The organism is Marinifilum flexuosum (assembly GCF_003610555.1).
GTDB lineage: Bacteria > Bacteroidota > Bacteroidia > Bacteroidales > Marinifilaceae > Marinifilum > Marinifilum flexuosum.
The window spans coordinates 1-461,373 of record NZ_RAPQ01000009.1; the positions used below are offsets into that span (position 1 = coordinate 1).

359 protein-coding genes, 8 tRNA genes and 4 riboswitches (1 of these 371 only partly in view) are annotated in these 461,373 nt (G+C 35.4%); of the genes, 139 read left to right on the forward strand and 228 right to left on the reverse strand.

What is annotated here, in order from left to right; all coding sequences use genetic code 11:
• Nucleotides 1-233: 233 nt before the first annotated feature.
• Nucleotides 234-485 (reverse strand): hypothetical protein, encoded by a 252-nt coding sequence (locus BXY64_RS09890; protein ID WP_120239814.1) that lies wholly within the window; start codon nucleotides 483-485, stop codon nucleotides 234-236.
• A 467-nt stretch (nucleotides 486-952) separates the two neighbouring features.
• On the opposite strand from BXY64_RS09890, the gene BXY64_RS09895 reads away from it, so the two are divergent.
• Nucleotides 953-1,309 (forward strand): hypothetical protein, encoded by a 357-nt coding sequence (locus BXY64_RS09895; RefSeq protein ID WP_120239815.1) that lies wholly within the window; start codon nucleotides 953-955, stop codon nucleotides 1,307-1,309.
• A gap of 81 nt (nucleotides 1,310-1,390) precedes the next feature.
• Here the strand turns inward: BXY64_RS09895 and ppgK are convergent, their stop codons facing one another.
• Nucleotides 1,391-2,131 carry a polyphosphate--glucose phosphotransferase gene (gene ppgK / locus BXY64_RS09900; RefSeq protein WP_120239816.1) on the reverse strand — a complete coding sequence of 247 codons (741 nt, stop codon included), beginning with the start codon at nucleotides 2,129-2,131 and terminating at the stop codon, nucleotides 1,391-1,393.
• Between the two features lie 181 nt (nucleotides 2,132-2,312).
• On the opposite strand from ppgK, the gene BXY64_RS09905 reads away from it, so the two are divergent.
• From BXY64_RS09905 to BXY64_RS09920, 4 genes are all read left to right on the forward strand, one after another.
• Nucleotides 2,313-5,036 (forward strand): cache domain-containing protein, encoded by a 2,724-nt coding sequence (locus BXY64_RS09905; RefSeq protein ID WP_120239817.1) that lies wholly within the window; start codon nucleotides 2,313-2,315, stop codon nucleotides 5,034-5,036.
• A 205-nt stretch (nucleotides 5,037-5,241) separates the two neighbouring features.
• On the forward strand, nucleotides 5,242-6,096 hold the full coding sequence (locus BXY64_RS09910) for a mechanosensitive ion channel family protein (RefSeq protein ID WP_120239818.1): 855 nt from the start codon (nucleotides 5,242-5,244) through the stop codon (nucleotides 6,094-6,096).
• A 348-nt stretch (nucleotides 6,097-6,444) separates the two neighbouring features.
• The gene (locus BXY64_RS09915) at nucleotides 6,445-8,952 is read left to right on the forward strand and encodes a S9 family peptidase (protein WP_120239819.1); all 2,508 of its coding nucleotides are present in this window, start codon (nucleotides 6,445-6,447) and stop codon (nucleotides 8,950-8,952) included.
• A gap of 560 nt (nucleotides 8,953-9,512) precedes the next feature.
• Entirely contained in the window at nucleotides 9,513-10,262 is a 750-nt protein-coding gene (locus BXY64_RS09920) for a L,D-transpeptidase family protein (protein WP_120240506.1), read from the forward strand.
• 46 nt (nucleotides 10,263-10,308) lie between these two features.
• Here BXY64_RS09920 and BXY64_RS09925 read toward each other — a convergent pair whose 3' ends face one another.
• Together BXY64_RS09925 and BXY64_RS09930 are read right to left on the reverse strand one after the other, a co-directional pair.
• On the reverse strand, nucleotides 10,309-11,388 hold the full coding sequence (locus BXY64_RS09925) for a zinc metalloprotease (RefSeq protein WP_120239820.1): 1,080 nt from the start codon (nucleotides 11,386-11,388) through the stop codon (nucleotides 10,309-10,311).
• A 351-nt stretch (nucleotides 11,389-11,739) separates the two neighbouring features.
• Nucleotides 11,740-12,786, reverse strand: coding sequence for a 3-deoxy-7-phosphoheptulonate synthase (locus BXY64_RS09930; protein ID WP_120239821.1), 1,047 nt, complete (start codon nucleotides 12,784-12,786; stop codon nucleotides 11,740-11,742).
• A gap of 382 nt (nucleotides 12,787-13,168) precedes the next feature.
• Between BXY64_RS09930 and rsgA the strand changes: the two genes are divergently transcribed.
• Nucleotides 13,169-14,221: a ribosome small subunit-dependent GTPase A gene (gene rsgA / locus BXY64_RS09935; RefSeq protein WP_120239822.1), complete on the forward strand. Its 1,053-nt coding sequence runs from the start codon at nucleotides 13,169-13,171 to the stop codon at nucleotides 14,219-14,221.
• Between the two features lie 61 nt (nucleotides 14,222-14,282).
• Here rsgA and BXY64_RS09940 read toward each other — a convergent pair whose 3' ends face one another.
• From BXY64_RS09940 to BXY64_RS09960, 5 genes are all read right to left on the reverse strand, one after another.
• Nucleotides 14,283-14,678: a BT0820 family HAD-type phosphatase gene (locus BXY64_RS09940; protein WP_120239823.1), complete on the reverse strand. Its 396-nt coding sequence runs from the start codon at nucleotides 14,676-14,678 to the stop codon at nucleotides 14,283-14,285.
• Between the two features lie 29 nt (nucleotides 14,679-14,707).
• Nucleotides 14,708-17,089: a GumC family protein gene (locus BXY64_RS09945; protein ID WP_120239824.1), complete on the reverse strand. Its 2,382-nt coding sequence runs from the start codon at nucleotides 17,087-17,089 to the stop codon at nucleotides 14,708-14,710.
• Nucleotides 17,090-17,118: 29 nt separating this feature from the next.
• On the reverse strand, nucleotides 17,119-17,781 hold the full coding sequence (locus BXY64_RS09950) for a polysaccharide biosynthesis/export family protein (protein WP_120239825.1): 663 nt from the start codon (nucleotides 17,779-17,781) through the stop codon (nucleotides 17,119-17,121).
• 578 nt (nucleotides 17,782-18,359) lie between these two features.
• Nucleotides 18,360-19,424: an NAD(P)/FAD-dependent oxidoreductase gene (locus tag BXY64_RS09955; protein ID WP_120239826.1), complete on the reverse strand. Its 1,065-nt coding sequence runs from the start codon at nucleotides 19,422-19,424 to the stop codon at nucleotides 18,360-18,362.
• Nucleotides 19,425-19,523: 99 nt separating this feature from the next.
• A complete protein-coding gene (locus BXY64_RS09960) occupies nucleotides 19,524-20,570 on the reverse strand; it encodes an NAD(P)/FAD-dependent oxidoreductase (protein WP_120239827.1) in 1,047 nt (348 codons plus the stop codon).
• Between the two features lie 356 nt (nucleotides 20,571-20,926).
• Here BXY64_RS09960 and trhO point away from each other — a divergent pair, with 356 nt between their 5' ends.
• The 3 genes from trhO (at nucleotide 20,927) to BXY64_RS09975 (ending at nucleotide 23,816) form a co-directional block, all read left to right on the forward strand.
• Nucleotides 20,927-21,967 carry an oxygen-dependent tRNA uridine(34) hydroxylase TrhO gene (trhO, locus tag BXY64_RS09965; protein WP_120239828.1) on the forward strand — a complete coding sequence of 347 codons (1,041 nt, stop codon included), beginning with the start codon at nucleotides 20,927-20,929 and terminating at the stop codon, nucleotides 21,965-21,967.
• A 123-nt stretch (nucleotides 21,968-22,090) separates the two neighbouring features.
• A complete protein-coding gene (locus BXY64_RS09970) occupies nucleotides 22,091-23,086 on the forward strand; it encodes a tRNA dihydrouridine synthase (RefSeq protein WP_120239829.1) in 996 nt (331 codons plus the stop codon).
• 124 nt (nucleotides 23,087-23,210) lie between these two features.
• On the forward strand, nucleotides 23,211-23,816 hold the full coding sequence (locus BXY64_RS09975; protein ID WP_120239830.1) for a hypothetical protein: 606 nt from the start codon (nucleotides 23,211-23,213) through the stop codon (nucleotides 23,814-23,816).
• Nucleotides 23,817-24,243: 427 nt separating this feature from the next.
• On the opposite strand, the gene BXY64_RS09980 is transcribed toward BXY64_RS09975, so the two are convergent.
• Nucleotides 24,244-25,161, reverse strand: coding sequence for a carboxypeptidase-like regulatory domain-containing protein (locus BXY64_RS09980; RefSeq protein WP_120239831.1), 918 nt, complete (start codon nucleotides 25,159-25,161; stop codon nucleotides 24,244-24,246).
• A 150-nt stretch (nucleotides 25,162-25,311) separates the two neighbouring features.
• Between BXY64_RS09980 and BXY64_RS21215 the strand changes: the two genes are divergently transcribed.
• From BXY64_RS21215 to BXY64_RS10040, 12 genes are all read left to right on the forward strand, one after another.
• Nucleotides 25,312-25,791 (forward strand): hypothetical protein, encoded by a 480-nt coding sequence (locus tag BXY64_RS21215; protein WP_211334472.1) that lies wholly within the window; start codon nucleotides 25,312-25,314, stop codon nucleotides 25,789-25,791.
• A gap of 1,086 nt (nucleotides 25,792-26,877) precedes the next feature.
• The gene (locus BXY64_RS09990) at nucleotides 26,878-27,204 is read left to right on the forward strand and encodes a hypothetical protein (protein ID WP_120239833.1); all 327 of its coding nucleotides are present in this window, start codon (nucleotides 26,878-26,880) and stop codon (nucleotides 27,202-27,204) included.
• Nucleotides 27,194-27,532: a hypothetical protein gene (locus BXY64_RS09995; RefSeq protein WP_120239834.1), complete on the forward strand. Its 339-nt coding sequence runs from the start codon at nucleotides 27,194-27,196 to the stop codon at nucleotides 27,530-27,532. The genes BXY64_RS09990 and BXY64_RS09995 overlap by 11 nt, the downstream gene beginning before the upstream one ends.
• Before the next feature lie 110 nt (nucleotides 27,533-27,642).
• Nucleotides 27,643-28,059, forward strand: coding sequence for a flotillin-like FloA family protein (locus BXY64_RS10000; protein ID WP_120239835.1), 417 nt, complete (start codon nucleotides 27,643-27,645; stop codon nucleotides 28,057-28,059).
• Between the two features lie 74 nt (nucleotides 28,060-28,133).
• Nucleotides 28,134-29,606 (forward strand): DUF5687 family protein, encoded by a 1,473-nt coding sequence (locus BXY64_RS10005; protein WP_120239836.1) that lies wholly within the window; start codon nucleotides 28,134-28,136, stop codon nucleotides 29,604-29,606.
• Between the two features lie 20 nt (nucleotides 29,607-29,626).
• A complete protein-coding gene (locus tag BXY64_RS10010) occupies nucleotides 29,627-30,346 on the forward strand; it encodes an ABC transporter ATP-binding protein (protein WP_120239837.1) in 720 nt (239 codons plus the stop codon).
• 106 nt (nucleotides 30,347-30,452) lie between these two features.
• On the forward strand, nucleotides 30,453-30,902 hold the full coding sequence (locus tag BXY64_RS10015; protein ID WP_120239838.1) for a hypothetical protein: 450 nt from the start codon (nucleotides 30,453-30,455) through the stop codon (nucleotides 30,900-30,902).
• A 21-nt stretch (nucleotides 30,903-30,923) separates the two neighbouring features.
• Nucleotides 30,924-31,505, forward strand: a complete 582-nt coding sequence (locus BXY64_RS10020; protein WP_120239839.1) for a hypothetical protein — start codon at nucleotides 30,924-30,926, stop codon at nucleotides 31,503-31,505.
• Nucleotides 31,506-31,561: 56 nt separating this feature from the next.
• Nucleotides 31,562-31,975 (forward strand): hypothetical protein, encoded by a 414-nt coding sequence (locus tag BXY64_RS10025; protein WP_120239840.1) that lies wholly within the window; start codon nucleotides 31,562-31,564, stop codon nucleotides 31,973-31,975.
• Between the two features lie 61 nt (nucleotides 31,976-32,036).
• Complete coding sequence (locus BXY64_RS10030) at nucleotides 32,037-32,471, forward strand: hypothetical protein (protein ID WP_120239841.1); 435 nt, start codon at nucleotides 32,037-32,039, stop codon at nucleotides 32,469-32,471.
• A gap of 66 nt (nucleotides 32,472-32,537) precedes the next feature.
• On the forward strand, nucleotides 32,538-33,122 hold the full coding sequence (locus tag BXY64_RS10035; RefSeq protein ID WP_120239842.1) for a hypothetical protein: 585 nt from the start codon (nucleotides 32,538-32,540) through the stop codon (nucleotides 33,120-33,122).
• Nucleotides 33,123-33,153: 31 nt separating this feature from the next.
• Nucleotides 33,154-33,903: a hypothetical protein gene (locus tag BXY64_RS10040; RefSeq protein ID WP_120239843.1), complete on the forward strand. Its 750-nt coding sequence runs from the start codon at nucleotides 33,154-33,156 to the stop codon at nucleotides 33,901-33,903.
• Nucleotides 33,904-34,046: 143 nt separating this feature from the next.
• Here BXY64_RS10040 and BXY64_RS10045 read toward each other — a convergent pair whose 3' ends face one another.
• Both BXY64_RS10045 and BXY64_RS10050 read right to left on the reverse strand, forming a co-directional pair.
• Nucleotides 34,047-35,210 (reverse strand): twitch domain-containing radical SAM protein, encoded by a 1,164-nt coding sequence (locus BXY64_RS10045; protein WP_170150630.1) that lies wholly within the window; start codon nucleotides 35,208-35,210, stop codon nucleotides 34,047-34,049.
• A gap of 100 nt (nucleotides 35,211-35,310) precedes the next feature.
• Nucleotides 35,311-37,155, reverse strand: a complete 1,845-nt coding sequence (locus BXY64_RS10050) for a S41 family peptidase (protein WP_120239845.1) — start codon at nucleotides 37,153-37,155, stop codon at nucleotides 35,311-35,313.
• A gap of 571 nt (nucleotides 37,156-37,726) precedes the next feature.
• On the opposite strand from BXY64_RS10050, the gene BXY64_RS10055 reads away from it, so the two are divergent.
• Together BXY64_RS10055 and BXY64_RS10060 are read left to right on the forward strand one after the other, a co-directional pair.
• Nucleotides 37,727-38,419 (forward strand): sensor histidine kinase, encoded by a 693-nt coding sequence (locus tag BXY64_RS10055; protein WP_170150631.1) that lies wholly within the window; start codon nucleotides 37,727-37,729, stop codon nucleotides 38,417-38,419.
• Nucleotides 38,420-38,514: 95 nt separating this feature from the next.
• The gene (locus tag BXY64_RS10060) at nucleotides 38,515-39,219 is read left to right on the forward strand and encodes a LytR/AlgR family response regulator transcription factor (protein WP_120239847.1); all 705 of its coding nucleotides are present in this window, start codon (nucleotides 38,515-38,517) and stop codon (nucleotides 39,217-39,219) included.
• A gap of 53 nt (nucleotides 39,220-39,272) precedes the next feature.
• On the opposite strand, the gene BXY64_RS10065 is transcribed toward BXY64_RS10060, so the two are convergent.
• The 5 genes from BXY64_RS10065 to pta form a co-directional block, all read right to left on the reverse strand.
• Nucleotides 39,273-40,184 (reverse strand): phosphate acyltransferase, encoded by a 912-nt coding sequence (locus BXY64_RS10065; RefSeq protein ID WP_120239848.1) that lies wholly within the window; start codon nucleotides 40,182-40,184, stop codon nucleotides 39,273-39,275.
• Nucleotides 40,185-40,241: 57 nt separating this feature from the next.
• Nucleotides 40,242-41,147: a bifunctional enoyl-CoA hydratase/phosphate acetyltransferase gene (locus BXY64_RS10070; RefSeq protein WP_110360079.1), complete on the reverse strand. Its 906-nt coding sequence runs from the start codon at nucleotides 41,145-41,147 to the stop codon at nucleotides 40,242-40,244.
• Between the two features lie 218 nt (nucleotides 41,148-41,365).
• The gene (locus tag BXY64_RS10075; protein ID WP_120239849.1) at nucleotides 41,366-44,407 is read right to left on the reverse strand and encodes a sensor histidine kinase; all 3,042 of its coding nucleotides are present in this window, start codon (nucleotides 44,405-44,407) and stop codon (nucleotides 41,366-41,368) included.
• Nucleotides 44,408-44,723: 316 nt separating this feature from the next.
• On the reverse strand, nucleotides 44,724-45,932 hold the full coding sequence (locus BXY64_RS10080; RefSeq protein WP_120239850.1) for an acetate/propionate family kinase: 1,209 nt from the start codon (nucleotides 45,930-45,932) through the stop codon (nucleotides 44,724-44,726).
• A 51-nt stretch (nucleotides 45,933-45,983) separates the two neighbouring features.
• Nucleotides 45,984-46,985, reverse strand: a complete 1,002-nt coding sequence (gene pta, locus BXY64_RS10085) for a phosphate acetyltransferase (RefSeq protein ID WP_120239851.1) — start codon at nucleotides 46,983-46,985, stop codon at nucleotides 45,984-45,986.
• Between the two features lie 219 nt (nucleotides 46,986-47,204).
• Between pta and BXY64_RS10090 the strand changes: the two genes are divergently transcribed.
• The 4 genes from BXY64_RS10090 to BXY64_RS10105 all read left to right on the forward strand — a co-directional run bounded on the left by BXY64_RS10090 (nucleotide 47,205) and on the right by BXY64_RS10105 (nucleotide 54,284).
• On the forward strand, nucleotides 47,205-50,135 hold the full coding sequence (locus BXY64_RS10090) for an FAD-binding and (Fe-S)-binding domain-containing protein (protein ID WP_120239852.1): 2,931 nt from the start codon (nucleotides 47,205-47,207) through the stop codon (nucleotides 50,133-50,135).
• Between the two features lie 137 nt (nucleotides 50,136-50,272).
• Nucleotides 50,273-52,063: a sensor histidine kinase gene (locus BXY64_RS10095; RefSeq protein WP_120239853.1), complete on the forward strand. Its 1,791-nt coding sequence runs from the start codon at nucleotides 50,273-50,275 to the stop codon at nucleotides 52,061-52,063.
• Nucleotides 52,053-52,817, forward strand: a complete 765-nt coding sequence (locus tag BXY64_RS10100; RefSeq protein WP_120239854.1) for a LytR/AlgR family response regulator transcription factor — start codon at nucleotides 52,053-52,055, stop codon at nucleotides 52,815-52,817. Before BXY64_RS10095 ends, BXY64_RS10100 begins: the two co-directional genes overlap by 11 nt.
• A gap of 33 nt (nucleotides 52,818-52,850) precedes the next feature.
• Nucleotides 52,851-54,284 (forward strand): S41 family peptidase, encoded by a 1,434-nt coding sequence (locus BXY64_RS10105; RefSeq protein WP_120239855.1) that lies wholly within the window; start codon nucleotides 52,851-52,853, stop codon nucleotides 54,282-54,284.
• 126 nt (nucleotides 54,285-54,410) lie between these two features.
• Here the strand turns inward: BXY64_RS10105 and BXY64_RS10110 are convergent, their stop codons facing one another.
• The 9 genes from BXY64_RS10110 to BXY64_RS10150 form a co-directional block, all read right to left on the reverse strand.
• Nucleotides 54,411-54,974: a cysteine hydrolase family protein gene (locus BXY64_RS10110; RefSeq protein ID WP_120239856.1), complete on the reverse strand. Its 564-nt coding sequence runs from the start codon at nucleotides 54,972-54,974 to the stop codon at nucleotides 54,411-54,413.
• A gap of 124 nt (nucleotides 54,975-55,098) precedes the next feature.
• Nucleotides 55,099-55,752 (reverse strand): TenA family protein, encoded by a 654-nt coding sequence (locus tag BXY64_RS10115; RefSeq protein WP_120239857.1) that lies wholly within the window; start codon nucleotides 55,750-55,752, stop codon nucleotides 55,099-55,101.
• Nucleotides 55,740-56,558: a bifunctional hydroxymethylpyrimidine kinase/phosphomethylpyrimidine kinase gene (gene thiD / locus BXY64_RS10120; protein ID WP_120239858.1), complete on the reverse strand. Its 819-nt coding sequence runs from the start codon at nucleotides 56,556-56,558 to the stop codon at nucleotides 55,740-55,742. Before thiD ends, BXY64_RS10115 begins: the two co-directional genes overlap by 13 nt.
• Nucleotides 56,559-56,571: 13 nt before the next feature.
• Nucleotides 56,572-57,219 carry a thiaminase II gene (tenA, locus tag BXY64_RS10125; RefSeq protein WP_120239859.1) on the reverse strand — a complete coding sequence of 216 codons (648 nt, stop codon included), beginning with the start codon at nucleotides 57,217-57,219 and terminating at the stop codon, nucleotides 56,572-56,574.
• Nucleotides 57,216-57,869, reverse strand: coding sequence for a thiamine phosphate synthase (thiE, locus tag BXY64_RS10130; protein WP_120239860.1), 654 nt, complete (start codon nucleotides 57,867-57,869; stop codon nucleotides 57,216-57,218). Before thiE ends, tenA begins: the two co-directional genes overlap by 4 nt.
• Nucleotides 57,866-58,663 (reverse strand): hydroxyethylthiazole kinase, encoded by a 798-nt coding sequence (gene thiM / locus BXY64_RS10135; protein ID WP_120239861.1) that lies wholly within the window; start codon nucleotides 58,661-58,663, stop codon nucleotides 57,866-57,868. The genes thiE and thiM overlap by 4 nt, the downstream gene beginning before the upstream one ends.
• A complete protein-coding gene (locus BXY64_RS10140) occupies nucleotides 58,660-59,370 on the reverse strand; it encodes a class I SAM-dependent DNA methyltransferase (protein WP_120239862.1) in 711 nt (236 codons plus the stop codon). The genes thiM and BXY64_RS10140 overlap by 4 nt, the downstream gene beginning before the upstream one ends.
• Nucleotides 59,371-59,463: 93 nt before the next feature.
• A riboswitch (TPP riboswitch) is annotated at nucleotides 59,464-59,563 on the reverse strand.
• Between the two features lie 11 nt (nucleotides 59,564-59,574).
• Nucleotides 59,575-59,940, reverse strand: coding sequence for a hypothetical protein (locus BXY64_RS10145; protein ID WP_120239863.1), 366 nt, complete (start codon nucleotides 59,938-59,940; stop codon nucleotides 59,575-59,577).
• Between the two features lie 63 nt (nucleotides 59,941-60,003).
• The gene (locus BXY64_RS10150) at nucleotides 60,004-60,336 is read right to left on the reverse strand and encodes a CGGC domain-containing protein (RefSeq protein ID WP_120240507.1); all 333 of its coding nucleotides are present in this window, start codon (nucleotides 60,334-60,336) and stop codon (nucleotides 60,004-60,006) included.
• A gap of 138 nt (nucleotides 60,337-60,474) precedes the next feature.
• On the opposite strand from BXY64_RS10150, the gene BXY64_RS10155 reads away from it, so the two are divergent.
• The 3 genes from BXY64_RS10155 to BXY64_RS10165 all read left to right on the forward strand — a co-directional run bounded on the left by BXY64_RS10155 (nucleotide 60,475) and on the right by BXY64_RS10165 (nucleotide 66,211).
• Nucleotides 60,475-63,183 carry a DEAD/DEAH box helicase gene (locus BXY64_RS10155; protein WP_120239864.1) on the forward strand — a complete coding sequence of 903 codons (2,709 nt, stop codon included), beginning with the start codon at nucleotides 60,475-60,477 and terminating at the stop codon, nucleotides 63,181-63,183.
• A 316-nt stretch (nucleotides 63,184-63,499) separates the two neighbouring features.
• Nucleotides 63,500-65,794: an ATP-dependent helicase gene (locus BXY64_RS10160; protein WP_120239865.1), complete on the forward strand. Its 2,295-nt coding sequence runs from the start codon at nucleotides 63,500-63,502 to the stop codon at nucleotides 65,792-65,794.
• A gap of 9 nt (nucleotides 65,795-65,803) precedes the next feature.
• The gene (locus BXY64_RS10165) at nucleotides 65,804-66,211 is read left to right on the forward strand and encodes a hypothetical protein (RefSeq protein ID WP_120239866.1); all 408 of its coding nucleotides are present in this window, start codon (nucleotides 65,804-65,806) and stop codon (nucleotides 66,209-66,211) included.
• Here BXY64_RS10165 and BXY64_RS10170 read toward each other — a convergent pair.
• Nucleotides 66,208-66,903 (reverse strand): hypothetical protein, encoded by a 696-nt coding sequence (locus BXY64_RS10170; RefSeq protein WP_120239867.1) that lies wholly within the window; start codon nucleotides 66,901-66,903, stop codon nucleotides 66,208-66,210. The two genes, BXY64_RS10165 and BXY64_RS10170, sit on opposite strands and share 4 nt — an antisense overlap.
• Nucleotides 66,904-67,087: 184 nt before the next feature.
• On the opposite strand from BXY64_RS10170, the gene BXY64_RS10175 reads away from it, so the two are divergent.
• Together BXY64_RS10175 and mutT are read left to right on the forward strand one after the other, a co-directional pair.
• Nucleotides 67,088-67,471 carry a C-GCAxxG-C-C family (seleno)protein gene (locus tag BXY64_RS10175; RefSeq protein ID WP_120239868.1) on the forward strand — a complete coding sequence of 128 codons (384 nt, stop codon included), beginning with the start codon at nucleotides 67,088-67,090 and terminating at the stop codon, nucleotides 67,469-67,471.
• On the forward strand, nucleotides 67,468-67,869 hold the full coding sequence (mutT, locus tag BXY64_RS10180; protein ID WP_120239869.1) for an 8-oxo-dGTP diphosphatase MutT: 402 nt from the start codon (nucleotides 67,468-67,470) through the stop codon (nucleotides 67,867-67,869). Before BXY64_RS10175 ends, mutT begins: the two co-directional genes overlap by 4 nt.
• On the opposite strand, the gene folK is transcribed toward mutT, so the two are convergent.
• The 3 genes from folK to BXY64_RS10195 are packed head-to-tail and all read right to left on the reverse strand — an operon-like array spanning nucleotide 67,854 to nucleotide 69,324.
• Nucleotides 67,854-68,225, reverse strand: a complete 372-nt coding sequence (gene folK / locus BXY64_RS10185; protein ID WP_120239870.1) for a 2-amino-4-hydroxy-6-hydroxymethyldihydropteridine diphosphokinase — start codon at nucleotides 68,223-68,225, stop codon at nucleotides 67,854-67,856. The genes mutT and folK overlap by 16 nt on opposite strands.
• Before the next feature lie 10 nt (nucleotides 68,226-68,235).
• The gene (gene folX, locus BXY64_RS10190) at nucleotides 68,236-68,592 is read right to left on the reverse strand and encodes a dihydroneopterin triphosphate 2'-epimerase (protein ID WP_120239871.1); all 357 of its coding nucleotides are present in this window, start codon (nucleotides 68,590-68,592) and stop codon (nucleotides 68,236-68,238) included.
• A 9-nt stretch (nucleotides 68,593-68,601) separates the two neighbouring features.
• Nucleotides 68,602-69,324, reverse strand: coding sequence for an SDR family oxidoreductase (locus BXY64_RS10195; RefSeq protein ID WP_120239872.1), 723 nt, complete (start codon nucleotides 69,322-69,324; stop codon nucleotides 68,602-68,604).
• Between the two features lie 156 nt (nucleotides 69,325-69,480).
• On the opposite strand from BXY64_RS10195, the gene BXY64_RS10200 reads away from it, so the two are divergent.
• Complete coding sequence (locus BXY64_RS10200; protein WP_120239873.1) at nucleotides 69,481-70,140, forward strand: B3/B4 domain-containing protein; 660 nt, start codon at nucleotides 69,481-69,483, stop codon at nucleotides 70,138-70,140.
• Between the two features lie 78 nt (nucleotides 70,141-70,218).
• Here BXY64_RS10200 and BXY64_RS10205 read toward each other — a convergent pair whose 3' ends face one another.
• The 7 genes from BXY64_RS10205 to BXY64_RS10235 all read right to left on the reverse strand — a co-directional run bounded on the left by BXY64_RS10205 (nucleotide 70,219) and on the right by BXY64_RS10235 (nucleotide 76,409).
• On the reverse strand, nucleotides 70,219-70,938 hold the full coding sequence (locus BXY64_RS10205; protein ID WP_120239874.1) for an energy transducer TonB: 720 nt from the start codon (nucleotides 70,936-70,938) through the stop codon (nucleotides 70,219-70,221).
• Nucleotides 70,939-71,127: 189 nt separating this feature from the next.
• Nucleotides 71,128-71,829 carry an energy transducer TonB gene (locus tag BXY64_RS10210; RefSeq protein ID WP_120239875.1) on the reverse strand — a complete coding sequence of 234 codons (702 nt, stop codon included), beginning with the start codon at nucleotides 71,827-71,829 and terminating at the stop codon, nucleotides 71,128-71,130.
• Between the two features lie 66 nt (nucleotides 71,830-71,895).
• Complete coding sequence (locus BXY64_RS10215) at nucleotides 71,896-72,600, reverse strand: energy transducer TonB (protein WP_120239876.1); 705 nt, start codon at nucleotides 72,598-72,600, stop codon at nucleotides 71,896-71,898.
• A gap of 98 nt (nucleotides 72,601-72,698) precedes the next feature.
• A complete protein-coding gene (locus tag BXY64_RS10220; RefSeq protein WP_120239877.1) occupies nucleotides 72,699-74,513 on the reverse strand; it encodes a TonB family protein in 1,815 nt (604 codons plus the stop codon).
• A 12-nt stretch (nucleotides 74,514-74,525) separates the two neighbouring features.
• Nucleotides 74,526-74,900, reverse strand: a complete 375-nt coding sequence (locus BXY64_RS10225; protein ID WP_120239878.1) for a BlaI/MecI/CopY family transcriptional regulator — start codon at nucleotides 74,898-74,900, stop codon at nucleotides 74,526-74,528.
• 165 nt (nucleotides 74,901-75,065) lie between these two features.
• Nucleotides 75,066-75,848, reverse strand: coding sequence for an amidohydrolase (locus tag BXY64_RS10230; protein WP_120239879.1), 783 nt, complete (start codon nucleotides 75,846-75,848; stop codon nucleotides 75,066-75,068).
• A gap of 12 nt (nucleotides 75,849-75,860) precedes the next feature.
• Nucleotides 75,861-76,409, reverse strand: a complete 549-nt coding sequence (locus tag BXY64_RS10235; RefSeq protein ID WP_120239880.1) for a 1-acyl-sn-glycerol-3-phosphate acyltransferase — start codon at nucleotides 76,407-76,409, stop codon at nucleotides 75,861-75,863.
• Nucleotides 76,410-76,592: 183 nt separating this feature from the next.
• On the opposite strand from BXY64_RS10235, the gene BXY64_RS10240 reads away from it, so the two are divergent.
• Complete coding sequence (locus BXY64_RS10240; protein ID WP_147375967.1) at nucleotides 76,593-77,603, forward strand: YitT family protein; 1,011 nt, start codon at nucleotides 76,593-76,595, stop codon at nucleotides 77,601-77,603.
• Nucleotides 77,604-77,660: 57 nt separating this feature from the next.
• Here BXY64_RS10240 and BXY64_RS10245 read toward each other — a convergent pair whose 3' ends face one another.
• Together BXY64_RS10245 and BXY64_RS10250 are read right to left on the reverse strand one after the other, a co-directional pair.
• Nucleotides 77,661-78,383: a sigma factor-like helix-turn-helix DNA-binding protein gene (locus tag BXY64_RS10245; protein ID WP_120239882.1), complete on the reverse strand. Its 723-nt coding sequence runs from the start codon at nucleotides 78,381-78,383 to the stop codon at nucleotides 77,661-77,663.
• Nucleotides 78,384-78,507: 124 nt separating this feature from the next.
• Nucleotides 78,508-79,317 (reverse strand): SDR family oxidoreductase, encoded by an 810-nt coding sequence (locus BXY64_RS10250; RefSeq protein WP_120239883.1) that lies wholly within the window; start codon nucleotides 79,315-79,317, stop codon nucleotides 78,508-78,510.
• 366 nt (nucleotides 79,318-79,683) lie between these two features.
• Here BXY64_RS10250 and BXY64_RS10255 point away from each other — a divergent pair.
• From BXY64_RS10255 to BXY64_RS10275, 5 genes are all read left to right on the forward strand, one after another.
• A tRNA-Lys gene (locus BXY64_RS10255) sits at nucleotides 79,684-79,756 on the forward strand.
• Between the two features lie 37 nt (nucleotides 79,757-79,793).
• Nucleotides 79,794-79,866, forward strand: a tRNA-Lys gene (locus BXY64_RS10260).
• A gap of 40 nt (nucleotides 79,867-79,906) precedes the next feature.
• A tRNA-Lys gene (locus BXY64_RS10265) sits at nucleotides 79,907-79,979 on the forward strand.
• Between the two features lie 37 nt (nucleotides 79,980-80,016).
• Nucleotides 80,017-80,089: transfer RNA gene (locus BXY64_RS10270), tRNA-Lys, on the forward strand.
• Between the two features lie 37 nt (nucleotides 80,090-80,126).
• Nucleotides 80,127-80,199, forward strand: a tRNA-Lys gene (locus BXY64_RS10275).
• Nucleotides 80,200-80,348: 149 nt separating this feature from the next.
• Here the strand turns inward: BXY64_RS10275 and BXY64_RS10280 are convergent.
• Both BXY64_RS10280 and BXY64_RS10285 read right to left on the reverse strand, forming a co-directional pair.
• The gene (locus BXY64_RS10280) at nucleotides 80,349-81,563 is read right to left on the reverse strand and encodes a hypothetical protein (protein WP_120239884.1); all 1,215 of its coding nucleotides are present in this window, start codon (nucleotides 81,561-81,563) and stop codon (nucleotides 80,349-80,351) included.
• A gap of 334 nt (nucleotides 81,564-81,897) precedes the next feature.
• Nucleotides 81,898-82,641 carry a DUF6261 family protein gene (locus tag BXY64_RS10285; RefSeq protein ID WP_120239885.1) on the reverse strand — a complete coding sequence of 248 codons (744 nt, stop codon included), beginning with the start codon at nucleotides 82,639-82,641 and terminating at the stop codon, nucleotides 81,898-81,900.
• Between the two features lie 1,039 nt (nucleotides 82,642-83,680).
• On the opposite strand from BXY64_RS10285, the gene BXY64_RS10290 reads away from it, so the two are divergent.
• A complete protein-coding gene (locus BXY64_RS10290) occupies nucleotides 83,681-84,247 on the forward strand; it encodes a transposase (protein ID WP_120239886.1) in 567 nt (188 codons plus the stop codon).
• Nucleotides 84,248-84,344: 97 nt separating this feature from the next.
• Here BXY64_RS10290 and BXY64_RS10295 read toward each other — a convergent pair whose 3' ends face one another.
• The 3 genes from BXY64_RS10295 to BXY64_RS10305 all read right to left on the reverse strand — a co-directional run bounded on the left by BXY64_RS10295 (nucleotide 84,345) and on the right by BXY64_RS10305 (nucleotide 89,267).
• Entirely contained in the window at nucleotides 84,345-86,702 is a 2,358-nt protein-coding gene (locus BXY64_RS10295) for a TonB-dependent receptor domain-containing protein (RefSeq protein WP_120239887.1), read from the reverse strand.
• A gap of 151 nt (nucleotides 86,703-86,853) precedes the next feature.
• Nucleotides 86,854-87,744 carry a LytTR family DNA-binding domain-containing protein gene (locus tag BXY64_RS10300; RefSeq protein WP_120239888.1) on the reverse strand — a complete coding sequence of 297 codons (891 nt, stop codon included), beginning with the start codon at nucleotides 87,742-87,744 and terminating at the stop codon, nucleotides 86,854-86,856.
• Nucleotides 87,745-87,899: 155 nt separating this feature from the next.
• Nucleotides 87,900-89,267 (reverse strand): thioredoxin-like domain-containing protein, encoded by a 1,368-nt coding sequence (locus BXY64_RS10305; RefSeq protein ID WP_120239889.1) that lies wholly within the window; start codon nucleotides 89,265-89,267, stop codon nucleotides 87,900-87,902.
• A 216-nt stretch (nucleotides 89,268-89,483) separates the two neighbouring features.
• On the opposite strand from BXY64_RS10305, the gene BXY64_RS10310 reads away from it, so the two are divergent.
• The 6 genes from BXY64_RS10310 (at nucleotide 89,484) to BXY64_RS10335 (ending at nucleotide 96,322) form a co-directional block, all read left to right on the forward strand.
• Nucleotides 89,484-89,556, forward strand: a tRNA-Lys gene (locus BXY64_RS10310).
• A 469-nt stretch (nucleotides 89,557-90,025) separates the two neighbouring features.
• Entirely contained in the window at nucleotides 90,026-91,846 is a 1,821-nt protein-coding gene (locus BXY64_RS10315) for an HAD-IIIC family phosphatase (protein WP_120239890.1), read from the forward strand.
• A gap of 151 nt (nucleotides 91,847-91,997) precedes the next feature.
• Nucleotides 91,998-92,564, forward strand: a complete 567-nt coding sequence (locus BXY64_RS10320) for an RNA polymerase sigma factor (protein ID WP_120239891.1) — start codon at nucleotides 91,998-92,000, stop codon at nucleotides 92,562-92,564.
• Between the two features lie 103 nt (nucleotides 92,565-92,667).
• Nucleotides 92,668-93,216 (forward strand): hypothetical protein, encoded by a 549-nt coding sequence (locus tag BXY64_RS10325; RefSeq protein ID WP_147375968.1) that lies wholly within the window; start codon nucleotides 92,668-92,670, stop codon nucleotides 93,214-93,216.
• A 54-nt stretch (nucleotides 93,217-93,270) separates the two neighbouring features.
• On the forward strand, nucleotides 93,271-94,332 hold the full coding sequence (locus BXY64_RS10330) for a hypothetical protein (RefSeq protein ID WP_120239893.1): 1,062 nt from the start codon (nucleotides 93,271-93,273) through the stop codon (nucleotides 94,330-94,332).
• Nucleotides 94,333-94,549: 217 nt separating this feature from the next.
• The gene (locus tag BXY64_RS10335; RefSeq protein WP_120239894.1) at nucleotides 94,550-96,322 is read left to right on the forward strand and encodes an aminopeptidase P family protein; all 1,773 of its coding nucleotides are present in this window, start codon (nucleotides 94,550-94,552) and stop codon (nucleotides 96,320-96,322) included.
• Between the two features lie 28 nt (nucleotides 96,323-96,350).
• Here BXY64_RS10335 and BXY64_RS10340 read toward each other — a convergent pair whose 3' ends face one another.
• The 3 genes from BXY64_RS10340 to BXY64_RS10350 all read right to left on the reverse strand — a co-directional run bounded on the left by BXY64_RS10340 (nucleotide 96,351) and on the right by BXY64_RS10350 (nucleotide 98,418).
• Nucleotides 96,351-96,761, reverse strand: a complete 411-nt coding sequence (locus tag BXY64_RS10340; protein ID WP_120240508.1) for a secondary thiamine-phosphate synthase enzyme YjbQ — start codon at nucleotides 96,759-96,761, stop codon at nucleotides 96,351-96,353.
• 329 nt (nucleotides 96,762-97,090) lie between these two features.
• Nucleotides 97,091-97,531: a hypothetical protein gene (locus BXY64_RS10345; protein WP_120239895.1), complete on the reverse strand. Its 441-nt coding sequence runs from the start codon at nucleotides 97,529-97,531 to the stop codon at nucleotides 97,091-97,093.
• 461 nt (nucleotides 97,532-97,992) lie between these two features.
• The gene (locus tag BXY64_RS10350) at nucleotides 97,993-98,418 is read right to left on the reverse strand and encodes an arsenate reductase/protein-tyrosine-phosphatase family protein (RefSeq protein ID WP_120239896.1); all 426 of its coding nucleotides are present in this window, start codon (nucleotides 98,416-98,418) and stop codon (nucleotides 97,993-97,995) included.
• Between the two features lie 390 nt (nucleotides 98,419-98,808).
• On the opposite strand from BXY64_RS10350, the gene BXY64_RS10355 reads away from it, so the two are divergent.
• From BXY64_RS10355 to rocD, 4 genes are all read left to right on the forward strand, one after another.
• On the forward strand, nucleotides 98,809-101,217 hold the full coding sequence (locus tag BXY64_RS10355; protein WP_120239897.1) for a TonB-dependent receptor: 2,409 nt from the start codon (nucleotides 98,809-98,811) through the stop codon (nucleotides 101,215-101,217).
• Nucleotides 101,218-101,279: 62 nt separating this feature from the next.
• Entirely contained in the window at nucleotides 101,280-103,319 is a 2,040-nt protein-coding gene (locus BXY64_RS10360) for a BatA domain-containing protein (RefSeq protein ID WP_120239898.1), read from the forward strand.
• A 79-nt stretch (nucleotides 103,320-103,398) separates the two neighbouring features.
• The gene (locus BXY64_RS10365; protein WP_120239899.1) at nucleotides 103,399-104,910 is read left to right on the forward strand and encodes a hybrid sensor histidine kinase/response regulator; all 1,512 of its coding nucleotides are present in this window, start codon (nucleotides 103,399-103,401) and stop codon (nucleotides 104,908-104,910) included.
• 222 nt (nucleotides 104,911-105,132) lie between these two features.
• On the forward strand, nucleotides 105,133-106,362 hold the full coding sequence (rocD, locus tag BXY64_RS10370; RefSeq protein WP_317124611.1) for an ornithine--oxo-acid transaminase: 1,230 nt from the start codon (nucleotides 105,133-105,135) through the stop codon (nucleotides 106,360-106,362).
• Nucleotides 106,363-106,431: 69 nt separating this feature from the next.
• Here the strand turns inward: rocD and BXY64_RS10375 are convergent, their stop codons facing one another.
• The 3 genes from BXY64_RS10375 to BXY64_RS10385 all read right to left on the reverse strand — a co-directional run bounded on the left by BXY64_RS10375 (nucleotide 106,432) and on the right by BXY64_RS10385 (nucleotide 118,972).
• Nucleotides 106,432-115,686, reverse strand: a complete 9,255-nt coding sequence (locus tag BXY64_RS10375; protein WP_120239900.1) for a hemoblobin-interacting domain-containing protein — start codon at nucleotides 115,684-115,686, stop codon at nucleotides 106,432-106,434.
• A 683-nt stretch (nucleotides 115,687-116,369) separates the two neighbouring features.
• Complete coding sequence (locus BXY64_RS10380; protein WP_120239901.1) at nucleotides 116,370-118,349, reverse strand: PBP1 and LysM peptidoglycan-binding domain-containing protein; 1,980 nt, start codon at nucleotides 118,347-118,349, stop codon at nucleotides 116,370-116,372.
• A 167-nt stretch (nucleotides 118,350-118,516) separates the two neighbouring features.
• On the reverse strand, nucleotides 118,517-118,972 hold the full coding sequence (locus tag BXY64_RS10385; RefSeq protein WP_120239902.1) for a ferritin family protein: 456 nt from the start codon (nucleotides 118,970-118,972) through the stop codon (nucleotides 118,517-118,519).
• Nucleotides 118,973-119,423: 451 nt separating this feature from the next.
• Here BXY64_RS10385 and BXY64_RS10390 point away from each other — a divergent pair, with 451 nt between their 5' ends.
• Together BXY64_RS10390 and BXY64_RS10395 are read left to right on the forward strand one after the other, a co-directional pair.
• Nucleotides 119,424-120,008 (forward strand): tyrosine-type recombinase/integrase, encoded by a 585-nt coding sequence (locus tag BXY64_RS10390; protein WP_120239903.1) that lies wholly within the window; start codon nucleotides 119,424-119,426, stop codon nucleotides 120,006-120,008.
• An 80-nt stretch (nucleotides 120,009-120,088) separates the two neighbouring features.
• Nucleotides 120,089-120,988: an SPFH domain-containing protein gene (locus tag BXY64_RS10395; RefSeq protein ID WP_120239904.1), complete on the forward strand. Its 900-nt coding sequence runs from the start codon at nucleotides 120,089-120,091 to the stop codon at nucleotides 120,986-120,988.
• Between the two features lie 154 nt (nucleotides 120,989-121,142).
• Here BXY64_RS10395 and BXY64_RS10400 read toward each other — a convergent pair whose 3' ends face one another.
• From BXY64_RS10400 to BXY64_RS10415, 5 genes are all read right to left on the reverse strand, one after another.
• A complete protein-coding gene (locus BXY64_RS10400; RefSeq protein WP_120239905.1) occupies nucleotides 121,143-121,601 on the reverse strand; it encodes a ferritin family protein in 459 nt (152 codons plus the stop codon).
• A 155-nt stretch (nucleotides 121,602-121,756) separates the two neighbouring features.
• Nucleotides 121,757-123,259 (reverse strand): NADPH-dependent glutamate synthase, encoded by a 1,503-nt coding sequence (gltA, locus tag BXY64_RS21425; RefSeq protein WP_211334473.1) that lies wholly within the window; start codon nucleotides 123,257-123,259, stop codon nucleotides 121,757-121,759.
• 24 nt (nucleotides 123,260-123,283) lie between these two features.
• Nucleotides 123,284-124,102, reverse strand: coding sequence for a sulfide/dihydroorotate dehydrogenase-like FAD/NAD-binding protein (locus BXY64_RS21430; protein ID WP_207784667.1), 819 nt, complete (start codon nucleotides 124,100-124,102; stop codon nucleotides 123,284-123,286).
• A 552-nt stretch (nucleotides 124,103-124,654) separates the two neighbouring features.
• Nucleotides 124,655-125,806 carry an iron-containing alcohol dehydrogenase gene (locus tag BXY64_RS10410; RefSeq protein WP_120239906.1) on the reverse strand — a complete coding sequence of 384 codons (1,152 nt, stop codon included), beginning with the start codon at nucleotides 125,804-125,806 and terminating at the stop codon, nucleotides 124,655-124,657.
• Between the two features lie 239 nt (nucleotides 125,807-126,045).
• Complete coding sequence (locus BXY64_RS10415) at nucleotides 126,046-126,885, reverse strand: helix-turn-helix domain-containing protein (RefSeq protein WP_120239907.1); 840 nt, start codon at nucleotides 126,883-126,885, stop codon at nucleotides 126,046-126,048.
• Nucleotides 126,886-127,008: 123 nt separating this feature from the next.
• Between BXY64_RS10415 and BXY64_RS10420 the strand changes: the two genes are divergently transcribed.
• The 4 genes from BXY64_RS10420 to BXY64_RS10435 all read left to right on the forward strand — a co-directional run bounded on the left by BXY64_RS10420 (nucleotide 127,009) and on the right by BXY64_RS10435 (nucleotide 128,287).
• Nucleotides 127,009-127,344, forward strand: a complete 336-nt coding sequence (locus tag BXY64_RS10420; protein ID WP_120239908.1) for a TraR/DksA family transcriptional regulator — start codon at nucleotides 127,009-127,011, stop codon at nucleotides 127,342-127,344.
• A 98-nt stretch (nucleotides 127,345-127,442) separates the two neighbouring features.
• On the forward strand, nucleotides 127,443-127,619 hold the full coding sequence (locus tag BXY64_RS21700; RefSeq protein ID WP_373280245.1) for a PLDc N-terminal domain-containing protein: 177 nt from the start codon (nucleotides 127,443-127,445) through the stop codon (nucleotides 127,617-127,619).
• Between the two features lie 3 nt (nucleotides 127,620-127,622).
• Nucleotides 127,623-127,826, forward strand: coding sequence for a PLDc N-terminal domain-containing protein (locus BXY64_RS21705; RefSeq protein ID WP_120239910.1), 204 nt, complete (start codon nucleotides 127,623-127,625; stop codon nucleotides 127,824-127,826).
• 125 nt (nucleotides 127,827-127,951) lie between these two features.
• Nucleotides 127,952-128,287, forward strand: coding sequence for a translation initiation factor (locus BXY64_RS10435; RefSeq protein WP_120239911.1), 336 nt, complete (start codon nucleotides 127,952-127,954; stop codon nucleotides 128,285-128,287).
• A gap of 108 nt (nucleotides 128,288-128,395) precedes the next feature.
• On the opposite strand, the gene BXY64_RS10440 is transcribed toward BXY64_RS10435, so the two are convergent.
• Both BXY64_RS10440 and BXY64_RS10445 read right to left on the reverse strand, forming a co-directional pair.
• Nucleotides 128,396-129,343, reverse strand: coding sequence for a phosphoribosylaminoimidazolesuccinocarboxamide synthase (locus BXY64_RS10440; protein WP_120239912.1), 948 nt, complete (start codon nucleotides 129,341-129,343; stop codon nucleotides 128,396-128,398).
• Between the two features lie 247 nt (nucleotides 129,344-129,590).
• The gene (locus BXY64_RS10445) at nucleotides 129,591-130,595 is read right to left on the reverse strand and encodes a PhoH family protein (protein WP_120239913.1); all 1,005 of its coding nucleotides are present in this window, start codon (nucleotides 130,593-130,595) and stop codon (nucleotides 129,591-129,593) included.
• A gap of 98 nt (nucleotides 130,596-130,693) precedes the next feature.
• On the opposite strand from BXY64_RS10445, the gene BXY64_RS10450 reads away from it, so the two are divergent.
• The 7 genes from BXY64_RS10450 to BXY64_RS10485 all read left to right on the forward strand — a co-directional run bounded on the left by BXY64_RS10450 (nucleotide 130,694) and on the right by BXY64_RS10485 (nucleotide 137,978).
• On the forward strand, nucleotides 130,694-130,972 hold the full coding sequence (locus BXY64_RS10450; protein WP_120239914.1) for a putative quinol monooxygenase: 279 nt from the start codon (nucleotides 130,694-130,696) through the stop codon (nucleotides 130,970-130,972).
• Between the two features lie 228 nt (nucleotides 130,973-131,200).
• Complete coding sequence (locus tag BXY64_RS10455; RefSeq protein ID WP_120239915.1) at nucleotides 131,201-132,763, forward strand: ATP-binding protein; 1,563 nt, start codon at nucleotides 131,201-131,203, stop codon at nucleotides 132,761-132,763.
• Between the two features lie 700 nt (nucleotides 132,764-133,463).
• A complete protein-coding gene (locus BXY64_RS10465; protein WP_147375969.1) occupies nucleotides 133,464-134,210 on the forward strand; it encodes a DUF6261 family protein in 747 nt (248 codons plus the stop codon).
• A 132-nt stretch (nucleotides 134,211-134,342) separates the two neighbouring features.
• Nucleotides 134,343-135,161, forward strand: coding sequence for a hypothetical protein (locus BXY64_RS10470; protein WP_120239918.1), 819 nt, complete (start codon nucleotides 134,343-134,345; stop codon nucleotides 135,159-135,161).
• A gap of 79 nt (nucleotides 135,162-135,240) precedes the next feature.
• The gene (locus tag BXY64_RS10475; RefSeq protein WP_120239919.1) at nucleotides 135,241-135,696 is read left to right on the forward strand and encodes a hypothetical protein; all 456 of its coding nucleotides are present in this window, start codon (nucleotides 135,241-135,243) and stop codon (nucleotides 135,694-135,696) included.
• A gap of 100 nt (nucleotides 135,697-135,796) precedes the next feature.
• Nucleotides 135,797-136,573, forward strand: a complete 777-nt coding sequence (gene mazG / locus BXY64_RS10480; protein WP_120239920.1) for a nucleoside triphosphate pyrophosphohydrolase — start codon at nucleotides 135,797-135,799, stop codon at nucleotides 136,571-136,573.
• 196 nt (nucleotides 136,574-136,769) lie between these two features.
• Nucleotides 136,770-137,978 carry a glycosyltransferase family 4 protein gene (locus BXY64_RS10485; protein ID WP_170150632.1) on the forward strand — a complete coding sequence of 403 codons (1,209 nt, stop codon included), beginning with the start codon at nucleotides 136,770-136,772 and terminating at the stop codon, nucleotides 137,976-137,978.
• Nucleotides 137,979-138,063: 85 nt separating this feature from the next.
• On the opposite strand, the gene BXY64_RS10490 is transcribed toward BXY64_RS10485, so the two are convergent.
• Entirely contained in the window at nucleotides 138,064-139,707 is a 1,644-nt protein-coding gene (locus BXY64_RS10490) for an AMP-binding protein (protein ID WP_120239922.1), read from the reverse strand.
• Nucleotides 139,708-140,083: 376 nt separating this feature from the next.
• On the opposite strand from BXY64_RS10490, the gene BXY64_RS10495 reads away from it, so the two are divergent.
• Nucleotides 140,084-141,700, forward strand: coding sequence for an amidase (locus tag BXY64_RS10495; RefSeq protein ID WP_120239923.1), 1,617 nt, complete (start codon nucleotides 140,084-140,086; stop codon nucleotides 141,698-141,700).
• 5 nt (nucleotides 141,701-141,705) lie between these two features.
• On the opposite strand, the gene BXY64_RS10500 is transcribed toward BXY64_RS10495, so the two are convergent.
• The 4 genes from BXY64_RS10500 to BXY64_RS10515 all read right to left on the reverse strand — a co-directional run bounded on the left by BXY64_RS10500 (nucleotide 141,706) and on the right by BXY64_RS10515 (nucleotide 147,189).
• Nucleotides 141,706-143,676: a tetratricopeptide repeat-containing sensor histidine kinase gene (locus BXY64_RS10500; protein ID WP_120239924.1), complete on the reverse strand. Its 1,971-nt coding sequence runs from the start codon at nucleotides 143,674-143,676 to the stop codon at nucleotides 141,706-141,708.
• A gap of 118 nt (nucleotides 143,677-143,794) precedes the next feature.
• The gene (locus tag BXY64_RS10505; protein WP_211334474.1) at nucleotides 143,795-144,010 is read right to left on the reverse strand and encodes a DUF5808 domain-containing protein; all 216 of its coding nucleotides are present in this window, start codon (nucleotides 144,008-144,010) and stop codon (nucleotides 143,795-143,797) included.
• Between the two features lie 135 nt (nucleotides 144,011-144,145).
• Nucleotides 144,146-146,473 carry a TonB-dependent receptor gene (locus BXY64_RS10510; protein WP_211334475.1) on the reverse strand — a complete coding sequence of 776 codons (2,328 nt, stop codon included), beginning with the start codon at nucleotides 146,471-146,473 and terminating at the stop codon, nucleotides 144,146-144,148.
• 50 nt (nucleotides 146,474-146,523) lie between these two features.
• Entirely contained in the window at nucleotides 146,524-147,189 is a 666-nt protein-coding gene (locus tag BXY64_RS10515) for a metal-dependent transcriptional regulator (RefSeq protein WP_120239925.1), read from the reverse strand.
• Nucleotides 147,190-147,483: 294 nt separating this feature from the next.
• Here BXY64_RS10515 and BXY64_RS10520 point away from each other — a divergent pair, with 294 nt between their 5' ends.
• Nucleotides 147,484-150,363, forward strand: a complete 2,880-nt coding sequence (locus BXY64_RS10520) for a fibronectin type III domain-containing protein (RefSeq protein WP_120239926.1) — start codon at nucleotides 147,484-147,486, stop codon at nucleotides 150,361-150,363.
• Nucleotides 150,364-150,460: 97 nt separating this feature from the next.
• Here the strand turns inward: BXY64_RS10520 and BXY64_RS10525 are convergent, their stop codons facing one another.
• The 17 genes from BXY64_RS10525 to BXY64_RS21345 form a co-directional block, all read right to left on the reverse strand.
• Entirely contained in the window at nucleotides 150,461-151,825 is a 1,365-nt protein-coding gene (locus BXY64_RS10525; RefSeq protein ID WP_120239927.1) for a pentapeptide repeat-containing protein, read from the reverse strand.
• 47 nt (nucleotides 151,826-151,872) lie between these two features.
• Nucleotides 151,873-152,433, reverse strand: a complete 561-nt coding sequence (locus BXY64_RS10530; protein ID WP_147375970.1) for a hypothetical protein — start codon at nucleotides 152,431-152,433, stop codon at nucleotides 151,873-151,875.
• Nucleotides 152,434-152,472: 39 nt separating this feature from the next.
• Nucleotides 152,473-153,384, reverse strand: a complete 912-nt coding sequence (locus BXY64_RS10535) for a hypothetical protein (protein ID WP_120239929.1) — start codon at nucleotides 153,382-153,384, stop codon at nucleotides 152,473-152,475.
• A gap of 34 nt (nucleotides 153,385-153,418) precedes the next feature.
• Nucleotides 153,419-153,799, reverse strand: coding sequence for a DUF4274 domain-containing protein (locus BXY64_RS10540; protein ID WP_120239930.1), 381 nt, complete (start codon nucleotides 153,797-153,799; stop codon nucleotides 153,419-153,421).
• 99 nt (nucleotides 153,800-153,898) lie between these two features.
• Entirely contained in the window at nucleotides 153,899-154,909 is a 1,011-nt protein-coding gene (locus BXY64_RS10545) for a tetratricopeptide repeat protein (protein WP_120239931.1), read from the reverse strand.
• 268 nt (nucleotides 154,910-155,177) lie between these two features.
• Complete coding sequence (locus BXY64_RS10550) at nucleotides 155,178-156,962, reverse strand: serine hydrolase (RefSeq protein WP_211334476.1); 1,785 nt, start codon at nucleotides 156,960-156,962, stop codon at nucleotides 155,178-155,180.
• Between the two features lie 88 nt (nucleotides 156,963-157,050).
• Nucleotides 157,051-159,258 (reverse strand): ankyrin repeat domain-containing protein, encoded by a 2,208-nt coding sequence (locus tag BXY64_RS10555; protein ID WP_120239933.1) that lies wholly within the window; start codon nucleotides 159,256-159,258, stop codon nucleotides 157,051-157,053.
• Nucleotides 159,259-159,754: 496 nt separating this feature from the next.
• The gene (locus BXY64_RS10560; RefSeq protein WP_120239934.1) at nucleotides 159,755-160,306 is read right to left on the reverse strand and encodes a helix-turn-helix domain-containing protein; all 552 of its coding nucleotides are present in this window, start codon (nucleotides 160,304-160,306) and stop codon (nucleotides 159,755-159,757) included.
• A gap of 200 nt (nucleotides 160,307-160,506) precedes the next feature.
• Nucleotides 160,507-161,067 (reverse strand): DUF2004 domain-containing protein, encoded by a 561-nt coding sequence (locus BXY64_RS10565; protein ID WP_120239935.1) that lies wholly within the window; start codon nucleotides 161,065-161,067, stop codon nucleotides 160,507-160,509.
• An 81-nt stretch (nucleotides 161,068-161,148) separates the two neighbouring features.
• Entirely contained in the window at nucleotides 161,149-164,643 is a 3,495-nt protein-coding gene (locus tag BXY64_RS10570; protein WP_120239936.1) for an AAA domain-containing protein, read from the reverse strand.
• Between the two features lie 131 nt (nucleotides 164,644-164,774).
• Nucleotides 164,775-166,313, reverse strand: coding sequence for a DUF2130 domain-containing protein (locus BXY64_RS10575; RefSeq protein ID WP_120239937.1), 1,539 nt, complete (start codon nucleotides 166,311-166,313; stop codon nucleotides 164,775-164,777).
• 70 nt (nucleotides 166,314-166,383) lie between these two features.
• Nucleotides 166,384-167,760 (reverse strand): hypothetical protein, encoded by a 1,377-nt coding sequence (locus tag BXY64_RS10580; RefSeq protein WP_120239938.1) that lies wholly within the window; start codon nucleotides 167,758-167,760, stop codon nucleotides 166,384-166,386.
• 94 nt (nucleotides 167,761-167,854) lie between these two features.
• Nucleotides 167,855-170,146: an nSTAND3 domain-containing NTPase gene (locus BXY64_RS10585; RefSeq protein WP_120239939.1), complete on the reverse strand. Its 2,292-nt coding sequence runs from the start codon at nucleotides 170,144-170,146 to the stop codon at nucleotides 167,855-167,857.
• 39 nt (nucleotides 170,147-170,185) lie between these two features.
• Nucleotides 170,186-170,953 carry an LEM-3-like GIY-YIG domain-containing protein gene (locus BXY64_RS10590; protein ID WP_211334477.1) on the reverse strand — a complete coding sequence of 256 codons (768 nt, stop codon included), beginning with the start codon at nucleotides 170,951-170,953 and terminating at the stop codon, nucleotides 170,186-170,188.
• 357 nt (nucleotides 170,954-171,310) lie between these two features.
• Nucleotides 171,311-171,667 (reverse strand): hypothetical protein, encoded by a 357-nt coding sequence (locus BXY64_RS10595; protein ID WP_120239940.1) that lies wholly within the window; start codon nucleotides 171,665-171,667, stop codon nucleotides 171,311-171,313.
• Between the two features lie 241 nt (nucleotides 171,668-171,908).
• Nucleotides 171,909-172,205, reverse strand: a complete 297-nt coding sequence (locus BXY64_RS10600) for a hypothetical protein (protein ID WP_120239941.1) — start codon at nucleotides 172,203-172,205, stop codon at nucleotides 171,909-171,911.
• Nucleotides 172,206-172,462: 257 nt separating this feature from the next.
• Nucleotides 172,463-172,681, reverse strand: a complete 219-nt coding sequence (locus tag BXY64_RS21345) for a hypothetical protein (RefSeq protein WP_170150633.1) — start codon at nucleotides 172,679-172,681, stop codon at nucleotides 172,463-172,465.
• Nucleotides 172,682-172,818: 137 nt separating this feature from the next.
• Here BXY64_RS21345 and rarD point away from each other — a divergent pair, with 137 nt between their 5' ends.
• The gene (rarD, locus tag BXY64_RS10605; RefSeq protein ID WP_120239942.1) at nucleotides 172,819-173,715 is read left to right on the forward strand and encodes an EamA family transporter RarD; all 897 of its coding nucleotides are present in this window, start codon (nucleotides 172,819-172,821) and stop codon (nucleotides 173,713-173,715) included.
• On the opposite strand, the gene BXY64_RS10610 is transcribed toward rarD, so the two are convergent.
• Entirely contained in the window at nucleotides 173,712-174,173 is a 462-nt protein-coding gene (locus BXY64_RS10610) for a YybH family protein (protein ID WP_120239943.1), read from the reverse strand. The genes rarD and BXY64_RS10610 overlap by 4 nt on opposite strands.
• Before the next feature lie 72 nt (nucleotides 174,174-174,245).
• Between BXY64_RS10610 and BXY64_RS10615 the strand changes: the two genes are divergently transcribed.
• Nucleotides 174,246-174,551 (forward strand): cupin domain-containing protein, encoded by a 306-nt coding sequence (locus BXY64_RS10615; protein ID WP_120239944.1) that lies wholly within the window; start codon nucleotides 174,246-174,248, stop codon nucleotides 174,549-174,551.
• 451 nt (nucleotides 174,552-175,002) lie between these two features.
• Here the strand turns inward: BXY64_RS10615 and BXY64_RS10620 are convergent, their stop codons facing one another.
• Together BXY64_RS10620 and BXY64_RS10625 are read right to left on the reverse strand one after the other, a co-directional pair.
• Entirely contained in the window at nucleotides 175,003-175,773 is a 771-nt protein-coding gene (locus tag BXY64_RS10620) for a transporter (RefSeq protein ID WP_120239945.1), read from the reverse strand.
• Nucleotides 175,774-175,802: 29 nt separating this feature from the next.
• Entirely contained in the window at nucleotides 175,803-176,030 is a 228-nt protein-coding gene (locus BXY64_RS10625) for a putative signal transducing protein (protein ID WP_120239946.1), read from the reverse strand.
• 490 nt (nucleotides 176,031-176,520) lie between these two features.
• On the opposite strand from BXY64_RS10625, the gene BXY64_RS10630 reads away from it, so the two are divergent.
• The 5 genes from BXY64_RS10630 to BXY64_RS10650 all read left to right on the forward strand — a co-directional run bounded on the left by BXY64_RS10630 (nucleotide 176,521) and on the right by BXY64_RS10650 (nucleotide 180,146).
• Nucleotides 176,521-176,895, forward strand: coding sequence for a response regulator (locus tag BXY64_RS10630; RefSeq protein WP_120239947.1), 375 nt, complete (start codon nucleotides 176,521-176,523; stop codon nucleotides 176,893-176,895).
• 110 nt (nucleotides 176,896-177,005) lie between these two features.
• Nucleotides 177,006-177,875, forward strand: coding sequence for an alpha/beta fold hydrolase (locus BXY64_RS10635; protein WP_120239948.1), 870 nt, complete (start codon nucleotides 177,006-177,008; stop codon nucleotides 177,873-177,875).
• A gap of 18 nt (nucleotides 177,876-177,893) precedes the next feature.
• Nucleotides 177,894-178,349, forward strand: a complete 456-nt coding sequence (locus tag BXY64_RS10640) for a methionine-R-sulfoxide reductase (protein ID WP_120239949.1) — start codon at nucleotides 177,894-177,896, stop codon at nucleotides 178,347-178,349.
• Between the two features lie 250 nt (nucleotides 178,350-178,599).
• Nucleotides 178,600-179,214, forward strand: coding sequence for a MarC family protein (locus BXY64_RS10645; protein ID WP_120239950.1), 615 nt, complete (start codon nucleotides 178,600-178,602; stop codon nucleotides 179,212-179,214).
• A 185-nt stretch (nucleotides 179,215-179,399) separates the two neighbouring features.
• A complete protein-coding gene (locus BXY64_RS10650) occupies nucleotides 179,400-180,146 on the forward strand; it encodes a sulfite exporter TauE/SafE family protein (protein WP_120239951.1) in 747 nt (248 codons plus the stop codon).
• Between the two features lie 146 nt (nucleotides 180,147-180,292).
• Here the strand turns inward: BXY64_RS10650 and nfo are convergent, their stop codons facing one another.
• The 5 genes from nfo to BXY64_RS10675 form a co-directional block, all read right to left on the reverse strand.
• Nucleotides 180,293-181,135 (reverse strand): deoxyribonuclease IV, encoded by an 843-nt coding sequence (gene nfo, locus BXY64_RS10655; RefSeq protein ID WP_120240512.1) that lies wholly within the window; start codon nucleotides 181,133-181,135, stop codon nucleotides 180,293-180,295.
• A 100-nt stretch (nucleotides 181,136-181,235) separates the two neighbouring features.
• Nucleotides 181,236-183,686, reverse strand: coding sequence for a TonB-dependent receptor domain-containing protein (locus tag BXY64_RS10660; RefSeq protein WP_120239952.1), 2,451 nt, complete (start codon nucleotides 183,684-183,686; stop codon nucleotides 181,236-181,238).
• 232 nt (nucleotides 183,687-183,918) lie between these two features.
• On the reverse strand, nucleotides 183,919-184,761 hold the full coding sequence (locus BXY64_RS10665; protein ID WP_120239953.1) for a patatin-like phospholipase family protein: 843 nt from the start codon (nucleotides 184,759-184,761) through the stop codon (nucleotides 183,919-183,921).
• A gap of 1 nt (nucleotide 184,762) precedes the next feature.
• Nucleotides 184,763-185,500, reverse strand: a complete 738-nt coding sequence (locus tag BXY64_RS10670) for a lysophospholipid acyltransferase family protein (RefSeq protein ID WP_120239954.1) — start codon at nucleotides 185,498-185,500, stop codon at nucleotides 184,763-184,765.
• Between the two features lie 177 nt (nucleotides 185,501-185,677).
• Nucleotides 185,678-186,373: an SIMPL domain-containing protein gene (locus BXY64_RS10675; protein WP_120239955.1), complete on the reverse strand. Its 696-nt coding sequence runs from the start codon at nucleotides 186,371-186,373 to the stop codon at nucleotides 185,678-185,680.
• A gap of 200 nt (nucleotides 186,374-186,573) precedes the next feature.
• Here BXY64_RS10675 and BXY64_RS10680 point away from each other — a divergent pair, with 200 nt between their 5' ends.
• Nucleotides 186,574-187,956, forward strand: coding sequence for a hypothetical protein (locus BXY64_RS10680; RefSeq protein ID WP_120239956.1), 1,383 nt, complete (start codon nucleotides 186,574-186,576; stop codon nucleotides 187,954-187,956).
• A gap of 152 nt (nucleotides 187,957-188,108) precedes the next feature.
• Here BXY64_RS10680 and BXY64_RS10685 read toward each other — a convergent pair whose 3' ends face one another.
• Both BXY64_RS10685 and BXY64_RS10690 read right to left on the reverse strand, forming a co-directional pair.
• The gene (locus BXY64_RS10685; RefSeq protein WP_120239957.1) at nucleotides 188,109-188,846 is read right to left on the reverse strand and encodes a carboxypeptidase-like regulatory domain-containing protein; all 738 of its coding nucleotides are present in this window, start codon (nucleotides 188,844-188,846) and stop codon (nucleotides 188,109-188,111) included.
• Between the two features lie 488 nt (nucleotides 188,847-189,334).
• A complete protein-coding gene (locus tag BXY64_RS10690; RefSeq protein WP_120239958.1) occupies nucleotides 189,335-190,075 on the reverse strand; it encodes a carboxypeptidase-like regulatory domain-containing protein in 741 nt (246 codons plus the stop codon).
• A gap of 860 nt (nucleotides 190,076-190,935) precedes the next feature.
• Between BXY64_RS10690 and BXY64_RS10700 the strand changes: the two genes are divergently transcribed.
• Nucleotides 190,936-193,608: a M14 family zinc carboxypeptidase gene (locus BXY64_RS10700; protein WP_120239960.1), complete on the forward strand. Its 2,673-nt coding sequence runs from the start codon at nucleotides 190,936-190,938 to the stop codon at nucleotides 193,606-193,608.
• A 102-nt stretch (nucleotides 193,609-193,710) separates the two neighbouring features.
• Here BXY64_RS10700 and BXY64_RS10705 read toward each other — a convergent pair whose 3' ends face one another.
• The 19 genes from BXY64_RS10705 to BXY64_RS10795 all read right to left on the reverse strand — a co-directional run bounded on the left by BXY64_RS10705 (nucleotide 193,711) and on the right by BXY64_RS10795 (nucleotide 216,838).
• Entirely contained in the window at nucleotides 193,711-194,289 is a 579-nt protein-coding gene (locus BXY64_RS10705) for a tetratricopeptide repeat protein (RefSeq protein WP_120239961.1), read from the reverse strand.
• A gap of 126 nt (nucleotides 194,290-194,415) precedes the next feature.
• A complete protein-coding gene (locus BXY64_RS10710; RefSeq protein ID WP_120239962.1) occupies nucleotides 194,416-195,423 on the reverse strand; it encodes a hypothetical protein in 1,008 nt (335 codons plus the stop codon).
• A gap of 103 nt (nucleotides 195,424-195,526) precedes the next feature.
• Nucleotides 195,527-195,955, reverse strand: a complete 429-nt coding sequence (locus BXY64_RS10715; protein ID WP_120239963.1) for a hypothetical protein — start codon at nucleotides 195,953-195,955, stop codon at nucleotides 195,527-195,529.
• Nucleotides 195,948-196,457 carry a hypothetical protein gene (locus BXY64_RS10720; protein WP_120239964.1) on the reverse strand — a complete coding sequence of 170 codons (510 nt, stop codon included), beginning with the start codon at nucleotides 196,455-196,457 and terminating at the stop codon, nucleotides 195,948-195,950. The genes BXY64_RS10715 and BXY64_RS10720 overlap by 8 nt, the downstream gene beginning before the upstream one ends.
• 16 nt (nucleotides 196,458-196,473) lie before the next feature.
• Nucleotides 196,474-197,742: an erythromycin esterase family protein gene (locus tag BXY64_RS10725; RefSeq protein WP_120239965.1), complete on the reverse strand. Its 1,269-nt coding sequence runs from the start codon at nucleotides 197,740-197,742 to the stop codon at nucleotides 196,474-196,476.
• A 121-nt stretch (nucleotides 197,743-197,863) separates the two neighbouring features.
• Complete coding sequence (locus tag BXY64_RS10730) at nucleotides 197,864-198,490, reverse strand: HutD/Ves family protein (RefSeq protein ID WP_120239966.1); 627 nt, start codon at nucleotides 198,488-198,490, stop codon at nucleotides 197,864-197,866.
• A 76-nt stretch (nucleotides 198,491-198,566) separates the two neighbouring features.
• Nucleotides 198,567-199,331 carry a type I methionyl aminopeptidase gene (gene map / locus BXY64_RS10735; RefSeq protein ID WP_120239967.1) on the reverse strand — a complete coding sequence of 255 codons (765 nt, stop codon included), beginning with the start codon at nucleotides 199,329-199,331 and terminating at the stop codon, nucleotides 198,567-198,569.
• A gap of 455 nt (nucleotides 199,332-199,786) precedes the next feature.
• The gene (locus BXY64_RS10740; protein ID WP_120239968.1) at nucleotides 199,787-201,613 is read right to left on the reverse strand and encodes an Ig-like domain repeat protein; all 1,827 of its coding nucleotides are present in this window, start codon (nucleotides 201,611-201,613) and stop codon (nucleotides 199,787-199,789) included.
• Nucleotides 201,614-201,780: 167 nt separating this feature from the next.
• Nucleotides 201,781-202,065: an HNH endonuclease gene (locus tag BXY64_RS10745; RefSeq protein ID WP_120239969.1), complete on the reverse strand. Its 285-nt coding sequence runs from the start codon at nucleotides 202,063-202,065 to the stop codon at nucleotides 201,781-201,783.
• Between the two features lie 78 nt (nucleotides 202,066-202,143).
• Entirely contained in the window at nucleotides 202,144-202,698 is a 555-nt protein-coding gene (locus BXY64_RS10750; RefSeq protein ID WP_120239970.1) for an REP-associated tyrosine transposase, read from the reverse strand.
• A 366-nt stretch (nucleotides 202,699-203,064) separates the two neighbouring features.
• Entirely contained in the window at nucleotides 203,065-205,149 is a 2,085-nt protein-coding gene (locus BXY64_RS10760; protein ID WP_120239971.1) for an ATP-dependent nuclease, read from the reverse strand.
• A gap of 552 nt (nucleotides 205,150-205,701) precedes the next feature.
• A complete protein-coding gene (locus BXY64_RS10765; protein ID WP_120239972.1) occupies nucleotides 205,702-206,325 on the reverse strand; it encodes a hypothetical protein in 624 nt (207 codons plus the stop codon).
• Between the two features lie 583 nt (nucleotides 206,326-206,908).
• Nucleotides 206,909-207,055: a hypothetical protein gene (locus BXY64_RS21350; RefSeq protein WP_170150635.1), complete on the reverse strand. Its 147-nt coding sequence runs from the start codon at nucleotides 207,053-207,055 to the stop codon at nucleotides 206,909-206,911.
• 1,944 nt (nucleotides 207,056-208,999) lie between these two features.
• Nucleotides 209,000-210,517 carry a sulfatase family protein gene (locus tag BXY64_RS10770; protein ID WP_120239973.1) on the reverse strand — a complete coding sequence of 506 codons (1,518 nt, stop codon included), beginning with the start codon at nucleotides 210,515-210,517 and terminating at the stop codon, nucleotides 209,000-209,002.
• Between the two features lie 1,136 nt (nucleotides 210,518-211,653).
• Nucleotides 211,654-212,682 (reverse strand): beta galactosidase jelly roll domain-containing protein, encoded by a 1,029-nt coding sequence (locus BXY64_RS10775; protein ID WP_120239974.1) that lies wholly within the window; start codon nucleotides 212,680-212,682, stop codon nucleotides 211,654-211,656.
• A gap of 19 nt (nucleotides 212,683-212,701) precedes the next feature.
• On the reverse strand, nucleotides 212,702-213,757 hold the full coding sequence (locus BXY64_RS10780; protein WP_170150636.1) for a beta galactosidase jelly roll domain-containing protein: 1,056 nt from the start codon (nucleotides 213,755-213,757) through the stop codon (nucleotides 212,702-212,704).
• 53 nt (nucleotides 213,758-213,810) lie between these two features.
• On the reverse strand, nucleotides 213,811-214,179 hold the full coding sequence (locus BXY64_RS10785; RefSeq protein ID WP_120239976.1) for a hypothetical protein: 369 nt from the start codon (nucleotides 214,177-214,179) through the stop codon (nucleotides 213,811-213,813).
• 413 nt (nucleotides 214,180-214,592) lie between these two features.
• Nucleotides 214,593-215,282 carry a response regulator transcription factor gene (locus BXY64_RS10790; RefSeq protein WP_120239977.1) on the reverse strand — a complete coding sequence of 230 codons (690 nt, stop codon included), beginning with the start codon at nucleotides 215,280-215,282 and terminating at the stop codon, nucleotides 214,593-214,595.
• Between the two features lie 29 nt (nucleotides 215,283-215,311).
• Nucleotides 215,312-216,838 (reverse strand): sensor histidine kinase, encoded by a 1,527-nt coding sequence (locus BXY64_RS10795; RefSeq protein ID WP_120239978.1) that lies wholly within the window; start codon nucleotides 216,836-216,838, stop codon nucleotides 215,312-215,314.
• Between the two features lie 274 nt (nucleotides 216,839-217,112).
• Between BXY64_RS10795 and BXY64_RS10800 the strand changes: the two genes are divergently transcribed.
• Nucleotides 217,113-219,044 carry a sensor histidine kinase gene (locus BXY64_RS10800; RefSeq protein WP_120239979.1) on the forward strand — a complete coding sequence of 644 codons (1,932 nt, stop codon included), beginning with the start codon at nucleotides 217,113-217,115 and terminating at the stop codon, nucleotides 219,042-219,044.
• Nucleotides 219,045-219,153: 109 nt separating this feature from the next.
• Here BXY64_RS10800 and arsB read toward each other — a convergent pair whose 3' ends face one another.
• The 5 genes from arsB to BXY64_RS10825 form a co-directional block, all read right to left on the reverse strand.
• Nucleotides 219,154-220,239: an ACR3 family arsenite efflux transporter gene (arsB, locus tag BXY64_RS10805; protein ID WP_120239980.1), complete on the reverse strand. Its 1,086-nt coding sequence runs from the start codon at nucleotides 220,237-220,239 to the stop codon at nucleotides 219,154-219,156.
• A gap of 67 nt (nucleotides 220,240-220,306) precedes the next feature.
• Nucleotides 220,307-220,732, reverse strand: coding sequence for an arsenate reductase ArsC (locus BXY64_RS10810; protein WP_120239981.1), 426 nt, complete (start codon nucleotides 220,730-220,732; stop codon nucleotides 220,307-220,309).
• Nucleotides 220,733-220,771: 39 nt separating this feature from the next.
• Nucleotides 220,772-221,098: an ArsR/SmtB family transcription factor gene (locus BXY64_RS10815; RefSeq protein WP_120239982.1), complete on the reverse strand. Its 327-nt coding sequence runs from the start codon at nucleotides 221,096-221,098 to the stop codon at nucleotides 220,772-220,774.
• A gap of 212 nt (nucleotides 221,099-221,310) precedes the next feature.
• A complete protein-coding gene (locus BXY64_RS10820; protein ID WP_120239983.1) occupies nucleotides 221,311-222,465 on the reverse strand; it encodes an iron-containing alcohol dehydrogenase in 1,155 nt (384 codons plus the stop codon).
• Nucleotides 222,466-222,485: 20 nt separating this feature from the next.
• Entirely contained in the window at nucleotides 222,486-223,157 is a 672-nt protein-coding gene (locus BXY64_RS10825; protein WP_120239984.1) for a type 1 glutamine amidotransferase domain-containing protein, read from the reverse strand.
• Nucleotides 223,158-223,251: 94 nt separating this feature from the next.
• Between BXY64_RS10825 and BXY64_RS10830 the strand changes: the two genes are divergently transcribed.
• The 5 genes from BXY64_RS10830 to lysA all read left to right on the forward strand — a co-directional run bounded on the left by BXY64_RS10830 (nucleotide 223,252) and on the right by lysA (nucleotide 227,820).
• Entirely contained in the window at nucleotides 223,252-224,160 is a 909-nt protein-coding gene (locus tag BXY64_RS10830; RefSeq protein WP_120239985.1) for a LysR family transcriptional regulator, read from the forward strand.
• Nucleotide 224,161: 1 nt separating this feature from the next.
• A complete protein-coding gene (locus tag BXY64_RS10835; protein WP_120239986.1) occupies nucleotides 224,162-224,515 on the forward strand; it encodes an arsenate reductase family protein in 354 nt (117 codons plus the stop codon).
• Nucleotides 224,516-224,641: 126 nt separating this feature from the next.
• Complete coding sequence (locus BXY64_RS10840; RefSeq protein WP_120239987.1) at nucleotides 224,642-224,986, forward strand: phenylpyruvate tautomerase MIF-related protein; 345 nt, start codon at nucleotides 224,642-224,644, stop codon at nucleotides 224,984-224,986.
• 340 nt (nucleotides 224,987-225,326) lie between these two features.
• A complete protein-coding gene (locus BXY64_RS10845; RefSeq protein WP_120239988.1) occupies nucleotides 225,327-226,637 on the forward strand; it encodes an aspartate kinase in 1,311 nt (436 codons plus the stop codon).
• Nucleotides 226,638-226,665: 28 nt separating this feature from the next.
• Nucleotides 226,666-227,820 (forward strand): diaminopimelate decarboxylase, encoded by a 1,155-nt coding sequence (gene lysA / locus BXY64_RS10850; RefSeq protein WP_120239989.1) that lies wholly within the window; start codon nucleotides 226,666-226,668, stop codon nucleotides 227,818-227,820.
• A 53-nt stretch (nucleotides 227,821-227,873) separates the two neighbouring features.
• Here the strand turns inward: lysA and BXY64_RS10855 are convergent, their stop codons facing one another.
• The 5 genes from BXY64_RS10855 to BXY64_RS10875 all read right to left on the reverse strand — a co-directional run bounded on the left by BXY64_RS10855 (nucleotide 227,874) and on the right by BXY64_RS10875 (nucleotide 237,340).
• Nucleotides 227,874-228,965, reverse strand: a complete 1,092-nt coding sequence (locus BXY64_RS10855) for a DUF6268 family outer membrane beta-barrel protein (protein ID WP_120239990.1) — start codon at nucleotides 228,963-228,965, stop codon at nucleotides 227,874-227,876.
• 86 nt (nucleotides 228,966-229,051) lie between these two features.
• Nucleotides 229,052-231,256 (reverse strand): patatin-like phospholipase family protein, encoded by a 2,205-nt coding sequence (locus BXY64_RS10860; RefSeq protein WP_147375971.1) that lies wholly within the window; start codon nucleotides 231,254-231,256, stop codon nucleotides 229,052-229,054.
• A 19-nt stretch (nucleotides 231,257-231,275) separates the two neighbouring features.
• Entirely contained in the window at nucleotides 231,276-233,642 is a 2,367-nt protein-coding gene (locus BXY64_RS10865; protein ID WP_120239992.1) for a GAF domain-containing protein, read from the reverse strand.
• A gap of 186 nt (nucleotides 233,643-233,828) precedes the next feature.
• Nucleotides 233,829-236,801 (reverse strand): ATP-binding protein, encoded by a 2,973-nt coding sequence (locus BXY64_RS10870; protein ID WP_120239993.1) that lies wholly within the window; start codon nucleotides 236,799-236,801, stop codon nucleotides 233,829-233,831.
• Nucleotides 236,798-237,340 (reverse strand): heme NO-binding domain-containing protein, encoded by a 543-nt coding sequence (locus BXY64_RS10875; RefSeq protein ID WP_120239994.1) that lies wholly within the window; start codon nucleotides 237,338-237,340, stop codon nucleotides 236,798-236,800. Before BXY64_RS10875 ends, BXY64_RS10870 begins: the two co-directional genes overlap by 4 nt.
• A 231-nt stretch (nucleotides 237,341-237,571) precedes the next feature.
• Here BXY64_RS10875 and BXY64_RS10880 point away from each other — a divergent pair, with 231 nt between their 5' ends.
• Nucleotides 237,572-238,693: a hybrid sensor histidine kinase/response regulator gene (locus BXY64_RS10880; RefSeq protein WP_120239995.1), complete on the forward strand. Its 1,122-nt coding sequence runs from the start codon at nucleotides 237,572-237,574 to the stop codon at nucleotides 238,691-238,693.
• Between the two features lie 412 nt (nucleotides 238,694-239,105).
• Here BXY64_RS10880 and BXY64_RS10885 read toward each other — a convergent pair whose 3' ends face one another.
• The 14 genes from BXY64_RS10885 to BXY64_RS10950 are packed head-to-tail and all read right to left on the reverse strand — an operon-like array spanning nucleotide 239,106 to nucleotide 255,263.
• On the reverse strand, nucleotides 239,106-240,293 hold the full coding sequence (locus BXY64_RS10885; RefSeq protein ID WP_120239996.1) for a glycosyltransferase family 2 protein: 1,188 nt from the start codon (nucleotides 240,291-240,293) through the stop codon (nucleotides 239,106-239,108).
• Between the two features lie 5 nt (nucleotides 240,294-240,298).
• The gene (locus tag BXY64_RS10890; protein ID WP_120239997.1) at nucleotides 240,299-241,360 is read right to left on the reverse strand and encodes an acyltransferase family protein; all 1,062 of its coding nucleotides are present in this window, start codon (nucleotides 241,358-241,360) and stop codon (nucleotides 240,299-240,301) included.
• Between the two features lie 6 nt (nucleotides 241,361-241,366).
• Nucleotides 241,367-241,984: an acyltransferase gene (locus BXY64_RS10895; protein ID WP_120239998.1), complete on the reverse strand. Its 618-nt coding sequence runs from the start codon at nucleotides 241,982-241,984 to the stop codon at nucleotides 241,367-241,369.
• The gene (locus BXY64_RS10900) at nucleotides 241,981-243,174 is read right to left on the reverse strand and encodes a glycosyltransferase (RefSeq protein ID WP_120239999.1); all 1,194 of its coding nucleotides are present in this window, start codon (nucleotides 243,172-243,174) and stop codon (nucleotides 241,981-241,983) included. Before BXY64_RS10900 ends, BXY64_RS10895 begins: the two co-directional genes overlap by 4 nt.
• A complete protein-coding gene (locus tag BXY64_RS10905) occupies nucleotides 243,167-244,318 on the reverse strand; it encodes a glycosyltransferase family 4 protein (RefSeq protein WP_120240000.1) in 1,152 nt (383 codons plus the stop codon). The genes BXY64_RS10900 and BXY64_RS10905 overlap by 8 nt, the downstream gene beginning before the upstream one ends.
• 33 nt (nucleotides 244,319-244,351) lie before the next feature.
• A complete protein-coding gene (locus tag BXY64_RS10910; RefSeq protein ID WP_120240001.1) occupies nucleotides 244,352-245,557 on the reverse strand; it encodes a glycosyltransferase in 1,206 nt (401 codons plus the stop codon).
• Between the two features lie 34 nt (nucleotides 245,558-245,591).
• Nucleotides 245,592-246,515: a glycosyltransferase family 2 protein gene (locus BXY64_RS10915; RefSeq protein ID WP_120240002.1), complete on the reverse strand. Its 924-nt coding sequence runs from the start codon at nucleotides 246,513-246,515 to the stop codon at nucleotides 245,592-245,594.
• On the reverse strand, nucleotides 246,500-247,981 hold the full coding sequence (locus tag BXY64_RS10920) for an O-antigen ligase family protein (protein ID WP_120240003.1): 1,482 nt from the start codon (nucleotides 247,979-247,981) through the stop codon (nucleotides 246,500-246,502). Before BXY64_RS10920 ends, BXY64_RS10915 begins: the two co-directional genes overlap by 16 nt.
• Before the next feature lie 15 nt (nucleotides 247,982-247,996).
• A complete protein-coding gene (locus BXY64_RS10925; RefSeq protein ID WP_120240004.1) occupies nucleotides 247,997-249,139 on the reverse strand; it encodes a polysaccharide pyruvyl transferase family protein in 1,143 nt (380 codons plus the stop codon).
• A 39-nt stretch (nucleotides 249,140-249,178) separates the two neighbouring features.
• Nucleotides 249,179-250,723 carry an oligosaccharide flippase family protein gene (locus BXY64_RS10930; RefSeq protein WP_120240005.1) on the reverse strand — a complete coding sequence of 515 codons (1,545 nt, stop codon included), beginning with the start codon at nucleotides 250,721-250,723 and terminating at the stop codon, nucleotides 249,179-249,181.
• Nucleotides 250,724-250,731: 8 nt separating this feature from the next.
• Nucleotides 250,732-252,900: a GumC family protein gene (locus BXY64_RS10935; RefSeq protein ID WP_211334478.1), complete on the reverse strand. Its 2,169-nt coding sequence runs from the start codon at nucleotides 252,898-252,900 to the stop codon at nucleotides 250,732-250,734.
• 47 nt (nucleotides 252,901-252,947) lie between these two features.
• Nucleotides 252,948-253,691, reverse strand: a complete 744-nt coding sequence (locus BXY64_RS10940; protein ID WP_120240007.1) for a TolC family protein — start codon at nucleotides 253,689-253,691, stop codon at nucleotides 252,948-252,950.
• An 11-nt stretch (nucleotides 253,692-253,702) separates the two neighbouring features.
• On the reverse strand, nucleotides 253,703-254,893 hold the full coding sequence (locus BXY64_RS10945) for a sugar transferase (protein WP_120240008.1): 1,191 nt from the start codon (nucleotides 254,891-254,893) through the stop codon (nucleotides 253,703-253,705).
• 7 nt (nucleotides 254,894-254,900) lie between these two features.
• Nucleotides 254,901-255,263 (reverse strand): response regulator, encoded by a 363-nt coding sequence (locus tag BXY64_RS10950; protein WP_120240513.1) that lies wholly within the window; start codon nucleotides 255,261-255,263, stop codon nucleotides 254,901-254,903.
• Between the two features lie 472 nt (nucleotides 255,264-255,735).
• On the opposite strand from BXY64_RS10950, the gene BXY64_RS10955 reads away from it, so the two are divergent.
• The 4 genes from BXY64_RS10955 (at nucleotide 255,736) to BXY64_RS10975 (ending at nucleotide 259,610) form a co-directional block, all read left to right on the forward strand.
• Nucleotides 255,736-256,233: a nitrogen regulation protein NR(II) gene (locus BXY64_RS10955; RefSeq protein WP_120240009.1), complete on the forward strand. Its 498-nt coding sequence runs from the start codon at nucleotides 255,736-255,738 to the stop codon at nucleotides 256,231-256,233.
• A 274-nt stretch (nucleotides 256,234-256,507) separates the two neighbouring features.
• On the forward strand, nucleotides 256,508-257,416 hold the full coding sequence (locus tag BXY64_RS10965) for a helix-turn-helix domain-containing protein (RefSeq protein ID WP_120240011.1): 909 nt from the start codon (nucleotides 256,508-256,510) through the stop codon (nucleotides 257,414-257,416).
• 16 nt (nucleotides 257,417-257,432) lie between these two features.
• Entirely contained in the window at nucleotides 257,433-258,572 is a 1,140-nt protein-coding gene (locus BXY64_RS10970) for an MBL fold metallo-hydrolase (RefSeq protein WP_120240012.1), read from the forward strand.
• Between the two features lie 216 nt (nucleotides 258,573-258,788).
• On the forward strand, nucleotides 258,789-259,610 hold the full coding sequence (locus tag BXY64_RS10975) for an ion transporter (protein ID WP_120240013.1): 822 nt from the start codon (nucleotides 258,789-258,791) through the stop codon (nucleotides 259,608-259,610).
• Nucleotides 259,611-259,725: 115 nt separating this feature from the next.
• On the opposite strand, the gene BXY64_RS10980 is transcribed toward BXY64_RS10975, so the two are convergent.
• On the reverse strand, nucleotides 259,726-260,016 hold the full coding sequence (locus BXY64_RS10980; protein WP_120240014.1) for a tetratricopeptide repeat protein: 291 nt from the start codon (nucleotides 260,014-260,016) through the stop codon (nucleotides 259,726-259,728).
• Between the two features lie 668 nt (nucleotides 260,017-260,684).
• Here BXY64_RS10980 and BXY64_RS10985 point away from each other — a divergent pair.
• Nucleotides 260,685-261,296 (forward strand): flavin reductase family protein, encoded by a 612-nt coding sequence (locus BXY64_RS10985; protein ID WP_120240015.1) that lies wholly within the window; start codon nucleotides 260,685-260,687, stop codon nucleotides 261,294-261,296.
• A 217-nt stretch (nucleotides 261,297-261,513) separates the two neighbouring features.
• On the opposite strand, the gene BXY64_RS10990 is transcribed toward BXY64_RS10985, so the two are convergent.
• The 3 genes from BXY64_RS10990 to BXY64_RS11000 form a co-directional block, all read right to left on the reverse strand.
• Nucleotides 261,514-261,975, reverse strand: a complete 462-nt coding sequence (locus BXY64_RS10990) for a DUF4293 domain-containing protein (RefSeq protein ID WP_120240016.1) — start codon at nucleotides 261,973-261,975, stop codon at nucleotides 261,514-261,516.
• A 199-nt stretch (nucleotides 261,976-262,174) separates the two neighbouring features.
• Entirely contained in the window at nucleotides 262,175-264,604 is a 2,430-nt protein-coding gene (locus BXY64_RS10995) for a DUF5916 domain-containing protein (RefSeq protein WP_120240017.1), read from the reverse strand.
• Nucleotides 264,605-264,828: 224 nt separating this feature from the next.
• Nucleotides 264,829-265,641, reverse strand: a complete 813-nt coding sequence (locus BXY64_RS11000; protein WP_120240018.1) for a prohibitin family protein — start codon at nucleotides 265,639-265,641, stop codon at nucleotides 264,829-264,831.
• A 190-nt stretch (nucleotides 265,642-265,831) separates the two neighbouring features.
• On the opposite strand from BXY64_RS11000, the gene BXY64_RS11005 reads away from it, so the two are divergent.
• Nucleotides 265,832-266,704 (forward strand): nucleoside phosphorylase, encoded by an 873-nt coding sequence (locus BXY64_RS11005; RefSeq protein WP_120240019.1) that lies wholly within the window; start codon nucleotides 265,832-265,834, stop codon nucleotides 266,702-266,704.
• Nucleotides 266,705-266,796: 92 nt separating this feature from the next.
• Nucleotides 266,797-267,642: a transglutaminase family protein gene (locus tag BXY64_RS11010; protein ID WP_120240020.1), complete on the forward strand. Its 846-nt coding sequence runs from the start codon at nucleotides 266,797-266,799 to the stop codon at nucleotides 267,640-267,642.
• Between the two features lie 54 nt (nucleotides 267,643-267,696).
• Here the strand turns inward: BXY64_RS11010 and rny are convergent, their stop codons facing one another.
• The 3 genes from rny to BXY64_RS11025 all read right to left on the reverse strand — a co-directional run bounded on the left by rny (nucleotide 267,697) and on the right by BXY64_RS11025 (nucleotide 270,006).
• Nucleotides 267,697-269,229 (reverse strand): ribonuclease Y, encoded by a 1,533-nt coding sequence (rny, locus tag BXY64_RS11015; protein ID WP_120240021.1) that lies wholly within the window; start codon nucleotides 269,227-269,229, stop codon nucleotides 267,697-267,699.
• 180 nt (nucleotides 269,230-269,409) lie between these two features.
• Nucleotides 269,410-269,700 (reverse strand): cell division protein ZapA, encoded by a 291-nt coding sequence (locus BXY64_RS11020; RefSeq protein WP_110361748.1) that lies wholly within the window; start codon nucleotides 269,698-269,700, stop codon nucleotides 269,410-269,412.
• 9 nt (nucleotides 269,701-269,709) lie between these two features.
• A complete protein-coding gene (locus BXY64_RS11025; protein ID WP_120240022.1) occupies nucleotides 269,710-270,006 on the reverse strand; it encodes a hypothetical protein in 297 nt (98 codons plus the stop codon).
• A 135-nt stretch (nucleotides 270,007-270,141) separates the two neighbouring features.
• Here BXY64_RS11025 and BXY64_RS11030 point away from each other — a divergent pair, with 135 nt between their 5' ends.
• From BXY64_RS11030 to rplS, 3 genes are all read left to right on the forward strand, one after another.
• Entirely contained in the window at nucleotides 270,142-271,869 is a 1,728-nt protein-coding gene (locus tag BXY64_RS11030; protein ID WP_120240023.1) for a M23 family metallopeptidase, read from the forward strand.
• A 144-nt stretch (nucleotides 271,870-272,013) separates the two neighbouring features.
• Nucleotides 272,014-273,732, forward strand: a complete 1,719-nt coding sequence (locus BXY64_RS11035; protein WP_120240024.1) for a dipeptidase — start codon at nucleotides 272,014-272,016, stop codon at nucleotides 273,730-273,732.
• A 758-nt stretch (nucleotides 273,733-274,490) separates the two neighbouring features.
• Nucleotides 274,491-274,838 (forward strand): 50S ribosomal protein L19, encoded by a 348-nt coding sequence (rplS, locus tag BXY64_RS11040; protein WP_120240025.1) that lies wholly within the window; start codon nucleotides 274,491-274,493, stop codon nucleotides 274,836-274,838.
• A 109-nt stretch (nucleotides 274,839-274,947) separates the two neighbouring features.
• Here the strand turns inward: rplS and BXY64_RS11045 are convergent, their stop codons facing one another.
• From BXY64_RS11045 to folP, 17 genes are all read right to left on the reverse strand, one after another.
• Nucleotides 274,948-276,480, reverse strand: coding sequence for a carboxypeptidase regulatory-like domain-containing protein (locus BXY64_RS11045; protein WP_120240026.1), 1,533 nt, complete (start codon nucleotides 276,478-276,480; stop codon nucleotides 274,948-274,950).
• Nucleotides 276,481-276,537: 57 nt separating this feature from the next.
• Nucleotides 276,538-276,816, reverse strand: a complete 279-nt coding sequence (locus BXY64_RS11050) for a hypothetical protein (RefSeq protein ID WP_147375973.1) — start codon at nucleotides 276,814-276,816, stop codon at nucleotides 276,538-276,540.
• A 253-nt stretch (nucleotides 276,817-277,069) separates the two neighbouring features.
• Nucleotides 277,070-277,603, reverse strand: coding sequence for a hypothetical protein (locus BXY64_RS11055; RefSeq protein WP_120240028.1), 534 nt, complete (start codon nucleotides 277,601-277,603; stop codon nucleotides 277,070-277,072).
• A gap of 72 nt (nucleotides 277,604-277,675) precedes the next feature.
• On the reverse strand, nucleotides 277,676-279,382 hold the full coding sequence (locus tag BXY64_RS11060; protein ID WP_120240029.1) for a hypothetical protein: 1,707 nt from the start codon (nucleotides 279,380-279,382) through the stop codon (nucleotides 277,676-277,678).
• 341 nt (nucleotides 279,383-279,723) lie between these two features.
• On the reverse strand, nucleotides 279,724-281,364 hold the full coding sequence (locus tag BXY64_RS11065) for a hypothetical protein (RefSeq protein ID WP_120240514.1): 1,641 nt from the start codon (nucleotides 281,362-281,364) through the stop codon (nucleotides 279,724-279,726).
• A 363-nt stretch (nucleotides 281,365-281,727) separates the two neighbouring features.
• The gene (locus BXY64_RS11070; protein WP_120240030.1) at nucleotides 281,728-283,182 is read right to left on the reverse strand and encodes a CsgG/HfaB family protein; all 1,455 of its coding nucleotides are present in this window, start codon (nucleotides 283,180-283,182) and stop codon (nucleotides 281,728-281,730) included.
• A gap of 40 nt (nucleotides 283,183-283,222) precedes the next feature.
• Nucleotides 283,223-283,645, reverse strand: coding sequence for a curli production assembly/transport component CsgF (locus BXY64_RS11075; protein WP_120240031.1), 423 nt, complete (start codon nucleotides 283,643-283,645; stop codon nucleotides 283,223-283,225).
• Between the two features lie 18 nt (nucleotides 283,646-283,663).
• Nucleotides 283,664-284,245, reverse strand: a complete 582-nt coding sequence (locus BXY64_RS11080; RefSeq protein WP_120240032.1) for a CsgE family curli-type amyloid fiber assembly protein — start codon at nucleotides 284,243-284,245, stop codon at nucleotides 283,664-283,666.
• A gap of 112 nt (nucleotides 284,246-284,357) precedes the next feature.
• Entirely contained in the window at nucleotides 284,358-285,377 is a 1,020-nt protein-coding gene (locus BXY64_RS11085; RefSeq protein WP_120240033.1) for a PorP/SprF family type IX secretion system membrane protein, read from the reverse strand.
• Between the two features lies 1 nt (nucleotide 285,378).
• The gene (locus tag BXY64_RS11090) at nucleotides 285,379-290,154 is read right to left on the reverse strand and encodes a T9SS type B sorting domain-containing protein (protein ID WP_120240034.1); all 4,776 of its coding nucleotides are present in this window, start codon (nucleotides 290,152-290,154) and stop codon (nucleotides 285,379-285,381) included.
• Between the two features lie 184 nt (nucleotides 290,155-290,338).
• Entirely contained in the window at nucleotides 290,339-290,527 is a 189-nt protein-coding gene (locus tag BXY64_RS11095; RefSeq protein ID WP_054720643.1) for a helix-turn-helix domain-containing protein, read from the reverse strand.
• 158 nt (nucleotides 290,528-290,685) lie between these two features.
• Nucleotides 290,686-291,111, reverse strand: coding sequence for a hypothetical protein (locus BXY64_RS11100; RefSeq protein ID WP_120240035.1), 426 nt, complete (start codon nucleotides 291,109-291,111; stop codon nucleotides 290,686-290,688).
• A gap of 347 nt (nucleotides 291,112-291,458) precedes the next feature.
• Nucleotides 291,459-292,847, reverse strand: a complete 1,389-nt coding sequence (locus BXY64_RS11105; protein ID WP_120240036.1) for a sigma-54-dependent transcriptional regulator — start codon at nucleotides 292,845-292,847, stop codon at nucleotides 291,459-291,461.
• A 36-nt stretch (nucleotides 292,848-292,883) separates the two neighbouring features.
• Nucleotides 292,884-295,325 (reverse strand): hybrid sensor histidine kinase/response regulator, encoded by a 2,442-nt coding sequence (locus BXY64_RS11110; RefSeq protein ID WP_120240037.1) that lies wholly within the window; start codon nucleotides 295,323-295,325, stop codon nucleotides 292,884-292,886.
• A gap of 219 nt (nucleotides 295,326-295,544) precedes the next feature.
• The gene (locus tag BXY64_RS11115) at nucleotides 295,545-296,399 is read right to left on the reverse strand and encodes a TIGR01777 family oxidoreductase (protein ID WP_120240038.1); all 855 of its coding nucleotides are present in this window, start codon (nucleotides 296,397-296,399) and stop codon (nucleotides 295,545-295,547) included.
• A gap of 53 nt (nucleotides 296,400-296,452) precedes the next feature.
• Entirely contained in the window at nucleotides 296,453-297,244 is a 792-nt protein-coding gene (gene cdaA, locus BXY64_RS11120; protein WP_120240039.1) for a diadenylate cyclase CdaA, read from the reverse strand.
• 53 nt (nucleotides 297,245-297,297) lie between these two features.
• The gene (gene folP, locus BXY64_RS11125; protein ID WP_120240040.1) at nucleotides 297,298-298,131 is read right to left on the reverse strand and encodes a dihydropteroate synthase; all 834 of its coding nucleotides are present in this window, start codon (nucleotides 298,129-298,131) and stop codon (nucleotides 297,298-297,300) included.
• A gap of 139 nt (nucleotides 298,132-298,270) precedes the next feature.
• Here folP and BXY64_RS11130 point away from each other — a divergent pair, with 139 nt between their 5' ends.
• From BXY64_RS11130 to BXY64_RS11150, 5 genes are all read left to right on the forward strand, one after another.
• Nucleotides 298,271-298,813, forward strand: a complete 543-nt coding sequence (locus tag BXY64_RS11130) for a DUF1599 domain-containing protein (protein ID WP_120240041.1) — start codon at nucleotides 298,271-298,273, stop codon at nucleotides 298,811-298,813.
• A gap of 16 nt (nucleotides 298,814-298,829) precedes the next feature.
• The gene (locus BXY64_RS11135) at nucleotides 298,830-300,068 is read left to right on the forward strand and encodes a BT_3928 family protein (RefSeq protein WP_120240042.1); all 1,239 of its coding nucleotides are present in this window, start codon (nucleotides 298,830-298,832) and stop codon (nucleotides 300,066-300,068) included.
• Nucleotides 300,069-300,076: 8 nt separating this feature from the next.
• Nucleotides 300,077-300,832, forward strand: a complete 756-nt coding sequence (tpiA, locus tag BXY64_RS11140; RefSeq protein ID WP_120240515.1) for a triose-phosphate isomerase — start codon at nucleotides 300,077-300,079, stop codon at nucleotides 300,830-300,832.
• Between the two features lie 104 nt (nucleotides 300,833-300,936).
• Nucleotides 300,937-301,773: a 50S ribosomal protein L11 methyltransferase gene (gene prmA / locus BXY64_RS11145; protein ID WP_120240043.1), complete on the forward strand. Its 837-nt coding sequence runs from the start codon at nucleotides 300,937-300,939 to the stop codon at nucleotides 301,771-301,773.
• Nucleotides 301,774-301,931: 158 nt separating this feature from the next.
• Nucleotides 301,932-306,404 (forward strand): hypothetical protein, encoded by a 4,473-nt coding sequence (locus BXY64_RS11150; protein ID WP_120240044.1) that lies wholly within the window; start codon nucleotides 301,932-301,934, stop codon nucleotides 306,402-306,404.
• Between the two features lie 329 nt (nucleotides 306,405-306,733).
• Here the strand turns inward: BXY64_RS11150 and BXY64_RS11155 are convergent, their stop codons facing one another.
• Both BXY64_RS11155 and BXY64_RS11160 read right to left on the reverse strand, forming a co-directional pair.
• Nucleotides 306,734-306,931 (reverse strand): YwbE family protein, encoded by a 198-nt coding sequence (locus tag BXY64_RS11155; protein ID WP_120240045.1) that lies wholly within the window; start codon nucleotides 306,929-306,931, stop codon nucleotides 306,734-306,736.
• A gap of 660 nt (nucleotides 306,932-307,591) precedes the next feature.
• Nucleotides 307,592-308,065, reverse strand: a complete 474-nt coding sequence (locus BXY64_RS11160) for a hypothetical protein (protein ID WP_120240046.1) — start codon at nucleotides 308,063-308,065, stop codon at nucleotides 307,592-307,594.
• Between the two features lie 301 nt (nucleotides 308,066-308,366).
• Between BXY64_RS11160 and BXY64_RS11165 the strand changes: the two genes are divergently transcribed.
• The 5 genes from BXY64_RS11165 to BXY64_RS11185 all read left to right on the forward strand — a co-directional run bounded on the left by BXY64_RS11165 (nucleotide 308,367) and on the right by BXY64_RS11185 (nucleotide 312,494).
• On the forward strand, nucleotides 308,367-308,609 hold the full coding sequence (locus BXY64_RS11165; protein WP_120240047.1) for a putative signal transducing protein: 243 nt from the start codon (nucleotides 308,367-308,369) through the stop codon (nucleotides 308,607-308,609).
• A gap of 15 nt (nucleotides 308,610-308,624) precedes the next feature.
• The gene (locus BXY64_RS11170) at nucleotides 308,625-309,065 is read left to right on the forward strand and encodes a hypothetical protein (RefSeq protein ID WP_120240048.1); all 441 of its coding nucleotides are present in this window, start codon (nucleotides 308,625-308,627) and stop codon (nucleotides 309,063-309,065) included.
• A 6-nt stretch (nucleotides 309,066-309,071) separates the two neighbouring features.
• Nucleotides 309,072-309,503: a transposase gene (locus tag BXY64_RS11175; RefSeq protein ID WP_147375974.1), complete on the forward strand. Its 432-nt coding sequence runs from the start codon at nucleotides 309,072-309,074 to the stop codon at nucleotides 309,501-309,503.
• 352 nt (nucleotides 309,504-309,855) lie between these two features.
• Nucleotides 309,856-311,961 (forward strand): polyphosphate kinase 1, encoded by a 2,106-nt coding sequence (gene ppk1 / locus BXY64_RS11180; protein WP_120240050.1) that lies wholly within the window; start codon nucleotides 309,856-309,858, stop codon nucleotides 311,959-311,961.
• Nucleotides 311,962-311,993: 32 nt separating this feature from the next.
• Nucleotides 311,994-312,494, forward strand: a complete 501-nt coding sequence (locus BXY64_RS11185; protein WP_120240051.1) for a SixA phosphatase family protein — start codon at nucleotides 311,994-311,996, stop codon at nucleotides 312,492-312,494.
• 92 nt (nucleotides 312,495-312,586) lie between these two features.
• Here BXY64_RS11185 and BXY64_RS11190 read toward each other — a convergent pair whose 3' ends face one another.
• The 3 genes from BXY64_RS11190 to BXY64_RS11200 all read right to left on the reverse strand — a co-directional run bounded on the left by BXY64_RS11190 (nucleotide 312,587) and on the right by BXY64_RS11200 (nucleotide 319,724).
• The gene (locus BXY64_RS11190) at nucleotides 312,587-314,950 is read right to left on the reverse strand and encodes a type IA DNA topoisomerase (protein ID WP_120240052.1); all 2,364 of its coding nucleotides are present in this window, start codon (nucleotides 314,948-314,950) and stop codon (nucleotides 312,587-312,589) included.
• A gap of 194 nt (nucleotides 314,951-315,144) precedes the next feature.
• Nucleotides 315,145-318,750: a BamA/TamA family outer membrane protein gene (locus BXY64_RS11195; RefSeq protein ID WP_120240053.1), complete on the reverse strand. Its 3,606-nt coding sequence runs from the start codon at nucleotides 318,748-318,750 to the stop codon at nucleotides 315,145-315,147.
• Nucleotides 318,751-318,794: 44 nt separating this feature from the next.
• Nucleotides 318,795-319,724, reverse strand: coding sequence for an SdiA-regulated domain-containing protein (locus BXY64_RS11200; RefSeq protein WP_120240054.1), 930 nt, complete (start codon nucleotides 319,722-319,724; stop codon nucleotides 318,795-318,797).
• Between the two features lie 173 nt (nucleotides 319,725-319,897).
• On the opposite strand from BXY64_RS11200, the gene BXY64_RS11205 reads away from it, so the two are divergent.
• The 5 genes from BXY64_RS11205 to BXY64_RS11225 all read left to right on the forward strand — a co-directional run bounded on the left by BXY64_RS11205 (nucleotide 319,898) and on the right by BXY64_RS11225 (nucleotide 324,610).
• Entirely contained in the window at nucleotides 319,898-321,091 is a 1,194-nt protein-coding gene (locus BXY64_RS11205; protein ID WP_120240055.1) for a Pycsar system effector family protein, read from the forward strand.
• 51 nt (nucleotides 321,092-321,142) lie between these two features.
• Nucleotides 321,143-321,844 (forward strand): 16S rRNA (uracil(1498)-N(3))-methyltransferase, encoded by a 702-nt coding sequence (locus BXY64_RS11210; RefSeq protein ID WP_120240056.1) that lies wholly within the window; start codon nucleotides 321,143-321,145, stop codon nucleotides 321,842-321,844.
• A gap of 1 nt (nucleotide 321,845) precedes the next feature.
• A complete protein-coding gene (locus BXY64_RS11215; RefSeq protein WP_120240057.1) occupies nucleotides 321,846-322,508 on the forward strand; it encodes a DUF4159 domain-containing protein in 663 nt (220 codons plus the stop codon).
• Between the two features lie 155 nt (nucleotides 322,509-322,663).
• Nucleotides 322,664-323,866 carry a 6-phosphofructokinase gene (locus BXY64_RS11220; protein WP_120240058.1) on the forward strand — a complete coding sequence of 401 codons (1,203 nt, stop codon included), beginning with the start codon at nucleotides 322,664-322,666 and terminating at the stop codon, nucleotides 323,864-323,866.
• 108 nt (nucleotides 323,867-323,974) lie between these two features.
• Complete coding sequence (locus BXY64_RS11225; protein ID WP_120240059.1) at nucleotides 323,975-324,610, forward strand: YgjV family protein; 636 nt, start codon at nucleotides 323,975-323,977, stop codon at nucleotides 324,608-324,610.
• A gap of 378 nt (nucleotides 324,611-324,988) precedes the next feature.
• Here the strand turns inward: BXY64_RS11225 and BXY64_RS11230 are convergent, their stop codons facing one another.
• The 8 genes from BXY64_RS11230 to BXY64_RS11265 form a co-directional block, all read right to left on the reverse strand.
• The gene (locus tag BXY64_RS11230; protein ID WP_120240060.1) at nucleotides 324,989-326,386 is read right to left on the reverse strand and encodes a cadherin-like domain-containing protein; all 1,398 of its coding nucleotides are present in this window, start codon (nucleotides 326,384-326,386) and stop codon (nucleotides 324,989-324,991) included.
• 4 nt (nucleotides 326,387-326,390) lie between these two features.
• Nucleotides 326,391-328,265 (reverse strand): TonB-dependent receptor, encoded by a 1,875-nt coding sequence (locus BXY64_RS11235; protein WP_120240061.1) that lies wholly within the window; start codon nucleotides 328,263-328,265, stop codon nucleotides 326,391-326,393.
• Between the two features lie 94 nt (nucleotides 328,266-328,359).
• Nucleotides 328,360-328,565, reverse strand: a riboswitch (cobalamin riboswitch).
• 139 nt (nucleotides 328,566-328,704) lie between these two features.
• Nucleotides 328,705-330,858 (reverse strand): TonB-dependent receptor plug domain-containing protein, encoded by a 2,154-nt coding sequence (locus BXY64_RS11240; RefSeq protein WP_120240062.1) that lies wholly within the window; start codon nucleotides 330,856-330,858, stop codon nucleotides 328,705-328,707.
• Between the two features lie 163 nt (nucleotides 330,859-331,021).
• Nucleotides 331,022-331,229: riboswitch (cobalamin riboswitch) on the reverse strand.
• Nucleotides 331,230-331,291: 62 nt separating this feature from the next.
• Nucleotides 331,292-332,338, reverse strand: coding sequence for an ABC transporter ATP-binding protein (locus BXY64_RS11245; RefSeq protein WP_120240063.1), 1,047 nt, complete (start codon nucleotides 332,336-332,338; stop codon nucleotides 331,292-331,294).
• Entirely contained in the window at nucleotides 332,331-333,383 is a 1,053-nt protein-coding gene (locus tag BXY64_RS11250; protein ID WP_120240064.1) for an iron ABC transporter permease, read from the reverse strand. Before BXY64_RS11250 ends, BXY64_RS11245 begins: the two co-directional genes overlap by 8 nt.
• Nucleotides 333,384-333,390: 7 nt before the next feature.
• Nucleotides 333,391-334,575, reverse strand: a complete 1,185-nt coding sequence (locus BXY64_RS11255; protein WP_120240065.1) for an ABC transporter substrate-binding protein — start codon at nucleotides 334,573-334,575, stop codon at nucleotides 333,391-333,393.
• A gap of 88 nt (nucleotides 334,576-334,663) precedes the next feature.
• Nucleotides 334,664-334,798, reverse strand: a riboswitch (cobalamin riboswitch).
• Between the two features lie 287 nt (nucleotides 334,799-335,085).
• Nucleotides 335,086-335,445, reverse strand: coding sequence for a group I truncated hemoglobin (locus BXY64_RS11260; RefSeq protein ID WP_120240066.1), 360 nt, complete (start codon nucleotides 335,443-335,445; stop codon nucleotides 335,086-335,088).
• A gap of 264 nt (nucleotides 335,446-335,709) precedes the next feature.
• Nucleotides 335,710-336,708 (reverse strand): apurinic/apyrimidinic endonuclease family protein, encoded by a 999-nt coding sequence (locus BXY64_RS11265; protein ID WP_120240067.1) that lies wholly within the window; start codon nucleotides 336,706-336,708, stop codon nucleotides 335,710-335,712.
• A gap of 488 nt (nucleotides 336,709-337,196) precedes the next feature.
• Between BXY64_RS11265 and BXY64_RS11270 the strand changes: the two genes are divergently transcribed.
• Nucleotides 337,197-337,796: a hypothetical protein gene (locus tag BXY64_RS11270; RefSeq protein ID WP_120240068.1), complete on the forward strand. Its 600-nt coding sequence runs from the start codon at nucleotides 337,197-337,199 to the stop codon at nucleotides 337,794-337,796.
• Nucleotides 337,797-337,925: 129 nt separating this feature from the next.
• Here BXY64_RS11270 and BXY64_RS11275 read toward each other — a convergent pair whose 3' ends face one another.
• Nucleotides 337,926-338,756, reverse strand: coding sequence for a thioredoxin family protein (locus tag BXY64_RS11275; protein WP_120240069.1), 831 nt, complete (start codon nucleotides 338,754-338,756; stop codon nucleotides 337,926-337,928).
• Nucleotides 338,757-338,858: 102 nt separating this feature from the next.
• The gene (locus BXY64_RS11280) at nucleotides 338,859-339,629 is read right to left on the reverse strand and encodes a hypothetical protein (protein ID WP_120240070.1); all 771 of its coding nucleotides are present in this window, start codon (nucleotides 339,627-339,629) and stop codon (nucleotides 338,859-338,861) included.
• An 896-nt stretch (nucleotides 339,630-340,525) separates the two neighbouring features.
• Between BXY64_RS11280 and BXY64_RS11285 the strand changes: the two genes are divergently transcribed.
• The 7 genes from BXY64_RS11285 (at nucleotide 340,526) to BXY64_RS11315 (ending at nucleotide 348,743) form a co-directional block, all read left to right on the forward strand.
• On the forward strand, nucleotides 340,526-340,825 hold the full coding sequence (locus tag BXY64_RS11285; protein ID WP_120240071.1) for a hypothetical protein: 300 nt from the start codon (nucleotides 340,526-340,528) through the stop codon (nucleotides 340,823-340,825).
• A 217-nt stretch (nucleotides 340,826-341,042) separates the two neighbouring features.
• The gene (locus BXY64_RS11290; protein WP_120240072.1) at nucleotides 341,043-341,702 is read left to right on the forward strand and encodes an acetyltransferase; all 660 of its coding nucleotides are present in this window, start codon (nucleotides 341,043-341,045) and stop codon (nucleotides 341,700-341,702) included.
• Between the two features lie 136 nt (nucleotides 341,703-341,838).
• Nucleotides 341,839-342,255 (forward strand): hypothetical protein, encoded by a 417-nt coding sequence (locus BXY64_RS11295; RefSeq protein WP_147375975.1) that lies wholly within the window; start codon nucleotides 341,839-341,841, stop codon nucleotides 342,253-342,255.
• A gap of 194 nt (nucleotides 342,256-342,449) precedes the next feature.
• Complete coding sequence (locus BXY64_RS11300) at nucleotides 342,450-342,719, forward strand: hypothetical protein (RefSeq protein WP_120240074.1); 270 nt, start codon at nucleotides 342,450-342,452, stop codon at nucleotides 342,717-342,719.
• A gap of 179 nt (nucleotides 342,720-342,898) precedes the next feature.
• Complete coding sequence (locus tag BXY64_RS11305; protein WP_120240075.1) at nucleotides 342,899-344,437, forward strand: efflux RND transporter periplasmic adaptor subunit; 1,539 nt, start codon at nucleotides 342,899-342,901, stop codon at nucleotides 344,435-344,437.
• 45 nt (nucleotides 344,438-344,482) lie between these two features.
• Nucleotides 344,483-347,575, forward strand: a complete 3,093-nt coding sequence (locus tag BXY64_RS11310) for an efflux RND transporter permease subunit (RefSeq protein ID WP_120240076.1) — start codon at nucleotides 344,483-344,485, stop codon at nucleotides 347,573-347,575.
• Nucleotides 347,568-348,743 (forward strand): TolC family protein, encoded by a 1,176-nt coding sequence (locus BXY64_RS11315; protein ID WP_120240077.1) that lies wholly within the window; start codon nucleotides 347,568-347,570, stop codon nucleotides 348,741-348,743. The genes BXY64_RS11310 and BXY64_RS11315 overlap by 8 nt, the downstream gene beginning before the upstream one ends.
• A 415-nt stretch (nucleotides 348,744-349,158) precedes the next feature.
• On the opposite strand, the gene BXY64_RS11320 is transcribed toward BXY64_RS11315, so the two are convergent.
• Entirely contained in the window at nucleotides 349,159-351,636 is a 2,478-nt protein-coding gene (locus BXY64_RS11320) for an AsmA-like C-terminal region-containing protein (RefSeq protein WP_120240078.1), read from the reverse strand.
• A 254-nt stretch (nucleotides 351,637-351,890) separates the two neighbouring features.
• Here BXY64_RS11320 and BXY64_RS11325 point away from each other — a divergent pair.
• From BXY64_RS11325 to BXY64_RS11345, 5 genes are all read left to right on the forward strand, one after another.
• Nucleotides 351,891-351,967: transfer RNA gene (locus tag BXY64_RS11325), tRNA-Arg, on the forward strand.
• Between the two features lie 224 nt (nucleotides 351,968-352,191).
• Nucleotides 352,192-352,265, forward strand: a tRNA-Arg gene (locus tag BXY64_RS11330).
• A gap of 149 nt (nucleotides 352,266-352,414) precedes the next feature.
• Complete coding sequence (locus tag BXY64_RS11335) at nucleotides 352,415-352,876, forward strand: YbaK/EbsC family protein (protein ID WP_120240079.1); 462 nt, start codon at nucleotides 352,415-352,417, stop codon at nucleotides 352,874-352,876.
• A gap of 131 nt (nucleotides 352,877-353,007) precedes the next feature.
• Nucleotides 353,008-353,910 carry an oxidoreductase gene (locus tag BXY64_RS11340; protein ID WP_120240081.1) on the forward strand — a complete coding sequence of 301 codons (903 nt, stop codon included), beginning with the start codon at nucleotides 353,008-353,010 and terminating at the stop codon, nucleotides 353,908-353,910.
• A gap of 219 nt (nucleotides 353,911-354,129) precedes the next feature.
• The gene (locus BXY64_RS11345; protein ID WP_120240082.1) at nucleotides 354,130-355,920 is read left to right on the forward strand and encodes a C45 family peptidase; all 1,791 of its coding nucleotides are present in this window, start codon (nucleotides 354,130-354,132) and stop codon (nucleotides 355,918-355,920) included.
• 82 nt (nucleotides 355,921-356,002) lie between these two features.
• Here the strand turns inward: BXY64_RS11345 and BXY64_RS11350 are convergent, their stop codons facing one another.
• The 10 genes from BXY64_RS11350 to BXY64_RS11395 all read right to left on the reverse strand — a co-directional run bounded on the left by BXY64_RS11350 (nucleotide 356,003) and on the right by BXY64_RS11395 (nucleotide 372,906).
• Nucleotides 356,003-356,518: a TlpA family protein disulfide reductase gene (locus BXY64_RS11350; protein ID WP_120240084.1), complete on the reverse strand. Its 516-nt coding sequence runs from the start codon at nucleotides 356,516-356,518 to the stop codon at nucleotides 356,003-356,005.
• Nucleotides 356,519-356,625: 107 nt separating this feature from the next.
• Complete coding sequence (locus BXY64_RS11355) at nucleotides 356,626-358,947, reverse strand: TlpA family protein disulfide reductase (protein WP_120240086.1); 2,322 nt, start codon at nucleotides 358,945-358,947, stop codon at nucleotides 356,626-356,628.
• A 311-nt stretch (nucleotides 358,948-359,258) separates the two neighbouring features.
• Nucleotides 359,259-360,818 carry a RagB/SusD family nutrient uptake outer membrane protein gene (locus BXY64_RS11360; protein WP_211334479.1) on the reverse strand — a complete coding sequence of 520 codons (1,560 nt, stop codon included), beginning with the start codon at nucleotides 360,816-360,818 and terminating at the stop codon, nucleotides 359,259-359,261.
• A 37-nt stretch (nucleotides 360,819-360,855) separates the two neighbouring features.
• The gene (locus tag BXY64_RS11365) at nucleotides 360,856-364,434 is read right to left on the reverse strand and encodes a SusC/RagA family TonB-linked outer membrane protein (protein ID WP_211334480.1); all 3,579 of its coding nucleotides are present in this window, start codon (nucleotides 364,432-364,434) and stop codon (nucleotides 360,856-360,858) included.
• A 160-nt stretch (nucleotides 364,435-364,594) separates the two neighbouring features.
• Nucleotides 364,595-365,767 carry a FecR family protein gene (locus BXY64_RS11370; protein WP_120240090.1) on the reverse strand — a complete coding sequence of 391 codons (1,173 nt, stop codon included), beginning with the start codon at nucleotides 365,765-365,767 and terminating at the stop codon, nucleotides 364,595-364,597.
• 337 nt (nucleotides 365,768-366,104) lie between these two features.
• Entirely contained in the window at nucleotides 366,105-366,659 is a 555-nt protein-coding gene (locus BXY64_RS11375) for an RNA polymerase sigma factor (RefSeq protein ID WP_120240516.1), read from the reverse strand.
• Nucleotides 366,660-366,970: 311 nt separating this feature from the next.
• On the reverse strand, nucleotides 366,971-368,554 hold the full coding sequence (locus BXY64_RS11380; protein ID WP_120240092.1) for a DUF4369 domain-containing protein: 1,584 nt from the start codon (nucleotides 368,552-368,554) through the stop codon (nucleotides 366,971-366,973).
• Nucleotides 368,555-368,889: 335 nt separating this feature from the next.
• Complete coding sequence (locus BXY64_RS11385) at nucleotides 368,890-371,457, reverse strand: TonB-dependent receptor (protein ID WP_120240094.1); 2,568 nt, start codon at nucleotides 371,455-371,457, stop codon at nucleotides 368,890-368,892.
• A complete protein-coding gene (locus BXY64_RS11390) occupies nucleotides 371,458-372,360 on the reverse strand; it encodes a FecR family protein (protein WP_120240096.1) in 903 nt (300 codons plus the stop codon). It abuts the gene before it with no gap.
• Between the two features lie 45 nt (nucleotides 372,361-372,405).
• Nucleotides 372,406-372,906 (reverse strand): RNA polymerase sigma factor, encoded by a 501-nt coding sequence (locus BXY64_RS11395; RefSeq protein ID WP_120240097.1) that lies wholly within the window; start codon nucleotides 372,904-372,906, stop codon nucleotides 372,406-372,408.
• A 92-nt stretch (nucleotides 372,907-372,998) separates the two neighbouring features.
• On the opposite strand from BXY64_RS11395, the gene BXY64_RS11400 reads away from it, so the two are divergent.
• Genes BXY64_RS11400 through BXY64_RS11420 form a run of 5 tightly spaced genes read left to right on the forward strand, consistent with a single transcriptional unit; the run spans nucleotide 372,999 to nucleotide 377,520 of the window.
• Nucleotides 372,999-373,976: a zinc-binding metallopeptidase gene (locus BXY64_RS11400; protein WP_120240099.1), complete on the forward strand. Its 978-nt coding sequence runs from the start codon at nucleotides 372,999-373,001 to the stop codon at nucleotides 373,974-373,976.
• 57 nt (nucleotides 373,977-374,033) lie between these two features.
• Nucleotides 374,034-374,453, forward strand: coding sequence for a DUF6438 domain-containing protein (locus BXY64_RS11405; protein ID WP_120240101.1), 420 nt, complete (start codon nucleotides 374,034-374,036; stop codon nucleotides 374,451-374,453).
• A 33-nt stretch (nucleotides 374,454-374,486) separates the two neighbouring features.
• Nucleotides 374,487-375,359, forward strand: a complete 873-nt coding sequence (locus BXY64_RS11410; RefSeq protein ID WP_120240103.1) for an Omp28-related outer membrane protein — start codon at nucleotides 374,487-374,489, stop codon at nucleotides 375,357-375,359.
• A 53-nt stretch (nucleotides 375,360-375,412) separates the two neighbouring features.
• Nucleotides 375,413-375,910, forward strand: a complete 498-nt coding sequence (locus BXY64_RS11415; protein WP_120240105.1) for a TlpA family protein disulfide reductase — start codon at nucleotides 375,413-375,415, stop codon at nucleotides 375,908-375,910.
• Between the two features lie 11 nt (nucleotides 375,911-375,921).
• Nucleotides 375,922-377,520: a DUF6029 family protein gene (locus BXY64_RS11420; protein ID WP_120240107.1), complete on the forward strand. Its 1,599-nt coding sequence runs from the start codon at nucleotides 375,922-375,924 to the stop codon at nucleotides 377,518-377,520.
• 207 nt (nucleotides 377,521-377,727) lie between these two features.
• On the opposite strand, the gene BXY64_RS11425 is transcribed toward BXY64_RS11420, so the two are convergent.
• The 14 genes from BXY64_RS11425 to BXY64_RS11495 all read right to left on the reverse strand — a co-directional run bounded on the left by BXY64_RS11425 (nucleotide 377,728) and on the right by BXY64_RS11495 (nucleotide 400,885).
• Nucleotides 377,728-378,915, reverse strand: a complete 1,188-nt coding sequence (locus tag BXY64_RS11425; protein ID WP_120240109.1) for a thioredoxin family protein — start codon at nucleotides 378,913-378,915, stop codon at nucleotides 377,728-377,730.
• Nucleotides 378,916-379,067: 152 nt separating this feature from the next.
• The gene (locus BXY64_RS11430) at nucleotides 379,068-380,513 is read right to left on the reverse strand and encodes a RagB/SusD family nutrient uptake outer membrane protein (protein ID WP_120240111.1); all 1,446 of its coding nucleotides are present in this window, start codon (nucleotides 380,511-380,513) and stop codon (nucleotides 379,068-379,070) included.
• Between the two features lie 12 nt (nucleotides 380,514-380,525).
• Nucleotides 380,526-383,780, reverse strand: a complete 3,255-nt coding sequence (locus tag BXY64_RS11435) for a SusC/RagA family TonB-linked outer membrane protein (protein WP_211334481.1) — start codon at nucleotides 383,778-383,780, stop codon at nucleotides 380,526-380,528.
• Nucleotides 383,781-383,973: 193 nt separating this feature from the next.
• A complete protein-coding gene (locus BXY64_RS11440; protein WP_170150638.1) occupies nucleotides 383,974-385,161 on the reverse strand; it encodes a FecR family protein in 1,188 nt (395 codons plus the stop codon).
• Between the two features lie 442 nt (nucleotides 385,162-385,603).
• Nucleotides 385,604-386,155 carry an RNA polymerase sigma factor gene (locus BXY64_RS11445; protein ID WP_120240116.1) on the reverse strand — a complete coding sequence of 184 codons (552 nt, stop codon included), beginning with the start codon at nucleotides 386,153-386,155 and terminating at the stop codon, nucleotides 385,604-385,606.
• 231 nt (nucleotides 386,156-386,386) lie between these two features.
• A complete protein-coding gene (locus BXY64_RS11450) occupies nucleotides 386,387-387,010 on the reverse strand; it encodes a hypothetical protein (RefSeq protein ID WP_120240118.1) in 624 nt (207 codons plus the stop codon).
• A gap of 1,542 nt (nucleotides 387,011-388,552) precedes the next feature.
• Nucleotides 388,553-388,930: a hypothetical protein gene (locus tag BXY64_RS11455; RefSeq protein ID WP_120240120.1), complete on the reverse strand. Its 378-nt coding sequence runs from the start codon at nucleotides 388,928-388,930 to the stop codon at nucleotides 388,553-388,555.
• A 174-nt stretch (nucleotides 388,931-389,104) separates the two neighbouring features.
• Complete coding sequence (locus BXY64_RS11460) at nucleotides 389,105-391,081, reverse strand: FISUMP domain-containing protein (RefSeq protein WP_120240122.1); 1,977 nt, start codon at nucleotides 391,079-391,081, stop codon at nucleotides 389,105-389,107.
• 146 nt (nucleotides 391,082-391,227) lie between these two features.
• On the reverse strand, nucleotides 391,228-392,622 hold the full coding sequence (locus BXY64_RS11465; RefSeq protein ID WP_120240124.1) for a DUF4302 domain-containing protein: 1,395 nt from the start codon (nucleotides 392,620-392,622) through the stop codon (nucleotides 391,228-391,230).
• A gap of 27 nt (nucleotides 392,623-392,649) precedes the next feature.
• Nucleotides 392,650-393,654, reverse strand: a complete 1,005-nt coding sequence (locus BXY64_RS11470) for a substrate import-associated zinc metallohydrolase lipoprotein (RefSeq protein ID WP_170150639.1) — start codon at nucleotides 393,652-393,654, stop codon at nucleotides 392,650-392,652.
• A 10-nt stretch (nucleotides 393,655-393,664) separates the two neighbouring features.
• The gene (locus tag BXY64_RS11475; RefSeq protein ID WP_170150640.1) at nucleotides 393,665-395,161 is read right to left on the reverse strand and encodes a RagB/SusD family nutrient uptake outer membrane protein; all 1,497 of its coding nucleotides are present in this window, start codon (nucleotides 395,159-395,161) and stop codon (nucleotides 393,665-393,667) included.
• A gap of 11 nt (nucleotides 395,162-395,172) precedes the next feature.
• Nucleotides 395,173-398,754: a SusC/RagA family TonB-linked outer membrane protein gene (locus BXY64_RS11480; protein WP_211334482.1), complete on the reverse strand. Its 3,582-nt coding sequence runs from the start codon at nucleotides 398,752-398,754 to the stop codon at nucleotides 395,173-395,175.
• 159 nt (nucleotides 398,755-398,913) lie between these two features.
• A complete protein-coding gene (locus tag BXY64_RS11485; protein WP_120240130.1) occupies nucleotides 398,914-400,086 on the reverse strand; it encodes a FecR family protein in 1,173 nt (390 codons plus the stop codon).
• Between the two features lie 217 nt (nucleotides 400,087-400,303).
• Nucleotides 400,304-400,885 (reverse strand): RNA polymerase sigma-70 factor, encoded by a 582-nt coding sequence (locus BXY64_RS11495; protein WP_120240134.1) that lies wholly within the window; start codon nucleotides 400,883-400,885, stop codon nucleotides 400,304-400,306.
• Between the two features lie 419 nt (nucleotides 400,886-401,304).
• Here BXY64_RS11495 and BXY64_RS11500 point away from each other — a divergent pair, with 419 nt between their 5' ends.
• The 5 genes from BXY64_RS11500 (at nucleotide 401,305) to BXY64_RS11520 (ending at nucleotide 409,586) form a co-directional block, all read left to right on the forward strand.
• Nucleotides 401,305-404,571, forward strand: a complete 3,267-nt coding sequence (locus tag BXY64_RS11500; RefSeq protein ID WP_120240136.1) for a S41 family peptidase — start codon at nucleotides 401,305-401,307, stop codon at nucleotides 404,569-404,571.
• 188 nt (nucleotides 404,572-404,759) lie between these two features.
• Complete coding sequence (locus tag BXY64_RS11505; RefSeq protein WP_120240137.1) at nucleotides 404,760-405,827, forward strand: glycoside hydrolase family 53 protein; 1,068 nt, start codon at nucleotides 404,760-404,762, stop codon at nucleotides 405,825-405,827.
• Nucleotides 405,828-405,964: 137 nt separating this feature from the next.
• Entirely contained in the window at nucleotides 405,965-407,455 is a 1,491-nt protein-coding gene (locus BXY64_RS11510) for an acyl-CoA dehydrogenase family protein (protein WP_120240139.1), read from the forward strand.
• Nucleotides 407,456-407,637: 182 nt separating this feature from the next.
• Nucleotides 407,638-408,729 (forward strand): carboxypeptidase-like regulatory domain-containing protein, encoded by a 1,092-nt coding sequence (locus BXY64_RS11515; RefSeq protein WP_120240141.1) that lies wholly within the window; start codon nucleotides 407,638-407,640, stop codon nucleotides 408,727-408,729.
• A 41-nt stretch (nucleotides 408,730-408,770) separates the two neighbouring features.
• The gene (locus BXY64_RS11520) at nucleotides 408,771-409,586 is read left to right on the forward strand and encodes a peroxiredoxin family protein (protein WP_120240143.1); all 816 of its coding nucleotides are present in this window, start codon (nucleotides 408,771-408,773) and stop codon (nucleotides 409,584-409,586) included.
• A gap of 282 nt (nucleotides 409,587-409,868) precedes the next feature.
• On the opposite strand, the gene BXY64_RS11525 is transcribed toward BXY64_RS11520, so the two are convergent.
• Together BXY64_RS11525 and BXY64_RS11530 are read right to left on the reverse strand one after the other, a co-directional pair.
• Nucleotides 409,869-411,209 carry a porin family protein gene (locus tag BXY64_RS11525; protein ID WP_120240145.1) on the reverse strand — a complete coding sequence of 447 codons (1,341 nt, stop codon included), beginning with the start codon at nucleotides 411,207-411,209 and terminating at the stop codon, nucleotides 409,869-409,871.
• Nucleotides 411,203-411,772 (reverse strand): RNA polymerase sigma factor, encoded by a 570-nt coding sequence (locus tag BXY64_RS11530; protein ID WP_245996654.1) that lies wholly within the window; start codon nucleotides 411,770-411,772, stop codon nucleotides 411,203-411,205. The genes BXY64_RS11525 and BXY64_RS11530 overlap by 7 nt, the downstream gene beginning before the upstream one ends.
• A gap of 276 nt (nucleotides 411,773-412,048) precedes the next feature.
• Between BXY64_RS11530 and BXY64_RS11535 the strand changes: the two genes are divergently transcribed.
• Complete coding sequence (locus BXY64_RS11535; RefSeq protein ID WP_120240149.1) at nucleotides 412,049-412,759, forward strand: hypothetical protein; 711 nt, start codon at nucleotides 412,049-412,051, stop codon at nucleotides 412,757-412,759.
• A 195-nt stretch (nucleotides 412,760-412,954) separates the two neighbouring features.
• Here BXY64_RS11535 and BXY64_RS11540 read toward each other — a convergent pair whose 3' ends face one another.
• From BXY64_RS11540 to BXY64_RS11605, 15 genes are all read right to left on the reverse strand, one after another.
• A complete protein-coding gene (locus tag BXY64_RS11540) occupies nucleotides 412,955-413,677 on the reverse strand; it encodes a TorF family putative porin (protein ID WP_147375976.1) in 723 nt (240 codons plus the stop codon).
• 165 nt (nucleotides 413,678-413,842) lie between these two features.
• Nucleotides 413,843-414,577 carry an MIP/aquaporin family protein gene (locus BXY64_RS11545; protein WP_120240151.1) on the reverse strand — a complete coding sequence of 245 codons (735 nt, stop codon included), beginning with the start codon at nucleotides 414,575-414,577 and terminating at the stop codon, nucleotides 413,843-413,845.
• A gap of 149 nt (nucleotides 414,578-414,726) precedes the next feature.
• Nucleotides 414,727-416,226, reverse strand: a complete 1,500-nt coding sequence (gene glpK / locus BXY64_RS11550; protein ID WP_120240152.1) for a glycerol kinase GlpK — start codon at nucleotides 416,224-416,226, stop codon at nucleotides 414,727-414,729.
• A gap of 345 nt (nucleotides 416,227-416,571) precedes the next feature.
• Nucleotides 416,572-418,134, reverse strand: a complete 1,563-nt coding sequence (locus BXY64_RS11555) for a glycerol-3-phosphate dehydrogenase/oxidase (RefSeq protein ID WP_120240153.1) — start codon at nucleotides 418,132-418,134, stop codon at nucleotides 416,572-416,574.
• Between the two features lie 23 nt (nucleotides 418,135-418,157).
• Nucleotides 418,158-418,334 carry a hypothetical protein gene (locus BXY64_RS21355; RefSeq protein WP_165836001.1) on the reverse strand — a complete coding sequence of 59 codons (177 nt, stop codon included), beginning with the start codon at nucleotides 418,332-418,334 and terminating at the stop codon, nucleotides 418,158-418,160.
• 393 nt (nucleotides 418,335-418,727) lie between these two features.
• On the reverse strand, nucleotides 418,728-420,068 hold the full coding sequence (locus BXY64_RS11560) for an OprO/OprP family phosphate-selective porin (RefSeq protein WP_120240154.1): 1,341 nt from the start codon (nucleotides 420,066-420,068) through the stop codon (nucleotides 418,728-418,730).
• A gap of 36 nt (nucleotides 420,069-420,104) precedes the next feature.
• Nucleotides 420,105-421,415 carry a glycerophosphodiester phosphodiesterase family protein gene (locus BXY64_RS11565; protein ID WP_120240155.1) on the reverse strand — a complete coding sequence of 437 codons (1,311 nt, stop codon included), beginning with the start codon at nucleotides 421,413-421,415 and terminating at the stop codon, nucleotides 420,105-420,107.
• 57 nt (nucleotides 421,416-421,472) lie between these two features.
• Complete coding sequence (gene glpT / locus BXY64_RS11570) at nucleotides 421,473-422,810, reverse strand: glycerol-3-phosphate transporter (RefSeq protein WP_120240156.1); 1,338 nt, start codon at nucleotides 422,808-422,810, stop codon at nucleotides 421,473-421,475.
• Nucleotides 422,811-423,336: 526 nt separating this feature from the next.
• Nucleotides 423,337-424,833 (reverse strand): glycerol kinase GlpK, encoded by a 1,497-nt coding sequence (glpK, locus tag BXY64_RS11575; protein ID WP_120240518.1) that lies wholly within the window; start codon nucleotides 424,831-424,833, stop codon nucleotides 423,337-423,339.
• 30 nt (nucleotides 424,834-424,863) lie between these two features.
• Nucleotides 424,864-425,217, reverse strand: coding sequence for a PadR family transcriptional regulator (locus BXY64_RS11580; protein WP_211334483.1), 354 nt, complete (start codon nucleotides 425,215-425,217; stop codon nucleotides 424,864-424,866).
• A gap of 96 nt (nucleotides 425,218-425,313) precedes the next feature.
• Nucleotides 425,314-427,509, reverse strand: a complete 2,196-nt coding sequence (locus tag BXY64_RS11585) for an AsmA family protein (protein ID WP_120240157.1) — start codon at nucleotides 427,507-427,509, stop codon at nucleotides 425,314-425,316.
• Between the two features lie 120 nt (nucleotides 427,510-427,629).
• Nucleotides 427,630-428,451, reverse strand: coding sequence for a mechanosensitive ion channel family protein (locus tag BXY64_RS11590; RefSeq protein ID WP_120240158.1), 822 nt, complete (start codon nucleotides 428,449-428,451; stop codon nucleotides 427,630-427,632).
• Nucleotides 428,452-428,767: 316 nt separating this feature from the next.
• Complete coding sequence (locus tag BXY64_RS11595) at nucleotides 428,768-430,543, reverse strand: DEAD/DEAH box helicase (protein ID WP_120240159.1); 1,776 nt, start codon at nucleotides 430,541-430,543, stop codon at nucleotides 428,768-428,770.
• 322 nt (nucleotides 430,544-430,865) lie between these two features.
• The gene (locus BXY64_RS11600; protein ID WP_120240160.1) at nucleotides 430,866-431,261 is read right to left on the reverse strand and encodes a phospholipase; all 396 of its coding nucleotides are present in this window, start codon (nucleotides 431,259-431,261) and stop codon (nucleotides 430,866-430,868) included.
• A 153-nt stretch (nucleotides 431,262-431,414) separates the two neighbouring features.
• Nucleotides 431,415-432,104 carry a DUF4164 family protein gene (locus BXY64_RS11605; RefSeq protein ID WP_120240161.1) on the reverse strand — a complete coding sequence of 230 codons (690 nt, stop codon included), beginning with the start codon at nucleotides 432,102-432,104 and terminating at the stop codon, nucleotides 431,415-431,417.
• 335 nt (nucleotides 432,105-432,439) lie between these two features.
• Here BXY64_RS11605 and BXY64_RS11610 point away from each other — a divergent pair, with 335 nt between their 5' ends.
• Nucleotides 432,440-433,666, forward strand: coding sequence for a carboxypeptidase-like regulatory domain-containing protein (locus tag BXY64_RS11610; protein ID WP_120240162.1), 1,227 nt, complete (start codon nucleotides 432,440-432,442; stop codon nucleotides 433,664-433,666).
• Nucleotides 433,667-433,746: 80 nt separating this feature from the next.
• Here the strand turns inward: BXY64_RS11610 and BXY64_RS11615 are convergent, their stop codons facing one another.
• The 8 genes from BXY64_RS11615 to nusB form a co-directional block, all read right to left on the reverse strand.
• Nucleotides 433,747-434,271 carry a GNAT family N-acetyltransferase gene (locus BXY64_RS11615; RefSeq protein ID WP_120240163.1) on the reverse strand — a complete coding sequence of 175 codons (525 nt, stop codon included), beginning with the start codon at nucleotides 434,269-434,271 and terminating at the stop codon, nucleotides 433,747-433,749.
• 694 nt (nucleotides 434,272-434,965) lie between these two features.
• Nucleotides 434,966-435,382, reverse strand: a complete 417-nt coding sequence (locus tag BXY64_RS11620; RefSeq protein ID WP_120240520.1) for a DUF5606 family protein — start codon at nucleotides 435,380-435,382, stop codon at nucleotides 434,966-434,968.
• Between the two features lie 91 nt (nucleotides 435,383-435,473).
• Entirely contained in the window at nucleotides 435,474-436,193 is a 720-nt protein-coding gene (locus tag BXY64_RS11625; protein WP_120240164.1) for a TerB family tellurite resistance protein, read from the reverse strand.
• 103 nt (nucleotides 436,194-436,296) lie between these two features.
• The gene (gene coaE / locus BXY64_RS11630; protein WP_120240165.1) at nucleotides 436,297-436,887 is read right to left on the reverse strand and encodes a dephospho-CoA kinase; all 591 of its coding nucleotides are present in this window, start codon (nucleotides 436,885-436,887) and stop codon (nucleotides 436,297-436,299) included.
• A 9-nt stretch (nucleotides 436,888-436,896) separates the two neighbouring features.
• Nucleotides 436,897-437,910, reverse strand: a complete 1,014-nt coding sequence (locus BXY64_RS11635; RefSeq protein ID WP_120240166.1) for a CdaR family protein — start codon at nucleotides 437,908-437,910, stop codon at nucleotides 436,897-436,899.
• Nucleotides 437,911-437,960: 50 nt separating this feature from the next.
• Nucleotides 437,961-438,278: a preprotein translocase subunit YajC gene (gene yajC, locus BXY64_RS11640; RefSeq protein ID WP_120240167.1), complete on the reverse strand. Its 318-nt coding sequence runs from the start codon at nucleotides 438,276-438,278 to the stop codon at nucleotides 437,961-437,963.
• A 61-nt stretch (nucleotides 438,279-438,339) separates the two neighbouring features.
• Nucleotides 438,340-438,789: a DUF1573 domain-containing protein gene (locus BXY64_RS11645; RefSeq protein ID WP_120240168.1), complete on the reverse strand. Its 450-nt coding sequence runs from the start codon at nucleotides 438,787-438,789 to the stop codon at nucleotides 438,340-438,342.
• 124 nt (nucleotides 438,790-438,913) lie between these two features.
• On the reverse strand, nucleotides 438,914-439,864 hold the full coding sequence (gene nusB / locus BXY64_RS11650; protein WP_120240169.1) for a transcription antitermination factor NusB: 951 nt from the start codon (nucleotides 439,862-439,864) through the stop codon (nucleotides 438,914-438,916).
• 286 nt (nucleotides 439,865-440,150) lie between these two features.
• Here nusB and BXY64_RS11655 point away from each other — a divergent pair, with 286 nt between their 5' ends.
• The 3 genes from BXY64_RS11655 (at nucleotide 440,151) to BXY64_RS11665 (ending at nucleotide 443,543) form a co-directional block, all read left to right on the forward strand.
• Nucleotides 440,151-440,546: a DUF3276 family protein gene (locus BXY64_RS11655; protein ID WP_120240170.1), complete on the forward strand. Its 396-nt coding sequence runs from the start codon at nucleotides 440,151-440,153 to the stop codon at nucleotides 440,544-440,546.
• 255 nt (nucleotides 440,547-440,801) lie between these two features.
• A complete protein-coding gene (gene feoB / locus BXY64_RS11660) occupies nucleotides 440,802-443,366 on the forward strand; it encodes a ferrous iron transport protein B (RefSeq protein WP_245996655.1) in 2,565 nt (854 codons plus the stop codon).
• Nucleotides 443,367-443,369: 3 nt separating this feature from the next.
• A complete protein-coding gene (locus BXY64_RS11665; RefSeq protein ID WP_120240171.1) occupies nucleotides 443,370-443,543 on the forward strand; it encodes a FeoB-associated Cys-rich membrane protein in 174 nt (57 codons plus the stop codon).
• Between the two features lie 151 nt (nucleotides 443,544-443,694).
• Here the strand turns inward: BXY64_RS11665 and BXY64_RS11670 are convergent, their stop codons facing one another.
• Together BXY64_RS11670 and arcC are read right to left on the reverse strand one after the other, a co-directional pair.
• Complete coding sequence (locus tag BXY64_RS11670) at nucleotides 443,695-444,696, reverse strand: ornithine carbamoyltransferase (RefSeq protein ID WP_120240172.1); 1,002 nt, start codon at nucleotides 444,694-444,696, stop codon at nucleotides 443,695-443,697.
• Between the two features lie 92 nt (nucleotides 444,697-444,788).
• Nucleotides 444,789-445,745: a carbamate kinase gene (gene arcC, locus BXY64_RS11675; protein ID WP_120240173.1), complete on the reverse strand. Its 957-nt coding sequence runs from the start codon at nucleotides 445,743-445,745 to the stop codon at nucleotides 444,789-444,791.
• Nucleotides 445,746-446,179: 434 nt separating this feature from the next.
• On the opposite strand from arcC, the gene BXY64_RS11680 reads away from it, so the two are divergent.
• The 5 genes from BXY64_RS11680 to BXY64_RS11700 all read left to right on the forward strand — a co-directional run bounded on the left by BXY64_RS11680 (nucleotide 446,180) and on the right by BXY64_RS11700 (nucleotide 452,359).
• Nucleotides 446,180-446,860: a hypothetical protein gene (locus tag BXY64_RS11680; RefSeq protein WP_120240174.1), complete on the forward strand. Its 681-nt coding sequence runs from the start codon at nucleotides 446,180-446,182 to the stop codon at nucleotides 446,858-446,860.
• Between the two features lie 127 nt (nucleotides 446,861-446,987).
• On the forward strand, nucleotides 446,988-449,384 hold the full coding sequence (locus BXY64_RS11685; protein WP_120240175.1) for an FtsK/SpoIIIE family DNA translocase: 2,397 nt from the start codon (nucleotides 446,988-446,990) through the stop codon (nucleotides 449,382-449,384).
• A 52-nt stretch (nucleotides 449,385-449,436) separates the two neighbouring features.
• Entirely contained in the window at nucleotides 449,437-450,078 is a 642-nt protein-coding gene (locus tag BXY64_RS11690) for a LolA family protein (protein ID WP_120240176.1), read from the forward strand.
• 311 nt (nucleotides 450,079-450,389) lie between these two features.
• The gene (locus tag BXY64_RS11695; protein ID WP_120240177.1) at nucleotides 450,390-451,574 is read left to right on the forward strand and encodes a lipoprotein N-acyltransferase Lnb domain-containing protein; all 1,185 of its coding nucleotides are present in this window, start codon (nucleotides 450,390-450,392) and stop codon (nucleotides 451,572-451,574) included.
• Nucleotides 451,574-452,359 (forward strand): acyl-[acyl-carrier-protein] thioesterase, encoded by a 786-nt coding sequence (locus BXY64_RS11700; RefSeq protein ID WP_120240178.1) that lies wholly within the window; start codon nucleotides 451,574-451,576, stop codon nucleotides 452,357-452,359. Before BXY64_RS11695 ends, BXY64_RS11700 begins: the two co-directional genes overlap by 1 nt.
• 81 nt (nucleotides 452,360-452,440) lie before the next feature.
• Here BXY64_RS11700 and BXY64_RS11705 read toward each other — a convergent pair whose 3' ends face one another.
• The 5 genes from BXY64_RS11705 to BXY64_RS11725 all read right to left on the reverse strand — a co-directional run.
• Nucleotides 452,441-453,184, reverse strand: a complete 744-nt coding sequence (locus tag BXY64_RS11705) for a Mom family adenine methylcarbamoylation protein (protein WP_120240179.1) — start codon at nucleotides 453,182-453,184, stop codon at nucleotides 452,441-452,443.
• Between the two features lie 182 nt (nucleotides 453,185-453,366).
• On the reverse strand, nucleotides 453,367-453,834 hold the full coding sequence (locus BXY64_RS11710) for a hypothetical protein (RefSeq protein WP_120240180.1): 468 nt from the start codon (nucleotides 453,832-453,834) through the stop codon (nucleotides 453,367-453,369).
• Nucleotides 453,835-453,884: 50 nt separating this feature from the next.
• Nucleotides 453,885-457,844, reverse strand: coding sequence for a hypothetical protein (locus tag BXY64_RS11715; RefSeq protein ID WP_120240181.1), 3,960 nt, complete (start codon nucleotides 457,842-457,844; stop codon nucleotides 453,885-453,887).
• Nucleotides 457,844-459,910: a hypothetical protein gene (locus BXY64_RS11720; protein ID WP_120240182.1), complete on the reverse strand. Its 2,067-nt coding sequence runs from the start codon at nucleotides 459,908-459,910 to the stop codon at nucleotides 457,844-457,846. The genes BXY64_RS11715 and BXY64_RS11720 overlap by 1 nt, the downstream gene beginning before the upstream one ends.
• Nucleotides 459,910-461,373, reverse strand: the 3' portion of a protein-coding gene (locus BXY64_RS11725) for a phage tail tape measure protein (RefSeq protein WP_120240183.1). It continues 999 nt past the right edge of the window; the window shows 1,464 of its 2,463 coding nt (coding positions 1,000-2,463); the start codon falls outside the window, past its right edge; it ends in the stop codon at nucleotides 459,910-459,912. The genes BXY64_RS11720 and BXY64_RS11725 overlap by 1 nt, the downstream gene beginning before the upstream one ends.

Sequence of the window (461,373 nt, forward strand, 5' to 3'; positions counted from 1 at the left end):
GCTTTTTTTTCATGACTTAATATTTTAATGAATAAATACTTAAGCAAGTTACAACCTTATTTGTAAGCTACCGCTGTAGGCGGTTTTTGTTCAACTTCTATATAAAGTGCATTAATGCACTTTATCCCTCCCAATTGGATGTATAAGGTGCACTAATTTGTTTTTCGCCAATGAAAGTACAAAACAATAATCCCTCAACAAAGTATTCCTATGATTAATTTACAGGCATTATATTAGGATCGTTTTTCTTCGTAACGTACAGCTATGCTCCCATTAAAAGCTGAACTTTTAATGTTATTTCCTGAGCTTTCAACATTAAATCCTGTTCTTTTAACATTAATACTTGTGTTTTCAATGTTAAAAGCTGTGCCGGCAACATTACTAGCTGTGGTTTCAATATTGTAAGCTGAGTGGGCAACATTGCCAGCTGAAGTTTCAACATTAAAAGTTCTTCTTTCAACGCAAAAGGCTGTCTTTTCAATCAAAAAACATGTCCTGCAGGCATGGAAAGACAACAAAAAACATTGGAAGATAAGCTTTCAACATTGAAACCTCTGCTTTTAATATTGAAAGCTGAGGTTTTTAAGTTGCACACTCTCTTCCGTACGTTAAAACATCAACTTTCAACTTTGTTATGTCAGCTTTCAACGTTAAATCTTCATGTTTTTACGTTAAATCTTCAACTTTCAACGCGAATCATTTGACATTTACCCTGCATTTTTCTCTTATCTTAATTAGAATTTCACAATAAACTTATTAATCCACCACTTCACAAAACCCTCACCACTCCTACATCACAGTTATAATTGCAACCCCAGAGACATATAAACATTCACACAATCACTATTTAAATTTATTATAAATACCAATTAAATAATATGATTAGCATTTCACCAAGCGCATTTTTGTTAAATTTAATTGTTCCAAAAATTAATTTTTAAATTCAAATAAGATGGCACAAATCAAAATCAAAGGCAATGCTAATTATTTAGCTGGTTTGTTCGCTGACATTAAACGAAAAAATGATGCGGATGGCGAAGCTAGCTTATTAAATTCTGTAATCGACATAGCCGCAATTGAAGGAAAGGTTAACAACATGATCGATTATCAGGAAAAAGCAAATGATGCAAATCGATTAAAAGAAGAGTTAAACGAGCAAAAAGCGAAAATGGCTAAAGAAATCATTAATGATATCAAGCAAATTCGTGATTTGTTGAAAGCTCATTTCCCAAACGACACAAAAAAACTTGGTGCATGGGGCTTTACTATCGATGAAGTAAGCAAGAAAAAAGTGGAAGAAACGGTTTAGTAATAAGCAATTCCACACAACAAAGGGATGGTAGAAAACAATCTACCATCCCTTTGTTATATAAAAAAGTATTGAAGCTTTTTATTTTATCCCATTGGCACTAACCGCAGCCCCAATAATTCCGGCTCCATTTTGAAACTGTGCAAGCAATACGGGCACTTCCACATCAATTTCGCTTTCGAACTTATCTAATTTCTTGCTGATTCCTCCTCCAATGATAAAGTAATCGGGGGCACAGATTACATTCACATGATGAAGAAACTCATTGAATCTTTTTCCCCAGGCGGAAAAACTCAAGTCTTGCTTTTTTCGAACCGAATCGGCAGCATATTTTTCAATTTTCTTGCCATTCTTGTATTTCAATTGGCCCAATTCAAAATTGGGTAACAATTGTCCATTATAGAAAACTCCCGACCCGATTCCTGTGCCTATGGTTATCATTACCACCAGGCCTGACTTATCTTTCCCTACTCCATATTTCATTTCTGCCAAACCAGCCGCATCTGCATCATTCACAACAGTAACATCCAATCCGGTTTTATCACTGAAAAGTTGATCCACCTGAACACCTAACCAAGACTTATCCAAATTACCATGTGCCATGGCCTTTCCATGAGATATAATGGTAGGAAATCCACAGCCTACAGGTCCTTGCCAATTGAAATGATCAACAATTTCCTTTATCACATTTGCAACGGCTTCCGGCGTAGATGGCTGAGGGGTTGGAATGCGAAATCTTTCCTCCAACTGCTTTCCCGTTTCTACATTAACCGGAGCTCCCTTAATTCCCGACCCTCCAATATCAATTCCAAGTATTTCCATAAATTCTAATTGTGGATTATATTTAATGAGTAAAAAATACAAAATTTCTATCGAATTAAATCACTTAAAAAAATCACAACACATCAATTTTAATCGCGAAAAGCTTGTAAATAGCGTAACATCATTCACAGTTTAACGGTATAATGAAATTGAATCAATCATTTTAACTTATCTTCCCCATATGAGTAAAAAAAGCATTAATTCCATACTTAAAAGATCTACCTTAATTATAATATCCACCATATTATTCAGTTTCATCTCTATTATTATAGTTACTGAGTATTACCTATTTCAAAAAAATTACGAAGATGAAAAACAATTGATCGAAGATGAAAAAAAGCTGTTTCTTAAAAGTGCAGTCAAAAATGTTAAGGCATACTTGGATCATGAGGAAACCTCCTCGGAGAATAAAATGAAACTCAAACTGCAAAACGCAGTGAACAATGCTATTAACCAAGCTAATAGCATCTACACCCAGAACAAGGGAAGAAAAACCAATACAGAAATAAAAGCTTTAATCAAAAGTGCTCTGAGCGGAATACGACATTTTGACAACAGGGGCTATATTTATATCATTGATTTACAAGGCAACTTAATAATGTATCCTTTTTGCACATCGGCTGAAGGATCTAATATATTGGGCGTCGAATCCCCCTCCGGCGAAAGTATCATTTCAGAACAAATCAAAGCTATTAAAAACAAAGAAGAAACTTTTCATACCTATCTTTGGCACAAACCTTGGTTAAAAGACAGCATTCTTTATCCGAAAACTTCGTTTGTTAAAAGGTTTAAGCAATTCGATTGGCTTATTGGTTGTGGCGAGTACATCGACGATCACAATATAGCCACTAAGGAACATGCAATTAATTATCTAAAAAGCTCCTATTCGCCCAAAGATTGGAATTTATTTATTAATCATTACGATGGTACTTCTATTATTATTAATTCAGATAAATATAAGGCTGGCGTAAATATTAAGGATATTTCCAGCGATAATGGTTTAAAAATATTTAAGGAGGAATTGAAAATTGCTCAATCGGGTAATGCTGATTACTTATATTACAATTGGCCCATTAACGAAACCGAATTTACAGCAAAATTGGCATGTATTGATGGGTTTGAAAAATGGCAATGGATGATTGGAGCATCTTCGAGCTTAAAACAATTTAACGATATAGAGCTCCAACGAATGCAATCATTCTATCAAATGTCCTGGCTGAGAATCATATTACTCATTATCCTCTCAATTCCTTTAATGTTTATAATATTAGGTCAATTCAGAAGAACCACAGGCAAATTTAAATCTGAGTTAAGCATGCTCTTCAATCAAATAGAATCTGCAGTATTTAAAGACAAGAAAATTACAAACACTGAATTCCAAACAAAAGAATTTCATCAACTTTCTGACAATATCAACAAACTATTAAATCAGCATTTTAAAAACATAAATGCTCTCAAGGAAAGTGAAGAAAAATTTCGAATCTTAGTTGAGTATGCTCCATTAACAATTTTAGGACTTGACAATAATGGAACCATTCAAATTTGGAACAAGCAATGTGAATCCTTTTTCGATTTAAGCAAAAAGGAGGTAATGAATCAAAAAGTGCCAATTGATAAAGTATTTACAGGAGACCAAAAAGAAAGAGTTCAAAATAAAATACTTGAAAATGATCCTGAATTTAAGCTTTTTCCAATAAATCTTAAAAATGGCAAACTTGCCTACCAATACTGGGCATCTTTTAGAGTATCTGAAGATCTATTGATTTGGGTGGGAAGTGATGTCACAGAATTAAAAAACACTGAGAAAGAATTAAAAAAGAGTAGAAATTTTTTAGATACATTATTAGAGAGTATACCATCACCTATATTTTATAAAAATACGGATGGAATATATTTAGGAGGCAATAGGGCATTCTTTAATTTAATTGAGATGGACCCCGAAGAAGTAATTGGTAAAGGAGTTTTTGATTTATACACCGAAGATTTAGCTAATGTTTACCATGAAAAAAATTTAGAAGTATTTAAGGGCAATTATCAACAATATGATCTTGAATACCATAAAGAAGGACAGAATTTAAGAAATTTTACCTGCTACAACGCTCTATTTAAAAATCAAGATGAGCAAGTTGAAGGTTTAATTGGTGTATTGCTCGACATTACCGATAGAATAAAATTTGAAACTGAATTGCAAAACAAACAAGAGGAACTTAAAGCTCTAAATGCCACTAAAGATAAGTTCTTTTCAATCATTGCTCACGACTTAATAAACCCTTTTAACGTAATGCTTAATTCTGGTGAAATGTTAGCTGAGAGCGTTAATGAGAACGATATGCAAGGCGTTCAAGAAATGATTGAATTGCTTAATCCGGCAATAAAAAATGCTTACGACCTTTTATTAAACCTACTCGAGTGGTCAAGAGCACAAACCGGCACCATAAAGTTTCTCCCACAAAAGACAAATATTTGTGATGATTTGCAATCCGCAATCAAACTTATGAGTGGCATGGCCAAGGCAAAAAATATTAATTTAATTTTTGAAAAAACGGAAAACCCAGAGGTATGTTTAGATGTTAACATGCTACAAACCATTACCCGAAACCTAATCTCCAATGCCATTAAATTTACACCAGAAGGCGGACAAATTAAGGTTTACACAAATTCATACACCGATTATTTACAGCTTTGTATCAGCGATAATGGCATAGGAATGGACAATGCCACCAAGGATAATTTATTTAAAATAGATAAGAGTACTTCTAAAAAAGGTACAAATGATGAACCCGGTACTGGCTTAGGTTTATTACTGGTTAGTGATTTTGTAAAAAAACATGGTGGTAAAATAACAGTAATTAGTGAATTGGGAAAAGGCACTGATGTTAGCGTTTGGTTTCCTACAAAACAATAGATTCAAAATTGATTATAAGAATACTTTGGTGCAAACTCTTTAAATGTATTGTTTACAGGTAGAAAAAAAATGAAAAAAGTCCATAAATTGATAATTATAAATCCACACGAAAATGTTTACTTTGATCTGGCAATTATCATCTGATTACATATAGAAAATTTAACAGGTGCAATAAATCGTAAACACTTGATTGGGAAAAATAATTATGAATAAAGTAATTGAGTTTTTAGAATACGAAATTTTTAAAATTGGAAGCTTTTCCTTCACATTTGGAAAAATAACCAGTACTCTCATTACCATATTAATCACCATTTTTTTACTCTGGCTAATTAAAAAAGCAATATTCCGTAAAAAATCATTTCTAAGTATTGATAAAGGAAACCTATACTCCTTGTTTCAAATTATCAAATACCTGGTATGGATCATTTCCTCATTGATCATTCTGGAGACATTGGGATTTAAACTAAATGTACTTTTGGCTGGATCGGCTGCCTTACTTGTTGGGGTTGGATTAGGCTTACAGAATACGTTCAATAATTTTGTTTCAGGGATCATATTGCTATTCGAAAGGTCGATAAAAGTTGGAGATATTTTAGAAATAGATGGAGATGTGGTTAAAATGGAAAGAATTGGCTTAAGAACTTCATCGGCAAAAAATCGCGACGACATCATCATTATCATACCCAATTCACTAATCACAAGCAACAAGGTGATCAATTGGAGTCATCAATCAGACAAAACAAGATTTAAAATTTGTGTTGGTGTTGCTTATGGAAGCGATGTAGAATTGGTAACCAAAGTACTAAAAGAAAGCGCTCTGGAAAGCAGGGATATTACTGATAAAGACTCTATTCTTGTAAGATTTGTGAATTTTGGAAGCTCTTCTCTCGATTTCGAATTGTTGTTTTTCAGTAGGAATATTTTCAGGATTGAAAATCTTAAATCAGACATCAGAATGTTGATAAATAAAAAATTTATCGAGAATAACATTTCCATTCCATTTCCTCAAATGGATGTTCATTTTAAATCTGATGCAACTGGACATTTTAGCAAAAAGTAAAAACTCATCCGAATTAATTATCTGTAATTCTTAAAACAGGTACTGTTTTTAACAAACCGAACTGGCCTTATGTCTTGTTTCATATGACTAATGTCAGTTCTTTAGTGTTTTCCTTGATTTTACATCGCGAAAATTCCCATCATTATCGAAATTGTGAAAATTTCCTCCTTTTTTACCATCCTCTTCCCTACTTTTATTGTCCTAATTGCATTATTGCATAAAAACAACAACCAATCATGAAACAAAGATGAATTTTAGCATACTAAATTTTTCATAGCAGTATATAAAAATTCATCAAAAGTTCCTCCCGATAACGATCGGGATGACACAACCAAAAATTACAACCAAATGAAAAAACATTTACTAACATTCCTATTTCTTTTAATAGGAATTGGTGTTTTTGCACAGAAAACACCTGTTACAAAGGCAAATTATGAATTACCTGCAAGGTTCTCTCCTACCAAATTGAGATCTATGGTATTCTCAACCAGAGTGCGTCCACACTGGCTTAAAAACGGTGAAAAGTTTTGGTATGCCTACCAAACTTCCGAAGGATTAAACTATTATTTGGTTGATCCGGCAAGAAACATGAAAAGCAAGCTTTTTGATCCTGTAAAAATGGCTGCTGATATGAGCCGTTTAACTGGCGATCCCTTCGATGCAAAACACATGGACATTAAAAAAATGAAATTCATTAAGAACGAAAAAATTGTGCAGTTCGAAGTGAAAAGTAAATTGGCCGAAGAAGAGGAAAAAGATGAAGAAAACGGCGACAAGCAGGAAGAAGAAAAAGACGACAAGAAAAAAGACAAAAAGAAAAAAATGGTTGCTAAAGTTTGGCATTTCGAATACGAACTGGCAAGCCGTAAACTACGTCTTTTAGATGATTTTGAAAAGCCATTGGAACAAAAGAAATGGGCTTCGGTTGCTCCTAACCAGGAGTATGTAATTTTTGCCAAACATCACAACCTTTATTGGATGGATGCTGAGAACTACAAGAAAGCTCAGAAAAATGAAAAAGACACTACCATTGTTGAACACCAACTAACAACCGATGGTGTTAAGGATTATGCTTATGGCGATACCGGATATGGTAAAACCAATACCGAAAAAGAGAAAGAAAAAGATGACAGAAAAGCTGCTTACGTAACTTTCTCGCATGATTCAAAAAAGTTTGCAATTACCCGCGAAGACGAAAGAAAAGTGAAAGACCTTTGGGTATTGAACTCGGTTGCAAAAGGTCGTCCTACTTTGGAAACATACAAGTATCATATGGCAGGAGAAAAAGAAGCTCCTCAATATGAAATGCAAGTTTTCGACTGGGAAAGCAAAGAATCAGTTGTTATAAAAGCTGATGCATGGAAAGATCAAACGCTTCGTATCTTAAGAGCTCCTCGCAAAAAGGTAAATGCTGATGATGATTTGAAATACTCCAAATGGCTTTCGAAAAACAGCGTTTTGATTTACTTCCAACGCCAAAGTCGTGATATGAAACGAGTTGATATCTGCTCGGCAAATACTACAACAGGTGAAGTAAAAGTAATTATCGAGGAAAGATTAAATACATATATCGAAACACGTAACCTGGTTACCATTAACAATGGCAAGGAGTTCATTCACTGGTCGGAACGTGATGGTTGGGCTCACTTCTACCTATACGATGCAGAAGGAAAGGTGAAAAACCAAATTACATCAGGTCCTTGGCATGCAGACGGAGTACAAGGTGTTGATGAAAAGAACAGAGTACTTTATTTCACTGCCAATGGTCATGAAAAAGGCGAAGATCCTTACTATTCTCACTTGTACAGAGTAAACTTTGATGGTACTGGTTTGAAATTACTGAATAAAGGAGATTTCGACCATCAGGTAAGCCTGAATGATCAAAACCATTACTTTGTAAACAACTCTTCAAGAGTAAACACCACTCCTGAATCGAAATTATACGATACACGTGGCAACAAGATTATGGATTTGGAAACAGCTGACCTTTCATTACTATTCGAAGCTGGCTACAAGTTTCCGGAAATCTTTACTGTGAAAGCTGGTGACGGTGTAACTGACCTTTACGGTGTAATGTACAAGCCATTTGATTTTGATGAGAACAAGAAATACCCAATCTTAACTTACGTATATCCTGGTCCACAAACCGAAGCGGTTTATAAGAGTTTCTCAACTCGCATGGATCGTGCTGATCGTATGGCCCAATTCGGATTTATTGTTGTTACCATGGGTCACAGAGGTGGTCACCCTGATCGTTCCAAATGGTACCACAATTACGGATATCAAAACATGAGAGATTATCCTCTTCTTGACAAGAAAGTGGCTTTGGAACGTTTGGCTAACCGCCATGATTTCATTGACATCAACAGAGTTGGTATTTTCGGTCACTCAGGTGGTGGATTCATGTCAACAGCTGCAATGTTTGTATATCCTGATTTCTTTAAAGTTGCTGTATCGGCTGCAGGTAACCACGATAACAACATTTACAACCGCTGGTGGAGTGAAACTCACCATGGAGTAAAAGAAGTTGTTACTGAAAAAGATACTACATTCCAGTACAAGATTGCAACCAACCCAAGCCTGGCTAAGAATCTAAAAGGTAAACTATTACTGGTAACAGGTGATATTGATAACAATGTGCATCCTGCAAATACTGTAAGAGTTGCAAACGCATTGATTAAAGCGAATAAACGATTCGATTTCTTCATTTACCCAGGTCAGCGTCATGGCTTTGGTAACATGAGCGAATACTCTTTCTGGTTAAGAAGTGAATATTTCTGTAAGCACCTATTGGGTGATTACCGTGAAGGAGCTGATTTCATTGAAATGCAAAATGAAACACCTAAAACCTGGTAATTCATTTGTCAGATAATATTCATCCCGATTTGCAGTGCAAATCGGGATTTTTTGTGAGGCTCTCACTCCAAAGTGAGATTCTCACTAATTTAATTCCAATTTGATAACCAAAAACTGACAACCATAGCCATCATCCCCCCAAATTACATGAACCTTGTGACTTGCAGCTAACCGAAACCCAATAACCACTAACTACCCAATCGCGAAAATCATAATCAGCATCTGCGTCCACACCTTTGTGTCCTTGGTGAATACCCTTCGTTTTCCTTTGTGGTTAATTTTACTTAAGATCTCTTCCGTCGCATGTTAAGATTCCATATTCATAAAGGCATGTAGTTGCGACGATTATTTATAAAACTTACTAACCCAGGGCAACATTCGCGTAGCTCATTCGCCCTGGGCTATAAAGATCACGCTCCTCTGGAGCTTTATTCAAAAGTGACTAGTAATCAGTTAGCATTTTTTCCCTGACATCCGATAACCGAAATCTGACAATGCGATAGCTTTGCTGAAAACATCAAATCATTCCATATATGCATTACAAAATGTTATCTTGCAAAATGAAACTAATCCTTACCCTTATACTAACATCTTTTATTGTGACCAATTCAAGTTCATTCAAATCGGAACAACTTAAATACCCTCGTGTTCGTAATGCATATGCTGAAAAGGAAAATGGCATCCAGAAGCTTCTCAACAGCAAAAACATTAAAAGTGATGAATTAGAAGTGTATTTGCGTGCTTTTAAATTCGGACAAAAAATTCAGCTGTGGGGTAAAAACAAATCAGATCAAAAGTTCAAATTGATCAAAGAATATAAAGTCTGTAGAAAATCCGGCACGCTTGGCCCCAAAAGAAAACAAGGAGATTTACAAGTTCCTGAAGGATTCTATTACATCGACCGATTTAATCCTGCCAGCAATTTCCACCTCTCTTTGGGCATTAACTATCCAAACCAATCAGATTTATTTTGGGCAGATAAAACCGATCCTGGCGGAGATATCTTCATTCATGGTTCATGTGTAACCGTTGGATGTTTGCCAATTACTGACGATCAAATTAAGGAATTGTACATCTTTTGTGTAGAGGCGAAAAACAATGGTCAGCAACAAATTCCGGTTCATATTTTCCCTGCCAAACTATCAGATAAAAACTTTGAAGTGCTTCTTTCTAAATACAGGGACGATCAGGATAAAACAACAGTTTGGAAAGATTTAAAAATTGCCTACGATTCTTTCAACAAAACAAGACAAATTCCAAAAGTTACATTCCTAAAAAATGGAAAACATCTTATAGAACCCAAACAATAAAAAAGGCACCACTAGAGTGCCTTAAATATTCAATCACATTTATAAATTACTGAACAAAACCTTCTCTTGCTCCGCCAGCAGCGAATAAAGCTCTCATTCGGTCATTCTGACCATTTGTAAACATGTACATGCAGTTATCATTCACGTAATCCATGAAGTTCATAGTCATATCATTGGTACGACAATGTACTGTTGGATATGAAGGACACCCGTAGTTTGCTCTATCTGAGCTTGGAGTATCAGTTACAAAGTCATCCTGACGACATCTACCATCACCCCAAATGTGACGAAGATTCAACCAGTGACCTACTTCGTGAGTAGCTGTACGACCGTAACCATAATCACCACCTCTTGAGTTTTCACCGAAGAAGTCGCTACCAATAACTACACCATCAGTTTCTAGTGCTCCACCAGGGAATTGAGCATATCCTAGAATACCTCCACCAATTTCACAAACCCAAAAGTTCAAGAAACTTGTTGGGTCAGTAGCATCGATACCACCTTGGCTTGCATACTTCATTGCATCATTGGTTCCCCAAGAAGATTTTGTTGAAGCTTTTCGATTAACACCTGCCAATACAAATGTAATGTTACAATCAGCAATATCATCATTAAATTCTGTAGGAACTCCACCAGTATTAGGATTCAAATCGTTGAAATCTTCATTCAAAATATCAATTTGTGAATCGATATGAGCCTGAGTTATCGGATGTGCAGGATCTTCCAAAATATTTACAATCACAGGGATTGTAATGTTTCCTTGGTATGGAACTGGATCTGGGTCTGGATCTGGCTTAACAGGTTTACCCTTGTTAGTATTAGCCGACTTCGCAGCAATTAATTGTCTCGTATGTTTTTCAATCGCATACATACGCTTTTCCAAACCTGGATTTTCTTTTAATTTTTGGTTTAGAACTTTCATCGAGCCGCATTTACATGCAGGACCATGAACATGACCAGCTTTTACACCTGTGGATTCTTCAACTGTTTCTGAAGTGTACACATAAAAGTCACTCATATCAACAGCAATGTCATTTGTCTGTTGAACTTTTAGATCATTAGATTCTTTTTGACATGAAGCCAAAAACAACCCTAAAACAAGTAAGGGGAAAAATAATTTTTTCATAAAAAATTAGTTTAAATGGTTAATGATCCCTCAATTTAAGAATATTATATCTAAACCACCAAATAATTTTTCACAGCAAGAACACTCAATTGCACATACACCTGATATAATGAACATTACAGAAGTGTAATTTTTAACAAAGCAAAATAAAAAACTTATCCTCCATCTATCTTATGATTACCACAATGATCGATTTACATCCTTTTATTGAATGTAATATATGAAATATCACAATTAATTTTTCTCGAAAAACCCCTTGTTTTTGATAAAAAATAAAGAGGAATTACTCTTATTTAAAATGAAACATTATTGACATATTTTTCAATTTAAATAGAATTATGAGAAAAGTTACTATTTAATAGTACTACAAAATTCTCTTAATATCTTCTCCGTTGTTTCCCAGCCTATGCATTCATCCGTAACGGAAACTCCATATTTCAATTCTGCTTTATTATCAGGAATGGACTGCTTTCCAAAAGCCAAGTTACTTTCAAGCATAAAGCCCATAATAGATTGATTACCATTTTGTATTTGCTCAGCAATATCCTGAAGTACAATCTTTTGATTTTTGGCAAGCTTTCCTGAATTGGCATGACTGCAGTCAATCATGATTTTAGGATCAATTCCCACTCCATTTAATTTGTCTTCTATTTCCTGAACAAATTTGCTTTCATAGTTTGATTCCTTTCCTCCACGAAGTATAATGTGAGTATTGGGATTTCCCAATGTTCTTATCACCGATACATTTCCATCTGGATTGATACTTACAAAATTTTGTGGAGCTCCAACAGCTTGCATAGCATTTAAGGCGATATCAATATTTCCATCAGTGCCATTTTTAAAGCCTACAACCGAAGACAATCCACTTGCCATATTTCTATGGCTTTGCGATTCAGTTGTTCTGGCACCAATTGCTGTCCAAGAAAATAAATCCTGAATGTATTGTGGAGTAACAATATCCAATGCCTCTCCTGCTGCCGGCAAACCCAATTCTGCAATGTATACCAAAAGTTCTCTTGCCTGTTTTAATCCTTCCTGGATCTGACAAGAATTATCCATATGCGGATCATTGATTAAACCTTTCCATCCTACAGTAGTTCTTGGCTTCTCGAAATAAACTCTCATCACAATGAAGATTTTATCCTTTAACTCATCAGCCAATTGTTTAATTTTTTGAGCGTATTCTTTTGCCGCCTTAACATCGTGAATGGAACAAGGACCGACAATAGCCAATATTCTCTTATCTCTCCCACTTAGTATATTTTTAATGGTACTTTGCCCCTTGTGAACTGTATTGATACATTTTTCAGTTAAAGGGTACAGCTCTTTTAAAGCTATGGGAGTTAATATAGGTTGTTCTACACTTACATTTAAATTTTCAATTCTTGGATCTACCATAGGGGTATTCTAATTGGTCAATATAGTTAATGAATACAGATGTTTCCTGATTCGATCCGAATTTAGTTTTTATTTTTTAGTGAATGAAAAATATAGCACGAAGAATATTTGATTTGATGCTCGTTTTAACAAAAACGATTAAATTTTTGAATTAGGCACCAATGCATATTTTTCCTATTTTTGCACTTCATGATTAAAAGAACAACTTCTACATATCATTCGGAGTCCGCATTATAGGCAAGTCATTGGATTTGTCTCGAATCAACTTGCCGCCACTTCACTTTTAGCATCATTTTTATTTGATGCCTGTTTTTTTATGCCGTAAATTTTAGTGAATTAATTTCAGCTATCACTTGCTAAGCTGAAAGTTAAACCGAATGTAATGAATACATTAAATAAATTGGGATGGTCTCATTTTTTTGAATCATCTCTTAGTTTTGAAGAAAAACAAAACATGACCATTGGTCGTGTTTCAACTGTAAATAAGTCGAATTGTATCGTAATCCATGAAAATGGAAGTAAAACCTGCGAGTTAGCAGGAAATTTAATGTTTGGGCTAGATGAAAATGAAAAGCCCAAAACAGGCGACTGGGTATTGTTTCTTGATTATGGCGATTTGGGGATCATATCGAAAGTATTGCCCAGATACAATTGTCTTTCCAGACAAAAATCAGGAAAAGAAATTGTGGAACAAATTATAGCTATAAATATCGATTATGCTGTTATCGTTCAATGTCTTGAAATTGGTTTAAATCTAAGACGATTAGAACGCACATTAGTTCAATTGCAAAACTGTAATATTGAACCAATTGTTTTAATTAACAAAACAGATTTACCTATTGACGATGAACAACAAGAAATAATGAATTTCATGATTGACACTTATCAGGCAATTCCAATTAGCGCAAGTCATGGAAGCAACTTGAATTTATTAAAGGATAAGATTATAACCGGTAAATCCTATGTTTTTATTGGAGCATCGGGAGTCGGAAAATCCTCAATCATCAATTCTTTGCAAGAAGGAAATGATTTAAAAACCGGAACAATCAGTCAGTCTACGATGAAAGGAGCACATACCACCACTTCGAGAGAATTGTATATCCTACAAAATGGTGGGGTTGTAATAGACACGCCTGGCACTCGAGAATTTGGATTAACAGCTCCAAATTCAGAATCCGGATTATCTGGCTTTCATGGAATCGATGAGCTTGCAAAAGGCTGTAAGTTTCATAACTGTACACATACCAACGAAAAAGGCTGTAAAGTTTTAAAGGCTGTAAAGACTGGAGATATTTCAGAAGATGAATATGAAAACTTTATGCGTTTGAATCGAGAAATGGAACATTATGAAAGCAGTTTACAAGATCGAAAACAGAAAGGAAAAAAGCTTTCCAAAATCATTAAGAATATGAAGAAATCGGGTTATAAAAGTTAATCGTTATTAAAAACAAAGGGCTCAGATTATAAATCTAAGCCCTTTGTTCTAATCTTTTTATCTAACCAAAAATTCTACTTAAAATTCCCTTTCGGCGATTATTGTGATACTTTATTTCGTTTCCATTACAAATACTATCAAAGATTTGTCCCCAATCAGGTAAACCACCAAAATTCATATCATCAATATACATATCCGCTTTAATTTTTCGACTTATATTTCCATCAAAAACCTCCTCAGGATAATTTTTATTGACCGCATAAAACTCGACTCCCTTCGATTTACAAAATTCAATGGCATCACCAAGTTCTTTTCCTGATCGATAGGTCCACAAGATCAATCTATGTCCTTGGTTTTGTAACATCTTTAAAGTTTGTGTTGCAAAAGGAATCTCCTTGCCCAACTTAGGGTATTTCTGCTCAACAATAGTTCCGTCAAAATCAACTGCAATAATCATTTTTCTAAAATTTGGTAATAAGTAGATTTCTAATTCCTGGAGAAAATCCCCAATAATTTCTCTTTAAAAGATCTCTGAGTGTGATCTTCATCATAATAGCCATTTCCATATCCATAACTGCCATAGGAGTTGCCATATCCTTTGTGAACTGTATCATTTAAAATGATACCAACTTCATCCATATCACCTTTTTGCGACAGTTGGTTTATGAATTTTATCTGATTCTGCTTACTATAGCCTTGCCTCAGAACAAATAAATTAGAGTCCGCAAATTTGCTTGTTAATACTCCATCAGTTACCAAAGTAACCGGAGCATTATCTAATACAATATAGTCATACTGTTTTTTAGCTTCTATTAAAAATTCTTCAAATTCTTTTCCTCCTAGCAGCTCCGCAGGATTAGGTGGAATTGCTCCAGAATTTACAAACTGAAGACATTCTAATTGAGTCCTGTTAATAATCTCATTAAATGAACTTTGTCCAACTAAATAGGTTGATAAACCTGCTCTATTAGGAACTTCAAATACATCATGCAATCGTGGTTTTCTCAAGTCACAGGCAACCAGAAGAACTTTTTTATTATCCATTGCAATGATAGTAGCTAAATTAGAGGCTGTAAAAGTTTTTCCCTCTCCTGGTATCATAGAGTGAACACCTATGACTTTCTTCAAATCCCCCTTGAACTTATAATGCAAATTGGTTCTCAGTCCTCGATATGATTCTGCTAAACCTGATCTTGGATGGCTAACAATTGCCATTTCCTGCTTATAATTATTACGTGCAATCTCTCCCATTATTGGCAAAGTTGTTCCCCTCTCTAAATCATCCTTAGATTTGATTGAGTCATTGAAAAAGTCTTTCAACAGGATAATAACCAATGGTAATAGACCACCTAAAAACCCACCAATTACCATTAGAAGCATTGTTTTTGGCCCTATTTTCTTTGTCGTTCGAACTCTTGCCGGATCAATAATTTGAACATCTGAGATATTCGATGCCGTTTGAATCGAAGCTTCTGCTCTCTTCTTCAATAAGAAAGTGTAAATTTCATTGTTCAGATCAAACCTACGCTTGATATTAATCATTTCTTGTTTAGTTTCAGGCAATCCAGCTAATCTAATGGTAATATTATCCTTCCTTTTTTTTAACGTTCTAGACTCTGTTTCTGCGTGAGTCAATAAGTTTCTAACATTTTCTTCCAAAGACTTAATTACATTCTTTATTTCCTTATTTAAAATGATCAAGGTTGGATTCTTATCTTTTGCAACAAATGAAAGTTTGGTTTGTTCCCCGTAAAGTTCTGCTAGTTTCACTACTTGAGCATTTAATCCAGCATCAGCAATTCCTACAAAAGATGGAGCAGCAATTTTTTCCATCTGCTCAGCATTTCCCATATAATTAAGAAGATCCTTAAAATAGGCAATTCTAAAATCTAATGTAGATTGTTCTTTTTCGATATCTGCAACTTTATCAAGAACCAATTCTGCCTCATGACTCAAATCGATCGATTTGTTCTTTGATCTAAAATCTGAAAACTCCTGGCCTGCTATCTTAAGCGAATCTACAATCCCATCAAGCTGATTATCAATAAACTTTACCGTATTTAAAGAAATCTGGTTCTTTTTCCTTAAACCAAACTGAAGATATACATTACTAAGTTCATTCAAATAATCTACAATTCTTTGAGAATTACTTCCTTGTAAAGCCAATTGAATTAATTCTGAATTCTTATCAACTAAATTAACACCTACTTTTTCCACATAATCAAGTGCTAATACTTCCAAATTATTAAAATTGATGGAATATTTTTCTGTATGAAGTTCTGCTAATTTTTCAATGGTAAAATCAAAATATTCGTTTTTAAACGGAACACCAAACTCACCTGTGGCTTCAAATTCCACATCATATTCAGTACTTCCATCTACGAACTTATCGTCAACCTCAATGGTATAAGAGTTACCTTCCATTGGAGTGATTACAAGCTCTACTCCTTCCAAATTTTTATTCCCATTTTCAGTAAGTTTAAACGGACTTGCTTTGTACAAGTCTGTTTTTTTCATGAAGTTTTTCTTGTAGAGGCTAGTTCTCCAATTAAGATTATTAAGCGCCTGCAGGTTTAGGGTATAAGAATTCAAAATTCCTACATGATTCTGCATGTTAGGACCATTTCCAAGTTCCATTCCTTCAAATAGGTTTTCAACACCCATTCCCTTTTTATTCTCATCCACAAGGATTACCGATTTGGCATCATAAACTGGCTGAGAAACTCTACTAAATAGAAATCCTAACACAATACCCAAAATTCCAAAAATGACAAACCAATGCCATTGCGAAAGAAGCTTATAGAAAAGTTCTTTCAAATCGATTTCATCTTCGCCTACTGAAATATCCTGAACACTATTTGATTGCATAGTAAATTATGTAGTTTTAAACAGAGAGATTAAAGAACGTTAAACACCAAAATCAATGTAGAAATGGTTGATAAGAACAACGAATACATTGGAGAATTCAATTTCACATTTTTGTATTTGTCAGGTTCCACATACACTACATCATTTGGTTGTAGAAAGAAGGCTTTTGAATTAAGGAAACTTTTATCCGTTAAGTCGAGCCTATGTGTCTTACTACCCTTAGGAGTTGGTCTTAAAACTAGTACCTTTTTGATTCGTGCATAATCTGTCACGCCATTCGCCATACTAATTCCCTCCAGAACTGTTAAACTATTGGTGTAGTTGTAGTAAACCCCAGGATTCTTTACTTCTCCCATCACTGTGATTTTAAAACTTAAAAGTTTTACCTTCACTGTAGCTTCTTTAATATATTCATCGGCTTTGCTTTGTATTTCAATTCTAGCTTCTTCAAGAGTTTTATCTAATACATTAACAAATCCTATAATAGGTAAATTGATATTTCCTCTTAAATCAACTAAAAAACCATTTAGGTATTGGCCTGAAACCTGCCCATAGTTCTGTTGTGTTCCACCTTGAGTTCCCATACCCTGTGCCGGATTAAAGATTGCATTAACTTCAGGGCTAAGAGATTTTATATCCACAAATAGATTATCATTAACCTTTATTTTGTATTCATCAGTACTTTCAGGCATATCGACAAGTAACTCATCATCCTGAGTATTATTTAAGTAAACTAGATTTTTACTGGTTTTACATGAAATGATAACAATAGCAGATGTCTTCTCATAAATAGATTTAATTGTGGGGCTTTTAATTTTGTAGTTTTTACACCTTATTTTTTTAAAGGCATGCAAAAGTAAAAAGTTAATTTTTTCTTAAACCCATCTAGTGAAACTCATTGACTAATAATCAAAATAACATGATAAAATGTTCTTTTTATTATGGCAACACCTAAAACCCTCAAACACAAGATATAAACCCCTCCTAATTAAAGATTTTCATCTTTAATTAGGAAAAAAAACCGAACGTAACTAGTATATATGTCAAGACTTTAGTCTAACTCAACTTAAACCCACTCTTGTATAAGAGTTATAACACCTATTATAATTTACATTCATAATTATCCAAGTATCTAAATTATACAAAGAGCCTTTATAGGATAAGGAAAGAGTGTATTTAAGTTTACCAGGTTATAATAAAAAAACGAAAGATGGTACAATTTGGAATTGGGTAGTAATTCTTATTGGTTTGTATCTTATTTGGGAATCATTTAAACTACACCCACGCAATTAGCTGAAAACCTTCGAATATCAATCTTTTTATCGAGGATGTAGTTTCTATTTACCAATGAATACATCATTTCACGAGCAAAATAAGGTGCTAATATCACTCCTTTTGTACCCAAGCCATTAAAAACTGCTATGTGTTGATTATTGGGATGTACGCCTAAAACAGGACGGCGATCGCTCACTGCAGGACGAATGCCTGACCAATGACTAATAATCTTGTAAGGCAAGGAAATCAGTTTGTCCAATCTATTTACAAGGTCTGCTTTGGTATCGATAACCGTTTTGCCATTTTGTTTTGAATAATCATAGGTTGCACCCACTTTAAAGCAAGAATTACCCATTGGCATCACAAATAAATTCTCGTCTATGATGTAATCATCAGGTAGTTTTTTGCATTCTATTTCAATCAGTTCACCTTTTGTAGGAATAAATGGGATACTTTTAAAATAAGGATTCTTCGTTGCATGATGACCTTCGCAAAACACAATGGTCTTAGCGCTTACACCACGCCAAGTAATATGCCCGTTTATAAATCCAATGTCTTGATATTTAAAATTAGCTTCGATTAGATTGCCGTTTTCTTTAAAAAACTGTTTCAACTCTGATAAAAGCTTTGCCAAATCAAGATAACCCGACTTCCCTACTCGATTGAACAGGTTAAAGTTGTCCATTCCCCGTTTGATCCAACCTGTGTCGGCACTTTCCATATAATCTGAAAAGTCTCCATCGAATATTCGTTCGTTCCAAACTCGAATTTCGTTCTCGTTTAGTGGCTGGGTAAAATCTACTGGATGTAAAAACTGTTGACCAAGTTCATTCTCTATATCTTGATAAAGATTGGTCATTACGGGCAGCAATTCATCAACATTCCAATTCTTGGCAAGTTTATCGAAAATGGCGGGATTATATCTTCTGGTTGCAACATCCGAAGTCAAACTTCCTTCGGGACATGAAACAATCTTAAATTTATGACCTGCTTTGTACATATCGTAAGCAAGAAGAGAGCCGGCAATGCCTTGCCCAACAATCAGGAATTGATTATCCATAGGAATTTGTAGTTTAAGTCAATTGTTTTTTATGTACGCTGCATCTAACAAAATGTTACTGTTTCGCAGCAAAGACAAACAAAAAACAATGGATGCCAACTACTTCAAAAATCGTCGAATATCAATTTCAGGAGCCAAAGGATAATCGCTAACTGAAAGAAAACGTGTCATTTCACGTGCAAAATAAGGTGCCAGCATTACACCTTTCGTACCCAAACCATTAAAAATGGCAATGTGTTCATGCAAAGGATGTATTCCTAAAATAGGACGACGATCAGAAACTGTTGGTCGGACTCCTGCCCACTGATTAATCACCTTGTAAGGCAAATCAATTAAATCGTCCAGCCTAGATATGATATCCATTTTTGCTTCTTCGGTTGTTTCCTCATCCAGCTGTGTCCAATCGTAGGTGGCTCCTACCTTGAAACGATGATTACCAACAGGCATAACAAACAACTTCTTGTTCAGGATGTAATCCTCCAGCAATTCATCACAATGTATTTCAAGTAGCTCTCCCTTTGTTGGTTTAAAAGCCAGATCACCAAAGTATGGATTCTCGGTGGCCCGATATCCTTCACAAAAGACAATGGTTTCGGCCATTAATCCATGCCATGAGATTTGATTGTCGATAAAGCCCAAATCCTTGTAGTCGAAATAAGAATCAATAATTAATCCCTCACGCTTAAAGAACTTACGCAGTTTCTTTAACATCTTGGGCAAATCAACATAGCCCGCCTGAGTTACTTTCCCATACGCATGCATTCCTTTGATGCCTTTGCTTACATTATTAACCAATATATCAGAAATAAAATCTCCAAAATTGTCCTGAGCTCTTCTCTCCTTCCACATCACACTTTCATGTTCAGATAATGGCTTTAGAATATCCTTCTCGTACAGAAACTTGTGTCCTAACAGCTCTTCCAACTCACGGTAGGTTTCAAACATTACGGGCAAACAATCATCCACCATCCAACTTTTGGTTAATCGTTTAAACACAAGCGGATTGAATAAACCTGCTGCAACATCAGAAGCTTTACGAAGCTCAAGGCTCGATATGATTTTAAAGCTTAAACCTGCCTTGTACATGTTGTAAGCCAACAATGAGCCAGCAATTCCTTGTCCGACGATTAAAAACTGTTTGTTCATTTGATTCTGTAGATTGATGATTGGTACTTTTTGATATAAAAGTTAAGAATTTCATGAGTAAACCTAAACATTTTCCATTAAATAAAGACTTAAAACTCCTTTTTTATCCCCAATTGCTTTGTGATTTATCCAAATGAACTACTTTTGCAATATTTATTTATTCTAAATAGCGATAACAAAAGCTTCTAGTATCAAGTTGTAAGCTATAAGATGATTGTATTTTTAATTAATGTTTGGGTTTAAACACCCCTCAGCCTGTAGGCATCTCCCCTGAAGGGAAGAAATTAACATTAAGGACAGATGTACTTGTTAATTGATACTTGACACTTTATACTTATTACATATTACTTAACAACATGCAACTGTATAATAAACTGAGTAAAGAAGAGCTAATGAAGGAAATGGAAGCCGAGGATTTTGCGCGCAAAACCATTTCATTTTACCGATATGTGAATTTTGAGGATCCGAAGGCGTACCGCGACGAGTTGTTCAAGAAATGGTTCCTTTTGAACTGTAAAGGAAGAATCTATATTGCCAAAGAAGGGATTAATGCACAAATGAGTGTACCTGAGCATAACTTAGATGCCTTTTTTACCGATATGAACAGCCGAAAAGAATTGGCCGATATGCCGATTAAATGGGCTGTTGAAGATGATGGCAAATCATTTTACAAGCTTACCATTAAAGTGCGTGCTAAAATTGTTGCCGATGGCTTGGATGACAATACATTCGACACTTCCAATGTAGGTACACACCTAACGCCAGTTGAATTTCATGAGGAGCTAAGCAATCCAGACAACGTTGTTATCGATATGAGAAATCATTACGAAAGTGAAGTGGGCCATTTTGAGAATGCCGTTTGTCCCGATGTGGATACTTTCCGTGAAGAAATTGATCTAGTAGTGCGTGACTATGCCAAGGATAAAAACAAGAAGTTTTTATTGTATTGTACTGGTGGTGTACGCTGTGAAAAAGCCAGTGCATATTTAAAGCATCATGGATTTGAAGATGTGAACCAGTTACATGGTGGTATCATTGCCTATGCACAAGAGATAAATCAGCTTGGATTGAAATCGAAATTCAAGGGAAAGAACTTTGTTTTTGACGAACGATTGGGAGAAAGCATCAATAATGAAGTAATAGCCAAATGTCACCAGTGTGGAAAAGCATGCGATACGCACACCAATTGTGCCAACGATGATTGTCACCTTTTGTTTATTCAGTGCGATGAATGTAGAGATCATTACAATGGATGTTGTACCGATGAGTGCAAGGAGATTATTGAACTGCCAGAGGAAGAAAGAGTAAAGCTGCGCTCAAAGTTCCACGATAAGTATAGCAAGAGCCAAATTTATAGACAGAGGATTAGGCCAAAGCTAAAAAGAAGTGCAAAGTAATAAGAATAAAGTATAACAAGCACCCCTTCGCCTGTCGGCACTTCCCCTAAAAGGGGAAGAATCAAAAATCATCTGATTACTAATAACTGTTTACTGCTCATTGTTAACTGATAACTGAATAAAATGAATTTCTGGCACAACATACAAACACCAAACTTTTCGCTTGCTCCCATGGAAGATGTTACGGATACATCCTTTCGTGAGGTTGTTTTAAAAAGTGCAGCAAATGGCAAGCTCAATCTTCTGTTTTCAGAGTTTACTTCGGTTGAAGGCATGTGTCACCCTATTGGACACGAGAAGGTGAAGCATCGCCTGCAGATTAATGAATCGGAAAAGAAACTGCTAAAAGAAAAGAATGTAAAGCTGATTGCGCAGATCTGGGGAAAGGATCCTGATAAGTATTACAAAACGGCACAATACATTGCAAACGAGACCGATTTTGATGGCATAGATATCAATATGGGTTGTCCCGTAAAGAATGTGGTGAAAAATGGTTGTTGTTCTGCTTTAATTGCTCAACCAGATTTGGCCAAAGAGATTATTCTGGCAACCAAGGATGCTACCAATTTACCATTGAGCGTAAAAACCAGGATTGGTTTTAAGGAGGTGGTTACCGAATCGTGGATTTCACATTTGTTGCAAACACCTATTGATGCACTGACCATTCATGGTAGAATTCAGAAACAAATGTCGGAAGGCATGGCCGATTGGAACGAAATCGCGAAAGCGGTGCAATTGCGAAATGAATTGGCGCCACACATCAAACTGATTGGCAATGGAGATGTGGAATCGTACCAGGAAGGATTGGACAAGTGTGAGACTTATGGTGTTGATGGTGTGATGATAGGGAGAGGGATTTTTAAGAATCCATGGTTCTTTCATCCTGAAAAGGAAGAGGTTGGAATGGAAGAAAAGCTTGAGATGATGTTGGAACATACGCGTTTGTTCGACAAGACATGGGACAATTCGAAAAACTTTGCCATTCTGCGTCGTTTCTTTAAAATCTATACCAATGAATTTCGTGGTGCTTCTTCCCTGCGAAATGATTTGATGAACACCAGAAACGCTGAGGAAGTTTATGAGGCGGTTAGACAGTTTACAGGGAACAGTTATCAGTAAACACCTATCAGAGAGCAGCATAAAAAACTAGTAAAGAATTTTTATTGCCGCTCACGCAACCAATTGTGCTTTCTGCATCTTACTCATGTAAGTTTCATAGAAACAATTCAAAAATAGATGCCCAATGAAAGCCAAAAGACTTGTTCCATTCGTATTTGTCCTTATCGCATTGTTCAGTGCATGTGATGATGATACCAATATTCCGGTAATTGAATCGACAGATTATTTTCCTATACACATTGGCGATACTTGGGAGTATAAGAATCATATTCGAAAAGTTAGCGGATCGGAAATGATTAACAACAAAGAATACAGGGTGATTACGCACGAAACTTATCGTGCGGATACTTTATATTATACCTACAAAACCTACTTCAGAACAACAGGCAACAATAAGGTATACCAACTAAACGGTGATCAATCAGGAGAGTATTTATTTGCCGACTTTAACTTAAATGCTGATGATAGCTGGACATACACTAACAACTCGTTTGGTAGTGATGATGAGTGGACAGTTACATCTCTTCCTGAGATTACTTTTGAATTTGATGATACCGAATTGGAAAACTGCAAAAGATTCTTTTACAATGCAATGTTGATTGTTGATGAAGAGCATACCATAGTATTTGCTGCTGGTATAGGGGAAATCAACAGCTTTTCGAATGCATGGGGATTGGGTGATACCATTCAAAGTGCGACCATTAATGGTGTTACTTATCGTTTTAAGTAGGGGTTTGCCTGCAAGGCACAGATCATATAGCCCAGGGGAAGGAAGCATTAGCGACCGTCTCCCTGGGTTTATGATTTGGAATTGATATTCTTGTAACAGGTAATGATATATGATTAAGTGGGCTTGTTGCGATGATAGTATTTTAATTCTTAGTCTCTAAGCCAGGCGAACTCTTACTTTTATTCATTTATAATTTTAGTGGGTATTCAGAAACTCGAAAAGATCGGTTATCATTGTTCTAAAAGAACCAATCCCGATAGTGATCGGGACTAGGAGTAAGCACTCAGTGCCCCATATTGGCTTGATGATGAAAAGAAATGATAGTTGCGGTCGTGCCTTAATTCACAGAAATTCTTTTAATGGAATTTAAAATTCAATACTCCATAATCCCTGATTACAAATCAGGGATAACATTAGGCTTGCCATATTAGCCAGGATGAGCAACGGGTAATGCTTGCAATTCGATTTTGAGGTTTAGGTGTTCGTTGCTGTATCGTTTTATGATTTGTTGGCTAGTGTGGTAGCGGATATTTTCTATTTTAAGTGTGAATTCGCCTTCGGGGAAGTTCATGAAATTGAAGTTGCCGTTTTTGGTAATTTTTGCTTGCAAATTGTTCTCCAAAACGCTAACGGTGCCATATGAAATGGGCTGTCCAGTGTCTTTGTTTACAATAGATCCGCGTATACTGTAATGTCGTGAGTTGGATTTCTTCAGCTTACGCGCTGAATAATACTTGAAGTACAATTCGGGATGGGTTTCCTGGTAAGAATTGATGGTCCAGTCGAGTTTGTCCTTTAAAAATTGATTAATGCCAGCAACCAAATCGTTAAATTCCTTTCTGTTTCTTTCGTTCTGATCTTTTATTTTTTTCCTATTAAGAATATTGCCTTCTATATCCAGAAGGATTTGGCGATAGGCCTGCAAAAACTCTTCGCTTGTGCCATATTGTTCCAATTGACTTTGGTATTTCTCGCACAAATTATGCAGTAAATAGCCCGAGTTGATTCTCCTTAGCTGTATTCCCCTTTTGATGTTTCGAAGATGTATGTTCAGATTGATTAGCAGTTCAAAATCATTGGTATCCGCCACCAAACGATTGATGGCAATCTCCAATACTTGTGCATTCTTTACAAGCTGCTTAAATAACTTGTTATTTTCAGCTGTAATCCACTCTGTAGGCTGATTCAGCTTTACGAACATTTTCTCTAGCCTTTTGCAATTCTGTAAAAAACTTTGAACTTGCGATTTGGCTGAAGGATCGGATTCAAAAGGATTCAAGTTCTGGTTTAAAATGTTCTGAATAGAAATGTAGCTTTCGATTTTGGCTCTGATTCTTTTGTGCATAAGTGTTTGTTTTAATGATTTCTTAAGTTAGTAGTTGTATTATTTAATTTAATGGACCAATCATTAAATGTAGTCCTATGGTATACAATGTTTGCTTTCTTGTTTCTTGTGTTCTTTTATAAAACGATAATATTGCTGTACCAAACATGCATGTCGTTCTGTAAATCAGCTATGTCTCTTGGCATATCATGCGTGTCTCTTCATTTATCTGGCATGTCTTTGCATAAAACAGCAATGTCTTTGTGCTTATCATGTATGTCGTTCTACAAATCATCTATGTCTTTTGGCAAATCATGCGTGTCGTTTCATAAATCAGGCATGTCTTTGCGTAAAACAGCAATGTCTTTGTGCTTATCATGTATGTCGTTCTACAAATCATCTATGTCTTTTGGCAAATCATGCGTGTCGTTTCATAAATCAGGCATGTCTTTGCGTAAAACAGCAATGTCTTTGTGCTTATCATGTATGTCGTTCTACAAATCATCTATGTCTTTTGGCAAATCATGCGTGTCGTTTCATAAATCAGGCATGTCTTTACGTAAAACAGCAATGTCTTTGTATAAAACAGCTATGTCATTGGATAAAACATGTGTGTTGTTTAACGAATCGGCATTGTTAATGGCTGCCTAAGAAATGTAAATATTCTTGTTTGTAGTTTTTGCTTACAAAATGCTATTGTAAGCCCATTAGGCAATGGTGCTAAGGAGTTCATACAATTGTTCGTCTGTGATTTCGGGTAGTACAATGTTTTCTACCGGATATTCGAATAAAGTTTGTTGGTCTGACATAGTTGATTCTTTAAAAGATGAATAAACTCTCTCCCCTCAAAATCTCTCGTATTGTGCTTCTTTGCTTACGCTGTTTAGGTTTGAATGCAGAGTTTAAGCAAACACCCAATCAATTTAAGAATAAATGATTACATAAAAAATTTTCATTGAAAGGTTTTGCTCTATCAGTGAGTTATTTGCCACAAAAATGGAATGCACAATACATGGAAAACTGTGATTTTTATTGGGCATGTCTTTAAATAGACTTCTCTTCTCCCTCCCTTCTTAATCTTTCTAACTAACAGATTGTAATAGCTCTTAAAATGCAGTTTTTCTTATTCTAAACTTAGAATTACACTTCAAAACTCGCTATGCCTGTGAAGGCACAAGACTTATAAAGACATTAGCATTACAATACCATATGAAATATCGTAGAAAGCAAATTCATTTAATTAGAATATTATTATTACCTAAGCTTTGAATTTGCTCAAGCCGCATGGCTCTGACTTTTTGCATTGATCAAAAAGTCAGCAAAAAATCTAGGGCGCGTAAGATCAAACTTCTTATACTTGAAAAATTTAAGTGCGGCGGGGTGATCTTCGAACAAGTTCTTAGCTTCCCCGTCTTACTAAAAATTTTTCTACGTCTAAGCAGCTTGACCTTCCAATGCCCACTGTGGGCTCTGGAGAAAAATAAAGGTCAGCAATGATAATTCTAAGGATTTATCCACTATGAATCATACAGAGCCATTATTATTTAGTATCAACTAAAATTACATAAGCATGATACTTTTTTATTATAAAATAAATGTTATTGTGTAATAGATTTATTAGATTTGGTAGGCATAAAATTGGTTTTATATGCTTATGTCCTTCTTTTGAATGATAGAATCGTACAAAAGGACTCGTTGAAAAGTATAAGGACATATTAAAAATAATTTATTAGAAGTATGAAAGAATTTAACAGGTTGGTGATTAAATATTTTTTAATTGGCATAGGAGTTGGTCTATTTAATTTCCTATTGATTGCTGGTCAGCCTTACTATTTTGATGGCATTAATTCTTTACAGCTAGAAGATATCAACTTTTTTTACACCCATATTTTAAGATACTCTTCAAATGCAATTGTTGGCATTTTCATTGTTTTTGATGCCTTTAAGTATGCCCAGAATAAGTATTGGATTTCGTTACTTGGTTTTTTAATGCCTGTGTTTGGTGTTTGCTTTGTATTACTTGAAAAGTATTTAAATCAGAAAGTTTACAATCATGGAAAATAGAGCGATAAAATTAATAGGCAAATATGCCTTATTACTTTGTATATTATCTGGAATACAAATTCTAACAAATCACCTTGTTTCCCAATTAATAAAGAATTCAATGGATACTGAATTCGAAACTTATTTAGTAGTTGCAAGCAACCTCTTTCCTTTTTTATTGAATGCCATAACAGCTGCATTTGTGTTTTCTGATAGTAAAAAAGAAAATCTTGAATGTAAATATTCAATACTATTAACTGTGTTTTACAGACCTATTGGGATAGTCTTATTCCTACTTTATGTAATTGACAAGGAAATAAAGAGAAAATATATTACAAAGGCACATTAAAAACCAAACTATGACCACACGAGAGGACTCATGCGGTAGCGAAGGGAGCTGAAAGCTCAGAATATTGACAGTAAATAAATAAAAACACTCACTATTAATCAAACTAAACAATGAACGACATAAGCACAATTATTCTATTAATCGTATTCATATTAATTGGGATACCCGTATTTTTCTATTTGGTCCCAGTTGCACTCTGGTTTTCTGCACTACTATCAGGGGTAAATCTCACATTAATGGAATTAATATTTATGCGACTGAGAAAATCTCCTGTTCAGGATATTGTAATGGGTTTGATTACAGCAAGCAAAGGTGGTATTCCAATAAACAGAACTGAATTGGAAGCTCATGCACTAGCTGGAGGCAATACTGCAAATGTTATTAATGGATTAGTTGCCGCAAAACACGCTGGATTAAAATTATCATTTAAAAATGCATGCTCATCAGACTTTAAAGGCATCGATTTGGTGAAGTTAGTGCATAAAGAAGTGGAATCACGAAAAGAAGAAGAAAAAATTTTTGAGTAAAGTTTATTCTTATAGATAATGCGAATAGAATAACTAAACATGAATCAAAACAAGAATATTTTATAACTACAGATATGCAAAAATTCACATTACTAAGCCATCAATGGAAGGCGGCCACCCGATCGGCATCGGCCTCCAAGAGTGCTGGCATCAAAGTCTTTATGGGCTTTGTCTTTTTTATTTTATTCCTTGAGTTACTGGGAGGAGGCTTTTACGTGGGTTCAAAACTTGCCGAAAGCTCTGCAAATCCTATTGCCGATTTAATGCGCTATGGATTGTATTTCTTTTTGGCTATTCTTCTGTTCCGCTACATGCTTCAGAAACTGCCAACTTTTATGGTAAAACCTTATTTGGTTCTGCCCATAAAAAAAAGCAAATTGGTGAATTTCATGTTGACCAAACCCTTGTTTAACAGTCTTAACATCCTGCCGCTTAGTTTTGTTTTGGCTATTACCCTTGGTTTACACAAGCAGATGGATGCATATAGCTTTTGGGTGATTGTTGGTACTGTTATGACTGGCGATTTATTTGTGAACTACCTGTCTATCTACATCAAAAGAGTACAGATAAAGCATGAATATGTCTTTTACCTGTTCCTGGCCAGTGTTGCGGCTCTGCTTTTTCTGGATCAGTTTGGTATTATCGATCTGCAGGCCTTTTCTTCCCTTGTGTTTATGCAAGTAATAGAACAGCCATTGTACTTACTGATTGGATTGTTGCTTTTTGCAATGGCTTATTACCTGAATTTCCAATTGCTATACAATCACTTTTCGTTGGAAGACTTTGGAAAGGGCGATACCAACCAGAGAAGCAGTTTGGAGAACCTGAACTACCTGGATCGTTTCGGAAAAATTGGAACATTTGCCCTGCTGGAACTTAAAATGTGCGTAAGAAATAAGCGAACCAGAACCATGCTGTTTATGGCGCCTTTGTTCCTGCTGTATGGATTGTTCTTTTACAATGATCCGAAATATCTCGAAATGAATGGTTTTCTGATTTTTGTAGGCTTATTCATATCAGGTGGGTTTATGATGAGCTTTGGCTTGTACTTCTTTGCCTGGGAATCGGGACATTTTGATTTGGTGCTGACCGCCAATAATACTTATAAGGATTACATCAAAGCCAAATACTATTTGATGATGTCGACCAGTACGGTGATTTACCTTTTATCGACATTCTATGTTTTTTATGGTATCGAAATCCTGATTATAAACAGCATGTGCTTCTTGTTTAACATAGGTGTTAATAGCCTGTTGCTTCTCTATTTTGCAACCAACAACAATCAACACATGGATCTTTCGAAAGGTTCAGCATTTAATTATCAAGGGGTTGGCGGAAGACATTTTGTTTTAATGATTCCTTTGTTGGTGATTCCATTGTTCATTTACCTGCCTTTTGGTTTGTTCGATCAGGCCAATTTGGGTTTTGCTGTTATCGGCATACTAGGCGTATTGGGTTTACTGTTCCGCGAAAAGTTGCTGGATATCATTACCCAACGTTTTATTGAGAAGCGATACCAAATGTCAGAAGGATTTAGAAATAAGTAATTAAAAAAGAGATTAATATCATGATACATATCGATAATTTAAGCAAAGCATATAACACAGTTAAGGTTCTAGACATAGAACAATTGGAGATTCCACAAGGTGAATCGTTTGGTTTGGTTGGGAATAATGGAGCAGGAAAAACTACATTGTTTCGACTGATACTCGATTTGATTAAGGCAGACAAAGGACAGGTATTGAGTAAAAATATTGCTGTACACGCCGACAGTCAATGGAAAAACTATACGGGTTCGTTTCTTGACGAAGGCTTTTTAATTGACTTCTTAAAACCTGAAGAGTACTTTAAGTTTATTGCTGATATTAATGGGGTTACCAAAGAAGAACTGCAAGCATTTTACAATGATTTTGCAGATTTCTTTGGTGATGAAATCCTGAATAAGAACAAGTATGTTCGTGATTTCTCGAAAGGGAATCAAAAGAAGATTGGCATTTTTGGTGCTATCATTAGTCAACCTGAAGTTTTAATTTTGGATGAACCTTTTGCCAACCTGGATCCCTCCTCTCAGATACGTCTGAAGATGTTGTTGAAGGATTTACATCAGAAAAAGAACTTGACCATGCTCATCTCCAGTCACGACCTGAATCATATTGCCGAAGTAAGTGAGCGCATCGTAATTTTGGAAAAAGGTGAAGTGGTTAAGGACCTATTAACCTCTGATGATACTTTGGGTGAATTGGAAGGATATTTCAATCCTGAGGCTGCTGTTAAGGCTGAAAGTTAAGCTAAAACATTGAATAGATCTAAACATGTCTGGCATCGTTGAGGTGCCTGACATGTGCTACTTCGATCTTGGGCATGAATAATAAACAAGCATTAAATCTTAACCAATGAATTACCATAAAGATTTCATAAAGGAACAACACAAATCGAAACTTAGGATAGGAATTGGATTAGCCTTTTTACTTGTAGCAATTGCATGGATTGGCATGAAACTAATGGAGCAAGATACCATTGAGGCATTTGATTGGTTTTATTCTGGAATATTTGCACTTAATGCTCTGTTTCATATACTGGGAGGACTTGGTATACCGATTCAAAAACTTTTTGGAAGTGCCTTTATTGAGATAGATGAAACATGCATGAGAATTAAATTGGAAGTTTATAAAAAGGAGCAATTGGTAAAATGGGAAGACATTAGATCAATAGATTACAACAACAATTGCATTCGTATATCAACTGATAAAGAAAGTATTGAAATGGCTTTATCGAAATTAGATTATGGCTCGGTGCAGGAAGTAAAAAAGGCAATCAGTTTATACGCAAAGCAAAATCTGTAAACTCAAAGGAAAAGATTGAAGATGACACAATCAATAGAGAAACGAATAGAAGTTATCGAAGGGTTCAAACCTGCATACCAATGGAAAGGCAAAAGCCAGGAGAAAAAAGATAAAAAACTTAGGCAGTATGCTTTTCTTGATTATGGATTTGTAATGATATTGCTTTGCCTGGTAATATATGCTAGCTTGTTTGCCTACCTGGAGTATGATTTTGTATCGAAAAAGTGGGATAATGCAGCATTGCTGGTTCAGTTTACCATGTTGTTTGCATTTAAGGCTCCTTTTGCTTACCTGGAAGTTTTGCTAAAGAAACATGCGAAGGAAATTAAAGATTCGAACATCAGCTTTAACGAAAAAGTAAACATGGATTTAGAATTCATGATCTCTAAACTGAACGATCGTACGAAATACATATACCTTACAGGAATTCCCTTGATCGTAATCATGCTGGCTGCCTTTTTTCAAGTAATGGACTTGAATCCGCTGTGGGATAAATTTCCGGTAGCTGTATTTGCAATTAGCTTGTATCTTTTAATCAGAATTAATTTTGATGTTTTTAGGCTAAAAAGAAATATTAAAAAAGTGAATGACATTATGCAATAGAAATTGCACCGATTACTACTCAAATTGTTACAAATACCACATAAACTCATAAACACATGTTAGAACTAGAACCTGAGTATTTAAACAAAATCGCCAATCAGTTAATTGTAATTAGTTCATTATTGAGCGGCTTTTCGATTGCAGTAATGGCGAATATCTTGGTTAGTAATACCGAAAAAAGAATATCAAATCATATTTTAAAAGTTACGACCGTTGCTGCAGCCTGCTTTTTAATCACTTTGTTTGCCATGACTAAAATTCTATTGATGACAACCAATGGCTTCCCTTTCAAAGTTGAGAATGCTGATCTTGCACTTCCAAAGATCATTGGTTTTATAGCTTTTATATTGGGAATAATTGCCCTTTCAGTTTTAATAGCTCTTTCTGGCTGGACAAAATCAAGGAAAACTGGAATATTTACCACAATTATTGGAGTCCTAAGCTTTATTGCAATATTGATCAATTTATAAAACGACAACACAATTCTATCACCTATATTTATTTAAATCAAAAACATTAAAATAGTTACAAATGGCAAACGGACTGGATGACTTATTAGGAGATGCTAAAAAGAAAGGCTCTGAACTTTGGAGCAATATCAAAAGCTCTGGGAAGGATAAACTAAAAATTGGCATACAAAAACTAAATGATGCTCTTCCCGATATTGAGAAAGCAGGTTTTGTTTTGGTTCGTTTGGATGTTGACATCGCTCTTCTGCCCCGTTTGTTTGCTCGATTTAAGCAAGTGCATCAAATTAGCGACGAAGAGAAAGAAGCCATTCTTACCAAAACCAAAAAGAACAAGTTTCTAAACTTCATACTAATGGGCCTGTTTAAAGCTGTTGAAATAAAAGGAGAAGTAAAGATTGACAGCATGAACCTGGAAGAAATTGAATTGGAAATTGGCCTCACTCCTTCTGCAAAAATCATTTTCCGCCGAGAGGAAAGATTGAAGTTGATGGAGTAATTTATTTGCATCACTTGCTAAGCATCTTGGAGATGCTAAGCATGTTTACCAAAATATAAAACTTACATGAAAAAAACCGAAAAAATACTAGCTGTAATTGCCTTTACCTCTATAATACTTAGCATGAATCATGTGCCTTTTGGTGGAGCTATATCGGCATTGAGCTTTTCCGTTTTAGCACTTTTATACATGTATTTAAGTTTTGCTTTATTCAACAAAATTCCTTTCACAAGAATATTAAAGAAAAAAGCTTACCTGAATGTTAGTAAATTACGAATTTTGGGAACAGTTCTTACCGGAATGTTTTTATCATTAAGCCTTATTGGAATGCTATTCAAATTGCAATTGTATCCAATGGCAGACATAAATTTGCTTACAGGCATATTAGGACTATTAATTGCTGCCATAATTTCTATAATTAAATATTCAACAGGTAAAGACAAGTTCTACCTTGATATTTTAAAACGAATTATCCTTGTTGGAGTATTCGGGTTTCTTTTCACCATCACTCCCAAAGAAAGCATTTTAGAAATCAGACACAGAAAACATCCAGAATATGTAGAAGCCGTTAAGAAAGCCTGGGCCGATCCTGATAATCAAGCTCTATGGAAAAAAGTTGAAGAAGAGAGTTTAAAGATATACGATGAATAAATAATATATTTCCTAACCAAAGCACCCAATAATGAAAAAACATGTAACCCAATTCCTTCAAGTAACGCTTATGTTATTTGTGTTGGCTTGTTCTCCACAATCACAAATCCAATATGTCGACAATTTAACAAGACATGACATTGCTTATCAATACCAATTCAAACAAAACAAAGACAAGGAGCTTGTAAAAGTTAAAAAGTCTGATAGTATTTTCAATTATCACATTCTCGATACTGTACTTGAAATTCATCAGTTTATTAGAGATCCTCAAGAACGTTTTAAGGAACTTAAAGCAATGATGGAAAAGTTGAAAGATAGAAAGCATATGCCACAAATTGAGGCTGATTCAGCATTCTATTTTCAGTCATGTAAATTTGATGGACAAACTTGTTTTTCTTTTGCCTTGGAGAACTTCTTCAAGAATAACAATATTAATCCTCATCCTTACTTTGATTCTGAAAGCTTAATTGGTTCCAAAACTTACCTTCTTGTATTGGACGCTATCAATTTGGAAAGTAAGGCAATTTCATGGAAAGAGTTCAAAAAGAACAAACACAATATGCCAAAAGAGGCATTGCTAGCTCTACAAGAGCAAGACAGGATTAATCATGGTATCTATTACAAAGATGGATTGTTCTATTCTAAAAATGGGTATTCAAAACCAGCTATATTTCCTAATTTAAACAGCATTGTGAAATCATACAAATACACAGATACCGTTTGGGTTTACACAATTGATAACAGCAAATTGCATAAACATATTGAAACCATTAAAAAATAAGGAGTTAAAAACGAAATAAACCCATTGGCAATTCTCAACTGCTTAATTTAAGTAATCCACAAGAGATTTCTATAAAAAACTAAAGTACGGACTTACAATTCAGGCTTTAGTTTTTTGTAGAACAAGTAACATTCAATTCTTCTCTACATTTTATTATTTATTTGTATTCCCGATTGAATAAAGTTTTCTCCCCTCATCTCATCCAACAGTTTGGTTTCCTTTAAGAACTGAGGCCAATGTTTCGAAAGATCTTCGCTTAGCATGTATGCTTCACACTCTTTTAGTTGGCTAATTACCAATTCTGGAATTTGTTTTTTTTCTGCCCAGCTGTAAAACTTCTGGTATTCTGCAACAACAGTTTGTTTCAAGTCTTCAGGCATTACTTTGGTGTTGTAGTACAGTGGTCTGTCCAGTATGTTAATGTAAAGTCCATCAGGTTCAATAATCTGTTCCATCAGGCAAGTACGGTACAATTCAGGTAAATTCTTAATGGATAATACCGAAATGGTTGGAGCAATTACAAAACGAAGCTGTTTCAAAGATCGAATTGCCTCTCTATTCTCCTGAAACTTCTGCCAATTGAAACCTTTACGGATGTATTCGCCTAATTTTCCATGTGCATCTATGCTCGCAAGAATTTCCACCTCAGGAAAGTGCTTCCAATAATCAAGCACATCATATTCACCAAACTTCAAAACCGAAAAGTTAGTGTTGTAGCGCAATTTCATTTGTGTTGTCTTATTCTTTACCAACCAATCCAACAATTGATAATGTTCTTTGGTAACCAAAGGCTCACCTCCTGCAAAATAAATCTCCCTTGCTTGCAACAAGGCCTCTCCAGTTTCAGCAATAAAGTTTTCGAAATCAGTAATATTTTGTAGTAAAGCTATTTCTCCCAGATTACGTTTTAATTGTTTGCCTTCGGTAAACCATGCAGAACTAGCTCCATGCCAACAAGTGCGGCAAGCGAAATTACAGGCATTGGAAAAACGAATGTCGAAGTAAATGGGTAATTGAGGCGGTTCTTTTTCAAACAGATCCCCGAACTTCTCATGGGTTTCTTGTCGGATGCTCTTCCCTCCTGTTGCTTCCAATCTTTGACAAACACCGCATCTGTTATCCCCTTCACCTTTCTTGAATTTCTCACGAATCGCTTTAATTTCATCTCCATTCCAGATTTCATTAAAGCTTTGCATATTGCAATCGCCATAAGGGATATTAGCCACGCAACAGGCCTTTACTTTTCCTGCATTTCCTACATGGTAGTGAATCCAAGGCATTAAGCAGTATGGGGTTTGTTTTGTCATGGGGCAAAGATAAGATTTAAACAGTAGCGACCATGCATGCATGGTCGCTACAAAAGCAAAAAAGGAGGCTTTCCTCCCTGTTGCCCCAATCATGGATATGCTATTTCGTAAGCAATAATTTGGCTTTCGAGAGCTGGGTATCGGTTAGCCCAAATCTATCCGTTAAGGTATAATCCTTTTTAATATCAGGGATTACACCATGTCCATCGTACATGTTACCATCGGGTTGATAAGAATAGATTCTCGACATTTTCACCTTGATTCTGGAATTTGGCAGGCGTCTGCTTTTCGAAAAGCCACTACCCCCTCCGGTTGTATTTCCCAGCAAACGCACGTTATCGCCCTGGCGAATCCCTGCTGCAAAAATATCTGATGCACTAAAACAGCCTTCGTCCACCAACACGATTACCGGCTTATTGTAGTAGTAGATGCCATGCTCCTTTGTAGGACTCACAACCATGTAGTGATATTCTGTGAATTTATCATCGCTAACCGAACGGACAGGCTTAAAAGATCTTTTGACTTTTTTGATTGCCTTTCTCTCGGCCTTGGTGTATGCCTCATAATTGAAAGGATAGGCATAACGTGCAGGCAAATAGCCATTTTTAGGATGAATATCCTTTTCTGCATCGATTCGGTAACGCGCCACATTGGTAACTTTTGGCTCTTTAATAAAGTAAGGCAACAAAGCTTTTAAAGGAGCTCTGCTACCTCCACCATTACCACGGATGTCGATAATCAGGCCATTGGTATTCTTAAATTCCCCCATGGCTTTGTGCAAAGACTCGATAAATTCATCCTCATCATCCATATGTTCCTGAAATGCCAAATACCCCAGGTTTCCATCCATAATCTCCTTCTTAAAATGGCTTCTTTCCATAGCCCCCTGAGGATTGTATTTCTGAAGATCCACCTCTTCTGTGATCTGCTTTTCACCATTACCAAAGCACAATGTGACACTCTTATTGATCTCTTTGCCTGCAAGCTTCAACATCAAACCACTAAAAGAAAGATAATCCAAAGCATTGCGCTCAACAAATTTAGATGTGGTTTTGGGTATGAACCTCTCTGCAATATCATAGAACTCCTCGGTTGGGATTCCATTAACCGAAAGAAGCTGCGGATAGTCTTTATTGTAGAAGGTTTTCTCACCAACATTTACAGCAACAAAGCCTTCCTCTTCTTTTATCACCTGAAAAGGAAAAGAGAGCAGTTCCGATTTCTCGGCAAAAATATATCGCATGCTAACCCGGCTGTGTCCATCACCGAAATTGGCCATGAACATTTTTAGCTGAAGTGCGAAGTCCCTTTTCGAAATACCATCTCTCAAATCCATACGAATCACATCCAGGGCTGTCTTGTAATCGAAGTGACGCAAATCGGCATAGGAGTAGTTGTTCACAATTTGCCACTCCAGGTGCTCCAGATCATGAATTGCCTCTTCCGCACCAATCCAATCCTCTTGTGCTGGAGCATAACCATCCAACCTGTGCTGAAGGTATTTCAGGTCAGCCGGAACCACAGAGGAATGCTTTCGTTGAATTCTATTCTCCCCTATCAACTTCTCCATATAACCGGTTGCCAAATCACGATTTTCCTTCTTCAGCTCAAAATCTTTGGTAATGATGATTCCATTTTGCTCAAAAGTTACCTTCACGGTCTTGCCACGCTCCATCTTCATATCATCCATGATATAATGAAGGTATCGGGTAAAACAAAACTTCCAATCGCTGGGTTCCATATCCTGAGCATACTCAATATACTCACCAACGGGCTTTCCCTCTATACTTATCAACTTCACCCAATCCTGCTGATACTCTACATAGGGAAGGTTCTCACGATATTCGACTTTTGGGAAAGGTGTTCGTTTGTCCTTTTTTTCCCTGCCCACCACCACCCCAGCAAGCATTAGCAGGGCGATTATTAAAAAACTTAACTTTTTCATTCATATCAATTTTAATACTCTCGCCTTGCTGACCACACAAAGCTTAAGCTGATTTCTAATTTTCATTTCTTTCGAGCGAATATATTGGAGCAGTCATGGAAAGAAAAACCAAATCGACGTAGGGCAGTTCTCAATCGATTTGACGAGAGAGTTCATCGACTTGTTTTGAATCAAATTATCTACTTTTACTTTCGAACCAATTCAAGTAAAAATGATCACTTACCAGAAGTTTTTGGAACACTTAAAACACCCGAAAATCAAAAATCGCATTCGGATATTTTTTCATAGTCTTTATATATTGGCCTTCCTGTTTATATATGTTCCCGCTTTTAATATCAATTGGCCTCTGGAATTCCCGGACTTCTTTTACCGCGATGTATTTGAATATGGGTTGACAAGTTTATTCGTTTACATCCTCTACTTTTGTAAGGGGAAATGGGAACTGAATAAAAAACACCATTTACTAGCTGGAATAATAAGTATCATGCTTATTTCTCTTATCTCGATAGCGTATTTTAAGAATTCTCAAGCACATCTGTCAGGCCCTACATTTACATCGATATTTGATGACATGATGCAATACATTGGTTTTGGAGGTGTACTCTTCCTTACGTTCCTTGCAATTGATCATCTCGACTATATTTTCACAAGCAGATATTACAAAGTAAAAGAGGCACTGGATGCAACACGCAACCAATTGCTTCGTCAACAGTTTCATCCCCATTTTCTTTTCAATGCTTTGAATTCGGTGTACAGCATGTCACTGAACAATCACCCCTCTACTCCAGATACCATCTTGAAACTATCGGGAATGATGCGCTACCTTACCGACGAAGTAAATATTAGCAGAATCCCGATTGATAGGGAGCTTAAATTCTTAAAAGAATACATTGCCATTGAGAAAATCAGGTTTGGAGAAAAAGCGAATATCATTTTCGAGATTGAAGGAGAAAGCAAAGGGAAATTCATAGAGCCTTTACTGCTAATTCCTTTGGTTGAAAATGCATTTAAACATGGCTTTTATACCAACAACACATCAGCCTTTGTCCACATTAACTTGAAACTTGAAGATAAGGTGATGAAGTTTACGGTTCAAAACAGTATATTGACCAGCAAGCCGGAAAAATATGAAGAAAGAGAAGGCAAAGGGCTTGACAACTTAAAAAACAGGCTACAGTTGAGCTATCCTAAGACTTCTAAACTATCGCTAACAGAACAAAACAAGATTTACCTGGCAGAACTGGAACTTAAATTGGAGGTATGAAACGTCCATGATTAAATCATTATTAACTCACATATGGTAATGGTTATTTAATCATGGTAAGTTCCATCTGACAACTATAAGAAAATTATATACGGATGAAAAGCTATACAACAATCATTATAGACGACGAACAACTGGCTATTGATGTTATAAAAAACTACCTGGCCAGGTATCCACAGTTCAAACTATTGGCGTGTTTTACAAATCCTGAGGAGGCATTTGCCTACCTGAATTCGCATAAGGTAGATTTGGCATTTACCGATATTGCCATGCCTAACATTTCAGGAACCGAACTGGTGAAGCTGACAACATCAAATACAAAATTTGTGATGGTCACCTCCTATTCCGATTATGCCATTGAGAGCTTTGAGCTGGATGTGATAGACTACCTGCTAAAGCCTGTTCCCTTCGATCGGTTTGCAAAAACCATCGACCGTTTCCTGAGCCTGGACTTAGAGACTACAGAGACAAATAAAACCACCTCTCCTTCCTTTTTCATTAAAGAGGGAGATGAATATGTAAAAGTTTGGGTGAAAGACATCGACTACATTGAAGGCATGAAAGATTATGCCAAGATCTATTGTGGAAAGAATTACTACCTGGCACTTAAAACCTTAAAATCATTGGAAGAAACATTAGCTCCTTATGGTTTCATGCGTGTACATAAATCTCACATCGTGCCACTCGAGAAGATTACCCAATTCAATGGTCGGGTGATTCTTATCAATACGAATCAAATTCCTGTTGGATCGAGCTACCGGGAAGCCTTAAAAATTTACCTGGAAAATAAACGCTTATAACAAAAAAAGAGAGGTATGTTCGCACCTCTCTTAATTGATAATTATAATTTATATCAGTCTGCCATTAAAACGGATAATGCGATACAGTAGAATTTCGACTTTTCGCTCTCGCTCCTCGACATTACTACAACAGGTTTCGTTGTTCCTTGAATCAATCCTCCAAGTTCTCCTCCTCCAAACAACATCAATCCTTTGTAGAATGAATTACATGCTTCCAAAGATGGGAAAATCAAACAATCTGCTTCTCCATTAATTGGTGTTGGGATTCCCTTGATTTCCACCGATGCAGGATCGCAAGCAAGGAATACATCCAATGGTCCATCAACAATACAATCTTTAATCTGACCACGATCAGCCATTTTACAGATAATTGAATCATCCACTGACCCCTGGAAAGCAGGATTTGGTTTTTCAGTAGCTGAAATCAAAGCTACTTTTGGTTTCTCAATTCCGAATCGCTTCGCCATCTTTACCGAATAGTTCACCATTGCAATCTTCTGATTCAAATCAGGATAAGGTAAAACTGCTGTATCAGATACAAATAGAAGCTTGTCATACTTTGGTAAATCAAGAGCACAAACATAGCTCATCACGGCTTTTGGAGGCAATAAGCCCTTTTCTTTGTTTAAAACTGCTTTAAGGAATTTATCTGTTCCTACCAAACCTTTCATTACAACATCCGCCTCATCTTCTCGAGCCATACGTACAGCCTCTGTTGTTGCTTCAACATCATTTGGAATATGAACAATGGTAAAGATTTCTGGATTGATTCCTTCCGCTTCAGCCTTTGAACGAATTTCCTTCTCATCACCAATCATTACAGCTTCTACAAAACCTTCGTTAATGGCTTTTGCAATAGCTCCAATAGTGTTTGGATCCTGTGCGTAAGCAACAGCAATTTTCTTTTTCTTTCCGCTTTCGCGAAGATGGTCGACCATTTGGTCAAGGGAACGAATTGGGGACATATATTTTAAGTTTATATAATTAGAGACGTACGGTCGTACGTCTCTACATGAAATATATTATTTTGAAGCAACTAAAGCTGCTAAAGCAATCGAATATAATTTTGTAAGAACACTATCTCCACGAGATGAAAGAATAGCTGGACATTTTGCACCAACTACAAATGCACCAAGTTCAGCTTTAGCTAATTTGGTATTTGTTTTGTAGAAAACATTACCCGATTCGATATTTGGGAACACCAAACAGTCAGCATCACCAGCAACTTTCGATTCTAACTTCTTAATCTCTACTGATTCCTTATCGATAGCAACATCAATTGCCAAAGGTCCATCAACATAAGCATTTTTAATCTGACCTCGATCAGCCATTTTAGAGATAATTGTCGCATCAACACAAGCTTCCATTTTTGGTAAAACTTGCTCCGAAGCAGCAACCAATGCAACTTTTGGAGTATCGATACCTAAAGCTCTTGCTACATTGATTACGTAGTTTGTTAAAGCAACTTTTTGGTTTAGATCTGGCTGAGGAATAACAGCAACATCACTACACACCAATAGTTTGTGATAGTTTGGATTCTCCATTACTGTAACATGACTCAAAACAGCTTTTGGAGGCATCAATCCAGTTTCTTTGTTCAAGATTGCTTTCATGTACTTATCGGTACTTACCAATCCTTTCATAATCATATCACCTTCACCATTGCGAATCAACTCAACTGCTTTTTGAGCAGCTTTTATTTCAACTGGCTCATGCACTACAGTGAATTTAGTAACATCAATATTGTGCTCAGCACAAGTCTTCTTAATGGTTTCCTCATCACCTACTAATGTAGCATCAACAATGCCTTTCTCTACAGCATTGTTTACAGCTTCAATTGTATGAGCATCGTTAGCATAAGCAGCTACCAAACGCTTTTTCTCGTTACTTTTCAGAACGTCAATGATTTGCTCCAAACGTGTAATCATCTTCTTTATCTATTTTAGTGTTTGTTTTTCGGAATTAATCCCGTTTGATTTAGTTGTAAGGCAAAAATATGAAATAATTACGAATCATATCTAATACTACAAATAAAACTTACGATTAATTACAAATATTAGAATTATTCTAACAATGTGAAATTTCAATAACAGAAAGCAATGAGCAATTAGAAACGTTCAAATATTGAGCGCAACTGATAACTGATTTAGTCTTGCTTAAGCGGAATAGAAAAATAGAAGGATGTACCTTTTCCTTTGACACTGCTAACCCGAATTTGTCCACCATTCAATTCAACAAACTCCTTACTCAACATCAGTCCGAAACCAGTTCCTGTTTCATTGGCAGTTCCTTCGCTAGTAACCATTTTATCAATTTTAAACAGGTTTTTAACTTGCGTTTCTGTCATTCCGACACCTTCGTCCTTCACCTGAACAATGGCAAAATTTTCTTTCTTAATCGCTCTTAGTAAAATGTTTTGGTTGGCGTGAGAGAACTTAATTGCATTCGACATCAGGTTTCTGATAACAGTATCTACCATGGACTTGTCAGCATTTACTTGCAAGCTCTTAAAATCTCCCTCTACATGAATATCCTTTAGCGAAGCCTGACTCTTATGAAGCTCTAGGTTTGTTTGCAATACCTCGGCCAGATCGAACTCTACTCTATTAAGTTTGAACTTCCCTTTCTGAACATTTGCCCATTCCAATAAACTTTCCAAAAGCTTGAAGGTATCATCTGAACTTTTGTAGATCATCTCGGTAAGCTCTTTTTTCTCCTCTTCCGATAACATATCTTCATCGCGTATCAGCATTTTAGAAAATCCACGAATGGCATTAAATGGATTTCTTAAGTCATGACCTATAATTGACAAGAATCTATCTTTTGCCTTATTGGCCAATAGTAGACTCTGATTGGCATCTTGAAGCTGAACAGTACGTTCGGAAACTATTTTCTCCAACTCTATCATATGCTGCTGCGCTCTTCGTTTACTGTATTGACTTGACATATACACAATCAATAGAATTAGAACCAATTCGGTAAGAATGGTGTACCAACGTAAATACCAAACCTGGTTTACTCGCAGAGGAATAATCCTATTTTCGCTCCAGGAGTAGTTTCCTTCATGTTTACAGCGAATACAAATCTCATAACCACCAGGTTCTAAACCTGATACAATCACTTGATTTTTGTCAGATAGGGCTTTCCAATCCTTTATTTTATCTTTTCCTCTCATCACACAATATTGAAACTGATTTTGCTTTTGAGGATAGATAATAGCTGTTACATCCATTAATAACATTGAGCCTTTAGTTACTTCAAGAGAACTATTCGGTTGAATAAACCAAGACTCTTCCTTAGCGATATGCACAATTGGTTTGGGTGTATTGGGAATCGTATCTGTAATGTGTGCAAAAGCCAAACCATTGGACGTACCAACCCAAAGAAACCCCTTATCGTCGATTAATAGATTTCCAACAGTAAAAGTTTTTGATGGTAAACCTTGGTCAGGAGTAAATAAGGAGATCTCTTCTTTGCGTTTTCGAATTATTCCATGACTAGTAGTAAGCCATATTGCATTATACTGGTCGATTACCACTGCATTAATTTCGCTATTAGTATAATCACCAAGATTAACTTGATTAATATTAGAATCAAAATATTTAAATAGTCCTGAAGAACTACCGATGTATAATGTATCCTTCACCGACCACATGTCTCGAATCCAAAAATCCATGTTACCAACATCAGGAATATCGATGCTAATATTTTCAAACTTATCTTTATTCCGATTGTATCGATACAAATACGAATGTTGATATTCCCCTCCAACGAACAGCGTATTATTTTGATCTATAAAGATATCCTGAACAATTCTTCTTTCGTTAAAATCTTTAAAATAGCTTTTAATTGTACCTTCACTCAAGTTTACCTGGAACAACTCCTTGTCTGCCACAACCCAAACAATATCAGCATTGTCAAATTCGATTTCCGATATAGTTTGTGTACTAACTTGTATGGTTTTTAGTAATTCATTTCTTAAATACAATAAGAGTTGTCCTTGTTCTGTTCCTATTAAAGTATATTCCTCAAATTGCTGAAATACATTCAAAGATCCTTCAAACTCTATGTCGATCACATCAATATGTTGTTCATCGACAACTTTAAAGAAATGACTTCTTCCAGCACAAATCAATTGACCATCAGGTGACTTTCTTATGCTAGCTACATATTCTGAGTTGGCAGTGAGAAATTGAGAAGTAAAGAACTTCTTCTCCATAACAATTACCCCTGAATTTGTGGAAACCCATAACTTACCAAAATGATCTTTGTATAAGTCATTTACAGTAAAATATGGAAATCCTCCAACAGGATAAAATTTGTGTTCATCATTCAATTCAATTTCAACCAAGCCCTGAAACCATGTTCCTGCAATTACCCTATTTTTATTAATCTGTTCAAAGCAAGAAGCAATTATATCCTTCGATATAGTCTCGGTATGAACTACTCTGCCTTTAAAATCGAAAATGATTTTTATGATTCCCAATGATGTACCCAATAAAAATTCATTGGAACCAATCTTAAAGGAAGAATGAACCAAAAAACCAGGCTGATATGCTGATTTATCAAATGAATTGCTTTTCTGATTAAAATTGTAAAACCATCCCTTTTGAGAGACAACGATAAGATTGCCATTATCACACTCCAAAAACTGAAAAGATCTGGCATAAGAACTCGTTAAGTTTTTTTCATCCATATGATACTTCTCAACCGTGCCATTATTTAACCTATACAAATGATTGTAATCTGAAATCCAAACCTGTTGCTTCTTATCCTCAAAAACATGCTTGGGGTATTTTGGAGATACAGGATCCAAGTTACATTCGAGTATCAATTCCAAACCATTGGATTCAAAAGAAGGTGTGATCTTGTAAATTGCATCATCAGATAATGCTAATAAGTTGCCACTCTGAAGCTTAATTAACTCTTTAAAATAGTTTGATTTACCATCAGGTACTTCGTATAAATAAAAGTTGTCATTAATCAAAGAATATACGCCAGCATCTGTGGCAAAATAATAGATCCCCAATGAATCTTGAACTGTATATTTAACAAGCTCTTCGTTTAATTTATTCTGCTTATTGTATTCATGGAATCGAAAATCAGTTCTTTGAGCAAAAACCTCACAGAACACCATCATCAATAGTGCTGTAATCAAAAGTTTATAAAAAGGTAGCAGCTTGGTCATATAGTCATTTTTAAAGAATCCCAGCCAATTAAGTGTGTCATCAATGCACTAAACGGCAATCCTTCTGATTTGTTACAATAAAATACGGCAAAATCGACTATTCATCAAATTAAATATCAACTTCACACGTGATTAAAAGCAATTAATCATGAATCGAACACTTCATCTCATACTTTTTGATTTTCAAAAACAATTGATAGGATGAAACTTACTACAAAAAACTTCTCTAAGCTCTGTAAATACTATGCTTTTCAAAGAATGGTATAAAAAAAGCCTGGCTATTCACCAGGCTTCCAAAATATATCTTAAGGATATCTTATTTCAATCCGTTCAAGATTCTCTGAGTATCAGATGCAATTACCAACTCCTCGTTAGTAGTTATCACCATAGCAGCTACTTTTGATCCTTCTTTAGAAATCACAGCATCTTTACCTCTTAAACCGTCATTCTTTTCAGCATCGAAATCAAGTCCTAAATAACCGAAATCTTTAATGATTTTCTCACGAGAAACAGAATCGTTTTCACCAATACCACCAGTGAAAAGAACCAAATCAACACCACCCATTGATGCAGAATAAGAACCTACAAATCTCTTCACACGATATGCGAACATATCTAAAGCCAATTGAGCTCTTTCGTTTCCACCTTCAGCAGCAATTTCAAGGTCTCTCATATCAGATGAAATTCCTGAAACACCAGCCAAACCTGACTGTTTGTTAATTAACTTATTCGTTTCTTCGATAGAAAGATTTTTCTTCTCTGCAATATAAAGTAGTGCACCCAAATCAAGGTTACCTGTACGAGTACCCATCAATAAACCTTCATTTGGAGTGAATCCCATTGAAGTTTCAATAGATTTACCACCATCAATTGCACATACAGAAGCACCGTTACCTAAGTGACAACTAACAATCTTCTTGTCTTCAATGTTCCACCCTAAGATATCACAAGCTTTGCTTGCAACATACTTGTGACTTGTTCCGTGGAAACCATACTTACGAACTCTGTACTTGTCGTAGCACTCGTATGGCAATCCATACATAAATGCTTCAGCAGGAAGAGTTTGGTGGAATGATGTATCGAATACAGCAACCTGTGGTAAACCTGGAAGTAATTTTTCCATTGAAAGAATTCCTTCAAGGTTAGCTGGATTGTGAAGTGGAGCCAATTCACAACAAGCTGCTATGTTTTCTTTAGCTTTTTCGTCGATTAATGCACTGTCTTTAAAGAACTCACCACCATGAGCAACACGGTGACCCGCTGCGTTAATTTCTTTCAAATCAGAAATCACACCATGCTCTGGACTTACCAACGCCTTCAATACCAAATCAATACCTACGCTATGATTTGGAATATCCTGTACCAACTCAAATTTATCTTTTCCTTCTGGCTTGTGAGTTAATACTCCCTCTTTTAAACCAATTCTCTCTACAAGACCTTTAGCTAACAATGTAGCCTCATCACCCATGTGAAGCAATTGATATTTCAAAGAAGAACTACCGCAATTAAAAACTAAAACGTTCATTAGATTTTTTTGTTTATTTGTTAAGTTTGGATTTTACTACTTAATATTCATTTACATTCCTGCTGCCTGGTTTGCAGTAATCGCAACAAGATTTACGATATCGCTTACCGAACAACCTCTTGATAGGTCATTAATCGGAGCTGCCATACCTTGAAGAACAGGACCAACTGCTTCAGCACCTGCTAAACGTTGTACCAATTTGTATCCAATATTTCCTACTTCCAAAGTTGGGAATACCAATACGTTTGCCTTACCAGCAACCTTGCTACCCGGAGCTTTTTTCGCACCAATAGCTTCTACGATTGCAGCATCAGCTTGCATTTCACCATCAATTTGGAATTCCGGAGCCATTTCTTTAGCCAATCGAGTTGCTTCTGCAACTTTATCAACCATTTCGTGTTTTGCTGATCCCATAGTTGAGAAGCTCAACATTGCAACACGAGGTTCCATTTCAGCAATTGCTTTTGTAGTTTTAGCTGTTGCAACTGCAATTTCCGCCAATTCGCTAGCTGTTGGGTTCGGATGAACAGCACAATCAGCAAATACCATCATACCATCATCTCCGTAGTTCTTGTCTTTCAAAATCATAATGAAAGCACCAGAAACAACCGAAATACCTGGCATAGTTTTAACAATCTGGAATGCTGGACGCAATACATCTCCTGTTGCATTTAATGCTCCTGCAACTTCTCCATCAGCATCACCAGCCTTTATCATTAAAGTAGCCAAATAAAGAGGATCTTGAACCAATTCCATAGCTTGTTCCATGGTCATCCCCTTTTTCTTTCTTAATTCAACCAAAATTTCAGCATAAGCTTCCATTTTGTCATGACTTTTAGGATCAACGATAATTGCCTTATCGATGTTTTTCAATCCCAAACGATCAGCTTCTCCTTTGATTTCTTCAGGAGCACCAATCAAAATAATTTGTGCGATACCTTCCTCCAATAAGATATCTGTTGCTTGCAAAGTTCTCTCCTCAGTTCCTTCCGGAAGAACAATTCTCTTGTTGTGTAGTTTGGCGTTTTCTTTAATCTTTTGCAATAAGTCCATTGTAGATCAATATATTAATCAGTTTTGTAATCTCGACATTGCAAATTTAGGAATAAAAAGTAAACTGTAGATTTCTAAATTCATAATTTTTGTCAGTTTTGGCTTCATTTTTTTAATAAATAATCATTCTTGATAAGGCGCGGTTCAAAAATAAAAATGTAACTTCAATTTTTGAGAATCACACAGGCACTAGAATTGCTTAAAACTGGCTTATTTACTATGAACACCGATAATTATTCGAATCGATTTATCCAATTACAAAAACAAATTTCAGGAGAGGTTTTTACCGATAATACAACACGAATTTTATATGCTACAGATGCATCGGCATATAAAGTAATGCCTTTGGCAGTTGTTTACCCGAAAAATGAAGAGGATATCAAAACATTGGTTCAATTCGCCAATCAGGAATCATTATCATTAATCCCCAGAGCAGCTGGAACATCCCTAGCCGGGCAAGTTGTTGGAAATGGAATTGTGGTAGATATATCAAAACATCTTACGAAAATATTAGAGCTAAATACCGAAGAAAAGTGGGTAAAAGTTCAACCAGGCGTCATTCTAGATGAACTGAATCTGTATTTAAAAGATTACAATTTGTTTTTTGGTCCGGAAACTTCTACCTCAGGTCGATGCATGATGGGCGGTATGCTTGGAAACAACTCATGTGGTTCCCACTCTATTATATATGGAAGCACTCGAGACCATACCCTGGAAGTAAGTGCCATTTTAAGTGATGGAAGCAAAGCTGTATTTGGAGATCTGAACAAAAATGAATTTGAGCAAAAGTGTGCAGGCTCCAATTTAGAGTCTAAACTATATAATAATATACACTCCATCCTATCTGATCAGGAAAATCAGAAAGGTATTCGACAAGAATATCCCGATATAAATATTAAAAGGCGTAACACTGGTTATGCAATTGACCTTTTGCTTGAGTCTAATTTGTATACGAAGGGCGGCGACCAATTTAATTTTAGTAAACTGCTAGCCGGTTCAGAAGGAACTTTGGCTTTTACGACTGAAATAAAGCTGAACCTCGTTCCAGCTCCTCCAAAAGAAAAAGCTTTAATATGTGCTCACTTCGAAAGACTTGAAGAAGCAATTCAAGGTAATCTTATTGCCCTAAAATACAAACCTGGTGCCGTAGAACTTATGGATGATCAAATCCTTAAACTTACAGAAGGAAACATTCTACAGGCAAAAAACAGATTTTTCCTAAAAGGAAATCCCGGAGCTTTACTGATTATAGAATTCGCACGAGAAACAACAGCTGAAATCGAAGAGATTGCCAACAAAATGGAAGATGAATTCAAAGCCAGCTCGTTAGGATATCATTTCCCTATGGTTACAGGAACCGAGAACATTGCAAGAGTTTGGGATTTGCGAAAATCTGCATTGGGAGTACTTTCCAATATGCCAGGTGATGCCAAACCGGTTTCCTTGATTGAGGACACATCGGTAATGCCAGAGGTTTTGTATGATTACATTGCAGAATTTAAGGAGCTGATGAAAAAACACGATATCAGCTGTGTATTTCATGCTCATATTGGTAGTGGAGAAATTCACTTACGACCGGTATTAAACCTAAAAGATCAAGGCGATCAGGAAAAGTTCCATGCCATTGGCCTGGATTCTGCCAAACTTGTGAAGAAATACAAAGGATCCTTAAGTGGAGAACATGGCGATGGACGTTTGCGAGGAGAGTTTATTCCTATAATGATTGGCGAAAAGAATTATGAACTTCTTCGGGATATCAAAAATGCCTGGGACCCCAATCACATTTTCAATCCTGGAAAGATTGTTGATACACCAAAAATGAATACGCATTTGCGCTATGAACCCAATCAGGAAACCAAAGAAATAAATACCTATTTTGATTTCTCGTCCGATATGGGAATTGTTCGTGCAACAGAGCGCTGTAATGGTTCTGGAGATTGCAGAAACACTCATTTAACGGGAAAAGCTTTGTGTCCAAGTTACCAGGCCAGTTTGGATGAAAAGCTAAGCACCCGAGCCAGGGCAAACCTTTTTAGAGAATTCATTAGCAATTCTGAACAAAAGAATCCATTCGACCATAAAGAATTGTACGACATTTTAGATTTGTGTCTTTCGTGCAAAGCTTGTAAATCGGAATGTCCGTCGAATGTTGACATGGCCAAGCTGAAAGCCGAGTTTTTGCAACAGTATTACGATTCGAATCCTGTTCCCTTAAGAAGCAAACTCATTGCAAATATCAGCAGAATAAATAAATTGGGTAGCCATGCTCCTTCCCTTTTCAATTTTGTGAATCAGCATCCAATAATCGGAAAGTTGGTAAAACGAAATTTGGGATTTGCAGAAGAGAGAAGCATACCGAAGCTGCATCATACAACACTCAAAAAATGGCATTCCAATAATGGAAATATTGAATCAAATAGAAAGGTTTATCTGTTTGCCGATGAATTTACCGAGTACAATGACACCCCAATTGGGATCAAAACCATTGAGTTGCTTCAAAAACTTGGATATGATGTAATTATACCTAAACATGAGGAAAGTGGGAGAACTTATCTTTCTAAAGGATTGGTGAAAAAAGCCAAATTCCTTGCCATTAAAAATGTAAACCTCTTGCAAGATATCATTAGCGAAGAAACTCCTCTAATTGGGATAGAACCATCAGCTATTCTTACATTCAGAGATGAATATATCGATTTGGTTCCTGAAAACATGCGTGAATCGGCAAAACAATTGGCGAATCATGTATTCATGATTGAAGAATTTCTGTACAATGAAATGCAGAAAGGAAACATTAGTCCAAATCAATTTACCACAGAAGCAAAAGAAATTAAATTCCATGCTCATTGCTATCAAAAATCATTGGCCTCTTCCCTTCCAATTAAAGAGATATTGAGTTTCCCTGTAAACTACTCTGCCATTGAAATAAAATCAGGTTGTTGTGGTATGGCTGGCTCTTTTGGTTACGAAAAAGAGCATTACAATTTAAGCAAAAAGGTAGGCGAGTTAATTTTACTCCCGGAAGTTCGAAGAACACCACAGTCTGTTTTAATTGCAGCTTCAGGAACTTCTTGTCGTCATCAGATTAAAGATGAAACTGAGCGGGAAGCACAACATCCGGTTGAGATTTTATGGGAGGCTTCGAAAAAATAAGTACTTATTTACCTGTTACGATTTAACAACAAAAAATAATCTGTTTATCGGAATATTAACATACTTTATCCGATTTATCTTGTAGTTTTATGCTTCTGAAGGTTTCTTTAATCTTGAAATCTTTAAAACAATAAACTATGAGGCAAATATTAGTAGCTATATTTTTATTAAGCAACTTGGCTCCAGTTTTACTATTTGGGCAATCAAATAAAATTCACCCAAATATGGAACATACCTATTGGAATTTTATACGTGCTAAAATTTTACCACCTAATGCCAAAGCTTATCGATTCGAAAAAGATATTCGCGTTCATCTTAAAGGAGGTTTTAACAAACAAGATTCTGTTTGTATTCAACAATTAATCGAAAAAGTAAAACCTCTTATCAATAATGTAAACATTGAACTCAATGATTCTCTTCCTAATATTACTTTATGGATAAGAAATGGGACGGGAGCTAGAGAAATCCATAATTTTTATGGTCTAAAAAAGTATGGAACCATTACATCTCAAGAGCATCAATTCTCATTTGATGATATGGAGCAAACTTTACGAAAACCATATTTAGAATATTATTTGATTAGTAGTTTAACTGCAAAGCAACACAATCCTACTGGAGATACAGGCATTGCGCAAAGTATTTTTCATGAAGATGATCCCATCAAAACTAATTTTACCGAAGTAGATCAATTTTTGATACAGAAACTATATTCAAAAGATTTTTACAGTCAATTTAAATCCAATTTTAATGGTTCGCTTATTGATTATTATTATTATCGGTTTGGAGATAGAATTCAATTTACCAGTGAGGCAATCGCAATTATACTAGCATTTGTTTCTCTGCTCTTACTGCTAAAATTCCATTTAATTAAAACCGAATCGAAAAACTGGAAAGAATTTGTAAAACAAGGCTTTCTGATCATCAATTGTATACTTTTCTTTTACCTGCTTTCACAACGATTTACTGAATATAAATTCATTGTCTGGCCAGATATTCTAAAAATCGTTTTGCTAACGCAAGTATTGTTATTTTTTGAATTATTATTCATTTATCTAATCGAGAAAAGATTCAAAGTTCAAAAGATTTCAACCAAGCTCATCAAACAATCGGTAACAACATCCGTTTTTACCTATTTATTCTTTATTGGATATTCTTATATTTTGCCTTTAAGTTTATCGTATAAAGTTTATTGGAATTGGGAATTGAGCTTTGAGCAAATGACAATTGTAATCATGGTAGTTTGCTTTAGGCTGATTTTTAACTTCACCAATTTTCAAAACATACAAGAAATCAGACTTCGCGATATGGAGTTGTCAAAGTTGAAGCTATTAAAAACCAAGGCTGAACTTCAATCATTACATTCAAGAATTAATCCGCATTTCTTATACAATTCATTAAACTCGATTGCAACACTTGCCCATATCAGCCCAGAAAAAACTGAAGATATGGCTCTTGAACTATCTGATTTTTTCAGATATGCAATAAACCACAACAATCAGGATATGATTGAAATAAAAAAGGAGGTTGAAATCACTAGAACTTATTTGCAAATAGAGAAAGTTCGTTTTGGTGAAAAATTAGATTTTCAGATTGATATAGATGAAGAAATTGAAACCAGTTTGGTTCCACGCTTCTTAATACAACCACTTATTGAGAACTCCATAAAACACGGTATTTCGAAGATTCAGGATACAGGTAAAATTAAATTAGAAATCAAAAAGAAAGCTGATGAATTGACAATTATAATTCATGATAATGGTCCGGATTTCCCTGACACTCCAATTTCTGGTTATGGCCTAAGAAGTCTGTATGAGAAATTAGATATTATTTATGAAAAATCAGCAAGAATCACATGGCAGAACCAGCCCAACAAACACATTTGCATAAGCCTGCCACTTTCACAAAAACCTTTACCGCATGAAAACTAAATACAAATCAATTGTGATTGATGACGAACAACTGGCAAGACGGCGTTTGATCAACTTATTAGCTCCACATAATGACAGAGTTGAAATTATTGGAGAGGCAGGCAATGGCAAGCAGGCAATTGAAATGATTAATCAATTGAAACCTGATTTAATTTTCTTAGATATTCAAATGCCAGAAAAATCAGGTTTTGATATACTAAAGGAACTGCATCATCAACCTCTTGTAATTTTTTGTACTGCACACGATGAATATGCTCTTTTGGCTTTCGAAACTGCAAGCATTGACTACCTTTTAAAGCCAATCAAAAAAGAGCGTTTGGAAAAAACCATTGCAAAACTAGGGCTCATCGAAAGGGAAAATAATCTAAGTAAACTGGAAGAAATTCTTGCAAAACAGTTCAGTACAATTACAAAAAAAGAGTTGAGCTCAATACCAGTAAAACTAGGAGATCGAGTAGCCTTTGTCGCCATAGAAGACATCACTCATTTTAAAGCTGAAGATAAATACGTAAGCATCAATAATAATGAAGGAAAAGAATTCATTATTGATCATAGCTTGAACTACCTTGAACAAAAGTTAGATGAAAACTTTTTACGTGTTCATAGATCCTGTATCGTAAATACCATGTATATAAAAGAAATAAAACGATACCTGGGAGGGCGGTACATTCTTCAACTTAATGATGTAAGGCAAACCAAAATCTCAAGTGGAAAGAATTATCACGATAAAATTAAGAGTTTAATGAATTTCTAATTTACTCACCTCATCTAAAGCAATTAAACACATATGAAACAATTCATAATAACAATCTCCCTTCTTCTCGGGTTCATTTATAGTAACGCACAGGATAAAAAACAATTGTCCGATTTTGATTTCATTATCAACAAAATTAAGAATGACTACCCCGGATATTCTGATAAAGTAAATGATGAGAATATTCAAGAATTAAAAAAACTGGAAAAGAAAACAAGAAAAATGATGATCCAATATCCTGATTCTTGTTATAAATATTTAAAAGATTATACAGCTTGGTTTAAAGATCATCATTTACGAGTATCGAAAATTCGAAAGTCCAGTAAAAGAGAATCTCATGAGAGAAAATATTCAAATTTTAATTTGGATTCATTGCAGAAAACATCCCAAACAATTGAAGGCATTTGGATTGGATACCGAGGAAGTTTTGCCGTAAAAAAAGAGCTTCATAAATACATTGCCATTTCAATAGATCTGCGTGGTTATGAGAAAAATCAAATCATATTTGAGGCTATTGAAAAAAAGAACAACGAATTTGATTTAATCACATACCGAAATAACAGAGGCTTTAAACCTCGCCAGGAGGAAGCATCCTTATTATTAAACAATTCGGTTCTTGAAATTCACAATGATACCAGGTTCGTTAGAAAAACTGCAAATAAGAAAGCCGATATGGCATTTTTGCTATCATACATTCCAATACACCCAAATGGTTTAAATACCTATCCTGTAGCTCTGAGTCTTAACGATAGTACTTTTTATTTGAGAGTCCCTGGTTTTTCTACAAATACTGCCAATGATTTAGTAGAGAAACATTGGAATGAGATTACTACCAGGCCAAATTTAATCGTAGATATTAGAAACAATGGTGGAGGCCAAGACAATTATTATAGAAAATTAGCAGAATTGATTTACACCAATCCATATGAAAGTAAAGGTGTTGAATGGTATTCCACAAAAGGAATTATTGAAGATTGGGAAGACGCAATAAAGAAAGGTCATATAAAAAAAGGCGGTGAGGAATGGGCTAATGTTCTGCTAAAAAAAATGAAAGAAAAGGTTGGTGGATTTGTAATCCATCCTTTTCACGAAGGTGACACAAAAATTGAACGTGATACGGTTTATAGTTATCCTAAAAATGTAGGCATAATAATAAATAGCGGAAATGCATCTTCCGCCGAGCAATTTCTTTTAACTGCCAAGAACAGTTCAAAAGTCATTTTGTTTGGAAATGAAAATACAGCTGGAGTTTTAGATTATTCCAATATAACACCCAAAGAATTACCCTCAGGAAAATACAAACTATGGTTGCCAGCTACACGTTCAAGAAGGTTACCTGATCATCCAATTGATAATATTGGAATTGCACCAGATATTCATATCCCATTGGAACCAACATTACAATTATTTGACAGACTTGATGATTGGGTATATTTTGTAAAGAATTATTTAGAATATAAAGAATAAAAGTTGATGATATTTTACAATACCCTGTATAAGTCGATAACATGCCCCTGTAAAGGTAGTTCCCTTGACCATGTATAGGTAATTACATTGTCTATGTAAAGGTAGTTGCTTTATATACTGAAAATTTTAAAGCAATTTCATTAGATCTGAAGTTTGAATTACCATTGCAAACTCCTCATGCAAACTGGCCAATGCAGTATCATGAATCAGCTGAGCAGGATATTTTTCTCCATTCACTCCTATTTTATCGAAGGTGGCAAGCGCATCTTCGATTAAATAGGTTTCGAAACCAAAGTTCCCCGCCATTCTGCTTGTGGTAGAAATACAATGGTCGGTAGTTAAACCAACAATCACCAATTTTGAGATCCCTTTTTCATAGAGTTGCTTTTTCAAATCAGTGCCAATAAAGGCAGAATTTACACTCTTCTGAATGATGGGTTCACTTTTAATTGGTTTTGTTAAATCCATGAACTCGTTGCCAGGCATATTGGGTTCCAAAGGTGAGCCCTTAGTAGTAGAACAGTGCTGAACATGATATAAAGGCAAGCCTTTATCGCGCCAGACTTTTAAAATTTTTGAGGCTTTCAGTTCTGCATCCGGATTGTTTCTTCCTCCACCCCAATACTCAATATCTTCAAATCCTTTTTGAAGATCGATTAATAGCAATGCTGTTTTATGGTCTATTTTCATCTTTTAATATCTTTTCTACTATAACGAATCAAGGGTTAAAAACACCTAAAGTTGAGAAAAAACTTTTGCATTACCAGTTCCTTTAACAAGTCAAAGGGTGACTCATAATATTTTTGAGAATTAGTTACCCTTTGACTGAAAGTTCATAAGGTTCTTCGAAAACAGCCAATTCATGCCTACAGGCTTCAACAAAAGCTTCTTTCACTTGTTTTTTACATTCCGATTCAACAGAATTACACTCAACAATTTCAATAAATTTTTGAGTGTAATGTTGATACTCATCACCAGCATAGGTATCGATAAATTTCTGGTACGGATTGTAGCTAACATTCCTTTGAATAATGACATCTGCAACAGCGCCATAAATCCAAAAACAAGGCAATAATGCAGCATAAGCTACTTCCAGAGGTGAGTTTTTTGCATGATTCAGTAAGAAGTTAGAATAATCGGCGAAAGCCTTAGATTGAACTCTTGCCTCTTGTAAGTTAAAGTGCCATAGATATTCATCTCTCAACACAAACTCAACTTCTAAACCATCCTTTTCCAGACTTTTAAAGAAGTCTTTATCCTCTTCATTCCTACTTCTTTCAGCTACCTTTCCAAGTGCTTCAGCATCCTTTTTCAAATAAAGAATATCTTGAGTTAAGTAATGCGAAAAACTCTTCTTGCTTAAAGTTCCTGCCGCCAATTCGGTAACAAAGCGACAGGAAATTAATTTTTGATATATGGGGAAAGCAGCTTCCCAAAGTTCTTTTGTAAAAGTTCCTACTGCTTGCATGTTTCCAAAAGCTGATAAAAATGATTTACAGGACCGTGTCCTTCTCCTATCTCGTAATCTGCTCCAGCAACAATTGCATTATTAATGTAATCCTTGGCCTTTTTTGCAGATTGCTGAAGATCATTTCCCTGCGATAGGAAAGCAGCAAATGCCGATGACATGGTGCATCCTGTGCCATGGGTGTTTTTCGTTGTTAATCGATTCGATTTCATCTCTACGCTCTCCTGCTTTTCAAAATCGTAAAACACATCAATCAACTCATCTTCATTCAAATGCCCAGCTTTTAGCAATACCGAAACCTTATAGTGATTTGCCAATTCAGCAGCACACTCAAACACATCTTCCTGTGTTGGGATTTGTCTGCCCAACAGAATTTCTGCTTCAGGAATATTAGGAGTAATTACCTTCACCATAGGTATCAACACCTCTTTTAGTGTTGTAATGGCCTCGTCCAACAACAACTTATCTCCTGAGGTTGCCACCATTACTGGGTCGAGAACCACATTTTTAATTTGATATTTATTCAAAGCATCAGCCACCACATGAATGGTTTCCGATGAATGCAACATTCCAATTTTAATGGCATCAGCACCAATATCACTCAAAACCGCATCTATTTGCTCTGCTAATATCTGATTGGGAACAGCATGCACATTACTTACCCCTATTGTATTTTGTACCGTGATTGCAGTGATAGCCGTAGCGGCATATGAGCCACATGCCGAAATGGCTTTAATATCAGCCTGTATTCCTGCTCCTCCGCCAGAATCGCTTCCGGCAATACTTAAAACTTTATTGTATTTCATTAAATTTACTTTTTTAAACTGGCCACGTTTCCTTTTTGTAAGCACTATCCCAAAACATCCACTCCATTTTTGATGCTTTAACAAAGGCATTCCACATCTGCTTTCTTTTCTCAATGGAAGTATTCACTGCCAGATGATCACAAATTCTTATGGCTTTTTCTACCGCTAGTGCAAACTCTTCGCCTCCATAGGTATCAATCCAATTTTGGTATTGATTGTCTTCTTGATCCTGATGCTTCAGAATATAATCACCCACTTTTTTGTAGATCCAAAAACAAGGCAAGACAGCCGCTGCAGCTTCTTCAACCGAGGCGGTAGCCAATTGTTTATGAATAAAAGAGGTGTATAGAAGACAAGAAGGCGACACGCTGCCATTCTGCTTTTGATCTTTCAAATAAAATTGATGCAAGGCTTGTTCAACCGCAACTGTATCACTGGCAAAGTTTAAAAAGTCTTTTCTTTGCTCCGAATCTTCCAGTTTAACAGCGATTCCTGCCAACACCTTGCCAAACTCAGCCAAATAAAGAGAATCCTGAGTCAAATAAAATTTGAATTTTTCTCTGTCCAGTTCGCCACTCATCAGTTCAATAATAAAAGGATGTTCGAGTATTTGCGTATAAATTCCTTCTATTCTTCTCCAAGCTTCGTCAGACCATTTCATGAATCAATTGATTTAAGTGATAAACTCGTATTAACGATTTCCTTCAATTCTTTTGCTGCATTGCAAGGATCTTCAGCACAAACAATCGCCGAAACAACTGCAATTCCATCTGCTCCAGCCTTAATGATATCTGCTGTATTTGTCGAATTGATTCCTCCAATAGCCACAGCCGGATGCTTTGAAAAACTCATAATTTCCTTCACACCATCCAATTCCAAAGGCTTGGCAATATCATTCTTGGTTTGAGTAGAAAATACCGGAGATAAACCAATGTAATCAACATCAAGTTGGTTTGCTTGCCTTGCTTGTTCAATATTCTCAACCGAAAGTCCGATAATTTTATTTGGCCCTAATATTTTACGAGCCACATGATATGGCAAATCGCTCTGACCAATGTGCAAACCATCAGCATCTACCGCCAAAGCAATATCTAATCGATCATTAATAATTAAAGGCACTTTATATTTTTCAAGCACTTTCTTGACTGTGTCAGCCAACTGGTAAAAATCTTTTGAGTTTGCCTCCTTCTCTCGGATTTGCACCATGCTAACACCTCCTTTTACTGCCTCTTCAACAATATCTTCAAGCGCTTTACCATTGGCCAATTCCTTATCTGTTACCAGATATAAATTTAAATCTTCTCTGTTCATTCTACCGTACAAAATGCTTGTTCAATTTCAACTTCGCTCAGCTTATACAAACAATCCAGAAAATGCATTTGCATACTTCCAGGTCCATTTGCTTTTGCACTTGCCAGTTCTCCGGTAATTCCCATTACTGTCATTCCATTAACGGCTGCTTCAAACAAATTATCGTTGGTAGCAACAAAAGCTCCCAATAAAGCTGTTGCCGTACATCCCATTCCAGTTACCTTTTCCATCATCGAATTTCCAAAAGCAACCCTTTCAACTCGATTCCCATCGGTGATATAGTCTACCTCTCCACTGATTACAACAATACACTCATGCAATTGAGCCAGATATTTGGCAGAATCAAGAGCTGATTTTGTAGATACAACACTATCAACACCCTTGGTTTTCATTTCCTGATTCACCAAGGCCATGATTTCAGATGCATTGCCTCTAATAATTTCCGGATTGCAATTGTTGATTATTCTCGTTGCTATTTCGTTTCGGTAAGCTGTAGCTCCAGCGCCTACAGGATCGAAGACAATTGGAATTTTTCTTTCATTGGCCCTTAAGCCTGCAATAATCATCGACTCAACCCATTCTTTTGATAGGGTTCCCATATTTAACACCAAAGCAGAAGCAATTCCAACCATGTCCTTTACCTCTTCCTGGGCATGTGCCATAACCGGCGATGCCCCAATGGCAAGAAGTGCATTGGCAGTATTATTCATCACCACATAATTGGTGATATTGTGTACTAAGGGAGAATTTTTCCTGATTGCTTCCAGGTTTTCTGTAATCATTTTTGGGTTCATAGCATCTGGTTTTTCACAGCACAAATCGCTACATAATCACCACAATCATATCCTTCAATTGGTTCTTCGGCCACCTGATTTGAATACAGAGGATGCTTGGTTAGTGTTTGTGCAAATTGAAGATTCTTAAAGTTAGCATTTTTTATGATATCGATTTTCTCTGAAGTGGTTCTCCACTTGGCAACTTTAACCAATTCTATTGGATATGGATCTCTTGGATGAACTCCTCCTAATAATTCATGATCCCAGGTGCCCACTGATTTGGCCAAGTTGTAAAGAACACCATAAGAACTCTCTTTGGGAACATCAATCATTACAATTTTACCACCAGGACGCAATGCTTCATAAGCTTTCTCAACAGCCTTCTGTAAATCGGTAATATAACTTGGAGTACCATTAAACAGAATTGTATCGAACTTTTCTTTACCCAATTCCATTTCTTCGGCCGTGGTAATTTCAACATTTAAACCTCGTTCTTTGGCAATAGCTGCCATTCCTTCTGAAGGTTCAATACCATTCTTAATGCTAATACCGAATTCTTTGTCCAAAATGGTTTCGAACAAACCACTGCCACATCCTACCGAGAATACTTCTCCTGCATTTTCTAAGAAATGTGCCACCAATTTTACTTCCGAATAAAGAACATTTTCATTTTCCAAAAACCATGCATCATAATCCGATGCATATTGATTAAATTTTGATCCCATTTTATGCTTTTGTTTTAAGTATTTTGCACAACAGCAGGAAACAAAAAAACCGCTCCACGAAAGTGAAACGGTTGTATCTATATCTTAAAAATTATATCAGACAAATCGTTTCCCTACGCTACTATTATGCAGATCAGGTAAAAGGGTAAAATCTCAGCCTGAATACATGATTCAAGCACCCCTAACGTTTCGACAAAGGTAAAATTATTTCATGAAATCTCTTGTATTTGTATAATAACCCGGAATAAAATATTTGGCTGGATCCTGGGCTATTCGTTCGTGATATCGAACACTTTCATAAAATGCTTCTGTAAGATGTAATGCAACTCCTAAAACTTCCTGTCCAACAGTAAACGATTCTTTCTGGTAACTTAAATTACCCAAATTTGGCCTCTTAAATTCCATATGATCCTCTAATACGATCACGTCCTTTTTTACATCAAAATTAAAAGGAGCTTTCTGTTCCTTGTATTCTTGCCATTTGTTCAGGTATTCATCTTCATTTGTTGATTGCGCAGATATGGACAAAGCAATCAACAAAAGAACTAATAGTGCACTTATTGACTTCATAACATTGTGATTTGATTATGATTTAAATTTAAGCTTATCATTACTAAAAAACAAGTGAATGGCTCAATGAGTCCAATCCAGGAGAATTGCCTTAGCACCAACTTGTTTCTCAATGGCCTTTTTCATTGTTTCGAAATGCGGACAAGGATAGCCAATCGGATTTCCTCTCTTGATACATGAAGCCATGGCTATAATTTCTGCTCCTCTTTCTATCATCATTTTTGCTCTTGTTACAGCTTTTTTTCCCGGGCAGCCTCCACAAGTAACAAAGCCTGTAATTTCACAAGGTCCATATTCCTTAAATGCTAATTTTCCGGAGCTAGCCACCTTAAAATCTGCACTACCCGGACACATGTCCTCAGTTTGCTGGCAACGTATAATTCCTACTTTCTTCATCAACTTATAATTACCCATAAATTAAAACACAATAATAAAATATTGTTCTCTCATCATCAAACGATTTCTATTGAAATCAATTCTCCAATATAAAAATCCTTTGTTTTAGATTAACTTTGGAGCTTCACTCATTAGATTATGCATACAATACAAGAAATATTGGCAACATACGCCAATCGAATTCTATCAAAAAAAATATTGCCAGCCCGTAAAGCCAGCTTCTCATCCATTCCTGATGAAATGAATCAAGAATTGAAAGATTGCATACAGCAAATGGGCTACAAACAATTGTATTCTCACCAGGCTGAAATGTACAAGAAGGCCATGCAAGGGAAATCAGTAGTAATTACTACCGGAACAGCCAGTGGAAAATCTTTATCCTTTTACCTTCCGGTGATTGAGAGAATACTTGAGAATCCTAGCCGAAGAGCTCTTTTTATCTATCCTACCAAAGCTTTAACCAAAGATCAACTCCGCAATATTGTTGAGTTTGTAGAGTATTTTGGCAAACATCGCATACAAGCAGGCATTTACGATGGAGACACTCCTGCCAACGAACGATCCAGAATTCGTGAGGAAGCAAATATCATTCTTACCAATCCGGATATGATTAACGCCACTTTTCTTCCCAACCACAATCGATATGGTTTCCCGCATTTGTTTGCCAATCTCGATTTTATTGTAATTGATGAGCTACATGCCTATCGTGGCGCCTTTGGTTCACATGTTTCAAATGTAATGCGCCGTTTGCTTCGAATTTGCAATTATCATGGCAACACACCCAAGTTTTTATGCAGTTCAGCTACCATTGCCAATCCGGCTGAACTGGCTGAGAACATCTGTCACCAGCCTTTCGAATTAATTGAAAAAGATGGATCGCCAGCACCTGAGAAAGAAATTCTTTTTTGGCAACCCGAATTCATTAAAGAGGCACAAAGAAAAAGATCGGTAACGGAAGAGTTGAAAGGTCTACTACCCGATTTAATAGAAAATTGCACTCGTGTAATCACCTTTTGCATGTCGCGCAGAGAAACCGAGGTGGTAACCAAAGAGTGCCGTGATATTTTGGCACAAGATCCTTTAAAACTAGGTCCGGATTTCTCGGATAAAATATCGGCTTACCGTGGTGGATATACACCTTTGGAAAGAGCCAAGATTGAAAAGGATTTGGTAGAAGGCAATATTTACGGTGTTGTATCAACTTCAGCATTGGAGTTGGGAATCGATATTGGTGCTTTGGATATGGTAGTAATGGGTGGATTTCCGGGAACTCGAGCTAGTTTTTGGCAGCAATTGGGACGAGCAGGTAGGAAGGGCAACAAAGCCTATGCGGTTCTGATGCTCAAAGAAAAACCTATGGATCAGTATGTAGGAATGAATCCGAATTGGTTGTTGCAATCGGAATCGGAAAATGCTGTAATCGACAAGAACAATTTATACATACAGTTGGCACACATTCGCGCTGCTTCGGCCGAATTGCCTCTTAGTATCGATGACATTGCTACATTCCCTGATTTGGGAGAGATTATCCCTTTATTACAAAAAGAGGGTGAAATTAGCGAGCACAATGCGCAGTATCAGTGGAGCGGACAGGTATCTCCTGCTCACGAAATCAGCTTGAGAAACATTACCAGCGATACCATTAAAGTGGTTGATCGCGAAAAGGAAAAGACCATCACTACCGTTGATTTGGTCCAGGCGAAAAAGGAATTTTATCCGGGAGCCATTTATCTTCACGATAGCATACAATACAAGAGTCTTGATTTGGATTTGGAAAGCAAAACTGCCTGGGTAAAAGAGGTGGATTCGAACTATTATACCGAACCTCACAAACCGGGAACCATAGACATTTTAATGGAACATGACCAAAACGAGAAGCACCGAATTTATTCCTGCTTTGGCGATGTTCGGGTAAGTGTTTTGGTATCGGGCTATAAAATGATTCAGTTCAACACGCATCAAAACTTGGGTTACGAGGGGCTTTCACAGATTTTACAAACCCAAATGGAAACCGAAGCTTGTTGGATTCAAATTCCCGATAATGTAGTAAAAGTATTTGTTGCAACAGGAAAAGCACCAAGTTTGGAGCCTCAAAAACCTTTGGAAGAGGACAAAAGCATTCCTCGATTCGATTATACCGAAGGATTGGTGCATTGCATAAATGCTGCAGCAGCCATGCGAGTTATGGCTACCCATTCTGATTTGGGTGGTACGATTTTTGGTTTTGCACACCCTAAATCGCACAAACACAAGCATGCCATTATTTTGTACGATGAGTATCCTGGCGGCTTGGGATTTTCTGAAAAAGCATTCGAATATATCGATGAAATCATCAAAAGTGCTGGCCAACTAGTTAAGAACTGTGCTTGCCAGGATGGATGCCCGGCTTGTGTGGGAGATCATAGAATTAATAAGCATTTAATTCTGTGGGCACTGCGCTCTTTTTATAAGGAAGTTGATTTACCAAAAGACATTAAGGTTGAAGGTTTAACAAACTACACAAATGCTCCAATCCCAAAAATTGACTGGAACAATTTGAAAGAAAACTGGCAAATTGTTTTAAGTCGATTTGAAAAAGAAAATTTATTTGGTTCTCGATTCTTACAACAAAGCAGTGCATTGGAAATTAAAGGTTCTCAATTGATCCTATACTATGCTGATAGCAGCTTAAAATTGGCTCAAAAACCCGAAGTAATAGAAGGAATCAAATCCGAGTTATCGAAAGTAATTCTTTTACCGGAACATTTTGAATTGCATTTACGCCCCGACAATGGAGAAGCAAATCTAAAAAATCAGCTGAAGCTGCAACGCATGATGAGCAATGGTAAAGGGTATTTGAACAATTAAAGAAGTAATTCGAGTAAAAGTTTTGATGATTTTATTAAAGCTTTGGTAATTTTATCAAAGCTTTCAAGGTTTTACTAAAGCTTTGATGATTTTATCAAAACCTTTCAAGAATTTACTAAAGCTTTGGTGATTTTATCAAAACCTTTCAAGAATTTATTAAAGCTTTGGTGATTTTACCAAAACCTTTCAAGAATTTACTAAAGCTTTGATGATTTTATCAAAGCTTTCAAGAATTTACTAAAGCTTTGGTGATTTTATCAAAGATCAAGATAGTCATTAGTATGTTGTTATAACCATCACTTACAAACATTTAAGATTGAGCTTAAAACACTTACATAGAAAATTAAGAAACACTGACTTACCAAGTGAAGAATTCGATCCAATATCTGCATTCGAATCTTTTGAAACCCCAGTAATAAGTAATATTATTCCTCCGGATCGATACACTGAACCGAAGGAAGATTACAGCGATATTATCACGAAAGTGGAAGCGAAAAAGCCACAATTGGCTTCTGCTTTAAAAAAACTCAATTTGTATCAGCAACAAGCTGTATTTTCTGAGGATCAGAAATTATTGCTCTCGGCGATGGTAGGAAGTGGAAAAACCACGGTGCTGACTCACAAGGTGCTCTATCTGCACTTTATTAAAGGAATTCCCCTATCGCAAATGGCTGTGTTGACTTTTACAAATAAGGCTGCGCGCGAAATCAAAGAGAGGATACTGTCTTTTTACGAAAATTCAACACCACCCAATAGCGATGAACTGAGGTACTTTGGCACTTTTCATTCGGTTGCTCGCCAATTGATTAAAGAACATCCCAAATTACAGGAACTGGGCTTCACTCCTGATTTTTCCATTATGGATCAGGAGGCAAAAGAAGATTTCTTACAACGCTTGATTGTGAGTCACGAGTTGGATGTAAAATATCGCAACAAACTGGACAAACGCTTAAAATTGTACCGAAACGAAAAGCAGATCATCTATGGGAACATGAAAAATCCGGATGATTTGGTGCAGCTTTTAAATATTTCGCGCAAGGAGAAACAAGCCAACAACCTAATGGATTTTGATGATTTGATTTCGGTGATCAACTGGCTGTTAAAACTGAAAAAAACATTTATTCCTGAATGGATTATTGTGGATGAGTTTCAGGATTGCAACCAGGAACAAATTGAACTGATTCAAAACTTAAGCGATGACCAAAATCATTTCTTTGCCGTTGGCGATCCAAACCAGAGTATTTATGCATGGCGAGGAAGTACGAATGTGATTTTCCAGAATTACATAGAAGATCAATCCTTTGTAATTATGCGATTGCCTTTGAATTACAGAACATCAGGACAGTTGCTTAATGCCGCTTCTTGTCTGCTACAACAGAATAATGATGCTTTGCAAGCCACTCGCGACCAAGGGAAAAAACTGATTATCAGAAACCATTTCGATGATCATCAGGAAGCCTATTACTATGTGCAAAAGTTTAAAGAGGTACACCAGAAAGGAACGCCTTGGACGGAAATTGCCGTTTTGTTTCGTACCCGACAGCAAATTGCCATATTCGAATCGGTATTTCAATTGGAAGGCATCCCTTGCGAAGTGGTTAGCAAAACCAAATTGCGTGAACAAGCTGCCCTTTTCTGGTTGCAGAATATTCTCCTTTCCGGATTACATCCCAACGATATGGATAGCATTCTGCGTGTGTTTACATCTACTGATTTTGGTTGCTTAAAAGCTGGTAAAAAACTACTATCGGCCTACAGTAAGTTCACAGAAGGAAAAGAGTTTGCCTCAAAGCTGGAAGCTTTTTCTTGCTTTTTATCTGAGAAATATAAAAAGCATGCAGAATACATTGATCTTTGCCAACGCCTAATGGGATTGGCTGATTATTTGCAATCTCGAAAAAGGGATGTAAACCTGTATCAATATTTATCTCTCGATTTCTTTTTAAAACCAACATCCATCAACTATCAGGATGATGTTGCAGATATTAAGAATGCCTTAAACGAGTTGGATCATTATACATCGAAAAACTATTTTGGTGATTGGTTGGAAATCTACCGGGCAGCCTTGAGTCAGGTTAGCTTAGAAGGACATTTTCAAATCAATTCAGGCATTCAAACGGAAACTAAGGGCGTACGTCTACTAACCATTCATGCAGCAAAAGGTTTGGAATTTGATCATGTATACTTAAGCGGAGCCAATAGCGGAATTATTCCTTTGGAACGCAAAAAAGCAGGATATGATCATTTGAAAGAAGAAAAAAGGTTGTTGTTTGTAGCACTTACACGTGCAAAAAATCACATGGAAATATCCTGGCATACAAAATCAAGCGCATGGAATGCACAAGATGGACCTTCCTATTTCTTGAATTCAATTCCAAGTGCTTTGGTTGAGAAAGTGGATACCGCTCCTGCCAAGAATTCTGCGATAGAAACCACTCAGAAAGTAGAATCGAATGATGATTCAAAATGGAAAGTTGGAACAAAAGTAAAACATCCAAAATATGGAACCGGCGAAATCAAATCCTGCAATGAACAGGATGTTGTTTGTGATTTTGGTAAATTTGGAGAGAAGAGTTTTGCCTCAGCTTGGGCTCCATTGGTTAAAATTTAAAAAAGAAATATGTATCAAAAAGACTATGTATTAAGAATGATTGAGATGATTGGTGAATTGATCGCTCAAATTTTAGGCTTATTGAATAAAAAGAACACAAAAAAAGCATCTCAGATTCTTGAAAATGCATATCGCGATTTTTTGAAGGAAGATGCTTCATTCTTTAGGAGTTTGTCAAAAGAAAAACTAACCAACAGTTTATTGCAGGAGCACAACTATACCGATGAACACCTACAAGTATTAGCAGAATTATTTTATGCTGAAGCCGAAATTCAAAACACAAAAGAACAAAAAGCACTCGCAAGCGAATATTACGAGAAATCTTTAATTCTATTTCGTTTTGTTGTCGAAAATTCAACAAATTTTTCCATCAGATTGGAACAGAGAATTAATTTGCTTGAAAAGAAGATAAACTAATGATTGTAAGCATTTCGATAGGATTGATAAAAAATTTCCTTAAGTGGATCAATTCGAATTGAATTATCTTTCTTTTCAAATTCCATTTGTTTGTACTTGTTATAGAATTGATTCCTAAGGTCATCATCAACAAGTTGATATTCCAGGTAAGTTTTTGATTTGTAATAATGAATAACTGGGACCAATTCTTTAATCGAGTCATTTTTCACATTCAGAATCCCATAATACTTTGATATTGAATCTTCCTGCACACTAAAATCAATTAAACTAAAGACATCATTGGCAAGATTAAGTTTTTTATAGCCTGAAATTTGCCTGGTTTCAAAATGCCTTTCCATATGGTAAATATTCCGATCGGATTTATAAAAAGCTCTAACCCTATGCTTTGCTGGTCGCAATTTCGAAACTTCAAGAGAAATCAGATTTCCAACCTTTTGTTTTGATTGCGCTCCTTTTAATGTATAAGAACCATCATACCAGCTATTATCAACCTGATAAAAATATCTTACTGTTTGTTTCCAATTCACCTGTCCTCCAAAAGAAACGGTATGAATTTTTGTATCATAGATTAATGCATCTTGTTTATTTGTTTTACCCCAAAAGATGATCGGCAACTTAAAACCATTCCATGCATAAAAAGCAAAAAAAGATAGAAATACAATTCCAAAAACCCATGGGTTAATTTTATTCATACGATTAAATATTAAAATACACCTAAACTATAATTCAAACAATATATTAAATGAAGTTAAATATAATATTTTTTCGTGATTATCACACGAATATGACAAATTTCATGTTCTAAAAGACCTAATTTAATTGGTGTTTCATTTAGGAAACTGCTACATTTGTTGTTAACCAACTTGAACCTTTACAATGAGTTTTTTTCATAAGAGAACAAAAGCAGATACTGCTTTAAAATATTTTCATAAACCTCCAGGGTATTACAATTGCGCCCAAGCAATTTTTAAAGCATTTCAGGAGGAATACCAAATCACAAACGATCAGATTGTGGAATTGTCCAAATATGGCAATGGCAAAGCACCTAATGGATACTGTGGCGCTTACTTTGCTGCTTTGGAACTAATTAAAGACAAACCTGAATTGAAAGATGAATTCACCAAGAGATTTCAAGAAAAATCAGATCATTTAACTTGTTTCGATATCAGGTTTAATTACACAATGTCATGTAAAAACCTAGTAAAACTTGCTGCCAACCTACTGAACGAAATTGATTCAGAAAAAAAAGATTCTGAATGAAACCCATTCAAGTAACCGCAGCAATTATTCGGAAAGAAGATTCTATTTTGGTCGCGCAAAGAAATCATCACGATGATTTAGGATTAAAATGGGAATTTCCAGGTGGAAAAATCGAAGCAAACGAAACTGCTGAGGTTTGCATGGTGCGAGAACTTCATGAAGAATTTGGCATTCAATCAAAAGTACTAGGTTTTCTGGGTGAAAACACTCACAACTATGGCAGTAAAATCGTTTGCCTAAAAGCATTTTTTGTTGAACATGTATCGGGAGAATTTCAAAAACGAGTACACCAAAACATCAAGTGGGTACATGTCGATGATTTAAAAGATATGGATTGGGCTCCTGCCGATATCAAGCTGGTCGATTTACTTCTTGAGTATCTTCAGTCAAGCAATTGATTTACCGAATCACGCAAAAAATCCCTGGTATGGTAATCTTCATCAACAATATCTCCATTCCACACTACAATATCAAGGTCAATTACTCTCGGACCAAATTTAGGCAAGCTCCTATCCCTTCCCATTCTATCTTCAAGTCGCTTTAAATAATTTCGAAATTCATCAATATCATGTTGTGTTTCAACCTTGACAGCTCCATTAATAAAATCATCCTGATCCGTTATTCCTATAGGTGCAGTTTTAACCCATGATGAATGCTTTCCCACCCTATGGTCTTTTGCAAGCAAACATAACATCCTTTTGATATTTTCATTGGGATTTATATTTGATCCTATTCCAATAATGCACGAGTTCATATTCTTTAAATTAGATTTTCCGGTTTGCTTCAAGTTCTATGGATACTGACTCAGCGAATCGCAATGCATGAGGCTTATCAACTTCTACTTTAGCCCATTCTACATTGGGATTTTTCATGATCAAATCTAGAACCTGCTGAGTCAAATTTTCAAGCATTTTAAATTTGCCTTCCTGTACCAAAGCAATTACCTTTTTCGTAATCACCTTGTAATTGTAGGAGTTGTCAACATCATCATTCTTAATGGCCCTACTAACATCGGCTTTGATGCTCATGTTAATTACCACATCCTGTTTGTTTCGTAGTTCTTCAGGATTAAATCCAATGTATGTTCTAATCAGTAAATTTTTAACGCGAATAATTGCCATAATCTTACTTTATAAGAGTTGTTCTCCACCATCGCAGTACAATATCTGCCCGGTTAAGTTTTCGTTTTCCAAAATGTAATCTATAGATTGAAGAATTGGCTGTACACCTCCCGGTACTTTCATCGGAGTTTTATTGGCCAAATTCATTAAATATTCCTCACCTTTTCCCTCTGGTGGTAATGTTGCACCTGGTGCAATTCCATTTACTCGTACATCTGGTCCACATTCTAAAGCCATCATTTTTGTAAGATGTGCCAATCCCACTTTGGAAATGCTATAAGCAGCATGAGAATTCGAATACCCAGAAATTCGGGTATCTAAAAAATTAATAATTAAGCCTCTGTTGTTATTTAAAACAAAATCTCTTGATACAATAAATGGAGCTTTTAAATTCACGTCCATCTGCAGGTTAAAAAGTTTCACATCTGTTTCCCGAATAACACCAGGATCAAAAACCGACGCATTATTTACCAATAAATCCAATTGCTTAAAGTGCTTCATCACCTTGTCTATCAATTGTTCCAATTCCAATTCATTGCTCAAATCACATTGAAAGATTTTGAATTTTTGTACAGGATAAGTATTGATCAATTTTGCTTGCAATTCGAGAGCTTCTTTTTTAGATGAGTTGTAGTGCAGTGCAATATTATATCCTTTAGCTGCCAAATGTTCAGCCACCTCTTTTCCTATTCGTTTTATAGCTCCTGTTATTAGGGCATTTCTTCTTGTCATTCCAAATTATTTTATCGCTTTCCATTAAAATTAAAAAATATTCAAGCTTTTAAGAAATTTATGATAAGATAATTTAAAGATTCACAGAAAATATCATTATTTAATTCCTATTTTTGATTTTTGGATTTAACTATTCTTAAATTTAACAGGTAACAAATGATAAATATTCTAATTGAGGAGAAACTTAAAAGCACATGGCCTGATCTTAAGCTAGGAGCTATTCAATGTGATGTTGAAACACAAGAGGATTGTCCGGAACTTTGGAAGGAAATCAATGAATTCATTGAGAGAAAGGAAAAAGAATTAGATCCTGAAAAAATAAGACAATTACCGAGTGTAAAAAGTACAAAATTGGGATATCGCAAAATTGGTAAGGATCCAAGCAGATACAGACCTTCTGCCGAGGCTTTACTAAGAAGAGTTGCAAGTGGCAAAGGCTTGTATAAAATCAATAATGTTGTAGACCTTTTAAATTTGGTCTCTATTGATAGTGGATTTTCCATTGGTGGATACAATGCAGCAAAAATAAATGGTGATATTCAGTTAGGAATCGGAAGAAAAGATGAACCTTATAAAGGAATAGGACGTGGTGAATTAAATATTGAGTTCTTACCGATTTTCAGAGATGAATTGGGAGCTTTTGGAAGCCCTACCAGCGATTCTGTTCGCACATCGATTACCAATGAATGCTCACAATTTTTAATGATAATTTTAAGCTTTCAAGGAAATCACGAATTACAAAAAGCAATGGACTTTGCCGTTTCATTACTGCAAAAACATGCCAAAGGAGACAAGGTTGAAACACGAATCATATAAAGTAGAAAAGTCCGCACATCAAATGCGGACTTTCGTTTTCAAGTCTGAGTAGTAATTTAACGTAACACTCACGTTAATTCATTGTAATACAAATTTAATCACTGAAGTATAGGATACATTAACAGGTTTACCACGCTGTTTTCCTGGCGAAAACTTTGGTAAATTCTTAATCACACGAATTGCCTCCTGATCCAAAGAAGGATCCACACCTCGCAATACCTCAACATCATAAATGCCACCATCTTTACCCACGATAAATTTTACAAATACCCTGCCTGTAATTCCATTTTCCTGAGCCAATACAGGGTATCTTAGGCTTTTGTATATGTGCCGGTACAGTTCTGCATCGCCCTCCTTCCTGGTTTTACAAATATCAGGTCGAAAAATTGGCATTTCTTCAACAATAACAAAGATTTGAGCTTCATCCTCTTCCTCTTCTTCCGCTATAACTTCTCGAATAGGCTGAATATCCACTTCTGTTTCCTGATTGATTTCTTCCTCAACAATTTCTAATTCTTCTTCAATTTCAACATCATCTTCAACAATGGTAATAACATCCGCAACCTTGATTTTAGGAGGTAGTTTGGGTGGAGCCTTTATTTCTTCCTGCCTGGTAATCGGAACCATTTCCTCATCAATTGTAAATTCTGCTTCCGAAGTAAATTGGGTAGCTTGTTTTACATTTGATCTCCATTCAAACGAAACAAAGGTTACAGCCAGAGCCACGACCAATCCAATTTCAAAGAATAAGGATTTCCGTTTTTCCAAATCAACATTTGGATTCTTTTTAGGAATCATAGCTGTTCTTTTTAATGGTAACAAATTACAATCAATAATAGGAACATTTCTAGCATGATTCTCTACGAATCATGCTAAAATACTGACCTCAAGAGAGGATGAGTTCAAAGAACGTTTTACTTATTAATAGTACGAATTTTGATCTTTATTGTTTCGGAAAAATAAATCGTTTATATTTTGATTTTCAATCTATTGTAATCTGAAATTCACAAAAGCAGAATAATAAACCGGAACAGGTTTTAATCGTTGCAAACCTGGTTTAAATTTTGGCAAGCTTTTAAGTACTCGAATTACTTCATTGTCTAAAATTGGATCAACCGAACGAGTGATTTCGATATTAGAAATATCGCCACTTTTGGTAACTACAAATCGAACATATACTTTACCCTGAATACATGATTCTTGTGCAACAATAGGATATTTTACTGATGTTTGTAAAGTTCGAAACAGATCCATATTACCCTGTTTGTAATTGTCATTTTTATCTGGATTAAAAACTGGCATGTGCTCCACTACTGCAAATGGAGTTTCTTCAACGTACTCTTCAATATCTTCCTTAACTACTAATGGTACCTCATCATCAGGATTATCAAATGAATCCTCAGGTTCATAATCTATTCCTTCTTCTTCATTATCTACCAATAAAGGTGTAAGCAACTCTATCTTTTTAATTTTTGGTGGTTCTTTAGGCCTTTCTGGCTCACGATATGTAATCGGTATCAACATATCCACATCGTCCAATACCTCGACAACAATATCTTTAGGTTCATCAAATGGAACCTCGTATTCGAAGGCAGTTAAAACCAACACAAAACTGAAAATCAATCCAAACTGCAGAAACATGATTCTTTTCTTCTCCAAATTATATTTAGCATTCTTTTTCTCTTTCATAGCTCTTTGAACTAAAGGTTCAACAATATTCTACAACTAACTTCTTAGTTAATATCTATAAAAAAATTATTGTAGCACAAACGAAATATATCCACTAAACCAAACACTTACTGGTTTATTTCTTTGTTTTCCAGGTTTAAACTTAGGCAGATTACTTACTACTCTAATCGCTTCCTTATCCAAAGATGGGTCAACAGAACGAACTACTTTAATATTAGCAATTTCACCTGTTTTGGTCACAACGAATCGTACAAACACTTTTCCTTGTATACCATTTTCTTGAGCAATTGTAGGGTAACGAGTCATTTTCTGCATGGTAATGAACAAATCACGTTGTCCTTGTTCGTATGTTTTGTTCTTTTTAGGATTAAAAATTGGCATCTGTTCTACTTTCACAAATGGCGTATCTTCATCAACTTCTTCTTCATCTTCATTCACAGCAACAATATCAAATTCATCATCTTCTGATAAGCTTGCATCTTCGATCTCAAGATCTTCAATTTCTTCGTCATCATCTGCCAATAAAAGTTCTGCTAATTCCATCAACTTTACTTTTGGCTGTTCTTTGGGTTTTGGCTTATCCTGAACAGTAACAGGGATAATTTCATCCGTTTCTTCAAGGATATCCATGGTCAACTCCTCTGTTTCGGCAACTGGTGTTTTGTACTCAAAAGCAGCCAAAACAATTAAAAAACTGAGTAGAAAACCGATTTGTAAGAACATTCCTCTTTTCTTTTCTAAATCGTAACGGGGGTTCTTTTTTACTTCCATAACATTGAATTTTGGTTAGACAATAAATTGGTTTTGGGTGTTATTCCTAAAGAATTAGTCATAAGAACTAATTTCTTAGTTAATATACGTAAAAAATTTTATTTATTCAAAGCAAAACGGATAGGAATTGTATAACTCACCTTAACTTTAATTCCTTGTTGCTCTCCAGGAATCCAATAAGGCATACTATTTATAACACGAAGAGCCTCTTCATTTAATTCCACATTCGCACCTTTTATAATTTTTGCATCTGAAACACTGCCATCTTTATTTACATTGAATTTTACATATACCTTCCCTTCATAACCTTGCTCAGCAGCTAAAATCGGATATCTCAAATTTCTGGCAACCCACTTTCTTAAGCTTCCATTTCCTCCAGGGAATTCTGGCATTTTCTCAACAACAGTATATTCTTGATTGCAATTTTCTAATTTCGCTAAATTATCAGTATGATAATCCGAAGCATTTTTAATTCTTGCAAGAACTGGTTTTCTAATTAATATAGGTTGTTCAATTGCAAAATCTTTCAATTTAAAATCAACTGGCAATGTATAAGCTACATTTACCAAATTGCCTTTGTGCTTACCTGGTGTCCATTTAGGTAATCCCTTTACCACTCTCAACGCTTCCTTATCCAATTCAGGAGAAACACCTTTATTTACATATACATTTTTAACTTCTCCTGATTTCCCAACAACAAAACTTACAAACACCTTTCCTTCCGTTTTGTTTTTCTCTGCCTTTTTAGGATATCTCATTTCATTGGTGATATACTTTTTCAATACATTAATACCACCAGGGTATTCAGGCATTTCATCAGCAATTCTATATATTTGATTAGGACTTACTTCTTCCTTATGCTTTAATGCTGAAATACCACTTGTAGCTGATCCTTGAATAAAGTGCAATTCATCATCGTATGTTGAATATTGTCTGTCTGAAAAAGAATAAAATTGTTTTAATCCATCAGGAATAAATTCTTTAAATGAAAAGTTTTGGGAATTTTTTTTCTCTTCTTCAATCGTAAAAGCGAATGCTGATAGTAATACCAAAACAATTGGAAGCAACAATAAAAGCTTAACCAATGCAATCTTTGGAGTTTTAATTTTACCTAACATCGAAATTCTTTTCTTCAATGTTGATTGACCAAAGTTATTTGCCAATCGGAACAAATCTCCTCCTGCAAATTGATTGACAATATGCATTTTGTATTCATTCGGATTAACCGAACCATTCACCACCTTATCGTCAGCTAAATACTCATGTACTTCCTGAATAGAACTTTTGTACATCCAAACAAATGGATTAATCCAAAAAACTACTGTAAGCACCTCCAACACTAAAAGGTCAAATGTATGCAATTGATCCACATGCACTCTTTCATGTGCCAATATGGAAGCAAATCCTGGCTTTTTATAGTCCTGATTGCTTACAAAAATTGCATTTAAAAATGAGAATGGCGGATAATCATCCTTCATTACTACCAACTGAACTCCATTCTCACGAATTCTTTTATTTGTTCTGGTCCAAATAAATAATTGAATCAGGTTCTTAAGAAAACGAAGAGTTAGTAGTAATAATCCAATCAGGTATACAAATCCAATATATTGATACCAATTAATATGATTATCAGCAGTAACCACAACTTCCTCCAACATATTTGCACTTAAATATTGTTGAGAAGTTAATACCACCGCATCAAGCATTGCATAGTCTGATGTTACCGGATTTGATTCTAACTGAAAAGGTATTTTAAGAGATGGGATTAGTAACGAGGCGGCCAGAGTCAGCATCAAGAACACACGGTTGATCCTGAAAAAGGTATCCCTTTTCAGAAACAACCAATACAAGGCATAAAAGAATGCCATGCAAATTGCTGATTGTAAAAAATATAGAATTACGCCTGTTACCATTCACCGATATATTTAAGAGCTTTGCTTTTTAATTTGCTCTTCAACCATTCTTTTAACCTCTTCCAATTCCGATAAGCTTACCTGTTCTTCCTTTGCGAAGAAGGATACCATATCACGGTATGAGTTCGAGAAATAATTTCTTACAAATCCTTTCATGAATTTGCGAGTGTACTCTTTTTTGGTAATTAATGGGTGGTATCTATGACTTTTACCGAATGCAACATGTCCAACAAATCCTTTTTTCTCAAGAATTCGAACAATTGTTGAAACTGTATTGTAAGCTGGTTTTGGTTCAGGAATAAGCTCGATTACTTCCTTTACAAAGGCACTTTCAAGTTCCCAAAGGATTTGCATCACCTGCTCTTCAGCCCTAGTTAATTCTTTCATTATTATTTGTATTATTTAAAGTGGGACAATTCGTTTTTGTTTCTTAAATCTATTTTTTGACTTCTGACTTAAATATAGAACTATATATTTAGTTTTCCAATACTGATGAATAAAAATCAGCAATAAAATCAATAAGCCTCTAATTAGCTTTATGTAATCGTATTATTATTTGCTTATTTGAAATGAATCTGCATCAAGATACACCGGAAATTTGGCTCTAAAATCATTCAATTGACTCAAACTTATGCTGTAAGTCTGAATATTTGTTTTATAATCTTCACATTTTGCAAGAAGCTTTCCTTTGGCATCGAACAAGGATGAATCACCCGAGTATGATAAATTCATTCCATCTTCACCTACCCGATTCACACCCATCACATAGCTTTGATTTTCAATTGCTCTTGCTTTTAACAGGATATTCCAAACCTCTCTTCTAGGCTGAGGCCAGTTGGCAACATACAGCAATAAATCGTAATCATCAACCCCTCGGCTCCAAACGGGAAAACGCAAATCGTAACATACCAATGGGCAAATTCGCCATTTTCCAATATTAAAAATCACACGCTCGTTTCCTGCCTGAAAATGCATTTGTTCCTCTCCCATTCGAAACAAGTGTCTTTTATCGTATTGAGCTAAAACTCCTTCTGCATTTACAGCATATAACCTGTTGTAATACTCAGAATTTTCTTCAACAATAATGCTTCCCAGTATTACTGCTTGAAGCTGCGATGCCCATTTCTGCATCCAATTAATTGTCAGCTCAGCAAATGGCGAAACCTTGTCTTTATCCTTCATCAAAAATCCAGAGGTAAACATCTCAGGTAAGATGATTAGATCACTTTCCTCCTCAATCTTCCCAAAAAGATCAGAAAAATGATTCAAATTGCCTTGTACATCTCCCCAAATCAATTCGGATTGAACCAAGCTAACTTTTAACAGATCGGACATAACAAACAAGATTTACAAGCCAGTAGAAAATTTCTCAGGATGTTTTGGCTTTGAGTTTATATAATTACTCTTAATAACTTTCATATCCTCATCAACATTACCTGTTGGATAAAAAGGTTCTCCACAAGTTAAGGTTTTATCCTCATAATTGATTTCCGCCAGGTAAATGGGAACATTTGCTTTTAAAGCGATAAAATAAAACCCTTTCTTCCACTCTGGTCTCAAACTCCTGCTGCCTTCCGGCGCTATTGAAATGTATAAGGATTCTCTTTTCGAAAACTCTTCAGCCAATTGGTCTGTCATATTTCCTTTTTTCGATCGATCAACTGGAATTACACCCCATGATTTTAGAAGGTATTTTAATGGAAAAATGTAAAGTTCTTTCTTCATTAAAATCGTAGTTTTCACATTGTGCGACAGAAAAGCCAACTTTCCCCAAACAAAATCCCAATTAGAGGTGTGAGGAACTGCAATAATTACTGCTTTTTTTACTTCAGGAATCTCTCCTATATATTTCCAACCGAACATTCTCATGATCAGCCTACTGATACTTGCTCTCATATTTTTTTATTGAATCTAATGCAAAACAATCAATTCTTTATCGGTAAAACAACCTTTCCTCAAAGAAAATCTCTGAAAATAGCGCAGATTGGGCCAAGTATTCCTCTAAAAATTATTTATTTTTGCAAAATCTTACTATTCTTACAATTAAATTAAAGCTTACACACTAAAAACATATTCACTTTGGCTTTTATACAAAAAGACGCAATTTTCTCCGGAAAATGGTTTTATAATTACTCACTGGTTATTGCCGGGGCATTTATTATGGCTGCTGGCTTTGTATTCTTTATAGTTCCGCACGATTTGGTTCCAGGAAGTATTTATGGAATCGGGATTGTAATCAACAAACTGACTCAAGGTCTGTTTCCTCAAGGTTTGTTTGGTGCATTAAATCCTACTGATTATACCGGATTCTTCTCGAATATCCTGTACCACTTCATGGATTATTCGAACGATTTGTTTCGAAAGTTTGGAGGAGGAATTCCAGTTGGGATTGCAAGTTTGGCAATAAACATTCCTTTAAGCCTTCTTGGAATTAAAGTTCTAGGACCTCGATTTGGTATAAAAACCATACTGTCTTTTGTTTTGTGTGCTTTATTTTTGGATACAATAACAGCTTGGTGGGGCTTAGTTCCTTTGGTTGATGATGTATTGCTTTCCTGTATTTTCGGAGGTATTTTTATTGGATTTGGCTTAGGCTTAATTCTAAAAGCAAGAGCCACTTCGGCAGGTTCGGATATTTTGGCAATGATTGTTGCTAAATTCGCAAAAACACCGCTTGGGCAAACCGTAATTTATATCGATTTCCTAATCGTTTTGAGTTGTTTATACATCCAACTTGATTGGCAAATTCCTCTGTATTCACTGGTAGTACTATTTATTATAGGTAAGGTTACCGATATTACCTTGCAAGGCTCATCCTACGAAAAGGCCTTATTTATCGTATCTGATAAATACGAAGAAATCAAAAACAAGGTAATTGGAGATATGAACAGAGGCGGTACCTTTTTAAAAGGAACCGGTATGTATGATGGAAGTGAAAAAAATATGATTTTCATGGTGGTAAACCGTCGCGAATTATCGATGCTTCAGGATTACATCCACTCGATTGATCCTGAAGCCTTTGTTACAGTTATGGAAACCAACGAAATTTTGGGAAAAGGATTTAAATCTTTAGATGATAAACCTGCATGATTAAGGTGAATTCAAATGTAAATAATGCAGTTCCTTATAAAACACAAAAAGCAATCCTCATTTGGATTGCTTTTTTATTTTAGCCAATACTCTTTGAAATTTTGTGGTCTGTAGTTCTTTCATTTTATCGCGTAAAATGTCTGATCCGGTAATTGGAATCTCTGCATTACCAATTTTTAAAAACATGCTGAATACCTCCCGATCTGATTCGGGAATTTCAGATAAGTCCATTCGAGATACAAATAAGCGAAGTTGCTCCTCCTCTTCTATACTTGTACTACCTGCATAGTATTTGGTAAGCAATTCGTGATAAGAAAATTCCTTTAGGATTCCTTTAGGGTCAACCTGTGCTCGAACTAACTTTCGTACTTCAGCCAACATCGACTGTACATTATTTAAGCCAAGTCCAACAATTTTGGATATCTCATCAACGCTCATTCTTGACAAAGAGCGCAAACACAAGATTTCAGCTTGAATTGGAGCCAAGTCTTTCAACAACTCGCAAAAATGCAATAACACAGGATTCACCTCAGCATTTTGATGAAGAACTGCTCTCCTTGCAGCTTTACCTTGCATTTCATTTTTTGCCAAATCTCTGGCAATTCTAAAAACAGGAGTCAAATCGGAATGAGATAGTTCTTTCCTTTTGTTCCAACACTCTTCAAATGTTTGTTCAACGATTTGAATGGTTTGATCAGAATTCTTAAGAATACAAAACACATAGTAGTATATCTTGTTCGCATTGGAAAAGATGAACGTATTGAAGTGAGATTTGTCCATTAGTCAAGTAGTAGTTGTATCGCTTGATACCAGTTTAAAAAAATAGATATACTTACAGGGCTTGTAAATGTTACAAAACGCAAGAAAAAAGCGAGTATTTAAACTCGCTTCAAATTACATTTTTTTATTTCAAAGGTGAATTAGGTTCTTTAGCCATATGGTTATAGGTAAGCTTCTCTAACAAACTTGGGAACCATTTTTTCAACCATACGGTTAGTTTCCCCTCCATAAAAGTCATAATCAATTCTCTTTTTCGCTTTACAACTGCATTGGCAATTAAACGTGCACATTCTTCGGCGCTCATCATCTTACTTTCATCACGTGGAGTTTCGCCTTGTGATGAACCATCGGCAGTTAATGCTACATTTCTTACATTAGAAGCTGTAAAACCAGGAGCTGCTACCAATACATGCACACCTGTTTTTAGGTTTTCAACTCTTAAAGTATCCAAAAAGCCTCGAATGGCATATTTCGATGCCGAATATCCAGTACGAGCAGGTAGGCCAATATATCCAGCAATGGAAATTACACCCACAACCGAACCTTTTGCTTTGGTAATATAAGGCATGGCATACTTTGTACAATATACCGTTCCCCAAAAGTTCACATCCATCAATTGTTTAAGTACCGACAATTCCAAATCGGCAAACATGGCTCTCATCGAAATTCCAGCATTGTTAATCAATACATCAATTCCTCCGAACCTTTCAACTGTTTTATCAATTAAGTTCTTACAATCTTCCTCAATGCTAACATCGGTTTTTACCGATAACACTTCAATTCCTTTGGCAAGGATTTCCTCTTCTACCTCTTTTAACTTTTCAGTATTTCTTGCTGCAAGTACAATTTTTGATCCACGGGAAGCATATTCGAATGCCAATGCTTTACCAATACCAGATGATGCTCCGGTAATCACTACGATTTTATCATTCATAAGGAAGATTTATTTTGCAATTTTTGTGTCCATTTGCATGAACTTAGATAATGAATCACAAAATTAGAATTATTTTTCACGGATTTTAGATGCTTCTTCGATTTTTTGAGATTAAAAAGAAGAACAAATTTTGCTCATTTATTCAATAAAAATGGCCATTATCATAAGCGAACAAAGCAGTTTTTAAAAGTTTGTATTTTTTTTTCAATTTCTTTTCGGTTTTATATCAAATTACGAACCAAGGATATAAATTAAATTGCGCCTGTTTCTGGGGGCAAAAACCTACAATTTCCACAAAATTGAGTTTGCGATTTAAATTTAATCGCTCTATATTTGCATCGCTTTTGAAAACAAAGGCTACACAATGATTCCTTAGCTCAGCTGGTAGAGCACAACACTTTTAATGTTGGGGTCCTGGGTTCGAACCCCAGAGGGATCACTAAAGACAACCAAAGTCTTTCAAATAAAATCAGGATGATTCCTTAGCTCAGCTGGTAGAGCACAACACTTTTAATGTTGGGGTCCTGGGTTCGAACCCCAGAGGGATCACTTAAAGACAACCAAAGTCTTTCATAAAAAAAATCAGGATGATTCCTTAGCTCAGCTGGTAGAGCACAACACTTTTAATGTTGGGGTCCTGGGTTCGAACCCCAGAGGGATCACTAAAGACAACCAAAGTCTTTCAAATAAAATCAGGATGATTCCTTAGCTCAGCTGGTAGAGCACAACACTTTTAATGTTGGGGTCCTGGGTTCGAACCCCAGAGGGATCACTAAAGACAACCAAAGTCTTTCAAATAAAATCAGGACGATTCCTTAGCTCAGCTGGTAGAGCACAACACTTTTAATGTTGGGGTCCTGGGTTCGAACCCCAGAGGGATCACTTAAGAACAAAGAGTTATCGAGAATATCGGTGACTCTTTTTTTATGAAAGTCTTGAAAAGTGAAAAATAGAAAAGTTGTTAAAATCTACCGTTTATAAATCATACAAAGACCAAAAACCTTTTAAATGCTGATTGTCCTAAATTATACTCATACCAGCATACTTACTTCTTCCTTACCTTTACTAATATAGTCTCGCAATGCATCCAGATTGGCATCCTGCATAGTATCCAAATCAAATTCTTTTCCTTTCAATTCATACAAATCGCCAAGCCCTACTTCCTTGAACATGGCAGTTAAACGAGGATATTTCTCTGTATCTGTTTTCATAAACGTACTCAAACGATCAATTTTCCAATAAGAAATATCCTTCCACCCCAATCCACTAATTTCTTTTAACTTATCTCCTTCTGGTGTAGAAGAATGAGTTACAAACAAGAATGTTTTCAGGATCAAGCAATCATCTATAACTTCAGCAACAAAATATCCAACTTTACTATCATGTACTTTAATCGGGTATAGTATTAAATCGCCATACAACACAAAATTATCCATATCAATAGTACTACTCCAAATGATATAATAAAAGGAAGAAGGGTCAAGCACATCCAGTCTTTCCTTCATTCTTTTTAATGCATGAGCTTGTATATAAACTTCTAACTCCTCTTGATCACCTTTATATTTGCCTTTTAAAAAAGACACATCTGCTTTTAACCAATTTGTTTTCAGGTTTGAATTGGGTAATCCAATGGCATAAGCTGGGCGGTGAACCCCATTTCTTTTGATGTATTTTTTTCTTGCCCTATGGTCAAAAACCTGCAATGAAATCTCAATCTCTAATTTGTCTTCGATAACTTTGGCACTTCTTGGATAAAAACTGTAATATTTGCTTTCAATTGAACTAAGTGAAAGCGTTGCCTTAAGCAAAGTTATATAGTACCGATAAAAATAACCATCAAGCTCTACATTTTTGGGGCCAAAGATTTGAACAAGTTCTTCTCTTCTTTTTTCAGAAATGAGTTTACAGGTCTTCAATCTACCCAACAAATAAAAAATCTGCATCTCATAATTCGAATACCATTGCCCATCTGATTCAAGAGAGTATGCCCTCATTTTTTTCTGCACACAATTTCCTATTTTTTTAAGTTCCTTCGATGGTAATCGAGTACCACTAGCCGAAACAGGTGTCCGCATTATAAATCGATGATCAAACATGATTCGTTTCTCACTTTTACTAAGCAAATTGTACTGCTTCAATAAGCCCAACTTATTAAAGAAAATCCTACAAGCTTTATCGAAGCTTGCAAAAGCTGCATTCTTTACTGGCTTTATAACTTTATTTTTTGGTTTTCTATTCTTTGCCATTTTCAGTAATAGATTTAGGATATTATCGATTATGAATTAGTTGGTTCATTTTGCTACTAATGCCTATCTAATTAAATACCTGGCATTTTAATTTAACGCTGTACAATTCCTTTTTGGCACTCCCCATAGTTATCGAAATACAAATGGTATAAAAACCTCCTTTCGTTAAAAAGGAGGTTTAGTCTTAAAATAAATGCTGTTGGTATAAAAATTATAGAGGATAGATAAATACTGACAAAATGGTTTTATTTTTGTCATAAGCGAGGCCCTTAATTCCCTTTTGAAACTTTCGTCGGTTTAACTCGAGAATTTGTGGAGCCTCTGCTTTTTTTATTTATGCCTCTTGTTCTTCTGTTTGTTCTTCTTTAGCGTTTTCGTTTTTGGTAGTGCGTGTTTTCACTATGGTTTGATAACGCTGAGTACAATCGTTAATGAAAGCTTCCATCTGATCGTACTTTTCGTTAGGAGCAATTCGATTCAAGACCTCAATGCCCTCGAACAATTGCTCGCAACTAATTCTTAAATCTTTGTACACTTCTAAAGTGTCGTAATCGTCTTCCGATGATTCAGCAACGGTTTTATCTTCCTGCAGTTTCAAATATTCTGCATTATCATCAACCATATCCTGATACCAATCGGTAGCAGACAAGCCTGCTATTAAACTGGTATTTTCAGCAGAGCTGAGTTCTTTAACCAAACTGGCCATTTTAGCCGATTGATTTGCTCTACCCTTTGTATGCAACGACCAGCCATGAGACCTGATTATTCTCAACAGACTTTCTGCTTTCTCAGCAAATGTCGCATCCTTACGATGAGAACATGCTTCAACCAGATTACGAAATGCAAGGAAAGACTCATCACGACGATGATCTTTTCCCTTGAGTAAATGTGTAAACTTACTTGAACGAGAACGGTTCGATACCTCAACAGCCACCTCGTACCTGGCAGCAAACTGATCAATAACAGGTACAATTTGCAATCCTTCCTTATCGATCGATTTTAGGTAAGTCGAAATTTCACCGCAATAACTTAAAAACTCGTTTAAGTGCAACTTCGAAAAATTCATTTGTTCTATCATATTCTATTTTTTATGATGTGAACCAACAGCATTATTATTAAACCATTATAAATTTAATTTATTTTGTAAATCAAAAAAAACTTTTTTAACATTTTTTACCAAAGCACCTAATCCTTTTATATATAAGGAACAATACAAACTCTCATAATTTTACCATTCAAAATTTAATTTACTTAAAAACACCACTATTCTTACCTATCGTAAAATACAAGCACAAGCTCTTAGAATAGAATCTCCCGAATTTTGAATCATTCCTTTGCTAAAAGAAAGCCAAGAAATAAGCTTTTGAAACAACAATCGCTTCACCTCATTGAAGAGATTGTTGTTTATAAAAATGAGTTCCTGAACCAACTCAGGAGATACTATTTTGAGAAAACGAGATCCTGAACCAATTCAGGAAGTACTTTTTTGAGAAAACAAGCACCTGAACCAATTCAGGAGGCACTTTTTTGAGAAAACAAGTACCTGAACCAATTCAGGAGATACTTTTTTGAGAAAACGAGATCCTGAACCAATTCAGGAGGTACTTTTTTGAGAAAACAAGTACCTGAACCAATTCAGGAGATACTTTTTTGAGAAAACAAGTACCTGAACCAATTCAGGAGGTACTTTTTCGAGAAAACGAGATTCTGAACCAATTCAGGAGGTACTTTTTTGAGAAAACAAGCTCCTCAGCCAATTGTGGAAGTACTTTATTGAGTAATACCTGTTGTTTATTTTGTTTAGCAATTATTGTTTTATAAATTCACAAGATTGATTGTAAAGAGGTGCACTGGTGCACCCAGCTACCTCGCGAAACCTTTGGCGTGGAACAGTAATAAAGTCACACGAAGGAATTCGTGCGACAGCGGATGAGCAATGTCAAGCTAACCATTTTATAAATTGAAACAAAAATCAACACAGACGCCTAAATTACATAGCGCCGCCCAATAGCAGTAATTGGGTATAGTCAGGTCACACAGTAAGGACGTAGCAATGCTACGTCCCTACGGCAGTCCATACACCAAATACATCAAAACATCTACAATATCCCATTGGAATGAAAAATCGCAAATCCGTTCGCAAACCTAATCATGATTACTCGGAGCCGGGATGGTATTTTATAACCATCAGCACCAAAGAAAAAGAACCTTTCTTTGGGAATATTGTTGATGGTGAAGTGCAATTATCAGCCATAGGAAAACAGGCTGAAAAGTTTTGGAGAAATATTGCCATATACAATAAACATGTAGAATTGGGTGAATTTGTTATTATGCCCGATCATATACATGGTATAATTGGTATTGTTGCGAATCGTAGTGACCTAGCACCTGGTAATCGTAAGGACGTTGCAGTTGGGGATTATAAGGACGTTGCATTGCAACGTCCCTACGATACAATCAAAAACCAACACATGTCCTCCATAGCACCCAAATCGGGTAGTTTATCGGTGGTGATCCGATCCTATAAATCGGCATTAACCAAATGGTGCAGACAGAATGGATATTTTTTATTCGATTGGCTGCCTCGTTTCCATGATAGAATAATTCGTGATCAATCAGAATTTGATAGAATTGAAGAATACATTCGAAAAAATCCTGAAAGATATCATACCGTAAGGACGTAGCACTGCTACGTCCCTACACCAAATATATCAAAACATCTACAATTGCGCATACACATTTATCAAATGATCTACCATGGATGTAATGCTACTGCCATAACTAAAATCCTTTCCCTTGGCTTCCCTCCTCTACTCTATTCTGTCTTTCAATTTTGGCTCTCTGTTTTCCCCATTTAAATTGATAGCTAGCCTGAAGGCGAATAAAGAAGGTGGACACATGTACCTGTCCATTTATATAGGAATAATAATCCTCCCCCTTGCTTCTCACTCCTGAAAAAGTAAAATCTTTTTTCAATGGAATGGCTGAAGAAATCCCAACTTTTATCCCACTTTTAAACGACTGATTGAGGGCTAAAATATAAATGGCATCGCTAAAGCGTTTGTTCTGCAAATCGTATGTGGGACTGTTGTACTGAAAAATTACAGAGGCCGACAAATTATCATTTAAATTCACTCTCGAAGAGCATCCAAATTCATATCCCGAACTATTCTTTTTTACAATCCCCAACTGTCGGGCCTGTTGATTCGGGCTATCGTACCTCCTGTATCCTTTTAAATAGGGAGTAAGACCAATGGATTTACTCAAACTAAGAGCTGCGCTAATTTTGAATCCGAACTCTTTTCTTTCAGCCAAATTGGCAATATTATATTCCAACAAGTCGTCTTGATTCACAAAAGCATGGTTTTGAATCACATCATTGAATAAATCATGGTAAAGCTGTGTGGAAAGGTGACTCTTTCCAATAGAAACTGAATGTTTCAGGCTAAATTGATGATTAGAAGCGGGAATCAAATCGTAATTTCCTCGTTTGACACTTACAGGATCAATGCTTGTTGCAACCGGCGACAACTGGTAAACATGCGGACGCCTCAAACTTCTTCTGTAGTTCAGCTGTAAGTTTTGTTTTTTAGAAACTTGCCAGCCCATTTGTACATTAGGAAGGAAAGAGGTTTCTTCTTTTTTCTCACCAAAGTCTAGGCCTGTGTATGCATACTCACCTCGTAATCCAACGCTCGCATTCCACTTCTTATTGGCATATGAAAACGCCAGGTAAGCCGCATGAATATCTTCCTGATAGCTGAATTCCGAGGAATTTCTGTCCTTCATGTCACGCAACTGGCTTTTCCATCCTGCGTCCATCTTTATTTTTGATGCAAGCTGAGAGGTATAATCAATGCGAAAACCAATGAACTGATTATGTGGCTTTACACCGTTAAAGCTTGTGCTTTCCTGACTATCATACAAAATGGAATTCTCTCCTCGCAGTCGAAAGTAATTCAAATCAAAAGTGATCTCACTTCCTTCCTTGGCAAACAGATGCTTGTAAAAGATGGAATAATGCGACAAGGTGTAGTCATTTTTCTCCAATCTATCCCTTATCTCTCTTACATCATTACTCCCATCGGTATTTAATTCCATATTGGCTGTACCTTCAAAACTTTGAGTCTCCGGACAAACAAAGGCATACAAACTAAACTGATTTTGAGAATCGAGATAATAATCGGCTCCCATATGAATATTGTGCTTCCAATTTTTTTGTCTTAAATCCAAAACAGAATTGAAAGTTTGTAATCCATTATCGGTATTTATCATTTTGACATTCTCTTCTGAATTGTCGAAATATCTGAGTTTTCCACTATAGGAAGTGTATACATTTAATTTCTTATTGTTGTAATTCAATCCAAAAGTTGGGTCCAGGAATATTTCCTGTGCATTGGTAGGAATTTCGGAGAAAATATGTCCGCTCATTCCTTCCTCTCTTTTCTTTAATGATACATTGATTACCCCGGTAATATGTGCATCGTATCTGGCTCCAGGATTTCGTATGATTTCTACCCGGTCAATTTGTTTGGCATCCAATTGCTCCAGGTATTGCACATCACGTTCCTTTCCATCCACCAAAATTTTAATATTTGTACTGCTTTCCAGGCTGATATTCTTCATCAAATCTACCTGAACGCCCGGAAGGTGTGTTAGGATATCAACACCCGAATTAGAGCTGTTGTAAATTTTCTTATTCATAAAAAAGGTTGTACCCCTATCAGATGTCTGTGCTTTCTTGCGTTCCGCCACTATCAATGCCTCTTGCATGTGAATACTTTCCTCCTTCAAAGGAAAAGTTCCCAAATCACAATTGTTTTGATTGTCAAACTGAACTTGTAACATGCGCGTTTGATATCCAATAAAACTGATTCGAAGCAAGTAATTTCCTCTTTTTACTTTACTGATTTCGAAATATCCATCCTGATTGCTTGTTGTACCTGTCAGCAATGAACTATCTGCTTGATGATGCAAGGAGATGGTGGCAAAGGCAATGGGTCCATTATCATTTTGATCGATAATTACTCCATACATTACTTGTTTTCCTTCTGCACATAGTATGTTTATATGGATGAATAAAAGAATAAATGCGAATAGTGCAGATCTTTTTACATCGGTTTGATTGTAACAATTCATGTTTCCTGACTGGTTTAATTTTACAATTGATATTCATTGCAAAGTCAGTAAATACGGGCAGAAGAGACAAATGTATGGTACAGACATCATGAATTTGTGACAGATGACAAATCCGCTCCTGGCTTATTTTGAAAGTTGTTACAAGTGGTAATTAATTGGGATGAATAGCAACCTGAGATTTTTTCAGATTAAGTTCCACCTGATCGTAGTTGGCAACATTCTGTCGCGAAACAGGCAAATCGACATCAAGCCCATCAATACTTAATCTATAACCTGAGCTATTTCCTTTCTTTTGACTTACCTTATTTACATTCACAATAAATGCCCTGTGGATTCGCATGAGGTAAGGAATCTCACTCAATTGCTTCTCAACATCCCCAATCGAGTTTCGAAGCATTTCTTTTTGGATCATGTCATTCTTAAGAAAATGGAAAATCACATAATTCCCATTCGATTCTGCATATAGAAATGATTCCGGATCAAAACTAATGTCTCCTTTTTTTAACTTGGAGTTGATGTGGATTACTTCGTTCTCATTTGCATGAGCATTTAGATCCACAACAACCTGCTGAGAATTTGAGGCAAATAAAAATCTGCTATTCTGTATGCTAATAATAGAATATGGCAGAATCCCCACAGTTAATGTACTTTTTACCGAATCGAGAAAAGTGTAAATATTCCATCTCCCCTCTGGATTTTCCATTATAAATCCTACAAAATAATTCCATACTCCCAATATTAAGAAAAGTATCACGCCAAATTCAACTTCTTTTAAAAGTGTCCAATTCTCTTTGCTCTTAAAGTTTGGAAGTAATTTCAACACTTTTATCATGAAATATAAAGGAGGCATTAAAGCCAACAAATAAATGGCGATGGTAACTTCATAGCTAAAAGGATCGGAACTATTGGTATTTTGTGGTCTATACAAAATGGTAAACAGATAGCAGAACACTGCAACGATTAGGGTTCCAATAAGTGGTTTACGAATAATGTAATTTTGAGAATATTTCTGATTGAGCCAATTAAAGCTACTAAAGTTCATGATACAGGTTCGTAATTAGTTTTAATGCTAAATATAAGCATAATATCAGGAAATGGATTAATGCTTGCTTTGAACTTGGGTCAAAACATCACCGAAATCCATAACCATTAAAGAAAGTACATCACACACTTCCATCTATTATTTGTGAATTGAAATCACATAAAAATCTCAATCAACTTCTGCTCCAACTGGAAAAAAGTTTGTGGTAATGCAATGGTCTTCAATGAAGAATCGATTAAAAACATACTTGGCGTAACAAATGTATTTAACTGGCTGGCCACTGTTCCATGTAATCCATCAGTATCGCAGGAATTAATCCACGGATAAGCTCCATTCATTACTGCAGATTTCCAATAATTAAGGTTGCTATCCAAAGAAACCGCTACAACTTCCAAACCTAGTTCCTTATAAGTATAGTATATCTCCGAAATTTGCGAAAGCATATTCACACTATGCTCACAACTCCCCGACCACACAATTAGTAAAGTCACCTCACTATTCACATTGCTTAAATTCTGCATTCTACCATCATTGGTATGATATAAAGGAATGTCAGGCACTTGCCAACCTTTTGTGATGGCTTTATAATTATTGATCCTGCGCTTTATTATTCTGGTATTCAATACATATTCGCAGGTATTTAAAATACGGTAGGCATCACTTACAATATGATATACTTCGAAATACTCTTCTTCAGGAAAACGATTCATCAGGTAGTTGGCCATGTATTTTTGCGATCCTGGATTTAGTTCTGTCAACCAGAATAAATTGCCAATTAGCTCCTTTATCTCTTTGTAATTGCCATTACTTATCAAGTCTGTAATTTTCTGTGCTTTCAGGTATTTCGCTACTTTTTCGTAGTAAACAGGAGTTCCAGTTAGGAGTGAATCAGAAAAGGCAAAATAATCGAAGAAGTGTTTCAGGTAATAATCATCTGCCTTTTGTCCTTTTAATTTTACATCTGGAACCAATTCTTGCTGAGCCAGCGCAAAACGTGCCGACCATGCATCAATGTGTGATCCCCATAAATCTTTAAGCAGATTGCGTTTCGATTTTTTTAGTTTTTTAAATTCCGAATACTTCTCTTTAAATAAAGAATCCTTCTCATTTAAATTCAGCAAATCTTCTCGCAAATCCTCTATCGATTCATTTAATATTGAAAATTCAGATAGATAGTATTGGTATTGATAGTTTTCATCATTATCTGGAAACTGCAGTTCACCATCTTCCATTAATCCAGACAAGGAGAACCAGAAATCTTTTCTATCAATTTTAATATCAATCTTATTACTCTTATTGGCAATTCGATAAAAACCAGGATTTCCCTCCCAATCAAATCGAATTACACCATTATAATCAACCTTGGCACTATCTACAATAAAAACTCCTCCATCATCACCAGTTAAAAGAATGAAATTTTCTCCTTTATAGTCCAACATTTCACCTTTCAAACTCATTTTATCTTGTCCAATCGCTAGTAGCGGTATTAGAAAAAACAGGATTGTAAGTAGTTTTCTATACATATAACAAAATTGCTTATTATTTATAATTTCACTTGTAAGTAAACGTAAAGGTACGCAATCCAATTATTCAAAACCATTATTATATATTTTTTGTCAAAAGTGAAAACAAAGAAAATCATAAGCACAAAACAATCAATTATTAATCAATCCTTCTAAAATTCATTTGCTTTTGATTTATTTTCAAAAATTCATTTTTTTCTGTAATTTAGGAATCCCGATTCCTTAGCTCAGCTGGTAGAGCACAACACTTTTAATGTTGGGGTCCTGGGTTCGAACCCCAGAGGGATCACTAAAAAATGAAGAGTTGCCAATATCTTGGTGACTCTTTTTTTATGCCTGAAATTTCCTTAGGGTGAGAAGTCTATCCCGATAGAAGCGATAGCGGATCATCGGGAAACCCCAGAGGGATCACTAAAGAAAATTGAGTTATCGAGAATATCGGTGACTCTTTTTTTTATCAGTAAATATTACGGTACGCTGTACCTTTATAATTACTAATTATCTAACTACTAAATATTTTTAAGGTGCAGAGCACCGTAACTTTCTTTTTGAGATAAAATATAATTCGGTAAATGTATTGGTTAAAATATTCACTGGGAAAGCAAGCATCACTCTAATCAGATGTCCTTGTTCTTAAAAACTAAACTTTATCAATTTTGATCAACCCTCCTATTCTCCTCATGAACAACACGTTAATTGATTGTTATTTTTATTTATTCTATATAAATTTAACGTAGCCTAACAATTAACTACAAAATATGGAATCAATTAAACTGATAATTTGGGATTTAGATGATACATTTTGGAAAGGAACTTTATCGGAAGAAGGGATTATTCCTAACAATGATAACATTCAACTAATTAAAGATCTAAGCTCAAGAGGAATTATCAATTCAATTGCTTCTAAAAACGATTTTGAAACGGCTAAAGCCAAACTAATTGAATTAAAGATTTGGGAATATTTTGTATTTCCGCAGATCAACTGGAATCCCAAAGGCAACAACATCAAGCAAATTATCAGTTCGGCACAGCTTCGTCCTGCAAATGTTTTATTTCTCGACGATAACCATTTAAATCTGGCCGAAGTAGAATTTTACAATCAAGGAATTCATACCAAAGAACCTGATTTCATTCAAGAAATTAGCAAACACAAAGCTTTTTCGGGAAAGGATGATACCGCACTGAGCAGATTGCAGCAGTATAAAATTCTTGAAGAAAAAGAGAAAGAAAAAGAACATTTTTCAGACAATATTCATTTTCTGGAATCATCGAATATTCACTTGGCAATTATAGAAAATTTAGAACCTATAATTGATAGAATTCACGAACTCATTAATCGAACCAACCAAATCAATTACACAAAGAAAAGAATTGATAAAAATGAACTTGAGCAATTGCTAAAAAGCACTGATTATGAATGCAAAGCTGTAAAAGTAAAAGATCGATTTGGAGAATATGGTATTGTAGGTTTCTATGCCTTGCATAAAAGTAAAAACCAGCTGGAGCATTTTCTATTTTCTTGCCGTTCGATGAATATTGGTGTGGAGCAATACATGTATGCCAAACTCAATTTCCCAGGATTAAAAAGAGTGGGTGATGTTACTGTGGAATTGAATTCGAAAGATCAGCCACACTGGATCATGGAAGTTAATGATTGGACAAACGATAATCAGAAGCATAGTTCTTCATCAACCAAAATACTTTTAAAAGGTGCATGTGATTTAAGGCAAATGGCGCACTACCTATCGTATAAAGATTTGGAAGTGGATACCGAATACAATAACGTAAACCAGAACAACCACCCTATTCCAAAGGCGCATACCGAAATTCTTCTACAGTCAGAAAGTCTGGACAAAGAGAGTAAAAAAGAACTAATTGCTTCCATTCCTTTTTTAGATCAGCAGGTTTTTGACACTAAATTGTTCTCCAACAATTACGATATTTTAGTATATAGCCTTCTGATTGATTATACAATGGATTTGTACCAATCGAAATCTACAGGGATTAAAATTCCATATGAATCCTATTCCGATTTTGTAAATGAAAAGAAAGCTGAATTTGTTGCTCGCTGCAAAAAGCACGAATTCAAAAATATGAATGAAGCCTTTTATGATTTTTTCAGCACTGAATATGATTTTATTGGACAGATTACGGAAGATCAATTAATCAAGAACCTCGAAATCATTCGAAAGAAGGTAAAAAAGCCAATCATATTTATTAATGGAGCCGAAGTTGATACTCCGCTTACCAATCAATCCGAGTATGGTAAGGCCAGAGTTCGTCACGAAAGAATGAACAAAGTCTTGGAACAATTCTGCAGTTTACACAAGAACATCTACATTCTTGATGTAAGAGAATTTATTACTGAAGTAGATATTAATCATAGCATCAGACACTACAAAAGGTCGGTGTATGAACATATGGCCAATGGACTCATCTCGAAAATTGAAAATATCAAGGACCAAAAACTGGAAAGAAATGAGCTTGAATACCATTTTAAACGCAGCCTAAAAATTTTTAGATCAACAATAAAAGAATTTGCAAAAATTATTCTTTCACGTGCAAGCTCACTTTTTTAACCTCCAATCGCATCAATATCTGTTATTTACAAAATATTTTTTCCTCAATACTATCTTGGTATTTCTTTTTAATTATATTTATTCTCTTAAATAATTAAAAAGACATGCAACGCATGATTTCCGCAATCGTCATTAGAATAGAAATTGATTAATGAGCTCATTGTACCAAAACATTCACCAAGATTTAATTGAGCTTTGCGGAAAGAACGACCCCAAAGCACAATTTAAGATTTATAAATTATACTACAAGGCAATGTATAATTCGTCTTTACGAATCGTAAAAGACGAATCGGAAGCCGAAGATATTATGCAGGAAGCATTTCTGTCTGCATTTAAAAATATCAGAAAGTATAAAGGTGAAGTTAGCTTTGGTGCCTGGTTAAAACGAATCGTAATTAATCGTTCTTTGGATAGCTTAAAAAAGAGAAAGCTTGAACTTTTCCCATTGGAAGATGAGTTATACAAGCTAAAAGAAGAGGAAAGCAATTATGAGATTGAGGATACCAAAGAGCAAATTGATATCATTAAAAAAGGGATAAACCTGCTACCAACAGGTTACCGTATTATATTGAACCTGTACTTATTGGAAGGATACGATCATGAAGAGATAGCAAAAGTTATGAATGTAAATGCTTCAACATCAAGATCACAATTTTTGAGAGCCAAAAAGAAACTGATTCAAATATTAGAAAAAGAGAAAACCAAAAAATTGCTGTAAACCGTTCTCTTATTGCCGTTAATACCAAATGACTACACCAACAGGAAGTATTAACATTAAAAAAAGAAGGTTACGTACAACAATTCGAATAAAACTTGTTTGTATGAAAGAATTGGAAAAAGTACTTAGGGAACACAAGGAAGCATTCAATGATCATGATCCTGGGAACGATCATTTTGAAAACTTTCTTGGAAAATTGAACAACGAACAAAAAAAGAAATCTCTATTTGGGATGTCAAGACTTTTAAAAGTGGCAACAATAGCTATTTTTGTGGTCATTTCGGGGATTACTGGATATCAGATTCGTAAAATACAATCTCCTGTAGAATTGGGACTCGGAGCTATATCTCCGGAATATCAGGAAGTTGAATTGTTTTACACATCAAATATCGACAGCCAGTTGAGGATGATTGAGCGAATGGGAAGCTTTGATAAGAAAGAGCATCAAAACATTTTATCAGAAGAACTGAAAGAAATGGACAAACGCTACCATCAACTGAAACAAGAATTAAAATTGCATCCTGATGATGACAGAGTAATTCAGGCAATGATTGAATATTACCAGGTAAAAACCAATGTTTTAAACAGAATTATTGAGCAATTATACCAGGTAAGAAAGCAAACAAAAACAAACCTGAATGTCTCGGCATAATTCAAAAAACAACCACTAGTAACAAGAATTTAAAAGCATAAAAATAGAACAACGATGAAAGCATTTAAATTTAAATTTTCGGCTATCCTACTGATTTTAGTTATGGGATTTGGATTCAACTCCTTTGCCACAGATGAATATGAGAAAGAAATTATCGAAGTATTCTCCGCTAAGCAAGGAACTGAATTAAAAATTAGCAACAAATATGGTGATGTTGACATCCATAATTGGGAAAAAGATTCCGTTTCAGTAAAGGTTTTAATTACCATTGAAACCACCAGCGAGGAAAAAGCAAAATTACTTTTCACCAATATAGATATCAATATGGATAAAATTGGTGATATAATTAAAGCAGAAACCAGAATGTCAACCAAGTTTAAAACTGGTAAGAAATTTAGTATCGATTATAAAATTTTTATGCCAGAGTATATTAAACTTGATGTAGTCAATAAGTTTGGGAATATATTCATTCAATCGATCAAAGAGAAAGCAAACATCAACCTGAGTTATGGAAATTTAAAAGCAGGAAAACTTCTGTATTCAGAAGAAAAACCTCTTAGTGCCATTAACCTGGCTTATGCAAAAGCAACCATTGAAGAATGTAACAGAACTAAACTTACTTTAAAATATTCGAAAATGAATATTGGAACAAGTAAGGCATTAATTGTTGTGAGTCGTTATTCTAAACTACATTTAGATAATAATGAAACTGTTTTTGCTGATTCGAAATATGATGCTTTCAACATTGTGAATACAGATGTATTTAGAGTTAATATGGGCCAATATTCCGATTTTAGAATCGAAAATGTAAACAAAACATTGGAGTTGACTCTTAAATATGGGAATTGTAAAATCGATAATGTTTCTAAAGATTTTGAAAGCATTAAAGTAGATAATCAATACGTAGCAAGTAGAATTGCAATTGAAGAAGGAGCTTCCTATTCGCTTGAAGCTGAAACCAAGTATTGTGGTATCAATTATCCGGATAATTCACAAATTATACAAAAGATCGTTGATAATTCGGAGACTTATTTGAAAGTAATCGTAGGAAATTCAACTGAACCTAAAGGAAAAGTAAAAATTAACAGCCAATATGGAAATGTTAGTTTAAGATAAAAAAATACAATTTGCAGAAACCTCTTTTTCTTATGAGAAAGAGGTTTTTTTGTATAAAATCATATTTTCATTGTTTTTTTTAAGAAAGGAATCGTCTCAATTCCTTCGAAAATTTGAGGAAATTTCTACTCAAATTCAATTCAAACTGTGACCATATTTTTAGTCAAACTCAGGTTATTATTGTAATTTTATGGCCTAAACAATAACAAACCTAAAAATGACTATTGCCGAAAGAGTGAACGCATTGCGTTTTCTAATGAATGAAAAAGAAATTAACGCTTACATCATTACCAGCTCAGACCCACATATGAGCGAATACGTTCCTGATAGATGGACCAATCGTCAATGGATTTCAGGATTTACCGGATCGGCAGGAACTGTTGTTATCACCGAAAAAAAAGCAGGTCTTTGGACAGATTCCAGATATTTCCTACAAGCCGAAAAAGAGTTAACTGACAGCGGTATCGAGCTGTTTAAAACGGGAACAGAGAATACTCCTACTCCATATAAGTGGTTAACTTCCGAACTGGATGTAGATGCAAATGTTGGATTCGATGGAACTTGCTTTTCAGTTGCCGAAACTCGCAATTTAAAGAATAACTTAGGCGATTTAGGAATTCATATTGTTGAAGAGTTTGATTTAATCAATGAAATTTGGGAAGATCGCCCTGCTTTGCCTAATGGAGAAATCTTTGACCATGATTTAAAATATTCTGGCAAAACCAGATTTGCCAAGCTAACCAAGGTTCGCAAGAAAATGACTGAATTGGATTGCAACTATCATTTTGTAGGAAGTATGGATGATGTTGCATGGATCTTCAATTTACGTGGAAGCGATGTTGATTATAATCCTCTGGCATTGGCATACGCACTCATTGAAAAAGAAAAGGCTACCATATATTTGAACGAAGAAAAAGTACCTGATAGCCTTACTAAAACTTTGCTCGAAGATGAAATTGAGATTGCTGGCTACGGAAGAATTTTTTCTGATTTAGAAGAAGTTCCTGGTTCTGCTAATGTTCTATTGGATATCAACAGAACAAACTTAAAAATCTTCAATTCCATATCGGCAAACATCATTGAAAGAGAAAACCCAACACAACTTTTTAAAAGCACGAAGAATGATGTAGAAATTGAAGGAATGAAAAATGCCATGAAAAAAGATGGTGTTGCCTTAACACATTTCTACTATTGGTTGGAAGAAAATCTTGGGAATACAAAAATTACCGAATTTACGGTAATGGAAAAGTTAAAGGAATTCCGCTCTCAACAAGAAGGATTTGTAGGTGAAAGTTTTGGAACCATTTGTGGTTATAAAGCTCATGGAGCACAACCACATTATCATACAACAGAAGAAAGTAATGTTGAGATTGAAAAAGAAAGCATTCTTTTAATTGATTCTGGTGCTCAATATCTCGATGGAACAACGGATATTACCAGAACTATTCCTCTTGGCGACTTAAGCGAAGAGCAAAAAATAGATTATACCTTGGTGTTAAAAGGAATGATGCAATTGTCAATGGCTGTTTTTCCTGTAGGAACACGTGGTTGCAATATTGATGCTTTAGCACGTATGGATTTGTGGAAAAACTTACGCAACTATGGTCATGGAACAGGCCATGGAGTTGGGTGCTTTATGAATGTACACGAAGGACCACAAAGCATTCGTCAGGAACTGAAAGATCAAGCCATTCTAAAAGGTATGATTACGTCGAATGAACCAGCATTGTACCGAGATGGGAAATATGGAATTCGCCACGAAAATCTAATTCTTTGTAAAGATGCTGGATCGTCAGAATTTGGTGATTATTTGGAGTTTGAAACCATAACACTTTGTCATTTCGAAACCAAAGGCATCATTGTAGAATTATTAACGCAAGAAGAAAGATACTGGCTGAACAATTATCATCAAAAAGTATACGATATTCTTTCTCTAGATCTGGATGAGAAACACAAAGCATGGTTACGAGAAAAAACTCAATCTATATAAAAAAAACGCCTCATTTTTGAGGCTTTTTTTATGAATATATGGTAGCAACAATTTTACGACGTCCTCCTCTATTTCTAAATTCACACAAATAAATTCCCTGCCAAATTCCCATATTTAATTGGTGATTTGTAATGGGAATGGTCAATTCTGTTCCCATCATAGAAGCTTTTACATGTGCAGGCATATCATCTGCTCCTTCGAACACATGAGTGTAGTAAGGTTCATTTTCAGGCACCAAATGGTTCATGATTGACTCAAAATCATCCCGAACCGAAGGATCAGCATTTTCGTTAATCGTTAGTGCTGCCGATGTGTGTTTGATAAACAGATGCATCATTCCTGTTTCTGGTAAATCAGGTAAATGTCTTCTTATTTCTGAGTCAATTAAGTGATATCCTCTCGAATAAGCGGATAGAGTGATTTCTATTTGTTGAATCATTATTTGTTTAGGTTTCTTTAATAATTTAATAACCTGAGTTCGAAAAAACATATGCCACAAAAAGTCAGATTTATAATCGAACTCAGGTTTATATGTATGCTAATGTAAAAATTCGTGTAAGTAATAGCAAGCATTCAACGATCAGTTTTAGGCCTGGTACAAGAATCTCTAAAACTTTTATCTGTTAGTTTTCTGGTAACCAATCACTGTTTATTGATAACTGCAAAAAGAAATTCCCGGATTTGAATTCTGCTTCGATGGCAATCTTGCAAAATATTCAAAACCGGGAACCGCCTTACTTACCTATTGATATGCTAATTTACTATATTTCAATGCCTGATTCTTGCTTTAATTTTTATAGGATCGGAACTAAATATCTCTTTAACACGAGCAATCATTTGATTCTCGGTCATATTATCTTCCGATTCAATTTTTCTTACTCTATCATTAAGATTGGTATTCTTATTAATGTGCTTTGCCAAATGCACTTTTGTTTCAGCAGGTCCAAACAAGTATATCTCCTCTGCATTCTCCAGTTTAGAACTTATATTTTCGAAGTACTGTTTAAACTGATGTCTGCGTCGGTGAGTCGTTCTCTTTGCCGGATTAATAAACTGATTCCCCATTCGGGAATAAGCTTTTGTTTCTCCTTTAAAACGCACTCTTGTTTCTACTTCCGATTCAATAGTTTCAATCTGACTATTGCCATTTTCAAGTGTAATAATGTAGGCTTTTTCGGTATCTAACCAAACTCCAATGTTTTTTTTCATCTTCGCCTCCTTTTGTATGAATAGATTCTAAAAAATAAATTGAACTGCTTAATTCTTTTCGGGATTTAGAGAAGGTTTACTCCGATCGGTTTCCAGAAATATGTCTATAATAATATGAAACATTACAAAGGTCATAAAATATTGATTTTACATGCATTAGAAGCCCAATCGGATCTATTTTAAAATTACGAATAAATCACAGCCATGTCAAGCAAGTTGGTAAAAAACAAAGCTTATTCAGACAAAATAAATATGATGAAAATAAAAATGTTTGAAACTCAATTTCAAATAGGAAATTAATAATTCCGAATATTACTTAGCATGTTAATTCATCTAAAATCAAATGAATCGGCACAAAAAAAGAGATCCATTACATGAACCTCTTGGTAAATTTAACACAATGCACTTTATCAAAGTAAAGTGCTATGTAAATAAAATATATTATCAATAAATCTGTTAATTTATGATACAATCTGGAAGCGTTCCTGCACAAATACAAAGCAAGCGTCGTCAACTGCATTGCAAACCGCATTGTAAGCTTGCAATTTTACCTTCTCCTCTCCTTCTATTCTAGCAGGATTTGGCACATCAAATACTTTCACTTCTGGATTTCCTTTTAACTCTGGCAATCTATTTGAAAGCTCTTTATCGAAACACAATACGTAATCGAAATTTTCCTCTTTTATTTCGCTCAAAGCTTTCGATTTGTATTCAGGAATATCCATAACAGCTTCGGCCATTGCTTTCTGCGCCAAAACACTAATTTTTCCTTTCTCTAATCCGGCACTCCAAACTTTTAAATGTTTTTTACCATAGTAATTCAACCATTTTTCGGCCATTTGCGAACGGGCTTCGTTCTTCTCGCTTATTACTAAAACTTTCTTCACAGTTTTCTAATTTTATCAATTGAAGCAAAAGTAAAAAATTATTCAGTCAATTTTTTAAAAGATTTACGCTTTTACTTTCTCTGCCAAATCCTCAACTTGCTTAATATAACCAATCGAAACATCAACTACGAGTATAACATCTGGAATAAAAACACAGCTAGAATCATGAGGGCATAACTTCAAATAACAAAGTATGATGTATATATCGGCATTTCAACTTAATATTTCATAGTTTGGCTTGTACTCTTCCGATAGTTATTGGGACTGAAATTTTAATGATATCAATTGGCTGATTAAATTTTTATGCAAAGTTTCCTATTTCTGTCTTTCCTTTGTATATTGGGATTTCTGATTCATTCGAAATCTAAATCTTGTTAAACGAAAAAACACATGCATCCAACTATTTACAGATCAATTATTTTCTTTATACTCCTGATCCCTTTTTATAGTATTGCACAAAACACCGGCAAAATAACTGGTAAAGTAAGCGATACAAAAAACAATCCGATTAAAGGCGCTCACATAAAAATAGTTGAAACAAATATTGCAACCAGCACAAGCAGCAGTGGAAATTTTGATTTAACAATTGATTCTGATAAAAACTACACTTTAAAAGTTACACATGTCTCTTTTCAAGATTATGAATTGCCAATCAGACTTAAAAAATCGGAAAATAAAGTATTAAATATCAAGCTAAAAATAAAAGAACAGGAAATATCTGAAGTTACTGTTGAAACAGATAAAATCATAAGAGACAAAAATATTTCGATTGATAAAAAGCATTTGAAACAAATTCCTGTTAGCAGTAGTGGAGCTGTTGAACAAATTATTAAAACACTACCAGGAGTGAATTCCAATAATGAATTGAGTTCTCAATATTCAGTTAGAGGTGGTAATTTCGACGAAAACCTGGTATATATCAACGAAATAGAAATTTACAGGCCAAATTTAATACGTTCTGGTCAACAAGAAGGATTAAGTGTAATCAATCCTGATTTGGTTTCATCAGTTCAATTCTCATCAGGTGGTTTTGATACAAAATACGGTGACAAATTATCTTCTGTTCTTGATATCAAGTACAAAACTCCAACTAAATTCGAAGCTTCAGCCGAGTTGAGTTTAATGGGGGCATCCACACATTTTGCCAATGCATCAAAAAATGGGAAGCTATCCTACATGGCTGGATTGAGATACAAAACCAATCGCTACTTGTTAAATTCATTGGATACAAAAGGTGAATATGAGCCCAATTATACAGATTTTCAGGCGCTGGTTAACTACAAATTCAATTCGGCATTTAGCATGCACATATGGACCAGTTTTAGTCAAAATAAGTACAATTTTGAGCCTGAAAACAGAAGCACATCATTTGGAACCATTAGTGATGCATTAAATCTTGATATCTATTTTGACGGGAACGAAAAAGATGAATTCAATTCGAACATTCAGGCAGTTACTTTTAAATATCATCCCAATTCGAATTCTTTCATTCGATTAATTGGAAGCAGATACGAAAGCATTGAAGAAGAGAAGTATGATATTATGGGACAATACTATCTGAGTGACCTTTTTGTATCGCAAGGAGGATCTCAATCAGAAAGTGTGGAAAATCTGGGTATCGGAACTTTTATTGATCATGCCAGAAACAAACTCGATCAGGAGGTTTATAATATGGACATCAAGGGAGATCACTCTTTTGATGATTTGTTTTTACAATGGGGAGTTGGAGTTAAAAAGGAGGATATTAGCAATCGAATTAATGAATGGCAATATCAAGATTCTGCTGGTTACTCAGTTCCGGTTTCCGACAGTAAAGTTTTGCTGGCATACAATCGCAATGCCAACAATAAAATTAGTTCCAAGCACTACAAATCATTTGTACAGGCAACTCAAATGCTGGAAACGAAAAATGGAGAGCTACAACTAACTGGAGGACTTCGTTACCATTACTGGGATTACAATAAAAAAGGATATTTTTCACCAAGAGGATCCATTCATTATATTCCAAACTGGAAAAATAAAGTGAAATTTAAACTAGCCGCAGGTCTTTATCAGCAAATTCCATCATATCGGGAAATGTTAATGATTGATGGAAACATTAGCCCTAAAGTCAATATCCAAAAGGCAATTCACTATGTTTTAGGTCAGGAGTATTACTTTAAAGCATGGAACCGTCCATTTAAATTTTCAAGCGAATTGTACTATAAGGATCTTCTATCAGTTACTCCTTATGATATCGAAAATGTTCGCATTCGATATTATGGCGATCAGGAGGCAGAAGGATACACAACTGGATTGGATTTGAGAATCAATGGTGAATTTGTTCCCGGAACAGAATCCTGGGCTAGCTTATCCATCATGAAATCAGAGGAAAACATAAAAGGAGATGAAATGTCTTTTATCCCGCGACCTACCGATCAAAGGTTTAATTTCTCTATGTTTTTCCAGGATTATTTACCAAACAATCCTTCTTATAAAATGCATCTTGCTTTATTCTATGCAGGCAAACTTCCTGTTTGGACTCCTAAACGAGGGAAAGATGGAGGAAGCTTTAGAATGCCAAACTATCGTAGAATTGATTTGGGTTTCTCGAAAGTCCTGGTAGACGAAAAATCTAAAAACAAAGGATTACTACGTCATTTTAAATCCATGTGGATTGGTTTGGAAGTGTTTAATGTTTTAGATATCAACAACACGGTTTCCTATCTTTGGATTAACGATATTTCGGGGAATCAGTATGCAATTCCAAATTATCTTACAGGACGAAAATTGAATGTAAAGCTAAGTGCGAAATTCTAAAGAAATTCTTTAATTCAAGTTAGTTTTTAGCTATTTTGCCAGTACTTTTAAGTTAAGGAAATATGTCGCTACATTTTTTGCATCCAAATTATCTTTGGTTTCTTTTTATATTATTGATTCCAATTATTATACATCTGTTTAATTTTAAGCGTTACAAAAAAATCTATTTTAGTAATCTTCGCTTTCTTCAAAATTTAAATACCGAGAACAAGAGAAAATCGAAACTTAAAAACCTACTTGTTCTATTACTAAGAATGCTGGCATTGGCATGTATTATCATTGCGTTTTCGCAACCTTACATTCCCATTTCAGGAGAAAATTTATCCAATAAAAGCAACGAATTAACTAATATTTACCTTGACAATTCGTTTAGCATGAATGGTAAAACTGAAAAAGGAAACGCTCTGGAGGTTGCTAAAAATCATGCATTCGAACTAATTAAATCATTGCCTGATTATGCCAAAATCAGAATTTACAGCAACGACATACAGCACTACTCTACCAGTTTAAATAAAAATCAAGCCATTGCAAGAATACAGGAAATAGCCCCCTCTCCCAATTCGTTAAAATTATCAACAACACTAGCTAATATTCGACTAGATTCACCTTTTGAAAAATCACAAGTTTATATACTATCTGATTTTCAAAAATCTCAAGCTGATTTAGAAAAACTACAAAAAGACAGTCTTCTAAGTGTGGATTTTGTTCATTTTCAGTTGCAAGCAACAAACAACCTGGTTCTTGACTCATGTTGGTTCGAAAAGCCTATACATTTTACTGGTCCTCAAAAGGAATTGTCTGTTAAAATTTCAAATCATTCCAATAAAGATTTAAAAAAGATTCCCATACAATTGACGGTAAATGATAGTTTGAAAACGGTAGGCAGTATCGATATTAATAAAAACTCATCCCAGATAACCACATTACGCTATAGCGATAGGCAATCCGGATTTGTACAAGCCAAACTAAGCATTGAAGATTATCCAATTATTTACGATAATAATCTGTATTTTTCCTACAGAACCAATAATGTTAATCGTATTTTATCCATCAACCAAGAATCGGAAAACCAATACATTAACAAACTTTTTTCTTCGGATAAAAACTTTAAGATTAAGAATATTAGCAAAACCCAATTGCACAATGAAACCTTTAGCCAATTTCAGCTAATTGTATTAAATGAAATTGAGGATATTGAAAGTGGTTTTAAACAAAGCTTACAAATGTATTTGCAAAATGGCGGAAGTATTCTTTTGATACCCAACGAACAAATTAAAGCAAGTGTAAATTTATTCTTATCTGATGTTTTGGCTCCAAATTATTTAGAAATCGACTCTACTCAACAGCGAATTTCAAGAATTGAAACGAAAGCAAATATTTATCAGGATGTTTTTCAAGATTTGAAAGATAACGCACGTTTGCCTGATATCTATAAATACTATAAATTATCAGCACCAAGTAATCCTACATTAGAATGTATTTGGCTAACTGCAGGTTCAGAAAAATTATTCACAAAAATTCAATATGGAAAAGGTCAACTGTACCAATTCAGTATGAATTTAAATGGAGAATGGACAAACCTGATAACACACCCGATTTTAGTACCTACTTTAATCAATTTGAGTAAAACAAGCACAAACTCAGGCAAAATATATCATCAAATTGGAAAAAATAATACAATTGAATTAATAAGCTCTTTTAATTTGAATGGTGACGATCAATTCCATATTAAAAACGATCAAATTGGTATTGATATCATTCCTTTAAGAGTAGCCAGTTCAAACCATTCAACACAGCTTAGAGTTGTAGATCAATTAAGGGTTTCAGAAAATTATGTAGTTGTACTAAACGACTCTATTCTTCAAACTTGTTCGTTCAATTATCCCAAAAATGAATCAGAGATTTCGTATTACGAAAAACAAGAAATTGAAACTAAAATTAAGGCATTAGAGGAGAACTATTCTGTAATTTCTTCTGAAAAAATGAAACTATCTGAGCTTTATAACGAAAAAAGAGAAGGAAGACAGTATTGGAGAATATTTATTTTGTTGGCTTTAACCTTCTTTTTGACTGAAGGGATACTTAAAACATTAAAAACATAATCAAACATTTTATAATCCTCCATAAAATCTCTAATAAAATATCTTAGACTACGACACCTTAACATATACCCAAACCAACATGATTAAACTAAAAACTACAACTGAAATCAGACAATTAAAAAAAATACACAGCATAGCTGGTATTGGTTATTGGGTATACAATTATTCAACAAAAGATTTTTGGTGGTCAGATGTGACTCATTCAATTCTTGGCTATCAGGATGGAAATGTTATTCCTACCAGAGATATCCTTAAAAAACATATTCACCCCGAAGACCTTGTTTTTTTTGAAGAATCATTAAAGCAGATGCAATTGCAACCAATGGAAATAGAATTCCGGTTCTATAAGAATGGAGAATTAAGATTGGGGAAAATTACCGGAGAAGTTTACAAGAAAGAAGATATTATTGAAGAAGTTCTTTTTCAGGATATTACTGACATCAAAATAAAAGAGTTTGAAATTGCAAAAGCCTGGAACAAAGCACTGGAAGCCGAGAACTTAAAAAATGCTTTCCTGGCCAACATGAGCCATGAATTAAGAACTCCACTTAACTCAATCATAGGCTTTTCAGAATTACTTGAATCTGGAAACATAAAAGAAGATATCCCCAAGTTTGCCAGCTCTATTAAAGATTCCGGACTGCAACTTTTAAAAATCATTGAAGACCTGCTAAAAGTATCTATGCTGGAGAGTAGAACTGCAAAACCTGTAAAAAGGAATTTTAACCTTCATAATATGATGAAGGATGTAGAATCCCTCACACACAAGCTTTTATCAAACAACAAAAAGGAACATTTACAATTAAAATTTCCAAACATTGATGTAAATCAAGTCATCAAATCCGATCAGAATAAAATAATAGGAATCCTAAGCAACTTGTTGCACAATGCTGTTAAGTTTACTGAAAAAGGAAGTATAACTTGCTCCTATCGCTTCATTAATCAAACCATTGAATTTACAATTAGTGATACAGGAAAGGGCATTCCAGCCAAATCTCAGTCAAATGTTTTTCAACGCTTTAGACAAGCTAACGAAAATAGCATTAACAACTTTGGCGGCACAGGATTAGGTTTATATATCTCGAGATTGGAAATTGAGCTTCTAGGTGGAAAAATTTGGATAGCTTCAGAAGAGAAAATAGGAACAACAGTAAAATTCAGCCTTCCTAATGTTATCGATCAGGAGTTGATTAATGAAGCAGATTCGACTGCCAACCTATACAATTGGGAGAATTATACGGTTGTGGTAGCCGAAGATCAATTCACCAATTACAAAATACTTGAAGCTTATCTGCAACCAACCAATATCAATATCATTTGGGCCAAAACAGGCAAAGAAGCCATGACTGCAAGCCTTCAGAACCCTGAGGTAAACCTGATCTTAATGGATATAAACATGCCACATACCAATGGACTGGAGGCAACGAAACTAATCAAGAAAAAGCGTCCGGACTTAACCATTATAGCTCAAACAGCCTATGCGCTGGAAGGTGACAGAGAAAAATCATTAAAGGCCGGATGTTCCGAACACTTATCAAAACCATTTAATAAATCTGATTTGCTGCTTTGCATGTCCAGATATTTACCTTAAATCAGCTGTTAACATCAAATTTATAGAACATTAGCTATAATCATAAATTCAACAAGAATTAACAATTGCATTTATGATAATAGTCATGATTAATATTTTTTTCGATTTTTTCTACACTTTTTCTGCCAAAAGCATTGGAAAATCAAAAAAATAGTTATAAAATTGGCGTACTGAATTTTCAGAATTTAATCCTATTTTAAAAATCTTATAAATGTTCTAGTTATGACAAATACAGCAACAATGACTGCTCAGGACTATATGGATAAGGAATCTAAGTTTGGAGCACACAACTATCATCCACTTCCAGTAGTTTTAGAGCGCGGAGAAGGCGTTTATGTTTGGGATACTGACGGAAAGCAATATTTCGATTTCTTATCAGCTTATTCTGCTGTTAATCAAGGACACTGTCACCCAAAAATTATTAATGCATTAGTAGAGCAAGCACAAAAACTAACCCTAACCTCACGTGCTTTCTACAGCAACAACCTAGGAAAATACGAAGAATTTGTTACCAACTACTTTGGTTACGATAAAGTATTGCCAATGAACACAGGTGCCGAAGCTGATGAAACAGCACTTAAATTGGTTCGTCGCTGGGGTTACGATGTGAAAGGTATTCCGGAAAACGAAGCAAAAATTATTGTTTGTGATGGTAACTTCCATGGTCGTACAATTACGATTATTTCTATGTCTACCGATCCGGATTCATACAAAGGATTTGGACCTTACACTCCTGGTTTTGTTGTAATTCCTTACAACGACACAGAAGCTTTAGAGAAAGAATTGAAAGACCCTAATGTATGTGCATTCCTGGTTGAACCAATTCAAGGTGAAGCAGGTGTTTACGTTCCGGAAGATGGTTTCTTGAAGAAAGCTTACGATTTGTGTAAAGCAAATAACGTATTGTTCGTTGCCGACGAGGTACAAACCGGTATTGCAAGAACTGGTAAATTATTAGCTGTTGATCACGAAGGTGTTCGTCCGGATGTATTGATTCTAGGTAAAGCTATTTCTGGTGGTGTTGTACCAGTATCTGCTGTTTTAGCTGACGACGATGTAATGCTTTGCATTAAGCCAGGTGAGCATGGTTCTACTTTTGGTGGTAATCCACTTGCTTGTGAAGTTGCAATGGCTGCTCTTAATGTGATTAAAGATGAAAATCTTGCTGAAAATGCAGAAGCTATGGGTAAGATTTTCCGTGATGAATTGAAATCAGTTAAATCGGATATGATTGAATTGGTTCGCGGTAAAGGTCTTCTAAATGCAGTTGTTATTAAGCCTAAAGGTGGCAAAACTGCCTGGGATGTTTGTATGCGTTTACGCGACAACGGATTATTGGCTAAGCCAACTCACGGACACATCATCCGTTTTGCTCCTCCATTGACCATTAACGAAACTCAATTGCGTGAAGCGATTGAAATCATTAAGAAAACAATGGCTGAGTTCGAATAAACAGAACTCCATAAAATACAATTAAGGGTGACTCCATATCGGAATCACCCTTTTTCATTTTTAAAATATCTATTTTGTAATAATAAGTTTTGTCCTAATCACTTTATCAGGATACTGAATCACCAGGAAGTAGATGCCTCCGGGAAGATTCTGTAAATCGAACTCCAATCGGTCAGCATTAAAGCTGCGCTTAATTTGCTTGCTTAGAACAATACTGCCCGATGAATTGAATATCCTCAACAAACCATCATCATTCGTAGCCGAAAGCTCAACAAAGAACTGCCCCCTGTTAGGATTAGGATATACTACAATTCCCTTATCAGCAATCAAATCATCAATTCCTGTGGTAATAAATACCTGCTGTGCTTTTTGACTATCTCCACAAGCTTCGTTCGATACCGTTAATGTGACTACGTAGCCAGATCCATTTGCATTATCCAACACGAAGGAATGCGAAGGTTCAAATTCACTACTTATGATTCCATCTCCAAAATCCCACAAAACGGAAGTTGCATTTTCACTCAAATTGGTAAAATGAACCTCATTACGATCTATTTCGAAAGTAAAATCAGCAAGCGGAGGTTCCATTGGACTTACCGACACAGCATTTGAATACTGAACTGAAAATCCTTCTTTTGAAACCTTAGCACGATATATCTTATTTTCTACCACCTCCGGTGTTACCAGTAACTCGGCATTTTCGCCATCCAGATCTTCATAAACATCATTTAGCTCATTGTAAACCTGCCACTGAATGCTTCCATCAAATCCAGTTAATGTAATATTGGATTTAGATCCGTAACAAACCAATTCAGGATTGGCACTGGCCTCACCTGCCCTATTGGTTTTTGGTTCAGGTATTGTGAACGTACTTGATATTTTTGAAATCATACCAGGACCTTCAAATTCCAGCCTTGCACCTTGCACCTCCATATCACTGCTTGCAGTTAAGTCGGTGAATTTTACAAGCCCCTCAACAGCCATTTGAGTTAATGTACCTCCTAAAGTCCATTCCTGAGTATCAGCCTTTCGCACCGTAATCATTGTCTCACTATCGGTATCACAAATATTTCTATACTGATCCTGTAAATTTAATTGAGGCTGCCTGATTAGTGCTTCACCATTATTTGCAGGCGCTGAAGGTTCTTTCCCGATAACCAGATATTTTGATTTGCCATGGTGAATTGACTGCTCAAATCGGGTTGTATCGTACAAGCCGGAATAAATATACATTGAATCAACTCCATATTTCTGAAGAACAGAAGTTACCTCCGGATCAAAAGTAATTTGACCGGGAACAGATTTGTCATATTTTCCTTCTAAACTTCGAATACCATAGCGAATATCAAATATCTTTTCGCGCCAGGTTGTATTTTCCGTAAATGTAACCGTAAACATTTCATCAACATTAGCATTGGCAGCAGGTGTTATTATTGGCGCCGGTGGCCTTACAATATCAAAGCTATCCGAAACTACATTTGGAAGTCCATCAGAAGTAAATAATAATCTTGCACCAATAACTTCATCTTCGCTGGTAGCACTTAAATTCGTATACTCAACTACTCCTTCCAATGCTGTGATTGTTTTTATTCCTCCCAAATTCCACAATGCAGAATTATCATGATCCGCATCGGCATATTTATCTACCAAAACCTCTGTATTATTATCGGTTGTACAGTTGTTTTCATACTTATCCCGCAATTGTATTTTTGGCTGCTGAACCAAAGTATCCCCATTGTTTTCAGGTCCAATTGGCTGATCTACCAATAACATCTCGGTTGTTACACCATGTCCGATTTTTTGTTCGACTTTTGCATCGGCATAACCATTAGCAATCACAACAATGGTATCGGTCCTGGCGATATACAAAGTAGAGTCTTTTTCCGGATAGAATGTTATCGATCCAGCTTCAATCAGATAAGAGGTATCAACCAAAGCTTTTCCTGCAAAACTAATGGAGGAAATGGAATCTCTCCAGCTTGCATTGTCACTTGCCTGAATTACAAATTCATTGTCAACCGTTGCGTTTTCAGCAGCTATTAGCTCAATAATTGGAACAGGAATCGTAAATAAATTAGAAACCACTGAATCTCCGGTAAACGTGAATTGCAGATAAGCTGAATCAATAGCAATTTCGCTTGTCGCAATCAAATCTGTAAATAGAACTTTCCCTTCCGAAGATTGAACTTCCAGCGTTCCGCTTAATTCCCAAGCCTTGTTGTCATACTTTTCAACGCTTACCTGTGTAGAATTATCTGTAGTACAATCATTCAAATATTGATCTGCTAGTTTCAGTTCTGGTTGTTGTGCAAACAGTTCTCCGTTCACATCCGGACCAACAGGTTGAGTCAATACCAAAATACTATCGGCAACACCATGCTGAATATCTTGCTGAACCGTATCATGAGCAAATCCACGTGATTGAACAATGATTTGGAATGATCCATTCTTTTGAAGGAATTTAGAAGTAGAAGGAATCAATTCCAATTCGCCTGGCTGAGTAAAATTATAACTCTCCGCTACCAACACACTATCATTAACTGTTACTACGTTAATTCTATTTCTCCAAACAGAATCCTCCGTAAAGGTAATTTTAAATGGATTATCAACACTTGCATCAACTGCAGCAGTTAATACTGGTGGAGTTGCAACATCCGGAATATCAAATGGATCTGCTGTAACAGCATCAAGTCCTTCTGAACTAAACTGAATGATAGCCCCCTCAATTGGCCCTGTTGAATAAGCCGATAAATCATCGTAAGTTACAACACCATTTTCGGAGGTTTTTTCGACAGTACCTGCCAAATCCCACTCGCCTTCGTCACTTCCCGAAGCTTGTATCGTTCTATCACTATCAGAATCACATAAATTCGAATACTGGTCATAGAACTCTAAAATTGGTTGTTGCTCCAACAAATCTCCATTTGAAAGAGGCGCTAATGGTTGTTGTGTTATCTGCATAATTGTTGCTACACCATGCCCAACCGTCTGCTCTACCTTAGCATCACTAAAACCAAGAGCTTTAACTACAATTTCGAAAGTGCCTGCCTTTTGAAGTAACTCCTCTTCAGAAACACGAAATACAATATTATCAGTATTTATGGTATAAGCAGAAACAGGCAATGTATCTCCTTGATACGTAATCATTGTAATTTCAGTTCTCCAATCGTCATCAAAATCAAAAAAATCAATTGTAAAATCAGCATCAACCGTTGCATCAAACTGAGCCGTTAAATTTGGAGGATTCTTTAACATTGGAATATCAAACGGATCTGAATCTACCGAAGTAATCCCATCTCCTGAGAATGTTAAATATGCTCCTGTAACAGCATTAACACTAGATGCCGTTAATGCACGATAATTGATAACCCCATTACTTACTGCTTGCAAAGTATCTCCTCCTAATGTCCAATCATTTTCATCACCTCTTCTTACCACTACTTCATAAGTACTCTCTGAATCACAACTATTGTTGTATTGGTCCAGCAATGAAATTTTAGGTTGTAAATCAAGCTCTCCCCCATTCACCAAAGGAGCTGTTGGTTGTGTTTCGATAATTAATGAATCAGGTACTCCATGTTTAATTTCCTGATCAACCGAGGCATCTTGATATCCTCGTGAATACACAAGCACTTGTTTGGTGGCCGCCTCTTGTAAAGCTGCATCTTGTGAAGGATCGAATACAATTTTACCAGCCTGACTCTTATCATAGGCTGTTTCAGGCAACATGCTACCTCCATATGAAATTGAATCAATCTTGCCTTGCCATTCTGCATTATCAGCAAAAGTAACATCAAAGAGAGAATCTACCGTAGCGGTAGTAGAAGCAATTAATGATGGTGCAATCAGAGGAGCTGGAATCAAGAATGAATCAGATTCCGCGTTTGTTAGTCCTGTGCCGGAAAATGTAATTGTTGCATCACTAACCATATCAGTACTTCCGGCAGTAAGATCGGTATAAGATGCAACACCGTTTGTTACCATCAGAGAAACTGATCCTTCAAGAGTCCAACTTCCTCCACTTGCATTTGCTTCTACTGTTGTAGAATTATCATTTGTACAATCATTTTGATATTGATCCTGCAGTTTTACTACAGGCTGAGTTTGTAATAAATCACCATTATTCTCAGGACCAAAAGGCTGAGTAGTGATTACAATATTTGTTGCTACACCATGTCCTATTTCTTGCTGGACTGAATCCAATAGATACGAGGTTGATGTAATGTAAATATATTCATTTGCTACCAGCTGTAAATTGGCCGACTCAGCAGGCTTAAATATAATTTTACCCGCTACACTTGCATCGTAGGCAGTAGCTGGAAGAACATTTGTACCATACCTAACTTCTGTAATATTTGTTCGCCAGTCAGCATTATCTGTAAAAGTAATTTCAAAATCATTATCAACTGTTGCATTCGTAGCAGCGGTTAATACGGGACCTGCATTTAAATCAGGGATATCAAATGTATTAGAATTAACAGTTGTTAAATCTGTTGCAGAAAAGCTAATAAAAGCACCTGTTACTGGCCCCGGACTTGAGGCTGTTAAATCAGTATAACTAACCGAACCACTGGCCACGGTTTTGCTAACTGTTCCACCAAGTGTCCAATCATTGGTATCTCCTTCTGATGCGATAACTTCTATGGAGTTTTCACTGGTACAGTCATTTCCATATTGATCTCGCAAAGTAATACCTGGTTGCGTAGCCAATTCATCACCATTCTCTGCTGGCGCAGCTGGTTGAAGAGCGATAATCATCTCGGCAGCAGCACCATGTTTTATTTCCTGAGAAACACTTGCAGTTTCATATCCCTGCGCAAAAACCTCTATATCCTTGGTTCCTGCAAGCTGCAAATCAGTATCCTGTGATGGATCGAAAATAATTTTCTCTCCTTGTGTTTTGTCATAAGCTGATTCTGAGATCAGATTTCCTCCATAATGAATTGAATCTATAGACAATTGCCAGGTAGGATTTGCTACGAATGTTATTTCAAAAGTAGCATCAACAGTAGCATTTGAAGAAGCCAACAAACTAGGAGAAGCATCTAAAGCAGGAATCGTGAAAGCATCTGAAATTACATCACTCAAGGAGAATGAAGAAAATGTGATGGTTGCATCGGTCACTTCATTATCGCTACTCGCTGTTAAATCAGTAAATGAAATTTCACCTGCTGTTGCAGTTAATTCCAGCGTTCCTCCAATAGTCCATACTCCACCTGAAGATGCAGCAGTAAGATTTGTTGTGTTATCAGATGTTACAACATTTGCATATTGATCGTGAATTTGAACGACAGGCTGAGTGGCCAAACTTGCACCATTAGATCCAGGTCCAACTGGCTGTGTTGAAATAAAAAATGCACTGGCCAAACCATGACCTATTTCCTGCTCAACCGTAGCATTGGCATAACCACTTGCTATAACTGTAATTGTTTTGGTTCCCGCAGCTTGTAATATTGAGGATTGAGAAGGTGTAAATGTTATTCTTCCTGCCGCACTAGTATCATACGAAGCGCTCGGCAATGTTTCATCACCATATTGAATTGAACTAATACTTCCTCTCCAACTTACGTCTTCAGCAAAGTTGATGAAAAAATCATTATCAACCGTTGCTCCTTCTGCTGCAGAAAGAGTAGGCGTTGCATTTACAGGAATGTCAAAAGTATCGGAATTAACCGAAGCAAAACTACCAGAAGAAAAAGTAAGGTAAGCTCCTGTTACCGCTTCATCACTTGCAGCTGTTAAATCGGTGTATGTAAATTCTCCAGAAACCAATGTTTGATTTGGAGAACCTCCTAAAGACCAATCTCCACTATCTCCTTTAGCAACAGATATTGCAGTGGCATTGTCTCCTGTACAATTGTTTCCATATTGATCTTTGCTTCCAACTTTTGGTTGGGTAGCCAATAATCCACCATTTTGAGTTGGCGCACTTGGCTGTATTTCGATATAAATGGAAGTTGGAGCACCGTGTCCTATCTCCTGCGACAATGTTTTATCGTTAAAACCATCAGAAGAAAAAACAAAATCTGCTGTTCCAGCAGTTTGAAGAGCCGTAGATTTCGATGGATCAAAAGTTATCTGATCTCCTACATTAGTGTCATAAGCCTCTGAATCAACCGTATTTCCACCATAAGTTATCGATGAAATCTTAGATTGCCATGAATTAGAATCCGTAAAGGTAATGGTAAAACCATTATCAACCGTTGCATTGCTTGCTGCAGTTAAATCAGGAGGTGAGTTCAGTCCTAAATCAAATGTTGTTGAATTAATTCCTGTCACTCCGGTGGCGCTAAATGCAATAAAGGCAGCATTTACAACATCAGTACTTGATGCCGTTAAATCTGTAAATGTTATCACACCTGAAGATGCAGTTACACTTAAAGTTCCTTGCAAATCCCATGCAGCAGGATCGTTTTCTGCTGCAGTAACAGCTAAAGAGTTGTTTGAAATACAAACATTACCGTACTGATCTTGCACCTCAACTATCGGTTGAATTTGGAATGTATCACCATTATTGGCTGGAGCCACAGGTTCTGTTGCCACAATTAATTTGGTCTCCCCTCCATGTCCTATGGCTTGTGATACTGTTGCAGGACTATACCCATCAACCGAAATTACGATATCTCCTGTTTTTGCAGTTTGTAAAACAGGGTCATCAGCAGGATCAAAAGTAATTTTGTTGGTTGTTGAATTCACAGTATAAGCAGCAGTAGGTACTGTATTTCCATCAAAAGTAATTGAACTGATATTTGATTCCCAATCCACATTATCTACATAGGAAATTTCAAATGCAGCATCAACTGTAGCTCCGGAAGCCGCTGTTAAAGCTGGTGGCGTATTTAATCCCAGGTTAAAGTTTGCCGAAGTAATACCAGTTAAGCCTGCTGAACTAAAGCTAATATTTGCATCAGTTATTTCCTCATTACTACTTGCTGTCAAGCCAGCAAAAGTAAGCGTACCCGAATTTGCACTTTGGTCCAATGTTCCTCCCAAGGTCCAGTTTCCTGCATCACCTTTTGCTGCGGTAATGGTTCTCGCACCATCGGTACTACACAAATTATCGTATTGATCAAGCACTTCAACTACAGGTTGAGGATTCAACTCTCCACCATTAGATGTTGGAGATCCTGGTTGAGTAGAAACCGAAAGCTTGTTTGCAGCTCCATGATTAATGATTTGAGATAAGCTGGAATTATTAAAGCCATCTGAAACAAATACAAAATCAGCAGTTCCTGTTGTTTGTAAAGCAATTGACAAAGATGGCGTAAAAGTTATTTGTCCTGACGTAGAGGTATTATATGCACCAGCATCGACACCATTTCCATTATAAGTAATACTTGATATTTTTGATTGCCAACCGTCAACATCTGTAAATGTAATGGTAAAATCTCCGTCAACATCTGCATTACTGGCAGCCGTTAAATCAGAAGGTGATGAATTCAGTCCCAAGTTAAATGTATCTGAATCTGCACCAGTTAAACCAGAACTACTAAAGCTTAAGTAAGCACCAGTAATTGCTTCGTTACTACTTGCTGTTAAGTTGGTAAATGATAATGATCCTGAACTAACGCTGGATGAAAGATCTCCACCAAGAGTCCAGTTTCCCGTATCTCCTTTCGCTACTGATACATTTGTGGCATTATCTGTTGAACAATCGTTATTGTATTGATCTTGCAATTTAACTGATGGTTGTGTTGCCAATTGTCCCCCGTTTACAGATGGAGCCGCAGGTTGAGTTACCACAATAATTTGTGTGGCTGATCCATGACCAATGGTTTGTGAAACAGTCGCATCAGCATAAGTATCTGATTTTACCACCAAATTGGCCGTTCCCGCTGTTTGAAGAGCTGAATTTCCTCCACCTGGCTTCAGTGTTATGGTATTGGCTGTTCCATCGATATCGTAATCAGTTCCCGAACTTAGTACTGTACTATTGTAAGATACTTCTGATATCTTGGATTCCCAATCTGAATTGTCATCAAATGAAACCGTAAAGTTGGCATCTACAGTTGCCGAACCGGCAGCGTTTAGCGATGGTGCAGAATTTAGACTTAAAGCAAATGAGTTGGATTCAAGAGTAAAACTTCCGCCACCCAAATCAAAAGTAATGCTAGCTGCTGTAACTTCCACGTTACTACTTGCGCTTAAGCCTGAGTAGCTTACCACACCACCAACTGCAGTTTGAGGTAAACTTCCACCCAAGGTCCATGTTCCATTTCCTGTAGCAGAGGCATCTACCTGTGTTGCACCATCAGAATCGCAATTGTTATCGTACTGATCTTTCAGTTGAAGAACAGGCTGTGCTGCCAGTGCTGCACCATTTGTAGCAGGCGCCGCTGGCTGAGTGGTAATGGTGAATTTTGTGGCCGCTCCATGACCAATGGTTTGTGAAACAGTCGCATCAGCATAAGTATCTGATTTTACCACCAAATTGGCCGTTCCCGCTGTTTGAAGAACTGAATTTCCTCCACCTGGCTTCAGTGTTATGGTATTGGCTGTTCCATCGATATCGTAATCAGTTCCCGAAATTAGTACTGTACTATTATAAGATACTTCTGAAATCTTGGATTCCCAATCTGAATTGTCATCAAATGAAACCGTAAAATTGGCATCTACAGTTGCCGAACCGGCAGCGTTTAGCGATGGTGCAGAATTTAGACTTAAAGCAAATGAGTTGGATTCAAGAGTAAAACTTCCGCCACCCAAATCAAAAGTAATGCTAGCTGCTGTAACTTCCACGTTACTACTTGCAGTTAAGCCTGAGTAGCTTACCACACCACCAACTGCAGTTTGAGGTAAACTTCCACCCAAGGTCCATGTTCCATTTCCCGTAGCTGAAGCATCTACCTGTGTTGCACCATCAGAATCGCAATTGTTATCGTACTGATCTTTCAGTTGAAGAACAGGCTGTGCTGCCAGTGCTGCACCATTTGTAGCAGGCGCCGCTGGCTGAGTGGTAATGGTGAATTTTGTGGCCGCTCCATGACCAATGGTTTGTGAAACTGTTGCGTTGTTATAACCGGTTACATAAATAATCAAATCTGCAGTAGCAGGTGTTTGCAATATAGCCTGAAGAGAAGGATCGAAAGTAATCGTATTGGCATCTGTATCCACAGTGTATACACCTATAGCATCTAGCTTGACACTATTGTAAAAAATAGAATCAATACTAGCTTCCCAAGTCGTCTCGTCAACATATGAAACAACAAATGCATTGTCAACGGTTGCACCTGAGGCAGGTGTTAAAGCTGGTGGAGTAGTTTGAGCCAAAAGAATAAACGAAGTGAATACCCATAGGTATCCCAGGAGTAAATATTTTTTCATAGCATAGGACTTTTGATAACTAACAGCTTGAATAAACCAAAGCACATACCAAACCTCCTATATCACTATTCTCATGTCACTTAAGTGATTTTACTCAGTCATACGTTTCATCTACGTTTTTGGAGAAAATAGGATGCATTAATCCTGAAAGCATTGAATTCTCTATTTTCTTTTAACATTTCTTAACAAATTCCCTTTTTGGAAGAATTATCCGATTTTGGATAAGAAAAAGCGTTAAACCAAGCCTACTTTCAGCCATAAACAAAGATATAGTTAACAATAATTCTTTAAGCTGGAAGTCAAAATTTTTAGGATAGATCGTAGTTGGAACCACGGTTCTTGTTAAACTTTTTAAGAGGAAGTGTGTCTCGATACACGGTTTGCGTCAAAATTTTTAATAAAGGAGGTGGGGTAAGCCACACTTCATGTTAAAATTTTTAATCAGGATCGTATCTTTTTTAAGCTCAAGTATAGTTCGAACCACGATTAAGGTAAAACTTTTTGAACCAAGTGTGCTTCGATACACGGTATAGCTCAATATTTTCAATTGAGAAGTAGCTTGCTCCACACTTCGTGTCTACTTTTTTAATAAAATTCGGTTAATACTAATACACAAACAAAAGAGGCTTCTTTGCTATAAAGCAAGAGAAGCCTATCTAAATTATAAATTGAATTTACGCTATTTAATATTCAAATGATTTTTGCAATAAATCCAATTCCTGCTCTTTTTCTTCTTCTTTCAACTTCATTTCTTTGTGTCTGATTTTGAAATCTCTAGAATAGTTTATCAAATGAGTCCCTCTATTCTCCAACCCTCCAAATGCTGACATTCGCTCAAAATGATAAGCAGATTGTAATAGCTCCACCTCCATTTCATTCATCTTTTCTGGAAAATCGGTTCCAAACTTACTTGCTGCCAACGAAAAGAACCTACAAATATCATATGCTCTAAAGCTAAAGTCACTTGGTTCACTCATAAACCTATTTCTAAATTCATTCACAAACTTATTGACTTTTTCTTCTTTATAATCAACAAAATAAGGACTAAACAATGAGAAATTTAAATTGTAATAATAGTCAGCTTCCAAACTGGTATATCTTTGCCATTTCGAGAATCCCACCAAACGTATCGCATATCTTTGGCTCAAGACATTTAAATTGGTAATGATATTCTCCACCAAAGGTTGATCATTCGATGGCAAAATCACTATGTTTTCACATGAATCGCACATGGTAGCCTCTAAACCATATCTACCATATTCATCAAACGAAATTTTCTTATATGATACTTCATCGGTTTGCCAATACAATCCTTTTTCGAACAGCTGATGTTCGATATCCTTAATCAATTTTGCTTCATTTAAATGCTTGTATCTTTCAGGATGCACAACAACAATATTCTTGTACTCAAAATCTTCACTTACATAGTTTGAAATTTGTCGACAAATTGAGTTTAATGAAGTATTCAATTGTATCACAAAAGGATTAGAATCGATTTGAGGATTCTTTGCTGACAAAGGCGAAATGATTGGAATTTTCTTTGTTCTGGCAAAATCAGCAGCTACTGCGAATGTTCGTGGATACACAGGACCAATCCAATAATCGAAATCAATAAATTGAATTTGCGATAAAGTTCTTTGTAATTTCTCAGGATTTCGCTCAGTATCAAAAACATGCAAATCTACCGACAATCCTTCCTTTTGCAAAGAATCAACAGCCAGCAATACTCCTTGATAAAAACGAATAAATTCGCGCGACTTGCGATAAATTACACGTGATTCTCTTTCTGTAACAATTTCAATGGTATCTTTATAAGTTACGATCTGATTAATAGTATCGTTGGCTTCCAGATACAATGGTAAAAATAAACCAACACTCACCTTTTTCTTGGCAACCTCCGCTACCACTTCATCAACCTGTTGTATGGTATCCAGAACAACCAACTCTTCTTTAATTGTATCCTTTGGTGTTTCTTTTATCTCAAAATACTCAAGTGGTACCAAATAGCGTGGAATTCTCACCCAATCACCAGGTTGTAAAATTTTATTCTTTAATTTCGGATTTAATTTTCGAAGCTTTTTTTGCTTCATCATAAACTCGTTTGCAATTGAATACTGCGTATCACCAGCTTTAATTACGTAGTAGTAATATTTTTTATCGTGCTTTGGAACGCTTAATTCCTTTACTTCTTTTTGCTGTTGATTTTTGGGGATTTTTACCACAGAATTCAATGGCAAAGACTGATTGCTTCCTGGATTTTCCTTCTCGATAGATGCCATTGACACACTATACTTTTTCGAAAGCGAATAAACTGTATCAGCTTCCTTTACAACATGATAGATGTATCTACCATCCTCTTTTTTGACAATAATAGGCGAAATCGCCTTTTGCCCTTCAACAAAAGGAATTCGCAACACTTCATTAATACTTACTGTAGCCTGACTTTTGCCATTAACTTTCATAAGATCATTAAGTGCCACTCCATAGGCTTTTGAAATGGAAAATAAAGTTTGTTTTTCTTTTACTACATGCAAAAGATAGGTTTTACCACCAACAACTACCTTATTTTTAGATATTTCAATTGTAGCATTCTGAGAATGAGCAAAATTAACAGTCCCTAAAGAAAGACCAATCAAGAGAAAAATGCGAAGAAAACAATTCATTAAATATTTGTTTTTCAAACGTTTATAGTTTATTCAAATTGCAAACAAAAATACTAAAGTATGCTTTGAAAACAAAATATATACAAGAATTGCGCCATAGAAAAAATAAAATCGGAGTTGAACAGCTCAGCTCCGATTATAAAGTCAACACATAAAGTATCTATAAATTAGTTTTCTACCAGAACAAATTCATCATATTCAATCTCAAACTTCAGCTTTTGTCGAGCCTCTTCTTTTGCCAAAGCTATAAATATATCTCTGCACTCATTATTTACTGCCACCTCTGACATCTCAGAATAGAATTTGAACTTCTCTTTCTCTTTTTTCATGGCAAGAATCAAAGCCTCCTGATATGATAGATCTGTTTTTGTACAATCAATATCCTCTAGCGAACCTGCAATTTTCATATCCTGTACTTCATCAACATCGAACTCTACCTTAAGATCCTTCATCTTTTCTAGTCTTAACATTCTCGCAGTTTTCTCAAGAGCAATATTCATGAATAATTGCTTCACATTCTTCCTATCCATCCGCTCTGCCAAATCTGAGTAAAACTCAATTTCGCTCATTTCACTATCAATCGCATAATCGATAATTTCCTCAAAAGTTCTAAAAATTTTCATCTAACCTACTATTTTGACGTTTACAACCACATTAACTCAACCAAGCACATTACTTTAAAAAGTATCAAATCAATAAGTTACAAAATAATTGATTCGATGTCAAAAAGATTATTTGCTTTTAAGAAACCATGAACCGAAAATCTATCATTCTACACTTATTTATTCCTTAATTGAAATTGTATTTAGATGAAACATATGTATTCAAAAACCGAATATCAGCAGTATTATACACTTTCAACAAACTTTTGTTGATCTATTCACACTCTCTATTTTACTCATAAAAACAATACATAACTCTATTTCAATTAAGTCGTTATAATAGGTAAAATATAATCTCTGTTGAATAATTATTAAAACAACACCCTCTTTTTAGTTTCATTTTTGCACATTTAATTTGTTTTTTGAAACTTTTTATCTATTTTCACTTAAGAATTCACAATTACCAATCGAAATGGCAATACAAGGAGACATATCAAAATCTGAACATATTGAATGGAAATTCATTCCTCTTACCATTCAAAAACTTGAGTTGAACAAACAGTATAAAATTGCTTTAATTGTTGCTTTTGGATGTTTTTTTGGTCTTAGATTAAAAAACATTTTAACAATTAGATGGGAAGATGTTTTAAATAAAACTTCTTTTGAAATTATGGATAAAAACAAATTAAGAACCATTTATATCATTGATGATATTAATAACCTGATTCGTAGAATCTATTGCAAAATGGAGACTCCAGATATAGAACAGCATATATTTTTAAACAATAGTGGTAAACAAGTTTTATCCTCGCAGTATGTTAACAAGCAAATCAAATTGCTTTTTACCAAATACGAAATACCTTATCAGAATTTATCCTCAGATAGTTTTTTAAAGACTTTTTGCATAAAATTTTTGGAAACTAAGAACTTCTCGGCTGATGCAAAAAGATGGATTTCCCAATTATTGGGGCACGCCTCCTGGAAAATAACAGCTAAGTTTTTAGGCTGTTCTAATTCTTCTGAAGACAAGGATAACTATATGATATTCTCAATGTAATCCAATAAAACAAAAATTAAAAGTTAGTCACAAAACATATCATTAACAAAATCAATATTAATTCATAAAAAAACTAAACAATGGAAAATTTAGCTATCATTATTTTTAGTGTACTTGCAGTAATATTATTGCTCTTCTCAATTGTTATCGTTAATCAAAAACAAGCCAAAATCATTCAACGATTGGGTAAATTTCAATCGGTGCGAAAGGCAGGTATTAGTTTAAGAATTCCGATTATAGATCAGGTAGTTGGTGTTCAAAATTTACAAATTCAGGAATTGCGCGTTCCAGTTGAAACCATTACTCAGGATAAGGTTACTTTAAAGATTGAAGTTGCGATACAATATCTTATTAAGGCTGACATGGAGAGCATTAAAAACTCATTTTACGAGCTTGCAGATTCAACTGCACAGATAGAATCATTTGTTTTCGATGCCGTAAGAGCAGAGGTACCAAAAATGGAGTTGGATATGGTTTATGAGAATAAAGACAACATTGCTAATACGGTTATGGAAGGTCTGAATTCATTATTGTCTAGCTATGGTTTTGACATTAAAAAGACATTGGTAGTAGACATTTTACCCGATGCTAAAGTTGTAGATGCAATGAATGCGATTAACGAACAGAAAAGACTTCGTCAAGCTGCTGAAGAAAAAGGAGAAGCTGAAAAAATTCTGATTATCAAAGCAGCTGAAGCAGAGAAAGAAAGTAAAAAATTACAGGGTGAAGGTGTTGCTTTACAACAAATGGCCGTTTTAAAAGGACGTGAAAAAGCCATTAAAGATTTAACTGTAGGAACCAACATGGAAATTAAAGACGCTACCGAATTAGTGATAAAACTAATCGACCAAGAGACACTAATCAGTATGGGAGAAAAGAATAAAAATGTGATTTTTATGACTTCCGACCTAGGTATGAAAGGAAAAATGATGGAAGCTATGGTTGGAGCTGATGTGGTTAGCAACCAACACAAAAACTAAGGCTAATTACAAAATAATATTTGACATTTAAAATCCCTAATGTTTCCTGAGCTTTAGGGATTTTTATTTTGTCTTTTCAATTAAGATCAATTGAATTTCAAGCAATAAAAAAGCCGTAGCAATGCTACGGCTCTTCAGTATTATCAAACAAATTCTAGTTCTCAGTTAAGATGTTGTTGTCATATTCTACTTCGAATCTCAATTTGTGTTTTGCTTCTTCCTGAGCTAACATCAAAAACATATCACGTGAAACTTCATCAGATGCAGCAGCAGCCAAATCGTTATACAATTTAAATGCAGCTTTCTCTTTTTTCATCGCAATGGTTAAAGCTTCCTGGTAGGTAATGTTTGTTTTTTCAGTATCAACATCAACAAGGTAATCACCAATCTTTAAATCAGCTACCTTTTCTTCTGATACCTTATACTCCTTACCATTTTTAATAGACTCCAACTTCGCACGGTGTCCGATCTCTTCCAAAGCGTATTGCTCAAAAGTATCTTTCATTTCCTGGTGATCCATTTTCGCTGCCAAAGCAGTATAGAAATCAGCAGCCATTTGCTCTTCGTTGATAGCAAAATCTAGAATATCCTCAAGTGAATTAAATTCCTTCATATCTTATTTCAATTTTAAAGTATCGCAATCTTATTATTTCAAAATCCTTTTTAATGAAAGATAATGAATAATTTGATATAGTTATCGGTTTTCAGCATATAGCAGACAGCATCTTTTAAGCTTTTAACTGTCCGCTAAAAGCTGTTTGCCAATACCTATTGTTCTACTTTTTGAGACAAATATTTTTCTTTCAAATATACATCCATATTGGCAGCAGCCTTACGACCGTCACCCATTGCAAGGATTACTGTAGCACCACCGCGCACGATGTCACCACCTGCAAATACTTCCGGAATGGAAGACTGCATCTTATCCTTCACTACCTCAATGGTTCCCCACTTCGATACTTCCAATCCTTCAACCGAGTTTGGAATCAATGGGTTTGGAGATACACCAACAGCAACAACTACTACAGTTGCATCGATATTGTATTCCGATCCTTCCATAGGAATAGGTCTTCTACGTCCTGATGCATCAGGCTCTCCCAATTCCATTTTCTGAACTCTTACTTGCTTCACACGACCGTTATCGTCAGCAATGTATTCAATAGGATTTGTCAGAGTCAAGAACTCAACACCTTCTTGTTTTGCGTGGTGAACCTCTTCAACACGTGCAGGCATCTCCTCTTCAGAACGACGATATACGATCATTGCTCTTTCAGCTCCTAAACGTTTTGCAGTACGTACCGAGTCCATTGCAGTGTTACCACCACCTACTACTACTACGTTTTTACCACGTAGAACCGGAGTATCTGAATCCTCAGCATCTGCTCCCATCAAGTTCACACGAGTTAAGTATTCGTTTGATGAAAGGATACCATTGGCATTCTCTCCAGGGATGTTCATGAATCTTGGCAATCCAGCTCCTGAGCCTACATAGAATGCTTTGTAGCCTTCTTCTTTTAGGTCTTCCAATGAAGCAGTCTGTCCTACAATAAAGTTTGTGATGAACTTCACACCCATGTTGCGTAGGTTGTCAATTTCAACGTCAACAACAGCATTTGGCAAACGGAATTCAGGAATACCATATTTCAATACACCACCAATCTCGTGAAGAGCTTCGAATACAGTTACGTCGTAACCCAACTTAGCCATGTCACCAGCAAAAGACAATCCCGAAGGACCTGATCCGATTACTGCAACCTTCACTCCATTAGACTCTGCACATTCCGGAACAGCAATCTCACCCGATTCTCTCTCCCAGTCAGCAGCGAAACGCTCAAGGTATCCAATGGCAACCGATGGTTGGTTTAATTTCTCAACATAGAAACATTTCTGCTCACACTGAACTTCCTGTGGACAAACACGACCACAAACTGCAGGCAATGCACTTGTTTCTTTTAATACAGAAGCGGCCTTTCCAAACTCGCCTCTTTCAATATTTTTAATGAACTTAGGAATGTTAATGCTTACCGGACAACCTTCCATACATGTAGGATTTACACAGTCCATACAACGCATAGCTTCCTTAACTGCCTGTTCCTTAGTCAGTCCATTATTTACTTCAATTCTTTGTGATTTGATACGCTCATTAGGGTCTTGTTCTGACATTTCGACCCTTTCAATAGCCATACGATCTTTGGCCTTTGTTTTCTTTTGGAGCTCAACTCTCCACTCTTTTTTGCGCTCGTTTTTTATATACTCTTCAGACCTTTCCATTGTCCTGATTTTGTTATTAGTTGATTATTCCTGAAAATGATCCATTTTATCTTGTTCCTCTGACTTGTATCCACCTAGTCTCGACATCATCTCATCAAAATCGATTTTATGAGCATCGAATTCAGGTCCATCAACACAAGTAAATTTAGTTTTACCATCAACAGTAACACGACATGCTCCACACATACCAGTACCATCAACCATAATACTATTCAAACTTGCCATGGTTGGAATTTCGTACTTCTTGGTTAGCAGAGAACAGAATTTCATCATGATAGCAGGACCAATAGTAATACACTCGTCAATTTTTTCACGTTGTATTACTTCTTCCATACCCTCTGTAACCAAACCTTTTTTACCGTACGATCCATCATCAGTCATAATGATCACCTCATCGGAATGTTTGCGCATTTCATCTTCTAAAATCAAAAGATCTTTATTTCGCGCTGCAAGAACAGTTATTACCTTATTCCCCGCTTTCTTATATCCTTCTACAATTGGTAATAGTGGCGCAACTCCAACACCACCACCGCAACAAAGAACAGTACCTACATTATGAATTTCGGTCGGCTTACCTAACGGCCCAACTAAATCGGTAACGTAATCACCTGCTTCTAAAGCACATAGTTTTTGAGAAGAAACCCCCATTTTTTGTACAATCATGGTAATGGTTCCTTTCTTAACATCTGCACCTGCAATGGTTAGAGGAATTCTTTCTCCTTTTTCGCCAACTCTTACAATAACAAAGTTACCTGGTTTGCGTGCTTTAGCAATTAAAGGAGCTTCAACTACAATTTTTACTACTTTTTCTGAAAAATTTTCTTTTTCAACGATCTTGTTCATTACTTTTTTTATAAATGAATGAAAAAACAGAATAAAAACTGACTTATTCATCTTTGGAACATGCTAATTCGCAATCGTTTCCATATCTGAATTTCAGCACTTGTTTCTATTCCAAATGTAAAAAGAAGTGGCATACCTACCTACAACTAAAAAAGTATTTTTAAACAGTTTTTTAGTTTAGGATAAATCTAATTAAACCCTTAGATTCTCAGCGTTTTTGAACAATCACCTCTTCCTGCAAATAACGAGTTTGTAAAATATAGCATTACAACTACTTATGCAAAAAATACAGAAATATTTCTCTCCCTACAATCCTATCAAGAATAAATCGAGATTAGAAACTTGTACAAACACTTCTTTTCATCATTTCACTTGCTGAATGGTTATATGACAAACTTAACTTATACATCTGGCTTTGACCTGAAACAAATAAAGGAGAAACTGTAACAATTTACTGAATCCATATTTACTAGATGTATATACTATCTAAAATAACACAAAAGGGCATCCATAATTCAGGATACCCTTCGTTCTATTACGATATAACTGTGATTAGAAATCAATCTTTGTTCCTTCGTAACATGCCTGATAGATTGCCTTAATCTCTTCAAACTTTGGTTTACGAGGATTGAATAAGGTACATGGATCTTTCATTGCATTCTCAGTTAATGTATCCAATTTAGCATCCCATTCTTCCTGGCTAATACCATATTCTTTAATAGAACCAACTACACCTACTTTTAAGCGTAAAGCTTCAATTTCTTGTGCAAAATCTTCAGCAGTTGATTTTCCAAACAAAGCAGCTAAATCTTCATATTTGTCGGTAACTTTAGAGTTGAAACGAGCTACATTAGGCATTAGAATAGCATTACCACATCCGTGAGGAATACCAAAAGTACCTCCAATTTGATGAGACATAGAGTGAACAATTCCCAACCATACATTGGTAAAAGCCATACCTGCCATACATGATGCATCGTGCATTGCCTGACGAGCTTCTTTGTTGTTTGGTTCAGTGTAAGCTGTTGGTAAGTTTTCGAATACCAATTCAATAGCACCTTTTGCCAAAGAATCGTTGTAACGATCAGCAATATTTGATACGTAAGCTTCAACACCGTGACTTAAAGCATCTAAACCAGTGTTTGCAGTTACATGAGCCGGCATACTTTCACAAAGTTCACCATCAACAATTGATACATCAGGAGTTAACTCGTGAGAAACAATTGGATACTTGGTTCCTTTTTCTTTGTCTGTGATTACAGAAAGACCTGTGATTTCGGTACCAGTACCACTTGTTGAAGGAATTGCTACAAAATAAGCTTTGCTACGCATTTTCTTAACTGCAAAAGGAGCTGCTAACTCTTCTAGAGTTGACTCTGGATACTCATAGTATACCCACATTGCTTTTGCCGCATCAATAGCTGAACAACCACCTAAACCAACAATAACATCTGGTTGCTCTTGTGTGAAGAAATCAGCTCCTCTTTTCACAGTATCAATAGATGGATCAGCTTCAACACCTGAGAATACTACTGAAGAAATTCCTGCTTCTTTCAAAAAGTCTTCAGTTCTTTTTAATGAACCATTTGCTCTTACCGAGTTACCTCCAATTACGATAACTGCTTTTTTACCTTTTAATTCTTTTAAATTTTCAAGACTTCCCAATCCGTGGAAGATCTCTTTTGGTACGATAAATTTTGCCATAACTTTTTATTTAATTTGGTTTTTATCAATTCAAAACAATTGTTCTACTGAATGCTCATTTCAGTCTTGAACCATTGTTAATGATTACGCTGACAAAAGTATGGCAAGTCCCCTTCAGCATGCTTACTGAAAAAGTTCATTCTATTATTAAAAAAGGTCAAGTTGATTTTAAAATGAATCTTTTATCCTAACACACCCTACAGACACCCTATAAAATAAGGATTTTATATAGCTATGAATTACTTAGTAATTTCCGTTGGACTAATTCCAAATTTATTTTTAAAGGCAATACTAAAATTAGGAAGATTAGAATATCCAAAGTCCAGATAGATGTCCGAAGCTGTAACATCACCTTGTTGTAATAACTCTTTTGCTCTTTGCAGCCTTTTATCCTGAAGCCACTTTCCTGGTGACATTTCATATTCTGCAATAAAATTGCGTTTGAATGTTGACAGACTCATATTACACAAAAAGGCAATTTCCTCTAACTTTAGATTCGAATATGCATTGCTCTCTATCACCTTTTTAAATGGGGAATGTTCTTTAGATATCAATGAATGAAGGTACAATTCAAACTTCTCTCCATATTTTCCAATAAGATACAACATGATTTCTTCGAACTTAATGGAAAGCAGGTTTTCGTTAAAAGTTGAAGGCATGGCTGCCATTCTGGAGAGCGTACCGATATACGAAGCGATATATTCATCATTCTCTATCACAAAAAATGGCACTTCCTCTTTTAACTTCCCTTCTTGAATAGGATATTTCTCCAAGAATTCCTTTAATCTATCTTCAGAAAAGAAAAATAGCTTACAATAATAGATATCATCATTGTCCAAAAGCTCTGTCCATAGCCAATTTCCCTCACGTATTAATAAGGATTGTTCCTTATTCACCATTACTGATGCATCGGCAAAATGAACCTGTTTTTTACCTATCTGCAAAAAACTAAACATGTTCATGCTTAAATTGACCTTGCTTTTAACTACATCACTGGTCATTTTAAAATCATAAACAAATAAATCTTGCTCTCGACTATCCGATTGAATATATATTTCTGGAATATTTGCTACCGACATGCTAACTCGATTAAATAAAGAATCTGAGACAAAAGTAATTCATTTTCTCATAAGTATTCAACAATAAAGTGCAATCTACATTTTATGCTATCTTTGAATAACCCAAACTTTAAGCAACTCAAAATGATACAAGAGAACAGAGACCATATTGAAAACCAGATAAAAGAAAAGATTGAAAAACTGGAAGTTGAAATTGTTACACTAAAAGATTTAACCCAACCCATTTCTCCGGATTCTGCCATTGGACGAGTTAGCCGAATGGATGCCATTAATAACAAAAGTGTAAACGAGGCCGCATTACGCAAGAAGAAATCCCAATTAATTGCTTTAAAAGAAACAGTGAAAAACCTGGATGACCCTAATTTTGGAAAATGCATGAAGTGTGGTGCCGAAATTCCTATCGGAAGAATCATGATCATGCCCGAAAGTAAAAAGTGTGTTCGCTGTGCAAGCAGGTAATTATTCCGTAACTTTAATAGTGACAAACTCTTTCATCTAACTCAAACTTTTTAAAAATGTGCGACAGTTGCTGTTTTTCCGGAGTTGGCATGATCATCATGATCGTTTTCTCGATTTTAATTTTCCTTTTGCCATTGATCGCTTTAATAGATATTGTTAGAAATGAATTTACAAACTCGAACAAACTAATTTGGGTTCTGGTAGTATTGCTGTTCCCATTTTTTGGTCCAATTCTTTATTTTATATTTGGACTGAAACAAAAAATTAGAAAATAAAGTATGATTACCTCAATTCTATTTAATATTTGGCTACTACTTAAAATAGTAGCCATTCTTCTGCCTATTGTTGCAATAGTAGATATCCTCAAAAGAAAATTACTGGGAATCGACAAATTAATTTGGATTCTACTGGTAATCTTCATTCCGATTATTGGCTCCATTATCTATTTTTACGACCGCATAAAACATCGAAAGAGAAAATAGGTATCTTTGCAGTTAGCAGTTAGCAGTTAGCAGTTAGCAGTTAGCAGTTAGCAGTTACAAAGTTCGGAGATAATCAACCTCCTACCAACTTTATACTTATTACTTTAAACTTTATCCTTTTTGTTATGGCTAAAAAGAAAAAAAATATCGTATACTCAACCAATCCAGATTACAACTACGAATACGAAGAAGATTTTGTAGAAGAAACACTTCCCCCTAATCAGCAAAAACTAAAGGTTTTACTAGATAAAAAACAGCGCAAGGGTAAAGTAGTTACTTTAATTGAAGGTTTTGTTGGCAGTCCTGATGATTTAAAGGATTTAGGAAAAATGCTAAAATCGAAATGTGGTGGCGGAGGATCTGCTAAAGATGGAGAGATTTTGATTCAAGGCGATCACCGAGATAAGATTATGGATATCCTAAAAGCAGAAGGTTACCAGGTGAAACGTGTTGGTGGATGATTTCAATGATTGTTATAGAGACACACGACCGTGTGTCTGTACATCATACAAATATAAAAACCCCGAAATCCTTGGATTTCGGGGTTTTCTTATATCATCTTACAAAGCTTACATTTCTTTCAAACAAGCTTCAATGTTCTTTTCAATTCTTTCTTTAACGCTAGTAGCTTCAGCTTTAACGAATTTCTCACCAATAATTTGCTCGTACAACTCAATGTAACGCTCAGAAATTTGGTTAATTCTTGCCTCATCCATTTCAGGAACTTCTTGTCCTTCCTTACCCTGGAATCCATTTTCCATTAACCACTCACGAACAAACTCTTTCGACAATTGCTTTTGAGCTTCGCCATTTGCCAAGCGCTCTTCGTAACCTTCAATGTAGAAATAACGAGATGAATCAGGAGTATGAATTTCGTCGATCAAGTAAATCTTACCATCTTTCTTACCGAACTCATATTTTGTATCCACCAAAATCAAACCTTTTTCAGCAGCAATTTCAGTACCTCTCTGGAACAATTCCATTGTGTACTTTTCAAGAGCTTCGTAATCTTCTTTACTCACGATACCTTGTTCTAAGATCTCTTCTCTTGAGATATCCTCATCGTGACCTTCTAAAGCTTTGGTTGTAGGTGTAATAATTGGTTTTTCGAACTTTTGGTTTTCAACCATTCCCTCAGGAAGTGGTACACCACATAATGTTCTTTTTCCAGCTTTGTATTCTCTCCATGCGTGTCCTGTTAGGTATCCACGAATTACCATTTCAACCATGAATGGCTCAGCCAAATGACCAACAGTTACCATTGGATCTGGAGTAGCAATTTTCCAGTTTGGAACAATATCTGCAGTTGCATCCAAGAAGCGCTCTGCAATTTGGTTCAAAACCTGACCTTTGAAAGGAATTCCCTTAGGCAATACAACATCAAATGCCGAAATACGATCAGAAACAACCATTGCAAGATATTCGTCGTTGATATTATAAACGTCTCTTACCTTACCCTTGTAAACATTTTTCTGATTCGGAAAATTAAAATCTGTTTTAACAATAGCTTCTTTCATTGCTCCAAAAAATTCAAATAATTTATAAAACGGTTTAAATTAAGCTAAAAGCCAAAAGTTGTTAGCCATTAGCCAATAGATATTTCAATTAGTTGCGAAGATAGATAAAAGTAAAATTGTAAAAAAGAACAAATATGGAATTTGTTACAGAAAATTCACCTTGAATTTATCCTATAGGGAAAACCCTAATTATTCAATAAGTTGATGCAAAAATACACCCCAATCTGAATTGATAATTGTTCATTATTTACTGATCATTGTCCTTCTTCTTCTCCTCCAGCTTTTTCTCTTTTATCCTTTGCTCTACCCTCTCGTCTTCTTTCTCGTAAGCTGCAACAATTTCCTTTACCAAACGGTGGCGAATAATATCCGAACTATCGAACTCCACCATTGCAATTCCCTTAATCTTTCGAAGAATTCGGAATGCCTGAATCAAACCTGATTGTTGTTTGCGAGGCAAATCAATTTGGGTAATATCACCGGTAATCATAAACTTACCACTGGTTCCCATACGAGTTAAGAACATTTTCAACTGTTTGGTAGTTGTATTTTGTGCCTCATCTAATATTACAAAAGCATCATTTAAGGTTCTACCTCGCATATAGGCCAAAGGTGCAATTTGAATGACCTCAGCTTCCAAATAATCAGCCAGTTTTCTTGGCGGAATCATATCCAACAAAGCATCGTAAAGCGGTTGCAAATACGGATCAATCTTTTCCTTTAAATCGCCAGGAAGAAAACCAAGATTCTCTCCAGCCTCAACCGCTGGACGACTCAATATAATACGCTTTACCTCCTGATTGCGCAGAGCTTTAACCGCCAAAGCAATTGCCGTATAGGTTTTACCCGATCCTGCAGGTCCTACAGCAAACACCATATCGTTTTTAGCTGATTTTTCTACCAGCTTACGCTGATTGGCTGTTTTGGCACGAATAATTTTCCCATTGTTCCCAAAAATAATTACACTTTCAGGATCATCAGGGTCTTGAATGCCTGGCGTATTTTCAAGAATGATTCTTTTGATATTGGCAAGAGTAAGAACATTGTACTGGTTGTAGTGTTGAATCAACAAATTGATTTTATCCTCGAATACCTCAAGTATTTTCTCCTCTCCGCTTGCGATAATTTCATTTCCTCTGCCCACAATTCTTAGCTTCGGAAACAACTCCTTTACCACTTCAAGTTTTGCATTGTTAATTCCATAAAATTCAAGAGGGTCAATTACCCCTAAAGATATACTCTTTTCTATCATATAGTTTTTTCAATATTCATTACATTTGAGCTCACAAATTAGTTATTAATTCTGATTTGTAAACTCCTTACTAGTGAAAATTATTAAATAAAATTCCAATGATTATCCGATTTGTAAAACTTGAAATCCGAAAGGAGCATATTGAGGATTTCAAAATCCTGACAAAGAATGAAAAAGCTGATATTTTGGCCTTCGAAGGATGTTCTTACCTACAAGTTTTACAGGATCAAAACAATTCTTCCATCTTTTTTACTGTGAGTCATTGGGAATCCGAATCAGCATTAAACATTTATCGAGAATCAGATTTTTTCCGTGGCAACTGGAGCCAGGTAAAACAATGGTTTGCCAACAAACCACAAGCTTGGAGCCTTGCCTAATTACAGGCTTCTTCTCTTATCAAAACCATTTTTCAATCCTATTTTCACTACAACTTAAATTTACACCCACAGCAATTACTGTACAATAAATTTAAGCGCTTCTCCACAACTTTTAACAAAAAAAATACGTAAAGTAATTTGCAGAAATCATAAGATTGTTATTATTTAGCTATAGAAAAACAATATCTACAATTAGCACCACAACTACAAAACTAATTTATATTACTTATGACTAAAGACATTAACCACATCAAACAATTCTTTTTCGCAACTAGTATAGGATTTATATTTCTACTTGCAAGTTCCCTTATCTGGAACATACAAGAAGAAAAAAAGACAACATATGAGTTAGCAAAGGTTGAAGCAAAAGGAAATCATAATAAAGATCTATCTTTTCGACGATGGGCTGCAACGCATGGTGGTGTTTATATTCCAATTACCGAGAAAATTACTCCGAACAAATACTTAAATTTTGTTCCCGATAGAGACATTACAAGCACAACTGGCAAAAAACTAACTTTAATCAACCCGGCCTATATGACCAGGCTTGCATTTGAAATTAGTGAAGCTGAATCTGGAGAAAAAGGACACATAACCAGTTTAAATCCAATACATCCTAAAAACAAACCAGATGAGTGGGAAATTAAAGCATTAAAATTGTTCGAAAACGGAGCTAAGGAATACAGCAGCGTTGAAACCATAGACAATAAAGAGTACTTGCGTTATATAAAACCTCTTTATGTAGAAAAAGGATGTTTGAAATGTCATACTGAGGGGAAGTATCAGTTGGGAGACATTCACGGTGGAATTAGCGTAGCCATTCCTATGGAAAGGTATGATGCCATATTAAATTCTAAAATACAAGATTATGCCTATTCGCATGTTTTAATTGCCCTAATGGGATTATTTTTAGGATGGCTAGCCTATCGAAGAACTTTACATTCGGTAAGAGAGAAAAACGAATCACAACACAAAATAGCTGTTAACGAAGCCTTGTTAAGAGAAAAAAACAGAGAGCTTATCACTGCAAAAGATAAAGCTGAAGAAAGCGATCGCTTAAAAACAATTTTCCTTCAAAATATGAGTCACGAAATCAGGACTCCAATGAATGCCATTCTTGGTTTTTCATCATTGCTTCCCGACGAATTTGATAATAGAAACAAACTAATTGAATACACCAGTATCATTAATCAAAGAGGAAAAGATTTACTTCGTATTATTAACGATTTGCTTGACATTTCAAAAATTGAATCAGAAAAAGTAGAATTACATATCGAACAGTTTGATTTAAACTCTCTATTAATTGAAGTACAATCTGTTGCTTTAGCCCTGCAAAGCAGGTACGAGAAATACCATATTAATGTAATATTTCCAATAAACTTCGATAACGAAAACATTGTTCTTTGCAGTGATAAAGGAAGACTAAAGCAGGTGTTTGCCAATTTAATTAGCAATGCCTTTAAATTTACACAAGAAGGAAGCATTACTATTGGCTATTACCTTTCAGCAAATAAAATTTACTTTCAAGTTGAAGACACGGGCATTGGAATCCCTGGAAAAGAATTAGAGAATGTGTTCAACCGTTTCACCCAGGTAGAACAGGAAACCACACGCACTCACGATGGAACAGGCCTGGGTTTATCCATTGTAAAAGGAATTCTACGTCTTTTAAACGGACAAATAGATGTTGAATCAGAAGAGAATAAAGGCAGTAAATTCACCTTCTACATCCCACTACAAAATGCTGATTCAGAACAAGGCCAACAACAAAAATTGCAGTTTGAAGTGTAAACACAATGTAACAGTTGCAAACTCTAACAGTCACAAAATCCAATAGTCAAAAGGTGAATCCTTAAGAATTACTGAATAATGGTCACTCTTGACCTTATATACTCTTCGCAAAATATACCTCCCCAGCTTGGGGAAACCCCATCCTATTTTTTGAAGTGCTTCCCCAAGCTGGGAAAGCACTTTATTTTTTCATTTTACGTTTTCCCAAGTTGGGGAAGGCTTTATTTTTCAGAATGGGATTTTCCCAAGCTAGGGAAGCACCTCTTTTTCTCATTTCGAGCTTTCCCATCTTGGGGAAGCACCTCTTATTTTCATTTCGAATTTTCCCAGATTGGGGAAGCACCTCTTATTTTTATTTCGAGTTTTCCCATATTGGGGAGAGGCCCTTTTTCTCATTTCGAACTTTCCCAGTTTGGGGAAGGCGTTTTTTTTCAAAACTGGCTTCCCCAAATTCTCATTTCGTATATATTTTTAATTGACTATAATCATTTAACCCTCCAATACATCCATCTTATTCTCTTCTTACCTCCCCTATTACCTCTTATATTAAATCACACAATTAACCCCACTAAAGCTACATTTTAACTGATAAAAGGAATTTCCTTTTAAAATTTTATTTGATTTTATGATTCCTTTACAATATTTTTTCATACATTAGTTTTGACATAAAAAACAACCTACAAACCCAAAACCTTATTTTATGTATCAAAAGATCAATTTTCACAATCTCCAGAACATGGAGTTGATTCTGTTCATTAAATCATTTATTGAGATAATTGCCAAAGCCGATCCTGAGCTTCTTAAAGTAAAAGCCCAATACGATGCTTTGCTAGCCATTTTCACTGAAATGGATACATTCTATAACCCAGAACTGGCCAACAAGCTAACCAAGTTGATTCAAGAGTTAGATGGTAAAAGAGACCAAGCACTGTCTGGTATTATTGATGTATTAGAGGCTTACCTAAAACATTACGACCCTGCCACAAAATTGGCTGCCGAAAGTTTGCTTCATTCTATTGACAATTATGGCGATCAGATTGGCAATTACAATTACATTAAAGAAACTGGTACAATTAGAAGTATGTGTACCCGTTGGAAAAACGTTGATGAACTTACACAGGCACTAACAAAACTAAACCTAACAGCGTGGACCAATAAATTAGAAGAATTCAACACTCAATTCGACGCTCAATACATGGAGCGAAACGAATTGGATGCCAAATCGCCTGACATTACCATGGTTGAATATCGCAAACAAAGTTACGAAGCTTACAAAGCAGTATTAAAATATATGGAAGCCAATGCCTTGTTAAACGGTGTGGAACCATATACTGAAGTAAACAAGAGCATCAACCAGACGATTGAAAAATACAACCTGGTAATCAAAACCAGAATTAGCAAAAAAGACGAAACTGAAGTTCCTGAAGAGTCAACTTCCGTAGATTAGTAATAATTACTTACATGCAATTTGGAACTACCCCGAGAGGGGTAGTTTTTGGTTGAATCTGTAAAATTAACCAATCGCAACACATAAGTTAATTTAATACCAAACACTTTACAACACATTAATTTTACTCCAATGAAGATTTATGAAAAAATAAGGCCTTTTCTATTCTTAAAAAGAGACAAGAAGTCGGTTCATTACAAAAATCTAAAAGATGGCGATAAAATCGAAATTGATGGGAAAGAATATGTGAAAGTAAGACTTCAATTGGTAGATAGCTTGGATATGGATTCTGCAAAATCAATTGATAACCTGGAAACTGAAAACAGTTTACTTACCGAGCAAAATAAAGAATTGATAGCTAATTTTGAGGAACTAAATATTAAAGCATCTTTACTCGAACAATTAAACCACAACTTAATAAACCACAGCCAACCTAATTTTTCACGAATAAAAACTCTTGAAAACAAAGTTAGTGAACAAAAAAAGAGAATTGACAAGCTACAACTATTATCGAAACGACATAAAGAAAACATCCTGAGATTAAGCATTAAGCATACAGATCTTAAAGTAAAGTTAGATAAGGAAAAACGAAAAGTAAAAGAGCTGAAAGAATACAATCTTCAAAATGAAGCAAATCAAAAGTTAATTTCAAAATTAGAATCCCTCAACAATAAAGTAATATTATTGGAACAATTGAATAAAAACCTGGTAAGTACTGATAATAAAGAAGCATGTAGATTAAATAAACGAGATGCTACAATTACCAAGTGCAATAAGGAAATCAACAGACTAAATAAACTAACTGAAAATTATAAATTTATTGAAAAGGAAAATGAAAGCCTTAAAATAAAGCTCGCTAAAGAAAAATACAAGGTAACAGAATTATTAAAACAATTACAAGCCCATATAAAATATGAACAGGTTGAAAATACAGAAGAAAGCCTGTATTAAATCCATTGTTCAAAAAATAGGGTTTAAATAATAACGAACAATTTCACTATCTTCAACTTTCATCAATCATATAGTCCTAATGATCCTATCCTACAAAACCGAACGCCTTCCCCTTAACTTTTTTATGCTGGGCATTAGTTTACTTTTAATTGGGATTGCCTTAAGTATTAGCGAAGGTTATCAAGGAATACCAGCCATCACTCTGTCCATCCCTTTCTTATTTACCCATTCGGGTTTATTGATAGATGCAGAAAACAAGCGATTCAAAAAATACACAGGCTTATTGGGGCTTCGTCTTGGTTCTTGGTGCGATTTATCGAGAGTCACACATCTGCAAATTATTCACACACGTGAAACCAAAGGAATGGCAGTACTTTCCATAGCCCGAAACGAAACCAACGTGGTACAAAAACTTCTCCTCATGATGCCACATGAAAGAATTGTTCTGTTATCGGATACACATGAAAAATTGGAACCTATGGCAAAAGAAATTGCAACGGAATTGGGGCTGGAATTGAAGTTTCCGAAGAATTAAATTCCAATCTCCAAACCAGCCTGATTTTTTTGGACTTTGGACTTTGGGTTTTGGGATTTGGAATTTGTACATTTGATCTTCGATTATCAAATACACAAGTATGGACAGAAAACTAAAAGCCTTTGAGCGCTTATTGGATATAATGGATCAACTTCGCGAAGGTTGTCCCTGGGATAAAAAACAAACATTCGAAAGCCTTAGAACCCTTACCATTGAAGAAACCTACGAGTTAGCCGACTCCATTCTTAAAGGAGACAAGCAAGAAATTAAAAAGGAATTGGGCGACATTTTGCTACACATTGTGTTTTACGCAAAAATTGGCTCGGAAACCAAAGATTTCGACATTGCCGATGTTTGCGATGGCATTAGCGAAAAGCTGATTTATCGTCATCCACACATTTTTAGCGACACCAAAGTTGCCGATGCCAAAGAAGTGGAAGAAAACTGGGAACAGTTGAAACTAAAAGAAAAAGGTGGTAACAAATCGGTACTCGAAGGAGTTCCTCAGTCTCTGCCTGCCTTGGTAAAAGCAAACCGTATTCAGGATAAAGTACGTGGTGTTGGTTTCGATTGGGACGAAAAAGAACAGGTTTGGGAAAAGGTGAAAGAGGAAGTAAACGAGGTGGAAAGCGAAATCCGTAAAGGCGATCAGGATAAGATGGAGCAAGAATTTGGCGATTTGTTCTTCTCTTTAATCAATGCAGCGCGTTTGTATGGCGTTAATCCCGAGAATGCTTTGGAAAGAACCAATCAGAAGTTCATGAAACGATTCAATTACCTTGAAAGCAAAACCCTTAAACAGGGACTAAACCTAAAAGAGATGAATTTGGAAGAAATGGATGAGATTTGGGAAGAGGCAAAGCAATTTGATAAGTAAGAGTTGCAAGATTCATACTACAAGAAAACAGCGCTAAATTGAATTAACAATTTAGCGCTGTTTTTTGTTTTAAAACTTTTAACTTTAGACTTCAACACTTTTAACTTTCTCTATGAACATTCTTCAAATCATACCGGGTTCGGGCGGCAGCTTTTATTGCGGCAATTGCTTACGCGATGACAAATTCTATTTAGCAATGAAAAAACAAGGACATCAGGTAACCAAATTGCCCATGTACCTTCCCCTGTTTTCGGATGAACATGATCTGAATGAAATTCCTGTTTTTTATGGAGCCATCAGCATTTATTTGAAGCAACTCTACCCTATTTTCCAGAAAGCTCCTGCCTGGGTAGACAAACTTCTCAACTCGAAACCCATGCTTAAATTGGCTGCGAGTATGGCAGGCTCCACCAGCGCGAAAGGATTGGAAGAGATGACCATATCCATGCTAATGGGTGAAGAAGGCAAGCAGAAAGAAGAGCTACACCGAATGGTAAGTTGGATGGCAGAACACCTACATCCAGATGTACTGCATTTATCAAATGCTTTGTTGTTAGGTTTGGCTCCAAAGCTTCGAGAAGTATTTCCCGATGCTGTAATTGTTTGTTCCTTGCAAGATGAAGATGTTTGGGTGGATGCCATGAACGATTCGTTCAGAAACAAAATCTGGAAATTAATGAGCGAGAAAGCTGAAGCGGTTGATGGTTTTATTGCAGTTTCCGATTTTTACGCAAAAGTTTCATTGGAGAAGATGGACATCCCTGAAAGCAAAGTTTTCATTAATCACTTGGGAGTTGAACCAAGCGAGTACCAGGTAAAAGCATTTGAAGAAAAACAAAGAAACATAGGATACATCTCAAGAATGTGTGAAGCCAATGGCTTCGACATCATGATAGATGCATTCATTCTTCTGAAACAAGACAAAGAGTTTGAAGATGTTCAACTCATTTTAACGGGTGGATCTACCGGCGATGACAAAGGCATATTGAACGAAACAGAGAAAAAGCTTAAAAATGCTAAGCTTTGGAATGATGTAGAATTCCATGAAGATTTCGATGGAAGCGGACGCCACAATTTCTTTAGCAAAGTACAAATGATTTCTGTACCGGTACGCAATGGTGAAGCTTTTGGCTTATATCTCCTGGAAAGTATGGCATCAGGTGTACCAGTGGTGCAACCCAAACTGGGGGCATTCCCTGAAATCGTTGATAAATCGAAAGGTGGAATCATTTACGGGCACAATAGCAAAGAAAATCTTTGCGATGCTTTAAAAATCTTATTAAGAGATCAGAATCAACTGAAACAACTCTCCTTAGATTGTAGAATTGGTGTGGAAAATGAATTCAACATCGTGAATCAAACCCAAAGCCTTCTGAACATTTACAATCAACTCAAGAGAAATTAATTTTCTAAATCAATCATATCTACTCTTTCTTAAAAGAGAATTGCATAAAATACAAAAGGCCGATCAGTTGATCAGCCTTTTGTTATTAGTAGTATAAAAATCGTTTTATCTTATGCGTTGCTGTTTTTTGAAATGGATCAACATGTGCAACCACCATCTGAACCTGAGAGAACTTGTTAACTCGAGAATTCACATAAACCTGCAATTCTTCTATCAGTTCGTCAACAGTATGATCTACATAGTCTTCCACCTCTTTTTTCAGATATTTGTATTGTTGCTCAAGCTCTTCGTAGTTAAAGTGAACCATTGCCACCAACTTGCCTTTTTTCTCCACTACAATCGATTCAACAACATGCTTAAAGTTGTTGATTACTGATTCAATCTCTTCCGGGTAAATGTTTTCCCCACTTGCGCCAACAATCATATTCTTTAATCTACCTTCTATGTACAAGTAGTTGTCCTTGTCCATTTTGGCCAAGTCTCCAGTTTTAAACCAACCATCTTCGGTTAGAACCTCTTTGGTTTTCTCTGGCTCTTTGTAATATCCCATCATCACATTATCACCTTTGGCCCAAACTTCACCAATTTGAGTTACAGGATCAGGATTGTGAATTTTCAACTCTACCCCCATTAATGCTGGTCCTGTAGATTGATATTTGGTCTTCGACGGACCAATCCCCGCCAACAAAGGTGCAGTTTCCGTTAAACCATAACCTATTGCATAAGGAAATTTAGCTTCGCGCAAAAATCTTTCCACATTCGAATTCAACTTGGCTCCACCAATTCCAAAGAAGGTTAATTCTCCACCAAAGGTTTGCATTAGCTTTTTACCTGCTATGGCATTTAATCTTTTGCGGAAGAAAGGTACCTTATACAAGAATCTTGTAATGGCTTTCGAATTGATAGACGGAAGTACTTTCCCCTGGTAGATCTTCTCAATAATCAGCGGAACTGAAAACATCACAGTAGGCTTAACTTCCTTAAGTGCAGAAATTAACAAAGAAGGAACCGGAGTTTTTCCCAAATAATAGATACATGCTCCAGCAATCATTGGAATTACATAGCCCAAAGTATTTTCATAGGTATGCGATAAAGGAAGTATTGACAAAAATCGATCTGTTTCATCAATTGGATGAATAGTTTTAGATCGAGCGGCATTCGAACAGATGTTCTTATGCGATAACATTACTCCTTTAGAATTACCTGTGGTTCCCGAAGTATATATAATAGCAGCCAAATCATTTTCTTCAACTGCGTATTTTCTTTCAATTTGAATATTAGCATCAAATTTAAAATCTGCTGCATCTTCCCCAATCAATGAGTAATCCTCAATTGCAATTTTATATTGTAGATTCTCTGCTTCTATTTTCCCCAATTTTGGAAGTAGTCCTTTGGAAACCAATACGACTTTTGCTTCAGAGTGCTTAAGGATATTTTCAATTTCACCAATACTAAAATCAGGCAACATAGGCACTACAACAGCTCCCATAAAAACCGTTGCATAATAGGCCATTCCCCAATTGGGCATATTGGTACTTAAAAGTGCTACTTTATCTCCCGGCTTTATTCCGAGTTTCTCATAAAATGCCATTAATGATTTAATCGTAGCATCAACCTCTTTATAAGTAAATGGTTTTTGTCCGACTAAAGCCATTGCATTACAATCACCAAACTTTTGAACTGAATTTTCAAAGAGAGAAGGGAATGTAAATTTATTGTTATTTTCCATTTTTCTGGTCTTAAGGTTTGAGCAATTTCAAGCACTGTGTATAGGCTTTTTAAATGATTTGCTCCCATGCAAGTTATAAAAAATATCATTCGAGCTATCTTTTTTAGGCTTTTAGCACTTCTATGAATTAAATATTCTTTTGTTCTGTTTATCCAAAGCACCCTCTTAACGACCTAATAATAGGGCAATAATCACATGTCAAACATTCATTTTTATTCATAAAGATTTTAACCTCACAAATCTTGAAATTATTCTTTTTTTAATACATTTATTGTTCTAATCAAGAAACAACACACCAAGCAAGCAACAAATTGAATGATCCTTTTCACCCATTGATGATTCTTTATACTTGTAAGCACCTAAGACCTATTTAACTATGAAACGTCGTCACTTTATATCACTATCAGCATTAGCCGCACCAATGCTAGCGGGACTAGGAATTTCTTCCTGCAATACTACCACTTCGAGTAATGAAGTTGAGGAACACCCTAATTTTAACGATTTTAAATACAATGAGAAAAGCATCTCAGAACTTCAACAGCTGATGGATGCTGGAAAATTAACTTGTGAAGAATTGGTGATAGAATATCTAGATAGGATTGAAAAAATAGATAAAAATGGTCCCGGCTTAAATTCAGTTATCGATATCAATCATGATGCTTTACCTCTAGCCAGACAACTTGATGAAGAAAGAAAAAGCGGTCTTTTACGTGGTGCATTACATGGAATCCCAATTCTATTAAAAGATAATATAGACACAGCAGATAAAATGATGACAACTGCAGGTTCCTTTGCTTTAGAGGGGAATTTTGCTGACCAAGATGCCTTCATTGTAAAACAACTAAGAAAATCAGGTGCTTTAATATTGGGCAAAACCAATTTAAGCGAATGGGCCAACTTTAGAAGCACACGTTCGTCGAGTGGATGGAGTGGACGAGGCGGACAAACTCACAATCCTTATGTCATTGATCGATCACCTTGTGGTTCAAGCTCTGGATCGGGAGTTGCCGTTGCTGCCAACTTATGTGTTGCAGCAGTAGGAACAGAAACCGATGGTTCTGTTGTATGTCCATCCGGACATAATGGCATTGTTGGTATCAAACCCACCTTAGGAATGGTAAGCAGAACTGGCATTATTCCTATTGCTCATTCGCAAGATACCGCCGGACCAATGGCGAAATCTGTTAGCGATGCAGCTATTCTACTGGAAGTTATGAGTGGAGCAGATCAAAATGACAATATCACACTAAACAAGAAGAACAAAGCATTTAATTACATTGCAAACCTGAAAAAGGATGCCTTAAAAGGAAAACGAATCGGGATTGTTCGAGCAATGATGGGATTCCACTCAGAAGTAGATAAAATCATAGAACAAGCCATTGAAGACATCAAATCAGCAGGAGCTGAAGTAATTGATGTTGAACTGGAAAACCTGAACCAATATGGCAATGAGGAATATGAAGTATTGCTCTACGAATTCAAACATGACTTAAACGAATACCTGAGCAAATGTAAATTCCCTATTGTAAAAAGCCTGGATGACATTATCAAATTCAATGAGCAATATAAGGATCGTGAAATGCCTTGGTTTGGTCAGGAAATACTGGAAATGGCCAACAAAAAGGGTGATTTGAATGAAAAAGAATATTTGGAAGCATTGACAAAAAGTAAAAAGTTATCGGGTGAATTAGGAATTGATTACACACTAAAAAAATACAATGTAGATGCGCTAATGGCTCCTACCAATGGTCCTGCCTGGAATATCGATCTTGTAAATGGTGATCACTACGGCGGAGGAAGCAGTCAACCTGCAGCAGTTTCTGGTTATCCAAACATTACTATTCCCGCCGGATTTGTACACAGTCTTCCTATTGGAGTATCATTTTTTGCTGAAGCCTTCTCCGAAGAAAAATTGATTCAACTGGCATACTCTTACGAACAAAACACCATGCACAGAAGAGCTCCGGAGTTCTATTCAACAATTATGCAATAGAGATTCTATTCGACCAAATGATTACAGGGAAACTCTAATTCAAAAGTGGTTCCCTGTCCTTCATGGCTTTCCACTTTAATCTTGCCTTTGTGAATCTGAACCAGCTCTTGAACTACACTCAGACCTAGTCCTGTCCCTCTTTCTCCGCGCAATCCTGCTTTACTTTGCGTAAAGCTCTTCTCTTTAAACAACTTGTTAATTAACGATTCAGACATTCCTATTCCTGAATCTTTTACCTTAATATGAATCGCAGAAAAATTCTTGAAAGCGCTTAAAAATATAGTACCATTGCTTTCTGTATATTTCAATGCATTTGAAATGAGATTCATCAGTACAATCCTTACAATATTTGGATCAATAAAAACCTCATCTATTTCATTTTCTATTTTAAAATCAATTTGATTTTTATTCAAATCCGTAGTGTAAAACTCTTTCAATTCGTTAATAATTTCATCAAACTTTACATCTTCTGGTTGAAAATGAATTTTTCCAGACTGCGACATGGACCAATGCAACAAACTTGTTAGTAGCTTCAAGCCTTCAACAGCCGACTGGTTAATAAACCTTGCATATTTTCTGGACTTATCGCAATCTTTACGCTCTATCTCAGTGATCAGAAGCTCACTAAAACCGATTAATGAATTAAATGGATTTCTTAAGTCATGAGAGATCACCGAAAACAATTTGTCTTTGGTTTGGTTCATCTCTTCAAGTTTCTTATTCATCCTTTGGTTAGTCCTAAATCGCCAAATTAAAATAGCAATAACCACTATCATGAAGAAAATGACCATGACCAAATTTTGCTCCATCAACTCATTGGTTTTCAACTTCTGCTCTGTAAGAAGCAAATCATTCTGCATATCAAAATTTCGGTCCATTTCATTCATAATCTCGAACTGTTGAACCGATAGTACAGAATCATATTGCACATTAAATTTTTCAAAACTCAAAGTCGCATACTTATAATCTCCTAAAATTTTATAGAAATCAATATACGAATGCGATGCCTCAATAATTTTTGCATTGATACCAAGTTTTAAGGCAATTTTCATTGCAAGCTCCAGTGATTTTTCACCTTCAACCCTCTTCTTTTTTTGGGCATAAACCAGAGCCATCCCTATATAATTATCTACAACGCCAAAGTCATGATCCTGCTTAAGGTTTAAGTCCAATGCATTTTGATAATATTCAAAAGCCTTATCAAACTGGCCCCTTTGATAGTAAATATTTGCCATCCCATTCAAACAAAAAGCAGCATATCTCACTCTTTCCACTCCAACACTCATGGCATAGGATCTCTGATAATATTTCATTGCAGAATCCTTGTCCCCCTTTACCTCATAAGTACGAGCAATTTCCCTGTAAATCGCACCAATACCAACTTCATTTCCCAATTTCCTCCATATTTCTATTGCCTTATGAAAATATTGCAAGGCAAGATCAAATTGCTCCTGCTCCCGATACACCAAACCGATATTAACATACGAATAAGATCTTCCTGATGGATGACTTAACTTTTCAAACATATTAACGGCATATTCCGAGTATCTCATGGAAAGAGGTAAGTTGCCCGTTATCAAATACAAATCCCCTAAATTGTTATAGGAATAAGCTATTTGCACAGAATCTTTCTGAATCAAACTATGTCTCAGAGAGTTATGTAAATTAGGAATCGATTCCTTGGTCCGGTAAAGGTAATGAAGCTCTATCACTCCAATAAAGCCATACACCTTAGGCAATGCTTCCTTAATATCATATTGAATAGAAAGTTCTAAAGCGCGTTTTCCCAAAACCAATGCGGAATCGGAATCACTTACTCTTAGCCGCCAACATTCATCAGCCAAGCGTTGTATTTCTTCCACAACACTCTTTTCTGTGAACAATTGATCCACAGTTTTACCATCCGACTGACTAAAACAGATCAGGATGGTTGAGAAGAATAACACGCACGCAACAATCAGTCGTTTATACAGCATATGGCATAACGATTAAGAATTTCATTTGAGTCAGATCAAAATGAATGATACCCAATACAAAATTAGAATTTGAATTTAATTTTTATTCAAGCTTTGATGTATCGCACTCAATATTTTACTAAAGGAAAAATTTGTACCCTATAATCAAAAGTACAATGAACACTGCCGCCAGCAAAGAATACTTACTGGCAAAATTAATAGTATATCCTAACATTGGATCATACTTGGGAACAAACAATCTGGGATCCTTTCGGTTACAATAAAATGGACCATGCCAATTTCCCAGATCTTTATGCATTTCATCCAATATGTGCTGATCCAGTTTCTGTTTCATAGGAGTTTTAGTTTATTTAGATAGGTATAATCAAAATTAATAATAATTATACAATTGCTAGCATAATTACGGCTAAAAAAGAAATGGCAATGATACACCAGGAATCATTGCCATTTCTCTTATAAATTTCTGCTCTTACCAGCTTTTCAGTCTTACTCCAATATAAAATGTTCTTGGCGATCCTGGCCCATAAACATAGTTGCTATCACGATTCTTTCCACTGTCAAAATCATCCTGATAAGCATTGGTAATATTTTTAATTCCCCCGAATAGCTCCAAACCGGAATCTACCTGCTTCAATTTAAAGGTATACGATAGCTTAAGGTTCAACTCGGTAAATGAATCTGATTTTTTATACTCATCAATGGATTGTTCTGGTGCTCCTCCAAAATGAGCCAATAGCATAGGTCCTGTGTAAACGCTGCTAAGTGTAGCATTGAATTTTGAAGATGGCGTAAACGACAAGCTCGCATATCCATACTTTTCCGGAGTTCTCAAAAACTCACGCTTGGCTTCCAAACCATCTATGTTCTCTACCGCCTCATCGAACTTGCTCGACTGCAAGGTAAAACCAGCTTCGAATTGCGCTTTTCTATTGTAATTAGCTCTTAACTCCAAAGTGACTCCTTGTACTTTTGCACCCGATCCATTTCTCTTTTCGAATCTATCGCCAAATTCATCAGCTTCCAATGGTTCCAAATAAAAAGCATCATCCAACTTGGTATAGAATCCTTCCAAGGTAAATCCTGCAATCCACTTTTCTGTTGCCTTGTCGTAATTGATCGATCCACTCAAAGAGTTCGATCTCTCTTCTTTCAAACCATCAGCCAAAATAATTCTGGAAATTCCTCCTCCTGCGAATGCAATATGCATATCAGAATCGAAAGCCTGAGGAGCTCTAAAGCCAGTACCCCATGTCAATCGCAATTGTGTATTGGTTTTGTACTTGTACAGCAATGACAAACGTGGACTTAAAATGGCTTTATCAACTAAATTGTGCTTATCTACACGCAAACCAGCAAGGAAATTTAAATTTTTACGTACTTCCCAATCCGACTGGAAAAACCCACCAAAGTTCTTTGTGGTCTGATCTGTGCCATAACTGTAGCGAGGAATCGAGTCCAACACATCATCATACACATACTCTGTTCCAACAGTCAATACATTTTTGCCACCTAAGAAATCATTCAACCTATGATTCAATTGAGTTCCAAACTGTAAGGTCGTATTCTCTGTATCCCCATAAGGAGGATTACTCAAATGCAAATCAATTTCGTCCTGATCATCAGGATATATACCGGTATAATGATCTCTTTCAGTATACTGGCCTGCCGCATAAGCAATAAAGGACGAATTGTCTTCATTAAAATTTATTTGATAATCTAAACCAGCCATCAATACATCGTGCGTTCTTTCTTCTGATTGTTTTGCCAAATGAGCTGCTCTATCAACAATTTCACCTCCATATCGATACTCATGCAAGCTGGTAAAGCTCAATTCCAACTTCTGATTCTCGCTAGGCTTATAAAACAGGTTGGCACCAAATGAATTGTTTTTTAATTCAGGCAGTTCAGAATAATTATCACCATTGGCATCAAAAGCACTACGCGTTCTACGATTCACATAAATAGACGCACCTGCATTTCTTTTCTGATTCAGCATGCTGATGTTTCCATTCATAATCACATCCGATTCTTTTCCATCAATAAACTGGGTAGTCACACCAAAATCGTAACTTGGCTGACTTGGAATCTTGGTAATCACGTTCACGGTTCCACCAATGGCACTCGAGCCATACAGTGCTGAACCACCACCACGAACTACCTCTATTCTTTCTACCATATTGGCAGGAATCTGCTCCATTCCATACAAGCCTGTTAATGGACTAAAAATAGGACGACCATTAATCAAGATTTGTGAGTATCCACCACCCAGACCATTCATTCTAAGCTGTGTATAATTACAAGTCTGGCAATCGGTTTCCACTCGCAATCCTGGCTGAAAACGCAATCCCTCAGAGATATTACAAGCCTGTACCTGATCCAAGGCCTTACTCTCCAAAACATTCACAATTACCGGCGATTCGGTCTTTCTCTTGAATGTTTTTGTACCGGTAACCACCACATCATCAAGCGACATTACCTGCTCCTTCAATACAAAATTTACTTCAATGGTTTTGCCACTTTCTACTTTTATCTTTTGCCTGGCAATTTCATAACCCATCGATTTGGCTACAAGGGTATGTTCCCCTACCGGCAAATTCACCAATAAATAGTGTCCCGTATGATCGGTAGTGATTCCTAAGGTAGTACCCTCCAAATAAATACTTACAAAAGGAATGTGTTCACCACTCTGCTCCGATTTTACATCTCCAAAAACATTCGCATCCGTTTTCTGCGCCCAAAGAGCTTCGCTAATCCCCAACAAACAGAGAATTACAAATAAGTGTCTTATCATTTTCATATACTATTATTTTCTTTGTTATTCATTATTTCCTGATCACTGTTTACTGTTCATTGATCACTGATCCTTGTCACATATATATTGTTCGAAAATTCTTTCGGAATGACAATTTGTCTTCCAAGAATTGAAATTTCAGTCAATTGATTTTTGCTATACTGTTTTGCCACTTTTATTTCATTGTCAATTTCAATCTTGTTATCACAACAGAAATTGTAAAATTCTTCATCATTGCTCACCAACCTAATGATTCTATACTCCTGTCCTTCCTCTGCCTTAAAAAGCACTTTGCTATCTTTTTCAAAATCAACAAAGCCATATACATTGGGAATGGGATCTCCATGAGGATCAAAACTTGGTTTCTCCAAATAATTCCATAAAATCTCGGACATTCTATCCGATGTAGCATGCTCTAACAATTCAGCTTCGTTATGTATCTCTAACAAACTCATGTCAAAAGTTCGATACAGAAATGTCTCCCACAAACGATGCTTTCGAATAACCTGAAGTGCCAACCTTTCTCCTTTTGGTGTTAATTGTAAAGCCTGGTACTTTCGATATTCAAGCAAATCCTTCTCCGATAACTTACGAGCCATGTCGGTAGCAGCAGCATTACTGATGCCCAAAGCCTTTGCTATAGAGCCAGGTTTGGTATCCCTTGCCTCTAACTTCTGAAAGCAGTAAATGGTTTTTAAAAAATTCTCTGTTGATGCCGACATTTAAATAAAAGATTTAAGCATACTTAAATATTAATTCAAATATATTAAAAAACCTTTTATTTAGACTAATTCTACTTTAAGTTTTTTATAAAAAATACGCCAACATTACATTTAACACTTTGCTATTAATCGAAATTTACCTTCCTTTGCATCCCCCTTTTTTAAAAAAATAATTCGAGAGAATTGTTAAACAGAAGTCATCTTAATCAAACAATGCTTTATTAAAACCATGTATTTGTACGTGTTTGTACAAGTTGACTTGTCCTGTATACTATAGAATAAAAAAATTGAATTATGCGAGTAAAATTGATGTTTTCATGGCTAATGGTAATGGCCTTGATTTTGGTTTTAAGTTGTAGTAAGGATGAGACAAATCCTGAAGTAGAAATCAAATTAAATCCATCGAACTTTAATATCTCAGTAAAGGATCTTACCTACAATTCTGCTGAAATTCAGTGGACAGCTTCGTTAATTGCAGATGAATCAAAAATTGTGTACGATGTTTACCTAAATGATGAGCTGAAAGCTAAGGATTTGGAGAATTTAAGCTATCAATTTGAAGAATTGGAAGCGGTAACTACTTACGATATAGAGGTAATTGCAAAAAGTACTTATGAAACTCAAGTTGTTGTTTCGTATGCTTTAACGACAAAGGATACCCCAAATCCAGGAGCAATAGCAATGAAAATAGATGAATTATCTACCGATCAAATAAAAGTATCATGGGTTAACTCTGATCCAACTCAAAATTTGTCTTATGCAATCTACCTGGACGATGTCTTAAGAGCCGAAAATTTAACTGTGTCGACTTTTACCTTTTCCGAGTTGGAAGGAAACAAGTTGTATCATATTAAGCTGATTGGAAGAAATGAGTTTAATAAAACAGTTGAAAGTAAACTTGATATTACTACAAATGACTATGCAGAGCCCAGTGATTTTACCCTTTCAGTAGAAAGTGTGACAGGTAATGGAGCAAAAATAGTCTGGGGATCTTCGGAATCTGAAAAGTTGACTTACCGAGTTCTCTTGAATACAGTTGAACATGCTAAAGGCATTGAGGTTTTGGAATATGAATTCACATCTTTGACTTACAATACGCAATATACTGCAACAGTTGAGGCTACAAATGAGCATGGCAAAACCAAAAGTAAACAAATTGAATTTACAACTTTAGAAGCTGGAGTACCTGCTGATTTTATGATCTTTATTGAAAATATCAGTCAGGAATCGGCACTTATTCGTTGGGAAACAACAGGTGATAAAGAGGAGGTGATTAGTTATAAAGTATTCGTCAATGGATTTTTTAAAGGCGAAGCTTTTAACGTCAATCAGATTTTATTAGAAAGATTGGAAGCAGGAAAACTTCACCAACTTAAAATAGAAGCCAAAAATGCCTACAATAAAACATTGGAAAAGACCTCCGAGTTCTCGACTCTTGAAGCAGTCAGCTTGTCTGATTTTACTATCAGTTCGCAAGATATAGAACAGACTTCGGCACTTTTGAGCTGGACCGAATGTGTGGCCAGCGATGGCAGTAAGGTGACCTATGATGTATATTATGGAAGCGGATCCATCGCCAAAAGAGGATTGGAGGAAAGGCAGTACAAGGCCACAGGACTTCGTGCTGGTCAGGAGTATACCTACAAGATTGAAGCCCGTAGTGAGAAAGTATTATTGCCACGTACTCAAACCATATCATTTACGACCAAGGCATATGAAGTACCTGGTGAGTTTGAATTAAAGGTTCAGGATATTACAGAAACCCAGGCAAAAGTAAGCTGGACAAATTCAGAATTGCCATCAGGAGGTGCAATTACCTATGAGGCTTATTTGAATGACATAGCTTATACATACAACGCAAGTGGAAATGCTTTTATTTTTAAGAATTTAAAAGCCGAGACCAATTACACAGCCAGAATTGTAGCTAAATCTCAAAACAATACAACACATGAACAGACGATTCGTTTTACAACAAAAGCGGAAGCAGTTCCAGAAGTACAACTTAGTGTAGCAAATGTTGGAATTCGATCCTTTGAATTAAACTGGAAGCTAACGGAAAGTCCATCTTACGACAGCTATGAACTTTTTCTGGATGGCAAGTCAATAAAGGCGGGGTATTTTCTAACTTATACCTTCAGCGATCTGCAATCGAACACCAGCTATAAGCTAAAAGTTCTTGGCAAACGTGCGGGCAAAACCTATCAGAAAGAAATCGAAGTAAAAACTTTAGCCTATCCTGAAGCCTTGGATTTCGATTTGGTAATTAACCCGAAATCCTACAATCAGGTTGAGATCAATTTAAATGATTTTCAAGATAAGAATAGAGATCGATTTGAGGATTTCAGTGAAATGACCTACGAAGCCTATTGGAATGGTGCCAAAGAATCATGGGGAGAGGGGATAACATCTAAAATTGTAAGGAATTTGGAGGAACAAACGCATTACAATTTTCAACTAATTATAAAATATGCTGATGGAAGCATTGCCCTGGAAAAAAGAGCTGATTTTACAACACCCGAAAATCAGGCTCCTGTTTGGAATAGCGATTTGAAAATAAAGCAAACAGGCTTCAGTTTCTTAGAATTGGAGAATAATTTTGCTACTGATGCTGAAAATTCGGATTTGGTTTATACCTACTACGTGAATGGAACTCCTCTTCAGATGAATATTAATTATGGTGGAAACACTAGAGGTACTGGTCAGATTGAGAGTGGTGTAAATACAAATGATAATGAAATTTTATTGACACACCTGGAGTCGGATACAGACTACAGCTTTTATATTGAAGCAAAGGATCCTAAAGGAAAAGTAGGCCGCAGCAATACCATCCAGTTTAAAACTGCTGTTGATGCCAAGGAGGTTTTTAACATCATGGCAGCTATCGAAACAAATGTGAAACAGGTTGGTCCGCGTTGGTCAAAAATGGGAAAGGTTTCTTCGATGAAAGAAATCCGTATATTTTGGAATATTGACGGGGTTAAGATGGAGCGAGGACAGTACATCGATCCTTCAAAAGTGATTGAACTTGGTGGTGATCATTCTTTGGTTTTAGATTACAGTCCTTTCTTAAAAGAGAATCCAGATGTCAGTTTAAGCTTCACCGTTTTAATAAAATGGATTGACAACGAAGCTCTTGAGGAATCGGAATCAACTCTGATTGTGATACAAGAATAAAATATTGTACTTTCAACTATAAAAAATCCCGGTCTTTAATTAGATCGGGATTTTTTAAGATGATCAAGTATTTCCTTACCTGAGTGACCAAAATTAATTACTTCTTTGAATCATCCTTATAAGGTCGATACAAGGGTTTGTGCTCCACATCCGGACCTTCGGAATCAAACATGATGGCAATACGAGATACCAATGCGGCCAATATCATATATCCGGCAATAATCTGCAAAGCAACCGTAATGTGCCCCAATAAACTGGCAGGGGCAGCATTCATCGATCCAAAGCCCAAGGTAATCATGGTAACCACCGAGAACGAAACGGTATGTAATGCTTTAATAATGGTATCATTGCTGTTCATGTTGGTAATAATTTCTGGGTTGAACCAATAAATACAACCAAATACCAAAGCAAGTGTCGTAAAAATGTACAAGATTCTCCTTGTAGAGCGTCCATAATCCGAAATCTTCCAAAACAGATGAATAAACATATTCTTATACAACCTTTTCATGAAGCTGCCTGTTTTAAACCACTCTTCCCATCGGTTTCTTCTGATGTTGTAATTTAAGGTATCCATAAGACCCGATCGTAATCGTGCCGAGCTCAAACCTACACTTGTAAAAAGCGTACGCTTGTCTACATCAATGGTATCAATCAAGGTTTCACCATCTACAATTGCAAAGGAAAAATTGGCACTTTCAATTTTCGCGTGATGCAGGTCAGTTCCCTCAATGTGTACATATTTTGCACTTGCCCCTCTCAAATCGGTACCAATCATTCGGCTTTTCAAAAATTCTGTACCATTAATGGTAGCACCTCTCATGTCGGCCATAGTAAAGTTTGTCTTTTTTGCTGATCCATTGCTAAACCATGCCTTTCGAAAATCCGTATCGCGTAAATCACAAGCATCAAAATTTACCAGCGAAAGAAAAGCATAACTAAAATCAGCACAATGAAAATTTATATTACTCAAGTTTACCTTTTCAAAGTTCCTGCTGCTAAAATTAACGCCCTGTAAATAAATTCTCTCGTAATGATTCTGCTCTCTCCATCTATCCCATTCTCCAAAATCACCCTTATCGCTACAAGCAATCAGCAATTCGTAGGCTTTCTTATCTACTTTGGCATCAATTTTATCTTTTTTTGCTGCAGGCATTTCAGCACCTTCTCGTTTCGATAAGTCAATATCAATGAAAAAATTCCTTGTGCCAAAAGCATTGGGTATGCTATTGCTTTGAGGTTGCAACTCCTCCATTATTTCCACCCACTCCTCATTTATCCGATACTTGTACTGAAATGTACCCGATCGCTTAAAACTAATTTTTCGCTCGTAAACTCCATCGCCCTTATCGTGTAGCTTCAAAGGAGCCTCTAACCAATTGGTGAAATCGCCCGCTATTTCAACTTTTGATCCTTCCGGGGCTTCAAAGGCGAATAAGATGGTTTTAGATTTAAATAGATTCATGATTTTGGGTTTTGGGTTTTGGGTTTTGGGTTTTAGGTTTTAGTGATTCATTTATTTTCTATTGAATTAATCTTTCTATGGGTAGCACTTGTAATTTTATCTTTCCAAAATCTTCTTTTAAACGGATTTATCAGCAAATAAGGTATTGGATGATCTCTTACTGCCCAATCCATTTCTAAATCAAAAGTATATGCAAAACAGATCTTACCATCAATTAAAAAGAAGTAGAAAACACAAGTCCTGTATTTCTTGCTTACTTTAAAACAATGTCGATTTTGTATATCCATTTCAAATCCATTCTCTTCAAAAATTCTTTTAAGGATTTTGAAATTAACACTATCCGAATTATCAGTAGCTATTTTTGTAAATTTTAAATCTATAAATTGAAGTAAAGCTGTTAACAATGAAAAACAAACAAGAATAAATAAAAAAATAATACTTGCTTTTGGCATTTCGGAAGCAGAATATTTTGTCCATGTTATTATGAATATAAATATGGCAAATGCAAGCATTCCTATTTGCATCGAAAAATATCTAATAGTCCTAAAAGTGGACATAGGTATTCTTGTCTTTGAAAGTATAATGTTTCGAACTGTTACTTTATCCATTACAAATTAATTCTACCAAACAAACTGCTCTTCTATTCTCTAATCTTTTATTCTAATCTTCTCACAAAACTCCGAAATCTCAGCTTTCATTTCTTCATTTTTATGATCACACATCCCATAAATAATTAATGCTAAATCATTTTTTAGAAGTATCAATTGATGATGATGCATGTGATTTACTCCTGCATAACAATCACCAATCTTAGTCAATGCATTCGCACCATCCATCTGACAGTTCTCAGTACTATCTGTTTTAAATCCATACATGCCATGCTTTTTTAATCCATTGATAGCCATTTGAGATACCTGTTCCTGTGTCAAACTCCCATCAAAAGGTGTGGGAGTCAATATGACCATTGATTTTGCTGTCGATCCGTTTTTACCAATTGGTGTAAACACATACATATTTGATGAAAAACCACCAAACTTAAACTTTGTTGACAAGGTATCGACTGTAAAACCAACTCCTTCAAACGGATCAATAACAATCTCCTTGTTATATTTTACCGATAAAATAGTCTCTTTTAAACTGTTTTCAAGCGCTTTATCATTTGCCTTGTGAATAGAAGATATCATTGTTGAAAAAGTAGTATCCCCAAAAACCAAGCTTATAGAATTATAATTCTTATCATCCGTGCTACCAACCATTACCTTTGCTGGATATCCATCTACTTTTGTTTCTTCACATGAAAAAACGTTTATCCCCTGAAGTTCGAACGTTCTTTTATTAAAATCCTTGGCATTGGTATAATAATTACCTCCAACAAGATCCATAATAATGATTCCTTGTTTATCATCCTTTTGAAGTCCGGTAGTTGCTGGCATTAACGAATACCCATCAGGTATAGAAATCGAAACCCTTGTTCTGGGAATTTTGCTTTGCTTTTTTTGTCCAAAACAGCAAGTATTAAAAATTACAATTAGCAAGAACAATGGTATTACTCTTTTCATGTTGTTTCCTTTTCTTGATTTAAAATATTGTTATTTAACTTTCACCTTTCCTAATGCCATCCAATATTTCAATTGGCATATCTAATTTCATCTTTTTGATCTTATATTTTTGAACTTTAGTTAAATCAGGATCAAAACTAATTTGTCTGGTTTTAAAATTATTTTCTCTAATCCGATTAAATAGTTTGTCCACAAAAACAAACCATTCTGATGATGGTCTTAACAATTGCAATTCCTCATAATCTGTTAGATATGTATATCCATCTGCTAAATGAAAACACATTATTGCTGTTCCCATATCACAATTATCATCTTCTACAATTGCTTTTGGAAAATCAAATCCTTCATCCCAATTGTATTCATCAAGTAAATGGTGAAGTGTTTCTTTGTTTATATTCTCCCTGTTTTCTAACATTTCAGGACCACTTCGTCTTAAAAGCTCAATCGATTTTAGTGTGAATAATAAAATCCTATAGATTTACATTATTTAAACTTTATACTACAAATAGTATATTCATTTACATTCGAGCTTTTCAAGATAATCATGCACCAATGGTATTGAACTATCCTTCTCAATTGCCTTATTTAATAATTCCCTGGCCATTTGGTAATCTTTTTTCTTATAATAACAGATCCCCAAATTCCTTACTGCATATACATTGTCTTTATCAATGCTAATCGATTTTAATATCTCATCCATACCCTCATCAAATCGATCAAGCATCAACAATGAAAAACCTCTATTATTAAGAGCGTAAGCACATTTATTATCCAAATCAATAGCTCTGCTAAAATCAAATATTGACCTTTCATATTTTTCCAATAGTTGATACGAATATCCTCTATTGTTATAATAGACAGAACTCTTATCATTAATTTCTATAGCCTTTGAATATTCCTTAATAGCACCTATATGATCACCTTGCAAAAACCGATCATATCCAGCTTGAGCGAACTGCTGTGATAAGTCAATAATATGCTCTCCCAATTTAGAAGAATAATCAACTGAAATACTCTTCCTGTTTTTAATCAAATTTATAATGGCCTGACCATCATTATAAACATCTCTACCATCAAGATTTACAACTGGTTTCTTTTTGGGAATAAAATCAATAAAGAGGTCATACACCGATGAAATTAATAATATCATAACCAAAGCCTTAGGGATATCCGGCCATTCATATACAATTGATAAATACGTTAAAACAAATGAAAACACAAAAACAAATAATGGGCCTGAAGCTAATATCACAACTTGTTTGAATATCGATAATTCAGAACTAAATGAGTCACATAATCCACCTGTAAATTGCATAGGACTATATTTAATGAAAATATGCAACCTCCCCATTCTTAATTTTATACAATTTTTCACATCCCTAAATGAACCGATATAAACATTAACATTACCTTTTGTGAATATTAAAGCTGGAATGGCATGACCTATTTCATGCAATGCAATTGTTATTGGTCTCAATATTGCAGAAATTAAGACTATAATATAAATAACATATATAAATTTCATTAATGCCTTATTTATCGATTGGAAAAGTTCCTATTGCATTAGCGCCCTCCAATTTAACAAGAATACATTTTAAACAAAATCTTTACCCTAATAAATTGACATAGATTCTGACAACTTTCCTACTTTTCACCATTCCAACTCTTCAAGACTTTCAGAAAAAAAGTCCCCAATTACTCGGAGACTTTCTATTTTACCATTTAAAGTATAATTTTCCACATGAAGAGCTCACATTAAGAATGGCCTCTACATGGCTAGCTGAGGTTTACAACTATTTCTTTATTGCTTTAAAAGTTCCATTGGGTTGAATCAGGCTAAGCTCTGTATTGTCTTCAGCAAATTTCACCTTATAACCATCCAATCCCTTCAGAAGAAACAAATTCTTATCTGATGCTAACAATTGATATTCCGGTTGCCCCGCAACAAATAGATACAGTCCCTTATCATCTTTGGTATAAACCTTTATAAGCATACCGGCAACTTCATATTCTCCTTCATATCCCTTAAGTTTCGATATATCCACATCTATGACTTCCGGTTTATGAATGAACTCAATAGGGTCCAGGCTTGCTTCTAGCTTTAAATTCAAGGCTGAGATTTCACCAGCATCATTCGTACTAAAATTAAACTTCAAGGGTCCAGTTTCGCTTGTATCAATACCATGCTCTGTTACTTCAATTGGATTAAATACATCATAGTGATGATGTTTTAGGTAATAACTATTCCTTTTAACATTGGCGAAGAGTGAATCTCCTTTTACCGATACATTGATTGTTCCGTAGCCAGGATGAAAGTAATCTCCCTTGTAAGAAATGTTCTTATGCGATGGCTTGGTGTTTTGTGCTCTTTGCGAGTTCGATTCCTTTTTTTCCCTGGCTTCTTTTCGTTTCTCTTTTATTTCGGAGTAGTAAGCAAGCCAGTCAAACTTTTTCTCAACCAACAAATAATCCGAAATCATATTTCGAACCATTCTTGGAACAAATGAAGCATTTTGATTTGCCAGTACAACAATTCCAATGCTATCCGAAGGGAAAAATGCTACATTGGCCGAAAAACCATCAATATTCCCTCCATGCTCTACCCTGTAATGACCTCTATAGGAAGATATCATCCAGCCATACCCATAATTAGACATATGAAGATCAGGATTTTCCTTATCGGGTAAACCACCGGAAATTACTGCCTGTGAACTCATTGCTGCCTTAGCATATGACTCTGGTAAAATTTGTTCTCCATTAAATTTTCCATTATTTATCCAAAGCTTCAACCAGTTTGCCATCTCACCTACGCTACTGTTAATGCTTCCTGCAGGAGCCATACCAGCAATACGATAATAATCCATTTTACGATTTATACTATCCTTATAAAGTTCATAACCAATTGCTTTATTTGTACTTTGCTCCAGTTCCTCAATCGATAAATTGGATCGTTCCATTCCCAAGTGATTAAAAAAGCGCTCTCTAATATTCTCTTCCCAGCTTTTTCCTGTAATGCGCTCGGCAATCACCCCTTGAAGAAGAAACATGAAATTGTTGTAATGCCATTTCTGTCGTAAACCAGTAAAAGGTTCGTGATACTGAATTCTTTGAATTAAACTATCCTTGCTATAGCTTGGAAATAAATACCATGAAACATCATGCCTTGGAATTCCTGTTTGATGACTCATGAGGTCACGTATATTAATCCCATGATCCAATTCATTGCTAAAGAATTTTAGTTCCTTAACATGCTTAATGGGACTATCTTCGAACGATAACTTCCCCTCATCTTTTAATTGTCCTAAAAGTGCACAGGTAAAAGCCTTTGATGTAGAACCAATGGCCAAGAGTGTATTTTCATTCATGGGAATTTTATTTTCCAAATCCTGATATCCAAAGCCTTTGGCATAAATGGTTTTATCTCCATGCACAACCGCTACAGCAAAACCAGGTGCCTGTGTTACTTCCAGTATTTTTTCGAACTCTTTTTCAATGCCTTTTAATTTATTATCATTTTGTGCAAGCCCTGCAGATACCATTCCAAGCAGGAACATAAACATTATACAATTCTTAAACATAGCTTATGGATTATTAATTTATTATCATGATGGTTCCCAAAACAATTCTTCTGCTCTTATGCAGAATCATCCATTAGAATTACTCACACTAGTTTTTTCCAAAACCATAGATGTAATCCTGGGCACGGATGATGAACAACTTGTCAGAAATGGCAGGAGTAGCCATGCAGGTTTCACCCACCGGGTTTCTTGCAATGATTTCAAATTCAGGTCCTGCCTTCACCACAACCACACCTTTGCTTTCACTGGTACAGTACAACTTGCCATCAGCCGCTACCAACGATGCGGTTACTGCACTACATTTTAAGTTTTTTCGATAGATTTTCTCTCCTGTTTCTGCATGGTAACAAGTGAGCAATCCGTTATTGGCCATGGTATACAAATAACCATCATAGGCAATTGGTGATGGCATATAAGTCCCTCCTTTTAGGTATCGCCACTTGATAAATTCTCCTGAAGACAAACTATCCGGAATAGAGATATCCCCACGCCCTCCGGGGATGATGGCATAAACCGGACGAACAGGTGGATATCCTCCCGTTACGTAAATCAAATCATTATACACAACAGGTGTACCCACGGTAACCTCCGAATTTGGTCCCAGTTTCCACAGCTCCTCACCAGTATCCGGATTATAGGCCTTTATGTATTCGGTTCCATTTGTAATCAGCTCATTATGATCTTTGCCGTAATACACAACCGGAGTTCCCCAGGAAGAGATCTCTTCCCGATTGTTTTTCCAAACCTCCTTGCCCGTTGCCAAATCAAAAGCAGCAACATAAGAATCCTTCGATCTGTCAGCCTGAATGATCACGGTATTCTTGTAGATCAATGGAGAAGCAGCATGTCCCCACTGGGTTTCCGACTCGAAAAACCAACCCGCGTCAAGAATTCCCATATCTTTTCTCCAAATCTCATTACCATCCATATCGTAACACACCAATCCCTCAGATCCATAAAGTGCTACCAGGTATTTCCCGTTGGTAACCGGAGTGGAATTGGCCTGTGTTGCCTTTGGATGGCGCTTCACCTTAGGCACACCTTTATAGGCGGTATGTTCCCAAAGAATATCTCCCTTGCTCTTGTCCAAACAAAAGATCTTCCATACATGATTCGAATTGTCATTTACAGGTTTTACATCACCATATAAACCCACGCGATATTCTGCCGTTGGATCTTCACCTATGGCCGTAATCACATATATTTTGTCCTCCCAAACTACCGGACATGCATGAGAAAGCCCCGGAATCCTGGTTTTCCATTTCAGGTTTAAACCCTTTTCGGCATCCCATCTAACCGGTGGATACTGACCATCACCGTTTCCCTGGCAATTTTCTCCCCTGAAGGCAGTCCAGTTCAATACCTCTTTCACTTCTCCTACCTCATCCTTGTACTCAGACTTTACTTCCTTTTTCGCTACTTCTTCCGTTCGAACAAAATCTCTCTGGTTTTCACCATTGCGAAACTTTACCGCTACAGCTATGTTCTCAACGGTTTTAAACGAGAGTGTAATGCTTGGAAATTCTGCTACAGAAAAAATGTTTAATGAGTCATATTTCAATTCGTAATACTTGACATCATCAAAACTTGCAAATATCTTATTGTCTTCATTTTTGATTCTCAATTGCCCGTCTTTTTCTGAATACAAACCAGCAAACTTCACGTTTTTATCGTGATTATTCACTTTTGGAAGTACAGCTCCTGCATCCTTCAACAATTTGCATAGGTCTGTATTGTTCATCCCTGTTGCAGTTATCAGGGCAGCATTTAATTTATCACTTTCAATTTTCGTATGATCCAACAGTAGTTTTACTATCTCAACATGTTCATTGCGCACGGCAAGCACAATGGCATCATTGGCCCCAGCTACGTTTTTATCCAGCAATAGCTTCACGATATCAAGCTTCCCCTCTCTTACACTAAAAGGCAACAACCATTTGGTACTCAAATCAGCACCATGCTCCACCATCAGCTTTATCATTTCGAAGTTGGTTTCATAAAAAGCCCATTCAAAGGGAGTAGATTGATAAAAACGATCCCTGTTGTTTGGATCAGCACCATGTTCCAACAAGAACTTTACTGCCTCAAGGCTATTTTTCTCCACTGCAAAAGTTAAGGCCGTGGCTCCATATTTCGATTTTGTATTTACATCGGTGCCCTCTTCAATCAACTTGGCAAGAGTGCCAATGTCATTGGTTTTGGCTGCCTTAAAAAAAGGAAGGTTGTCGGATTGTGCATGAGCTGAGAGAAACACAGCTACCATTAGAAAAATGCTTAGGAATAATCTTTTCTTCATTCTTATAGAATTTGTAGTTAGTATTCAGGCCCAATACGGATAAATACATTCACCCCCTATTCCTTCTACACGTCCTACAAACTATATACTTTCCCTTACACCAAGTAGTATTTTACCGTCTTATAAATTTATGATATATTTTCCCTTTCCCTTACACTTTCCTTAAAGATTTAGTTTTCAGATATCTATTTGGAACAATTCTATGCTTTAAACAGACACTATTATATGAAAAGATTCTTAAATCCTCCGGTGTATTGCTTCCCAAATGATATGATCTAAGCACAGAGAACAAGAAGACACACAGAGGAACAAGCATTTCTCATCTCTATGACCTCTGTGCATAAAAAATTTCTCCTCACAATCAGGATCATTCAAATATGCAGCTTTCCAATAATACCAAATGTAATATTTAATGAGCCATGTATTAAATGGCAGACAGAATGAGCTTACACTGTACCTACAATGTTTTATACACTTTCTTAGACAAAGTACTTCACTATCTTTTAAGCGATTTTTCTTCGCTCTTAACAAATGGATTGATAAAGGCTTTTCCATTCATTACATTAATTGCATTAAAGATTGACACCAAAGCACCAATGAGTAATCCTATCATAAAGGGAGTCAACTGATTCACTTTCCAATAAACCCACAAGCCTCCCAAACTGATTCCCAAAATACACACCTGCATACTAAGAACAGCATGAAAATGATGTATCATATCTTTTGTTTTATTTTTTCTCTGACGCCAAAGAATCAAGCTTGGAAAGAAAAGAGGCAACAATCCACTTAAATGCAAAAATCCAAGCCAAGTGTTGTGATTCACTTCCTGATCCTTCTTATCATCATTCGTCTCCTCTACAAATAAGCTGAAATCAACATCCAATGCCTTTGCAATCATCTGAAGTGTATAAGCCCGTGGATCAACCTCTCCATTCTCAATCCGCTGTATGGTTCTTGCACTAAGCTCAGTCCTCTCAGCCAAGTCTTCCTGAGTTAAACCTTTTTTTACCCTTAGTTCTTTGATAAGTTTTCCTGTTTCCATTTTCATTTCGTTTTTGATTTTGAGTCAAATGTCTGACTGATTAGGGTAACTTTCCAACTACAAAAGCACGACATTTACACGACACTCAAAATCAATCCACACATTATCAGCACTTTGAGAAAATGGAAAAATTAACTAGTATTTAATATTATCACTTATTCTTTTCATTCCCAAATTATAATATTGATTTAGAAATGTAGTCTTTATCAACTTTCCCAAGTTATATAATTCAAAGATCCGTCCATATTAATTTGCACTACTAAAAGCTGATTACAAGGTTCTCCATCAATGTCAATCGAGTAGTCAAATGTTCCGAAATAAGATTCCTGTGGATAAATCCCAACTCTTATTAATTTCAGTTTTTCCATTAAGAGACTACTTCTTGATTTTTTTCGACTTTTTAAATCTATTATTCCAGCTAATTCATTCTCGCTAAGTTCATCAAGATAGAAATTTAGATAGTCGGATGTCATACTAACGGCTTGTTCAAAGTCCGCTTTTATGTAGTTCTGATTTTGATTATCAAATACAGGTATCTCATTCACAAACTCTATTACCTGATTTAATTCAGATTGGCTCGACATTTCAGTCTCAAAATTCAAATCTAAATTGAGTTTTCCCTCTCCATACTTTAATGTCCAATCATAATAATCGGTTAATTTATTCAATTCAATCTCTGCGAAATCTGGTTTTTCCAAAATTCGGATTTCCTCTTTTCTTTTTTCATTCCTTTTATTGTTCTTTTTGAAAAAATCAAATATTCCCATTTTTTTGATTGTTTAGTCAGATTATAGCTAATCGTTTGGGTATATGGAGTGTCCCCTTGCCTCACGAATCGTAGACTAATGCTATTTCACCACACTTTCTAAAAATGATTTTGCTTTCTGTATCATATCTTGTGCTGGCTCTCCTTTTACAACAATAGATGATTCTTCCCTAAAGTATTTGCTTTGCTCGTCACGCAGAGCCGAAAACCAATTAAACGATCCATCAACAATGATATCATTATCAATAATTATTGTTTTACTATGAATCCCATTTACAAGCTTTAATTTTGCACCACTTTGCTTGATGATCTCACGCCCCTTTTTGGCTGGAAGTTTTAATTGATTATTTGAAACATCAAGTGTTGAATCTGTAATAACCAAAACCTTTACTCCTCTATTTACCGTACTCCTTAATTGTTCCTTGATAGAATTAATCCCTTTTGATTTCAACGCTTCTTTCTCGTTTCCATCATAATACTTAATCGTATCACATTCTATGGCATTGGAAGAAATAAAAGGAGAAACAATGATTAATTCTGATTTTGCAATTTCAAATGCTCGATTTAAAGTTCCAACATGCTTATTTAAATCACTCACACGAACGACATTCTTGTCTGCATTTTTATTGTCGTAAACAATTTTATTCGATAGCTCACAACCTTCATCTTCCTGTAGCCATTGTTTTAAATAACCTAACGGATTTTTCTTTGTTGCATCAATGGCGTTCAGATTCCCAAAAACAAGAAAGCTCGACTTTGCTCTTGATATGGCTACATTAAGCATGTTAATATTACCTGCAAAAGAAGTACTGTTACCAGGAGTAATCACCGTAGAAAAAATCACAATATCAATTTCGGCGCCTTGCAATGCATGAACCGTTCCTGATATCAATTTCTGATAGATTTTCTTATCAATATTTAACAATTCATCTTTAATTAAAGAGGCCTGCGATTTATATGGTGTTACAACTGCAAGAATATCTGTTATGGGTTTATTTCCAAACGCTTTTTCAAGCTCTAGTCGTTTACTATCAATCCATTTGGCAATGATTGCTGCATCCTGCACATTTCGCTTGCTACTTCCAATTTGCTCACTAGTACTTTCAATATGCATAAACCCTTTTAAAGGAAGTCCTGTTTCGACCTTCCTCTTGTTCCCTTTTGTTAATATCAATTTGTTATGATATACATGCTTATTGCTGTAAGATATGATCTTGTCGGGGCATCTTCTGTGTTCTTTTAGCAGAGTTCCTCCATCCTCACCATCTTTTACAAAACAGGCTTGTTGAGCCATTCTCATTATATTACCCAGCGAGCAAAGTAAGCCGTAATTTTTATAGGTGTTGAAGATATCATCGAGTGCAGTTTCAGGTAAAAGATTGTTCATTTTAAGATTTACAACATCCAGCTTATCTTCTACCGAACTAACGGGCGGAATTTGAAAAATATCACCCACTACAATTGCTTTTTTTGCCAAGGAAAAGGAAGGAATGGCAATTTCAGGAGCTACCTGACCTGCCTCATCAACAATCAGCAAATCAAATAAATCGTAATATGCTTTTTCACCTTCAGCCCTGTCGTAAAATGTACTAAAGCGAGGGATAGAATGAAAAGTAGAAATATAAATTGGCGTTACACCTGCAAATCTTTGCAATTTTTCTTTATAAGTATCCTCGCCTCGTTCTCTATCATTGCTGTCTTGCTCTTGCTTCAGCTCCAGATTTAGCAAATATTCAGCTTCGCGAAAATGTATCGCATACCAAAAGGCTTCGTAACGGTACGATACATCCATTTTAACTTGCATATCCTCCAAAGCTTGTAAACCTGTGTACTCTTTACCTGTCATAGCCTGAAGGCTTTCAAGAACATCGCCATAATTCTTATTCCATTCGCGAATACATTGATGATAACTTGAAGTCAACTCTTCAATTTTGCATTGCAATGCCAGTAATTCATTCAATCGTTCATTGAGTTGCTTAAGCGAATTGGTCTTTGATATTATTGCTTCGTTTAGCAAATGAAGCAGAGCATTGTAATTGCTATAATCCGAAATTCCATTAACATCCACATTCAGCATAATTCTTTGAAACAGAGCAGCTCTGCGCTTTTTAAATTTTGGCAGAAAACAGAATAGCTTTTGCAGAAAAGGCTGTTGCTCTTTGGCTCTTGTCAACTGCTCTTCCACATCAGAAATTTGTTGAATTTCAACACCATACTTTTCAATATTCTCATAAGTAGAAGAAATATTTTCTTTTAGATCATCAAGATGTGAGAAGTTAGCAGTTTTCAACAATTGCCCAATACTTTCATATCCTTCAGCAATATCAATATGCTCTTTTATCTGTCTTACTTTCGACTGTACAATGGACAATAATTCATCTTTACACTCTTCAATATCAGTACATGCCTTGATATTCTCAGCGAACTCTTTTAAAAAGAACTCCTTTTTATCCTCTACATCGCCGCTTTCAAAATCATTCAAAAAGCCATTCCCATATTCCGAAGTACAAGTTTGATACTTTTTGTTATCATTGGTCGACAAATACAAACCCAAAGAAGACACCTCGGGCAACCACCTGTTGGTTAACTTGTCTTTCGAATCCAGAACAAAACTATCAAGTATATTTGTAATTGCCTGGTTATTTGCAGAACAGGCAACAATTAGTTCTGGTTTTTGCTGATTTGCCACAGTAGAAACCACACTATTGGCTACCACCGACTGTAAAAATGTAGTTTTACCCGTACCCGGAGGACCATTTACCGCCAGAACATTCGATTCTTCAAGAAGGTTAAAACAAGTAATGCTCTCCCTTTGCGAAACAGACAAGGGAAATTCTCCACTCATTTGTCCCACATGCATTTTATTTCTAACAATCTTTGATTGCTCTGGTATAGCAATAGAATTTACACCTTCCCTATCAATAAGTTTTTGAAGCAACCCTTCAGTCGGAAGCGATTCTTCCAACCTGGTGTACAACTTTCTAATATTCTCACTTAGGCCTCGCAATTCTCCTTTTTGAACAAAAATGTGCTTCTCCTGTTTTATATTGTATTCCTCAAAGCTTTTCCCCGTTATCAACTTGAAAAAAGATTCACACTTTCTCCAAAATTCACTCCATGTCTCCTCTTTAAATTCGATTTTTTGCAAACCACTATCAACATCCTGAATGGATGCAATACTGTATGTACCTTTAGGATTCGGAACCAGATACTCCCTTACAAAAAAAGGTTTAGTCAATCCCTTGTTGTTTTTTTGTGGTGCCAGTGTACCATCCTTATACATTATAGCTGGTATCCAAAACGGATAATGAACTTCCTCCACCAACTCTTTCGATTTTGCATGTTCAAATGCCGTTTGAATGGAGCAAGAACAAACATCGACATTGATAAACTGAGTTTCCTCCTTGGTTTGAGAAATGTTCCACAAGAAATTTGCATGCCTCTGTGGAACCTTATCGATAAAGTATGATTCCACCAGTATAGGATGTGTTGTAACTTCAATCTTTTTCCTATCAACATCTGCCAATGTTTTCTTCCAGTAACTTAACCAGTATCTTATATCTGAAACCTTTACCACTTTGCTAATTTTAAATTCTTACTTTATAATGTCACAAAGCCACAAGAGAAGACTCGTATGGCAGTACAAAATCTACTAAAGAAAAGATGTAATTTTTTAAGACTCACTTCGCATGACAAAACCTATTAATTCTACTTCAGCCCATCAAACTTCGCCTTCATGGTAGGATTACCATAGGTCAATTTTTTAATGGTCAAATCATCGGCCTTGTTATTGGCCAAACGCAAATTATTCTCCGATGACAAAAGCGCATCCTTTGTTTTCTGAAGATGAGTAATGGTTTTATCGATCTCGTCAATGGCCGTTTTAAATTTTCTGCTGGCCAGTTCGTAATTGTAGGCAAAACCTTTTCTAAAAGCATCAATCTTTTCTTCGAACCTGGTGATATCCACATTCTGATTCCTCATCATGTTCAGCTCAGCCTTGTATTGCATTGAATTCATGGCAGCATTTCGAAGCAGGGTAATCATCGGAATGAAAAATTGCGGACGCACCACATACATTTTTTCATACTTGTGCGATACATCAACAATACCCGTATTGTAGAACTCATTATCCGATTCTAAAAGCGAGACCAGTACAGCATATTCACACTCCTTGTCTTTTCGATCCTTATCCAACTTGGCAAAGAAATCCTCGTTTCTCTTTTTCGTAGCCGTTTCATCGTTCTCGTTCTTCATTTCGAACATGATAGAGATCACCTCATTTCCTGCCTCATCCGTTTCGCGGTAAATAAAGTCACCTTTACTTCCCCCTCGGGCATCGTTATCCTTTTCGAAATAGGCTCTCTGGAATGCCGTTGCACGCAGCTTGTTAAATTCCGATTCGCAATGCTGCTCCAAAGTTTCCCCCACCATCTTGGTAGAAAGTTTCTGCTTAAAGTCCTTCAAACGAACAATCTCATCATCCTTCATTTTAATGGTTTCATCTTTGGCAATCAACTGGTTGGTAAATTGTTCCTTTATCGATTTTTCAAGCAACTCCTTCTCTGTCTCTTTTATTTTCAGATCATTCACCAAATCATCTCTCTGCTTTTCAATTAGCTTGGTGGCCTCCGATACGGCTAATTTCTTCTCCGTCTCCGCCTGCTCTATCCTCGATTTCATTTCAGCAATTTCGCCTTCTTTGGCAGCCAATTTCTGCAATAATTCCGTTTCACTTTGGGCCTTTTGCTCTGTCAGTTTTCTGTCCTTTTCGGCCAACTCCTTTTCCAACAGACTTTTCACATTGGCCTCTGCCAGTTTCACCGCATTTTCCTTTTCAGCTTCCTTGCTTTTTAGACTGCCAGCCAAATCATCGCGTTCCCTTTCAATTTGTTTGGTAGCCTCCGATACCGCCAACATCTTCTCACTTTCTGCCTTTTCAATCTTCGATTTCATTGCAGAAATTTCACTCTCCTTCTCAGCCAACTTCTCCGAAAGTTGCGTATCGCTTTGCGCCTTCAATTCGGCTAACTTTCTGTCCTTTTCGGACAGCTCCTTTTGCAAGACATTTTTAATGTTTGCCTCAGCCAACTTTATGGCATTCTCTTTTTCCTGATCTGCCAGCAACAACCTCTTCTTCAACTCCTCCTCAAACTGACTGTCTCGAACTTGATTTAGAATATCCGCAAATCCAGCTTCATCTACCTTAAAGGCTTTCTTACAATTGGGGCAAATTATTTCGTTCATGTGGTATCTGTTTTCTTCTGTAATATATTACAACCCTACTAAAACTAAACTGTTATAATTGGTGGTAAAATTAATGATTTTGTTTTGTGCTAGCTAGCGGAGATCTCTCCTCTCCTTCACCAGCCCATAATTTCCTCGAACATCTATTATAGAATACCCCCTTAAACTTTAAGATATTTAGTAATGATATTTCTAAACACCATATCCCAAATTCTAATGCCTCATATTTAACTATAGTTGAAATATTCTCTAGCTTCAGTCTCTTTTCCTTTTGAGAATGTACAATTGCATTACGAATCTCTACAAACGCATCAATTTCATCATGAATACTATTATTATCTCTCACAAACTGCTTTAGATTTTCTAAATTGATATTATCATTATTCATTCCATTAACCTGTGATAACAATAAGCGAACCTTATTTGCCGCTGATAAATTTTCACAATCTCTTCCTCTAATTAATTGATTCTTCTCAACTACAAACCAATTATACATCAACTCCAATGCAGTCTGGGTCCAGGTTATAGATCCTTCTACATATCCACTATACGCATTAGCTTCAACGTACCAATGAACAGCTGATATTAATAAATTCTTATCTGATTTATTTCTCCACAGTTTATAAAATTCCTGCCACAATTCATTTAACCCGTTAATATCATGTTTTGCAGGCCATGTCGTCACATATTGATATTGATCTACAGTATAATCTGTATAATCAGTCCAAATAGTTTTACCATCATCCATTCCTTGTATGATTAAAGGTGTCGTTCTTCTTCCATTCAAAAAACTTAAAAATGTGGAAAATGAATGAATAGTATCTGATATATCTTCGGTAGAAACTGGATTTTTATGACATATCATTTCTCCATTATAAAGAAACACATAGCCTCCTGTATCTTTTAATCTATTAACCTTATCTTTAAAATTCCTTTCTCTATCGATTCTGATTGTAAAGTATTCATTCTCGAAAACTAACCTATCTCTCCCTAAATAATTCTCTGTTTCATCACGAATAGATTCTCCGAAGAAATCTCTTAAGTTAGGAATCACAAATTTCAACTTATCGACCTTTATTGTTCCATCACCAAGGATTGCTCTACCTTTTAATATTCCAGATAGCTCTACTTGGTCAGAGAAGGTTTTATTCATCAAATAGAAACTCCCCAATTTTTCCTCATTTATAAATAGATCAAATTTTCCATCTGACGAAATTAAATTGATCTCCTTTTCTGAACAGAAATCTACTATCCCAATAAATTTCACTTTCAAGTTTGGAAACCATAACAACTTAACTGTTCCTGTTAAGTTAATTTCCATAGTTCTTTGTACCAGCTTAAAGTTTCCTTCATGGATTAAAATTGATTGGTTTGGTTCATCCATAGTAATTGAAGGTTTTATTGCCAAAGGGATATCCTCTATCATTCTTTTTACTTCATCTTTCATTTTACTCAAAACAGTTATATATTCCCGCAAGAATACTTTCGTGTGATCTCTACTAAAAAGAGATAACTCTCTTCAATATCCCAATCATTATATTCTAATTCCTTTCAAAAATTGCCTCTATATCACAACTTGAATTTCCACCAGAAGAATAACCTCCTCTAAACTCCTCTTCATATCCCTCCCCATATGAACTTATAAAATCATCTACTAACTGGTCTATTTCAATACTTTCAATAATATCAGCACCGTCAATTTCTATATAATCCAAAAGTTTTTCATCTAATTCGGATATAATAGTATCAAGGATGGATTCCATTTCATGTTCTATCCCTCCAGAATCAAAATCCAATACAAATTCACCATGCTCATGATCATAACTACTATGAATATAAGGCTCTAGATTCGCGGAACTTTTATTGTCAGCAAACACTTCTCTAATATATGAATCTACTTCATCACTCAAATTTTCGAAAAGTATTTCATCTTTAATATCATACTTCCTTATTAATTCCACCACCTTATTAATATCTTCTCTGTCTAAGGAACCATATTGTATATATCCAGCAACAAAAGAAAAATCCTTAATTTCAACATTTCCATTAAAATCAATTAGCAATTCCAAAAGTTCATATAATCTTTCCCCTCTTGCTTCTTTATAACTTGATATTTCTATAATAAATTTTTCTATTGAGTTTACGACTCTAGTATTTAAAATATCAAGACATGAAAGTTGTACCAAATAATCCCAATCGCGATCTATAAGTTTAATATCGCAAAAGTGTCTAAATAACTCAGATTGTATTTCTCGAATTATGCTACGGGAGATTCTATTATTTTGTTTTAAACTGTTTAAAAAGTCAATCGAAGATCTTGTACCTAAAGCTTTTAAAACAGATTCAACTAGATCAACATCTTCTAAATATGCATTTAAAACGAAATCACTAACCGAAGGATTAAATAGTGTATACTCATAAATTCTGTCCCCTATTTTTCTTCTATTTAGCAATGATTTAATTGCTAATTTTCTAACTGCATCAAAGCTGCTATCAGTACTGCCTGTATTCATTTTAAAATTTTGTTTATAGAATGAATAAGACTTACTCAACACACTTTCGCCAATTACCCCTGAGTTAAAAACAGTTAGGAAAGTCAAAACTCTAACCGGATCATCTATTTGATATTGAAAGAAATTACTCCAAATCTCTTTAGGGTTATCAAGTTTATCAACTATATAGTTCCAATATTCACTTGATTTAATTCTAGAGATTCTCTTATTGTTAGTGATAAATTCAATAATTCTGGGATTAAAGTTCTTGTGTTGAATTATCTGTTTATATCTTTTTTGCTTATAAATTTCATCAATATAAACATTGTCGAGATTTGAATGATAAATGTGATTATAAAGAATTTTTGCTTTATCCAAATCAGATAGATCTTCAATTTTCAACAAGAATTCATCCTCCCTAAGATCCTCATTTTGGAACCGATGACTTGAACTTACAGCCATTGCTAGAATATTTGTTCTGGAAGTAAGGATGAACTTTTTCGAATCATCCTTTTTAATCCTATTTATAAACTTTACTATATGAGAATCTCTTTTATTACTTATAGCATCATATACATTACTTCCAAGGAAATCGTCACAATAAAATACTATCTTCTTTTTTTCTTTTTGCCTAAGGATGGCCTCTGCTTCACTAATTGATTCTTCTATATCACAAAATTCAAATCCATTTGCTGTATAGTACAGTGCAAGATTATTAGCTAATGTCGTTTTACCTATACCTGGTTCGCCAGAAATAATGATAACATTACTATTCTTTAAAATTTCCGTTCCTTTGGTATGATTATTTGTAATTACATACCTCTCATTATTTGATTTAATCTCACTTAAAGTACTCTCACTTCTTCCTTTTATTGCATTATTATATACTATATCTAATATTTGTGTACTTGTTATCCATAGTTTATAATTCTTTTCGACAATATTTTGATTCTCTTTCTTTGAAAGGAAATCATTTATATCATCTTCTCCCCAAACATCTGATTCAGATTTTATAAAAGGTGAGAATATCTCTACTATTTCTTTTTTGTTCTCTCTAGATAATGGAATGGATGTAAAAAAAACATACTTAATTGGATTAAGTTTCTTTACCTTATCGACCTCCTCTTTTTTTAATTTACTGATTAAACCTTTATATCCTGTTTTCCAATAGTGTTTGCATTGTATTATTCCTTCCCTTTTACCAATCCAAAAACGACCATCAACACCACCATCTCTACCTGCTTTAAACTTCTCAACAGTGAGATCTAATTCATCTGAAATAATATCTGCAGATAAAGATTCAAATTCTCTATCATTTAGTTTAGATAAAAAAAACTCCATTAAATTTATTTAAGATATGTAATTCGTTTTGTGCTCTGTTTAATTTTCAATTTTACTTACCCATTCCCTCAGAGTTTCAGGATAAACAGTAGGATAACCATATCCTTGAGGTTTTATCCCTTGTATTGTTTTATTGATATACTTATTTCTTGTATCAATATCTGCCACTTCTCCATTAAAACCATACCCTAAATAAACATTACCATACTTATCTAGGCGCTCTTTGGTATACCATTCTTTTATTTTAAACACCTCCCTTATAAGACCTCTATATTCACTTAATACATAACAATATTTTGGGGGCCTCCATTCTGCCATTTTCCAAGTTTCTTTTGTAGCATTATAAATAGCTTCAACACCTGCACCTTTTTTATAATTCTTATTGATGTTTATTATTAAGCAGTTGTCATCAATAACCTTTAATGGCTCCGCATTATAGATAGATATAATTTCATCGGAAGTCATTAATCCATTTTCTATTGAATTAACTCCACCTTGAATATTACCTTTGACAAAGGTATTAAATGAAGGAATATATCTAAACGTATCAATTAAGCTAGCTTCTACTGCAAATGCGGCAGACTCACTTAACCCATGCCTTACAATAACATGTTTTACTTTATCTGAACCAATACGTTGAATTTCTTGATACTTAAGATTCTCAGTATTTTCTTTTATATCAAGGTTTATATGAGCAAATACTCTATTCTCTTTACCTTTCCCAACATAAAAAGGTTCATTTGTTTCTGGGTCTACCAATAGGTAGACATAAAAACTCAAAATTTCACATGTTTTTTCATCAAACATACTGGTATTATTTAAATTAACCACAATAGATTGAATACCATCACACCTATGTTATATTATTCATTCACTTACCCTTGCAAACTACCGTTTATCATACTATTTTCTCAAAATCCTAACTGAAAAAGTTCTAATTTTTGAATGAGATATTTCCCCCATACAAGTTCATATCTCTTGTAATCAAAATACAATTCCGAATTTAACAACAATTATTACCAAACAAAATATTTATCCCAATAAAGATCAATAGAATTTATCAATACAATTTATATCTTGATTGAAAACACAAAAGCCCCCAATTACTTGGGGGCTTCATACAATTAGATAGTAGTATTATAAATGCTACCTGTAAATCTTTTATTAAGAATTTAATTTTGCTTGTGCTTTTCTACCAAGTGGAACAAGAACCGTTATAGCAAAAGCCGAAAAGAAATAATATGCCATGGTAATGATACCAAACCAGTAGGTAATATTGTAACCTGTACTATACTTAGCGGCCTTTACAAGGCGCTCTGGTTCTGAAGACAATATCATACTATAAATTTTATTTATCCAAATAAAATTTCCATGAATGGCTCCCATAAAAAAACCATTAAACCCAGTGTATTCTTTTGCTGCTTCAGGGTAAACAAAATATGCTATAACAATGCTTGCAATAAAGTAAGAGATCACCTTAATTTTCTTTTCCTGTAGTTTGTTTGTTTTCTTTTCTGTCATTGTCTTTTTATTTAATTGTCATTTATCCTTTAATCCACAAGTCCGAATTTAACAACAAGTATCTCCAAACAAAACACATATCCTATAAACCACAATAGTATTTATCAAAGCCTTATACTTATTGATTGAAAATACAAAGCCCCCAATTACTTGGGGGCCTTCCTACTAATCCTGGCTTTAAACCATTCCTCTTATTATAACACTTAGGCATTCAACCAGGTTTTAAAACTTGTTTACAAAATTACTTCAGTACACACTCCTTTTCCGTTTCATTTTCCAGATAATCGAAAGCCTTTACCACCATCTTGTCATCACTATTTTCCCTTCTCCTTCTCACATTTTTTTGTATTCCTCCATTTAGGATGACACAGTTTATTGAATAATCCCTCTTGCTTTTAGGAATACTCTTTTGAACTTGAACAAACCGAATGGAATTACTTTCATCATGGTTCAATTTACCTAGATTATTTCTCGATTTTCTTCTAATCCCAATGGATTTTCTTCCATTCTGAATTAATTTTCCTTCATTCTGAATCAATTTTCTTCCATTCTGAATTGATTTATTTTCTTTTCCGCACTATCTATTTACATTCCCGCGCTATCTATTTTCTTTTCCGCACTATCTATTTACATTTCCGTACAGTCTATTTCCTTTTCTGGAGCATCTATTTTCATTTCTGGAGGATCTATTTGCATTTCTGATGGATCTATTTCTCTTTCTGGAGGATTTATTTACTTTTCTGGAGGATTTATTTACTTTTCTGGAGAGCCTATTTCCTTTTCTGGAGGATTTATTCACTTTTCTGGAGAGTCTATTTCCTTTTCTGATGGATCTATTTTCATGTCTGGAGGATCTATTTCCTTTTCTGGAGAGTCTATTTTCATTTTCGCGCTATCTAATTTCTTTATAGAACAATCCATTTCCGTCGCAATAAACATCCCCTTACAAAACAACTTACCCAATTGCGACGATTTATTATAGAATCCTTTAACCCAGGGCGGCAGTCGCTTCACTCCCTTCCCCTGGGCTAGAATGATATTTGCCTTTCAGGCAACATTCCCAATCTTTCTATATATCAAATTTTGATCATGGCAAAATCCGATGCATAATTTCCTTACTTTTGCGGCAATCCAAAGTCAAGACCATTCGCATGGAAAACAGCAAGAACAACACGGTAGGATACATTTATGCATTGCAAGCCTTTTTTGCATGGGGCATATTGCCTTTGTTTTGGAAGCTGTTGAGCGATATCCCTGCAATGGAAGTATTGGCCCATCGTATTTTTTGGTCTTTCGTTTTCCTCTTGCTATTCATCCTGATTAAGAAACAGAAGAACATCATTGCACTGCTCAAGCAGAAAAAAACACGCAACAGCCTAATTGTCTCCTCCCTGTTAATTGGCGGCAACTGGGGATTGTTCATCTATGCGGTAAACATCAATCAAATTGTAGAGGCCAGTTTGGGTTATTACATCAACCCTATTGTAAATGTACTTTTGGGCATGATCATTCTGAAAGAACGCTTGAATACCCTTAAGACAATTGCACTAATCATTGCCTCCATTTCGGTAATTTACCTAACCATTGACTATGGTCGTTTTCCTTGGATTGCCATCATTCTGGCCCTGTCATTTGGCTTTTACGGACTGGTGAAAAAAACGGCAGGCATCGAAGCCATTCCAGCCCTTACTGTCGAGACTTTTATTTTGGCTCCTATCGCTGCAGGTTTTATTTTTTGGAAAATCTTCGATCATAGTGGAGCTTTGTTCTCTGGCAATATCTCTACCGATACTTACCTAATACTCACTGGTATTGTAACAACCTTACCATTGTATTGGTTTGCCAAAGGAGCACAACGCATTCCATTATCGGCCATTGGTTTCATGCAATACATTGGTCCTACCCTAATGCTTTTAATCGGGGTATTTGTGTACGACGAAGCTTTTAAAAGAGAACAAATCATTGCATTTTCATTGATTTGGTTTGCTTTGATTCTTTATACCATTTCCATGATCAGAGGAACCAGACAAAAGCAACAGATCAACTAATCTTTGCCCAAACCTTGATTTCCTGAATCGAAAACATATTTCCATTTTTCATCCGCTCCTTTTTTCCAAATGGATACATAAGTGCCTTTCGTAATGGTATCAGGAGTAGTGAATTGATAGATTCCGTAGGTATAACCCAAATCACCCGATTGGGCAACATCTGCAAAAGAAGGTTTCCAGCTCAAACTAAACAAAGAATCATTTGTATTCGAGAATCGCTTTTTTATGGCTTCTCTTCCCATAATGGGATAAGAATTTTCTCTCAAGATTACGGCCGAGTCATGCGCAAAAACAAAGAAGGCCTTTTTCATTCCATGTTTTACCGAGTAATCTGAGAATTCCCGATCTGTCTTAAGCATGGCCTGCTTGCATGCCTCCACATCAACTTTTGGATTACAAGCTGTTATCGTTACACCAATCAAAAGAAGATAGATTGCTTTTCCTATCGTCAATTTCATATTTTAGTATTGTTTTAGTTTCAATAAAGGAAAATACTTATTTTCAAGCAATAAATCCTAATCACAAAAGCTATGTTAGTAAAAAAGCTATCCTCAACAATCGAAATCTCTAAAATTCAGAAAGAACAGGTTTATTCCAACTCTCAATTCGAAAGTCTTATTGTAAGTGTTGAAAAAGGAATGGAAATCCCTCCACAACCTGCTCCTGCCAATGCTGGTCTTTACCTGATTAAAGGAAAACTAACCTTCGATATTGAAGGTACAATTTATGCCATTGAAGAAGACGACTTCTTCTCTTTCGAGAAAGGACAAATGCATGGACTTACAGCTGAAGAAGATTCAAAATTTTTAATTTCCAGAACCTTACCGGAAGAGTAATTCATACACCCAGGGAGCATTAAATAAAAGCACCCCTCTGGCTTGAAGACAAAACAAATAATTCACATCTGTCGCAATAGGCAATCCACACAAAACAACACCTCCAGTTGCGACAATTTATTATAGAATCCATTAACCCAGGGCGGCAGTTGCTTCGCGCCCTTTCCCTGGGCTAAATGATACTTGCCCTTCAGGCAAAATAAGACAAAACAACTCTACTATTCCCCTCTCCCTGTCAAATCCAAGAAAGCTTTCTCTTTAGACAGGATTAAAATCAATATGAAATATTCTGAAGTAAAGAAATCAAAACAGGAACTAAGAAACACTTTAAGTTTTGATTTTCGAACCTTTTCTACTTTTTCACTATTCAAACTTTTTAAGACTTTCAAAAAAAAAGCCTGACCAGTAAACTGATCAAGCCTTATTTTGAATTGATGTAATGAACTACCTGTTAAGGCATTCTTATTGATAAGCCTAAACTAATAAAAAAATCCGGAGAAACCTTACTCAAGCCAACTCCTGTGGAAAAATCCAATTGTAAATCCTCTGTAACTGCATAAGTAAGTCCTCCATCCCATCTGTGATCATTCTTACCTTCTCCTGGCAAAAAGCCATACAATTCTGCATATGCTCCAAGCTTATCCGATAAAGTCAAGCCGATAGCTGCCGCATACATCCAAACTGCATAGTCTTGTCCTTCTATTCCACTCCATATTACACCAAGGTTACCTCCTAAAGTCATGGCATCACTTATGGTATAATCTGCATTCAATCGAATATCTGCTCCCAGGTTTTCATTCTCGAAGGCCGAAGCTCCCGATTTGGGAACCGAAAAAGTAGAAAGAAGCGCCAATTGAGGATGATTCCCCTCACTCTCTTCAAGTAATAAAAACTTTGCACCCAGTGTTAAAGGACCAAAGCCTGTTTCGTCAATATCCAGGCCATCCATGGAATAATAAAAGCCTAAATATTGAACCCCTAGTCTTAATTCAATATTTTCAACCAGTCCATATCGCAACAGAGTACTGTTAAAAGTTACAAAATCAATATCGGAACTCACCTTTTCGAAAGCAAATCCCGATTCTATCTGAAATCCTCTTATGTCCATAATACTCGCCGACTCAGCCTGACTTGGCCTATCAGTCACCATAGGATCTTTTTCCTGGGCAATTATCACCCCACTCAACATTACGAATAATGTCAATACAAATATTTTCCTCATTTAAATAGAATTACAATTGGCCAATACCTTTATTGATCCTGAAAACTTGCGATGCAATTCCGAGCTTTTGCTTCATACTCTTCATCCACATAAAGATCCACATTATCAGGCGTTCCACCCATTCCTACCAATGTACCGGAACTAAATTCATCTTTCCACAAAGAAGGAATCCCTAATTCCTCCAACCTCTCCTTGTAATATTTTACATCTACTAATGATCCGGTAAATACACAAATTAAATTATTTCCATCAGTCATAAGCTAAGGTTTAATTGTTATGTTTCTTTCTAAGATAGAGAAATTCCCAATATGATCCTATTTTAATAGGATCAAAAACTTATAAACAAATTGCATTTTTGAATCTGATCCTCATCATATCCTGAACATGTTAACACCAAAAGTTCTAATTATTACCTATCATTATTATGAGTATCTCTAATGGAAACATTAGATCAATTGAAAATTCAACTTTTTGAACCAATACAAGACATACATATTCTATTTTTATAATGTTTGCTTCAATTAAAGGATTGTAAGTTTATAGGAGCGATTCTTTACTTCCTAATTTATTATGATTTTATTATATGTAAAAAAGATATTTGTCGATAAAAAAAATACAATGATCAAGCATAAAGCATCTTTTAAATCCCAAAAACACGAACTGTTCAAATTCTTGAAGAATTTTTGATTAATATTTCTTTACATCAATCAGAAAAACTATTTTAGAGGGTGAATAAACAACTCCAAAATGAGTAAACTCAAAAACAAAACAATCCTGGTTGTAGAGGATGAAGAATTTAACCGCATCTACTTCGAAGAATTACTGCATCAAATTAATTGTAAGGTAATTGTTGCTAGCAATGGTGTGGAGGCAATTGAACTGTGCCAAAAGAATGCAAAAATAGATTTGGTGTTGATGGACATTAAAATGCCATTGATGAATGGTTACGAAGCAACAAAAGAAATCAAAAAAATAAGACCAAATCTTCCAATTATTGCTCAAACTGCATTTGCTTTGTTGGGTGATAAAAAGAAATCATTAGACAATGGTTGCGATGACTACGTTGCTAAACCAGTAAAAAAAGATGTTCTAATTAAATTGATTAACAAACATCTTCAGTAAAAACACAAAATCTACAATTATTTAAGGTTTTATAACATTCTTACTCTTGTAATTCAGACAAAAAAGTATTTTATTTATTTACTGTCTGAATTTTAAGAGTTAAGGGTGATATGAGAAGAAAGATTAAAAGCGTATTTATAGTGTTGAGCATAGCAATTGTGATTATTGCAGGTGCATCAATCTTCCTTCTCCAAAAAATGCGATCTACCTTTAATGATCAAAACGTAATCGACGAATTACTGACTTACAATGTTGTTCCAAAAACAGAATTTGTAAGTTTTGGAAATTACTCCATCCACACCAAACACATTGGTGATTTATCTTTTCCCAAAGTATTATTTATTCACGGCTCTCCAGGATATTGGTTTGATTTTAAAAAAGTATTTGCTGATGCGGAACTGCGTGAGCAATTCTGTCTAATCTCTTTCGATAGACCGGGTTATGGCAAAACAAGTGTTCCTGCCATGAGAAGTTTGTCAAACCAAGCCAGAGTTGCTGCAAAAATCCTGGAACATTACGCGCAAAAAGATGAAAAGATAATTGTATTGGGGCATTCGTTTGGAGGTGCTGTATTAGAACAACTTTTAATTGATTATCCAGATAAAATAAAACACGCTATTTACGTAGCACCATGTTTGTCTCCTGAATACCAGGAAGCCAAATGGTATAATATTTTGGCTGCGGGAGGAATTCCACAAAGAATATTACCTCACGAATTGAAAAACAGCAACAAAGAAATGATGGATCTATCAGTATGCCTGATGAAAAATGAATCTCGCATTTCAGCGATTGATGTTCCAACAACTTATATACAGGGCAAGAAAGACATTTTGGTTCCCTTTAGAACTTTAGATTATTATCAGAAATATCATAGCAATGTCAATTCCATTTTATTGGACGATTTGGATCACTTCGTACCTTGGTCACGACCCGATCTAATTGTTGAAACCATTCAAAATGTGAATCAGCAAACAAAATAGTAATCAAACTGAAAAGATATGAAGCAAGCAATAATATTAATTGGTATATTCATTTTTACAGCTCATAACCTAAACGCACAAAAAGCAATGACAAAAGACAAATACAACACCCTTACCGAAGCAGAGAAAAGGGTAATCATTCATAAAGGAACGGAATATCCTGGTACGGGAAAATATTTAAAGAATAAAGCAGAAGGGGTTTATACCTGTAAGCAATGCAACGCGGCATTATACAATTCCTCTGATAAGTTTGAGTCGCACTGTGGCTGGCCAAGTTTCGACGATGAAATTGAAGGTGCAGTAAAAAGAATTCCTGATGCCGATGGTAGGAGAACCGAAATTGTTTGCGCCAACTGCGACGGCCATTTGGGGCATGTTTTTCTTAACGAAGGATTTACAGAAAAGAATACTCGCCATTGTGTAAACAGTATTTCATTGAATTTCATTCCCAAAGAAGAATTAAAAGAGAAATAAAACATACGGAACAATTACATGGAAAGAGTTTTCTTCGGAAAACTCTTTTTTTTGTATCTGATTAATGTAAAAAAAACATATCTTCGCGAAATGAAATAATATTTCACATCACCATCTGTTTATTGTGAAATTTTTAACTTTTAATTGTCGGTATTCATACATATTTTCCAATTTTCAGTCTAGCTTGATAATAAAAATATTGTAAGTTTACCATTAACATTTTACTATTAACCAATTAAACTCTATTGCGATGAATCTAAATTTTCTTGAGATCGTTTCCGCCTCTATGGTACTTTTTGCAGTTATCGATATTATCGGATCTATCCCAATTATATTAGATTTAAAGAAAAAAGGTGGAAGAATTGAAGCTTTAAAAGCAACCCTGGTAGCCTTAATCGTCTTGATCATTTTCACATTCCTTGGTGAGAAGCTTTTGGGAATTTTCGGTGTCGATATTTCAAGTTTCGCCATTGCAGGTTCTATTATTCTATTTATTATGGGAGCTGAGATGGTAATGGGAATTGAAATTATAAAATACGATGGTCCAAGTGGTGTTTCAATTGTTCCTATTGCTTTTCCTTTGGTTGCAGGTGCAGGATCGTTTACAACGGTTTTGGCATTGCGTGCCGAGTATGCTGTGGAAAACATTGTTGCAGCCATTATTCTGAATCTAGCCTTTGTTTACCTAGTACTAAAATCAACCAACCTGGTTGAAAGAGTTCTTGGCGATGGTGGAATTCACATCCTTCGTAAAGTGTTTGGTATTATTCTTTTAGCAATTTCTGTAAAACTATTTATGACGAACATTGCCATTCAAATTCACACCTTATTCCCATTTCTAAAAGAAGCTATACAACATCCATAAACAAGTTTTATTAATAATGTTCTTCTGCTAACTTTGCAAGTAGTAATGACTGAATAATACCGATTTACGAATCAAAACTATTGATATAAAATCAATCTGTGATTCTGTATCGGCATTAACCATTGTAATAAGCAAAACGATCTTATCAATCATTTTGATTAACAATTGGTATAACCTGCGAAACCATGCATGATATAACACTTATTCAAATTGTACTTTGCAGCATTGTAATTCTATCGGCAGCATTCATTAAAGGAATGACTGGTTTTGGATTTGCACTGCTTGCCATTCCTTTTCTTTCGTTGATATTTCCAATGCAAGTTTTGGTTCCGGCAATGAGTTTGTTCAATCTGATAACCAGTCTGGTCATTCTATTCAAGCTACAGGAAAGAATAAAGGCAAAGCTGTTTATTCCAATGTTTCTGGCAAGTTTGGGTGGAATTCCGCTGGGCGTTTATGCCTTGGAATTTGTAAGCAGCGAGAACCTGCGCCTGATTACTGGAATTTTGGTCATCATTTTCTCAATTAGAATGTTGGGCAAAGTACGCTTAGCCAAACGCTTTCGCAAATATCCAATTGTTTTCGCGGGTTTCATCAGTGGAATTCTAGGCTCTTGTATTTCGGTTGGTGGGCCTCCGCTGGTAATTGCCATGAATCGAAAAGGATACTCCAAAGATCACTTCCGTGGTGTTTTTGCCTGGTTCAGCACATTCTCTTCTTTCTTTACTACTGCTGCTTTTGTAATGAAAGGAATGATTGAAACAGAATCGGTAAACCTGGCTTTGTTTTGCTTACCGATTCTATTCTTTGGATCGCATTTGGGCTCAAAATTTTCGGGTAAGGTAGAGCCCGAAAAATTTCGAAAAATGGTAATTGGAATCAATATCGTTACAGGAGTATTTATTGTGGTTTCAACATTAATTCACCACTAATACCGATTATTAATTTGCATAAGCCATTAGTGCACTTCACTACTAATGCCTAACAAATTATATATCGGCATTATACCTAAACTATTCGATAGCTTAAAATAGCTCTCTGTTTTTTATAAATGGTATAACAATCCAAAGCTGACAAACTATTCTGCAAGCGAGTAAAGCAATTTGATTTCCTCTGCCCAATTGTCTGAATCCGGTGTTTCCAAAACCATTGGAATCTCATCAAATCTACTATCGTTCATTAAGCATTTAAAGGCATCCAAACCAATAAAACCTTTTCCTATTACTTCGTGACGATCCACTCGAGTTGCCAATTCCTTTTTAGAATCATTCAGGTGCATTCCTTTTAAGTAGTTAAAGCCGATGATTCTTTCAAAATCATCAAAGACTTTTTGAAAACCTTCTGCCGAAGAAATATCATAACCTGCCGTAAAAGCATGACAGGTATCGATACATACGCCTACCCTTTCTTTGTCTTCCACTTGATGGATGATTTCTGCAATTTGCTCGAAGGTAAATCCCAAATTGCTTCCTTGTCCTGCAGTGTTTTCAATTACAGCACAAACACCATTGGTTTGATTCAAGCTAACATTTATCGATTCTGCAATGGTAGCCAAACATTCACCAACCGATACTTTCTTTAAATGACTTCCGGGATGAAAGTTCAGGCGATTCAATCCCAATTGCTCACACCTTTGCATCTCATCCAAAAAGGCAGCTCGTGATTTCTCCAGTGCCATAGGATCCGGGTGCCCCAAATTAATAAGATAACTATCATGCGGAAGAATCTGCTCAGGACCATAAGCATACTTTTCACAGTTTGCTTTGAATTCCTGAATATTCTTCTCTGTGAATGGTTTAGCATTCCACTGTCTTTGGTTCTTTGTGAACAAAGCAAATGCCTTTGCACCTATTTTATTTGCGTTAATAGGTGCATTCTCAACACCTCCTGCTGTACTTACGTGTGCTCCTATATATTTCATCTCTTTCCCTTTCATCATACTTTCGTAAATCACCACAAAATAGCATAAAACAAAAAACTCACGAAAATTAATCCGTGAGTTTCTTTTATATCAGTTTATACTACATCTCAAAATCTTCGGTATCAACTCCTCCGTTGCTACCTCTTGAACCTCTCTTTTTCTTGTAATTATTAATCTTGTAACTCAAGTTAAAACGGAATGATGGGTAATCCATTTTGAACTGAGAAGATGTATAGAAATCAGGTCCAAACACTTCGCTTTCATGCTTAAATGTTCCAAACAAATCTCTCATTGTTAAAGTTGCCGAAAGTTTACGTTTGAAAAAATCTCTTTTGATTGCAGCTGTTGCCATTACAAACCCTTCACGCTTTCCTTGAGCCCAATCAGTTGGAGAACGGTAGTTAACATTTAACTGAAATCTTGTTTTTGGATTAATAATAAAAGTCATATTATTCCTTAAACTCCAGTTGTAACTATCTGTTGAGAAATCTTGAATCACCATCTCTCCCTGAGTATTTTCTGTAGTAAAGTCACCTTCTTCTTTGTAATAATAGACAGTACCTATTAAATCGTTTTTAAACCATTTGGCGAAGGATAAATTAAGTGTTGCTTCTAAACCGGTAGAATAATCTTTACCAACATTTTCAGGAGTGCTAACCATTATACCATCCTTATCCAATGCTTTTACCCTTTCCAATTTATTATCAGTACGTTTATGATATACCTCAAAGGAAATAGCTTGATCACCAAATCTCTTCATGTATCCTAACTCATATGAATCTATGTATTCAGGCTTCAAGTCCGGATTACCTAATCTTGCATTAAATGCATCTGTATTTGTTCTAAAAGGCTCCAGGTACCATCCTCTTGGTCTTTGAATTCGTCTTGTATAACTAGCCATGATTTGATTCTTTGAGCCCAAATCAAACTGAGTATGGATGGTAGGGAAGAAATCCCAACGTTTAATTGTGAATTTATCAGGATTGTTATCAAAAGTAATTTCACGATCAGTGTATTCTGTTCTAAATCCCAGTTGATATCCAAACTTACCAACTTTAGAAGCATAAGTAGAATAAACCCCATGAACTCTTCTCTTGTATGTTACATCATGATTGTTAATCAATTCATATAAACCATTATCTGGGTTATAGTTTTCTTGCATCGTTATGGCGTCACTAGATCTTACCTGACCTTGATATCCGATTTCAAACTTACTGTCTTCTCCTAATGGTAAAGTATAGTCAGAACGAAATTCCCAACGTTCTCCGGGCCCCTCTTCAGTAGAAATTTGTCCACTTTTTAACTCGGTCCCTGACTTTAATTCATTTGTAGATATTTCATCACCACTTCCTCTGCGAGAAAAAGTTATTTGATTTGCCCATTGGTGTCCCTTGCCTTTAAACTTCTTAGTATACGATAAATTGGAATTGATAAAACTCATATCACGACTCCAAAAATCTTTACTGTCATAAAATTCCGAATCTTCACCTTCTACAAATTCTTCATAATCTAAAATAGATTTTCGTTCCATTTCTCTGTTACCCAATCTAAATCCAAAAGAAACTTGATTCTTCTCATTAATGTCATAATCAAAGCCTGTACGAATTCCATATGACAATCTATCTCGCTGCGTATCACCATCCGACAAAATATGATTCGTAATTCCATTAAGAGTATTTCTTCTTACTGACTCAGTTGATCCTTTAAAACCTCGTTTTCCATAATCAATACCAAAATTAAGATTTAGCTTTTTCTTTCGGTATGTAAGTAAAACGTCTCCACCATAATTGTTCTGGGTCCCTAAATTTAAATTGGCTACTCCGGCAATTCCATTGGATTTATTCTTCTTGGTGATTACATTTATAATACCCGCTGTTCCTTCCGGATCGTACTTGGCAGAAGGATTGGTAATGATCTCAATATTTTCAATCATGCTGGCAGGCATTTGTTCTAAAATATCCGCAGCATCCAAAATAGAAGGTTTGCCATCCACCAATACGGTAAAGTTCGAACTTCCACGCAAGCTTACATTTCCCTCTATATCTACACTAACCGATGGAACATTCTCCAACACATCAACAGCATTACCACTTGCTGCAGTAATTTGTCGACTCACTGGAATTACCTTCTTATCGATTTGATATTGAACCGGAATTCTTTCTGTAGTAACAGTAACCTCATCCAGCGACTCGGTGGACTGACGTAGAGAAACCGTTTTAAGATCGATCACTTTGCGTTTTTTGCTAATGGGGATATTTCGAACCGCAGCTTTGTTGTAACCAATGAAAGATACTTCAACAAAATAGCTACCTGGTTTTAATTTTTTTAAGGAGAAAGCTCCTTTTGCATCGGTAATGGTACCATCAATTAAAGTTGAATCTGCCATGGAGTAAACCGATACTGTTGCATATTCGACCGGAATTTCCAATGCCTGATCTTTCACAACTCCTTTGATAATTCCCCCTTGAATTTCTGGTTTTACAGCAGGTTCAACTGCTTTTGAAAACATTGCCAAGCAAACAAAGCTTAACAATAGTAATAATCTATTCATGTTAGTAGGTTAAGTTTTTTTTGTGTCCAAACAAACTTACGATTCCTTATTGGATAAACATATACCCATCTAGTTTTTTAGATATTTATTAACATTTACCCGATGAAACAAATGCCTGTTTCGACCTTATGTCGAAGTATAGACACACAAACTACCAAAAGGTTTAATCTACTTTTTAAAATAATGAGATTTTTTTTGAGTTCAATATTCAAACGCAACGGATAACTGAAGCTTACCACCTTTCAATGGCTTCAATTCCTTGCTCTTTGCCAAGTTTATAATCCCTATCCAGAATCTCTTTGTCTTGTGAGAATCGCTTGGTAGAAAAAGAATCTGCCGGACAAATATCAATAATTTCCACTCCTGCGGGAGGATGGTTGATCAACTCAATGGTTTGATTGTAGGTATCAGGGCGTTTTTGAATGGCTTTTGCCAAACCCGGATGTTTTCTGAACAGAAATCGTGACAACTTATTTTCATTTCCATTCTTCATGCGATAATCACTCTTTCTCGATCGGATGACCATAACCTTGGTGGCACCCTTTTCAATGGCGCGCTCAACAGGAATGGGTGCTGATACTCCACCATCCGCAACAATTTCACCATCTACTTTCAGAAAATTTCGATAGAACAAAGGTACAGAACAACTGGCCTTCATCACATCACTCAAATTCTCTGGGCTTGCTTGAATAAACTTGGAACTGCCATCACTATTACGGGTAATTCCTATTTCGAAGTCAATGTTTTTCTTGAAAAGTGAATCTGCATTTATGGGCAATTCCCTTCCGGTGATATCCCAGGACCAATCCAGATCCATTAAATGTCCACCACGCAAGAATTTCTTCCAGCTAATGTATTCCGGTCGCAAAGAGTAATCGGTAAAAACCTTATAGTTTCTGCCATGCTGATTTGCCAGATAGGCAGCTGCATTAATCGAACCTGCCGATACGCCAATCACCATATCGAAAGGAAGAAAGGACTGCTCCATGAAAGCATCCAATACACCAGCGGCAAAAATGCCTCGCATGGCTCCTCCTTCAACTACCAAAGCTGTTTTACCTGAGTCTTTTTGCATACTACAGCTGATTTAACTTCTCACGAATCACTTTTTCTGCCTCATCTGTAATCTCAGCAGCCGATTTCCCTTCCGTTTCAATCGGAGTCAAAATGCTGTATTTTACTCTCTGCCCAATGCAAAGGGGAAACATTCCCCTGCGCTCTATCTTGTAATTTCCATCAACGGCAAAAGGTACGATCAGCGCATTCGGAGCAGCATCAAGAAGTGTTTCGATCCCTCCCGATTTAAATTTTCTCATCTTCCCGGTTTTGCTTCTGGTTCCTTCCGGAAAAATACAAGCTGCATAATTGTTCCTGGCAATCAATTTTCCCAATTTGTGAATCTCAGGAATTGCCTGTGCCCTGTTCGTTCTATCGATTAAGGCTGCACCACTATGACGCAAGTTGTAAGATACACTTGGAATATTTTTAGCCAGCTCTTTTTTGGATATGAACTTTGGGTGGTACTTTCTAAAAATCCATACAATGGGAGGAATATCGTAGGTTCCCTGGTGGTTTGATACAATGATCAAGGGACGATCAGTAGGCAGATCTACACGTCCTTCGTAGGTAATTCTTACCCCCAGAATACCAACCAATCGCATCAGGAAAAAGTTAAGAACATCCACAGAATTCTTGTGCGCTTTGTAGCCAAACAGCTTTAAACTAATCACCTGAATTGGGTGAAAAATAACAAGCAGTAAGAAAAATAAGATGTAGAATATTGTAGTTAGGATATATGATAAAATCTTGGTCATTGTTCTGTGTTGATTAAAATTCACCACAAAAGAACAAAAAAATCATTTATTGAAGAAATGTTAGGAAAAAGTCAATGCATGAAAACAAAAAACCATGGAATACAAGATTTAGATTGAGTCCTCCATTCTCTCTCTAAACCTGTTGAATCCATGGTTAAATATCGTGTTAGATAAATCTTACAACAGCTCGAAACGCAACTGTACCGAGTATTCCAATTTTATTTTCTGGAAATCCAAATCAGGAGTTTTCATTTTTGCCAAAGAAGAAGTTCCTCTAATTCTTATGGCTGTATTGGCATAATCATTTCTGTAATGAGTAGCATTTTCATTGATGTAAATGGCCTTCCCCACTTTCTGTCCTATGGCTTCCGTTAATTCTTCGGCCTTTTCTTTTCCGGCCTTAATGGCATTCACTTTTACTTGCTGGCGGTACTTTTCAATCTCAGAATGATCTACTCTCAGAATATTGATATTAGAAATTTTAATCTTCTCCAATTCTACATATACCTGAGCAAGTGTATGAGAATCGTGAAGCAAAAGCTCATACTTTTTAGCTTTAAGCACATTCGAACCTTTAAAAAAGTGAAATTTTAAATTGCTGCTGAAATCTGAAACCGAAAGTTGTTTTTCAAGGTTTACACCTGCTTTTTCCAGAGCTATAAACATTTTCTGTTCCAATTGTTCAATGCTCTCCTTGTTTTTGGTATCCTTTTCATCCAAAACAATATTTACAAATATCTCATTGGGAGCAATTTCCAACTTAGCTACGCCTTTTACCTCTATGTAGTTCTGATCGATAAAATTCTTTTGGGCCTGTGCACTTAAATTAAAGCCAATAAACATGGCAAAAACAATAACAATAATACGTTTCATGTGCGTTGTATTTTATGTGATTTTTTATTTTTCAACATGGCTTACATATCACATATTGTGCCAAACAAGGAGTAATTCAGCATGAATTTGAAGGCGCATCATGAAATTAAAATCATCAATAAAAGACCAGTTTATCTTTTATTAAAATTTTCGTATCTTTTTGATACCAGTCAATCAACTATCCACCAATTGTATTCGACATGAAAAAAACCATCATTTGTTTCCTATGCCTTATTGCCATTCATTTCTCTTATGGACAAAACCAAAATCTTTCTTTAGAAATTGTAAATGGAATCAGTTTGCCCAATGGCGATTTTAAAGATCTCGTTGAAGATGGATTCAATAACGAATTGTCCGTTAGCAAGAGCTTTTGTCCCAAACTCTCATTGGCAATGGGTGTAAAACATTCCTCTTTTAATGTTAGAGAAGAGTTTGGACAGACACAAGGCAATCGCAAACAATTCAGAAGCCTGGGTTTCGACCTGGGACCTCAGTTTAGTTTTGGTAGCAATAAACTATCGGTAATATTATATGGGCGAACGGGTTTAAGTGTAAACAGCACACCTGAAATTGCACAACAATATCCCAATACCGATATCACTACCTGGAGTTTGAAGCAACAAAGCATTAAAGCTTTAAGTGCACGAATTGGCGCAAAAGTGAATACCGAACTTTGTAAAGGAATACAATTATTTGTGAGCGGTGAATATGCCACTGCATTAAATGGAGATGTAAGCTACCACACCAAAGACATTTCGAAAGCCATGGGTGCCAATGGAAGAATTGATCCTGATTTGGCAAACGAAATTCCAACCACAAGCAACAGTTTTAATTTCAACAGCCTGAATGTGAATTTTGGTGTAAGCATTAGCATTGGAAAACTGGGCAATCATCCCAATCTAAGAAGCTCTAATCCTTTGTACCAAGGCAATCAAAACAAAGGAGAAAATCCCATGTACCAGGAAAGAGGACACAACAACAACCCTTTGCATGAGCAATCGGGACAGCAGGGAAATAATCCCATGTATGAAGGGGGAATAAGTGGTGGCGGTGGTCATGTTGGGCAAACATCGGGAAGCAAAGCACAAGACTACAATTCGAGCCGTAGCAATACAACTTCCGCCAAAGAAGACAAGAAAGAGGAGGATGACCAAAAAACAGTAGATGCTCAGGATTACAATTCCAGCAGAAGCAATAATATAAATGCTGTTGGAGGTGATCCAAATCAGGGAGCTACACGAGCGCAGGACTACAATTCGAGCCGTAGCAATACTACTTCCGCCAAAGAAGACAAGAAAGAGGAGGATGACAAAAAAACGGTAGATACACAGGATTACAATTCCAGCAGAAGTAATAATGTAAATGCTGTTGGAGGTGATCCAAATCAGGGAGCTACACGAGCACAAGACTACAATTCGAGTCGAAGCAATACAACCTCTGCCATTGATACAGGAGATGCCATTCGTGAATCGATATTGGCAAAAGAGAAAAGGCAAATCAAGCGAAAGCTCCGTAAAGAAGAAAAAAAAAAATTGCGAGAAGAAAAAAAGCGAAGAAAGCTACAAGCAAATAAAGTTTACTAGACCAAAGTTCATTTCATGTATATTATTTTCTTAAGCTATATTAAGTATCAAAAAAAGATATCCAACTAAAGATTGTATGAGTTATGGCACTCCCTACAGTTATTGGGAGCGTAATAGTTCCCTGCCATAACTCACACAAAACCTTATCTGATTTATTGATAATCAGGTTTCTTTTTAAAACACACCGCTTCTCCTTTGTCTCCATTTTTTAAATCGGTCATCTCTATATGGAAGATATTGTAATTCTTATTAACTGGTTCTGATGGCAGATCTACATGTAATAAATAAGCATAACAAATTCCATTAGAAACATACTCTTTCACTTTTTCTTTCATATTAACTTTAACAGGACTTCCATTTATCTTAACAGTTACCTCTAACTCCTCTGGAGGTGGACAAAGATCCACGAAGTCCAAATCTTTATCTGGTTCAGAAAAGCCTCTTGTTAAGCTCATAGGTCTGCAGTAAATGGTATAGCCAGGATGCGCCCCTTGAACTCTGAAAACATTTACACCATAAACTTCAAGTCTATGATATTTAATATTTAAAAGCATATCTTCCTCGGCAATAAGATTCCACGCCCAAAACTCCAATCTTTGATCATCTTTTGGTAAAATGGATCCTGCAACCGGATACTCCGACATTTTTAATGAAGCCAAAGCAAGGTACTTCCCTTTCGAAACTCTTAAACGGTAATGTCCTTTCTTATCGGTTAGGGTTTCGTAGGCAGTTTTAAAATTCGAGTGTTTGATTTCTACAAGAGCGCCGTCAACAGGCTGACCTTCAAAATCGCTTACCATTCCGGAAATGGTAATAGAGTCTGTTTGAGCATTTCCCTGCAAATAGATCAAACAGAATAGAAACAGAAAAATAGATATCTTTTTTCTCATATTTATTGTTATTTAAGTTCCATATTATGACGCATAAACCATCTACACAGTTACACCTAAGACAGCATAATGTTTCAACAATACCAATATGATGTAAGTTTACCTATCTGTTTGCTTTTGTAAATTATTGTTCCGCTGTTTGTATATTCCTGGAATCCTGTCAAATGCAGTTTTAAAAAGGGAATGCTATCGAATTGCAAAGCAGCATGAACTTAGAGGCAAAAAATAAAAGGTCGCTCCCCAGCGACCTTTTAACACAATAACCCAAATGCTAAATTGAATGATTTAAACATTTGTGTCTTTTATATAATTACTCAAAATTAAAAATTGAACATTATAAAATTAACAATTAATAGATTAAAAATCAAGACATAATACAATATATTTTAGATTTGCTTAAGCTATTTTTAATAAGCATTAAGGATATGGTGGATGTTGAAATTACAGCCCGCTACTGCAGCAGCAGGCAGTTATATGATCCTGATATTTTATGGTACCACAAAAGATACAGCATTAGCTGAAGTAGCATTCAAATTCGGAAAAACTTTCCTGTTCAAATCAGGATCATCATATTCATTGCTCCAAAATGAATCACCATATGCTTTCACATAAACGGTTTCACCAGATGAAAAACCAGCACCAATTAAATCAATTCGAGTAAGAGTGGTTTCAAAAGGATTTATTTGCGAAATAAGTCCCTGAGAATGATAGATATAGTTTTCATTACTAACATTTGAATCGGTACCTAGAAAATACCGAACATATCGACTATTGCCATTACTTCCTGCAGGGTTTGTTGTGATGGCAAGTGTAATGTCATCTCCACTTGCGTTTGCTTCCAGATCTGTAATTTGCGTACTAGAAACTTCTCCCAATGATGGTGCTCCTGTAATTATTGTTGAAGAACCTGTGTTTGCGTGTACGAGGCCAAACTTTTTAAACGTTCCAAAACCTGTTTTCATATAAACAAGCGTGTAGGTTCCAAAAGGAACATCTGCTAAAATGAAATCCCCATTGACATCTGTAGTTGTAGAAATAAGAGGTGAGCTACCTTCAATTTTTACTGTCATATTTGAGTTATCAATTTGGCTTACTCCTTCGTCATACAAATTGACAGAGCCAATGATATTCGCTTTCGTTATAGGTTCCGGAGTTTCATCATTGCTTATACTGCAGGAAGTGAATACTAGTAAAACAACTAAACCCAAAATCAAATCATTTAATTTCATAACATCTCGCTTTTATTAATAAATATTTTACTCCAAGAATTTGTCTTTAATATGCTTTTATGTAAGGGGTTGGCAACATGTCTCGTCACTGGTTTATTAAAATGTGAGCATGTATTCTCATATTTTGGGCTATGAATATCATTAAAGATAATGTATTTCAGATGATTAAATAAATTATCCATTTAAAATTTCATCTGTTTAAATTTTATTTTTTGGCTAGATGGAACTCTCGATGAATTTAATCATTCTTGTGTGTGTATTTCAAAATACTAAAATTGATTTCACGATTTCCACTTCGTTCCAATTCATGTTCGTTTCATTCTCTTGCATTGTCAACTCCCCTGATACTGAGGTATTTTTAAAAATGAAATACCCCCAGGATTAGCTGAAAAACAAATGAAAATATTGAAAGCATTCCTAATAATTTCCTTGATACTCTTCCCTATAGCGATAGTAGCTATAATTATGCACAATGTGCTATCAGGAATGTCAGGAACGGAAGAAGCACTATTTTTCTTCGTTGGAATTAGCGCTTTGTATTTATTTATTTTCGTATCTATAGGTGGTATGGTGATATTTTTCAAAGGACGACAAAAACCCAAATAAGGGAATTACCGAGATAAGTAGAATTTGGTGATATAAGTCAAACCACAACAAAACCAAACCATGCTTTAAGCCCCTATATTATACCATATTAATTTCTGTAATTACCGGAAATGATATTGCAATTACTTGACTTTCGCTTAAAACAGGTCTAACTTTGATTTTATCTACAATCACACGGTATTTTATCTGTCTGATACTATAGAATGATAAAAACACATACATTTTATGTAAAAAAAACAAATGGAGGATGAATAATGAGGACCGATATGCTTTCCATTTTACTATTCTTGCTAATATTTAGTCATTTGAATGCTGAAAACAAAGCCCAAAAGCTTAAAGCTCAGAATATTGGAAAAATTGAAACTCCTGCAGAACACTTTGGTTTTGAGCCTGGAGCTGATAGAATGTTATTTGATTATGAAGAGCTCATTGATTATCTGCAAAAGCTAGATAATGCATCGACTCGATTAAAGCTTACTGAAATAGGGAATTCTCCTATGGGAAAGAAGATGTATATTGCATTTATCTCTTCTGAAAAAAACATTAAAAGCCTTAATAAACTAAAGGATATTAATAGGAAACTCGCTCTGAATCCCAACATCCCCGAGCCCAATAGAGATTCCCTATTGAATAAAGGCAAAGTATTTTTCCTCGCTACCCTCTCTATGCATTCAGATGAAATTGGGCCATCTCAATCCGCTCCACTAGTTGCTTATGATTTAGTAACTACCGAAGATTCACAAAAAAGGGAATGGTTGGATAATGTTGTTCTCATGATGGTCCCCTGTCATAATCCAGATGGTATGAATATGGTTGTTAACAACTACAAAAAGTATAAAGGAACCAAATATGAAGGCACACAGATGCCTGGAATATATCATAAATATACAGGCCATGACAATAACCGCGACTTTATTACTCTTACACAAGAGGACAATAGAAATATTGCCCGGATATACAATAAAGATTGGTTTCCGCAAATAATGGTAGAAAAACATCAAATGTTCTCAAACTCAGTACGATATTCAGTACCTCCTGCGCACGATCCTATTGCTGAAAATATCGATGCAGGCATTTGGAACTGGAGTAAAATTATCGGCGCAAATATTGCCACAGACCTTACCAAACAGGGATTACATGGTATATCTCAAAATTATTTCTATGACGAATATGCTCCATTTTTCTCTTCATCCAGCACATGGAAAAATGTAACGAGTTTTTTGACTGAAGCTGCCAGTGTTAAATATGCTACACCAATTTTTATTGAGCCCACCGAACTTAAAGGATACGGGAAAGGCTTATCGGAATACAAGAAGAGTATTAATATGCCATCACCCTGGCCCGGTGGATGGTGGAGACTCTCTGATATTGTAAGCTATGAAAAAGCTTCGATCATGTCTGTCCTTAAAACAGCATCATTACATCGACATGAGATATTGAAATTTCGCAATGACCTATGCATTAAAGAAGTGTCAAATGGCAAAACTATTCCACCCTATTATTATATCATCCCACTAAAACAACATGATGAAAGCGAATTTGTAAATCTGGTTCATCTGCTCAAACAACATGGTGTGCATATTTATCAATTAAACAAACCTGTTGTTTTGGATGAAAAAACATATCAAAAAGGTGATATTATTATTCCTCTATCGCAGCCGTTTCGTCCTTTTATTAAAGAAGTATTGGAAAGGCAAAAATTCCCTGTCAGACATTACACCCCGGGAGGTAAGGTAATTAAACCTTACGATGCTACCAGTTGGTCGCTGCCTCTGCATATGGGGGTAAAAGTCGATGAAATAAAAAATCCTTACTCAGAAGTATTGGATTCGGCATATGTTGAAATTAAGGAGATTTTCAAGTTAGTAACGGAAGATATCCCCCATGATTTTGAAGCAGCTGTATTTACAGTTCAGAATAACGAAAGTTTCAAAGCTGCCTTTTTGGGCTTACAACTCGGTTTGAAGGTTGCTCGCCTGACAAAGGCTGCTAATATCAGTTCCAGAACCTTAGCAAAAGGCAGTTTTATTATTTATAATAATGCTGATAAAATATCCAGTTTCAAAACATTAATCGATGAAATAAATGTCCCTCCGATTTATATATCGAATCTTTCAAAGGTTGAATCATCGACAATGAAAATCCCCAAAATAGCACTTGTTGAAAGCTGGTTGCATGATATGGATGCTGGTTGGACTCGCTTTATCTTCGATTCTTATCACTTGCCATTCAAAACAGTAAGACCCGGAGATTTTGAAAAAACTGATTTTACAAAGGACTTTGATGTTGTAGTATTTCCAAACAATCGGAAATCAGTGCTTATGAGCGGCAAAATAAAAACCCGTAGCGGAGAGCTCATTATTCCCAATTTCCCGCCTGAATATACCAAAGGGATTGGAAAAAAAGGCATGACAAAATTAATGTCCTTTGCCGAAAATGGAGGTATCATTATCTCTTGGGGAAACTCTTCAAATCTGTTTCAAGGGATATTGGAAATCAAACAAGAAAATAATACCAAAGAAGAATTTCAATTGCCTTATAAAAACATTTCAAAAATCTTGAAAACCTCTGGATTATACTGCCCCGGTTCGATATTAAAAATAGATTTATTAAATGACCATCCTATTACACTGGGAATGAAAAGTGAAACAGGGATTTTCTATAATGGAGGTCCGGTTTTTGCAACTTCAATACCAAATTTTGATATGGATCGTCGTGTAATTGGCAAATTTCCAGAAAAGAATATTTTGCTTAGTGGATATTGCGAAAAAGAAGAAGTATTAAGTAACAAAACTTGTTTGGTATGGCTTAAGAAAGGCAAAGGTCAACTGGTTTTGTTTGGTTTCAATCCACAATTCAGAGCATCGACAAATACATCTTTTAAACTCTTGTTTAATTCAATTCTTTTATCAAAAATTAATGACTAGAATTTAAATTTCTATCTCATCCAAATTAACCTTTCAAGAGCAAGTATAAGACTCGTTCACTGTTTTAATAATGGAACGCTTAGAATAGCACAACAGCAGAGTCTATTTTGTCAATTCTTTGATGATCTCAGCTTTTGATTTATCCTTAAACTGATCAATAAGCATTGAATAATTCTCATCATCTCTTAATTCTTCAAAATCTTTCATATAGCTCCGATCGTTGACAAATTTCTTAGCCAATGCTCGATTTAGCTTATTGGCATTAATGTATTTTTTCTTTTCCGGATTATTAATTCTTGCCGTGTAAATGGCAATGCTTTTCCGATAATAGGTCATTGCTTTCTTACTATTACCTTGTTGTTCGTTTAAAAGTCCGGAAAAAAACCAAGCCTCAGCCAAATCTGGCTTTTTCTTAATTACAATCTCACTTTCGTAAAGAGCCTTGTCGTATTCTTTTTGATGCAGATAAATAGTAACTTTATTGGAATGTGGCACATGGTACCTTTCATCTATCTCAATTGCTTTGTCATAAAGAAGCAATGCACTATCATATTTACAATTTAGAGATAAGTTTAAAGCTTTTTCATTTAGCTCTATCGCCTTGGGATTGTATTCTGACTTTGGTTCCTCTGAACAACTGATTAAACTAATAACTATCAATAATAAATAGAAATATTTCATGCTTGCTATTTTATTCTTTATGCACTACAACTTGTATTTTAACACCCTGCTACCACAGCCCCTCATGTGCTTAAGTTTTACTAATGGAAAGCAATAAACACACACACCTGCAAGGGATTTATTATTTCATCTGTTTATGATTTTTTTCATTTTCTCTAAATACCAATTAATCAATTCAGCATTATCTACAATTGTCCAAGTGTGGGGAGAAGAATTTTTTTCATACCCTTCTCTTTTATTATAAGAAGTGATTAATTCTGCCTCCATATTACCGGCTTGTCTTAAGTGGTTATAAAAGCCTGCAAGATCAATGCTGTTTATGGTATTATAATCTTTAGCTCTGTTTTTAATCCACCATTCAATATCAGGCTCATGATACATTCTAATAGCCAACTTTTTAAATAGCTCTATTTTCGTTCTGTTTTTATCATTATAAACAAATGGTGAATATTCAATATAACTTTCCATTGCTTCTTTTGGACTGCCGCCTAAATTTTCTTGAAGAAAATGCAAAACCCAACGAGCTTCTCCAACCGCATTGGGATGAAAATTATTTAGTAATGCTTGCTCTTGTTCGTGCCACATTCTAACCATATCCAATGGGGAGTCACAAATTGCAACAGCCTTGGGCCAAACATTAAATTCCGATTTATTTGAGAAACAATATTCACAATACCTCAAAGCCATGGTTCCTGCAAGCGACATCCCCCCAAGAAATACAGGCTTATCGGAAAGCTTATGCTTATTTAGTGCATGCCCCAGTATTTTGTCAGCTATACTAATATCCTTATCCGTAAAGAAAAAATCAATTGGTTTTCCTGTGCTGACAAAAATAACAGCCATTTGTTTTTTCAAAGCAGGTTCAATTATGGAGAACTCTGGGATTATGGCTGTTGTATCTAATGCCGAACCACTAAAAAACACAAGAGTTGCAACAGAACTCGAATCGGGCAGATGAAGAGTATACCCCTGTTTGGAAAGAGGAATTGAAACACTCTCGTTCTCACTTAACACCTGTTTCCCATCCAATTGCACGTAACTTTCAACTACCCTATGATGATTCTTTTCCGATTTTTTATTTGTACAAGAAGTTAAGAAAGACAAGGATAATAGAATCAAAATTAAACTCTTCATATTTTGTTGTTTTGTTTAGGTCTTGCTATTTTTTGCGAAATCCGAATTCCTATTGAGTTTAAATGAGTGCGATAGATCGCATACCAGCAGTGAACCACAAGGCTTATACATTAGCCTGTTTGGTTTTTATTCTCTTCCCATTTATATATTCAATTGTTCTTCCGAAAATGAAAACAAAAAATGCTATGATTCCAGAAAAGATCAGTCCGCTTATCAATGAGAAATTCCTGGCTGTATCAGAAATCACTTTGTGCATGGCTTCTTCCTGTTCAGGCGTGATTTCTTCTCCGCTAAAAAAACCGTCTCCATTCAAGTCATATTTTTGCAGATCCAATTCTAATGAAATATCAACAAAAGTTGCTCCTCCAACAATCAAAAGGTAAATTCCAAAAAATACAGTCACACTTATCCAAAAGCATTTCCTTTTTCTATTGGCAAATAACGCTTTCCGTTTAAAAATTATTATGCCCAAAATCAAAATGGATATTAAACCTGGAATGATTAAATGATATGGCAAACTTATTTCATTCATTTTCCGTTTTCTTAACTTTCAACAATTTAGCCACAAAGTCATAATTGGTGAATAGTAAGAAACCAATTATTAAATTCAAGCCACTCACCGCCCAATTGAATTTATCCCGGGCACTGTATTCAAATCCAACAAGATCACCTTTGAATGCAAAAAGAGTATGACTCAGAAAGGCTGGGATATTATCCAAAATCATAAATCCACCAATAATGAAAGCTCCAAGCTTAACTATATCGTTCGCTTTTAGATTTCCCAATTCGATTTTATCATCATCAAATCCTTGATCTAGTTTTAATAGTCGAACCACTTTATCAGCTTTAAATATTAAAACAGTAAATAGTGCGACAACTACAGCAATTGCAACGATAAGCCATACAATCGAAAATAAGTCAATTTGCATCATTACAAATGAAATGTTGTTCGGCAAAAAAGCAAAAAGTGAAGTAATAAGTGAAAAAAGTCCGAACAATTTAATTAACAGAATAAATAAGTCTCTCTTTGTCATATCGTTTATAGTTATTTTAAGGCGTATAAGGCAATGCATTTACCGACTTGGTATTTCTAATAAATATGAGCGCATCATAACCCTCAGAAAGCTTTCGCTTGCAATAGTTCAGGTCTGAATTGTTATCTTTTACATATGCAGCTCCTGCCCTTCGAGACCAGCTTGTGTTATTAACCAATGCTGCCAGTTCTTCGGGTAGTTCTTTATTTTTAAGATTTAATACAAAGTTTTCATAAGGAGCACCTGCAAAAGTGCGATCAATGCAATCACTTTTAGGTATACCAGCATCGCAAGGACAGACTTTCTTTTTTTCAAGATCATATGCAAAATATTCTCCTGTATAGAATCCAAAGCCAAACGTATAATAATTATCCGCAAAATAATCCTTTAAATGTGCTCCCATGGGCTTTTGCTTACTGTTATCAGAATGCTCGGCTATGTGTTGGTTGTGAGCCCACACAATCATTTTTCTTCCTTCCAGCTCCTGAATTCTTCTACAGTTTTCGGCCATATACCGATCACGCTTCCCTGAAAATGAAGCCATAATTTTACTTGTCCACGTAACATCCATACACTGTTCCAACACCCGGATGGTGAACTTCAACCGATCATTAGAAGAGTTCAGGGCAATCTCATTCAAATGAGCAAGTAAGTGCTTCACCTCTTTTTTCTCATGCTTGCTCATTTTCTTTCTTATGTTGCAATTAATCAAATACTCCAGAGTCTTTTCGGTACCATCATCCAGTAGATTTGATTTTTTTAATTCGGAACGAATAAATTTGGAAGGACTGGAAGCCCATTGCATATCACATCCATAAACTTTTACTTTATCGCTATCACTTCTATTTTCATTGAATGATTTCATCCACAACAACATATCACGCACTTCCTGAGTTATCCAAACCCCCATCCAACTTCTTGATAAAACGGTTTCAATAGAGTGCTCGCTGTTTCCGGCTACAAACTCATTAACCAAATGCGTATCTACATAGTCATCTTCAATTACAAATACCCTAAAATCATGTTCTTTTACCAAATATTGAATCAATCGATGTTTGGTGGTAAAAAACTCCCTGGTTCCATGGGTTGCCTCTCCAAGTGCTATGATCTTTTTGTCCTGAATCAAATTGTCAATTGCAGACAGGTCAGAATTGTTCTCCCAATTTGCTTCGGTTGATAATAATTCTGAAACAAAAGGCGTAAATGTATCATCCCAGTTAATTTGAGCTTTTGCTGTTATTAGCAAACAAAAGTATGCGATAAGGAAAATTAAAATTCTTCTCATTTCTATATTGGTTTAATCTATTTCATAAGCAGTATAACATCAATCAAGGATCTACTCCTTCACGAATGACCTAATTTGCATTCGCAAAACACAAACTAAAAGATTGTACTAGCGGAGGAAATTACACTTGTATCATATTCACCATCACAAATTTACTCTCCTGCAAAGCTTTAACTGTACGATTTAAAGCTGGAGAATCCACAATGAGCAAATCACCATCATTTAGGGTGGCCCCATTAATTTCAATGCATCCTTTGTAAAGGAAAATGAAATTGATTTTACCATCCATATCAATTTGCTGTTCGGTATTTTCCGAAGCCTTAAAGCCTTTTACTTTGCCTTTTGTGCCCGATTTGCACATCAGGTTAAAATCGGTACATTTTCCTTTCGATAGAGTGTTCCACTCACCACTAAAATGATCCGAATCCAAGGCCTCCAAAAGCTTGCTGTGATGATTTTCATGCTCCAGTTTCATTTGCCCATCAAGCACCATTAGTATGCGCTCCACTCCCGGCAATGGAGTAAAGCTAGATTCCTCGATTTCTACCGTAGCACTTGATATCCTAAAAAGGAAATCGCCTTTTTTGTACTCAGAGCCCTCAGGAAAAATAAACAATTCGGTAGTTTCTCCTCCAGCCCACTTGCTTGTGAGATGCTCTTTTTTAATTCTATAATTATTCACTTTACGTTCTTTTAATTCTTGATGATTCCCAGCAGGGAAATGTTTGTTTTGTGCGAGCTTTTTCATTAACAAATGAGCTATTTTTCATTCGTAAAACATGAGCTACAAACTTGCATTAGCGAAGACGATTCAGCTTTGTTTTCTAATTCCAAATCTCATTAGAATCTGTTAGAATAATTGGAGATTTATCAGTTATAAGAATTGTCTGCTCATGCTGTGTCACATAACCTCCTCTATTTCCAACAAGTGTCCAGCCATCATTTAATTCAACTGCGATTGTCGATTTGTTTGAAATAAAAGTTTCAATTGCAACCGTTGTGTTTTTCTTAAATCTTTCTCGATTTGTCTTTACCCTATAATTTAAAATATTCTCTGGTTCTTCGTGTAAACTTCTACCAACGCCATGACCAGCCAAATTTCTAATTACTTTAAATCCAGATTTTTTAGCTTCTGTTTCTATTAAGTATCCAACTTCAGAGATTTTCACACCTCCTCTGATGCTTTTAATCGCTTTATACAAAATTTGCTTTGATGCGTCTACAAGAGGTTGATGATTGTGAATGTCTTTTCCCAGTACAAAAGAACCACCATTGTCTGACCAAAAGCCATTGAGTTCTGCTGAAACATCAATATTAATTAAATCCCCCTCTTTTAATATTTTTTTCTCTGAAGGGATTCCATGGGCAGCTTCCTTATTTATACTTATGCAAGTATAGCCAGGAAACCCATAGGTCTCATAAGGTGCCGATTTGGCTCCATAACTTTTTAAAATATTTCCCCCGAACTCATCCAATTCTTTGGTTGACATACCAGGCTTGGCATATTCTCTCATCTGTTTTAGTGTTGTTCCAACAATTTCACTAATTCTTTTCATTCCAATCAGTTCGGACTCATTTGTAATTGACATGTCTATATCTTTTTTTTAAATCTCTATATTTTCTGTAAGCCTGTTTTTGCCTGACCGCTAACTTCTAAAATGTACTCTGGTGCACCCCACTGTCGCACGAAACGAAGTTCGATAAATTAATCCCTTCCTGTGACTTTATTGCATTACTACGCGAAAGTATTCGCGCGGTAGCGGGGGATGTACAAAACGTGGTTCTATAAAATCAATCCACTCGTATGACTTTATTACCCAATGCTAGTGCGAGTTCGTTCTCTGCTTTAGTAGTAATTCATGAAAACCAAACAATCCCACTTAAGTTTTCTTTACAAATGACTTATTTTGCTTGCGCAAAACACGAGCTACAAGCTCGCGCTAGCGGGGGCTATTTACTATCAATTTAGCACATCACTGATTAAATGGTAATCCGTTTATTTTTAACACCTTACCCCATTACATTTATATACTATTGTGCACTGTTAAGGTATATCAACAATCTCTATTCCAGATTTAATTGAATTTTCTTGTTCTGATGTAACAGCAGCAATCAATTTATCTCCATCTCTTTGAATAAAATGAGGATATCCACTTAAAGCTATTTCATTATCCCTGATTAAGGAAGGATATTTTCCAATCTGAATGGATTTTCTATTGCTCGTAGCTGCATAAATCACCTTTCCATCAGAGCTAAATGCAAAATCGGAATACTTTAAATTACCATTTTCCAAATTACCCTGATAGGACATACCAGAGTTAGCCAGATAAACGGAGCCATTATAAGCAGTAATTACATAAGAGCCATCTTCCGAAATTCTATAAATCTCAGCATCTAAAGCGTAATCTCCATGATAACTATCATCATTTTCTTCAAGAAATTTTGCTTGATCATCAAATTTATAATGCTGCATATCCGTAGGACTTGATCCTTGATTTATTGAAATGTACTCATCTTTACCTGGTATTTTTCTTAGTCTTTCTAAATCTTGATCTCCAGCTCCATCTATATTCATTCCGTTACTTCTTTGGTAGGTACGAACTGGTTGTTCCCACCAAGGAGAAGGAACTACACTGACAATTATATTTCCATGACCATCAGCAACTGCACATGTGGCTGGCAGTTCAGTTGATATCATTTTTGACAAACTTAAATCATCTGCATTGTACACATATACATTTCCATCTCTACTTGGCACATACAATTCTACACCAAATCCATTATTATTAATATCACAAAACCCAACTGTTCCTTGAAGTGAAGTTTCTTTTATGATTGTATTGTTAGTATAATCGTACTTAACCATTTTTTGATTGCTTTTTGAGATTAAGTATACATATTTCTCTGTCGGGTGCTTCAGCATATCATCAGGAACAAAATTAAATACTACTCCTCCTGGGTAATCTATCGTTGAGAAATTACTTAAACAAGATAAACTGCTGTTGTTGGTTACCTTAATTGCATAACATGCCTGATATTCTAATGGAGGTGTTGCATCATAGAAGATTGTGTCGGATATGTCATTAATCTCTCCAATTAATTCTAGATATTCTTCATAACAGCCTTGAGTAGAGCGATAGACTTCGTACTTAGCAAAGTCATCACCTTTATATTTTGTCCAGCTAATTTTAACATTACCATTTTCTTTCGAAAGTTGACCAAGTTCAACCTTTTGCGGATTAAGAGTGCTAATATTTAATGTTGCTATTGATTTGAAACCATCTAAATCCTCTGCAGTAAGAGTTATTGTATGTTGCCCTTTTGAAAGAGTTGCACTAGTAAAAGAAACTACTCCGCTTTCGTTTGGCGATTCTGTATTTAATATACCATCTATATCACTTTCCCAAATGATAATTATGTCCTCAGAAGGAGTAGCTTCATCCGAAACAATTGCACTAAATTCAATAGCATCTCCATATGAAAAGTCTAGTTCTGCAGCAGGTGATGTTATTGAAATTTGCGGAGATTTCCCATCGCTAATTCCTTTTATGATTTCAATATTAACTTCTACTAAATCGTTAGGAATTACTTCTGCAATGGTTTTGCCTGCCCCAATATTTCCAACATTCGCTATAATTTCAGTATTTCCTTTTTCAAGACCTTTTAATAGCACAGTCCCAAAATTATCTGTAACACCTTGAACTGAATCTGGTTTAGTATATACAATAGCATTTTCAGCAAAAGTACCGTCGTTATACTTTACTGTTACATAAACATCTCCTTCTGTGGAAACGAAAGGTTCATCTTTGTCTTTCTCGCAACCTAAAAGAAGAATAAAAAAGATTATACCTAAAAATTTAAGATTTTTCATTTCTGTTATACTTTATTTAATGTTAATTTATTCTCTGTGGTTAATAGTGCACAACGTTCCGCGGGTATGGCGTCGTGCTCCCGATACATCGGGACAGGTTTGTTGTTTGTAGTTCTGTCGTTCAAATTCTCACATCTGTATCCAGCCAAGCCCAACCGCGGCATGCGCTATGACCCGCTGTTGGCTGTCGTATTTATTTTATTACTTAATAATTCATTCAATTTTTCGATACTTAAAACTTCATTTTTTTTTCGATGTATCATCCTGTGACAATTAGAACAAACCACAACCATATCAGTTTTAGGATTAACTTTTGTTTCTTCTTTTATAGAACTAAGTGGTTTAATGTGATGAACTTCTATGTAATCTTTTCCATGTAATCCATAGTGTTCCTCAAAGTCAAAACTACAATTAGGAACCATACATCTAACGCCATGAATTTCTATAGCCATTTGTCGAAGTTTTCTGTCTCCCTCGCTACCGCACGAATCCTTTCGTGTGGTTTATAAACTAATCCTATCGTGTAGCTTCTACAGAAGTACAATAATCCCTTCCAAAATACCTTTATCCCCTCTATAATCCTTTGCACTACTAAACAAATAATCCTCAGAATAAGATACTAAACCCTCCTCTACCGGATTATTATGAATGTAATTAATTTTTTCATCCAACACTTTATTGCTCCACAATTCTATTGGTTTATTATCATGCCTCCAAAACTGATGATGCTTCACATTAGAGGATTTCTGAGCCGCCATTTTAAACTTTTCTATCAACCATTCTTTTCTACTCTCTAGTGGATTTTCCTTTATTGACTGAACGATAGCATTACTTGTAAATCGCTTAAAATCCCCTAGTAAAAGTTCTGGATTTCTAGCATTTACACTTCTGAATATTAAATGAAGATGATTGGTCATAATGCACCAAGCAAAAATCTCCATTCCTTTATGTTGTTGACAATAACGTAAACAATCAAGTAAAATTTCTTTATATTCTAATCTGGTAAATACATCGATCCACTCAACTACTGCAAAACTTACAAAATAAACTCCTTCAGGATTATGAAATTTATAATTACGACTCATACCAGCCTATAATTTGCTTTTAACTTTTTATTACTTACTAATCAAATCCAACTTCTTTTTACAATACCACACGAAAGGATTCGTGCGGTAGCGGGGGTGCAGCTTCTACATTTCTTTACATTCTAATCTGGTAAACACATCCATCCACTCAACTACTGCAAAGCTGACAAAATAAACTCCTTCAGGATTATGAAATTTATAATTACGACTCATACCAGCCTATAATTTGCTTTTAACTTTTTATTACTTACTAATCAAATCGTACTTCTTTTTACAATACCACACGAACGGATTCGTGCGGTAGCGGGGCCCGTGTTGCGCCTGCGGCAGGCATATTGCGTATGAGCCATTGTTACCAACTTTAATTTATTCTGTCTTATTTTCTTCTATTATATAATTTTCACTTTCTTCTAATAATTTATCGTATATGCTTTTAAAAATACTCGTTTCATTTATATAATCAGATAATTCATTTTCTTCTAAATAAAGCTTACTTGCAATTTCCAATGCCCTATTGTCTTTCCCTTTTGCCTCAAGTTGTTTGGCTTTCGTTGTGTAATATGCTTCAATTGCACCTTTCTCAAGTATGTAAATATTGTTTTTCTGAAGCTCCGATTGAATATCTTGAAATTGTTTTTTTAACCCCTCATTATTTGTGATTTCATCGAAGAAGTTACTTTTAGCAAATCGTGTTTCTAAATATTGGATAAAAGAAATTAATTCAGAATCGTCTAATTTTATTTCTCCTAGTTTTATTCTACTAAATAATTCAGCAAGATTATACCCATCTTTACTCGATGAATTCTTAACCACTTCTTTTTTTATTTTTTTAAACGAAACTTCTTTAGTTATAGAAGCTTTTAAGGTATCTAGTAAATCTACTTTAAGTTCATTATATATCATCAAATCTCTTAATACATCATCATAACAATCTAAATCTCCTAATATTACCCAAGGGATATTAAATTTATCAAGTATCTTCACATACGTTAAAAAATTACCTTTACCATCAACCCTCGCAATAGAGACATTATTATAATCTAGGATTTGTTTTTTATTCTCAATTTTATAAAATATAGAAGGCAATAAGAATTCTTCGCCTCCTTCAACTAGCAGAACTTTATCTGAGAAAAATATTTCGGTATTCTTAGACCATATAAAACGAATAATTTTATTGACATCTTCTTTTGTTAAAGAATCATCATATGATATTTGAGTTGTTAAAGTTTCATTTGTAGTAGAAGCTTTGGTGGCAATTATTATATTATGAACTGGAACATTTTTTACAAATTCTGTTGAATGAGTACTTACAATAAGTTGATTAGTTTCTTTATCACCAAGATAATTTTCAAGTTCCGCAGAAACCACCCTTCTTGCTTGCGGGTGCAAAAATAATTCAGGTTCTTCGGTAACTAATAAAGAACTAGAATTATGGAAGGTTCTACAATATGTAGTAAATAAGGATATTATTATTGCACTTTGAATACCCGAACCTTTATTATCTAATGGTCGATCTATTCCATCATCAACATAAATTTTTACATTTTTATAGATGTCATTTTTTTGATTTGGTAATAATTTAAATGAAACTGACTTATGAGAAATTGCCTTTCTTAAAAGTTCTCTTAATTCAGTCGTTGAATTATTAAAGACTTTATCAGCAAGCTCTTTTATTTGATTACTTTTTTCTTCTATCTTTTCCTCGACTCCATCTTTACCTTTATCCCATAAAGCTTTTATTAATTTTCCATACCACGAATAGTTTACTAAGCGCAATTCGTCTTTGGGATTTCTAAAAGCTGGTATAATTGCAGTTGTAATTATTGAATTTTTAAGTTCATTTCGTAAAAAATGAGATATCCAACAGTCATTGTTAGAATCTATAACTATTATACCAAATCCAGAATTTTCAGATTCTCTTTCCCTACAATAGAATACAATTATTCTTTTCGAGGTAGATAACAAACTAATTAGCTCGTCTTTTTTAAACCATTTTATTTTATAAGTAGTGTTTGGTACTATATCTATTTTATCACTTTCAGCAAGATCATCAAGGTTTGCAAAAAAATCATAATCAACATAGCCACTATCTTTATTTATAATAGTTTGAGGATCTTTAATCTTTGAAAATGATGTGCTTTTTTTAATTTTATCTAATTCACCAACATTAAAATCTTTACCAATCAATTCTGCTTGAATATAATAGTAATCAGAAATATTTTCATTAATCTCACCAGTATCAGTATTAACAGAATTATATGTATAAAAGTCATTAATGTTATGCTCCCTGTAAGTCGGGTTTTTACTTCCGAACAAGATATCAAGCGCTGTAATAATATTTGATTTACCGCTATTGTTTTTACCTACAATAACGTTTTTACCCTTTTTTAAATCAAAAGAGACACTCTTTAAACTTTTATAGTTGTTTATATAAACATTTGATATATGCATCTGAGGTTTCTTTTATTGTTGGTAACGTTGGGCTAACCCAACCTAGTTGGTTTATTTTGATTATATAAGTTTGTTTACTCCACTAATATAGTTGGCTAACCCAACCTTTAGGTAGAGTTATTAAAAATATCCCCTATTGGATTTTTAAACTTAGAAATCTCGCTTTTTGCAAAATGAGTATAAATTTCTCTTGTTTTACTCGAACCATGCCTAAAATATTTTGTATGTAAGGTAAATCTGTTCCTTGTTCCAATCCAACACACCATTTTCATTGGTGATAAACTCAAATTTATAAACAATTATCTTCAATCGGAAAGTTTTACAGTAATAAAATTTAAGGGAAATAAACATCCTTTATTCCTGTGCTGGTATTTATGGGTTTGTTGCACAAAAAAAGAGGGTGTCCAAAAAGTAAGTTCAATCGAATACAATGTCATGTTGAATGAAATGAAACATCTGTTCATCAAAGGGACAGATTCTTCGCTAAGTCAGAATGACAATACTATTGAACTTTTTGGACACCCTCTTCCTCTGCATGGAAGTATTAAAGGGCTATAGTACCAATTCCACGATATTTGATTTTTGGCCAACCACCTCGTCTTTCATTACAAAAAAGAGGTAATACTCGCGGCTTTCGCTCTTTTCGGGATCGGTCTTTGGTCTGGCATCAATAAACTTCCCAATGGTCGACACCCCAATCAGTTGAAACTGTCCAATCCCATTTGTACGAGAATAAACTCTCCACCCATCAGTAGATTGCTTTTGGCATTTTAACACAGGGTAATCAGCTTCAATACCAGCACTAAGCACTGGAACCAAATTGCTCGAATCCTCGCTCGTATAGGTAGTGTTAAAACCAAGATCAATCCACATGGCATCAGTACAGGCCGGATTTTCACGAACAGTTTCTCTACGGTCACGCATGTATGTTACGAAATCATCTTTCTCTACATGTACTTCTTTCACTGCAGCCTTCAATTGCACTTCAAGCTGATCCCTTGCATCCATCAAAGCCAAAAGCTTGTTGATACGTGCTATTTCTGCAGCAATCTCTTCCTCAGTCATGCCCAATGTTGGCCCATGAATCTGAATTTTCGCAATATAGTTTAAACAAGCTTGTCTAAACTCTTTTACATTCCCTTTAATAAAATCATAACGTCTTTTTATTAATACCATAACTGTAAATTTTATTTAAACATATTTTATTCTTTATTACTTCCCTTTTAATATGATACCATTAAAGTCAAAACAAAGAGCCAATGATCACATTTCATATTAACATTAAACTCTTATAAATTGCATCATATGATGTTCATACAAAAAGACAATATCTAAGTTAGCAGCTCTATTTTAAAAATCCATGTAAAATAGAATATTTTTAATTTACATCATTTTGTTTAATATTTAAATCCTGATTTCCTGTACTTTAAGAAACTTTTAAAAAATTACAATTTATCTCTAACCTCTCCCATAATGTAAAATACAGCTAATCATCACTTTTATATTATCGCGAAAATGACCTCTTTCGCATTCAAAACATATATTTTCATTACACATCAATTCCTTAAAGAATTCCTATTTATCCTTAATTCATTGACATTTCCGAACTTTTGTTCAAAACAAAATCACATTCGGTAAAAAAATGAGGCTTTTTCGGCTTGCTTTCTTTATTTTTTTTCGATTCCAAGTGAAAAATTTCAGTAAACTATTTATTGTTTACTTTTCGGAAGTACAGAAAATTATTGCAATTAGACTCCTATTAGGCCATTTTATTATGCTCACTCGGTAGTTTGAGCACTTTTTCCGCGCGTTTGACGGCTTCATTCGCCCGAAAATCAGGCTCAAATTCGCGTTGAAGCTCCTCATTCGCGCGGTGGAGCTCCTCATTCGCAAGAAAATTGATCATATTCGTGCGTTTATGGATAAATTTCGGCGTGTTGAGCACTTTTTTCGTGCGAAAATCATGCTCATTCGCGCGGAAGAGACACTCAATCTCGCGGGAGAGATGCTCAAACGCGCGTTTGACGAGCTCTCACGATGATTATTGTTAATTAAACTCGAAGAATAAGCTCATCATGAAAGTCTTTAATATTCCCACAAAGCTTACTGGGTATGACTTTCGGCCAGATAGAGATAACTGGGTCTTTTATTCAACAAATACAAAAAGCAAAAGGAGGCTTTTGTTTTTAGGCTTAAATCAAGATCAAAAATCCTGAAAATTACTTGATTTTGCACAAGTATTATGATTATTTTTATTGAACTTGATTTTATACAAGTGCATTTAGTATCAATATTTTGAGCTTCTTTTCTTTATAAGTTCTCATAAATATTACCCCAAACCTTCGGATTCTCGGAACAGGCTCTAATGGAGCTTATCCTGTGCGTGCTTCCCTTTAGGGATTAAAGGGTGAGTGTAGGGATTACTGCGACGGAAATGGATGGTGTGTTTTGTCTTAAAGCCAGACAGGCTGCTCTTTATCCTCAAGCCGGATGGGCTCAAACTTTCTCCATTGATGAGAAAGTTAGCAAAGAATCTACGGCGCAGCTCCTCAGTGACCCATTACGGCTCAAAAGCGAATAGAAATAGATAGTCTCACTCATTCTTCGTTCGACAGCATTTCTATTTGCCGCTTTCTCTGCCTATGGGGCCCCTCTTGCGCAGCTGATGCCGATCCCCATAAACATTGTGGGCAGGAATTTTGCCTATCGGCTATACCACACATATTTATACTAATATCATTTGTTTGTACCAATACTTTGCCTGAAAGGTAAAGATCATTCTAGCCCAGGGGAAAGGAGTGAAAACGACTGCCACCCTGGGTTAATGGGTTCAATGGGTAATCGTCGCAACTGGCTTTGTTGACTGGTGTGGGTTGTTTATTGCGACGAAATTAGATGGTTTGTTTTGTCTTAAAGCCAGACGGGCTTTTACTTTTCCATTGATGAGAAAGTAGACTGCCGAACAAAGTGAGACAATGAGCACCCGAAATAATATTTCGCGAATAACAATCTACGGCGCAGCTCCTCAGTGACCCATTACGGCTCAAAAGCGAATAGAAATAGATAGTCTCACTCATTCTTCGTTCGACAGCATTTCTATTTGCCGCTTTCTCTGCCTATGGGGCCCCACTTGCGCAGCTGATGCCGATCCTCATAAACATTGTGGGTAGGAATTTTGCCTATCGGCAATATTCTTGAATGTCAAGCATCTTCGAGATGCTAGACATATTTTCACCAACATCATTTATTCCTTCTCTTGTTCCAATATTTTACCTGAAAGGCAAAGATCATTCTAGCCCAGGGGAAAGGAGTGAAAACGACTGCCACCCTGGGTTAATGAGTTCAATGGGTAATCATCGCAACTGGCTTTGTTGACTGGTGTGGGTTGTTTATTGCGACGGAAATGGATGGTGTGTTTTGTCGTAGAAAACTCCAAAAATATCCTACACCCTCATATTCTTTGCACTACTTCCTCTCCTCAAGGCAATGTCATTAAGTTAAGGGTGAATCCTTTTGTTATACGTTGCCAAAATTACCCCAAACCCCTAAAGGGGCTTTGTCCTGTGCGCGGTTCCCTTTAGGGATTAAAGGGTGAGCGTGGGGCGAAAACCTGCTAACTTAATGACATTGCTCCTCAAGAAGAGGATTGAGGTAAGGTGAGTTTTGTTACACCATTTTGCAATTTGAATTACCTCATCCCCTAGCCCCTTCTCCTTTATGAGAAGGGGAATACGCTGCAAGTAATTAGCAATCTGGATTAAATTATTCTTTCCTGTTCCTCTTACCTAAATTCAAAAAAAAAAGCCTGACATTGCTGCCAGGCTGTATTTATGTGATTTTGCTAACGGTATTATTTGTAGTTCTCTCCTCTTATTTCCTTGAAAACTTTTACCATCTCCTCTAGTTTTTCAGGATTGCTCTTTGCCAAATTGTTTTGCTGGCCTATATCTTCTTTCAGATTGTAAAGCTGATAATCTTTTGAGTTACCCAGCTCAATATTTACATTAACCGAAACTGCAGGGCCATCATATGGTGGAATCATCAACCAATCACCATGATGCAGAGCTGTTCGGCCTGCTGCCTCAATAATCAATTTGGCGCGACCTTTTTCGCTCTTGCCCATGAAAACATCCAACAATTGTTCACTGTCCTGTGTGCTAAGTTCACTGCCTGTAAATTTGGCTAAGGAAGACAATAAATCCATTTGACAAACCATAGCATCAGAAACCTTAGGCTCAATTTTTCCTTTCCAATAGGTAACAAATGGCACGCGCGTTCCGGCTTCGAACAAACTATACTTTCCGCCTCTTAATGGCCCCCAAGGAGTATGCTTGCCCAATTTCTCAACGGCATAATCGTCATAACCATCATCCAGAACCGGACCATTATCACTAGAAAAAACAATTAAGGTATTCTCCAACAAAGCTTCTTCTTCAAGGGTTTTTAGGAATTCACCAATACACCAATCGGCTTCCATAATCACATCACCACGAGGACCTAAGCCCGATTTTCCAACAAATCGCGGGTGCGGTGTACGAGGAACATGTGGTTGCTGCATGGCATAGTACAAAAAGAAAGGTTCATTTTTATGATCTTTCACATATGCTTTTGCCTTTTCCAGGAAATGATCAGCCATATCTTCATCAACCCAGTGAGCAGACTTGCCACCTTTCATATATCCAATGCGTGGAATTCCGTTCACAATGCTGTTGTTGTGGCCATCATTCCAATTCATCTTCAACATTTCAGGATGATCAATGGCAGTAGGTTCTCCTTCGAAGTTCTCTTTATAACTCACCTCAATTGGATCTGCAGGGTCGAGACCTGCTACATTGCCATTTTGAATGTAAACGGTAGGAACGCGATCTTGCGTAGCAGCCATAATATAGCTGTAATCAAAGCCCACCTCATTAGGACCAGGTGATACTCTCTGATTCCAATCTACATGACCTTCTCCTAATCCAAGGTGCCATTTTCCAACTATTCCTGTATGATAGCCCTGTTCTTTTAAGATTTTAGGAAGGGTGAGCTGATTGGTCTTGATCAACAAGGGAGCCGTTCCGGGAAGTATTTTTGCATCCTTATTTCTCCAGGGATAAGTGCCGGTTAACAAAGCATATCTACTAGGGGTACAGGTTGCCGAAGATGCATAGCCATTGGTAAATCTTACTCCTCCCTCAGCCAACTTGTCCATATTGGGAGTTTTTAGTTCCGTAGCGCCATAAGCGCCAACATCTCCATAACCCAAATCGTCGAGGTAGATGACTACGATATTGGGTTTTACCTCTGTTTTTTCGGAAGCGCAAGACAGCAACAAACCTGCCATTCCAACTCCATAAATTACTTTAAGTACGTTTTTAGTAAGCATTGATAATTGATTTAAAAACTTAAATAAATTACCCTTGTCAATACCTTACTGTTTCAACAAGAGTTTTTAAAGTACCACACACAAAAACCTTATTGAAATATTATACCATTTACTATTGGAGGTGAAAGTACGAAAAATTGATGAGATTGATGGCTCTCTTACGTGTGGAGTGTCTATAAGATGTAAGTATTGGGATTAATTCAGATTGTACAGCTTTTACCATTGCCCTGCATCTCAAGCATCTTCGAGATGTCAAACATTTTTATACCAACATCATATGTTTCTTCGTTTGTTTCAATATTTGATGTAGCGATACCGCATAAATATTACCCCAAACCTTCGGATTCTCGGAACAGGCTCTAAAGGGGCTTATCCTGTGCGTGCTTCCCTTTAGGGATTAAAGGGTGAGCGTGGGGATTTCTGCGACGGAAATGAATGGTTTGTTTTGTCGTAGAAAGCTCCACAAATATCCTGCATCCTCATATTCTCTGCACTACTTCCTCTCCTTAAGGAGAGGATTGAGGTGAGGTGAGGTGATTTGTATTGAATAATGACAATTTGCTGAGATGAATGACAAACACCTCATTCTATCTTTCTTCCCAATTAATCGGGACGGGCTCTTAAGAAGAAAAGAACACGTGACGTAAAAAGAAAAATACATTAAAACTATCATTTGCCTGAAGAGTAAAGAGTATTCTAGCCCAGAACAAGGGAGTAAAAACGACTGCCGCCTTGGGTTAATGGGTTCAATGGGTAATCGTCGCAACTGGCTTTGTTGATTGATGTGGGTTGTTTATTGCGACGAAATTAGATGGTTTGTTTTGTCGTCAAGCCAGACGGGCTGTTCTTATCCTCAAGCCGGATGGGCTCAAACTTTCTCCATTGATGAGAAAGTTAGCAAAGAATCTACGGCGCAGCTCCTCAGTGACCCATCGCGGCTCAAAAGCGAATAGAAATAGATAGTCTCACTCATTCTTCGTTCGACAGCATTTCTATTTGCCGCTTTCTCTGCCTATGGGGCCCCACTTGCGCAGCTGATGCCGATCCCCATAAACATTGTGGGTAGGAATTTTGCCTATCGGCAATATTCTTGAATGTCAAGCATCTTCGAGATGCTAGACATATTTTCACCAACATCATTTATTCCTTCTCTTGTTCCAATATTTAATGTAGTGATCCTGAGAAATCAGACCTATGGAACCCGAGTAGATTCCTCCTCCATGCATGCCATCGTAAACACGCACCACAATGGTATTTTTTTCGCTGGCACTTAGTAGGTTTGTTGGCAGGTAATAGCCTCTTAATTGCTGCCACGAATTGGAGCGTTCGTGAACGGTTTGTGGTTTAAATTCGCCCGACTGTCCTACCAGAACGCCATTTACAAACACCTGGTCGATGTCGTCAATCTTTCCCAAAACCAGCACCATTCTGTCTTTTACAAACTCCTCTTTCAGTTTAAATTCCAAGGCATAACAGGCGTATCCATCGTAGTTTTTATAGCCCTGATCTTCCCAGTTGCCCGGAACAATAATGTCATCCCAACTTTCCATTTGGTCGATACTTTCGTGTGCATACTGCCCTGTTTTAAATTTCCAGCTTCCGCTCAAATCAACATCCAGGGGAACTGCATCAACATCCATCATTACGCCAATATTTCCATGAATAATCCCACCTTCTCCTCCATCGTCGTACACACGCACCGCAATGGTATTGGTCTCTTGTAACAAATCGGGAGGCAGTTTATAACTCCTGAAAACATTGTATGCCGTTGAGAATCGAGGCGGAAATTTACCTGACAATCCTATTCTTACTCCATTTACAAACACCTCATGCACATCATCGATATATCCCAACTGCAAATACAAAGCATGTTTGTCGTGCAATTGTCTGGCACTAAAAGTAGTTCGATACCAGGCAAAGCCATCGTAACCATGGAAACCCTTGTTTTCCCACGCCGATGGAACATCAATCCACTCCCAGTCTGAATCGTTAAATTCAGGATTGGCCCACTCCTGCTTATCGCCAATGGAAAATTTCCAGCGATGGCTTAAATCCATTACCTTTTTTAAATCCTGGGCAAAACTGATGCTTGCACAACCCATTATAAGGAACAGAATCAGGCTTAACTTGCTTAGTAGGTATGATATGTTTGAAGTATGAATCATTATTCAGATAATTTAATAATTAGTCGAACCAGTAATCCAAAAACTTTTGGAATGAACTTTTATTGTCCTTTAAGGATTTATCAATGATTGGACTCGCCGTTTCACGATCGGTAATTCCAATAGGTCCATCATAAATCCCTCCTGGTCCTGTATGATCTCTCACCATTATTTCAATGGTATTCTCCCCTCCCTTGTTCAATAAATTATCGGGAATATCGTATGCTCTGAGTATAAGATGATCAGAGCTGTATGAATACCTTCTGTGTTTTCTTCGCAGCTGACTGGACGATCCGATTTTTTCACCATTCAGATATACCTCATCCACGTCATCAATTCGCCCGGCAAACAATACCTGATCCCTGGTACTTAAATTGGCAGGATAGGTAAAGCTTTTGGTGTAAACCGCTCTTCCGTCGAGCTGATTGTACCCCCTGGCTTCCCAAAAGCCTGGAACAAAAATCTTTCCTTCGCGGTAGGTAATCACTTTTCGATTGCTTTCATCCGCCTCGATACTGGTTTCAAAATCCCAATATCCCGAAAGGTCCACATTCATTTTAAACTGATCGGAATCGAAAGAAATGTTAATCTCTCCTCCCGTTATGCCACCATCGTTGTAATCGTCGTAAACCCGAACGGCAATCAGGTTGGCGCCTTCTTTATTTAAAATACTCTTAGGGATAGGATACATTCTTGGAATGCCAAAGGCCGTTTCTGATTTAGGCCCCATCTGCCCGCTTGCACCTACCAGTTTTCCATTTACATACACCTGGTCGGCATCATCAATATATCCCATGTTTAAATAAACATACTGAGCCGATTTGGGAGGTGCAATGGTAAAAGTTCTGCGATACCATGCATATCCATTGTAATTCTGAAATCCATTCTGCTCCCACGATTGAGGGACAAATACTTTGGTCCATTTTGAATCGTTGTAATCGGGGCTGGCCCACTGGGGATCATCCCCGATTGTAAATTTCCAGTATCCTTTCAGATTTACCAAGGATTCTAAATCCTTAGCATGTACATTACCCGCCGAGAATGCTGTGATAATGACAAGTAGCAGAATCTTATTCAAACCCAATATTTTTATATTGCTATTCACTTTTATATCTATTAACCTGAATTCTGTTATTTTTTCTCCTGGATTGCAAACTTCAAACGCAATGCCAATTCTTCTCCACTTAATGCTGCACTTGTTTTAATCTTCTTGTTTTCAAACTTCTTACGGATCGCCATTTTTAGCTCTTCGTCAAAACCGATCACCTTGCTAAGCACCACTTCGTTGTTTTCATTTACAGTGCATCGCAATACGATCATTTCCGATTCGCCACTTCTTACATAGTCGGTAAAATTAACATGGCTGGCAACTTTTTGAATCTTCTTTAAAACTGCGCTTTTCTCTTTTTCTATTTTTTTGGTTTCAGGCGTAATTGCCATTCCTAAATTAACAGTTAACAAACATGCTAAAACAATCATTGTAATTTTTAAGCTTTTCATGACCCTAATTTTTTTATAGTTTACATTTTGGTTAGAAATTTTTAGAAGATCGGAATCGCGCGCCTTCCGTTCTTTTCTAATCTTAAATTTCTAATGTAAAATTAGGGCTACTTTAAATCATAAGTGTCACATCAAAATCAGCAATTGTCATAAATTGTCACAGACAATGAACAATTATCAATTAACAAAGATTAATTAACACTTATCCTATTGACTATCTATTACTTACTATACATGCCTGTTTTTTTTATCTAATACTCTAAAATTTCATTTTCTCCCCTTTTAGGGGATCCCGTCCCGAATTAATCGGGATCGTGGAGGCGACAGCCAAAAGGGTGCTTTTTAATTGTCTAATCAATACATTTATTTTAACCCTTAATTGGCATTAATTGATCATTGTTAATTGTACATTGCTAATTGCTCACCAGCCTATATCCTACTCCATGCACCGTTAATATGATCTTGGCATGATTTGGATCGTCTTCTATTTTTTGTCTCAGCTTCAATATAAAATTGTCGATGGTTCTTGAGGTGGGTTGATATTCGGTTCCCCAAACCTCATCCAACAAATCATCTCTGCTAACGGTTTTGTTCTTGTGATTCCACAGGTAGTGAAGAATTTCCACTTCCTTATGCGACATTTTCACCTCTTCTCCCTCAACAAAGCCTTCGAAGGATTTAAAATCCACGCTTAATCGTCCAAGTTCTATTTTTTCCACCTCATTGTTAGCCGGTACATTCTGAGTTCGGCGCAAAACCGCACGAATTCTGGCCAACAACTCTCTCAAACCAAATGGTTTGGTAATGTAATCATCGGCGCCAAGCTCCAAACCCAAAACCTTATCAATCTCCTCTCCCTTTGCTGTAAGCAGGATAATTGGGGTTTGAATGCCTTTGGCTCTTGCTTTTTTACAGATGTCGAATCCCGAAATTTTTGGAAGCATTACATCCAGCAATACCAGGCTGTAATGGTTCTCCATAATCTTGTTCAAGCCAGTTTCTCCATCTTCGGCCGTATCCACCTCGTACGATTCAAATTCTAAATTGTCTTTTAAACCCATTAACATGCTGGGCTCGTCTTCTACTATTAAAATGGGATACATTTTCTATATGATTTGAAATGATTCAATGTTTATTTTACCGGAAACAACAAACTAAAGCAGGATCCTTTTCCAAACTCACTTGTCAGTTCAACCTTGCCATGATGTGCTTCCATAATGTGTTTTACAATGCTCAAGCCAATACCAGATCCTTTTGCCTTATGTGCCAAATTGCCTGTTGTTACCCTGTAAAACTTATCGAATACCATTGGCTGATCTTTCTTTTCAATTCCAATGCCGTAATCCTTCACATCCACACGAACAAAATCTGCATCCAAGTAGGTAATCAGCTCAATCTTTTTGATATCAGCACTGTATTTCATTCCATTGTCGATTAAATTGATGATGGCTTCGGCAACGGCTTCTTTGTCCAGCTTGATATCAGGAACCTGATCTGCCAATTGCAATTCAATCTCAAAACCATTCTGATCGAAATGGTCCTGGTAATTTGCCAGGATGTTCTCGATTTCGGCATTCAAATTCGTATTGGTAAAGTGATATTCTCTTTTCCCACGCTCAATTCTACTAAAATTCAGAATCTTATTCACCATGCGCGACAAACGGTTGGCTTCGGTATTGATTACCTTATAATACTCCATCTTCTTCTCTTCGGTGGGAATGCGTCCCATTTCAAGAGTTTCCGAGTACATATTAATTAAAGCCAATGGCGTTCTGATCTCGTGAGAAACATTGGAAATGAATTCTGTTTTCATTTGATTCAATCTAATCTGTTTCCTGATATTTTTGTAGACAAACCAGGCTGCCAAGAGCAAAATAAGATCCATCACAACCAAAAGAACAATATTGGTGCGTGTTCTTTCCCTTACCAAATCTTCAATAGTATTTCCGCGCATCTGAATACCCAACTGGTAAGCGGGAAACAACCAGATGTCTTTCTTCTGGGTGATGTTTTTGTCCTCATCGGACTGAATCTGGTTGGCATACACTTCTTCTGTTTCATTCTTAAACACAGAAATGTAGAAACGCTCCTGGGCCACCGACTGAATCTTTGGCCCCATATTTTCGCTAATAAATTTATCGGTATCAACCAGTAGCAATACTGTTTTCGCAGATAAACTATCCTTTTGCAAGGCAAATGCAAACAAACTTTTGCCTGCCAATGAATTGGGCAAAGCTTCAATTTTTCGATAACCACTTTTCACATATCGCTGTAAAAGCTCAATCTTATTCAGGTTGGCCGCAAAATCAAGTTCAAGAGTTGAGATTAAATTGGCTAAACTATCTTCCGGGATTTTCTCTTTTGTGAACAGCTTAAAATCATCATCTCTGATTCCTACAGCATCTATCGAGTAATTTTTTAATAATAAAGTATTGATGTCTTCCGTTTCACGCTCCAAACGGTTTGCCCAACCACTCAGCACATCATCCGAATATTGATTCAGGGAAAATAAAACCGACTCCAGTTGTCCTGTGTAAATGGAATCGATAACCGCTTCGTTCTTACTTAAGTTACTGATTTCGTAAGCAGAAAAGAACAGGGATGGCAGCACCAATATCAGGGTTAAAACAATACCGATTTTCAATCCGGGTTTTATCATTCGCTTTGCTTTTGTTTACCCAAATATAAGCATTAATGATGACGATAAAACAGGTGAAGCTTTTCTGTGCCCATAAAACTTATACCAATTGAATTATCAAATTGGCCAATTGGAAACTTTTAGATTTATTCAGCTTATGTAATTGTTTAATTAATATTGTTCTCTATACTGTAAACCTTTATGCCATTTTTTGCGTAGACCTGAGATAATCCCTATTTTTAACCTAAGTGATGTATTGATTTTGAGCTGAGCGATAATATTGGATATTTATACCATGACTAAAAACTTACAATTATTTGCCCCTTTGAAACTTTGTTTGTTCATCATTTATTTCTTCTCTACAAATACGGTATATTCTTCGCCATCTAATGATCCACAAGCTGAAAACAAAAAAATTCTCATTCTGCATTCCTATCATGAAGGGTATAATTGGACCGATAGAATAATGGAAGGAATCAATTCGGTATTTAAGCAAGAAAATGTTGAATTGTTTGTGAATTACATGGATACAAAACGCTGTGTTAACGAAGATTACTTCTCTCTGCTCTATCAGATATACAAACAAAAGTATGCCCAGGTACAGTTTGATGCCATTTTATCCACTGATGATCATGCTTTAAATTTTTTGCTTCACTACAAAGAGGATCTCTTCCCAGATGTACCACTTGTTTTTTGTGGAATTAATGATTTCCAACCAGAACAAATCAAGAATCATAAAAACATTACAGGAACATTCGAAACCTATGATGTGTTTGGAACAATTCATCTTATTCGAAAACTGCATCCCAATCTTTCATCCATTGCTGTGATTAATGATGCCAGCATTTCGGGTCAGGCATTTCTAAACAGAGTCAATCGAGTAGAACAAAGTCTGAAAGACTCTTTACTAATTGAACACTTGTCGAATCTTTCAAGGGATAGTTTGCAGATCCGTTTGAGTCAATTGCCAAAAGGTTGCGCTGTGATTTGGGGGATTTATATAAAGACTCCATCGGGAAAGGTTTTAACCCATAAGGAAAGTATCAATTTGGTGAAGCAATCAACCAAACTTCCTGTTTATTGCATTTGGGATGTGGTTGGATCAGGAGTTATTGGAGGCAAAATTACCAGTCCTTTTTATCAGGGAGAAAAAGCTTCAAAATCGGTTATGCAAATTCTAGCAGGAAAAGACATTTCGAAGATGGAAATTTCAGGAAGTCCAATGATTTACAAGTTCGATCATAGCATGCTAAAAAAGTATGATATTTCAGAAGATGATCTTCCTTCCAATCGTATCATTATTAACAAAGATGATTCTATTTACGAGCAATACAAAAGCCTGATCTGGACAACTGCAATCATTATTTCAGTGCTCATGTCTATTATCCTTGGGCTATCTCATTTGCTTAAGAAAATAAGCGCAACCAGTAAAAAGCTCACACTTGCAAATCACGAATTGGAAATCGCCAAAGACAAGGCAGAGGAAAGCGATCGTTTAAAAACCAGTTTTCTGGCCAATTTGAGTCATGAGATTAGAACACCCATGAATGGTATTGTAGGATTTACAGAGCTTTTGGAGTTTAAAAATATAAGCGCTGAAAAACAGAGAAAATATATCAATATGATTAAATTGAGCAGTCAACGAATGCTCGAGCTAATCAATAATTTGGTTGATATCTCTAGAATAGAAACAAATCAGATTGAGATTATAAAGAGTGGTACCAATCTCAGTGAGGTAATGCAAAACATGTATCACTTCTTCTTGCCTATTGCTCAGAAAAAGAATTTAAATCTTCGATATAGCATTGATTTTTCACAAGAATTCCCTCTGATAAATACCGACCAAACCAAACTTGAACAGGTTATTTCCAACTTGCTAATTAACGCAATCAAATTCACTCAATATGGTGAAATTGAACTTGCCTGTAAAATGGCAAATAATCTCCTGACTTTTTCAGTTTCAGATACCGGAGTTGGTATTGATGAAAGCATGCATCAAATCATTTTTAAGCGATTCAGGCATGCCGAAAACAAATCAACAAAAACCGAAGAAGGAAGTGGATTGGGGCTTGCCATCTCAAAATCAATAGTGGAATTGATGGGCGGTGAAATTAGAGTTGAATCAGAATTGAACAGAGGTTCAAAATTCATTTTTACATTGCCATTTGAAGAGGCTTTGGAAAATGAAAATCAAGAACAGAATTCAAAGCTTACCTCAAGTAAGTGAATAAGGAATTAGAATTTGACAACTTTTCCACTTTTCCAGACTTTCTGAAAAAAAACAAGCCATGACTCAAAATGAATCATGGCTTTGATTTTTCGAATTACATTTTATCTTACTTATTTTCAGAATTATTGGCACATTTAACGACATCTACCTTGCCACCAAAATATTTATTTTTAAATCGTAAAGCTACATTTACCAATGCGATTAATACAGGTACTTCTACCAATGGTCCGATTACCGCTGCAAAAGCTACCCCCGAATTAATTCCAAATACCGCAATGGCTACTGCAATGGCCAATTCGAAATTGTTACTTGCTGCAGTAAACGACAAACTTGTTGTTTTCGAATATCCTGCCTTGAATTTGTGTCCCATAAAGAATGAGATCAGGAACATTACCACAAAGTAGATCACCAATGGAATGGCAATACGCACCACATCGAATGGCAACTGCACAATGTATTCTCCTTTCAGGGAAAACATTACAAAAATGGTAAATAACAATGCAAACAAGGTAAGCGGACTAATTTTTGGAATGAATTTCTTCTGATACCAGTCTTTTCCTTTTGCTTTGATTCCGAAGTAACGAGTAAGCATTCCTGCAAAGAATGGAATTCCAAGATATATTAATACACTCTCGGCAATATCGCCCATTGTTACATCCACTACCGAACCTTCAAGACCAAAATACTCAGGCAATACCGTAATAAACACATAAGCATATACCGAGAAGAACAGTACCTGGAATATGCTGTTAAAAGCTACCAATCCTGCAGCATATTCAGGATCTCCTTTGGCCAAATCGTTCCATACAATTACCATGGCAATGCACCTTGCCAAACCAATCAAAATCAAACCAGTCATGTATTCAGGATAATCCTGTAAGAAAACAATTGCCAAAGCGAACATTAAAGTTGGACCCAACAACCAGTTCTGCACCAAGGATAAGATTAAAATCTTACGGTTTTTAAACACATCCTTTAACTCTTCATATTTTACCTTTGCCAATGGAGGATACATCATGATCACCAATCCTATGGCAATCGGAACATTTGTTGTTCCAACCGATAGTTTATTCCAAAATCCAGCCATGGCAGGAAAAAAATAACCTGCTCCCACACCTATTGCCATTGCAGCAAAAATCCACAAGGTTAGGTATCTATCCAAAAAGGACAATTTTTTATTTAAAGATCCCATAATATTTAAGTTTAAAGTATTCGGAATTGAATAATTATTAATTACCAATTATTCATTCCCCTTTACCTTATGCTTTCTTTAAAATGTATTCTTCATTGAATTTTGCAAAATCTCTTCTGATCTCATCACGAACACGACGGAATACATCAAAAATTTCTTCTTCAGTTCCTTCTGCATAAGCAGGATCATCAAAACCAATATGAAGACGGGTTCCTACTGGTCCCAGGAATGCCGGACATGCATCTTTAGCACCACCACATACCGAAATCAAAAAATCAACACCCTCATCCAGGAATTCATCTACCATTTTCGGACGATGAGAACTGATATCTATTCCTATTTCAGCCATCGCTTTAATCGCTAAAGGATGCACTTGATCTGCAATATTTGTTCCTGCAGATACAACTTCCAGTTCCGGATTAATATCTCTCAAAATTGCTTCACCCATCTGACTTCTACATGAGTTTCCTGTACACAACACCAATACTTTCATTCTTAATTCATTTAAATCAGCTAAATAGCTGAGAATTTATTAACAAATTTTATTATCACTAGGAGTTATTTCGTCGAATAAATTGCCAAAAACATGGTTTAGTTTTTCGATTCCTTCTTTATTCAAACAATACTTAATTTTCAACCCTTCCACATCTCCCTGAATTAATCCAATAGACTTCAATTCCTTTAAATGCTGAGAAACTGTTGTTCTGCTAAGAGGTAAATAATCCGAGATATCACCGGAAATACAAGTTGGAGTCGAAGCTAAAAACTGCAATATGGCAATTCTCGCAGGATGAGACAGTGCCTTTGCCAATGAGGCAATTTCCTGCTGCTTATCATCAAATAATTCTAATTTCTTCATAGTTCTCCATTGCTTATTTCTAATGTCGCAAACATACGTCATTAATCTAAAAGTGCAAACCGATTCTTAAAAATTTACAATTTGTTAACATCGGATCAAGTATAATACCACTCACTCCTCAATCTTTAACAGATTGAAAATCACACAGACAAACAAAAAAAAAGGTCCTTCTCGCAATGAGAAGGACCTTTTCTGTAAATTATCTTGATTGCTTACAATCTTGACTCTAATATTTCTGCAACATCTGCCGCTGCAACATCCGGTAACATTCCAACATAGCCACGCTCAATAAACCTTTTAGAAATGATATCAATGCTGTCTTGTCCTACCTTGTGATCTCCTAAACGAGTTGCAATGCCAACACTTTGGAAAAATTCTTCGGTTTTCTGAATTGCCAAAGTTTTTCTTTCTTCATCAGTCCCTTCCGTGATATTCCAAATTCGCTCAGCATACTGCAATAGTTTTTCGCCACGTTGCTCTTTTAATTTGGTCAATAGTCCAGGAAGTACAATTGCCAATGTTACGCCATGATCAATTCCATGGAAAGCTGTCAATTCATGACCAATCATATGAGTTGCCCAGTCACTCTTAACACCCATTCCAATCAATCCATTTAAAGCCATTGTAGCTGCCCACATTAAATTGGCTCTGTTTTCATAGTCAGGAGTTTCGCTAGCCATTGCTTTTGGCCCTTCCTCAATTAATGTCAACAATAATCCTTCAGCAAATCGATCCTGAACAGGAGAGTTCACTGGGTATGTCAAGTACTGCTCCATTACATGTACATAAGCATCAACAATACCATTGGTAATCTGGCGCATTGGCAATGAGTAGGTTGTTTCCGGATCAAGAACTGAGAATTTTGGGAATAACAATGGATTTCCGAAAGCCAATTTCTCTTTGGTTGCAGCTTTGGTAATCACACCACCACTGTTCATTTCAGATCCTGTAGCTGCTAGAGTTAAAACAGCTCCTAAGTCTACTGCTTTTGTAATTTCAGCTCTTCTTGCCAAGATATCCCACTCATCTTCTCCCTCATAGTAAGTAGCTGCTGCAATAAATTTTGTTCCATCAAGAACAGAACCTCCACCTACAGGCAAAAGAAAATCTATACCTTCATTTCTTACAATCTCAACTGCTTTCATTAAGGTTTCGAAATGTGGGTTTGGCTCAATTCCACCAAATTCTGTGATGTCATAATCTTTCAAAGCTTCCATAACCTGATCGTAAACACCATTTTTCTTGATGCTACCACCACCATAGGTCATTAGAATTTTTGCCCCTTTAGGAATATGATTTCCTAGTTCTGCAATTTTACCTTTTCCAAACAGAATTTTTACTGGATTAAAAAAATCAAAATTTTCCATCTTATTAAGTTTAATTATTACTATTTCTTTTTCAATGCTTTTACAAGCTCTTTGGCCATTAATAAATCAGAAGCTGGATTTTGTCCGGTAATTAACCTTCCATCCACTACTACATATTCCTGCCAATTCGCCTTACAAGAGTATATTGCACCTTTTTCTATTAATGCCGTTTCCAACAAGTAAGGCACTTTTTGATCTGTTCCTATTGCTACTTCTTCCTGGTTGCTGAATGCTGTAAGTTGTTTGCCATTTACCAAATAACTTCCATCATTTAGTTTTACATTTAGTAATCCTGCCCCACCATGACAAACGGCACAAACCACCCCTTCATTCTCATAAATTTCTGAAGCTATTTTTGCGATATCTTCATCAAAAGGGATGTCGAATACAGCTCCATGACCTCCTGGAAAATAAATGGCATCGTAGTTTTTTGCAGAAATATCTTTGGGATGATAGGAGTTCAAAAACTTATGCCTGGCATCTTTGTCTTTAAAAAAGGATTTTACTTTCGCATCATCCAAATCCAATTGTTTAACAGGAACTTCTCCTCCTTTGGGTGATACAAAATCAATTTCAATTCCATTTTTTATCAAATGAAAATATGGAAGGGCTACCTCAAGAACGTAACATCCCGACTCCCATCCTTTTTCATCTTTAAAATGACTTGTTAATGCAAATAAAACTTTGGCCATACTTTTAAATTATTTTCACAACAAAGGTATGCCTCATTTTTGTATTAATAAACTTATTCTTTTTATACATTTGTATAAATAAATTTATAGATATATGGTAAATCTGGAATGGTACAGGACATTTAAAGCGATATATGAACAGGGAACATTAACAGGAGCGGCAGAAATCCTACTCATCACCCAACCAGGTGTAAGTCAACAACTCACCGCACTTGAAACTTATATGGGAGTTAAGCTATTCGAGCGAAAACCCAGAAAAATGTTACCTACTCCTCATGGAATACAACTTTACAACCAAGTTGAAGAAGCCATATTGCAATTGGAAAAAACCGAAGAAAATTTCAAGCGAAAAAGCTTAATCAATCGTCCTACCGCCAGGGTAGGCATGTCGATCGAAATGTTTAACCATGCTTTCGCCAATATTCTGGATGATCTGGAAATGAATGTTGAGTTTACCTTTGGGGAATATGAAGATCTTCAAGCCAAACTATTTGCCAAAAAATTGGATTTAACCATCACCACACTGCACCACAACTACCAAAATATCGAATACAAACACTTTTGCCAGGAGGCATTACTATTGGTAAGCAGCAAGCATTTGGACACCATTCCATTTAACCGATACATTTACGAGAAAAAATTAGATGAAGCTGAAAAGTGGCTAAGCCAGCAAAATTGGTATTCCTACACTTACAAAATGGAAACCATTAAATCGTTTTGGATGCAGAACTTTAAGAAAAAGCCTTATTTTAAACCTCGTTATGTGATTCCCAATTTAAGTGGGATGCTACAATCAATTCAGTTGAACAAGGGGATTTGTATATTGCCTTCGAGTTTATGCCAGGAATTATTGGATGAAAAAGAAATTATTGAAGTTTGGCAAGGTATAGAAACCACATACTACAATAAATATTTTGCTCTAAATACACAAAGCAAGAACCTGAAACAGGCAGAAGAAATCATAGAAATCATTATTAATAACAATACATGTAAAACTCATTAATATGAAGAAAATTTATCATTTAAGCAGTTGCTCAACTTGCCAGAGAATTATAAAAGAATTGGATATTGATTCAAATTTTGAACTGCAGGATATTAAAACGCAAAAAATAACTGAGGTGCAGTTGGAGGAAATGAAAGATCTAAGTGGATCGTATGAAAGTTTATTTAGCAGACGAGCCATGAAGTATAAAGAACTTGGCTTAAAAGAAAAGGTTTTAAGTGAGGATGATTACAGAGATTATATCCTATCAGAGTACACATTTTTAAAACGTCCGGTACTTTTGATTGATGGAGAAATATTTGTCGGCAACGCAAAAAAAACGGTTGAGAATGCCAAAAAAGCATTGGTCAAGTAGTAAAACGACAGAGGAATCTATTTTGTATTTTTCTGATTTAGTAATAACTTATGCAGTGCATAAAAATTAAATAAGGTGCAATTTGCATCTTTTTTCGTTCTATCGGTAACCTTAAAACTTTTACTTATGCCATATTTAAAAGTTCAGACCAACCAAAGTTTCTCTAGCAAGAAACAACAAAGTTTTTTAAAAGAAAGCTCCGCATTAATCTCATTTGAACTGGGGAAACCTGAAAAGTATGTAATGACAGCTTTCGAGTCCAAAATCGAGATGACACTAGGAGGCTCAGAAGAACCTGTTGTATTTCTCCAGTTAAAAAGCATTGGTTTACCAGATACAAAAACCAAAGATTTATCAAGCAAATTTGCCAGTTTGGTTGAGGAACAGCTTAAAATTCCTAAAGATCGTGTTTACATTGAATTTATGGATGTACCCAGAGGTTTCTGGGGATGGAATGGTATTTTGTTTTAAAAATATCAATGCCTATTTCGTGCAAAAATAAAATTTCAGTTAATATTTTAACAATTAGATAAATTTTTATTGTTTTTATAAAAAATTTATACACCTTTACATCCGAAATAAAAATTGACGGTACAGATGAGATTTACATTTAAATACAAGAAGCAGAATAAACGCAATAAACAGTTGTTGTTTGTGTAATCTTGTAGAATAATGTAAAGCTTAAAAATATAGAAGCCTGCAGAAATTCTGCAGGCTTTTTTTAAACTCATCAATTCAATTATAAAATATCAATAAAAGCGAAACAAATAAACTCCCATTCAATTGGGATAACAAATTAAACTATTAACCAATGAAAGTTTTAAAGTTTGGCGGTACTTCAGTCGGATCTCCTGAAAGAATTCAGAATTTGGCTCAATTGGTTCAGTGCGACGAACCAGTTATCATCGTTTTATCAGCTATGGCAGGAACCACAAATGCCCTGGTTGAGATCACTGAACTCCTTTATCGAAAGGAGATGGAAAAAGCAAGTGAGCAAATCAGTAAGCTGGAGGAACAGTATCGAAAACGAATCGAAGAATTATTTACCACAGAAGATTTCAGAAGCAAAGGAAACGAGTTAATTACTTCGCATTTTAATTACATCAAAAACTTTGTAAACAGAAGTTTTACTGCATTGCAGGAAAAGGCCATATTGGCTCAAGGTGAGTTAATTTCTACTGCCATGTTCCATTATTATTTATCGGAAATTGGTGTTGATTCTGCGTTTTTACCAGCTTTAAACTTTATGAGAATCGATAAAGATGGTGAACCTGATTATTTCTATATACAGGAGAATCTGGAACGAATTCTTGCTGAAGAATCGGAACACAAATTATTTATTACTCAAGGATTTATTTGTAGAAATGCCTATGGAGAAGTAGACAATTTAAAAAGAGGTGGAAGCGATTACACAGCCTCATTAATCGGTTCTGTTTTGCAGGTTGATGAAGTTCAAATATGGACTGACATTGATGGTTTCCACAATAACGATCCAAGATATGTTGAGAACACATCTGCCTTAAAGCAATTGTCTTTTGATGAAGCGGCCGAGCTGGCATATTTCGGTGCAAAAATCATGCACCCATCCAGCATTATGCCATGTAAGTTAAAGAGTGTTCCGGTGAGATTAAAAAATACGCTGAGTCCTGAGGAAGAAGGTACCTTAATTACCGACGATGAAACCGGTAAAGGAATTAAAGCCATTGCTGCAAAAGATGGAATTACCGCTGTGAAAATCAAATCTGGTCGAATGCTTTTGGCCTATGGTTTTTTAAGAAAAGTGTTTGAAATATTTGAAATCTATAAAACACCTATCGATATGATTACAACATCGGAGGTGGCTATTTCTTTAACCATTGATGATGAAAGTAGACTTAAAGAAATTGAATCGGAATTGGTAAAATTCGGAAATGTCGAAATTGATGAAAACCAATCGATCATTTGTATTGTTGGTGATTTTATTTCAGAGTCGACAGGAAGTGCTAAAAAAGTACTGGAAGCATTGGAAAACATTCCTCTCAGAATGATTTCTTACGGAGGTAGCAAGCACAATATATCTGTTCTTGTTAATCAAGAAGATAAAGTGTCGGCATTACAAGCTTTAAGCAGAAATTTGTTTTAGATTTTTACATTCAAAATTTAATTGAATCATGTTCAACAGTACAAGAATAGATCAATTCAAAAATATTCCCACTCCATTTTATTATTACAATATGGAGTTATTAGAAAACACCTTGAATCTTATCAAAACCGAAACTTCAAGGTATGGATATCATATTCATTATGCAGTTAAGGCAAATGCCAATCCTAAAATCATGAAACTAATTCAAACCTACGGATTTGGTGCTGATTGCGTAAGTGGAAACGAAATTACAAGATCGCTGGAAACCGGTTATACAGCTGACAAGATTGTTTATGCGGGTGTAGGAAAATCAGATCGGGAAATTCTAACGGCTCTTGAAGCTGGCATTTTCTGCTTCAACTGTGAATCGATTCCGGAAATCGAATTAATCAATGAATTGGCAGCGCAAACAAATAAAACTGCAAAAATTGCCATACGAATCAATCCTAATGTTAACGCCAATACACATCATTACATTACCACAGGAATTGAGGAAAATAAGTTTGGAATTAACCGTTGGGAATTCGAATCGGTTCTGGAAACACTTGAACAATCAAAAAATATTGAATTGATTGGTTTGCATTTTCATATCGGTTCTCAGATTACTGATTTAAGTGTTTTTAAAGGTCTTTGTCTTAGAATTAATGAGATTCAAGAGTGGTTCAAAGAACGTCAGATATTGGTTAATCATATTAATGTTGGAGGCGGATTTGGTGTAGATTACAAAGATCCTGATGAAAATCCTATTCCTGATTTTGTTACTTTTTTCGGAATCTTTAATGAGTTTTTAAACCTTAATCCTAACCAGGAATTGCATTTCGAATTGGGTAGATCAGTAGTTGCACAATGTGGTAGTTTAATTTCCAAAGTCTTGTATGTAAAAAACGGTGTAAATACAAAATTTGCCATACTCGATGCTGGAATGACTGAGCTATTGCGTCCAGCACTGTATCAGGCATATCATAAAATTGAAAACATCAGTTCCAATGGCGAAGAAGATATTTATGATGTAGTTGGTCCTATCTGCGAATCATCCGATTGTTTTGGTAAGGCAGTTAGTTTACCCTCTACAAAACGAAACGATTTTATTGCGCTCCGTACAGCAGGAGCTTATGGCGAAGCAATGGCTTCAAGATACAATCTTAGAGATATAGCAGATTCTGTTTTCTCTAACGAATTGTAGTGTGAATTATTAGTTTGGATACAAAGGCAATATTCTACGGAGTATTGCCTTCTTTATTTAATCCCAACTTTTCTTAGCAATGATTTTGATGGTACAACAAACAAGGTAAGATTATAAAACATCCCTCCCTTGGCATAAGAATCAATGATATTGTTCTCGCTGGTTAATTTACTCCCCGATAAACTAAGAACGTGTTTCTTATTGGTTACATCAAAATTAATATTGCTTCTATATCCACTTTCTAGTGATAACCAAAGCCAATCAGTTATTCCCTTTTCTATCTCAAGTGAAAAATTAACATCCGATCTTCTAAATTCTAAGGTTTTAAAATCACTTAATGCCGGACCATTCGATTTTGTGTTATCATCACCCAGTTGTTCGTCGAAATGAATACTATAACTTCCTCCTTTTAAATAGGCTTTAGCACTGATAAAACAAAGTTCCGATGGTTGATAGCGCAATTTCACTTTTGCAGGAAGAAAGGCATCTACTCCCCATTTATCCGCAAAAGTATGTTTGTACACAAAAGTTGGAAAAACCAGTGGATCACCAAATGTATAAGAGAATGCAACACCTAGTCCCCAGGATTTATATTTATTTATTTTCCAGCCTATAACTGGAGAAATTTCCATTTTTAAAAAAGTATATTTGCTTACATCACGAATATGATCTTTCCAGTAATCTCCTTTTAATTTCGCATTAAAACGAAGCATAAAATATCTATTTCTTTTCCATTGGGTCATCAAGTAAAAACTTCCACCCAAACTCTTCATATTTTTATCATGCAACTGCCTATAAAAAGGATAACTTATATTTTTACTATCCTGAAAGTGAATTTCTTCATCACTATACTCTATACTCCCGGCAATTTTCAGATTCTTTTTTATTGATATCGGGAAACGTAGTTTAGTTTTAAATATTCGATTGTAATCAATTTTTCCTTTTCCATCTCCATAAATTTCTGATTTAGATCCCACTCCAAAGCCTGTAATTCCAGTATAAGATGCCTCATAGCCCCGAACAGGACCACTTCCTACAACACTAGGATTCCAATCATATTTGGTAGTATCAGAACTAAACTGTGCAACAGCTAAATGACATGATACCAGAAACAAAAACAATATTAATAGATTCCTTATATCCATGAAGTGCAGTTTTTCCTAATAAAAAACATGATTGATTAATTGATACAAAACGAAATAGTTTTTGATTTATTGCAATTCTAGTTAGCTTAAAACCAATAACCCAGACTCACATAATTCAACACCTTGTCTTTTTTGTTGGAATACATTAATGAAAATTCCATTGGACCAATTAAACTATTGTAAGAATAAGTTAAAGCAACTCCTCTAATCCATTCTCCTTTCTCAAACGATCGATTAATATCGTCACTTAACCTACCAAAGTTTGCCTTAAATATTAAATAATTATTTCGAAATAATTCATACTGGAAGTCAGTTCTAAAAATAACTGAATTGCTTGAATTCATCTCCATTCTTTCCAAACCTACAAATGGCATTTGAGTGTCAAAATAATCGGTCTGATCAATACCCCCCGTATAGCTTTTAAAGAAATCCGGAATACTCTTCCCCCAAACAACTCTACCATAAGCTTTTGGATAAACCGTAAATGAAGGACTTATGCTAATGGCTTTTTGAAATTTTAAGTAGGCGATAGAAGCTGGTCTTTCCATTCCATCAAGTCTGGCTCCATTATTTGTCACCAGTTTATATTCCCCATACAAACTAATTCCTTTTTTGGGATAATAAGCCTTTTCGTGCGAGTCAATCCTTAAAAAGGCATAATACGAGAAAAAGTAATCATCAGTACCCTCCAGTTCAACATCGGGTAAGCTATAATTTGATTTTAGATTATAATATTCTGCTTTGGCTCCAACACCAACCGAATACGATTCCCTTAAAATGGAATGAGTATTCACATCTAATTTATAATAATCTAAATCATAGTTTCCAACTTTTTTGCCATCCTCGAAACCATCAACCTGCCAATCGTTATATTCAGCTTGTATAGTAATACCTGGTTTTAAGCCATTGTCGATTGCATAAGTTGTTACAAACCTTGGATTCTCGGCCAATTTTAAATCAAAAGACAAATGAGACCCGCTTCTCAGTTTATTTCTAAAAGTAGTATTTAATAAAACTCCCGCTTTATTATCAGAATCATATCTTAACCCTACATTAAACCTTTTGGTAGTTCTCTCTTTTACCCTAACCTGAAGCGATTTGGTTTTATTCCCAACTAATTTAAAATCTACATTATCGAAGTATCTACTTCCAAAACTTCGGTTTATTCCTTTCTTTAGCTGATGTAATGAAACTTCTCCTGGGGTATCCAAATTCAATTTACCAGAAAGCAAAGATTTGCTTACCTCGTTTAAACCTTCAAATTCTATATTTTTAACGTAATAGGTTGTGCTATCAACAGGAGGTTTGTATTTTTTTATTTTCTTCTTTTTGAGTTGATATTTCTCTTTCAATTCTTTCAGTTCAGAAATATACTTTCTTCCAATTTCTTCCCCTTTGCGAATTAAAGAATCAGCATCATTAAAACTCCCTACAGAGTAATTATTTAAATCAGGCTTGATGTACACATCCACAAAATCAATATTCTTCTTGAATTCGTTCAAAGCCATTAAAGAAACAGTTTGATTGATAATGTCAAGAAACGAATTTAATTCCTCCTTTGATTTCGGTCCCGATTGCACATCAACGCCAATTACAATATCGGCTCCCATATCAACAACTTCCTTTACAGGAAAATTATTTACCATTCCTCCATCAACCAGTAATCGTCCATCAATTTCAATCGGTGAAAATACTGTTGGTATAGCCATACTGGCTCTCATGGCTTCTGGAAGATAACCTTTATCAAGAATTACAGCTTCTCCTGTTTCAATATCAGTAGCTACACACACAAATGGTATGGGCAGATTTTTAAAATTACTTACATCATGATAATCTATAGATAATCTTTCAAACAAATTGATTACATTTTGCCCATTAACAATTCCACTTGGCAATTGAATTCCTTTTGGTTTTATAGGAAAAGACAACACATGACGCTCATAATTTTGCTTCTCATGAAATGGTACGTATTTTCTGGAAATTTCATCAGCCAACAGTTTATCCCAATTTTGACTTAGAATCATCTCTTCAATCTGATTGGCCGAGTATCCTATTGCATAGAAACCTCCAATAATACTTCCCATACTTGTTCCAGCAATATAATCAATAGGAATTTCTAATTCATCGATAATTTTTAGTACACCAACATGGGCAAATCCTTTGGCACCACCACCGCTTAGTACCAAACCTATTTTTGGTCTTTTTTTATTTTTAAGAGTATCAGATTTTAGTTTAGCTGATGATATAGAACTCAGAGATATAAGAAGAATTAGTAATAATGAATGTTTCATTCTGATATTTTTGTTCAATTTAATTTTCAATTTTTAAATCTTCTGCAAGTTTCAATACATCCTTCTCTTTCCCATCTTTCACTTTTACTCGAATTGCTCTTAAACCATATACCCCCTGTAAATCTTCCAAGGTATGATACTCAATTTGGTCTTCAAAATAGCCCGCAGATATTAAATACTCCAAATACCTCTGGTATTCAGCTATTTCTTTTTCCTGACTAAAAATTATAGCCAGCATGCCTGGTTGAGTTAATCGCTCATTGGTTCCTTTAATTTTGGCCTTATCAATTCTCTTCTTTACAATTTCATATCTAATATTGTAGGCTCCATCTACATCAAACTTTTTCTCATCCTGACGGAATCGAATTGCCAAAGGTTGACTATGAACCAAAATCAATCCCGTAGTATCCATTGGTATTGGCAGAGACTTCTTTAAATTTTCAGCTTTTCTGGCCAGTTCAGCACTTACGATAAGTTGCCACAATCTCAAGTTTTTAAGGTAAATTCTATCGAAATTTAAATTATTAGCTATGCTTTCACCAATATAAATATTGTGCTCAACCCCATCGGTTCTATATTTTTCAAAATAGTGAGGAAACATTGTTTGAGCTTTTTCCTCTTCTTTTTCAAGGTAAGTTGTAACACAATCGTTAATAATACCCAAACTATCCTCGAAATCCTTTCTTCTTTTATATACAATATTTAGATCAGGATCTATATTGTTCTTATAATTTTGGATAGCTATTTTCACCATTTGCCCATTCTCCTCGAAATGCGGAAAAAGAGGTTCTATATCGTGTCGAATAAAATTAAGTACATTCATTTCATCTCCCGAAGATAGTCCTTTCTTAATTCCATCCTTGAAATAATCAATTTTATAAATTAACTGATCATAAATTGGCATTTCCTTAACTTCGTTAACACTTAGGACTACATTACGAACCAAGTCCAACTGCTCTAATAAATCATCCTGAATGGTTTGATTTCTGATAACTGATGAGTGTCGTACATCAATTGCACCATACAAAGGATAAACATGGGGGAATACAATTTCCTCCATCTGAGATGGCTCGCCACTTTCTTTTTTCAACAATAAATTAGATGCAGCCCTTGCAAAACGCCACTCAACACTTGGGTGAATAGCTGTACATTCTTCTTTAATTATAGCCTCTATTTTATTTTGAAGTTCTTCACTTGTTCTCTGAATCGCAATAGAGAAAACAGGAATAATATCTTTAATCACACGCAGATTTGAAAATGTAATATCATAGGCTTTATTCGATCCTAATTCCATTACCCCCACCAACTCATCTTCATTATAAAGTGGTACAACAGCTATATTTCTAATCCCTTCATCAAGCAAGGCCTTCTCTACTTGATTTGGATTTTCTCTTTTGGAAAGATCATTAATTAAAACTGGCATACCTTGTATTCCAACTTCTTCATAAATGGTTCCCCTATAATCTTCGCAGCTAAAACGGTCTGCACTTAAAAACCCATGCCAAAAGTCTGATGGATTTTCAACATTCCCCTCGTTCATTCCAAATGCAATTATCCCTAATTTTAGGTTGGGCAATTCAAGAAGAGATCTGATATTTTGTTCTAATTGATTAAAATTATTCCTTTTGATGATTGAAGATTTTTCCAACAATTGAGATTTCAGTGAGGAAATCACCTCTATTTGACTCACATCAACATATCTAAATGACAAAAACCCAGAAAATTTGAACTTATCAATCGGTAAAGTTTCCAGCCAAAAATCCATATCTAAAGGATTATTTATCATCTTATGCAACTGATCTTCACTTAGCTCAGGTAAATTACCAGTATAGGTTATATCAATGCATGACTTCTCAACTTCAAGCTTATAATACTTTACCAATTCGTTAAGCTTATCTGTCACTTTATACATAAAAAGATATCCAATGCCTAACTCAAAATTATAATATCTCTTCAGAATCATTGAATAAGCATAAAACAGCATACTAAATGTCTTAAAACACTTATCCTGCTCTTTTTGCTCAACCATTTCAACCACTAAATTTTCATTTCCGTATAATTCCAGATATTTGGGGGTAAAATAAAAGTTCTGGTCATCAAAAGGTGTAGCAGCCACTCCAATTTCTTCACGATACTGAACAGGAGTAAAGAAATACCCCATCAAAATGTGGATTTCATCTTTAAATCTGTTCACATCATTTACATCAAAATCTGCACTTGCTAACTCAGGCTTCTCCTCTACTAGTTTTAGAATAGACTCACCTTGGATATCAAGGCTACCATTTATTTTTTTTTGCTCCTTTAACTTATTAATTAATGGAACAAAACTAAGTGATTTCTTAAATGGAACTTCCTCAATGCTAAGCTTTAACCGATCCAGCTTCATAATATTTAAATTTTTCCCCGATTTTCAAACTACTAATGTAGTTCTTTTTAAACATCTGCAAAAGATAATAAGGTCATTCTGCCAACAATTAAGCTATTTTTAACATCTTCCATTCTAAGATACTAAAATGCGGATAGAATCTCTTTCGAATCCATCCGCATAAGACAAAATCTATTATTTTATTTCTTATTCCAAATATACTTTCAGTTTAGCAATAACAGTTTCAAATTCTCCGATATGCTTTTCAATTAATTCTATATCGAATGATTGAATTGCCAAATCAAGTTCTTTACAATAATTATCGAGTATAACACACGATTTTTTAAAGGCAAAATCTGATAATTTTTTACTAAAATCTTCAATTTCATAGATTATCAAATCGTTTTTGATCTTCTTCCAATCATCAAGAAATCCATTCTCTAATCCATCTATAATTTCAGGTAAATTGGCGATACAATCTCCTGAAAGTTTCACCTCATTTTCAATCACCTGAGCATTTTCAGCATTAAGATATTTAATTTTTAAAAATTTCTTCAATACCGCAAAAACATCTTTTCTAAATACAGGTTTTTGTAAATATTCATCAAAGAGCTTATAAATACGTTCCAACTCATCATTCATTATTGAAGCCGTAAATGCTACCACAGGGATATGATTCCAGTCTGGATTATTACGTATTACTTCAGTAGCATCATAACCATTCATACCTGGCATCCTGATATCCATAAAAACGATATCTGGTGGTTCCATTTCCATGATCTCAATGGCTTTTTCTCCGCTTTCTGCTTCTAAAAATGTCACATTATCAAATTCAATGATTCTCTTCAATACCAAAATATTGAATTTCAAATCATCAACAATTAATATCTTACAAGGTTCAAGAACAAAATCGTTCAGCTCTTTAGCTTTTTGATCTTCTTCTGCAGAAACCTCAGCGATTTTTACATCCTTAAATTTAATAGTAAATTTTGATCCTCTTCCTACCTCACTCTTTAAGCTAATTTCTCCATTTAATTTCTTTAAAAGGCCACCAACAATTGTTAGACCTAAACCAGTTCCTTCATAATACCTGTTGCTTTGTCCACTTTGTTGAGTAAAAGCTTTAAATACATTCTCTTGCTGATCTTCTTTTATACCAATTCCCGTATCTTCTACATTTAAGATTAGATTTATTGAATTTGGGTCAGATGTCTTTACAGCCGAAGCAGAAACATGTATGTATCCTTTTGAAGTAAATTTGATGGCATTGCCTACCAAATTAAATAGGATCTGATAAAACCTCACTTCATCCATGTAAATGTAATGTGGAACAGAATGATCTACACTTATATTGAACGCCAAATTATTTGCTTCCAACTTTTGCTTAAACACTTGCTTTATTTGGTTTATTACAATCTTACACTGCATGGGTTCCAACTCAATATTCATCTTTCCCGATTCGATTTTAGATAAATCAAGAATATCATTGATTAGAGCCAAAAGATTTCTACCACTCGTCATTATGGTATGTAGATAATTCTTATGCTGTTGATTCTCTACATTCGTATGCAGCCATTCACTAAATCCCAAAATGGCATTCATTGGTGTACGAATTTCATGAGATACATTAGCAAGGAATTCCGATTTTGCCTTTGAAGCCTGCTCTGCCTTATTTTTAGCAATATTTAATTGCTTTTCCTTCGCTTTTAGCTCTGTCACATTTCTAACAATAACAAGAACTTCAGATGATTTAAGCTTCGCAAATCGTGCTTCGAAATACTGCATTTCATGATGATGGAAACTGCTAAAATTAAATTCAAAATCTCCTTTTACAATACACTCTTCAATGGAAGAAATAAACGAGTTACTCAAATCTTCCGATAAGACATCAACTATTGAATTAACATCTGGTCTATTCAATTTGGCAAAAATGCTATCCTCACATCTAGATTTAAAAGATATTACCTGCCCCTCTCTATTCAGCCTTAAAATTTCATCTGGAATCGAATCAATAATTCCTCGATTTTCCTTCTCACTTAATACCAAATCGGTTTGGATTCTATTTCGAAGAAAAGCAGTTGAGATAGTACTACTTACCGTTCTTAACAATTCTAATTCAGATTTTGACCATTTATGATTAGAGTCACACTCATCAAAACCGATAAAGCCAAATATATTTCCAGATTCTATTAATGGTAAAACAATTATTGACTTTATTGCTTGTGGCTCCAAAATAGCCCTAATATCCTCTGGTAATTCCTCAATTTTTTCTGAATAAACAATGCCTTCTTCATTTAATAATCTTTTCCATGAAGGAATCATTTCATATGGAATATTCTGAAGGTCCTTAATTTGAGGTGCTATACCATCATTACACCACTCGTAGGTATTACTGGTTAATAATCCATCAGTACTGTCTTCAAACACATACACTCGACTCACTCCTGTATGTTGACCAATTATCCTGACAGCTTCCTTTGTATTCGATTCAAAATCTGCAATAGAATTATAATTAACTGATATTTCTGTCAGAATTTCCTGCTGTCTTAAATTTCTGGCAATTTCCAACTCATTATTGCGACGCTCAGTTATGTTATGAGCGACTACAATTATTTCATTAAAATGACAATTATTACTTGAAACTACTTCTTCGGTAAGACCTGCAAGAAAGCATCTCTTTAAATCACATTCTTGACACTTATCTTCGGTAAACTGCACATTTACTCTAACCCAAAGAACATTATTTTGATTGGTTTTAATTGGCAAATCATAGTAACTAATACACTTATTTTGAAAAAATTGCCTGGCAAAATATTTAAATACTTTAGACCTATATTCACTTGGAATAAAACTTAAAACATTCTGTCCAATAAGTTCTTCTTTTGATTGCCCCATTATAGTACTGGCAATCTGATTTACAAAAACGACCTCTCCTCTTAAATTGACCTTACAAATAATATCAGTTATACTTTCAACTAAAGTAAAGTATTCCTGCTCTGTTTCTCTTAGTTTTCGGGTCCTCTCCTCAACTAAATACTCCAAATTATTATTGAGTTTCTTTAATTTTTGATTTGATTCATAGAGCTCAAGAGACTTCTCTTCCAACAATTTTTCTGCTTGTTTTCTAGCTTGTTTCTCCCGTTCTATTTTCCGTATCAAAAGATCAGTTTCCTTGCTCATGCTTCTTTCTGAATAGTAAATAATACTTCACTTCTATCTTCAGCCAACAATTGAGTATTTATACTGGCTTTTTCGCTAAAATAATCCAAACATCCCTGAATCAATCCTTCTGCAAAATCCGACATTTTACGTTGAGATGTATAAACCAATTCCAAACAATCCTTAGATCTACCTCTGACTTCTATTTTAGGAAGTTCGGCTTCAGGATAAAGTTTCAAAACCTGCACATGAATCGTATCTTCTACTCGACACAAAAAATCAAATGCATTATTATGTTCTTTTATTAAATCTTTATATATCTTGCCAAAAACCCCAAAAATATAAACCCCATAAGCATAAAATAGTTTTGAAACGGGAAGTTTAGTTTTAGCACTTAATTCCCCTACCAAAGCAAACATTTCTTCATGTGAATAAGTTCCAACCGATGTGTAAATGCCATTACTAGGCAAGTTTGTATTTTCAATTATCTGATCAACAGTTTCATATCCAAACTGTTTCTCTACCATTTCCAAAAACTCACAAAAAACTAATCCTTTCATATGCAGTTAATCAATTTAAGTAGTTAAATGTATTACCAAAAAATCTACTTTTTAGTAATAATAAAAATGATACGTAAGAACATAAACATGGTTATAATATATGCTTGTTTTTAATAAAAAAAAGTTAGATTAAATTAAACCTTATTCCAAAAGATTTCGTAATAAAAGCTGTCACCTCAATTTGAAGAATTCATAATTGACTACTGAAAATAAAAATTTACTTAATAGCCTATGGAATTTAATATTCCGGGAAAAACCCCGACAGTTTTGGTTGTTGATGACAACCCTAATAACCTTAAGATTGTTGCGCTTACTTTGCGTGAATTAAACTTTAAAATTGTTATTGCTACAAATGGAAAAGATGCATTAGATCTGGTTGAACGAACCAATCCAGATCTGATATTATTGGATGTGATGATGCCAGAAATGGATGGTTTCGAAGTATGTGAAATCTTAAAATCTGAAGAAAAAAATAAAAACCTCCCAATTATATTTCTAACCGCTGTTGGCGAAAAATCGAAAATTGTTAAAGGATTTGAATTGGGTGGCGTAGATTATATTACAAAACCTTTTAATAAGGAAGAATTAATTATACGAATTAAGACTCATCTGGAACTTAAGTTTACCAGAGATGAACTTCAAACCACAACAGATCACCTTAGCGATTTGAATGAACTTAAAGATCGTATGTTTTCCGTGATTGGTCATGACTTACGGGGGCCTCTGGGCAATATTAAAATGACTTTAGAATTATTATCAAAAGGGTTGTTTGAATACAATAGTGATGATTATAAGGAAACCATGTCCACTCTCGTTCAATCCAGCGAAGAAGTTTCAGAATTGCTTGAGAATTTATTGGGCTGGGCTAAATCACAAAGTGGTATTTTAAAGTATCATCCAGAAGAGATTTCCATGGATAGCTTACTTGAAAGTACTTATTTCATGTTTAAAGGAAACCTGACCCACAAGAACATTAGCTTTGAACCAAAAGTACAGGATAAGCTAACGGTCAATACTGATTCTTACATGCTTAAAATGATAATTAAGAATGTAATATCGAATGCCATTAAATTTACTCATGAAGGTGGAAATATAAATATTAGTGCCGAATCTGTTAATGGCGACATTAAAATATCTATAAGTGACAATGGAGTTGGTATTCCAACAGAAGACATCGCTAAACTATTTAATGAAAAAGAACACTTATCCACATATGGCACAAATGGTGAAGCAGGCAGTGGCCTTGGATTAAAGGTAGCCAATAGCTTTGCAACAAAAATGAATGGAAAACTACTAATTGATAGTAAACTTGGTGAAGGAAGTAAAATCACCTTACAATTACCGGTAAAATAAAACAAATATCAAAAAGCCCCGAGCTACATCTCGGGGCTTTTTATCTATGAAAAAACAGGCCTGTGGCCTAACTGGATAAACAATTTTTCTCTTGAATTATACCTATAACAGTTACAATTAAATAATGGGTGACAAAAGATTTTTTTTTTTTGCATATCCATTAATTTGCCAGTCATTTTAAATCCGTACGCATACTGCTTAAATGTCATGCTAAGGCCAGAAAGGTAAAGTAAGCCTGACACGGAGAAGGATGTTCATAAGAAGGTGTTTCTGCTAAAAACAATTGGTATAAACAAAACATTTTACACCGTTCCACTAGAGTAGATTGATATAAAATGTTCTTAAAAGAAAAAACAGGACAAACTTTTCAGTTGTCCTGTTTCTTAAACTGATTTAAAGAACTGCTACTCCATTAGCCTCGTTTTGCTCGCTCCCATTTTACAGATTGATTGCCTTTCATATATCTCCTGAATCCAAGATATACTGACAAATTCATAATAAAGAAGTAATATGGTATGAAAAGTACTTTGACCTTTATTTCTCTGTTTTCCAGAAACCAACCAATTAAGGCTGCCGAATAAAATGCTACTTGACCAAAGAATAATAGTGTATATATATTTTCTGAATTCATTCCCGCATTATAAGCCAATGTAAAATTTAAGGGCAGTATAAATAATAGCAGCAAAGGTGTCAATGTCCACCTTAAAACTCTATGGGAAATATATTGGAATGATAAAGTTCCATATTTAAATGGATTTAGTAATGGAGAAAGTCTAACTACAGATTGTATTCCACCAGCTGATATTCTAACTTTTCTTTTTAATTCTTCTTTTACATTCGCTGAAGCTGTTTCAATTGCATAAGCATTTGGATTATACTGAATGGTATATCCCGACATCGCAACACGCAATGAAATGATAAAATCATCAAGTAAAGTATCTTTCTCAACCTCTTGCCAAAGCTCAGTTCTGATAGCAAACAATTCGCCTGCTGCACCAACCACCGAATACCATTCGGCATCCCATTTTTTTAGAGTCGATTCATATTTCCAATACAAGCCTTCTCCTGCACCTGCAGCTGCATCTGCACCTTTTTGGTAAATACGCTTCTCTCCAGAAACACAACCTACTTTAGGATCTTTAAACAAGTTTACAATTTCCTGAATTGAATCTTCTCCAAGATTGGTATTCCCATCAGAGAAAATAACAATTGGCGTTTTCACAAACTTCATACCACGGTTCATCGCGCCAATTTTACCTCCTCTGGCATCTTCATGATACACCTCTACTCCATCATATTTTCTCAGCAAATCTGGCGTTCCATCATCCGATCCATCGGTTACCCACACATGCTTCACTTTCTCTTTAGGATAATTCAAACTGAAAGAATTTTTCACTTTTTCATCCACATAATCTTTTTCGTTATATGCTGCTACAAACAAGGTAACCTCAGGCTCATAATCTTCATTTCCTATAAACTTTTTCTTTATGCCAAACAGCCTTCTTAATTTAATAACCAGGAACAATAAAATTCCATATCCCAAATAGGAATAAAAAATAATAAATAAGGCTACCCAAAATAATATCTCTATTGTTTTCATAGTATTTAGTTTGAAGTGGTTTTTAATTTTAATGGTGTTGATTTCGGATTTTTAAAACTTCTGCCGAGAAACAATAAGCGACTCAAAGAAAATCTATCGCAAATTTCTTCAACAATAACAGGTAATAATATCCCAACCAACAGGGAAAATAAAAAGACTGGAACTGTATGATAAATGCCTATTTTATGAAGCAATATTCTTGTGCCTGATGTACCAAATGAGTGGAACAAATAAATGGTATAAGCATAACTTCCTATCCAAACCAACCATTTAAATGTAAAGTGAATTCTCAGACAAACAATTACTCCAATTAGACCAATTAGCAATGCAATTCCACTACTTGCTTTTAATTCGTAATCAAAAATGCCGTACCATACCAATTGCTGAAACACCAATCCTGCAATTAATAATATAGCACATAGCCAATTAAATACTTTATTCTGAAAAATATTCTTGAATCTCTGAATACCTACTCCTAAAACAAAGAATGGCATTAAATACAATCCTCCTTTAAAGCCAAAATAGTTAGACAATGTTTCCGGAATAAAGCTATTTCTTACATATAAGGCGGCAATGCTAAACAGTAACAATACCAACCAAGATTTAACTGAATTCGCAAGTTTAAAAGAGTCTATCATCGACATTACCAAAAATACGATAAACAAAGCCTGTAGGTACCAATAAAATGTATATGGGAAAATTAATATTCTCCAAATATCAGTAAGTTCATAGGAAAAATTGGTTCCTGGTATAATTGCTTGTAATATGTAGTAAGCTCCACCAACAAATATAAGTGGCAAAAATAATCGTCTAATTTTCTTTAGGTTAAAACCTATCAGATTTCCTGAATTTGCTGGACGAAGTGCATAAACCCAACCAGAAATTACAGTAAAAAGCGGCATGCGTAAGTATTGAAAAGTAAAATAAAAATGTCTCAAAAACGAGTCATCTTCCACCTTCATTCCTCCGTCAGAATCTGAACCTATTACATGACCGATTACCACCAAAATGATGGCCAAACCTCTTAAGGTTTCAATCGAAGTATCTTTCTTTAAAGTAGTAGTCATAAGTCTTTAATTTTCGCTAACTCTTTCCCAAATTTCTTTCTCATGGTTGAATCGTTTCACAACCTTCGCGGGATTGCCAACAGCAACACAAAATGGCGGAATATCTTTTGTTACCACACTGCCTGCCCCAACCTGGCTTCTTTTACCAATGGTTACACCAGCAACAACAACCGAGTTTGCACCTATATGTGCTTCTTCTTCAATAATAGTTGGCTTAATGTCTAAAGGCTGTTGACTAGAGTTTCTACCTCCATCGCTATATCCATGATTAAATCCTGCCACGAAAACATGCTGGCCTAAGCCCGATCCGCTTCCCATTCTAACCGGACCAATAATAACCGAACCTATTCCAACTCTAACTCGATCACCCAACAGTACAGGTCCAGAACCGTTGTTTACGGTGCAAAAGTCTTCAATGGTAGTTAATTTGCCAATTTCAAATCTATTCCATGGAAACACGTCAATTCGGCTACGCCTTCTGATTGTAGATCCCTTTCCTTTTTTGTGAATGAAAGGATTTACAAACCATTTCACCCACAACCTAGGTTTTGGATTTCGTTTGGGAGCAATGCTCCAAAGAACAAATGCTTTGAGCCTGGGATTACTTTTTATCTTTTCAATCATAGCTTCTTATTCATCAAAGTTTCTACAACATCAGCAAATTCAACAGCCTTTGCTTCCCAAGAGTTTTGAGAGGCCATCTGTATGCGATTTTGAATACGTTCATCGCTATCATTATTAATCTCCGATAGCAAACACTTCACAAAGTCTTCCTTATTTTTTGCAACAGAGACTTGCGCCTCAAACTCTGGTAAATGAGCAAATGCATTCATCACAACTGGCACTCCCACTGATAGATATTCATTGATCTTCAAAGGGTAAATATTTTTGTTGATATCATTCATCAAGTATGGAATAATTCCCACATCCGATTTTGCCAGTAATGCTGGAACTTCATCTGGTTGAACTGCAGGAAAAAACTTTACATTCTGATATTTTTCCAATCTCTCCTTTATCTCTTGATTTCTCAGATTTCCAGTAAATTCAAAATCAAAATCCTTTAGATTCCGAACTGCATATTCCACCGTATCAATATCAAATCGATGATCCATACTTCCAATATATCCAACAACTTTGCGTTCCTTATCATTGGATACTACTTGTTTGGCAAATTGATTGAAAAGAGAAAAATCCACTCCATTTTTAACCACAAAACTATTGGAGTTAAATTCCTTTTTATCTTCTTTTAAATAATCCGATGTAACAACAATTCCGTCAACAACAGTAGAAAACTTGCGATCCATTGGGAAAATTCTTTTCCCATGACGGCGAGTACCCATTCCATCATAACAGTAGTAAACATTAAGCTTCTCATCAAGTTTACCCACCATAGATAATCCGTAAAACGGATTATAGGCAGTTACAACAATTGGATCCTTTAAACCCAGATTCTTCAATTTTCTCTTTAATCTTTTGCGATAGAGGAAGGTATTAAACCCAAACAGAATCTTGAAAAGACTATCAATTTTTATAAAGTCAACAGGCAAAACCGGCGGCGAAACCAAATGGTATACATTTTCATTGCCATTGGTAGATATCTGTTCACATGTTGGTTTCAAACCCAGCATTCTCATTATCGGAGCCTTCTGCTTTTTACGCCAAGTATTTACAATATCTTTCCAGGTAAACGGATACTCTACAAAAAGCACATTGTTATCCTTAGCTAAAAGACTCATCAATTGCACGGTAGATTTAGTATACTCGCCATACCAAGTAGTATTGGAAATACAAACAATGGTTTCTCCTTTAAGCATAAGCTTCCTCTTTTAAGGTTAATTCCTTATACAACTTAAGATTTTCTTCAGCCATACGCTTCCAAGAAAAATGACTCGCTCGTTCCATACCTTTTCTGCAAAGCTCATTGCGATAATCATCGTCAATAAGAATTCGTTGCATGGCTTGTGTGATCTCCTCTGGGTTATGAGGATCTACAATACAAGCCGCATCTCCTGCCACTTCCGGCATCGACGATGTATTTGATGTAATAACAGGAACTCCACAAGCCATTCCTTCCAAAATTGGAATTCCAAAACTTTCACGCAAGGATGGATACAAAAACAATTTACATTGATTTATAATTGCTGGCATTTCTATGTTGGGAACATATCCTGTTAAAAATATATTTTCAAACTGCTCTGGATGACCAATTTCGTCAAGCAAGCGTTTTAATTCTGCCTTGTCGTAATCCAACATTACCAACTTGTAAGTTTTTGATGATTGAGTATTAAAATCAGCAAAAGCCTGCAAAACGCCCTTTGTATTCTTCTTAGGATCAGTGTTGCCAAGAAAGAAGAAAAAATCATCAGGCAAATTGTATTTCTCCTTTATGGATTTTAGATATGCCTCATCGGTAACTTTCTTAAAATGCTCTCCTACTCCATTGTATATCGCAGTTAATTTTTCCTTACCAAAACCGAAGAATTTCCCAATCCTTTCTTTCTCATAATTGGATACCGTAACTACTTTTTTGCTTCTTTTTACAACATGAGGTACAACCCACCTACGATACATGTTTCCAAACTTTTGATACCAACTTCCTGCTTTTTTTAGGATACTGATACTCTCAAGGTAAATGATATCATGCAATATAACTACCAAAGGTGTTTTGCCAAAGATAGGCGCTGTGTTACTTGTACAGTGCAACACATCACAACCATATTTTTCTACAGCCCTCGGCAAAGCCCATTGCTCCCAAACCGGATAAGGTCCTCCTTTTAACTCTACAATCTTAAAGTTTTCTGTATCCTGTAGGCATTTGTCCTCATCGGGTTTTACAAATACGATGTATTCATTTTTCTTATCTATTTTCTGTAGATTTCGAATCAACTCCAAAGCCACCATATCCATACCGTGCTTTTTGGTTCGAAACAATCTTTGTCCTTCTATCGCAATTTTCATACGCAATTTATGTTAGTAGTCAGTTTTTAATCATTAAACTTGTTGCCCATGTTGGGTATGTATAAACTTTTTGTTCGCTCCTTTTAACTTGAAAAGAGAAGCAAACATGATAAGAAAAGCCTTAGGCAAGGAAAGAATAGCCAGTAGAGTTTCTTTATTGTAGAATTTACGTGGTATACCAAAAGCGAATGCAGCAATGGTAATTCCACAAACAATCGTCCAGTATAATGGAGTTACAGCAAGCTGAACAGCATTTGGAACAAGCAATTCAATCATCCAATATGCAACTGTCATGATTCCTACCAAGCCCAAAAGTAGAATGCGTGGTGGAGAAATCATTTGGTAAACTTTATCGAAAAAGTCAACATTTCCTTTAAAAATTAAATGGAATAAACCTGATAGTACATATCTGCGAAAATAAATGAACTGTGCAGAAAGCCATCTCTTTCTTTGGTTGGCAAAAGCATCTGATTTCTGGATTTTCTCATCATACACAATTGCATCTGGCAAGTACTCTATTTTCTGCTTGTCTTTCAGCAAACGCAACTCTAATTCTTTATCAAAACCTCCAACAGCATTTACCTGCTTCATAGTACTCTTAAAAAAAGCATAATCGAAAGCCATTCCCGATCCGATTAAAGCTGATGACAAGCCAAGTACACGATGTCCATTGCGGAAAATATTGTTATTTAGCTCTTCACTAACTGCATCTAATATGGCAAAGGAAGTATTTAAATTTTTGGCAACTCTATGACCTTGCACTACTTTGTATCCATTTTCGAAAGCCTCATTGATTCTTTCCAAAACATCTTCTGCCATGATATTATCTGCATCTAAAATGCAAGCAATTTCATAATTGTCACCCAATACTTCCATAGCTTTATTTAAAGCCTTTGATTTTGTACTTTTTTCAAAACTAACCTCAATTACTTTTATTGGTAAATTATTCAGTTTCTGTAAAGTTTCTGATTGAAAAGAATCGGCAATCACCACAACATCGAATTGTTCCTGTTTATAAGATTGAAGCAAAGCCTGTTTTGCTACATCTACAATCACAGCATCTTCTTTATATCCAGGAATCAAAACTGCTGTTTTTCTTTGCCTGATATCTTTTTTCCTATTTGGTTTGTACTTTATCAATGAAGCTAGAACAAAAATTAGAATATAGATTGCTCCAAATCCAAAATAGATTAAAAGAATGTATTCAATGATGTGTATAATATCAGTAAGTATAGTCATATGAGTAATAATTTTAAATTAGTAGTTCAAATCATTATAACGCTGGATTATCATGTATTCCTTTATAATGATAGACATTCCAAAACATGGCTTTGTAAAATGACCTTAACAAATCAAATCGAGTGGCAAGTAGATACTTTAAAGTATTCTTGGGAACAGTAATTAAAGTCAGATAGATTAAATTGAAAAGTAAAATCCATCCTTTTGAATTTCTTCGTGCATAAACAATTCTATTTCTTGAGATATAGTAAATCTTTAAAGGACTTTCTTTTCCTGTAGATATCGATTCCTTATGAAATACCAATGATTTTGGCTGATAGTAAACTTTATAACCTGCTTTTTTTACCCTGGCACACCAATCATGTTCCTCATAATAAAGAAAAAACACTTCTGTCATCATGCCAACTTCCTCAATCACTTTTCTAGGTACTATCATCGCAGCACCGTGAATACTATAGGTAAATCCCGGATCATCAAACTGTCCATTGTCCACTTTTCTAAAACCAATTAAATGCTGACGCATGGTAAATGGATTCATAGGAGTATAACCTGCATATTGAATGGTATCTGGCGTATGGTGAAATCGAATTTTGGGGCTCATCATCCCAATACTTTTATCTTCCTGAAATTTCTCAATCATAGGTTCTAGAAAGTCAGGTTCTACTTCTGTATCATTATTAATAAACAACAAATACTCTCCTGTTGATTTTCTAACTCCTAAATTGTTACCTCCTGCAAAACCAAGGTTTTTCTCCGATTTGATAAAAATAATCTCTGGATAATTATTCACAATAGGTGCAGGATCCTCAGTAGGTGAAGCATTATCCACAACAATTACTTCATAATTAGGATAAGTCACCTCCTTTAGGCTTTGTAAAAAGTCACAGGTAACTTGTGCCTGATTATAATTTACGGTGATTATAGAAACTTTTGGATATTCTTTCATAATTGTTGACATTCAGATGAATTTTCTACTTCCTTATCGAATTTTTCTGACATAAATAAAAAAGCCATTGATGCATACACAAGTGGTCCTGTTGGCAATTGTCCCAACACTGCATTTCCATACGAGGCAACCATAATTCCCCAAATTCCTGCAACCAATGCACTCATCTGTGCCTTGACCCAAGGGTCTTTCAACCTAAAGAAAATGACATATGAACTTTTCAGGACAATAAACAAGAGAATAAACAGGTGCAAAAACAAACCTACAATTCCTTGTTCCACCCATATCATAACGTACCAGCTATCGGTTGGAACTTGAGCTGCCAATGATCCCGGAGCATATTTTTTTGCTGCGCCAGTTGTGGACCCTAGTCCTGTACCAATAGGACGAGAAGCCATATAATTCTTTAATTTACGCTGATTTTCTAAACGAACCTGCAATGATTTATCTTCCGGATTAAAAGCCGTTCGCATGCGGTTTATGGTATAATTTCCATTCCCAATTGTGGTGTACTTAAAAAACACCAAAACCGAAATTCCAAGGATAGCACCTGCTACCATCACCTTTACATTTTTCCGCAAAACAGTATACAGGCCGAATCCCATAATTGGTACCGCAATTGCACCTCTGGTTCCGGAAATCATCATACCAAACAAAGCCAAACCTCCTGCTACAGCATACAACAATCTGGTTTTCTTTGATTTCTTTTCATTTAATGCCAAAATTGAAAAGATAACACCAGCATGTCCTTGCGAGCCTCCAAACTGACCTGCATCTGTAAAAAAGGAGAATACCCGCAACTTGCCAAATAAAAGATGGGTATCACTTCCCGGTCCATTTAACCACGCTTGTTCCCAAGGATCCAGACCAATGTTCTTTTGTACTATTCCTTTAATCGAGGCAAAAATGGCCAACACTGCCCAAATCTTAAAAAAACGATCCAAGTCTTTAATTTTATCAAATAAGATAAAAACCAGTGGAATAATTAAAAACATATAAAGACCTATTCCACGCATGGATTGAAACCAAAGTGGACGAGCCGTTGCCATTGGATTAAATAATTGAAAAACAATCCAACCAAACCAAATAATGGCTAAAGTAAACAATGGGTTCTTTGCTTTTTCCCAATGAACATCCTTGAAAAAGGATTGAAAAAAGAGGACAAGTAAAGCAAGAAACAAATGAAAATCAATTATCATTCCATAAGGAATTCCTTTTACGTAACGAGCAAATCCAAGAATGAAATAATTGAGAATAAACATCCCAATAAGTGCTATTTTGGGATTTAAGCAGATGAAATAGATATAAGTTAAAACCAGTGGCATTACAATTATGCCAACTCCGTTCACTATACCCCCACTTGCCAAATATCCCATTCCTAATAATGAAATTATCATCAAGAAAAAAGGAATCGGCTTAGCTAATAAACTAGCCCCTTTTTCCTCCATAAATGGGTGATATTTCATTGTTTTACTCATAGACTATTTATCTCATTAAGAATTTAAAGAAGATCTTAAATAAGCAATCGATCTTTTCTTTTCTGTATCGAGTATTTTATTAACTCTACCAAAGTCAATTTTTTCCTGTAGCTTTAGCTCTATCGAATCATCAATCTCAGTAATCAATCGATCCTCCAAACCAAAAATCTTAAGCAATGTGGTAAAACGTGACATTCCTCTTTTCTTGTTTCCCAAGGCAAAGAATGGTTTATTGAAAATGACACAAAATACAGTACCATGAAACGAATCTGTGATAACAAACTCAGCATCCATAAAGCCTTTTATCCATTCTGTTACTTTTGGACATATACATTGATCCAGTTCTTTTTTTCCGACATTTCTAAACAAATTCTTTGGCATGGTAGAAAAAGACTCAAATCCCAATTGTTTTTCAACCATTTCAACCATCTTAAGAACCCTTGGGTTTCTATCAAGAATATAGGTAAGAAGCTTTTTATTATGCATTGGTAAATTATCGTTTTCAACCAATTGTATATATTCCTCTTTCTCAACCAACATGGTTGGATCCAAAAATTGATCGGCTTTGATATTGAAGTACTTTTCGCACAAATCGATGCCAGATAACTCACGAACCCCAACAGCATCAAATTGTTCAATTAATTTTTTACAGGCTGCTGTTTCTTTATTCGAATATTCCCAAGAATCAACACCAAATGAGGCAGCATAAGAGATTTTCTTGGAACCTTCATTTTGGGGTAAAAAACCTAAATAATGATTTGCTATGTCCGGAGAATACTTTGGTCTCCACACCTGATCACTTCCAACTACCCATGCATCAAACTTTTGCTCTTGCAAAGTCTTAAAATCCTTCTCTGAATTTAAGTAATTGGTTAATTCAATATGCTCATCAATAAATTTACGGGTATGTTGCGCAATGAGGGTAGCCTCCTTCTTTGTAGGCCAAGTTCTCACAACAACTTTCTTCCCAAAACAATATCTTTGCACAAATCTCTTTCCGAATGATAGGGTTTTAAACATCCAGGACTCTCCTTTCGAGGTTCTATTTACCGTTAGCACCTTGTGTCCCATTTTCTTCAAGACAGATTGCATTGCGTAGGCTTGCAAAATACCTCCATAATTGGAATTAAATGGTAATGTTACGATTCCTATCTTCATGTTATTATTGATTAATTAAATTCTTAACTACTTATAAGTCTAAACCAATTTAGCAGGCATTTTACCTTTAAGTTTTGCCAACACTTTTTGTACTGGACTATAAATCAAATTCCTTTCGTATTCATTCATCGACATTTTCCAAAAAACAGGCAGATAAACAGCTACAAAACAAACTATTCCAACTGCAAGTTTTAGCAATGAATCTAACTCAACCCATCTTAATATTACAAAGACTAGCAGACTAAGAATAAAGGGAACGAGAGCCATTCTACCAATTTCTTTCCAAAAACGTGGGATATCAATTTTCTCTTTTTTATAGTAGTAGATATTCATCCCAATCCATTGACCTAATATCATTCCAATAGCAATTGCAACAGCACTACCAATTCCTTGGAACTTGTCAACAAGAATCAATTGTAACACCACACTAAACGAAGCTAATCCCAAATAAAAAAGTGATCGAAATTTTACTTTGTTGCGTGCCAATAGAATGGTAATTCCAATATTTTGGATTAAAGGAACAGTTAACGGAACAATTAGAAGAAGTGCAATAATATAGGTTTGAGCATAATCGGCACCGGCCCAAATAATCACAAACTGCTGACCAAATAAAACAAATCCACACAGAATTAAGGACAATATTATAAACTGAATGCGACCAGTACGAATGAACAAATCGGATATTTCCTTTTCGGATGATTGCTTGGTAGCCATAGCTGTTACCTTAGGCAAAAATACTCCAGGAATAGCTGTTGAGAAGTTACGATACATTTGCTGTAATTGAATGGCTACAGCGAAAACTGCAACTGCCGCCGTACCTACTTTGGCTCCCAAAATCAATTGTCCTGAGCTCCAATACAAGCGATCTACAATTACACCCAGGAAAATAAAAAATGAATACCCGGCAATTTCTTTAAACAAATCTTTTTGAAAGCCTTTAAAGCGTACTTTAATTTTAATTCCATATCTACAGTAGCAGAAATTGGAAACCTGGATAATTACATTTAATACAGTCATCAAAGCAACCATACCAATTGCTCTATAGCCCATCATCAATAACAATATCATTATTGATGTGTTAAAAACAATGTATCCTATTCGTAAAACTCGTTGAAAAACAAACTTTTCGTATGCAGTAATAATTGAATTAAAAATGGTTAACGGAAAAGTAATTCCTAAATTAAAGGTCATCAACAAAATCATCACTTCAACCTTGTATAACTCTTCCGAAGTTAGGCTATCTCCATAAAAAAAATCGACATTAAAATAAAGGGCAATACCTAATGCTACAGCTATTAGCCCAATTGCCGAATAAACCAAAACAAACATTCCATACATGGAATTTAATTCCTTGAGTTTTCCTTCAGCTCTAAATTTGGCAGTATATCTTACAATGGTATTTCCCAATCCAAAATCCAGCACAGTTAAATAAGCCATTATTGAAGCCACAATTGCATACAAACCATACTCGCTCTGCCCCATCATGCGCAACATGTATGGAGTATAGAACAATGCAACCAGATTACTCAAACCAAGTATTCCATAGGAAAGTAGCGCTCCTGCTTTTAACTGATTTACCTGCATAGCCTTAATTATTTTAATTTTTTTGAATAAATCTGAAAAGAGATCACTTTCTTTATGAACCTTCTAATTAAAGATCTTTCTCCTGGAATTTCACCTATCATTTTCTCCATCTCATCCAACTCTACTCCATTCAGAATTACTCCTTGTTTTAAGTGCTGTGTCTGTTTTTCTAATTTTACCAATGCATTTTTATCGGCACTACTCCAACTGCGATTAGCTCTAACGGTAAGCAATGCAAGGTCTGCGTCCGAGAATAATTTTACTGGATAGTTATTTAAATTTATTGATGGAATTTCAACCAATACAAGATCATATGTAGACAATTCCACATTTTTATTTTTTACAAGATTACTAACCGAAGTACATTTTAAAGTTTCACCATCTGCATCAAAAATAAGCTGTTCTATCTCAGAATCTTCGTTATTTTCCTTATGATTTATCAACAAACACTTGAACCCTTTAGTTTTCATGTGTTCCAATAAAAAATTACCTAAACAGGTCTTCCCTTCACCATCTTGAGTACTATAAATAATTGCTTTTATTGGCCCTTTACTTTCAATACCGTTTACCAGATTAAAAATTCCCTGAAAAAGTTTGTTTACTGACAATCGCTTTAATTCCGCATAATCACGTCTACGGGCTTTCTTAAGCATATTAGGAAAAGTAGAAATTACACTAAGCTTGGTTAACTTCTGTGCATTGGCAACATTGCGAATATTTGGATTTAAGAAATCAAGAGCTATTATCACAAAAGCAGGAATGATAAATCCAATCACCATACCTATCAACAATAGTATTTTACGTTTGCTCGGTTCTGATTTCAATGGAAAGTTTGGTTCTTCAGAAACCTTTAAGTTGGTGTTCAACTCCAAATTTTGTTGTTTCAATTTCGCAACGTTCAAACTATGCAAAATGGAAAGGTACTCTTTCTCAGCAATATCAATTTTTCGCTCTAACCTCTTCATTGTTGCTCCTTTGGGAGCATATTCCTTCACCAATCTTTCAAATTCCTTGTTTTTTTCATCGCCCACCAACATTTTTGCACGAGTCGATTCATAAGCAACCACATTAACCAACCATTGATCAAGAACTGATGTGGAATTAATTCCACCAACTGAATTATCGATAAAGTATGCTTGATTGATTGAATTTCTTAATTTTTCCTGAAGCTCAAACGACTTTGCTCTCATTACAGCAATTTCATCCTGATAGTGCGTATCCGTTATGGTGTCGAACTCCGCCTGATAATCCTTTACTGAAATTTCGATATTAAGCTCAGCTATTTGATTACGAAGTTTGATAATTTCAGCATTATTCAACTCTTTCTTTTGTTGCACTGTTAATTTGTCTTCCAGTACTTTCAAAACAGCCTCTGAAGCCTTCAACTCCATTTTCAACTCATTATAATAGGCAGAAAATCGCTCTTTCTGAATAGTAATATGTTCTGATTGCTCGTAGTAGTTGATAATATTATTCTGTTTATTAAATTTCAGCAATTGATCTTCTGACTTATCTAACTTAACTTGTGCATCATCTAGTTGATTTTGAAAATATTTTAAGATTGCATCCGATTGAACTAGCTTGATGGCAGAGTATTTTTCGACAAAAACTTCATTAAAAATCTGTAATGTTTGTTTACAAATTCCAGGATCATTGGATTTGTAGGTGATCTCAATCATGTCACTCGAGTAAAGGCGTCTCACCTTTAGTTTCGAAAGAATTTTTTCAAAGCTATAAACCGGATGATTCAAATAAGATAATTCGTAAATAAAATTCTCAAAATCTTTATTCTTATAGCTTAAGAAATTCTTGTAGGTTTCTTCATAATTTCCTTCAACCACCAATTGAGACACTTCATCAGGTACAATTCGTTTAAGATTCGAATACGATTCTCTGGATATAATTTCCTTTGTTGGTTTTTCAAGAAGCATGTGATGCACAAACAAACGAAGACCAACTTCTTCTGCAGTTCCCCTTGAGTTGATGACATTGATAAGATTATCGAAAGCAGTTATCGTAGATTGCCTGTCCACCTTTGAACTTTCCAATGAGGTTAAATTGGCACCTGTTGCTATTCCTGTGTATATTTTGGTACGAGATGTATAAACCTTAGGCTCATCCTTTGTTAAATGAAATATCAAAGAAAATAACATTACCGGACCTAAAATTAGAATCAAGTAATGTTTTAACAGCAATCGTATGAAGTATATTATATTCAAAATATCTAATTTAAATTCAATTTAATACCTATGGATTCTTGCAACAGGTGAATGGCTACAGTAAATTCGATTCTGATTTCCTCACATTCCAAACGCAGATTTAACAACTGACTTTTCTGTTTTGAATAGTCAGCCAATGGAATTTTTCCATTCCCATAATTGACTTCAGTATCTGCCATCTGCATCTTCATTGTTTCCAACTCTGATGTTTTAATTATCAATTTGGCATGCGATCTAAGCAAATTCCCATATTGAGTAACTACCAGTTTTCTTAGTTCGGAAACAACTTTATCCTTCTGATACTGCAGTTTCATTTTCTCACTTAAAGCCACCTCACGATCAACATTATCAAAAAGTGAGCTGAAAGGTATTTTTAAAGACAATCCAACACTGTACCTCTGTTGTTTTGCATTGGTAGTTCCAGTTGATTCATCTCCCAATGATTCATTAATTATAAGATTATCAAACATCCCATATTTAGCAGAACCTGTAACACTAAAGTAAGACAGCCAATCTTTCTTTTCCGATTTTATTTTCAAATCCTGAATTAAAATATCAGCATCTATCATTTTGAGTAATGGAGAATGTATTACTGCTGAATCAAGCAATTGACCTAATGGAATAATCTTAGTTTTTAAATTATGCAAGTTCAATTCTTTATCAATTACCTCAGAAACCTGAGCATTACTAATAATTGATAAACTCATAATCAAAAGTGAAAATGATATTCTTGTAATATATCCTCTCATTAAGATAAATTTTAGACATTCTCTTTCTGAAATACTGCAGGAATGGTTCTTAGAATGATCCACATATCCTTCCAGAAAGAATATTTACTGTTAGCAATTTCAACGTATTTATTATCCAGACCTTTTCTCTCTTCCGGTGACATCTTTGAAGTTTTACCACGAGCTTCAACCTGCCACAAACCAGTAATTCCAGCAGGACCGTTAAATCGATCCGTCCATTCGTCGGTTGTTAGCATTTCTGCTTCGTACAATGGCAAAGGTCGGTTACCTACAATCGACATATCTCCACGAATCACATTGATTAACTGTGGCAATTCATCAATACTTAATTTTCTAATGATATGCCCTACTTTGGTAATCCTTGGGTCATTTTCGAATTTTACAAAAGCTTTATCCTGCTTTTGTTTTTGGCGCTGGATGTGAGTATTCTCTTCCACCTCTTCTTCATCACCAAACAAAATTGTCGATCCCTCAGCAACACTGTTTTCTTCAATAACCTCTGCAAGCTCTGGTTCAGTTTCCTCTGATTGATACTGATTCAAATGCTCCAACTCCTTTAATCGCTTATCTGCATCAGGATACATCGAACGTAATTTTAAGAAATTAAATATTCTATAACCAGTACCTACTCTTTTAGATATGTAATAAACCTTTCCACTGGATTCCAAACGAATAGCAGCAACAAACACAAGCAACAATGGCGAAAGTGCTATTAATGCCAAGCTTGCAAAAACAATATCAAAACACCTTTTAAAGAATGGTGTTGTGTAAACTTTTACATCTTTATTCTCTTGAATCTTATTAAACTTCATGTGCACCTGTAGCACCTTGAGAAAATTCACACGATTCAAAATCGTTTCTGCCTCAACCGGTTTTGCATAAACATCGCTGATTTTTTGCTCAATTGCACGCTTTATAATTTCAGGTTCTTTCTCGGCAACAAGCAACAAATATGGAATGGATCTTTTTTCATCATACTTCTCAATAAATACAGTATGAAAATCCAAACCATTTCTTCCTGGCAAATCTAATTCGCTAATTACGCCATCTACTCTTTCATTATTTTCAATCCACTCCGATGCTTGCAATGGATTTGCATGATGTATTAGCTTAACCTTCCCGTTCAACTCCTTAAAACTGGACAGAACAGACTCGTCGGAACCAATGTACATCAGTTTCATTTGTCGGTTTGTAGCATTCATGGTAATGTTATTTAATCAAACGTTCTATTCTTATCATTAATTCTTCAGGATTAAAAGGCTTCATGATGTAGTCTTCTGCCCCTAGTTTTAAACACTCAACACGAACATTACTACTCTCCTGACTACTAAGAACAATAATTGGAATATCATTAAAATATCCACTCTCTTTAATACGCTTGATTAATTCGATACCATCCATATTAGGCATCTGAAGATCGGTTAAAATAATGTCAGGAATATTACCAGACTGCAACCATGAGATAGCCTGTAATCCGTCATTTTTAGTAGTTACCTCGAACGAGGTTTGTAAGAAACGAACCATTAGCTGGCTCATCGAAGGTTTATCGTCTACAACTAGAATTTTTTTCATAAATAAATTTAATGCGCTCATATAATAGAGCAATAATCGATTCAAATAGTATAGTCTTTGGGCATTCACACTTAAAGTGTAAACTATCAGTACCGATTTACGCACACAGTCTAATTTTGTTTCTTTTTCAGCCCATAGAATACGATTCTCCTATCGAACAATAGAATATTAAGAATGATTATAAACAAAAATATCCCACAAAAAATTTGATTTAAAAATCATTCATTCAAGAGTTAATAATCGACAAATACTATCCATTGAGTCGAATTTTTAGTCAATTAATAAAACAACAAGATTTCACCTCTCTAAATGCCTTAAACATGAAACAACGACATATAAAAACATAATCATTTCTACCACTAACCTACAAGCCAAACCAAAAACTATACAATAATTTTATTGACATGATCATTAAAATACCGTAAATTGTATATCCCTTAACTTATTGATAGAACTTTAAAGCGTAGGAAATATGAATAATGATTTAACCCACACCAACGAAAGGTTTAGCATTTTAAGTAATTCAAGTGATTTTTTAAATATCATCTTGAATAATATCAGTTCATGTGTTATGCTTTTAGACAATGAACTTAAACTTAGAGCATTTAACGATCCATTAACTACTATTTTTTCAAATAAGAAAAATCAGGAACTACTTTATCGTAAATGTGGTGAAGTATTGGGCTGTGCATATCAAATCGAAGAAGATAGTCCTTGTGGTTCTACCTCAAAATGTAATACTTGCGAAATAAGAATATCAGCTCTTCTATCGTATGTTGAAAACAGACCTGTGTACAACGAAAGCCTTATTAAATCTTTTGTAGACTTTGAAGGAAACAGAGAAGACAAACACCTTCAGCTCTCTACACGTTTATTTAAATATCGAGATGAAATTTATATTGTAGCCATAATCGATGACATTACTGAATTAAAAACTCTGCAGGTAGCAAAGCAAGAATTGTTACACTAATTACAATATTCGTTTTTAACAAATGCTATGGAACTCCAAAAGAGTTCCTTTTTTTTGTATCCATTTTTCCATACTTATATACAATCAGTAATTTGTATACAAGCCTCAGTAATTCGTATAAATCTTCAAACATTGCAATGCGTAACTTTAAAATTACAATAATTAGCAAATTTTGTAGTGGGTAGAATTCACCATCAATTATCAATAGGAATTAGCAAATCGATGGTGAATTATTTACAAATATCTAACTATATTAAGACAAAATATTTGAGAAATGAGCGATATTATAAATATCAAAACCATAACGGAACTTCACGATATAATGGGGTTTGAAAAACCACAGCACCCATTAATTTCTATAGTAGATTTTTCGAAGGTTGAACCAATACATTTGGGAAGTAATATTAAAATTGTCTCCTTCTTGTATTCTGTCATGCTGAAAAGTGCCAATTGTGGACATGTAAGATATGGGCGAAAAACATACGATTTTCAGGAAGGAACACTATTCTGTATGGCTCCTAACCAGGTAATCACAACTGAGGGTGTTGATGAACCTGATGAATATTCGGGATGGGGATTGTTTTTTCATCCTGATTTAATCCGTAAAAGTGCTCTTTCAAAAAAGATTCAGGAGTTTACTTTCTTCACTTACGAGGTGGATGAAGCCCTTCATTTATCCGATCTGGAAAAGAAAAACCTTTCGGAACTGTTGGGACGAATTAAAGATGAATACTGTGCCAATCTTGATAATTTTAGCAATGATGTAATCCTATCGAGTCTGGAATTGTTCTTAAACTATTGCAACAGGTATTACGGCAGACAGTTTATTACCAGAAGTTCTTACAATAAAGACATTTTAAGCCAACTGGAAAGCTTGTTAAAAGATTACTTTAACACCGATAAGGCTGAACAATTCGGCATTCCAACCGTGAAGTATTGTGCCGAACAATTGAATTTCTCACCAAATTATTTGAGCGATCTAATTAAGAAAGAAAGTGGCAAAAGCGTTCAGGAACATATTCATTATAGATTGATAGAGAAAGCCAAAACAAAATTACTAAGCACTACAAACTCAATTAGCGAAATAGCCAATGAATTGGGCTTTGAATACCCACAATATTTTAGTAAAATTTTTAAATCGAAAACTGGTTTATCACCAGTAGAATACCGCAATTTGAACTAGAAGGATACGAAGAAGAATGAGAAGATTGAAAAAGATGGGGATAGGATTAGGAATATTATTGTTGGTTACCTGTATTATTGGAGTTTCATTTATTTATATCAGTCCACAATTTGGGAGAAGAGCCAACGCCAATCAGAAAAAGGCTTATGCCTTGCTACCAAACTATAAGGATGGAAAATTCATTAATCGTGAAAAAATTGAAATGGAAATGAGCATGCGCTCTTTTTCTAAGATGTTTCGCGAAATGTTGAGTCCCGATCCCAATGTAAATCCAAAATCGAATATTGAGGTAGTCAATTTAAATTCAGATGATTTAGAAGTCAAAGCAGATTCTATAAACGAAGTAATTTGGTTGGGACACTCTTCTTTCCTAATCAGGCTAAATGGCAAAACCATTTTGCTGGATCCGGTATTTAGCGAGAAAACCGGCCCACATTCCTTCTTTGGAAGAAAGAAATACAACAATCAGATGCCAATCGACTTAATCGACATACCACATGTTGATGCAGTTTTCATCTCTCATGATCACTACGATCATTTGGATTATTACAGCATAGTAAACTTAAAGGACAAAACCGATAGATTTCTTGTTCCTATTGGAGTTGGCAATCATCTTAAGTCTTGGAAAGTTGATGAAAACAAAATTCAAGAATTCAATTGGTGGGATGAAGGTGCTTTCGATGAAATCCAATTTGCCTTTACTCCTACTCGCCACATGTCTGGTAGAGGCTTGGCCGACCAATCATCAACGCTTTGGGGGTCATGGGTACTAAAAGGAAAAGACAAGAGCATCTATTTTAGTGGAGATGGCGGATATGGCGAACATTTTAAAGAGATTGGTGAAAAATATGGCCCCTTCGATATTGGCTTAATGGAATGCGGACAGTACAATAAACTTTGGGCTGATGTACATATGATGCCTGAAGAATCGGTGCAAGCAGGTATGGATGTAAAAGCAAAAAGAATCATCCCAATTCATTGGGGATCGTATCGCTTGGCAAACCATGCCTGGACAGAGCCTGTGGAAAGATTTAAGGCCAAAGCTAAAGAGCTTGATGCTACTATTTTAACTCCTCGAATTGGAGAAAATATTAATTTGAACCAGCAAGAACATACACAATCTACCGAGTGGTGGGTAAAAATAACAGGCAAGTAAACTTTGATTTTACAATTTGATTGAGGCTGTTCCTATTAGGGACAGCCTCTTTTGTTGTTATGGGATTTATATCAAACAACAGTTCGTTGCACAAGTTCTGATTTAACAAAAATTTGAATATTTGCATAAGCTTTGTAAATTTGATCTTTCACAAATAAACACTTAAAATTTGCGCTGCTGGCCCATAAACTCAATTGAAAACCTATTAAGCACCTCATGATAAAAAAACTGTTCCTAAACGATAAAATAATTCTTAGTCTGATCCTTTTTAATGCGATCCTGTTATTTATAAGCGGTTTTTCCCTTTCCGAGTTTAGTACATTTTTTATTCACACTCTGGATAATGTAATTACAGGCTTGTTTTTAATCGAATTGGGCATTAAACTCAACGAGTTTGGCCTAAAAGGCTATTTTGCTTCCAATTGGAACAAGTTAGATTTTGTCTTGGTGGTTCTGTCAATTCCCGCATTTGTAACCTTCATTTTTCATGCGCATGATTCTGACATCAGTTTCTTGTTGGTATTTCGATTAATGAGGGTTTTTAAATCATTCCGATTTTTAAAGTTTATTCCTGGTGTCGATCAATTATTCAAAGACATCAAGCGAGCCTTAAAGGCCTCAGTTATTGTACTAATAGGATTTGCCATTTATATTTTCATTATTGGCGTATTTTCCTTTTACCTGTTTGAATCAAGCGCACCGCAATACTTTAAGAATCCATTGATATCTCTTTACTCTATATTTAAGATTTTTACCGTAGAAGGATGGTTTGAAATACCCGAAGAAATAACTCAAGGCTACTCTCCTACGGCAGCCTTTTTCACTTATTTCTACTTTATATTTATTCTTCTTACAGGAGGGATTTTTGGTCTGTCCTTAGTAAACTCCATTTTTGTAGATGCAATGGTGAGCGATAATAACGACGAACTAGAGAAGAAAATTGACAATTTGGAAAAAAAGATAGATGTACTGCTAAAGCAAAATGAATCTCATAATGGTCTACCTAAACAAAAGGAAATCATAGTTCATGAGAATTGATTTCCTGAAAATTATCAGAAATAATTCAATTCTGTAATAGATATAAGATTCGTAAAGCTAAAGACAATAACCACTTGCCTTTTTATAAAATTTCTGGCTTACTGATTAACATGAATCAAGGATTATACAAATCCGGATTAAAGAAATCCATAATCGATTTGATCATCTCGATTTTAACATTGGCCTTTTTGTGTTCGGAATCCAAGTCGGTAGTGTGTAGGTATGCACTTAGTGCTTCTGGCAGGTTACCCATTTGATGGTACAATTCACCAATTTGAAACTGAGCCTCAATATTCTTCGCATCAAGCTTCAGTACAGATTTGTACATTTCTATTGCTGCTTCAATCTTTTCTGCTTTGGCCAATTCTGCAGCTTCCACCATTAATTTTTCCACTTCCTTACTCATGATGTAATCCTTTACCTAATGGATAAAATCTCAATTTAATTTTGAGCAAATGTAAGCATTAGCCTTTACCAATCAAAGCATGGAGCAAGAAGTATGTGCAGTTTATTAAACATTACAGGATATTCTTCAATCTCCCAAATGCATTGAATTGATCTTCAAGTCTACTGAATTAATCTTAGCACCCACTGAATGATGTTTCAAGGCTACTGAAACAATCTCACCATCTATTGAATAAGGATTAAAGGCCATTGAATGGATCTCACTGGTCGATGAATTATTCTCAGCACCTAATGAATCAAACACACATCCTATTGAAACGTCATCACTATCTACTGAATTAAAATCACAGTCTACTGAAGTGAAGTCAGCGCCCTATGAATGAAACTCTCCACGCAATGAATTAATCACAAGCCCTTTTGAACCAAACTCAGAGCATACTGAATCACCCAACGTGTGAATTGAACGATTCTTTCAGTCTACTGAAAAGAACAACGCGTGCTCTGAATAAAACTTACCATCTGTTGATTGTATCTTCAAAGCTGTTGATTACTTCTCGATGCATTCCGAACCGAACTCTCATTAAAATCATCACATCTCCATGTCCATAAATTGTACTATCGAGTCTATTTTGTAAGTTTGTACGTTGAATTAAATCAAGCAAAATAATAATGGCAAAACAACATTGGAAACCGGGAACCATGGTTTATCCTATACCAGCTGTAATGGTTAGTTGCGGATCGAAACCTGAAGATTACAATATCATAACAATTGCCTGGACAGGAACCATTTGCAGCGATCCTGCAATGTGTTACATTTCGGTGCGTAAGAACAGACACTCTTACGATATCATTAAAGAATCGGGAGAATTTGTAATCAATTTAACAACCAAAAACCTGGCCTATGCTACCGATTGGTGCGGAGTTAAATCGGGAAAGGATTTCAATAAGTTTAAAGAAATGAATCTTACTCCTGCTCCATCAAAAGAAATATCGGCACCTATTATTGAAGAATCGCCATTGAGCATTGAGTGTAAAGTGAAAAACATTGTAGAATTGGGTTCACACGATATGTTTATTGCCGAGGTGGTAAATGTGCAGGCCGATGAAAAATACATAAACGAGAAAACCGGAAAGTTCTTGCTTAGCAAAGCTCGTCCTATTGCCTACTCGCATGGTTATTACTTTGAGCTGGGTAAACTGATTGGACAATTCGGACACTCAGTAATGAAAAAGAAAACCAGAGAAATAAAAGGCAAAAAGGGAAAGGCTAGAAAGGCCTAAGGAGAAAGTATAAAATACAGATCTTTATTTTATCTATATCTTGTAAAGACAGCATTAATGCTGTCTCTACAACAATTACAAGTTGTAAATCCGAGGCTGTGCCATGGATCTATCCCCCGGAGTATTATGCTAGTCCAACAGCATAATGATCTATAAACATGATATACAAAAAATACCGGCCTTTTGAGCCGGTATTTTTAGTTTATATCGTTTCGAATTATCTGATTCTATCCATTGAGCGAATCATTGCTTCGTCTTTTCCAATGCTTCTTAATGCCAAGTAACTTAGGATTAAAGCTACCAATGGAAATGCATTGATAATACTATAATTGGCAATTGCATTCAATTCACCTGCCTGACTGTTGATGCTGTAATAAATTAATCCCATTGCACCCAACATACAAACCATATTAAAAATGGTAAGGCGAATTTGAATCATTCTCTTTTTAAACAAGAAAATGGTAATTAAACTAACCAGCGCAATAACCGATAGTAAAATTGCTACTGGGTATGCAATAAATATTGCAGGAGCACCTTCGGCAATTGCAGGAATTCCCCTGTACAAAAACTCATAAGTTTGACCTGCAGTATCAATAAGTTCAGCCAATGGGAAAAAGAACATGATCCCAATTAAAATAAAGCTTCCCAACAAGTATAAAGATTGTATTCTTTGTATCATAGTTATTAATTTTTGTACAAATTTAATTTTAAATTAAAAAGCAGCAAACTTTCATTTGCTGCTTTTAACCATCATTACTTAACACTAACTAATCACACTTAAAAATTGCTTTTGAATGAATTCCCCTAAAACTCTTCAAAACTAAACCCTTAAGCTTTCACGGTAAGTTAAGGCCCGTAAAATTTAAGTAGGTTTACCATTAACCTTTTCTCTTTAACGACATGTAGTCGATATAATATATTACTTTCAGCGACAAACTATTAAACTGAGTCGCATCAAATGTCTCTTTTAAATTATTCACAAAGCGATGTGCTACCTGATCGCCACTATCAAAAATTGAATTTTTCCAAACCACTGCCAATTCACTACCCGGAGCAAACCTCCATGAATAAACCATATCAATATTAAAACTATTGAAGTTGATATCGTGATTTTCGTTATAATTGGATTCGGCAAGTCTACCATTATCCTTAAGCGTATAAAAGTTTTCATACTCAGCCTTGGCCCAATAGTGCCTTGCCCTGAAGCTTAAGGAACTTTTTTTATTGAAAATAAAATTGGCACTTAACCTATTTTCCAAATAGGAAGTATTTCTTTCACCAATATATACTGTAGTTAAGCCATTGTTTTCCTCACTACTTGCATACCCCTGTTCATTTAGCTGCCTATCCCACTCCAGCTTATAATTCATGGTAAATCGATCGCTAAAGCGATATCTTGGTTCTATTTCCAGTGAAAAGGTTTTTAAATTGTCCGTAGAAAGTCGTTTGCCAAAATCACCTCTAATATCAATAGCAAATGCCTTTCTATAATCCGACGACACCCATGCGCCAATAAATGCAGAAGAGCCTTTTCTAAGTTTCATTCCTTCCACTCTTGGTTCATTATAATCATATTGATGAAGAGGTCTGAAATTACCATAAACTCCTAACGCAGTATGATCCTTAAACTTTAAACGAGTATTGTAAAATATGGTAAAACGAGCAAATCGTTTAGGTTCATACCTGGTTTCGTGATGAAAACGAATATTTGCAGAACGTGTCAGCAAGCTCCCCTTAGGCTCATGATTGGCATAGAAAAAATTCAGGTTATTATTGATTTGGTTGTTGCGAAACAAGAAGCCCATATCATTGGGATTATAATCATCAGATATCATTCGATGATAAAAGTTCCAATTAAATTTCCCACTAATTTTCCCAAACGACACTTCATGATAATGACCATTCTGATCGGAATCATCATCAATCATTCTTTTGGAAATAATTCCCTTTGCCTTCAACCTATGGGATCTTTTTGCGTTTTTGAACACAAACTCAGTTCCAGCTACATTAGCCATATAATCAATTTCGGGCACATACCTATTGGTATTAAAGAAACTCACATAGGACTCATTCTTTAAGCTTTTATCTACAACGAGCATATTATAATTGGAAAACGGTTGAGTTTTAAACTTTCTGCTATCCCCGCTTATGGTATCCGTAATTGTTGCATAAGTATTTTTTGTCATTGCATTTAAAATACCAATTCCCAAACCTTTTGCATTTCTACCTGAAACTTTTGTTGCATTAATGATCTTGGATTCAATCGGGTTTTCACTTACAGTCTCATGATCTCCCACATCATCCCAGGCTGCTGATTTATTCATAGGTCTGCCACCAATTCTACGGGAGTAAAAAATATCTCCGCGATTAAAAAGCTCCTTGGCTTCGGTAAAAAACTGTCTTTTTTCGTCAAATTTGGTTTCATAAGGAGAAAGGTTCAAAACCTCATCATCCGATTGCACCTGACCAAAATCAGGAATCAACATCATATCCAGTGTATAACTTTCGTTGATTCCATATTTCAAATCCATCCCACCACGATAGTTATTCTCCCATTTTGAATCATCGGAAGATTTATCCAAATAAGTTGAAAAATAAGGTGTAAATGACAAACGAACCGGAGGATTTACATTCTCAATCCCCTTTAAGACACCACTTTGATTGATCCATCCATCTTCTTCCTTATCTACAAAATTCCAGGTCACCTTCTCACGTACTTTTTGTACATTTCTTATAACATTCACGCCCCATAGCTGTACTTCTTTTTTAGGAAAACGCAATGCAGAGTAGGGAATTTCCAACTCCGCACTCCACCCAACACCATTAATTTCAGTAGCACTATTCCAAACCCCATCCCAACTTGAATCTTCACGGTTATTCACCACTTTAGCATCCCATTGCACACCAGCAGGGGTTACTGCAAATTCAAATGCATCCAGGCCGTTGTTGAACGGATCTATCAGCAGCAATAAGAAATCAGTGTTCTTCATCTCATCTCTTTTGCTTAGCTCACTATAAATGTTTTTGGAATCCGAATCATACATCATCACTCCTACAATAAGGGCATCATCAGTATAAACAAACTTTACTTCGGTTTTATAATTAGATGGACTTCCATTATTAGGCTCATTCTGAATAAAATCAGTAGCAATAGGCACACCTTTCCAAATTGCATCATCGAGATTTCCATCGATAACCGGCTTCTTCGTAACACGAACTGCTCGAATTTCCTTCTTTTCAAGATTTACACCGTATCCAGGCAATGCCATAATTAATAATAGAACTATAAATAAGGATAATTTATACATGGTTGATTTTAGGTAATAATGGTTTTAGTTGGTATACTAATTTGGTTGTCTGCACTTTCTTAAACATACAGCATGCCAATAAGATTTATCAACTGACTACCAGAACAATTACCCCAAAACATCAATTACTGTAACTGAACGAATTCGGTACTGCCTTGTTCGATAGTGAACACAAAAAAGCCGCTTGATACATCAAGCGGCTTAGCGTTATTCAATTATAACTATTAATTATTTCCTAAAATCAACGGCATTCCATCTTTTCCACTTCCAATAACAATAACTTTCGAATTTGGAGATTCCGACAACTTAATGGTTGCTTCAATTCCTCTCATTTTCAAAAGTGCTGGAGTCAAACTGCTATTGATAATCTTATTTGCTCTGGCTTCCCCTTCCGCAGCAATTCTTTTTCTTTCCGCCTCACTTTTTTCTTTTTCCAATTTAAACTGATAAGCCAGTGCTTCCTGCTCTTGCTGAAGTTTGCTTTCAATCGCAACTTTAATTTTCTCAGGTAGATTGATCGAACGAATCAAAAGAGCTCGCATCTGAATGTTATTATTTTTAAGAATTTCAGAAGTTTCTGTGATAATGGCTTCCTCAACCTCTTTTCTTTTGGTTGAATAAATCTCTTCAGCTGTATATCTACCTGCAACTTGTCGAACTGAAGAACGAACCTCAGGAATTACCAATTGACTGATGTAATCCTTACCAAATATCTCGTGCAAAAACCCAATTTTGTTATAAACAGGATTAAAACGAACCGAAACATCAATGTTTACAGACAAACCATTCTTATCCAAAACATCCATTGTTTCTTCACTCTTTTGCTCTCTTACATCGTAAACATGCATATCATTCCATGGAGCAATAATATGAAAACCAGGTAAAAATACATTTTCTTTATCCAATCCTCCAGAGAATTTTCTAAATATTACACCTCTCTCACCAGGTTGTAATGTTAAAAACATACTTGATCCTGATAAAATTAGGATAACAGCAAAAATTGCCAATACAATTAAAAAATAGGGTTGCTTCTTCATGATTTTGTATTTATAATTTTTATTTATGATTCTATTTTCATTTAAATATAGCACAATAATATAATAAAAATTGATTTTAAACACTTGTTCATGCTAATTACAGGAAAGAAATCGAAAGATTACATTTTGATAGTTTGTAGATTAAAAAATTTTCTATAGTTTCGGCTCCTTGCTATCAAATTTTTTGAATATGGAAAAAATTAAATCATCAGAACTAATTATTAATCCTGACGGAAGTGTATTTCACTTACACCTTCGTCCTGAACATTTAGCCGATACGGTTATTTTAGTTGGAGATCCGGGAAGAGTAGAATTGGTTGCAAGCTTCTTTGACGAAGTAGAATGCACAATTTCTAATCGTGAATTTGTTACTACAACCGGAACTTATAAGGGAAAAAGATTCTCTGCACTATCAACTGGTATTGGAACCGATAACATCGATATCGTAGTAAATGAGTTAGATGCTTTGGTTAATATTGACTTAGAAACCAGAACACCTAAAGCAGAACACAAAAGTCTTAATTTAATAAGAATTGGAACATCAGGAGCTCTTCAAGGTAACATACCAGTAGATTCATTCTTGTTATCCAATAAATCAATTGGATTCGACGGCATGCTAAACTTTTATGCTGATCGTGACGATGTTTCGGATCTTGATTTTGAAAAATCTTTTAAAGAGTTTGTCAATTGGGATGCTAAATTGGCTTCTCCATATGTGGTTCCTGCATCAGAAAAATTAATCGACCAACTTGATGGGGACGATATGATTCAAGGTGTTACCATCTCCGCAAACGGATTTTATGGACCACAAGGTAGAGTTTTACGCTTACAAACTCTAGATCCTGATTTAAATGATAAGATTGAAAAGTTCGATTTTAAAGGTGAAAAAATCACCAATTATGAAATGGAAAGTTCGGCTATTTTTGGATTGTCGAAAATGCTAGGACACAATGCTGCTGCGGTTTGCGCCATTATTGCCAATCGCATCACCAAAGATGCCAGCAAAGATTACAAACCAACCGTAAAACGCTTAATCAATACTGTTCTTGACAGACTGAGCTAAGTTGGTTTTGGCCTAATTTTCAAATAAATAACCCGTAAGATTGTTTTTACTTACGGGTTTTCTTATATTTAATTGGGCCAAAACCTTAAGTTATGAACGAGAATAAACTCACCGCTCTATTATCTTTACTGGATGATCCAACTCCGGAAATCTATAAAAGAATCGAAAATGAGTTGATTAACTTGCCAGTTTCTGCTATTCCTCAACTCGAAGATTATTGGTTGGATTCCAAAAGCACATTACTTCAGGAAAGACTTGAACAAGTCATCAATAAAATTCAATTTACTCATGTAAAAAACGAGCTAATCTCCTGGGGTAAAACTGATTCACAGGATTTGATTGAAGGTGCTATTCTGGTCAATAAAAGCTACAATCCAAACTTAATTACCGATCCAATTAGGAAGGAAATCGAAAAAATTAAAAAGGATGTGTGGCTAGAATTGAATGATCAACTCACTGCACTGGAGAAAATCAAAATTCTCAATCATTTTTTCTACAATATCTACAATTATCAGGCATTGTCGCCTAATCAACCAACAAATTGGGATGGTGATATTGGTACGGTATTGTCACAAAAACAAGGCAATTACATTATTATATCCATAATTTATGCAGGTATCGCACAGGAGTTAGGAATACCAGTTTATGGAATAAACCTAACTGATAGCGTACTTCTATGCTATATCGATAAAAACGCCTCTAATAAAGACGAGATTCTTTTCTACATCAACCCAATTGACAGAGGTAAAGTTTTTGGTAGATCAGAATTGCAATTTGTAATCGAATCTAAAAAAATTGTAAATCGTCCCAAGTATTATAAAGCGACCAATAACTCAAGTCTGATAAAACGGCTGGTAAAACACAATATCAGTGTGTACAAAAAACTCAAATTAACCACTCACGTACCAAATTTTAAGGAATTGTATAAGTCTATATAATTAAAAAACCCGCTTCAAATTGAAGCGGGTTTCTTTTTCTATATTGTTGCTTTATTATTTAGCGTAATTGATTGCACGAGTTTCACGAATTACCGTAATCTTAACCTGACCAGGATAAGTCATTTCATCCTGAATTTTTTGTGCAATATCCAATGATAATGTTTCAGCTTCTTTATCGGAAACTTTATCACTACCAACAATAACTCTTAACTCACGACCTGCTTGAATAGCATACGTTTTAAGTACTCCAGGGTGCGACAAAGCTAAGTTTTCAAGATCTTTCAATCGCTTGATATAAGATTCAACAATCTCACGACGAGCTCCTGGACGAGCTCCTGAAATAGCATCACAAGCCTGAATAATAGGAGAAATCATTGATGTCATTTCAATTTCATCATGGTGAGCTCCAATAGCATTACATACATCAGGCTTCTCTTTATACTTCTCAGCCAACTTCATACCTAAAATTGCGTGTGGCAATTCTGGCTCATCATCTGGCACCTTACCTATATCGTGAAGCAGACCAGCTCTTTTGGCACGTTTAGCATTTAATCCAAGTTCTGTAGCCATTATCGCACACAAGTTTGCAGTTTCTCTGGCATGTTGCAACAAGTTCTGACCGTAAGATGAACGATACTTCATTTTACCAACCAAACGAATCAATTCTGGGTGTAAACCGTGAATTCCCAAGTCAATTGCAGTACGCTTACCTGTCTCAATAATCTCCTCTTCAATTTGCTTACGTACTTTATTAACAACTTCCTCAATTCTTGCTGGGTGAATACGACCATCGGTAACCAATTGGTGCAATGCAAGTCTTGCAATCTCTCTACGAACTGGATCGAAACCAGAAAGAACAATTGCTTCAGGAGTATCATCTACAATAATTTCAATACCTGTAGCGGCCTCCAGAGCACGAATATTACGACCTTCACGACCAATAATTCTACCTTTAATTTCGTCAGATTCAATATGGAAGATAGTTACCGAATTTTCAATTGCAGTTTCTGTAGCTACTCTTTGAATTGTTTTTACAACAACTTTTTTAGCTTCCATATTAGCAGACATTTTCGCTTCTTCCATGATCTCATTCACATAAGACATGGCTTCAGTTTTCGCCTCCTCTTTCAACGAACCAATCAGCTGGTTTTTAGCTTCCTCCGCCGACATCCCTGAAATCTCTTCCAGTTGCTCAATTTGTTGCTTTTTAGCTTTTTCAAGCTCCGCTGATTTTTTCTCAACCAAATCAATCTGATGATTCAAATTCTCACGAATTGCATCAGTTTCTTTCTTCTTACGTTGAAAATCATCAATTCTTTGATTTAATGTATTTTCCTTTTGTTTGATTTTATTTTCAGCAGCTAAAAGCTTGTTGTTTTTAGAGTTAATTTGTTTCTCATGCTCTGTCTTCAATTGGAAAAACTTCTCCTTTGCCTGAAGAATTTTGTCCTTCTTAATCACTTCAGCCTCAGTCTGAGCTTCCTGTATTATTTTTTCACTCTTCGATTTAAGAGCTCTTTGCAATATAAAATATGCAAGTATCCCACCTACAACAAAGGCAAGAATTCCTATTATTATTTCAATCATATTATAGAATATTAAGTCAATACTAGTTTATATACAAAAATAACCCGCACCATCACTTAAACCAATAAACTCATGGTATTAAATGACTCCCAACTCTAAAGAGAATCACATAATAATTAACAAGTTACAGGTCCAAGAAATAATGCGGGTTATTACTTTTACTATTTAAAGAACGTTTTCTTACTCTTTTTCTAAAAATTCACTCAGCTCGCGCTCCATTGCCTTTAATTCATTGTACACTGGTGCAACATCTGTTTTATTTTCCAATTCAATTACTTTAATTACATACTGCAAAGAAGCCATCGCCAGAAAATCCTGAGTATCTTTATCTTTATATCTTTGTTTGTATTGCATAACTTTCTCGTTAATCATTTTTGCGGCCTTTCTGATCACCTCTTCTTGTTTGCGATCAATATTCAAGGGATAGGTTCTATCCGCAACATTAACTTTAATTGAAAGTTTATTATCCATAAACAAATTCTATCTGTTCAAAAGAGCAATACATTTATCAATCTCCCGCACAATTCGGTTTATCTTAAGTTTGGCCTCATGAGAATCTTCACTATTAGAAGATAAAGTTTTGGCCAACTTTAATGTATCGTAATGATGTTCAAGTTCACTTTTTTCCCTCGAAAGAGTTTCTACTTTTTCCATAAGTTCCATTTTCTCATGAATTAAAGTCTCTTTTTCTTCCTTAGATTTCTTGTACAACGAAATAAGTTCGTCAATGCGTTGTCTTAAACTTATTATTATTTCGTTAGATTCTTGATCCATCATTCTAAATTTCTTTTACAAAATTAACATTGCTGAGAAGATTATCAAATTTATTGGTTTGTATTTTGGCTTAAGCTTCCGAAAAAAAAGCTTTTTTTGTAGTTTTGACGAACAATACAAGAGTAATACAACAAGAAAATGAAGCATATTAAAACAAACATAATCACCTTTTTATCAATCTTATTCTTTCTTTCTCCAATTTCAGTTTCGGCTCAGCAAAAAAATCATCCTAAAAATTACTTTAGATCACCTGTTGATTTTACCATTACCCTATCAGGTAATTTTGCTGAACTTAGAAACAATCATTTCCATTCAGGCATTGATATCAGAACTTTTACCACAGGTAAAAAAGTATATGCCATCGCGGACGGATTTGTTAGCAGAATCAAAATTTCTGCAGGAGGTTATGGAAAAGCGATTTACATCGATCACCCAAATGGTTACACCTCAGTTTATGCACACTTGGATGGTTTCAATAAAAAGATTAATGAGTTTGTAAAAGCACATCAATACAGTAAAAACACTTTCGAGTTCGACCTGAATTTTAAGAAAGATCGATTTCCTGTAAAAAAAGGTGAGGTAATTGCAATTTCAGGAAATACGGGATCATCGGCCGGACCTCATTTACATTTCGAGATTAGAGATACAAAATCAGAACACCCGTTAAATCCCCTTCTTTTGGGATTTAGAATTAAGGATACCACACCTCCTAAAATTTTTAACTTGTATATATATCCAATGGATTCATTAAGTAGCGTAAATGGAAAGAATACCAGACAAAAATTTCCGGTTACCTATTACAACAACTCTTATCACCTAAAGGGAGATCCTAAAGTAATTCTATCAGGAAATATTGGTTTTGGAATTCAGGTAAACGACTATTTGGACAATACTTGGGGAAAATGTGGAATTTATAACATGAAAGTAAAAGTGAATGATTCTTTAATAACCGATTATACTTTTAAAGAATTTTCGTTCGATGAATCTCGTTACATCAATTCTCACATGGATTACGACCTAAACATTAAAGAAAAAAGAAGAATTCATAAATGTTTTAAGGAACCAAACAACAAACTTTCTATCTACAATCACTTCAGCAATAGGGGAATTTACAACTTCAAAGCAGGAATGAAATACAAAATTGATTTCTTGGCATATGATACAAAAAACAACCTGGCCAAATTGAGAATGTATGCACAAGCTAAAAATCCATCTCAGGCTTTTAAACAATCTGATTTCAACCAATTATTATCATGTACTGATGAAAATACTTTCGAACAAGATGAACTAGAGCTAAAATTCCCAACCAATTCGTTTTATTCGGATATCAAATTTAAATATTCAAGGAAAGTTGATTCTACTTATTTATCGGATATTCATTCAATACATGAAAGAACGACTCCTGTTCACAAATATTACACCATTGCAATAAAACCAAACCGTACATTCAAAAATGAAAACAAGTTATTTATTGCAGCAATAGAAAAGCCTGGTAAAATTTCAAATGTTGGAGGTGTATACATCAATGGATGGGTAAAATCAAAAACCCGAGTTTTCGGAGACTTTGCAATTGTTCAGGACACAGTTCCTCCTACTCTTAAGTCGAGAACTAACTTTAAATTAAAAAACTTATCTGTTAGAGATAAAATTTCCTTTACCATTAAAGATGAGTTATCTGGCATTAAAAATTACAAAGGAACAATAGATGGAAAATGGGTACTTTTCGAGTTTGACGCTAAAAACAATCACCTGTTTTATAAATTCGATAAGAAAAGATTATTACCCAATCGCAAGCATGATTTGAATTTGGAAGTTACCGATAAGCTTGGTAATAAAACCAAGTTTCAAACCAAATTTTTCTGGTAGTAAAATCAGATAAACACGTAAAATGCAAAGCTACATTGACTTTACCGATAAAGACTTTTATCAGCTTTAACTTTGCATTTTTTTCCTATTTTTGTAGGAATCGTGAAAATTTTATCGCAATTAAATTCACTTAAATATTTAAACATGAAGAAGATTTATGCAATTGCCTCTCTTCTATTGGCAATTATCGTCTTTTCGACAACAACTTCGCAAGCTTGTACCAACTATCTTGTAACAAGAGGTGCAAGTACTGATGGTTCTAACATGATTACTTACGCTGCTGATTCGCACGTATTATACGGAGAGCTTTATTTCCGTCCTGCTGCTGATTGGGCTGAAGGAACAATGATTGATGTTTACGAATGGGATACTGGAAAATACCTTGGTAAAATTCCACAAGTTCCACATACTTACTCAGTAGTTGGTAACATGAATGAATTCCAGTTGGCAATTGGTGAAACTACTTATGGTGGAAGATCAGAGCTAGGAACTGGAAAACAAGAAGGAGCTTTAATTGACTATGGTAGCTTGATTTACCTTACTCTTCAACGTGCAAAAAATGCTCGTGAAGCTATCAAAGTAATGACTGAATTAGTAGAAAACCATGGTTATTACAGTTCAGGTGAATCTTTCTCTATTTCTGATAAGAATGAAATCTGGATTCTTGAAATGATCGGTAAAGGTAACGGAGAAAAAGGTGCTGTTTGGGTAGCAAGAATGATTCCTGACGGATATGTTAGTGGTCACGCAAACCAAGCTAGAATCACTACTTTCCCATTAGAAGGAAAAAATTCTATCTCTTCAGATAAAATGGATAAAATCTTTAATCCAGAAGTAACTAACGTTTATGCAAAAGACGTTATCTCATTTGCAAAAGAAAAAGGTTACTATCCAAAAGATGGTAAGAACAAAGAATTTAGTTTCTCGGATACTTATGCTCCAGTAGATTTTGGTGCTGCAAGATTCTGTGAAATTCGTGTTTGGTCTTTCTTTAACGATGTAAAAGAAGGAATGGATAAATATTTCGATTACTGTAAAGGTAAAGTTGAGCATGATGATAAAGGTTATGCAACCAATCGTATGCCTTTATGGATTAAGCCAGACAACAAAATCAACGTTCTTGAAGTGATGGATTTCATGAGAAATCATTTGGAAGGAACTGAATTGGATATGGCTAAAGATATGGGTGCTGGTCCTTACGGAAATCCTTACCGTTGGAGACCTCTAACCTGGAAAGTTGATGGTGTAACATATTGTAACGAACGTGCAACTGCAACTCAGCAAACTGGTTTCTCTTTTGTTGCTCAATCAAGAAATTGGTTACCTGATGCAGTAGGTGGAATTAACTGGTTTGGAGTAGATGATGCAGCTTCATCGGTATATTTCCCAATGTATTGTGGTAGCACAAGAGTTCCTAAATCATTCGCTGTTGGTAACGGTAAAATGATGGAATTCACCAATAAATCTGCATTCTGGGTATTCAACCAGGTAACCAACTTTGCTTATACTCGCTATAACGCAATCCACCCAGAAATTGCTAAAAAGCAAAAAGCTCTTGAAAAGAAATACCTTTCATTCACTAAAATTATCGACCTTGCTGCAGAAGGCATGTTCAAAACAGACGAGGCTGCTGCGGTTGAATTCTTAACTGATTTCTCATGTAACCAAGGTGATAACTTAACAGATGAGTGGAGAGAATTCTATGGTTACTTGTTTGCTAAATTCATGGACGGAAACATCAAAGAAAAAGATGGTAACAACCAGAATCCTAAAATGAAGCAACCTGGTTACAGCAAAGAATTTTACGAAACTATTGTGAAAACCACTGGAGACAAACTTAAAATGTCAGGTGATTCACACTAAAAAAATACAATTTTGATTTTTAAAGGAGCTTAACGGCTCCTTTTTTTTGTTCCATATATCACATCTGATATCAAAAAGTATCATTTTCATACCGATTATTAAATAGCATGAGCCTTTGGGTGCGAATTGTCAAAGTCAAGCGGTCTAAAAAATTTTCTAGGGCCATTGTTCGATTGGCAATGCAAATTTGGAAGATCAATATGGTAAAAATCGAATGGCAATGTCCGCAGAAAAATTTCTAGCGGCATTGTTCAACTGGAAAAAGACCTTTTAAAGTTCAAAATACACTTTTTTCGACTGACAATGCTATTTTTGAATTCAAAATGCCATTTTGTATGAGTGACATAGTCGTTTTGAAATTCAATATCCTCATTTTTCAATTGGCAATCTCTCTATTGATTTTCAAACCCTCATTTTCTTGCCGGCAATGCACTTAGAAATTTTAAAAGCCCTTTTTCCTTTCGGTTTATGTGTCTATTTAAGTTCAGAAACAGCATTACCAATCGAACAATGGCCTTGGGAAATTTCTACAGCCATTTTCTCCGACAATCTTTCCTCATTTTATTTATAACAATTTTACCTCGAACTCAAGTTTAATATTGTATTGATATAATTACTTTTTCCTCCAAAAAATCTAACATTTACCTTTTTAACTTTGAAATTTTTATTAATTTTGCGGCGAAATCGTGCGTAATCTCTGGCAGATCTACAGATAAATTGTGAATATTGCGCTCGTTAAACCTTAATAAATTAAAACAATGGATTTAATTAAAGTTGCAGAAGAAGCTTTCAAAAGTGGTATTGAAACTCCTGAATTCCAAGCAGGTGATACTATTAGCGTTTCTTACAAAATTAAAGAGGGAAACAAAGAAAGAACTCAGGTATTTAGAGGTGTTGTAATCCAAGTTAAAGGATCAGGATCTACTAAAACTTTTACCATCAGAAAAATGTCTGGTAACGTAGGTGTGGAAAGAATTATTCCTTTCACTTCTCCATTCATTGAAAAAATTGAAGTAAACAAAAGAGGTCGTGTTAGAAGAGCTCGTATCTACTATCTACGCGAACTTACTGGTAAGAAAGCAAGAATCAAAGAAAGAAGATTCTAATCTTACTTCGAAAAAATACAAAAGCCTTCCAGTTGGAAGGCTTTTTTTATGGACAAAAAAAGCACCTGAGTATTTCCCAGATGCTAAAATTATTTAAACAGGACTAATATCACGGATTATACCAATCTGGCATCTCCCCATTAAAAATCAATTGTTCTCTATTACTGCCATCAGGATCCATTGTCCAAACTGTTTTTTTCTCTGTTCCTGAATTCGATACATTCATAAATATAATTTTCTCACCTGTCTCTGAAAATTTAGCTTGTAAATCATTACCAGTTTTATCATCTCCCGATAGATCGGTCCAATCTGTACCGTCAATATTTATGCTATAAATTCTGGCATCTTTTTGAATTCCTCTATCATCCTCATACAATGAATCCAAAGAAAAAATAACCTTATCTCCACCAAATGAAAATTGTGGATTAGATAGAGTTCCTTCTAAATTATCCACAAGCAAAGTCATATTACCACCATCAGGATCCATCAAATAGATTTCATTATCATAAGGTTTATCACCTTGCGCCAAAGCCACAATTTTTTCCTCACTATGGTTGTTAAACTGATATGTCCAATCCATTTGTGTAAATTCTCGATTCACCGGAGAATTTGCAATTTTTTCCCAACCTGTCCCATCTCTGTTTATAACAATTAATTCATTATAATATCCATACATAAGCTGATCTCCTGTTGGAGACCAAACAAAACCTCCACCATCATTGTGATTACCAACAACAGGTCGGTCACTTGTCACTTTAAAAACATCCTTTCCTTTTAAATCCATTGTATAAATATGGAATACTCCATCATCCATAGCTGAATATGCAATTCTCGAATGTTGTCCAGGCATAATTTTAGGGTGCAATTCATCTCCTCCTCCATCAGTTAATTGTACCAAATGGTTATCTTTCAAATCCCAAGAATAAATATCTCTCGAATCCAATGTGTCTTTCACAAACAAATAAGGATTTGTAGGAAAATCCTCTGTCGCAAACCTCCACTTTTTGCCTTCTACTTCATCCAATTGTTTGTTTCTAGCCACAATTTTCCATAGGTAAGTTGTTTCAAATTTCAGGTTCTTTACTGTGTAGGTGGTATCCAAAATATTCGACACAACTTTTGTTCCTTCAGCATCATCTGCTCCTTGATACAGTATCACATCGAAACGCAAAGTATCTCCCTTTTCCGTTTCACCATTTCTCCATTTCAATTCAACTTCTGTTGGTAATTTACTTTGATCATCCTCAATGTCAACTGGAGAAACATAAGTAATATCATCTGGAATTTTACTATCAAGCGGAGCTACTGTAAGTAAAAAGCTCATTGAGTTATTTTGATTTTCTGTTACTTTAATATTTATGCTTTGCGAAGAATAATCTTCCTTAGTTGCAGTAACAGAATAATCACCAACTAGCACTTTCTCAATACTAAATTCCCCTTCAGCATTTGTAGTTACTGAAGTAGTTCCAGGATTAGTGGTAATTGTTACGCCTTCCATCGGTAAATTGCTAGCCGAAGACTTTACTGTACCACTTATTGAACCATACAGATCAGGTTCCACTGTACTTTCATTACATGACATTACAAACATGGACAATCCGAAGACAATCAACAGTCCAAAGAGTGTGTAGAATTTTTTCATATTCTGGTAGCTATTTTAATTTTTCTTAATTTACTCATTATCTCCATGTAAAACAACCTAATCTTGAGCAACCAACTGCTTATTGTGATAAACGAACAACTTAACAGACAAATCATCCTTCTTGGATAAATTCATTCTTACTTCAAATAATGTATATTGCTTATTTATTGGAGAGATAAATTTTCCCTGTTGTGTTGATATTGAACTCCCTGATCGACCTTCTTTTTTAGTCTTTAAAACGTAGTTAATAGCAATTGCTTTAATACCTTCATCTTGGAATTTGGCACTAAGCGTAAGATTCTTAATCTCGTCTTCTATTTCAATCCAAGCTTTCATTTTATCCTTTTCAGATTGGGCAGCAGAGGCACTAATTATCAAAAACAATATATTTCCAACATAAAAGTTCTTAGCATCATCTTATAGTAGTTGATTACGAATATTAAAAATATCTAATAGTTAATATAAAATCAATAAGGAAAGCGTTAAAATACTATAAATTGATAAAAAAAATATTTAATTTCCATAAAATATCTTAAAATAAGAAGGGGTATCCCAAAGGATACCCCAACCATTTAAACCTGCTCTGTATTCACAAACCACTTTGTATTATAACAGTCATACCATTTCCTACCTGGCTTACACTATAGCCACTGGTAGTATTTCCGGTATCTATTTGAATTAATTCATTGTCATTTCCAACTTGTGTAATTTCAAAGCTCTTATTATTCCCAATAACTTCTTGTTGCAATGAATTGTTATCACCATATTGGTGAATGCTAGAGGAAATGTTGTTCCCATTCAAGGCAGATTCCACAAAATTTAAATCTCCTCGCTGAAAAATCTCAATAATTTGGCGATTTCCCTTCTGAACTGCCTCTAATATGTTCTCAACACCAACCTGTTGGATGATTGCCACCTGTTCTTTACTGAATTGAGAAATCATTAATCCATTCTCATTTCCAAATTGAATAGCAGAGATAATATTTTCTCCTTCGATGGCTTTGGCAAGACCATAATTCAATTGATTTAGAAGTTGGTCTTCCTGATTATAATTCTGCCCAATTACAAAATTATTAAAACATAAGAACAGAGCGCACCAAATGTATTTTTTTAAATAAAGCATAAGCGATTTAGTGAAGATTTTAAGAAGGAAATTCCCACTAGTGTGGGAATTTCACTTTATAAGCTCATAGGATCATGGTGAGAATACAACACCTGCATTACCTTGTTGAGTAACAGCGAAATTTTCATTACCATTTTGAATAACCTGACCGAAGTGACCATTACCAATTTGCTCTAGGAATGAAGTATTACTGTCACCCCACTGATAAGTCAAACCAGTATTATCATCACCTGTCTGAAGAATGGTAGCACTATTGTACATACCGTCCATTTGTGCAATTACAGCAACATTACGGTCTCCATCTTGCAAGATATCAGCTAAACTTTCTTCTTGATCAAACTGGAATACCCAACCTCTGTTGTCATCACCTCTTTGCTCAACAAAAGCATCTGATTTTTTACCTCCAAATTGCCCAATAAATGAGAAGTTGTGTTCACCTTTTTGGAAGATATCTGCACTATTCTTCTTACCACCAATCTGGTCAATAATAGCAGTATTTCCATGATCTAATTGTTTAATCTTAGCCTTATTCTTTGTACCATAAAGTTGAGAAATATAAGCTGTTTGATGGTCACCTCTTTGAATAACTTTGGCTTTGTCACCAGCACCAAACTTCTGAGTTACGTCAGCAAAATGCTTGTATCCCTTTTGGTGTACATTTACAACACCTCCATACTCATAAATTTGCTCTACAAAAGCATAATTTTTAACCCCAATTTGAGTAGTAGTAGCTACATTATCAGCACCCTTAATCTGAACAGTTCTTGCCTTATTAAACCATCCATCTTGATTAATGTTTGCTGTATTATTAACTCCTTTATACTGGAAAGTAGAAGCCATATTTGCTACACCATTTTGATGGATAAATGCCTTATTTCCTACGCCTTTCTTTTGCAATGCAAAAGCTTTATTAAACGCTCCATGTTGTGAAATATTTGTAACATTACCATATCCACCATACTGGGCAGATTTCGCCATATTAAACCATCCTGTTTGATCAATATGAGCCGAATTAAATTTACCAAACATTTGAAGCGTTTGTGCCATATTCATTACACCACTCTGAATAATTTCAGCATTTGCAAATTTAGTATACCACTGCGAAACAGATGCCTTATTCATGTAACCAAATTGATTAACAAGTGCATTACTTAGCATACCCATTTGAAGTACTGAACTTGAATTTCCAATACCAATTTGCAGTACTCCTGCCATGTTACCGAAAAATCCTTGTGTTACAGTAGAATTATTTCCTAATCCAAATTGAGCAACATAAGCAGAATTTCCTAATCCAAACTGCGCAATTGAAGACATATTTAAAATGCCCATTTGCCATACCATCGCGTCATGGAAAGCTCCCAATTGAGAGATATAAGACATATTGAAAAATCCTAATTGCTCCACAGCAGCACTATTCATCATACCAAATTGCATAATTCTTGAAATATTATGCAATCCAAGTTGATTTACAACTGCATCATTGAAGAATAAAACTTGATCAATATATGATACATTTAATATCCCAGCTTGAGTTACACCTGCTGAATTTAATATACCCAATTGATCGATATATGAAATATTCCACAGTCCGTCTTGGTCAACGTCTGCCATATTCCATAGTCCAACTTGGTCAACATCACTCATGTTGAACCATCCAACTTGAGTTACACCGGCGTTATTACCGAAACCCAATTGGTCTACTGTTGAGTAGTTAACCTGTGCAAATGCAGAAGAAACTGCAAAAACCACAGCAACTACCAGAAATAATAATTTTTTCATGGTTGATTTTTTAAAGGTTTAAAAGTGAAATAAAATCTAGTATAGTATAAAGAGCTCTGATTCGACCAAATGAAGACCACTTATAGCCTTCCTAGATCTTTTATCTAAATTAAAAAAAAGCCTTTCCAAACACCTTTATTTTTACATGAACGAATTATTACCATTGATTAAACCGTATTCTCCACATGCTAATTTTTAAAGAGTCTAAAAAAGCATAAGAAAACTTAAACAAATGTTTAAATTGTCTTAAAATAAACGATAAAAAAAAACCACCAAACTGCATTATTTCAGCAATTTGGCGGTTACTTTTATTATAAATCAATCAAATCAATTCATAAAAATTATGGAGTTACACCAGCATTATATTGAGATACAACAGCAGTATTTCCATTACCAAATTGAGTTACTGTTGACGAATGTCCAAATCCATTTTGGTAAACATCTGCATAATTGTTACTTCCTACCTGAAGAGTAACTGCACTATTATAATCACCAAGTTGATTAGTAACTGCAACATTACCTTGTCCAAATGCCTGAATTGTCATAGCAAAGTTATCATCACCTTCCTGGTTGATTAAAGCATAACTATTATCTGAGTCAAACTGTCCAATAGCAGCTGCATTATCATTTCCTAATTGAATGATTCCTGCAAAAGAATAGTCAGTATATGATTGTTCAATATAAGCTTCGTTAGATTCTCCAATTTGTGCGATACCTGCGAAAGAACCTACACCAAATTCTTGGTAAATCTCAGCATCATTATATTTTCCATCTTGTCCGATATAAGCTTCGTTAAATGCACCTTCAACCTGAGCTATTTCAGCAACATTCTCCTTACCATATTGTTCAATTTCAGCATCATTAAAGAATCCACCTAGTTGTCCTACGTAAGCTTCATTTTCCTTACCATGCTGGTAAATATCAGCAGTATTGAATACACCGAAATATTGCTCAACTAATGCTTCATTTTTCTTACCTCTTTGGTTAATTAATGCCCAGTTCAAAGCACCTTCCATTTGGTAAACTTCTGCATAGTTACGTTTTCCTCTTTGGTTCACGTATGCTAAGTTAGCAAGACCACCTTCTTGAGTTGTAACAGCAACATTCCCCTTACCTCTTTGCATGATGATTGAGTTATTGAACATACCATCATACTGAGCAGCGTAAGCTTCATTATATTTTCCATGCTGATTAACATCAATATTATTCATATAACCACCATATTGTCCGGTATAAGCAAAGTTAGCAAAACCACCTTGGTGAATCATTGTAGAATTTGATTCTCCCCCCCACTGATCAGCGAAAGCAGTATGGAAAGCACCATGTTGAAGAATTTCAACTGAATTGAAAGCACCCATCCACTGGTCTACACTTGCAAAGTTACCAAAGCCATATTGAGCAACTAATGCATAGTTTGCATATGTAGCTTCCTGCAAAATGTTCGCACGGTTCCAAGTTCCCCACTGGCTGATGATTGCATCATCGTACATACCACCAAATTGAGTAATTGAAGCATTGTTTAACCATCCATTTTGATACACGTCAGCATATTCTGCAAAACTAAATATCTGGTTAATGCTAGAAAGATTCCAAACTCCTACTTGATCAACGAATGCCCAGTTGTAATCTCCGAAAAGTTGATTTACATACGAAGCATTATAACCCAATTGTTCAACTTGTGCATAGTTAAACCATCCTAGTTGATATGCGTAAGAAAAGTTAGACATTGCTTGATCTACATAAAGACCATTTCCAAGACCTATTTGAGTTCCATCAGAAATATTCAAGAATCCATTTTGAGTTACCATAGCATTATTGAAAATACCATCCTGATACAAATCACTAATATTAAAGATTCCAGTTTGAGTTACAGTTGCTCCATTAATCCAACCGTATTGTTCAACATTTGAAACGTTAACCTGAGCAAAAGAATAAGCTCCTGTTAATAAAACTGTCGCAAGGACAAATAAAAATTTTTTCATGGTTTGAAATTTTTGGTTTAAAGTGAAATTCAGGTTTCCCTGAGTGAATTGTTTTAATTAATTTAATGCACCATTAAAGTGCGATTTGATGATTTATGTTTTTAATTCAAAAACTAAATTAGAAAGTAATATTGGAAATAAAATGTTAGTTTACATCAAATAGTAAATTTATATGATGAATTATTGAAAGATATTGATCAAATATTACAAAGCTTTTAAAATCAAGCTGTTTTATTAATTTAAATTAAACAAAACCCCACAAGCAAGACACAATCAATATATTACCAGCATCTATTTCAAATAATCAACACATAAAAAAACAGGTTAGAATTTCTTCTAACCTGTTCATAACTTGTTAATATTTTATTCAGTAGGACTCTGCTCTTTTTTAGGTTTTTTCCTAACTTTCTGCTTCCTTACTCTTTTTTTATTATTCTTACTCCAGAGCTTATCAAAGTAAAAATTAAGTCCTATTTTGCCTTCCCAATAATAATCATTGTAATGTCCTTGCTTTAACCCATCAACTTCATCATTGAAAATATAATGGTTCAAGATGGAAAAATTTAATCCAAATCTATCGTTGAATAAAAATTCAATGCCAGCTCCATAAATTGCTTGGGCATGTATGGAATTTGACAGATCAAATGTAAATGCTGATTTATCATGTTCTGAAAATAAACCAACACCACCTTCAACATATGGTGTCCAATCTTTATATGGCAAGAGTCTATATTTTGCTGTTACATCAAGAGAATTAAAGGTTTTTTGAAAATGTTCTGTCGTAGCCAAATCCCCTCTTGTTATACTTGCCTTAAACTGCATAAAAGATTGAGTATCGTACAATAAAGAAACTCCTCCACAGGCTTCCATTTCTGTATGACTATAATCTCCCATATACAGCCATGAACCTCCTTCAATACCAATTCCGAATTTATGACGTCTCTTGCTTATCAATTGATCAAAGAAATCTGACTCTTGATTTTCTTCCTTTTCTTCTACATACCTGGTAATTACATCAGAATTCACCTCTTCTGGATTCTTTAGATCCCACAACCCCTCTATAACACCTTCTATAATAAGAGATTCAACAGCCTTTTCAATTGCTTCCTTCACCGCCATTTCGGATGGTTCATTGTAAGTAAACCCAGTTTCAGCCTCTAAAAGTCTCTTAAATTTCACATATCTAAACAGGCTTGCATCCACCTTTTGAGACAAAATCATTTTTGAAGTATAAACTGTTTTAAGTATTCTACCATTACTCGTAGAAATTGCTCTCAAATATACGGTAACCCTATCCTGACGGTATTGGCCTGAACCTCCAGCTGCAAAATACATTAAACCAGCACCTCCGGTAATTACATTGGCATCATAACTAATAACTCCACCTTCTAAAACAATTCCCGCAAACAATAAAGGTGGTAACAATTGTGATTTATCATCCTTACCAGCATAGTTTGCTCTACTTGATCGAATAATCTTTCTCTCATTCAACAAGTTATTTAGCCCTTCCCTTTCAAGAGGTATAAACCAGCCGGATTCTTCAATTGCCTTTAATAAAATTGAAGTTGTACCCTGAGTTACAGCTGTAGACCAATTTGCTCCCGTCTCAGAAGGTTTATATTGCCCGGTTTGATCTCGGAACTTATATACTGCTGCAACAATTTTCTCACGTGGCTCTGGTAAACCGACCAAATTCTTTCTAACAGGAGTCTCTGCTCCAATTTCTGCTCGCTGTTCCGTTAATGGTTGATTAAAGTAAGGTACACATCCACTGAAAATAAAAGTTGCCAGCAGATAAAATGGTATAAATCTTTTCATATAGAGAGATTTAAAGAGGTATAATGATTAGTGGTAATTTTTAATAACTAGGAATGACGACATTGGTGTAGTTTCCATTCCGTATATCCTGAATATTAACGGTAACACCACTCGCATCTTCCATAATATCTACTTTATAGCTCCCCAAATTATAACTTCCTGTCTCTAAATCTCCTCCTTCACCAAAAATTTGATTCACCAACCTACTTGATAACTGATTCAATATCTGTCTATTTAAATTAGTTTCAAAATCATCAAGGGGATCAGTCTGATAACCATCCTGCGCAGTAGGATCCTCGATTCTATCTTGCTGCTTTGCCGAGTTTATCAACCAATTGTAATTGTATGGATTACCACCAAAATTTGAATTTATTGGAGTATAAACAAAATCCTGCGCCATTACTCCAATAGGTTGGGCCAGAGAAAATACAGCGACTATGATTATTGCTTTTAAATATTTCATGGTGTATTTATTTTAAGGTTAAAAAATACCCGAACCTGATTGATCATCTCCATCAAGTTGAGATTTCATTCTTTCGTAATTGCTTAAATATCTAGTGGTTTTATATATTGCATAGTTTGACATTTGTTCCATAATATCGTTACGCGGCTGCACCCTCTGCTTAAACACCTCTTCATCATTAACTAATATTGTAATTTGAGTTGCCAATCCAGGCAATACCATTTCCTTTATGGTAATTGTAAAGTTTTTCGCATTTTTGGGTGCATTCCAGGTTGCATAAAACATATCAAAAAAATCCCGACCTACTTTTGATATGGTCTCATCCATAATTAACCCATCGATTTCCATATCAAGTTCTGCTGACTCTGTACTTGAATTATTTTGTACAGCACTATTTAAAGCATCCTTTAATATTTTTAAAGTTCGCAAAGAATCTCTCTCTTTATTAGTTTGCTGTGCATGAACCGAAAACGAACAACAAAATAGCAAAGCAACCAATATCAAAAAAGTAATTCTTCGTAACGAACCTAACATTCTAAACACTATATAATCAGCCTTCTTCACAATATATAAATATATAGTTTCTAATTTTAAATTCATAAAGTTTTACACCACATTACACCACTCTTAAGAAATCTTAACTTTTGTTAACCAGTTAATTAAACTTAAACAGATAAATATAATTCTTTGACAATTGGTCATTTTTCATCCATTAAAATTTCGGACATCGAATTGCCCTAATCCTTCTCTTCTTTCTAAAATAGTGTGATCCTGAACAAGATGTGCGAGATTTTCCTAATAAATATGTTAGGGAAATCTCATGAGCTCCTGAGTTGGTTTTAACCAATTTTGATACTACATAGTCATATGAATAGCCTATTCTTAATCTGTCTGTTTGATATCCTAAAAGCACAATAAACGCATCAAAATCAAACGATAAATTTTGTCTAAACCAAGTACCAACAACCCAATTAGTTCTGGAAAAATACAATCCATAGTTAATTTGCTCAAAATCTTGCTGCTTTTGATACAAAATATTTGGTGAAATCATAAAATCACTTTTCATTAAACCTCTTGAGTATCCAATGGGAATTGCTGCTCCTGCATGAACAGTATACTTCCTTGGCAAAACAGCTGAATTGTTATCACTATCAAATGCTTCATCGGGTTCAGATAAATGATCAGCAACTGCTCCCAGGTAAAAGTTTTTATAATTTGCCACTATCCCAAGTGAAAAATCAATATAAGAATGAGATAAACTACCTGGCTGTATTTCTCTTCCTGGATATATTACTCCATACAAAGGATCAATCATATCTGAAAAAACCAGAGATTCCCAATCCAACTTTCTTTGTACATATGTAGCTTTAAGACCAGTATTCACTGAAAAATTTCTATTTATATTAAGGGAGTACGAATACATACCTGAAGCCATAGTAGTTTTAATTGCTCCATCTCCTTGATTATCCTGAATTAGCAAAAGTCCTAATCCACCATGCATAATATCAACATACTGATCGTAAGAAGCCGTATAAGTTATAAAAGGCTTATTGTTTTGCGGCCATTGATTTCGATAGGACAATGAAGCAACTGGAGCAAATTCTGATCCTGCTAAAGCCGGATTTAAGTACAAACGATTGGCATAGAATTGAGAGAATTCAATATCCTGCGCTTTGACATTCTGCGAAAGCACAATCAAAATGATGATATGAACAATTCTCCATTTTTTCATCTTACCTTATTAAAGATACAGAGCCATCTTGCTTTGACTTCCCATTAATAATAAGAGTCCATACATAAACTCCAGTGTTTACAAGTTTCCCTTTATAGGTTCCATCCCACCCCACTCCTAAATCAGTAAATTCATAAATCATTTCCCCCCAACGGTTGTAGATATACATTTCAATTTCTTCTCCTACTATATCGCCAGTAATTACCGGACCAAATGTATCATTCAACCCATCGCCATTAGGTGTAAATGCATTGGGGACAAAAATTCTATATCGATCAACATATACCATAATGTCATCTTCACCCACACATCCATTGAAATCAGTAAATATTAATGTGTAGTTTCCTTCTTCAGTTACTGTATAAGTGGATGATGTGACTCCATCTTGCCACAAGTAAGTACCGGGTAAAAATCTTATTTCAATTGCTGGAGCTAAAACTTTGCTCTCTGTATAAAAAATGGTTGTATCCGCACCTAAATCAAAAGTAGGTCTATCATGAACAGTAAAATTAACCGTTGAAGTATTTTCACACATACCATCAGTAACCTGAGTATACAAATCCAAATTATTGCCTATCTGATATGATAAAGGATTATTTACCGCATCAGATAAATCTACATCCTGAAACCATGATATAATTGAACCCAAACTAGATACCCTTACATCTAAATCTGACAAATTATAATTGTTTACCACACCTCCTCCAGCTTCATTTTCGCAAAGCTCAATGTTTAGATCATTCGCAACTGGCAAAGGATTTACAAAAAAGTTTAATCTTGCAGTATTTTCACAACTATTACTATTAGTTACCAATGCGTAATAAGCACTTTGATTATTAACAATTTGGTTAGCTGGATCATTTACAGGTATAGTTAAGCGGTCATCCTCATACCACTGAATTGTAGCATTAGGATCCTGACTTAATGAACCTTCAAAATCTGTAAGATTAATATTACCAATAGTAGAACTGCCAAATATTTCCTCACATAGATTTTCTGTTACCGTTGTGGTTTCAGGCAAAGCTGTAATTGTAAAATCAAGTTCTCCAAAACTTTCACAGGTTCCATCCCAAACACGGGCATAGAAAATATCCCCATCGGAAACCTGCACATTGCTTGGATTCAATATCGCATTTGTATGTAATGCATCAGAATACCAAACTAAAGATATATCTGGACTTGTACTGATGTTACTCTCATAAATTCTTAGGTCTTCACCATTAACAACTCCTGTATTAAAATTATCTTCACAAAGAGCTACAGAATAATTCTGAGCCTGAGGAAGGGAGTTAATTGTAAAATTTATCTGCCCCACATTACTTTCCACTCCAAAACTTACTCTTACAAAGAAATCATCAGCATTACTAACACTTATATTTGCTGGATTTGATACGGGAAGAGTTAAACCAGAATCGAAAAACCATTCTTTTACGGTTCCGGGGTCATTATTCACAGCAGGTTCCAATTGAGTTAAGTTATAACCTATAACTGTTCCTGATCCTTGAGTATCTTCACAAAGTTGAATTTGCAGGTCATTAGCTTCCGGTAACTGTCTTACATTAAATGTAACACTTCCATTATCTGAACAATTAGCATCTTGCACTAAAGCATAAAAAACATCATTATCAGCAGCACTAACATTATCAGGTGTCAAAACTGCATTTGTCAGACCTATGTCTGTAAACCAAGTGACGGAGGAGGTACTTCCTCCATTTACACTCGAATTATAGTTCAAAAGATTTATTCCTGTTGTCAAGCCCGTTCCGAAGCTATCTTCCCAAACATCAACAACAATATCTAATGCTGTAGGTAAAGCATTTACCGTATAGGTTACTACTGCAACATTTGTATTTAAACCATCATCAACAGCGGCAAAAAATCTAACACCATTTGTAGCATTCACACTTGTTGGGTCAGGAATAGAATTTGTTGGTAACCCATTGGGCTCGGTTGGCCAATCAAAAAACCATGTAAATGTATCGCCATTCCCCTCATTAATTTGATTTTCAAGCAAACTTAAATCTACAGATGCACTACCACTTGCAGCAACATCTTCACATACTTCAGGAAAAACACCTCTGGCAACAGGAGTGTTTAAAACTGAAAATTGAACTGTAGCAATATTTGAACAACTTGCATTGAAAACCAGAACGTAAAAGATATCTCCATCCATCACGTCCTGTGAACTAGGATTCGGAACCAAATTGCTTAATCCAGAATCGAAGTACCATTCCACATTTACAGGCTGACCTCCAGTTATGGCATTATTATGCGTTGTTAAATCAACCGCCGTCGCCATCATTGATCCCGGAACATCTTCAAACTCCGTAATGTTTTGGTTATTTGCAATGGGCAATGGCAATACCGAGTAGGTAACAATAGCAGTGTTAGACTCACCTCCACTCTCAACTAAAACATGAAACTGTTGCCCATCACTAACAGTAGCATTTGTAGGATCTGTTACCAAAACCGTAAGCCCTGCATCATCATACCAAGTAACGGCACTTGTTGTTGCACCATTAATGGCTCCGTTCAATGCAGTTAAATCGATATTTGAAGCAAGTCCACTGCCAACTACATCCTCACAAACACTAATATTCTGATCATTCGCTATAGGAGATGAACGCACAACAAACTCAACACTTCCACGATTTGTACAGTTACCATTATCGATAAATGCATAAAAAACATCTCCATCACTTACTGTAATATTTTCAGGACCTGAAACCAAATTTACAAATGCTGCATCTTCATACCAAACAACTGGATCTCCACTAGAAACAGCATTATCATAAGAAGTTAGATCAACACCTGATGCTGTTCCACTTCCAAAAGTATCCTCCCACAACTGAATTGTTATGTCATTGCCTTCGGGCAAATTTTCAATTGTATACGTTACTGTCGCAACACTTGAACCTGTTGAAGTAGACACCTCAGCATAAAACACTTCTCCATTGGAAACCGTTCTATTAGATGGATTGGTAACTGGCTTGGTCAACCCAACATCATGGAACCAGGTAACAGGCAATGCATTTCCATTTGTAATTAAATTATCTAGCTGAGTTAAATCAATATTCGAAGCAATTCCGGAATTATAATTATCCTCACAAACTACAGGGTTTTGATCTACAGCCTGGGGCAAAGCATTCACAGTTACGGTTACTACCGCTACATTAGTACAATTTCCATCAACTACTTGTACCCAAAATTGCTGACCATTTGTGGCACTTACATTAGTAGGATCAGGAACAACAGTTGCTAAAGCACCATCAGAGTACCATGCATAAGTAATACCTGCACCTCCATTTGTTGCTGTTTCAAGTGCGGTAAGATCAATTCCTGAAGCTACACCACCACCAATCACATCTTCCCACACCGAAATAGTTTGATCATTAGCCCTTGGCAATGCATTTATAATAATAGACTGTGTTACATTATCGGTGCCTCCCGAAATTAAATTTACCTCTAAATTAACATCGTAAGTACCCGAAGCAGGAAAAACATGTGTCACCGTAAACGGATTTACATTACTTGTTTGTGAGGTTCCATCTCCAAAATCCCAGGTTGCACTTGCAATGTTGGTTAAATCGGAAGTAATGTTAAATTCTGTACCATCGCCCTCACAGTCGAATTGATACGCAAATTCCAGACTAAAAATACTGGTAACAAAATTGGGTAAACCTAACCAGCACCTTCTTCCTGACAAATTTTTCGAGTCTGCCGCAAAATTACTTCCTGCTCCAGCAACATCCGGATTGTTAATCACATCCAAATTTAAACTCCCACCTGTTGCTGAATTATTTGTTTTGGCTAAATATATTCTATTATCCGGTGCCAATTGCAGTGCACCATAATACCAGGCACCACTTCCAATTAGTTGTGCAGAACTATTAATAGTAGCCTGATTATTGGATGAAATATTGAACTGATACAGTTCGCCAAGAGTATACAAACTTACATACAAAAATTCACCTGATGGAGAAAATTCCACACCATAAGGTGAAGTATAACTACTGATCTGTATTGGATTTGACACCTGTCCGGTAGAAGAATTAAAATCAAATAATTCCACCATATTTTCTGTATATATTGCAACAGCAAGCTTGTTCCCATTGGGTGAAGTTTTCATATAACCAATAGAAGATCTTCTGTCAGAATTATGCACTATACCTACGGAACTAGTAACGGCAGCGGCCAAACCTGCTGCACTTAATTGATAAGCTAAAAATCGTCTATTCCCCCACTCATGAGTCAGCACCCAAAAATCAGTACCATTTGCATGTTTTACTGCTGTAACCTTTTCACAAACTTCATTCCTAAACACTACAACGTTTTTGGTCGTAACTTGTCCTAAACCACCATTCATTGACATATCCACAATTGAATATCTCAAACCATTTCTTAAAACATTTTGATGAGCATCAACAGTAAAAATGTAATACAACACACTGCTACCTGGTTGCTGCACAATAATAGAAGATTGAGTTGCAGATACATTTCCATCCAATCCATCTCCATTTGCCATTACAGCGTGATTTTTATTATACACCGTTATTCCATCAGTATAAAATAAAAGATCGCCCTGAGCATTGCAAACAGTTGCACATCCCTCTTCCGTATCTAATGCTCCATCAGTTAATGGTGCCGCAGGGTCAACATTAAAATTCAAACCTGCATTTTCGCCAAAATACCATACCCCGGCACGTCCTTGGGCAAATATTTCAGAAAAAGAAGAAAGTACTAAAACTACAACTACTATGTATGCCTTTAGCTTCATAGAACAAATTTAAAAGCTTGTTTACCTTTACTTAAACTTTGATTATCTTTCACTTACACTCAATTTACAAAATAATAATGTTCATAACACAACAAAAACCAATTAAAAAAATCAGGTAATAATTTCAATATTTCGAAGCTATTCCTGATTTTTAATATTAGTTAAACGACTACGACTAAAAAAATTAGCTTAGTCCTAAATAATCAAATAGTTTTGATTTAACATTAGCAGTTAGAGGTCTCTTTCCGTTAAGAATGTATGACAAGTAAACATCTGTTATTCCAATAATTTTGGCTACTTTTTTCTTCTTGTCATCAAGAATTCTAAGTCTCTCTTTAATTCTTACCAAATCGTCTTGAACTTCTTGTGTCATAACTGTTGTTTTAAAATGAATAGAATTGAGTAATAAGGTTTGTTTCTTTCTTTTCGATTAACCGGATGAGAAGTAGGCAAACTGCCTACTCCCACACCTAGCTAATTTTCTGCAAATTTTAACCAAATCATGGTTAGGTTTTAAAGTGAATAGAGCAATTAGTTCGGACTATAATCCAATCCGGAACCAATAGCTTTTTTAAGGTCAAACAATCTTAATTGCTTTTGCAACAGATCGTAATTTGTATATAAAGTTTTACGGTTTCCAATTTTTGAACTCTGTTCCTCTCGATCAACAGTAATAACAACTTTTGTTTTCTTAAAATTATCATTAATGTATTTTAGCATTTCTAAATTAGATAGTGCTTTAAGAGGAATAATTACCAGATCAATAGATGTATGATTAAGAATAACTTCAGTTTCCAATGGATCATCAGCAAAATAAGCCTGCGCATCCAAACTGTGAATATATTCTTTCAATTCACCTATTAGCGATCTGTTCTCTTTTATAAATAAAATATTCATTGCCATTCCTGATGAAGGAAGAATTTTAAAACTATCACCTTCCAATATTAAAACACCCATATCAATTAGATATTAGAACGTATTTTTACATTCAATTAAAATACCAAAAGACCTACTGCGTTGATTATGTGCACGTTAATATTCTCACAACTTCTTTTTAAGGTATTAGCAAATATCCACATTCGGATATAAATGTTTAAGAATAGTAAAACAGAATACTAAAAGCCTGCTATTCTAGCACATACATTTTTCTCAATAGTTTTATCCAATTTCGGACATCATTTTTTGGTTAATACCAGTAGTTTTATGAATAGCTTGATTTTATTGATTTTACAATTTAAGAAGGTCTTCAAAAAGTGGATATATCCGAAAATGGATGTAAAAAAAATCTGGAATAATCCAGATTTTCACTTTTCTATTTTGTATTTTTTGATTCGCCGATCCAATGACTGCCAGGTGATATTTAATAAATCTGCAGCCTTAGATTTATTATAATTCGAACGCTCTAAAGCCTTTAGAATACAGTTCTTCTCTACCAGTTCCAAATCTAAAATTTCTTCAGAAGGATAATGGTAATGATCAGAATAATTTTCCTTAATCTCATTAAGCTGAAAATGGGACAATCCAAGTTTATTGGTATCGCAAATAATAACTGCTCTTTCAACCATATTTTTCAACTCTCTCACATTTCCAGGAAATTCATAGGCCAATAACTTTCTAACCACTACTTCATCTACTTCATTAATATTTTTAGCCATTATCCTATTAAAATACTTCACAAAATAATCCAATAACAAAGGAATATCTTCCTTTCTATTACGTAATGGCTCTAAATGAATTACAAAAGAACTTATCCTGTGATACAAATCTAAACGAAAACCCTTTTCAGTACTTAGTTCTTCTAAATTTTGGTTGGTTGCAGCGATAATTCGTGTATCAAATGGAATTTCAATATTAGAACCTACTTTTCTAATCTTTCGGTCTTCAAGAACACGCAAAAACTTTGTTTGTAGATTTAACTGCATATCTCCAATCTCATCCAAAAAAAGTGTTCCTTTATTTGCTGCCTCAAACCACCCTGTTTTGGTATCAGAAGCTCCCGTAAAAGCTCCTTTGGTATGTCCAAAAAATTCACTTTCAAACAAAGTTTCAGGAATTGCACTACAATTCACCGCATAGAAACAATTTTCTTTTCTACTGCTCAAATAATGAATCGCCCTAGCAACCAACTCCTTACCGGTACCACTCTCTCCTGTTATTAAGACTGATGTATTCTCTGTTTTAGCAACCTTACCAATTAAATTTATGAGATTTTTCATATGGCGACTTTCACCTACAATTTCGTAGCCCATCGCCTCGTAAAATTCTTTCGATATGATTGAATAGTTTCTTTTTACTTCCTGCAAACTCTTATTCAGATTCACAAATTTCTTTGTTCGCTCAATGGAATGTTCAACATCTCTCAAACGGAACGGTTTCGTGAAAAAATCAGAAGCACCAAGTCTCATAGAATGAATCACCGAATCCATTTCACTATAACCACTAATCATGATTACTTCGATATCTGAATGCTCCTTCTTTATCCTCTCAAGAACATCCAAACCACTCATTTCAGGCAAATTAACATCAACTATAGCAATATGTACCTCATTACGGTTCATAATCTCAAAAGCTTCAGAAGGCGTACTGGCTTTAAAAATTTGAAAATTTGGATCAATAAGAAACTCGCTCAGCTCATCACGAACCAATTGCTCATCATCTAAAATCAGAATTCTAAGATTACTTACTGAAATCATAGTGGTTGTATAGTGTTAACTTTCCTTAAAATATACCTATTTTTTCTCTATCATTTGCTCAAATGGAAAAATTAATTTCATTTCTGTGTACTGATTTTTCTTACTACGAACTTTAATTTCTCCATTCATTTTCTGCACAATATTCTTACTTACATACAAACTCAATCCTGAATTCGTTTTCTCTTGTTTTGTAGAATAGAAAGGTTCAAAAATGGAATTCAAATTCTTTGGATCTATTCCTTCTCCAAAATCCTTAATCGACACAACCACCTCATTTTCTACAAGTTTTGTCTTTACTTGAATTTTATCTTCCATACTTTCATTGGAATGACTTCTTTTCAGCTTTTCACCTATCGATTCATATGAATTATTCAAAATATCGACAATAACTTTCTGCAGTTTGTACTTGTTTCCACATATATAAAGCGAATCAGGATCAACTTTTAATTGAATATCAACATTAGAGTTTTTGTATTGCTTTTTCATTAAGTTAACAGCATCGTGAACAACATTATTTACATTCACCGATGCATTACAACTTTCATTTTGCGATGAATTAAAAATACTAATCTGAGATAGGTAAATTTTTATTCTATCAATATCCTTAAATACCTGCTGGCACTTCTCTTCAATATATTTCTTATCAATTATATCTTTAGATAACCTCAGCAAAACATTATCTATAATCATTGATATTCCAGAAAGTGGCTGATTGATTTCATTGACCACACTACTTGCCATTTTCCCTAAAGATTCGAGTTCGGATTTTTGAGTTAGCAGTTGATTTTGATACTCATTAACCAATAGTTCATGATTAATCTTTTTCTGCATTTCTGATGCATTCCGCTCAAGTTCTTTTTCATGTACTTTTAAATCTGAAATAACAGATTGATATTTATTCTCGATAATCCCTTCTCCATTAGGTTTAGGCAATTCATTCATCAACAAACGAATTCCTCGTCCATTGTATAAAAAAGCAATTAGAATTACCTTCTTCAAATTCCCATTCTTGGATTGAAGATTAATAACATCAAAAACAAAATCTCTCTTTTTTTCTCTAAAATTCAATAGCTCTTCCGCTTTATCCATAAAAGGCTTAGGAATAAAATTAAAGAAACTTACATTAGTCGTTTTTTCCAGTTCACTACATTCCAACAACTTGCAACCAAAATCATTGATATAAACGATCTCATTATTTTCATTCAATTCAACAAAAGCTTTATCTTGATACTCTTCTCTATCAAAAGCGAGACTATTTTTTAGAGTTGTTTCCATCTCAACATCTTCTGTCACATCCCAAGCAACTCCCGTATAAATGAGCACATCCAATTTCGAGTTATACTCAGTATTCATTTCAAGATGGATATGTCTTATTTTCTTATCCTTTGTAATTATTCTATGCTTTAGCTCAAGCTTTTGATTTTCTTTTACCCTAATATTTAACACCTTATCAAAGGTCAATAAATCCTCAGGATGAAACTTTTCTTTTATACACTCTAATACATTATCAATCTCCTTATCAGAAATTTCATAAATACGATAAAATTCTGTCGATCCTCGAAGTATATTTGTATAAGAATCCCATTCAAAACTCCCTACTCGTGCTAGTTTCTGAATCTTACGAATCATCAACTCCTTCTTTATCAACGAATCCTTCAAGAGTTTTTTATCTGAAACATCTCTACCAACAATATGATAGTACATTTCATTAAATTCCATTTGCTTAAAAACGGTCCATTCTATCCATTTTTGTTCCAACAGGTGATTCTTTATCGGCTTTTCTAAAATAATCGACTGACTCTTGCCATTCATTTGTTTAATGGCTACTGATATTTGATCTGAAAGTTCACTATTGATATCTGCAACGGAATTAACCGATACCCCATCTAAAGAGTAACTAAAAAAATCTGTAAATGCCTTATTTGCAAACTCTATCTTAAGTGAATCGTTAATTTTAAGAATCAACTCACTCTGTCCTTCAATAATGGTTCTGTAATTGCTTGCAAGGTTTTTAAGCCGGTTTTCAAAAAGCTCTTTATCTCTTAATGCAAGGTTCAACTTCACATTTTGATCTTCCTTCTGTTTTCTATTATTATACAGATCCAAAAAGATATTTACCTTGTTTTTTAAAATTGTTGAATTGAAAGGCTTCATGATAAAATCAACACAACCACAATCGTAACCTCTTTGTTCACTTTCTTTATCAAGATAAAAAGCGGTTATATAAATAATTGGAGTTTCTGCATTCTTTATTCCAGATCTGATTTTCTCAGCAAGAGCAAAACCATCAATTTGTGGCATTTGAATATCAAGAAGAATTAAGGCATATTCTTTCTCTTCTATTTTTCGGATAGCATCTAACGGAGATTGAATCAACTCTAATTTTGTATCTAATTTTCCCAATACGGCACCTATTAGATCCAAATTCTCCAATCTATCATCCACAACCAATACTTCCGGAGTAAAATTAAATCCCATACGCTACTGATTAATCTTAACTAAAACCATTTATAGAAAAAAAAGACCCTAAACTGGGCATTTCTTTAGTTATTCCATAATTCTTTGTTTAATCAAAATTAAAACGAATACACCTAAAAATCAATGCTATTGTGATTAACCATGCTTAAAACTCCTTGAGAAGTACAAAAATCTTGGTCAACTATCCGAAAATGGCTATTAAGTTTTTCAACTAAATCCCTAAATAAGAGCACAAAGAGCTCCCTCAAGTGTTAAGTATTTATACTCGAACCCCTCTTTTTTCAGGCGATTCGGAAGAATAGTTTGTCCATTTAACAGAACGGTAGAAGCTTCACCAAGTAATAATCTCAAAATGAAGGATGGAATATGACAAAACGCCGGACGATTTAATGTTTTTGCCATCATTTTTGTGAAGTAAGCATTATTGACTCTTTCTGGTGCAACCAAGTTGTATATTCCTTTGGTTTTTTCATTAATCACAAAACCATACACCTTTATCAAATCATCAACATGAATAAACGGAAACTGTTGCTTACCAGATCCCAAACGACCACCAATACCTAGTTTAAAAAACGGCAATGATTTTTGAATGATTCCTCCATGTTTACTTAAAACCACTCCTAGTCTAAAAATTACTGTTGCTACATCCAGTTTTTGCATTTGCATTGCTGCCTGTTCCCATTCAATACAAACTTTACCTAAGAAATCATGAAAATATTCTTCACTTTCCTCTGAATGCTCATTGAGACTCGAATATATTCCAACAGCAGATGTACAAATAAATTGCTCTGGCTTATTTTTTAACAAGGCAACTGCTTTACACAGATTTTTAGTCGTTTCCACCCGACTATCACGAATTATTTTTTTTCTATTGTTAGTCCACCTAGAAAGTATTGAGGCACCTGAGAGATGAATAATTACATTTGCACCATCAAGAAGATTAGCCAAAGATTTCACATCTCCATACAATCTCTCTCTGGGAATCTTTACAATCTCGGCTCTAAATTCAGTTTGTAAAAAATCACACAAATGTGAGCCTACCAATCCATTACTTCCTGATATTGCAATTTTCATCTGCTTTGATTTCAAATGATTTCAGGTAATCATCAGGATTTAGATGAATTGATTCAAACGATAAATCCAGAATAATCTCCTGCTAAAAATTTCTTCAAATCGGCACCTGTAATTCGTACTTTAATATTTCCTCCCATAATATATGAGATATTCCCTGTTTCCTCAGAAACTGTTATCACATGTGAATCTGTTGCCTGACTCATTCCAATGGCTGCACGATGTCGTAAACCTAAACTTCCAGGAATATTAGTACTATCTGTAACCGGCAAAATACAGCGAGCTGCAAGAATTCTATTATTGGCAATAATTACTGCTCCATCATGCAAAGGAGAGTTTTTAAAGAATATTGACTCTAACAAGGTTCCAGAAACTCTTGAATTTACAATCTTTCCTGTATCAGCGTAAGCCTGTAAGTCGGAATTTTTCGCAATTACAATTAAAGCACCTGTTTTCGATTTAGACATGTGTTCGCATGCTGTAACAATAGAGGCAATTTCCTGTTCTTGAAAACCAACCTCATCCTTTGTAAACCAATTCTCTAAACTAAATTTCTGATTTACATTATATCGTGAGCCTAATATCAGCAAAAATTTCCTGATTTCCTGCTGAAAAACAATAATCAATGCAATCACTCCAACTCCAATAAATTGTCCGAGAATACTACTCAGCAATTCCATATTTAGAGCACGTACAAGAAGCCACATGAGATAAAACAAGAATAATCCTACGAAAATATTAATAGCAACTGTTCCGCGAATCAGAAGATAAACTTGATACAAAAGAAAAGCTACCAAAAGAATATCCAGAATATCGAAAAGCCCAAGAGTGATAAAAGCAGTGATCATTATATATTTAAATTCGGTCTATTAACAAAATTACAATTTTATATCAATATTTATTATTTCAATTGTGATTTGATCATATGATGTAGTTTTACGCATTCAACAGCCTCATTTACATCATGTACACGCAGAATATTTGCACCCTTCTCCAAACACATCATATTTAATGCTGTAGTTCCATTTAAACTTGAATTTGGCGTACCTCCAAGATATTTATAAATCATCGATTTTCGTGACAAACCAGCTAAAACAGGAAGTTTAAAATCCGAAAACTCATTCAATCGAGCTACAATTTCGTAATTGTGTTCCAATGTTTTTCCAAAACCAAAACCAGGATCAAGAATCACATCCTTCACCCCATAATTGTTAAGTTTCAAGATCCTATCCTTAAAAAAAGTTTTAATATCACCCATCAAATCATTGTAATATGGATTCTTCTGCATGGTTTGCGGTGTTCCTTTTATGTGCATCATGATGTATGGAACCTGAAGTTCACCGATGGTTTCAAACATCTTATCATCCATAGTACCTCCAGAAATATCATTGATAAGGCATGCTCCAAATTCATTTACAATTCTCTTTGCAATGTTTGCCCTAAAAGTATCAATAGATAATATTGCCTGAGGAAACTCATTTCTAATTGCCTTTACAGCAGGAACCATTCTTTTGTGCTCTTCAGCTTCGCTAACATCATCAGCACCAGGTCTTGTAGAAAAGGCTCCAATGTCAATAACATCTGCACCTTCAGATAGAATTTTCTCCGCTCGGTTCAAAATGGTTTTCTCCTCGGTATAACTTCCACCATCATAAAATGAGTCTGGAGTGATATTCAAAATCCCCATTACCAAAGGAGTTTCGAAATTTATTGAATGATTACCACACTTAATCATAGGAATATCGCTGTTAAAACAATTAGTTTTTTAATTTTGCATAAGCAATTTGACGGATCAAATACCCAAGCAAAAGTAAAATAAAATACCATGGCTTTGCCTTATTTAGTACTTTTACGGGAAAATTTCTAAATAAACTATGAATAACACAGACCAACAGTACAATCATATTATTGACATCTGTACAGATATCTTCACTAAAAAAATGCAAGATTATGGAACTGCCTGGAGAATTCTTCGTCCAAGTTCTATGACTGACCAAATTTATATCAAAGCGCAACGTATCAGGAGCATTGAAACCAAAGGAACTAGCAAAATAGAAGATGATATCCGTTCAGAATTTATTGGTATTGTGAATTATGCAATCATGGGAATCATCCAGTTAGAGCTAGGAACTTCTGATGAAGAAATGAACCATGAGAAAGCATTGGAATTGTATCAGAAATACTTTAAGGAAGCAAAAGAATTGATGGAAGCCAAAAACCACGATTACGATGAAGCTTGGAGAAGTATGAGGGTAAGTTCTTTCACCGATTTGATTCTAATGAAGATTAATCGCACAAAACAAATTGAGGATAATCAGGGAAAGACCATCATTTCTGAAGGAATTGATGCCAATTACTTTGATATGATTAATTATTCTGTTTTTGGTCTGATTAAAATTGAATTCGAAAACGCCTAAATAAATCCAAAATCAAATGAGTTTAATTCGATTTTTCAGCCGTCTGATTGTTGGTTTAATTTTCATTTTCAGCGGATTTGTAAAAGCAGTTGATCCAATGGGATCGAACTATAAATTCACCGATTATTTTACAGCATTTGGATTAGATGCACTTACTTCTCTTGCATTCCCTTTAGCAATTCTTTTGTCAACCTTGGAATTTGCGGTTGGTATGGCACTTGTATTCAACGCAAGAAAACAACTTTCTGCATGGGGAGCTTTGATATTCATGGGCATTTTTACGCCATTAACTTTGGTTTTGGCAATCGCCAATCCAGTTACTGATTGCGGGTGCTTTGGTGATGCTTTAATTCTTAGTAACTGGGAAACATTTGGCAAGAATGTAATTATCCTTTTACTTACACTGATTTTATTTTTTGGCAGAAAACAAAAAGAAAAATCATATCCTTTATGGGAACAAAACTTACTTGTTGTTTTCTCTATTGTATTCTCAATTTGGATTTCGGTTTACTCATACAAACATTTGCCAATTATTGATTTTAGGCCCTATCACATTGGGGCAAATATCAATGATGGAATGATTATACCTGATGGAGCTCCTGCTGACGAATACAAAAGCATTCTAAAGTATGAGAAAGATGGTGTGGTAAAAGAGTTCGACGAAACCAATTACCCATGGCAAGATAGCACTTGGGTATTTGTTGACTCGGAACAGATCAAAATTAAAGAAGGCTATACACCACCTATTCACGATTTTTCGATATCAAATGAAACTGAGGGAGATATTACCGATCAGGTATTGCATGATGAGAATTACACCTTCATTTTGGTATCAAAAGAAATTGATAAACTGAATGAGGAAAGTCTTCCTAAAATTAAGGACCTGTGGATGTATGCTCTGGAAAAAGGCTACTCCTTTATTGCCTTAACAGCATCAGGAACTCAGGAATGTGAAGATTTTAAAGCAAGTCATGAATTGCCAATTGAATTTTACAATACAGATGAAATTCAGTTGAAAACAATTGTCAGATCAAATCCGGGATTAATTCTGATTAAAAACGGAACCATTCTGGACAAATGGCATTATAATGATTTCCCAGCTGTTGAAGAACTAAAAGGTGATTTGGCAGCATATTCAATTTCAAAACATCAAAAATTAAATATCAAACTAGTATTTATTAGTATTACTTCAACTTTGCTGTTGTTAATCTGTTTATTCTTTATAGTGAGCAGAAATTCAAGAGCACGAAAATGATTACAATTATGAGAAGAAAAATTGTTGCAGGAAACTGGAAAATGAACAATACTCTTGAAGAAGGTATTGAGTTGGCTGGACAAATCAACGATCTAGTAGAAAACACTGAGATCAATGATGTAGATGTTGTTATCGGTACTCCTTTTATTCACCTTACTGAAGTGAATAAAGTTGTAGGTGAAAAAATTGGGGTTGCTGCACAAAACTGTGCTGATGAAAAAAGCGGTGCTTACACTGGTGAAATCTCAGCTTCAATGATTAAATCAACAGGTAGCAAGTATGTAATCCTTGGTCACTCGGAAAGAAGAACATATTACGGAGAAACCAACGAGATTTTGGTTAAAAAAGTAAACCTAACTCTTGAAAATGGTCTTGCTCCAATTTTCTGTATTGGTGAGGTTTTGGAAGAACGCGAAGCTGAAAAGCACTTCGAGGTTGTAAAAAGCCAAATCGCAGAAGGTTTGTTCCACTTGTCAGCTGAAGAATTCGGAAAAGTTGTATTGGCATACGAACCAGTTTGGGCAATCGGTACAGGTGTAACTGCTTCTTCTGATCAAGCTCAGGAAATGCACGCTTTCATCCGTAAAACTTTAGTAGAGCAATACGGTGAAGAAGTTGCAAACAACACTTCTATTCTTTACGGTGGTAGCTGTAAGCCTTCTAACGCAAAAGAATTATTCGAGAACGCAGATGTAGATGGTGGTTTAATTGGTGGTGCTTCTTTGAAAGCTGAAGACTTCATGGGAATTATTACTGCATTCTAAGAACAGAATAGTACAAAATAAAGGCCGATACAAACAGTGTCGGCTTTTGTTTTTTCTGCACTTATAGCATACCTTGCAACAACAAAAACAAACTAATAAAACAGATGGACTATATTGAACTAAAATGCCAGATAACTCCTTTTGATGAAGACATTGCCGACATTCTAATTGCAGAACTTGGCGAGATCGACTTCGAAAGTTTTACCCAAACCGACGATACTGTTGAAGCATTCATACAAGCTCCTCTTTTCGATATGCAAAGAGTGGAAGAATTAACGGTAAACCTTCTTCCAAATCATAGCATTTCTTATTCACATCAAACCATTGAATCGCAAGATTGGAATGCTGTTTGGGAATCAAATTTTCAACCAGTAATCATCTCCGATCAAGTGGTTATTCGTGCATCATTCCATACCGATACACCTAAGGTTCCTTACGATATTGTAATTGATCCTAAAATGTCCTTCGGTACGGGTCATCACTCTACTACTTCATTAATGGTACAAACCATCCTTGAAACTGAAATTGAAGGCAAAAGAGTGTTGGATATGGGATGTGGAACAAGCTTATTGGCCATTTTAGCATCGAAAAGAAATGCAGTTAGAATTGATGCCATTGACATTGATGAGTGGCCATACAAAAACTCGTTGGAAAATATCAAGAACAACAAAGCCAAGAACATTTCTGTATTCCTGGGTGATGCAGCATTATTGGAAGGCAAAACCTACGATGTGGTATTGGCAAACATCAACCGAAACATCTTGGTGAACGACATGAAGCATTACGTAGCTTGTTTACCTGAAAACGGTGAGTTGATTATGAGTGGTTTTTACACTGAAGATTTGCCACACATTCAAGCCGAAGCCGAAAACAATGGATTAAAATACATTAGCCACAAAGTAGATAACAATTGGGTGGCAGTAAAATACACCAAGTCCTAAGTATAAAGTAGTAAAGGAAAAAGTATAAGCGACTAATACTTTTTCCTTTCTATAAACATTTATTCTAATTTATTTTTATACTTTTTCACTTATAACTTTCTCCTTATTTCTTGTTAAATTGCCTTATCACAATTCCTGATTGGGCAAAAACAAAACCTATGACTCTAAATCTTCGTTCTTTACTACTTATAATTATCTTTTTCTGTTCAGGCAACGTATTTGGACAGTCTATAAAGTCATTTCCACACGATTCCATTCAATTCCAGGAAGAATTCCTGAAGTTTATGGATCACCCAAGCAAAAAAAAGGAAAGCAAAGCATTTGCTGAACAATTCCCAACCTTCTGGCTATCTCCAAATCTAAGGCCAGAAGAAAGACAAAAAATATATCAAATTAGCGATATCCTCTTACAAAAAAGAGCAAGATCTTTTCCTGATTTTTACAACTACTTTCAAACCTTAATGCTGTTTCAACAGCAAAACAGAAGTGCAAGTGACTTTACAAACTGGCATACTGGTTTTTTACAGCATGTAAGCAATAAAAAAGTAAAACTGAGCAAAAGCAAAGATTTTTTGATTCAAACTCAGCACCTACTGAACGACAGTATCATAAACAAATCGTACGCTGTTGAGTGGAAAGCAGAAAATGCTCAATTCAAATATACATTCGATGAGAAACTAAGTATTGAATTTGAGAAAGCCGATTTGCTTTGCATCGCACAAAGAGATACTTCAAGCATCTACAATACCAGGGGAACCTACTTCCCATTTGAAAAGGCTTGGAAAGGAAGCAATGGAAAAATCAGCTGGGAAAGAGCAGGTAAAGATATCAATACAGAATATGCCATATTCGATTCCTATCATATCGATGCCTCAAAATCGACATTTAGCATCGATACTGTACAATATTTCAACCCTGATTTATCGGACCAAGCACTTAACGGCAGTCTGATTGAAAAAGCGATCAGAACCAAAAATCCTAAAAGAGCACTGTATCCGCGATTTGAATCCTTTGAACATGAAATTAAAATCGATGAGATATACAAACATGTAAATTACAAAGGCGGAGTTGCAATTCATGGTGCAAAATTTATCGGGAAAGGAAGCCCTGAACACCCTTCCGAAATTCAGATATCCAGAAATGACACTCTGTTTCTGGTAGCACAGTCGGAACACTTTGCATTTCAAAACAATCAAATTGCAGGGAAGGATACCAAAATTGAAATTTTAATTGATACATGTAGAATCTATCATCCAGGTTTATTGTTTAAATATTTCCCTGAAAAGAAAGAATTGAACCTGTTCCGCGATGGCGAAGGCATTTCAAAAAGTCCCTATTTTAACAACTACCACAACCTAATTATGGATTTTGGTATGTTGGTTTGGCGTTTGGATGAAAACATGATGCACTTTACCAAGATGAAAGGTGCTACCAAGCGTCAGGCACACTTCGAATCGTCAAACTATTTTAGAATGAACCGATTCATGCGAATCCAGGGAATGGATGAGCAAAATCCACTGGTGCTGCTTAGAAAATTTGCCGACTACATTTATGTGGAAACTTTCACTGCCGAAGAATATGCCAATTACATTAAAAAACCAGTAAATCAGGTTCGTCAGCAACTGTTTTCTCTTTCGTTCCAAGGCTTTGTGAGCTACAACATGAACACCGATGAAGTAACACTACAAAAGCGATTAAACGACTACATCAAGAGTGGAATGGGACGCCAGGATTACGATGTAATCCAGTTTACCACACAGACCAAAGACAAAGAAGCAGATGCCATCTATTTTATAGGTAGTTCGAATCTTCAGATTAATGGAGTTCGCCAAATTGCAGTGAGTGATTCACAGAACGTGGTAATTTTCCCAAAGCATCGCAAAATTGTACTGAAAAAGAACCGCGACTTTGAGTTTGATGGCCGATTAATGGCCGGCTTAATCGATCTTCATGGTAAAGGCTTCGATTTTTCTTACGATAACTTTAAGGTAGATCTAAAATCTATCGATTCCTTGCAAATGAATGTGGTAGTGGATTCCTTAAGTAGATTTGGGAAGAGATACACCAATTTGCTGGGTAGTGTTGTCGAAAACATTTCGGGTGACTTGCTGATCGATGATCCGAACAACAAATCAGGAAACAAGAAATTTGCCGACTACCCTATTTTCAATAGCGTTGATTCCAGTTACGTTTTCTACGACAAACCACATATTCAGGATGGCGTATACAAACGCGAGGAATTCTACTTTAAGGTAGATCCTTACACCATCACGAACATTAATAATTTCGATCGTTCTGATATCGAACTGGCAGGAACTTTTGTTTCCGACAGCATTTTCCCAACCTTTAGAGAGCCTTTAACCATTCGAAAAGACAACTCGCTTGGTTTCGAACACATCACACCAGCAAATGGATTCTCTGCCTACAACAAAGGTGTTTTTACCGATACGGTTTTCCTTTCGAACCAAGGTTTAAGAGGTAGTGGAACAGTGAACTATTTGGTATCCGAAACCAAATCGTATGATTTCATCTTCCTACCTGAAGAAATGCATACCAATGCAGAAAGTTTCGAATTGAAGGAGCACGATACCAAAATGAACAATCCTGAAATAAACGGAAAGCAGATTTACGTTCAATGGTTCCCATACAAAGATGAAATGTATGTGAAGAGTAGCGCCTTGCCACTTGACATGTATCAAAAACTGGCCACCTTATCGGGAACACTTAAAATAACACCAAACGGTATCACCGGAATGGGAAATATGGAGTTGGTGAATGCCGAAATTAAATCGGATTATTTTACCTACAATCGTAAAAACATTTTAGCCGATTCGGCAAGTTTTAAAATCTTAAATGCCGATTCAACCGGGTACTCTTTCAAAACCGAATCAGTTAATGCAAACATCGATTTTGTGAGCCGAACGGGAGCTTTCGAAAATACTAAGGCCGACAAGAAAAGTATATTCCCCGATAATCGCTACATGAGTTATATCAACAATTTTAAATGGTATATGGATGAGCAGATGATCGATTTTGGGAAAGAGGATGAAGCAACACTTGCAGCGCTTTGGCAAACAGAAAAAATTGATGATTTGGATGAAAAATCACTCAATACATTTATTTCCATCGATCCGAAACAAGACTCGCTGAGTTTTGTAACTCCACTTGCCCGTTACGATGCCATGGATAATACCATTTCGGCCAAATTTGTAAAAAGCATAAACGTTGCCGATGCCAAACTTTATCCGGATAGTGGTAATGTAGCCATTGCAAAAGGGGGTAGAATGGAGACCTTCAGAAATGCTGAAGTGATTGCCGATACCATCAACCAATTCCACAGAATTTACGATGCTACCATTAATGTGCATGGTAAAAATTCCTATTCGGGATCGGGATCGTATACCTACAAAACTGCGGATGGCAAAGAGCAGCTACTCTCTTTCGATGTAATTGATGTTGATTCCACAGGCCAAACCATTGCCATGGGAAATATCACGGAAGAAAAAGCTTTTACCCTAAGTCCTCATTTTGATTACAAAGGAAAAGTGAAGCTGGAAGCCAGAGATTCTGCCCTATTTTTTGATGGTCAGGCACACATACACAACAAATGCGGACAGATTAAAGACAATTGGTTGGATTTTAAATCGAAGATCGATCCAAATGAGATATTGATCCCTGTAGATCTTCATGCCATAGACGATGACAGGTTGAAACTATACAACTCCTTCTTCCTGACCAACGATTCAATTCACATTTATTCATCATTCTTATCGCGAAGAATTTTCTATACCGATAATGTTTTGCTTGATGCCAAGGGATATCTTACCTACAACGAAAAGCTACAAGCCTACCAAATTGCAGAAAAAGAGAAACTAAGAGATCCAAATGTACAAGGAAGCATGATTTCTTTCTACCAAAACAACTGCAATATCAAAGGAGAAGGTAAAGTAGATTTAGGTGCAGAATTGGGACAAATCAAGCAGGTGGCTTCGGGTAATATCGAGCACGATTTAAGCAGTAATATCGTTACGCTGGATCTTATTTATGGAATTGATTTCTTTATGAACGATCAGGCCATGAAAATCATGGAGAACGACTTCGCCAATGCCACTGTGGCAATCAGTAAGCTCAACAAAAAGAATTACACAAAAAAAATTGCCGAAATCATGGGCAAAGCCAAAGCCGAAAAGGCAATGCTTGCACGCGATGCCAATGGTTTATACAAGGAACTCCCTAAGGAATTAAAGCACACCATTTACTTTAACAACCTCGATTTTATTTGGGATAAGGAAACCAAAGCCTATCAATCGATTGGTGATATTGGAATTGGAAACATCAATGGCAAGCAAATCAACAAGAGTGTTAAAGGAAAGGTAGAGCTCGACAAAAAACGAAGCGGAAATAAACTTACCATTTATCTTGAAATCGATAAATCAACCTGGTATTTCTTCCAATACCATCATGGGGTAATGTTTGTGCGATCGTCGAATGGTGAGTTCAACACCATTGTTACCGAAACCAAAGAAGACAAACGTGAATTTAAAGATCCGTTGAAAAAGAATCCTTACTCTTACATCATTACGCAACGCTCTAAAAAGACGAAGTTCTTGAAACGTATGAATTTTAAATAGAATTTAGACGCAGATGATCTGTTAAGATTAAAAAGATAAACCACAAAGGAACTCAATGTATAAAACGCCACACTATCTTATAGTCTGGCGTTTTTTCATTATATCATCATAGTAAATCCAAGGCAATGCCTTGGATCAAGCGATAACTCATTTAATTCGGGAATGTAAAAAGCCAGCATAAATACTGGCTCTACAATCAATATTAATCTAAATCTTTTTATTCTTTGTGAACACCTTTAAACATCCTTTGTAGTTAAGGTTTTCATTTCGTAAATGTGTTTTCTCTTTGTGTTCCTTTGTGAAAAAGCTTAGTGGTCTTAGTGGTGAAATTATTTCACAATCTCCTTCACACGTCCTACTTGTCCGTTCTCCAATCGCACCTTAATGCCATGTGGATGTATAGCCGAATTGGTCAGCAAATCTTTCACAATGCCTTCGGTTAGTTTTCCGCTGCGCTGATCTTCTTTTAAAACAATCTTTACCTTCAAACCAGGTTTAATGTTTTCTCTTTTATCTCCTTCGTTCATAATTTTGGTTTTTGATAGTCCCTTATACAAATGTAATGCGATTTTGGGAGATTATCATATTATGTTGGTAGTAATTGATATCTGTATAGCTGGTTTCTTTTTAAATACCACTAACACCATTAATTGATTCACAAAGTAAAGACGGCATGAATGCCGTCTCTACCCTATCACTTCTATTATTAAACCCTAATGCCTTGGATCTATCCAAAACCAAACAAGCAGCATCCTTATAAAACAGGCAAACATGCCATTTCAGATTGCGATGATGCCTGTTGAAAAAGGAAACTTGCCTACCGAAGAAGCAATATTCCCTCTTTTTATAAGGAACATGGAGTAAAAAGCGGGAAGCTTGCCTATAAAATAGGGATTAGTGCGTATCAAAAAGGCAAGTTTCCTTATTAGGGACGGACCCTTGCTTGTCAGGGAAGCATGTTCCCAAGAATAACCAGCACACTTGCTTCTTTTAATAGCACCATTCCTTGTTTAAGAAGGATTAATGCGTCTTGAACAAGGAAGTTTCCCTCTCTGAATAGGAAAATTATCTGTTCAGTTAACTTAGACTCTAAAGCAAGAATAAGATCTCATTATTAACGAATAAACCCGAACCATAAGGTCCGGGTTAGTAAAATTGCGGTAATCGAAAAGGGTAATTAATTCTACTTATTCTGCTGTTTCGGCATTCGTTTTCTTCTTACCAGGAAAACGACTTCCTAAATCAGCAGCTGCTTCGCTTGCTCCGGATTGACCCATTACTGCAGCATTTTTAAGCACTTTATAAATAGAAAGAGAGGAAGTAAACGCCTCGCTACCTGCCAATGTTATGGTAGAATCAACTCCATTTGTAATTCTTTCCAGGGGCAGGAACAATTGGCGCAACTGTCTTACACTTTGCAAATCAATTTTAGCCTCGTTAACATCAATAAAATTTGGAATATAATCAGGGTACTGATCTGCATATTCCAATGATTTTTCAACAAAGGCTACCGTTTTATTTCCCATTTTCGGCAACTCCTTTTTATCATCAGCCGATAAATGGGTCAGTTTAGGTTCTAAAACTGAAGTCAACACAGATAATGCATTCATTATTTGTGTGTTTTCTTCTTCGCTTAACACGAATGAAACTTTGTTTTCCATTTTTTTCTTTTTGATTAGTTAAGTTACTATAATCGATTACCACCATTAAACTTACAAAACATAAACTCAATAATCTCAATCCTCATTATGTATTTTATCGTTTTTAACATTAATTAACACTTGCTTTTATATCGATTAGCTTAAAAAACACAAGCGCCACATAATCAAACCTATATTTTAAAAAGCCAGATAACACAACTCAATTCCACCCTTACAAATCGCTTGTGTTTTGCATTTAATTCGCTTGTATATTCTATCATTAAAACTATCTTTATAAGACCACATAAAAAACAAAACATATATGAGCAACACAGAAAATACATTGATGGAAGTATACACAGGACTTTCATGGGAAGTTGAAATGCTAAAGACAATTTTGGAAGATCATAAAATCAATAGTTTTATTAAAGATGGTTATACAGGAATAATTGCTCCTCACCACTCTGGAGGTACTGCTGGTGCAGTAAAGCTTTGCATATCGAGTGGCGATTTAGAAAGCGCAAAACCCATTATCGAGGAGTTTCTTGAAAACAAAACCGAGTAGAAAATGAACTCGCTAATGACAAAAATTTACGGACAGCGAATCCTAGATGGTGATTTGCTGTTCGATCATAAAAAAATTACTTTTTATACCAATCCAAAGGCTGCATTATTAAGTACCATTGCAATGGCCTTGGTAACAATTAGTAGTGCTTTCAATATTTATGATACCACTGGTGAATCTAGCATTAGCATTGCTTCGGTTATAATTGGAGGCATAGCAATTCTTCTTGGAACACTTTCCGTAATCAAATATTTAGCAGCCCGCAAAATTAACCTCATCGAGTTTGCACCACAAGACATTAAGGAAGTTGCCATTAGAGAAATGGCAGACTCTTTACGAATCAGCATTCACTTAAATGACAATACCACCCACAAAATCAGTTGTGCTAAAGATCGTTATTCCGGCAAGTTGGTTCAGACTTTAAAGGATGCTGATGTAAATTTGATCTACCTTTAACCTAAAATGTCTGCCAAATTCCAAAACAAATACAGAATCGATTCTACCCGATTGCAAAATTGGAATTATAGCAGCAATGGCAAGTATTTTATTACGATTTGCACCTGCGAAATGGAACACTTCTTCGGCAAAGTTGCTAATGAAAAAATGCTCCAGAATAAAATAGGAGAATTGGCTAATCGATATTGGCATGAAATACCTAATCATTTTCCCTATGTGCATTTAGATGAATTCATTGTGATGCCCAATCATATTCATGGCGTTTTGGTAATTGATGATCCGTATAATGGCTGCAAAAGAAAAGATAATAGAGACAGCATAAATGCTGTCTGTACGGATAATGATCAATTATACACTAAAAAGGATTCTAAGTGTATTGGTAGAGACGGCATTCATGCCGTCTGTGAAAGTAAAAATCAAATAATATTTCAAAAATAATCCGCTGGTATAAAGGTCGCGTTACATTTCATGCCCACAAAATCAATCCAAAATTTGAATGGCATACACGCTTTTACGATCACATCATAAAAGATCAGAAAGCATTGCAGCGTATTCGCAATTACATCAAATACAATCCAAAGAACTGGAAAGAGGATAAATATTTCGAATAATCTCTATTATCCTTTTTCTTACTTGAAGTAGAGACAGGGCAATGCCGTGTCTCTAGCCAAAAATTAATTTTATCACGCAAGGAAAAATTCCCCACATCCATCGCAAATTCGTAACACAAAGAACCAAAAAATTGACTATTTTTAATGACATAGATTTTCACAATTAGCAACATCAATACATGTCAAAATATCAATTCCTTAACCGGGATTTAAGTTGGTTATCTTTTAACAATCGGGTGTTAGAAGTGGCAACAAATCCAGATTTACCCTTGTATGAGAGGATAAAATTCCTCGCTATTTACTCTTCAAATCTCGATGAGTTTTATCGTGTACGAGTAGGAACTTACAAGAGGTTTACCGAACTTCCACCGGAAGACAAAAAAAACTTAAGAGAAAATCCAGATACAATTCTCAAAAAAATTAATGCCGAGGTAGATCGTCAGCAAATTCAATTTGGAAAGATATTCAGAGGTAATATTATTCCTGAACTTCGTGAGAATAACATTATTCTGGTGCAGGATGAAATGTTGTGCGACGAGCATCACCAGTTTGTTAAGGATTTCTTTTTGGAGAATATTCTTCCACATGCGCAACCAATGTTGTTGCTGAAGCAGCAGATTAAACCATTCCTTCAGAACAACTCCATTTACCTGGCAGTTAAACTGTTTAAGAGAGGACACAAAAAGGATGATGAAAATGGAAGCAGTAAAAAACGCAGAGCTCGTTATGCAATCATTAAAGTTCCATGTCACCACTTCCCTCGCTTTATTGAATTACCGGAAGTAGATGGAAAGCATTACATCATGTTTCTCGACGATATTGTTAAGCTAAGAATGAAGGTACTGTTCCCGGGATATAAAATTGATTCAAGCTTTAGTTTTAAACTGAGTCGTGATGCCGATTTGTTGATTGAGGATGAATATTCGGGCGATTTGATTGATATGATAGAGCGAAGCCTGAAAAAAAGAGAAACAGGTTCTCCTTCTCGATTCCTTTATGATGAATCGATACCAAACGGATTTCTTCGATTCCTAAAAGATTCTTTCGACCTGCAACCAAATGATATGGTAAAAGGTGGAAGGTATCACAACTTCCAGGATTTCTTTGGCTTTCCAAACCCTCTGTATCCTGAATTGGAATTGGAGCCCTATCATCCGCTGAATGTTGAGGAATTAAAAGGGGAAACCAAATCCATCTTTAGAACCATTCGCAAGAAAGATCGAATTCTTCATTTTCCATATCAATCGTACAAGTACGTTATCCGTTTCTTGAACGAGGCTGCCTTAGATCCTAAAGTGGAAGAAATTAAGGCAACACAGTATCGTGTTGCCGATAATTCGGCTGTGGTTAATGCTCTGATCAATGCGGCTCACAATGGCAAGAAAGTAACTGTTTTTGTTGAAGTGAAAGCACGTTTCGATGAAGAGGCCAACCTACGTTCAGCACGCGAAATGCGAAAAGCAGGGATCAAGATTATTTACAGCATACCAGGGCTTAAAGTTCATGCAAAAATTGCCTTGGTAATCCGTAAAGATGACAAGAGAGATTATGCCTTCTTAAGCACAGGTAATTTCAATGAGAAAACTGCCAAAATATATGCCGATCATGGATTCTTGACTTCTGACAAAATCATGATTCAGGAAATGAAGCAGCTTTTCGATTACCTTGAAAATAAAACTCCTGGTTATACATTCAACAAATTACTGGTAGGAAAATTCAATTTAAAAAGCGAGTTGATTCGACTAATCGATCAGGAAATTGAAAATGTAAAGAATGGCAAAAAAGGTTATATTCTTTTAAAAATGAATGGCCTTCAGGAAAGAGAAATGATTACCAAGCTATACGAAGCAAGCGAACAAGGTGTGAAAATTGACTTGCTTCTTCGTGGTATCTGCTGCCTAAAGCCAGAGCAGCCATATTCTAAAAACATCAGAATTATTCGAATTGTTGATCAGTTTTTGGAACATGCAAGGGTATTCTATTTCCACAATAATGGAGAAGAGTTACTATACCTTTCTTCAGCAGATTGGATGAACCGTAATTTGCAACGTAGAATTGAGTGTGCATTCCCAATTCATGATGCAGATATTAAAAAAGAAATCATTCACATTTTAAAGCTACAGCTATCTGATAACGTAAGTGCACGTTACCTGAATGGTAAGCTTGATAATGTTCCGATAGAAAGATTGGATGGTGAACCTGAAGTGAGATCACAAATTGCCATTGCTGAATTCCTAAAAGAAAAGGAAAAATCGCAGAAGGAAAAAGAATCGGTAAAAGAATAGAACAAAAACACAGTAACTTAAAGCCCAATACTATGAAACGTTTATTTCTGGTACGACATGCCAAAACAGAAGTACTTAGATATGATATTACTGACTTTCAAAGAAATTTGAAGGAACGTGGAATTAACGATTCAAACTTAATTGCAAATAAGTTGCTGCTTAAAGATGCCATTCCTAATTTAATAATATCGAGTACAGCAAACAGGGCAATTCAAACTGCCCGTTTGTTTGCCGACATTTTAAATTATCAGCAAGAATCTATCGTGCAGTTGGATGAACTATACGATGGTTTTACCACCCACGAGTTTTTAGGAATGCTTGACCAGTATGGTAATGAGAACGAATCGGTAATGATTTTTGGCCACAACCCAAGCATTGAATACCTGGCCTTTAATTTAAGTGTTGAGTTCTACGAATATGTACCCACTTGCACCGTTATAGGCATTGAATTCGATGTCAACGACTGGAAAGACATTGAAGCACGATCGGGTAAGGTTTGCCTTTACGAATTCCCGAAAAAATACAAAGGTTGAACAATTATGAATTATAAATGATAAGCTACAACTTTCAGCTTATTGCTTGTAGCTGTAGGCTGAAAGCTGTTTGCTAATTACTGCTAACTGTATTACTGTTTTCCGAATATTATCTTCCCCTGATTATCCAAAATCAATTTCCCATTCACTTTCTCTTTCGATTGAGGATCGATAAATCCTTTGATTAATCCGGTTTTTTGCTGTTTTACCAAAGATTTAATTTGTGCTTCGCTCAGTGTCTTCTCCATAAATACAAATGGCACGATAAACTTACAACCATTCTTATAATTTGAACATCCAAATGCAGCATTCCCTTTTAGTAAAGTACCCGATTTACAAACAGGACAAGTCAGTACTTCTTTTTCCTCTTCAAGAATACTCAAGCTAAAATCGGGATCTAAAACCAAGTTTCCCGTGATCTTATTACCATCAACAACAAATCCCTTAATTTTAGGCGTTTTGCCTTTTAACACCAATGCTTCAACTTGCTTATCGGTTAATTTCTTGCCACTAAACTCGAAAGGAATTCTAATTTCACATCCATTCTTCCAATTGGAACAGCCCCAAACCGATTTTCCTTTAACAATCTTACCTTCTTTACATTTAGGACAAGCCAATTCAGCAGGAGCAGCTTTTTTCTTTTTAGCCTCAGCTTTCTTTTTCTCTTTTTCTTTCTCCTCATCAATCACCTCAATGGCATTGATATTCTTTCTGGATTTTACATCCCAAACAATGCCAACAACCATATTCTTCAGCTCTGCCATAAATTGGTTCACTTCAAAATTCCCCAATTCTATCTCTCTTAGCTTTTTCTCCCATTGTCCTGTTAATTCTGCCGACTTCAACAACTCATTCTGTATGGTATCAATCAACTGCACACCGGTAACGGTAGCTACCAATCGTTTCTTTTCCTTCTTAATATATCTGCGCTTAAAAAGGGTTTCGATAATATTCGCACGAGTTGATGGTCGACCAATTCCATTCTCCTTCATCAATTCTCGCAGTTCATCATCGTCCACCTGCTTTCCTGCCGTTTCCATGGCACGCAGTAAGGTTGCCTCAGAATAATACTTTGGAGGTTGGGTCTGTTTCTCAGCCAAATCGGGCTGATGTTCTCCTGTTTCCCCTTTCACAAAAGCTGGCAAAATTACGCCCTCTCCCACATTGCTATCCTTGGCATATAAAACTCTCCATCCTGGCTCTACAATCTGCTTTCCTGTTGCCTTAAAATCAATATCGGTAACCTTACCCATAACCGTGGTATTACTCACCTTACAATCCGGATAAAATACAGAAATGAATCGTTTGGTAACCAAATCATACACCTGCTTTTCCTCGTAGCGCAAACCTGAAGGAATAACCCCAGTAGGAATAATAGCATGGTGATCGGTTACTTTTTTATCATCGAATACCTTTTTCGATTTTCTGATTTTCTCCTTCAAAAGCGGATCAACAAATTCTTTATAAGGCGTTAACTTCTTTAAAATTCCAGGAATCTTTTTGTAAATATCATCCGAAAGGTAAGTCGTATCCACCCTAGGATAGGTTGTCAATTTCTTCTCATATAGGGTTTGGATAATCCTTAATGTATCTTCTGCCGACAGGTTAAATTTTCGGTTACAGTCAACCTGCAAAGAGGTCAAATCGTACAATCGTGGTGGCTGTTCCTTACCACTCTTTTTTTCAACTGATACAATTTCGAAAGCCTCTGATTTAATTTTATCCAGAAATGCTACACCTTCCTCTTTTTTATCAAATCGGCCTCTGGTTGCTGCAAAACTTACATCGCGATAAACGGTTTTTAGTTCCCAATATGTTTGCGGAACAAAGTTCTCTATTTCCTTTTGGCGATTTACAATCAAAGCCAAAGTAGGAGTTTGTACCCTACCAATGGATAAGACAGACTTGCCTCCAGCATACTTCAATGTATACAATCGTGTAGCATTTATACCAAGCAGCCAATCTCCAATGGCTCTCGAAGAACCTGCAGCATACAAACGATCGAAATCACATCCCTCTCTCAAATTCTCAAATCCCTCCCGAATAGCTTCCTCTGTTAGAGAAGAAATCCATAAACGTTTAACGGGAACATTACATTTTGCTTTGTGCAAAACCCAACGCTGAATTACCTCTCCTTCTTGGCCGGCATCACCGCAATTTATCACCTCTTCGGCATTGGCAATTAATTTCTCCAGAATGTCGAACTGTTTTTGAACGCCAGTATCGGGAATTACCCTAATTCCAAAGCGCGGAGGAATTAAAGGCAAATCGTTCATGTGCCAGTATTTCCAATTCAAGTCGTATTCATGCGGTTCCTTCAAGGTGCACAGATGTCCAAAAGTCCAGGATATTTGATATCCATTGCCTTCGTAATAACCATCTCTTTTCGATTTTGCCCCTAAAATTAAGGCGATTTCGCGCGCTACACTTGGTTTCTCCGCAATACAAACTTTCATATTCTTATAAAGTAGTTAATGATTAAATTTTAAGTTAAAAGTACTTAAAGTTACAAGAGCCTAAAGTTGAATAAAATCAACAGCCACCATAGTTTTACTCAAGCTGTACTTCAAACTTCTTTAAATTTAAGAGTTTCAAATGACAAACTTACAAGTACTTTAGGCACTTTAAGTACTCCAAGTATTTTCAATTTCTAAAACATATATTTAAACTCGAGAGAGAAAATATTTTCTTCTTCCGACATGCCAAAATTAGCAGTTAATACCATTAATTTATAAGGCGAAACCCAAAAACCTCCACCATATCCATGATGCCATTTGCTAGAGCTTTCACCATCAAGCCATACACGACCAAAATCGTTAAAAGCTAACACCCCAATTTCTCCCCCAAGGAAATAAGATTTAAACCTTGCCAGGCGAAATCTAAAATCGGTATTCTGATATACCATGTCATCACCTGCAAATCGATCCTGTCGATATCCTCTTAAGTTTGATTTCATTCCCAGCTTATTGGCCTGATAAAATGAATAGCCACTTGTATTGTGAGCTGCTCCTATGCGTAGTGCAAAAATACTACGTTGTGGTCTTCCTAAGCTTGTATAGAAACGCATATCGGTTTCCATTTTCTGGAAATTATGGTCATTTTTCTCTAAACCACGATAAAAACTCCATGAATTGGTCCAATACATTCCCCGAGAAGGTATCACCTTACTGTCTCGTGTATCCCACTCATGTTTGATATTTATTCCCAAATATTTTCTGGTATCAAAATCGCTTAGCAGATCCAAATCATTATCCGAATTGCTAAAATCGGTTACAAATCTATCAGGAGTTGCTTTTAATTCCAACTGCTCGAAGAATGGGCCAAAAGAAATACTCTGATTTGCTCCAATTTTTTTCCTTAATTGCAAAACCAACTCCGTTCTACCCATACGAATGCGGTTGTACTCCTTATCATCCAAATCAGGGTTTTCTGTTTCATTTCCAAGCCCAAAATAATAACCTTGAAAATTTGGAGTATTGTAATCTATTTTGGCCAAGAGATCCAAAGATTTAAATACACCAATCATTTCCCCTGAATATTTAATTTGGGCCGATGGGTACATGAATGCATAATTCACCAAAAATTTATGCATCGATCCATAAGGTTCTTTTCTAAAACTCTGTTTCTTGATATTAAATCCAGCTCCCAATATTAATCCATCATCACTTACAAAATTTAAATTTGCTGCAGGACTAACAATATCATATTTAAAAGATTTACGATTATAAACATTCACACTCTTATTTTTCGATAGACGATTTTGGAAAGCACCATTCCCTTTTATTTTGGTTTTGGATTTATCGTAAACTGCCACATTGGACTTTCGTGTGCTGTCAATCTTAATTTTATCTTTTCCGGTTCCTCCAACAATTCTTAGCTTAACACCTTTCGAATATTTTCCATCGATATCAAATTCGTCTTTACCACCTAAACCATAAATGCGCACCTCTTTGGTTTCGTCCTTCAGGAATTTACGGTCGTAAAGTTTTTCTTTCTTATTTCCTTTTTTACTCAAACGACGAACTTTAACATGTAGGTTTCCATCATCATCCCACTCTGCATCAAAATCCTCTGTCCCGTTTGTACCAACGATATCAACCTTTTGTGCCAAATAATTGTAAAACTCAACAGCCAATTCTGGCAAAAGATCTCTCCGCGATTTCAATTTTGCCACAATATCATCTGCAGAAATAGCATAAACCTCTTTGGGCAGATCTTTTATTGCACTTTCTATAATTTCATTGGTCAATTTCAACTTTAGTTCATTGGCCATATCCACCCAGTCCTGTTTGTGTTTCGACTGAAGGAAATTGCGATCGAAATAACGAGCATTAAACCCAAGACCAACCACATTTTCAGGAATCGAATCGAAAATCTGAAATTTTGGCATTGCCCATTTTCTTCGAATCAACCATGGAATTTTACCATCGCTGTAAAAGAAAACCTGGTCTCGATCGCGAGGAATGGGTCTTGCAATGGTTTTACCATCTTTCTCGAAAGTAGCCCAACGCCACTGATCGTCATGCCTGTCCCAGTCATTTAGAAAAATATCAAACAATCGTGCTCGTAAAACAGATGTTTCATCAATTACCAAGTCTGCATTCTTGAATCTTTTTTCGATTAACTTATCTGTTCCCAATACATCCTTGGTATTGCCAAAGCTATCAGCATCCGACATGTCATCATTCGGACGTTCTTCGAAAAGGTACAATTCATTCTTAAAATCTTCCTGGTAGATCCCAAATCTTGGATCATCTGGCACATAAACAATTGTTGGATTGCTATGATAAACACCTGCTGCATCTGCCAGTTTAGGCACTGCAATGGCTGCATAAGGATAGGATTCTGAGATACCATCCTGAACAATTTTAGCAGCAAAAGTTCCTCTTAAAGCTGCCGGTATTGCTTTTTCAGTATACTTCTCAACCGATCTCAACACATATTGCTTACCATCTTTAGCTTCCAATCTTAAGGAGCGAGTTTGCTGACCACCTCCTCGTTTCAGAATTTTTAATCCTCCTTTTTCGGTTCCAATGTCAAAAACAGGAACCTCAATTGGCGTTTCCCATTCCTCACGATAATTGTTTCCTAACCAATTCCTTTTCGACTTGCTATCAGTAGAATACAAATCACTCGCTGCAACGGTAACTGTACTATCTGCAAAATTTAAATCCTTATATTTTTTTTCTAAGTCTTCTCTGGTAGGTAAAGTTTTCGTAAACAATTTGCGCTGAAAGGCAAGACGAGCATTTTCAGTACCATCCTTTCCTACCGACCACATTTCAAACCAAGCTTCACCATTAGAATAAAAGTTGAGTCGAGTAAAACCTATTTCCCTTAAAGCAATATCCATCTTTTTATCAGACACATATTCAGCCTTACTCCCCGATCCTGAAACTACAAAAAATGAGTTATCCTTCTCGATAAACTGTAAACTATTATCATGCGCCGACACTGTAATAAGGTTCTCATATACCCTGGAAAACTTTCTCCCCATATATCTCATCTGTTTATAAAATGGGTATGCAAAATCTTGAGGAGTTCCAAATATTTTACGATACAACTCCACTGGTCCTACAAATGGAAAATTACCAGCATGTTTTCCTCCACTATAGATTGGATGATGTGCCGCCAATACAATTTTCTTGTCTTTATTTCTTTTTAGTGCATCACTTAATTGAATTAAAAAATCTGATGAACTTTCAAATCCACATTCAGCCTCGGGCTTATCTGCCACGTGTAGCCACCACTGAGAATCAATCACAAGTAAAACAACATCATTACCTATCTCAATTTCAACCGGTCCCGGACATCCTCCTGTTGGTAAAAACACGTCTCCCTTGCCAATATAATCTTCAATATAGGTTTCCAAATTCATAATGGCTTCCCAACCTCTTTTGTGACCTTGGTTCCACTCTTTCTCACCAGGAATAAATATGCTTTCTCCTTTAAAACTTTTGGCCAAATCCAAAAGCTTAATTAAGTTTTGATCTCCAATACTGATATCTTCAACTTCTTGCTTGGCATATTCTTTTGATATGCTATTCCCTAGAAAAACAAGAGTAGCCTTTTCATTTGCCTGATTCAATTGCTCCCTTAGCATATCTAAATTGGCATCTACAATGTTTGCCTCACCAAGGTCTCCAATAAAAAATATAGAGTGCTTTAGTAAATTTGAATTTGGAGTTTCATTGTTTTGCCCGCAAACCGCAAAAGCAAAAACCAACAGACTTAAAAGTGAATATATCTTTCTCATAAATTTTTGATTTTATAAAATCAATTACGAAAAGTGGATTTCAATTATTGTTTGAAGCTATATTTTAAAATATTTGCTTTACTTCCCTTCCCTTCGTTTGAAATAAACATGGTTCCATCGGGTGTAAAGCAAATTCCCTCAGGCTGACGGAAAATTTTACGCTTTAACTTCACGATTGCTTGAATATCTCCCTTAGGATTAAGCACCACTAAAAGCTTACCTACAGAACCTACAACATACAAGTTCTTTGTAATAGGATGAACTGCTACAGCTGATGGCTGAAAAGTAATATCACCCTGTGACGGATTAATATTTTCCATTAGCCTTACCGAAAATCTCGAATAGGCATCAAATTCCAATATCTTACGAATTTGATCTTGGTCAATCAGGTACTTTGGTTCTTTCGACAATTCATTTTTATCTATCGAGAATTCATAGATAGCTCTCTTTCCTCTGTATTTATTGGAATGTGCCGGACTTCCTTTACAGGCTACCAACAATGAATTTGTTGAAGGATCATATCCCAATCCTTCCGTATCATTACCAGCATTCAAGTGAGTGGTTCGCTTTACCGAATGAATGTTTTTATCCTTTAAGTGATCAACCTTAAAAATTCTCCCATCCGATCTTAAGACGTAAACCAATGAATCTACCATTTCAACCCCTTCGTAATCCCCAGACTTATCAAATTCATATTTTTTGGTTACCTCTTTCTTCTTGTGATTGAATTTATAGATAATTCCTTTTTCATCGTTCACACACAAAAGAGAATGTTCCGTAAAATAACTTAAGGCTGATATTTCCCTCAAATGATCTTTTAATTCATATTTCTTATCGGGTTCATAAATATCATAAGGAAACTTTTCATAGTCTTCCGATAAATAAATCATTTTCTGATCTTTCTTTTGGGCACATGCCTCAAGAAAAAACACAAGAGCAACCAAGCAAATTAGTGTGTGAAATATTTTTGTCATACGAAAGATCTAACTTTTAATTATTGGAATCATAAAATTAACAAATAAGCCTCAAATACCAATAAAAAAAGGGCGATTGAGGCATTTATATTCATTTGACAAAAGGATTTCATGTTTAATGATTATATTTATTCAGTCAAAAAATATATCTCAAGAACTGAAAAATTCAAATTATGAATATGATCCAGGAGGCTGAAAAATACGTTACTAAGCTAATTGAAGATGCAATTAAACCCATATACACTTATCACAACTTGGAGCATACTCAGAATGTAGTTAAGCATTCTATTAAAATTAGTGAAGGATTAGAATTTAGCGAGGAGCAAAAAGAAATTCTCATTTTGGCAGCTTGGTTTCACGATTCAGGATATTATGAAGATTATTCAAATCATGAGGAACTAAGTGCGCGTAATGCGAGAGTTTTTTTAGAAGCTCGTAATTACCCGGAAGAAAAAATTGATCAGGTCACTCAAGCCATTCTTCACACAAAAATACCTCATCCTCCGTGCGATAACCCAGTTTGCAATGCACTATGTGATGCTGATTTGTATCATTTGGCTTCGAAGAGTTACATGAAAAGCTCTGAGCAATTGCGTGAAGAGAAACAAGCCTTATACAAACGTGAAATTCCTCCAAAAGAGTATTGGGAAGGTACTTTAGTATTCTTGCAAAACCACAAATACAAAACCAAGTGTGGTAAAAAGCTTTTTGCCAAAAAGAAGGAACAGAATTACCAAAAAGTAGTTGCCAAAATCAAGGGATATCACGAGAAAGAACTGAGAAAACTAAATGAGAAAGTTGAGAAATTAGAAAGTCAGAACATGAAACTGAAAATGCCTCAACGAGGTATTGAAACCATGTTTAAGGTTACTGCAAGAAATCAAATTAACCTTAGTTCGATTGCCGACAGCAAGGCCAACTTAATGATCTCCGTTAACTCCATCATTATATCGGCAATCTTCTTTATTTTTAAGAATATAATGGATGTTCCTCATTTCATTATTCCTTGTATTATTTTGCTGATTGTTTGTTTGGTTACCATCACCTATTCTGTTATGGCAACACGTCCTATTGTTACCGATGGTAAATTCTCTGAGGAAGATGTAAAAAAGAAAAGAGTAAACCTTCTTTTCTTCGGAAATTTCCACGACATGGATTTGGGAATTTATTCAAAAGCCTTAAAAGGAATGATGACTGACTACGATGAATTGTATGACAGTTTGATTAAAGATCAGTACTACTTGGGGAAAGTGTTGGGTAAAAAGTATCGCTTTTTAAGAATTTCCTATACCATTTTCATGTACGGGTTAATATTATCTGTGGCTGCCTTTATTTTGGCTGCAATATATCAGCCATTAATGTGGTAAATAACTGAACAAAGCCTAAATTTGCAGCCCAATTAACAAGCGCAGATTAATATGAATTTATTTTACACTCCAGATATAAAAGATCAGTATTATCAACTTGATGAAGTTGAGTCGAAGCATTGTGTTCGTGTTTTAAGGTTGAAAGAAGAAGATGAAATTCATTTGATTGATGGAAAAGGAACACTATTCACGGCTAAAATAATCGACGCACATCCCAAACGATGTACTGTTGAATGCATTGAGAAAAAAGAAGAGTTTGGCAAGTTGGATTATGAGCTACATCTGGCTTTGGCTCCAACAAAAAACATCGACAGAACCGAATGGTTTCTTGAAAAATGTACTGAAATTGGAACAAGTGAGTTTACTCCACTATTGTGCTCACACTCGGAACGCAAAGTGGTAAAACACGATAGACTTTTTAAAGTAATTACCTCTGCTGTGAAACAATCATTAAAAGCATATCATCCAAAACTAAACAACTTGACCAAATTTGCTGATTTGGTAACTTCTGATTTCGATGGTGATAAATTCATAGCTCATTGTAATCCTGGAGAAAAAACGCATCTTAAACAACTATGCAAGCCCAAAGCAAAATGTTTGGTATTAATTGGCCCTGAAGGCGATTTTAGTCCCGAAGAAGTTGAATTGGCCAAGGCAAATGGATTTCAGGAAATATCCCTTGGCGAAAGTCGGTTGAGAACCGAAACAGCAGGAGTTGTTGCTTGCAATATCGTAAGTCTTGCAAACTATTAAAATGAGAATTCAACACTACATACTCCTCACATTCCTCATACTTTTGAGCTTTAGCGGTCGATCGCAAAATACAACGGTACGTATTGGTTTGCTGAAGTATAATGGTGGTGGTGATTGGTATGCAAACCCGGGCTCATTGCCAAACCTTATTCAGTATTGCAATAAAAATCAAATTGCAAATATTCAGGCAGAACCCATAACTGTTGAAGTGGGTAGCCCGGAAATATTTTCTTTGCCTTTTATCCATTTAACGGGACATGGTAACATTGTACTAAGCAATCAGGAAGTTATTAATCTTAGAAAATATTTAATGGCAGGTGGATTCTTACACGTTGATGACAATTACGGATTGAATGCCTATTTCAGAAGAGAAATAAAAAAAGTGTTCCCAAACGAAGAGCTAGTTGAACTGCCATTTTCTCATCCCATATATCATCAGGTCTATGAATTTTCAACCGGACTGCCCAAGATCCACGAACATGATGGAAAGTCGCCACAAGGTTTTGGACTTTTTTACAAAGGAAGATTAGTTTGCTTCTATACCTACGAGACCGATTTAGGGGATGGATGGGAAGATACTTCAGTTCATAATGATACCAAAGAAAAACATTTAAAAGCCTTAAAAATGGGTGCTAACATCATCTCTTTTGCTTTCAGTAATTAGATTTATTCTTAATTACTTAATTCTCTATTACTTCTACCTTAATATTTCATGCTCATTTTGAATTTTCATTAACAAAATGATAACTTATACACTTAATTGTGTATTTGTCGTATAATACCGATTAGTATTTGATATCAATCACTAAAGTTTTTGCTATGAAAAATAATAATTCTTGTAGAGGGATAATAGGCATCTTAACAGGTGGCGGTGATGTTCCCGGATTGAATCCTGCAATTCGTGCCGTTACCATTAGAGCATTAAGAGAAGGCTATAAAGTAATCGGTATTAGAAAAGGCTGGAGGGGTCTGATTGATATCGTAAGAGATGAAAAGGCGGATAATAGTGAAAACTTTGAAGTTTTAACCGAAGAGTTGGTAAATAAAGTAGGTCGTACAGGAGGTACATTTCTTCACACTTCAAGAGTAAATCCTTCCAAAACATCCAGAGAAAGAGTTCCTACACACTTGAAAGACAAGTACGATCAGGATGTAAATGATTTAACTGAAGAGGTTTTAGCCAATCTTGACTTTTTGAACATCGATTATTTAATTCCAATTGGTGGTGATGATACTCTAAGTTATGGTGTTCGCCTATACCAGGAAGGTTTTAAAGTAATTGCCATTCCTAAAACCATGGATAATGATGTTCCTGGAACCGATTATTGTATTGGATTTAGTACATGCATTACCCGAACCATTTCACTTACTCACAGCTTAAGAACTTCGGCAGGTTCGCACGAGCGCTTATTGGTTCTTGAAGTATTTGGGCGCTATGCTGGATTTACAGCTATTCTGCCTACTTTAGCTGGTGCTGCCAACCGTTGTGTAATCCCTGAACACGATTTCGATATCGAACGTCTTACTGAATTAATGATTCAGGATCGATTTTCCAATCCAAGTAGGTATTCTGTAGTACTCATTTCAGAAGGAGCAGCCTTTTCAGGTGAAGAGATGATTTTCCAGGATCATGTAATGGATGACTATGGTCACAAAAAACTCGGTGGTATTGGAGATCAAGTATCAGAGCAGATGAAGATTCTATCTCCTAAGTTCAATAACTCTAAACCCATTAATGTCATCAATCAAAAGCTAGGCTATATGGTACGATGTGGCGATCCGGATGCAATTGACTCTATTGTTCCAATGGCCTTTGGCAATTTGGCTCTGGATTTAATCATTAAAGGAATTCATGGACGACTAATCACCTTGCGCAACGGAAGATACGACAATGCACCTATTGACATCGTTACCAGTTCGAAAAAATTGGTAGATGTTGATCGATATTATAATATAGAACGACTAAGACCAAAGTATAATAGTTTTGAACTTCAGCCATTGTTTTTAATGACAGGTTTGTAGTTCCACATAATTTTGTACATTTGGGAAGCCTTTCAACATTGTGTTGAGAGGTTTCTACTTTCACAACCATTCCCATTTTAATTTATTATTTATTTAAACTTAACTCTTATGTTAGAATTTAACATTTTAGGTATTTCTGTATTGGAATGGATTGGATACGCTGCATCTGTTCTTGTACTGGTATCATTAACAATGACATCGATTATAAAACTTCGATGGTACAATTTGGCAGGAGCTATTCTCTTCTCAACTTATGGATTTTTAATTGGCTCATTGCCTGTTGGAATCATGAACTTTTTAATTGTGTGTGCCAATATTTACAATCTGAAAAAGATGTATGGACAAAAAGAAGATTTTAAAGTAATTGAGATAAAAGATAACGATGAATTGCTAATACACCTTTTAGACTACTACAAAAAAGACATTGGGAATTTCTATCCTAATTTTGAAAAGAAAGAGAAACAGTTGGGAATTTTCGTATTGAGAAATATGGCTGTGGCAGGGATTTTTATCGGCACACAAGAAGAAAATGAATTAAAAATAGATTTGGATTACGCTCTTCCTCAATACAGAGATTTTAAAGTTGGCGATTATTTGTACAAAAGCTTAAAACAAAGCTTAAGCGATCACGATATCAAATCGGTATACTGTTATTCTACACAAATGCTGAAATACATGGAAAAAATGGGATTTGAAGCAGACAAAAAGGATAACAAATCCATCATGAAAAAGAATTTAAACTAATTCGAAAAGCTCCTCAATCAATTGAGGAGTTTCTTTTTTTGGAAAACGAGTACCTGAACCAATTCAGGAGGTACTTTTGCACACTGACAATAGGATTTACTGGTAAATGCAATCATCGTTCATTGTTAAAGATAGGATTTACGAATAGATGAATTACTTTTTTCTGCAATTGATAAGATTTACCCATAAATCCGCTTCTCAATCGGCGTTGACAATAGGATTTATCGGTAAATGTGATCAAACTTCATCGAAAATGAGTGGATTTACACACAAATCTGTTTCTTTTTGCAGGATATCATTCAAAATAAAAAGCTTGACCCAATACTGAGTCAAGCTTTTTTAATGTATTCTTTGTGATCTGAATGATCAATTCTTTTTTTAATAACTAAAAGTGGTTGAGTTTGGCATATAACCAACTGTAAATTCTTTTAGTTTTTCTGCATCTGAGGAATAAACATGAACTTCACCTTCAGTAATTGCATAATCAGCTACACACACCCATAAGTTATCATTTACAGGGTTTACATCAATTCCGTAAAATGTTGCATCGATAAATTTAGTAGTTGGCAATTCAGTAGCTGTAATACTCATTGCATATACAGCATCCGACATGAAATAAACTACATCTTTTGCCTTGTTAATTGCAATATTCTTAATACCATTTGTTGATAAATTTGTTAAATCATAAGATGTAACTGTACTTGTTGATTCTGTAATCACAGAAATTCCTGAATCAGTATAAGTAACATCAGGGTAATTACTATAATCTGGTTTTCCAGAACAATACACCCAAACATCACCATTAACATCAACCACCATATCTTTAGGACAAGATTTTATAGTTATGGTTTCCAAAACTTGGTCAGTTTCAGTATCTATAACAGTCACAGTATTATCATCATTCGACCATCCTCCACTGTTCGAAACATATAATTTACCATTTGAAACCACCATTTTTTCAGGTCCTGCTCCTACAGAAATTTGTCCCGTCTTAGTCATGGTTTTTAGGTCGATCACATAAATTTCATTGTTTTCTTTAGCATAGCTTGCATCCTGCCCCTTTCCATTTGAAACATAAGCCTTATCTCCTACTAAAGTAATTTCTCGTGGATAAGAGAACCCTTCAATTGTTTTGTAATGTGTAAAGTCAGATTTATTTGCAACTTCAACATAACCTGAGCCATTTCCTGTAGTAACTACAACAAACGCATAATCCTCATTCATAGCCATTGATTGCGGATATTGTCCTAATGCAACACCTCCATTAGCAGTAGAGAAGTAATTGTTAGTAACCTCATCGTTACGGTTGATCATTGTAATAGCACCATTCGAACTACCTTCATTCAACACATAAAAGTAGCTGATCTGTTTTTCTCCAATGCTAATATTAAAAGTACCAGTCAATAAATTGTCACCGTCAGTTACTGAGAAAGAAAACTCATCTGTAAGAGTTTGACTTCCATTATGAACATAAACGATTTTTGAAGCTGCAACATCTGCTTGAGTAAAGCTTTCAATAGCAGTTTCTAATTCATCAGCATGAGCCAAAATACCATTTTCTGTTGCCGTGGTTACTGTATATACAATTTCAATATCTTCTGTATCAGTATCTACAACATTTAACTCTTCAGGAGTAATCGTAACAGTTGCACCATTCTCAAGCGTTACGCCTTGGTTCACTGATAGACTCGGCATTTCATTATCATCATCCGAACAGGATACGAATAAAGAACTTGCAATTAACAAGCCTAAGCTAAATTTCAAAAACTTTTTCATTGTATTAAAAAATTACATTAACCCCTAAATAATAAGCTCGGCCCGGCATGGGGTAATACTTAACCAGCTCATATGATTTATCAAGAAGGTTTTCAACCCTTCCACTAAGTTTAATTTTTGCAAAATCAGTTTTTAGTCGATATCCGGCATTTACATCAAGAAGAAAACTTCCATCGACCTTTTGTTCTTCCCAATTTTTAGTATGTGATCTAAAAGTTGTAATAATTCCAGCATTCCAGTTTTTGTGAATAAAATCACTCAAAAGCTTGGTAATATGATGTGGACGATACGCCAAAGTTTGTTTATAGTCATCACTGTTTTTATCATTATTGTAGGCATCGTTATAAGCATATTTTACAACTGTTCTAACTACATTATTGGCAACATTTAAAGTATGATTCAATTCTACCTCTAAACCTTTACTTATCATTTTACCAGTATTAGTAGAGCTCCAGTGCCCTCCATCAGGACGCCATCCAATCGAATTTTTATTTTTAGACTGATACAAACTTAAATCCGACGAAAAATTCCCAATTTTACTTGTAAAAGAAAGTAAGGACAATCCTATTTCTGCATTCCAACCTTCTTCTGCTTTAAGATCCGGATTTCCTCCTGGCATCCAATACCTATCGTTAAAAGTAGGTCTTCGATAATGCGTTCCTGCTTTTGCTCTAAAATTCAAAACATTTGGTAATACATGAAATAAAGAGCTAAATGAATACATTTCAGGTGGATTAACCTCTGAATTCCATTCTTTCCCAATTGTGACAATAAAGGTTCCAAAGTCAGGCGAATATTTAGTCGCTAATGTTACTCTAGATTCATTCTCCTCCTTTTCGTAATTATTCGTCTCCCCTTTCAACCACGAGTATTTCACATTAACATCCATACTGAACTTGCTATTTGCATAGTAGCGTACATTGGCATCATTCAACACTCTTCTGGATTGAATAACCGACACATAATCATCGGTATATTTTAAATAGTCAAACAAATAAGCTGTCTTTGCTTCAATTCGGAACTTTCCTACTAAAGTTTTCCATCCCAGATATACTTTTAATGACGAATCTCTCTGTTGCTGATTACTTTTGGGTGTTCCGATTCCCATTATTCCAGGAATCTTTTTTCTTTTAGCCTGATACCAAGCCCCCATATCTAAGTAATGCTTATTCAATTTCAGATGTAAATCGTGAATCGTACCATAAACCCTGTTTTCATTATTGGTTAATCTTTCTGTAGGCGAATCAAAATCATACTTATCTGTGTATTTAAAATCATTTTTACCATATTGAAAAAATGCCTGTGCTGTATAAGAAATCCAGCTATTGGAATATTTCCCGTAAAGTTTTGTTTTGTAATTCGAAAAGCTCCCTACTTCCGATTGTACTCCTACTAAAGACTCATTTTTCCAGTTTGGAGTATTGGAAAGTTCAATTGCCCCTCCCATGGTACCACTTCCATATAAAGAAGATACTGCGCCGTAAACAATTTCAACATTATCAAAACTTCCAGCACCAATCAGCGACAAATCAGCAGAGCCTGTTGTAAGTGAGTTTACCGGAACTCCATTCCAATTAACAGATGTACTTGCTGCCGAAGCTCCACGCACACTTGCATTAGATAGGGCCCCAAATGCGCCATTTGATGATACCGTTACCAATGATATTTTCTCCAATACAGAACCCAAATCCTTACTGTCATAATTCTGAAGAACCGTTGTATCTAGCTTGACTATCTTTTCGGTTTGTGTAAAATGTTTTAATCGTGGTGCTATAATATCAATGGCATTAATATGAACCGTATCCATACTACTCGATTGTGCCATCACACTAATCCTAAAACAACATATCACCAGCACAATAATAAATTTCCACTTCATCTTATTGGTTTGATAACGAAGAAAACATTGGGATAACAACAGTTTGAGCTACTAAAACCTATCGTTTTCCAAACACCTTCTCCGAATGTTTTGAAAAATTGTATGCAGATTGGCAGGTCTTCTGGCTTGCTCAACTTTTATCAACCTTCCCATCCCTATTAGGAACAGTGGTATCGCAGTATAAAAGCTTTTTATTTGAGCTTACAGCTACGGGAACAGCTCCGGACTTGAACCGGATTCCCTTTTCATCTCAATTTGTTAAGAAACAAATGTACGAGAACCAAATGCGTTGCAAATGTATGAAAAAAGACCAATAAATCCATTACTAACAAACCATTTTAAAACATGCTGTTTATCAGCTATTAACAAAAAATTCACTTATACTAAAAAGGGAATCTATTAAGATAGATTCCCCTTGTTTTGTCATAAATGTTATATCTTAAAACTGATATGAGAATTTTGCCATAAATGCTCTACCTGGCATATTATATCCATCTTTCTCTGTATAGTTTTCATCTAGTAAATTTGAAATTGAAAATCCAACAGTATAGTTCTCGTTAAAAGAATAGCTGGCTGAATAATCAAACACATAAGAAACTGGGTGACGCAACAATTCATCATTAACTAAATCAGGACGCACCTCTTTTTCATTATATACAATTGGTTCCTTCGTAATGTTTGGCCAATTGGAATAATCCGCAAGGTACATGTAGTTATTCTCATATCTGTGACCAATATATCTTCCATTCAATCTTGTCGAAAATCCTTTTAAGTTATCGAATTCGATACCAAATGAAGCTGTGTTATCACGCACGTACCTCATCTCTCCTTCCAACTGGTTGCCTTGGGCATCCTTATATTTTACTGTAGCATCAATCAAATGAGTATAGTTTACATACAATCGCAAGGAATAATCATAGTCTCTTAATGCACCAAAATCATAAGAAGCGCTTAATTCCAATCCATCCATATCAGAACTTAACGCATTTACATAGGTTCTGCTATAATCAGGTAAAGAACTTCTGATGATTTTATCTTTGTGATGTGTATTAAAGTAGGTAAGGTCGAAATTGATTCCTTTTCTGTAATTATTATAAGCCAAACCAAAGTCTGTTGTATTCGATTTTTCAGGATTCAAATCTGGGTTTCCTACTGTTTTTGAAGTCCCTCTGGTATACTCCCCTGCTACTTGATATGCTTTAGGTGCCAAAAAAGCATCTCCCCAACTTGCATGAGCCGATAGGCCACCAATTAAATTATATTTTACACCAATATTTTTAGTAAACACTCGGTAATCCTCATTCTTCTTTTCATTTCCTAACAAATCATCAGCTTCCAATTTAAACTTGATGTGATCTCCTCTTGCTCCAAGCATCAAGTTCAACTTGTCATTTAATAATTTGAATTGCAATTGCGCATAAAGCCCTGTAGCGATATTCTTATAATCTGGTTGGTAAGGAGCTTCAACATTGCCGCTGGTATCGAAGTTGGCACTTTCGTATTTTTCGGTTTTATTATCCAAACCAAAGGCAAGGTTGTGTTTTCCTATTTGGTAGGAATCTGTCAATTGGAATCCATAGTTTTTGTAAACACTTTCAAAATCACCATAGCCATCAGATCCAACATCAATCGTTTTATTCTCCTCGTTTGAATAGAAAGGAGAAAACTTGATGCTATGATTTTTGATTTTACCCACTACATCAAAACCCGTTGTAAAACGTTCGATATCTTTAGAGTCCATTCCTTCGGTATGCCAGAAGTTACCTGGAGTTTCGACATCATCACCTCTGTAGTATCCTCCGTTCAGGTTAATCTTCCAACCTGCTGCTAGTTTTATTCCCAATCGAGTATTCAAATTGTAGGTAGTGAATTTCGTATTCTCCATTCTTTCTCCATAAGTACTTTCGTCCAGAATCGATTTTGCATACTTCTCGTCATACAAGTTTCGATCACCAGTTTTGTAATCTTTCCCTTGATTATAGTAGGAGTATCCCAAATCAAAATCTACTGTTTCTGAAACAGAGCCACCTAATCCTACATTTATCTTTGAAGTATTAAAACTTCCATTTTCAACGGTAACCCTACCTCGTAAATCTCCTGTGCTATTTTTGGTTACAATATTCACAACCCCAGCCATAGCTGCCGATCCATATTGGGCAGAAAAAGGACCTTTCAATATTTCTACTCGTTCTACATTCTGCAAGTTAATACTTGCAATATTTTCAGTACCAGCTGGTTTTCCATCCACTAAAATCACAGTATACTTTACACTTGGCGAAGGAGTAAAACCACGCATACTAACCGTTGCCTGCACACCTGGATATTGCAAAATATCAATCGATGCTGATCTTTTTAATAAACCTGCCACATCAACAGCTGGTGATGCTTCAATGATTCTTTGAGTAATCACTTCAATTTTTTGCGGTAAATCCTTAAGTTTTGCATTCACTCTGGAAGCATTAATTTCTACTTCCTCCAGGTTCAAATGCTTTACAACCTTTTTGTCATCAGTTGAATTTGGCACTTCATCAGCTTTTACAGTAGCGTTAAATAATGACAGCAATGCAAAAGCAGTTAAAAACGTTCTTTTCATGTCTTTAAAGAATAAAATGAAAATAAGATTAACTAATGCAATGCAGACAGGGAGCTTAAAAGAAATTTCACAACATACCGTAAAGGACCAGTTTTGGCAGAAAAATCCTTATTTAGTTATTGATTACTATTTCGTTCGCTTGCTCTTTTTCCCGAAAGCAATGACTTAAATGTTTGCAGTGGCAGGTCTTCTGACTTGTTCTACTTTTTGAGGCCTTCCCATCCCTATGTATCGGGACAGTGGCAAGGAGTATTTCAAAAAGCTATATAGAACTTACAGCTACGGGTATAGTTCCGGATTTTCACCGGATTCCCTTTTCATTTCTACTTCTGATAATAGAGAAGTAAAAAACCAAATGCAGCGCAAATGTATACAAATTTTCGCTACAACTTTCTTAAAAAGATCGTTTATTCAACATCTTTTTCAAGCTCAATTAATTCGTGTGTAAAGTTTCTTTTAGGCAGGCAATTAACTCTTGAATACTGTTGCAGCAGGTAACGCTTCCATTCTGGTGGATTTCCCATTTCATGGTTTCTTCTATTAATTTCACGCAACAATCCCCCACTTGCTCACAGGTAACCTGGTATCCTTCACGAGACAAGGCACGCTGTGTCCAAAATCCCATTACATCATTACCCAAAAGTTGAATGGTCTGTTTTTTCTGGTAATTCATGATAAAATTACCGGTCTTTCTATCGAAATTGAAAGATTTATTCTGGAAAGTATCTTCAATGCTACCATTCAATACCAAATCTTCAGGAGCACCTACCTTTACGGGTTGATTTCTTGCCATCAACCAGATTAAATCGGCTGCTTGTAAAGCCAAATCCAACTCATGAGTAGACATCAAAATGGCTTTATTGGTTTCTCTTGCCAAACGATGTAAGAGACGCATAATTTCAACACGGTTCGGCAGATCGAGATGCGCTGTAGGTTCATCCAACATGATTAACGGCGTATCTTGTGCCAAAGCCTTTGCTATCATTACTCGCTGACGTTCACCATCACTCAATTGATTGATGTAGTGATTCGCGTAATGCAGTAATCCAACCTGCTCGAGAGCCCATTTTATTTTTTCATTATCAGCATCAGATAATTTCCCCATCCAGGAGGTATACGGATGACGTCCCAAAGAAACTATGTGATATACGGTAAGATTACCAACATTAATCCTTTCCGTTAGAACGATACTTAAGAGCTGTGCAATTTCTTTAAAGTTTCTATCTCGAATTGGAATGCCCTCAACCAACGTACAACCATCTAATGGAGATTGTATACCGGCAATGGTTCTCATCAAAGTAGATTTACCTGCTCCATTAGGGCCAAGCAAACAAACCATTTCACCTTTACGAATCGTTAGATTGATATCAGACAACAGACACAAAGTATCTTTCTTCGATTGCTTGTAACCTATAGCAAGATCTTTGGTAACCAATATATTTTGATGCTCTCTCTCCTCTTTCATAGTTCCATTATCCACCAAAGGATGCTTTTACATTTCTACTCCTCATAATTACCCATATCACTACTGGTCCTCCAAATAATGCTGTTACAGAATTAATAGGCAATGTATTTTGATTCCCTGGCAATTGAGAAAATATATCACAAATTAACATGATTGCTGCACCAATGAGAACCACAGCTGGCATTAACACTTTATGACTTGCTGTTCTAAAAATAGATCGTGCAATATGCGGAACTGCAACGCCCACAAAAGCAATCGGTCCAGTAAATGCCGTTAATGTTCCTGCGATTAAAGCCGTGCTAATGATTACAGCGATTCTGGTTTTATTTACCGATATTCCTACCCCTCGGGCATAGTTTTCTCCCAACAGCAGTGCATCCATAGGTTTTATCAGGAAAAATGCCAAAACTAAACCTGTAAATACAATTGGCCCCATTACCTGCATCTCTGTCCATGTTACACCAGCCAAAGAACCAAATGTCCAAACAATGAAACTCTGTATTTGTTCGGGTTCACTAAAGTATTGTAATATATTTACGATTGCCCCGGTAATACTACCAAACATGATTCCTATAATCAATAAAGAGACACTATCGGATATACGAATTGAGGCTAACGCTACCAGCAAAAACACTAGCGACGCACCTGCAACGGCCGCCACCACCAAAGCCCAGTTTCCTAGCAAAGCAGAAACTGCTCCGAAAAAGGCTGGAACAATTGCCGAGGCCATTACCATTAAAGCAACACCTAAGCTAGCTCCCGAACTAATTCCCAAAACAAAAGGTCCTGCTAAAGGATTTCTAAACAATGTTTGCATCATTAATCCTGTTACCGATAATCCAGCTCCAACCAAAATGGCTGTTAAAGCTTTGGGTAATCTAAAATTAAGCACAATATAATTCCATGAAGTTTTCACCTCGCTGCCCGACAATATTGCAAACACCTTCTCAAAAGGAATATTTACCGATCCGAAAATCAGATCAAGCAGTAATAAAGCAATGATAATAAGGCCTAAACCTCCAAATAAAATAGAAACAATTTTACCTTTTTGAGAAATCATAGTTCTGTTAATTCAATTTCTGATAAAAATGCAATTCATAATCCGGCAACAATTCCGGATGTAAAATTTTAATAATATCCTTAAATACCACATCAGGCTGCATTACTCCAGATTCAAACCAATCATTGGCACCACTCTCTTTCATTCTTTTGGTGTAACAAAATACCTGCTTTGTTTTGTACGACTTAAACAAAGTATACCTATCATCCAGATTTTCCAGATCTTTTATGGTACGGCATTGCCCCGGACCAAACCAAATATCGGCATCATGTTGTTTGTCGAACACCGTTTCAAAACTTAAAGGCATACTTCCGCTGGTACTATCCGAAAACCAGCAATAATCTGCCTTTCCATCCCTAAGAAATTGAGCCAAGTATGATTGTCCTCCTGGCATGTACCAAGTGCCTTTAAAGTTATATCCTGAAAGAATTGTTGGCTTATTTTTAACGGTAGTTACAATTGATTTTAAATCATGGTATCTTTTTTCAACCTCATCGAAATGCTGCTCGGCCTCTGCTTCCTTATTAAAAAAGGCCGCAATAAACTTGGCCCATTCGGCACGAGCCAAAGGCGAAGATTCCATCCATTCTATATTATAGGCAACAGGTAATCCTGCTTGCATCAACTTGGTTTCTCTATCGGTAATCTTCATAAAACCAGCCACCATTACCAAATCCGGATCGATTTCAACAATCTTTTCAAAATTTAGTGTTTCAGAATGACCTACTGCCTGAATTTCACCAGACTTAGCTCTCTTGTCAATTTCCTCATCGTAAATTCTATTCGGCAAAGAAACAGCTACAATTTTATCCTCAACGCCTAAAAATTTTAAAATTCCGATTTGAGTATTCGAAAGTGCAGCAATACTTTTAACGGGAACATCTACCAGCAAACCATCATCAGGAAGTTTTCCTTTAAATTGATCTCCTCTGTTTTTAAGGTAATACTTCTGAAAAACCTTGCCTTCATTCCAAGGGTCCCAAACAATTAACTCCTTTAAATTATTATCCAGAATGTTGATTTCGAATCCTTTTGCATACTTCAGTTTTGTGTGATGATAAAAAGCCTTATCAGCAACGCCAGGTTCCGATTTCTGTGAAGTCTGCTTTTTTTGCTCTCCTGATTGACATGCAACAAAACCTAAAACAGTCAGAAGCAACAAGTTTAGGCCGATCGTTTTTAATAAGTTCATTTCTTCCACAAATTATTGTGGGGAAGGATGATAAGAAAATACAATTCTCAAAATTATACTCTCGTTACTCAGTTCCCCGAAGTCACGAAATAGTTTCATTAATTAGGCAGGTATTCCGACTTAACTATCTTAGGAGAGTATTACGGCTGCGGGGACAGCTTTGGATTTTCACCAAATTCCCTTTTCATTCTTGAAACAAGAAACCCAATTGCTGCAAAGCTATGCAATATTTTGGAAATAAAAATACCTTACAGAACAATAGAATACTACTACAATTCACAAAAACTTTTAAGATAAAATGAGAATCGCCAACAGAAATGAAAGCTTTTCGTTATTTTATTATTGTGTAAAATTGTGGAATAAAAACTACTCAGCAGTGCTTGAATTGACTTTGGAATTTCACAACTTTTCTACTTTTTCACGATTCAAACTTTTCAAGACTTTCAGAAAAAAAAAGAGATCAAACCAAGGTGGATCTAATCTCTTACTTAAAATACAATCAGTATGGTGTCATACTGCCACAATTTCTTTCTTCATGCTATAAAGAACAAAAAGAACTTCTTCTTTCTCTTTTTGCCCAACATTGTTCATTTCGAGCGCTTGCAATATGTCATCAATAACAGCATTAAATTCCACATCGCTAATATTCATTCCTTTGTGAGTTGTTAACATATCCTTGCCCTCATAAACGTTAGGGCCTCCGGTTCCCATAATAAAAAAGTTAGCTGCTGCTTTTTTTAGTTCAGGGATGTTGCTCTTTGAATAACGCGGTGCAATAGCAGGATGTTTTAGATGTAAATCTAAGGCATCACTAGCTATTTTTGTAATTCCTTCACTACCTCCAAGTCTTTCGTAAAGTGATAACTCCATTTCTAAATCCTCCTAATTATAAAATAAACAAGAATTTACGGAGAATTAGCTGCAATGTCAATTAATTAAACAAGCTAAACCCGCTGAATATCAATCACAACAACACATTTACAATCTAAATAACAATGAAAACATGCTACAGGTAAATCCTTTATCAAAGCTTTTTCTTACTGTATTAATTAGCATAGAAGCAAACTACATCCAATCAAAAGGAACTTCGATTTGAACTATTTTATGGATAGCAGGACAAATTCAATCCTTTATTTATTTCAAATTGCTTCGCTGTACTTCCAATTTGCTTGTAAATTCATCCATATCTTTTGTAATGAACTCATGAACCACAATCTCTGGTTGAACTTCTGCTATAATTTCGTTCACACGTTCGGTTCGAAAAGGCAAATGCTGATCGATTTGCAAAACATGATTACGGGCTGCTGAATATTTTTCACGATGGGTTAGTTGTTCCCAATCCTGAGGAAAACCATTTTGCAATTGCTTTAACTGATATTCTCCCGACAAACTGCAATTTAGATGCAGACTTTTAATTTTGTCTTGCACATCTTTCGATAATCTTGATATTCTATCCAAAACAAAATCGATGGCTTCATCCTCACAACGCAGCGCTGGATTGGTATTCATTAAATGTCCTGTATCCAACAAAACATTCCAATTGCTGAACTCTAACCTTCCTGCAAAATCATCTACCTCTGCTGGGAATAGTAGGTCTAAACCTGGCCACCACAAGTTTTCGATTGCCAATGTAACCGGAGGTTCGCCATCGGTGAATTTCTGAGCTGTACGATTTAACATCTCTGCCAAGTTAGCACTAACCTCGGTGTTCTTATAAGTAAAATCGCGAGAAAAGGCATGATCTAACTCAACATGAGCAGCATGTATTACTGCATGTGCTGGATTAAATAGACTTGCATGCTCCCACAACTTCTTTTGCGTTTGCACCATTTCTGATGCATTCTTACCTCCACAACAAAATTGCAGGTAATCATTATTTACATCCGGGAAATAATATTTTGCAGCTTCTTCTCCTTTTCGCCAAACATCCAACCATGTTACCCAAAAAGGCAAATGAATTGATTTTACCACTTCTTTGGGGATTTCATCAGACGGATGATCGTATCCTATTAATAATTCTACTCCATCTAACTCCTGTGTATTGATATATTCTTTTAATCCCTCCCATTTGTTATCGAATCGATCCACATCAGAAGGATGAACTGAAAAGTCTATTAAGTTTTGGTAGCTCATTGTCTAAAATTTTGCTCCAAAAATAGTTCAATACCAATCAGCAATCAAAAAGATTGATGAAATATATTAATCTGTGAGTACATATTGGCGCTAAATAAAATTTCTTCAAAAAGAATCGAGAATGAAATTTTAATGGTTTAAATGAGCATTTTTAAAGCTAGGTTTTCTATCAATTTTGATCACTTTTTTAGAAGCACAGTCCAAAAATGACGTTTTGCCCCTTTTTCGAAAATTCCGTAAACGTTATCATAAACATTCCAAATGGTCAAATCATGTTAATAATGACAAAATTCTTTATTAAATCTGTGTAACGCAAACAATTTCGGGAGTTTCCGAAACCGTTATAAGTTCATTTTTTTGTTATTTCTCTACTTTTCGAGAATTTTATTTAGATCATTTCTATCAATAATCTATAGATTTACAATGTCAGCATGAGAGAAAAAACAATAGCTGATTTATTTAACTTTTAATTATAAATTTTAATTACAATGAGAACAAAAAATGTAAATTTAAAAGGAATCGTATTGGGAGCATTACTATTCTTAGGCGCAAGTTCAGCTTTTGCCACTGGTAACATCAAAATCAATCCATATTTGGATACAGATTTATCTATCGTTTCTATCATTAACCCTTCTGAATCGGCACTAAAAATGAAGATTTACGATAGAGAAGGAAACCTATACTATTCTAAAAAAGTAAATAGTGCAACTACCGATCAGAAACTATTTGACTTTTCTTATTTGGAAGACGGTATTTACAAGATTGTACTAAGTGGTGCAGATGAGAATGTTGAAAAAGAATTCATTATTGAAGGTAATAAACTAAAAGTTACAGATACCAAAGAAGTTGCTGAGAAAACTTTATTCAGATCTCAAGACAACAACTTGTTTGTGAGCTACCTTTCTTTTGAAAATAATACTTTCAACCTTTCTATTACCGATGAATTAGGCAATGAAGTTTTCGAAGAGTCATATACTTCAGCTCCAACTTTTTCAAAGAAGTTTAATGTTACTGCATTACCTGAAGGAGAGTACAAAGTACGTTTAGTTTCGAATAACAAAGAATACAATTATGCCTTCAGAAAGTAATGAGCAATGTGGGTCGTGTGACCAGATGATTCCAATGAATCACAATTTTTTAATAAGTGTATCCCATTCATGTTAGAGATACACTTATTTTTTTATTCCCTAAAATCTCAAAGCTCAATATCTATTGGCTTACTGCAACTGTTTTCTTTCCGATGCAATAAAATCATAATACGGAAGTTGCAAGTCTTTTATTTTTGCATATTGCTCTTTAGCATTCTCAACTTGTTCGAGAGACAAATAAATTCTCGCCAACAAGGCTGCTTTCAAATTTTCATTCTCTTCATTGCTCGGCTTACAAGAAGCTAAAACTTTTAAAGCTTTCTTACCACTTTTATTTAAGCAAGATAGTATCTGTACTTTTTGCGATAAATCTTTGTTCTTCGATTTCTTTAATAATTTCTCAGCCTGCTTAAAACACATTCGGCTTTTATAAGAAAGAGATTTTACCGCCTCACGTTCTACTACAGTGCTCTGCTCTTGATAACACATCGCAAGCTGTAATGCTTTATCAACATTTTCATCGTCTTTCTCAAGTTCAACTGTAGATTTATAAATATCTTCCAAAGAAAAACTGTAAGCAGTAAGTAAATTTTCCATTCGCCTAAGCGATTGGTAACCGGTGATGGACTCAAACTGATTATTCCATGCGTCAGTAATAAAAATTTTTGGTATTGCTTTTACCAGAAAATCAGGATTTGAAAAACCGCTACTTAAATCCAATTTCACAAAAACATATTTTGCAGCGTAAATTCCCATATTATCTTTTTCCCAAACATCCTCATCCATTTTTTTGCAAGGTCCGCACCAGTTGGCCCAACAATCTACCACTATTAGTTTGTTTTGTTCTTTAGCAATTTTCTTTGCTTCGGCATATGAACTCATCCAATGAATTTGCCCATTTGCAATAAAACCTATTAACAGGCAAATTGAAATCAAACTTAATTTTTTTAATTCTCTCATTTGTTTTGTGATTTAGTTAAATGATTGACTCTGCTTTCTGAAACAGAATAAGAAAGAGACCTTAAACCAAATTAAAGTCTCTTACATATATTTTGAATTTATTTACGACTCAACATTTTCCATTTGAGGCTCTTCAGTTTCTTTTATTGGCTCAGTAACAGTTGGAGAATCAATTGCTACTTCTTTTTTCTTACCCGCAATGTTTCTTACTTTTTTAAGGATATGAGAGAACATATACTCTTCGGCTTTTAGTTTGTCTTTCTTCATTAAAAGCTTACCGGTTCTGGATACATCACTTAGTATGGCCCATAGCTTTTCGAACTCACCATTGTTATTCGCGACCAATTGCTTTCTTTCGCTCATTTTTTCATCCTGCTGCTCGTTCAGTTCTTTCACTTTTTGAGTCATGCTTACAATATCGCTACCGATCTCTTCCTTGTAACCTTTTGCCTTCAACGCTTCCAGGTTGTCAGTCACATTCTGCTGAACAAGTTTAATTCTAAGTAAATAACCTTCAACATTCTTCTTTCGCAATTCCTTTTTAGCTTCCTTTATACCAAAATCAGAAAATTTAATAGACAGGGTTTTGTTTGCACGTTGTGCATAGGCCGATGTAAAATCCAATTTATCAACAATTTCGCTCATCAACTGATACATTTCCTCAGTTATCTGTTTCATATCTGCCGTGAGATGACTTGCCAAGTTAAGGTGCTCTACTTTCTGAATTTGACTAAGCCAGCTGGCCTCATACTCATCGTTGTATTCAGGTGAAAAACCTTCAAATAGAACTCGATCACGCTTGAAACGATTCAATAAAAAGTTTCCTACAACTGGTAATTCTTCTTGTCTGAACTTGTAATACTTAGCACTCATTTTTAAAAGATTTAATGTTAATATTAATAAAATTGATATCTGATACTCAAGTTTATCTTCTATTAAACCATCCCCTCTTCCTATTTTCCTTCTTCTGGTTTATTTCTATTTTCCTGTTTTTATTATTTGCTACCTCCCTTTTGGGTCGGGAAATCTACTTTCTGATTCCCCCTTGCATTTACAAGGTCGGAATGCTTACTTTTTCATTCTTCTATACTCTTTCAAGGTCGGAATGTTTACTTTCTGTTTCCCCCGCCTTTTTTCTGAGTCGGATTGTCTGCTTTTTCATTCCATCGTCTATATTCAAGGTCGGATTACTTACTTTCTCATTCCTCCACCTTTTTTTCGGCCTCGGATTGTCAACTTTTCTTTCCAATTGACCATTTTCTAGCTTTTTATCTAATCTATTTTTTGCTTTTATTCTTTTCTTCCGGTTCTTATTCAGTTTTTTCTATTACTTTAATGATTTATATATCGCTTTGTTTCACATATGAATTGTTAAGAATAAATTCTTTATTTGAGTTTCAAAAATCTGTCCTGAGTTATTAGAGAAATTTATTTCAAAAAAATATTTTTTACGAGTTTAACCGTAAATTTCTTATTTCCTCCTACTAAATTAATAGTTTATATGAATATGTCAACATTCTATCGAAGTTTTTTTTACAATTCACCATGAGTTTTTTTCTTCATTATCAGCATTTATTAGTCTTTCATCATATTTTTTTTCGAAAGAAATTAATCTTCTATTCCAATTTTTAAGTTCATATCTACTCAATTATTTTTTCAATTTTATACCAAAAGGATATCCACTCCATTTGTATTTATTCATCAGAAACAATATCTTCATGCTCGTCTTAAAAAAAGAAAGACAATACCACTATTTAAAATTTAATTAGATGAAAAAACTATTATTTGCAATCGCAATCTGCGGATTCGTGTTAAGCTCTTGTGGAAACAAGACTAAAAAAGAAGCTACATCAGAAAAATCTTGTTGTTCAAAAGAAAAAACTGAAGTAGTTGCTGAGAAAAAAGAAGAATGCAAAGGTGAATGTACAGGTTGTGCGCATGGTACAAAAACTGAAGCCACTGCTGAAACTACAGAAAAGAAATGCTCTGGAGAGTGTGATCATCACAAAGCTGAAGCAAAAACAGAATGTAAAAGTGATTGCAAAAAAGAATGTAGCAAAGAATCGTAAGCTTACATACAAGAAAAAGTAAAAGGTCGCAGATAAATCTGCGACCTTTTTTTTATGTACGTTTTTCCAAGTACCTATTCCTAATCATGCAAAATCAAATTTGTTTTGCATTGTGATATTCAGTAATTTAAATAGGATAACAAAATAATCTACAATATTCACAACTATTGTAGATTATCACAAAATTCTGAATCATTCACCTAAAACAAATTTCAACATGGCTAAAGTTATTATTTTCGGAATATTGGATACCGCCGAATTGGCTCATTGGTATCTGGAGAACGATAGTGAGCACAATGTAGTTGCCTTCACAGTAAATCAAGAATACCTAAAAGAAGATACCTTTAAAGGACTGCCAGTGGTTGCTTTTGAGAATTTGGAAGATAAATATCCGCCAAGCCAATTTAAATTATTCGCACCAATGACAGGTCGAAACATGAATCAGCTAAGAGAGAAAGTATACCTTGCGGGAAAAGAAAAAGGCTATGAATACATTTCATACATCAGCTCCAAGGCGACGGTATGTGGTAACGAAATAGGCGAAAACTGTTTTATTCTTGAGGATAACACTTTACAGCCTTTCACGAAAATTGGTAATAACGTAGTTCTTTGGAGTGGCAATCACATTGGTCATCATGGCGAGATAAAAGATCATGTATTTTTTACATCACATGTTGTAATGTCGGGACACTGCACCATAGAATCGCATTGCTTTTTTGGCGTTAATGCAACCATCCGCGATTATTCGCATTTGGCACAAGGTACTTTACTTGCTATGGGTGCAAGCTTAACAAAACAAAAAACCGAAGAGTGGGGAGTTTATGTAGGAAATCCTGCTAAAAAGCTCGAAGGTAAAATTAGCCACGAGTTATACTAAGAGCTAAATAATTTTATTTCAACTAAATCCATGAAGTGTTTTTCATGGATTTTTTGTTAACGAAATTATAATCATATGATATAGGTATTGTATTTCTATTTTTGAAAATTTATATTTGTCACAAACATTTTTGTAAATGAGGAATTTGAAAAATTATATTTTGTGCTTAACGATGATAATACCAATGCTGGTATTGTTGGCTCATGATATTATTCCTCATAATCATCACCTACATCAGATTGATGATCACCATCATGTTTCGGTTATTCAAATCCATCATCATGGACATGCGCATAACAATGCACATCAACACAATGGTATTCATTGGAACCATTCTCATGAAGCAAATGCTGAAACATGTTGTATTCTAACTCATAATAGAGTACAGAAAGATAATGCCTACAAGGTATTTTTGCAGTCGGATAACATTCAGTTGGATTGTGAAGAAACTCTAAGGCTTCAAAGTTTTAAATTACGCAATCAAAAATTAACTCCTGAACCACTCAGGTTCATTACTTACAGGAGAGGTCCGCCCAATTCATTCTTAGCCTAAGACTGAAATTCAACAACTTATTTAAGTTGTCTTGATATTGTTGTATCATATTTTCATATATTATAGTACAATAAAATCATGCACAAATACACAAAGTATTCAAATTATTTATAACAAAAGTTGTAGATATTTCGCTTGGTATTCTATAATGAATTGCCATGCGACACCTATAACCTAACTCAAATTTCAATCCAATGAAAAAATTATTATTTGTCCTATCCATTTGTGGACTAGTACTTACCTCGTGTGGTAATGCAGGTAAAAAATCAGAGAAAAAAGAAGAAATCCATTCTCATGAAGGACATGATCACGATCATGACCACGGGGATGGAGCTCATTCACATTCTCATGATAAGGATGCACATGACCAAGAAGAGTTTGATGTAGACAGTACCAAGCACGAAGAAGGTCACGATCATGAGCATGGACATGATCACGATCACGACCACGGACACAAACATTGATCATTAAAGCTGAGTTGGAGAAATTTAACTCCGACTCAGCTAATGAAATTTTGAGTTATAAATACAAGAAAGAGAAAAAAATGAAACGTCCATGAGTAAATAATTATTAACTCACGCACGAGGATGATTATTTAGGAATGGTAAGTTCCATCTCACCTTAACAAGAAAATTATAAACAGATGAAACGATATATCTGGATAAGCTTAGCCTTATCATTTTTAATAGCATGTAAACCTAATAACAATTCGCATGGGCACGATCATGGCGGACACGCACATGGCCCCGATACTCACGCAGCACATGATGAAGAGGATCATTCAACAATGAGTTTAACCTTGTACAACGAAAATACAGAGTTATTCGTGGAGTTTCCTAAACTCATGCTGGATCATGTTTCGAAGTTTACTACACATTTAACCAATCTTAAAACCTACAAACCTTACACCGAAGGAAGCGTTAAAGTTATTTTAATGGTTGCAGGAAAAGGTTACTCGAACACGGTAAATAAGCCTGCCAGAGATGGTATTTTCATACCTGCACTAATGCCTAAAAAGGCTGGTTCAGCAACCTTGGTATTTGAGGTAAATTCGAAGTATGGCAAAGAAAAGTTCGTTGCTAAAAACATCCCTGTTTACAAAGATCATGAAGAAGCAGATAAAGCAGCTGATCAGGAAACATTAAGCAATCATGAAATTAGCTTTTTAAAAGAACAAGCCTGGAAAATTGATTTTGCAACTGCTAAAGTTAAAAATTCAAACTTCCAAAACATTATCAAAACAACCGGTACTCTGCAACCTGCTGTTAATATGGAAAAGCAAGTAGTTGCCAAAACCAGTGGTGTAGTTCATTTTAGTTCTACCGATATTGTTGCAGGTAAAACAGTTGACAAGAACACTTCATTATTTATCATTACCGGGAAAGGATTGGCTGGTGACAACCTGTCTACTCTATATACCGAAGCAAAACTGGAACTTGAAAAAGCCAAGGCTGAGTTCGATAGAGCAAGCACTTTGCGAGAAGATAAAATTGTAACGGAAAAAACATTTTTAGAAGCTAAATCGGCTTACGAAAATGCCAAGGTTAAATTCAACAGTATCAACAAACACTATAATAACAGAGGACTTTCCATTCTTTCTCCGGTAAACGGATTTGTTTGCGAGGTATTTGTGAACGAAGGTCAGTATGTTGAAAAAGGCAGCGTACTTGCCAAAGTAGATCAAGGTTCAAAATTGATGCTGAAAGCTGATGTTTACCAAAAGCATTTAAAAGAACTTGCTAATATCAAATCGGCAAACTTTAAACTTCCTTATCGCAATAAGGTATTTAGCACAGAAGAGTTAAATGGAAGAATGATTGCCTATGGAAAAGACATTCATGAGGATGATTACACTACTCCATTGTTTTTCGAATTGGATCTAACACCTGAACTATACTCAGGATCGTTTGTGGAGGTTTATCTGAAATCTGAAAATGCCAGGAATATTTTGCACATCGAAAAGTCGGCAATTCTTGAAGATCAGGGCTTAAAGTATGTGTTTGTGCAAACCGGAGGAGAAAGCTTTGAGAAAAGATTTATTACAATAGGCGCCGACAACGGTCGTGAGGTAGAAATCATTAAAGGTCTTCGTGCAGGAGAAAGAGTGGTTAGCGAAGGTGCTTATTTTGTGAAACTTGCTTCCCTTGCAGGATCATTGCCAGCTCATTCTCACGAACATTAAGAGCCTGGATCAATTAATCGATTTAAGAATTTAAAAAGATACATTGTGCTAAATAAAATCATACAATATGCATTGCACAACCGCATTCTTGTGATGTTTGTTTCTGCCTTACTAATTATTGGCGGTAGTTACACTACATTAAACATGGATGTGGATGTGTTTCCGGATTTAACAGCTCCAACAGTGGTTGTTATGACCGAAGCTCACGGTATGGCGCCGGAAGAAGTGGAAAAACTTGTTACTTTTCCTATAGAAACAGCCGTAAATGGAGCTACTGATGTTAGAAGATTACGTTCATCCTCATCGGCAGGATTCTCGATTGTTTGGATTGAGTTTGAATGGGGAACCGATATTTACAAAGCCAGACAAATTGTTAGTGAGAAACTAATGCCATTGTCGGAGATGTTACCCGAAGGTGCTGGTAATCCTACCCTCGCACCTCAATCCTCAATTATGGGCGAAGTATTAATGATTGGGCTTCAATCGGATAATGTTGACCCAATGGAGTTAAGAACCATTGCCGATTGGACCATCAGACCGCAATTGCTTGCCATTAATGGGGTTGCCCAGGTTGTTGTGATTGGCGGTGAATACAAACAATATCAGATTCTTGCCAATCCGCAAAAAATGAGATACTACAATGTAAGTATCGATGAGTTGATGAAAGCAGCTGAAGCAACGAATCAAAACTCGGCTGGTGGATTCATTAACGAATATGGAAATCAGTACAACATTAGAGGAATAGCCCGAACTTCCGATTTTGAGGAGCTAGGCAATTCGGTTGTAAAAATGTACAATAATGTACCCATCCGAATTAGCGACATTGCTGAAGTGAAAGCGGCAGCCGCTCCAAAAATTGGTTTGGGAACCATTAATGCTCAACAATCGGTTTTACTAACCGTTAAAAAGCAACCTGGCGTTAACACTCTAAAATTGACAGAAAAACTTGATGCTTCGATTGAAGAGCTCGCAAAATCATTGCCCGAGGGAGTAAATGTAAATACACACATCTTCCGTCAATCGGATTTTATTAATTCATCCATTGGCAATGTACAAAAGGCTTTACTGGAAGGATCGGTTTTTGTAATTGTAATTCTGTTCCTGTTTTTAATGAATTACAGGACTACTCTGATTTCACTCTTGGCGATTCCAATTTCCTTATTGGTAACAGTAATTACCCTTAAATTTCTAGGGATTACCATTAATACCATGACCCTTGGAGGTATGGCAATTGCCATTGGTGACTTGGTAGATGATGCCATTATCGATGTGGAAAATGTTTACAAGCGATTGAGGCAAAATCACCTTCTGCCAAAAGAAGAGCGAAAAAAAACATTGCTAGTGGTTTACGATGCTTCTTGCGAGATTCGTTCGTCAATTATTAATGCAACCTTTATTATTATTGCAGCATTTTTACCTCTTTTCTTCCTTACCGGAATGGAAGGACGAATGCTACAACCACTTGGTATTGCATTTATCGTTGCCTTGTTTGCATCATTAATCGTAGCCATTACACTGACTCCTGTTCTATGTAGTTTTATGCTTACAAGCGATAAAATGTTAGACAAAAAAAGTAAAGAAAGTTGGTTGGTATCTCGTTTAAATAAAGGATATGAGAACTCGCTTCAAAGAGCACTAAATCATAAGAAATTGATTTTGGCTGGTGCTGGTATTTTATTTATTGCATCCATTATTACTTTAACAAATCTTGGGCGTAATTTCCTGCCTGATTTTAATGAAGGATCATTAACGATTACTGCCATTACCAAACCTGGAATTGCTCTCGAAGAATCAAATAAAGTTAAAGTTCTGGCGGAGGAAGCACTTCTTACCATTCCTGAAGTTCGATTGACAGCCAGAAGAACAGGTCGTTCAGAATTGGATGAACACTCTTTCGGCGTAAACACCTCTGAAATAGAAGTTCCATTTACCTTAACCGATCGTAGTAAATCAGAATTTCTGCAGGAGGTACGTGAGAAGTTAAATCAAATTCAAGGAGTAAACTTTGCCATTGGTCAGCCTTTAAGTCATAGAATTGATCACATTCTTTCGGGTACCAAAGCCAATATTGCAATCAAAATTTTTGGCGATGATTTGAATCTCATGTTTCAAACTGCGAATCAAATTAAAACATCTATTTCACCTATCGAAGGTGTAGTGGATGTAAACGTTGAACAGCAGGTAGAAATTCCCCAGGTAAGAATTAAACCAAGAAGAGATATGTTGGCAAAATATGGCATTTCCATCACTCAATTTTCGGAATTTATTCATGTGGCTTTTGGCGGCGCTAAGGTTTCTGATGTATTTGAAGGTATCAGAGCTTTCGACCTGGTAGTGAAATACAACGAAGAGAATCGTGGCAGTATTGAAGCCATAAGAAATGCACTAATCGATACCTGGGATGGAAAAAAAATACCATTCAGTTACGTAGCAGACATTCAATCTTTGTCAGGGCCTAATACCATCAGCAGGGAAAATGTACAACGTAAGTTGGTTGTCTCAGCTAATGTAGCCGATAGAGATTTGAGTGGTATTGTAGCAGACATTCAAAAAAGTGTTGATGAAAATATCAAACTACCAGAAGGGTATAGAATTGAATATGGAGGACAATTCGAAAGTGAAGCAAAAGCATCAAGAGTTTTAATGATCGCTTCAATTTTCAGTTTGCTAATCATCTTTCTGCTGTTATTTCAGGAGTTTAGAAGTTCGCAATTGGCTGGAATTATCATGCTAAATCTTCCTTTGGCTCTAATTGGTGGTGTGTTTACCATTTTCTTCACTTCAGGTATGCTAAGTATTCCTGCCATTATTGGTTTCATTACTTTATTTGGTATTGCAACCAGAAATGGAATTCTTCTGATATCGAACTACCAGAGTTTAAAAGAAAAAGGCTTACAGCTAAAAGAGATCATTTTAAATGGATCTGTTAATCGATTAAGTCCAATTTTAATGACCGCATTAACAGCAGCCTTGGCATTAATTCCAATGGCCTTGGCAAGTGATCAACCTGGTAATGAAATTCAAAGTCCAATGGCGGTTGTGATATTGGGTGGTTTACTTACCTCTACCCTGCTTAATATCTATGTTATTCCAATCGTTTATTTGGTGTTAAACAAGAAAAAACAAGAAGATGAATAAAATTATATTCGTAATCATGATATCAATTCTGGGCCTTTCCGTAAAGGCTCAGAATACTGTTCAGGATGTACTTTCTGCCATTGAAAAAAACAATCCTGTATTAAAAGCAAATGAACAGTTTTTTGAAGCGCAGAATCTAGGGTTCAAAGCGCAAAACAATTTGGCTAATCCTGAACTGGAATGGGAAAAAAGCTTTTCGTCTGAGGAAGGAAAGCCATATGAAATATTGATAAGTCAAAGCTTTGATTTCCCAACCAGTTACCTATATAAGAATCAGCTTAAAAAAGCAAAAATTGCCAATACGGAAAACTACAAAGCAAAATCGAGACAAGACATTTTGTTGGAAGCAAAACTGCTTTGCATTAAGCTGATTTATTACAACAAACAAAAAGCTGAGTTGAATAATCGTTTAAGCAGTGCAGAAAAATTAAATGACTTGTTTCAAAAAAGATTGACAGAAGGTGATGCAACAATTCTTGAAGCCAATAAAATTAAAATGCTCCGTTTGAATACGGCAAATCAGCTAAAAATGACAAATAGTAAGATTGCAAACCTTACTGATGACCTCATTAAACTAAATGGAGGCAAGCAAATTGAATTTAAATTGCTTAAATATCCTTTAATGAGTATTGACCAGGAGATGAAGAATTTGCTTTCCCAATCCTTAAATGCAGATCCACAACTGAAGCTCTTAAGCACTAAAGAGGAAATTTCTGCAAAAGAAACTTCTCTTGTAAAAACAAACTCGCTACCAAAATTTAGCATTGGATATCGCTATTTGAATTCGGATATCATGAAGCAAGCCAATGGAATAAAACTTGGACTTAGTATTCCACTTTGGGAAAATAAGAACAAGGTTAAAAGAGCCAGGTTGTTAGAACAATTTAGCAGAGAAGAGCATCTAATTGGCAAAATGGAGCTGGAAAATAAATTTTTGAAACTTTTTCGAAACTTTTTGAGTCTTGAGAAAAGTCTGAAAGAGTATGCAGGAGTTTTTACAGAAAAACGTTACGACACTCTTTTAAGAAAGGCTTTAACACACGGCGAAATATCAAGTATTGAGTATCTTACAGAAAACATTTACTATTACGAAAGTGTTGGCACTTACCTTGAAATTGAGCATGAATACTACAAAACCATTTCAGAATTATTGAAATTTCGTTTGTAATATTATTTGGAATGAATTAAAATACCGCTTTTTTTAGAACCTTTTGGAAACCTACGGCGTAGAACATGCAAAACGATTTCCGTTTTTAAGGTTTAAAGTGAATAGATAGAAGAGGATGGAGTGGTTACCATCCTCTTTTGTATTTAATCCCCTCCTGTTTCTTTACCTTTTTCCGATTCTTATTGATATGATATTTAATCTGTTCGACAACAGTTTGTTTAATTATTTTTAATCTTTTTATTGTTCCGTTTTAATTTTATTCATATATTGTCAATGAATTTTCCATGGAAAGTTCAGGTTTTAAAGTGAATATGAAGAAGGACGGAGTGGTTGCCGTCCTTTTTTATTGCACCAAAATTAAAAAAAGCGAATAAACAAAATGCCTATCCGCTTTAATATTATGTATTTCAAAAGTCTACTTAAATAATTTCTTCAGCAGGTCTTTTCCTTTTTTCTCTAACTCCTTCTTGGCTTTTCTTTCCAATTCTTTTGCAATTGCTTTCTGAGCCTGCTTAATTGCCTTGCTTAAATCAGGCTTTACCACAGGATTATCAACTGTTCCTGTAATTTTAACTGCAACATCAAATACAGGCACATTTTCAAGACCTGGCACTTGCGCAAACATTTTATTAATATCACTACCCAAATCTTCTTTTGGCAATTTCATATCCATGGTAAAATCAAGCTTTCCATCTACCGATTGTGTTCCATATATGGTTGCCGGATTCCCTGCTACATTAGTCGTAAATGGCTTCACAAGCACATTTCCATTTGTGATTTCAAATTCCATATCGAATTGAGTAACCGAAATTCTTTTGTACTCATCATTCTTTAAAGCTGCAGCCAATGCATCAAAAGCTTTATTTTCCTTAATCAAGATTTTACGAGAATGTAAAGATCCTTTACCATTTAAGCTCTCTGGAATTGGATTCATTTCTGCATCAAGCAAACCAGTAATGTTCATATCCGACGAAACCTTTCCTTCACAGTTCATGGCTATTGGCATCATTTGCTTAATCATACTAAGTGAATGGTATGCATTATTGATATCAAAATTATTGATGTCCAAACCAAAATCGATTTCCGGCTTGCTTACATCAATGGTTTTGTACATCCCATTCATGATCATATTCCCTTTAAGCATATTCATAGAAAGGTTGGTAAGCTTTGCTGTTGCATTCTTTACAACGATTAATCCTTTCACATCTTTAATGTCCATTTTATCAAAACGAATGGTATTAAAGTTTGAGCTTAATCTTAAATCCAGGTTAGCAGGAACCTCGATAACCGATAACGGTACTGTATCTGCTGAATTTTCTACTTCCTCTTCTTCAGTCATGAATTCGTTCAGATCCATCATCTTCGAACTCATATTAAAGTTGCCTTTAAGAACCTTCCCCTTCATTGCATAAGGAATATAGTTCTCAATTTTTCCTTTCAGTTGAACATCTGATTTTCCAATTCTGGAATCGAACGAATTAAGGCTAATATAACGTGGAGTAAAATCAAGAACTGATTTTATGATTTTAACCCCTTGAGGGAAATCTGGTGTTGTGAATACAAAATCATTCAAAACCACACTTCCTTTTGCCATAAATTTCTCAAACTCCTCTTTCTCAATTACCGAGTAGCGTCCTTTAAAAACCACATCAGAATGAACCATACCAGCAATTTTTATGCTGTCCATAGGAATGGCATGCTTAATCTTTTCAAAATCAACAATTCCTTTAAAGAAACCACTTAAAAGAGGATCCGTCATTGGATTTTTCACATGTAATTCTGCATCAAAAGGATTGTTGGCTACTTCAAAATGAAATTTGTTGACATCCGTTGTAAGCAAATCCAATTCACCTCCCGGGTGATTTACTTGAGCATCAATTTGAATATTCTGAACTGATTCTGGCAAATCAGCATATTTTAAACTTGCTTTGCCCACTTTTAATTTAGCTCCAAAAGCAGGATACGATTCTTCTTTGAATTCACCTTTTGCAAAAGCATTTAATTCAAATTCGCCAGAAGTTTCCAGACCTTCCAAATCAGATTTGAATACATCAGGAACCATAGCCAGCAATGATTTAAAATCTGTCTTCTCAGCATTCAATTTAAGGTCCATGCTATATCCGTTGTCAAGCATTCCTACCTGACCATCAATCCCAAAGTGCAGATCATTAATACCTAATTGGTTTTCCATGAATTTAAAGATCATGTTTTCAAGATCAGCTGCAAGATCAGCAGTTAAATTCATATTTGCATTGTTCAGGTATCTAGCTCCCTCATAATCAAAGCTAATACCTGTTAAAGTGCTTGCAACATTTAGGTTGGTTTCTTTGGCCGAAAAATCACCACTTAGGTTTAAGTCCAAATCTTCCACCGCAAAAACAGCCTTCATAGCGGCATCATCATATAACAATCCAAAATTCTCTATTCTAACCTCATCAAAAATTACTTTAAAGTCAGAAGCTTCTCCCGATTCCTCTTCCACAACTTCTTCGCCTGTTGACTTTACAATGTCCCAATTGGCCTTACCTGTTTCCAAAACTTTCGCATTCACTTTAGAATCTGCCAACACAATGGCTCCAACTTTGATCTGAGATCCTGATATGGCTGAAGACAAATCGACAGCAGTATAAAGTCTGCCCACAAAAGCCAATGTATCCGATGCAAATTCATTTTTACCCACCACACTTACATTTTGCAATTCAATATAAAGGTTTGGGAAGTTTTTAAGCATAGATAGAGACATATCTCCAATTTCTACTTTTGCATCAACTGTGTTATCAATTTCTGTTTTTACCTTTTCAAATATCTGATCTTTAAAAACGTAAGGCAGAATAATCAATAGCGCTAAAAGGAAAACTACAATCCCTCCAAAAATTTTAAGAAACTTCTTCATTGTTTAAAAGTCAATTTGGTTTTACATAACAAAAATAGAAAAATACTTAGAGAATTACATCAACTAAAGATTTTAAATTTCTATAAATGTAAAATTAATTTTTTTCGATTGATCTCTTTCATCTATCTGAAAGATTTATAGTTTTTTAAGGTTTAACAAGCTCTCTGGAAGATATTTTTTCTAAAAAAAAGATTAAAATCACTTGCATTACAATTCTAATTTTCCCTATATTTGCAGCGCCTTTAAGGAAAAACGGACGCGTAGCATAACTGGATAGTGCACCACATTACGGCTGTGGAGGTTGGGGGTTCGACTCCCTCCGTGTTCACCAGGAGAGACTCATCAAACAAAGATGAGTCTTTTTTTATGCCATACATTTTGGTCAAAACAGGCCTAAAAAATCAGAAATTGAATCATATTCCATTATGAAACAAATACTGAAAATTTAAATGCCTGATTGTAAAACAAAAAAGGATTTTTTTCGTATTTTTTACTGGAAAGGCTTGCAATTAACAGGTAATTTTCCCTATATTTGCACCGCCTTTTTAAGGAAACGGACGCGTAGCATAACTGGATAGTGCACCACATTACGGCTGTGGAGGTTGGGGGTTCGACTCCCTCCGTGTTCACTACAGGACTTATCAGTAATGATGAGTCCTTTTTTTATATGCTAATTTTAACGCAACATCCCCTCTTCTTGCAAACTTTCTTAGTAATAGATATTGTTGTTTTCCGACTAATCCTTTTTTCTTAATTTCGCCTCGAATAATTAAATATTATGGCAAAAAAGATTAAAACAAACGCATTACGACTACTAGATAAGCATAGAGTAAACTATGAAGCAAAAGATTCCACTAATCTAAAAGCTGGAGATATGAGTGATCCTGATGCTTCACTTATTCATAAAACTCTTGTTACACGTGGCATTAGCAATGAACTTTATGTTTTTATCATTCCCTTGTCGAGTGAATTGGATTTGAAAAAAGCTGCTAAAGCTGCAGGCGAAAAGAAAATCTTAATGCTAGCAGAAAAGGAATTGTTGCCAAACACTGGCTACATAAAAGGAGGATGCTCACCCATTGGCATGAAAAAACAATACAAAAGCTTTTTAGAAGCTAGTTCTCTATCAATGGAACAGATTATTGTTAGCGGCGGAAAAGTAAACTTCAGGGTAAAACTAAAGCCACAAGATCTAATGCAAATTATCAATGCCAAAGAGTTTGACGTGATACAATTATAACTTAAACACTAAAAGTCATGCATTAAACTATAAAAAGAATACAAGCTTCAGTAATTATTATAATTACCCCAAACAACACTCCTATAATTTTGTCTCTATCAACAAATTAAATAATTTAAAAGAAAAATAGCATTACAAAATCAAAGTGGGGTGAATCACATATTCCAAATCAAAAAGGAAGAGTTGTAATTGTAAGCGGATCAACAAGTGGAATTGGAAAAGAAGCTGTGAGAATTCTGTCTAAAAAAGAAGCTATTCTTGTTATGGCAGTTCGAAATACTCAAAAAGGCTACAAGGTAGCATCTGAAATTCAAACTGTGAATCCTGCAGCAAACATCAAGGTAATGCAACTTGATTTAACGAGTTTACAGTCAATTAAACGTTTTTCGGAGAACTTTAACAAGTCTTTCAACAGCTTGGATGTTCTCATCAACAATGCTGGTATTATGATGTGCCCTTTTGCCAAAACAGAAGATGGTTTTGAAGTACAAATGGGAACCAATCATTTGGGACATTTTGCGCTTACAGGACATTTAATGCCTCTGCTTAAAAGCACCAAAAATTCAAGAATTGTGGTCACTTCGAGTGTTGCTCATAAATTTGGAAAAATCAACCTGGAGGATATCAATTGGGAAAACAGAAAATACAATACTAATAATGCTTATGGCGACAGCAAACTTGCCAACCTTTATTTTGCTTATGAATTGGTACGCAAGCTCAAGAACGATCCTGATGCTCCCATGGTTACAGCAGCTCATCCTGGATGGACCAGAACAGAATTGCAAAGACACTCAGGAGGAATTCGATTCCTGAACAATTTCTTTTCTCAAGCCCCTGCCATGGGAATTTTACCATCGCTTCGTGCGGGTTTCGATCCCAACGCCAAAGCAGGTGTTTATTACGGCCCAGACAAATTTTTCGAAATGCAGGGATATCCGGTTAAAGTAAAATCGAATAAACTTTCGCATGATGAAGAGATTGCCAAAAAACTTTGGGATTTGTCAGAAGAGTTGACCAAGGTAAATTTTCAATGAACAATTGGAAATAAACGGTAAGAAAATTACAACTTGTAATTCGTGAATTTGTGCGAAATCCATACACTTCCTGTTGGATAATCCAACAGAAATATCAAATACAAATGCAAAACATTCTGTAAATCAACATAAAGTTATTTTGGCACAATACTTGATTTGCAATTACCAGTTTTATAAATTACAAAACAAAAACTAATTGTTAAGCTAAGTATCACTGCCATGAAATTAAAACATCTGAGCATTTTAACCGCTCTTCTTCTATCCTCTTTGCTGCTTTTCGCAAAAGATTACCAATACAATGAAAAAAATGGAATCAGAATCTTTCACCAGGGAAGTATGTTTGTGAAGGAAGGTGTTCCTTTCCTAAGCGTTAAAGGCGACTCTTACGAAATGGGTTTGCAGTATGGCGTTTTAATGAATGATCAAATCATGAAAATGCAGGTAAAAGTTGACAGCGTAGTAGAAACCTATGTTGGAAAGTTTTTCTTGAAAAAATGGATTGCCAATATGGTCTTAAAATCCAAAATCAGGAAAATAGAAAAAAGGATGCCAGAAGAATTCATTAAAGAATTGGAAGGTATAGCTGAAGGCTGCGAACTAAACTTAAGAGAGGTAAAAACGATGGCCTATTTTCCTCAAATCTTTTTTGAAATCAGCTGTACCTCCTTTGTTTTAAAAAATGAGAATGGAATTGTGCACGGTAGAAACCTTGACTGGCCCGGAATTGAAATTTTCACCAAGTTTCCTTTAATTGTAAATTATCACAGAAAAGGCAAGATTCCTACTACAATATTGACTTTTGTAAATTATCCTGGTGCTTACACAGGAATGAATCACAATGGCTTAAGCATGTCGATTAATATGAATGGCTGTCCAATACCCGAAGGCAAAGAAGAAAGTGATTATGTGACTAGCATGCCCATGCCTTTTGAGTTGCGCTATGTAATGGAAAATGCCGATGAATTGAGCGAGGTAGATGAAATGCTCAACAATTACAGTACACATGGTTGGTTTATCACGGTTGGCAGTAGTAAGGATCAATCGGGTGCAATGTATGAATTGACCAGAGGAGAATGCATCAAAAATAGAATGCAGGATAATTATGTTGGCGTAACCAACCTTGCTGTATCCGAAAAAGGAAGATATGAATACAGCTCGATTAACATGCATGGAGAAAGCAATATTACACGCGAAGACAAATTAAAAGAACTAAATCAAAACATCTCTAACAACAATTTGGTAGACAAGGCATATCAAATGGTTTCCTCTACTGCCTACTACGAATTGCCACATGACACTTCATGGGGATGCTCCATAAACAATGATATCACAGTAAAATCATGTATCATGGACAATACCAGGCAAAAAATCTATTTTGCCTATGGTGAAATGCTTGCCGGATGCAATCAATTTTTAGAATATGAAATTGCCACACAAGATGTTTCCGTTTACAGAGAGAAGCAAACGATCCCCGATGGAGATTACCTAAAAAACAGATTGGTCTTTAAAAAATGGTATCGGGAAAATTATTCCAGAAAAAAGAAATTGGAAGAAGAAGACTACCTTAAGATGATTGAAAAAGTAAATGAATTAGAATTACAGCCAGCATACAAATACAATCTGCTTTCGAGATGCTATATTAATGTTGAAAATAAAGAAAAGGCTATTGAATACGCAAGTAAATACGTTGCTGAAATGCCAACATTTGGTTCTGCCTACATAACACAATTTACAATAAACCGACTATCTAAAGATTATGAAAAGGCTATACAATCTATTTTGGAAATGCTAAAAAATGCACACAACACTCCTTCTGATTATTTTTGGGCAAAGAGACAAATGATTCGTATGTACGACAAAATGCAAACTCAATCTCCAAATCCTGAAAACATTCGCCAAATGAAAAAACTTAACCAGGAGATAAAAGAACTTTGCAAACCCTTTTACCCAGTTAAATGGGTAAAATCTGAAATGGAGAAAATAGATGCTATGATTGCCAAGTATCAATAATTATATAATACCGTAAACTCATATCAAAGAATATAGCTTCAATTAACAGAGTAATTGAAGCTATAATTTTACATACAAATTATTAAAATCCGCTTAACGAATTAAAAAGTTTCTCTATTTTTTCTTTTTGGGAAGGGCGTGGTGCATTTACACTTACTATTTTCCCCTCATTATCGAAAAGCATAAATCTTGGTATTCCGGTAATCATATAATCTTTACTAATGCTATTTCTTTGCCCTACATTTATTTGTATTCCTCCTAACTTATCATCATTAACCTTTTTCTTCCATTTTTCTATATCTCGATCTACCGATACACTAAAGAATACAATGTTTTTGTCATGATATTCTTTTTCTATTTTTTGCAAATATGGTATTTCTCCACAACAAGGACCGCACCATGTTGCCCAAACAGTGATAAACAACTTTTTTCCCTGATAATCACTAAGAGAAACAATCTTACCATTTATTTTTTTCAAGCTTAGATCAGGAAGCATCTCCGACTCTTTATAAAATTGTTTGCTATTATATGCCTCCACACTTAAAAGAACAAGAACAACAATTACGAAAAAGAAAAATACAGGAATATGCTTCTTCATTGCATTTTTTGAATCACCTTCTCCATTTTTACAGGAGAAAATGCAATAATAATTTTACAAGAGAACAATGAATAACTTCATTGTTCTCTTTTTAATCCTTACAATGGTTAATTGATAAGCTCTTCTAACTTGTTGTAGAATTCTGCATCTTCTCCAACATATCTTAATAAAATTTTCCCTTCAGGTGACACTAGTATTTTTGTTGGAAATGCACTTACTCCAAACTTTTTAACAAAGTCTTTATCATCTTTCCCATTAAGAATTTGATGCCAATTAAAGCCTCTATTCTTAATCATTGACTTCCAACGATCGTTACCTCCTTTTTCAGCGGCAATCCCTAAAAGCTCTAATTTATCAGCATGCTTTTCGTGAAATGCTTTCATCTCTGGCATTCCCTTAATGCAAGCACCACACCATGTTCCCCAAAAATCGATTAATACATATTTACCTCTTAAACTTTTTAAGGCAAACGCTTTTCCCGTATAGCTTTCGCTTGTTACAATTTCCGGAGCTTCTTTTCCTTCTGCTGTTTTTTCTTTACTCTCTTTTTCTTCGATTAACTGTTTGTACCTATCCATTAATTGGGTGTAATACATGGAGTTTTTGTACTTCTCATCAATTTTAGCAAAGTAACTTGGTGCTTCTTCTAAAGAGATCTGATTGTTTAATAAGCTTCGTGCCGTTGACAGGCCTATTATTGATGAAATATTTTCTTGTACAAAGGCCAACTTAATTGCCGATATTTTCTCGTTAAGCTTATTGCATTCTTCGCCAACAGGCTTTTTTTCTTCTTCGCTTAAGGATTTGTCACCAAGTGTACAGTAGTTGTTCATGACTTTATTAAGCAAAGGGTGCACTTGTTTATTAAGTTTTGCCATTAAATCGTTTTCACGATCGCCGATAGCATAAGCCTCAATATAATCGCTTGCTTTTCCTTGAGCTGTAATTTCTTTATTGGGTATGGCTACAAAGCCTAATAAAGATACATTCGACATAAAGTAACCTGCTTTATATGGGTTCGAGTATTTTCTTACTTTATTGTCGGTAAAGTTGATATAAATTATTGTTGGCTCGCTTACCTTCCCAGTATACTTTACTGTACCGCCTTGCATGGGGAATTTAATCCATCGTCCTTTAGGCTTTCCCTTTTCTTGAAAATAGTAAGATCCTTCGGTCGAGTTTATATCTTCAATATTTGCTGTAATGGTAAATTCTTCGCCTTTTGCTTCAGTTTCCAAGCCCATAAGCTCCTTTAACTCTTCGTAAAAGCCTGGTGTTTCGCCTACATGTCTTTTAATAATTTTTCCGTTTGGATCTACTATTATTTTTGTTGGATATCCCTGTACATTAAACTTATTTGCCAGGTTATTATCACCCTTATCCGATTTTACATGTATCCAATTATATCCTGTGGTAAATTTAGATTTTCTCCATCTCTCATCGCTATCCCCACAGTTAACTGCAATTACTTCTACTTTATCTTTGTGTGCATTTCTAAATTCCATTAATCCTGGCATTCCTTTTACACACGCTCCGCACCATGTTCCCCAAAAATCAAGAATTACATACTTACCTCTTAGATCTTTTATATCGAATGTTTCGCCACTAAGTGTTGCTTTTGTTTTAAAGTTAAGTACATTTCCAATTTTGGTTGAGTTGTATCCCTTTACTCTATCCTCTAGCGCTTTATGGTATGACAACTCTCCGTATTTTTTTGCATCTACTCCTTTTAAGAATTCTTCTACTTCTTCTATTTTAATTTGCGAACGCACTAGCATATCTTCCATTAACCACAATCCTGCTACCGATGATGCATGTTTTTTTAAAAACTCTACTCTAATGTTTTGTGCTTGCGTTCCTAATTCTTCTTGTGTTTTTTTAAGAGCAGCAACCTCCTTTGCTGTTAATTTTTTATTCTTATCTAGTTCTAAACTAATATTTACCGATTGATTTAAGACCGGATGCAATTTACTGGTTAGCCCTTTAAGTATATCGTTTTCTCCTCCATCGCTAGGGTAAGCATCTATAAAGTCGGTGATTTTACCTGATACCTTAATTTTGGCTCCTGGGTAAATTACACACATTAATGTTGTTGCGTTGGTTGGTATATATCCACCGCCTGTTGTTGTTTTTGAAAGGTTCTTATTTCTAAAACTTAATTTTATAACGGTTGATGTTTCTGTTGTTCCTTTATAAGAAAGTTTTCCTTTATTCATGTTAACTTTTACTCTCTTATATCCATTTGGATACTGATCGCCAAATAAAGCGTATCCACCCTCTTCGTTCGTTAAGCCCTTTATCTTTCCTTTTATCTTAAACTCTTTTTCGTGGTTTTGAGGTTTCTGGCTTGCTGCCTGACTTTGTGTTACAAATAAGCCGAATGTACAAAGCATTAGTAGCTGTACAACTTTCTTTACAATTTTAATCATCTCGTTATTAATATTAAATTAAACTAGTGTTGTGTTTATAGTCTGTACTATATATCAAAGTAGGGCTACTTTTTATCTTTGCTTTTGATAAAAACCACTCTGCTTTTTTATCATAATCAATATCACATGCTTTTATGCTCGCTATAGGGGAAGTTCCTCTGGGAATATTTAGCTTTACCAGCTTATAGTATTGCTAATAAAGAAGGCCTGCTTCAGAGAAGTAATTACATACATGCTGAAACAGGCCAAACTTTTAAAACAAATCTATTTTTTACTTATTTACAGTATAGTGAGACCTCATTTAGTCCAAACTACTCTGGATTTTGTTCCCACCCATTCAACAAGCTTAATTCCTCATCAGGAATCGGTAATGCAAAAGCATTTGCATTTGGTTGAATAGAATAAACACTAATTCCTGAATTGGAATTATTACGATCAGTAAAATATTTTTTAGATAATACTATACCTGCATCATCCAAAGCATTAAGTCGTTTAATATCATACCATCTAATCACATAAGGCCTTTCTCTTCTTCTTTCTGTAAGTACATCTTGAAGATTTCCGGAAATATTATTGGCATCGCTTGCCAATTCAAATCTTTTAGCTCTTAATGATTGAAGAATTGACTGAACTGCAGCTTCATCTTTAGTAATTCCATCTTCACCTCTAGCTAAACATTCAGCCTTAATCAGCATCATCTCCGGAACATTAGGTCCTTGTAAAAGAGATATACTAGATGTACTATTACTTACTCCCTGAAAATTATGACTTTTCTCAGCGCTTAAGGCACTAATTTCAGCTACCGTAAAATTTGAAGCACCGGCATTCTTTAAATAAGCATTATTAGTAAAAAACTTAACAAGTCTTAAATCAGATTTAATATCAAATGAAGCATATAATGATTCTGACATTGGGAAATTCCCACCGAATGGGCTAGAAATTATTACAGGCACAATCATTTCCGGATTATTCATCTGAAGTTCTACTTGTTTGTTCATTTCAGTATAATGAACATCTAAAATCTGTTCTACAGCACCATCCTTAGGCGTATAAGAATGTTGCGAAGTGTAAATATAATAGGGATCACTAGGATTAACATCATTATTCAGATCTTCAAGATAATTGTATTTTGACAATACATAATTGGCTGCTGCCAATGCTTCGCTATACTTTCCATTATACAAATCTATACGGGCTTTTATTGCCATTAGACTTATCTTGTTTAACCTCCAGTTATATTCAACTTCAAAATCGTCAGCACCAATCTCCTCAAATAAAATCTGAGCCTCCGAAATGTCCTCGTAAATTTTACTCATGGTATAAGAAACCGTATTTCTGGATGAGATCCCTTCTGAGTCAAAACTAATATCAGTCCTATATCCCATTCCTAAATTATTTCCTTCATTTAGTGCTGGATGTAAAGAATAATTTACCAGTAAATTGAAATGATAATAAGCACGATAACTTAATGCCTCAGCTTTAATCTTTTTCCTTAAAGTCTCATTATTACCATTTACATTATCAATATTAACCAAAACAGTATTCAAATGATATATTGATTTAAACAAATTCCCCATTTCATAAGAATTTGAAAATTGATAAGTAAGATATTCCCTATCTAAAATAGAAATTAAACCTACATCCTGAGCACCAATTTTTTCCTGAATTTCAGGATGTAGCTCATAATCATCACTGGCAATAGCATTGGCAAAATTAGCAGAAGCGCCAGGTCCCCATGTAGATCCTTTGGTCTGATATGCCATTTCATTCATCATATTATCCAATTGCTCTAAATCCTCAATTGGATCGTTACCTGCTCTGTTTGGATTCTCATCAAGAAAATCAGCACACGAGAATAACATTACAGGCATACATATAAGTATTATAATATCTTTTATTTTCATAGTTCTATAAATTCAATTTTAAACCAAAAGTAAATTGCGTTGGAGTTTTCATTGTACCAGGCAGATAATAAGGATCCAATCCTTTATCGTTTGCTGTCCAAACTACACCCAGATTTTTAACCTGGAAATAAACATTTGCTCTAGTGATTTTCGAATTCTCACCTGCTATTTTTTTCACAGGTATTTCATAACCAAGATAAATTTCTTTTAACCTGATATGCGAGGCATTCTCATAATTTGATTCAGCTGCATTTATTATATTGGAGTAATATAAATTTGTATACCCTGAATTTAAATAAGATGCATTTGCAGCATTAGGATATGGTCTGTAAGTAAATTTCGAAGCATCATCACCTAAATGCCAAGCTTTCTCCAAGGATTTTGGGTATTTACTATTTGTTGCAGAATAGCCATAATCATCATTTCTTTTAAATATATGACCAAATTCTCCGGATAACATTGCCGACAAGGTAAAACCATAAGCTTTTAAGCTACTTCTAAAGCCGCCAAACATAGGTGCTGTTAATGTTCCTATTTTTTTTGTATAGTTGTTATTATTTGTAATACTTTCACCCTTTGATTCATCAAACCTTGAGTAATACATGGTATTATTTCTTGAATCGGCTACAACTTCAGTACCATCATTTAACTGTACAATGGCTAGACCTTCATCGGAGTATCCTTTCAATTTAAAGGCATAAACAGTATTTAAGGACTGTCCTTTAACAGGAAACCCTCCTCCTACATATGTGTTTACATATGGTCTATCCAAATCCCATTCAACAACTGTATTTTTATTATAGGTAAAGTTTAAATTACCTGTCCACGAAATATCTTTGGTAATATTTAATCGAGATCCTAACTCAATTTCAACACCTTTATTGTTTATGTTTCCACTATTCAAAGTTAGAGAGTTGGTTCCTCCAACCACATATGATACCGGTGTGTTCATTAATACATCACGAGAATCTTTATTATAATACCCTAAGGAACCATACAATTTTCCTTCAAACATCGAAAAATCTGTGGAAATGTTTAAAGTATAGGCTTTTTCCCAGGTTAAATCAGGAATGGCACGATTATAGATGTATGAAGCATTTTCTCCTGCTCCCACAAATTGATTTAATTGATATGTTGAAAGTGTTGAAACAGTTGAAACACTTCTTTTACCTGCAGCTATACCACCAACACCATAAGTAACTTTTAATCGCAAAAGGTCTACAAAGCTTAAATTATCTTTAATAAAATCTTCCTTGTTCATATTCCATAAAGCACCAACAGACCAAAATGGTGAAATCTTACTATTTACATCATCTGCAACAAAGTTTGATCCATCGATACGAGCACTACTGGTTAGCGTATATTTACTATCAAGAGTATAAGACGCATTAAAATAACCTGATACATATCTGTCGAAGTTTGCTGAATACCCTCCTAAAGACCATGGCATATAACTATTACTACCTTCAAACGTTGGAAGTCTTAATTCATAATTCACATAACGATCTGTTGTGTAAGTTCTTTCATTAAAACCTGGTCGTGTGGTTGTGGAATTCACCTCTACATCTGTAGAAATCGCTTCGAAACCTGCCAATGCAGTAATTCTGTGCTTGCCATTAAATTCCCTATCGAAATTTAATTGTGATCTAAAATTATATGCTTCTGTTTTATTAGATGATGTTTGTATTGCATCGCCCTCAATAAACTCGTTAGGAATATTTCTTATACCAGTAGCAGGATCCAAAACAGAAAAACGATTCGCCGCACTTCTGTAGTAGTAGGAGTTTTCCCTTAAATAATTTTCGGTTTTATTTCCAGCCATTTCATATTGAAAGGAGAAATTTGCCGATAAACCTTTAATTATTTTAACATCTAAAAAACCATTGAAGCGCAGATTGTAATTAGAACTATTATTATCTCTGGCTTTTGCCTCTTCTAAAATATTATACCTCCAGGAATAAGGAAATATTGACTCATCAATCGTACCATTTTCAAGATATGGCAAATATATTCCCTTAGCCATATATGCATAATCGCCATTTTCTTCCAACAATCTTGTATATGGAGATGTAACACTACTTATTTCACTAATATTAGTACCATTCATTTGGTTTTTTCCATAAATCCCATTAAAAGTTATTCCTACCTTAATATTAGGATTCACATTATACACATTCGTAAAATTGGCTTGATATCTATCTGAATTATTATACTTATAGTGTGTTAAGTCTTTGGCATAAGACAAGCTAAATTTCGAAGAGCTCTTATCAGTGGCACTTGTAATTGTAAGGTTGTGATTTTGATATACTCTATTCCTTAGCAAATGATCTTCATATTGCTTTTTCCATATACCATCCTGTGCAATCAACTTTGCTCTTTGTGCATTGTATTCTTCCTGTGAGATATTGCCGTTTCTTCTTTCAAACATCATGGCAACATGTGGAGCTACATCCCAAGAATAACGTGATGGATTTGTATATGGATCTCTCCAATATGAGATACCCGGACTTGGAACAAATTTCTCAATATCTTCCATATATTTAATGGTAGCTTCGGTGCCAGCCATATTTAAAGCATGATCCAAATCAATACGTTCAGATACATTAACAAATGAGTTAACTTCAACATTAAATTTACCTTTTTCTGGCGTTTTGGTTGTTATAACAATAACTCCATTTGCTGCTCTTGCTCCATAAATTGAAGTGGCTGCTGCATCTTTTAGAAATGTAACACTTGCTACTTCAGTCGGATTGACAGATTCAAACGGATCTGGGGTTAAAATTGCAAAACCATCAACCACTACAAGAGGAGCTGTTTCTGCCTTAAACGACCCTACACCTCTGATAACAATATTACCATTCTCTCCTTGCTGAACACCAGCAACCGTACTACCAATTACTTCACCTATACTTTCCGATGGTCTAATTTCTAAATCTTCAGAAGCTATTTTTGAATATGATCCGGTTGCTCTTTCTCTTGATATTGTAGCATATCCCGTAACAACCACCTCTGCCATCTGCTTAGAATCATCGCTTAATGTGATATTTTGAACCGATTGCCCATTATAAACCACCTCCTGAGGTAGCATTCCCACAAATGAGAAGATCAAAATGGCATTGTCCTTTTCCATTTCCAGAACATATTCCCCATCGATGTTGGTTGCCACACCAACATTAGTTCCTTTAATTACAACAGACACACCTGGTAAAGGAATGCCATCCCTGTCTGTTACTTTACCTTTAATTTCTTTCTTTTCCTGCTGCTCTGATTTTGGAGCAACATAAGGCTTTTGCTTAACAACTACAACCTTATCAATTACTTCATAAGTAAGATTTGTATCTTCCAAACATGAATTAAGTATTTCTTCCACAGTAGCCTCGTGTTCCGACACATTTATGTCTGTAATACTCTCAACATCATCCAAATCGTAAACAAATGAGAATTCACTATTGTTACGAATTTCCTCGAAAACCTCTATTAAAGTCTTGTTTGCCAACTTCATATCGAATCTCGTGTTCTGAGAATAAACACTGGCTGAAAGTTGAAAAACACTTACTAATAATAGCATAAAAGTAATTTTCATAGCTAATAAAGGTTTGTAAAGTTTCTTACGACAGAAACTCCGGTTTCCATTTTTTTGCATAAATTTGTATTTAGGGTTTAACAATTCAATTCCTTGCAGGGAATTGGGTTTTTATTCATGAAGCAGAGATTGTTGCAGCAAACTCTGCTTTTTTTATTTCTTAGTTTTTTACAGTTATTATATTGGATTTAATCTCAAAATTCACTTTACCTGTTCTCGATATAATATCCAATATCTCATTAATATCCTCATATCTTTTTACCTCAACTGAAAATCTTTTATTTATTACAGATTGATTCATGAAGAAAACTTTAACATCATACCATCTCTCTAGTTTTTCCATAATGGTTCCCAAACTGGCTTCTTTAAAATAGAAAACACCATCCTTCCATAAAGCATATTTTCTGGCATCCACATCTCGAACAGCAAACTGAATTTCATGCTTGGAAATAATGGCCTGTTGGTTTGGTTTAATAATAACACTTTCATTGTTTTTACTCAATTTCACACTTCCTTCAACCAAACTTGTGGTAACCGTATTCTGATCGTGATAAGCCTCAACATTAAACTCCGTTCCCAAAACCTCTATTTCAACATCTTTTACATCTACAATGAAAGGCTTTTGCTTATTATGAGCCACATCGAAATATACTTCACCAGCAACCCAAACTTTTCTTTTATCTTCGCTAAACTGAACTGGATATTTAATTTCAGAATCAGAATTTAACCAAACCCTGGTGCCATCTGCAAGAGTTAGCTGGTACTCGCCACCTACAGGAACTTTTACCTGATTGTATAGTATCCTCTCATGATTTGCTTGACCAGAAGCATAAGCCAATTTCCCTTTCTGGTTGCTAATTAAAGTTCCATCCTTTTCTAAAATACTATCGCTTTTCACATTTTCCAATTGAATGGTTCTTCCGTTGTGAAGTTGAAGTACCGCTTTTGATGAACCTGGTTCTATTTTAATTTCTGCCAACTCCTGTCCTATCTCAATATCCCTGGTAGAAATATGATACAGGCTTGCTATCAGTACTCCAATAATTAGCACTGCGGCAATCCTAAGACTCCATTCTTTCAAACGAATTACTTTTCTTTCTGGTTTTATCTCCTCCTTAATCTTTATCCAGGCAGTTTTTTTATCCAAAGATTGCACATAGGCATTTCTTATTTTTCGTTTCTCCCCTCGCTTTATTTGCTCGTACAAATTTTTATTGTCAACAGAACTCTCCTTCCAATTCTCAAGCAATTGCACCTCTTCAGTTGTCAATTCATCAATCAGTTCCCTTGAAATTAATTGAGCAATTTTATATTCCGTATTTAGATTTTCCATTTAGAATTTTTGGTTTTCTATTATTAAAACAATTAAAAAAATGTAGTAGATGAACAAAAGGTGAAAAAAAATTACATTTTTTAACAATCACACACAATCTTATCCTTTTTAACTGATTTACTGAAGGTAAGAAAAATATAAACTAAAGCGGTAAGATAGTAGAAGGGTAAATATTTAACTTCCAGCTATCAAATATTTAAAACCAATAGTTTGAATAATTGGCAGTCTTAAACTTTTGGATTGCATTTACTGCCTTTGTGATGAGATCTATTAATTCTTTGGAAAAACTAAATGATTTTAATTGTATATCAAACATGCAAGTTCCAAATGATTAAGACTATATTTCTCCGATAAACAATAGCAACAAAAAGTAATAATCCTTCAATTTAGTTCTTAATGTTTTAAGAGAGTTGTATTTTAATGTTTTTACCGTATTAACCGAAACATCCAGTCTTTCTGCAATTTCCTGGTTTTGTATTCCCTGTAGACTTAACAACATTACCCTTGCACTTTTCTTGGGCAATTCCTCTATTGCTTGTTGAAGAATTCTGTAGGTCTCTTCTTCTACAATCTGATTGTTAAAGTTCAAAAAATCCTCTTTGATCAAACTTTCGGTATACTGGTTTCCCAGTTTATTTCTTTTTAAATGATTTAAGCTTAAATTCTTTACCACTACATAAAGGAAAGATTTTAAAGAAGAAATGGTGTCATACTTATCTCGAGAGTTCCAAAGTTTTATAAAAGCTTCCTGTGCAATATCCTCGGCAAGACCATTGTCTTTTACGTATTCTCGTGCGACTACACACATCGAAGGATACAGTTGATTAAAAAGCTCTTCGAAGGCTTTTACATCTCCTAATTTGATTTGATTAAATAGTTGAGTAGTGGTCATAGTTGGTGGTTCTTCGGATTCAAAAATAGAAATTGATTCCAACAAATCAAATTTGCCAGTTAAATCGAATATCAAATAAATAAGTAGAAAAAATACTTACCAAAAGGATGAAAGGAAAACTTAGCAATGGCCAATTAACCCGAAGGTGATGATAAAAAACAAACCTATTATTATTTATAAACATTGAAACTGTCACTACAAAAATCAATTAAATAATTTTAATTTCTCTCAAACCTTATAATATTGAAAAGGAGCAAACACTATCTAAAGTGCTCACTCCTATCCAATCACAAATTAAACCAACTAATCTCTCAAGATTTTACCGACACACATTTCACAATACCTTTTTTTTGTGATGCCAAATACAAATTATCATTAGCGTCAACAGTCATAGGAATGTATGTACATCCTGTTACCAACTCTTCTATTCCCTCAATTTGTTTTGCTCCTTCTTTGCTATAAATCTTTATTCTTGTAGGATCTTTCTCTACAGTTACAATGGCACCGTTCGAAAGACTATTTACACTTACAGGATTACAACATCCATGAAAATCGTTTAGTTCTTTTCCACGTTGTCCAAATGCCAATAATTGTTTGCCTTCAAAATTGAATCCTTCCACTCTAAATGCTCCCAGGTTGGCAACTAATATTTCTTTTTTCTTATTCACCGAAAAATCCAAAATTCCACAGCATGTTCTCAATCTTTCAAGCGAAGCCGTTTTCTTACCATTTTTTGCATCAAACATTACAATGTTTTTATTTTGACAGTCAGCAACCATTAAAGTACCATCGCATACTCTTGCTCCGGTAGCTGTTTTTAGTCCTTCTAAACGATATTTATTAATCTCTTCGCCTTTGTCGTTTAATACAGTACACTCTACTCCAACGGCAACCATTCTATCGTATGATTTTCCCCTGTACTTTTTACGAACTTTTTTCTGTAGTGTAGCCAACAAGTATATTGTGTTCGACTCACCTACTGCTATAGCTGAAGCAGCTCCTTCAAATTCAGGTTTCAAGTTTCTTACCTCGCTACCATTTGGTTTTACTATTTTAATGCTTCCATCTTTTTGCAAAACACAAATGTTATTGTTTGTTAACACACCTAAATAAACAACATTTCCGTAATCAGCACCTTTAAATTTGGTATCAACTTTATAGGATACATTGCTTGCATTGGCCATTAATTTATCCATACCCACTTCAAGCGATTTCATTTCATCGTTTTTCGCTTTAAGTTTAACGATTAATGGATTTTTCTGTAATTGTGGATCTAAGCCACTTAAAATCTTGTCTACCTCAGTAGCCTTTTTACCTGATATTTGATAACTTATTAGTATTGCAGAGTAATTGGATGTAGGATTTTCCTTAATAAATTTTGAATCGAACCCTTCAATTTCAACTTTTCTACTTTCCAGTTTTCCTTCTAATTCTTCCTTTCTCTCTTTTGTTGTCTCCTTATTATAGTACTCAGAAATTATAGGTTTGTACTTTTCTAAAACAGCTTGTTTTTGCTCATTGTAAGCATTAATATCATCTTGGGTTTTACCTCCTGTAACTTTTGAATGACGAAAATCCTTTGCCGTTCCTGTTACGATCATATTACCATTTTCCACATATAAGGATAGCAAATTATCAACCCCCTCAATGGTTAAATATGCATGTGTTGGTTCTGCATAATTTCCTTTAAATGTAAATGCCCCTTCTTTAACTTCAACAGTATCCTGAACAACACCTGTTTCAAAATGACTAATCAAAACTGCCTTACTATTTACAACTCCCTCTATTTTGCCAGTTAAAGCAAATTTCGATTCTTCCTGCTTTTTTGTTCCGCATCCTACAAGGATACCAATCATCAGCAAACACATTACTGAAAGTTTTAGTCTTAAACTCATTTTTCTGATTTTTGTATGATTATTTAATGTCTCTTGAATTTATCTGATATTAAGCCAAATATTTATTTCTTTTAAATATTGAACAATCTCAAAATTTCCTTGATACACTAACAAAACAACCTTTATGAACCATAAGATGAATTTTAATGGGAAAACACGGCTTATTCATATAGATTACAAATAATCGGGGAAACATTTTAACCTAATTGATACAAGTAAGCTGTACCCGGAATTAAAGCATAAAACTGAGTTCCATAGTTCCTCGAATCAAATACAAGAAATCTATTCTTCAGATACTCTCTTCTTATACAACCAATACTAATGTACTACTGGATTTAAAAACTATATCGGAAAGAGAAATTTGGAGTAAACCTAAGTGAGATGGTCTTATTTTCTACCAGCTTTTCATCAGAAGAATCAGGATTTCCAATAATAAAATAAGAAGTATTCAATACATTTTTTCTGTTGTAGATATTTAACAAAGAAAATCCAATTTTTGCCTTGGACTGATTTGATTTTGAAAAGCTGAACTCATATGTCGAAGAAAAATCCAGTCTATGGTAGGCCGACAACTTTTTATTATTGATTTGATTAGATTCAATACCCGACTGATTTAATTCGAATTTCGAATACGGCTTTCCTGTATGAAACCTCCATCCCAAAGAAAATTCAAAGTTTTGATAGCGGTAAGTATTGGCTATTGTAAGGTTATGCCTAATATCGAAATTTCCTGGAAACCAATTTTCACCTTTGATATCAGGAAACTTAAAATCGGATTTGGCTATAGAGTAACTTAGCCATGTTCTATAATTTCTTATCCTCTTTTTCACTAAAAAATCGAGACCATAAATTGCATTTTCACCGTATGAAAAATTGTTATAATCATTAGAGAAGCCTCTTGTTAACGAAGTTAAGCCTTTCACCTTTTTGTAATAGGACTCTATATCAAACTGCCACCCATTACGATTGTAAATCAGCCCGACACTAATTTGTTTGCTTCGAAGAAAAGGGTACACATCTCCATCTGACAAAGTCCATAACTGATTCTCCAAACCAAAATCTGAAGTATCATATTCAATGATCTGACTTATGGATTGATTTTTAATATCTCCCGATAATTTAAATCTTAAGTCTCGAGAAAGAGTAAGCTCTGCATGTAATCGGGGCTCCAAAAACAACTCTCCTCTTTTATTAAGGTGATTTAATCGAACTCCCCCATTAAAGAAAAACTTTTCAGATTTATTAATTTGATATTCTATAAAAAAGGAGTGTATATGGTCATAAGTTTCATCAGAAATATTATAAGAATTTTCGGGATACAGGTATTCATTAGCAATTATATGAAAAGATGTATTGTAATATCCATATTGATATCCAAAGAATAAATTCTGCTCATTTGATATTTTATAATTAGAAAATAACTCAGCATTTACATCCTTAATATTGTTCTTTTTTAATGTACTCGCATACTGTTCACCTTCAAAACGAAGTCCTCCATTATAATCAAAGTCATATTTAGAACTGCTCAGTTTTAATTGATGATTAAACCTTTCAGACCATTTCCTTTGCCATGTTACATGAAAACCCAGGTTAGTAATTTTTAAGTAATCTTTCGATGAATCATCAAGGATAGTATCGTTTGTTTTGTAATTTAACTTGTTTTGCAAAGTTAGGTTACTAAAGGTCAATTGATCCCTGGACGACAATTGGGCAATTGTTTTTATACTAAAGTCAGTATAATAAAAAGACACATCATTGGTTAAGGGCACATTATCAGAGCCATCCTCATTGTACATTTTTCGAGTATCCTGAAAAGTTTTTTTGGTTAAACTTCTCTCTGTAAATGTACCAAGTATATCATTATATGACCGTCTAAAGGACACTACAACACCTAACTTTTTATTAGCAAGTGGAGTTTTTAGAAAAAGATCCGAATGAGTCATATTAAAACCAAATCCTCCTTCTACTTTCTGAGGAATATCCTTTCCAGAGTCCAAATCAATAACTCCGGAAATACAATTTCCAAAACGTGCATTGACTCCACTTTTTAAAACTTGTATTTCATTAGTCACATATGGATTAATAGCAGATATCGCTCCAAATAAATGTCCACTATGATATACTTTAATCCCATCCCAAAGTATTAAATTCTGATCAGGAGATCCTCCTCTAATGTGCAATCCAGAAGCATTTTCATTAGGGCTTTGAATGCCAGGTAGCATTTGTAAACTTTCAAATACATCGGGCTCAGTTAAACCTGGCAGAATACCCAATATTTTAGGCTTTATAGAAAACGAACCATTTTCACTTCGCCCAATACCACTGGTAAGATATTCGCACACAAACACTTCACCCAAGCTATGCACATCTTCCTCCATAAGAATAAGCAAATTCTCAGAAAACTCTTTTACAGGAATCAGGCGAGTTACAAAACCGAGATAGCGGATCTGAACCGTATCCCAAACATGTAAATTATCCAATTTAAAATAACCACTTGTGTCGGTACTTGTTCCAATGTATTTGGTCCGCTCAATCACTTCGGCTCCAGGCAAACTTTCCCCGCTTCCCTTAACTTTAACATATCCCGAAACAGAAATTGTGAAATCTGTAATTGGTTTCTGCTTAACTATGTAGTAACGCTTACTAATTTTTTTGAAGACAATCGGTACTTGCTGCTCAATAATTCGAAACACTTCATTTTTATCAAGCTTTCGCCCACTAATTGTAATCTTCTTATTTTCCACCAATTGAACATTGTAAGAAAATTTCAGATCAAACTCTTTTTCCAGATGCATTAGAACTTGAGTAAAACCTACGTTTTCAAATACGATATCAATTTTCTTTCCCTGTGCAAAAGTGGAAAAATGAATCACACACAACAAGAGTGGCAAAATTCTTTTCATCTATTTACCTGACAAAATAATAGTATTACTGTCTTTCATACTATAAGTAATATTCATAGCTGAAAACACCGTTTCCAGTGCCAAATTTAAATCTGTCAAACTAAAGCTCCCTGTAAATTCCTGAGATAAATCAATATTTCCATACTCTATGGTAAGCTTGTAGTTATCTTCAAGCGCCCTAATAACATGCAAGATAGGAACTCTAACAAAACTACTTTCGCCATTTATCCAATCAGGGATTTCTTTCTCAAAAGTATATTCTTCTATTCTTGAATGAATTGATCGAAAAGCTTGACCAGGCAGAAGTATCGCCTGACCACCTTCAGCCATTGCTTTTACTTTACCTTTAAAACATGTGACCTCAAAAAAGTTATTATAAGATCGAATATTAAACTCGGTACCTAAAACCTGAACTGTATTTTCGTTACTAAGGACTTCAAATTTAGCCCCTCTCCTTACTTTAAAAAAAGCTTCCCCTTCAAGTTTTATACTTCGCTGTTTATCCCAACTTCTTTTATTGTATGTAATCTTAGATTTAGAATTTAAGACAACTTCGGAGCTATCAGGTAAAATGTGAACCAGGGTTTCTCCAGAATCGGTAGTTACAGTTGTCGATCGGAACATAAAGTATATGCCGAAAATTATTAAAACAGATGCTGCTAGCCCAGTCAACCAACTTGGCACAAGCTGTTTTGTTTTTCTTGCTGATTTAATTTCACCAAGTAATTTCCTGTAAGCCTTCTCCTTATCATACTTTGGCATTACCAGGCTATCAGATGCTTCAGCAATCTTTTTATATTCATGATATTCATCCGACTTTTCAAAATCAGCAAGTTCCTTAGGGTTCAATTTCCCATCTATCCAGCGTGCTAAAAATGTATTGTCTTTCTTATTGTCTTCCATCACATCTTTTTCTATTATAACAGGATGTTACGCTTTTAACCTACCTTAAATATGATTTTTTATTTCTTTTCTTAGATTCACCAATGCATTGTGCATTCTTTTTTCAACAGCCTTTTCAGAGATTCCAACAATCACAGCAATCTCCTTGTATGTTTTTTTATCGATTCTATTCAATAGAAAAACTTCCCTTTGTGCGGATGTCAAATTTGCTATTGCATTTTTGAGCTTTTGTTTGAACTCCTCTTCCTCTATTATAAACTGTGGAGTTTCGGTATTCTGATCAATAGTTATCAATTTTCGATGCTGTAAAATGACTTTTTCATGCGCATAATCATTTAAGAACAAATTATTCGCAACCGTAAAAAGAAATGATTTTGCTTTATCGAGTAACACTTTAGCACAATTGTTCCAAAGTTTTATGAAGGCTTCTTGAGTTAAATCTTCTGCTTTTTCCAAATCTCCACACTTGTAATAAATAAAATTCCTGATTGTTTCAGAATACTTATCGAAGACTCTTTTAAAAGTATTGGATTCACAAATAGACATTATAAAAAAAATTAATCCTTGGGTAGGGTAATCTAAAATCAAACTGTTTCACTGACAAACTAAAACAAATATATTAATTAAAGCAAACAGTTATGAGAGCAATTTCAATTTTAAAATGGGTAGTGTTATTATGCATACTTACAACAACAATCATATCATGTAGCAAAGACGATGACCTAATTCCTGATGAACCAAAAAAGGAAGAAAAAAATAACAATGAGGATAAGGATCAGAATAATGAAGGATCAGAAGGCGAGTTAACCCTTTATGAAATAACTGAATCTAAACTAAAAAAACTCAAGGATTACACCGTTACAGGAAACCATTTAGAACTGCAAAAAGACACCAAGAAACATTATGAAATGTGGGATTTAGTGCTAAAAATAGTCCCTCCAAAATATAGAGTCATGATGAGTGAATTTCTGATTTTTGCAGGAGAAGAAAGTGGGACTGCTGGTTTTGTTGTTGAAACAAGTAGTGATTTATCGAAATGGAAAATGGGACTAGCAATTGATTTTGCTTACGAAGGAGGATTTAACAGTGGTGGAGAGTTTGCCTATACAATCATTCATGAGTTCGGCCACATTTTAACCCTCAATAAATCTCAAATTGACGCAAGCATATCTAAAGAAAACTGCCAGACATATTTTACAGGAGAAGGATGTGCACGTTCCAACTCATACATCTATAAATTGTATAAAAACTTTTGGGCCGACATTTACAGTGAATTTGAAAAGGCAAGCGATAATGAAGAAGCTCAAAATAAGTTCTATGAAAAATATAAAGATCGTTTCGTAACCAAATATGCTTCAACAAATCCTGGTGAAGACATTGCTGAAGTATTCGCCACTTTCATTACTCAGGAAAACAAACCAGAAGGTAAGACCATTGCAGAAAAGAAAATTCTTCTTTTATATGAACACGATGAACTTGTTGAACTACGAAACTTCATTAGAAACAATACCAAATCAAGAACGAAGAGTCGAAGATTGATGTTGCCAGAGCCAGGATCCTGGAAACAAGCCAATAAGATAGGAGATCCAACAAAATCACACAATATCAGAAGGTAATTTTCACTTGTGCTTGTTTCTTTTAAAAAGGAAACAAGCACAACAATCATTCAAAGTATGAAAGCAATACTAGGAATTGTTATAACGGTATTGGTTGTGTCTTTTTCCTGTAGTTCACAAAAAAACAACAATGGACTTCTTTTACAAATAACAAAAAAAAGATGTTTGGGTAAATGTCCTGTTTATGACCTGTATCTCTATGAAAATGGCAAGGTGTTATTTGTAGGCATAGATCATGTCGAGAAAAAAGGAAAATTCACTTTCAACGCTAACATCCAACAGCTAAAGAAAATTAACAATCCACTGCAAGTCATTCACACTCAAAACAGTAGCTCTAAAAAATTCAAAAGAATCAGAGATCTTCCTGTTACTGTCTTTAGGTTTGATCATAGAAAAATGGAATTCCACAACCAGGACATTCCAAAAGAACTGAAACAAATCAACGAATATCTTGAAAAGATAGTATTTGAGAATTAAGAGTACTCACAAGTAAAATCAAAATATCATCATATGAAAAGTACAAAAACTATTAAATCCTGGTCGTTTTACTTATTGCTAACAGTAATTTTAAGTGCTACATCATGTGGCAAAGGAGAAACTGAAGATATAACCCCTTCTAATCCCGATTCTTCCAATACAAGGAAAAATCCAAACGTAAGCCTAAGTAAGGAAGCTGCTCCAAGCTCTTTTAGTACAAAAATATTGTTAGAAGATTACACCGCTACCTGGTGTGGTTATTGTCCAAGGGTAGGTCATGCCATAGAAGAGGCTATGAAAAAGAATAATAAAATTATCGGCATAGGAGTTCATGACGATAAAGAAATGGGATTCTCAAAAGTGGAGAGTCTGATGAAGAAGTTTAATATTGGTGGTTTCCCAACTGCCATGTTGAACCGATCAACGGTATGGTCAGAGTCTTACACCCCATTGCAGAAAAAGTTATCGCAGACTTCATCAACGGGTATTGCAATTCAATCTTCCTTAACAGGTGACCAGGTGAAGGGAAAGCTTAAAATTGGGTTTAATTCAAACCTATCCAAAAGCATTAACTATGCAATTTTATTAGTTGAAGATAAAGTTGTTGCTGCTCAAAAAAACTATTATAACGAGGACAAGGACTCGCCATTTTACCAAAAGGGAGAAGTTATTGAAAACTTTCAGCATGTAAATGTACTTCGGAAATCAGCCACTGACATTTTTGGAGATATTGTACCTGAAGAGTACACCAAAAAAGGTAAAGTTTGCCAAGCTGATTTCGAGTTTAAACTAGATGGATACAAGTCTGAGAATTGCTATATCATCGCTTTTGTTGTTGAAAAAGATGGCAACAATGTATTAAATGTGCAAATGGCAAAAGTTGGTTCTAACAAAGATTTCGATTAGTCCAATATTGAAATAATATCATTCATCCACTTAGTATAAATACATTTTTGAATATGAAAGAAAAACTTATCACTCTCCTACTTGCACTCACAGTTTCATTAGGGGTACAATCACAAAAAAAACTACCGAATGTTACACTCAAAAGCTTACATGGGAAAGAGGTCCTAACCTCAGACTTGAGCAATGATGGTAAGCCAATGATTATTAGCTTTTGGGCAACATGGTGCAAACCCTGCTTGAGCGAATTATCGGCCTTTAACGATGAGTATGAAGATTGGGTTGAAGAAACCGAGGTGAAAATAATTGCAATATCCATTGATGATGCAAGAACAAATGCAAGGGTTAAAAGTATGGTATTGGGCAATGACTGGCCCTTTGAAGTTTATCTTGATCCTAATCAGGATTTTAAGAGGGCATTAAATATTGTTAATGTTCCTCACACCCTAGTTTTGAATGGAAAAGGTGAAGTTGTATGGGAACATTCAACCTATAATCCAGGAAGTGAAGAGGAAGTGATCACTCAGGTTCGTCACTTAGTAAATAATCATTAACACTTTATCGGATGAAAAAAGTATTCATTATCCTAACGCTACTTTTCAGCTTTTGTTATGGTGATTTATTTGCGCAGGAAAAAGGTCGCTTATCGGGAAGCATAGAAAGTAACAATCAGATATATCGAGACGATAGTAAAATTGGTGCTAAGGCACCTAAAGATAAATTTGGATCCAATAATTATCTGAACCTAAATTATTCATATGGAAATTTTCGGGCAGGCATTCAATACGAGGCATATTTTCCACCCTTATTAGGATACAGCTACAAGCTGGAAGATGAAGGAATCGTTCACAAATATGTTTCCTATGAAGATAAAAATTTAGCCATTACGGTTGGTAATTTCTACGAACAGTTTGGAAGTGGACTCCTTTTCAGGGCTTGGGAAGACAGGCAATTAGGCTTAAACAATGCCTTGGAAGGTGTTAGTATTAAATTTCGCCCAACCAAATATATGAGTTTAAAAGCCGTGTATGGTAAACAGCGCAAATATTTTGATACTGGAGATGGCAAAATAAGAGGCATTGATGGCGAGGTAAATATATTAGAGGGATTAAACATCGAAGGGAACACTGTGTTTATTCTTGGAGGTGGATACATAAACAGGTATCAGGAGTACACAGGACCTTTAGAAAACTATCCCAAGAGTGTAAATGCGTGGTCTGCCAGGGTAGATTTTACAAGCGGGAATAGTGCTTTTCAAATTGAATACGTTAACAAGGGAAAAGATGGTAGTTCTCTCCCATCTCAGATTATTCCGGAAGGGAGCGCCTTACTGACTAATTATAGCTACACTCAAAATGGACTAGGTATTAATGCTTCATTTCGAAGGTTGGAGAATATGACATTCAGGTCGGAAAGAAATGCTGTTGACAACGAATTATTCATTAACTACTTACCCGCCAATACTAAGCAACACAAGTATAGTCTGCCCAATTTGTATCCATACTCTACCCAGGCGATGGGCGAAATAGGAGGACAAATTGACCTTGTATACACGATTAAAAAGAAAACTGCTTTAGGCGGAAAGTACGGAACACGAATCTCTTTTAACTATTCCCACTACAATAAGCTAGATGGAACATTAGTTGATGGTGTATTTTATAGCAGCAGTGATTTTTTAAGCCTCGATGGAGCTAAATTATACCGCGATTTTAATGTGGAAATCCAAAAGAAGTGGTCCAGGCGTATAAAATCATACTTCACTTTTATGAATCTTGAATACAACAAAGGAATTATTGAAGGCGACAACAAGGGTATCGTGCAGGCAAAAGTATTTGTCGCAGACCTGTTATACAAGTTCAAAAAAGGAAAAGCTCTTCGTGGCGAAATTCAGTATTTAAATACCAGACAAGATATGAAAGACTGGATTGCTGGTAGCCTGGAATATAATATTGGCAGCCGTTGGTCTTTCTTTTTTTCAGACATGTACAATTCAGGAAAAACAAAGATCCATTACATCAATTTTGGAGGCAGCTATGTAAAGAATTCAACTCGCTTTTCCGTTAGCTATGGCAGACAAAAAGCCGGATTGCTTTGTGTTGGAGGAGTTTGTAGAATGGTTCCTGCGGCGAGTGGTTTAAGTTTTAGCTTGAGCAAAAAATTCTAGTATTACTTCTTATACTTTCTTCTGAAAGGCAAAGAGATTGAATAAAGGAAATAAAAGAACAAATCAAACCCTTCTTTCCTTTGTGATAGGTAAAATTGTAATTGGATAAAATGATTGAGATTATAAAAAAGTAATTCTAGTAATCTAAAGTCTTTTCAAAATAAAAAAGGAGCAAGCCACAAGCGGCTTGCTCCTTTTGTTATGTATCTATCTTTTTCGATACTTCGGCTTCATCTTTAACTCTAAAGGACGACTTGAGTATTCCTTTTTGCCAAGCTCAGGAGCTGCTTTGAAATTTTCAGGAACCTCTACCCCAGTTTTGGCGCTTCTCTCAAGCATCATTTCCAGAGCCAATGCATAATCGTAATGTATTCTGACATCATCCCTTGTTGTATCATTATATGCAATATAACGCAAATACTCTACACACTTGTAAAACCACTCATCAGGATAATCTGTTCCGTAACGTTTGTTAAGCCTTACCATGAACTTTAATCGATCAATCACCTTTTGTTTGTTAAGCGTGGAATCGACTAACAATGCATCAATCGATTTTATAGCCTGCGTATAGTCTTTTTTGAAATAAATGTTATCAGAGATTTTCTTCAATCGAATATTAAACTCTTTTCCTTCAAAATCACATAAGGTGCTCATTACTTCTGCACTGCAATATTGTGTTTCTTTTGCCAATTTCTTATCTACCTCTTCTTTCCCGAATAGTTCAACAAACTTGTTGTAATTATCGGAAACCTCCTTCAAATATGGATTGTCATATCCTGAAATGCAATCATTATACAGTTTCCATATAACAAGTTCGGTTAATTTTCCACCATTTTTAATGATTTCATCGAAACCTGCCCTAAGCGCATCCCTTTTGTAAATTGATGACATATACCTTACGTAAGAAATCATAAAATCCTGATCTCTATTCCCCTCATCATATTGCGATAGGATGTACTCCGATGTTGTTTGAGGTTGCAAGGCTGCTTTTCCCACGGTAATAAATTCCTCTGAAGATTTTCTTCCTCCACTTCTGTGCACAATTTTTTCGTTTACCGGATTAACAAATGCATAAGTTGGGTAAGATCTAACTGCATATTTCTTTGCCAGCAACTTACCTTCTCCTGTTTCTGCATCTATCTTCAGACAAACAAATTTACGATTGTAGAATTCCCCCACTTCGGGCAATACAAACACCGTTTTAGCCATATTCAAACACGGTCCGCACCATTGAGTGTAAAAATCTATGAACAGTAATTTATCTTCTTTTTGTGCTTTTATCTTGGCCTCTTCCCAATTGCCATGAAAAAACTCAATTCCATCTGTTTTTTCAGCAAATAAACTAGTACTTACAAATAGCATCAAGGATATTTGCAATATTTTTATTTTCACCATTATCTCTCTGTTTTATTGCAATGATTCTCCCTATTTTTAGCAATATCTCCACCAGGAAATTAACTAATAAATACAGTCCATCTCCAGTCTAAAATAAGGATAAGGTATGCAGTACTCTACTTAAACTGCATACCTTATAACTGTTTGAATTCTTAATAACCAGGATTTTGCTCTACCGGATTACCATTCGTTTCACTGGATGGAATTGAAGAAATTCTGAAATCTTCAATACGCTGACGGTATTGCGCTTCAGCATCGCTTCCCTGCGCAATGGCTTTATCTAATGATTCTCTTAGAATATCATTTCTTTCCAACAATTTTTCTGCTCCAAAACGTCTTAAAGCGAAATATTCATGCCAGTTTTCAAATGACATTTCGATTAACCACTCATTACAAATGGCTGTTTCTATTTCCTCTTGAGTTGCATGAGGAACAGGATTGGCCCCAGCACGAGCTCTAATTGCTGCAATTGGTGCGTAAGCATCTTCATAAGAACCTCCACTACGATAGATAGCCTCGGCTTTCATTAAATAAATTTCTGCTGTACGCAAATACATTAATGGCAAATTATTGGATGAATTAACAAGCTTTTTAACGGTTGGATTTTTATAAACCGTTCCCGATGATCCGTAACGATAATCAACCACTACAGTATCACCAATAATTGCATTGTACCTTGGATCATCTCCCAATAAACTGATATAGTTTGATGATGGTCCCCATTTTCCAGAACTAAAAGAGGTAATTCGCGTTTCAAGACTGGAAGCATCTGAATCTCCAAATACTCTACCAAAAAGTATTTCGCCAGTACTTTCCCAATCAGAGAAAATTGTAGAATAATCAGGTGCTAATGCATTTTCTGTATGAGCCAATACTTCATTTGCCATGTTTATACAGTCGGAATATCTTTCCATCTGAAAAAGCACTCTTGCTTTTAAAGCTTTGGCAGCTACTTTTGAAGCTTGCGAACATTCTGAATATTCAGGACATTTATCTATTGCAATCTCCAACTCTTCCAAGATCATTTCATAACTCTCAGCAACCGTAGATCGGTCTTTCTTCACATTTTCAATTGACGGCAATTCGTTACGAATAATTAAACCCAACTTACTGTTCATATCCCAATGCTGTGTAAATCGTAATAGTAATCGCTCGTAGGCCAAGGCTTTTAAGAAATGTAATTCTCCAACAATTTCTTCTTTTCTGTTTCCTTCAAAATCATCAATTCCTTCAATAGCAGACAACAAAAAATTGGCATTCTTTATTAATCCATAATCAAATGACCACTCATTACCTCCATTACCATACAATACCGGCCAGTAGCGTTCATAATACCAAACAGCATTTCCTCTTGTCCACCATTCCGGTTTTCTCATGGTACCTGCTTTAAAACTACCTTCAACCATTATATCTCTTGAATAATAGGCATCTGCAGATAAATTTGCATATACACCAATTAATGCCAATTCTACTGTATTAGCATTGGTGATGGCTCCATCCAAATCAGCCTCATACGGAGGTAACTTTTCTAAAAAATCATCTGTTGAACAACCAAACAGCAAAATACTGATTAGTAGTATATTTATATATCGTTTCATAGAATTTGCTTTTTATAAGTTTAACTTCAATCCAACTGAATAAGTTCTAATTCCAGGATAACTGGTTTCATAATTTCCTCCAAAATTACCATAAGCGTTAACAGTTGCCGGGTCGGTTCCCGGATAGGAAGTAATTGTGAATACATTCGTTCCCGACACATAGACTTGTCCACTTATCGGTAAACCTTTAATCTCTGGTATATCATACGAAATCCTCAAGTCCTGTAATCTAAAATAAGAAGCATCATGTAAACTCATTTTAGTCAATGCAGGAACTCCCTGTCCCAGATAAATTGCCGGAATATTAGCATCAGTATTCTCTGGTGACCAACGATTGTAAAGGTTATAATCAACCAGTCCGGCCAATTGGCTTGGCACATTCTGTAGTGTTTTACCATAATACTTCAAGCCTCCAATCTGAAAACCAAAATTAGCTGTTAATGACAAACGCTTGTATTTCATGTTGGCATACATTCCTCCAAACAAATCAGGATCAGGATTTCCGATAATGGTCTTGTCTTTACTATCTACCTTCCCATCACCGTTTAAATCTGTTAATTCAAGATTACCTGGGTATAATGTTCCATAATAGGAAGAGTGTCCATTGTCTACTGCATTTGCATTCAACTCATCAATTCTATCCTGATTTTGAATGATACCATTGTATTCATATCCAAAGAAAGAACCCATGGCATGTCCAACTGCCAACACCTGTGATCCTGTTCCCTGAACAATGGTTCCACTAGAATTCTCTACTGCCCCCTCTTCTTCCAGTTTTCGAATCTCATTCTTATTGGTTGCCAGGTTTAGTCCCAAATCCAACACAAAATCCTTCCTGTCAATAAGCTTTGCTTTGATATTGAATTCAAATCCCTGATTTCTTACACTACCAATATTGTAATACATATCGTTAACAGCCATACTCGATGGGAAAGAAAACTCACGAATCAAGTCTTCCGTATCTTTTCTGTAATAGCCTATGGATCCTGTCAATCGATAATTGAACAATGCAAAATCCAATCCAGCATCGTATTGAGTTGAAAGCTCCCATTGGATGTCTTTGTTACCAATCTGTGAATGCTCAATACCAGGCTGATCGTTATATTTGGTAGCCCTGTACAAATCTCTGTTAGAATAACTATCTAAATTCTGAATACCGGTCTTACCAGCTGACACCTTTAATTTTAGGTCATTTATAAAGTCAAGATCATTTAAAAACTCCTCTTTGTTAATTCTCCAGGCAATTGCTCCCGATGGAAAGAATCCGTAACGATTGTTCTTTCCAAACATAGAAGAACCATCGTAACGAGCAGTAACAGTGAAAAGATACTTATCCTTATACTTGTAATTTAAACGAGCAAATGAAGAAAACAGAGACCTTCCTCTCTTACTATCTGATGAACGATCAAACTCAGTTCCTGCAGAAACATTCGTATAGATCTCATCCATTGCAAAACCGCTCTTTGCAAGATAACCAGACTGGCTTTCAGAATCCTCGTAAGAAACACCACCAACAAAATCAATATCATGAACTTCATTAAATGTTTTTGCATAGCTCAAAGTATTATCAAGCACAGTATTAAAACCTCTGCTTTCAGCCTTGCTTGCCGATGCTTCATTGTACCAGCTCAAATAACTTGGTGAAAATTGATAATTGTAATTCATGTATTGATTCACCGAGAAACTGGTTTTAAACTTCAGGTCTTTCAATACTGTTAGTTCTCCGTAAAGATTACCGGATAGCCTGTATTCATCTGAGTTGTTGATCTCGTTTGATTCTGCTACTGGATTCACATCGTAATAAGAAACTCCATCCTCACCATATACAGGTAAATCAGGACGATGTCCCTGAGCTGAGAACATAGAGGTACCAGATCGGCTCTGATCTGTGTAAGACAAGTTGATTCTTGTCCCGATCTTAAATTTAGGATTGATATCAATATCCAAATTCACACGACCTGAATATCTTGTCAGATCATCATGAACCACCATCCCCTTGTGATCCATTAAAGAACCGGAAATAAAATAAGAGATATCCTTACTTCCTCCGCGCACTGACAGGTCTACATTCTGTCTGTTTGCTGTTTGTTTTACCAAATCAAACCAATCGGTGTCTGCGTCACCAACATATCCACCATCCGGATCAAGAATGTTCTCTGCCGTTCTGTTTCCCGGATCTACTACCAATGTTTGGTTGGCCAAATCAGTTAAAAAAGAACGGAACTCATCTCCGTTAAGCATCGAAAAATTTTTAATCTGAGAATCCGTAGAGTAATTGTAGGATACAGAAAATTTAGCTTTCTCATTCAATCTACCTCTTTTGGTAGTGATCATCAACACACCATTTGCAGCCCTTGATCCGTAAATAGCTGAAGCAGAAGCATCTTTCAACACATCAACCGAAGCTATATCAGACGGAGGAATGGAATTTAAAATCTCCGCATCATCTGTAGGTACACCATCAATCACGTACAATGGCTCATTACTACCAGTAAGGGAAGTAGCACCACGAACTCTTACTCTTACCGTTTCACCCGGACGTCCTGTGTTTCCACTTACCATTACCCCTGCAGCCATATTCTGCAACAAAGAAATAGAAGACGGAACGTTTTTCATTTCCAACTCTTTCTCAGAAACACGAGCTACCGAACCTGTAAAATCTCTAACTGCTGTTGTTCCATACCCTACAACAACAACTTCTTCCATTTGCTCTGTATCTGCGGTTAAAGTAATATCTTGCACAACTTGTCCAGTATACTTAATTTCTTGTGGCAACATTCCAACAAAAGAGAAAATCAATACTGCATTTTTATCTTCCAATTCCAAAGTATAGTTCCCATTAATGTCGGTAGCAACACCCGTTGTGCTCCCCTTAATTACAACAGATACACCCGGTAAAGGCTCCCCATATTTATCGGTTACTCTTCCTTTTAGTTCTTTCTTTTCCTGCACTTCCTCTATAACGGGAACAGGATCCTGTTTGGTAATGATTACAAAATCCTCAACAATTTCGTACTTTACCGGTGCTTGCTGACAAATTTCATTCAACACTTCTTCCAGACTGGCATCTTCCATATCCAGCTGAACTTCAATCTCATCATCTATTTCATTTACATTGTACATGAAATAAGTACCAGTTTGATTATTCAGATCTTCCAACACATCAACCAATGATGTTTTAGCCTGAACACTAACTTGTTGTCCGAGAAGAACAGATGCAGAAAGCTGCAAGCTGCCAACAAGAATTAAAATAAAACTTAGCTTCATAACAAGCAGGGTTTTTCGAATGGTAGGTGACATACACCTCCACATAAGGTTTTTTTTCATAACTTTATGGTCTAGATTAATACTACCATTGACACAATTCTCAATGGTTTGTTATTTGTAAAACAGGGAATGTGGCCGCATTTCCTGTTTTTTTTATGTGCTTTGGGGTGGCCGCCACAAAAGCACAATATCTTTATTCAGGTTTCCCTACAATAATTTTATCATCTTTAATGGCAAACTGTACATCTGCCATCTTTTCTATCATTTCGAGTGTAAAGTTCAAGCTTTTGTTTTTCTTGGCTGCACCCGTAAATCGGTACTCACGATATCTGTGATCGGTAAAGAAGAATTCAACATTGTACCATCGGCTTAACTGATGGCAAATTTCTTCCAATGACTGATCTTTATAACGGAACACTCCATCTTTCCAGGAGGTATACAAATTAGTATTTACCCTTTCTACCTTAAATCGATTGTCTCCTTTTTTTACAGTTGCCTGAAATCCTGGCTTCAACAACTCCTTATTCCCCAAACAGCTTAGCTCTACACTACCCTCAACCAAAGTAGTTGAAATGTGCTCCTCATCATGGTAAGCTGATACATTAAAACTTGTTCCCAGCACCTTTATTTCGGTATCGTGCGATGCTATAATAAATGGCATATCTGGATTATGACTTACTTCGAAATAAGCTTCTCCAGTTAATTCCACTTTCCTTTTGTTTCCCACAAACTGCACAGGATATCTAAGGCTCGATTCCGAATTCAACCACACTTTTGTTCCATCGGCTAATACCAGCGAATACTCTCCTCCTCTTGGAATTTCAATTTGATTGTAAATCACTCTGTCTTTAGCGGAAGAAGCATTATCATATATCAATTCGCTGTCAGCATTCTTTTGAATCAAAGTTCCATCTGCCTCAGTAATCAACTCCTTGTCATTTTCCTCAAGGTTCACTTTTTGTCCATTTTCAAGCGTAAGTACAGCCTTTTTTGAACCAATGCTCGATATTTCCGCAAAATTATAATCCTTTCCAAAATCATAATCAGTTCTTACCTGCTCAATCATGAAATAGCCAACTGTAAATAAAACCACAACTGCTGCAGCATAAGGCAACCAAGTATGTAATCTTCTTACTTTCGATTTCTTTTCAGGCTTCGACAGAGATTTGCTAATGTTCAACCATGCATCTTCTTTTTGAATTTGATCCAAATTGCTCAAAGCTCCACTCTCTTTAAAAAGAGCCAGGTATTGGGCAAACTCATCAGCATTGGCCTCATCTTCTTTCAGCCACTTCTGAAGTTTCTGAAATCCCTCTTCAGAAATTCTCCCTTGTTGATATTCTTGAATTAGTTCTATAATATGTTCTTGCGAAATGTTCATTTTCCCCATTGTTTATAGCTATAAGTGTGTTTTTTGAAAACGGGTGACAAGTTTTTTCAACTTTTTTAAAAATATCTTTTAAGGTAGTGAACAAAGGGTAATTAGCAATGAGTAATTAATAATGAATAATTAAAGGGAAGAGTAGCTTGAAGCTGAATGATATCTGCGGCGTTTCCGATAAGCAATACCACGGTGCACTGCACCTTTGGTTTCCACATGCTTGCAATCTGCAAATGCTTCGGTGCTATGCACCTTTATTTTAAACTCAAAACAAGCCACAGTGTGGCGCAGTATTTATAGCAAGAGGTTCAATTTTGATGTAAGGTGCAGCGCACCGGAGTATTCGGTTAATTTTGGGAAAGCATTATTTTTAAGCATGAGATCCCTCAATTCTTCGGGATGACTGCAAACTTAGAATGTACAGTTGATAACTGAAAACTGATCAAGGTAGCAAGATCATCACCAATACATCCAAATTACTTCGCAACTGCTTTAAAGCTCTGGAGTAATGTGTTTTTACTGTATTGATGGATATGTCCATATCTTCAGCAACTTCGGCATATTTCATTTTCTCGAAAGCTATGGCTTCAAAAACGGCTTTGCATTGGGCGGGCAAAAGAGCAATCTCTTTATATAGGCTTTCTTTTCTTTCTTCCAATTGCTGACTTTCGTAGTTGTCTTCGATGATATTGTAGGCCTTATTCTCCATTTCTTCGAATCGAAATTTTTGATCTTTTTTTATCTGATTGATGGAATTGTTGCGAACAATACTAAAAAGGTAAGATTTAATAGAACCAGTAAAATTAATCATTCTATTTTTCTCCCATAGGGTAATGAAAGCTTCCTGCACAATGTCTTCTGCTTTCTCGTAGGAATCGAAATATTTATAGGCAAATACACAAAGGGGTGTATAATACAAATCGAACAACATGCGAAGACCTGTTTGATCTCCATTCTTGAATTTTTGAATGATATCTTGTTCGTATTGCTCCATATTAACCGTGGTAAAAGTAAAAAAGCTTGTGGAAAATACAAAAAGCCTACGGAGTGGAGAAAATTCAAAAATACCAATTCAATCTTTATATATGATAAACTTAAATTACTACATTTTCAGGGATACCTAAGTCAGGATAACATCTCATTGGATATGTTGTGAAGTAAAAAAGAAAGGCCAACTCAAACAAACGAGTTAGCCTTTTTCAATTTCTATCAATCAGTCTTACCCTTAAAAGCTGAGCTTGTAAACATTCGATTCCTTCCCAACTTTGGTATCCTTAACAATGTAAAAGAAGGTATATTCTCTTAACTCATAAGACTGCTCATCTCTCTTCGCGCGAACATCGATGTATTTGGATCCATTGCAGGTATCCAAATACTTAAAATGGCCTTCCCCATTAATTCGACTGTAAATGCGAACTCCATCAGTTCCTTGTTTTGAAATCCTAATGGTTGGATATCCACCTTGCATTTTCACTTTTACTTCCGGCTTCATATCTGCGGTATCCTGATTGGTATAGGTAATTTCAATTCCCAAATCGACACCAATTGCCTTGGTATAATTGGGCTTAGCCATTAGTTCAACTCTTCTGTCACGCATATAAGGAGTCAATACACCTCTGGACTCATTGAGTTCCTCAATTTTTGCACTGGCATTGGCTACTGCAATATCTTTGGCCTCTTTTTTTGCAATAACATCATCCATAATTGCAATATCCGCAGCAATTTCCTCATCTGTTAAACCTAAAATGTCTTTATAGAGTGGAAGTTTCTTTTTGTAGACAGCGGCTTTATCAACATAAATATTCTCAGGCCCTGCGATAAAGTCGTGCCGTTTTTTAAGTATAGTCATAACTGTAAGATATTAATTCAACATTGGGGCAAGATCATAAACCATTTAGATTAGTCATTTCTTTTTTGAGCTTACCCCCTTAAAATCCATCGTATAAAATAAATCTCTAAAAATTTATATCGATTTACATATTCAGAACGGAAAAAACTTCCATCCCAATGGTTGAACCAAATTGCAATGAGCTACAATTCTTATTGTTAGCACAACTTACTAAGAAGAGAATTGGTTTTGCGAAAAGCCAGAACGATTCAAGAATATAACAACCAATCCAATTCCATCAATTCAACGAGAATAAACTTTTCATTATTAAAGTTAAAAGAGAAGCACAAAAAAATAATCACAAATCAACAAAAAATTTCATTCAATTATTATGATTTACTCTCCTTCCTTTTATCAACCATTCTATACAATTGATAATACATTTTTATGACTACTAGAAGAAATGCGGAAATTTGAGAATCTCATTTTTCAAATTCGAAAACATTCATTTTCTCAAACAGAAACATAAAACAACAAGATATTTTCAAAAAAAGAATAGCACTCCAATTCCTTACAAACAGTACAAGACAGCCTCAAAACTTTTCATTGATATAACTTATCATCACAAAATCATTTCACTCATTCAATCCATCAAAAAAAAATTTTACATTCTAAGATAAGATCCAATTTATGTTAATTCATCTTAAGAATATCAGGCTCAATTATTTCCTTATGTGGTCATTTCTTGAACTGTGAGAGTGATTTTTTGGAGTGTTTTGTGGCAATTTTCGGGTGAAAATGTCCACAAAAAACATGTGAGAGCAATTCTCACACTATATTCTGACGATTTTCAAATGTGAGAATCATCAAAAAACATATAAATACCCACTTTGAACATGAAAATCGCAATTTTCAAATGTGAGAATCGTCAAAAAATAGCTGAACTGAGGATTTTCACGTGTGAGACTCACTCTCACACATGTGAGAATGAGTCTCACACTCTAATCTGAGCATTTTTAAGTGTGAGAATTCACCAAAATAATGTGAGAATCACTCTCAAACCCTTTAATTTCGGGCTTTCTTGTAATTCTTACTCTCAAAACTGTTTTTGCACCCCCCTAAAACTTGCCCTCTATACATATATAAGGTATACAAATACTCTTGCCCTAATTTCCGCGAAGTTTCATTTGAACTATTTTATTGTTAATCATTTTTCAGTCAACTTCTATTTTTATGAGCTTAAAAATTGATTTCATTTTAGAACAAAACGTCATGTTTTTTCGCTTTAGTCACTAAAAAAGATCAATTAACAAACAAAAGTAACTAGTTTGCAATGGTAAATAATTGGTCCAAAATGAATATGGATAATATTAGATTACAGTACCGAGATAAATAGATATTTATAAAGTTTAGACCTGCTTAAGCTTGAAAGAGGCTGTAAAATAGGTGGAGTTTCCGAAAACCAAAATAAAAGAACAAGCAGCAAAACTGTAACAAAAAACGCCCCTCCAATGTTACATTGGAGGGGCGTTAATTTTAAAGCGGGATATTACTACTAATCAATTATCTATATATCGGAAAATTAAACAACCTGTTCTTCTCATTATTTCGCACCTCAGCTTTAATGCTATTCTTTTCACTAATGATTGTATCTCCTATCTCTATAAAATCATAAAACTCATAATCATTAGAATGAAAATAAAACTTATATAAATCATCATTAGAATCCTTCAAAACAAAGGTTGGATTAAGGCGAAAAACAGAATCAACATATTTATCCTCAACAATACCATAAACATCAAACTTTGTCCTTCCAAGAGAGAAATGGCTTTCAAAATATTTCTCATATGGCTCCATTGGTTCCATTACTAAGTTTAAAATTAGAAGAGTCAGTAGTCCTCCTCCAATGAACACAATTTTCAATTTATTTTTCCAACTCATATCATCCTTTCATGGAAGATTAAATATTAATTTAAAGCTAATCAACTCAAAAGAGAAAGAATTTCTTCCTCTACTTGAAACAAAAAAACTGTGCCTTCAATACCTGAAGACACAGTTTACTGAGCCACTAACTAATATATTATCCTCTAGTGAGGAAACTGAATAAAATACTTTCTAATTGTCTTTTACAAGACGAATGTACATTCTGTATGTACTTGGTTTGGTACTTCCTCTGTTTACACCAGCTTTTGAACCTGAAAGTGCTCTGTTCCAGTACGACTTACCTCCAGTAAAAATATTTGTCTTGTAAGAGTTGGTCCAGAAATAAGTATATGAACCTTCACCTTTGTCTTCAACAGTTTTATTGTATCCACCAGGAAGGGCGTTAAATTTCAATTCGTTTGTTGCTTCAGGTGTGCTATTCCAGGTAGTACTTAAGAACTTGTGAGTTGTGTTTCCGCGGTATCCTGTATAATCAACATCATTCTCATCCATACCACTAAATCTTTCCAGCTCTTTCCACTCCTCGTCGGTTGCTACGTGCCATCCTTCAGGAGCAACATCATCAAGATAGTATGCACTGTACATTACACCATACTTGCCGTAGTTTTCGTGAGCCTTAGCTTCTGCTACTGTTGGCATAACAAAATCGCTTTGTCCGAATCCAGCAACAATTGGCAATCCATAAACCGAACATTTGTTCTCATCGTTATCAGGATCTACAAAGAAAGGAAGGTATGCATAGTTCTCAGCCAACCAGGTCTTGCCATTAATGGTTACTGTCTTATAAACCTTACCATCTCTTGTATCGGTCCATGTACCTTCAGCAATACCTGTTTCGCTGCCTCTGGTTGTGAAGTTAATTACATTACTTTCTACAACTGCACCAGTTTCATCCTTGGTTTTAAGCATTGCGTAGTAAGCAGTCTCGAACTCCAAACCTTCCACAACAAACGTCAATTCTTCAATATCTGCCTGCTTTAAATCTGCAGCATCAAAAGAATCATCTGTGCTTACGTAAAGGTCGTAAACCAATTTTTCAGGCTGCAATTTTCCTTCACTATCTTTTTTCTTGTCAGGATCGGTTGAAGCCTCCCACGATAGCTCTACATTCAACTTGTCATCCTTAATCGATTCTGTAATTTCATCGTTTAAAACTGCAGCTGTTGGAGGTGTGTTGTCGGTGCTAAATGAGAATACATCACTTGATGTTTTTCCACCTTCACTATCTACAGCAACAATCTTCCAGAAGTAAGTTGCATTTCCTCTAAGGTTATTTAAAGTAAACTCAGTTACTGTCAAATCTTTCTTGTATGGGAAATTCTCATTGATTTCCTTATTGGTTCCGTAGTAAATGGTATAAGTTACGGCATCATTATCAGCATCAGTTGCTTCCGACCAGCTAATTTTAACTGTCTTAACAACACCGGTATGCTCATTTGCAGGAGTTTTAAGATCAACTTTTGATGGCAATGAGTTCAAGGTAGTAAAGCTTGCTACATCACTGGCTACACTTTCGCCTTCAGTATCTACTACAACCACTTTCCAGAAATACTGAGTATGTCCATCCAACTCTACAGCATACTCTGTTGCTGTAATATCTTTTGCAACAATATCACTTTCAGTTAATTCTTCAGATTTTCCAAGGTAGATATTGTACTTCAATTCATCTCCATCCAAATCTTCTGCTGTCCATTTCATTGTGATGTTCTTCTCAACATCCACAGCTTCGTTTAATGGAAATTCCAGACCTGAAACTGTTGGTGCAGAGTTTTTGGTTGTGAATGACCAAACTTCCGATTCAGCGCTACCTCCATTATCATCGTCGGCAACCACTTTCCAAAAATATTCAGTATGTGGCTTTAAGGCTGTTTTAAGAGTAAATGTATTTTCCGAAATGCCTTTTGCTACTTTATCATCAGCTATAAACTCCTTTGTTTCCGAAACATACAAATCATATTTTACCATGTCGTTGTCCGGATCAAGGCTTTTCTCCCAATTGAAAGCAGGTTTTACTTCCATATCTTTAGCCTCATTAACAGGAGTCGTTAATTTCGCTGCTGATGGCAAACTGTTTTCATCATCATCCTCGCACGAAAACATTGATAAAAGCCCCAAAGAGATGAGTGCAATTTTAAAAAAATTTTTCATTGTTAATATATTTTAAAGGGTTAGAGCAAGGTGTACAATCCCTGGTACAAAGCAATGTAACACCTTGCATACAAATTAATTCTAAGAAATTTTCAGGGTAAATCCTTCTTGCTGTGATTTGGTTAGGAGCACCCTTTAATAATCAGTTATTCTAATCTTGTAATAAAAAAGTCCTTTGGATTATCTTGGGAAATAAAATCCCAATCAATTAAACCATATTCAACAGTTCTTTTAATGTACCATCCTCCATCATTACACAAGTAGTCCACCAATTCGTTGAACTCTTTGTTGTTTTTAATGGCTTCTCCAACACTTGGGTCTTCATTGTCTTTGGTACAAAACTCACCTGTCAATCGCTTCATTTTAATACGATCTTCCTGCAATTTTACCATTTCCAAAGGCACAAAATAAAAGTAGAACTGGTTGTATCTTTCAAAAGAGAACAACAAACCTTCTCCGAGATGTTTTCCAAATTCATAGTCATGATTGTATACCTCATCAAGCACAGGGTTTCCATCTTCATCAAACAAAGGAATTCTCTGTTTGTAATCAGTTACCACTACCATACTCTTAATTACAGGATTGGCTTTTTTCATAGCAATATACTTGTCCCATGCCTGCCCGAAACTACTTCTCAATTTCAGACTGTAATGATTCATAAATTCATCATATACACCAGGCACATAATACATTGGCAAGTCAGTACAATACAAATAACCTTCCAAATCAGAGTTTGCCAATTCGTATCTTTTCTTCTCCTCATTATAGGTGAAATACTGAATTTCAGATTCCTCAACTGTAATTGGAGTGCTTAATCCCATTCCATCATGGTCGAAATACAACATCTTTCTACCTGAATAGAATTCTCCTTTATAATTGTAATTGTAATCGCAAGCACTAGCCATCGAACTCAAATCCATTCCCAATACAACCGGATTTTCTTCACTAGCACCCAAGCCTGAAGTAATGGCCAGGTTCATGTGTCTTTTAGTGCGTTGCTCACCCAGCAGGTTTACAAATTTTTGGACAGGAGCAAAATCCGAAAGGTCACGGTCCGCCTTCTGTAATTTCAATTTTCCTTTGTACACTTTCCCTTCCAGAATAATTTCTGTTTTGTCTTCAGAAATGGAAACGAAATTGTATTCAATGTCTCCACCCATTCCATCAGGAGCAGTTTCCCCCGGGTAGCTCAAAGGCGTAAAATTATCATTGTAGGTATTGAATACCAATTCCATATCCGCTTCAGACATGATTTTGTACTCACTAACTGCCGGATCTTCCAAAGTATTGGATTTAAGACTTAAAGTATTGTCTTCATTAAAATGTGCCACATTGTAAAGCACGTATTCAAACTCTCCATTTACAGAGCAGGTAAATTTCCAGCCAAACTCTGAATCAGTCAGAATTTTCTTGTATTCCTTAATGGTAGATTGCATTCTTGCATCTGGAAGCTCATCAAACTTATTCTCAAAATCATTCTTATCGCAAGAAGTCATGCCTAATGCAAGAAAGATGAACAATATGATATATTTAAATTTCATTTGGATTTCCTTTTAATAAATTAAAGATTATTCCTCGCTGTTTTCAAGAATTAATTCATTGGTTGCAATCTCTATTTTGCCTTGCAATTCAAACAAATCAATTCCCCACTCAGTTTTATAATATTCAGTAATAATATCAATCTTCTTAAGCATGATAGATAAACCAATAGGTCCGGCTTGATCCTGCTGAAGTGTTAATGATCCGTCTTTATTTTGAACAATACCAATTCCAAACATGTACAGCTTCATCTGGAAATCTGATAATACCTTTTGAGTCAAATTTCCGGTAACCATACCATATTGATCTTTTTCAGGAACTACTCTTTCAATTGGCATATTACTGTTTTGAACTGTGGATAATATGGTTGCTACAATCTCAACGAAATCTTCATGATCATTGGACATACCATATGGTGTAATAAAACCTAAGGTATTGGCTTTTATATCACTAAAGTTGTACCAAGCTCCTGTATAATTTCCTTTAGACAATTCCTTAAATGCTACCGGATAGTGAATTTTCTGGTGTAAAATGTGAGAAAACTCATGATGCATGGTATGAAAGGCTTTAGCCATTCCCTGAAGATCAAGATGATCAAATGCATCCACATCGAACACAGTCACCTTTCTTCCGCCTTCAGCTAAACCTAAGGTCATGGTTCCATCATCGTTGTACTGAGGAGTTCCCACCAAATAGATCAATTTAGGAACATAGGTTTTAATGAACTCTTCTCCTCCGACTTCTTCATAAGGCTTAATCCAAATTTTATGCAGTGCCTTCATGAATTGCTCAGCCTTCTCCTTACGAGGAGGGGTTACATGAAAATTGTTATCTACCTCACCATCTTCCCATTTCCATTTTATTTCCATATTATATGGAACGGTAAAGGTTTCGTACAACCACTTATCGAATTCACTCTCGTGAACTTCATCTACATAAATAACTGATTCTTCTCTCAAATCATCCTCATTATCACAAGAATAAAAAGCAAACAGAGAAAGAACACAACAGAATTTTATTAGTATATTTTTCATCGTCTTCAACTTATCTAGGGTTAGCTTCAATACCTTGTGCCTGCGCATTTAGTGGTATCTGCAATTGTTTTCTCGGATCTTTTTCAGACAGGTAAGCAACATCGCCATTTACAAAATAGTGTCTCACCTTTGTGTTGAATCTTTTGTGATCGAACCATCTGTTTCCTGTGTAGTAATACTCTTTTCTACGCAAATCATAAAGGCAATTCATATACACACGTTGGGTTTCATCTAATTCGTAAAATGGACTCAAGCCATACTCATAGTTTGACTCCTTGTACTCTTTTTCCATTTTCGTGAAATCCACCTTGTGAGTTGTACCATTGTAAGCACGTAATCTTCTGCTCATATAAGAATCCATATCAGTATGAACTGCAGTATAGTTTTTCAACATGGCATTGGCTTCCATACGAAGTAACAGTGCCTCTTCCACATCAACCAGTACATTCATAATCATGTAGTAACCAATATCGCTGTTCAGACCCGTTTTTTTGGTATGATATCCCCACTTCACGAAGAAAATATCAGGATCACCACCGTATAAATCCCAAATCCAATCCCCACCAACAAAACTTTTTCTGTAAACAAAATCGTAGAATTCCTTGCTCATGGCATATTGGTAACTTCCATGGAAATATACGAACCAGCTACTGTACTGAGGTGTAACCAACAAATTTGCTTTCTCATCTGTCTTTCCCCATTGAATAATGGCTTCGTTGATATCCATTTTGCTGTATTCACCGTTAAGATCTCTTAACTGCTCTGCAGGATCGCTTGCAAGTACAAGATCTGTGTGTTCCAGCACTTTCTGAAAATTGCCTTTCCAGCTGTAAAAACGAGCTGCAAATGTATGTGCGGCTTTAAAATTCCAATGAAGAATTTTATTGCCGTAAGCATTATCATCAATGTATTTTAATCCTTCAACAATATCCTTTTCAAGATTTTCATACACATCAGCTACAGTCCCTCTGTGGTACTGGGTTAACACGTTAGTTTCCGGCTTAGTAACATATGGTATCCCAAGATCGCTATCTGCTGTTGCAGGATCATAAGTCGGACTCCATAGGTTCACCAACATGAAATGACAATAAGCTCTTGCAATCAATGCTTCCCCATAAAACGGTTTCACATCATCACTCATCTCACCATTGCGTTTGCTTTTCTCAATGGCATCCAAAGCATGATTTGCCTGCTTTATGGCTGAATAACAACCTGTCCAGTATGAATCAGGCGAATCCTGAGTCGTCAATCTAAAATCAAGCCAATTGTAGGCATCGCTGTTGATTTCATTTTTTCTTGAACTTTTTGGTTTCTCAGTTGCATTGTCACTCATCGCGTAGCAAAACATCTGGTGGTTCTGTTCAGGATAAGCGAATGTTAGCAACTCTCCTATTTTTTCAGGAGAATCAATTACAGTTCTATCATCTGGCATTTCGTCAAGAAAACTGCTGCATGAAGTAAATGCAAGCAATAAGGCCGCCAGTAAGATGTTAATATTATTTCTCATTAGGTTTTTCATTATAGGTTCAATCTTAAGCTTAGGGTATATTGGCGAGATACCGGAAGTGCAACTCCACCGTTACCGAAGAATTCAGGATCCTGACCGTTTAAAGCTTTGTCTGAATACAACAGGAACAGATTGGTTCCCTGCGCTTTAATAGAAACATTGCCAATTCCAAACTTACTTGTCAGTTTTTTTGGAAGTGAATAAGAAATTGACAATTCTTTTAATCTGACAAAATCACCTTTAGCTACACGTTGATCAGAGTAGTTGAAAGCGTTATAGGTTGCTTCAAGACCAGAACCAAATTCCTCATAGATTCTCTTACTGGCAATTGCCGGAATATTGGTAATCTGCTCATCGCCCGATTTCATCCACCTGTTCTTCATGTCCTGAGGCATAGCATCCAAATCACTGTATTTAGCATGGAAACTTGGATACAAACGAATAACATTCCCGAATTGATAGGTACAGAATAGATTCACCGACAAATTCTTGTATTTGAATCTGTTTGAAATACCACCTGTTACCTTTGGATCGATACTACCTTCGTATTTCAGGTGAGCAACATCGGTATCCTGGAAATAGATGTTCTTGGTTACATTTCCTTCCTTGTCATAGTAAGTTGGCAAACCTCTGTTATCCAATCCTGCAAAGGGAATCGAGAACAAACCTCTAACGGCACCTCCAAGAGTAGCTGCTCCTTCAGCTTTGGTCAGACTTAGGATGTTAGGCTGTCCATACAATTTTGTAATTTCATTCTTATTGTAGGCAAAAGTCAGGTTTGTATCCCAGCTAAAGTCATTCATTTTGATGTTCTTCGTATTTAAACTAAACTCAAAACCTTTTGACTCCATATCTGCATAGTTAGCTAACTTCCATAACTCACCACCAATACCTGATGTTTTAATGGCTGCAATTAAATCAAAACCATCTCTTTTATACATATCAGCACTAATGCTCACTCTGTTGTTCCAAAGACCAAGGTCAAAACCAAAGTTGGTTTCGTATTGTTTCTCCCAAGTCAATTCTGAATTCATCAAACTAGAAACTTTCAATCCATTCTGAACTTCATTTGGAAAAGGTGCAACAGATAATCCTGACCTAAAAACAGCTCGGCTATTAGTTGCCGGTCCCATACTTGCAGTTAAACCATATGTTCCTCTAAAGCTTAGATGTGATAACCATTTAACATCCATAAGGAAAGGCTCTTCTGTAGCATTCCACTTAGCACTCACATTCCAAGTTGGCAACCATCTGGCATCTTTTGAATCTCCCAAACGGTTACTTCCATCAACACGAACAGTAGTGTTTAAGGTATACTTACCTGACAAGCTGTAAGCCATATTGGCAAAAAATGCTACTGATCGATCTTTTGAAGTAGCGGTTCCAAAATAAGGGAAACCAGCCTGAGTTAATTTCTTGATCATATTAGGATCTGTGAAAACAGTATTTCCTTTGTCATACTGAATACCGTAACCATCAAAGCCTGTAGCTTCGCGATCTGACGATTTCATGTCCTGACCAAGCATTACATTCACCAAGTGTTTATCGTTAAATGTATTGTTGTAGTTAATTACATTACGGAAATAAAAGTTTCTCAACATATTATCTTCCCTGTTGTAAAATCCTCCTTTTGGTAAAACAACCATTGGTCTCTGATTTGGATTTTCAGGATCACTCCACAGATATTTGTTTGCATCCTCAATGGTAGCATCATCTGCAGCGCGATATGCATTTGCAACATTTGAATGCTCCGTCATTTTGTGTTCCGAAGTGGACTTTACATATCGGATATTACCTACAAAATTATAGGACAAGTGATTGTTGAACTTATAATCAAGATTTGCCTGAATATTTAAATCCAGCACATTCAAATCAATGTAATTGTTCTTGAATTCCTCAAAAATGTTGAATGGAGCATAATTCATGCGGTTGTAACGATGTGATCCATCTTCTTCATAAGGAACAATGGTTCTACTTGTATTTAAGGCATAAGAGAATGGATTAATGTCAAATTCTCGACTGTAATCACCATTTACAGCATCTGAAGTTCTGCTGAAAGTTCCAGGTGCTTGCTGATCACGAAAGCTACCTTTTGTTGACATCCCAACCGATAATTTGTCAGTTAATTTAAAATCTCCCTTCATATTAATGGTATAACGATCAACCTTATCGGCAATGGTCCAACCATCATCATGCAAAAAACTTGAAGAAACATAGAAACTAGCTGTTTCAGATCCACCGCTCAAACTTACTGAATGATTTTGCATTAAACTGTTTCGAAAAAGAAGATCAAACCAATCTGTATTTGCCTTCTCGTACTTGCTCAAATATTCAGCTCTGGCCTTTGGTGTATTTTCCAAGCCATATTTTCCGTTCTCATAAGTATTAATGGCATCATACATTTGGTAGTACACACCGCCATCCTTACTTCGCATCATCTCAGCATGTCCAAGCCAGCCTTTTCTTTCCATTTCACGGAATACCGACATTTGATCCTGGGAGTTCATTATGTCATATTGTGCGTAATTTGGTTTAGACTTTACTGTAAATTCTGAAGTTACATTCACTTTGGATTTCCCCTTCTTACCTTTCTTGGTATTGATTACAATCACACCATTCATGGCTCTTGCGCCATACAAAGCAGTGGCTGAAGCATCTTTCAAAATCTGGAAATCTGCAATATCTTCTGCATTAATACCAGCAACCGAACTACTAATAAGTGTAGCTACATCACCAGAAGACAATTGATCAGGGCTAACATCAACAACGTCTTCCAATACAACACCATCAACAACCCAAAGAGGTTTGGTATCACCATAGATAGAAGATGCACCACGCACACGAATTTTTGGTGCTGCACCAAAAGTTCCAGACACATTCTGAACGCTTACACCGGCAACCTTACCTTCCATCATTCTACCAACATCAGTAATACCTGCTACTTTGGCATCTTCAGCCTTTAGCTTGGTAGCTGATCCAGCAAATAACTTTCTATCAATTTTCTGATAACCTGTTGTTACAATAACTTCACTCAACTGTTCTGCCGAAGATTTAAGAACAATGTCAAGATGTGTTTGATCAGTCACAAGTATCTCTTGGGTTTCCATTCCAATAAACGACACTTGCAAAATATCATTATCCGTTGGTGTATAAGAAAGTTCAAATTGTCCATCGAAATTGGTAGAAACCCCCACGGTTGTGCCTTTGAACACGACCGATACACCAGGTATTGGTAACTTTTGATCATCAAGTACAACCCCTGTTAATTTTTTCTTATTTTGTACGAGAGCTGAAGTAGGTAATGGCTTTAAAAGAATCGTATTGTTTGCCAACTCATATTCAATTCCCGTATTCATTAATACTTGCTCAAGAATTACCTCTACAGATTCGTTTTCATGACTCACCGTAATATCATTGATATCTTTTAAATCATTGGCATTATATAGAAAACCCAAATCAGTTTGCAATTCTATCTGTTGAATCAAATCTTCCAGACTGGAATTTTCCAAATCAACATTTATTCTACTTTGCGAAAGAATCGTTGCATTAGCCTGAATGCCAAACAACAATATTAAAACGATAACATTTCTCATAGTTCGTAACATTCTTACCCACCGAATAAAAGCGGCAGATGAGTCCCGAAAAAAGATTTTTTTCATAAATTTGTATGTGGATAGTAAAACATTGAATACCACGCCAGGTATTCATTATCTATTTAGAATCGAAAAATGCGCCAACATTTTTCGATTTTTTTATTTATTCGATATTAAAATAGTTTGTTCAGTGTGTTCAATTTTCACACCTGATATTTTTTCTATCATCTCAGTAATAACAGAAAAGTTATCAAAACGATATAGCTTACCTGTCAAGCGTTTGCCTTTCAATGCTGATTGCTGATAGAGTATTTTCACATCGTACCAACGGGAAATTGTTTTCATTAAATCTTCCAATTTTTGATTCTCAAACCTAAAATAACCATCAACCCAGCTCGTATATAAATTCACATCAACTTCTCTGGAACTAAGAATGCCCAAGCTTTTGTTCCAACCTGATTGCTTGCCCGGCGACAGGTCCAAACTTTCACTTTTTCCTTCAGCATTTACAAATACTCTTACCTTACCGCTAACCAATGTGGTCTGAACGCTTTCTTCATCCTGGTAAGCCATAACATTAAACTTTGTACCCAATACCTTCACTGCCATATCATCAACCTGAACAATGAATGGCTTTCCATTTTTTCTGACATCAAAATAGGCTTCACCTTTCAACTGCACTCTTCTCTCATCGGCACCAAAAGCAACCGGGTATTTCAATTCCGAATCACAATTCAAATGAACCATGGTTCCATCTGCCAGTTCAAGCTGATACTCTCCTCCCTTTGCTGTTTTTAGTGTATTGTAAGCTAACTGCTCATTTGCTACTGATGCAATATTTTCATATTTCAAACCCGATTCATTGTTTCTTCTGATCACAACACCCGACTGGTCGTTTATTTGTAAAAACTCATCGGCTTTCAATTCATGAGTCTCCCCATTTGATGTAATCAGAACTGCCTGGTTTTTTATTACGGGCATCTCAAGCTGACTTTTGGTCAATTTAGCCAGCTGCTCATTCTTCTCGATAGTTGACTTTAGAAACACACCAGTCGCCACTAATAAAGGAAGCATGATTACTGCAGCATAGCTTTGTACACGGTCAATAAATAGTCTTCTCCTTTTGGTTTGTAGTCTTGATATGAATTGATCCAAATGATCAGGAACCTCTTGAAGTTCCTCCTCACTTTTCTCATAGAATTGAATCACCTTCTGATAATAATCGCGATGTGACTCAGAACCCTGTAACCAATTCTCTAGTTTTATTTCATCTTGCTTGGAAATACTACCATTCACTTTTCGATAGATTATTTCCCAGTCTATTTTTTGCATTCCCTTATAAAAAGTAATTTATATTCATCAACCTCTCCTACCTGATACAGGAAAGTGCCCCTAAGACGGAGTTTAAAAAATAAGGTTAACAAGATTTCTACTTTTTTTTGAAAAAAAAACATATCAGATACAAGCAAAAGAAAATAACAACCTATTAGCCTTAACATTACAACAACAAATAAATTTCAACTTTTTAGGGTGATAAAATATGAAGTGCCTAGTTTTTTCTCCATTTATAGATACTGGAGAAAAGAAGTAATAATTCACGAAGATGCATCAGTTTTTTTCTTAATCCTTTTTTTGCTCTAAACACCTGTACTTTGACCGAATCAATTGAAATATCTAATTCTTCTGCAATCTCTGCATGCTTCAGCCCATCATACACCGACATTTTATAGACCTCTTTACATTGATCCGGCAATTCCTCTATGGCTTTCTTAATTTGGCGCGTAATACCTTCATCTAAGCTAAGATCTACTGAATCTGATAAAACCAGAGCCTCCATGAGCTTCAATTTTCTCTTATCCTCCACTTTTACCGTTCGCAAATAATCAATACACCTATTACGAACCATAGAAAACAAGTAAGCTTTCAAAGATCTGTTAATAGAACCAATACGTTCTTCCCACATTTTAATGAAAACATCCTGTACGATATCTTCAGCTATTCCGGGGCAACATACATATGATTCCGCAAAACGAAATAAAGGGGCATGATAGGTCTCATACAATAACCTAAAGCTAGATTGATTTCTATCTTCAATCCCCTTTAGTAATATTTTTTCATTGATTCTTTGCACCTTTCTTCGCTACCTTTTAAAATTATTGAAGTGGAATGTGCGAAGATAAAAATTTTAATGAATTGTCTAAGAATGAATACACGCCTTCCTGATGAAATGCAGTTTTTTTTATTAAAAAAAATATTAGGTATCTAAACTATCCTTAAAATACAGAAGCATAAGTTTTTTCATTATGTTGTTTTAAATCACATTATACTTGTTCTTTCAAAAAAGCACAAATTCCACTCTCAATATCAACAATTATACTTATGTTTGTGATGTGCATACACCAGCACAACTTTTACACCAAAGGAAACCTCTAATATTTCTGTTAAGATCAAATCTTAGGTATAATTTTTTACCTATTTTTACCACCCCTAAGAAAATTTAACAATACCGGTGCTTTTGCATCATTTTTTAAACAACAAGTACATTAACTAATGAAGAAATTATTTATTTTCTTAATGGCTGTGTTATGTAATGCTTATGCATTTGCCAATGGCAATTCTGAATGGATTCGTTACGCAGCAATTTCACCAGATGGAGAACAAATTGTTTTCACCAACAGAGGAGATTTGTATCTGGTATCGAGTAAAGGTGGCGAAGCTCGCCCATTAACCTTTCATAAGGCTCACGATTATATGCCTGTTTGGAGCCACGATGGAAGCAAAATTGCTTTCGCGTCGAATCGTTTTGGCAATTTCGATGTGTACATCATGGATGCCAAAGGAGGTGCTGCAATCCGTTTGACTTATCATTCGAACAACGAAGTGCCTTACACATTTACCCGCGACAATAAAAATATCTTATTTGGAGGTATTCGTTTGGATGATGCAAATCACAGACAGTATCCACATCGTTCGCAAACAGAATTGTACCAGGTTCCTGTAAATGGAGGTCGTGTTGATCAAGTTTTTACAATTCCTGCTGAAGATATAAAAATCAGCAAAGATGGAAAACAGATGATTTATCATGATGTTAAAGGTGGCGAAGATGAATTTCGCAAGCACCATGTTTCATCAGTAACAAGAGATATCTGGACCTATGATGTGGTAAGTGACAAACACCAAATGATTAGCTCATTTAAAGGTGAAGACAGAAATCCTGTTTACAGTACTGATGAAAAAAGCATTTACTACCTAAGCGAAGAAAGTGGGTGTTTTAATGTGCACAAAATGGACCTTGCTACACCTAAGAAAAACACTCAGGTTACAAGCTTCAAAATGCACCCGGTTCGTTACCTAAGCATGGCTAAGAATGGAACACTTTGCTATACTCACAATGGAGAATTGTTTACCATGACCAATGGCAAACAAGAAAAAGTGAATGTAAATGTTCGTACTGAAGACAAAGCCAATAACGAGCAAATTATTTCGGTTCGTGGTAATGTAAAAGAAATGGCTATCTCGCCTGACGGAAAAGAAGTTGCCTATATTGTTAGAGGTGAGGTTTTTGTTTCTTCGGTTGAAGGTAAAATGACCAAAAGAATTACAACAACTCCTGCTCAGGAAAGATTTGTAAGCTTCTCGCCTGACGGAAAAAGCATTCTTTATGCAAGCGAAAGAAATGCAAAATGGGGAATCTACGCAAGTAAAAAAGTAAGCGATACAGAACCTTATTTCTATGCTTCAACTCTAATTAAAGAAGAGCCAGTAATTGTTAATAACAACGACAACTACGAGCCTGAATATTCTCCTGACGGAAAAGAGATTGCTTTTATTGAAAACAGAAGTTCATTGAAGATTTTCAATATCAAAAGCAAAAAGATCCGTACCATTATGAATGGCGATCAATTGTTTTATATGGGTGAAGGAGATCAGTATTTTACCTGGAGTCCTGATAGCAAATGGTTGTTGGTTGATTACTCTCCTGTATTGGCAAATGGCGAAGTTGTAATGATTTCGGCTGATGGCAAACAGAAAATGATTAACCTTACCGAAAGTGGTTATGGCGACAGCTACGCCAAATGGGTAAACAAAGGGAAGCAAATGTTGTGGTTTAGTGATCGTCATGGATTACGTTCATATGCCAACAGCGGTTCTCGCCAGATGGATGTATATACCATGTTCTTCACAAAAGATTCATGGGATCGTTTCAACATGAGCAAAGATGACTACGCTCTTCTGAAGGAAATTGAAAAGAAGGAAAAAGAAGAGAAAGAAAAAGCTAAAAAAGAAGCCGATAAGAAAGACAAGAAAAAATCGAAGAAGGACAAATCTAAAAAGGAAGAAGCTAAAAAAGACAGCTTGCTGATTTTTGATTGGGATGGCATGAAAGATCGCAAGAAAAGATTGACCATTCACTCTTCCAGATTGAGTGATGCTGTTCTTTCTAAAGATGGTGAGACTTTATATTACATTGCAAAATTCGATAAAGGATATAGCATTTGGAGTACCAAACTACGTACAAAAGAAACCAAGAAATTAATTCCTATCGGATCCAGAGGTGGAAGCTTGCTTTGGGATAAAGAGATGAAAAAGTTGTTCTTGTTATCAGGGGGAACAATGTCGAAAGTTGACTTGGCAGGAAAATCTACAAAAGCAATTTCTGTGAATAGCGAAATGATTTTGGATGTTGCTGCAGAACGTCAGCAGATGTTCGATCATGTTTATGCTCGAAACAAAGGCATGTTCTACATTTCGGATTACCACGGAGTTGATTGGGATGCTTTAAGAGATAACTATGAGCCTAAACTAAAATCGCTTAGTAACGATTTTGAATTTGCTCAATTGCTTTCTGAAATGTTAGGTGAATTGAATGTTTCACACTCTGGTGCACGTTACTACGGAGGAATTTACAATGGTGACAAAACCGCTTCTTTGGGAATCTTTATCGATTACAAACACAAAGGAGATGGTATCAAGATTGCTGAAATCATTAAGAATGGTCCATTGGATAAGAAAAAATTCAATGTAAAAGCAGGTATGATTATCGAGCAAATTGATGGAATCAAAATTGGTAAAGATGTTGATTTTGCGAAATTCTTAAATCGTAAAGCTGGTAAATTTACTGCTCTTCACATTTTCGATCCTTCTGCAAAAAAATATCAAGACATAACGGTAAAACCTGTTTCATTAGGTACCGAGTCAGACTTGATCTACAAGCGTTGGGTGAAAAAGAATGAGGAGGAAGTTGACCGTTTGAGTAATGGTAAACTTGCCTATGTTCACATTCCTGGAATGAACGATGGTGCTTACCGTAACACTTACGAAAAAGTAATGGGTAAATACTACGACCGCGATGGTATCATTATCGATACTCGTTTTAATGGTGGTGGTGATTTGGTTGGTGACATTACCATGTTCCTGACTGGTGAAACTTTTATGGAATATGCCATTGAAGATCGTACAGTTGGTTACGAACCTGGTTACCGTTGGACCAAGCCTTCTGTAGCGATGATCAATGAATCAAACTACAGTGATGGTCACTGTTTCTCATGCGCTTACAAAGACTTAGGTATTGGTAAACTAATTGGTATGCCTGTTCCTGGAACTTGTAGTTTTGCTGGTTGGGAAATGCTTCAGAACGATCGCGTACTATGGGGATCAATTCCTGTAAGTGCGAAGAACAAAGCAGGAGAATGGTTGGAAAACAATCAGACTGTTCCTGATATTCAGGTTAAAAACATGCCTAAAACCATTACCAAAGGTGAAGACGAACAGCTGGAAGCAGCTGTTAAAGCCTTAATGGAAGAATGTACTGAATAAGCAATATAAGATAAAAGTAAAGCCGCTGAACATTCAGCGGCTTTTTTTATACCACATATATGGCTCTCCAAGAAAAACAAACATTTAATAAAAACTTTGGTTCCCACTATCATTTGGTATTAATCTAACTGATATTAAAGATGAAAAGCAATTCTTTATAGATTTGTACAGATCAAATTTCAACTTCGATGAAACAGGTAACATTCCAAATAATTTTTTTAATCATGCTTTTCTCATCCTGCAGCAAAAATGAGAATGAAACAAATTTTCCAATACAGGAAGATGATTTTATAAAAGGAGCAGATTTGTCTTTTTTACCACAATTGGAAGGTCTATCTATTCCATTCTATGATGAAGGAATACAATCAGACGTTGTGAGCATCCTTAAAAAACATGGTATGAATACAGTTCGAATAAGATTATGGCATACTCCTAATACCCAAAGCTCTTCCTTTAATGAGGTTAAGAAGTTTGCCGAACAAATTAACAAACAAAATCTCAATGTTTGGTTAAGCATTCATTACTCCAATACTTGGGCAGATCCTGCACATCAACAAATACCAGAAGCTTGGAAAAACTTAAGCTTCGAGAAACTTAAGGATAGTGTATATAATTACACTTCAAAAATAGTTAGCGAAATAGAACCTAAATACGTGCAAATTGGAAATGAAATTAATCCTGGTTTTTTACTTCCTGTTGGAGATCGATTCGAACAAATAGAGCAATTTAAAGAATTATTAAGTATAGGAATTAACGCTGTACGTGATACTGATCCCAATTGCAAAATTATGATTCATCATGCAGGTTATTCCAATGCCTTATCTTTTTTTAATGATTTAAAACAAATTGACTTTGATATTATGGCACTCTCTTACTATCCAATTTGGCACGGTAAAAATCTTTCAGAATTAAAATCAAGTATAAACCATTTACAAACTCAATTTTCAAAGCCAGTTGTTATTGCCGAAACAGCCTATCCTTTTACTCTTGATTGGAACGATTGGACCAATAATATTGTGGGTCAGGATAATCAACTAATTCTGCCTGATTATCCTGCAACACCCGGAGGACAAAAGAGTTTTCTACTCAAAATAAAAGATATTTGTGATGAAGTAGATGCTTTAGGATTTTGCTACTGGGGTGCAGAATATGTGGCATTTGATGGTAATGAATCAAAAAATGGATCAAGTTGGGAAAACCAAGCGTTATTCGATTTTAATAATGAATTACTACCTGCTGCTGAGGTATTCTATTAAAAATAATAAAATTCTATATTCAGGTTTAGCATTCTAAATAAGGAATAAAACACAAATAAAGACTCATTTGTCTTATTTAAGAGCTATTTTTATCACGTCTAAATTAAATTAGACCTATAAAAAGAAGATTGAATAAGATGATTAAGAATTTTTCTGAGTACCTGAAAGAGTTTGAGCAAACCCTTAAGTCAGTATTTTACGAACGAGACGACATTAACAAATTCAGCCTGAATAGAGGATTCCCTCCATTGGTAATGCGTGAGATAATGGCCGGTGCTCCTTTATCGGTTGCCATTCCTGAGAACTATGGAGGAAGAGGAGCTAAAGTGAAGGAATGTTTAGGCATACTCTCTTCTGCTGCATATGAATCATTGCCACTGGCATTAACATTGGGTATTAATATCGCACTATTCCTTGAACCTGTGGCCAAATATGCGAACAACACTGTTAAAGGAGGTATCTTCAAGCGCTTTTTGGAAAAACAACAAATGGGTGGTTTAATGATTACCGAACCTGATTTTGGTAGCGATGCTTTAAACATGCAAACTCATTATACCCAAAAAGATGACCTATACCATATTAAAGGGACTAAGCATTGGCAAGGTTTAACAGGATTGGCAGATTTTTGGTTGATCACCTCAAGACAGAAACATGAGCAAGGCAAATTGGATCGTGATATCGATTTTTTTATTTGCGATGTAACTCAAAAAAACCAAAAAGTTGTGGTCGAAGAGTATTTCGATAATCTAGGCCTATACATGATTCCTTATGGCACCAACAAACTTGATGTGCAAATACCAAAGGAATATAAATTAACTCCTGAAAGTACCGGGGTTAAAATGATGCTTGACATTCTTCACCGTAGCAGAATGCAGTTCCCAGGCATGGGGTTGGGATTTATTAAAAGACTGATGGATGAAGCTATTGACCAATGTAAAAGCAGAATTGTAGGAGGAAAAAGTTTACTCTCGTTTGATCAGGTTCAGCACCAAATCTCAAAAATGCAAAGTGCTTACACCATATGTTCTGCTCTTTGCGTGAGAAGTAGCGATAAAAGTGGATTGGAAAACAATTTGGCAAGCGATGGTGTTGAGGCCAACAGCATAAAAACTGTGGTTACCGATTTAATGCAGGAGTCGGCTCAAACCCTGGTTCAACTATCCGGAGCCAAAGGTTACCGATTAAGTCATATTGGAGGGCGCGGAATCGTGGATAGTCGTCCATTCCAGATATTCGAAGGAGCAAATGAAATGCTTTATACTCAAATTTCGGATATGATTCTGAAGTTGATGAAGAAGAAAAAAGAAAGCAACCTTTTTCAATTTTTGAAAGATTTTAATCTAACAGAAAAAGCATCTGAATATTTCAAGAAGGAAATTAATTTCTCAATTGATTTTAATCTTCCGCAGCGCAAACAAGTTGATTTGGGAAAAGCTTTAAGTAGAATTGTATCGGCTGGTTTCGTTCTAAACCTGGAAGAAAAAGGTTTTAGAAAAGATTTGATAAGCAACTGCATCAAGTCTTTACAACATGATATCAGCAACCTGATTAACTCCTTTCAAATCAACAAAAGAGTATCAAGCATTGAAGATTATCAGGACGGAAGCTCTTGGTTAGAAATGGCATAGGATGTACCAAATATTACTTCAAAACCACCTTCATTATAAGGTGGTTTATTTTATCCCTCTATTTACATTCATTATATTTTACGAAATAAATCGTACTTCATATAAATATATCATAAGTATTATTTAAATTTGATAGGATTCATATTCAAAAAGAATAAATTACCAATTGCCACCTATTCATCATGAAGAATCTTATCTGTATCATATCCTGCTTATTAGTAATTACCACAAGCATTCATGCTCAAAATAAACAACAACAAATATCAGGAAAAGTGGTCGACTCAAAAACAAAAACACCACTAATAAATGTCGAAGTTTTTGTTTCGGGAACTACCATTGGAACTACAACGAACGATAAAGGAGAATTTAAACTGAATTCACCTGTAGTTCCATGTCATATCGGCTTGTTACATGTTGCCTATCAACCATTAGTCTTAACCATTTCAGATAATTCGTTTTTAAATATTGAACTCTCTAAAAAAACAAGAAATATTCATGAAGTTCAGGTAAAGGCAAAAAACAAGCGACGAGCAAACCTTAGGATATTTAATAAGTACTTCTTGTACCATGCCGAAAAATCGCAAGTAAAGATTTTAAACGATAGTGTTCTTCGGTTTAAAAAAGATGAATATGATTTTCATGCTTTCTGCAACTCACCACTTATTATCGAAAACAAACATTTGGGCTATCAGATTAAAATACTAATTAAAGATTTTCATGTTTGTAAAAAAGATAAGGTTGGAGGCAAAAAAATTAGTTTAAATAAATTTACCGAGAATGCTCTTTTTAAACTACAAGCCTTTTATTACTATCAGGATATAAATACAAGAGATACAATTGAACGAACTTTAATTAAAAAGAATCGTCGTAAACATTATTATGGTTCATTAAGACATTTCCTTGGTTCTCTTTACTCTAACGAACTTGGGAAAAACGGATTTAGCCTACAAAGTATTCCAAATTCTGGTAAAGATGCATTCACTCTAACATCGGGAAATGATCAATTGAAGCGATATAAATTCATGGCAGAGAAGGTAAAGGTAACTTATCATGAAGATTTTGCGCATCGCCCAGTACATCCGGAACAAATTCAAGGAAGCTATGCAACTTGGCCAACCACTTTTATTTCTTTGGGTCACGAGTTTGAAATACGTCCTAATGGCACATCAACCAATTTGAACTTTGAAATACATGGTTCAATGGGGCAAAGATCCTTAGCTAATACATTGCCAGATAATTATATTCCAGAATCGAACCCAGACTTTAACTTATAACAACAATTCAATTATAAATATGAACCTTTAAAAATCCAGAAATGAAATTCAAAATTACAATCCTATTAATCCTTTCTTTTCTAACAGTATTTGGAACTTTTGCTCAACAAAAAAAAGTAATCAAGCCTGAAACCATTTATATCGTAGATAACGAGATCGTAAGCCTAGAGTTTGTAAAAAAACTAAATACTTCTCACATTAAGGAAATGAAAATGGGAGTATCAGGTAAAGAAAAAGAAGCACTTATAAAAAAGTATGGCGAATCAATAGAGGATAACCAAATTATTGTTTTTGTAATGAAAACAGAGAAGGAAATCAAAAACACCAATGACTCCAAAACAATAACACCTGAAGAGGCGGCAGAAATAAATCGCAAAAATGCTGAAGAGCGTGCTAAAAAAATAAAAGAATCTACCTTGGTAAATAGCGGCGATATGTCTAAAGATTTCTCCTTAGAAATGCTTGATGGATCAAAGGTTAAATTATCCGATTTTAAAGGTAAAGTAGTTTTAATCAACTTTTGGGCAACCTGGTGTGCTCCTTGCATGAAAGAACTTTATGAATTTCCAGAAAGAATTATCGAACCATTTGCTGACAAGGATTTTGTTTTGCTGGCAATCTCTCGAGGGGAAAAAGAAGATGTAGTTCGTAAAAAAATGGATAAGCTAAAAAGTAGAGGCGTTGAGTTTAATGCTGGATTAGATCCAAAGGAAGAAATTTACAAGCTATATGCTACCAACTTAATTCCTCGCAACTTCTTGATCGATCAAAATGGGAAAGTGGTGTATACCTCGGTTGGTTACTCGGATGAAAAATTAAACGAATTGGTAAATAAGATTGAGGAATTATTGAAATAGAAATACAATCGAATGTCTATGTAGTAATTGAAAAAAATATAAATACCTTAAAACAGGACCTTAAAGAGGTTCTGTTTTTGTTTTAACAGCATATTATACAAAAAACACACATGTTTGTGGAACTTACTCGAGACACTTATCTAACTACCTAAAGCAAGTTAGTAGACCTACTTAAGGCACTTAACCAAGTTAACACCCCACTCTAAATAATAATATGATGCCTTAAAAGGAATGATTGTTTTGTACGAAGCACTACAAGATGAAAGATTCCATAAAATGCACCTAAAAATTATAGCGAATCCCAGTGTGTAAACCAATTGAGTATGGTTTATAATCAAATCGTCCACTCTTGTTAATGGAATTCAGGTAATATTTAAAACTAGGTTCAAGACCAATTCTTACTTTAGGACTTAACTGATATTCGAATCCCAAACCAAATAAGGAGCTAAAATTGGTAGTTCTTAAATTCTCTATTTCACCAATTTTTTGTCTAGACCCTGAAGTGCGATAAACACCATTCTCAACAATCCAGTTGGCACCAATACCTCCACTAAAATAAACGCCCAATCTCTTTTGTGTTAAATTGTATCGTAGTAAAATTGGTACCTCTATGGTTTCGAAGCTTTGCATTAAATCATCCGATGAACTGTAGGTAGAAGCAACCATATATTCAGCATTGGTTTTATCTTCTATATTCCCTACTGTATACCTAATGTTACCGGCAGATGTATGCGATGGTAGAAATGTTCTCTCTTGTCTGTTAATGTCATTTGTTTCACCTTCTCCTATAGGATCTGCAAATGCCATGTTCATACTTGAACCACCCATGTCCTGACCAACCCGATTATACATGAATCCGGTTTGCAAAGCCAACTTCTCACCCAAAGCATAGTTCACTTTTACTCCTCCTCCAAAACTTACAATTCCGCTATTTGCACTTGATGCCGATTCTTCGTTAGAGTAAGCTGAAGAGATTTGCCCAATTATAGCCCAACGATTCTTTCTTAACTCATCCTTTTTAGATTGTTCCATTGCCAGAAGATTATTCATAACAATCAAATCTTCAGCACTTAGTTGGATGGCTTTTGATTTTTCAGCCTGTTGATATTGCAATCTCTCAGGAACTTGATTGGCCCCGTTAAGTAATAGTTTAATTCCTTCTGGTATGCTATTCAATAAAGATTCTTTCTCAAACTTGATCTCTTTGCTGGTTATTACTGGTTGAACGATATTCTTTGCAAAATTTGATGCATTTTCAGCAATAAATACACCATTCCCCTTCTTCTCGCTAATTATTTTATTTTCAGTGGCATTGTTTTCCCTAATATCACCCAATGTTTCTGTCTGATTCAATCGATTAACTGATGAAGTATTATCGCTCAATTGTTCGATATGAACACTTCCGGGTTCAGAATTAAACAAGCTACGATTTGCAATTCCAAAAAATAACAGCACCGAAGCCGCTAATGCAGTAGAAACAAAAATGATTACTCCTCTCCTTTTTCTACGAGCAGCTGCCATCTTTCCATTAATTGCATTCCAGACTTCAGGATTTGGTTCAACACTCATTCCTTTCAACCCATCGGCAAACAGACTATCGATATGTTTGTTCTCGTCTAGCATATTTTCAGCTTGTTCTCTTTTTCACTTAAATAATCATTCACTTTTTGTTTTAAAATTGCTCTTCCCCGAGCCAGATTCGATTTTGAAGTTCCTACGGAAATATCCATTACCTCAGAAATCTCGTTATGGGTGTATCCATCTAAAACATATAAACTAAACACCATTTGGTACCTATCGGGCAAACCCTGAATCATCTGCAAAAGAACTTCCAATGGGATGTCTGAGTTTTGAATTGATTCATCGGGTTCTGAATCAGGATCAGGTTCCCAAACCTCATCAACCACTTGCATATTTTTCGATTTGCGGAACTTTTCCAAAGCCGTATTAACCATTATTCTACGTATCCAACCTTCGAATGATCCTTTGAACTGATAAGATTTAATACTTTGAAAAACCTTAATAAATCCATCCTGCAAATTATCCTCGGCCTCATTTAAATCATTGGAATACCTCAAGCACACCCCTAACATTTTGGGTGCAAACTCCCGATAAAGCAATTCTTGCGCTTTAGATTTACCTTTCGAGCAGTCTTTTACTATTTGTTCTAATTCTCGGTTTTCCAAAGTGGTTAACGTCTTTTACGATCCTGATTTATTAAATAGTTGTACAAAGTGCGATAAGGTTGCGCTAAAATTACAACTTTTTTATTTGACATTTAAAATACACTGATTCTAAGACAAATAGAAAATTCATTATTAAAAATTTATAAAATTAAAGCAACCATTTCAAAGTTTCATCATCAAGCAATTGTAAAACTTTTAAAGAGACATACCCGGGATTTTGTCTCTACAATTTATTAAAACAGAAAAATCAGTATTACTGATAAAAACTAAAAACAAATGAAGAATTTAAAAAGCATAGGGGCATTGCTAATTTTAGCAGTAAGTATTGTGGCATGTGATAGTAGTGTTGACAACACACCAAATTTACAAGCAATTGGTGATGTTTATGTAAGGGTGAAAAAAAGTGGTGATGATACAGTTTATGCACCGGTATTTTACACCTATTCAAATTTCTCGATGAGCAAAGTTGATGTAGAAGGCCCAACCGATAGCAATATTGAAAAGGACTTAAGCGATTATAATGATAAAATGGCTTTTAGAGCAATTCCTTCCGAAGATGATTTTACAACAGAGGACATAGAGAATGGAATTTATCAATTTGACATTACTGCCGAAGATCTTGAAACCTACACAGTAAGCGATAAATTACTAGAAGCTAGACTTGAGCCAGTTAAAATTACAGAATTTAACTACGATAAAACAACACACTCTATCGATATTGACTGGGATGATGTAGATGACAAAGATGTTTATGTAGTAAAAATTCACAATGAAATGGATGGAGAAATCATTTATGTTTCCGATAGAATGCTTTCATCAAATCATAAAGTAATTGAAGATGGTACTAACAACTGGTCTGATTTTGATACTGAAGAAGGTGCAACTTATGTTGTTGGGGTTTATGCCTACAAATTTGAACTTCCTTCCGCAACATCTGGCTACGATATCAACTGTGAATCGGTTGAGTACCGCGAGATTGAATGGTAATTAAAGTTGTTTATTAAATGATTAAGATACAAGCATTATTAATGCTGAAAACTTACTATCTGGCAGATAGCTACAGAACAATTTTCAACGAAAAAACTCGCTCTTCTTTCGAAGAGCGAGTTTAATCGCTAATAATAGAACTAGATGTTCTGCTTTTATGGAAATTAATGCAAAGGTTTAATCAAACATTGATGATTAAAAACCAATACCTAAAATTAGGTTCGCAGTTTCTGCTTGTGGGTTAATCGCAACTTTAGCCCAAGCATTTAAAGAAAAACTCTCTGTAATTTTAATCTCTCTGGTAGCTGTAGCTCCGATATTTACAAAACCAAAACTCTCACCATAAACCTGATCTTCGAAAGCATTTAAGCCTGCGAATAAAGAAATCTTTTCTCCACCAATGGTTACTGGATATCCAAACTCAACGTAAGTTGAATAGTTTTGGTCACCATTCTCATCTAAATCGCGACCATAAAGCATAGTGCTTACCGAAAGACTTAAAGGAAATTTCTCAGTAAAATAGAAGTTAAAACTTGCATCAATCAAGTGATTCGTTGTAGCTCTATCTAAATCAAGATAGTTGTAATCATCAATTGAAGCTCTATCGCGGTTTGCAAATAAGTCCCAAACTGCTATGTTAAAATGATCGTTAAACTTATATCCTACATGAAAATCGAACTCTGAATATGTATTATCGAATGCATATCCACCCCATGCACCAAAAGTAAAGTTGTTATTGGTATAAGCAAGGTCCATTTCGAAATTGGCAGTGTTACTTACCATGATACCTCTCCAGTAATGGCGAGTGGTTACCGATGGACTAACTGTTACTTTTCCTTGTGCATTTACGTTCATATTCGACGCAAATAATATTATAAGAGTAAATAATACTGATAGTTTTAAAACTGATTTTTTCATTAGATTAATATTTTATGGGCTGTAGAGATCCTGAAGGTCTCAATTTCAAGATCTCCACAGGGTTTAAAAATGTAGTCGTGTTATTTAATTCTAAGCGTAGCTTAGATCTACTATCGAAAACCTTTCAAGCATAAACTTGTTATTGGCAGATAGCTTTAGGTTTATTTATAAGCTCATAAACAAGAAGGCTGCAACTGCTGCTCCTACGATAGGTGCAATAACCGGAACCAAAGAGTATCCCCAGTCGCTACCACCTTTGTTGTTCATAGGAAGAATAGCATGCATAATTCTTGGACCAAGATCTCTTGCTGGGTTAATCGCATAACCAGTAGTTCCTCCTAAAGAAAGTCCAATAGCAACTACTAACAGAGCAACTGGCAAAGCACCTAAAGTACCCAATCCAACCTTGGCACCCTCAACACCAGCAGCTTCGAAAGAAGGACCTGCCAAATAGAAGATTACAAACATCAATACAAATGTTCCGATAACTTCGCTGATTACATTGCTTCCAAAGTTACGGATAGCAGGACCAGTAGAGAAACATGCTAATTTCGCTCCACCATCTTCAGTAGAATTAAAGTGATCGCGATACATTAACCACACAAGGAATGCTCCGAATGCAGCTCCTGCCATTTGAGCAACGATAAAAAGACCTACCTTTGACCATGCAAACATACCTGCTAACGCCAATCCTACGGTTACAGCGGGGTTAATATGAGCTCCAGAAATTGGGCCTGCAACAGCTACTGCTGTAAATACTGCTAATCCCCATCCCATTGTGATTACGATCCAACCACTGTTATTTCCTTTGGTATTATTCAATACAACGTTTGCAACTACTCCATTACCTAAAAGGATTAGTAACATTGTTCCTATAAATTCTGCAATAAATTCACTCATGACTTTATGGTTTATTTAGTAATTGTTAATAAAAGAATGCCGGAATCCATTCTCCTTCCGTTCCTTCATCTCATTTCCGGCATTGGTTTAAAAATATTAAACCCGAGATCAATCCTACCAACCAATCTCAGGTTGTTAGATATTGAAAATTAAGCTTCTGTATCCCAATCTTTCGAACGACCAAGGGCTTTATCCCAACCTTTAATCATCTTCTCAGATTTTTCTTTAGGCATTTCTGGCTCGAACTTGCGATCCATTGCCCACTGGCTTTTAATTTCATCAACACTATCCCAATATCCAACTGCTAAACCTGCCAAGTATGCAGCACCTAGTGCAGTAGTTTCAAGAGTTTTCGGGCGATAAACTGGTGCATCTAATACATCCGACTGGAATTGCATTAATAAGTTGTTAATTGCAGCACCACCATCAACACGTAATTCGTTAATTTCTATTCCAGCATCAGCTTCCATAGCTTTCAATACGTCTCTGGTTTGGAAAGCGATACCTTCTAAAGCAGCTCTTGCGATATGAGCAGAAGTTGATCCTCTTGTTAAACCAACAATTGTACCTCTTGCATACTGATCCCAATGTGGAGCTCCTAAACCTGTTAATGCAGGCACAAGGAATACACCCCCATTATCTTCTACCGAACCAGCCAATTCTTCTACTTCCGGAGACGACTTGATAATTCCTAATCCATCGCGTAACCATTGTACAATAGCTCCTCCCATGAAAATACTTCCTTCCAAACAGTAAGTAGTTTCACCATTAATTTGCCATCCAATGGTAGTTAATAAGTTGTTGTTTGATTTTACTGGCGTAGTTCCGGTATTACAAAGCATGAAACATCCTGTTCCATATGTGTTCTTCACCGAACCTGGCTTAATACACATCTGGCCGAAAGTAGCAGCTTGCTGGTCACCTGCAATACCCGCGATAGGTACCTCGTGAGCGAAAAGAGTAGTTACCGTATGTCCATATACTTCTGAAGAAGATTTAACCTCAGGAAGAATACTGGCAGGAATGTCAAGAAGTTCCAACATATCCTTATCCCACTCCAAAGTTTTGATGTTGTATAGTAAAGTTCTACTTGCGTTGGTAACATCTGTTACGTGTACTTTTCCTTGAGTCAATTTCCAGATTAACCAGCTATCGATAGTACCAAATGCCAATTTACCTGCTTCTGCTTTTTCGCGAGCTCCTTCAACATTATCGAGAATCCACTTTACTTTAGTTCCCGAGAAGTAAGAATCGATAATCAAACCAGTCTTATCCTGAATCATATCAGCATGACCTTGTGCTTTTAATTCATCGCAGTATTTAGATGTACGACGATCTTGCCAAACGATTGCGTTGTAAATTGGTTCGTTGGTTTCGCGGTCCCAAACAACTGTTGTCTCTCTCTGGTTAGTGATACCAATCCCCGCGATGTTTTTACCGTTAGCTCCAGCCTGAGTAATCGCTTCAGCTGCTACACCTGCTTGTGTAGACCAAATCTCGTTCGCATCATGCTCTACCCATCCTGGCTGAGGGAATATTTGGGTAAATTCCTTCTGTGCCACGCTCACCATCTCGCCTTTTTTGTTGAAAACGATTGCTCTCGAACTTGTAGTTCCCTGGTCTAAAGCTAAAATAAACTTGTCTTCCATAATTCAATTAATTTGGGTTATTGTGTTATTAAAATTATAGTCTTTCCGAGTACTCAATTGCTATTATTTACAAATTGTAAACGATTGCAATTTTGCGATAAAAAATTTTTAATCCTTCGGATTAAACGCACAAATCCATATTTATACAGATTTGATTAGGGTTTTAGGTAGTATTTAACACATCACATTAAATAGAAAATGTAGGACTATGCGAGCAAGGCAATATCGTGCCAAAACTAACAAATTGATTAATAATATTGTAACAATTAATAAAATCAGTAGTTATAAATAACAGACTAAGAACTACCTTTAATAAAACTCTTGCTCAATTTGTCCTACATTTCTTTATTTCAATATGTACTGGGCTGCCAAATCATTAAATTTATTTATCTGATCATCCTCCCATTGTTTATCGTATTTAAGCTCTTTTGCCATTAATTCAGCAACTTTTGGAGCCATTCTAACACTTTCTTTTGCATCAAGAAGTAAAGCCCTGGTTCTACGCGATAAAAAATCTTCTACCGTCCTGGCCATTTCATTTCTGACTGCCCAAACAACCTGTGCGTTCAATACTTGAAGCTCTTCACTTAAATATTCGTTTAAGCCATTTTCTTGCTTTGCCAAATCCAAAATCTTCTCCTCATCCGAGCCATAGAAATACATCGGATTGCTTAAATCCGGATTTTCTTTATATCCGTGAATTCGTAAGTTTCTTGTTACTGATTTTTTTTGTTCCAAACCGGCAGTCTTAGCAACAGTATTCATTACATCTTCAGCCATTTGGCGATAGGTTGTCCATTTTCCACCTGTTAAAGTCACCATACCTGATTCAGATACAACAATCTTATGTCCTCTTGAAATCTCTTTGGTCTTCGCCCCATCTTGAGTTGGAGCTGCTAAAGGTCTTAATCCAGCAAATACACTTCTTACATCTGATCTTTTAGGTGGTTTTTCAAGGAACCTACCTGCAGTTTCCAATATAAAATCAACTTCCTCTTCCAACGCCTTCGGTTCTAGTTCTGCTTTATCTTTGTGTACATCAGTAGTACCAACCACTACTTTGTTGTGCCATGGTACTGCAAATAACACACGGCCATCACTTGTTTTAGGAATCATTACAGCATAGTCGCCAGGAACAAATTCCTTATCCAATACCAAGTGAACACCCTGACTCACCCTTACGATATCTTTCGCTTTAGGTTCGTCCATTTTGATAATTTCATCAACAAAAACGCCTGTGGCATTTAAAACAGCCTCTCCTTCAATGGTATAAGTTTCATTATTTTCAAGGTCAGTAGCCTTTACTGCAGTGATTTTGCCATTATTTTTAACCACTCCAGTAACTTTCATATAATTGATAGCCACTCCTCCATTTTCTACAAATGTTTGACACATGTTTATTGCCAATCGGGAGTCATCAAACTGTCCATCATGATAAACTACTCCACCACTAAGCTTTTCACTTTTAAGAGTTGGTATGTATTTAAGTGTTCTTTTCTTTGAAAATGGTAAAGATCTTCCATAACCTAACTTTCCTGCCATTAAATCATAGAGAGTTAATCCTAAAGTATAATATGGAGTTCCCCACCAAGTATAATTTGGAATAATAAAGGATTGATCTTTTACCAAGTGAGGAGCATTCTTTTTTAATAAGCCTCTCTCACGTAAAGCTTCAAGAACCAATGAGATATTTCCTTGAGCAAGATATCTTACGCCACCATGAACCAATTTTGTACTTCTGCTTGAAGTACCTTTAGCGAAATCATCCTGTTCAAGAAGAAGGGTTTTGTAACCACGTGTCGAAGACTCAATGGCTGCGCCCAACCCCGATGCACCACCACCAACAATAATCACATCCCATTTCTGTTTTGCACTCTTAACTTCTCTAAGCATCTTTCCTCTATCCATGACTGCACAACCTATTGATTCTTCTACAATTCTTTTTCCCAATACTCCCAAATACTTCCTTTCGCTTCTTCTTCATCCTGAGTAGCCAATTCTTTTTGTCCAGACAAAATGTCTAAGAAAAAAGAATAAAGGCGATTTCCCATTTGCATATCAAATCTTACATCTTCCATAGTAGTATTAAAATATAAATCTGAATACACAGTACATTGCTTTGCTATGTACCTTTATCAAAAAAAACGGAAGCATTCTTCCTATCAATTACCAAGTTTAATAAAGTTGTTTCAAACTTGATACTTACAAAGCTAAATAAAATACTTAGTATTGCAAGGTGTTTTGCAAAGAAATAGTCTGTTTTAATTTAGTCTAAAATACAAAAACCTCACACAAAGACTATTTTTACTGATAAAGGAGAGTATCAGTATTTTTGAAAGATCAAAGAAAAAAAAATAAAAAAAGAGACCTATTTCACTTAGAAATGGTCTCTTTTAATTAAAAAAATCTATTTAAACAGGTCTGATATTTCCCTTAGATTTTATACAGAAAAACTTGCTTAATTATAGCAAGCAAGTTTTTCCTATATAATATGTAATCTCTTAAAAATTAACTTGAATTCTTCCTTTAAGAACTCCAATGTTTTTATCTAATGGGTGTTTCTGATTATCAACATCCATATAGTCATAATTCAAGCGGAACATTACATTAGAACTTACGTAGTAATTTACAGCCAAGCTATAAGTATCAGCTTTTCCACCTTGAATACTCATGTTACCAGCTCCACCCAAAGCAGCATTTAAATCTGCAGGACCATAAGCTCCGTTAAAATAAGTACCATCAATATCGTTCAAATCTGTATGATCGTAACGAACAAGGAATTCAAAAGCACCAGCTTTAGGTCTTTTAATGTATGCAGTTGATGAGTTGTACTTGTAGTTGTCTCCTAATAAGAACCCAGCTTGTACATAGTATGCTTTGGTTTCGATATCACGAAGCTCACCATACCAATCAGGATAATCCTGAGGTTTTACAGGCCATGCATAAGTAACGTAATACAATGGACCGTCTTTCATTAATCTTGACACATAATCATCATCACGAGTTACTTTTGCTTGAGTATATTCAGCTTGTAACATGAAAGGGCCTTTTAATGCCAAAGTTTGGAAGTTAAATCTCATATCAGACTGTGCTCCATTCATTGTAGCATTTAAAAATTTGTGTTCAGGACCAGCTGCAAATTCAACTACACGATTGTAATCATCATCGTTAAAACTTTCGTTAAAACCATTAGCTTCAGGCTTTCTATAGGTAAATGATCCTCCTACCTGGAATACGAAATCATCGTTTTGAATTGGAGTATAAGCAACTTTAGAAGTCGTAGAAAAACCTTGATCACCTTTACTGTTATTATCAACAGAACCAGCAAAAATACCAGTTGAACCATAGAATTTCTGAGTATAGTAAGTATATCCCAAACCTACTCCACGACCAATACCCATAGCTTGAGTTGTATTGGAAGCACCAATAAATCTAAGGTTTTTGCTTGATTCAGCAGCCTCAATTCCGAATGGCTCAAAGAAGTTACCCACGGTAAAAGTACTGTTCTTTTTGTGGTGATATCTTAAAAATGCATCCTTAATTTTCACTTCATCATTACCAAAACCAACATTCACTTTAGCGCTCCACTTTCCCCATCTTACGCTTGTTCCGAAGCGAATATCACTTACTGAAACATCAGAACTTAAATCAGTAACATCATCGAAATAATGTACACCATCCATGTAAATTCTACCATTAATACTTACCTGGTATTCTTTATCAGCAGAAGTCAATTTAATTCCTCCATTCGAATTATCTACTGAAATTTTATTTTCCTGAGCATTTGCTCCTGAAGCTAACACTCCCGTTAATAAGGCAGCTATATATAATTTTTTAAACATATTACTTTTGCTTAATAATTTGTAAATAGAAATTGATTAGTATCCTAAAGCGTCTAATACTTCTTGAGCAGTACCAACTACTTCACGCTTCTGGTAATTCATAGAAAGGTCTGTTAAGTTCGTAAATCCACCATCGATAAACATGTTTGAGTTTACATCGTAATTAAAGTTTCCTTGTACAGTTCTATTTGGGTCTTCGAAACGTGATACTCCACCGTAAAAGTAATCTCCATTATACTTTCTTAATTGATCTTCAGTATCGAATGAGTATGCATGAACAAGCATTCCAGCTCTGTGATACATTTCACACATCCATGGTTCTGTAAGGTCTGGATATTTATTAGGCTTACCTTCGATTGAAGGACCTGCAATATGACAATTGTACTCTACTGAGAAATTAATGAATTCAGCTAAAGACTCAATTGTATTAGATGGTCTTACATATGAAGCACTTTCATCTTCCCATAATAACATACATTTTGGTACACCTGGTAATTCTTTTTCAAGATTAACGATTGATTGTCTTGAAAAAGACTGTAAAATGAATCGTCCATTTGTGTTCGCTACATCAACTTTTCCTGGGGTTGTAGGAATTGTTTTTGGAGAAGCAGTAACATTCCATCCTTCAGCAGTTAAGAATTTTGCCAAGTCACCTTCCATTCCTGAGAACAGGTAAGGCTCTTTGGTTTCTGCATAAACACCTGGGCGGTTACCATTGTCTTGTGGGTCCACTTCAAATTCATAATATCCTACCCATTCACCAGCTTCATTAAGTCTGGTCATATCTTTTACAGGCTCACCATTTACATCTCTTTTGATTCTGAATCCTTCTGCAATTTTCATTACTTCTTCAAGAGTAGAAATTTTCTCTCCTACAAATGCCTCTCTTGCATTTTCTGGTACATCAACATTAAACCAAGCACCTGCATCAAGTTTTCTCAATTCAGCCAATGTAAAGTAACTTACTGGATAATCTTCTTTACCTGGGAAAACACTCTCAATATTTGATGTTCTTCTTAAGTTATTATCATGAAGAGCTAACAAAACACCATCTTTTGTTCTTTGTAAATCAATTTCAAGATAATCTGCACCCATATTTCTTGCCCAACGGAAAGCTGCTTCTGTTTCTTCCGGAGCCCAGAAAGTTGACCCTCTGTGTGCAATCACGATATCTTTCTTAACGTAATCTCTAACTATCTTAGCTTCTGCACTTAATTCTTTAAGTGGATAAGTTTTGTAGTAGTTAAATTCATTGTAATCTGGTGTATCATCTTCACACCCTGCTAAGCCTATAGAACATAAGGCCATCGCACCTAATAATAGGTTCTTAAGATTAAATTTTTCCATATTATTTAAATTTTGAAGGTTAATTTCTATTTATGATTAAATCTTTACTTCCGAATTTTAATGATGAATTCCATTGTGTCCTCTTATTTCTTGTATCCACGAAACGGCAATAAAAAGAATCGATAACACACAAGCTCCAAGAAGAACCATAAATCCACCTGTCCAACTCCATTTGTCAACAACCGCGCCCATTGCAATATTTGCAAAAAGAGCACCTCCCATATATCCAAACAAGCCAGTTAAACCAGCAGCTGTACCAGCAGCTTTTTTAGGTACCAAATCAAGAGCATGAACACCAATAAGCATTACCGGACCATAGATTAAGAAACCAATACATACTAATGCGATTGAATTTGCTACAATAGAGTCACTAGTCCAGTACATGAATACTGAGACAGTTACAAGCACCATATAAATAATACTTACAGGAGCACGTTTCCCCTTAAATACACTATCACTTAAATATCCACACAAAAGAGTTCCAGGTATTCCTGCCCATTCGTAAGCAAAATATGCCCAACCAGTTTCTTCAATAGAGAAGCCTTTAGCCTCTTCAAGGTATAATGGAGCCCAATCTAAAACACCGTAACGTACCAGATAAACAAAAGCATTTGCGATTGCAATCATCCACAAAAGTCTGTTCTTAAGAATGTATTCAAGAAAAATTTGCTTTGCAGACATTTCTTCTTCAAACTTTTCTGAATATGAATCAGGATAATCATCTTTATATTTTTCGATGTTTGGTAAACCACATGATTGAGGTGTATCTCTTATTAATAGCCAGGCTATAAATGCAACAAGCAATGCTACCAAGCCAGGGAAATACAATTTGGCCTGCCAGTCAACAAAAATTGCTACACCTAAAATTGCCAAAGGACCAATAATACCTCCACCAACATTATGAGCTACATTCCAAACAGACATTTTTGTTCCACGCTCTCGAATAGAGAACCAATGCACCATTACACGGCCACAAGGAGGCCATCCCATTCCCTGAAACCATCCGTTCAATAATAAAAGAACAAACATGATGGCTATTGACGATGTTGCAACTGGCAGTATCCCCATAGCAATCATTGTAATTGCTGACAATACCAACCCAAGAGTTAAGAAACGACGAGCATTACTTCTATCCGAAACATTACCCATTATGAACTTACTCAATCCATATGCAATAGATACTCCTGATAATGCAAATCCTAACTCAGTTTTAGAATATCCCAAATTCACCAAATCAGGCATTGCTAATGAGAATACCTTTCTAACAAGGTAATAACCTGCATACCCCAAGAATATCCCTAAAAACACTTGCAGACGCAATCGTTTGTAAACTGGGTCAATTTTGTTCTCAGGCAGCATCTCTTTATGAGCAGCTGGCTTTAAAAATCCAATCATTTTAAAATAAATTTATGGTTATTGTAATTTTGAATATTATTATTTCCTACACGTGTATTATTTTATAACTCACACTCCCAGAAATCCCAAATACTTTTATAAACAGCATTTTCATGTTTTATTGATATACTTTTATTCGAGTCAATTATCTCTGAAAAAAATGTATATAAACAATCCTCTAGTTGTTCATCAAATTTGACATCTTTCATAGTAGCATTGAAAAATAAATCCTAATACAAAGCACATTGCTTAACTATGTATATAGTGTAAAAAAAATGTTCACTCCAAATCTCTAAATTAACTTTTATTACCCGTATGTTAATTTAACACTAGGTGAATGCGACAAAACTAAATAAAATACTTAGCAATGCAATGTGCATAGTTAAAAAAGATACTATTTATAACTATTCCAAAATACCTTACCATCATAACAACCTATACTACAAATCAATACATATATCTAAAAAAAAATAAAAAGGGTCATTTCAAATATGAAATAACCCTTTTTATTTTTAATTATACTTTTTTATTCATCCGCATCTATCCAATTTTGAGATCTGCTAACAGCCTTCTCCCAATATTTTTTATGATGCTTCACTATTTCTTCATCCATTTTCACTTCATATTCTTTGTCCAGTTTCCAATGATCTTGGATCTCTTCTACACTATTCCAAAACCCTACACCTAAACCAGCCAAATAAGCTGCTCCAACAGCGGTAATTTCTTTAATTTCCGGTCGTACAATTGGTATACCTAAAAAATCGGCTTGATATTGAAGCAAGGTATCGTTTGCCATTAATCCTCCACCCCTTAATTGCTCTACTTTTATACCAGAGTCAGCCTCCATGGTTTTCAAAACATCAGATGATCGATGAGCGATACATTCTAACGATGCACGCGCAATATGTCCAATGCTAGTGCCCATATTTAATCCCCAGAAAGTACCTCTTGCATATTGATCCCAGTAAGGTGCGCCTAATCCAGTAAAAGAAGGAACAATGTAAACTCCTCCATTATCTTTTTCCGTTAGTGCAAGTAATTCAATTTCCTCAATGGAGTGTATTAGGTTTAAACTATCGCGTAACCATTGCACTACAGCTCCTCCAATAAAAACACTCCCTTCCAATGCATAGGTAGGTTTATCACCAATTCCCCAGGCTATTGTCGTAATCAAATCGTTTTTTGACTCTACAGGCTCATCACCTGTATTCATCAACATAAAACATCCTGTATTGTAGGTGTTTTTCACCATCCCTTTTTCGAAACACGCTTGTCCAAAAAGTGCTGCCTGCTGATCACCACAAATCCCGGAAATTGGAATCTCCTCACCAAACATTGACCTGCGTGTATGTCCATAAATCTCACTAGATGAGCAAACTTTTGGAAGAATTGATTCCGGAATATCAAGTAGTTCCAACAATTCTTTATCCCAACACAAGTCATAGATATTATAAAGCATTGTACGACTGGCATTCGAAACATCTGTAATATGAAGCTCTCCTTTGGTCAACTTCCAAATCAACCAGCTATCAACAGTTCCAAATGCAAGCTTACCCTGCTCTGCTTTTTCTCTGGCTCCTTCAATATTATTTAGTAACCACTGTATTTTAGTTGCAGAAAAGAAGGCATCTAAAATCAGTCCTGTCTTCTCTTTGATCTTTTGTGAATATCCTTGCTCCTTTAATTTATCACAAAGGTGTGATGTTCTTCTATCCTGCCAAACTATTGCATTGTTAATTGGTTCTCCTGTTTCTCTATCCCAAATAATTGTTGTTTCTCTTTGGTTGGTGATCCCAATACCTGCAATATCTTTTCCTGTCAGTCCGGTTTTTGTCAATACCTCCTCAGCCACTGATGCCTGTGAATACCAAATTTCCTTGGCATCTTGCTCAATCCAACCTGGCTTAGGATAATATTGCTCATATTCTTTCTGAACTTGAGCAATTATTTCGCCTTTCTTATTAAATAAAATAGCTTTTGAAATTGACGTCCCTTGATCTAAGGATAAAATATAATCTCTCATTCCTCTGGTAATTAATTGCATTTAACAGTTTTACGCATTCTCCTTTATCCTTGTGATAGATAGATTTAAGGAATCCACATACTCTCGCATAATTTCCAAGTGCGAAGCACCTTCTTTAGTAAGTTTGTAGTATTTTCTTGGAATACCTGTATCCATTTCCGCCCACTCTGAAGTAACCAACTTCTCTTTCTTAAGTCGATTCAATAGCGGATAAATTGTACCTTCCGCAATTTCCAGGGAAGTAAATTGATTCATTTCACTAATTAATTCGTAACCATAACATGGTTTCGATCTTAGCAACAGGAGGATAATGTATTCCAACAGTCCCTTTTTAAATTGAGACTTCCATTTTGTTATAAAGTATTCGTTGATTTCGTGATTCATGGTGTAACAAACATATAAAAAAATACATAGTTTTACAAGATATCTTGCAAGAGTATAGTCTTAAGGTGTACAAGGATTTTCCAAAATATATGCTAACTACTTAATAGATACCTCTACTCTGAATTTTGGCTTTTTTTGTTGATCAGAAAGATTTCTTAAATCTGCAGTTTTTACAATAAAATTATCCTGAGGAACTTGCAAACTATCCAATAAGTAACTCGTTATTTCTTTATTCCTCTCTTTAATCAGTGAATCAAGCATTTGATTAGCTTTCACATTACCTATTTTTTCAAAACAAAGTTCTACCAAACTTTTTGACACTTCTGTACTATCCTTAACAAGATAATTTCTAAACTCTGAAGATTGATTTGCCCAATTTTCTAATTTCTTACTTTTCAAATTTGGCATTTCTTCAGACCTTGATTTAAAGTAATCATTAACACAATCTTCAAGAATCAAATAATTCCGTTCTTGTTTGGTATCTGTTTCTTGTGTAAAAGAGAAGACCAATTCATTCTTCTTCTGTAAGATCTCTGAAATATCTTTTAAAGTTGATTTTTCTTTATCATCAAGTGAAACACTCGTATAATTTAATTGAATTGTTTCAATATCTTCAGGGTTTGTACCAGTGATACTTCCAAGAATACCAAATGGTTTAGCTGCAGTCTTTACCAGGAAATTCATTAAAGTTTTCCAAATAATCCTACCCAGCTTAAAATCTGGTTCATTTGGGTTACCTGATACTGGTAAATCGAATTGAATGATATCATTTTGATCTTTTAGTAGATACAGTGCTAATCTAACCGGCGCCTTTATTGTGTTTGGATCCTTTGTCTTCTTACCAAAATCAAACTCAGAAATTTTAATATTATTTTGATTATCCATATGATCTGGCTTCATATCAATACTACAATGGTAATTAAAGGTTCCTTGGGTTATAGGTCTTGCGATGTAGAATTCTGTATATGGAGAAAAACTCATCAATTCCAATCCGGTAAGTCTTGCTCTTAAATTAAAATCGTGAACTTCCTGCAAATTGAAATTCAAGCTTCCTTTCAACTTTCCTCCTCCATTTAAGTTCATCGAATAACTTAAAGGCACATTATCTGAAGTTTCCGTTAGTCTACCAAGATTCAGAGCAATGTCTTTAATATCGTAAACAAAGTCACGATTTAAAGTTTTATCGGAAAATTGCAACAAACCACCTTTAACAATTACGCTATCAATAGCATAAAATAAGGCCTGATCCTGCTTTAAAGAATCTTGCTCAACTTTGGCTAATTCAGCTGTATCAACAATCATTACAGGTTCGAATATCCTTTCAAAATTGGTATTCTCTTTAAAAAGAGTAGCATAAATTTCAGGCTCTTCCATTACAATCTTTCCAATTTCGTATTGTGATGTACCAATGTTTAATGAATCGAGATTTACATTTGTTGATTTTGCAGCAAGAAATCTTTTGCCTTCCAAATCATTTAATGAAAAATCCTGCAAGCTGGTACTTCCTTTAACAAATACATCCATAAAATCGATCATGCTTCCATTAATTTTTAGAGACGTATTCATTTTCCCCTCCATACTTGAGATCTTTATATAATCCTTAATATAAGCCATAAAAGGTTTAATATTGATATCTGTAACCTTTAAGTCAATCATATACCTTTCGGTAGCATGATCTACATTTGCATTTATACCAACATTACCTTCTCCTCCTATGGAAAAATCTACTCCCATTTCCGACTTCTGATTGTCCCAAGCAATCAATGGTAGGTCCAGATTTATATTTTTTAAATCAAGTAAATTGTCCTTCTGCTTATCAAAGTATGCGATGTAGCCATTTTTTATTTCAATATCATATATAGAAAATTTAGTGGTTTTGCTCTCTTGATTAGCCTGAACTGTGTCAGGTATTTCTTCTTCGCTAACCAACAAATCATCAAAATTGAATCCAACACTATCTTGAATAATTGACACATTTAATCCATCCAAGTAAATTTGCGAAACCGAATATTCACCAGAAATCAACTTCCAGGGCGAAATATTAACATACAATTCGTTGAATGATACAAATTGATCGGCATCATTACTTTCATACAAACATAATCCATTCACCCGAACCGATACTTCCGCATAATTAAAGTGTAATTCTGCAATTTCTAGCTTTCTTCCGATAAGTTCTTCAGAATGATTAACAAGGTAGTTTTTCACTATTGTTGATAGGAAAAAGAATAACAATATAATTACCGTAAGTATCGACAATAATATGATCTTCTTTTTGGATAATCGTTTCATACTTCTTATTTAATTTGATATATCAAAACTAACAATTAGTTTATGATTTATTAAGCCTCCTTCAAATTTTCGATAAAAAAAGGAGGCTTTTGCCTCCTCCTCATTTTTTAAACCAGATTATTAATGATTATAAACGTGAATATCTCTTTGCGGGAAAGGAATTCCAATATCGTTCTTATCAAACTCCTTCTTCACAGTTTCTTGCATGTAAAAGAATACTTCCCAGTAATCTGCCGCATTCACCCATGCTCTTACTGTGAAATTCACCGAACTATCAGCTAACTCTAAAACTGCAATAAAATGCACAGGATCTTTTAACACCTTGGGATGATTGGCTAATAATCCTTCAAGAATTCCTTTTGCTTTGTCAATATCATCAGAATAACCAATTCCAAATGTCATATCGACTCTTCGAGTAGATTGAGTTGAATAATTAATCATTGATCCGGTAGACAAACCTCCATTAGGAATAATAATGGTTTTATTATCGAGCGAAAGTAAAATGGTGTTGAATAGCTGAATTTCCTTAACTACACCAAGGTAGCCTTGCGCTTCTAACAAATCTCCAACCTTAAATGGCTTAAATATAAGGATCATAACTCCTCCTGCAAAGTTTTGCAATGTTCCCGATAAAGCCATTCCCACTGCCAAACCTGCAGCACCTAAAATTGCAATAAAGGAAGTCATCTGTACACCAACCATTCCTACAACAGCAATGAAAAGCATAATCTTTAGCAAAATGGAAAGCATACTAACAATGAATGGTTTTAAAGTAGGATCCAATTCATTCTTATCCATCAATTTCGCAATTCCCTTGGTTATCATTTTAACAATCCATAAACCGATTATCAACGTAAGAATAGCCAACAATAATTTTGGCGCATATTCCAAAGCCATTGTCCACAATTGATCCGATTTCTCAAACATTTTATTCAAATCCATAATTAATAGTTTTTTTGTATAAATAATCTCTTAATAGTAGCCAAACTATAACGGCTAAGCATAAAAAAAATTCCAAATGGAATTTCATAGATTAAATTTAAATAAAAATTAGCGTAAATTAAAACCTATATATCTTTAATTAATTGTGAATTGTTAGAAACAATAAATGTAAATTTTATTTAGCTTTTCTTAAACAATATAATACAACAAAGAAATTAATCACATAATACATTCATAATTAAAGAAATAATCTCCTGTTGAACAGGAATGATTTTTTGCACTTGAAGATTAAAAACATGTGCAAAAAAAAAGAGGCTTATGCCTCTTTTCTCCTTCTATCAGAATATCTTTTTCCATCGCCTTTTCCTCTGCGATCTTTTGAGGAATCTTTTCTGTATCCTCTATCGCCACGGTCTCTGCGATCTCTTCGGTCTCCTCTGTCACGATCTCCTCGTGAACGCCCTTTACGAGGACTTCCACTCTCACTTGGTCGATCACCTGATACTTCGATTCTGATTTTTCTACCACCAATTACAGCGCCAGCAAATCCTTTAATTATATCATCGGTAAATCCTTTTTCAACATCAAAGAATGAGAAAACACCTTTCAAATCAACTCTACCAACGTTTTTACCACGAACACCACATTGTTTGTGAATCAAATTCAACAAACGAGGTACATCAATCCCATCTTTCTTACCAATATTGATAAACATACGGTCCTCGCCCTTGTTGCCTTCTTTTTTATTTCTACGCTGAGTAGTTGATTTTAGATTCAAATCATCTGCATTCTTGTAATATTCCCAAAAACGGCTGAATTCCAATGAAACAAAACGCTTAATTAAATCTTCACGACTCAAAGCTTCCAGTTCCTCGTTAATTCCATCGATAAATGGTGCAATTTCTTCCTCTTCAACCTCAACTTGGTTTACGCGTTGCATAAAATTCATCAATTGTCTTTCGCAAACCTCTTTTCCGACAGGAATTTTTACCTGTTCGAAATCAGTTTTTAATCTTCTTGAAAGATCTTTTACCTTGCGCTCCTCTCTTGGAGTTACCAAAGCAATGGAGATACCTTTCTTTCCTGCACGAGCCGTACGACCGCTTCGGTGAGTATAGAATTCCAACTCATCAGGCAAGTTGTAATGAATTACGTGAGAAAGATCATCCACATCTATACCACGAGCAGCAACATCGGTAGCAACCAATAATTGCAATGAACGATTTTTAAAATTACGCATTACTCTGTCGCGCTGTACCTGGGTTAAATCTCCATGTAAAGCATCGGCATTGTAACCATCTTTCATTAATAATTCGGCAACTTCCTGAGTTTCCTTTCGGGTTCTACAGAAAATAATACCGTAAATGTCTGGGAAGAAATCTACAACACGTTTCAAAACATTGTAACGGTCGCGATTATTCAACATGTAATATTGATGAGAAATATTCTTGTTGGTTGTATTTGCTTTTCCTACAGTTACCTCAGTAGGATCTGTCATATAGTTTTTAGAGATTCGTCGAACTTCTGGTGGCATAGTTGCTGAGAACAACCAAGTCACTTTTTCTTCGGAAGTAGCAGACAAGATGGCATCAATGTCTTCTTTAAATCCCATGTTCAACATTTCATCTGCCTCATCAAGAATTAAATATTCAACAGCAGATAAATTAACAGCCTTCCTTCTAATTAAATCAAGAAGACGCCCTGGGGTAGCCACAATTACGTGTGCTCCTCTTTTCAGTTTTCGAATTTGCTCTTCGATACTTGCACCCCCGTACACATTCACAACGTTCAGGTTTAAGATATTCTTTGAGAATGTCTTAAGATCGTCTGCAATTTGGATTCCCAATTCTCTTGTTGGAGATAGAATCAAAGCTTGCGGTATTTTTACCTGTGGCTCGATAAGCTCAAGCAAAGGTAAACCGAAAGCCGCCGTTTTTCCTGTTCCGGTCTGAGCCAATCCCACAAAATCAGATCTTCCGTCGAGAAGAACTGGGATAGCTTGTTCTTGGATAGGAGTTGGGGTTTCGAAGCCTAATTCAGAAATAGCTTCTAGTATGGCCTTTGATAGACCAAGATTTTCAAATGAATTCATTCTATAATTTTTATGAGCCGCAAAGGTAGCAATTAAAATAGGAAGTAAAGCGTATTTTGAATAGAATGATACAAATTAAATTTCAATAGTTAATTTTCTGATTTTTAAAGAGAAAGAATCAGATCATTTATCTGTCAACTACTCTATTTTTTCTTTAATTAATATGATGTATTATAACGGTAGTAATTCTTGCTACAATGCAACATTTCATCACTTCATATTAATGTTCAAAAATAGAGTCTAATATAGTGTTGGGAAATAATTTACACAAAAAAGCCGCCTCGCAATACGAAACGGCTTGTATCTATTTTTGTTGATTTCTTTATTTTACCAGCATAAAAACCACTTCTGATTTTATTGCTGATGGCAATTCAATTTTACGAAGTTCCAAACTTCTCATCCAGCCTGCAATTTCTTTTTCTTTCAAACTGTATAGTACTTCGCGAAATTCATCAATCTGATCGTCGTTGTAATCATTTTCTTCGAAGTTTTTATAAACATCCAATTCCTCATCTTCATAATAGATGATCTCCTCAGACATTTTATTCAAAATATCGGTTTCACAAATTTCATGTGCACCACAACATTCTTCCATTGGTTCCGCAACCTCTGGCTCTTCTTCTATCTCCCCTTTACGCGCTCTCAGCTTTTGTCCAATCCAAGTAGAAAGGAATGCAATTGCGGCAATCACTACAAGTGATATCAATAAAACTTTCATGAGTGCAAAACTAAAAATTAAGATCTATTAAATCAAGATATCTAGATATACTTTTTAACACAAGGCTCTCCTATCTCAATCCATAAAAAAACAAAACCATGAATTACAAGATCAAATCCAGTAATTCATGGTTTGTTTTTAAGGATTTCCAAACTATTTTTTTCCGGTAGCCTTTTCGTATTGTTTTTTGAAAAGATTTCTTTGATTGGTCATGAACTCAAGTTTTTCTTCCAATTCCTTCTTCTCTCCTTCCAATCTATTTATCTCTTTACGAAGCCATCCTAGCTTACCATCTTTTTCTTTGATCTGATTATCTTTTACTGCAATAGCTTCAATTGATTTTTGTTTCTCCGTTTCTAACTTTTTCTTGTCCCACTCAGCCTCAACACTTGCTGTTTTCAATTCTTGAGCCAGCTTTGTAGAATCTGTCTTTAAAGTTTGGATTTGTCTTTTCAAATCAGCTATTGCTCCTTCATTATTGCTATTCTGATTAATCAGGTCGTTATATTTGGTAAGCGTTTCATGCAATCGTGATTTTAAAGCTGTTGTATCCGATGCCAATCCCATCAGTTCGGTACTTAACTCATCAATTTCTGTATTCTTTTTGGCATTGCTTTCAGCCATACTATTTTTCATCTCGTTATATTCTGCCAAAGTCTTATCCAGCTTAGAGTTTAACTGAGTGATTTGCTTTTTCTTTTTTGAGTTCTCCTTATCTAAGGCAGATACTTTTGCATCGCTTCTTCGCTTTGCATATTCAAGTTCTTCGTATTTTTTCTTTGAAACAACACATGATGTTAGCATTAAGGATGCCAAAGACAGAACAAGCAATTTAATTTTCATCTGTTATAATTTTAGTTTTTAGGTCAGATGGAACTCTCGATGAATTTTAGTCACACTTTTGAATAGTGTAGTATGCTAAAAATCATGTTCGTTTCATAGGACTTATATTTTAATTTCGTAATTGATAATTTTATATCTATAACTGAATTACAAGCGAAGATATTTTTTATTCAACAAAAAATAAATATTTCTGACTAAAATTAACATTTTTTAAATGGATTCTCGTAAGAATCGCTTTTCTAGCACTTATATTAACATATCTTTGTATATCATGATTGCCAAATGCAAATTGGCAAAGAATTTGAATAACAGAAAAAGAAACAATCCTACATATCATGCAAAAATTTAGATTATTGCTTGTAATGCTATGTGCATTCTCACTTACAGTTTTTTCTCAAGAAAACGAAAGCAAAGAAGATAATTCAGATATCATCAGAATTGTTGGTAAACTAACCAACAAACAAAATAACGAGCCAATACCATTTGCCAATGTTGGTGTTATTGGATCTTATATTGGTGCTGCATCTAATTTGGATGGAATTTTTGAATTTAAAATTCCTGGGAAATATAATGAAAGAATGATTCAAGCTTCTGCTGTTGGTTTTTCAACTTTTACAGCAAAGGTTTCTGAATGTACTCAAGTAGATACCCTTGAGATAATATTGACACCAAAAAACTACAATATTGGTGAAGTTGAAGTAATGGCCGAATCGCTAGTTCTACAAAAAAGAATTAAAACTGCACTTGAAAAAATCCCTGAAAACTACCTTCAAACTCCTTTCAACTACGATGTTTATTACCGATCGGAAAAGTTTGAAAATGACAAATTAAACAGACTTCGAGAAGCTGCTGTTAGAATTTATGACGACAAAGGTTATCAACGCGCAGATGCCTACCAGGTTTTCAAAGAGCGTGGATACAGGTTCCTGCAGGTACGCAAAAACTTCGAACCTGCCTCATTGGCTGATGGTTCAACCTTTTTAGACGAATTGCTTGAAATGGATATCGTAAGAAGTCGTGGAAATGTTTTAAACGGAAACCACATCAGCTTCTACGATTTAAAATTGGATCAAATCACCGAATATGAGAATGATTCAATTTGGGTAATTAGCTATAAAAGCAAACGTCCGATGCTAAGTAATACAGGTGATTACTATGCAAAAAGTTATTCTGGTAAATTGTACATTAAAACCAAAGATTACGCAGTAATTAAGAATGAAACACATGTTGTTGCTACGAATTACTCGCCTCAAGGAAGAAGTTTCTATGTGAATGAGAACAGACAAAAATGGCAACCTTTAAAAATCGAATATGATTTTAGCGTGACTTACAAACAACACTCAGGTAGATATTACCTAAGTTACGTAACTTATAAGCGTCATCACGAATTGAAAGAAAAAGAAACTGGTATTCCAAAATCACTTGACATCAATACGGAAATGCTTATCACAAAAATTAACACTGAAAATCCGGAGATTATTGAAAAAAGAGCATACTACGAAAATATGCCTTTCGATAAGAAGTTCTGGGATTCCTACAATATTATATTTGATGGAGAATAGAGAAAGAGGCGAAAGCCTCTTTTTTTTTTTCTAACATGAAACACATTACAAAGACGTAGCGATGCTACGTCTCTACAGAATCATATTCTTACAATGACATAAACCAATTGATCCATAAATTGCCCATTCTTATAGATTGCTGATTTTTGGATTGATTCCAATTCAAAACCAGCCTTTTCCAAAACTATCGTCGAGGCTTTATTCCCAGAGAAGACATATGCATACAATCGAACAATTGGAAAGTTCTGAAATGCCAATTCAACCATCTCTTTCACCACATTGGTCATTATACCCTTGTTCCAGTATTCCTCGCCTAGCCAATAACCCAATTCAGCAGATTTTCTATAAACATCCTTTTGTCTTTCTACACCAATTGCACCAATTACTTCCTCGTTAAGAGTTATTGCCAGGTTATAAGAATCAATGGTTCTGTTCGCAAAACGCACCCAATTAACGGCATCCGAGTAAGTATATGGTTTTGGAAAGCTATCTTTTAAAAATTTAGCTACAGCATCATTGTCAGCATATTTCACCAAGCTATCTTCGTCACCTTTTTGCCATTTCCTTAGCACCACATTTTGTACTTCAAGCTTTACTGATTCCATAACACGTGTATTTAAAATTGAACATCAATCGATTACTTACAAACAAGTTCTTGAAAATATCGTTTCGGCGCAATATTTTAACACGATATATGTATTAGAAAATGCATTACTAGTTGAAAAGACTTTAAAACAAGGCAGATTAAACCATTCCTCTTCATTCAATAAGGATTCTTCCGCCAACGGACGAGCTTCTCAAAAAAATAATTGATTACTTCCGCCAACGGACGAGCTTCCCAAAAAATTAATTGATCACTTCCGCCAACGGACGAGCTTCCCAAAAAAATAATTGATCACTTCCGCCAACGGACGAGCTTCTCAAAAAAATAATTGATCACTTCCGCCAACGGACGAGCTTCTCAAAAAAATAATTGATCACTTCCGCCAACGGACGAGCTTCCCAAAAAAATAATTGATTACTTCCGCCAACGGACGAGCTTCTCAAAAAAATAATTGATCACTTCCGCCAACGGACGAGCTTCTCAAAAAAATAATTGATCACTTCCGCCAACGGACGAGCTTCTCAAAAAAATAATTGATTACTTCCACCAACGGACGAGCTTCTCAAAAAATTAATTGATCGCTTCCGCCAACGGGTGAGCTCTTCCATAAATAAAACTTAACACACACAATTCCAATTCGCACAAAAAAACCGCCTTAAAACTAAGGCGGTTTGCAAATTATTTAGAATTGAAAATTACTCTTCAGTATTTTCAACTTCTTCCTCTTTATCAAGATCTTCAAGAAGATTGTACTCTTGTAGCAAATTATACCACTGGAATATTTTCTTCATATCCGACACATACACTCTATCTTCGTCGTAGTTAGGCAATACTTCACCCATATATCCTTTCAATTCATTTCCTGAAGCTTTATGGCTAATTGCCTTTCCTCCGTTTTCTTTCTCTTTAATATTTTTGAAAACGTCAGCCAATGGCACATCTCCTTCATCTGTAAAAATTGCGATATCTTCCAATGCGCTAATTTTTGAAGTTGCATAAGCTGGCATGCGTTTCTTATCAACCAACGATTCAACAATCAAAGCATTTTTTGCATTCGATACCATTTTAAAAAGACCCGAATGTCCTGATATAGCTAATATTCCTTTCAACATATTTTCAAATTTTAATTTTGGAAGCACAAATTTATAATTCCATAGTATTATACAAAACTATTTGGCAAAAAATAGTTTAAAAGCTTTTGTTTTATGCAAAGCCGCGCTCTTTCTTAATCTTCTCGAAAGCTTCATTTACTTTCTGAAACTTCTCTTTTGCAGCTTCTTGAACATCTTCACCAAGGTAACTTACCTTATCGGGATGATATTTTACAGCCATTTTTTTATAGGCTTTTTTCACTTCTTCGTCAGTAGCTTCTTTAGTTAAGCCAAGAATCTTATAACTCGAGTCAGTATCCTGCACAAACATGGACTTGATAGAGGAATAATCATTTCCTTGAATTCCCAAATAGTATGATATCTTATCGATAATTGCCTGCTCTGAACTTGAAATCGATCCATCGGCCTGAGCTATTCCAAACAAGAAGTGCATCAACTGCAATCTCGAAGAATAATCAAGGTTAGCCTGAACCTGTCTGCAAACTTCTTCAACAGGAATATTTTGCTTTAAAATGTCTTTGAGCATTCCAACTGCTTCAGTAGCACGCGCGGCACCGAAACTTTTCACCAAATTGGCCTTTACGTAATCCAGTTCCGAACGAAGCACCTTACCATCAGCTTTCATTACGGCTGCAACCAGCACCAGTAAACTCATAACGAAATCTCCCTGGCGAGTTTGGCCTGCTACCTTCCCTCCTTCTATTTCAATTGTATCAAAAGCAGAACCAACCAGGTATCCCAATATACCTCCAATCGGTCCAAGAAAAGCCCAACCTAAGCCTCCGGCTATCCATTTTCCATATCTACCCATATGTGGCAATCAATTTTTAATGTTTTATAATATCTGGCAGAAAACACCAGAAAGCTTTAAAGATAGTATAATTAAGGTTTTTTCTCAGATTTATCGCAAAACCTTAACAAAGTTTAACACCCAAAAGTGACTCATGAATTTTCATGATTTGAGGCAGAATTAAATCCGAATTGTTATAAATCACGAAATCTGACTTTTCGATTTTCAAGCTTTCGTCAAGTTGATTTTTCATGCGCTCCTTAACGGCATTAGCATCGACTCCATCGCGGCTCATAACACGTTTAACTCTAAGCTTCTCATCTGCTGTAACACAAATAATCTTATCAAAATTCTTATACAAGCCAGTGTCAAATAATATTGCAGATTCTTGTATTACATATGGCGATTGCTGTTTCTCGCTCCAAGTTTGAAAATCATTTCGAACAACAGGATGAACAATAGTGTTTACATCCTGTAAAGCCTCAGGATTATTAAAAATAATATCAGAAAGGTATTTTCTATTAAGAGTTTTATTCTCAGTATACACATCAAGACCAAATCTATCCATTAGCTTAGTCCTGATTTCATCACTTTCTATCATTAAGCGTTTTGCTTCCTTATCGGAAACATACACTGGAATTCCCAGTAATTTAAATACTTCGGCGACAATCGATTTCCCTGTACCAATCCCTCCTGTTAATCCTATTTTTAGCATGATAATTTGTTATTGAATCGGCTTACGTTTCTCAATTAGGAAAGTAACTGTTTGAGGATAAAAACGAACATTTGAAACAAAATCAGGACTGCGCTTCAACTCAACCTTTAATTTGTTTCCATCGCCTTGTGCAGCTTCTAAATAATCAACTCTTACATCGAAATGATCTTCTGTAATATTTTCATATTTATTCATTCCTACGAAATACGAAAGCTTCACATCACCAGGAAATAAACGCAGTAAAACCGAATCAGGTAAATTATCAACCTTTATCGATACATTTTTATTAGCCTCAGTAAATCGCTCAACAGGAATATTAACTGTTAACTTTTTAGGTGAGAAACTAACTCCTTCAATCTTCTCAAAATCAATCTCCTCCTCTGTGCTTTTTTTCAACCCCGACAACTCCAACAATTCTGTTTTTGCAAATTTCACAGAATCAAGCAAAGATTGAGGTCCTTTTACCAAAACACTATCTAATTCAGGAAGAATTGCTCCTCCCTTCATAAACTGCTGCTCAAAATTCAGTTTCAAATCCAATACTACCGGTACCTTCTTCTCCAAAATAGGTGAAAATTGAAAACGAATGGTGTCTGGACTAATGGCCTCCAAACGAATACCTGTCGACAATTCTTTCTCAATTCTCTCTGCTATGCTTGAGGTAAGTAGATTGTAGCTATTAAGCGAACTACCTGTTATTCTATTATTGGTATACTTATTTACATCAAATGGATTTGATAAAAAAGCTGTACTCAATTTGTAACGAAGCAAATCGAAGCCATAAGCTTTTACTCGTAAGTTTAACTTCTTGGGAAGATCATTGGTAAGCACCTTATCTTCCGGAAAATTCATGTAATATACAGGGTAATTGATACTCGTTGTATATTCCTTACTCAGTGCATTCAAAAACCAAAAAATTGTTGATAAACCAACAAAGAATAAATAAACCAATAGTTTTTTATTCGATGTTATTTTTTCTTTGTTAAAATATCCTTTTAGTTTCTGAAGATCGAGATTATTCAAGGTACTTAGTATTTAGAAAAGCTGTGCCTACTAAGGCACAGCCTGATAAATTATTTTTGAGCAACGTCACTCATGTCTTTAACAACCGCAGCTTTATCAATTTTCAAACGGTTTTGTCCTTCTACTTCCATAATAATTGCACGCTCCTGAATTTCCAGTACTTTTCCGTAAATACCACCAGTAGTTACAACTTTATCACCTTTCTTCAATTCATCACGGAACTTTCTTAATTCCTTCTGCTTTTTCATCTGAGGACGAATCATGAAGAAATAGAAAACTACGACAATTAAAATCAAAGGAATAAAAGAAGTTAAACCTCCCTGACCTTCTGCAGGCTGAGTCATCAATAAGATGTTTAGCATATTCATTTCAATCCAAATTTAATGGTCTCTCGACCGATTTATTATAAAATTACAAATCATTTAATAACTATTCCACATTAGCTGTAATAATCAGCTTTTTCTTTTTCTGCAAAGTATTACTAAAAATGGTAATTACTTTGTATTGCTTACCATGTCGCCCTTTGGAATTGAACTCGATGGTAATTTTCGACTCTTCTCCCACTTTAATGGGTTTCTTGGTCCATTTAAAGTTTGCACAACCACAATCACTTTCTACACTTTTAATGATTAGATTGTCTTCGCCGACATTTTTAAAGTAGAAATCACAAACTCCTATTTCTCCCTCTGAAATCTTCCCAAATTTATGTATTTCTTTACTAAACTCAAACTTAGGATACTTGCCTGATTTCACTGATTCTAATCTATCTGCACCAACAGTCTTATTTTCTTTAGATGCCCCACCTGTACAGCCTAACACAAACATCAACAGTTGAACTAAAACCAGCCACTTTTTATATTTAATTTTTAATGCACTCATACTTTAATTTTCGGATTTCGAAAGTACAAAAATTTCAATGAATCCATTCACATCAGTACATATAAAACAAAAATGCGCTTAATCCATTGATTAGCGCATTTTTGTTTTATATTAAAAGTTAAGACTATACTTCTCCCACAAGTCCTCTACCTACTTTCTTAACTTTTCCATTTTCTTTTAACTCTTTAACCAACTTATCAAGTATACCATTAATAAAGTTGCTTGAGTTCGAAGTACTATAAAATTTCGCAATTTCAAGATACTCATTAAAACTTACTTTTACCGGAACATTCGGAAACTCTTTCAACTCAGTAAGAGCTAATTCCATGATAAGGATATCCATAAAAGCAATTCGCTCCAAATCCCAGTTTTTGGTATTTTTCTGAATCATCTCAACATGTTCAGTGTGATTCACTATAGCTTTACGGAACAATGTTTTCACGTAATCTTCATCTTCGTCATCTTTAAACAAAGACATAATTGAAGTGTGCTGATCATCATTCTCTTTTAATCCTTTAACCGTTTTAATTACCATGCTAATGATAAACTCGATCTCATCGTTCCAATAAATGCTTTTTTCTTCCATTAATGAATAAAAATCTTCATCAGCAGCAACAAGAGTCAAGAAAAACTTCTCCACAAACTTTTTGTCATCTTGATAAGAATTATTCTCAGCATTCATATATTCGATATACAAATCTGAATTCACCAACTTATCAAATAACAATCGAATGTAGTCTTCCTGATCCATCCAAGTAATTGTATTGGATTCAGCATAACTATTCAACTGAATATTTTCAGCCAATTGTCTAATTACTTTGTTGTCTATGAATCTGGTGTTAGGATTAAGGTCCTCTTGAGTAGGGATAATTTTAGCTTTTGCTGTTTCAATCTTTTTTTCTGAAACAAAAGCCAACTCTACAATCAGCAGAAGCAAATAATGGTACAAATCGTAAGCTTTTCCAATGCTGAAAAATAATTCTTTTTCAGCTTTTGCAATTGTGCGATCCTGGTTTTTATAGTACGCATACAGCAATTGCAATACTTTCACTCGAAGTAATCTTCTACTAATCATATCCTTAAAGAACTTTTACAAATTTGTTATTGTGGCTGCAAAATTAGACTTTTTTTATAACCCGACAAGTATTTTTGAAAAAAACAGTAAAAAGAATTAAAGATCAGACTATCCTATACTTTACATATAACAAAATCATGTAAGTCAATCAAAGCCAATTGAAAAGGTTTGCATACTGAATTTAAATTACTTTTTTACGATAATAAATTACTAAGTCATAGCAATTAGTACGCAGATTTTTTTATTTTTGAAGACAATAAACAGAATAAATTAAACTTTATTTGAAATGGAAGGTTACGACAATAAAGATGGATATGGAAAAAAGAATCGCGATGAAATTTTTTCGAACGCGGTTAGGGCGGGAAAAAGGACGTACTTCTTTGATGTAAAAGCAACAAGGAAAAACGACTACTATCTAACAATTACTGAAAGTAAAAAACGCTACGACAAAGAAGGAAATTATTCTTTCGAGAAACACAAAGTATTTTTATACAAAGAAGATTTTGACAAATTTTCTGAAGGATTATTAGAAGCTTTGGATTTTATTAAATCATCGAATCAAGAAACCAACGAAGTAGAAGAAATGTTCGTAACCGAAGAACAAAATACAAACTCAGAACTAATTGAAGGATTAGAAGCAGAGACCTATTCAAACGTTGAATTTGAAGATTTATCGGAATAAATATCATTTTATAAAACTTAAAGCTGCTTTTAACGAGCAGCTTTTTTTGTTTCTTGCACACTAGTGTCAAAAAGTAACGCAAAACTGTTACATTTGCATTGGGCATATTTTTATTAAGTCCAAATATATCGCCCCGTTTATTTTTAGTAATAAAAATCCCTACTAATAGGGATTGTAATTATTGAAATTTTCCTATACGTTTGACCAACTTTTAGGAAAATTTGTGGTGTTCATTGTAAGAAATAACTTCACATGATGAATACTAAACTACCTGGCAAATCAGGCAACAACACACAACAAGGAAATTTAGAACGAATGAAACTATCTGAGTTAACAGATAATCAAGAAGGAATAATAACCAAAGTTTTAGGACATGGTGCATTTCGAAAGAGAATTACCGAAATGGGCTTTGTTAAAGGGAAAAAAGTTACTGTTATTAAAAATGCTCCTTTAAAAGATCCTGTAGAGTATGAAATTATGGGGTACGAAGTTTCTCTGCGAAGAAGCGAAGCAGCATTAATTGAAGTAATTACTCAAAAAGAAGCGAATCACATAAAATTATCTGATTTCGAAGGAACAATTAGTGATGAAATACTAAAAACCTCAGCTAAAGAAAAAGGCAAAAAAATAAATGTAGCTCTTGTAGGAAACCCTAATGCCGGAAAAACAACATTATTCAACTACGCATCTGGATCGAAAGAACACGTAGGAAACTACAGTGGTGTTACCGTTGACTCTAAGCAAGCTCAGGTAAAACAAAATGGTTATCAGTTTGATGTAACGGATCTGCCAGGAACTTATTCACTTACTGCATATACTCCAGAGGAATTATTCGTTAGAAAATACATAATGAACGAAAGTCCAGATGTTGTTATCAACGTTGTGGATGCTTCAAACTTAGAAAGAAACCTTTATCTGACAACTCAGCTTATCGACATGGATATTAAGGTAATATTAGCCTTAAATATGTACGATGAACTGGAAAAGAAAGGAGCTACTTTCAACTTTAAAGAACTATCAAAAATGTTGGGAATTCCTATTGTTCCAACGGTTAGTTCAAAAGGTAAAGGAGTAAAAGAATTATTCAACAAGGCGATTGAAGTTTATGAGGATAGAGATCCAATAGTTAGACACATTCATATCAATTACGGTAAAATTGTAGAAAGTGCTATTTCAAAAATACAAACTGTAATCAAGAAAGATCGAAAACTATCTTCTAGCATGTCGCCTAGATATCTATCGATAAAGCTTTTGGAAGATGATGAGAGTGCTCGTCATATTATTCACGAAAGCGATCTTCATTTTGAGATAAAATCGGTAGCAAAAGAACAAATTGCAAAGATTGAAAAAGAGTTTAGTGAAGTCTGTGAGACGGTTATAACAGATGCCAAATATGGTTTTATCGATGGGGCCTTAAAAGAAACCTACAAGGAAAGTCCTATTAAGAGAAGGAGAAATACCACATTGATTGATACATTTATCACTCATAAATTATTTGGTTTTCCAATCTTCCTAAGCTTTATGTTTTTAACATTCTATGCCACATTTAATTTGGGAGAATACCCAATGAGTTGGATAGAAATGGGCGTAGAAGGTTTAAGCAATCTAATTGACAACTTAATGGCAGAAGGTCCATTAAAAGATCTGCTAATAGATGGAATTATTGGAGGTGTTGGTGGAGTAATTGTATTTCTCCCTAACATTCTTATCCTATTCTTCTTTATTTCATTTATGGAGGATACGGGTTATATGGCACGTGCTGCTTTCATCATGGATAAATTAATGCACAAAATAGGCCTACATGGAAAGTCATTTATTCCTTTGGTTATGGGATTTGGATGTAATGTACCTGCAATGATGGCTACCAGAACACTGGAAAACAGAAGCGATAGAATACTTACCATGATGATTATTCCATTCATGTCGTGCAGTGCTCGATTACCTGTGTACATTCTAATCATTGGCACTTTTTTCCCTGACAACGCCAGTGTAATGCTATTTGGCATATACATGCTTGGCATTGTATTAGCTGTTTTATTTGCCAAAATTTTTAAAGCCAGCTTTTTTAAATCAAAAGATGCGCCATTTGTAATGGAATTGCCTCCATATCGAATTCCAACTCTAAAAGCAACTACAAGACACATGTGGAGCAAGGGAGTACAGTATCTAAAGAAAATGGGTGGTGTTATTTTGGTTGCCTCTGTAATAATATGGGCCTTGGGATATTTCCCATTAGAAGTGGATTACTCTAAGGATTATAACAACTTAATCGCACAAAACGAAGCTAGCACTAAAGAAAAACTAGAAAATGCAAATGAAGCTGATAAAGGTTTCATTCAAGAACAAAGCGATGCTGAAATAGCTAACTTACGCAATGATATGCTTGAAGAAAAACAGGAAAATTCATACATCGGTAGAATTGGACATTTTATTGCTCCTGCAATGCATCCTTTGGGTTTCGACTGGAAAATGTCAGTAAGTATGCTTACAGGTATTGCAGCAAAAGAAGTAGTTGTAAGTACAATGGGTGTCTTGTATCAAGAAGGAGAAGGTAGCGATGAATCTAGCGAGAGCTTAAGAAGCAAATTAAGAGAACAGGAATTCACAGGTAGCCACAGAACAGGAGAAAAGGTATTTAGCGCCTTAACTGCCTTATCATTCTTGATTTTTACTTTGATTTATTTTCCTTGTGTAGCTGTAGTTGCAGCATTAGTTAAAGAAGCAAATTGGAAGTGGGCTGCATTTATTGTATTTTATACAACTGGACTTGCTTGGCTGGTTTCATTCATTGTATACCAAGTGGGGAACTTAATAATTTAAATCATGAACATACAACTTGCACTAACATACCTGATTATCATTTATGCAGTTGGATATACATTCTACCAACTAATTCAAATGATAAAAAAACAAAAAGAATCTGCTTGTGGTGGCGGATGTAGCGGTTGCGATTTCAAGAACGAACTTAAGCAAGGGGATTCATACAATTTCAATTGATAAGGAGGAAAAGTTTACATATCTTAAAAACTAATCAAACCTCACACTTTTAAATACAAGCACCTTATATTACACAATCTAATCATAACTAAAATAAAAAAAGGGATAACAATTGCTATCCCTTTTTATTTATCTTATGCTTAAAGCCTAATTATGCTCCTAAAGTAGCAACCATTACAGCTTTAATAGTATGAAGACGGTTTTCAGCTTCATCAAATACGATAGATGCTGGAGATTCGAATACATCTTCAGTAACTTCGATTCCATCTAAACCAAACTTCTGGTAAACTTCCTCACCTACTTTAGTTTCTCTGTTGTGGTAAGCAGGAAGACAGTGCATGAATTTACACTTGTCATTACCAGTCATTGCCATAGTTTCCTTGTTCACTTGGAATGGCTTCAACAAGTCAATTCTTTCTTTCCATACCTCATCTGGCTCACCCATTGATACCCAAACATCAGTATAAAGGAAATCACAACCTTTAACACCTTCTTCAGTGTTATCGGTAACAGTTACCTTAGCACCTGTTTCTTTAGCAATTTCAAGACATTGAGCTACCAACTCTTCTTCTGGCTGAAGATTCTTAGGACCAACGATTCTTACATCCATACCCATTTTAGCAGCACCTACCATTAATGAATTAGCCATGTTGTTTCTTGCATCTCCTAAGTAAGCAAAAGAAACTTGGTGTAATGGCTTATCACAGTGTTCCATCATAGTAAGGAAATCAGCCAAAATTTGAGTTGGGTGGAACTCATCAGTTAAGCCATTCCATACAGGTACACCAGCATGCTTAGCCAATTCCTCAACAACAGTCTGACCAAAACCACGATACTCAATACCATCATACATACGACCTAGTACACGTGCAGTATCAGCCATAGATTCCTTAACACCAATCTGAGATCCTGAAGGTCCCAAATAAGTTACGTGAGCTCCCTGATCGTAAGCAGCTGTTTCAAAAGCACAACGTGTACGAGTAGAAGACTTCTCGAAAATTAAAGCGATGTTCTTACCTTTAAGAGTTTGAACTTCGTTACCAGCATATTTAGCTCTTTTTAAATCTCTTGCAAGATCTAACATGTACTGAATTTCTTTTGGAGAAAAATCCAAAAGCTTCAAAAAACTTCTGTTTCTAAGATTGAAAGCCATTGTTATAATTTTAATAGGATAAACAAATATTTGTCAAAAATAGAGTCTTGTACCAACATAACAAAACGAAGGCACAAGATTCTTATTTAATTTTAGTTCTCGTATTCCATAGTAATTTTACTACCATACTTTCTGTCCTCAAGTTTTGTAGCCTCGGTAATTACCGATTTCTTACCACCATTTTGAACAAATTCAAGACAAGCACGGATTTTTGGAGCCATACTACCTTCTGCAAACTGACCATCGTTCATCAATTCCATAGTATCCTTATAGTCCAAGAATTCCAAAATCTCTTCGTTTGGTTGTTTAAAGTTCTTGTAAATGTATGGAACATCAGTTAAGATATAGAATTCATCAGCTTTAATTCTAGCACCAATTAACGCAGAAGCTAAATCTTTATCGATAACACCTTCTACCGGGCAAATCTGACCATCAGCATCCTCGTATACAGGAACACCACCACCACCAACAGTGATAACAATATTTCCTTCACGAGCCAATTTTGAAACGATTTCTTCGTTCATAACTCTCATTGGTCTTGGCGAAGGAACTACTCTTCTCCATCCACCATCAGCTTTTACTTCTTCTTTAAAAATCCAGCCTTTATCTGCAGCCAATGCATCAGCTTCTTCCTTAGTATAAATCTTACCTACGCGTTTCGTTGGATTTTCAAATGCTGGATCATCCTTATCAACAACAACCTGAGTAACCAAAGTAATAACATCCTTCTTAATGCCATGCTTCTTTAAAATATTTCTCAAGTTACGCTCAATCATGTAACCAATACCCCCTTGAGAATCGGCCACATCAATATCCAAAGGCATTTGAGGAATATTATACAATTGCTCACCGGCATCATTTCTCATTAAGATATTACCAACCTGAGGGCCATTACCATGAGCGATGATTATATCGTATCCTTCCTTAATAAGGAAAATTAAATTTTCCAAAGTATCTGTTGTGTTCGCATTTTGCTCTTCAACAGTACCTTTCTGATTGCCTCGAAGCAACGCATTACCTCCTAAGGCTACAACTGCTAATTTATTCATTACTTTTCGCTTTATGTTTTTCTTGTTAGTTTTGCAAAACTAAAAAAATAAATTACAAAACAAGAAATTTTGCTTTTTTTTAAAAACTTTTTCACACACTGTTTTTCAACACATTACAGAGATTTATTTTTTACTGTTTAGTAGTTTAACTTGTAAAATAATGAAATTCAAAGCAAACTGAAAACTTCATATCACTCGTTTGCACGGGTCGAACTAAACAATGCAGTTATGTTTATATTATTGGATTTCATACTCAAATTGATTTTATTTCCCACATCAGCATAATTTAAAACCAATAAACAAATTATTCGTAGAAACTTTAGATTCTTCAAGAAAGAAGATTAGTTTTATCAATTATTCTAGGATGTTTTATAAATTTAAGAAGATTTTAAAACTACCATGCGCAACAAAATTTATCAACTAACTCGAATTTTATGAGGCTACCAATACTCCTTCTGTTATTTGCAATAATCTTAAGTTCTTGTGGTAAAAAATCAAGAAATAAGACCGAGGCCGACGAAGGAATTATTATATACGATGTTAGTTATTACGCTTCAGAGAAAGAGAATCCCATTGTAGCACTACTTCCAAACAAAGTAGAATTAAGATTTAAAGAAAATAACATCTGTTTAACTTCTGAAGGATATCTTGGTTTTTTCAGTACAAAATTTATTTCAAATTTCAACTGCGACAAAAGCCATATTCTCCTAAAAGTACTAAACAACAAGTTCAACTATGAATTTCCGAAAGGTGAGATTGCTTTTATCTACAACCAACTATCTCCCAGAAAAATAAAATACTTAGATGAAAGTAAAATAATAGCGGGGTACAAATGTAAAATTGCCCAGCTTTTTTTCGAAGATGAGACAATAAATCCTATTAAGGTTGCGTATACAGAAGAAATTGGTCTTGCAAATCCAAACAGAAACACACCATTAAATGAAATTGAAGGTGTTCTTATGGAGTTTGAAACTACAATGAATAAAATAAGAACAAAATTTACGGCAAAAAGTGTAAGCTTAGAAAAAATAGCTCCAGATGAATTTACAGTTCCTGCAGACTACGTTCTTTCTGATAAGGCAACTTTGAAGAAATATATTTTAGGTTTCAACTAGTTAAAGATTTTAGGCAAAAATTAATCTTCCGAACACTAGTAAAACTGTGGATTTCCAAGCCATTTTTATTACTTTTACATAAATTTCGCAACAGCGTGACATCAGCAACACACTGAAAAATAATCGAATGGCTACAAAAAAAAAATCAAAACCTAAATCCAGAAGAAAGATATTCACAAAACCCAAATTTTTAAATGACGAAAGAGCTCGTTTTATTTTGGGAGTTACTCTTTCGCTTTTTACCATATATACATGTCTGGCATTTGTGTCTTTCTTTTTTACAGGAGGTGCAGATCAAAGCAAACTGGATATTAAATGGCTCGAATTAATTACGGATTCAGAAATAAGAGTAGAAAACTGGACGGGTAAAACCGGAGCTTATCTTTCAAATTTATTCATCAACAAAGGATTTGGAATTGCATCATTTTCTTTTCTGTATGTAATGGTGGTTCTATCTTTACGTTCTTGGGGATTAAAGATTCAATCCATCAAAAAAAGTATTCTTTACACTTTACTATTTAGCATTTGGTTGTCAATAGGAATGGCTTTTATTTTTGTGGATTCAACCAGCGACTCGTTTCTATTTTTGGGTGGTATTCATGGATTCTTTATTAGCGAATGGCTAATTTCCATTATTGGTAACGTAGGAACCTTATTCCTACTAATATTAAGTCTTCTTTGCCTTTTAACATTCGGTTTTCAAAACACTGTAGGATTCTTTAAAGGATTGGTAAAGAAAAAAGAAAAAGCCGCAGATACTACTTTAGAAGATGATATTTTTGAAGAAGAACTTGATGAAGACGTTACAGAACAATCAGAAGCCATTGAAGAAATAGAACAAAAAACTCCAAGCTTTGAATCTGAAATTCTATTAACAGAAGAGTCGGAAAATCCTATCTCCACAGCAGAAGAACCTATAGCAAAGCAAGCTGAAAGTGAAGATGGCGTAGAGTTGAAAATTGAAACTGTAAGAGAACAGGAAGAGACGGTTCCGATTAATCAAGAGCCTTTAGAGGATTTTGATCCAACCTTGGATTTATCTAGATATAAATTCCCTACCATCGACTTGTTGGAAGATCACCAGATAAATAATTCTGTTGTTAGCAAAGAGGAATTAGAGAGCAATAAGAATAAGATTGTTGAAACTCTTCGTCATTATAAAATTGAAATTGTACAAATTAAAGCAACCATCGGACCTACGGTTACTCTTTACGAAATTGTTCCCGCTCCAGGTGTTAGAATTTCCAAGATTAAAAATCTGGAAGATGACATTGCACTAAGTTTGTCAGCTTTAGGAATTCGTATCATTGCTCCTATTCCAGGAAAAGGTACAATTGGAATTGAAGTTCCAAACCGTACTCCTGAAATTGTTTCGATGAAAAACATTATCGCATCCAAGAAGTTTCAGGAATCAAAATTTGCTTTACCTGTTGCATTGGGTAGAACCATTTCCAATGAAACATACACACTTGACTTAACCAAAATGCCTCACCTTTTGGTGGCTGGAGCTACTGGTCAAGGTAAATCGGTTGGATTGAACGCCATTATTACATCTCTTTTGTATAAAAAGCATCCATCGCAACTAAAGTTCGTTTTGATTGACCCTAAAAAGGTAGAGTTAAGTATTTATTCTACCATCGAAAAACACTTTCTAGCAAAACTTCCCGACGAAGAAGAGCCTATTATTACCGATATCCATAAGGTAATTGCTACGTTGAATTCCTTGTGTATCGAAATGGATTCTCGTTACGATTTGTTAAAAAAAGCGCATGCAAGAAATATAAAAGAATACAATACCAAATTTGTAAAACGTAAATTAAATCCGGAAAATGGACACAGATACTTGCCATACATTGTGGTAATAATTGATGAGTTTGCCGATTTGATTATGACTGCAGGTAAGGAGGTTGAAGCTCCAATTGCCAGAATTGCCCAACTGGCTCGTGCAATTGGGATTCACATGATTATTGCAACACAAAGACCTTCAACAAATATCATTACCGGTGTAATTAAGGCAAACTTCCCTGCCCGAATTGCATTTAAAGTAGCATCTATGATTGACTCGAGAACCATTTTAGACAGTCCCGGAGCCAATCAGCTAATTGGGCGAGGTGATATGCTGATATCAACCAGTAGCGATTTGGTTCGTGTACAATGTGCATTTGTTGATACGCCAGAGGTTGAAGCAATTACAGATTATATTATGGAGCAACAATCCTACCCTTCTGCACTGATGTTACCTGAATATGTTGGAGAATCATCGGAAAGTGGTGCTGGAGAAATTGATTTGCAAAAACGTGATGCTTTATTCGAAGAAGCTGCTCGCCTGGTAGTTACTTCTCAACAAGGATCAACATCAGGAATTCAACGCCGTTTTTCTATTGGTTATAACCGTGCTGGTAGAATTGTAGATCAGTTGGAAGCTGCGGGAATTGTAGGACCTTTTGAAGGAAGTAAGGCCCGTCAGGTACTTATTCAAGACGAATATTCGCTGGAACAACTATTAAACAACATTGCGAATTAGGTCTGGCACAATAATTGAACTAAAAATCGAACAAATTATAAAATCATAACAAATGAAAAACTTTTTTTGTTTCCTTTTACTTGGACTTATTAGTCTAAATGTATCGGCACAAGATGCTAAAGCAAAAGCTATTCTAGATAAAGTATCAGAAATTAACAAACAATACAAAAGCATTAAAGCTAAATTTACCTTTTCTATGGACAACGAGGAAGAGGACATTCACGAAATATCTGATGGAAGTATTCTTTTAAAAGAAAACAAATACAAACTACAGTTAATGGGTGTTGACACCTATTTTGATGGAACAACTCAATATTCTCACATTATTGATGCCGAAGAAGTAAGCATTAAAGAACCAGATGAAGACGAAGATGAAGCATTAAATCCTGCTAAAATATTTTCGATTTACGAAAATGGTTTTACTTATAAGTATGTAAACGAAGTAAGTGAAAATGGGAAAAAGCTTCATGTAATTGATTTATTTCCTACTGATGAAGAACGTGGTTTCACTCACATACGATTAAAAATCGATCAGGCTACAAACCAAATCAGTGCTCTTAAATCAGTAGGTAAAGATGGAAACGATGTTAGCATTGTTCTTAAAAAGTTAACTCCTAATGTTAGCTTAACCGATAAGGATTTTGTATTTGATACTGCTGCCAATCCCGATGTGGATGTTAACGATATGAGATAAGATAGTTCTAAAATCTATATTACAATCCTCTGTTTTCGCAGGGGATTTTTTTTGCACCTAAGAAATATCGGAATTCCACACCCATTTTTTTTAAAAAAGTTGACTATTTGCAAAAAGAAAATAGAGTAAAATTTTTGACACAAAGTAGTTTTTCCATCTTCCAAAGCAAACTGTTTAAAAGAGAGCTATGCCTTTATTCATTAATGCTGTCATTTCCTTTAATATATCTGAAATATGAACGTTTTATAAGATCAACACCATACAAAATATTGGTATTTTGTATATCTTCGATCAGATAAATATTCATACTTATGAAAAGATTCAAATTCTTGGCAAGCCTAATCTTAATTGGCATTCTATCATTCTCTAACACATATGCAAAGCAATTTTCAGAACAATCAGAAGTAAGTCTTCTAACCTGTTCGCCTGGTGAAGATATTTACCGACATTGGGGACACTCAGCATTGAGATTTCATGATCCACTAAATAAAATTGACCTGGTTTTTAATTATGGAACATTCAATTTTAACACACCAAACTTTTACACGAAGTTTATTAAAGGAAAATTAATGTATCGATTGGCATATGAATCTTATCGCGATTTTTTACCTGAATATATGAGATCTGGTCAAGGTGTAACTGAACAGAAATTGAATTTAGATCTGGAAACAAAAAGAAAGCTATTTGCTGCTGTAATAGAAAATTACAAGCCCGAAAATAGGTATTATCATTACGATTTCTTGTTTGATAACTGTTCAACTCGAATACGGGATATTATTGAGGACAATGTAGAAGGAAAAATCATCTATAAGGAAAATACGAATGAGTCTAAAAGTTTCTGGAATTTACTGGATCAATTTATGGAGCGAAGCCGATGGGTTTACCTAGGCATTCATTTAATTCTAGGTTCTCCATGTGATGTTGAAGCCACACCATACCAGTATATGTTTTTACCTGATAACATGATGTTTGCCTTTACCAATGCTACAGTATTAAATAACGGCGAAAGAGTTCCACTTGTTAGCCATACGAAGGAGGTATTAAAACCTACTTTAGATTACAAGATGACAGAATGGTATAAACGTCCTAGTTTTATATTCGGAGTACTTTCACTAATATTTTTATTGATAAGCATTCGCTCATTAAAAAGCAAGCGCAATTATTTTATTATCGATCATATTTTATTCGGAGTAACAGGTTTAGTTGGTTGGGTAATTATTTTCCTTTGGTTTTTCACCGATCATCAGGCAACAGGACCAAACTGGAATATAATTTGGGCCTTGCCATTTTATTTTCCTGTAGCAAACATCTTGCTGAGCATGAAAAATAAAGCATCATACTTTTTCTTCTTTGCAAGCTCGCTACTATTATTAATTGTTTTGTCCGCATGGTCTATCATTCCACAATCATTGCCGAATGAAATTTTACCAATTGTGGCCTTATTATTTATACGATCAATCTATATCGTTAAAAAATTAAAACTTAAGTTGATTTAATGGATACTTTAGAAATTAATCAAACAAAATTTACAAAAACATTCAGAATTGGCTCTTTCGATACCGATTTTAATGGAAGAGTTAAACTTACATCCATATGCAATTACCTGCAAGAAATTGCGGGTATGCATGCCGATGCCTTAAATTGGGGAATCGATAAATTAATGCAACAAAATTTATCGTGGGTTTTAACACGATTAAAAGTTAAAGTAATCGATTATCCAAAATGGACGGATGAGATTACTGTTGAAACCTGGCCTACCGGAATTGAAGGATTGTTTGGGAATCGAGATTTTAGAATTCTAGATAAGCATGGCAATACAATCATTCTGGCAAGTTCGTCATGGTTAATCATTAATATCAAGAGTAAAAGACCAACTCGTCCCCACTCCATTATCGATGGTGACAAGTATGGCAATGCTGAAAAAGTATTTGAAACGCCATTGCAAAAATTAAATACTGATGTTCCTGAAAATCCAACCTTAAGTATTGATGTACATTTCAGCGATATTGACATTAACCAGCATGTTAATAATGTGAAATACATCAAATGGATTATAGATTCGTGTCCTATCGAAAAATTACGTTCGGGGCTGATTGATGAATTAAAAGTTAATTTTCTGCACGAGGCCAAGTACAGCGATCAATTAAACATTTATAATAATTGCAATAACAATAATGACCGCGAATCTCATTTTGTAATTAGAAACAACAAAAGCAATGTAGAAAATTGCAGGTCAATTATTAAATGTATAACCGCCAAAACAATTTGTACACAAATTTAAATCAAATTGTACAAGAAAAACTACACGCATAAGAATAAAATAATAAAGGGGCTTTAAAGCCCCTTTAAACATCATTTAAAATCAAGCTGCCACCTTGTCAAGTAAGTGAATAATATTCTCTTTTATCTTCCCCTTATCTCTTTTCCATTCACACAAATCGATTCCTTTGTTATAATCCGGATATGACAACTCCTGTCTATTAAATTTAAATTTTTTACACAATGGGAATATATAGCGATATGTACGGACTCTATATATTTCTAAATCTCCTATCAGAAAGGAGATATTATTTCTTAAATAACCTGTGGGTGAAGTTGTATTTGTAAACAATTGCTCATGTACATATTCTCCTGTTCTTTTATTTCTTAAAAATTTAGTGTAGTGAAAACCATAGTATTTAAAATTAGCTGCTTTGTATATAGTCCCGCACCCCAATCTACCATCAGCAAAGCTTTGAACTGCTACACAGTTAATATCCAACCTCCGTAATAATTTAATAGATGCTGCTATCAAAATACTCTCAGAATTATGCCCTAAGATATCATCAATCCACATCCTGTTTAATTCACACATCCAAGCATCAGGGTTTGGATGTGTGAAAATTCGGGCTTTAGAATTTTTCATATACCCATATACAGCAACGCCCAGACATGTTTCAATATCATCCTCTTTAAATATTCCAAAATTGTACTTCCCAAAACCTCCATCATTCCACTTGTGGGAATAGTGGTTTTCAATTATCATTTTCTTAGCAAGCTTTTTTGGAACTTCTTTGATTATTAAATTTCCCAAACTTGATGTTCTTTTTAAAATAAAATTTCCCATAAACACTATGTTTTAATATTAATGTATTGTTATATTTGCTCCTCTCACACAAAATAAAAAGGTGCCACAACACCGGGAAGACTACATGTCCTCGCCGTGGTGTTGTGGCACCTTTATTTTTCGACTAATTGTGTGAGAGCTTTAGCCGAAAAGAGGCGGGGGCACCCTTGCCCCCAATTGCATTACTCAACCATATCAAAAATTCCTTCCAATTGACTTGCTGTAATATCCTCCGGAATATCATCCTGATTAATTTTGTGTAGTTTAATCTCCACTTCATCATCGAGAGATTTGTTGTAATCCTCAATTTGCTTTTCGCGGATCTCAAACAACTCCTTTTTCTCTTCCTTTAATGCATCCATTTTCTTTTTGTGTGCATCCTTGTGCTCAGGAAGAATGATGAACTGACCTTGTGCCGATGGTACTGGACTCCCTTCATTATCTTTTTTGCAGTATTCCAGGTTGATTTCGCGTTGCTGCTTTTCAACCTCTTGCCACTCCTTGCTAGGCTCAATCGATTTGCGAATATCATCGCATTCGTTCTTAACGGTGCGCATGTTTTTGCTTACTGCATAAGCAAACTTCACACCTCTTAAATTACCAACTGCCTGTAATGCCTGTTCTAATTGTAATACTTCTCCCTTTTTCATGTATTTGATTTTTAAAAATTTATAATTGCTTAATATTTAACCTGTTGCTATTAATAGTTTTCACAAATGACACACCAGTAAACACCATCGTAAATAAACTCTAAAGCGGCTCCATGTCGCCAATCAATAGTTATACTACTCACGGGTGTGGCATCCATCCAATAAATTGATTTACCATTACCATTTATTATTGGGTGTTGACTTCCTCCTCTGCGTTTAACTTTTATTACACGGCCTGCTGTTGGGTTGCTAGGCAAGTAAACAGTTCTACTGCTACTACTACTCATAGAAGCAGTTACGTAATAGTCTGTGTTAGTTAATGTAGTTGTGTAAGTTATAATTCTTGTTTTAACGGTTACAGCTCCTTTTGTGGTAATTGATCCTCCAATTATTAATCCATTTGATATTGTACCACCTGTTTTTAACAGATAGCTATCAAGCTCGGTTTTAAGTGCATATTTATCGCTTAAATACTGGTTGCCTTCCATAATGGTAGTGGCATCAAGTATTCCGTTAATGGTTGCATTTCCATCAGAAGTGATACCACCAATACCCACATCAATACCATAACAAAACAAATCGCTCGATACGATTACAGAGGCTGTCATGTGTACCTTTCTGTAGAATTTAATATCATCGAAATTAGATGTTGAAGGCCCTGAGAAGTGAGCTACAAGACCAGCTCCACCATCATGAATCCAAACCATGCTTTGATCTTCGTCAGCATTTCGGTTAAGCACAATAGATCCATTAACGGCATTTATTTCGTCTCCATCAATTAATAGATGATGAGTTTCTTTTCCAACTTCTGTAGAATTATTAGTTGTTAACCTTCCTTTGAAATTGATATTCCCCGCTGTATCCCATGCAATATTACCTTTTGCAAAATAACCTGATCCATCAGATTTTAAACTCCATTTATCATCCACCCAAATTTGTGAATCATTAAAATTACATCCTGCAATAAAAGCACCTTCCGCATCAGCTCTGAAAATATCTTTGTAGGTTGATGAAGAATTACCTCTTAAGATTCGAAAACCATAGTTTGGAGTTTCTCCCCACTGATTAACAGTGTCTTTATTACACAACATGCCAAATTGTACAATCTTAACAGCTCCACTGCTCGATAAGGTACTATTATCACTATATAGACTTAAACCTCTTCTCGCTCCTCCGTGAACCGAATCAGTCTCACTATTTTGAAGAGTTAAATATTTGCCACTTATACCACTATAAAGAGATGAGCTTTTAATATCAAAGTTTCCAATCTTGCCCTGTGTAAATTGACAGTTTTGACCATTGATAAACTCACTTGTTACTGTGTTTTGAGTAATTGCAGTAGCTTGTTCACTGGTTATTTTTGTTACAGCTAAATCATTAGCTTCGTCAGCTAAATCGTAAGCGTTATTTGCTGTTTGTTGTGCGGAATTTATTCCAGATTCCCACTGTAATTTGACCGAACTTCCAAAGGTTACATTACCTGAAGTGTCCCACGTAATATTTCCATTAGCTAAATGACCACTTCCGTTCTGTCTCAATATCCAATAAACTTTGTCAGATTGTGAATAAATACCACTTGCACCTGTTGTTATACAAATATTGTCTTTCTTTAAATAAGTACTTGTAAACTCCCAACCTGCAATTGTATTGTGCGAACCAAGTCTAAAAACATTAGAGCCGTCTTTAGTCCCCCATATACCCCAGTTATCATCGCTAAGATAACCCATAGAGACACGATTGCCCCCTGTTGTAGAATTGTGTTGATAAACGTGAAAGCCTTTAATAGATGTACTGTCCTGCGTTCCTATTGTTGTATCAATATTCCCGAATCTTTTTGTTATTCTATCGCTCTTAATATTCCAATCGGCAATTTTACCAAAGCTTGCATTTATACCACCCTCTAGATATCCTTTTTGAGACCAAAATCCATATCCCGATAAGTCCCCAAAAGTCGGAGACGTGATGCCGTCAAGCTTTCCAAATCTGGAAACTGTAATCCCGTCGTAAACAACATCATAAAAAGGCGAATAGGTAGTACTTGAACTAAGATATAAAAGTCCTTTTCTAGCTGCATCAGATGAATTCCAACGAACCAAAACGTCACCCACTTCTGGTATTCCTGAGCCTGTTTTACTGTTGTTCTCCCATCTAACATACTTCATAAATTCACCATCATCATCTTTATATGATGTTGAAGTACCTACAGATGCAACTGTTACATAGTAAGATTTAATATTACCTGCTTGCTTGCTTCCTTGACATCTAAGAACGTCCCCCGCTTGAAATGGCTGTTCTTTACTGAAATAGAAATTTGTGTGTGTAGTGCCAGATGCTAATACTTTTTCAATTTCATCGTGGTCAGAAACAATTAAATCACCATTTGAAATATTGATTTGATTATTTGTAAACGTGTTGCAAGTTAAACTCTCTCTTATGTCCAGATTAGTTAATTCTCCGTGGGCTGCTTGGCTAATTCTCCAACCTGTACCAGTTATTCCTGATTCATAAGAAGGTGACCCTATATAGCCGTTTATTGTTGCCCCCAAACCTGTCAATTCTAGAATAACAGAATCGTTTATGTAATTTCTGATTCTATCAGGTGCTTTTATTCTGATATCACCAAAATAATTACCCCCCTCTATTTTATAGGATGAATTACTAAGCCACAAACCGCCACCGCTAGTATTAGCACCTGCATTTATAACACCTGTAATCTCATGATTTCCTACTGTTTTTGTTCCTGTGCTAGTAGTCTCAAATCTTTTATTACTATTATAATACAACTTAACTCCTGCATTGCCATAGAATGAGGCAGACATAGTAGGAGTTTCGTTTTTAGTACCTGACCATAGTCTAATTGGTTGACTAGCTTGATTTGCCATAATATCCAACCCACCGTTTTGGTTCGTACTAATACCATAACCATAGTTATTGGCAACCAATCCAAATTTTATACTAGAATTATCATCTACAGAGCCAAGATTTGCGATAGTTCCACTTCTTAAGATGTATGCTTGACCTGAAACTTTAACACCTGCTGAGGTAGTTTCAAACTTTAAATGATTACCCTTAGAGTATAATTTTACCCCCTCTGTAACCGAACTATTACCAATGTGTGCATAATTATCAGCACCCATAGAAAGCAGATTACCATAACTACCACCGCCTGCAATTAATCCTTGAATAGATTTGTTATGCCCTAATTGTACAGTAGTAGCAAAATTAGCTAATCCGTTAACTGTAAGGTTACCGTATGCTCTTAGGTTTCTGGAATTCCAATCAAAATCAGATTTATTTGAATTATCCTTATGCCAATAATCCGATGCAAGTCTTTTACCTACAATTCGCTTATTGGTCAAATCCCAAGAAAGCAACCAATCATCACTGATATCATCAGCGCGTGTGGCAATGGCTTCCAAAGAATCCTTCTTACCCAATTTTAAAAGAGGCTTTACACCTTCAACCACTCCCATATAATAGGCTTCACCTGCACCTCGGTTGATTTCAATACCACTAAAAGCAATTGCGGTACCTGGAATAACTCCTGTTATTTGACTGCCCGGTTCACCTACATTTAATTGCATCAAATTATTTTCAACATTTAAATGCTCGGCATGGGTTTCGTAAGCCGATCCGTTTTGGATGATGTTGCCGTTTACATATAGGTCGGCGTTAATGGTTTGGTCGTATTCGTAGGTGTTAACAGCATCGCGGCGGGCATAACTGGCAGCAACAACACCGCCCAACTTGTCGGCATTGTCAACAGAAAGAGCGGCTGCCTGATATTTAATATAGCCAGCTTCAACACTTAAAGCATCGAGTAATGCCTTTTGGCTTGGCATATGTACATCAACCTTTTTGGCATAGTCTTGTAATATAGCCGGATTAAATTCGCCCTCCGAACTGGATGGACTTGAACTAACCGAAACCGAAACAGAACCACCTTGCGGCACCTGACCATCGCGCCTACGCTTGAATATCTTTCGTTTTTCTATATTAACTGCCGTCATTACTCAATCATATTAATCGTTAAATCATCGGCTAACACTTCTAGCCAACTGCCTTTTAGAGTTTGTCGCTTATCGTTATAGGTGCCACCCAAGCACATTAATTTTCTATCTCCTAAAGATGTTCCCGGATAGGTAAGTACTGAGTGAAAACTGAGTATTCCATCAATATTTTCACCATCACCATTAAAGAAATTAGGAGCTTCCAAAGTGCCGCCCAACCACTTTAAACTATTGCGGTAATTACTTTGTAGCGATCTTAATATAATCGCAGCAATGTCGTAGCCTTGAGTGTCGCCAGTAGCACGCCAAGCACCTGTAAAACTATTGTCCAACAAATGCAGCCCACCACGATCAGTACAGTTGTTGTGCTTCGAATCGCCGTGAATCATTTCAATATCTTCAGCCTCGTTTAGCCAATTCTCGTCCATATTGGCTACGAATTCGAGGTCAGGAAAGCTTGTTTCTGTATAGTTGTAAGCAATACGCCCACTTTGTGCGGTGTATGTTTCAATATTGGCAAGACTAACCTCAATATCTTTAACTCTGATATGCTTAATGTCGCCACTATCAACACGAGTTCCTCTATCATCCTTATATCCTTGCCAACGCTTCAGAATTTGCAACTTAATTCGTCCGTGTGGGCAATTATCTGGCACCTTAATTTCTACTTCTTGCCAGGTATCGGCAATATTAACAGGCTTTTCGATATGGAATAACAAACTCCAAACAATTGGTCGAACATTTGTACTGTCAAAATCACCCGTTTGCCATGGTTTTTTATGATACTTCAAGCGCTTATTGTCAATCTCGAATACAATGCCCCCCTCAATTCGCAAAACTTTTTTCGATTCCTCCGAACTATCAAACTCGTTGTTTTTGGTAGCTGCATAAACCTTAAATTTTACTTTGAATCCTTGGTTCACCACACCAGTAACCAAAGCCCCGCTAATGTTATTTTCGACCAACGAAACCTCGCTGTCGTCATCATTAGCAAACGGAAGTTTAAAGTACACCTCGTTGTCGTCAATTTCTTCCTCTTTGGTTCCCGAAAAGCTTGCACCATTTAGGAACTTCCAACCATCAACACCTGTAACACCTTGCAATTCGTAATAGTCGCCAACATCAACCCAATCAGGATCGCCTTGCAATGCTTTAATTTCCGAAAAATTAGAACTTTCAATAACTACCTCGTCTGCATAAGGCGAATACTGTAATGTTGCTTTATTAAATCCGGATACAACATCGATATTCTGATCCGCGGCATACCAATCCGCTTGAGTAGGAATTGTAATAACAGGATTAACAGTTTGCAATACCTGAGCTGATGCCTCGCTTGTATATCTTCTGCGCTCAAAGCTCCCGGTAAACAAAGGAGTACTTACAATATTTAAACAGCCTTCGTTTTGGAAACAAATGGCCCTTTGTAGTTTTACCAAATAGTCTAACACCTCGCGGCAATTCATAGGCACGCCTTTCTCATCGTAATAGTTGGAACAATCCACCTTCATTTGATGATACGGACTGCTAAGCGTGTCCATTCCTTCCGCGTAAACATCACAAGCAACATATACATACTTGTAACCAACATCTAGCTTATTCAAGATAATCCACAACACCTCCCAAGCGGTTTTTAATCCTTCGTAACGCAGTCCATTATCATCGAGAAAAGAAATTCTCTCCATAACTTTAAACCCATCATTAAACTGAAGACTCACTGGGTAATTCTCATTTCGGTCGTATTGCTCGTTATATATTTCCGAATTCAAAAAGCCTTTCCAAACTATCTTATCATTCTTGTAAAAATGCCCTTTATACTTTTGCTTATCGTTGGTGTATAAATTTGCATACTGACCATCGTATGCAGCCTCTAATTTCAATTCAATACCCGAACCAATTGTCGGGTGAAACTTATTATTTAGGCTGGCACGCTCAAGCGTAAGCGGATCTTCTTGCACAATCATTTCCTCATGAGCACCAACATAGTCGCGCTCGTAAATTTCGAAACGCGACATACCGCCGTTTTTATCTTGCCATTCTCCCTGGAATCTTAGTAAGTGTGTAGCCATTATGCAAACCCTCCAACTTTACGGTTTTCATGTTCGAGGTAAGCCACAAGAGCACCATTTTCAAACCTGAAAATGAAATTACCACCACCGCCACCAGTTTCGCGCACAGCTGCTTTCATATCGCCCAACATATCCGATCGCTTACCAATCCACTCAGGATTATTTACCGCATTTGGATACTCACCAGTAAGTGCCACGGTTGGGCCGCTTACAATCGCACCATCAGCAAAAGCGGGAATCATCGTATTAAACAAGGTCGAAGCGGCAGCACCCAAACCACCAGCTAAAGCAATTGCTCCCGGGCCTGTCCAACCATAATACTTTAAAGCATCTTTAATAATCGAAGCCACACCTTCGGCTATATAGGCCCTAATAATTTCGCGAGCAGCATTAACAGCCGCCTTTGCCAAATCGCCAAAGCTTTCCGCTCCTGTGGTTTTCATATCTTCCATTCGGGCAGCAAATTGAGCCATTGCCTTTTGTGGCCCGGTAAACTTCTTTTCTAACAAATCAAGCTTTTCAATTAAGGATTGAATTGAAGCATCACCCGGGGCAAAACCTTCATCAATCAAAGCCTCAATAGCTTGTTTGGTTAGTTCAATTTCTTCACGATTTGCATTAAAGCTATTCCCAAACATTTCGTTCCATTTTTGGGCTGCCTTAACCTGTTTACCATATCGCTCCATCAGTTTGTCGTAACTGTCGTCAATCTCCAAATCATCGCCAATTACTTCATCGTCGCCATCATCAATATTCAATTTGAAATCCAAAAGAATAGGAGCGGTGTTTTTAGATGCCTTAGTGTTTGCATTCAGCATTTCATTTACTGTGCTGATATAGTTCTTAAGGCGAGTTTGATTCTCAACTATTTCCTTACTGGTAACACCTTCTTGCTTCTCAACCGAATCGTTAAACCATCGACGCAACTGGTTAACTTTCCATGCCGTTGTTTTTTCAGCTTCTCTGCGTGCGGCAGATTCCTGTAAGCCTTGCGTGGCCATTAGCTTTTTGGTTATTTCGTCAGTTTCTTTCGAAATGGCAGATTTACGCTTTCTATATTCCTGATAAACCGTTTCGGTTACTTTCTTTTGAACATCTTCCCATGTTTGCAACTGTTGTTGAGCACGAACTTTAAAATCCTCTAACTGTCGCTTGTTCAAATGATTTATAACTTTGTAAGTATCCTCAATGGCACTTACATCCGAAAGCAATGATGCGCCTCGTTCCTGTGCTTCATTAAACTTGCGTTGCGATGCCGTTGCCGTATCAATATCAATACTATAAGTAAGGTAAGCGGCTGCGGCTGTTGCTAACAAGCCTGCAATCAAACCAACCGGGTTCGATTTCATTGCAAGATTAAGTGCTTGCTGAGCTTTTCTAGCTCTTACCAATACGCGCGAGTAATTTACGGTTCCAACACTTGCCGCTATAGTTGCCGCTTTGTAAGCTCCGAAACCAACAGC

Bases quoted from the DNA above. Each gene is read 5' to 3' on its own strand.
- BXY64_RS09895 (WP_120239815.1), top strand. From the start codon at position 953: ATGGCACAAATCAAAATCAAAGGCAATGCTAATTATTTAGCTGGTTTG.
- ppgK (WP_120239816.1), bottom strand. From the start codon at position 2,131: ATGGAAATACTTGGAATTGATATTGGAGGGTCGGGAATTAAGGGAGCT.
- BXY64_RS09905 (WP_120239817.1), top strand. From the start codon at position 2,313: ATGAGTAAAAAAAGCATTAATTCCATACTTAAAAGATCTACCTTAATT.
- BXY64_RS09910 (WP_120239818.1), top strand. From the start codon at position 5,242: ATGAATAAAGTAATTGAGTTTTTAGAATACGAAATTTTTAAAATTGGA.
- BXY64_RS09915 (WP_120239819.1), top strand. From the start codon at position 6,445: ATGAAAAAACATTTACTAACATTCCTATTTCTTTTAATAGGAATTGGT.
- BXY64_RS09920 (WP_120240506.1), top strand. From the start codon at position 9,513: ATGAAACTAATCCTTACCCTTATACTAACATCTTTTATTGTGACCAAT.
- BXY64_RS09925 (WP_120239820.1), bottom strand. From the start codon at position 11,388: ATGAAAAAATTATTTTTCCCCTTACTTGTTTTAGGGTTGTTTTTGGCT.
- BXY64_RS09930 (WP_120239821.1), bottom strand. From the start codon at position 12,786: ATGGTAGATCCAAGAATTGAAAATTTAAATGTAAGTGTAGAACAACCT.
- rsgA (WP_120239822.1), top strand. From the start codon at position 13,169: ATGAATACATTAAATAAATTGGGATGGTCTCATTTTTTTGAATCATCT.
- BXY64_RS09940 (WP_120239823.1), bottom strand. From the start codon at position 14,678: ATGATTATTGCAGTTGATTTTGACGGAACTATTGTTGAGCAGAAATAC.
- BXY64_RS09945 (WP_120239824.1), bottom strand. From the start codon at position 17,089: ATGCAATCAAATAGTGTTCAGGATATTTCAGTAGGCGAAGATGAAATC.
- BXY64_RS09950 (WP_120239825.1), bottom strand. From the start codon at position 17,781: ATGCCTGAAAGTACTGATGAATACAAAATAAAGGTTAATGATAATCTA.
- BXY64_RS09955 (WP_120239826.1), bottom strand. From the start codon at position 19,424: ATGGATAATCAATTCCTGATTGTTGGGCAAGGCATTGCCGGCTCTCTT.
- BXY64_RS09960 (WP_120239827.1), bottom strand. From the start codon at position 20,570: ATGAACAAACAGTTTTTAATCGTCGGACAAGGAATTGCTGGCTCATTG.
- trhO (WP_120239828.1), top strand. From the start codon at position 20,927: ATGCAACTGTATAATAAACTGAGTAAAGAAGAGCTAATGAAGGAAATG.
- BXY64_RS09970 (WP_120239829.1), top strand. From the start codon at position 22,091: ATGAATTTCTGGCACAACATACAAACACCAAACTTTTCGCTTGCTCCC.
- BXY64_RS09975 (WP_120239830.1), top strand. From the start codon at position 23,211: ATGAAAGCCAAAAGACTTGTTCCATTCGTATTTGTCCTTATCGCATTG.
- BXY64_RS09980 (WP_120239831.1), bottom strand. From the start codon at position 25,161: ATGCACAAAAGAATCAGAGCCAAAATCGAAAGCTACATTTCTATTCAG.
- BXY64_RS21215 (WP_211334472.1), top strand. From the start codon at position 25,312: ATGTCGTTCTGTAAATCAGCTATGTCTCTTGGCATATCATGCGTGTCT.
- BXY64_RS09990 (WP_120239833.1), top strand. From the start codon at position 26,878: ATGAAAGAATTTAACAGGTTGGTGATTAAATATTTTTTAATTGGCATA.
- BXY64_RS09995 (WP_120239834.1), top strand. From the start codon at position 27,194: ATGGAAAATAGAGCGATAAAATTAATAGGCAAATATGCCTTATTACTT.
- BXY64_RS10000 (WP_120239835.1), top strand. From the start codon at position 27,643: ATGAACGACATAAGCACAATTATTCTATTAATCGTATTCATATTAATT.
- BXY64_RS10005 (WP_120239836.1), top strand. From the start codon at position 28,134: ATGCAAAAATTCACATTACTAAGCCATCAATGGAAGGCGGCCACCCGA.
- BXY64_RS10010 (WP_120239837.1), top strand. From the start codon at position 29,627: ATGATACATATCGATAATTTAAGCAAAGCATATAACACAGTTAAGGTT.
- BXY64_RS10015 (WP_120239838.1), top strand. From the start codon at position 30,453: ATGAATTACCATAAAGATTTCATAAAGGAACAACACAAATCGAAACTT.
- BXY64_RS10020 (WP_120239839.1), top strand. From the start codon at position 30,924: ATGACACAATCAATAGAGAAACGAATAGAAGTTATCGAAGGGTTCAAA.
- BXY64_RS10025 (WP_120239840.1), top strand. From the start codon at position 31,562: ATGTTAGAACTAGAACCTGAGTATTTAAACAAAATCGCCAATCAGTTA.
- BXY64_RS10030 (WP_120239841.1), top strand. From the start codon at position 32,037: ATGGCAAACGGACTGGATGACTTATTAGGAGATGCTAAAAAGAAAGGC.
- BXY64_RS10035 (WP_120239842.1), top strand. From the start codon at position 32,538: ATGAAAAAAACCGAAAAAATACTAGCTGTAATTGCCTTTACCTCTATA.
- BXY64_RS10040 (WP_120239843.1), top strand. From the start codon at position 33,154: ATGAAAAAACATGTAACCCAATTCCTTCAAGTAACGCTTATGTTATTT.
- BXY64_RS10045 (WP_170150630.1), bottom strand. From the start codon at position 35,210: ATGACAAAACAAACCCCATACTGCTTAATGCCTTGGATTCACTACCAT.
- BXY64_RS10050 (WP_120239845.1), bottom strand. From the start codon at position 37,155: ATGAAAAAGTTAAGTTTTTTAATAATCGCCCTGCTAATGCTTGCTGGG.
- BXY64_RS10055 (WP_170150631.1), top strand. From the start codon at position 37,727: ATGATGCAATACATTGGTTTTGGAGGTGTACTCTTCCTTACGTTCCTT.
- BXY64_RS10060 (WP_120239847.1), top strand. From the start codon at position 38,515: ATGAAAAGCTATACAACAATCATTATAGACGACGAACAACTGGCTATT.
- BXY64_RS10065 (WP_120239848.1), bottom strand. From the start codon at position 40,184: ATGTCCCCAATTCGTTCCCTTGACCAAATGGTCGACCATCTTCGCGAA.
- BXY64_RS10070 (WP_110360079.1), bottom strand. From the start codon at position 41,147: ATGATTACACGTTTGGAGCAAATCATTGACGTTCTGAAAAGTAACGAG.
- BXY64_RS10075 (WP_120239849.1), bottom strand. From the start codon at position 44,407: ATGACCAAGCTGCTACCTTTTTATAAACTTTTGATTACAGCACTATTG.
- BXY64_RS10080 (WP_120239850.1), bottom strand. From the start codon at position 45,932: ATGAACGTTTTAGTTTTTAATTGCGGTAGTTCTTCTTTGAAATATCAA.
- pta (WP_120239851.1), bottom strand. From the start codon at position 46,985: ATGGACTTATTGCAAAAGATTAAAGAAAACGCCAAACTACACAACAAG.
- BXY64_RS10090 (WP_120239852.1), top strand. From the start codon at position 47,205: ATGAACACCGATAATTATTCGAATCGATTTATCCAATTACAAAAACAA.
- BXY64_RS10095 (WP_120239853.1), top strand. From the start codon at position 50,273: ATGAGGCAAATATTAGTAGCTATATTTTTATTAAGCAACTTGGCTCCA.
- BXY64_RS10100 (WP_120239854.1), top strand. From the start codon at position 52,053: ATGAAAACTAAATACAAATCAATTGTGATTGATGACGAACAACTGGCA.
- BXY64_RS10105 (WP_120239855.1), top strand. From the start codon at position 52,851: ATGAAACAATTCATAATAACAATCTCCCTTCTTCTCGGGTTCATTTAT.
- BXY64_RS10110 (WP_120239856.1), bottom strand. From the start codon at position 54,974: ATGAAAATAGACCATAAAACAGCATTGCTATTAATCGATCTTCAAAAA.
- BXY64_RS10115 (WP_120239857.1), bottom strand. From the start codon at position 55,752: ATGCAAGCAGTAGGAACTTTTACAAAAGAACTTTGGGAAGCTGCTTTC.
- thiD (WP_120239858.1), bottom strand. From the start codon at position 56,558: ATGAAATACAATAAAGTTTTAAGTATTGCCGGAAGCGATTCTGGCGGA.
- tenA (WP_120239859.1), bottom strand. From the start codon at position 57,219: ATGAAATGGTCTGACGAAGCTTGGAGAAGAATAGAAGGAATTTATACG.
- thiE (WP_120239860.1), bottom strand. From the start codon at position 57,869: ATGAACAGAGAAGATTTAAATTTATATCTGGTAACAGATAAGGAATTG.
- thiM (WP_120239861.1), bottom strand. From the start codon at position 58,663: ATGAACCCAAAAATGATTACAGAAAACCTGGAAGCAATCAGGAAAAAT.
- BXY64_RS10140 (WP_120239862.1), bottom strand. From the start codon at position 59,370: ATGGGATCAAAATTTAATCAATATGCATCGGATTATGATGCATGGTTT.
- BXY64_RS10145 (WP_120239863.1), bottom strand. From the start codon at position 59,940: ATGAAGTCAATAAGTGCACTATTAGTTCTTTTGTTGATTGCTTTGTCC.
- BXY64_RS10150 (WP_120240507.1), bottom strand. From the start codon at position 60,336: ATGAAGAAAGTAGGAATTATACGTTGCCAGCAAACTGAGGACATGTGT.
- BXY64_RS10155 (WP_120239864.1), top strand. From the start codon at position 60,475: ATGCATACAATACAAGAAATATTGGCAACATACGCCAATCGAATTCTA.
- BXY64_RS10165 (WP_120239866.1), top strand. From the start codon at position 65,804: ATGTATCAAAAAGACTATGTATTAAGAATGATTGAGATGATTGGTGAA.
- BXY64_RS10170 (WP_120239867.1), bottom strand. From the start codon at position 66,903: ATGAATAAAATTAACCCATGGGTTTTTGGAATTGTATTTCTATCTTTT.
- BXY64_RS10175 (WP_120239868.1), top strand. From the start codon at position 67,088: ATGAGTTTTTTTCATAAGAGAACAAAAGCAGATACTGCTTTAAAATAT.
- mutT (WP_120239869.1), top strand. From the start codon at position 67,468: ATGAAACCCATTCAAGTAACCGCAGCAATTATTCGGAAAGAAGATTCT.
- folK (WP_120239870.1), bottom strand. From the start codon at position 68,225: ATGAACTCGTGCATTATTGGAATAGGATCAAATATAAATCCCAATGAA.
- folX (WP_120239871.1), bottom strand. From the start codon at position 68,592: ATGGCAATTATTCGCGTTAAAAATTTACTGATTAGAACATACATTGGA.
- BXY64_RS10195 (WP_120239872.1), bottom strand. From the start codon at position 69,324: ATGACAAGAAGAAATGCCCTAATAACAGGAGCTATAAAACGAATAGGA.
- BXY64_RS10200 (WP_120239873.1), top strand. From the start codon at position 69,481: ATGATAAATATTCTAATTGAGGAGAAACTTAAAAGCACATGGCCTGAT.
- BXY64_RS10205 (WP_120239874.1), bottom strand. From the start codon at position 70,938: ATGATTCCTAAAAAGAATCCAAATGTTGATTTGGAAAAACGGAAATCC.
- BXY64_RS10210 (WP_120239875.1), bottom strand. From the start codon at position 71,829: ATGAAAGAGAAAAAGAATGCTAAATATAATTTGGAGAAGAAAAGAATC.
- BXY64_RS10215 (WP_120239876.1), bottom strand. From the start codon at position 72,600: ATGGAAGTAAAAAAGAACCCCCGTTACGATTTAGAAAAGAAAAGAGGA.
- BXY64_RS10220 (WP_120239877.1), bottom strand. From the start codon at position 74,513: ATGGTAACAGGCGTAATTCTATATTTTTTACAATCAGCAATTTGCATG.
- BXY64_RS10225 (WP_120239878.1), bottom strand. From the start codon at position 74,900: ATGAAAGAATTAACTAGGGCTGAAGAGCAGGTGATGCAAATCCTTTGG.
- BXY64_RS10230 (WP_120239879.1), bottom strand. From the start codon at position 75,848: ATGTCCGATCTGTTAAAAGTTAGCTTGGTTCAATCCGAATTGATTTGG.
- BXY64_RS10235 (WP_120239880.1), bottom strand. From the start codon at position 76,409: ATGAGAGCAAGTATCAGTAGGCTGATCATGAGAATGTTCGGTTGGAAA.
- BXY64_RS10245 (WP_120239882.1), bottom strand. From the start codon at position 78,383: ATGGACAAATCTCACTTCAATACGTTCATCTTTTCCAATGCGAACAAG.
- BXY64_RS10250 (WP_120239883.1), bottom strand. From the start codon at position 79,317: ATGAATGATAAAATCGTAGTGATTACCGGAGCATCATCTGGTATTGGT.
- BXY64_RS10280 (WP_120239884.1), bottom strand. From the start codon at position 81,563: ATGGCAAAGAATAGAAAACCAAAAAATAAAGTTATAAAGCCAGTAAAG.
- BXY64_RS10285 (WP_120239885.1), bottom strand. From the start codon at position 82,641: ATGATAGAACAAATGAATTTTTCGAAGTTGCACTTAAACGAGTTTTTA.
- BXY64_RS10290 (WP_120239886.1), top strand. From the start codon at position 83,681: ATGAAAAATCGCAAATCCGTTCGCAAACCTAATCATGATTACTCGGAG.
- BXY64_RS10295 (WP_120239887.1), bottom strand. From the start codon at position 86,702: ATGAATTGTTACAATCAAACCGATGTAAAAAGATCTGCACTATTCGCA.
- BXY64_RS10300 (WP_120239888.1), bottom strand. From the start codon at position 87,744: ATGAACTTTAGTAGCTTTAATTGGCTCAATCAGAAATATTCTCAAAAT.
- BXY64_RS10305 (WP_120239889.1), bottom strand. From the start codon at position 89,267: ATGTATAGAAAACTACTTACAATCCTGTTTTTTCTAATACCGCTACTA.
- BXY64_RS10315 (WP_120239890.1), top strand. From the start codon at position 90,026: ATGGAATCAATTAAACTGATAATTTGGGATTTAGATGATACATTTTGG.
- BXY64_RS10320 (WP_120239891.1), top strand. From the start codon at position 91,998: ATGAGCTCATTGTACCAAAACATTCACCAAGATTTAATTGAGCTTTGC.
- BXY64_RS10325 (WP_147375968.1), top strand. From the start codon at position 92,668: ATGAAAGAATTGGAAAAAGTACTTAGGGAACACAAGGAAGCATTCAAT.
- BXY64_RS10330 (WP_120239893.1), top strand. From the start codon at position 93,271: ATGAAAGCATTTAAATTTAAATTTTCGGCTATCCTACTGATTTTAGTT.
- BXY64_RS10335 (WP_120239894.1), top strand. From the start codon at position 94,550: ATGACTATTGCCGAAAGAGTGAACGCATTGCGTTTTCTAATGAATGAA.
- BXY64_RS10340 (WP_120240508.1), bottom strand. From the start codon at position 96,761: ATGATTCAACAAATAGAAATCACTCTATCCGCTTATTCGAGAGGATAT.
- BXY64_RS10345 (WP_120239895.1), bottom strand. From the start codon at position 97,531: ATGAAAAAAAACATTGGAGTTTGGTTAGATACCGAAAAAGCCTACATT.
- BXY64_RS10355 (WP_120239897.1), top strand. From the start codon at position 98,809: ATGCATCCAACTATTTACAGATCAATTATTTTCTTTATACTCCTGATC.
- BXY64_RS10360 (WP_120239898.1), top strand. From the start codon at position 101,280: ATGTCGCTACATTTTTTGCATCCAAATTATCTTTGGTTTCTTTTTATA.
- BXY64_RS10365 (WP_120239899.1), top strand. From the start codon at position 103,399: ATGATTAAACTAAAAACTACAACTGAAATCAGACAATTAAAAAAAATA.
- rocD (WP_317124611.1), top strand. From the start codon at position 105,133: ATGACAAATACAGCAACAATGACTGCTCAGGACTATATGGATAAGGAA.
- BXY64_RS10375 (WP_120239900.1), bottom strand. From the start codon at position 115,686: ATGAAAAAATATTTACTCCTGGGATACCTATGGGTATTCACTTCGTTT.
- BXY64_RS10380 (WP_120239901.1), bottom strand. From the start codon at position 118,349: ATGAATTGTTTTCTTCGCATTTTTCTCTTGATTGGTCTTTCTTTAGGG.
- BXY64_RS10385 (WP_120239902.1), bottom strand. From the start codon at position 118,972: ATGAAAATTTTTAGAACTTTTGAGGAAATTATCGATTATGCGATTGAT.
- BXY64_RS10390 (WP_120239903.1), top strand. From the start codon at position 119,424: ATGGCAATACAAGGAGACATATCAAAATCTGAACATATTGAATGGAAA.
- BXY64_RS10395 (WP_120239904.1), top strand. From the start codon at position 120,089: ATGGAAAATTTAGCTATCATTATTTTTAGTGTACTTGCAGTAATATTA.
- BXY64_RS10400 (WP_120239905.1), bottom strand. From the start codon at position 121,601: ATGAAGGAATTTAATTCACTTGAGGATATTCTAGATTTTGCTATCAAC.
- gltA (WP_211334473.1), bottom strand. From the start codon at position 123,259: ATGGAAAGGTCTGAAGAGTATATAAAAAACGAGCGCAAAAAAGAGTGG.
- BXY64_RS21430 (WP_207784667.1), bottom strand. From the start codon at position 124,102: ATGAACAAGATCGTTGAAAAAGAAAATTTTTCAGAAAAAGTAGTAAAA.
- BXY64_RS10410 (WP_120239906.1), bottom strand. From the start codon at position 125,806: ATGGCAAAATTTATCGTACCAAAAGAGATCTTCCACGGATTGGGAAGT.
- BXY64_RS10415 (WP_120239907.1), bottom strand. From the start codon at position 126,885: ATGTCGGTAGCAAATATTCCAGAAATATATATTCAATCGGATAGTCGA.
- BXY64_RS10420 (WP_120239908.1), top strand. From the start codon at position 127,009: ATGATACAAGAGAACAGAGACCATATTGAAAACCAGATAAAAGAAAAG.
- BXY64_RS21700 (WP_373280245.1), top strand. From the start codon at position 127,443: ATGATCGTTTTCTCGATTTTAATTTTCCTTTTGCCATTGATCGCTTTA.
- BXY64_RS21705 (WP_120239910.1), top strand. From the start codon at position 127,623: ATGATTACCTCAATTCTATTTAATATTTGGCTACTACTTAAAATAGTA.
- BXY64_RS10435 (WP_120239911.1), top strand. From the start codon at position 127,952: ATGGCTAAAAAGAAAAAAAATATCGTATACTCAACCAATCCAGATTAC.
- BXY64_RS10440 (WP_120239912.1), bottom strand. From the start codon at position 129,343: ATGAAAGAAGCTATTGTTAAAACAGATTTTAATTTTCCGAATCAGAAA.
- BXY64_RS10445 (WP_120239913.1), bottom strand. From the start codon at position 130,595: ATGATAGAAAAGAGTATATCTTTAGGGGTAATTGACCCTCTTGAATTT.
- BXY64_RS10450 (WP_120239914.1), top strand. From the start codon at position 130,694: ATGATTATCCGATTTGTAAAACTTGAAATCCGAAAGGAGCATATTGAG.
- BXY64_RS10455 (WP_120239915.1), top strand. From the start codon at position 131,201: ATGACTAAAGACATTAACCACATCAAACAATTCTTTTTCGCAACTAGT.
- BXY64_RS10465 (WP_147375969.1), top strand. From the start codon at position 133,464: ATGTATCAAAAGATCAATTTTCACAATCTCCAGAACATGGAGTTGATT.
- BXY64_RS10470 (WP_120239918.1), top strand. From the start codon at position 134,343: ATGAAGATTTATGAAAAAATAAGGCCTTTTCTATTCTTAAAAAGAGAC.
- BXY64_RS10475 (WP_120239919.1), top strand. From the start codon at position 135,241: ATGATCCTATCCTACAAAACCGAACGCCTTCCCCTTAACTTTTTTATG.
- mazG (WP_120239920.1), top strand. From the start codon at position 135,797: ATGGACAGAAAACTAAAAGCCTTTGAGCGCTTATTGGATATAATGGAT.
- BXY64_RS10485 (WP_170150632.1), top strand. From the start codon at position 136,770: ATGAAAAAACAAGGACATCAGGTAACCAAATTGCCCATGTACCTTCCC.
- BXY64_RS10490 (WP_120239922.1), bottom strand. From the start codon at position 139,707: ATGGAAAATAACAATAAATTTACATTCCCTTCTCTCTTTGAAAATTCA.
- BXY64_RS10495 (WP_120239923.1), top strand. From the start codon at position 140,084: ATGAAACGTCGTCACTTTATATCACTATCAGCATTAGCCGCACCAATG.
- BXY64_RS10500 (WP_120239924.1), bottom strand. From the start codon at position 143,676: ATGCTGTATAAACGACTGATTGTTGCGTGCGTGTTATTCTTCTCAACC.
- BXY64_RS10505 (WP_211334474.1), bottom strand. From the start codon at position 144,010: ATGAAACAGAAACTGGATCAGCACATATTGGATGAAATGCATAAAGAT.
- BXY64_RS10510 (WP_211334475.1), bottom strand. From the start codon at position 146,473: ATGAAAATGATAAGACACTTATTTGTAATTCTCTGTTTGTTGGGGATT.
- BXY64_RS10515 (WP_120239925.1), bottom strand. From the start codon at position 147,189: ATGTCGGCATCAACAGAGAATTTTTTAAAAACCATTTACTGCTTTCAG.
- BXY64_RS10520 (WP_120239926.1), top strand. From the start codon at position 147,484: ATGCGAGTAAAATTGATGTTTTCATGGCTAATGGTAATGGCCTTGATT.
- BXY64_RS10525 (WP_120239927.1), bottom strand. From the start codon at position 151,825: ATGAATCTATTTAAATCTAAAACCATCTTATTCGCCTTTGAAGCCCCG.
- BXY64_RS10530 (WP_147375970.1), bottom strand. From the start codon at position 152,433: ATGGATAAAGTAACAGTTCGAAACATTATACTTTCAAAGACAAGAATA.
- BXY64_RS10535 (WP_120239929.1), bottom strand. From the start codon at position 153,384: ATGAAAAGAGTAATACCATTGTTCTTGCTAATTGTAATTTTTAATACT.
- BXY64_RS10540 (WP_120239930.1), bottom strand. From the start codon at position 153,799: ATGTTAGAAAACAGGGAGAATATAAACAAAGAAACACTTCACCATTTA.
- BXY64_RS10545 (WP_120239931.1), bottom strand. From the start codon at position 154,909: ATGAAATTTATATATGTTATTTATATTATAGTCTTAATTTCTGCAATA.
- BXY64_RS10550 (WP_211334476.1), bottom strand. From the start codon at position 156,962: ATGTTTAAGAATTGTATAATGTTTATGTTCCTGCTTGGAATGGTATCT.
- BXY64_RS10555 (WP_120239933.1), bottom strand. From the start codon at position 159,258: ATGAAGAAAAGATTATTCCTAAGCATTTTTCTAATGGTAGCTGTGTTT.
- BXY64_RS10560 (WP_120239934.1), bottom strand. From the start codon at position 160,306: ATGAAAATGGAAACAGGAAAACTTATCAAAGAACTAAGGGTAAAAAAA.
- BXY64_RS10565 (WP_120239935.1), bottom strand. From the start codon at position 161,067: ATGGGAATATTTGATTTTTTCAAAAAGAACAATAAAAGGAATGAAAAA.
- BXY64_RS10575 (WP_120239937.1), bottom strand. From the start codon at position 166,313: ATGAACGAAATAATTTGCCCCAATTGTAAGAAAGCCTTTAAGGTAGAT.
- BXY64_RS10580 (WP_120239938.1), bottom strand. From the start codon at position 167,760: ATGAAAGATGAAGTAAAAAGAATGATAGAGGATATCCCTTTGGCAATA.
- BXY64_RS10585 (WP_120239939.1), bottom strand. From the start codon at position 170,146: ATGGAGTTTTTTTTATCTAAACTAAATGATAGAGAATTTGAATCTTTA.
- BXY64_RS10590 (WP_211334477.1), bottom strand. From the start codon at position 170,953: ATGTTTGATGAAAAAACATGTGAAATTTTGAGTTTTTATGTCTACCTA.
- BXY64_RS10595 (WP_120239940.1), bottom strand. From the start codon at position 171,667: ATGACAGAAAAGAAAACAAACAAACTACAGGAAAAGAAAATTAAGGTG.
- rarD (WP_120239942.1), top strand. From the start codon at position 172,819: ATGGAAAACAGCAAGAACAACACGGTAGGATACATTTATGCATTGCAA.
- BXY64_RS10610 (WP_120239943.1), bottom strand. From the start codon at position 174,173: ATGAAATTGACGATAGGAAAAGCAATCTATCTTCTTTTGATTGGTGTA.
- BXY64_RS10615 (WP_120239944.1), top strand. From the start codon at position 174,246: ATGTTAGTAAAAAAGCTATCCTCAACAATCGAAATCTCTAAAATTCAG.
- BXY64_RS10620 (WP_120239945.1), bottom strand. From the start codon at position 175,773: ATGAGGAAAATATTTGTATTGACATTATTCGTAATGTTGAGTGGGGTG.
- BXY64_RS10625 (WP_120239946.1), bottom strand. From the start codon at position 176,030: ATGACTGATGGAAATAATTTAATTTGTGTATTTACCGGATCATTAGTA.
- BXY64_RS10630 (WP_120239947.1), top strand. From the start codon at position 176,521: ATGAGTAAACTCAAAAACAAAACAATCCTGGTTGTAGAGGATGAAGAA.
- BXY64_RS10635 (WP_120239948.1), top strand. From the start codon at position 177,006: ATGAGAAGAAAGATTAAAAGCGTATTTATAGTGTTGAGCATAGCAATT.
- BXY64_RS10640 (WP_120239949.1), top strand. From the start codon at position 177,894: ATGAAGCAAGCAATAATATTAATTGGTATATTCATTTTTACAGCTCAT.
- BXY64_RS10645 (WP_120239950.1), top strand. From the start codon at position 178,600: ATGAATCTAAATTTTCTTGAGATCGTTTCCGCCTCTATGGTACTTTTT.
- BXY64_RS10650 (WP_120239951.1), top strand. From the start codon at position 179,400: ATGCATGATATAACACTTATTCAAATTGTACTTTGCAGCATTGTAATT.
- nfo (WP_120240512.1), bottom strand. From the start codon at position 181,135: ATGAAATATATAGGAGCACACGTAAGTACAGCAGGAGGTGTTGAGAAT.
- BXY64_RS10660 (WP_120239952.1), bottom strand. From the start codon at position 183,686: ATGAATAGATTATTACTATTGTTAAGCTTTGTTTGCTTGGCAATGTTT.
- BXY64_RS10665 (WP_120239953.1), bottom strand. From the start codon at position 184,761: ATGCAAAAAGACTCAGGTAAAACAGCTTTGGTAGTTGAAGGAGGAGCC.
- BXY64_RS10670 (WP_120239954.1), bottom strand. From the start codon at position 185,500: ATGACCAAGATTTTATCATATATCCTAACTACAATATTCTACATCTTA.
- BXY64_RS10675 (WP_120239955.1), bottom strand. From the start codon at position 186,373: ATGAAACGTATTATTGTTATTGTTTTTGCCATGTTTATTGGCTTTAAT.
- BXY64_RS10680 (WP_120239956.1), top strand. From the start codon at position 186,574: ATGAAAAAAACCATCATTTGTTTCCTATGCCTTATTGCCATTCATTTC.
- BXY64_RS10685 (WP_120239957.1), bottom strand. From the start codon at position 188,846: ATGAGAAAAAAGATATCTATTTTTCTGTTTCTATTCTGTTTGATCTAT.
- BXY64_RS10690 (WP_120239958.1), bottom strand. From the start codon at position 190,075: ATGAAATTAAATGATTTGATTTTGGGTTTAGTTGTTTTACTAGTATTC.
- BXY64_RS10700 (WP_120239960.1), top strand. From the start codon at position 190,936: ATGAGGACCGATATGCTTTCCATTTTACTATTCTTGCTAATATTTAGT.
- BXY64_RS10705 (WP_120239961.1), bottom strand. From the start codon at position 194,289: ATGAAATATTTCTATTTATTATTGATAGTTATTAGTTTAATCAGTTGT.
- BXY64_RS10710 (WP_120239962.1), bottom strand. From the start codon at position 195,423: ATGAAGAGTTTAATTTTGATTCTATTATCCTTGTCTTTCTTAACTTCT.
- BXY64_RS10715 (WP_120239963.1), bottom strand. From the start codon at position 195,955: ATGAATGAAATAAGTTTGCCATATCATTTAATCATTCCAGGTTTAATA.
- BXY64_RS10720 (WP_120239964.1), bottom strand. From the start codon at position 196,457: ATGACAAAGAGAGACTTATTTATTCTGTTAATTAAATTGTTCGGACTT.
- BXY64_RS10725 (WP_120239965.1), bottom strand. From the start codon at position 197,742: ATGAGAAGAATTTTAATTTTCCTTATCGCATACTTTTGTTTGCTAATA.
- BXY64_RS10730 (WP_120239966.1), bottom strand. From the start codon at position 198,490: ATGAAAAAGCTCGCACAAAACAAACATTTCCCTGCTGGGAATCATCAA.
- map (WP_120239967.1), bottom strand. From the start codon at position 199,331: ATGTCAATTACAAATGAGTCCGAACTGATTGGAATGAAAAGAATTAGT.
- BXY64_RS10740 (WP_120239968.1), bottom strand. From the start codon at position 201,613: ATGAAAAATCTTAAATTTTTAGGTATAATCTTTTTTATTCTTCTTTTA.
- BXY64_RS10745 (WP_120239969.1), bottom strand. From the start codon at position 202,065: ATGGCTATAGAAATTCATGGCGTTAGATGTATGGTTCCTAATTGTAGT.
- BXY64_RS10750 (WP_120239970.1), bottom strand. From the start codon at position 202,698: ATGAGTCGTAATTATAAATTTCATAATCCTGAAGGAGTTTATTTTGTA.
- BXY64_RS10760 (WP_120239971.1), bottom strand. From the start codon at position 205,149: ATGCATATATCAAATGTTTATATAAACAACTATAAAAGTTTAAAGAGT.
- BXY64_RS10765 (WP_120239972.1), bottom strand. From the start codon at position 206,325: ATGGTATTAATAAAAAGACGTTATGATTTTATTAAAGGGAATGTAAAA.
- BXY64_RS21350 (WP_170150635.1), bottom strand. From the start codon at position 207,055: ATGATCAATTTTCTTGCGAATGAGGAGCTCCACCGCGCGAATGAGGAG.
- BXY64_RS10770 (WP_120239973.1), bottom strand. From the start codon at position 210,517: ATGCTTACTAAAAACGTACTTAAAGTAATTTATGGAGTTGGAATGGCA.
- BXY64_RS10775 (WP_120239974.1), bottom strand. From the start codon at position 212,682: ATGATTCATACTTCAAACATATCATACCTACTAAGCAAGTTAAGCCTG.
- BXY64_RS10785 (WP_120239976.1), bottom strand. From the start codon at position 214,179: ATGAAAAGCTTAAAAATTACAATGATTGTTTTAGCATGTTTGTTAACT.
- BXY64_RS10790 (WP_120239977.1), bottom strand. From the start codon at position 215,282: ATGTATCCCATTTTAATAGTAGAAGACGAGCCCAGCATGTTAATGGGT.
- BXY64_RS10795 (WP_120239978.1), bottom strand. From the start codon at position 216,838: ATGATAAAACCCGGATTGAAAATCGGTATTGTTTTAACCCTGATATTG.
- BXY64_RS10800 (WP_120239979.1), top strand. From the start codon at position 217,113: ATGACTAAAAACTTACAATTATTTGCCCCTTTGAAACTTTGTTTGTTC.
- arsB (WP_120239980.1), bottom strand. From the start codon at position 220,239: ATGGGATCTTTAAATAAAAAATTGTCCTTTTTGGATAGATACCTAACC.
- BXY64_RS10810 (WP_120239981.1), bottom strand. From the start codon at position 220,732: ATGAAAGTATTGGTGTTGTGTACAGGAAACTCATGTAGAAGTCAGATG.
- BXY64_RS10815 (WP_120239982.1), bottom strand. From the start codon at position 221,098: ATGAAGAAATTAGAATTATTTGATGATAAGCAGCAGGAAATTGCCTCA.
- BXY64_RS10820 (WP_120239983.1), bottom strand. From the start codon at position 222,465: ATGGAAAATTTTGATTTTTTTAATCCAGTAAAAATTCTGTTTGGAAAA.
- BXY64_RS10825 (WP_120239984.1), bottom strand. From the start codon at position 223,157: ATGGCCAAAGTTTTATTTGCATTAACAAGTCATTTTAAAGATGAAAAA.
- BXY64_RS10830 (WP_120239985.1), top strand. From the start codon at position 223,252: ATGGTAAATCTGGAATGGTACAGGACATTTAAAGCGATATATGAACAG.
- BXY64_RS10835 (WP_120239986.1), top strand. From the start codon at position 224,162: ATGAAGAAAATTTATCATTTAAGCAGTTGCTCAACTTGCCAGAGAATT.
- BXY64_RS10840 (WP_120239987.1), top strand. From the start codon at position 224,642: ATGCCATATTTAAAAGTTCAGACCAACCAAAGTTTCTCTAGCAAGAAA.
- BXY64_RS10845 (WP_120239988.1), top strand. From the start codon at position 225,327: ATGAAAGTTTTAAAGTTTGGCGGTACTTCAGTCGGATCTCCTGAAAGA.
- lysA (WP_120239989.1), top strand. From the start codon at position 226,666: ATGTTCAACAGTACAAGAATAGATCAATTCAAAAATATTCCCACTCCA.
- BXY64_RS10855 (WP_120239990.1), bottom strand. From the start codon at position 228,965: ATGGATATAAGGAATCTATTAATATTGTTTTTGTTTCTGGTATCATGT.
- BXY64_RS10860 (WP_147375971.1), bottom strand. From the start codon at position 231,256: ATGAAACATTCATTATTACTAATTCTTCTTATATCTCTGAGTTCTATA.
- BXY64_RS10865 (WP_120239992.1), bottom strand. From the start codon at position 233,642: ATGAAGCTGGATCGGTTAAAGCTTAGCATTGAGGAAGTTCCATTTAAG.
- BXY64_RS10870 (WP_120239993.1), bottom strand. From the start codon at position 236,801: ATGAGCAAGGAAACTGATCTTTTGATACGGAAAATAGAACGGGAGAAA.
- BXY64_RS10875 (WP_120239994.1), bottom strand. From the start codon at position 237,340: ATGAAAGGATTAGTTTTTTGTGAGTTTTTGGAAATGGTAGAGAAACAG.
- BXY64_RS10880 (WP_120239995.1), top strand. From the start codon at position 237,572: ATGGAATTTAATATTCCGGGAAAAACCCCGACAGTTTTGGTTGTTGAT.
- BXY64_RS10885 (WP_120239996.1), bottom strand. From the start codon at position 240,293: ATGAAAACAATAGAGATATTATTTTGGGTAGCCTTATTTATTATTTTT.
- BXY64_RS10890 (WP_120239997.1), bottom strand. From the start codon at position 241,360: ATGACTACTACTTTAAAGAAAGATACTTCGATTGAAACCTTAAGAGGT.
- BXY64_RS10895 (WP_120239998.1), bottom strand. From the start codon at position 241,984: ATGATTGAAAAGATAAAAAGTAATCCCAGGCTCAAAGCATTTGTTCTT.
- BXY64_RS10900 (WP_120239999.1), bottom strand. From the start codon at position 243,174: ATGCTTAAAGGAGAAACCATTGTTTGTATTTCCAATACTACTTGGTAT.
- BXY64_RS10905 (WP_120240000.1), bottom strand. From the start codon at position 244,318: ATGAAAATTGCGATAGAAGGACAAAGATTGTTTCGAACCAAAAAGCAC.
- BXY64_RS10910 (WP_120240001.1), bottom strand. From the start codon at position 245,557: ATGACTATACTTACTGATATTATACACATCATTGAATACATTCTTTTA.
- BXY64_RS10915 (WP_120240002.1), bottom strand. From the start codon at position 246,515: ATGTCAACAATTATGAAAGAATATCCAAAAGTTTCTATAATCACCGTA.
- BXY64_RS10920 (WP_120240003.1), bottom strand. From the start codon at position 247,981: ATGAGTAAAACAATGAAATATCACCCATTTATGGAGGAAAAAGGGGCT.
- BXY64_RS10925 (WP_120240004.1), bottom strand. From the start codon at position 249,139: ATGAAGATAGGAATCGTAACATTACCATTTAATTCCAATTATGGAGGT.
- BXY64_RS10930 (WP_120240005.1), bottom strand. From the start codon at position 250,723: ATGCAGGTAAATCAGTTAAAAGCAGGAGCGCTACTTTCCTATGGAATA.
- BXY64_RS10940 (WP_120240007.1), bottom strand. From the start codon at position 253,691: ATGAGAGGATATATTACAAGAATATCATTTTCACTTTTGATTATGAGT.
- BXY64_RS10945 (WP_120240008.1), bottom strand. From the start codon at position 254,893: ATGAATGCTACAAACCGACAAATGAAACTGATGTACATTGGTTCCGAC.
- BXY64_RS10950 (WP_120240513.1), bottom strand. From the start codon at position 255,263: ATGAAAAAAATTCTAGTTGTAGACGATAAACCTTCGATGAGCCAGCTA.
- BXY64_RS10955 (WP_120240009.1), top strand. From the start codon at position 255,736: ATGAATAATGATTTAACCCACACCAACGAAAGGTTTAGCATTTTAAGT.
- BXY64_RS10965 (WP_120240011.1), top strand. From the start codon at position 256,508: ATGAGCGATATTATAAATATCAAAACCATAACGGAACTTCACGATATA.
- BXY64_RS10970 (WP_120240012.1), top strand. From the start codon at position 257,433: ATGAGAAGATTGAAAAAGATGGGGATAGGATTAGGAATATTATTGTTG.
- BXY64_RS10975 (WP_120240013.1), top strand. From the start codon at position 258,789: ATGATAAAAAAACTGTTCCTAAACGATAAAATAATTCTTAGTCTGATC.
- BXY64_RS10980 (WP_120240014.1), bottom strand. From the start codon at position 260,016: ATGAGTAAGGAAGTGGAAAAATTAATGGTGGAAGCTGCAGAATTGGCC.
- BXY64_RS10985 (WP_120240015.1), top strand. From the start codon at position 260,685: ATGGCAAAACAACATTGGAAACCGGGAACCATGGTTTATCCTATACCA.
- BXY64_RS10990 (WP_120240016.1), bottom strand. From the start codon at position 261,975: ATGATACAAAGAATACAATCTTTATACTTGTTGGGAAGCTTTATTTTA.
- BXY64_RS10995 (WP_120240017.1), bottom strand. From the start codon at position 264,604: ATGTATAAATTATCCTTATTTATAGTTCTATTATTAATTATGGCATTG.
- BXY64_RS11000 (WP_120240018.1), bottom strand. From the start codon at position 265,641: ATGAAGAAGCAACCCTATTTTTTAATTGTATTGGCAATTTTTGCTGTT.
- BXY64_RS11005 (WP_120240019.1), top strand. From the start codon at position 265,832: ATGGAAAAAATTAAATCATCAGAACTAATTATTAATCCTGACGGAAGT.
- BXY64_RS11010 (WP_120240020.1), top strand. From the start codon at position 266,797: ATGAACGAGAATAAACTCACCGCTCTATTATCTTTACTGGATGATCCA.
- rny (WP_120240021.1), bottom strand. From the start codon at position 269,229: ATGATTGAAATAATAATAGGAATTCTTGCCTTTGTTGTAGGTGGGATA.
- BXY64_RS11020 (WP_110361748.1), bottom strand. From the start codon at position 269,700: ATGGATAATAAACTTTCAATTAAAGTTAATGTTGCGGATAGAACCTAT.
- BXY64_RS11025 (WP_120240022.1), bottom strand. From the start codon at position 270,006: ATGATGGATCAAGAATCTAACGAAATAATAATAAGTTTAAGACAACGC.
- BXY64_RS11030 (WP_120240023.1), top strand. From the start codon at position 270,142: ATGAAGCATATTAAAACAAACATAATCACCTTTTTATCAATCTTATTC.
- BXY64_RS11035 (WP_120240024.1), top strand. From the start codon at position 272,014: ATGAAGAAGATTTATGCAATTGCCTCTCTTCTATTGGCAATTATCGTC.
- rplS (WP_120240025.1), top strand. From the start codon at position 274,491: ATGGATTTAATTAAAGTTGCAGAAGAAGCTTTCAAAAGTGGTATTGAA.
- BXY64_RS11045 (WP_120240026.1), bottom strand. From the start codon at position 276,480: ATGAAAAAATTCTACACACTCTTTGGACTGTTGATTGTCTTCGGATTG.
- BXY64_RS11050 (WP_147375973.1), bottom strand. From the start codon at position 276,816: ATGAAAGCTTGGATTGAAATAGAAGACGAGATTAAGAATCTTACGCTT.
- BXY64_RS11055 (WP_120240028.1), bottom strand. From the start codon at position 277,603: ATGCTTTATTTAAAAAAATACATTTGGTGCGCTCTGTTCTTATGTTTT.
- BXY64_RS11060 (WP_120240029.1), bottom strand. From the start codon at position 279,382: ATGAAAAAATTATTATTTCTGGTAGTTGCTGTGGTTTTTGCAGTTTCT.
- BXY64_RS11065 (WP_120240514.1), bottom strand. From the start codon at position 281,364: ATGAAAAAATTTTTATTTGTCCTTGCGACAGTTTTATTAACAGGAGCT.
- BXY64_RS11070 (WP_120240030.1), bottom strand. From the start codon at position 283,182: ATGAAAAGATTTATACCATTTTATCTGCTGGCAACTTTTATTTTCAGT.
- BXY64_RS11075 (WP_120240031.1), bottom strand. From the start codon at position 283,645: ATGAAATATTTAAAAGCAATAATCATAGTCGCTGTATTTTCTCTGGCC.
- BXY64_RS11080 (WP_120240032.1), bottom strand. From the start codon at position 284,245: ATGAATTTAAAATTAGAAACTATATATTTATATATTGTGAAGAAGGCT.
- BXY64_RS11085 (WP_120240033.1), bottom strand. From the start codon at position 285,377: ATGAAAAAATGGAGAATTGTTCATATCATCATTTTGATTGTGCTTTCG.
- BXY64_RS11090 (WP_120240034.1), bottom strand. From the start codon at position 290,154: ATGAAGCTAAAGGCATACATAGTAGTTGTAGTTTTAGTACTTTCTTCT.
- BXY64_RS11095 (WP_054720643.1), bottom strand. From the start codon at position 290,527: ATGACACAAGAAGTTCAAGACGATTTGGTAAGAATTAAAGAGAGACTT.
- BXY64_RS11100 (WP_120240035.1), bottom strand. From the start codon at position 291,111: ATGGGTGTTTTAATATTGGAAGGTGATAGTTTTAAAATTCTTCCTTCA.
- BXY64_RS11105 (WP_120240036.1), bottom strand. From the start codon at position 292,847: ATGATTTCAGTAAGTAATCTTAGAATTCTGATTTTAGATGATGAGCAA.
- BXY64_RS11110 (WP_120240037.1), bottom strand. From the start codon at position 295,325: ATGGGATTTAATTTTACTCCGGAAGTATTGGTTGTGGATGATAGATTG.
- BXY64_RS11115 (WP_120240038.1), bottom strand. From the start codon at position 296,399: ATGAAAATTGCAATATCAGGAAGTAATGGATTGGTAGGCTCACATTTG.
- cdaA (WP_120240039.1), bottom strand. From the start codon at position 297,244: ATGATCACTGCTTTTATCACTCTTGGGCTTTTCGATATTCTGGATATT.
- folP (WP_120240040.1), bottom strand. From the start codon at position 298,131: ATGATTAAGTGTGGTAATCATTCAATAAATTTCGAAACTCCTTTGGTA.
- BXY64_RS11130 (WP_120240041.1), top strand. From the start codon at position 298,271: ATGAATAACACAGACCAACAGTACAATCATATTATTGACATCTGTACA.
- BXY64_RS11135 (WP_120240042.1), top strand. From the start codon at position 298,830: ATGAGTTTAATTCGATTTTTCAGCCGTCTGATTGTTGGTTTAATTTTC.
- tpiA (WP_120240515.1), top strand. From the start codon at position 300,077: ATGAGAAGAAAAATTGTTGCAGGAAACTGGAAAATGAACAATACTCTT.
- prmA (WP_120240043.1), top strand. From the start codon at position 300,937: ATGGACTATATTGAACTAAAATGCCAGATAACTCCTTTTGATGAAGAC.
- BXY64_RS11150 (WP_120240044.1), top strand. From the start codon at position 301,932: ATGACTCTAAATCTTCGTTCTTTACTACTTATAATTATCTTTTTCTGT.
- BXY64_RS11155 (WP_120240045.1), bottom strand. From the start codon at position 306,931: ATGAACGAAGGAGATAAAAGAGAAAACATTAAACCTGGTTTGAAGGTA.
- BXY64_RS11160 (WP_120240046.1), bottom strand. From the start codon at position 308,065: ATGGAAAACAAAGTTTCATTCGTGTTAAGCGAAGAAGAAAACACACAA.
- BXY64_RS11165 (WP_120240047.1), top strand. From the start codon at position 308,367: ATGAGCAACACAGAAAATACATTGATGGAAGTATACACAGGACTTTCA.
- BXY64_RS11170 (WP_120240048.1), top strand. From the start codon at position 308,625: ATGACAAAAATTTACGGACAGCGAATCCTAGATGGTGATTTGCTGTTC.
- BXY64_RS11175 (WP_147375974.1), top strand. From the start codon at position 309,072: ATGTCTGCCAAATTCCAAAACAAATACAGAATCGATTCTACCCGATTG.
- ppk1 (WP_120240050.1), top strand. From the start codon at position 309,856: ATGTCAAAATATCAATTCCTTAACCGGGATTTAAGTTGGTTATCTTTT.
- BXY64_RS11185 (WP_120240051.1), top strand. From the start codon at position 311,994: ATGAAACGTTTATTTCTGGTACGACATGCCAAAACAGAAGTACTTAGA.
- BXY64_RS11190 (WP_120240052.1), bottom strand. From the start codon at position 314,950: ATGAAAGTTTGTATTGCGGAGAAACCAAGTGTAGCGCGCGAAATCGCC.
- BXY64_RS11195 (WP_120240053.1), bottom strand. From the start codon at position 318,750: ATGAGAAAGATATATTCACTTTTAAGTCTGTTGGTTTTTGCTTTTGCG.
- BXY64_RS11200 (WP_120240054.1), bottom strand. From the start codon at position 319,724: ATGACAAAAATATTTCACACACTAATTTGCTTGGTTGCTCTTGTGTTT.
- BXY64_RS11205 (WP_120240055.1), top strand. From the start codon at position 319,898: ATGAATATGATCCAGGAGGCTGAAAAATACGTTACTAAGCTAATTGAA.
- BXY64_RS11210 (WP_120240056.1), top strand. From the start codon at position 321,143: ATGAATTTATTTTACACTCCAGATATAAAAGATCAGTATTATCAACTT.
- BXY64_RS11215 (WP_120240057.1), top strand. From the start codon at position 321,846: ATGAGAATTCAACACTACATACTCCTCACATTCCTCATACTTTTGAGC.
- BXY64_RS11220 (WP_120240058.1), top strand. From the start codon at position 322,664: ATGAAAAATAATAATTCTTGTAGAGGGATAATAGGCATCTTAACAGGT.
- BXY64_RS11225 (WP_120240059.1), top strand. From the start codon at position 323,975: ATGTTAGAATTTAACATTTTAGGTATTTCTGTATTGGAATGGATTGGA.
- BXY64_RS11230 (WP_120240060.1), bottom strand. From the start codon at position 326,386: ATGAAAAAGTTTTTGAAATTTAGCTTAGGCTTGTTAATTGCAAGTTCT.
- BXY64_RS11235 (WP_120240061.1), bottom strand. From the start codon at position 328,265: ATGAAGTGGAAATTTATTATTGTGCTGGTGATATGTTGTTTTAGGATT.
- BXY64_RS11240 (WP_120240062.1), bottom strand. From the start codon at position 330,858: ATGAAAAGAACGTTTTTAACTGCTTTTGCATTGCTGTCATTATTTAAC.
- BXY64_RS11250 (WP_120240064.1), bottom strand. From the start codon at position 333,383: ATGATTTCTCAAAAAGGTAAAATTGTTTCTATTTTATTTGGAGGTTTA.
- BXY64_RS11255 (WP_120240065.1), bottom strand. From the start codon at position 334,575: ATGAACTTATTAAAAACGATCGGCCTAAACTTGTTGCTTCTGACTGTT.
- BXY64_RS11260 (WP_120240066.1), bottom strand. From the start codon at position 335,445: ATGGAGTTATCACTTTACGAAAGACTTGGAGGTAGTGAAGGAATTACA.
- BXY64_RS11265 (WP_120240067.1), bottom strand. From the start codon at position 336,708: ATGAGCTACCAAAACTTAATAGACTTTTCAGTTCATCCTTCTGATGTG.
- BXY64_RS11270 (WP_120240068.1), top strand. From the start codon at position 337,197: ATGAGAACAAAAAATGTAAATTTAAAAGGAATCGTATTGGGAGCATTA.
- BXY64_RS11275 (WP_120240069.1), bottom strand. From the start codon at position 338,756: ATGAGAGAATTAAAAAAATTAAGTTTGATTTCAATTTGCCTGTTAATA.
- BXY64_RS11280 (WP_120240070.1), bottom strand. From the start codon at position 339,629: ATGAGTGCTAAGTATTACAAGTTCAGACAAGAAGAATTACCAGTTGTA.
- BXY64_RS11285 (WP_120240071.1), top strand. From the start codon at position 340,526: ATGAAAAAACTATTATTTGCAATCGCAATCTGCGGATTCGTGTTAAGC.
- BXY64_RS11290 (WP_120240072.1), top strand. From the start codon at position 341,043: ATGGCTAAAGTTATTATTTTCGGAATATTGGATACCGCCGAATTGGCT.
- BXY64_RS11295 (WP_147375975.1), top strand. From the start codon at position 341,839: ATGAGGAATTTGAAAAATTATATTTTGTGCTTAACGATGATAATACCA.
- BXY64_RS11300 (WP_120240074.1), top strand. From the start codon at position 342,450: ATGAAAAAATTATTATTTGTCCTATCCATTTGTGGACTAGTACTTACC.
- BXY64_RS11305 (WP_120240075.1), top strand. From the start codon at position 342,899: ATGAAACGATATATCTGGATAAGCTTAGCCTTATCATTTTTAATAGCA.
- BXY64_RS11315 (WP_120240077.1), top strand. From the start codon at position 347,568: ATGAATAAAATTATATTCGTAATCATGATATCAATTCTGGGCCTTTCC.
- BXY64_RS11320 (WP_120240078.1), bottom strand. From the start codon at position 351,636: ATGAAGAAGTTTCTTAAAATTTTTGGAGGGATTGTAGTTTTCCTTTTA.
- BXY64_RS11335 (WP_120240079.1), top strand. From the start codon at position 352,415: ATGGCAAAAAAGATTAAAACAAACGCATTACGACTACTAGATAAGCAT.
- BXY64_RS11345 (WP_120240082.1), top strand. From the start codon at position 354,130: ATGAAATTAAAACATCTGAGCATTTTAACCGCTCTTCTTCTATCCTCT.
- BXY64_RS11350 (WP_120240084.1), bottom strand. From the start codon at position 356,518: ATGAAGAAGCATATTCCTGTATTTTTCTTTTTCGTAATTGTTGTTCTT.
- BXY64_RS11355 (WP_120240086.1), bottom strand. From the start codon at position 358,947: ATGATTAAAATTGTAAAGAAAGTTGTACAGCTACTAATGCTTTGTACA.
- BXY64_RS11360 (WP_211334479.1), bottom strand. From the start codon at position 360,818: ATGCCTGTAATGTTATTCTCGTGTGCTGATTTTCTTGATGAGAATCCA.
- BXY64_RS11365 (WP_211334480.1), bottom strand. From the start codon at position 364,434: ATGAAAATTACTTTTATGCTATTATTAGTAAGTGTTTTTCAACTTTCA.
- BXY64_RS11370 (WP_120240090.1), bottom strand. From the start codon at position 365,767: ATGGAAAATCTAAATACGGAATATAAAATTGCTCAATTAATTTCAAGG.
- BXY64_RS11375 (WP_120240516.1), bottom strand. From the start codon at position 366,659: ATGACCACTACTCAACTATTTAATCAAATCAAATTAGGAGATGTAAAA.
- BXY64_RS11380 (WP_120240092.1), bottom strand. From the start codon at position 368,554: ATGAGTTTAAGACTAAAACTTTCAGTAATGTGTTTGCTGATGATTGGT.
- BXY64_RS11385 (WP_120240094.1), bottom strand. From the start codon at position 371,457: ATGAAAAGAATTTTGCCACTCTTGTTGTGTGTGATTCATTTTTCCACT.
- BXY64_RS11390 (WP_120240096.1), bottom strand. From the start codon at position 372,360: ATGGAAGACAATAAGAAAGACAATACATTTTTAGCACGCTGGATAGAT.
- BXY64_RS11395 (WP_120240097.1), bottom strand. From the start codon at position 372,906: ATGTCTATTTGTGAATCCAATACTTTTAAAAGAGTCTTCGATAAGTAT.
- BXY64_RS11400 (WP_120240099.1), top strand. From the start codon at position 372,999: ATGAGAGCAATTTCAATTTTAAAATGGGTAGTGTTATTATGCATACTT.
- BXY64_RS11405 (WP_120240101.1), top strand. From the start codon at position 374,034: ATGAAAGCAATACTAGGAATTGTTATAACGGTATTGGTTGTGTCTTTT.
- BXY64_RS11410 (WP_120240103.1), top strand. From the start codon at position 374,487: ATGAAAAGTACAAAAACTATTAAATCCTGGTCGTTTTACTTATTGCTA.
- BXY64_RS11415 (WP_120240105.1), top strand. From the start codon at position 375,413: ATGAAAGAAAAACTTATCACTCTCCTACTTGCACTCACAGTTTCATTA.
- BXY64_RS11420 (WP_120240107.1), top strand. From the start codon at position 375,922: ATGAAAAAAGTATTCATTATCCTAACGCTACTTTTCAGCTTTTGTTAT.
- BXY64_RS11425 (WP_120240109.1), bottom strand. From the start codon at position 378,915: ATGGTGAAAATAAAAATATTGCAAATATCCTTGATGCTATTTGTAAGT.
- BXY64_RS11430 (WP_120240111.1), bottom strand. From the start codon at position 380,513: ATGAAACGATATATAAATATACTACTAATCAGTATTTTGCTGTTTGGT.
- BXY64_RS11435 (WP_211334481.1), bottom strand. From the start codon at position 383,780: ATGAAGCTAAGTTTTATTTTAATTCTTGTTGGCAGCTTGCAGCTTTCT.
- BXY64_RS11440 (WP_170150638.1), bottom strand. From the start codon at position 385,161: ATGAACATTTCGCAAGAACATATTATAGAACTAATTCAAGAATATCAA.
- BXY64_RS11445 (WP_120240116.1), bottom strand. From the start codon at position 386,155: ATGGAGCAATACGAACAAGATATCATTCAAAAATTCAAGAATGGAGAT.
- BXY64_RS11450 (WP_120240118.1), bottom strand. From the start codon at position 387,010: ATGACTATACTTAAAAAACGGCACGACTTTATCGCAGGGCCTGAGAAT.
- BXY64_RS11455 (WP_120240120.1), bottom strand. From the start codon at position 388,930: ATGAGTTGGAAAAATAAATTGAAAATTGTGTTCATTGGAGGAGGACTA.
- BXY64_RS11460 (WP_120240122.1), bottom strand. From the start codon at position 391,081: ATGAAAAATTTTTTTAAAATTGCACTCATCTCTTTGGGGCTTTTATCA.
- BXY64_RS11465 (WP_120240124.1), bottom strand. From the start codon at position 392,622: ATGAAATTTAAATATATCATATTGTTCATCTTTCTTGCATTAGGCATG.
- BXY64_RS11470 (WP_170150639.1), bottom strand. From the start codon at position 393,654: ATGAAAAATATACTAATAAAATTCTGTTGTGTTCTTTCTCTGTTTGCT.
- BXY64_RS11475 (WP_170150640.1), bottom strand. From the start codon at position 395,161: ATGAGAAATAATATTAACATCTTACTGGCGGCCTTATTGCTTGCATTT.
- BXY64_RS11480 (WP_211334482.1), bottom strand. From the start codon at position 398,754: ATGAGAAATGTTATCGTTTTAATATTGTTGTTTGGCATTCAGGCTAAT.
- BXY64_RS11485 (WP_120240130.1), bottom strand. From the start codon at position 400,086: ATGCAAAAAATAGACTGGGAAATAATCTATCGAAAAGTGAATGGTAGT.
- BXY64_RS11500 (WP_120240136.1), top strand. From the start codon at position 401,305: ATGAAGAAATTATTTATTTTCTTAATGGCTGTGTTATGTAATGCTTAT.
- BXY64_RS11505 (WP_120240137.1), top strand. From the start codon at position 404,760: ATGAAACAGGTAACATTCCAAATAATTTTTTTAATCATGCTTTTCTCA.
- BXY64_RS11510 (WP_120240139.1), top strand. From the start codon at position 405,965: ATGATTAAGAATTTTTCTGAGTACCTGAAAGAGTTTGAGCAAACCCTT.
- BXY64_RS11515 (WP_120240141.1), top strand. From the start codon at position 407,638: ATGAAGAATCTTATCTGTATCATATCCTGCTTATTAGTAATTACCACA.
- BXY64_RS11520 (WP_120240143.1), top strand. From the start codon at position 408,771: ATGAAATTCAAAATTACAATCCTATTAATCCTTTCTTTTCTAACAGTA.
- BXY64_RS11525 (WP_120240145.1), bottom strand. From the start codon at position 411,209: ATGCTAGACGAGAACAAACATATCGATAGTCTGTTTGCCGATGGGTTG.
- BXY64_RS11535 (WP_120240149.1), top strand. From the start codon at position 412,049: ATGAAGAATTTAAAAAGCATAGGGGCATTGCTAATTTTAGCAGTAAGT.
- BXY64_RS11540 (WP_147375976.1), bottom strand. From the start codon at position 413,677: ATGAAAAAATCAGTTTTAAAACTATCAGTATTATTTACTCTTATAATA.
- BXY64_RS11545 (WP_120240151.1), bottom strand. From the start codon at position 414,577: ATGAGTGAATTTATTGCAGAATTTATAGGAACAATGTTACTAATCCTT.
- glpK (WP_120240152.1), bottom strand. From the start codon at position 416,226: ATGGAAGACAAGTTTATTTTAGCTTTAGACCAGGGAACTACAAGTTCG.
- BXY64_RS11555 (WP_120240153.1), bottom strand. From the start codon at position 418,134: ATGGATAGAGGAAAGATGCTTAGAGAAGTTAAGAGTGCAAAACAGAAA.
- BXY64_RS11560 (WP_120240154.1), bottom strand. From the start codon at position 420,068: ATGTTTAAAAAATTATATATAGCTGCCTTATTAACGGGAGTGTTAGCT.
- BXY64_RS11565 (WP_120240155.1), bottom strand. From the start codon at position 421,415: ATGGAAAAATTTAATCTTAAGAACCTATTATTAGGTGCGATGGCCTTA.
- glpT (WP_120240156.1), bottom strand. From the start codon at position 422,810: ATGATTGGATTTTTAAAGCCAGCTGCTCATAAAGAGATGCTGCCTGAG.
- glpK (WP_120240518.1), bottom strand. From the start codon at position 424,833: ATGAGAGATTATATTTTATCCTTAGATCAAGGGACGTCAATTTCAAAA.
- BXY64_RS11580 (WP_211334483.1), bottom strand. From the start codon at position 425,217: ATGAATCACGAAATCAACGAATACTTTATAACAAAATGGAAGTCTCAA.
- BXY64_RS11585 (WP_120240157.1), bottom strand. From the start codon at position 427,509: ATGAAACGATTATCCAAAAAGAAGATCATATTATTGTCGATACTTACG.
- BXY64_RS11590 (WP_120240158.1), bottom strand. From the start codon at position 428,451: ATGGATTTGAATAAAATGTTTGAGAAATCGGATCAATTGTGGACAATG.
- BXY64_RS11595 (WP_120240159.1), bottom strand. From the start codon at position 430,543: ATGAATTCATTTGAAAATCTTGGTCTATCAAAGGCCATACTAGAAGCT.
- BXY64_RS11600 (WP_120240160.1), bottom strand. From the start codon at position 431,261: ATGAAAGTTTTATTGATATCACTTGTAGTGATTGCCGCAATTGCATTC.
- BXY64_RS11605 (WP_120240161.1), bottom strand. From the start codon at position 432,104: ATGAAAATTAAATTGCTTGTTCTGTCTTTGGCATCCTTAATGCTAACA.
- BXY64_RS11610 (WP_120240162.1), top strand. From the start codon at position 432,440: ATGCAAAAATTTAGATTATTGCTTGTAATGCTATGTGCATTCTCACTT.
- BXY64_RS11615 (WP_120240163.1), bottom strand. From the start codon at position 434,271: ATGGAATCAGTAAAGCTTGAAGTACAAAATGTGGTGCTAAGGAAATGG.
- BXY64_RS11620 (WP_120240520.1), bottom strand. From the start codon at position 435,382: ATGTTGAAAGGAATATTAGCTATATCAGGACATTCGGGTCTTTTTAAA.
- BXY64_RS11625 (WP_120240164.1), bottom strand. From the start codon at position 436,193: ATGGGTAGATATGGAAAATGGATAGCCGGAGGCTTAGGTTGGGCTTTT.
- coaE (WP_120240165.1), bottom strand. From the start codon at position 436,887: ATGCTAAAAATAGGATTAACAGGAGGGATTGGTACAGGGAAATCGATT.
- yajC (WP_120240167.1), bottom strand. From the start codon at position 438,278: ATGAATATGCTAAACATCTTATTGATGACTCAGCCTGCAGAAGGTCAG.
- BXY64_RS11645 (WP_120240168.1), bottom strand. From the start codon at position 438,789: ATGAGTGCATTAAAAATTAAATATAAAAAGTGGCTGGTTTTAGTTCAA.
- nusB (WP_120240169.1), bottom strand. From the start codon at position 439,864: ATGATTAGTAGAAGATTACTTCGAGTGAAAGTATTGCAATTGCTGTAT.
- BXY64_RS11655 (WP_120240170.1), top strand. From the start codon at position 440,151: ATGGAAGGTTACGACAATAAAGATGGATATGGAAAAAAGAATCGCGAT.
- feoB (WP_245996655.1), top strand. From the start codon at position 440,802: ATGAATACTAAACTACCTGGCAAATCAGGCAACAACACACAACAAGGA.
- BXY64_RS11665 (WP_120240171.1), top strand. From the start codon at position 443,370: ATGAACATACAACTTGCACTAACATACCTGATTATCATTTATGCAGTT.
- BXY64_RS11670 (WP_120240172.1), bottom strand. From the start codon at position 444,696: ATGGCTTTCAATCTTAGAAACAGAAGTTTTTTGAAGCTTTTGGATTTT.
- arcC (WP_120240173.1), bottom strand. From the start codon at position 445,745: ATGAATAAATTAGCAGTTGTAGCCTTAGGAGGTAATGCGTTGCTTCGA.
- BXY64_RS11680 (WP_120240174.1), top strand. From the start codon at position 446,180: ATGAGGCTACCAATACTCCTTCTGTTATTTGCAATAATCTTAAGTTCT.
- BXY64_RS11685 (WP_120240175.1), top strand. From the start codon at position 446,988: ATGGCTACAAAAAAAAAATCAAAACCTAAATCCAGAAGAAAGATATTC.
- BXY64_RS11690 (WP_120240176.1), top strand. From the start codon at position 449,437: ATGAAAAACTTTTTTTGTTTCCTTTTACTTGGACTTATTAGTCTAAAT.
- BXY64_RS11695 (WP_120240177.1), top strand. From the start codon at position 450,390: ATGAAAAGATTCAAATTCTTGGCAAGCCTAATCTTAATTGGCATTCTA.
- BXY64_RS11700 (WP_120240178.1), top strand. From the start codon at position 451,574: ATGGATACTTTAGAAATTAATCAAACAAAATTTACAAAAACATTCAGA.
- BXY64_RS11705 (WP_120240179.1), bottom strand. From the start codon at position 453,184: ATGGGAAATTTTATTTTAAAAAGAACATCAAGTTTGGGAAATTTAATA.
- BXY64_RS11710 (WP_120240180.1), bottom strand. From the start codon at position 453,834: ATGAAAAAGGGAGAAGTATTACAATTAGAACAGGCATTACAGGCAGTT.
- BXY64_RS11715 (WP_120240181.1), bottom strand. From the start codon at position 457,844: ATGACGGCAGTTAATATAGAAAAACGAAAGATATTCAAGCGTAGGCGC.
- BXY64_RS11720 (WP_120240182.1), bottom strand. From the start codon at position 459,910: ATGGCTACACACTTACTAAGATTCCAGGGAGAATGGCAAGATAAAAAC.